The 440,325-nt window shown below is 69.2% G+C and carries 460 protein-coding genes, 4 tRNA genes and 3 rRNA genes (2 of these 467 running past the window's edge); 214 read left to right on the top strand and 253 right to left on the bottom strand.

Going from position 1 to position 440,325, the window contains the following annotated elements:
- The 6 genes in view from BLR91_RS18475 to fliO are tightly spaced (at most 59 nt apart) and all read right to left on the bottom strand, a layout consistent with a single transcriptional unit that may run on beyond the window.
- Positions 1-883 carry the 5' portion of a flagellar biosynthesis protein FlhA gene (locus tag BLR91_RS18475; RefSeq protein WP_391508768.1) on the bottom strand. The gene continues 1,112 nt to the left of window position 1, outside the view, so 883 of the gene's 1,995 nt are visible here — the first part of the coding sequence; it begins with the start codon at positions 881-883; the stop codon falls past the left edge of the window.
- 59 nt (positions 884-942) lie between these two features.
- On the bottom strand, positions 943-2,037 hold the full coding sequence (locus BLR91_RS18470) for an EscU/YscU/HrcU family type III secretion system export apparatus switch protein (RefSeq protein ID WP_018188943.1): 1,095 nt from the start codon (positions 2,035-2,037) through the stop codon (positions 943-945).
- Positions 2,034-2,795 carry a flagellar biosynthetic protein FliR gene (locus tag BLR91_RS18465; RefSeq protein WP_018188944.1) on the bottom strand — a complete coding sequence of 254 codons (762 nt, stop codon included), beginning with the start codon at positions 2,793-2,795 and terminating at the stop codon, positions 2,034-2,036. Before BLR91_RS18465 ends, BLR91_RS18470 begins: the two co-directional genes overlap by 4 nt.
- Complete coding sequence (gene fliQ / locus BLR91_RS18460) at positions 2,795-3,070, bottom strand: flagellar biosynthesis protein FliQ (protein WP_018188945.1); 276 nt, start codon at positions 3,068-3,070, stop codon at positions 2,795-2,797. Before fliQ ends, BLR91_RS18465 begins: the two co-directional genes overlap by 1 nt.
- On the bottom strand, positions 3,067-3,879 hold the full coding sequence (gene fliP / locus BLR91_RS18455; RefSeq protein ID WP_089881705.1) for a flagellar type III secretion system pore protein FliP: 813 nt from the start codon (positions 3,877-3,879) through the stop codon (positions 3,067-3,069). Before fliP ends, fliQ begins: the two co-directional genes overlap by 4 nt.
- A gap of 38 nt (positions 3,880-3,917) precedes the next feature.
- Positions 3,918-4,424, bottom strand: coding sequence for a flagellar biosynthetic protein FliO (gene fliO / locus BLR91_RS18450; protein ID WP_089879240.1), 507 nt, complete (start codon positions 4,422-4,424; stop codon positions 3,918-3,920).
- Positions 4,425-4,548: 124 nt separating this feature from the next.
- On the opposite strand from fliO, the gene BLR91_RS18445 reads away from it, so the two are divergent.
- A complete protein-coding gene (locus BLR91_RS18445) occupies positions 4,549-5,289 on the top strand; it encodes a formylglycine-generating enzyme family protein (protein ID WP_089879243.1) in 741 nt (246 codons plus the stop codon).
- 19 nt (positions 5,290-5,308) lie between these two features.
- On the opposite strand, the gene fliN is transcribed toward BLR91_RS18445, so the two are convergent.
- The gene (gene fliN / locus BLR91_RS18440) at positions 5,309-6,025 is read right to left on the bottom strand and encodes a flagellar motor switch protein FliN (protein WP_089879244.1); all 717 of its coding nucleotides are present in this window, start codon (positions 6,023-6,025) and stop codon (positions 5,309-5,311) included.
- A gap of 5 nt (positions 6,026-6,030) precedes the next feature.
- Positions 6,031-6,915 (bottom strand): flagellar motor switch protein FliM, encoded by an 885-nt coding sequence (locus tag BLR91_RS18435; RefSeq protein ID WP_018188950.1) that lies wholly within the window; start codon positions 6,913-6,915, stop codon positions 6,031-6,033.
- Between the two features lie 71 nt (positions 6,916-6,986).
- On the opposite strand from BLR91_RS18435, the gene BLR91_RS18430 reads away from it, so the two are divergent.
- The 5 genes from BLR91_RS18430 to BLR91_RS18410 all read left to right on the top strand — a co-directional run bounded on the left by BLR91_RS18430 (position 6,987) and on the right by BLR91_RS18410 (position 10,311).
- Complete coding sequence (locus BLR91_RS18430; RefSeq protein ID WP_172823236.1) at positions 6,987-7,451, top strand: hypothetical protein; 465 nt, start codon at positions 6,987-6,989, stop codon at positions 7,449-7,451.
- A gap of 116 nt (positions 7,452-7,567) precedes the next feature.
- Positions 7,568-7,894: a flagellar FlbD family protein gene (locus BLR91_RS18425; protein ID WP_018188951.1), complete on the top strand. Its 327-nt coding sequence runs from the start codon at positions 7,568-7,570 to the stop codon at positions 7,892-7,894.
- On the top strand, positions 7,894-8,712 hold the full coding sequence (locus BLR91_RS18420) for a motility protein A (protein ID WP_089879251.1): 819 nt from the start codon (positions 7,894-7,896) through the stop codon (positions 8,710-8,712). Before BLR91_RS18425 ends, BLR91_RS18420 begins: the two co-directional genes overlap by 1 nt.
- 1 nt (position 8,713) lies before the next feature.
- A complete protein-coding gene (locus BLR91_RS18415) occupies positions 8,714-9,541 on the top strand; it encodes an OmpA/MotB family protein (protein ID WP_020076240.1) in 828 nt (275 codons plus the stop codon).
- A 92-nt stretch (positions 9,542-9,633) separates the two neighbouring features.
- On the top strand, positions 9,634-10,311 hold the full coding sequence (locus BLR91_RS18410) for an SDR family NAD(P)-dependent oxidoreductase (protein WP_020076239.1): 678 nt from the start codon (positions 9,634-9,636) through the stop codon (positions 10,309-10,311).
- On the opposite strand, the gene arfA is transcribed toward BLR91_RS18410, so the two are convergent.
- The 22 genes from arfA to BLR91_RS18300 form a co-directional block, all read right to left on the bottom strand.
- Entirely contained in the window at positions 10,308-11,813 is a 1,506-nt protein-coding gene (gene arfA, locus BLR91_RS18405) for an arabinosylfuranosidase ArfA (RefSeq protein ID WP_020076238.1), read from the bottom strand. The genes BLR91_RS18410 and arfA overlap by 4 nt on opposite strands.
- A 148-nt stretch (positions 11,814-11,961) precedes the next feature.
- Complete coding sequence (locus BLR91_RS18400; RefSeq protein WP_089879255.1) at positions 11,962-12,975, bottom strand: LacI family DNA-binding transcriptional regulator; 1,014 nt, start codon at positions 12,973-12,975, stop codon at positions 11,962-11,964.
- A gap of 99 nt (positions 12,976-13,074) precedes the next feature.
- Positions 13,075-13,824: an ABC transporter permease gene (locus tag BLR91_RS18395; protein WP_020076236.1), complete on the bottom strand. Its 750-nt coding sequence runs from the start codon at positions 13,822-13,824 to the stop codon at positions 13,075-13,077.
- Between the two features lie 62 nt (positions 13,825-13,886).
- Positions 13,887-14,549: a cation transporter gene (locus tag BLR91_RS18390; protein WP_089879259.1), complete on the bottom strand. Its 663-nt coding sequence runs from the start codon at positions 14,547-14,549 to the stop codon at positions 13,887-13,889.
- Positions 14,546-14,890 carry an ArsR/SmtB family transcription factor gene (locus tag BLR91_RS18385; protein ID WP_089879263.1) on the bottom strand — a complete coding sequence of 115 codons (345 nt, stop codon included), beginning with the start codon at positions 14,888-14,890 and terminating at the stop codon, positions 14,546-14,548. The genes BLR91_RS18390 and BLR91_RS18385 overlap by 4 nt, the downstream gene beginning before the upstream one ends.
- 121 nt (positions 14,891-15,011) lie before the next feature.
- Entirely contained in the window at positions 15,012-16,184 is a 1,173-nt protein-coding gene (locus BLR91_RS18380) for a flagellar hook protein FlgE (protein WP_089879265.1), read from the bottom strand.
- Between the two features lie 31 nt (positions 16,185-16,215).
- Positions 16,216-16,677: a flagellar hook assembly protein FlgD gene (locus BLR91_RS18375; RefSeq protein ID WP_020076233.1), complete on the bottom strand. Its 462-nt coding sequence runs from the start codon at positions 16,675-16,677 to the stop codon at positions 16,216-16,218.
- Between the two features lie 12 nt (positions 16,678-16,689).
- Positions 16,690-18,189, bottom strand: a complete 1,500-nt coding sequence (locus BLR91_RS18370) for a flagellar hook-length control protein FliK (protein WP_089879268.1) — start codon at positions 18,187-18,189, stop codon at positions 16,690-16,692.
- A complete protein-coding gene (locus BLR91_RS18365) occupies positions 18,186-18,878 on the bottom strand; it encodes a C40 family peptidase (RefSeq protein ID WP_089879271.1) in 693 nt (230 codons plus the stop codon). Before BLR91_RS18365 ends, BLR91_RS18370 begins: the two co-directional genes overlap by 4 nt.
- Positions 18,875-19,309, bottom strand: coding sequence for a hypothetical protein (locus tag BLR91_RS18360; protein ID WP_018188961.1), 435 nt, complete (start codon positions 19,307-19,309; stop codon positions 18,875-18,877). Before BLR91_RS18360 ends, BLR91_RS18365 begins: the two co-directional genes overlap by 4 nt.
- The gene (locus BLR91_RS18355) at positions 19,309-20,637 is read right to left on the bottom strand and encodes a FliI/YscN family ATPase (protein ID WP_089879274.1); all 1,329 of its coding nucleotides are present in this window, start codon (positions 20,635-20,637) and stop codon (positions 19,309-19,311) included. The genes BLR91_RS18360 and BLR91_RS18355 overlap by 1 nt, the downstream gene beginning before the upstream one ends.
- A complete protein-coding gene (locus BLR91_RS18350) occupies positions 20,634-21,242 on the bottom strand; it encodes a FliH/SctL family protein (RefSeq protein ID WP_089879278.1) in 609 nt (202 codons plus the stop codon). Before BLR91_RS18350 ends, BLR91_RS18355 begins: the two co-directional genes overlap by 4 nt.
- Positions 21,232-22,242: a flagellar motor switch protein FliG gene (fliG, locus tag BLR91_RS18345; protein ID WP_018188964.1), complete on the bottom strand. Its 1,011-nt coding sequence runs from the start codon at positions 22,240-22,242 to the stop codon at positions 21,232-21,234. Before fliG ends, BLR91_RS18350 begins: the two co-directional genes overlap by 11 nt.
- Positions 22,239-23,840: a flagellar basal-body MS-ring/collar protein FliF gene (gene fliF / locus BLR91_RS18340; RefSeq protein WP_020076226.1), complete on the bottom strand. Its 1,602-nt coding sequence runs from the start codon at positions 23,838-23,840 to the stop codon at positions 22,239-22,241. The genes fliG and fliF overlap by 4 nt, the downstream gene beginning before the upstream one ends.
- A complete protein-coding gene (gene fliE, locus BLR91_RS18335; RefSeq protein ID WP_018188966.1) occupies positions 23,840-24,145 on the bottom strand; it encodes a flagellar hook-basal body complex protein FliE in 306 nt (101 codons plus the stop codon). Before fliE ends, fliF begins: the two co-directional genes overlap by 1 nt.
- The gene (locus tag BLR91_RS18330) at positions 24,145-24,537 is read right to left on the bottom strand and encodes a flagellar basal body rod protein FlgC (protein WP_020076224.1); all 393 of its coding nucleotides are present in this window, start codon (positions 24,535-24,537) and stop codon (positions 24,145-24,147) included. The genes fliE and BLR91_RS18330 overlap by 1 nt, the downstream gene beginning before the upstream one ends.
- Positions 24,538-24,565: 28 nt before the next feature.
- Positions 24,566-24,907 (bottom strand): flagellar basal body rod protein FlgB, encoded by a 342-nt coding sequence (gene flgB, locus BLR91_RS18325; RefSeq protein ID WP_018188968.1) that lies wholly within the window; start codon positions 24,905-24,907, stop codon positions 24,566-24,568.
- Positions 24,908-25,266: 359 nt separating this feature from the next.
- The gene (locus BLR91_RS18320; protein ID WP_231918986.1) at positions 25,267-25,611 is read right to left on the bottom strand and encodes a hypothetical protein; all 345 of its coding nucleotides are present in this window, start codon (positions 25,609-25,611) and stop codon (positions 25,267-25,269) included.
- A 4-nt stretch (positions 25,612-25,615) separates the two neighbouring features.
- Positions 25,616-26,047 carry a flagellar export chaperone FliS gene (locus BLR91_RS18315; protein ID WP_018188970.1) on the bottom strand — a complete coding sequence of 144 codons (432 nt, stop codon included), beginning with the start codon at positions 26,045-26,047 and terminating at the stop codon, positions 25,616-25,618.
- Positions 26,044-27,432: a flagellar filament capping protein FliD gene (gene fliD / locus BLR91_RS18310; protein ID WP_089879285.1), complete on the bottom strand. Its 1,389-nt coding sequence runs from the start codon at positions 27,430-27,432 to the stop codon at positions 26,044-26,046. The genes BLR91_RS18315 and fliD overlap by 4 nt, the downstream gene beginning before the upstream one ends.
- Positions 27,433-27,528: 96 nt before the next feature.
- Complete coding sequence (locus BLR91_RS18305; RefSeq protein WP_026306982.1) at positions 27,529-28,365, bottom strand: flagellin N-terminal helical domain-containing protein; 837 nt, start codon at positions 28,363-28,365, stop codon at positions 27,529-27,531.
- A gap of 155 nt (positions 28,366-28,520) precedes the next feature.
- On the bottom strand, positions 28,521-29,333 hold the full coding sequence (locus tag BLR91_RS18300; protein ID WP_020076221.1) for a sigma-70 family RNA polymerase sigma factor: 813 nt from the start codon (positions 29,331-29,333) through the stop codon (positions 28,521-28,523).
- A gap of 387 nt (positions 29,334-29,720) precedes the next feature.
- Here BLR91_RS18300 and flgN point away from each other — a divergent pair, with 387 nt between their 5' ends.
- From flgN to BLR91_RS18280, 4 genes are read left to right on the top strand one after another with little or no spacing between them, the layout of a single operon-like run.
- A complete protein-coding gene (gene flgN / locus BLR91_RS18295) occupies positions 29,721-30,212 on the top strand; it encodes a flagellar export chaperone FlgN (RefSeq protein WP_018188974.1) in 492 nt (163 codons plus the stop codon).
- Positions 30,213-30,216: 4 nt separating this feature from the next.
- Positions 30,217-31,641, top strand: a complete 1,425-nt coding sequence (gene flgK / locus BLR91_RS18290) for a flagellar hook-associated protein FlgK (RefSeq protein ID WP_089879289.1) — start codon at positions 30,217-30,219, stop codon at positions 31,639-31,641.
- Between the two features lie 15 nt (positions 31,642-31,656).
- Positions 31,657-32,529, top strand: a complete 873-nt coding sequence (flgL, locus tag BLR91_RS18285; RefSeq protein ID WP_331710726.1) for a flagellar hook-associated protein FlgL — start codon at positions 31,657-31,659, stop codon at positions 32,527-32,529.
- Positions 32,526-32,909: a flagellar assembly protein FliW gene (locus BLR91_RS18280; protein WP_018188977.1), complete on the top strand. Its 384-nt coding sequence runs from the start codon at positions 32,526-32,528 to the stop codon at positions 32,907-32,909. The genes flgL and BLR91_RS18280 overlap by 4 nt, the downstream gene beginning before the upstream one ends.
- 18 nt (positions 32,910-32,927) lie before the next feature.
- Here BLR91_RS18280 and BLR91_RS18275 read toward each other — a convergent pair whose 3' ends face one another.
- On the bottom strand, positions 32,928-34,196 hold the full coding sequence (locus BLR91_RS18275; protein WP_089879296.1) for a serine hydrolase domain-containing protein: 1,269 nt from the start codon (positions 34,194-34,196) through the stop codon (positions 32,928-32,930).
- Positions 34,197-34,360: 164 nt separating this feature from the next.
- On the opposite strand from BLR91_RS18275, the gene BLR91_RS18270 reads away from it, so the two are divergent.
- Positions 34,361-34,774 carry a DUF4383 domain-containing protein gene (locus BLR91_RS18270; protein WP_018188979.1) on the top strand — a complete coding sequence of 138 codons (414 nt, stop codon included), beginning with the start codon at positions 34,361-34,363 and terminating at the stop codon, positions 34,772-34,774.
- A 29-nt stretch (positions 34,775-34,803) separates the two neighbouring features.
- The gene (locus tag BLR91_RS18265; RefSeq protein ID WP_020076217.1) at positions 34,804-35,346 is read left to right on the top strand and encodes a hypothetical protein; all 543 of its coding nucleotides are present in this window, start codon (positions 34,804-34,806) and stop codon (positions 35,344-35,346) included.
- Between the two features lie 54 nt (positions 35,347-35,400).
- On the opposite strand, the gene BLR91_RS18260 is transcribed toward BLR91_RS18265, so the two are convergent.
- The gene (locus BLR91_RS18260) at positions 35,401-35,754 is read right to left on the bottom strand and encodes an FHA domain-containing protein (RefSeq protein WP_018188981.1); all 354 of its coding nucleotides are present in this window, start codon (positions 35,752-35,754) and stop codon (positions 35,401-35,403) included.
- Between the two features lie 37 nt (positions 35,755-35,791).
- Positions 35,792-37,108 (bottom strand): ATP-dependent DNA helicase, encoded by a 1,317-nt coding sequence (locus tag BLR91_RS18255; protein ID WP_018188982.1) that lies wholly within the window; start codon positions 37,106-37,108, stop codon positions 35,792-35,794.
- 93 nt (positions 37,109-37,201) lie between these two features.
- Between BLR91_RS18255 and BLR91_RS18250 the strand changes: the two genes are divergently transcribed.
- Positions 37,202-38,248 (top strand): hypothetical protein, encoded by a 1,047-nt coding sequence (locus BLR91_RS18250; RefSeq protein ID WP_089879300.1) that lies wholly within the window; start codon positions 37,202-37,204, stop codon positions 38,246-38,248.
- Between the two features lie 43 nt (positions 38,249-38,291).
- On the opposite strand, the gene BLR91_RS18245 is transcribed toward BLR91_RS18250, so the two are convergent.
- The 14 genes from BLR91_RS18245 to BLR91_RS18180 all read right to left on the bottom strand — a co-directional run bounded on the left by BLR91_RS18245 (position 38,292) and on the right by BLR91_RS18180 (position 50,584).
- Positions 38,292-40,202: a cytochrome c oxidase assembly protein gene (locus BLR91_RS18245; RefSeq protein ID WP_442911258.1), complete on the bottom strand. Its 1,911-nt coding sequence runs from the start codon at positions 40,200-40,202 to the stop codon at positions 38,292-38,294.
- A gap of 185 nt (positions 40,203-40,387) precedes the next feature.
- Complete coding sequence (locus tag BLR91_RS18240; RefSeq protein ID WP_018188985.1) at positions 40,388-40,672, bottom strand: HU family DNA-binding protein; 285 nt, start codon at positions 40,670-40,672, stop codon at positions 40,388-40,390.
- Between the two features lie 246 nt (positions 40,673-40,918).
- Positions 40,919-41,224, bottom strand: coding sequence for a 30S ribosomal protein S14 (rpsN, locus tag BLR91_RS18235; protein WP_018188986.1), 306 nt, complete (start codon positions 41,222-41,224; stop codon positions 40,919-40,921).
- A 2-nt stretch (positions 41,225-41,226) separates the two neighbouring features.
- Complete coding sequence (gene rpmG, locus BLR91_RS18230) at positions 41,227-41,394, bottom strand: 50S ribosomal protein L33 (RefSeq protein ID WP_018188987.1); 168 nt, start codon at positions 41,392-41,394, stop codon at positions 41,227-41,229.
- 2 nt (positions 41,395-41,396) lie between these two features.
- On the bottom strand, positions 41,397-41,633 hold the full coding sequence (rpmB, locus tag BLR91_RS18225; RefSeq protein WP_018188988.1) for a 50S ribosomal protein L28: 237 nt from the start codon (positions 41,631-41,633) through the stop codon (positions 41,397-41,399).
- 138 nt (positions 41,634-41,771) lie between these two features.
- Positions 41,772-42,188, bottom strand: coding sequence for a Fur family transcriptional regulator (locus BLR91_RS18220; RefSeq protein ID WP_020076214.1), 417 nt, complete (start codon positions 42,186-42,188; stop codon positions 41,772-41,774).
- Between the two features lie 6 nt (positions 42,189-42,194).
- Positions 42,195-43,085, bottom strand: a complete 891-nt coding sequence (locus tag BLR91_RS18215) for a metal ABC transporter permease (RefSeq protein WP_089879308.1) — start codon at positions 43,083-43,085, stop codon at positions 42,195-42,197.
- Positions 43,082-43,942 carry a metal ABC transporter ATP-binding protein gene (locus BLR91_RS18210; RefSeq protein ID WP_089879311.1) on the bottom strand — a complete coding sequence of 287 codons (861 nt, stop codon included), beginning with the start codon at positions 43,940-43,942 and terminating at the stop codon, positions 43,082-43,084. Before BLR91_RS18210 ends, BLR91_RS18215 begins: the two co-directional genes overlap by 4 nt.
- Complete coding sequence (locus BLR91_RS18205) at positions 43,939-44,844, bottom strand: metal ABC transporter solute-binding protein, Zn/Mn family (protein ID WP_089879314.1); 906 nt, start codon at positions 44,842-44,844, stop codon at positions 43,939-43,941. The genes BLR91_RS18210 and BLR91_RS18205 overlap by 4 nt, the downstream gene beginning before the upstream one ends.
- Before the next feature lie 98 nt (positions 44,845-44,942).
- A complete protein-coding gene (locus BLR91_RS18200) occupies positions 44,943-46,424 on the bottom strand; it encodes a dihydrolipoamide acetyltransferase family protein (protein WP_089879318.1) in 1,482 nt (493 codons plus the stop codon).
- A 59-nt stretch (positions 46,425-46,483) separates the two neighbouring features.
- On the bottom strand, positions 46,484-47,443 hold the full coding sequence (locus BLR91_RS18195) for an alpha-ketoacid dehydrogenase subunit beta (RefSeq protein ID WP_172823288.1): 960 nt from the start codon (positions 47,441-47,443) through the stop codon (positions 46,484-46,486).
- 362 nt (positions 47,444-47,805) lie between these two features.
- Positions 47,806-48,945: a pyruvate dehydrogenase (acetyl-transferring) E1 component subunit alpha gene (gene pdhA, locus BLR91_RS18190; RefSeq protein ID WP_089879326.1), complete on the bottom strand. Its 1,140-nt coding sequence runs from the start codon at positions 48,943-48,945 to the stop codon at positions 47,806-47,808.
- A 4-nt stretch (positions 48,946-48,949) separates the two neighbouring features.
- Positions 48,950-50,059 (bottom strand): pyridoxal phosphate-dependent aminotransferase, encoded by a 1,110-nt coding sequence (locus tag BLR91_RS18185; RefSeq protein WP_269457364.1) that lies wholly within the window; start codon positions 50,057-50,059, stop codon positions 48,950-48,952.
- Between the two features lie 42 nt (positions 50,060-50,101).
- Positions 50,102-50,584 (bottom strand): hypothetical protein, encoded by a 483-nt coding sequence (locus tag BLR91_RS18180; protein WP_231918985.1) that lies wholly within the window; start codon positions 50,582-50,584, stop codon positions 50,102-50,104.
- A gap of 57 nt (positions 50,585-50,641) precedes the next feature.
- On the opposite strand from BLR91_RS18180, the gene BLR91_RS18175 reads away from it, so the two are divergent.
- Together BLR91_RS18175 and purB are read left to right on the top strand one after the other, a co-directional pair.
- Positions 50,642-51,028 (top strand): phage holin family protein, encoded by a 387-nt coding sequence (locus BLR91_RS18175; RefSeq protein WP_018188998.1) that lies wholly within the window; start codon positions 50,642-50,644, stop codon positions 51,026-51,028.
- Between the two features lie 69 nt (positions 51,029-51,097).
- A complete protein-coding gene (gene purB, locus BLR91_RS18170; RefSeq protein ID WP_089879338.1) occupies positions 51,098-52,477 on the top strand; it encodes an adenylosuccinate lyase in 1,380 nt (459 codons plus the stop codon).
- A 37-nt stretch (positions 52,478-52,514) separates the two neighbouring features.
- Here the strand turns inward: purB and BLR91_RS18165 are convergent, their stop codons facing one another.
- Both BLR91_RS18165 and BLR91_RS18160 read right to left on the bottom strand, forming a co-directional pair.
- Entirely contained in the window at positions 52,515-52,844 is a 330-nt protein-coding gene (locus tag BLR91_RS18165) for a hypothetical protein (RefSeq protein ID WP_089879342.1), read from the bottom strand.
- The gene (locus BLR91_RS18160; protein ID WP_089879345.1) at positions 52,841-53,443 is read right to left on the bottom strand and encodes a DUF308 domain-containing protein; all 603 of its coding nucleotides are present in this window, start codon (positions 53,441-53,443) and stop codon (positions 52,841-52,843) included. The genes BLR91_RS18165 and BLR91_RS18160 overlap by 4 nt, the downstream gene beginning before the upstream one ends.
- Before the next feature lie 96 nt (positions 53,444-53,539).
- Between BLR91_RS18160 and BLR91_RS18155 the strand changes: the two genes are divergently transcribed.
- Positions 53,540-54,250: a Pr6Pr family membrane protein gene (locus BLR91_RS18155; RefSeq protein ID WP_089879349.1), complete on the top strand. Its 711-nt coding sequence runs from the start codon at positions 53,540-53,542 to the stop codon at positions 54,248-54,250.
- On the opposite strand, the gene BLR91_RS18150 is transcribed toward BLR91_RS18155, so the two are convergent.
- Positions 54,243-54,752, bottom strand: coding sequence for a hypothetical protein (locus BLR91_RS18150; RefSeq protein WP_089879352.1), 510 nt, complete (start codon positions 54,750-54,752; stop codon positions 54,243-54,245). The two genes, BLR91_RS18155 and BLR91_RS18150, sit on opposite strands and share 8 nt — an antisense overlap.
- 85 nt (positions 54,753-54,837) lie before the next feature.
- Here BLR91_RS18150 and BLR91_RS18145 point away from each other — a divergent pair, with 85 nt between their 5' ends.
- Positions 54,838-55,437 carry a gamma carbonic anhydrase family protein gene (locus tag BLR91_RS18145; protein ID WP_172823234.1) on the top strand — a complete coding sequence of 200 codons (600 nt, stop codon included), beginning with the start codon at positions 54,838-54,840 and terminating at the stop codon, positions 55,435-55,437.
- Between the two features lie 42 nt (positions 55,438-55,479).
- Here the strand turns inward: BLR91_RS18145 and BLR91_RS18140 are convergent, their stop codons facing one another.
- From BLR91_RS18140 to BLR91_RS18125, 4 genes are all read right to left on the bottom strand, one after another.
- On the bottom strand, positions 55,480-56,538 hold the full coding sequence (locus BLR91_RS18140) for a hypothetical protein (protein WP_089879361.1): 1,059 nt from the start codon (positions 56,536-56,538) through the stop codon (positions 55,480-55,482).
- Between the two features lie 83 nt (positions 56,539-56,621).
- Positions 56,622-57,035: a VOC family protein gene (locus BLR91_RS18135; protein ID WP_018189005.1), complete on the bottom strand. Its 414-nt coding sequence runs from the start codon at positions 57,033-57,035 to the stop codon at positions 56,622-56,624.
- 101 nt (positions 57,036-57,136) lie between these two features.
- Positions 57,137-57,538, bottom strand: coding sequence for a helix-turn-helix domain-containing protein (locus BLR91_RS18130; RefSeq protein ID WP_089879364.1), 402 nt, complete (start codon positions 57,536-57,538; stop codon positions 57,137-57,139).
- A gap of 85 nt (positions 57,539-57,623) precedes the next feature.
- The gene (locus tag BLR91_RS18125) at positions 57,624-58,175 is read right to left on the bottom strand and encodes a TetR/AcrR family transcriptional regulator (protein WP_089879367.1); all 552 of its coding nucleotides are present in this window, start codon (positions 58,173-58,175) and stop codon (positions 57,624-57,626) included.
- Positions 58,176-58,254: 79 nt separating this feature from the next.
- Here BLR91_RS18125 and BLR91_RS18120 point away from each other — a divergent pair, with 79 nt between their 5' ends.
- Entirely contained in the window at positions 58,255-59,229 is a 975-nt protein-coding gene (locus BLR91_RS18120) for an NADP-dependent oxidoreductase (protein ID WP_089879369.1), read from the top strand.
- Positions 59,230-59,297: 68 nt separating this feature from the next.
- Here BLR91_RS18120 and BLR91_RS18115 read toward each other — a convergent pair whose 3' ends face one another.
- The 10 genes from BLR91_RS18115 to BLR91_RS18070 all read right to left on the bottom strand — a co-directional run bounded on the left by BLR91_RS18115 (position 59,298) and on the right by BLR91_RS18070 (position 68,122).
- A complete protein-coding gene (locus BLR91_RS18115; RefSeq protein WP_157694612.1) occupies positions 59,298-59,789 on the bottom strand; it encodes a hypothetical protein in 492 nt (163 codons plus the stop codon).
- Positions 59,790-59,864: 75 nt separating this feature from the next.
- Positions 59,865-61,238: a replicative DNA helicase gene (gene dnaB / locus BLR91_RS18110; RefSeq protein ID WP_018189010.1), complete on the bottom strand. Its 1,374-nt coding sequence runs from the start codon at positions 61,236-61,238 to the stop codon at positions 59,865-59,867.
- Positions 61,239-61,699: 461 nt separating this feature from the next.
- Positions 61,700-62,152 carry a 50S ribosomal protein L9 gene (gene rplI / locus BLR91_RS18105; protein WP_018189011.1) on the bottom strand — a complete coding sequence of 151 codons (453 nt, stop codon included), beginning with the start codon at positions 62,150-62,152 and terminating at the stop codon, positions 61,700-61,702.
- A gap of 11 nt (positions 62,153-62,163) precedes the next feature.
- Positions 62,164-62,427: a 30S ribosomal protein S18 gene (gene rpsR / locus BLR91_RS18100; protein ID WP_018189012.1), complete on the bottom strand. Its 264-nt coding sequence runs from the start codon at positions 62,425-62,427 to the stop codon at positions 62,164-62,166.
- Between the two features lie 81 nt (positions 62,428-62,508).
- Positions 62,509-63,021 (bottom strand): single-stranded DNA-binding protein, encoded by a 513-nt coding sequence (locus tag BLR91_RS18095; RefSeq protein ID WP_018189013.1) that lies wholly within the window; start codon positions 63,019-63,021, stop codon positions 62,509-62,511.
- Positions 63,022-63,025: 4 nt separating this feature from the next.
- Positions 63,026-63,397 (bottom strand): 30S ribosomal protein S6, encoded by a 372-nt coding sequence (gene rpsF, locus BLR91_RS18090; RefSeq protein WP_018189014.1) that lies wholly within the window; start codon positions 63,395-63,397, stop codon positions 63,026-63,028.
- A 242-nt stretch (positions 63,398-63,639) separates the two neighbouring features.
- On the bottom strand, positions 63,640-64,977 hold the full coding sequence (locus BLR91_RS18085; protein ID WP_089879375.1) for an ABC transporter substrate-binding protein: 1,338 nt from the start codon (positions 64,975-64,977) through the stop codon (positions 63,640-63,642).
- Positions 64,978-64,990: 13 nt separating this feature from the next.
- Positions 64,991-65,824 (bottom strand): carbohydrate ABC transporter permease, encoded by an 834-nt coding sequence (locus BLR91_RS18080; RefSeq protein WP_089879378.1) that lies wholly within the window; start codon positions 65,822-65,824, stop codon positions 64,991-64,993.
- Complete coding sequence (locus tag BLR91_RS18075; RefSeq protein WP_089881708.1) at positions 65,811-66,713, bottom strand: carbohydrate ABC transporter permease; 903 nt, start codon at positions 66,711-66,713, stop codon at positions 65,811-65,813. Before BLR91_RS18075 ends, BLR91_RS18080 begins: the two co-directional genes overlap by 14 nt.
- The gene (locus BLR91_RS18070) at positions 66,698-68,122 is read right to left on the bottom strand and encodes a CCA tRNA nucleotidyltransferase (protein ID WP_089879382.1); all 1,425 of its coding nucleotides are present in this window, start codon (positions 68,120-68,122) and stop codon (positions 66,698-66,700) included. Before BLR91_RS18070 ends, BLR91_RS18075 begins: the two co-directional genes overlap by 16 nt.
- A 95-nt stretch (positions 68,123-68,217) precedes the next feature.
- On the opposite strand from BLR91_RS18070, the gene BLR91_RS18065 reads away from it, so the two are divergent.
- The 6 genes from BLR91_RS18065 to BLR91_RS18040 all read left to right on the top strand — a co-directional run bounded on the left by BLR91_RS18065 (position 68,218) and on the right by BLR91_RS18040 (position 75,947).
- Complete coding sequence (locus tag BLR91_RS18065; protein ID WP_231918984.1) at positions 68,218-70,494, top strand: DUF6049 family protein; 2,277 nt, start codon at positions 68,218-68,220, stop codon at positions 70,492-70,494.
- Positions 70,487-72,094 carry a murein biosynthesis integral membrane protein MurJ gene (gene murJ, locus BLR91_RS18060; protein WP_018189020.1) on the top strand — a complete coding sequence of 536 codons (1,608 nt, stop codon included), beginning with the start codon at positions 70,487-70,489 and terminating at the stop codon, positions 72,092-72,094. The genes BLR91_RS18065 and murJ overlap by 8 nt, the downstream gene beginning before the upstream one ends.
- Before the next feature lie 84 nt (positions 72,095-72,178).
- On the top strand, positions 72,179-73,165 hold the full coding sequence (gene trxB / locus BLR91_RS18055) for a thioredoxin-disulfide reductase (RefSeq protein ID WP_018189021.1): 987 nt from the start codon (positions 72,179-72,181) through the stop codon (positions 73,163-73,165).
- A gap of 14 nt (positions 73,166-73,179) precedes the next feature.
- Positions 73,180-73,506: a thioredoxin gene (gene trxA / locus BLR91_RS18050; protein WP_020076187.1), complete on the top strand. Its 327-nt coding sequence runs from the start codon at positions 73,180-73,182 to the stop codon at positions 73,504-73,506.
- Between the two features lie 135 nt (positions 73,507-73,641).
- Positions 73,642-74,967: an aminotransferase-like domain-containing protein gene (locus BLR91_RS18045; RefSeq protein ID WP_089879388.1), complete on the top strand. Its 1,326-nt coding sequence runs from the start codon at positions 73,642-73,644 to the stop codon at positions 74,965-74,967.
- Between the two features lie 14 nt (positions 74,968-74,981).
- Positions 74,982-75,947: a D-alanine--D-alanine ligase family protein gene (locus BLR91_RS18040; protein WP_089879391.1), complete on the top strand. Its 966-nt coding sequence runs from the start codon at positions 74,982-74,984 to the stop codon at positions 75,945-75,947.
- On the opposite strand, the gene BLR91_RS18035 is transcribed toward BLR91_RS18040, so the two are convergent.
- The 8 genes from BLR91_RS18035 to rpmH form a co-directional block, all read right to left on the bottom strand.
- Entirely contained in the window at positions 75,938-76,909 is a 972-nt protein-coding gene (locus BLR91_RS18035) for a ParB/RepB/Spo0J family partition protein (RefSeq protein ID WP_089879395.1), read from the bottom strand. The genes BLR91_RS18040 and BLR91_RS18035 overlap by 10 nt on opposite strands.
- On the bottom strand, positions 76,909-77,895 hold the full coding sequence (locus tag BLR91_RS18030) for a ParA family protein (protein ID WP_089879398.1): 987 nt from the start codon (positions 77,893-77,895) through the stop codon (positions 76,909-76,911). The genes BLR91_RS18035 and BLR91_RS18030 overlap by 1 nt, the downstream gene beginning before the upstream one ends.
- A 2,600-nt stretch (positions 77,896-80,495) precedes the next feature.
- The gene (rsmG, locus tag BLR91_RS18025; RefSeq protein WP_089879402.1) at positions 80,496-81,122 is read right to left on the bottom strand and encodes a 16S rRNA (guanine(527)-N(7))-methyltransferase RsmG; all 627 of its coding nucleotides are present in this window, start codon (positions 81,120-81,122) and stop codon (positions 80,496-80,498) included.
- 14 nt (positions 81,123-81,136) lie between these two features.
- Positions 81,137-81,694, bottom strand: coding sequence for a Jag family protein (locus tag BLR91_RS18020; RefSeq protein ID WP_089879405.1), 558 nt, complete (start codon positions 81,692-81,694; stop codon positions 81,137-81,139).
- Positions 81,695-81,710: 16 nt separating this feature from the next.
- A complete protein-coding gene (gene yidC / locus BLR91_RS18015; protein ID WP_089879410.1) occupies positions 81,711-82,673 on the bottom strand; it encodes a membrane protein insertase YidC in 963 nt (320 codons plus the stop codon).
- A gap of 9 nt (positions 82,674-82,682) precedes the next feature.
- Positions 82,683-83,012 (bottom strand): membrane protein insertion efficiency factor YidD, encoded by a 330-nt coding sequence (yidD, locus tag BLR91_RS18010; RefSeq protein ID WP_089879413.1) that lies wholly within the window; start codon positions 83,010-83,012, stop codon positions 82,683-82,685.
- Complete coding sequence (gene rnpA / locus BLR91_RS18005) at positions 83,009-83,395, bottom strand: ribonuclease P protein component (protein WP_089879416.1); 387 nt, start codon at positions 83,393-83,395, stop codon at positions 83,009-83,011. The genes yidD and rnpA overlap by 4 nt, the downstream gene beginning before the upstream one ends.
- A gap of 9 nt (positions 83,396-83,404) precedes the next feature.
- Positions 83,405-83,542 carry a 50S ribosomal protein L34 gene (rpmH, locus tag BLR91_RS18000; protein ID WP_018189031.1) on the bottom strand — a complete coding sequence of 46 codons (138 nt, stop codon included), beginning with the start codon at positions 83,540-83,542 and terminating at the stop codon, positions 83,405-83,407.
- Between the two features lie 447 nt (positions 83,543-83,989).
- On the opposite strand from rpmH, the gene dnaA reads away from it, so the two are divergent.
- From dnaA to BLR91_RS17950, 10 genes are all read left to right on the top strand, one after another.
- A complete protein-coding gene (gene dnaA, locus BLR91_RS17995) occupies positions 83,990-85,420 on the top strand; it encodes a chromosomal replication initiator protein DnaA (RefSeq protein ID WP_020076180.1) in 1,431 nt (476 codons plus the stop codon).
- A gap of 413 nt (positions 85,421-85,833) precedes the next feature.
- Positions 85,834-86,979: a DNA polymerase III subunit beta gene (gene dnaN, locus BLR91_RS17990; RefSeq protein WP_020076179.1), complete on the top strand. Its 1,146-nt coding sequence runs from the start codon at positions 85,834-85,836 to the stop codon at positions 86,977-86,979.
- A gap of 38 nt (positions 86,980-87,017) precedes the next feature.
- Positions 87,018-87,905 (top strand): phosphogluconate dehydrogenase (NAD(+)-dependent, decarboxylating), encoded by an 888-nt coding sequence (gene gnd / locus BLR91_RS17985; protein ID WP_018189034.1) that lies wholly within the window; start codon positions 87,018-87,020, stop codon positions 87,903-87,905.
- Positions 87,906-87,926: 21 nt separating this feature from the next.
- Positions 87,927-89,093, top strand: coding sequence for a DNA replication/repair protein RecF (recF, locus tag BLR91_RS17980; RefSeq protein ID WP_089879419.1), 1,167 nt, complete (start codon positions 87,927-87,929; stop codon positions 89,091-89,093).
- Positions 89,086-89,595 carry a DUF721 domain-containing protein gene (locus BLR91_RS17975; protein ID WP_089879423.1) on the top strand — a complete coding sequence of 170 codons (510 nt, stop codon included), beginning with the start codon at positions 89,086-89,088 and terminating at the stop codon, positions 89,593-89,595. The genes recF and BLR91_RS17975 overlap by 8 nt, the downstream gene beginning before the upstream one ends.
- Before the next feature lie 123 nt (positions 89,596-89,718).
- A complete protein-coding gene (gene gyrB / locus BLR91_RS17970; RefSeq protein ID WP_018189037.1) occupies positions 89,719-91,719 on the top strand; it encodes a DNA topoisomerase (ATP-hydrolyzing) subunit B in 2,001 nt (666 codons plus the stop codon).
- Between the two features lie 47 nt (positions 91,720-91,766).
- A complete protein-coding gene (gene gyrA, locus BLR91_RS17965) occupies positions 91,767-94,319 on the top strand; it encodes a DNA gyrase subunit A (protein ID WP_089879428.1) in 2,553 nt (850 codons plus the stop codon).
- Positions 94,309-94,722, top strand: a complete 414-nt coding sequence (locus BLR91_RS17960; protein WP_018189039.1) for a DUF3566 domain-containing protein — start codon at positions 94,309-94,311, stop codon at positions 94,720-94,722. The genes gyrA and BLR91_RS17960 overlap by 11 nt, the downstream gene beginning before the upstream one ends.
- A 50-nt stretch (positions 94,723-94,772) precedes the next feature.
- A tRNA-Ile gene (locus BLR91_RS17955) sits at positions 94,773-94,849 on the top strand.
- Positions 94,850-94,860: 11 nt separating this feature from the next.
- A tRNA-Ala gene (locus BLR91_RS17950) sits at positions 94,861-94,933 on the top strand.
- A gap of 21 nt (positions 94,934-94,954) precedes the next feature.
- Here the strand turns inward: BLR91_RS17950 and BLR91_RS17945 are convergent.
- Positions 94,955-95,419: an Lrp/AsnC family transcriptional regulator gene (locus BLR91_RS17945; RefSeq protein ID WP_089879431.1), complete on the bottom strand. Its 465-nt coding sequence runs from the start codon at positions 95,417-95,419 to the stop codon at positions 94,955-94,957.
- A 101-nt stretch (positions 95,420-95,520) separates the two neighbouring features.
- On the opposite strand from BLR91_RS17945, the gene BLR91_RS17940 reads away from it, so the two are divergent.
- Positions 95,521-95,943 (top strand): rhodanese-like domain-containing protein, encoded by a 423-nt coding sequence (locus BLR91_RS17940; protein WP_089879435.1) that lies wholly within the window; start codon positions 95,521-95,523, stop codon positions 95,941-95,943.
- A gap of 6 nt (positions 95,944-95,949) precedes the next feature.
- Here the strand turns inward: BLR91_RS17940 and BLR91_RS17935 are convergent, their stop codons facing one another.
- Positions 95,950-96,813: an Fpg/Nei family DNA glycosylase gene (locus BLR91_RS17935; protein ID WP_089879438.1), complete on the bottom strand. Its 864-nt coding sequence runs from the start codon at positions 96,811-96,813 to the stop codon at positions 95,950-95,952.
- A 48-nt stretch (positions 96,814-96,861) separates the two neighbouring features.
- On the opposite strand from BLR91_RS17935, the gene BLR91_RS17930 reads away from it, so the two are divergent.
- Positions 96,862-97,287 carry an NUDIX hydrolase gene (locus BLR91_RS17930; RefSeq protein WP_172823233.1) on the top strand — a complete coding sequence of 142 codons (426 nt, stop codon included), beginning with the start codon at positions 96,862-96,864 and terminating at the stop codon, positions 97,285-97,287.
- On the opposite strand, the gene BLR91_RS17925 is transcribed toward BLR91_RS17930, so the two are convergent.
- On the bottom strand, positions 97,284-97,487 hold the full coding sequence (locus BLR91_RS17925) for a PspC domain-containing protein (protein ID WP_029042900.1): 204 nt from the start codon (positions 97,485-97,487) through the stop codon (positions 97,284-97,286). The two genes, BLR91_RS17930 and BLR91_RS17925, sit on opposite strands and share 4 nt — an antisense overlap.
- Positions 97,488-97,565: 78 nt before the next feature.
- Entirely contained in the window at positions 97,566-98,144 is a 579-nt protein-coding gene (locus BLR91_RS17920) for a hypothetical protein (RefSeq protein ID WP_018189045.1), read from the bottom strand.
- Between the two features lie 121 nt (positions 98,145-98,265).
- On the opposite strand from BLR91_RS17920, the gene BLR91_RS17915 reads away from it, so the two are divergent.
- Positions 98,266-98,805 (top strand): peptidylprolyl isomerase, encoded by a 540-nt coding sequence (locus tag BLR91_RS17915; RefSeq protein ID WP_018189046.1) that lies wholly within the window; start codon positions 98,266-98,268, stop codon positions 98,803-98,805.
- 23 nt (positions 98,806-98,828) lie between these two features.
- A complete protein-coding gene (locus tag BLR91_RS17910) occupies positions 98,829-99,686 on the top strand; it encodes a rhomboid family intramembrane serine protease (RefSeq protein ID WP_231918983.1) in 858 nt (285 codons plus the stop codon).
- A 212-nt stretch (positions 99,687-99,898) separates the two neighbouring features.
- On the opposite strand, the gene BLR91_RS17905 is transcribed toward BLR91_RS17910, so the two are convergent.
- Positions 99,899-100,159, bottom strand: coding sequence for a cell division protein CrgA (locus tag BLR91_RS17905; protein ID WP_018189048.1), 261 nt, complete (start codon positions 100,157-100,159; stop codon positions 99,899-99,901).
- A gap of 109 nt (positions 100,160-100,268) precedes the next feature.
- Here BLR91_RS17905 and BLR91_RS17900 point away from each other — a divergent pair, with 109 nt between their 5' ends.
- Genes BLR91_RS17900 through BLR91_RS17895 form a run of 3 tightly spaced genes read left to right on the top strand, consistent with a single transcriptional unit; the run spans position 100,269 to position 101,825 of the window.
- A complete protein-coding gene (locus tag BLR91_RS17900; RefSeq protein ID WP_231371155.1) occupies positions 100,269-101,030 on the top strand; it encodes a class E sortase in 762 nt (253 codons plus the stop codon).
- Position 101,031: 1 nt separating this feature from the next.
- Positions 101,032-101,190 carry a hypothetical protein gene (locus tag BLR91_RS20220; protein WP_018189050.1) on the top strand — a complete coding sequence of 53 codons (159 nt, stop codon included), beginning with the start codon at positions 101,032-101,034 and terminating at the stop codon, positions 101,188-101,190.
- The gene (locus tag BLR91_RS17895) at positions 101,187-101,825 is read left to right on the top strand and encodes an anthranilate synthase component II (RefSeq protein ID WP_089879448.1); all 639 of its coding nucleotides are present in this window, start codon (positions 101,187-101,189) and stop codon (positions 101,823-101,825) included. Before BLR91_RS20220 ends, BLR91_RS17895 begins: the two co-directional genes overlap by 4 nt.
- A 48-nt stretch (positions 101,826-101,873) precedes the next feature.
- Here the strand turns inward: BLR91_RS17895 and pknB are convergent, their stop codons facing one another.
- The 7 genes from pknB to BLR91_RS17860 all read right to left on the bottom strand — a co-directional run bounded on the left by pknB (position 101,874) and on the right by BLR91_RS17860 (position 110,804).
- Positions 101,874-103,568, bottom strand: a complete 1,695-nt coding sequence (gene pknB / locus BLR91_RS17890) for a Stk1 family PASTA domain-containing Ser/Thr kinase (protein ID WP_172823232.1) — start codon at positions 103,566-103,568, stop codon at positions 101,874-101,876.
- Positions 103,569-103,646: 78 nt separating this feature from the next.
- Positions 103,647-105,383 carry a serine/threonine-protein kinase gene (locus BLR91_RS17885; RefSeq protein WP_089879456.1) on the bottom strand — a complete coding sequence of 579 codons (1,737 nt, stop codon included), beginning with the start codon at positions 105,381-105,383 and terminating at the stop codon, positions 103,647-103,649.
- The gene (locus tag BLR91_RS17880; RefSeq protein WP_089879460.1) at positions 105,380-106,834 is read right to left on the bottom strand and encodes a peptidoglycan D,D-transpeptidase FtsI family protein; all 1,455 of its coding nucleotides are present in this window, start codon (positions 106,832-106,834) and stop codon (positions 105,380-105,382) included. Before BLR91_RS17880 ends, BLR91_RS17885 begins: the two co-directional genes overlap by 4 nt.
- Position 106,835: 1 nt before the next feature.
- Positions 106,836-108,242 carry an FtsW/RodA/SpoVE family cell cycle protein gene (locus BLR91_RS17875; protein WP_020076167.1) on the bottom strand — a complete coding sequence of 469 codons (1,407 nt, stop codon included), beginning with the start codon at positions 108,240-108,242 and terminating at the stop codon, positions 106,836-106,838.
- The gene (locus BLR91_RS17870; RefSeq protein WP_089879464.1) at positions 108,226-109,476 is read right to left on the bottom strand and encodes a Stp1/IreP family PP2C-type Ser/Thr phosphatase; all 1,251 of its coding nucleotides are present in this window, start codon (positions 109,474-109,476) and stop codon (positions 108,226-108,228) included. The genes BLR91_RS17875 and BLR91_RS17870 overlap by 17 nt, the downstream gene beginning before the upstream one ends.
- Positions 109,477-109,479: 3 nt before the next feature.
- The gene (locus BLR91_RS17865; protein ID WP_018189057.1) at positions 109,480-110,070 is read right to left on the bottom strand and encodes an FHA domain-containing protein FhaB/FipA; all 591 of its coding nucleotides are present in this window, start codon (positions 110,068-110,070) and stop codon (positions 109,480-109,482) included.
- Positions 110,067-110,804 carry an FhaA domain-containing protein gene (locus tag BLR91_RS17860; RefSeq protein WP_089879467.1) on the bottom strand — a complete coding sequence of 246 codons (738 nt, stop codon included), beginning with the start codon at positions 110,802-110,804 and terminating at the stop codon, positions 110,067-110,069. Before BLR91_RS17860 ends, BLR91_RS17865 begins: the two co-directional genes overlap by 4 nt.
- 142 nt (positions 110,805-110,946) lie before the next feature.
- Between BLR91_RS17860 and BLR91_RS17855 the strand changes: the two genes are divergently transcribed.
- A tRNA-Leu gene (locus tag BLR91_RS17855) sits at positions 110,947-111,030 on the top strand.
- Between the two features lie 73 nt (positions 111,031-111,103).
- On the opposite strand, the gene BLR91_RS17850 is transcribed toward BLR91_RS17855, so the two are convergent.
- Positions 111,104-112,372 (bottom strand): TetR family transcriptional regulator, encoded by a 1,269-nt coding sequence (locus BLR91_RS17850; protein ID WP_089879471.1) that lies wholly within the window; start codon positions 112,370-112,372, stop codon positions 111,104-111,106.
- A gap of 121 nt (positions 112,373-112,493) precedes the next feature.
- On the opposite strand from BLR91_RS17850, the gene BLR91_RS17845 reads away from it, so the two are divergent.
- A complete protein-coding gene (locus BLR91_RS17845; RefSeq protein WP_020076163.1) occupies positions 112,494-113,798 on the top strand; it encodes an MFS transporter in 1,305 nt (434 codons plus the stop codon).
- The gene (locus tag BLR91_RS17840; protein ID WP_089879474.1) at positions 113,795-115,570 is read left to right on the top strand and encodes a glycoside hydrolase family 3 protein; all 1,776 of its coding nucleotides are present in this window, start codon (positions 113,795-113,797) and stop codon (positions 115,568-115,570) included. Before BLR91_RS17845 ends, BLR91_RS17840 begins: the two co-directional genes overlap by 4 nt.
- A gap of 72 nt (positions 115,571-115,642) precedes the next feature.
- On the opposite strand, the gene BLR91_RS17835 is transcribed toward BLR91_RS17840, so the two are convergent.
- A complete protein-coding gene (locus BLR91_RS17835; RefSeq protein ID WP_089879477.1) occupies positions 115,643-116,206 on the bottom strand; it encodes a hypothetical protein in 564 nt (187 codons plus the stop codon).
- Positions 116,207-116,333: 127 nt separating this feature from the next.
- Between BLR91_RS17835 and BLR91_RS17830 the strand changes: the two genes are divergently transcribed.
- Positions 116,334-116,942 carry an RNA polymerase sigma factor gene (locus tag BLR91_RS17830; protein ID WP_089879480.1) on the top strand — a complete coding sequence of 203 codons (609 nt, stop codon included), beginning with the start codon at positions 116,334-116,336 and terminating at the stop codon, positions 116,940-116,942.
- Positions 116,939-117,445 carry a hypothetical protein gene (locus BLR91_RS17825; RefSeq protein WP_089879483.1) on the top strand — a complete coding sequence of 169 codons (507 nt, stop codon included), beginning with the start codon at positions 116,939-116,941 and terminating at the stop codon, positions 117,443-117,445. Before BLR91_RS17830 ends, BLR91_RS17825 begins: the two co-directional genes overlap by 4 nt.
- A gap of 280 nt (positions 117,446-117,725) precedes the next feature.
- Here the strand turns inward: BLR91_RS17825 and BLR91_RS17820 are convergent, their stop codons facing one another.
- The gene (locus BLR91_RS17820) at positions 117,726-119,150 is read right to left on the bottom strand and encodes a PucR family transcriptional regulator (protein WP_089879487.1); all 1,425 of its coding nucleotides are present in this window, start codon (positions 119,148-119,150) and stop codon (positions 117,726-117,728) included.
- 113 nt (positions 119,151-119,263) lie between these two features.
- On the opposite strand from BLR91_RS17820, the gene BLR91_RS17815 reads away from it, so the two are divergent.
- Together BLR91_RS17815 and BLR91_RS17810 are read left to right on the top strand one after the other, a co-directional pair.
- Positions 119,264-120,361, top strand: a complete 1,098-nt coding sequence (locus BLR91_RS17815; protein WP_018189067.1) for an alcohol dehydrogenase catalytic domain-containing protein — start codon at positions 119,264-119,266, stop codon at positions 120,359-120,361.
- 32 nt (positions 120,362-120,393) lie between these two features.
- Positions 120,394-121,827, top strand: a complete 1,434-nt coding sequence (locus BLR91_RS17810; protein WP_018189068.1) for an APC family permease — start codon at positions 120,394-120,396, stop codon at positions 121,825-121,827.
- A 22-nt stretch (positions 121,828-121,849) separates the two neighbouring features.
- Here the strand turns inward: BLR91_RS17810 and BLR91_RS17805 are convergent, their stop codons facing one another.
- The 7 genes from BLR91_RS17805 to BLR91_RS17775 all read right to left on the bottom strand — a co-directional run bounded on the left by BLR91_RS17805 (position 121,850) and on the right by BLR91_RS17775 (position 128,631).
- A complete protein-coding gene (locus BLR91_RS17805; RefSeq protein ID WP_089879490.1) occupies positions 121,850-123,070 on the bottom strand; it encodes a sensor histidine kinase in 1,221 nt (406 codons plus the stop codon).
- Positions 123,067-123,735, bottom strand: a complete 669-nt coding sequence (locus BLR91_RS17800) for a response regulator transcription factor (protein WP_231371152.1) — start codon at positions 123,733-123,735, stop codon at positions 123,067-123,069. Before BLR91_RS17800 ends, BLR91_RS17805 begins: the two co-directional genes overlap by 4 nt.
- 50 nt (positions 123,736-123,785) lie before the next feature.
- Positions 123,786-124,538: an FAD:protein FMN transferase gene (locus BLR91_RS17795; RefSeq protein WP_089879493.1), complete on the bottom strand. Its 753-nt coding sequence runs from the start codon at positions 124,536-124,538 to the stop codon at positions 123,786-123,788.
- Positions 124,535-125,065, bottom strand: coding sequence for an FMN-binding protein (locus BLR91_RS17790; protein WP_089879496.1), 531 nt, complete (start codon positions 125,063-125,065; stop codon positions 124,535-124,537). Before BLR91_RS17790 ends, BLR91_RS17795 begins: the two co-directional genes overlap by 4 nt.
- Positions 125,065-126,447 carry a ferredoxin reductase family protein gene (locus BLR91_RS17785; RefSeq protein WP_089879498.1) on the bottom strand — a complete coding sequence of 461 codons (1,383 nt, stop codon included), beginning with the start codon at positions 126,445-126,447 and terminating at the stop codon, positions 125,065-125,067. The genes BLR91_RS17790 and BLR91_RS17785 overlap by 1 nt, the downstream gene beginning before the upstream one ends.
- A gap of 93 nt (positions 126,448-126,540) precedes the next feature.
- Positions 126,541-127,230, bottom strand: coding sequence for an aspartate/glutamate racemase family protein (locus tag BLR91_RS17780; protein WP_089879500.1), 690 nt, complete (start codon positions 127,228-127,230; stop codon positions 126,541-126,543).
- 12 nt (positions 127,231-127,242) lie between these two features.
- Positions 127,243-128,631 (bottom strand): APC family permease, encoded by a 1,389-nt coding sequence (locus BLR91_RS17775; protein ID WP_089879503.1) that lies wholly within the window; start codon positions 128,629-128,631, stop codon positions 127,243-127,245.
- A 114-nt stretch (positions 128,632-128,745) separates the two neighbouring features.
- Between BLR91_RS17775 and BLR91_RS17770 the strand changes: the two genes are divergently transcribed.
- The 4 genes from BLR91_RS17770 (at position 128,746) to BLR91_RS17755 (ending at position 132,245) form a co-directional block, all read left to right on the top strand.
- Positions 128,746-129,438 (top strand): hypothetical protein, encoded by a 693-nt coding sequence (locus BLR91_RS17770; RefSeq protein WP_089879506.1) that lies wholly within the window; start codon positions 128,746-128,748, stop codon positions 129,436-129,438.
- Positions 129,435-130,007: a GNAT family N-acetyltransferase gene (locus BLR91_RS17765; protein ID WP_089879509.1), complete on the top strand. Its 573-nt coding sequence runs from the start codon at positions 129,435-129,437 to the stop codon at positions 130,005-130,007. The genes BLR91_RS17770 and BLR91_RS17765 overlap by 4 nt, the downstream gene beginning before the upstream one ends.
- Positions 130,008-130,112: 105 nt before the next feature.
- Positions 130,113-130,874, top strand: coding sequence for an EAL domain-containing protein (locus BLR91_RS17760; RefSeq protein WP_018189078.1), 762 nt, complete (start codon positions 130,113-130,115; stop codon positions 130,872-130,874).
- A 51-nt stretch (positions 130,875-130,925) separates the two neighbouring features.
- Entirely contained in the window at positions 130,926-132,245 is a 1,320-nt protein-coding gene (locus tag BLR91_RS17755) for a GGDEF domain-containing protein (protein ID WP_089879512.1), read from the top strand.
- Between the two features lie 26 nt (positions 132,246-132,271).
- Here the strand turns inward: BLR91_RS17755 and BLR91_RS17750 are convergent, their stop codons facing one another.
- The 4 genes from BLR91_RS17750 to BLR91_RS17735 all read right to left on the bottom strand — a co-directional run bounded on the left by BLR91_RS17750 (position 132,272) and on the right by BLR91_RS17735 (position 135,278).
- Positions 132,272-133,333 carry a YihY/virulence factor BrkB family protein gene (locus BLR91_RS17750; RefSeq protein WP_089879514.1) on the bottom strand — a complete coding sequence of 354 codons (1,062 nt, stop codon included), beginning with the start codon at positions 133,331-133,333 and terminating at the stop codon, positions 132,272-132,274.
- A gap of 108 nt (positions 133,334-133,441) precedes the next feature.
- The gene (locus BLR91_RS17745) at positions 133,442-134,020 is read right to left on the bottom strand and encodes a DUF3618 domain-containing protein (protein WP_089879517.1); all 579 of its coding nucleotides are present in this window, start codon (positions 134,018-134,020) and stop codon (positions 133,442-133,444) included.
- Positions 134,017-134,433, bottom strand: a complete 417-nt coding sequence (locus tag BLR91_RS17740; protein ID WP_089879521.1) for a phage holin family protein — start codon at positions 134,431-134,433, stop codon at positions 134,017-134,019. The genes BLR91_RS17745 and BLR91_RS17740 overlap by 4 nt, the downstream gene beginning before the upstream one ends.
- The gene (locus tag BLR91_RS17735; protein ID WP_089879524.1) at positions 134,430-135,278 is read right to left on the bottom strand and encodes a hypothetical protein; all 849 of its coding nucleotides are present in this window, start codon (positions 135,276-135,278) and stop codon (positions 134,430-134,432) included. Before BLR91_RS17735 ends, BLR91_RS17740 begins: the two co-directional genes overlap by 4 nt.
- Positions 135,279-135,437: 159 nt before the next feature.
- Here BLR91_RS17735 and BLR91_RS17730 point away from each other — a divergent pair, with 159 nt between their 5' ends.
- Positions 135,438-136,370 (top strand): hypothetical protein, encoded by a 933-nt coding sequence (locus BLR91_RS17730; RefSeq protein WP_089879527.1) that lies wholly within the window; start codon positions 135,438-135,440, stop codon positions 136,368-136,370.
- A gap of 30 nt (positions 136,371-136,400) precedes the next feature.
- Here the strand turns inward: BLR91_RS17730 and BLR91_RS17725 are convergent, their stop codons facing one another.
- The 4 genes from BLR91_RS17725 to BLR91_RS17710 form a co-directional block, all read right to left on the bottom strand.
- The gene (locus BLR91_RS17725) at positions 136,401-138,335 is read right to left on the bottom strand and encodes a PKD domain-containing protein (RefSeq protein ID WP_089879530.1); all 1,935 of its coding nucleotides are present in this window, start codon (positions 138,333-138,335) and stop codon (positions 136,401-136,403) included.
- A 110-nt stretch (positions 138,336-138,445) separates the two neighbouring features.
- Positions 138,446-139,003, bottom strand: a complete 558-nt coding sequence (locus BLR91_RS17720; RefSeq protein ID WP_089879534.1) for a dihydrofolate reductase family protein — start codon at positions 139,001-139,003, stop codon at positions 138,446-138,448.
- A 55-nt stretch (positions 139,004-139,058) separates the two neighbouring features.
- Entirely contained in the window at positions 139,059-139,316 is a 258-nt protein-coding gene (locus tag BLR91_RS17715; protein WP_018189086.1) for a hypothetical protein, read from the bottom strand.
- Between the two features lie 132 nt (positions 139,317-139,448).
- Positions 139,449-139,847 (bottom strand): MerR family transcriptional regulator, encoded by a 399-nt coding sequence (locus BLR91_RS17710; RefSeq protein WP_018189087.1) that lies wholly within the window; start codon positions 139,845-139,847, stop codon positions 139,449-139,451.
- A 92-nt stretch (positions 139,848-139,939) separates the two neighbouring features.
- Between BLR91_RS17710 and BLR91_RS17705 the strand changes: the two genes are divergently transcribed.
- Positions 139,940-140,167: a hypothetical protein gene (locus tag BLR91_RS17705; protein ID WP_018189088.1), complete on the top strand. Its 228-nt coding sequence runs from the start codon at positions 139,940-139,942 to the stop codon at positions 140,165-140,167.
- A 7-nt stretch (positions 140,168-140,174) separates the two neighbouring features.
- Here BLR91_RS17705 and BLR91_RS17700 read toward each other — a convergent pair whose 3' ends face one another.
- The 3 genes from BLR91_RS17700 to BLR91_RS17690 all read right to left on the bottom strand — a co-directional run bounded on the left by BLR91_RS17700 (position 140,175) and on the right by BLR91_RS17690 (position 141,782).
- Positions 140,175-140,612 (bottom strand): MarR family winged helix-turn-helix transcriptional regulator, encoded by a 438-nt coding sequence (locus BLR91_RS17700; RefSeq protein ID WP_020076139.1) that lies wholly within the window; start codon positions 140,610-140,612, stop codon positions 140,175-140,177.
- A 28-nt stretch (positions 140,613-140,640) separates the two neighbouring features.
- Complete coding sequence (locus BLR91_RS17695; RefSeq protein ID WP_018189090.1) at positions 140,641-140,883, bottom strand: DUF6458 family protein; 243 nt, start codon at positions 140,881-140,883, stop codon at positions 140,641-140,643.
- 83 nt (positions 140,884-140,966) lie between these two features.
- Positions 140,967-141,782, bottom strand: a complete 816-nt coding sequence (locus BLR91_RS17690) for a shikimate 5-dehydrogenase (protein WP_089879538.1) — start codon at positions 141,780-141,782, stop codon at positions 140,967-140,969.
- A gap of 111 nt (positions 141,783-141,893) precedes the next feature.
- Here BLR91_RS17690 and BLR91_RS17685 point away from each other — a divergent pair, with 111 nt between their 5' ends.
- From BLR91_RS17685 to BLR91_RS17665, 5 genes are all read left to right on the top strand, one after another.
- Positions 141,894-143,084 (top strand): ROK family transcriptional regulator, encoded by a 1,191-nt coding sequence (locus tag BLR91_RS17685; protein WP_020076137.1) that lies wholly within the window; start codon positions 141,894-141,896, stop codon positions 143,082-143,084.
- 118 nt (positions 143,085-143,202) lie between these two features.
- Positions 143,203-144,750, top strand: coding sequence for a multiple monosaccharide ABC transporter ATP-binding protein (gene mmsA, locus BLR91_RS17680; protein WP_020076136.1), 1,548 nt, complete (start codon positions 143,203-143,205; stop codon positions 144,748-144,750).
- A gap of 2 nt (positions 144,751-144,752) precedes the next feature.
- A complete protein-coding gene (mmsB, locus tag BLR91_RS17675; protein WP_020076135.1) occupies positions 144,753-146,096 on the top strand; it encodes a multiple monosaccharide ABC transporter permease in 1,344 nt (447 codons plus the stop codon).
- A gap of 55 nt (positions 146,097-146,151) precedes the next feature.
- Positions 146,152-147,243 (top strand): substrate-binding domain-containing protein, encoded by a 1,092-nt coding sequence (locus BLR91_RS17670; protein ID WP_020076134.1) that lies wholly within the window; start codon positions 146,152-146,154, stop codon positions 147,241-147,243.
- 231 nt (positions 147,244-147,474) lie between these two features.
- On the top strand, positions 147,475-148,146 hold the full coding sequence (locus tag BLR91_RS17665) for a GntR family transcriptional regulator (protein ID WP_231918981.1): 672 nt from the start codon (positions 147,475-147,477) through the stop codon (positions 148,144-148,146).
- A 548-nt stretch (positions 148,147-148,694) separates the two neighbouring features.
- On the opposite strand, the gene BLR91_RS17660 is transcribed toward BLR91_RS17665, so the two are convergent.
- The 3 genes from BLR91_RS17660 to BLR91_RS17650 are packed head-to-tail and all read right to left on the bottom strand — an operon-like array spanning position 148,695 to position 150,314.
- Entirely contained in the window at positions 148,695-149,000 is a 306-nt protein-coding gene (locus BLR91_RS17660; RefSeq protein WP_020076131.1) for an AzlD domain-containing protein, read from the bottom strand.
- Positions 148,997-149,737, bottom strand: coding sequence for an AzlC family ABC transporter permease (locus BLR91_RS17655; protein WP_089879544.1), 741 nt, complete (start codon positions 149,735-149,737; stop codon positions 148,997-148,999). Before BLR91_RS17655 ends, BLR91_RS17660 begins: the two co-directional genes overlap by 4 nt.
- Positions 149,738-149,768: 31 nt before the next feature.
- Complete coding sequence (locus tag BLR91_RS17650; protein ID WP_018189101.1) at positions 149,769-150,314, bottom strand: TetR/AcrR family transcriptional regulator; 546 nt, start codon at positions 150,312-150,314, stop codon at positions 149,769-149,771.
- Positions 150,315-150,403: 89 nt separating this feature from the next.
- Between BLR91_RS17650 and BLR91_RS17645 the strand changes: the two genes are divergently transcribed.
- Entirely contained in the window at positions 150,404-151,660 is a 1,257-nt protein-coding gene (locus BLR91_RS17645; protein ID WP_089879547.1) for an MFS transporter, read from the top strand.
- Here the strand turns inward: BLR91_RS17645 and BLR91_RS17640 are convergent.
- Together BLR91_RS17640 and BLR91_RS17635 are read right to left on the bottom strand one after the other, a co-directional pair.
- Entirely contained in the window at positions 151,644-152,663 is a 1,020-nt protein-coding gene (locus BLR91_RS17640) for an NADPH:quinone reductase (RefSeq protein WP_089879550.1), read from the bottom strand. The two genes, BLR91_RS17645 and BLR91_RS17640, sit on opposite strands and share 17 nt — an antisense overlap.
- Before the next feature lie 53 nt (positions 152,664-152,716).
- Positions 152,717-153,904 (bottom strand): MarP family serine protease, encoded by a 1,188-nt coding sequence (locus tag BLR91_RS17635; protein WP_018189104.1) that lies wholly within the window; start codon positions 153,902-153,904, stop codon positions 152,717-152,719.
- Between the two features lie 135 nt (positions 153,905-154,039).
- Here BLR91_RS17635 and BLR91_RS20215 point away from each other — a divergent pair, with 135 nt between their 5' ends.
- Complete coding sequence (locus BLR91_RS20215; RefSeq protein WP_172823231.1) at positions 154,040-154,195, top strand: hypothetical protein; 156 nt, start codon at positions 154,040-154,042, stop codon at positions 154,193-154,195.
- Between the two features lie 4 nt (positions 154,196-154,199).
- Here the strand turns inward: BLR91_RS20215 and BLR91_RS20210 are convergent, their stop codons facing one another.
- Together BLR91_RS20210 and BLR91_RS17630 are read right to left on the bottom strand one after the other, a co-directional pair.
- Positions 154,200-154,343 carry a hypothetical protein gene (locus BLR91_RS20210; protein WP_018189106.1) on the bottom strand — a complete coding sequence of 48 codons (144 nt, stop codon included), beginning with the start codon at positions 154,341-154,343 and terminating at the stop codon, positions 154,200-154,202.
- A 47-nt stretch (positions 154,344-154,390) separates the two neighbouring features.
- Positions 154,391-155,104, bottom strand: coding sequence for a copper resistance CopC family protein (locus BLR91_RS17630; RefSeq protein ID WP_089879553.1), 714 nt, complete (start codon positions 155,102-155,104; stop codon positions 154,391-154,393).
- Positions 155,105-155,218: 114 nt separating this feature from the next.
- On the opposite strand from BLR91_RS17630, the gene BLR91_RS17625 reads away from it, so the two are divergent.
- The 3 genes from BLR91_RS17625 (at position 155,219) to BLR91_RS17615 (ending at position 158,907) form a co-directional block, all read left to right on the top strand.
- Complete coding sequence (locus tag BLR91_RS17625) at positions 155,219-155,893, top strand: response regulator transcription factor (protein WP_231918980.1); 675 nt, start codon at positions 155,219-155,221, stop codon at positions 155,891-155,893.
- Positions 155,894-155,896: 3 nt separating this feature from the next.
- Entirely contained in the window at positions 155,897-157,573 is a 1,677-nt protein-coding gene (locus BLR91_RS17620) for a hypothetical protein (RefSeq protein WP_089879556.1), read from the top strand.
- Positions 157,574-157,902: 329 nt separating this feature from the next.
- A complete protein-coding gene (locus BLR91_RS17615) occupies positions 157,903-158,907 on the top strand; it encodes a hypothetical protein (RefSeq protein WP_231374289.1) in 1,005 nt (334 codons plus the stop codon).
- Between the two features lie 33 nt (positions 158,908-158,940).
- Here BLR91_RS17615 and BLR91_RS17610 read toward each other — a convergent pair whose 3' ends face one another.
- The 4 genes from BLR91_RS17610 to BLR91_RS17595 are packed head-to-tail and all read right to left on the bottom strand — an operon-like array spanning position 158,941 to position 161,380.
- Entirely contained in the window at positions 158,941-159,597 is a 657-nt protein-coding gene (locus BLR91_RS17610) for an NUDIX domain-containing protein (RefSeq protein WP_089879558.1), read from the bottom strand.
- A gap of 49 nt (positions 159,598-159,646) precedes the next feature.
- The gene (locus BLR91_RS17605) at positions 159,647-160,687 is read right to left on the bottom strand and encodes a YihY/virulence factor BrkB family protein (protein ID WP_089879561.1); all 1,041 of its coding nucleotides are present in this window, start codon (positions 160,685-160,687) and stop codon (positions 159,647-159,649) included.
- Entirely contained in the window at positions 160,677-160,955 is a 279-nt protein-coding gene (locus BLR91_RS17600; RefSeq protein ID WP_089879564.1) for a hypothetical protein, read from the bottom strand. Before BLR91_RS17600 ends, BLR91_RS17605 begins: the two co-directional genes overlap by 11 nt.
- Positions 160,952-161,380: a phage holin family protein gene (locus tag BLR91_RS17595; RefSeq protein ID WP_018189114.1), complete on the bottom strand. Its 429-nt coding sequence runs from the start codon at positions 161,378-161,380 to the stop codon at positions 160,952-160,954. The genes BLR91_RS17600 and BLR91_RS17595 overlap by 4 nt, the downstream gene beginning before the upstream one ends.
- Positions 161,381-161,465: 85 nt before the next feature.
- Here BLR91_RS17595 and BLR91_RS17590 point away from each other — a divergent pair, with 85 nt between their 5' ends.
- Genes BLR91_RS17590 through crcB form a run of 3 tightly spaced genes read left to right on the top strand, consistent with a single transcriptional unit; the run spans position 161,466 to position 162,807 of the window.
- A complete protein-coding gene (locus tag BLR91_RS17590; RefSeq protein ID WP_089879569.1) occupies positions 161,466-161,993 on the top strand; it encodes a universal stress protein in 528 nt (175 codons plus the stop codon).
- Entirely contained in the window at positions 161,990-162,433 is a 444-nt protein-coding gene (locus BLR91_RS17585; protein ID WP_089879572.1) for a fluoride efflux transporter FluC, read from the top strand. Before BLR91_RS17590 ends, BLR91_RS17585 begins: the two co-directional genes overlap by 4 nt.
- Positions 162,430-162,807: a fluoride efflux transporter CrcB gene (crcB, locus tag BLR91_RS17580; RefSeq protein WP_089879575.1), complete on the top strand. Its 378-nt coding sequence runs from the start codon at positions 162,430-162,432 to the stop codon at positions 162,805-162,807. The genes BLR91_RS17585 and crcB overlap by 4 nt, the downstream gene beginning before the upstream one ends.
- 24 nt (positions 162,808-162,831) lie before the next feature.
- Here crcB and BLR91_RS17575 read toward each other — a convergent pair whose 3' ends face one another.
- Positions 162,832-163,194: a nuclear transport factor 2 family protein gene (locus BLR91_RS17575; protein WP_089879578.1), complete on the bottom strand. Its 363-nt coding sequence runs from the start codon at positions 163,192-163,194 to the stop codon at positions 162,832-162,834.
- 47 nt (positions 163,195-163,241) lie between these two features.
- Here BLR91_RS17575 and BLR91_RS17570 point away from each other — a divergent pair, with 47 nt between their 5' ends.
- Positions 163,242-163,745 carry a hypothetical protein gene (locus BLR91_RS17570; RefSeq protein WP_018189119.1) on the top strand — a complete coding sequence of 168 codons (504 nt, stop codon included), beginning with the start codon at positions 163,242-163,244 and terminating at the stop codon, positions 163,743-163,745.
- Positions 163,746-163,751: 6 nt separating this feature from the next.
- Here BLR91_RS17570 and BLR91_RS17565 read toward each other — a convergent pair whose 3' ends face one another.
- Entirely contained in the window at positions 163,752-164,204 is a 453-nt protein-coding gene (locus tag BLR91_RS17565) for a MarR family winged helix-turn-helix transcriptional regulator (protein ID WP_018189120.1), read from the bottom strand.
- A gap of 123 nt (positions 164,205-164,327) precedes the next feature.
- Between BLR91_RS17565 and BLR91_RS17560 the strand changes: the two genes are divergently transcribed.
- The 3 genes from BLR91_RS17560 to BLR91_RS17550 all read left to right on the top strand — a co-directional run bounded on the left by BLR91_RS17560 (position 164,328) and on the right by BLR91_RS17550 (position 168,119).
- Positions 164,328-165,530, top strand: coding sequence for an MFS transporter (locus BLR91_RS17560; RefSeq protein ID WP_089879581.1), 1,203 nt, complete (start codon positions 164,328-164,330; stop codon positions 165,528-165,530).
- A gap of 51 nt (positions 165,531-165,581) precedes the next feature.
- Entirely contained in the window at positions 165,582-166,541 is a 960-nt protein-coding gene (locus BLR91_RS17555) for a hypothetical protein (protein WP_089879584.1), read from the top strand.
- Between the two features lie 90 nt (positions 166,542-166,631).
- Positions 166,632-168,119 (top strand): chaplin family protein, encoded by a 1,488-nt coding sequence (locus BLR91_RS17550; RefSeq protein WP_231918978.1) that lies wholly within the window; start codon positions 166,632-166,634, stop codon positions 168,117-168,119.
- Positions 168,120-168,224: 105 nt separating this feature from the next.
- Here the strand turns inward: BLR91_RS17550 and BLR91_RS17545 are convergent, their stop codons facing one another.
- From BLR91_RS17545 to BLR91_RS17500, 10 genes are all read right to left on the bottom strand, one after another.
- Complete coding sequence (locus BLR91_RS17545; RefSeq protein WP_018189124.1) at positions 168,225-168,509, bottom strand: ParB family protein; 285 nt, start codon at positions 168,507-168,509, stop codon at positions 168,225-168,227.
- Between the two features lie 188 nt (positions 168,510-168,697).
- Complete coding sequence (locus BLR91_RS17540) at positions 168,698-169,738, bottom strand: NAD(P)/FAD-dependent oxidoreductase (protein ID WP_089879591.1); 1,041 nt, start codon at positions 169,736-169,738, stop codon at positions 168,698-168,700.
- Positions 169,735-170,262, bottom strand: coding sequence for an isoprenylcysteine carboxyl methyltransferase family protein (locus BLR91_RS17535; protein WP_089879594.1), 528 nt, complete (start codon positions 170,260-170,262; stop codon positions 169,735-169,737). Before BLR91_RS17535 ends, BLR91_RS17540 begins: the two co-directional genes overlap by 4 nt.
- Entirely contained in the window at positions 170,259-171,449 is a 1,191-nt protein-coding gene (locus tag BLR91_RS17530) for a type III polyketide synthase (protein WP_089879597.1), read from the bottom strand. The genes BLR91_RS17535 and BLR91_RS17530 overlap by 4 nt, the downstream gene beginning before the upstream one ends.
- A gap of 96 nt (positions 171,450-171,545) precedes the next feature.
- Positions 171,546-172,718, bottom strand: a complete 1,173-nt coding sequence (locus tag BLR91_RS17525; RefSeq protein WP_089879601.1) for a mannitol-1-phosphate 5-dehydrogenase — start codon at positions 172,716-172,718, stop codon at positions 171,546-171,548.
- Positions 172,715-173,152 (bottom strand): PTS sugar transporter subunit IIA, encoded by a 438-nt coding sequence (locus BLR91_RS17520; RefSeq protein WP_018189129.1) that lies wholly within the window; start codon positions 173,150-173,152, stop codon positions 172,715-172,717. Before BLR91_RS17520 ends, BLR91_RS17525 begins: the two co-directional genes overlap by 4 nt.
- Positions 173,149-174,666: a PTS mannitol transporter subunit IICB gene (locus BLR91_RS17515; protein ID WP_089879602.1), complete on the bottom strand. Its 1,518-nt coding sequence runs from the start codon at positions 174,664-174,666 to the stop codon at positions 173,149-173,151. The genes BLR91_RS17520 and BLR91_RS17515 overlap by 4 nt, the downstream gene beginning before the upstream one ends.
- The gene (gene ptsP, locus BLR91_RS17510) at positions 174,663-176,372 is read right to left on the bottom strand and encodes a phosphoenolpyruvate--protein phosphotransferase (protein WP_089879605.1); all 1,710 of its coding nucleotides are present in this window, start codon (positions 176,370-176,372) and stop codon (positions 174,663-174,665) included. Before ptsP ends, BLR91_RS17515 begins: the two co-directional genes overlap by 4 nt.
- A gap of 14 nt (positions 176,373-176,386) precedes the next feature.
- Positions 176,387-176,653: an HPr family phosphocarrier protein gene (locus BLR91_RS17505; RefSeq protein WP_018189132.1), complete on the bottom strand. Its 267-nt coding sequence runs from the start codon at positions 176,651-176,653 to the stop codon at positions 176,387-176,389.
- A 63-nt stretch (positions 176,654-176,716) separates the two neighbouring features.
- Positions 176,717-177,025 carry a PTS sugar transporter subunit IIB gene (locus BLR91_RS17500; RefSeq protein ID WP_020076110.1) on the bottom strand — a complete coding sequence of 103 codons (309 nt, stop codon included), beginning with the start codon at positions 177,023-177,025 and terminating at the stop codon, positions 176,717-176,719.
- Positions 177,026-177,190: 165 nt separating this feature from the next.
- Here BLR91_RS17500 and BLR91_RS17495 point away from each other — a divergent pair, with 165 nt between their 5' ends.
- On the top strand, positions 177,191-179,095 hold the full coding sequence (locus BLR91_RS17495) for a BglG family transcription antiterminator (RefSeq protein WP_018189134.1): 1,905 nt from the start codon (positions 177,191-177,193) through the stop codon (positions 179,093-179,095).
- A gap of 132 nt (positions 179,096-179,227) precedes the next feature.
- Here BLR91_RS17495 and BLR91_RS17490 read toward each other — a convergent pair whose 3' ends face one another.
- From BLR91_RS17490 to nucS, 4 genes are all read right to left on the bottom strand, one after another.
- Positions 179,228-179,665: a hypothetical protein gene (locus BLR91_RS17490; protein ID WP_020076108.1), complete on the bottom strand. Its 438-nt coding sequence runs from the start codon at positions 179,663-179,665 to the stop codon at positions 179,228-179,230.
- Positions 179,666-179,768: 103 nt separating this feature from the next.
- A complete protein-coding gene (locus BLR91_RS17485; protein ID WP_089879608.1) occupies positions 179,769-180,446 on the bottom strand; it encodes an HAD hydrolase-like protein in 678 nt (225 codons plus the stop codon).
- Between the two features lie 37 nt (positions 180,447-180,483).
- On the bottom strand, positions 180,484-180,903 hold the full coding sequence (locus tag BLR91_RS17480; protein WP_089879611.1) for an SseB family protein: 420 nt from the start codon (positions 180,901-180,903) through the stop codon (positions 180,484-180,486).
- A complete protein-coding gene (gene nucS, locus BLR91_RS17475) occupies positions 180,903-181,598 on the bottom strand; it encodes an endonuclease NucS (RefSeq protein WP_018189138.1) in 696 nt (231 codons plus the stop codon). The genes BLR91_RS17480 and nucS overlap by 1 nt, the downstream gene beginning before the upstream one ends.
- 45 nt (positions 181,599-181,643) lie before the next feature.
- On the opposite strand from nucS, the gene BLR91_RS17470 reads away from it, so the two are divergent.
- The gene (locus BLR91_RS17470; RefSeq protein WP_089879613.1) at positions 181,644-182,690 is read left to right on the top strand and encodes a lactonase family protein; all 1,047 of its coding nucleotides are present in this window, start codon (positions 181,644-181,646) and stop codon (positions 182,688-182,690) included.
- Positions 182,691-182,731: 41 nt separating this feature from the next.
- Here BLR91_RS17470 and BLR91_RS17465 read toward each other — a convergent pair whose 3' ends face one another.
- Positions 182,732-183,994 carry an MFS transporter gene (locus BLR91_RS17465; RefSeq protein ID WP_089879616.1) on the bottom strand — a complete coding sequence of 421 codons (1,263 nt, stop codon included), beginning with the start codon at positions 183,992-183,994 and terminating at the stop codon, positions 182,732-182,734.
- Between the two features lie 69 nt (positions 183,995-184,063).
- Between BLR91_RS17465 and BLR91_RS17460 the strand changes: the two genes are divergently transcribed.
- Together BLR91_RS17460 and BLR91_RS17455 are read left to right on the top strand one after the other, a co-directional pair.
- On the top strand, positions 184,064-185,155 hold the full coding sequence (locus BLR91_RS17460) for a LacI family DNA-binding transcriptional regulator (RefSeq protein ID WP_018189141.1): 1,092 nt from the start codon (positions 184,064-184,066) through the stop codon (positions 185,153-185,155).
- Positions 185,156-185,159: 4 nt separating this feature from the next.
- Positions 185,160-186,368, top strand: a complete 1,209-nt coding sequence (locus BLR91_RS17455) for an amidohydrolase (protein WP_089879619.1) — start codon at positions 185,160-185,162, stop codon at positions 186,366-186,368.
- Positions 186,369-186,404: 36 nt separating this feature from the next.
- On the opposite strand, the gene BLR91_RS17450 is transcribed toward BLR91_RS17455, so the two are convergent.
- Positions 186,405-187,745, bottom strand: a complete 1,341-nt coding sequence (locus tag BLR91_RS17450; protein WP_089879621.1) for an MATE family efflux transporter — start codon at positions 187,743-187,745, stop codon at positions 186,405-186,407.
- A gap of 69 nt (positions 187,746-187,814) precedes the next feature.
- On the opposite strand from BLR91_RS17450, the gene BLR91_RS17445 reads away from it, so the two are divergent.
- From BLR91_RS17445 to BLR91_RS17420, 6 genes are all read left to right on the top strand, one after another.
- Positions 187,815-188,450, top strand: a complete 636-nt coding sequence (locus tag BLR91_RS17445; protein ID WP_089879624.1) for a hypothetical protein — start codon at positions 187,815-187,817, stop codon at positions 188,448-188,450.
- Positions 188,451-188,556: 106 nt separating this feature from the next.
- On the top strand, positions 188,557-189,588 hold the full coding sequence (locus BLR91_RS17440; RefSeq protein WP_089879626.1) for a hypothetical protein: 1,032 nt from the start codon (positions 188,557-188,559) through the stop codon (positions 189,586-189,588).
- 69 nt (positions 189,589-189,657) lie between these two features.
- Positions 189,658-190,593 carry an ABC transporter ATP-binding protein gene (locus tag BLR91_RS17435; protein ID WP_172823230.1) on the top strand — a complete coding sequence of 312 codons (936 nt, stop codon included), beginning with the start codon at positions 189,658-189,660 and terminating at the stop codon, positions 190,591-190,593.
- Positions 190,590-192,284, top strand: a complete 1,695-nt coding sequence (locus tag BLR91_RS17430; RefSeq protein ID WP_089879631.1) for an ABC transporter permease — start codon at positions 190,590-190,592, stop codon at positions 192,282-192,284. Before BLR91_RS17435 ends, BLR91_RS17430 begins: the two co-directional genes overlap by 4 nt.
- Positions 192,285-192,298: 14 nt before the next feature.
- The gene (locus BLR91_RS17425) at positions 192,299-192,772 is read left to right on the top strand and encodes a GbsR/MarR family transcriptional regulator (RefSeq protein ID WP_018189148.1); all 474 of its coding nucleotides are present in this window, start codon (positions 192,299-192,301) and stop codon (positions 192,770-192,772) included.
- Positions 192,773-192,809: 37 nt separating this feature from the next.
- Positions 192,810-193,229, top strand: a complete 420-nt coding sequence (locus tag BLR91_RS17420; protein WP_231374292.1) for a hypothetical protein — start codon at positions 192,810-192,812, stop codon at positions 193,227-193,229.
- A 13-nt stretch (positions 193,230-193,242) separates the two neighbouring features.
- Here BLR91_RS17420 and BLR91_RS17415 read toward each other — a convergent pair whose 3' ends face one another.
- The 3 genes from BLR91_RS17415 to BLR91_RS17405 all read right to left on the bottom strand — a co-directional run bounded on the left by BLR91_RS17415 (position 193,243) and on the right by BLR91_RS17405 (position 196,705).
- Complete coding sequence (locus BLR91_RS17415; RefSeq protein WP_020076096.1) at positions 193,243-194,151, bottom strand: serine hydrolase; 909 nt, start codon at positions 194,149-194,151, stop codon at positions 193,243-193,245.
- A gap of 159 nt (positions 194,152-194,310) precedes the next feature.
- Entirely contained in the window at positions 194,311-196,287 is a 1,977-nt protein-coding gene (locus BLR91_RS17410) for a M13 family metallopeptidase (protein WP_089879634.1), read from the bottom strand.
- Between the two features lie 16 nt (positions 196,288-196,303).
- A complete protein-coding gene (locus BLR91_RS17405) occupies positions 196,304-196,705 on the bottom strand; it encodes a hypothetical protein (RefSeq protein ID WP_089879636.1) in 402 nt (133 codons plus the stop codon).
- A 121-nt stretch (positions 196,706-196,826) separates the two neighbouring features.
- Here BLR91_RS17405 and BLR91_RS17400 point away from each other — a divergent pair, with 121 nt between their 5' ends.
- A complete protein-coding gene (locus tag BLR91_RS17400) occupies positions 196,827-197,987 on the top strand; it encodes a PrsW family glutamic-type intramembrane protease (RefSeq protein WP_089879639.1) in 1,161 nt (386 codons plus the stop codon).
- Here the strand turns inward: BLR91_RS17400 and BLR91_RS17395 are convergent.
- From BLR91_RS17395 to BLR91_RS17375, 5 genes are all read right to left on the bottom strand, one after another.
- Positions 197,951-199,009 carry an NAD-dependent epimerase/dehydratase family protein gene (locus BLR91_RS17395; protein ID WP_089879642.1) on the bottom strand — a complete coding sequence of 353 codons (1,059 nt, stop codon included), beginning with the start codon at positions 199,007-199,009 and terminating at the stop codon, positions 197,951-197,953. The genes BLR91_RS17400 and BLR91_RS17395 overlap by 37 nt on opposite strands.
- A 46-nt stretch (positions 199,010-199,055) precedes the next feature.
- Positions 199,056-201,635, bottom strand: coding sequence for a DUF2156 domain-containing protein (locus BLR91_RS17390; RefSeq protein WP_089879645.1), 2,580 nt, complete (start codon positions 201,633-201,635; stop codon positions 199,056-199,058).
- A gap of 64 nt (positions 201,636-201,699) precedes the next feature.
- A complete protein-coding gene (locus BLR91_RS17385) occupies positions 201,700-203,088 on the bottom strand; it encodes a glycine--tRNA ligase (protein WP_018189158.1) in 1,389 nt (462 codons plus the stop codon).
- Between the two features lie 63 nt (positions 203,089-203,151).
- Positions 203,152-203,781: a GNAT family N-acetyltransferase gene (locus BLR91_RS17380; RefSeq protein WP_018189159.1), complete on the bottom strand. Its 630-nt coding sequence runs from the start codon at positions 203,779-203,781 to the stop codon at positions 203,152-203,154.
- A gap of 41 nt (positions 203,782-203,822) precedes the next feature.
- Positions 203,823-205,127, bottom strand: coding sequence for a glutamyl-tRNA reductase (locus tag BLR91_RS17375; protein WP_089879648.1), 1,305 nt, complete (start codon positions 205,125-205,127; stop codon positions 203,823-203,825).
- 98 nt (positions 205,128-205,225) lie between these two features.
- On the opposite strand from BLR91_RS17375, the gene hemE reads away from it, so the two are divergent.
- From hemE to hemL, 15 genes are all read left to right on the top strand, one after another.
- Positions 205,226-206,374: a uroporphyrinogen decarboxylase gene (hemE, locus tag BLR91_RS17370; RefSeq protein ID WP_089879652.1), complete on the top strand. Its 1,149-nt coding sequence runs from the start codon at positions 205,226-205,228 to the stop codon at positions 206,372-206,374.
- The gene (gene hemG, locus BLR91_RS17365) at positions 206,371-208,020 is read left to right on the top strand and encodes a protoporphyrinogen oxidase (RefSeq protein WP_442911252.1); all 1,650 of its coding nucleotides are present in this window, start codon (positions 206,371-206,373) and stop codon (positions 208,018-208,020) included. Before hemE ends, hemG begins: the two co-directional genes overlap by 4 nt.
- Before the next feature lie 8 nt (positions 208,021-208,028).
- Positions 208,029-208,349 carry a hypothetical protein gene (locus BLR91_RS17360; RefSeq protein ID WP_089879656.1) on the top strand — a complete coding sequence of 107 codons (321 nt, stop codon included), beginning with the start codon at positions 208,029-208,031 and terminating at the stop codon, positions 208,347-208,349.
- 37 nt (positions 208,350-208,386) lie between these two features.
- Positions 208,387-208,872 carry a phage holin family protein gene (locus tag BLR91_RS17355; RefSeq protein ID WP_018189164.1) on the top strand — a complete coding sequence of 162 codons (486 nt, stop codon included), beginning with the start codon at positions 208,387-208,389 and terminating at the stop codon, positions 208,870-208,872.
- Positions 208,862-209,077, top strand: a complete 216-nt coding sequence (locus BLR91_RS17350; RefSeq protein ID WP_018189165.1) for a DUF3618 domain-containing protein — start codon at positions 208,862-208,864, stop codon at positions 209,075-209,077. Before BLR91_RS17355 ends, BLR91_RS17350 begins: the two co-directional genes overlap by 11 nt.
- A gap of 49 nt (positions 209,078-209,126) precedes the next feature.
- The gene (hemQ, locus tag BLR91_RS17345; RefSeq protein ID WP_018189166.1) at positions 209,127-209,858 is read left to right on the top strand and encodes a hydrogen peroxide-dependent heme synthase; all 732 of its coding nucleotides are present in this window, start codon (positions 209,127-209,129) and stop codon (positions 209,856-209,858) included.
- A complete protein-coding gene (locus tag BLR91_RS17340) occupies positions 209,855-211,036 on the top strand; it encodes a ferrochelatase (protein ID WP_089879659.1) in 1,182 nt (393 codons plus the stop codon). The genes hemQ and BLR91_RS17340 overlap by 4 nt, the downstream gene beginning before the upstream one ends.
- Positions 211,033-212,034 (top strand): hydroxymethylbilane synthase, encoded by a 1,002-nt coding sequence (hemC, locus tag BLR91_RS17335; protein ID WP_018189168.1) that lies wholly within the window; start codon positions 211,033-211,035, stop codon positions 212,032-212,034. Before BLR91_RS17340 ends, hemC begins: the two co-directional genes overlap by 4 nt.
- Positions 212,031-212,825 carry a uroporphyrinogen-III synthase gene (locus BLR91_RS17330; protein ID WP_089879662.1) on the top strand — a complete coding sequence of 265 codons (795 nt, stop codon included), beginning with the start codon at positions 212,031-212,033 and terminating at the stop codon, positions 212,823-212,825. Before hemC ends, BLR91_RS17330 begins: the two co-directional genes overlap by 4 nt.
- A gap of 735 nt (positions 212,826-213,560) precedes the next feature.
- Complete coding sequence (locus tag BLR91_RS20060) at positions 213,561-213,866, top strand: hypothetical protein (RefSeq protein ID WP_089921689.1); 306 nt, start codon at positions 213,561-213,563, stop codon at positions 213,864-213,866.
- The gene (locus BLR91_RS17325; protein WP_157694613.1) at positions 213,863-215,095 is read left to right on the top strand and encodes a hypothetical protein; all 1,233 of its coding nucleotides are present in this window, start codon (positions 213,863-213,865) and stop codon (positions 215,093-215,095) included. The genes BLR91_RS20060 and BLR91_RS17325 overlap by 4 nt, the downstream gene beginning before the upstream one ends.
- A 14-nt stretch (positions 215,096-215,109) precedes the next feature.
- Positions 215,110-215,457 carry a hypothetical protein gene (locus tag BLR91_RS17320; protein WP_089879668.1) on the top strand — a complete coding sequence of 116 codons (348 nt, stop codon included), beginning with the start codon at positions 215,110-215,112 and terminating at the stop codon, positions 215,455-215,457.
- Positions 215,451-215,789 (top strand): hypothetical protein, encoded by a 339-nt coding sequence (locus BLR91_RS17315; RefSeq protein ID WP_020076079.1) that lies wholly within the window; start codon positions 215,451-215,453, stop codon positions 215,787-215,789. Before BLR91_RS17320 ends, BLR91_RS17315 begins: the two co-directional genes overlap by 7 nt.
- A gap of 100 nt (positions 215,790-215,889) precedes the next feature.
- A complete protein-coding gene (gene hemB / locus BLR91_RS17310) occupies positions 215,890-216,816 on the top strand; it encodes a porphobilinogen synthase (protein ID WP_231919008.1) in 927 nt (308 codons plus the stop codon).
- The gene (hemL, locus tag BLR91_RS17305) at positions 216,804-218,126 is read left to right on the top strand and encodes a glutamate-1-semialdehyde 2,1-aminomutase (RefSeq protein WP_442911253.1); all 1,323 of its coding nucleotides are present in this window, start codon (positions 216,804-216,806) and stop codon (positions 218,124-218,126) included. The genes hemB and hemL overlap by 13 nt, the downstream gene beginning before the upstream one ends.
- Before the next feature lie 117 nt (positions 218,127-218,243).
- On the opposite strand, the gene BLR91_RS17300 is transcribed toward hemL, so the two are convergent.
- From BLR91_RS17300 to BLR91_RS17280, 5 genes are all read right to left on the bottom strand, one after another.
- The gene (locus BLR91_RS17300; protein ID WP_018189172.1) at positions 218,244-218,480 is read right to left on the bottom strand and encodes a hypothetical protein; all 237 of its coding nucleotides are present in this window, start codon (positions 218,478-218,480) and stop codon (positions 218,244-218,246) included.
- A 44-nt stretch (positions 218,481-218,524) separates the two neighbouring features.
- A complete protein-coding gene (locus BLR91_RS17295; protein ID WP_018189173.1) occupies positions 218,525-219,778 on the bottom strand; it encodes a sugar ABC transporter permease in 1,254 nt (417 codons plus the stop codon).
- Entirely contained in the window at positions 219,775-220,605 is an 831-nt protein-coding gene (locus BLR91_RS17290) for an ATP-binding cassette domain-containing protein (protein WP_018189174.1), read from the bottom strand. The genes BLR91_RS17295 and BLR91_RS17290 overlap by 4 nt, the downstream gene beginning before the upstream one ends.
- A gap of 129 nt (positions 220,606-220,734) precedes the next feature.
- Positions 220,735-221,853, bottom strand: coding sequence for an ABC transporter substrate-binding protein (locus BLR91_RS17285; RefSeq protein ID WP_018189175.1), 1,119 nt, complete (start codon positions 221,851-221,853; stop codon positions 220,735-220,737).
- 138 nt (positions 221,854-221,991) lie between these two features.
- On the bottom strand, positions 221,992-223,173 hold the full coding sequence (locus BLR91_RS17280) for an ROK family transcriptional regulator (RefSeq protein WP_020076075.1): 1,182 nt from the start codon (positions 223,171-223,173) through the stop codon (positions 221,992-221,994).
- A 107-nt stretch (positions 223,174-223,280) separates the two neighbouring features.
- Between BLR91_RS17280 and BLR91_RS17275 the strand changes: the two genes are divergently transcribed.
- Entirely contained in the window at positions 223,281-223,667 is a 387-nt protein-coding gene (locus BLR91_RS17275) for a hypothetical protein (RefSeq protein ID WP_089879675.1), read from the top strand.
- A gap of 11 nt (positions 223,668-223,678) precedes the next feature.
- On the opposite strand, the gene BLR91_RS17270 is transcribed toward BLR91_RS17275, so the two are convergent.
- A complete protein-coding gene (locus BLR91_RS17270) occupies positions 223,679-224,068 on the bottom strand; it encodes a DUF1304 domain-containing protein (RefSeq protein WP_018189178.1) in 390 nt (129 codons plus the stop codon).
- A 23-nt stretch (positions 224,069-224,091) separates the two neighbouring features.
- Here BLR91_RS17270 and BLR91_RS17265 point away from each other — a divergent pair, with 23 nt between their 5' ends.
- The gene (locus tag BLR91_RS17265) at positions 224,092-225,375 is read left to right on the top strand and encodes an FAD-dependent oxidoreductase (protein ID WP_089879679.1); all 1,284 of its coding nucleotides are present in this window, start codon (positions 224,092-224,094) and stop codon (positions 225,373-225,375) included.
- A gap of 46 nt (positions 225,376-225,421) precedes the next feature.
- Here BLR91_RS17265 and BLR91_RS17260 read toward each other — a convergent pair whose 3' ends face one another.
- Genes BLR91_RS17260 through BLR91_RS17250 form a run of 3 tightly spaced genes read right to left on the bottom strand, consistent with a single transcriptional unit; the run spans position 225,422 to position 227,705 of the window.
- Positions 225,422-225,820, bottom strand: a complete 399-nt coding sequence (locus BLR91_RS17260; RefSeq protein ID WP_018189180.1) for a DUF1304 domain-containing protein — start codon at positions 225,818-225,820, stop codon at positions 225,422-225,424.
- 28 nt (positions 225,821-225,848) lie between these two features.
- Positions 225,849-226,871: an MDR family oxidoreductase gene (locus BLR91_RS17255; protein ID WP_089879683.1), complete on the bottom strand. Its 1,023-nt coding sequence runs from the start codon at positions 226,869-226,871 to the stop codon at positions 225,849-225,851.
- A gap of 57 nt (positions 226,872-226,928) precedes the next feature.
- A complete protein-coding gene (locus tag BLR91_RS17250; protein ID WP_089879686.1) occupies positions 226,929-227,705 on the bottom strand; it encodes an isocitrate lyase/PEP mutase family protein in 777 nt (258 codons plus the stop codon).
- A gap of 45 nt (positions 227,706-227,750) precedes the next feature.
- On the opposite strand from BLR91_RS17250, the gene BLR91_RS17245 reads away from it, so the two are divergent.
- Positions 227,751-229,244 (top strand): LssY C-terminal domain-containing protein, encoded by a 1,494-nt coding sequence (locus tag BLR91_RS17245; protein WP_089879688.1) that lies wholly within the window; start codon positions 227,751-227,753, stop codon positions 229,242-229,244.
- Here BLR91_RS17245 and BLR91_RS17240 read toward each other — a convergent pair.
- Together BLR91_RS17240 and trhO are read right to left on the bottom strand one after the other, a co-directional pair.
- Positions 229,237-230,823, bottom strand: coding sequence for a Na+/H+ antiporter (locus BLR91_RS17240; RefSeq protein ID WP_231946231.1), 1,587 nt, complete (start codon positions 230,821-230,823; stop codon positions 229,237-229,239). The two genes, BLR91_RS17245 and BLR91_RS17240, sit on opposite strands and share 8 nt — an antisense overlap.
- Before the next feature lie 100 nt (positions 230,824-230,923).
- The gene (gene trhO, locus BLR91_RS17235) at positions 230,924-231,811 is read right to left on the bottom strand and encodes an oxygen-dependent tRNA uridine(34) hydroxylase TrhO (protein ID WP_089879691.1); all 888 of its coding nucleotides are present in this window, start codon (positions 231,809-231,811) and stop codon (positions 230,924-230,926) included.
- A gap of 153 nt (positions 231,812-231,964) precedes the next feature.
- On the opposite strand from trhO, the gene BLR91_RS17230 reads away from it, so the two are divergent.
- Positions 231,965-232,741, top strand: coding sequence for a polyprenol monophosphomannose synthase (locus tag BLR91_RS17230; RefSeq protein ID WP_197674320.1), 777 nt, complete (start codon positions 231,965-231,967; stop codon positions 232,739-232,741).
- A gap of 9 nt (positions 232,742-232,750) precedes the next feature.
- The gene (locus BLR91_RS17225; RefSeq protein WP_089879697.1) at positions 232,751-233,281 is read left to right on the top strand and encodes a YbhB/YbcL family Raf kinase inhibitor-like protein; all 531 of its coding nucleotides are present in this window, start codon (positions 232,751-232,753) and stop codon (positions 233,279-233,281) included.
- A gap of 59 nt (positions 233,282-233,340) precedes the next feature.
- Here the strand turns inward: BLR91_RS17225 and BLR91_RS17220 are convergent, their stop codons facing one another.
- The gene (locus BLR91_RS17220) at positions 233,341-233,979 is read right to left on the bottom strand and encodes a LysE family translocator (RefSeq protein ID WP_018189188.1); all 639 of its coding nucleotides are present in this window, start codon (positions 233,977-233,979) and stop codon (positions 233,341-233,343) included.
- A 31-nt stretch (positions 233,980-234,010) separates the two neighbouring features.
- On the opposite strand from BLR91_RS17220, the gene BLR91_RS17215 reads away from it, so the two are divergent.
- The 3 genes from BLR91_RS17215 to BLR91_RS17205 are packed head-to-tail and all read left to right on the top strand — an operon-like array spanning position 234,011 to position 237,667.
- Positions 234,011-235,582, top strand: a complete 1,572-nt coding sequence (locus BLR91_RS17215; RefSeq protein WP_089879700.1) for an MmgE/PrpD family protein — start codon at positions 234,011-234,013, stop codon at positions 235,580-235,582.
- A complete protein-coding gene (prpB, locus tag BLR91_RS17210; RefSeq protein ID WP_089879703.1) occupies positions 235,583-236,482 on the top strand; it encodes a methylisocitrate lyase in 900 nt (299 codons plus the stop codon). It abuts the gene before it with no gap.
- A gap of 57 nt (positions 236,483-236,539) precedes the next feature.
- Complete coding sequence (locus BLR91_RS17205) at positions 236,540-237,667, top strand: bifunctional 2-methylcitrate synthase/citrate synthase (RefSeq protein WP_089879706.1); 1,128 nt, start codon at positions 236,540-236,542, stop codon at positions 237,665-237,667.
- A gap of 47 nt (positions 237,668-237,714) precedes the next feature.
- Here the strand turns inward: BLR91_RS17205 and BLR91_RS17200 are convergent, their stop codons facing one another.
- Positions 237,715-238,899: an acetyl-CoA C-acetyltransferase gene (locus BLR91_RS17200; protein ID WP_089879709.1), complete on the bottom strand. Its 1,185-nt coding sequence runs from the start codon at positions 238,897-238,899 to the stop codon at positions 237,715-237,717.
- Between the two features lie 73 nt (positions 238,900-238,972).
- Between BLR91_RS17200 and aspS the strand changes: the two genes are divergently transcribed.
- A complete protein-coding gene (gene aspS / locus BLR91_RS17195) occupies positions 238,973-240,301 on the top strand; it encodes an aspartate--tRNA(Asn) ligase (protein WP_197674301.1) in 1,329 nt (442 codons plus the stop codon).
- On the opposite strand, the gene BLR91_RS17190 is transcribed toward aspS, so the two are convergent.
- A complete protein-coding gene (locus tag BLR91_RS17190) occupies positions 240,231-240,989 on the bottom strand; it encodes a JAB domain-containing protein (RefSeq protein ID WP_051087265.1) in 759 nt (252 codons plus the stop codon). The genes aspS and BLR91_RS17190 overlap by 71 nt on opposite strands.
- Before the next feature lie 152 nt (positions 240,990-241,141).
- Here BLR91_RS17190 and BLR91_RS17185 point away from each other — a divergent pair, with 152 nt between their 5' ends.
- The 10 genes from BLR91_RS17185 (at position 241,142) to BLR91_RS17140 (ending at position 254,834) form a co-directional block, all read left to right on the top strand.
- The gene (locus BLR91_RS17185; protein ID WP_089879715.1) at positions 241,142-241,867 is read left to right on the top strand and encodes a histidine phosphatase family protein; all 726 of its coding nucleotides are present in this window, start codon (positions 241,142-241,144) and stop codon (positions 241,865-241,867) included.
- Positions 241,864-242,481 carry a TlpA disulfide reductase family protein gene (locus tag BLR91_RS17180; RefSeq protein WP_020076058.1) on the top strand — a complete coding sequence of 206 codons (618 nt, stop codon included), beginning with the start codon at positions 241,864-241,866 and terminating at the stop codon, positions 242,479-242,481. Before BLR91_RS17185 ends, BLR91_RS17180 begins: the two co-directional genes overlap by 4 nt.
- Before the next feature lies 1 nt (position 242,482).
- Positions 242,483-243,223, top strand: a complete 741-nt coding sequence (locus BLR91_RS17175) for a cytochrome c biogenesis CcdA family protein (protein ID WP_020076057.1) — start codon at positions 242,483-242,485, stop codon at positions 243,221-243,223.
- The gene (resB, locus tag BLR91_RS17170) at positions 243,207-244,835 is read left to right on the top strand and encodes a cytochrome c biogenesis protein ResB (RefSeq protein ID WP_089879718.1); all 1,629 of its coding nucleotides are present in this window, start codon (positions 243,207-243,209) and stop codon (positions 244,833-244,835) included. The genes BLR91_RS17175 and resB overlap by 17 nt, the downstream gene beginning before the upstream one ends.
- Before the next feature lie 9 nt (positions 244,836-244,844).
- A complete protein-coding gene (ccsB, locus tag BLR91_RS17165) occupies positions 244,845-245,918 on the top strand; it encodes a c-type cytochrome biogenesis protein CcsB (protein ID WP_172823229.1) in 1,074 nt (357 codons plus the stop codon).
- A 695-nt stretch (positions 245,919-246,613) separates the two neighbouring features.
- Positions 246,614-248,137 (top strand): 16S ribosomal RNA (locus BLR91_RS17160).
- Positions 248,138-248,551: 414 nt separating this feature from the next.
- Positions 248,552-251,665, top strand: a 23S ribosomal RNA gene (locus tag BLR91_RS17155).
- A 134-nt stretch (positions 251,666-251,799) separates the two neighbouring features.
- Positions 251,800-251,916: ribosomal RNA gene (rrf, locus tag BLR91_RS17150) — 5S ribosomal RNA — on the top strand.
- Together the 16S, 23S and 5S rRNA genes form the textbook arrangement of a ribosomal RNA operon.
- 109 nt (positions 251,917-252,025) lie before the next feature.
- Positions 252,026-253,840 (top strand): hypothetical protein, encoded by a 1,815-nt coding sequence (locus BLR91_RS17145; RefSeq protein WP_089879721.1) that lies wholly within the window; start codon positions 252,026-252,028, stop codon positions 253,838-253,840.
- Complete coding sequence (locus BLR91_RS17140) at positions 253,815-254,834, top strand: HAD-IIA family hydrolase (protein WP_089879724.1); 1,020 nt, start codon at positions 253,815-253,817, stop codon at positions 254,832-254,834. Before BLR91_RS17145 ends, BLR91_RS17140 begins: the two co-directional genes overlap by 26 nt.
- A gap of 7 nt (positions 254,835-254,841) precedes the next feature.
- Here BLR91_RS17140 and BLR91_RS17135 read toward each other — a convergent pair whose 3' ends face one another.
- Positions 254,842-255,834 carry an o-succinylbenzoate synthase gene (locus BLR91_RS17135; RefSeq protein ID WP_089879727.1) on the bottom strand — a complete coding sequence of 331 codons (993 nt, stop codon included), beginning with the start codon at positions 255,832-255,834 and terminating at the stop codon, positions 254,842-254,844.
- Between the two features lie 56 nt (positions 255,835-255,890).
- Between BLR91_RS17135 and BLR91_RS17130 the strand changes: the two genes are divergently transcribed.
- The 3 genes from BLR91_RS17130 to BLR91_RS17120 are packed head-to-tail and all read left to right on the top strand — an operon-like array spanning position 255,891 to position 259,021.
- Positions 255,891-256,802 (top strand): 1,4-dihydroxy-2-naphthoyl-CoA synthase, encoded by a 912-nt coding sequence (locus BLR91_RS17130; RefSeq protein WP_020076052.1) that lies wholly within the window; start codon positions 255,891-255,893, stop codon positions 256,800-256,802.
- A gap of 9 nt (positions 256,803-256,811) precedes the next feature.
- Positions 256,812-258,011, top strand: a complete 1,200-nt coding sequence (locus BLR91_RS17125; RefSeq protein WP_231918977.1) for an AMP-binding protein — start codon at positions 256,812-256,814, stop codon at positions 258,009-258,011.
- A gap of 26 nt (positions 258,012-258,037) precedes the next feature.
- Positions 258,038-259,021, top strand: a complete 984-nt coding sequence (locus BLR91_RS17120) for a 1,4-dihydroxy-2-naphthoate polyprenyltransferase (protein WP_020076050.1) — start codon at positions 258,038-258,040, stop codon at positions 259,019-259,021.
- Between the two features lie 10 nt (positions 259,022-259,031).
- Here BLR91_RS17120 and BLR91_RS17115 read toward each other — a convergent pair whose 3' ends face one another.
- Positions 259,032-259,370 (bottom strand): DUF4229 domain-containing protein, encoded by a 339-nt coding sequence (locus BLR91_RS17115; protein WP_231918976.1) that lies wholly within the window; start codon positions 259,368-259,370, stop codon positions 259,032-259,034.
- A 42-nt stretch (positions 259,371-259,412) separates the two neighbouring features.
- On the opposite strand from BLR91_RS17115, the gene BLR91_RS17110 reads away from it, so the two are divergent.
- The 4 genes from BLR91_RS17110 (at position 259,413) to BLR91_RS17095 (ending at position 262,627) form a co-directional block, all read left to right on the top strand.
- Complete coding sequence (locus BLR91_RS17110; protein ID WP_020076048.1) at positions 259,413-259,769, top strand: PLD nuclease N-terminal domain-containing protein; 357 nt, start codon at positions 259,413-259,415, stop codon at positions 259,767-259,769.
- Positions 259,762-261,582, top strand: coding sequence for a 2-succinyl-5-enolpyruvyl-6-hydroxy-3-cyclohexene-1-carboxylic-acid synthase (menD, locus tag BLR91_RS17105; protein ID WP_089879732.1), 1,821 nt, complete (start codon positions 259,762-259,764; stop codon positions 261,580-261,582). The genes BLR91_RS17110 and menD overlap by 8 nt, the downstream gene beginning before the upstream one ends.
- Before the next feature lie 48 nt (positions 261,583-261,630).
- On the top strand, positions 261,631-261,957 hold the full coding sequence (locus BLR91_RS17100) for a nuclear transport factor 2 family protein (protein WP_018189209.1): 327 nt from the start codon (positions 261,631-261,633) through the stop codon (positions 261,955-261,957).
- A 109-nt stretch (positions 261,958-262,066) separates the two neighbouring features.
- A complete protein-coding gene (locus tag BLR91_RS17095; protein ID WP_018189210.1) occupies positions 262,067-262,627 on the top strand; it encodes an acyl-CoA thioesterase in 561 nt (186 codons plus the stop codon).
- Between the two features lie 22 nt (positions 262,628-262,649).
- Here BLR91_RS17095 and BLR91_RS17090 read toward each other — a convergent pair whose 3' ends face one another.
- Positions 262,650-264,020, bottom strand: a complete 1,371-nt coding sequence (locus BLR91_RS17090; RefSeq protein ID WP_089879735.1) for an FAD-binding oxidoreductase — start codon at positions 264,018-264,020, stop codon at positions 262,650-262,652.
- 86 nt (positions 264,021-264,106) lie between these two features.
- Between BLR91_RS17090 and BLR91_RS17085 the strand changes: the two genes are divergently transcribed.
- A complete protein-coding gene (locus tag BLR91_RS17085) occupies positions 264,107-265,090 on the top strand; it encodes a DNA-3-methyladenine glycosylase family protein (protein WP_172823228.1) in 984 nt (327 codons plus the stop codon).
- Between the two features lie 11 nt (positions 265,091-265,101).
- Here BLR91_RS17085 and BLR91_RS17080 read toward each other — a convergent pair whose 3' ends face one another.
- Together BLR91_RS17080 and BLR91_RS17075 are read right to left on the bottom strand one after the other, a co-directional pair.
- Positions 265,102-265,653: an SRPBCC domain-containing protein gene (locus BLR91_RS17080; RefSeq protein WP_089879738.1), complete on the bottom strand. Its 552-nt coding sequence runs from the start codon at positions 265,651-265,653 to the stop codon at positions 265,102-265,104.
- A gap of 85 nt (positions 265,654-265,738) precedes the next feature.
- Entirely contained in the window at positions 265,739-267,328 is a 1,590-nt protein-coding gene (locus BLR91_RS17075) for a phytoene desaturase family protein (RefSeq protein WP_089879741.1), read from the bottom strand.
- A gap of 94 nt (positions 267,329-267,422) precedes the next feature.
- Here BLR91_RS17075 and BLR91_RS17070 point away from each other — a divergent pair, with 94 nt between their 5' ends.
- Both BLR91_RS17070 and BLR91_RS17065 read left to right on the top strand, forming a co-directional pair.
- Positions 267,423-271,109, top strand: a complete 3,687-nt coding sequence (locus BLR91_RS17070; protein ID WP_089879744.1) for a proline dehydrogenase family protein — start codon at positions 267,423-267,425, stop codon at positions 271,107-271,109.
- A gap of 60 nt (positions 271,110-271,169) precedes the next feature.
- Entirely contained in the window at positions 271,170-272,003 is an 834-nt protein-coding gene (locus BLR91_RS17065; RefSeq protein ID WP_172823227.1) for an aldo/keto reductase, read from the top strand.
- 33 nt (positions 272,004-272,036) lie between these two features.
- Here BLR91_RS17065 and BLR91_RS17060 read toward each other — a convergent pair whose 3' ends face one another.
- The 4 genes from BLR91_RS17060 to BLR91_RS17045 form a co-directional block, all read right to left on the bottom strand.
- Positions 272,037-273,461 carry a sensor histidine kinase gene (locus tag BLR91_RS17060; RefSeq protein ID WP_018189217.1) on the bottom strand — a complete coding sequence of 475 codons (1,425 nt, stop codon included), beginning with the start codon at positions 273,459-273,461 and terminating at the stop codon, positions 272,037-272,039.
- The gene (locus tag BLR91_RS17055; RefSeq protein ID WP_018189218.1) at positions 273,458-274,204 is read right to left on the bottom strand and encodes a response regulator transcription factor; all 747 of its coding nucleotides are present in this window, start codon (positions 274,202-274,204) and stop codon (positions 273,458-273,460) included. The genes BLR91_RS17060 and BLR91_RS17055 overlap by 4 nt, the downstream gene beginning before the upstream one ends.
- An 88-nt stretch (positions 274,205-274,292) precedes the next feature.
- Positions 274,293-274,718 carry an SRPBCC family protein gene (locus BLR91_RS17050; RefSeq protein ID WP_089879748.1) on the bottom strand — a complete coding sequence of 142 codons (426 nt, stop codon included), beginning with the start codon at positions 274,716-274,718 and terminating at the stop codon, positions 274,293-274,295.
- Between the two features lie 50 nt (positions 274,719-274,768).
- Entirely contained in the window at positions 274,769-275,206 is a 438-nt protein-coding gene (locus BLR91_RS17045; protein WP_018189220.1) for an Lrp/AsnC family transcriptional regulator, read from the bottom strand.
- A 139-nt stretch (positions 275,207-275,345) separates the two neighbouring features.
- Here BLR91_RS17045 and BLR91_RS17040 point away from each other — a divergent pair, with 139 nt between their 5' ends.
- The 5 genes from BLR91_RS17040 to BLR91_RS17020 all read left to right on the top strand — a co-directional run bounded on the left by BLR91_RS17040 (position 275,346) and on the right by BLR91_RS17020 (position 279,717).
- Positions 275,346-276,830, top strand: a complete 1,485-nt coding sequence (locus tag BLR91_RS17040) for a peptide MFS transporter (RefSeq protein ID WP_089879751.1) — start codon at positions 275,346-275,348, stop codon at positions 276,828-276,830.
- 31 nt (positions 276,831-276,861) lie between these two features.
- Positions 276,862-277,521: an MOSC domain-containing protein gene (locus BLR91_RS17035; protein ID WP_089879754.1), complete on the top strand. Its 660-nt coding sequence runs from the start codon at positions 276,862-276,864 to the stop codon at positions 277,519-277,521.
- Between the two features lie 46 nt (positions 277,522-277,567).
- Positions 277,568-278,023, top strand: a complete 456-nt coding sequence (locus BLR91_RS17030; RefSeq protein WP_018189223.1) for a VOC family protein — start codon at positions 277,568-277,570, stop codon at positions 278,021-278,023.
- A 13-nt stretch (positions 278,024-278,036) separates the two neighbouring features.
- Entirely contained in the window at positions 278,037-278,747 is a 711-nt protein-coding gene (locus BLR91_RS17025; RefSeq protein WP_089879756.1) for a winged helix-turn-helix transcriptional regulator, read from the top strand.
- A gap of 64 nt (positions 278,748-278,811) precedes the next feature.
- Positions 278,812-279,717, top strand: coding sequence for a LysR family transcriptional regulator (locus BLR91_RS17020; protein ID WP_089879759.1), 906 nt, complete (start codon positions 278,812-278,814; stop codon positions 279,715-279,717).
- A 96-nt stretch (positions 279,718-279,813) separates the two neighbouring features.
- Here the strand turns inward: BLR91_RS17020 and BLR91_RS17015 are convergent, their stop codons facing one another.
- The 8 genes from BLR91_RS17015 to BLR91_RS16980 form a co-directional block, all read right to left on the bottom strand.
- Positions 279,814-280,677: an aldo/keto reductase gene (locus tag BLR91_RS17015; protein WP_089879762.1), complete on the bottom strand. Its 864-nt coding sequence runs from the start codon at positions 280,675-280,677 to the stop codon at positions 279,814-279,816.
- A 31-nt stretch (positions 280,678-280,708) separates the two neighbouring features.
- Entirely contained in the window at positions 280,709-281,680 is a 972-nt protein-coding gene (locus BLR91_RS17010; RefSeq protein ID WP_089879765.1) for an aldo/keto reductase, read from the bottom strand.
- Between the two features lie 97 nt (positions 281,681-281,777).
- A complete protein-coding gene (locus tag BLR91_RS17005) occupies positions 281,778-282,575 on the bottom strand; it encodes an alpha/beta hydrolase (RefSeq protein ID WP_089879768.1) in 798 nt (265 codons plus the stop codon).
- Between the two features lie 50 nt (positions 282,576-282,625).
- Positions 282,626-282,883 (bottom strand): glutaredoxin family protein, encoded by a 258-nt coding sequence (locus BLR91_RS17000; RefSeq protein ID WP_089879770.1) that lies wholly within the window; start codon positions 282,881-282,883, stop codon positions 282,626-282,628.
- 9 nt (positions 282,884-282,892) lie between these two features.
- Positions 282,893-283,585: a nucleoside/nucleotide kinase family protein gene (locus BLR91_RS16995; protein ID WP_089879774.1), complete on the bottom strand. Its 693-nt coding sequence runs from the start codon at positions 283,583-283,585 to the stop codon at positions 282,893-282,895.
- Between the two features lie 10 nt (positions 283,586-283,595).
- Entirely contained in the window at positions 283,596-284,558 is a 963-nt protein-coding gene (gene pip / locus BLR91_RS16990) for a prolyl aminopeptidase (RefSeq protein WP_089879777.1), read from the bottom strand.
- Between the two features lie 5 nt (positions 284,559-284,563).
- On the bottom strand, positions 284,564-285,862 hold the full coding sequence (locus BLR91_RS16985; RefSeq protein ID WP_089879780.1) for an MFS transporter: 1,299 nt from the start codon (positions 285,860-285,862) through the stop codon (positions 284,564-284,566).
- 5 nt (positions 285,863-285,867) lie between these two features.
- On the bottom strand, positions 285,868-286,299 hold the full coding sequence (locus tag BLR91_RS16980; RefSeq protein ID WP_018189232.1) for a MarR family winged helix-turn-helix transcriptional regulator: 432 nt from the start codon (positions 286,297-286,299) through the stop codon (positions 285,868-285,870).
- Positions 286,300-286,371: 72 nt separating this feature from the next.
- On the opposite strand from BLR91_RS16980, the gene BLR91_RS16975 reads away from it, so the two are divergent.
- From BLR91_RS16975 to BLR91_RS16960, 4 genes are all read left to right on the top strand, one after another.
- The gene (locus BLR91_RS16975) at positions 286,372-287,247 is read left to right on the top strand and encodes an alpha/beta fold hydrolase (RefSeq protein WP_089879783.1); all 876 of its coding nucleotides are present in this window, start codon (positions 286,372-286,374) and stop codon (positions 287,245-287,247) included.
- A 156-nt stretch (positions 287,248-287,403) separates the two neighbouring features.
- Complete coding sequence (locus tag BLR91_RS16970; RefSeq protein WP_018189234.1) at positions 287,404-287,631, top strand: hypothetical protein; 228 nt, start codon at positions 287,404-287,406, stop codon at positions 287,629-287,631.
- Between the two features lie 53 nt (positions 287,632-287,684).
- Positions 287,685-288,734: a lipoate--protein ligase family protein gene (locus BLR91_RS16965; protein ID WP_089879786.1), complete on the top strand. Its 1,050-nt coding sequence runs from the start codon at positions 287,685-287,687 to the stop codon at positions 288,732-288,734.
- A 58-nt stretch (positions 288,735-288,792) separates the two neighbouring features.
- On the top strand, positions 288,793-289,164 hold the full coding sequence (locus tag BLR91_RS16960; protein WP_231918973.1) for a hypothetical protein: 372 nt from the start codon (positions 288,793-288,795) through the stop codon (positions 289,162-289,164).
- On the opposite strand, the gene BLR91_RS16955 is transcribed toward BLR91_RS16960, so the two are convergent.
- Positions 289,124-289,408: a GNAT family N-acetyltransferase gene (locus BLR91_RS16955; protein ID WP_018189237.1), complete on the bottom strand. Its 285-nt coding sequence runs from the start codon at positions 289,406-289,408 to the stop codon at positions 289,124-289,126. The two genes, BLR91_RS16960 and BLR91_RS16955, sit on opposite strands and share 41 nt — an antisense overlap.
- Before the next feature lie 90 nt (positions 289,409-289,498).
- Here BLR91_RS16955 and BLR91_RS16950 point away from each other — a divergent pair, with 90 nt between their 5' ends.
- Positions 289,499-290,554: a UDP-N-acetylglucosamine 2-epimerase gene (locus tag BLR91_RS16950; protein WP_089879788.1), complete on the top strand. Its 1,056-nt coding sequence runs from the start codon at positions 289,499-289,501 to the stop codon at positions 290,552-290,554.
- Positions 290,555-290,657: 103 nt separating this feature from the next.
- Positions 290,658-291,218: an RNA polymerase sigma factor gene (locus BLR91_RS16945; protein ID WP_089879792.1), complete on the top strand. Its 561-nt coding sequence runs from the start codon at positions 290,658-290,660 to the stop codon at positions 291,216-291,218.
- 73 nt (positions 291,219-291,291) lie between these two features.
- On the opposite strand, the gene BLR91_RS16940 is transcribed toward BLR91_RS16945, so the two are convergent.
- The 4 genes from BLR91_RS16940 to BLR91_RS16925 all read right to left on the bottom strand — a co-directional run bounded on the left by BLR91_RS16940 (position 291,292) and on the right by BLR91_RS16925 (position 294,513).
- Positions 291,292-293,571: an ATP-binding protein gene (locus tag BLR91_RS16940; protein ID WP_231918972.1), complete on the bottom strand. Its 2,280-nt coding sequence runs from the start codon at positions 293,569-293,571 to the stop codon at positions 291,292-291,294.
- A gap of 124 nt (positions 293,572-293,695) precedes the next feature.
- Positions 293,696-293,920 carry a hypothetical protein gene (locus BLR91_RS16935; RefSeq protein ID WP_089879796.1) on the bottom strand — a complete coding sequence of 75 codons (225 nt, stop codon included), beginning with the start codon at positions 293,918-293,920 and terminating at the stop codon, positions 293,696-293,698.
- A gap of 103 nt (positions 293,921-294,023) precedes the next feature.
- Positions 294,024-294,206 carry a hypothetical protein gene (locus tag BLR91_RS16930; protein ID WP_018189242.1) on the bottom strand — a complete coding sequence of 61 codons (183 nt, stop codon included), beginning with the start codon at positions 294,204-294,206 and terminating at the stop codon, positions 294,024-294,026.
- A gap of 88 nt (positions 294,207-294,294) precedes the next feature.
- On the bottom strand, positions 294,295-294,513 hold the full coding sequence (locus BLR91_RS16925) for a hypothetical protein (RefSeq protein ID WP_018189243.1): 219 nt from the start codon (positions 294,511-294,513) through the stop codon (positions 294,295-294,297).
- A 114-nt stretch (positions 294,514-294,627) separates the two neighbouring features.
- On the opposite strand from BLR91_RS16925, the gene BLR91_RS16920 reads away from it, so the two are divergent.
- The gene (locus tag BLR91_RS16920; RefSeq protein ID WP_089879798.1) at positions 294,628-295,746 is read left to right on the top strand and encodes a S1C family serine protease; all 1,119 of its coding nucleotides are present in this window, start codon (positions 294,628-294,630) and stop codon (positions 295,744-295,746) included.
- Positions 295,747-295,768: 22 nt separating this feature from the next.
- On the opposite strand, the gene BLR91_RS16915 is transcribed toward BLR91_RS16920, so the two are convergent.
- The 4 genes from BLR91_RS16915 to BLR91_RS16900 form a co-directional block, all read right to left on the bottom strand.
- A complete protein-coding gene (locus BLR91_RS16915; RefSeq protein WP_231918971.1) occupies positions 295,769-296,077 on the bottom strand; it encodes a hypothetical protein in 309 nt (102 codons plus the stop codon).
- A gap of 171 nt (positions 296,078-296,248) precedes the next feature.
- The gene (locus BLR91_RS16910) at positions 296,249-298,177 is read right to left on the bottom strand and encodes a sigma-70 family RNA polymerase sigma factor (protein WP_089879802.1); all 1,929 of its coding nucleotides are present in this window, start codon (positions 298,175-298,177) and stop codon (positions 296,249-296,251) included.
- A gap of 195 nt (positions 298,178-298,372) precedes the next feature.
- Positions 298,373-299,038 carry a phosphatase PAP2 family protein gene (locus BLR91_RS16905; protein WP_020076020.1) on the bottom strand — a complete coding sequence of 222 codons (666 nt, stop codon included), beginning with the start codon at positions 299,036-299,038 and terminating at the stop codon, positions 298,373-298,375.
- 66 nt (positions 299,039-299,104) lie between these two features.
- On the bottom strand, positions 299,105-299,758 hold the full coding sequence (locus BLR91_RS16900) for a TetR/AcrR family transcriptional regulator (protein WP_089879804.1): 654 nt from the start codon (positions 299,756-299,758) through the stop codon (positions 299,105-299,107).
- A gap of 135 nt (positions 299,759-299,893) precedes the next feature.
- On the opposite strand from BLR91_RS16900, the gene BLR91_RS16895 reads away from it, so the two are divergent.
- Genes BLR91_RS16895 through BLR91_RS16885 form a run of 3 tightly spaced genes read left to right on the top strand, consistent with a single transcriptional unit; the run spans position 299,894 to position 302,929 of the window.
- Complete coding sequence (locus tag BLR91_RS16895) at positions 299,894-301,573, top strand: MDR family MFS transporter (protein ID WP_089879807.1); 1,680 nt, start codon at positions 299,894-299,896, stop codon at positions 301,571-301,573.
- A 23-nt stretch (positions 301,574-301,596) separates the two neighbouring features.
- Positions 301,597-302,091 (top strand): MarR family winged helix-turn-helix transcriptional regulator, encoded by a 495-nt coding sequence (locus BLR91_RS16890; protein WP_231918970.1) that lies wholly within the window; start codon positions 301,597-301,599, stop codon positions 302,089-302,091.
- Between the two features lie 46 nt (positions 302,092-302,137).
- Positions 302,138-302,929 carry a hypothetical protein gene (locus BLR91_RS16885; protein WP_231918969.1) on the top strand — a complete coding sequence of 264 codons (792 nt, stop codon included), beginning with the start codon at positions 302,138-302,140 and terminating at the stop codon, positions 302,927-302,929.
- Between the two features lie 90 nt (positions 302,930-303,019).
- Here the strand turns inward: BLR91_RS16885 and BLR91_RS16880 are convergent, their stop codons facing one another.
- Positions 303,020-304,030: a PHP domain-containing protein gene (locus tag BLR91_RS16880; RefSeq protein ID WP_089881727.1), complete on the bottom strand. Its 1,011-nt coding sequence runs from the start codon at positions 304,028-304,030 to the stop codon at positions 303,020-303,022.
- A 48-nt stretch (positions 304,031-304,078) separates the two neighbouring features.
- Between BLR91_RS16880 and BLR91_RS16875 the strand changes: the two genes are divergently transcribed.
- From BLR91_RS16875 to acs, 3 genes are all read left to right on the top strand, one after another.
- Positions 304,079-304,648: a dihydrofolate reductase family protein gene (locus BLR91_RS16875; RefSeq protein ID WP_089879816.1), complete on the top strand. Its 570-nt coding sequence runs from the start codon at positions 304,079-304,081 to the stop codon at positions 304,646-304,648.
- Between the two features lie 35 nt (positions 304,649-304,683).
- Positions 304,684-307,026, top strand: a complete 2,343-nt coding sequence (locus BLR91_RS16870) for an ATP-binding cassette domain-containing protein (protein WP_089879820.1) — start codon at positions 304,684-304,686, stop codon at positions 307,024-307,026.
- Between the two features lie 152 nt (positions 307,027-307,178).
- Positions 307,179-309,158 (top strand): acetate--CoA ligase, encoded by a 1,980-nt coding sequence (gene acs / locus BLR91_RS16865; protein WP_089879823.1) that lies wholly within the window; start codon positions 307,179-307,181, stop codon positions 309,156-309,158.
- Positions 309,159-309,280: 122 nt separating this feature from the next.
- Here the strand turns inward: acs and BLR91_RS16860 are convergent, their stop codons facing one another.
- The 5 genes from BLR91_RS16860 to treY all read right to left on the bottom strand — a co-directional run bounded on the left by BLR91_RS16860 (position 309,281) and on the right by treY (position 318,210).
- Positions 309,281-311,056 (bottom strand): glycoside hydrolase family 15 protein, encoded by a 1,776-nt coding sequence (locus tag BLR91_RS16860; RefSeq protein WP_089879825.1) that lies wholly within the window; start codon positions 311,054-311,056, stop codon positions 309,281-309,283.
- Positions 311,053-311,910, bottom strand: coding sequence for a serine/threonine-protein kinase (locus BLR91_RS16855; protein WP_089879829.1), 858 nt, complete (start codon positions 311,908-311,910; stop codon positions 311,053-311,055). The genes BLR91_RS16860 and BLR91_RS16855 overlap by 4 nt, the downstream gene beginning before the upstream one ends.
- Complete coding sequence (gene glgX / locus BLR91_RS16850) at positions 311,910-313,946, bottom strand: glycogen debranching protein GlgX (RefSeq protein ID WP_018189258.1); 2,037 nt, start codon at positions 313,944-313,946, stop codon at positions 311,910-311,912. The genes BLR91_RS16855 and glgX overlap by 1 nt, the downstream gene beginning before the upstream one ends.
- A 302-nt stretch (positions 313,947-314,248) precedes the next feature.
- The gene (gene treZ, locus BLR91_RS16845; RefSeq protein ID WP_089879832.1) at positions 314,249-315,949 is read right to left on the bottom strand and encodes a malto-oligosyltrehalose trehalohydrolase; all 1,701 of its coding nucleotides are present in this window, start codon (positions 315,947-315,949) and stop codon (positions 314,249-314,251) included.
- Positions 315,946-318,210: a malto-oligosyltrehalose synthase gene (treY, locus tag BLR91_RS16840; protein WP_089879835.1), complete on the bottom strand. Its 2,265-nt coding sequence runs from the start codon at positions 318,208-318,210 to the stop codon at positions 315,946-315,948. Before treY ends, treZ begins: the two co-directional genes overlap by 4 nt.
- Positions 318,211-318,340: 130 nt before the next feature.
- Between treY and BLR91_RS16835 the strand changes: the two genes are divergently transcribed.
- The 5 genes from BLR91_RS16835 (at position 318,341) to BLR91_RS16815 (ending at position 320,456) form a co-directional block, all read left to right on the top strand.
- On the top strand, positions 318,341-318,655 hold the full coding sequence (locus BLR91_RS16835) for a DUF7882 family protein (RefSeq protein ID WP_018189263.1): 315 nt from the start codon (positions 318,341-318,343) through the stop codon (positions 318,653-318,655).
- 35 nt (positions 318,656-318,690) lie between these two features.
- On the top strand, positions 318,691-319,245 hold the full coding sequence (locus BLR91_RS16830; protein WP_089879837.1) for a MarR family winged helix-turn-helix transcriptional regulator: 555 nt from the start codon (positions 318,691-318,693) through the stop codon (positions 319,243-319,245).
- 111 nt (positions 319,246-319,356) lie between these two features.
- Positions 319,357-319,755, top strand: coding sequence for a MarR family winged helix-turn-helix transcriptional regulator (locus BLR91_RS16825; RefSeq protein WP_231918968.1), 399 nt, complete (start codon positions 319,357-319,359; stop codon positions 319,753-319,755).
- A gap of 90 nt (positions 319,756-319,845) precedes the next feature.
- Positions 319,846-320,019, top strand: a complete 174-nt coding sequence (locus tag BLR91_RS16820; RefSeq protein ID WP_018189266.1) for a CsbD family protein — start codon at positions 319,846-319,848, stop codon at positions 320,017-320,019.
- A gap of 119 nt (positions 320,020-320,138) precedes the next feature.
- Positions 320,139-320,456 (top strand): hypothetical protein, encoded by a 318-nt coding sequence (locus tag BLR91_RS16815; protein ID WP_089879845.1) that lies wholly within the window; start codon positions 320,139-320,141, stop codon positions 320,454-320,456.
- Here BLR91_RS16815 and BLR91_RS16810 read toward each other — a convergent pair.
- Entirely contained in the window at positions 320,429-321,379 is a 951-nt protein-coding gene (locus BLR91_RS16810; RefSeq protein WP_089879847.1) for a helix-turn-helix domain-containing protein, read from the bottom strand. The two genes, BLR91_RS16815 and BLR91_RS16810, sit on opposite strands and share 28 nt — an antisense overlap.
- Before the next feature lie 85 nt (positions 321,380-321,464).
- Between BLR91_RS16810 and BLR91_RS16805 the strand changes: the two genes are divergently transcribed.
- A complete protein-coding gene (locus BLR91_RS16805) occupies positions 321,465-321,680 on the top strand; it encodes a hypothetical protein (RefSeq protein ID WP_231918967.1) in 216 nt (71 codons plus the stop codon).
- Between the two features lie 51 nt (positions 321,681-321,731).
- Here BLR91_RS16805 and BLR91_RS16800 read toward each other — a convergent pair whose 3' ends face one another.
- Entirely contained in the window at positions 321,732-322,853 is a 1,122-nt protein-coding gene (locus tag BLR91_RS16800) for a LacI family DNA-binding transcriptional regulator (RefSeq protein ID WP_089879853.1), read from the bottom strand.
- A gap of 190 nt (positions 322,854-323,043) precedes the next feature.
- Here BLR91_RS16800 and BLR91_RS16795 point away from each other — a divergent pair, with 190 nt between their 5' ends.
- From BLR91_RS16795 to BLR91_RS16765, 7 genes are all read left to right on the top strand, one after another.
- Complete coding sequence (locus BLR91_RS16795; protein ID WP_018189271.1) at positions 323,044-323,910, top strand: ABC transporter substrate-binding protein; 867 nt, start codon at positions 323,044-323,046, stop codon at positions 323,908-323,910.
- A gap of 18 nt (positions 323,911-323,928) precedes the next feature.
- On the top strand, positions 323,929-324,717 hold the full coding sequence (locus BLR91_RS16790; protein ID WP_020075997.1) for an amino acid ABC transporter permease: 789 nt from the start codon (positions 323,929-323,931) through the stop codon (positions 324,715-324,717).
- The gene (locus BLR91_RS16785; RefSeq protein ID WP_018189273.1) at positions 324,714-325,484 is read left to right on the top strand and encodes an amino acid ABC transporter ATP-binding protein; all 771 of its coding nucleotides are present in this window, start codon (positions 324,714-324,716) and stop codon (positions 325,482-325,484) included. The genes BLR91_RS16790 and BLR91_RS16785 overlap by 4 nt, the downstream gene beginning before the upstream one ends.
- Positions 325,481-326,485 carry a Gfo/Idh/MocA family protein gene (locus tag BLR91_RS16780; RefSeq protein ID WP_089879855.1) on the top strand — a complete coding sequence of 335 codons (1,005 nt, stop codon included), beginning with the start codon at positions 325,481-325,483 and terminating at the stop codon, positions 326,483-326,485. Before BLR91_RS16785 ends, BLR91_RS16780 begins: the two co-directional genes overlap by 4 nt.
- Positions 326,486-326,490: 5 nt before the next feature.
- Positions 326,491-327,621: an NAD(P)/FAD-dependent oxidoreductase gene (locus BLR91_RS16775; protein ID WP_029042881.1), complete on the top strand. Its 1,131-nt coding sequence runs from the start codon at positions 326,491-326,493 to the stop codon at positions 327,619-327,621.
- Positions 327,622-327,764: 143 nt separating this feature from the next.
- Complete coding sequence (locus BLR91_RS16770; protein WP_231918966.1) at positions 327,765-328,394, top strand: HAD-IA family hydrolase; 630 nt, start codon at positions 327,765-327,767, stop codon at positions 328,392-328,394.
- Positions 328,395-328,441: 47 nt separating this feature from the next.
- On the top strand, positions 328,442-329,320 hold the full coding sequence (locus BLR91_RS16765) for an alpha/beta fold hydrolase (protein ID WP_089879858.1): 879 nt from the start codon (positions 328,442-328,444) through the stop codon (positions 329,318-329,320).
- Between the two features lie 10 nt (positions 329,321-329,330).
- Here the strand turns inward: BLR91_RS16765 and BLR91_RS16760 are convergent, their stop codons facing one another.
- Positions 329,331-329,777: a hypothetical protein gene (locus tag BLR91_RS16760; RefSeq protein ID WP_231918965.1), complete on the bottom strand. Its 447-nt coding sequence runs from the start codon at positions 329,775-329,777 to the stop codon at positions 329,331-329,333.
- A 2-nt stretch (positions 329,778-329,779) separates the two neighbouring features.
- A complete protein-coding gene (locus BLR91_RS16755; RefSeq protein WP_089879864.1) occupies positions 329,780-330,805 on the bottom strand; it encodes a glycoside hydrolase family 6 protein in 1,026 nt (341 codons plus the stop codon).
- Positions 330,806-331,030: 225 nt separating this feature from the next.
- Here BLR91_RS16755 and BLR91_RS16750 point away from each other — a divergent pair, with 225 nt between their 5' ends.
- Positions 331,031-331,504 carry a hypothetical protein gene (locus BLR91_RS16750; RefSeq protein WP_089879867.1) on the top strand — a complete coding sequence of 158 codons (474 nt, stop codon included), beginning with the start codon at positions 331,031-331,033 and terminating at the stop codon, positions 331,502-331,504.
- Between the two features lie 22 nt (positions 331,505-331,526).
- On the opposite strand, the gene BLR91_RS16745 is transcribed toward BLR91_RS16750, so the two are convergent.
- The gene (locus BLR91_RS16745; RefSeq protein WP_020075990.1) at positions 331,527-332,087 is read right to left on the bottom strand and encodes an ATP-dependent Clp protease proteolytic subunit; all 561 of its coding nucleotides are present in this window, start codon (positions 332,085-332,087) and stop codon (positions 331,527-331,529) included.
- A 160-nt stretch (positions 332,088-332,247) separates the two neighbouring features.
- Between BLR91_RS16745 and BLR91_RS16740 the strand changes: the two genes are divergently transcribed.
- Positions 332,248-332,925: an IclR family transcriptional regulator gene (locus tag BLR91_RS16740; protein ID WP_269457367.1), complete on the top strand. Its 678-nt coding sequence runs from the start codon at positions 332,248-332,250 to the stop codon at positions 332,923-332,925.
- A gap of 104 nt (positions 332,926-333,029) precedes the next feature.
- On the opposite strand, the gene BLR91_RS16735 is transcribed toward BLR91_RS16740, so the two are convergent.
- The gene (locus tag BLR91_RS16735) at positions 333,030-333,935 is read right to left on the bottom strand and encodes an MBL fold metallo-hydrolase (protein ID WP_089879870.1); all 906 of its coding nucleotides are present in this window, start codon (positions 333,933-333,935) and stop codon (positions 333,030-333,032) included.
- 36 nt (positions 333,936-333,971) lie between these two features.
- Positions 333,972-335,864, bottom strand: a complete 1,893-nt coding sequence (locus BLR91_RS16730) for an FAD-binding monooxygenase (RefSeq protein ID WP_089879873.1) — start codon at positions 335,862-335,864, stop codon at positions 333,972-333,974.
- Between the two features lie 149 nt (positions 335,865-336,013).
- Here BLR91_RS16730 and BLR91_RS16725 point away from each other — a divergent pair, with 149 nt between their 5' ends.
- Both BLR91_RS16725 and BLR91_RS16720 read left to right on the top strand, forming a co-directional pair.
- Complete coding sequence (locus BLR91_RS16725) at positions 336,014-337,372, top strand: O-acetylhomoserine aminocarboxypropyltransferase/cysteine synthase family protein (protein ID WP_089879876.1); 1,359 nt, start codon at positions 336,014-336,016, stop codon at positions 337,370-337,372.
- Between the two features lie 6 nt (positions 337,373-337,378).
- The gene (locus tag BLR91_RS16720; RefSeq protein ID WP_089879879.1) at positions 337,379-338,698 is read left to right on the top strand and encodes an NtaA/DmoA family FMN-dependent monooxygenase; all 1,320 of its coding nucleotides are present in this window, start codon (positions 337,379-337,381) and stop codon (positions 338,696-338,698) included.
- A gap of 9 nt (positions 338,699-338,707) precedes the next feature.
- On the opposite strand, the gene BLR91_RS16715 is transcribed toward BLR91_RS16720, so the two are convergent.
- Positions 338,708-339,262 (bottom strand): CGNR zinc finger domain-containing protein, encoded by a 555-nt coding sequence (locus tag BLR91_RS16715; RefSeq protein WP_172823225.1) that lies wholly within the window; start codon positions 339,260-339,262, stop codon positions 338,708-338,710.
- Between the two features lie 69 nt (positions 339,263-339,331).
- Between BLR91_RS16715 and BLR91_RS16710 the strand changes: the two genes are divergently transcribed.
- The 3 genes from BLR91_RS16710 to BLR91_RS16700 are packed head-to-tail and all read left to right on the top strand — an operon-like array spanning position 339,332 to position 341,207.
- Positions 339,332-340,330 carry an EamA family transporter gene (locus tag BLR91_RS16710; protein WP_089879882.1) on the top strand — a complete coding sequence of 333 codons (999 nt, stop codon included), beginning with the start codon at positions 339,332-339,334 and terminating at the stop codon, positions 340,328-340,330.
- A gap of 39 nt (positions 340,331-340,369) precedes the next feature.
- Positions 340,370-340,645, top strand: coding sequence for a hypothetical protein (locus BLR91_RS16705; protein WP_089879885.1), 276 nt, complete (start codon positions 340,370-340,372; stop codon positions 340,643-340,645).
- Between the two features lie 31 nt (positions 340,646-340,676).
- Positions 340,677-341,207 (top strand): hypothetical protein, encoded by a 531-nt coding sequence (locus BLR91_RS16700; RefSeq protein WP_089879888.1) that lies wholly within the window; start codon positions 340,677-340,679, stop codon positions 341,205-341,207.
- 15 nt (positions 341,208-341,222) lie between these two features.
- Here the strand turns inward: BLR91_RS16700 and BLR91_RS16695 are convergent, their stop codons facing one another.
- Positions 341,223-342,770 carry a hypothetical protein gene (locus BLR91_RS16695; protein ID WP_231918964.1) on the bottom strand — a complete coding sequence of 516 codons (1,548 nt, stop codon included), beginning with the start codon at positions 342,768-342,770 and terminating at the stop codon, positions 341,223-341,225.
- A 170-nt stretch (positions 342,771-342,940) separates the two neighbouring features.
- Between BLR91_RS16695 and BLR91_RS16690 the strand changes: the two genes are divergently transcribed.
- Complete coding sequence (locus tag BLR91_RS16690; RefSeq protein ID WP_089879895.1) at positions 342,941-343,195, top strand: DUF3072 domain-containing protein; 255 nt, start codon at positions 342,941-342,943, stop codon at positions 343,193-343,195.
- Between the two features lie 21 nt (positions 343,196-343,216).
- Here BLR91_RS16690 and BLR91_RS16685 read toward each other — a convergent pair whose 3' ends face one another.
- Complete coding sequence (locus BLR91_RS16685) at positions 343,217-344,587, bottom strand: GH1 family beta-glucosidase (RefSeq protein WP_089879899.1); 1,371 nt, start codon at positions 344,585-344,587, stop codon at positions 343,217-343,219.
- 114 nt (positions 344,588-344,701) lie between these two features.
- Entirely contained in the window at positions 344,702-345,154 is a 453-nt protein-coding gene (locus BLR91_RS16680; RefSeq protein WP_089879901.1) for an SRPBCC family protein, read from the bottom strand.
- A gap of 73 nt (positions 345,155-345,227) precedes the next feature.
- Here BLR91_RS16680 and BLR91_RS16675 point away from each other — a divergent pair, with 73 nt between their 5' ends.
- Positions 345,228-345,827 (top strand): TetR/AcrR family transcriptional regulator, encoded by a 600-nt coding sequence (locus BLR91_RS16675; RefSeq protein ID WP_089879905.1) that lies wholly within the window; start codon positions 345,228-345,230, stop codon positions 345,825-345,827.
- Positions 345,828-345,901: 74 nt separating this feature from the next.
- The gene (locus tag BLR91_RS16670; RefSeq protein WP_231918962.1) at positions 345,902-346,531 is read left to right on the top strand and encodes a putative glycolipid-binding domain-containing protein; all 630 of its coding nucleotides are present in this window, start codon (positions 345,902-345,904) and stop codon (positions 346,529-346,531) included.
- A gap of 78 nt (positions 346,532-346,609) precedes the next feature.
- Here BLR91_RS16670 and BLR91_RS16665 read toward each other — a convergent pair whose 3' ends face one another.
- Together BLR91_RS16665 and BLR91_RS16660 are read right to left on the bottom strand one after the other, a co-directional pair.
- Complete coding sequence (locus tag BLR91_RS16665) at positions 346,610-349,201, bottom strand: right-handed parallel beta-helix repeat-containing protein (protein ID WP_089879910.1); 2,592 nt, start codon at positions 349,199-349,201, stop codon at positions 346,610-346,612.
- Between the two features lie 164 nt (positions 349,202-349,365).
- On the bottom strand, positions 349,366-350,352 hold the full coding sequence (locus BLR91_RS16660; protein WP_089879912.1) for an aldo/keto reductase: 987 nt from the start codon (positions 350,350-350,352) through the stop codon (positions 349,366-349,368).
- Between the two features lie 133 nt (positions 350,353-350,485).
- Here BLR91_RS16660 and BLR91_RS16655 point away from each other — a divergent pair, with 133 nt between their 5' ends.
- From BLR91_RS16655 to BLR91_RS16615, 9 genes are all read left to right on the top strand, one after another.
- Positions 350,486-351,502: a zinc-dependent alcohol dehydrogenase gene (locus BLR91_RS16655; protein WP_089879916.1), complete on the top strand. Its 1,017-nt coding sequence runs from the start codon at positions 350,486-350,488 to the stop codon at positions 351,500-351,502.
- Positions 351,499-352,260 (top strand): SDR family oxidoreductase, encoded by a 762-nt coding sequence (locus tag BLR91_RS16650; protein WP_089879919.1) that lies wholly within the window; start codon positions 351,499-351,501, stop codon positions 352,258-352,260. The genes BLR91_RS16655 and BLR91_RS16650 overlap by 4 nt, the downstream gene beginning before the upstream one ends.
- Entirely contained in the window at positions 352,257-352,862 is a 606-nt protein-coding gene (gene eda / locus BLR91_RS16645) for a bifunctional 4-hydroxy-2-oxoglutarate aldolase/2-dehydro-3-deoxy-phosphogluconate aldolase (RefSeq protein WP_089881738.1), read from the top strand. Before BLR91_RS16650 ends, eda begins: the two co-directional genes overlap by 4 nt.
- A gap of 111 nt (positions 352,863-352,973) precedes the next feature.
- Positions 352,974-354,347 carry an ABC transporter substrate-binding protein gene (locus BLR91_RS16640; protein WP_018189309.1) on the top strand — a complete coding sequence of 458 codons (1,374 nt, stop codon included), beginning with the start codon at positions 352,974-352,976 and terminating at the stop codon, positions 354,345-354,347.
- 1 nt (position 354,348) lies between these two features.
- Complete coding sequence (locus BLR91_RS16635; protein ID WP_018189310.1) at positions 354,349-355,290, top strand: carbohydrate ABC transporter permease; 942 nt, start codon at positions 354,349-354,351, stop codon at positions 355,288-355,290.
- A gap of 2 nt (positions 355,291-355,292) precedes the next feature.
- Positions 355,293-356,195: a carbohydrate ABC transporter permease gene (locus BLR91_RS16630; RefSeq protein ID WP_029042879.1), complete on the top strand. Its 903-nt coding sequence runs from the start codon at positions 355,293-355,295 to the stop codon at positions 356,193-356,195.
- A gap of 28 nt (positions 356,196-356,223) precedes the next feature.
- Positions 356,224-357,402 (top strand): mandelate racemase/muconate lactonizing enzyme family protein, encoded by a 1,179-nt coding sequence (locus BLR91_RS16625; RefSeq protein WP_089879922.1) that lies wholly within the window; start codon positions 356,224-356,226, stop codon positions 357,400-357,402.
- On the top strand, positions 357,399-357,737 hold the full coding sequence (locus BLR91_RS16620; RefSeq protein WP_020075974.1) for an L-rhamnose mutarotase: 339 nt from the start codon (positions 357,399-357,401) through the stop codon (positions 357,735-357,737). Before BLR91_RS16625 ends, BLR91_RS16620 begins: the two co-directional genes overlap by 4 nt.
- Positions 357,734-358,567 (top strand): amidohydrolase family protein, encoded by an 834-nt coding sequence (locus tag BLR91_RS16615; RefSeq protein WP_231918961.1) that lies wholly within the window; start codon positions 357,734-357,736, stop codon positions 358,565-358,567. Before BLR91_RS16620 ends, BLR91_RS16615 begins: the two co-directional genes overlap by 4 nt.
- 18 nt (positions 358,568-358,585) lie before the next feature.
- Here the strand turns inward: BLR91_RS16615 and BLR91_RS16610 are convergent, their stop codons facing one another.
- From BLR91_RS16610 to BLR91_RS16590, 5 genes are all read right to left on the bottom strand, one after another.
- On the bottom strand, positions 358,586-359,581 hold the full coding sequence (locus BLR91_RS16610) for a LacI family DNA-binding transcriptional regulator (RefSeq protein WP_020075972.1): 996 nt from the start codon (positions 359,579-359,581) through the stop codon (positions 358,586-358,588).
- 139 nt (positions 359,582-359,720) lie between these two features.
- Positions 359,721-360,701, bottom strand: a complete 981-nt coding sequence (locus BLR91_RS16605) for an NAD-dependent epimerase/dehydratase family protein (protein ID WP_089879928.1) — start codon at positions 360,699-360,701, stop codon at positions 359,721-359,723.
- 48 nt (positions 360,702-360,749) lie between these two features.
- Positions 360,750-361,487, bottom strand: coding sequence for an SDR family NAD(P)-dependent oxidoreductase (locus BLR91_RS16600; protein WP_089879931.1), 738 nt, complete (start codon positions 361,485-361,487; stop codon positions 360,750-360,752).
- Positions 361,488-361,533: 46 nt separating this feature from the next.
- Positions 361,534-362,256 carry an SDR family oxidoreductase gene (locus BLR91_RS16595; RefSeq protein WP_089879934.1) on the bottom strand — a complete coding sequence of 241 codons (723 nt, stop codon included), beginning with the start codon at positions 362,254-362,256 and terminating at the stop codon, positions 361,534-361,536.
- Positions 362,253-363,287, bottom strand: coding sequence for a LacI family DNA-binding transcriptional regulator (locus tag BLR91_RS16590; protein WP_089879939.1), 1,035 nt, complete (start codon positions 363,285-363,287; stop codon positions 362,253-362,255). Before BLR91_RS16590 ends, BLR91_RS16595 begins: the two co-directional genes overlap by 4 nt.
- Positions 363,288-363,386: 99 nt before the next feature.
- Between BLR91_RS16590 and BLR91_RS16585 the strand changes: the two genes are divergently transcribed.
- The 10 genes from BLR91_RS16585 (at position 363,387) to BLR91_RS16540 (ending at position 374,465) form a co-directional block, all read left to right on the top strand.
- Positions 363,387-364,214: a sugar phosphate isomerase/epimerase family protein gene (locus BLR91_RS16585; RefSeq protein WP_089879941.1), complete on the top strand. Its 828-nt coding sequence runs from the start codon at positions 363,387-363,389 to the stop codon at positions 364,212-364,214.
- A complete protein-coding gene (locus tag BLR91_RS16580) occupies positions 364,211-365,221 on the top strand; it encodes a Gfo/Idh/MocA family protein (RefSeq protein ID WP_089879944.1) in 1,011 nt (336 codons plus the stop codon). The genes BLR91_RS16585 and BLR91_RS16580 overlap by 4 nt, the downstream gene beginning before the upstream one ends.
- Positions 365,222-365,291: 70 nt before the next feature.
- Positions 365,292-366,563 carry an extracellular solute-binding protein gene (locus BLR91_RS16575; protein WP_089879947.1) on the top strand — a complete coding sequence of 424 codons (1,272 nt, stop codon included), beginning with the start codon at positions 365,292-365,294 and terminating at the stop codon, positions 366,561-366,563.
- Entirely contained in the window at positions 366,560-367,519 is a 960-nt protein-coding gene (locus BLR91_RS16570; RefSeq protein ID WP_089879950.1) for a carbohydrate ABC transporter permease, read from the top strand. The genes BLR91_RS16575 and BLR91_RS16570 overlap by 4 nt, the downstream gene beginning before the upstream one ends.
- The gene (locus tag BLR91_RS16565; RefSeq protein WP_089879955.1) at positions 367,512-368,381 is read left to right on the top strand and encodes a carbohydrate ABC transporter permease; all 870 of its coding nucleotides are present in this window, start codon (positions 367,512-367,514) and stop codon (positions 368,379-368,381) included. The genes BLR91_RS16570 and BLR91_RS16565 overlap by 8 nt, the downstream gene beginning before the upstream one ends.
- 20 nt (positions 368,382-368,401) lie before the next feature.
- The gene (locus BLR91_RS16560; protein WP_089879958.1) at positions 368,402-369,952 is read left to right on the top strand and encodes an alpha-L-fucosidase; all 1,551 of its coding nucleotides are present in this window, start codon (positions 368,402-368,404) and stop codon (positions 369,950-369,952) included.
- Between the two features lie 52 nt (positions 369,953-370,004).
- Positions 370,005-371,063 (top strand): aldo/keto reductase, encoded by a 1,059-nt coding sequence (locus BLR91_RS16555; protein WP_089879961.1) that lies wholly within the window; start codon positions 370,005-370,007, stop codon positions 371,061-371,063.
- Complete coding sequence (locus BLR91_RS16550; protein WP_018189327.1) at positions 371,060-371,473, top strand: RbsD/FucU family protein; 414 nt, start codon at positions 371,060-371,062, stop codon at positions 371,471-371,473. Before BLR91_RS16555 ends, BLR91_RS16550 begins: the two co-directional genes overlap by 4 nt.
- A gap of 41 nt (positions 371,474-371,514) precedes the next feature.
- Positions 371,515-373,143, top strand: a complete 1,629-nt coding sequence (locus tag BLR91_RS16545) for a GH39 family glycosyl hydrolase (protein WP_089879964.1) — start codon at positions 371,515-371,517, stop codon at positions 373,141-373,143.
- Positions 373,144-373,151: 8 nt separating this feature from the next.
- Positions 373,152-374,465 carry an L-fuconate dehydratase gene (locus BLR91_RS16540; RefSeq protein ID WP_089879965.1) on the top strand — a complete coding sequence of 438 codons (1,314 nt, stop codon included), beginning with the start codon at positions 373,152-373,154 and terminating at the stop codon, positions 374,463-374,465.
- 25 nt (positions 374,466-374,490) lie between these two features.
- Here the strand turns inward: BLR91_RS16540 and BLR91_RS16535 are convergent, their stop codons facing one another.
- A complete protein-coding gene (locus BLR91_RS16535) occupies positions 374,491-375,261 on the bottom strand; it encodes a FadR/GntR family transcriptional regulator (protein WP_089879969.1) in 771 nt (256 codons plus the stop codon).
- 124 nt (positions 375,262-375,385) lie between these two features.
- Between BLR91_RS16535 and BLR91_RS16530 the strand changes: the two genes are divergently transcribed.
- Positions 375,386-376,150 (top strand): COG4705 family protein, encoded by a 765-nt coding sequence (locus BLR91_RS16530; RefSeq protein WP_089879973.1) that lies wholly within the window; start codon positions 375,386-375,388, stop codon positions 376,148-376,150.
- Positions 376,151-376,155: 5 nt separating this feature from the next.
- On the opposite strand, the gene BLR91_RS16525 is transcribed toward BLR91_RS16530, so the two are convergent.
- The 4 genes from BLR91_RS16525 to BLR91_RS16510 form a co-directional block, all read right to left on the bottom strand.
- A complete protein-coding gene (locus BLR91_RS16525; RefSeq protein WP_089879977.1) occupies positions 376,156-377,919 on the bottom strand; it encodes a glycoside hydrolase family 35 protein in 1,764 nt (587 codons plus the stop codon).
- Positions 377,920-377,992: 73 nt separating this feature from the next.
- Positions 377,993-379,339, bottom strand: a complete 1,347-nt coding sequence (locus BLR91_RS16520) for an ABC transporter substrate-binding protein (RefSeq protein WP_089879980.1) — start codon at positions 379,337-379,339, stop codon at positions 377,993-377,995.
- A 50-nt stretch (positions 379,340-379,389) separates the two neighbouring features.
- Entirely contained in the window at positions 379,390-380,325 is a 936-nt protein-coding gene (locus tag BLR91_RS16515) for a carbohydrate ABC transporter permease (protein WP_018189335.1), read from the bottom strand.
- On the bottom strand, positions 380,325-381,248 hold the full coding sequence (locus tag BLR91_RS16510; RefSeq protein WP_018189336.1) for a carbohydrate ABC transporter permease: 924 nt from the start codon (positions 381,246-381,248) through the stop codon (positions 380,325-380,327). Before BLR91_RS16510 ends, BLR91_RS16515 begins: the two co-directional genes overlap by 1 nt.
- A 129-nt stretch (positions 381,249-381,377) precedes the next feature.
- Here BLR91_RS16510 and BLR91_RS16505 point away from each other — a divergent pair, with 129 nt between their 5' ends.
- Positions 381,378-382,430 (top strand): LacI family DNA-binding transcriptional regulator, encoded by a 1,053-nt coding sequence (locus tag BLR91_RS16505; protein WP_020075958.1) that lies wholly within the window; start codon positions 381,378-381,380, stop codon positions 382,428-382,430.
- 15 nt (positions 382,431-382,445) lie between these two features.
- Here the strand turns inward: BLR91_RS16505 and BLR91_RS20205 are convergent, their stop codons facing one another.
- Positions 382,446-382,583: a hypothetical protein gene (locus tag BLR91_RS20205; protein WP_018189338.1), complete on the bottom strand. Its 138-nt coding sequence runs from the start codon at positions 382,581-382,583 to the stop codon at positions 382,446-382,448.
- A 153-nt stretch (positions 382,584-382,736) separates the two neighbouring features.
- On the opposite strand from BLR91_RS20205, the gene BLR91_RS16500 reads away from it, so the two are divergent.
- On the top strand, positions 382,737-385,091 hold the full coding sequence (locus BLR91_RS16500) for a M1 family aminopeptidase (RefSeq protein ID WP_089879984.1): 2,355 nt from the start codon (positions 382,737-382,739) through the stop codon (positions 385,089-385,091).
- Between the two features lie 108 nt (positions 385,092-385,199).
- Here the strand turns inward: BLR91_RS16500 and BLR91_RS16495 are convergent.
- The 3 genes from BLR91_RS16495 to BLR91_RS16485 form a co-directional block, all read right to left on the bottom strand.
- Positions 385,200-385,272, bottom strand: a tRNA-Arg gene (locus BLR91_RS16495).
- A gap of 28 nt (positions 385,273-385,300) precedes the next feature.
- Positions 385,301-385,687 carry an MmcQ/YjbR family DNA-binding protein gene (locus BLR91_RS16490; protein WP_089879986.1) on the bottom strand — a complete coding sequence of 129 codons (387 nt, stop codon included), beginning with the start codon at positions 385,685-385,687 and terminating at the stop codon, positions 385,301-385,303.
- A gap of 16 nt (positions 385,688-385,703) precedes the next feature.
- Complete coding sequence (locus tag BLR91_RS16485; protein ID WP_089879990.1) at positions 385,704-386,483, bottom strand: dienelactone hydrolase family protein; 780 nt, start codon at positions 386,481-386,483, stop codon at positions 385,704-385,706.
- Between the two features lie 171 nt (positions 386,484-386,654).
- Between BLR91_RS16485 and BLR91_RS16480 the strand changes: the two genes are divergently transcribed.
- Together BLR91_RS16480 and BLR91_RS16475 are read left to right on the top strand one after the other, a co-directional pair.
- Positions 386,655-386,948, top strand: a complete 294-nt coding sequence (locus tag BLR91_RS16480) for a GNAT family N-acetyltransferase (RefSeq protein ID WP_020075954.1) — start codon at positions 386,655-386,657, stop codon at positions 386,946-386,948.
- Positions 386,949-387,000: 52 nt separating this feature from the next.
- Complete coding sequence (locus tag BLR91_RS16475; RefSeq protein ID WP_231918960.1) at positions 387,001-387,957, top strand: quinone oxidoreductase family protein; 957 nt, start codon at positions 387,001-387,003, stop codon at positions 387,955-387,957.
- Positions 387,958-387,963: 6 nt separating this feature from the next.
- On the opposite strand, the gene BLR91_RS16470 is transcribed toward BLR91_RS16475, so the two are convergent.
- On the bottom strand, positions 387,964-388,329 hold the full coding sequence (locus tag BLR91_RS16470) for a hypothetical protein (protein ID WP_018189344.1): 366 nt from the start codon (positions 388,327-388,329) through the stop codon (positions 387,964-387,966).
- 64 nt (positions 388,330-388,393) lie between these two features.
- The gene (locus BLR91_RS16465; RefSeq protein ID WP_018189345.1) at positions 388,394-388,618 is read right to left on the bottom strand and encodes a hypothetical protein; all 225 of its coding nucleotides are present in this window, start codon (positions 388,616-388,618) and stop codon (positions 388,394-388,396) included.
- Positions 388,619-388,779: 161 nt separating this feature from the next.
- Here BLR91_RS16465 and BLR91_RS16460 point away from each other — a divergent pair, with 161 nt between their 5' ends.
- Positions 388,780-389,790 (top strand): SDR family NAD(P)-dependent oxidoreductase, encoded by a 1,011-nt coding sequence (locus BLR91_RS16460; protein ID WP_089879992.1) that lies wholly within the window; start codon positions 388,780-388,782, stop codon positions 389,788-389,790.
- 20 nt (positions 389,791-389,810) lie between these two features.
- Here the strand turns inward: BLR91_RS16460 and BLR91_RS16455 are convergent, their stop codons facing one another.
- The gene (locus tag BLR91_RS16455; RefSeq protein WP_089881743.1) at positions 389,811-390,785 is read right to left on the bottom strand and encodes an SDR family NAD(P)-dependent oxidoreductase; all 975 of its coding nucleotides are present in this window, start codon (positions 390,783-390,785) and stop codon (positions 389,811-389,813) included.
- A 136-nt stretch (positions 390,786-390,921) separates the two neighbouring features.
- Between BLR91_RS16455 and BLR91_RS16450 the strand changes: the two genes are divergently transcribed.
- The gene (locus tag BLR91_RS16450) at positions 390,922-391,437 is read left to right on the top strand and encodes a DUF2231 domain-containing protein (protein WP_089879996.1); all 516 of its coding nucleotides are present in this window, start codon (positions 390,922-390,924) and stop codon (positions 391,435-391,437) included.
- 41 nt (positions 391,438-391,478) lie between these two features.
- Positions 391,479-393,110, top strand: a complete 1,632-nt coding sequence (locus BLR91_RS16445) for a RecQ family ATP-dependent DNA helicase (protein ID WP_331710725.1) — start codon at positions 391,479-391,481, stop codon at positions 393,108-393,110.
- Positions 393,111-393,165: 55 nt separating this feature from the next.
- On the opposite strand, the gene ykgO is transcribed toward BLR91_RS16445, so the two are convergent.
- The gene (gene ykgO / locus BLR91_RS16440) at positions 393,166-393,288 is read right to left on the bottom strand and encodes a type B 50S ribosomal protein L36 (RefSeq protein ID WP_018189355.1); all 123 of its coding nucleotides are present in this window, start codon (positions 393,286-393,288) and stop codon (positions 393,166-393,168) included.
- A gap of 69 nt (positions 393,289-393,357) precedes the next feature.
- Positions 393,358-394,209: a trypsin-like serine protease gene (locus tag BLR91_RS16435; RefSeq protein ID WP_089880002.1), complete on the bottom strand. Its 852-nt coding sequence runs from the start codon at positions 394,207-394,209 to the stop codon at positions 393,358-393,360.
- A 319-nt stretch (positions 394,210-394,528) separates the two neighbouring features.
- Between BLR91_RS16435 and BLR91_RS16430 the strand changes: the two genes are divergently transcribed.
- The 3 genes from BLR91_RS16430 (at position 394,529) to BLR91_RS16420 (ending at position 398,944) form a co-directional block, all read left to right on the top strand.
- The gene (locus BLR91_RS16430; RefSeq protein WP_089880006.1) at positions 394,529-395,086 is read left to right on the top strand and encodes a dihydrofolate reductase family protein; all 558 of its coding nucleotides are present in this window, start codon (positions 394,529-394,531) and stop codon (positions 395,084-395,086) included.
- Between the two features lie 143 nt (positions 395,087-395,229).
- Positions 395,230-396,963 carry an ABC transporter ATP-binding protein gene (locus tag BLR91_RS16425; protein ID WP_089880009.1) on the top strand — a complete coding sequence of 578 codons (1,734 nt, stop codon included), beginning with the start codon at positions 395,230-395,232 and terminating at the stop codon, positions 396,961-396,963.
- A gap of 1 nt (position 396,964) precedes the next feature.
- A complete protein-coding gene (locus tag BLR91_RS16420) occupies positions 396,965-398,944 on the top strand; it encodes an ABC transporter ATP-binding protein (protein ID WP_089880011.1) in 1,980 nt (659 codons plus the stop codon).
- A 143-nt stretch (positions 398,945-399,087) separates the two neighbouring features.
- On the opposite strand, the gene BLR91_RS16415 is transcribed toward BLR91_RS16420, so the two are convergent.
- Together BLR91_RS16415 and BLR91_RS16410 are read right to left on the bottom strand one after the other, a co-directional pair.
- Entirely contained in the window at positions 399,088-399,654 is a 567-nt protein-coding gene (locus BLR91_RS16415; protein ID WP_089880013.1) for a hypothetical protein, read from the bottom strand.
- A gap of 24 nt (positions 399,655-399,678) precedes the next feature.
- Positions 399,679-400,827 (bottom strand): zinc-dependent alcohol dehydrogenase, encoded by a 1,149-nt coding sequence (locus BLR91_RS16410; RefSeq protein ID WP_089880017.1) that lies wholly within the window; start codon positions 400,825-400,827, stop codon positions 399,679-399,681.
- A gap of 147 nt (positions 400,828-400,974) precedes the next feature.
- On the opposite strand from BLR91_RS16410, the gene BLR91_RS16405 reads away from it, so the two are divergent.
- On the top strand, positions 400,975-401,373 hold the full coding sequence (locus BLR91_RS16405; protein WP_089880022.1) for a hypothetical protein: 399 nt from the start codon (positions 400,975-400,977) through the stop codon (positions 401,371-401,373).
- A 55-nt stretch (positions 401,374-401,428) separates the two neighbouring features.
- On the opposite strand, the gene BLR91_RS16400 is transcribed toward BLR91_RS16405, so the two are convergent.
- Entirely contained in the window at positions 401,429-401,710 is a 282-nt protein-coding gene (locus BLR91_RS16400) for a hypothetical protein (protein ID WP_018189363.1), read from the bottom strand.
- Between the two features lie 104 nt (positions 401,711-401,814).
- Entirely contained in the window at positions 401,815-402,357 is a 543-nt protein-coding gene (locus BLR91_RS16395) for a type 1 glutamine amidotransferase domain-containing protein (RefSeq protein ID WP_018189364.1), read from the bottom strand.
- Between the two features lie 58 nt (positions 402,358-402,415).
- Here BLR91_RS16395 and BLR91_RS16390 point away from each other — a divergent pair, with 58 nt between their 5' ends.
- Complete coding sequence (locus BLR91_RS16390; protein WP_089880026.1) at positions 402,416-403,240, top strand: aldo/keto reductase; 825 nt, start codon at positions 402,416-402,418, stop codon at positions 403,238-403,240.
- A gap of 12 nt (positions 403,241-403,252) precedes the next feature.
- Here BLR91_RS16390 and BLR91_RS16385 read toward each other — a convergent pair whose 3' ends face one another.
- The 13 genes from BLR91_RS16385 to BLR91_RS16325 form a co-directional block, all read right to left on the bottom strand.
- A complete protein-coding gene (locus BLR91_RS16385) occupies positions 403,253-403,876 on the bottom strand; it encodes a GyrI-like domain-containing protein (protein WP_089880029.1) in 624 nt (207 codons plus the stop codon).
- Positions 403,873-406,011 (bottom strand): S9 family peptidase, encoded by a 2,139-nt coding sequence (locus BLR91_RS16380; protein ID WP_089880033.1) that lies wholly within the window; start codon positions 406,009-406,011, stop codon positions 403,873-403,875. Before BLR91_RS16380 ends, BLR91_RS16385 begins: the two co-directional genes overlap by 4 nt.
- A 62-nt stretch (positions 406,012-406,073) precedes the next feature.
- Positions 406,074-407,051, bottom strand: a complete 978-nt coding sequence (locus BLR91_RS16375; RefSeq protein WP_172823283.1) for a zinc-binding dehydrogenase — start codon at positions 407,049-407,051, stop codon at positions 406,074-406,076.
- A gap of 21 nt (positions 407,052-407,072) precedes the next feature.
- The gene (locus BLR91_RS16370; RefSeq protein WP_089880041.1) at positions 407,073-407,495 is read right to left on the bottom strand and encodes an organic hydroperoxide resistance protein; all 423 of its coding nucleotides are present in this window, start codon (positions 407,493-407,495) and stop codon (positions 407,073-407,075) included.
- Entirely contained in the window at positions 407,495-407,968 is a 474-nt protein-coding gene (locus tag BLR91_RS16365) for a MarR family winged helix-turn-helix transcriptional regulator (RefSeq protein WP_172823224.1), read from the bottom strand. The genes BLR91_RS16370 and BLR91_RS16365 overlap by 1 nt, the downstream gene beginning before the upstream one ends.
- Positions 407,969-408,076: 108 nt before the next feature.
- Positions 408,077-409,579 carry an FUSC family protein gene (locus BLR91_RS16360; protein ID WP_089880044.1) on the bottom strand — a complete coding sequence of 501 codons (1,503 nt, stop codon included), beginning with the start codon at positions 409,577-409,579 and terminating at the stop codon, positions 408,077-408,079.
- Between the two features lie 88 nt (positions 409,580-409,667).
- The gene (locus tag BLR91_RS16355) at positions 409,668-410,570 is read right to left on the bottom strand and encodes an ROK family protein (protein ID WP_089880048.1); all 903 of its coding nucleotides are present in this window, start codon (positions 410,568-410,570) and stop codon (positions 409,668-409,670) included.
- The gene (locus tag BLR91_RS16350; RefSeq protein WP_089880051.1) at positions 410,567-411,322 is read right to left on the bottom strand and encodes a copper homeostasis protein CutC; all 756 of its coding nucleotides are present in this window, start codon (positions 411,320-411,322) and stop codon (positions 410,567-410,569) included. The genes BLR91_RS16355 and BLR91_RS16350 overlap by 4 nt, the downstream gene beginning before the upstream one ends.
- Positions 411,319-412,335, bottom strand: a complete 1,017-nt coding sequence (locus BLR91_RS16345; RefSeq protein ID WP_089880054.1) for an asparaginase — start codon at positions 412,333-412,335, stop codon at positions 411,319-411,321. The genes BLR91_RS16350 and BLR91_RS16345 overlap by 4 nt, the downstream gene beginning before the upstream one ends.
- Positions 412,328-413,281: an amino acid ABC transporter permease gene (locus BLR91_RS16340; protein WP_089880056.1), complete on the bottom strand. Its 954-nt coding sequence runs from the start codon at positions 413,279-413,281 to the stop codon at positions 412,328-412,330. Before BLR91_RS16340 ends, BLR91_RS16345 begins: the two co-directional genes overlap by 8 nt.
- Positions 413,278-413,922: an amino acid ABC transporter permease gene (locus BLR91_RS16335; RefSeq protein ID WP_018189376.1), complete on the bottom strand. Its 645-nt coding sequence runs from the start codon at positions 413,920-413,922 to the stop codon at positions 413,278-413,280. The genes BLR91_RS16340 and BLR91_RS16335 overlap by 4 nt, the downstream gene beginning before the upstream one ends.
- A 112-nt stretch (positions 413,923-414,034) precedes the next feature.
- Positions 414,035-414,973 (bottom strand): glutamate ABC transporter substrate-binding protein, encoded by a 939-nt coding sequence (locus BLR91_RS16330; RefSeq protein ID WP_018189377.1) that lies wholly within the window; start codon positions 414,971-414,973, stop codon positions 414,035-414,037.
- Between the two features lie 73 nt (positions 414,974-415,046).
- The gene (locus tag BLR91_RS16325) at positions 415,047-415,799 is read right to left on the bottom strand and encodes an amino acid ABC transporter ATP-binding protein (RefSeq protein WP_018189378.1); all 753 of its coding nucleotides are present in this window, start codon (positions 415,797-415,799) and stop codon (positions 415,047-415,049) included.
- A gap of 165 nt (positions 415,800-415,964) precedes the next feature.
- Here BLR91_RS16325 and BLR91_RS16320 point away from each other — a divergent pair, with 165 nt between their 5' ends.
- From BLR91_RS16320 to BLR91_RS16305, 4 genes are read left to right on the top strand one after another with little or no spacing between them, the layout of a single operon-like run.
- The gene (locus tag BLR91_RS16320) at positions 415,965-417,152 is read left to right on the top strand and encodes an ROK family transcriptional regulator (protein ID WP_089880058.1); all 1,188 of its coding nucleotides are present in this window, start codon (positions 415,965-415,967) and stop codon (positions 417,150-417,152) included.
- Positions 417,149-418,057 (top strand): Gfo/Idh/MocA family protein, encoded by a 909-nt coding sequence (locus tag BLR91_RS16315; RefSeq protein WP_089880061.1) that lies wholly within the window; start codon positions 417,149-417,151, stop codon positions 418,055-418,057. The genes BLR91_RS16320 and BLR91_RS16315 overlap by 4 nt, the downstream gene beginning before the upstream one ends.
- Before the next feature lie 9 nt (positions 418,058-418,066).
- Complete coding sequence (locus BLR91_RS16310) at positions 418,067-419,791, top strand: glycoside hydrolase family 13 protein (protein WP_089880066.1); 1,725 nt, start codon at positions 418,067-418,069, stop codon at positions 419,789-419,791.
- A gap of 46 nt (positions 419,792-419,837) precedes the next feature.
- A complete protein-coding gene (locus BLR91_RS16305; protein ID WP_089880069.1) occupies positions 419,838-420,308 on the top strand; it encodes an SRPBCC family protein in 471 nt (156 codons plus the stop codon).
- 36 nt (positions 420,309-420,344) lie between these two features.
- Here the strand turns inward: BLR91_RS16305 and BLR91_RS16300 are convergent, their stop codons facing one another.
- From BLR91_RS16300 to BLR91_RS16270, 7 genes are all read right to left on the bottom strand, one after another.
- Positions 420,345-420,929: a TetR/AcrR family transcriptional regulator gene (locus BLR91_RS16300; RefSeq protein ID WP_020075922.1), complete on the bottom strand. Its 585-nt coding sequence runs from the start codon at positions 420,927-420,929 to the stop codon at positions 420,345-420,347.
- 100 nt (positions 420,930-421,029) lie between these two features.
- Positions 421,030-423,306, bottom strand: coding sequence for a transglycosylase domain-containing protein (locus BLR91_RS16295; protein ID WP_089880072.1), 2,277 nt, complete (start codon positions 423,304-423,306; stop codon positions 421,030-421,032).
- A gap of 130 nt (positions 423,307-423,436) precedes the next feature.
- Positions 423,437-423,904 (bottom strand): MarR family winged helix-turn-helix transcriptional regulator, encoded by a 468-nt coding sequence (locus BLR91_RS16290; protein WP_018189385.1) that lies wholly within the window; start codon positions 423,902-423,904, stop codon positions 423,437-423,439.
- 372 nt (positions 423,905-424,276) lie between these two features.
- A complete protein-coding gene (locus tag BLR91_RS16285) occupies positions 424,277-424,717 on the bottom strand; it encodes a DoxX family protein (RefSeq protein WP_089880075.1) in 441 nt (146 codons plus the stop codon).
- 154 nt (positions 424,718-424,871) lie between these two features.
- Positions 424,872-425,189 (bottom strand): hypothetical protein, encoded by a 318-nt coding sequence (locus BLR91_RS16280; RefSeq protein ID WP_089880080.1) that lies wholly within the window; start codon positions 425,187-425,189, stop codon positions 424,872-424,874.
- Positions 425,190-425,270: 81 nt separating this feature from the next.
- Positions 425,271-425,504: a histidine ammonia-lyase gene (locus BLR91_RS16275; RefSeq protein WP_231918959.1), complete on the bottom strand. Its 234-nt coding sequence runs from the start codon at positions 425,502-425,504 to the stop codon at positions 425,271-425,273.
- Between the two features lie 80 nt (positions 425,505-425,584).
- Positions 425,585-425,782 carry a hypothetical protein gene (locus tag BLR91_RS16270; RefSeq protein ID WP_089880087.1) on the bottom strand — a complete coding sequence of 66 codons (198 nt, stop codon included), beginning with the start codon at positions 425,780-425,782 and terminating at the stop codon, positions 425,585-425,587.
- A gap of 135 nt (positions 425,783-425,917) precedes the next feature.
- Between BLR91_RS16270 and BLR91_RS16265 the strand changes: the two genes are divergently transcribed.
- The 3 genes from BLR91_RS16265 (at position 425,918) to BLR91_RS16255 (ending at position 428,581) form a co-directional block, all read left to right on the top strand.
- Positions 425,918-426,592, top strand: a complete 675-nt coding sequence (locus BLR91_RS16265) for a PadR family transcriptional regulator (RefSeq protein ID WP_089880091.1) — start codon at positions 425,918-425,920, stop codon at positions 426,590-426,592.
- Between the two features lie 154 nt (positions 426,593-426,746).
- Entirely contained in the window at positions 426,747-427,760 is a 1,014-nt protein-coding gene (locus BLR91_RS16260) for an ABC transporter ATP-binding protein (RefSeq protein ID WP_089880094.1), read from the top strand.
- Positions 427,757-428,581 (top strand): ABC transporter permease, encoded by an 825-nt coding sequence (locus BLR91_RS16255; protein WP_089880096.1) that lies wholly within the window; start codon positions 427,757-427,759, stop codon positions 428,579-428,581. The genes BLR91_RS16260 and BLR91_RS16255 overlap by 4 nt, the downstream gene beginning before the upstream one ends.
- 126 nt (positions 428,582-428,707) lie before the next feature.
- Here BLR91_RS16255 and BLR91_RS16250 read toward each other — a convergent pair whose 3' ends face one another.
- On the bottom strand, positions 428,708-429,439 hold the full coding sequence (locus BLR91_RS16250) for a winged helix-turn-helix domain-containing protein (RefSeq protein WP_018189405.1): 732 nt from the start codon (positions 429,437-429,439) through the stop codon (positions 428,708-428,710).
- Between the two features lie 380 nt (positions 429,440-429,819).
- Positions 429,820-430,452 carry a uracil phosphoribosyltransferase gene (gene upp / locus BLR91_RS16245; protein WP_089880099.1) on the bottom strand — a complete coding sequence of 211 codons (633 nt, stop codon included), beginning with the start codon at positions 430,450-430,452 and terminating at the stop codon, positions 429,820-429,822.
- 58 nt (positions 430,453-430,510) lie between these two features.
- Here upp and tadA point away from each other — a divergent pair, with 58 nt between their 5' ends.
- The gene (tadA, locus tag BLR91_RS16240) at positions 430,511-430,978 is read left to right on the top strand and encodes a tRNA adenosine(34) deaminase TadA (protein WP_089880103.1); all 468 of its coding nucleotides are present in this window, start codon (positions 430,511-430,513) and stop codon (positions 430,976-430,978) included.
- A 41-nt stretch (positions 430,979-431,019) separates the two neighbouring features.
- On the opposite strand, the gene BLR91_RS16235 is transcribed toward tadA, so the two are convergent.
- Both BLR91_RS16235 and BLR91_RS16230 read right to left on the bottom strand, forming a co-directional pair.
- The gene (locus tag BLR91_RS16235) at positions 431,020-431,721 is read right to left on the bottom strand and encodes a glutamine amidotransferase (protein ID WP_089880108.1); all 702 of its coding nucleotides are present in this window, start codon (positions 431,719-431,721) and stop codon (positions 431,020-431,022) included.
- Positions 431,718-432,680: a cation diffusion facilitator family transporter gene (locus tag BLR91_RS16230; RefSeq protein WP_089880110.1), complete on the bottom strand. Its 963-nt coding sequence runs from the start codon at positions 432,678-432,680 to the stop codon at positions 431,718-431,720. Before BLR91_RS16230 ends, BLR91_RS16235 begins: the two co-directional genes overlap by 4 nt.
- Positions 432,681-432,703: 23 nt before the next feature.
- Between BLR91_RS16230 and proC the strand changes: the two genes are divergently transcribed.
- Positions 432,704-433,549, top strand: a complete 846-nt coding sequence (gene proC / locus BLR91_RS16225; RefSeq protein ID WP_089880113.1) for a pyrroline-5-carboxylate reductase — start codon at positions 432,704-432,706, stop codon at positions 433,547-433,549.
- Positions 433,550-433,624: 75 nt separating this feature from the next.
- Here proC and BLR91_RS16220 read toward each other — a convergent pair whose 3' ends face one another.
- From BLR91_RS16220 to BLR91_RS16210, 3 genes are all read right to left on the bottom strand, one after another.
- A complete protein-coding gene (locus BLR91_RS16220) occupies positions 433,625-434,521 on the bottom strand; it encodes a hypothetical protein (RefSeq protein WP_197674300.1) in 897 nt (298 codons plus the stop codon).
- 134 nt (positions 434,522-434,655) lie between these two features.
- Positions 434,656-435,327: a potassium channel family protein gene (locus tag BLR91_RS16215; protein ID WP_018189412.1), complete on the bottom strand. Its 672-nt coding sequence runs from the start codon at positions 435,325-435,327 to the stop codon at positions 434,656-434,658.
- Positions 435,320-436,759, bottom strand: a complete 1,440-nt coding sequence (locus tag BLR91_RS16210) for a TrkH family potassium uptake protein (RefSeq protein WP_089880116.1) — start codon at positions 436,757-436,759, stop codon at positions 435,320-435,322. Before BLR91_RS16210 ends, BLR91_RS16215 begins: the two co-directional genes overlap by 8 nt.
- Positions 436,760-436,840: 81 nt before the next feature.
- On the opposite strand from BLR91_RS16210, the gene BLR91_RS16205 reads away from it, so the two are divergent.
- The 5 genes from BLR91_RS16205 (at position 436,841) to BLR91_RS16185 (ending at position 438,319) form a co-directional block, all read left to right on the top strand.
- A complete protein-coding gene (locus tag BLR91_RS16205) occupies positions 436,841-437,266 on the top strand; it encodes an ArsR/SmtB family transcription factor (protein WP_020075899.1) in 426 nt (141 codons plus the stop codon).
- A 41-nt stretch (positions 437,267-437,307) separates the two neighbouring features.
- The gene (locus BLR91_RS16200; RefSeq protein WP_020075898.1) at positions 437,308-437,520 is read left to right on the top strand and encodes a helix-turn-helix domain-containing protein; all 213 of its coding nucleotides are present in this window, start codon (positions 437,308-437,310) and stop codon (positions 437,518-437,520) included.
- Between the two features lie 70 nt (positions 437,521-437,590).
- On the top strand, positions 437,591-437,689 hold the full coding sequence (locus BLR91_RS16195) for a 30S ribosomal protein bS22 (protein ID WP_003792170.1): 99 nt from the start codon (positions 437,591-437,593) through the stop codon (positions 437,687-437,689).
- Between the two features lie 70 nt (positions 437,690-437,759).
- Entirely contained in the window at positions 437,760-438,023 is a 264-nt protein-coding gene (locus tag BLR91_RS16190; RefSeq protein WP_089880121.1) for a glutaredoxin family protein, read from the top strand.
- Positions 438,020-438,319 (top strand): Dabb family protein, encoded by a 300-nt coding sequence (locus BLR91_RS16185; RefSeq protein ID WP_089880124.1) that lies wholly within the window; start codon positions 438,020-438,022, stop codon positions 438,317-438,319. Before BLR91_RS16190 ends, BLR91_RS16185 begins: the two co-directional genes overlap by 4 nt.
- A gap of 23 nt (positions 438,320-438,342) precedes the next feature.
- On the opposite strand, the gene BLR91_RS16180 is transcribed toward BLR91_RS16185, so the two are convergent.
- Both BLR91_RS16180 and BLR91_RS16175 read right to left on the bottom strand, forming a co-directional pair.
- Positions 438,343-439,044, bottom strand: a complete 702-nt coding sequence (locus tag BLR91_RS16180; RefSeq protein WP_018189418.1) for a GntR family transcriptional regulator — start codon at positions 439,042-439,044, stop codon at positions 438,343-438,345.
- A complete protein-coding gene (locus BLR91_RS16175) occupies positions 439,044-439,712 on the bottom strand; it encodes a GntR family transcriptional regulator (RefSeq protein WP_089880129.1) in 669 nt (222 codons plus the stop codon). Before BLR91_RS16175 ends, BLR91_RS16180 begins: the two co-directional genes overlap by 1 nt.
- Before the next feature lie 217 nt (positions 439,713-439,929).
- Here BLR91_RS16175 and BLR91_RS16170 point away from each other — a divergent pair, with 217 nt between their 5' ends.
- Positions 439,930-440,325: the 5' portion of an isochorismate synthase gene (locus BLR91_RS16170; RefSeq protein WP_089880133.1), read on the top strand. Its footprint extends 825 nt past the window's final position; 396 of the gene's 1,221 nt are visible here — the first part of the coding sequence; it begins with the start codon at positions 439,930-439,932; its stop codon lies off the right edge, out of view.

The raw sequence follows: 440,325 nt of genomic DNA, 5'->3' as shown, positions 1-440,325 counted from the left end.
CCTGTGCGGTCTTGATCCGCTGCGACGCGAGGATGAGGAACGCGCCGACGAGCACGAACGGGATGGGCGGCATCCCGGGGATGAGCGCCATGACGATCGCGGCGCATCCCGCGATCATCAGGGCGTTGCGCGACTGGCTGAGCTGGTTGCTCGCCGTCGTGCCCATCTCGGACTCGGCGTTCGACCGGGTCACGATCATGCCCGTCGACACGGCCATGAGCAACGCGGGGATCTGCGAGACGAGACCGTCGCCGATGGTGAGCAGCGTGTAGGAGTTGACAGCGTCGCCGAGCTCCATGCCCCGCTGGATCATGCCGATCGCGATGCCGCCGACGACGTTGATGACGATGATGAGGATGCCCGCGATCGCATCCCCCTTGACGAACTTCGATGCGCCGTCCATCGCGCCGTAGAAGTCCGCCTCGGCCGAGACCTCCGCGCGCCGCGCCCGCGCCTGCTCCTCGGTGATGAGCCCGGCGTTGAGGTCGGCGTCGATCGCCATCTGCTTGCCCGGCATGGCGTCGAGCGTGAAGCGGGCGCCCACCTCGGCCACGCGCTCTGCGCCCTTGGTGACGACGATGAACTGGATGACCACCAGGATGAGGAAGACCACGGCGCCGATGATGATCGACCCGCCGACCGCCACATGCCCGAACGCCTGGATGACCTGCCCGGCGAACCCGTCGCCCAGCACCAGGCGCGTCGAGGCGACGTTGAGTCCGAGCCGGAACAGGGTCGCCACCAGCAGCAGCGACGGGAAGACGGAGAAGTCGAGCGGCTTCTTGACGAACATCGTCGTGAGCAGGATCACCAGCGCCAGCATGATGTTGACGATGATGAGCATGTCGAGGATCCACGACGGAACCGGGACGACGAGCAGCATGATGATGCCGACGACCCCGATCGGCACGGCGACCTTGGCGGCGAGACCCTTGTTCGGCTTCACGACATCCCTCCCTGGAGCTGCGGTCGCATGGTGTGCATGCCGGCGGCGGAGCCGCGCTGCTTGAGCGACATGACGAAGGCGAGCACCCGCGCGACCGCGTTGTAGAGCTCGACCGGGATCTCGTCCCCGATCTCGCACCCGGCGTGCAGCGCCCGGGCGAGCGGGATGTCCTTGACGATCGGCACGCGCTCCTCCTCCGCCTTCTCGCGGATGCGCAGGGCGATGGCGCCCGCACCCTTCGCGACGACTCGCGGGGCCGACTTGCCCGGTTCGTACTTCACCGCCACGGCGATGTGCGTCGGGTTGACGAGCACCACATCCGACCCGCCGATCGCCGCGATCATGCGGTTGCGGCTCATCGCCAGCTGCCGGGAGCGCCGGTGCGAACGCACCAACGGGTCGCCCTCGGTGTTCTTGTTCTCGTCGCGCACCTCCTGCTTGCTCATGCGCGTGTGCTTGCGGTTGCGGCGCATGACCACGAGCACGTCGAGTCCGGCGAGCACGAGGCCCGCGCCGATCGCCGCCTGCAGCAGCCCGGCCGTGCCGCCGGATGCGGCCGAGAGCAGGGAGGCGAGCGGCATCGAACCGGAGGTGAGCAGCACCGGCATCAGCCCCTGGACGACCAGGAACAGCCCGATCGCGACAACGGCCGACTTCAGCAAGGTCTTGGCGCCCTCCCAGAGGGCGCGCATCCCGAACACCCGGCCGATGCCCTGCACCAGGTTGAACTGCTCGTACTTGCCCTCGAGCTTCTTGAAGTGGATGCCGCCCTGCACGGCCGCGGCGCCCACCACGGCGAGGGCACCGACCGCCAGCAGCGGTCCGATCGTCGCCATGATGCTGCCGAGACCGTCGCCGAGGGCGGCGACCGCCTTCGCCGGGTCCGGGCTCTCGATCACGGACCGGACCGAGAACAGCTGCTCGATCGCCGCGGTGCTGCCCGCCTGCAGCGTGAACGGCAGCATGACGGCGGCGGCTCCGACGCCGACCCAGGCGGTCAGGTCGGTCGACTTCGAGAGGCGGCCCTTGGAGCGCGCCTCCTTCATCCGCTTCTCGGTCGCCTGCTCGGTGCGTTCCTGCGCGTCGCTCATCGGCCCACCCCCAGCATGGTCTTGACGGCGGTGTCGGTGAGCCCGGAGACGACGCCCGGAAGCGCGACGAAGACGATGGCCGCGAGCACGACGGTGAGCATGATCTTCAGCGGGAAGCCGAGCGAGAAGGCGTTCAGCGCGGGGGCGACCCGGGTGAGGAGGCCGAGGCCCACGTCGGCGAGGAACAGCACCACGATCAGCGGCCCGGCGATCTGCAGTGCCGCGAGGAACATCTGGGTCAGCCCGTCGACCATCTGCTTCGCCGGGTCGGCCATGCTGAGGCCCGCGGCGAGCGGGACGGCGTCGAACGTGCGGATGAGGCCGCCGATGATCAGCTGGTAGCCGCCCGACGCGAACAGCAGCGCGAGGGCCGTGAGCTGGAACATCCGTGTGAACTGCGCGCCGTTGATCATCGACTGCGGATCGAACGCCTGCGCCAGCTGGAAGCCGCCGAACAGGTCGATCAGGCTGCCCGCCGACTGGATCGCCGCGAACACCACGAAGACCAGGAACCCGAGCGTCGCCCCCACGGCGAGCTCGCGCACCATGTCGAGCAAGAACGCTCCGGTGTCGGCCGACCGGTAGCCGGCGCCCACGCGCGGGGCGACGGCGACGGCGAGCCCGATGGCGAGCATCCCCTTCACCTGCGCCGGGAAGCCGTTGTACGAGAACGGCGGCGCGATCACCAGGAAGGCGACCATGCGGAGGGAGGCCAGCGCGATCGCCTCGATCGCGGCCAGGTCGATGGGGATGGACATCAGCCACCGCCCAGCAGCTGCGGGATCTTGTCGAAGAGCACGTGGGTGAAGGAGACGAGCTCGGCGATCATCCACTGGCCGCAGATGATCAACGCGATGGCCACGGCCGCCGCCTTCGGCACGAACGAGAGGGTGACCTCCTGGATCTGCGTGATCGACTGCACCAGCGAGATCGCGAAGCCGACGACCAGCGCGGTGACCACGATCGGCGCGGCCAGCTTCGCGGTCACCATGAGGCCCTGCATGGCGATGTCGAGGACGGCGTTCGGGTTCATCCGCCACCACCCCCGTAGCTCGTGATCAGGCTCGTGATGATGAGCCCCCATCCGTCGACCAGCACGAACAGCAGGATCTTGAACGGCAACGAGATCATCACGGGCGGGAGCATCATCATGCCCATCGACATGAGCGCCGCCGAGACCACCATGTCGATCACCAGGAACGGCACGAAGATGACGAAGCCGATGATGAACGCGGCACGCAGCTCGGAGATCATGAACGCGGGGATGAGCGTCAGCAGGGGCACCGCGCTCACGCTCTCCGGGTTGGGGCGGCCCGCGGCGCGGGTCATCAGCGCGATGTCCTCCTCGCGGGTGTGCGCCGCCATGAAGCCGCGCAGCGGCGCCTCAGCCGCGTGTGCGGCCGCCGTGAAGTCGATGTGCCCGGCGAGATACGGCTGCACGGCCGTGTTGTTGATGTCGACGAGCACCGGGCTCATGATGAACAGGCTGAGGAACAGTGACAGCCCCGCGAGCACCTGGTTCGGCGGGATGGACGGGAGCGCGAGCGCGTTCCGGGTGATCGCGAGCACGACGAAGATCTTCGTGAACGACGACATCATCAGCAGCAGGGCAGGCGCCACCGACAGCACGGTGATGCCGAGCAGGGTCAGGATGGCGGCGCTCGGCGTGCCGTTCGGGCCGTTGATGTCGAGGGTGATGCCGCCGGAACCGCCCGTGGGACCGGCCGGTCCGGACGGGGTCGGGACGGGCGTTGGCACGGCGTGCGCGGCGGTGGCGCTGAGCAGGACGATGGCCGCGACGATCAGTGCGATCAGGACGCCGGCTACCGCGAGGCGGGGCATGCGGGCGCGCACTGTGCGCGCCGTGACCTCCGGCGCCGTCACTTCTTGGGGCGCACCGCCGAACTCGCCTGACGCCACGTTGCCGGGGACAGGATCGAGCCTTTGAGTGCCTCGTCGAAGAGCGAGGCGCGTCCCTGCGCCGTGAGGAAGTCGGCATCCTGCCTGGTGGTCGTCGTGGTGCTGGTGCTGCTGGTGGTGCCTGTGGTGCCTGTGCTCGCCGCCGCGTCCGTGGTGCCGGTCCTGGCCTCCACCTCGCGCACGGGCTTGAGCGGGGTGACATCCGCATCCTGCGGGCGGTCACCGGAATGGAGGACGCTGACCTGGCGCTCGGTGACGCCCAGCACGAACCGGCTGCCGTCGACATCCACGACGACGACCGACGCCTTCTGGCCGATGCCCTGACGCCCGACGACGGTCACCGCGTTGCCGCGGCGGCCGCGCGCCGACGTGCGGCCCTTCGTCACCCGTCGCTGCACGAACCACAGCAGCGCGACGATGACGCCGAGCACCACCGCGACGCGCAACGCAACGAACAGGGTCTCCACGCTGCGCACTATCGGCCGCCTGGTCCGTGCCGTTAGGGGTTCGCCGAGGTGCAGGTCGTGGTCGCTATCCGCGCCGATTACCCGCCACGACGTGCACTTCGGCGCTGCGTGGGAGGGTGGAGGCGTGGACTTCGAGATGGCGAGCGTTGGGGGCGGGAGCGTGCAGCTGCACGACGCCCGGCGCAAGCGGCGCTGGACGGTGGAACTGGAACCGTTCGAGCTGGGCGTGTTCGCCGTGACCGAGCAGCAGGTCGCCGAGCTGATCGGCGAGCCGGCCCCGCATCCCCGCCGTCCGGCGACCCGCATCAGCTGGCTGCGCGCTGTGCGGATCTGCAACGCGGCCTCGGAGTGGGAGGGGTTCGACCCCGCCTATACCTTCGACGGCGAGGACGTGACCTGGCACGTGGATGCGGACGGCTACCGCCTGCCGACCGAGGCCGAGTGGGAGTTCGCGTGCCGAGCCGGCTCGACGGGCCCGCACTACGGACCGCTGCCCGAGATCGCCTGGACGAGCGCCGACGGCCTGACCGCTCCGGCAGACGTCGGGCTGCGGCTGCCCAATCTCAACGGCCTGTTCGACACCCTCGGCAACGTGTGGGAGTGGTGCTGGGACCTCCTTGACCCGGGCCGGTACCGCGACTACCGGGTGTTCCGCGGTGGCGGGTTCGCCGACGACGCGTGGAACGTGCGGGCGCCCGTCCGGCGCGGCGGACCGCCGCGCACGCAGCACGAGGACGTCGGCTTCCGCCTGGCCCGGGGCGGGTTCGACGCCGAGGGCGCCGCGCAGGGCTGGTCGGCGGCCGCGGATGCCGAGCGCGCCGGGCTCGGCGGAGCGCTGCCGCCAGGGTGGACGCCGCTGCCGTGAGGGTGGACGGCCGCCTCGGTCAGTCCAGGTCTTCCGCCGTGTCGAGGATCTTCGTGATGCGGACCGCGTAGTCCTGGTCGACGACCACGATCTCGCCGTGCGCGATCAGACGGCCGTTGAGCAGCACGTCGGCGGGCGACCCGGCGGAACGGTCGAGCTCGATGACCGCGCCCGGCTCCATCGCGAGCACGTCGCGTACAGCCATGCGTGTGCGGCCGATCTCGACGGTCAGCGCCATCTCGACGTTGCTGATGCGCGCCAGCTTGCCGCCCAGCGCGCTGTTGCCCGTACGCTCGGCGACCGACGCGCGGCCGCGGACCGCGAACCAGCCGGCGACCCCGGACAGACCGGACAGGGCGAAGACCGAGGTGGCCGGGTCGGCGAACAGTTCCGAGGCGTCGTCCGGGCGGGCGTCATCCAGGACGCCCGCGCCGAGCGTGTCGCTGGCGGCCTCGAGAGCCGGCTGCAGCACATCCTGGAGCGCCACCACCGGCGCGCCGTCCGCACCCTCGTCGACCAGCTGCGGTGCCTCGAGCAGCACGACGGCGAGATCGGCGGAGACGGCGCCGACGAAGGTCGCGACAACGGCACGTGCCGCGTCCTGCACATCCGACCCCTGCGACAGCAGCGGGGTCAGCGGCGCGCCGGTCGGCAGCGCGCGGGCGAGCGCCTCGGCGGCGGCCTGCGCCTGCCCGAGCGAGAGGCCGGAGGCGTGTGCGGTGCTGGTCATGCTCATCGGAATCAGTCCTCTGTGTTGACGATCACGCAGGCGAGACGCGAGCCGCTGGAGCCGAGAGCGGCCGAAGCGACGGTCTGCCCGCCGACCGTGAGATCGAAAGGTCGGTGCTGTGGATGCGGGAGCGGGAGCAGGTCACCGACCGCCAGCCCCAGCACAACGCTGGGACGCACGGCCGCCGGCGCCAGCCGCAGGGCCACATCCACGGGGACGCGCGCCAGCTGGGCGTCGACCAGCTCGCGCGCGTTCTCGGTGCTGTGGGTCGGGTTCGTCTCGCCCAGTTGCGGGAGCAGGGCGACGGCGGGCAGGGCGACGGTCGCACGGGCGACGTTCTCGCCGACACGCAGCTCGAAGCCCGCCACGATCATCAGCTCGGAAGTCGCGGCGGCCTGCGCGAACTGCGAGTTGTACTGGATGGCGTCCACCGTGATCGGAGCGAGCAGGATGGAGCCGAGCGAATAGCGCAGATCCTCCAGTGCGTCATCCATCAGCCGGCGCACCAGCGCGTGCTCGATCTGGGTGAAGGTGCGCTCGTGATCGACCGGGGTGCCCTGACCGCCGAGCATCGCGTTCACCCACGAGAGGGCGGCCGTGGTCGGGAACTGGATGACCGCCTTCGGGGCGATGTGCTCCAGCTCGCACAGCACCATGGCCGTGGTCGCCGGAAGCGACGCCGCGTACTCGTCGTACGTCTGCAACTGGACGAAGTCGCACTCCACCTGGCTGAGCACGCGCACCTTCGCGGTCAGCTGCGTGCCCCACTGCCGGGCGAACGTCTCGAACGCCAGCTCCAGAACGCGCGAATGCTCGCGCGCGAGCGTCGTCGGCCGCCGGAAGTCGTAGACCGGCGCCTCGGGGGCGTCCGGCGACGGGGCCTGCAGAGTCGTCACGGGAGGGACTATCGGCAGGCGGGCGTGGCTCGTTAGGGACGACCCGCACCACCTCTGGTATCTTCCATATCATGCGTATCCGAGCCCGACGGTCTGCAGCGGACCAGCTGCAGCAGCGGTTCGAAGCAGTCCCGCTGGTCACCACATCGGCGACGCCCGTCGACGACGCGGGAAAGGTGCGCTCTATGCGCACGACACACTCCCTCATGGCTGTGTTGATCATGTTTCCGCTGCTCTTCGCCGCCGCGCCGGTCACCTTGTTCGCGACATGGTGGGGCACCCGCGCGACGACAACCTGCACAGTCTCGCGGGTCGCCGCCACTGAGCAGGTCGGCCGCGGTGGCCGATACATGACCTACGTCGTCCGCTCCGACGACTGCCCTCAGTTTCGAATCGTCACTGGAGGAACGCTCGACAGGACCGCGGTACGGCTCCTGGGCGATTCGCTCGAATCCGGAGTCCGATACAGATTCGACCTGCGTGGCTGGGACGGGTTCTTCGGTTCGCGGGCGATCGTCGCGGCCTCTCGCCTGTAGCGAGGGACGGCGGTATACGTGCCCCATCCACCCCGCGTCCCCCTAACGACCGACCGACGCGGGCCGATAGTGCACTCGTGACGGCTCACCCGGAGCCGAGACCAGGATTCGCGCCCATGATCGTCGTCACCCGATTGAACGACAGCCAGTTTGCGGTCAACCCCGACCTCATCGAGCGCATCCACGCCAGTCCGGACACCACTCTCGTCATGGTCGACGGGGCGAAGTTCATCGTCACCGAGTCCATGTCCGAAGTGATCGAGAAGATCGCCGCGTACCGGGCGCGCGTGATCGCGCTCGCCCACGATCTGCCCGCCGCCGGCCCGCGACCCGTTCCCGCGCCGCCGCTCGGGCTCGTGACGCTCACCGGCCTGGAAGACGACGAGACGGGGAGGGCTCACCCCGAAGCCCGCGCCGTCCCCCTGCGAGCAAGGAAGAAGTAATGGACCCGGCAACGATCATCGGCATCGTCCTCGCGTTCGGCGCCGTCGTCGCGATGGTGACGATGGAGGGCGCGCACCTGAGCGCGCTGCTGCTGCCCGCCCCCATGGTGCTGGTCTTCGGGGCCACCATCGCGGTCGGGATCGCCAGCGGAACGATCAAGGACTTCCTGACCGCGGTCAAGGCGCTCCCCCGCGCGCTCCGCGGGAAGGTGGAGCCGCCGCAGCAGGTGATCGACCAGGTCGTCGGCCTGGCGGAGAAGGCCCGCGCCAACGGCCTGCTCGCCATGGAGCAGGAAGCGGACAGCGTCGACGACCCGTTCCTCAAGCGCGCGCTGCAGAACATCGCGGACGGCACCGACGGCGACGAGTTGCGCGTGCTGCTGGAGGACGAGATCGCGACACGGTCGAAGAAGGACCGGGTCGCCGCGAAGTTCTTCAGCGCAATGGGCGGGTATGCGCCAACGATCGGCATCATCGGAACCGTCGTCTCCCTGACCCACGTGCTCGAGAACCTGGCCGAGCCGGGCGAGCTCGGTCCGATGATCGCCAGCGCGTTCGTCGCGACCCTCTGGGGCCTGCTGTCGGCCAACTTCCTCTGGCTCCCGCTGGGCGCACGCCTGCGCCGGCTGTCCGAACTGGATGTGGAGCGCATGACCCTGCTCATGGAGGGCGTGCTCGCGGTGCAATCCGGCTCGCAGCCGCGCCTCCTCGGCGAGCGCCTGCGCGCGATGGTCCCCGACGGCGACGCCGAGAAGGGCACCGCGAAGGCCGCCAAGCCGGCACGCGGTTCGAAGGATCCCGTCGAGGAAGCGGCCTGACATGTCGGCCCGCCGTCGGAAGAGACACGAGGAGCCGGAGGAGCACGAGAACGAGGAGCGCTGGATGGCCTCCTACATGGACATGGTCACCGTGCTCATGTGCATGTTCATCGTGCTCTTCGCCATGTCGACGGTGGATGCGAAGAAATTCGAGCAGCTGAAGGACTCGCTGGCGACCGGCTTCGGGCAGGTGAAGACCCAGAAGGTCGACACCGCATCCGGGGTCGTGGTGCCGCCCAAGCACGTCGACGAGTCCGGCAAGTCGACCGACTTCGCCCTTGCCCAGCAGGAGGCGCAGAACCTGCAGCACCTGAAGGACCTCATCCAGGCCGCCCTCACGCGTGACGGCCTGCAGGATGCGGTGGAACTGAAGATCGACGAGCGCGGCCTCACGATCGGCCTGGTCGGCAACTCGACGTTCTTCGACTCGAACCGCGCGGAGCTCAGCCCGCGCGCTGTGTCCGTTCTGAACGACATTGGACCGGTGCTCGCTCCTGAAGCGTACGAGGTCTCGGTGGAGGGCCACGCCGACCTGCGGCAACCCGGAGCACCGTATCCGACCAACTGGGAGCTCTCCGCGGGCCGAGCGACCAGCGTGCTCCGGCACCTGGTCGAGGTGAACGGCTTCCCGCAGGAGCGCATCGCCGCGGTCAGTTTCGGCTCGGCGCGTCCGGTCGCCGGGCACACCGGCACGACCGACTCGGACCTGGCGCAGAACCGCCGGGTGGATGTGGTGGTGCTGTCGTCGCAGCCGGACGCCATCCGCAAGCTCATCCCCCAGGCGCTGCAGTCGCCCGCGCCCACCACGGCCCCCGCCGCCTCCCGCTGACGCCCTCCACCCACCGTCGAGTACGCACAAACTGCACAGAAACCACGGCTCAGCCGTGCAATTTTTGTGGACTCGACGGGGTTGGGACGGGTATGGATCTTCAGCTTGAGAATCGCGTCGTCCTCGTCGTCGGCGGCACCGGCTTCATCGGCTCTGCGGTAGCCGACCGCCTCCGCGCTGAGGGCGCGACCGTGGTCGTCGCTTCCCGCAACGCCTCCGAGGGAGTCACGCTGGACGCCTCGGACGAGGAGTCCGTGCGCCGCGGCATCGACACCGTGCTGGAGCGCCACGGACGCATCGACGGCCTGGTCGTGACGGCCGCGCCGCCGGCGCAGACCCTCGACCCCGCCCGCAGTTCCGACCCCGAGCAGATCCTGAGCGCGATCGACGGCAAGGCGCTGTCGTTCCTCCGGGTCGCTCGCGCGGTGATCCCCGCGATGCGGGAGGCCGGCTTCGGCCGGATCGTCGCGATCAGCGGCCAGAACGCCTACATCAGCGGAAACATCACCGCCGTGGTGCGCAATGCATCCACCATCCTCATCGCGAAGAACCTCGCCGACGAGCTGGCCGGCACGGGCGTCGCCGTCAACGTGATCAACCCGGGCCTCGTCACCGAGACCCCCGACGCCCAGGTCGCACCGGGGCGGGGCGGGGAATCGTCTCCGGACCAGATCGCCGACCTGGTCGCCTTCCTCACCTCGCCCCTATCGGCGGTCGATGGCGAGTCCATCGCCATCGGCCACCGGATGCTGGGGACGACCCTGCTCTAGCCGAGCGAGACGCCCGTCCACGAGACGGGAGGCAGCTCGAGCGTGAGCACGCCGTCGTCGAGGGATGCGGTGGGCGTCGGGCGCAGGCCCACGCGGTTCTGATCGTGCAGAGTGTTCTTGGCGTACACGTCCTCATCCCACAGGGACACGGCCTCGCGCACCGAGGAGACGCCGAGGTCGCGCACGTCCACCCGGACGGTCTGCGTCTCGGTGAGGCTCCGGTTCACGACGAAGAGCGCGGCCGAGCCGTCGGCCTCGTCGAAGGTGGCCACCGCATCCACCAGGTCCGCCTCGCCGTAGACGGCGGTCTCGTACGAGCCGGTCTCGATGCGCGGGCGCAGCACCTCGCCGCGGGCCAGCCGGCTGGTCACCGAGAACGGGAAGAACGTGGTCTGGCGCCAGGCGTCGCCGCCCGGCTCGGTCATGATCGGCGCGATCACGTTCACCAGCTGGGCGAGGGAGGCGCTGGTCACCCGGTCGTGGTTCTTCAGCAGAGTGATCAGCAGGTTGCCGAGCACGACGGCGTCGGCCGCCGAGTAGACGTCCTCCAGCTGCCGCGGGGCGTACCGCCACTCGTCGTTGACCTCCTCCGACTCCTTGTGCTCGTCGAGGTACCAGATGTTCCACTCGTCGAACGAGATCTGGATCTTCTTCTTGCTCTTGAGCCGGTAGCCGACGTGATCGGCCGTCGAGACGACCGTGTCGATGAAGTACTGCATGTCCACCGAGGAGGCGAGGAAGGAGCCGAGGTCGCCGCCGCGCTCCTGGTAGTACGCGTGCGCCGACACGTAGTCGACGTGCTCGTAGGAGTGCTCGAGAACGACGCGCTCCCACTCGCCGAAGGTCGGCATCCCCGAGCCGGAGGAGCCGCAGACCACGAGCTCGAGGTCCTTGTCGGCCATCTTCATCGCGGCTGCGGTGCGGGCGGCGAGCTTGCCGTAGTCGTCGGCGGTCATGTAACCGGTCTGCCAGGGCCCATCCATCTCGTTGCCCAGGCACCACATCCGGATGTCGTGCGGCTCCGGCGTGCCGTTCGCGATGCGCTGATCGCTGAGCGCCGTCCCCGACGGGTGATTGGCGTACTCGAGCAGGTCGAGCGCGGCCTGGATCCCGCGGGTGCCGAGGTTCACCGCGAGCATCAGCTCCGAGTCGGTGAGCTTCAGCCAGCGCGAGAACTCGTCGAGTCCGACCTGGTTGGACTCCAGCGAGTGCCAGGCGAGGTCGCGCCGCACCGGGCGCTTGTCGCGCGGGCCGACCGAGTCCTCCCAGCGGAAGCCGGAGACGAAGTTGCCGCCCGGGTAGCGGATCGTCGTCGAGCCGAGCTCGCGGACGAGCTCCACGACGTCGAGACGGAAGCCGTCCTCGTTGGCGGTCGGGTGCCCCGGCTCGTAGATGCCGTCGTAGACGCAGCGCCCCAGGTGCTCGACGAACGAGCCGAAGATGCGGCGGTTGACGGTGGCGACGCGCGCGGTGCGGTCGAGGGCGATGCGGGTCTCAGACAAAAGGGTCTCCTGTTTTCGAGTCTCTGCCGCTGTGCAGACCTTCGTCGTCGGGAGCCCTTCGCGCGCCGACACCGCTGTCTACAACGTTAGAGAATAACGATGTAGAACCATGATGCAGAACGGAATGTGACCGTGTCAAACGGCGTGGTCAGGACGCCGTGGACTCGCGTTCGACCAGGCGGAACGGCATCGGCAGTCGCTCCGGGACGAACGGCTCGTCCGGGTGCTCGATCCTCCGCACCAGCAGGTCGACGGCCGTGCGGGCGATCCGCTCCCGGTCCGGGTCGATCGTCGACAGGCTCGGGATGGAGTACTCCGTCTCCTCGATGTCGTCGAAGCCGATGACGGCCACGTCCTCCGGGACCCGTCGTCCGGCCTCCTGCAGCGCGCGGAGCGCCCCGAGCGCGATGGCGTCGTTGAACGCGACGACACCGTCGAACCGCATCCCGGTGGCGAGCAGTTCGCGCATCGCGTCGGCCCCGTTGCGCCGGTGCCAGGGATCGACCGGCACCACGAGCGTCTCATCGAACGGGAGGCCCGCGGCGTCGAGCGCCTGACGGTACCCCTCGAGGCGCAGGGCGGCCGAGCCGACGACGGCGGCGGGATGCGCGCCGAACGCGACGATCCGCCGGCGGCCGGAGGACAGCAGATGCTCCGTCGCCGCCCGGACTCCCTCGGTGTTGGCGATGATCACGTGGTCGCGCGGCACATCCACGTTGCGGTCTCCCAGCAGCACCACTGGCGTGCCCAGCTCCGCGAGCAGGTCGACGTCGCTCTGGTCGAGGGCGAGAACGCTGTGCAGCACGCCGTCGACCGTCTGGGCGTGTGGATGCCGCAGAGCCCCGATCTCCTGCCCGCGGTCGAGTCCGTACTGCTCGATCAGCACGGCCAGCCCCCGCTCGGACGCCGCCATCATCACCGCGTCCGCCAGTTCGGCGAAGTACGCGTTGCGCAGGTTCGGGATCATCAGCGAGATCACGTTGGTCCGCCCGGACCGGAGCCCACGCGCCAGGAAGTTGGGGCGGTAGCCGAGCACGTCGATCGCATCCAGGACCTTGCGACGTGTCTGCTCACGGACGTGCGGGTGGTCGTTGATCACGTTGGAGACGGTCTTCACCGACACTCCGGCGAGCACGCTCACATCCTGCATCGTCGCGGCCATGCACGCTCCCCTCTCGGCGTCCTGGTGTGACTTTATAACGTTGGAACGGCGATCGTCGCAGGAGCGGTCCGAACGCGCGCCGAGTGCCGCGGTGTCGGGTCAGCGAAGAGCGGCGGGGCGGACGCGCACCGGCGCGAGCCACGCCGAGACGATCACCGCCGTGAGAGCTCCCGCCGCCATGATCGCCGCGAGCACGACGACCTGGAACCGGCCGGCCTCGAGCGGCGACACCCCACCGAAGATCGCTCCGACGAAGGCGCCGGGAAGCGTGACGAGTCCGGTCGTCTTCGTCTGGTCGACGGACGGGATCAGGGCCGAATAGACGGCGTTGCGTGCAAGCTCCAGCGTCGACTGCCGGGGCGTCGCGCCCAGCGCGAGCCATCCCTCCACCTCGTCCCAGTGGTCGCCGACCGCCTCGGTGAATCGACGTCCGGCCAGCGTGGCGATGCTCATCGAGTTGCCGATCACGATGCCGCCGATCGCGAGCGCGTAGCGCGCACTGAACTCGATGGCGCCCGTGAGGAACACCACCGAGAACGACACGACGACGCCGACCGCCATGGCCGTCGCCATCATGACGGCGTGCTCCGACGACCATCCGATCCGTCGCGTCGCCGTCGCGGCCGCAACCGAGAACATGACGAGCAGGGCGAGCGCCACCCACAGCGGGTCGGTGATGACGCCGGCGAGCACCACGCTGATGACGGCGAGCTGCGCGGCGCCGCGGAGGATCGCGAGGGCCGGCGCCCAGCGGTGCGGCACGCCGTAAGCGGCGAGCACCCCGACCGCGACGAGCGCAAGCACGGCGACGCCCAGCAGCGTGGGCGCCAGCTCGTGGACGATGGGCACCCGACGAGCCTACGGCGCGGCGCCGCGGCAGCGGAAAACAGGCGACGCAGGCGCGTCAGCGGCTAGAGGTGGTGTTCGTCCTCGTGGTCGTCGTCGAGCAGCATTCCGACGGACGTCGCGCAGGCATCGCCTTTCCAGGCTTCGACGCCCTCACGAACGGCGAAGACCGCAATGACGAGACTGGCGAGCGGGTCGGCCCACCACCAGCCGAACAGGCTGTTCAGCAGGAGTCCGAGGAGGACGGCGACCGACAGGTAGGTGCAGATCAGCGTCTGCTTGGAGTCGGCGACGGCGGTCGCGGATCCCAGCTCGCGACCGGCGCGACGTTCCGCGAACGACAGGAACGGCATGACGACCACGCTCAGCGCGGTGAGGACGATTCCGACCGGCGAATGATGGACCTCGACGTGAGCGACCAGGGTCACGATCGCACTGACCGTGACGTAGGCGGCGAGGGCGAAGAACGCGACCGCTATCACCCGCAGGGTGGGCTTCTCCCAGCGTTCCGGGTCTCGGCGGGTGAACTGCCAGGCGACCGCCGCGGCGGAGAGGACTTCGATCGTCGAGTCCAGTCCGAATCCGATCAGGGCGGAGGACGAGGCGGCGCTGCCCGCGGCGATCGCGACGACGGCCTCGAGCAGGTTGTAGCCGATCGTCGCGCCGACGATCCAGCGGATCCGGCGCTGCAGGAGGGTGGCGCGGTCAACGGAGACGGTTGCGGTCATGCGCAGTGACACTCCTCGCCGGCGCAGCATCCGGGCTCGACGAACAGCGTCACCCGAAGCAGTTCCTGCAGGGCGGGCGCGATGTGCCCGTCAGCCAGCCGATACCAGGTGCGCCGCCCTTCCGGGATGGCCTCGACCAACCCGCACCCGCGCAGACACGCGAGTTGATTCGACATGACCTGCCGAGAGACGCCGAGCGCCTCGGCGAGGTCGGAGGGAAACGCCGGGGCCTCACGCAACGCGAGAAGGATGCCGACTCGCGTCGGGTCCGAGAGCGCATGGCCGAAACGGGCCAGTGCAGCCGTGTGTGTGACGGTGGCGGCAGGAGCGACGATCGTCATGACACCGATAGTAAAGCAAACGCTGTATTAATCGCAGTGGGGCAGCGAGGGTCAGGACCGGATGCACGAAACGGAGGGGATGCGGCCGATCGTGCGCCGGATCCCCTCCGTTTCGACGCGGTCAGCGCTTGAGGTTGGTGAGCTCCTGCAGCACCTCGTCGGAGGTCGTGATGATGCGGGCGTTCGCCTGGAAGCCGCGCTGCGCGACGATCAGGTTGGTGAACTCCTGCGAGAGGTCGACGTTCGACATCTCGAGCGAGCCGCCCTGCAGCTGGCCCAGGCCGTCCTCGCCCGGGCCGCCGAGCTGGGCCGCGCCCGAGTTGACGGTGGCGCGGTAGGTGGACCCGCCGCCCTTCTCGAGGCCGCCCGGGTTCACGAACGTGGCGAGCGCGATGCGGCCGACGGCCTGCTTGTCGCCGTTCGAGAAGAGGCCGGTGATGGTGCCGTCCTTGTCGAGGGTGAACGACTCGAGGGTTCCCGCCGCACGGCCGTTCTGGTCCTTGAAGGCGACCGTGGTGATGCCGGAGTACCCGGTGACCGCGCTGAGGTTGACCGCGACGCCGCCGACGGTGAGCGCGCCGCCGCCGGTGAGGACGCCGTTGGTGAAGGTGAGCGTGCTGTTTCCTGTCGCTCCCGCGGCGTCGGCGCCCGCCACATCCCAGCCGGTGCCGGTCTTGGTGAAGGTGAGGGTGAGCTTGCGGGCGGTGCCGTTGGCGTCGTACACGGAGATGTCGCGCACCAGCTGGTCGCCGACCGCGGCGTCGGAGGGCAGGTTCCCGGTGACGTTCGAGGTCGTCGTGGCCGCGGCGGGGGTGACCGCCTTCAGCGGGATGGTGATGTCACTCAGCGCGCCGCCCTGCTGGATGACGCCGTTGACGGCATTCCACCCCTGCAGGATGGCACCGCCCGGACCGACCAGACGGCCCAGCGCGTCGGGATCGAGCGACCCGGCGCGCGTGTAGACCGTCTCGCCGCCGACCTTCATGACGAAGAAGCCGTCGCCGTTGATCATGATGTCGGTGGAGCGACCCGTCGCCTGGGCGGCGCCCTGCGTGAAGTTCGTGGAGATGCCCGCGACGAGAACGCCGAGGCCGATCTGGGCCGGGTTCGTTCCACCGGTCTGGCCCTGCGGCGCACCGGCGCCCTGCACCAGTTGCGACAGGGTGTCCTGGAACTGCACGGCGGACGACTTGAATGCGGTCGTGTTGACGTTGGCGATGTTGTTGCCCGTCACATCCAGCATGGTCTGGTGCGAGCGGAGGCCGGAGATTCCGGAGTAGAGCGAGCGGAGCATGGCGTTTCCTTTCTGAGGAAGGTGCGTGAGGTCAGGCGGTCGGCGTCGTGGAGCCCGAGCCGGCTGGGGCTGGGGTGACCACGCCGAGGATGGCGTCGAGGGCGAGCTTCTGATCGCCGACGGTGACGATCGGGACGGCGCCGGCGTAGGAGACGGACGAGGCGAGCCCGGTCTGGGTGTCGCCGTTCTTGTCGAGGTAGCTCACGGTGTGACCGATGAGCGCGGCCGCGGCCTGCCGCATCTGGAGGGCGAAGCCCTCCTGCGCGGTCGTGTCCATGTTGGTGAGCTTCTCCATCATGGCCAGCTGCGTCGTCTGGGCGATCATCTGGTTGGTGTCCATCGGCGAGCTGGGGTCCTGGTTGCGGAGCTGGGTGACCAGCAGCTGCATGAAGGCCTCGCTGTCGAGCGACTGCTTCGGCGTCCGCGTCGGCGGGGTGGAGTAGATGCCGCCCGTGGAGGCGGTGTCTGCTCCGGTGATGGGGTCGACGGCCACGGTGGCTCCCTTCTAGACGATCAGGTCGATGGTGTGAGCGGACCCGTCCGCGGGCGCGGACAGGGTGGATCGGGGGGATGCGACGCCCTCGGAGGAGGCCCGTGGTGCGGCCAGGCGTCCCTCGGGTACGCCGTGACGACCGCCGCCTGGAGCGTCGTGCTGTGGCGCCGGCTGGTTCTGGGACGACAGGTCGAGCGTCCCGGTGAGGCCCGCGCCGCCGAGGTCACGGCGCAGGTCCGGGAGGATGGCGCGAAGCGCATCCCGCCCGGCATCCGTCGGCGCGAACAACTCGACGCGGACGCCCTCGCCGCCGACGTGCGCACGGACCGTCACCGGCCCGAGTGCGTCCGGGGTGACGTGCACGGTCATGACGTGCTCGCCGGCGCCGGCCGCCGCGAGCGTGAACACCGGGCGAGCGAGCTGCGCGCCCAGCGTGGCCTGCGGTGCGGGGGCAGCGGGAGCGGGGGCGGCGACCGGTTGCGCGATCGGAGCGCGGTCGAGACCGGGCAGCGGCTGCGGGGCGGCCGTCGGTGCGGCGATCGGGTCGGCCTTCGGCGACTCGGGACGAGTGGATGCGGTGGGCGCCGCGGCTGCGGACGGCGCAGCCTCGGCCGACGCTCCGACGGCCGCGGTCTGCGGGGAAAGGGGAGGCGTCGTCGGAACGGCTGCGGCCTGGGCACCTGCCGCCGGTGCCGCGGGCGCGGTCGCCGCTCCGCCGGTCCCCGTTGTCGGAGCCGGGGCAGCACCAGCCTCGCCCGAATCCACGCGCGAGGCGGCAGCGGGGCCGCTCGTGCCGCGGCCCGGCCGCGAACGAGCACCCGCCTCTCCGCTCTCCCCCGCGTTCGCGACCGCGACGGCCGCCACGAGCGGTGACTCGGTGCCCCAATTCGGGTCGAGTGGTGACGTGATGTCGCTAGTCGAGGCCGGGGCGGCGGGGACCGGGGGCGTCGGCGCGGCGGATTGAGGCGCGGCGGCCGGCGCGTCGACGGTCTGGGCCACAGCGGAAGGCGCCCCGACGGATGGGCCACCGACGGTCGGGGTGGCGGCGATCGGGGATGCGGCGGCCGGTGTGAATGCGGCGGCCGCGGTCACGACGGGGGACGTTGCGGCATCCGTCGTCGCGGCCGGGAGACCCGGAACCGTGGTGGCGGCCTGCGTCAGTGCGGTCGGCGACGATGACGGAGTCTCCGTGCCGGTCGTTGCGGCACCCGCTGACGGGCCGTCCGTCTCGGCGACAGCGTCCTTCTGGCCGTCCTCGCCCGCGGTCTGCGCCGGTCGAGCAGTGTCTCGCGCGGCGGCGGCCCCCGCCGCATCCGGCTTGTCCACACTCCGGTCGTGCTCGCGCGCCGGCTTCGGCCGCGATCCGCCGTGCGCATCCCGCGGGGTGGCATCCACCGCGCCCTGCAGGAAGGCGTCGAACGCATCGCCCGAACCCTTGGTCGCGCCGGATCCGGACCGGGCGCCCGTGGCCGGCGCAGCGGGCGGCGCGGACGTGACCGTGGCCGGGCTCACAGGGATCCTCCCTGCACGAGTGACGCGAACAGCGAGCGCATCATGTCCGCCTGAGCGGACGACGCGGACGACGCCGACGACGCAGAGCCACCGAGCCCCGCCAGCGCCGCGGCCGGAGCCGCACTCGCCGGCGCCGCCTGCGGAACCACCCGCCGGATCGTGACGATGTCGGAGTCGCTCATCCAGTTGTCCACCAGGCTGACGTTGCGCCCTTCGCTCGGAGCGTGGATGACCTTGCCGTCTCCCGCGTAGATGACGATGTGCTCGCCGCCGTTGGTGACGATGAGGTCGCCCGGCTGCGCCTGAGCGAGCGACGGCACCTCGGTGCCGACGGTCGACTGTCCGGAGACGAGGCGCGGCACGTCGATGCCGAGGTCCTTGAACACGCGCTGCACCAGCCCGGAGCAGTCGAGCCCGGAGGCGCTGGTGCCGCCGAAGACGTAGGGGACGCCGAGGTACTTCTTGGCGTCGGCGACGACATCGGCGCCCGTCGGCGACCCGGTGCCGCTCGTCGCACCGAGCGCGCCGGACAGCGCAGCAGCGAAGTCCGTGGCCGACGTTGCCGACGCCCCCGACGTTCCGGAAGCGGACGATGCCGACCCGGCAGCCGCCGTCTTCGCCGGGTTCTCCAGCTGCACCAGCGTCGCCTGGATCTGCGCGATGCGCCCGATGGCGTCCGTGACGGTCATGCGTCTCCCCCTTCTCGCGCGCGCTGCCACGCGCCGGTGGCCATCTCGTCGATGGCCGACTGCTCGGCGCTCAGTTCGCCGGCGACGACCTCGGCGCGGTGGCGGTTCTCCAGCTTCTCCAGCCCGACCGCGCGCTTCTTGGCCTCGGTGAACGCCTCCTGAGCTGCGGCCGCCTCGGCTTCGCGTTCCGCGGCGAGCGCCGACAGGTCGGCGAGCATGCTGCGGCTGGATGCGCGCGCGGCCGCCATGGCGAAGAGCGTCCCCGCATCGGTCGCCTCCGCGGGCACGGCGTGCAGCGCGGCGATGGCGCGCGCCTGCCGCTCCCCCGCATCCCGCCGGAGGGCGTTGGCCGCGGCGAGGTCGCTCGCGGCGTGCTCCTTCTCGATCTGCCGAAGCCGCAGCAGACCGGCCAGTGCGAATGCTCGTGCCATCACACGCCTCCCAGCATCCCGATGAGTGCCTGCAACCGGGCCCACGACTCCGCCGACGGGGCCGGTTCGCCGATTCCCTGGCGCAGGAACGCGTCGATGGCGTCGGCGTTGGCGACCGCCGCATCCACCTTCGGATTGGTCCCCGGCTTGTAGGCGCCGACGTCGAGCAGGTCCTGCGCCGCGACCCTGGCGGCCAGCACGCTGCGCAGGGCGATCGCCGCCGCGCGCTGCTCGGCGGTCGTCACGCGTGAGGCGAGCCGGGAGACCGAGCCCAGCACATCCACCGACGGGAAGTGCCCGACCACCGAGAGCCTGCGGTCGAGCACGACGTGACCGTCGAGGATGGAGCGCGCCGCGTCGGCGACCGGCTCGTTGTGGTCGTCGCCGTCCACGAGCACGGTGTACAGGCCCGTGATCGAGCCGGTCTCGCCGGTTCCCGCCCGTTCGAGCAGTTGCGCGAGCAGCGAGAACGTCGACGGCGGGTAGCCCCGCGTCGCGGGCGGCTCTCCGGCCGAGAGGCCGATCTCGCGCTGCGCCATGGCGACACGGGTCAGGGAGTCCATCATCAGCACGACGTCGGCGCCCTCGTCGCGGAACGCCTCGGCGATGCGGGTCGCCGCGAACGCCGCGCGCAGGCGCATGACGGCCGGTTCGTCGGAGGTCGCCACGACCACGACCGAGCGTGCGAGGCCTTCGGGGCCGAGGTCGTCTTCGAGGAACTCGCGCACCTCGCGCCCGCGCTCCCCCACCAGCGCGATGACCGACACCTGGGCGTCGGTCCCCCGCGCGATCATCGAGAGCAGCGACGACTTGCCGACGCCGGAGCCGGCGAACAGGCCCAGGCGCTGGCCGCGGCCGGTGGTCACCATCGTGTCGAGCACGCGGACGCCCAGACCGATGGGCTGCAGGATGCGCGCGCGGCGCATCGCGTCGGGTGCGCGGTTGCCCAGCGCGACGAAGCCGTCCGCCTCGATCGGCCCGCGGCCATCGACGGGGCGGCCGAGCGCGTCGATGACGCGGCCGAGCATCCCCCGCCCGGTCGGGACGAGCAGCGGGGCGCGCACGGCGCGTGCGGGGGCACCGGCGGCCACACCGGTCAACGGGCCGTACGGCATCACGCGGACGCGGTCGGCGGTCGTCGCCACGACCTCGGCGTGCACCCCGGGTTCGTCCCCGATGACCACGACGTCGCCGATGGCGGCGGGAACGCCCTCGAGTTCGGCGCCGAGACCCACCACGGCGCTGACCCGGCCGACGGTCTCGACCTGTGCGGCCGCCACGGCCGCATCCCAGCGACCGCCGATGACCGGGCTCAGCACCGCGCTCACGACAGGGCCTCCTTCGCCCGGTCGAGCGCGGCGTGGATGCGCGCATCCAGCCAGCCGTGCGGGAGCTCGCCGATGGCGTCGCCCGGCGCGAGCGTCGGGTCGGCGATCAGTTGCAGGTCCTCCCCCGCCCCGGCCGCGCGGAGGGCGGCGACGTCATCTGGATGGAGGCGGACCACCGGCACGACACCGCCCGGCGCTGCGGACAGCACACGTCCGACGGCAGCGCGGGCGGCGGTGACCCGGTCCTTCAGCGCGACACCGACGACGGCCGTCGCCAGCTCGAACGCCGCATCCACCAGCGCGGACTCGGCGTCAGCGAGCACCGGAACGGTCGCCTCCCGCAGCTCGACGGCCGCCGTGCGCAGCGCCCGCGCGAGCACCGCGACCTGTTCGGCGGCCTCCGCCGACTCGGCGGCACGTGCGGCGTCCGCCCGGTCGACCCACTCCGCCTGCTCGCGTGCGGCCGCCCGGCGCCCCTCGGCGAAGCCGGCCGCGTAGCCGCGGGAACGGGCGGACGTCATGGCGGCGCGCTCGTGCTCCGTCTCGGCCAGCACCGGGACGGTCAGCGGAGCGAAGTCGCGCGCGACGGCGGCGTCATTCGACATATGCGTCCTCGTCCCCGCGCTGCACGGTGATCGCGCCGGTCGCCTCCAGGTCGCGGATCGCCCGGACGATCTCGGCGCGGGCGTCCTCCACCTGCGAGACGCGCACCGGGCCGAGGATGCGCACCTCGTCCTCGAGGATCTCGCGGTTGCGCTCCGACAGGTTGGTGGTGATGACCTCGCTGACCGCCTCCGACGCGCCCTTCATCGCGACCGCCAGAACGGCGGCGTCGACGCCGCGCAGCACCTGCTGAACGTCGCGCGACTCGAGCCGGACGATGTCGTCGAAGGTGAGCATCCGCGACCGGACCTCTTCGGCGAGCTGCGGGTCGCGCTGCTCCAGAGCCTCCAGCAGGGCCTTCTCGGTGGCCGCATCGGAGCGGTTGATGATGTCGACGAGCGGCTGCACTCCCCCGACGGCGTCGGACGCCGCACGCGACGACACGACCGCGCTGGCCCGCTGCTTGAGCGTCTCGGCGACGACCCGCACGGCGTCGGGACTGGGCGATCCCATCGTGGCGATGGCGTGGGCGACCTCGGTGCGCGCCGTGTCATCCAGCCCGGCGAGCACGCGGGACGCGTGATCGGCCCGCAGGTGCGCGAGCACGAGCGCGCTGGTCTGCGGCAGCTCCCCGGCGAGCAGCATCTGCACCTGCGCCGGCTCCACCGCGTCGAGGAACTCGAACTGCTTCCCGGCCAGATTGGATGCGACCCTGTTGAGCACGCCGGTCGCCCGTTCGGCGCCGAACGACGCCTCCAGCAGTCCGACCGCGATGTCCCGCCCACCGCGCGTGGTCACCGCACCGCGGGTCGCCAGGTCGTGGAACTCGTTGAGCGCCTTCTCGGCGACCCCCGGATCCACTCGGCGCAGCCGCAGGATCTCGGCGGTGATCTCGTCGGCCTCCTCGTCGGAGAACTGCTTCATCACCTGGGCCGCGCGCTGCTGATCCATGTTCATCAGCACGACCGCGACCTTCTGCGCGCCGGTCAGAGCGGTGCTCATACGCCCGCCCTGTCATCCATGAGGCTGCGGAGGAACTCCGCCGTGCGCTGCGGGTCGCGCTCGGCGAGTGCCTCGATCTCGGCGCGACGGCGGTCGGCCTCCACCTCGGCCGGGTCGGGCGTCGGGTCGGGAAGCGGGTCGAGCTGCATCGGCACCGTCGGCGCGGCCTGCTCCAGCGCGATCGGGAAGGCCGCGGCGTCGAGGGCCAGCGTGTCGGCGTCTTCGGCGAGCGCCGCCGTCTCGGCCGCTCGGCGCCGGCCGCGGCGGAACAGGAGGAACGCGATGATGGCCGCGGCGACGATCGCCGCTGCGATGACGGAGGTCCGGATGATGCTGCTGAGCTGGTCGGCCGCAGCGGCATCCTTGGCCTCCTGCAGCGCCTTGGCCGCCTCGGTCGCACCGGTCTTGCTGAACGGCACCATCTCGACGCTGACCGCGTCGCCGCGCTTCACGTCGATGCCGGCGGCCGCGTTGACCAGGTTGCGGATCTCGTTGGCGCTGACATCCCCCACGGCGTCCGAGTTCAGGGCGACGGAGACGGTCTGCCGGTTGATGGCACCGGCCGGGATGGTCCGCTGCTCGGTGACCTTGTCGACCGCGTTGTCCTTCGTGCTCGACTCAGAGTTGAAGGTGCCGTTGCCGTTGGTGCCGTTCGGGACCGCGATGTTGTCGGGCCCGAGCACCCCGGCGTTGCTGCCGCCGGAGCCCGTATAGGTCTCCTTCTGGGTCGTCTCGCTGAGTGACGGCGCATCCGTCGGGGCCGTGTATGACTCCTCCGTGCGCTGGGCGCTCTCGGTGCTCACATCGGCGGCGACGGCGACGGTCGCGTTTCCCGGGCCCACGACCTTGTCGAGCATCTCCTGAACTGCGGACTTCACGCGGGTCTCATAGTCGCTGGCCTGCTTGTCCGCTCCCCCGGTCGCGCCCCCGCCGACCGTGCTGAGCACCGTGCCGTCGGCATCCACCACGGCGACGTCCGTCGGCTTCATGCCCGGAACGGCCGCGCTGGTCAGGTGCACGATGGCCTGCACCTGGTCGGCGCTGAGGGTCACCCCGCTCTGCGTCTCCACGAACACCGAGGCGGTCGGGTCCTTCTTCTCGGACGCGAAGACCGTCTCCTCCGGGATGGCGAGGCGCACCGACGCCGCCTTGACGCCCTTCATGGCGGCGATGGTGTTGCCGAGCTCCCCCTCCATCGCGCGCTTGTAGGTGACGTTCTGCTGGAACTCGGACGAGGTCACGCCCATCTTGTCGAGCAGCGAGTACCCGCCGGTGGTGGAGGCCGGGAGGCCCGCCGAAGCGGCCTTGAGCCGTTCGTCGTAGACCTTCTCCTGCGGGACCAGGATGGTCGAGCCGCCGTCCGTGAGCTGGTACGGCACCCCGTCCGTGCGCAGCTGGTCGACGATCGCGGAGGCGTCCGACGCCGCGACGCCGGAGAACAGCGGCGTGTACGACGGCTGCGACGCCCACAGGGCGAGACCCGTCGCGCCGAGCGCGACGACCGCGACACCGATGAGGGCGATCACCCGCTGGGCCACGGAGAATCCGCGGATCGAGTCGCCGATCCGCCGGAAGAAGCTGGTCACCTGCTGAGGCATCAGGCCTGCATCCGCATGATCTCGTTGAAGGCGTCGACCGCCTTGTTCCGGACGCCGGCGACGAGCTCCAGGGTGACCTGGGCGCGCGTGGATGCGAGCGTCGCGTTATGGATGTCGTCGAGGTTGCCGGTGACGGCCTGGATCGCCAGGCGGTCGCTCGTGCCCTGCAGGCCCTGCAGGTCGTCGATCGCCCCGGTGAGGGCGTTGCCGAAGGCGGCTCCCCCGGTGCCGCCGGTCTGCTGGGTCGCTGAGACCCCGGCGGTGGCGTCGATGCCGGAGAGCGCTCCGATCGCGGGAATGGGCATCAGTTCCTCCCGATCTGGAGCGCCGCCTGGTAGGTCTCCTTGGCGCGGTCGACGACGGCCGCGTTGGCCTGGTAGCCGCGCTGCGCCATGATCAGCGAGCCCATCTGCTCGGACAGGTCGATGTCGGGGTACCGCACGTACCCCTTCTCGTCGGCGACAGGATTGTCCGGCTCGTAGACCATGCGTCCCTCGGCGCTTCCGAGGGCGGCGCCGGCGACGTAGACGCCGGAGACGCCTTCGCCCTCCTGCGCGACCACGTAGCGTGCCTGGAACGCAGCGCCGTTGGTCGGCTTCGCGGTGTTGATGTTGGCCAGGTTGTCGGAGATAGCGTCCAGCCAGTGGCGGTGCAGGTTCAGCCCCGTCCCGGCGATTCCGATGGCGTCGAAGGTCATGTCGTGCTCCTCTCGTCGATGTCCTGGCTCAGCTGGTCTTCAGGGCGGCGCGGATGGCCGAGAACTGCCCGCCTGCGGCTTGCGAGGCGAACTGGAAGCGCAGCACCGTGTCGACGTTCGAGAGCGTCTCGGTGTCGAGGTTGACGTTGTTGCCGTCGAGCCGCGTCGGCTCCAGAGACCGGGCGGTCGTCGCGGCTGCGTGCCCGTCGTGGTCGGCGACGGAGGCGGCGAGGGCGTCTTCGAACGACACCCGCTCGGCGGTATAGCCGGGAGTGTTGACGTTGGCGATGTTGTTCGCGATGGCGCGTTGGCGCGCGGCGAGGCCGTCGAGGGCGCTCGCGAGGGCGGCGCTGGTCACGGATTCGAGCACAGCTGCACTCCTGGGTCGTGGGGCGGCCCATCCGTGGCCAAGTCGATGAGCGATCCGTGCTCGAAAGGAGCTATCGGCAGCTCTCCCCCGCCCGTTAGGGACGACATCCCGGGCGTGTTCGCCGAGCGATTTCCCACATCGTCATCCACAGCGTGTACCCCGATGTGAATTACACCGGTGTGGTTTCGAAGGGGTGTTCGATCCTCACAGAATGAGAGGGAAATCGCTGGTCAAGTGCGGTTTTTAGAACCTGGGAATCTGAGAGTGCACACATCTCGCGCGTGTCCTCCACACGATTCGCGCTCTCATCCACTGATTCTGCACAGAGTTATCCACAGGTGGAGAACTGCTATGGGGAGTCAGCCGATCAGGTCGAAGTAGACCGGGTGCGCGCCGACCTCGGACCGGGGTACAGAACGCACCGCCGCGAGGTGCCGCGCGGTCGTCTGACGCACGTCCTCGAGATAGCGGATGGTGTGCAACTGCGCCTCCAGGAGACGCGTCGCGCGCTCCTGCAGCTCCGGTGGGATCGGGCCAAGCGCGATCGGCGGACGCCAGGGGACCGGGTCCACCTGTGCAAGCGCACCGTGCAGCTCGTCTTCCATGCGATCGAGCGCTTCGGCCCAGGCGGCGGCCTCAGAAGCGAGCTCCGGAGCGGCCTCCGGAGCGACCTCGGGAGCGACCTCGGGCAGGTCGCGCGACACGTCGTCAGGCGACGCCGAGGTCACGGTCCGCTTCCGTCGTGGTGGCGGCCGCCGGCAGCAGCGCCGCGGCCTCGTGCCAGGTCCGGCGCAGGGGCTCGGCGAGCTCGATGGCCTCGCGCACCTTCGCCGGGTCGCGCTCGATCATCCCGCCGACGATGAGATCCGCCAGGTAGCCGTACAGCTGCAGCAGACCCTCGGCGCCGTCCCACAGCTCCACCCGCAGCGTCCCCGCGAGCTCGGCCACGATCTGGTCGGCGTGCCGCAGGTTCTCCCAGGCGGTCGGCCACTGCTCGGCCGTGAGCGCGGCCTCGCCGCGGGTGAGGTCGAGCAGGAGCCGGTCGTACAGCATCGTGAGGAGTCGTGCCGGGCTGGCGGAGAGGACGCTGTCGCGGTTGTAGGCCGAGAGCTTCGCGGCCGCGGAGGTGAGGACGTTCATGATGCGCTCGCAGACGGGAGGGAGGACAGCTGGCCGGTGAGCCACGACGACTGGGACTGCAGCTGCTGGAGCTGCACTTCGAGGTTGGCGTACGTCTTCTCGAGGGTCGCGCGGCGGTCGGCGAGACGGCCGTCCCAATCGGTGATCTGGTCGTTGAGGCTCTTGACCGTGGACTGCTCGCCCTTGATCTTGAGCGAGATCGAGCCGGTGTACGTGTCGCTGGCGTCGGTGGCAGCATCCGCGACGCGCTGGGCGATCGTGGCGACGGCGGTCTTCACCGCGTCGGGGTCGGCGGCCATGGCCGTGGCGAAGACGTCCTGGTCGAAGGTGACCGCGCCGTCCCGCGTGATGCTGATGCCGTAAGTGGAGGGTGAGACGCCGCCGATGGGGGCGATCACCGCATCCACCAGCTTCTGGTTCACGTCGCGCACGGACGACTCGCCCGTGAAGACGCCTCCCGTGACGACCGTGCCGCCCGCGGCGTCGGTCGAGGTCGAGACGGCCTGCTTCTGGCCGATGAACGTGAGGATGTCGTTGACCGCGGTGGCCAGCGAGCCGGCCGCCGCGGAGATGCTCTTGTCGTCGCGCGCGACCGTCAGGGTCACGGGTGAGGTGGACGCGGCGGTCACCGAGACGGTCACGCCGGGGAGCACGTCGGCGAAGCTGTTGGTCGCGCTGGTCACCGTCTGCGCGGCGCCGGTGCCGGCCCAGAGGGTGAGCTGGGCGTCCTGCGCCTGCCGCACCTGCGACGAGCCCGCGTCCGACAGGATGTTCGTGGCGGTGCCGGCCGCGACATCCGCCGCCGTCCCGCGATAGGCCGTGAAGGCGGCCGCGGCCCCGGTCTTCGTGGAGCTGAGCTGCAGTCGGTACAGCTGCTGCCCGGTCGCCGGGTCGAGACCCGCGGCGACCCGTGTCGCGCTGACACCCGCGCCGGCCTGGTTGATGGCGGCGGCGACATCGGCGAGCGACGAGCTGGCGGCGGTGATCTGCTTGGTGGTGCCGTCGGCGGCGACGAAGGTGAGGGTCGGCGGCTGGTCCGGCCATTCGGTCAGCGGCCCGGTCACGGTGACCTGCGACTGCGCGAGGCGGTCGACCGTGAAGTCGATGGTGCCGTCCACGGCGCCCGTGCCGGCGGTGGCGGTGACCGTTGTGGAGCTGGTGCTCGCCGTGTGCAGGTCGGTGCCGGCGGGCTTCGCCAGCTTCGCGGCGGAGTCGGCGAGCGCGGCGACCTTCGAGTTGAGCGCCTGCATCGCCGAGATGAAGTTGGTGGAGTCGGTGACCTTGTTCTTGAGCAGCGTCTGCGGAATCGCCTCCGCCTGCATCAGGCTGTTGATCAGATCCGTCGTCTGCAGGCCGCTGATGAGCCCGTCGATCGCCATGCCCATGCGGTGGTCTCCCTCCTACGACGGTGGTTCGGGGTGGTGCGGTGGTGCGGCGGCCGGGGCACGCTTTGGGGACTACGCCCCGGCCGCCGGGCCCGATCAGCGGAGCAGCTGCAGGACGCCCTGGTTGGACTGGTTCGCCTGAGCGAGCATCGCGGTGCCGGCCTGCGACAGGATGTTGGAGCGGGTGTACTTCACCATCTCCTCCGCCATGTCGGTGTCGGTGATGCGGCTGGACGCGGCCGAGAGGTTCTCCTTCGAGACGTTCAGGCTGCGGACAGCGGACTCGAAGCGGTTCTGCGAGGCGCCGAGCTCCGAGCGAGCGGTCGAGATCGCGGTGATCGCGGTGTCGATCGCCGTGATGGTCGTGTTCGCGGCAGCGTTGGTGCTGACGTCGAACCCGGTCGCGCCGGTGGCGCCCCCGAGGGTACCGACGGAGGTGGCGACATCGGCCAGGCCGACCGCGATGGTGTCGTTCGCCGTCGAGCCCGCGCCCACCTGGAAGTTCAGCGAGCCGCCCTTGAGCAGGTCGATCCCGTTGAAGTTCGTGCCCTGCGTGATGCGGTCGAGCTCCTTGCCGAGCTCGTCCGCCTCGGTCTTGATGGCCGCACGCGAGGTGGTGTTGTTCGAGTCGTTACCGCCCTGCACCGCGAGGTCGCGCATGCGCTGCAGGATGGAGTGGACCTCGGTGAGCGAACCTTCAGCGGTCTGCACGACGCTGATGCCGTCCTGAGCGTTGCGGGCGGCGACGGTCAGACCGCCGACCTGCGACTTCAGGCCCTCCGAGATGGCGAGACCCGCCGCGTCGTCCGCCGCACGGTTGATGCGGAGGCCGCTGGACAGCTTCTCGAGCGACTTCGAGAGGTCGCTCTGCGTGTTGTTCAGGTTGCGGTAGGCGTTGTTCGCCGCGATGTTGGTGTTGATCTGCATACCCATGATGTTTCCTCCATGACTGGGTGGTGGTTCGCGGCCCTTCCGTGGTCCGCATCAGCCTCTATCGGCTGTCTTGTCCGTCCCGTTAGCAGCAATCCGCTCCTGACTTTTTCGCGTCTTTCGGCCGATTCAGGCGGAAAAAGTCAGGAGCTGATGGCTCAGGACGCCCGGGCAGAGCTCGGGGAAGTGGGGGAGAGGCGCGAGACGCCCGCGACCGCGTGCTGCGCGAGACGCGCCAGATAGGCGCTGCGCCGGGCCTGCGAGGTCTTCGCCTCGATGACGACGGGGTCGCCCTCGTCGGCGTAGTGAGTGGCCATGCCTTCGCGCATGAGGCGGATGGCCTCCGAGCGCTGCTGCGACACGGCCGAGTGGGTGATCCCCAGCTCCTCCGCGATCTCGGTCACCGTGCGGTCGTCGAAGTAGATGGCCTCGACGATGGATCGCATCCGGTCGGGGAGGGCGGCGACCGCAGCACGCACGTAGGCGGTCTGCTCGTCGGCCAGCAGGGAGTCCTCGGGGCCGACGGTCTCCGAGACGAGCAGCGGCTCGATGGTCTCGTCGAGCGCGGTCACCGTGCGGGAGGCGTCGGCGAGGCCGGCAGCGGCCGTCTCGCGGTCGACGCCGAGCGCACCGGCGATCTCGTCGACGCTGGGCTTCCTCCCGAGGGCCGAGGTCAGGCTCTCCTGCACCGCGAGGGTCTCCTTGATGCGCTTGCGCGCGGAACGTGTGGCCCAGTCGGATGCGCGCAGCTCATCGGCGAGTGCGCCGAGGATGCGGGTGCGGGCGTACGCGCCGAACGGGACGCCCGTGGTGGCGTCGTACGCGTCGGCCGCCTGCACGAGGGCGACGGCGCCGGCCGAGGCCAGGTCGTCGCGCGACAGGTGGGTGGCGCGGGAGCACAGGTCGGAGACCAGATAGCCGACGAGCGGCAGGTTCTCCACGACGAGCGTGTTGCGTTCGTTCCGGTTCACGCTGGGCGACCCCTCTTCATCGGACGGGTACCGCGCGTCGACCTCTTTCGGGGAGGGTGTCGCGGGTACTCGGGCGGTGCGGTGGACGCTCGGGCTGGGTCGGGTGCCGAGCGAGGTGCTAGGAGTCTTCCGCTGTTCACGGTAACAATTCGAGACTGTTCAGATTGCATGCTTTCTGTCCCCATTACGGGGCAGTGAGTACCCCCAGTACGGGGAATACTGACAGCACCCCGAAAAGCGGTAGGTCGTGCCTCTCGCCGGGGTGATCGCGCGCCTAACATCGGGCGCAAGCGTGCCGATGGTCTGGGGTGGCGGAACACATCCACCGCCTTCGGAACCCGAGGAGACCAGGTGCGCACATCGACTCACGAGGAAGTTGGTAGCGACATGGCCGCGAGCGAACTCTCTGCGCAGCTCTGGAAGGAACGCGAGCTCCTCGAGCTCCTGCTGTTCAAACTGGAGGAGGAGCAGCTGCTGCTCATCGCGGGCAAGTCGCGGTGGATCTCGCACGCCACCCGTGAGGTCGAGCAGGTCATCGAGCGGATGCGCGCCGTCGGCCTCGCGCGAACGGTCGAGGTCGCCGCGCTGGCGGAGGAGTGGGGCCTCGGTCAGGATGCGACCCTCCGTGAGCTCGCCACCGCCGCCCCCGACGGCATCTGGTCCGACATCTTCGGGTCGCACCTCGCGGCCATGACCGAGCTGACCGCGCAGATCGCCGAGGTGCGCGACACCAACGAGCGCCTGCTCCGGGAGGCCGCCCGCTCCACGCAGGAGACGCTGAGCTCGCTCTCGGGCGCCGGCGACGACCCGGGCGTGTACGGAGCAGGCGGCACGGGCCAGGCGGGCGACACCGCGCGCTTCTTCGACACGGAGGCCTGACCGGATGAGCACCTTCAGCGGCCTGAACACCGCGTACACCGGGCTGGTCGCCGCCAAGGCGGGCCTCGACGTGGTCGGCCAGAACCTCGTGAACGCGAACACGCAGGGCTACACCCGGCAGCGCGTGACGACCTCGGGCGTGCCCGCGCTGTCGTCCGCCGGGCTCTTCAGCGGCGGCGTCCGCCCGGGTCAGGGCGTCACGATCGACGGCATCCAGCGCCTCGACGACGCCGCACTGGATGCGCGGGTGCGCACGACCACCGCGCTCTCCGGGTACACGAACACCCGTGCCGACGCCCTGGCGACCCTCGAGCAGTCGCTCAACGAGCCGGGGACCAACGGCCTGTCGGCCCAGCTGCAGAAGTTCTGGTCGGCCTGGGGCGACGTCGCCAATCAGGCGGGGGAGCAGGCGCCGGCCGGCGTTCTGCTCGGGCAGGCGGGGAGCCTCGTCACCCAGCTGCAGACCGGGTACCGGTCGGTCGACGACCAGTGGACCACGCTCCGCGCGTCGATGGACGGCATGGCCTCCGACCTGAACACCGCGGCGACCGCCGTCGCCGACCTCAACGGGCGCATCCGCTCCGCACTGGCGTCGGGTCAGTCGGCGAACGAGCTGCTCGACCGGCGCGACCTGCTCACCGCATCCATCGCCAAGCTCGCCGGGGGAGTGGTCCGGCCGAACGACGACGGCACCGTGGATGTGCTGGTCGGCGGAAACGCGCTGGTCTCCGGCACCAGCACCAACCTCGTGAAGGCGGCAGGCGCCTCCCGCATGGCGGACGCCGCGGCCGACCCGGCGCGCCTCGAGTGGGCGTACCGGCCGGGTGCGGCGATCGCGCTCGAGGGCGGATCGATCGCCGGAGCCGTCTCCACGCTCGCCCCCGCCGACGCCTCGGGCACCGGGGGAGTGCTCGCGGAAGCGGCCGTCAGCTACAACGCGTTCGCCGTGACGCTCGCCCAGCGCGTCAACGCCGTCCACTCCACCGGGGCGACGCCCACGGGCGCCACCGGCCTCGACTTCTTCGCCATCGACCCCACGAAGCCGGCCGCTCTCGGCCTCTCGGTCGTGCCGACCGGCGTCGGCCAGATCGCCACGGGCACCCCGGGAGCGGGTGGCACCGACGGCAGCATCGCCGACGCGATCAGCCAGCTCGGCACCGGAGCGAACGCCGTCGACAAGCAGTGGTCGTCCTTCGTCGTTCGCGTCGGCGTCGCCAGCCGCACCGAGAAGCAGCAGTCGGACCTCGCCGACCTCGCGAGCAGTGCCGCGACGAACGCCCAGCTCGCCGGCTCCTCCGTCGACCTCGACGAGGAGAACATGAACATGCTGTCCTTCCAGCACGCCTACCAGGGCGCCGCGCGCGTGATGACCGCCGTGGACGAGGCCCTCGATGTGCTCATCAACCACACCGGACTCGTCGGGAGATAAACCGTGATCAGCCGCGTGACCAACGCCACCCAGACCCTCAACGCCCAGCGCAACCTGCAGCTCAGTCTGCAGCGCCAGGCGCAACTGTACGACCAGGCCACCAGCCGACGGCTGCTGAACAAGCCGTCGGACGACCCCACCGCCACGGCGAGCGCCATGGGAGTGCGGTCGGACGCCGCGGCCACCGCCCAGTATCAGCGCAACGTCGGCAACGGCGACGCCTGGCTGACCACCGCCGACTCGGCCCTGACGTCGGTCGAGACGCTCATGCGCCGCGTCCGCGACCTCACGCTGCAGGGCGCGAACGACGGCGCCATGTCGCCCGAGGCGAAGGAGTCGATCGCGACGGAGCTCGACGGACTCAAGAAGAGCCTCCTATCGCTCGCCAACACGACCTACCTCGGCCGCACGGTGTTCGCGGGCAACGCGGACGCCGGCGTCGCCTTCCAGCCCGACTACTCGTTCACCGGGACGGCGGGAAGTACAGTGGAGCGCAGGATCGGCCCCGACACCACGGTGCGGGTGGATGCGGACGGCGCCGCGGTCTTCGGAACCGGCGCGTCGTCGGTGTTCGCGCTGATCGACAACACCGTGAACGACCTCCGCACGGGTGTGAACGTCACCCCGCGCCTCGCGGAGATCGACGACAGGATGAAGGCGATCGTGGGAGAGCACGCGGAGGTCGGCGGTCGGCAGACCCGCATCGACAAGGCGAAGGACACGCTCGCCGTCGGAGCCAACGCGCTGGAGGGTCAGCGCTCCTCCCTGGAGGACGTCGACCTGAGCAAGGTGATCCTCGACCTGAAGACGCAGGATGTGAACTACCAGACCGCGATCGCCGTCACGGCCCGCGTGCTCCAGCCGACGCTGATGGACTTCCTCCGGTGAGCGCCGTCCGCTTCCTCACCCCGCCGCCCGGACTCGAGCCGCTCGATGCGTTCGACCTCGACCCGGTCGCCGGCGCCGACGGGCTGTACACGCTCGCCTCGATCGAGCGGCCCGAGATCCGGCTGTTCACGATCGACGCCGAGCGCCACCTGCCCGGCTACTCCCCGGAGCTGCCGGACGACCGTGCCGCCGAACTCGGCATCGCCGAGGCCGCAGACGCACTGCTCCTCGTCGTGGTCACGCCGTCGCCCGAGGGCAGCACGGTCAACCTGCTGGCCCCGGTGATCGTCAACCGGGCGACCGGGTCGGCCCTCCAGCTGGTACTCGACGACGACGCCTTCCCGGTGCGCGCCGAGCTGGCGGCTCTCGCAGGAGCGTAACCGGCCCGCGTTCGCCGCCTATCCAGCCTTCTTGGCCGGGCAGGGCGCCGACTTGGTCATCCCGTCGACCGCCTGCTGCTCGGACCAGGGCAGCGAAGCGACGACCTTCGCACCTTTCTCCTTCGCCGGCGTCTTGGAGACGATGGAGGCGAGACGCTGGGCCAGGAGCTGGGCGAAGCCCGGCCCCGGTGTGGAGTTGTTGAGCGCGACGACGATCGTCAGCCCGGACGCCGGGTCCGTATACATCGCGGACAGATACCCGGGAACCGCGCCGCTGCTGCCCCGCAGCGGGCCGAGCATCTGCATCCCGAGCCCGTAGCTCTCCCACGACTGGCCGATCACGATCCCGTCGGCCTGCGCTTTGCGCGACTTCTCGGTCAGGAGGCTCCCCGATGCGAGCGCCTGGCCGAACGCTTTCAGGTCGGTGACGTTGGAGACGACTCCGGCCGACGTCCAGCCCTGGGACGGCGACATGCTGCTCACATCGCGCATCGGCTCGCAGACGATGGCGCCCGCCCCATCCAGCCCCACCGAATACCCGGTGGGATGCGGGCCGGGCACCGAGAACTGCGAGCTCTCGGGCAGGGAGCTCGCCGTCATCCCGAGCTTGTCGAAGATGTACTGCTTGTAGAGGTCGTGCCAGCTGCGACTTGTCGCGTTCTGGAGGGCCATCCCCAGGAGCACGGCGTTCGTGGACGAGCGACCCCACTTCTCGCCGGGGTTGCCGTAGCGCTGCATCGCGATCCCGTCGCTGGCCAGCTCCAGCGGGGGCCACTGCCGCGTCGGGTTCATGATGAACTCCGGGTTGAGCTGCGCCAGGTAGTCGCCGATGCCGGAGGTGTTCTGGCAGAGCTCGCGCAGGGTGACGCCCTCGACCCCGACCAGTCCGGGAAGCCACTTGGTGAGCGGGTCGTCGAGCCCCACCTCTCCGTCGTCGACGAGCTGCAGCAGCACCGTGCAGGTCATCGGCGTGGTGTTCTGCCCGATGCGGAAGCGCATGTCCTCGCTGACCGGCTTGGAGCCTCCACGCGTGGTCGTCCCCTGCGCGGTGGTCCAGGTCCCGGACCAGGGCGCCCACACCCCGGCGAAACCGGCGGAGGCGTCGGCGAGCGTCATCGCGTCGGTGACCGCTGACGAGAGCCGCTTCTCGACGTCCGCGGAGAACCCGCCCTTCTGCTGCTCGGGGAGCTTCGCGCCCGCCGTCGAGGTGCAGGCCGAGAGGACCAGCGCCACGAGTCCGGCTGTCGCGGCGAGCGCGATCCGCCCGAACTTCGTGTGACGTCGCATCGATGAAACTCCCGGGGTGTCGGCCCTGCGTGTCCAGCGATTGTAACGTGCGGCAGAAACGGAACGGACGCGCAAGGGGCTGTGGCCGCAATCCGATCGGGCCGATGCTGCGAATGGACAAGTGAGGCGCGCGTCCGTGCGCCGTCCTACGGAAGGAACGAACAATGCGCACATCTCCGAACCGCCTTGTTGCCACCATCTTCGGAGCGGTCTATCTGCTCGTCGGGCTGCTCGGCTTCGCTGTCACCGGAGGCGTCGGATTCGTCGCCACCAAGGGCGGTCTGCTGCTGGGCATCTTCGAAGTGAACCCGCTGCACAACATCGCCCACCTCCTCATCGGCGCCGCTCTGCTGATCGCCGGCCTGACCCGCGTGGCGGCCGCCAAGGCCGTCAACATCACGGTCGGGGCGGTCTACCTGCTGCTCGGTATCGTGGGCTTCTTCCTGGTGGGCACCGACGCGAACATCCTCGCGCTGAACACCCCCGACCACTTCCTCCACCTGGTGAGCGCGATCGTCCTCCTCGGAACCGGCCTCGGCGCCGACCGCGGAACGCGCGCCACGACGGCCGCCGCCTGACCGGCGGGGCCACGGCTCCCATGAGCAGGATGACAGGAACGCTGCGGGTCGCCCCCGCCGCCTCGGCCACCACGGCCGTCGCGGTGGGCTCGGCGACCCGCGCCTTCCTCGCCGTGGCCGCTCTGGGGGCGGGGCTGCTTCACGCGGCGCTCGCCCCCAGCGCACCCCCTGCTCTGCTGGCCGCCTTCCTCCTGCTCGCGGTGGCGGAGCTGGGATGGGCGGCCGCGACCCTCGCGCGCGATCGTCCTCCGGCGTTCCGCCTCGTCCCCGCGCTGGCCCTCCTCCCGGTCGGGCTCTGGGCAGCGCTCGCCATCGTCGGAGCAACGGCGTCCGGCGGCACGGTCATCGCGCTCCCGCTCATTCCGATGGGCGCGGCCTCCCTGCTGGATGTCGCCGTCGCAGCCACCGCAGCGGTCGTCATCCGCGCCGGCAAGGCCCGACCCGACCAGGGCGGACTGCGCTTCTTCCTCGCGCTCGTGCTGAGCGCCTGCGCGGTCTGCGCCGTCACCATCCCGGCGCTCGGGCTCACCGACGCGGGCATCGCCGCCGTCACGGTGCATCACCACCACTGACGACGCGCCGGGCACGCTCCCGCGCGGCCGGGTCAGCGACGCGTCAGCGACGCGTCAGCGGCGGGTCAGTGCGAACGACTCCGCGCCGAACCGCACGATCGACCCCGGGTCGACCTCGTGCCGCGTCTTCGGATCGCAGGCGAACGTGCCTTCACCCGGGTAGGTGATCGTGGTGCCGTTGGCGGAGCCCAGGTCCATCACCCAGAACACGCCGTCGTACTGACCGAACGCCAGATGCGCGCGCGACACCGACTTCACGTCGTCCTGGATCGTGATCAGCTGCACATGACCGGGGTCGTCCATCTCCGTCCCCGGCGTGTGGACGGCCGGGTTGCGCCCGATCACGCCGTTGCCGCTCGTCTCGATGTGCTGTCCGTCGCTGAAGTCCAGCACGAAGGTCACCGCCACGTTCGACCCCTCTCCTGATGCATCGTCAGCGCTCGTCTCATCCGGCCTGCTGGGCGCCCGCGACGGGGATCGTCACCGGTCGGGCGTCGCGCATGAAGCGCTCCACATCCGGGTCGACGGTGATGTCGCTCGGCCGCAGCGGCCTCGTGAGGTACAGCCCGTCGAGCGTCGTGATCCTGCTCAGGGCGACGTACGTCTGCCCCGAGGTGAACGCGCGCGTCCCGAGATCGACGATCGCCGCGTCGTAGGTCTTGCCCTGCGACTTGTGGATGGTGACGGCCCACGCCAGCCGCAGCGGGAACTGCGTGAACTCCGCCACGACGTCCTTCGTCAGCTTCTTCGTCTCGGGCGACCAGGTGTACTTGAACTTCTCCCAGATCGCCGGCTCGACCTCGTGCACCTCGCCGTCGACATCCACGTAGACGTTGGAGTCGATGCGCGTGACCGTGCCGATGGTGCCGTTCACCCAGCGCGGCCCGTCGCCCTGGCCCACGTCGTTGCGCAGGAACATCACCTGGGCGCCCACCTTGAGCTCGAGCGACTCGTCGGCCGGGAAATTGCGTCCGCCGAAGTCACCGCTGACCTCCGCCTTCGCGGTGAGAGCGCGGCCCGGGAGGCGCTCCAGCGCCTGCGCGTTGATGCGGTTGACCGTGTCGTTGCGGGTGGCGAGGGTGATGGTGCCGTCGTCGGGGGCCGGGCGCGCGCCGACCTCGTTCAACCGGTCGGCGATCTCCTTGGTGACCTGTCCGTGGCGCACGGCGTTGAGCATGAACCGGAAGTCGGATTCGTGCTGGCGGTGCACCTGCAGCAGCTCGACGATGCGCAGATCGGTCTCCTGCCAGACGCGCGCGTCGAAGAACCACATCGAGCGGTAGGTGTCGGCGAAGTAGGCGCGCTCCTCGCGGTCGCCGGGAACCGGGGCGAGCTGGTACGGATCGCCGAACAGCACGACCTGGACGCCGCCGAACGGCTCGCCCGCCCGCTGACGTGCCTGGCGCAGGCTGCGATCCACCGCATCCATCAGGTCGGCGTTCACCATCGAGACCTCGTCGATGACGAGCGTGTCGATGCTGTTCAGCAGCTTGCGCAGCTCGGCGCTCTGGTCGATGGCGTGGTCGGCGATGACGCCGATCGGCAGCCGGAACAGCGAGTGGATGGTCTGGCCGCCGACATTGAGCGCGGCGACACCCGTCGGTGCCGCGATGACGAGCGACTTCTCGGTGTTCCACGAGAGGTGGTTGAGAAGCGTCGACTTGCCTGTGCCGGCACGGCCGGTCACGAAGACATGCTCGCGGGTGTGCTCGATGAGCTCGAACACCGCCTGCTGCTCCGGCGAGAGGGAAAGCCGGCCCATCCCCGCCCCTTCCGTGTCGCCCGACCTGCCGGACTACTCTAACCCGGCGCAGCTCCCCGGAGCCGCTCATCCACAGGACCCTAGGATGGCCTCATGGCTGTGGGGGATGCGCACGCGCACCGACGCGCCGTCCTGATCTGGTCGGGTGTCGGCGTCCTCCTGGTCGCCGCTGTGCTTGCGGGCTTCGGCGCAGTGCAGCGCGCGTATTACAGCCCGACCGGTTTCGTCACGGCGTTCGCGGAGTCGATCGCCTCCCATGACGTGTCCACAGCTCTCGCCATGCCGGGAGCCAACCCGACCTCCTCGGCCCTGGACGCCGCGCGGCTCCCGGTGGGCGCCTCCCGCGAGCTCCTGCGCTCCGACATCCTGCCGGCCGTGCGCGATATCGCCGTCACCTCCGACACGACCGGAGCGGACGGCGTCCACACCGTCGTCGTGCGGGCCGTCGCGAACGGCGACCCCGTGTCGGCGACGTTCCGCGTCCGTCAGACGGGAGCTGTGCTCGGGATTCTGCCCACCTGGTCGTTCGCGACCTCGCCCGTCGGCGTCGCGCGCATCACCGTCGCGCACGCCTCCACCTTCACCGTCGGCCGCCACACCGTGAACCCGCGCGCCGCATCGCCCGATCAGCCCGCCGACGCCTTCACCGTCTCCGCCGACTACCTCGTGCTGCCGCTCGCGCCCCTCGAACTGAGCCACAGCTCGCGCTACGTCCGCGCCACGCCCGTCGCCGCATCCGCCTCGCCCGGCCGGATCACCGAGACCACGGTGGATGCGCAGCCCACCCCCGCGTTCACCTCCGCGGTGCAGAAGCAGGTCGACGGCTTCCTCGACCGCTGCGCCGAGCAGCACGTGCTGCAACCCGCCGGGTGCCCCTTCGGCGTCGAGATCGACGACCGGGTGCAGGGCGACCCCTCCTGGTCGATCGACACCTACCCCGACGTCCGGCTGCAGGCAGGGGACACGGGATGGGCCACCGGCCGGATGGTCGGCGTCGCGCACCTCGACGTGACCGTCCAGTCGCTGTTCGACGGAACGGTGACCCCGCGCAGCGATCCGGAGCCGTTCGCGATGAGTCTCAGCAGTGTCACCATCCGCTCGGACGGCTCGCTCGACATCGTCGTCGCGCAGGAGCCCTGAGCGCGAGCGCCGACCCCAGCCCGGGCCGTCTTCGAGCAACGGGTCAGCGGGAGACGCGGTCGCGGTCGGCCATGCGCGCCAGCCGCTCGTTGTACGCCCTCAGTTCGGCCTCGCCCGTGCGATCCGCGTTGCGGTCGCGCCGCTTCGTCTCGCGCTCGTCACTGCGGCTCCACTGGATCGCCACGACGATGGCGAGGATCACCGTGGGGATCTCGCCGATGCTCCACGCGATGCCGCCGCCGGCCTGCTGGTCGACGAGCGGGGAGTCCCCCCAGGTTCGGCCCATGGCCCCGAACCAATCGGCCAGCAGCAGTCCGTGCATCTGCATGATCGAGAGCCCGAAGAACGCGTGGAACGCCATCGTGAGCAGCAGCAGGAGCAGTCGGAACGGGTACGGGAGGCGGTACTTGACCGGGTCGATCCCGATCAGCGACTGCACGAAGAGGTAGCCAGTGATCAGGAAGTGGACGATCATCCACTCGTGCCCGATGTGGTCGGTCGTCGCCCAGCGGAAGACAGGCGTGTAGTAGAAGACCCAGAGCGACCCGGCGAACAGGATCGCCGCGACGATCGGGTTGGAGATCACACCCGCGAAACGCGAGTGCACGGCGAGGAGCAGCCACTCCCGGCCGCCGCGCGAGCCGTCGCGACGCTTCCGGATCGCCCGCGCCGCCAGGGTGATCGGCGCACCGGGGACGAGCAGCAGGGGCACCCCCATCGTCAGCACCATGTGCGCCGACATGTGGGCCGAGAACAGGTACTTCTCGTAGACGTTGACGCCGCCGTTGGTGATGTAGAACAGCAGGACGATGCCCAGCGTCCACAGCACCGTGCGGTAGATCGGCCACGCGTCGCCGCGTTTGCGCAACCGCCAGACCCCGGCGAAGTAGAGGAACAGGCCGAAGGCGCAGGCCAGCACCCACAGCAGGTCGAAGTTCCACGAGGTGAACAGCCGGTCCCAGGTGAGAGCGGGAGGCAGCTTCTCTCCGGTGAGGATCTCGGCGGGCGTCGGGGTGGCCGCACGCGTCTCCGGGACGGGCGTGACCGTGCGGGCGAGCGCTGCGGCGACGCCGGACGCGATGCCCATGAACGCCAGCTCGGCCACGACGATCCACCAGAAGCTCCGCGGCTCGCCGGACTGCTTGAGCCGACCGATCAGGTACCGCCGCTGCGTGAGGCCGAACAGGCCGAGCACGACGAGCGCGGCGACCTTGACCAGCACGAGGATGCCGTACGGCGTCGCCAGCTCCGCCAGGGTCCCGACGCGGAGCTCGGCGTTGACATATCCGGACGCGGCGACGACCACGAAGCAGATCAGCGCGACGGTCGAGTACCGCTCCAGGACGGTGACGAGTCGTCCGTTGCCCAGCCGCTGCTTCACCACGATGAGCGTCACCAGGCCGCCCAGCCAGATCGCCGCGAACAGCACGTGGAGCCCGAACGACGTCACCGCGGCGTCGTGACCGGCTGCCTCCGCGCTGTGGCCCTGCTGCGCCATCGGCACGACGGTCGCCATGGCCAGCAGGGTGACGAAGACGATCGCCGTCTGGTTGCGAACCGCGAAGCACAGCACCGTGACGGCCGCGGCGATGAGGGTGATCCCGAGCCACGCCTGGCCCAGCGAAACGCTGGTGATGAACGAGCTGAGCCCATTGCTGAAGGTCGCGTCGAACGACCAGGGCACGTTCGACACGCTGACGAAGGTGAACAGTCCCGTCGCGGCGGACGCGACCGTCATCACCGCGGCGCTGCCGGCGGCGAAATCGAGGGCGTTGCCGTACTCGTCGCGATCCGGGCTGAACGCGAAGCAGGCCAGGACCAGGGCGCCCACCGTGCCCGCCAGGCTGAGGTTGACCACCAGGGTCGCCGCGGGCAGTCCCCAGCGCACGAGCGCACCCGGGTCCGCGAGCAGCGGCGCGTTCGCTCCTCCGCCGAACGCGAGGGCGGCGATCATCGCCGCCACGGCTGCGACGAGCAGCGCGGCAGGGCCGATCACACGGAGGATTCGAGGCACCTGTCCAGCCTACGTCCCCCGCCCTGGACGGCCGCCCACAGCCTGTTCGCCCGTATGCCCGCCGGAGATACGACGAGGGCGGCGCCGCACGATGCGGCGCCGCCCTCAGGCAAAGCTGGGAAGGACTACTTGACGGCAGCCTTGAGCTTCGAGCCCGCGGTCAGCTTGACGCGGTGGCCGGCCGGGATGGAGATCTCCTCGCCGGTCTGCGGGTTGCGGCCGGTGCGGGCAGCGGTCTCGCTGCGCTCGGCGGCGAGCCAGCCGGGGATGGTGACCTTGCCACCCTTGGCGACGGTCTCGCTGATGGTGCTGAAGAACGCGTCGACGACGCTCGAGACGGTGGCCTGGCTCTGACCCGACGCCGCAGCGACGGCAGCAACGAGCTCGGTCTTGTTCAGGTTGTCAGCCATTGAGTGTCCTCCTCGGACCTTGTGCTGGATCTACAGCTATCTTGTGGAACGGTTGAGGCCACTGAGGGCCGTAACGTTTGGTCGGTTGACCGCCTTGAATGTATCAGAAACCCGCGGAAACACGCGGAACTTCGTCCTCTTTCGCCGACATCGGACCGGATGCGCAGCTTCGGGCATCCATTCGGGTACGGCAAAGGGGCGCCCGGCCGAAGCCGGACGCCCCTCGAGGTGCGTCGTCGCGCTGGCTTACCAGCTCGACTTGGTGATGCCGGGCAGCTCGCCGCGGTGCGCCATGTCACGGAAACGGACACGCGAGATGCCGAACTTGCTGAGGTTTCCGCGCGGACGGCCGTCGACCGCGTCGCGGTTGCGCACGCGGATCGGGGAGGCGTCGCGGGGCAGCTTCTGCAGGCCCAGGCGAGCGGCCTCACGGGACTCGTCGGAGCCGTTCGGGTCGACGAGAGCCTTCTTCAGCTCGGCACGCTTCGCGGCGTAGCGCTCGACGATGACCTTGCGCTGCTCGTTCTTGGCGATCTTTGACTTCTTGGCCATGTTTAGCGCTCCTCTCGGAAGTCGACGTGCTTGCGCACTACGGGGTCGTACTTCTTGAGCACGAGTCGGTCGGGGTCGTTGCGGCGGTTCTTGCGGGTCACGTAGGTGTACCCGGTGCCCGCCGTCGAACGGAGCTTGATGATCGGACGGACGTCCTGCTGCTTCGCCATGCTTAGATCTTCTCCCCACGGGCCAGGAGGTCCTTGACCACGGACTCGATGCCACGGGCATCGATGACCTTGATGCCCTTGGCGCTCAGCGTCAGGGTGACGTTACGGCGAAGCGACGGCACGTAGTACGTCTTCTTCTGGATGTTCGGGTCGAACCGGCGCTTCGTGCGACGGTGCGAGTGCGAGATGTTGTGACCGAAGCCGGGAACGGCTCCAGTCACCTGGCACACTGCTGCCATTGCTTTCTTCTCCAATACCGTGGTACCGGTCGGCACCACCCAAGGTCACTTGTCGGCATACGACTTCCCCGTCGTCTTCGTGATGGGGGTTTCGCATACGATCTGAGCGGGAGGAGCCCACTCAGCCAAACATCCATGCTACGGCATGGACGCGGTGCCGGCCAAATCGCTCTTGGCCGTGCACGCGGCGCACAGCCCGAAGACATCGACGACGTGCTGTGCCTGCGTGAATCCGTGGGCCGCGGCGGCCTGCCGCGCCCACTGCTCGACCGCGTCCGCCTCGATCTCCACCGTCAGCCCGCAGTTGCGGCAGATCAGGTGGTGATGGTGGCCGGTGGTGCAGGCGCGGTACAGGCTCTCGCCCTCGGGCGACTGGAGCGAGTCGGCGTCGCCTTCGGCCGCAAGGTCGGCGAGCGCGCGGTACACGGTGGCCAGGCCGATGGGCGAGCCCGCCTCGTGCAGGCTCAGGTGCAGCCCCTGCGCGCTGATGAAGCCCTCCGTCGAGGTCAGAGCCTCGCGGACGGCCTCCCGCTGCCAGGTGTTCCGCTTCACCATCCCAGGCTAGCCCGCCTGGCTCACGAGTCGCCGAGAAGTCGTCGCCGCACCGCGGCGGCGCACACGCCGACCGCCAACGATGCGGCAGACGACGTAGATCAGGAACGAGATGGTCGTCACGTACGGGCTGATGGGGAGCGCGCTGCCCAGGGCGAGCAGGATGCCGCCCACCACCGAGACCAGAGCGAACAGCACGCTGAGCACCGGCACGCCGAGGGGCGACGACGAGATGCGCATCGCGGCCGCGGCGGGTGTGACCAGCAGCGAGAGCACGAGCAGCGCGCCGACGATCTGGACGGACACCGCGACCGCAAGGCCGAGCAGCACCATGAAGGCCAGGGCGACGAAACGGGTCGGGACGCCGCGTGAGGCGGCGACGTCCGCATCCAGGCTGTCGAAGGTCAGCGGGCGCCACATCAGCAGCAGCGCGACCAGCACGATCGCGCCGATGATCAGCAGCCAGCCGAGCTGCGGATCGTCGACCGACACGATCTGCCCGGTGAGCAGCCCGAACTTGTACGCGCTGCGACCGGGATAGAGCGCGAGCGCCAGGATGCCGAGGCCGAGCCCGAAGGGCATCAGCACGGCGATGATCGAGTTGCGGTCGCGGGCTTTCGCCCCGAGGAGACCGATCAGGACGGCCGCGACCAGCGATCCGGCGAGCGACCCAGCCACGACGTTGACGCCGAACAGCAGGGCGATCGCCGCTCCGGCGAACGACAGCTCGCTGATGCCGTGCACCGCGAACGCCATGTCCCGCTGCATCACGAACACGCCGATCAGACCGCCGACGATACCGAGGATCGCTCCAGCGAAGATCGAGTTCTTCACGAGCAGCAGCAGCTCGCCGTAGTCGCTGAAGTCGAACAGCTGCTGCCAGATGTCGAGGTGCATCATGCCGCCGGCTCCGGGTGCTCGGTGCGGGTGTGGATGTGGTGGTCGTGCGTCTCGGCGTCCGGGATGCCGACGACCACGATCCTGCCGCGGCTGCGGATGACATCCACCGGCGTCCCGTACAGGTCGGTCAGCACGTCGCTGCGGAGCACCTCGTCCGGTGTGCCCGTGCGGAAGCGGCCGCCGGCCAGGTACAGGACGCGGTCCACCATCCCGAGCACCGGGTTCACGTCGTGGGTCACGAAGACGACGGCGCTCCCGTGGTCGCGGCGCCGGCGGTCGATGAGCTCGCTCACGCCGCGCTGGTGCTGGAGGTCGAGCGACAGCAGCGGCTCGTCGCAGAGCAGCAGGGCCGGGTCGCCGGCGAGCGCCTGCGCCACACGCAGTCGCTGCTGCTCGCCGCCGGACAGCGAGCCGACCGCCGTGTCGGCGTAGCGGCGCGCGCCGACGGAGTCGATCAGCCGGTCGACCTGCTCGCGGTCGGAGCGGCGGGGGAGCGGCAGCCCCCAGCGGTGACCGTTGACGCCGAGGGCGACGAGGTCGCGGGCGCGCATGGGCGTGCCCGCCGGGATGAGCTTCTGCTGCGGGATGTAGCCGATCCGTCGGTCGCCCCGGCGTACCGGGTGCCCCTCGAAGGCGATCTCTCCGCTGTCGAGGTGCTGCTGCCCGAGGATGGTCCGCAACAGGCTGGTCTTGCCGGAGCCGTTCGGCCCGAGCACCGCGACGAACTCGCCCGCGTGCACGTCGAGGTCGAGACCGCTCCAGAGGGTGCGGTCGCCGAAGCCGAGCGACGCATCGCGCAGCCGGAGCACCACGTCCCGCGAGTCGGGGACGGGCACGCGTTCGAGCGGTTCGGTCACTTCGCCAGCGCACCCTTCACGGCGTCGAGGTTGCCGCTCATCCACCCGATGTAGTGCATGCCCTCTGGCAGGGTCTCGGTGACCGGGACGACCGGGATGCCGGCCGCCTTGGCCGCAGCGAGGACCTTCTCGGTCTCGGCGCCGGTGGTCTGCTCGTTGTAGGCGAGGAGCTTCACCTGGTGACCGCTGAACAGCTGCAGGGTGTCCTTCAGCACGATGGGGGAGACGTCGTTCTCCTCCTCGATGGCCTCGCTGAACTTCTCGGGGGTCTTGTTGACCAGCCCGATGGCATCGAGCAGGTACAGCGGCACAGGTTCGGTGATGGCCACGCCTTCGCCCGCGTAGGTCGACTTCAGCTGCGCCTCGGTGGCCTCGAGTGCCGACAGCTTCTCGCCGAATGCCGAGGCGTTCCTCTCGAAGGTCGCCTTCTGCGACGGGTCCGCGGCGGACAGGGCGGCGGTGAGCGCATCGGCGAACTTCTGCACCGTGGGGAAGTCGTACCAGACGTGTTCGTTGAGTTCGCCGTCGACGGGCTTCTTGCCCGAGAGATCGACGACGTTGAGCACCTTGACGCCGCTGTTCGTCGCGCCCTTCACGAGGTTCTGCATGTAGTCGTCGTAGCCGCCGCCGTTCTCGATGACGACGTCGGCCTTCGACACCGCGAGCTGGTTCTGGGCGCTCGCCTCGAAGGAGTGCGGATCCTGCGCGGGGTCGGTCATCAGCGAGGTGACGTGCACGGCGTCGCCGCCGATGGTGGTCGCGATGTCGCCGTATACATCGGTGCTGGCGACGACGCGGACGGTGCTGTCGTCGGAGCCGGCCGACGACGAGGAGGAGCAGCCGGCCAGGGTCAGGGCGATGGCGGCCGCGGTGAGGGCGGAGACGAGAGAACGCGTCTTCATGGGTGAGCCTGTCTAAGTCGCGAACGACGTGAAGAAGTGGATGCCCGCGGTCGCGGGCACCGGCTCACATTACGGCTTATTGAAAATGATTGTCAAATTCAGTCGAGGAGCAGCGCAGGCTCTTCGATGATCGACGCGACGTCCGCCAGGAAGCGCGATGCCACATCCCCGTCGACGACACGGTGGTCGAACGACGCGCCCAGTGTGGTGACGAAGCGCGGGCGGACCTCGCCGTCGACCACCCAGGGCTTCTGCTTGATCGTTCCGAGGGCGACGATGCCGACCTCGCCCGGGTTCAGGATGGGCGTGCCGGTGTCCATCCCGAACACGCCGATGTTCGTGATGGTGATCGTGCCGCCGTTCATGTCTGCCGGCGGCGTCTTGCCGTCGCGGGCGGTGAGGGTCAGCTGCTCGAGGGCTCGAGCCAGCTCCAGCAGCGTCATGCCCTGCGCCTCCTTGATGTTCGGCACGATGAGGCCGCGGGGGGTCGCCGCGGCGATCCCGAGGTTCACGTAGTGGCGGACGATGATCTCCTCGTCCGTCCACGCCGAGTTGACGGTGGGGTTGCGGCGGACGGCCCAGATGATGGCCTTCGCCATGATCAGCAGCGGAGACACCTTGATGCCGGCGAAGTCGGTCGAGTTCTTGAGCCGCTTGACGAACTCCATGGTGCGGGTGGCATCCACGTCGACGAAGAGGCTGACGTGCGGGGCGCTGAACGCGCTCGACGTCATCGCGTTGGCGATCGCCTTGCGGACGCCCTTGACCGGGATGCGCTCCTCGCGGTCGTCCGGCCACTCCGGCGTCTGGATGTTGCGGAAGACCGTGACCTGCGACGCCTCGCGCAGCACGTCGTCGCGGGTGACGTCGCCGACAGGGCCGGTCGGAGTGACGACGGTGATGTCGACGCCCAGGTCCTTGGCGAGCTTGCGGACGGGGGGCTTGGCGATCACCGAGCCGCCGGCGTGCGGCGTCGGAGCGGTGTGTGCCGCAGGTGCTGGGCGGGGTGCAGGCGCGGCGGGTGCCGAGGCCGGGGAGGTCGCGGCCGGGGCGGTCTGCGCAGCCGTAGCCGACGGGGCGGGAGCCGACGGGGCGGGAGCCGCCGGAGCGGTGGGCGCCGCCGCCTGCTGTGCGACGGATCCGGAGAAGGCCACCGGCAGGGACGCCGTGCCGGGGTGCGTGACGCGGCGGCGACGGCTCGATCCATGCCCGGCGGAGCCGTAGCCGACCAGCACGGCACCGGCCTTCGGCTCCTCTTCGTGCGAGACGCTCGCGGCGGTGTCGGCCGCGAGCTCCTCGGCGGGCTCCGGCTCACGGACGGGCGCCTCGGCAGACTCCCCGCCGGCCGTCACCGTGAAGATCGGGGTGCCGACCTCGACGGTCTGGCCTTCGGAGACGAGGAGTTCGCCGACCGTTCCCTCGAACGGCGACGGCAGCTCGACGAGCGACTTCGCGGTCTCGATCTCGACGATCACCTGATTGACCGCGACCTGCTCGCCCGGGGTCACCTTCCACGAGACGATCTCCGCCTCGGTCAGGCCCTCGCCCACATCGGGCAGGAGGAACTGGGACTCGCTCATGTGCGACTTCTCTCTGTCGGTCTCGCGGCGGGCAGCGCCGCCGATGTATGCGCCAGGCGTCAGTAGGCGAGCGCCCGGTCGACGGCCTCGAGGATGCGGTCGGCGTCGGGGAGGTACAGCTCCTCGAGCTTCGCCGGCGGGAACGGGACGTCGAAGCCGGCGACGCGCATAACGGGCGCCTCCAGCGAATAGAAGGCCTTCTCGGCGACGGTCGCCGCGACCTCGGAGCCCACCGAGACGTTGCTCGGCGCCTCCTGCGCGATGATCAGCCGCCCGGTCTTCTGCACGGATGCGATCACCGGGCCGTAGTCGACGGGGGAGAGCGAGCGGAGGTCGACGACCTCGAGGCTGCGGCCCTCCTCGGCGGCGAGCTCGGCGGCGCGCAGGGCGACGCTCACCATGCCTGCCCACGCGACGACGGTCGCGTCCGTTCCGGTTCGGACGACCCGGCTGGCGTGCAGCGGCGTCGGGTTCTCGACCAGGTCGACCTCGCCCTTCGGCCAGTAGCGGCTCATCGGTTCGAAGAAGACGACGGGGTCGTCGGAGCGGATCGCCTCCTGGATCATCCAGTAGGCGTCGTGCGGTGTGGACGGGGCGACCACGCGCAGACCTGCGGTGTGCGCGAAGTACGCCTCCGGAGCCTCCTGGTGGTGCTCGACGGCCCCGATGTGTCCGCCGTGGGGGATGCGGATGACGACGGGGAAGGGGATGCGGCCGCTGTGGCGGTTGGTCATCTTCGCGAGCTGCGTCGTGATCTGGTCGAAGCCGGGGAAGACGAAGCCGTTGAACTGGATCTCGACGACCGGACGGTATCCGCGCATCGCGAGTCCGATCGCGGTTCCGATGATGCCGGCCTCTGCGAGCGGTGTGTCCATCACCCGCTGCGGTCCGAACTCCTTCTGCAGCCCCTCGGTGACGCGGAAGACGCCGCCCAGCGGGCCGATGTCCTCGCCCATCAGGATGACGCGCGGGTCGTCGGCGAGCGCGCGTCGCAGACCGGCGTTCAGCGCCTTGACCATCGGGAGTGACTGGATGCGCGGCTCGGGCGCCGCATCCACCGTCGGCTCGGCGTGCTCCGCCTCGGCAGCCGTCTCTCCGACCTCGGCCGATGCCTGGAGCTCCGCCTGCGCGGTCTCCTGCTCGTCGACCCGATCGCTCTCCTCGTCGTCGATCACGAATTCACGCGTCCACTCCTGCTCGGCGACGTGCTCCTCGAGCACGCGGGAGTCGGGGTCGCTCTCGACGATCTCGACGACGTCGATCGCCTGCGTGTCGAGCGACGCGGTGTCGACGGGCGCGCCGTCGTCGCGTGACTCTGCGCTGTCGCCGGGATTCTCGATCAGCTCGGCCTCCACGTATTCGGCCTCGCTCCTCACGTCACTCATGCGTCACCTCCGAACGACGCCTCGTACTCCTCGAGCCAGCGTCGTTGCTCGTCCGTCACGGGATGCGGCTCACTGTAGACGTGCTGGAACATCGACGCGACAGGCGGCGGCGCCAGCTCGAGCGTGCGACGGCGGATGTCGGCGGCGAGATCGGCCGCCTCCTCGTCTGCGCTGTCGAAGAAGCCCTGTCCGACGCCCTGCTCTTCGAGGAAGACGCGGAACCGGCGGATCGGGTCGCGCTCGGCCCAGGAGGCCAGCTCCTCGTCGGTGCGGTACTTGCTCGGGTCGTCGCTGGAGGTGTGGGCGCCCATCCGGTAGGTCAGGGCCTCGATCATGCTCGGGCCTTCGCCGCTCCGGGCGTCGTCGAGGTGCTTGGCGGTCACGGCGTAGGCCGCGAGCACGTCGTTTCCGTCGATCTGGACGCCCGGGATGCCGAACCCGCTCGACCGCAGGTAGAGCGGGGTGCGCGACTGCGTGCTCACCGGCACGGAGATCGCCCAGTGGTTGTTCTGCAGGAAGAACACCTGGGGGGTCTGGTAGCTGGCCGCGAAGACGTACGCCTCGTTGACGTCCCCCTGGCTGGTCGCGCCGTCGCCGAAGTACACGATGGACGCCTCGTCCTTCGACGGGTCGCCCGTGCCGACCTTTCCATCGAGTTTCATGCCCATGGCGTAGCCGGTGGCGTGCAGGGTCTGCGAGCCGATGACCAGCGTGTAGAGGTGGAAGTTGCCGACGGCCGGGTCGGTCGGGTCCCATCCGCCGTGTGTCGTGCCGCGGAGGAGGCCGATGATCCCGATCGGGTCGATACCCCGGACCATTCCAACGGCGTGTTCGCGGTAGGACGGGAAGAGGTGGTCCTGCGGCTTGGCGGCATGCGCCGAGCCGACCTGGGCACCCTCCTGCCCTTCGCTCGGGACCCAGAGCCCGAGTTGTCCCTGCCGCTGCAGGTTCGCCGCCTCATGGTCCAAGGCGCGAACGCGCACCATGTCGCGGTAGAAGCGGCGGTAGTCGTTCTCGTCGAGCCGCTCCAGGTAGGGGAGGTATTCGGCCGACGTCTCGCTCGGCTGGAACCGGCCTTCCGCGGTCAGCAGCTGGACGGTGTTCGCCGGGCGCGGGATTTCGTTCGTCGCAACCACCTGTCTAACCTAACCGCTTGCCCGGGTGCCCATTTGGTAGGTTCCGCACAAGATCATCCGCGACCTGCAGGAGTTTCTCCACAGATTCCTCCTCGCCGACGCTGATGCGGATGCCCTCCGGCGGGAAAGCCCGTACGGTCAGCCCGGCGTCGAAGAAGGCGTCGTTGGCCTCCACGGTCTGCTCACCGGTTGCGAGCCACACGAAGTTGCCCTGAGCCTCCGGAACCGCCCAGCCCTGTTCGAGCAGGGCGTCGCGGAGCCGGTCGCGGCGCATCGCCACTCGGGCGACGCGCTCCATCAGCTCGTCCTCCGCCTCGATGGACGCAAGGGCCGCGACCCGGGAGGCGTCGGTGACCGAGAGCGGGATGGCCGCCGAGCGGGCAGCATCCAGCACCGCCTGCGGGCCGACAGCATAGCCGATACGCAGCGCCGCCAGCCCATAGGCCTTCGAGAACGTGCGCAGCACGACGAGGTTGGGATACCGGGAGAGCAGCGGGATGCCGTCGACAGCCGCATCGTCGGTGACGAACTCGTAGTACGCCTCGTCGAGCAGCACGAGCAGGTCGGACGGCACCCGTGCCATGAACGCGTCGAAGTCGGCGGCGGTCACGATGGTGCCGGTGGGGTTGTTGGGAGTGCACACGATGACCACCCGCGTGCGGTCGGTGATGGCGGCGGCCATCGCCTCCAGGTCGTGGCTGCCGTCTGGGCGGTTCGGCACCTGCACACTGGTCGCTCCCGCGACGGTCACCAGACCGGGGTAGGCCTCGAACGATCGCCAGGAGTACACGACCTCGTCACCGACCCCGGCTGCAGCCGAGATCAGCTGCGAGAGCAGCGCGACCGAGCCGCTGCCCAGGTGGACCTCGCCGACGCTCACGCCGTGCCGCTCCGCCAGGCGCTCGCGCAGGTCGGCGCCGCCCGCGTTCGGGTAACGGTTGAGCTCGCGCAGGGTGGCCGCCACGGCCGCGACGACCGAGGGCAGAGGCGGGAAAGGATTCTCGTTGCTCGACAGCTTGAAGCCGTCAGCCGGCGCGGGTCGCCCCTGCCTGTAGGCGGGCACCGCGACGATCTCGGGCCGTAGTCTCACGCCGAGCGTGTCATCCGAACTCACAGACCCAACTTAGCCGCGCCCGCATACCGCGGGAGGAATTCCCTAGATCTGTGGATGACGCTGCTGGGCTGTGAGCCGAATCGACGAGTTGAGGAACGCGAGGCCGAGGATCAGCGAGCTGACATTGTGCACAGTCATCGTGACACTGAACGGCGACGTGAACTGGGACGCGAACGCGACAAACCAGAGGAGGGCAAGCCACCACCCTGCGCGGGGGCGAGCGGTCAGCCGCCACCACGCGCGCTTCGGAAGCATCGGCTCGCCGTATCCGCGGAACGACCGAGCCATGGCGATCAACGCGGCGTCCCACAGGATCTCGAAGACGATCACCTGTGCCGGCACCGGGAGCACCAGGGTGAGGATCCAACCCAGGATCCTGGCTCCAAGGACGTAGGCGACGAGCACCGCGAACTTCTGCCACGGGTTCATCACGCGGAGCGGCGACCACTGCAGTGATGGGTACACCTTCTTCGCCGGGACGGCCCGCAACGGCTCCGGTTCGATCAGCCCATCCGCTCTCGCCACGCGCCGACTCTAGCGCCACCCCTGTACCCCAGCCGCGCGCACTGGAAGGATGAAGCCATGCGATTCCTGCTCAGACTGATCGTCAACGCCCTCGCCCTCTGGCTCACGACGCTGATCGTCAGCGGTGTGACCGTGCACCCGTACGCTCCGGACACCACCGCCACGGTTCTGACCTACCTGCTCATCGCGCTGATCTTCGGCCTGGTGAACGCGATCGTCGGCACGGTCATCCGGGTGGTCGCGTTCCCTCTGTACATCCTCACGCTCGGGCTGATCTCGCTGCTCGTGAACGCGTTCCTGCTGTTCATCGTGTCGTGGATCAGCGATGCCATGGGCTTCGGGCTCCACATCGACGGCTTCTGGTGGGGCGTCCTCGGCGCGCTCGTGCTGGGCATCATCGCGTGGCTGCTCGGGCTGCTCATCCGGCCCGTCAGCCGCGACTGACGTCCGCGGGCGCCGCGCACGTGCGGGAGAATGGTCGGGTACCCGCCGCCTGATCCCGCGAGGAGCACCATGTCCGCCCTGCCTCCCCAGCCGCTCAGCCCCCTCGACGGCCGCTACCGGTCCGCCGTGATCGGCCTCGGCGACCACCTGTCGGAGGCCGGTCTGAACCGTGCCCGCGTCCAGGTCGAGGTCGAGTGGCTGATCTACCTGACCGAGCACCGGATGTTCGGCTCCTCCCCGCTGACCGGTGAGCAGAAGGCGATGCTCCGGGCGCTCGCCGACGAGTTCGGGCAGGCAGAGATCGACCGGCTCGCCGAGCTGGAGGCGACCACCAGGCACGACGTGAAGGCCGTCGAGTACCTGGTCCGTGAGCGGCTGCACGCGCTCGGACTCAACCACATCGCCGAGCTCACGCACTTCGCTGCGACCAGCGAGGACATCAACAACCTCTCGTACGCCCTGACGGTGAGCGCCGCGGTGAGCGAGTCCTGGCTGCCGAAGTTCCGGGCGGTCATCGCGGAACTCCGCGCGCAGGCGAAGCAGTACCGCGACGACGCGATGCTCGCCCGCACGCACGGGCAGCCGGCCACCCCGACGACCATGGGCAAAGAGCTCGCGGTCTTCGTGCACCGCCTCGAGCGGGTGCGGGAGCAGATCGAGGGCGGCGTGCACCTGGGCAAGTTCAGCGGCGCGACGGGCACCTTCGCGGCGCATCTCGTCGCCGACCCGGACGCCGACTGGCCGCGCATCTCGCGCGAGTTCGTCGAGAGCCTCGGCCTCGACTGGAACCCGCTGACCACGCAGATCGAGTCGCACGACTGGCAGGCGGAGCTCTACTCGCGCATCTCGCACGCCAACCGCATCCTGCATAACCTGTGCACAGACATCTGGACGTACATCTCGCTCGGATACTTCCGTCAGGTCCCCGAGCCGGGCGCCACCGGTTCGTCGACCATGCCGCACAAGGTGAACCCGATCCGCTTCGAGAACGCCGAGGCCAACCTCGAGCTCTCGAGCGCGGTGCTCGACTCGCTCGCCTCGACGCTCGTCACCAGCCGCCTGCAGCGCGACCTGACCGACTCGACCACGCAGCGGAACATCGGCGTCGGGCTCGGTCACTCGCTGCTCGCCCTCGACAACATCGAGCGCGGACTCGGCCAGATCGCCATCGACCGCCAGGCTCTCGCCGATGATCTCGACGCCAACTGGGAGGTGCTCGCCGAGGCCATCCAGACGGTGATCCGCGCCGAGGTCACCGCCGGCCGTTCGACCATCACCGACCCGTACGCGCTGCTGAAGGAGTTGACGCGCGGCAAGCGGGTCGATCACGCCGCGCTGACCGAGTTCGTCAACGGGCTGGAGATCGGCCAGGCCGCGAAGAACCGGCTGCTGGCACTCACGCCCGCCGGTTACATCGGCCTCGCGTCGGAGCTGGTCGACTACCTGTAGGGCACGGCGACCCCGCCAGCGCGGGCCAGGGGAGCGGTCAGTGGCCGCGGGGCCGGTCTTCGCCCTCCGCGCGGGCCTGCGCCTTGGCGCGCGCCTCCGCATCCTGCTCGTGGATGTCCTCCACCTCGGCCTCGGTCGGCTTGAACGCGAGCGCGAACAGGGCGAGCAGGACGACGCTGATGATGAAGGTGACGCCGAAACCGACCCCGGCGAGCACGAACTCCCGCGTGGCGACCAGCACGATCAGGCCGACGAAGACGGCGAGCCCGGCCGAGATGCCCAGCAGCTCGACGGGAAGGAAGCGGTCGCGGCGCGTCGGCTGCAGGCTCTGGTTCGCTCGGGGGTCCTTCTTGCTGCGCCGGCTCACGATCCGCTCTCCGCTCCGCGCGACGGCGTCCGCTCGTGCGCCGCGCTCCGCAACGTCGCCGCCCCGATCCCCTGGAAGACGCCGACGATGACGGCCCAGGCGCCGAACAGGCCGATCGCGAGCACCGCGTCGGCGGGCACGAACAGCAGCACGAGGGCCAGCACGGCGGTCAGGGCGCCGGTGATGAGCCAGTCGCGGGCGGCGGCGTCACGGCCGCGTTCGCGGACACCGTTGTAGAGCTCGAGGATGCCGGTGAGCGCCGCCCACACCGTCACCAGGTAGAGGAAGAGGCCGAGGCCGGAGTGCGACAGCACCAGGGCGAGGACGCCGGCGATCACGCCGATCGCTCCCTGCACCGCGAAGAGCACGCGGGTGATGCGGCGGCCGGCGAGCAGTGCGCTCAGCACGCCGGTGGCGAGCCCGTCGACGATCGCGAAGACCCCGAACACGATGAGGCCGAACATCGCCGTGTGCGCATCCCGGGTGAACGTGATGACCGCTGCGGCGGCCAACGCGACGGCGGCACGGACGGCGGGAACGACCCAGTACCGGCTGTGCGCGTGGATGTCGGAATGCTGGGCAGGGACGGCGGTAGCCACGTAGGCCCTCTTTCATACGGGATTCGCCAACCATTCTAGTCGGCGGGTTCCTGCGCGTTCGCCCACCGACGGCCGCTCGCTCGCTACGATCGCGGCATGCGGATCGGTTTCGCGGTTCTCCGCGCGGTGTTCTTCCTCCTCACCTTGGCGGCGGTCATCGCCCAGTTCACGACCAGTGTTCGATCCATCGGCGACCGGGGCGGCAACATCGCCGGTCTGGTTGCGAACTTCTTCAGCTTCTTCACGATCGACTCGAACGTTCTGGGAGTCGTCGTGCTCGGGATCGGCGCGGTTCTGCTGATCGTGCGGAAGGGGGACGACCCGGGATGGTTCACCGGGCTGCGTGCCGCATCCGTCACCTATCTGGTGACGACCGGGGTGGTCTACAACCTGCTGCTGCGCAACATCTCGCTCGCGCAGGGGACGACGGTCGGCTGGTCGAACGAAGTGCTGCACGTGATCGCGCCCGCTTACCTGCTGATCGACTGGCTCTTCGCGCCCGGGCGCACCCCACTGCGCCTGCGTGCCGTGTGGGGGATCGCCGTCTTCCCGATCCTCTGGGCGGTGTACACGCTGATCCGCGCGCCGTTCGCCGCGGACCCGGTGACGGGGAAGTCGCCGTGGTATCCGTACCCGTTCCTGAACCCGCAGACGAGCCCGAACGGCTACCTGTCCGTCGCGTTCTACGTGGTGCTGATCGCCGTCGTGATCCTCGCCGCCGGCTACGGAGTCGTGTGGATCTCCCGACGGTGGCGGGGCGGTCGGCCTCTGCCCGACGCCGCAGCGGCGGCCGCCGGGGTCAGCTGAGCGAGGCCTGCGGTTCCGACTCTTCCGCGCGCGCCCAGAACACGACAGCGGCGAGCGCCCCCACCGTAAGCAGGAATGCCCCTGTCGGCGTCACCGTGTCCGGCATCCCGTGCTGGACGAGGACGGCCGAGACGATGCCGGCGAGGGCTCCGCATCCCGCCACCACAGCGAACGCGACCGAGATGGCGCGCGCGGCGCCGTCCAGGACGAGCCCGCGGATGACCAGGGCGACGGCGCCGATGAGCCACAGTGCGGCGACCGGGAACGCGAGCAGCAGCCCCAGCGGGTCGCGGAGCAGCACGCCCGGCGTCGCGTAGATGAGGGATGCGGCCAGCACGAGCACGAGTCCCAGGCCGGCGAACCCGGCGAGCCGTGCCCGCTCGGTCCGCAGCCGCAGGAGCGGCGCCAGGAGTGAGGGCCAGCTGAACGTGAGGGCGAAAGCGACGAACGCGAGCGCCACGCTGCCTGCGCCCTGCAGCACCGGGAGGAGGATGCCGATCATGCGTCTATTGAACGCCTCCGGACCCGATCGCGCGTCCTCCCGGAGGATGATCCCGTCAACGACCGCGATCGGCCATCATGGGCGCATGCTCATCAGTCACCGAGACCGTGAACCGTCGATCCACGCGACCGCCTATGTCGCGCCGTCCGCGGTCCTCGTCGGCGACGTCCGGGTCGGGGCGGGCGCTCGCATCCTTCACGGGGCCGTGCTCAGCGCGGAGGACGGTGAGGTGACCATCGGCGAGGACACCGTCGTCATGGAGCATGCGCTCATCCGCGGACGGTCGGGGCACCCGACGCGGGTCGGCGCCGCCGTCATGGTCGGGCCGCATGCCCACGTGAACGGGAGCATCGTCGAGGATGAGGCCTTCATCGCGACCGGCGCCTCACTCTTCCCCGGCAGCCGCATCGGCACGGGCGCGGAGGTGCGCATCAACGGGGTCGTCCAGGTGAACACCGTGCTCGAGCCGGGCGCCGTCGTCCCGATCGGATGGATCGCGGTCGGTTCACCCGCATCCATCCTGCCGCCGGAACGGCATGACGACATCTGGGCCATCCAGCGGGAACTCGATTTCGCGGGAACCGTCTACGGCGCCGGCCCCGACACGTCGATGCGGGAGATCATGCGGCGGCAGTCGGAGTTCTACGGCGCTCACGCCGACGACACGGTGATCGACGGGGGCTGACGAGCAGGCTTCGCGCCGCCATGCGTCCGAGCGTCGACTGTTCTAGTCGGTCCAGAGGACGGAGGTGAACATCGCGCCCGCGTCCGTGAAGGAGGTGATCGAACCTTCTACGTTCGCCTCGATCGGACCCGTCGAAGTGATCTCACCCGTCTCACCGGTTGCCGGAATCGAATAGTCCGCGTGGAACATGACTTCGCCCGGCGTCGACGTCGTCACCGGCCAGCACCCGCCGGCGCTCACGTCCGCCGTCGTGGGTGTGCGGCAACCGAAATCCCAGGCGCCGAGTGCGAGCGTCGGCCGGGACTGCACCTGCCAGGTCTGGTTCGCCCACACCTCGCCAGGATCGGCACCGGAGGTCAGCCAGAAGGAGCATCCCGTCGGGTGGAACGACGGATCGGCCACGCATTTGTCGAACCAGGCGTTGGCGGCGGCCGTTGCGGCTTCCTCGCCCTTCGCGGTCAGCGTCGCGGGAAGCTGGAACCGGTCCGAGTGGCCGAAACCGGCGACGGCAACCGCAGCACTCGGAATGGTGAACCACGGCGACTGCGACGTGACGGCCACCGGATACTTCCCCGGGAACGCGTGGATGCGCAGCACCGCGCCCTTCCACCCCAGGGGAACTCCGGAAATGGTCGCGTCGATGCGGCCGGGCGCGCCGAGGGTGACCTCCACCGTCGTCAGTGCCACCGGCCGGAGTTTCCACGTGCCTACGCCCAGCAGGCTGGCCGGATCACGCCGTTTGGCCAGTTCGAACTTCGCCGTCGTCGAACCGCTCTTCTGTTCGATGCGCGCTTCGACCGTCGACACCGCTCCGACCGTGCGCGTGTCGAGGATGCGGAAACCGGTCATCCGATCCGTGGCGTGGCGGTAGGCCTTGTCGGTGAGCAGGACCTCTGTCGGCTTCGCTGCACGACCTTCCATCCGCAGCGCGGTCGCGATGTCTCCGCGCTCCACGTGCGACAGGTATGACGCCACGACTGCGGACGGCTGCGACGCTGCTCGGGCACTGAAGAACAGGACCACCACGGTGGCGCCCAGTCCGAGGCAGAGGGCGGTGACGAACGCCCCGATCACGATCCACAGCCGAGTGCGCGTCGTCATACCGATTCCCCCTGATCGAAGTCATGCGAGCCACAGCATATCGACGGTCAGGGGCACCCTCGTCACGCGCTTGCGGCGACGGCTCAGCCGTTCCCCTGCTGCAGGATGCGGATCGGGTTGCCGAACGGATCGCGGACGCCCATGTCGGTGCCGTAGAAGTGCTCGGTCGGCTCCTGGGTGAAGTCGGTGACGCCGCGCTCGCGCAGAGTGTCGTACAGGGCTCGCACGTCATCCGCAATGAACACGAGGCCCCCGCCGAGTGCGCCCTTGGTGATCAGCTCGCGGATCTGATCTCCCGTCGCCTCGTCGTGCACCGGCGGGCCGGGCTCCTCGAGGGAGATCTCGGTCTCGCCTCCGGGTACGCGGACCGTGAGCCAGCGGTAGGTGCCCTGCTGGACGTCGTTCCCTTTCTCCAGCCCGAGTTTGCCGACGTAGAAGTCCAGTGCCTCGTCCTTGTTCAGAACGAAGATGGACGCGACATTCAGTGCGGTGATCATCGTCTTCCCGGCTCCTTCGCCTTATGAGTCCCCATTGTCAGTCCCGATCCTAGAAAGCGGCGAGGGTCGACGACTTATCCGAACGTGCTCTCTTGCTCGAGTCAACGCGGCCCGGGGACGGGTCGCATGACGGTGAGCTGGACACAGTGCGGCGTCACCGCGGGCCCGTGCCGCTTCCGGTAGGCGCCGGGGGTCACCCCGACGATCGCCCGGAAGGTTCTGCTGAACGTCCCCGGACTGCTGAACCCGACGTCGAGGCAGATCTCGCTCACGGGACGTCCGGTCTCACGCAGCAGGAACATCGCCCGCTCGACCCTCCGTCGTTGCAGGTACTGGTGAGGCGACTCGCCGAACACGGCACGGAAGGAGCGGCTGAAATGCGCAGGCGAGATGTGGGCGACGGCCGCGACGGCGCGCACATCGAGCGGCTCGGCGTACGACCGGTCCATGGCGTCGCGGGCCCGCAGCAGGCGCCGGTTGCGCTCCTCGACTTCGCGGCTCACGTCCCCAGGTTAGGAGGTCGGACGCGTCAGGTGGCAGAGGTGGCGCCAGGCCGTCCGCGTCCAGCTACAACCTCATGGTTCGGTGTCAGAGCCGCCGGACCTCGTCGACGGCGTCCCGGACCAGCGTCGGGAGGTCGAGCGACGGGTCTGCGTACCACTGTGCGCCCGCGCGCTGGAATGCTGCGGCACCGACCTGGGCAGCGAGGCGAGCTGTCGGCTCAGTGATCCCCCGCGACATCAGGGCGTCAACGACCGCGTCGGCGAGGGCAGCAGTCTTGGCGTGCGCTCGCTCTTGAAGGGCAGGAGTGGCGTCGATGAGTTCCGCGCGCCGGATCGCGATCGGTCGCCCGGCGACGAACAGGGGCGCGGCGGCGAGATAGGCGCCGACCACGAGATCGAGGGGCGACGTCTCAGGCGCCGCGCCCGCGATGGCGCCGACCATCGTGTCCCGCAACTCGGAGTCACCGCCGAAGAGTACCTCCCGCTTGTCGGCGAAGTGTCGGAAGAACGTGCGCTCGGTTACGCCGGCGCGGGCGGCGATCTGCGCGGTGGTGGTCGAGTCGTAGCCCTGCTCGCCGTAGAGCTCGAGCGCAGCCTCCCGCAGGCGACGGCGTGCATCCTCGCCGCTTCTCGGCATGCGATCTCCTTCGTAGTGACAGTCACTGACTTAACCTGGTAGCGTCAGCGACTGTCACAACGATACCGAGGAGGAGCGCATGACCGCCATCCCATCCCGCACCGTCCGTTTCCGCGAATACGGCGAACCGTCCGATGTGCTCCATGAGGAGCGGACCGAGATCCCAGACCCCGGCGCCGGCCAGGTCCGTGTCCGAGTCGCCGCAGTCGGCCTCAATCCCGCCGACTGGGAGGTGTGCCGCGGCTTCCAGGCCGGCGCACTGCCGCGCGGGATCGGCTTCGACGTCGCCGGAACCGTCGACGCCGTCGGAACTGGGGTGGATGGCGTAGCCGTCGGCGATCGGGTTTTCGGCACGGCGGACGTCACCGGACAGGCCAGCGGCGGCCTTGCCGATGTGGCGATCCTGCGCGAGTGGTTCCCGCTGCCCGACGGTCTCGACGAAGCGCACGCCGCCACCCTCCCGATGGTCGTCAAGACCGCGGTGTGGACGCTCGACGCCATGGGGGTGGAGCGCGGCTCCACGCTTCTCGTCCACGGCGCCGGCGGCATGGTCGGCTTCGCGGCGGTGCAGGTGGCCCTGCGGCGCGGCGTTCGCGTCATCGCGACAGCTGGACCGAGCCTCGCGGATCGACTGGAGGAGTTCGGCGCCCTTGTCACTCCTTATGGAGAGGGAATGCCCGATCGGGTGCGCGCCCTAGCCGGTGGCGACGTGGACCTGGTGCTCGACACCCCGCGCCCCAGCCCGGGAACACTGGCCGAACTCATCGCGCTCGCAGGCGGTGTGCCGTCCCGTGTCGTCACCATCAGCAACCACGACGAAGCGCGACAGCTCGGCGCCCGGGTCAACCTCGACCTGCTCCTCGCCTCCGGCGCGTTTCCGGACGCCGGCGTCGTCGCGGAGTACGCCGAACTCGCAGCCAGAGGCGAGTTCCGGCTCCCCATCGCGGGCACGTTCCCTTTCAGCGACTGGCGCGAGGCCATGGAGGCGAGCGTTTCGGGCGCACCCCACGGCAAGCTCGTCGTGCTGCCGCCCCAGGAGGCGCCCACGTCCTGATCACGACGGCCGCTTTCGATCCCAGACATCACACCCAGATCGCACACCAACGTGTAATGCAGGCTTTGTCAGTTGTTGGGGCTGCCGTCGTTCCGAGCGCCGAGCCACATCGGCACGCGGCGCCGGATACCTAGAAGGAAGAGACCGATGGTGGACAACGCAGCGATGACGACTCCGAGCGCCGGAACCCAGGAGGCGAGTGCCTTGCCACCGATGGCGAGCCCGACGCCGGCGAGGAACCCCAGTGCGACGAGGCCTCCGAACCGGGCGAGGCTCTGGCCACCCAGGTAGGCTCCGCCGACGAGCGCTACTGCGGTAACGAGCGCGGCGACGCCGAGTCCGAGCGCGGGCATCGTGTCGTCGTGGATGAGGAGGCCGATGAGCGCGACGACAGCGCCGACCGCGTAGCCGCTGAGCATCGTGTAGGTCAGCACGCGGGTCCACCGGTTGATCGTGCGTGCGCTCAGCCGATAACCGCGCGGCGGACGTTTCGTGGGCGCTTTGGATGACCGCCCGGTGGAGGCCGGGTTGCCGCGCTTACGCGATTTGCGTTGAGCCATCGACGTCACTCTAGCGGCGAAGCCGAACGGGAAACGATGGTGGTTTCACTCGGTGCGCTGGTCCACAACGTCGGATCAGATCGGGGCCATGTCCGTGAATCGGGAGTACATGCCCTGGAAGGCCACGGTGACCGTTCGGGTGGGGCCGTTTCGGTGCTTGGCGACGATGAGGTCGGCCTCGCCGGCGCGGGGGTTGTCCTTCTCGTAGGCGGACTCGCGGTGAAGCAGGATGACGACGTCGGCGTCCTGCTCGATGGAGCCCGACTCGCGGAGGTCGCTCAGCGCGGGGAGCTTGTCCGCTCGCTGCTCGGGACCACGGTTCAGCTGTGACAGGGCGATGACCGGAACCTGCAGCTCTTTGGCGAGGAGCTTGAGCGCACGCGAGAACTCACTGACCTCCTGCTGGCGGCTCTCGACGCGCTTGCCGCTGGTCATGAGCTGCAGGTAGTCGATGATGACCATCTTGAGGCCGACGCGCTGCTTGAGCCGGCGGCACTTGGCGCGGATCTCGACGAGGGTCATGTTGGGGCTGTCGTCGATGTACAGCGGGGCGTCGTTGATGCGGCCGCGGGTGGATGCGATGGTCGTCCAGTCGCGGTTGTCGACGGTTCCCTTGCGCATGTTCTGCAGCGGGACGGTCGCCTCGGCGGAGAGGAGGCGCATCGCGATCTCGCTGCGCCCCATCTCGAGGGAGAAGAAGATGGTGGGCATGTCGTGCTTGATCGCCGCCGCGCGTGCGAAGTCGAGCGCGAGCGTCGACTTACCGAGTGCGGGTCGGGCGGCCACGATGACCATCTGGCCGGGATGGAGCCCGTTGGTCAGCTCGTCCAGCTCGGCGAAGCCGGTGGGGACGCCGGTCATCGATCCGTCCTTGTGCTTCGCCGCCTCGATCTCGTCGATCGCGACGGTGACAGCCTCGGTGAGCGGGACGTAGTCCTCGGTCTCCTGCGTTCCCGTCACCGAGTAGATCTCGGCTTGCGCGTTATTGACGAGGTCGAGAACCTCGCCCTCGGCCTTGTAACCCATCTGCGTGATGCGCGTGCCGGCCTCGACGAGCCGCCGGAGTAGCGCCTTCTCGCCGACGATGTTGGCGTAGTAGCCCGCGTTCGCCGCGGTCGGGACGAGGCTCGTCAGCGTGTGGAGGTACTCGGCGCCACCGGCGCGGGAGAGCTCGCCGATCTTGGTCAGCTCGTCGGTGACGGTGATGACGTCGGTCGGCTCGCCGTGCGAGTACAGCGACAGGATCGCGTCGTAGATGATCTCGTGCTTGGGGATGTAGAAGTCGGTGCCGCGGATGACCTCGACGACGTCGGCGACGGCGTCCTTGCTGAGCAGCATTCCACCGAGGGCGCTCTGCTCGGCGAGGAGGTCGTGCGGCGGAGTGCGCTCCGGCGAGCGGGCGTCGCCCGGGTCACGACCGTCGGCGAGACCGATATGGGCGATCGACACGTTCACTCCTCTACTGGTCCGTTGCCTCGGGGCACGACGAAGCCGTCGTGGGGTCGTTCGACGCTTTCGCGTGGACGAGTTCCCTCGGGTCGATTGTCGGGACGACCTCCGACATCGCCGCTCCTCGCGGCTGCCGTCCGTCGACGTCGATCAACCCTACGAACCCCTGTCCGCGGTGACAACTCAGCCTGTGGATAAAACTGGGGAGAATGTGGGCGAAACGCCGTAGAGCGTGTGTAGAAGGTGTGTGGAACCCTGTGGAGAAAAAAGAACTTTCGGAGCGGATATATCCGCTGAACAGCAGTTTTACTATCCCCAGGCTGTGTGTAAAAACTTCCTTGAACCCTGTGTTCAAGCTTGCTTCGGAACGATCACGCCCTGTGCACAGAACGGGGGAAAACAGCCTTAACGAAAGGTAGCGGCGGGCCTTCGCCCGCCGCTACACTTCTGCTTCGTCGCGCCTACTTGGCAGCGACCACCTGGAGGCTGATGACGGCCGAGAGGTCGTCGTGCAGACGCACGGTCGCCTCGTGGTCGCCGACGACCTTGATGGGGTTCGGAAGCTCGATCTTGCGCTTGTCCAGCTCGCCGATGCCGGCCGCCTTGACGGCGTCCGCGACATCGCCGGTCTTGACCGAACCGAAGAGACGGCCCTCGCGGCCCGCCTTGACGGTCAGCTTGACCTTGGTCGCCTCGAGCTTGGCCTTGAGGTCCTGAGCCTGCTCGACGGTGTGCAGCTCGCGAGCGGCGCGGGCCGCCTTGATCTGCTCGACCTGCTTCTCGCCACCACGCGACCACGCGATTGCGAAGCCCTGCGGGACGAGGTAGTTACGGGCGTAGCCGTTCTTGACGTCGACGACGTCACCGGCCGAGCCGAGGCCGGTGACCTCGTGCGTGAGAATAACCTTCGACATGTCGTTGCTCCTTAGCGGCCAGAGCCGGCGTAGGGGAGGAGCGCCATCTCGCGCGCGTTCTTGACCGCGCGGGCGATGAGTCGCTGCTCCTGGACGGAGACACCGGTGATGCGACGGGCGCGGATCTTTCCACGCTCCGAGATGAACTTACGCAGGGTGGCGACGTCCTTGTAATCGATGACGCCCACGCGAACGGACTTCGCGGGAGCGGCGTTCTTGCCGTCCTTGCCCTTGCGGATCGGCTTGCGGCGGTCGCCGCTCGACTTTCCAGCCATGGTTTCCTTTGCTTTCCGCCCGGCCCGGCCTCCGGCCGGCGGGCTGATGATGTGTGCCCCTCTGCGGAGGAGCGAGTCTCGTTAGAAGGGGGTCTCGTCGTTGTAGGAGCCCGGAGTGTTCCAGACATCCGCACCGGCGGAGGGATCCGCCGGAGCCGATGCGGCCCACGGCTCCTCGACAGCAGGCGAACCTCCGCCGAAGCCACCCGGGCCACGTCCGCCTCCGGACGACTGCGTGCGGGTGATCTGAGCGGTGGCGTAGCGCAGCGACGGGCCGATCTCATCGATCTCGAGCTCGATGCTGGTGCGCTTCTCGCCTTCCTTCGTCTCGTAGGAGCGCTGCTTGAGGCGGCCCTGCGCGATGACGCGCGACCCCTTGGTCAGCGAACCGGCGACGTGCTCTGCGAACTCGCGCCAGACGCTGGCGCGGAGGAACAGAGCCTCACCGTCCTTCCACTCGTTCGCCTGACGGTCGAACGTGCGGGGGGTGGACGCGATGGTGAAGTTGGCGACAGCCAGCCCGTTCTGCGTGTAGCGCAGCTCGGGATCGGCGGTGAGGTTCCCCACCACGGTGATGACGGTCTCGCCGGCCATGGGACTAGGCGCCGGCCTTCTCGGAGGTGGCAGCCTTGCGGGCGGCCTTCTCGTCGGCACGCTTCTGAGCGGCGGCGACCTGAGCGATCGCCTCCTCGGCGCGGAGGACCTTGGTGCGCATGACGGCCTCGCTGAGCTTCAGCTGGCGGTCGAGCTCCTTGGTCGTGTCGCCCTCAGCGGTGAGCTGGACGACGGCGTAGATGCCCTCGGACTTCTTGTTGATCTCGTAAGCCAGGCGACGACGTCCCCAGATGTCGACGTTGTCGATCGTTCCACCGTCGTTCCGGACGACGTTGAGGAACTTGTCAAGGCTCGGAGCCACGGTGCGCTCATCGATCTCGGGATCGAGGATGACCATCAACTCGTACTGATGCATGACTAACCCACCTCCTCTGGTCTCAGCGGCTGCAGACGTTCTGCAGCAGGAGGGTGTCATAGACGCGCCCAGGGCAGGACTCTGCCCGGGCAACTTCCCTAGAGTAACGGATGCGGGTGCGGGGCGCCAGCCGGCGGTGATCTCGGTCATGCCTCCACCCTCGCCGGGCCGGCTCGTCCGCGAGCCCGAAAACCCGCATCTGTGGAAAACCGAGCGATCGGGAGATCTGTGGACGGAATCCCTCAGTCTGCGCCGATCGCCGCGTTCGCCGCCGTCTGCGCCTTCTTCAGGGCGTCCGCCACCGGGATGCGCCCCAGGAACATCTCCTCGAACACGGGCCCGAACGCATCCTGCGCCTTCGCCCACCCAGCGCCCTGCGGTGCTTGCACGCTGCCGTTCTTCAGCACCTCGTAAAGCGGTGAGACGTCGACGTCCTTCCTCTTCCAATAGTCGAGGAACCCCTGCTGGGCCGCGACCACCGCGGGCGAGGCGGAACCGTCCTCGCCGATCGCCGCCGAACCCTCGGCGCTTCCGAGCCACAGCAGCACTTTGGCAACCGCCTCGGGGTGCTTCGAATGCGCATTGCCGGCGGCGATCACGCCGTTGGTCACGCTGATCGCGCCGGCAGGGCCGGCCGGAAGCGGAGCCACGCCCCAGCGGAACGACGCGCCCTGTTCGACGTTCGCCAGGTTGTACGAGCCGGTCTGGAACAGCGCGAGGCGGCCCTGCGTGAACTGGTCGCGGCTGAAGTCGCCGTTGGTGTTCGTGTCCGCCGCCGATGGTGCGACGTGGTACTTGTCGATCAGGTCGACGACGTACTGGAACGCCTGCCTGCCCTGCGGGGTGTCGAAGACGAAGCGGTCCCCCTTCTGCAGCGCGGCGCCGTTCGACCCGAGGTAGTTGATGTAAATCGCGTTCAAGTCGTTGGCCGCGTTGTAGCCGTACTGCACGATGTGCTGCGGGTCGAAGCCGGGGTCGGCCGCCGTGTGGCCCGCCGCATCCAGCGTCAGCTTCTGCAGCACGGGGAGGAGGGTGTCCGACGCGCGATCGGGCGACCAGTGGAGGCTGCCCAGCGACGCCGGGTCGACGCCCGCCTTCTTCAGCAGGTCGGCGTTGTAGAAGACTCCGATGCCCGGGTCCGCGAGCTGGGGAACGCCCCACAGCGATCCGTCGAGCGTGTACTGCTTCACGACGTTGGGCTGCCAGCGCTTCGAGGCTCCGGATCCCAGGGTCTTGCCGACGTCGACCAGGTCGCCGCCCGTCGCATAGTCCTCGAAGTTGCCGGCGTTCACCCAGAAGACGTCGTCGGCGTCGCCGGCGGCGACATCGGTGCGCAGCTTCGTGAAGTAGTCCGCCCACGGCACGAGCACCGTCTTCACGTCGATGTCGGGGTTCTTCTTCTCGAACTCGGCGAACGAGGTTCGATAGGCCTTCTGCACCTGCTCGTCCCACAGCCGCACCGTGACCGTCTGCTTCGCCGGCTGCGCAGATCCCGCGACAGCTGTCGTGATGCCGACCGCGGCGACCAGCACGACGAGACCCGCCACCGATGCCGCGATGACAGTCGAGCGCTTGGCCATGTCAGATCCTCCTCTACCGGAAGCCGGTGATCGTGATGGACCGCACGAAGCGCTTCTGGAAGATCAGGAAGAGCACGACGAGCGGCACGATCGCCAGCGTCGTCGCTGCCATGACAACTGTCCAGTTGCCGTTGTACTGGGATTGGAGGCTAGCAGTGGCGACGGTGGCCACCCGCCACGTGTTACCGCTTGTGATGACGAGCGGCCACAGGAAGTTGTTCCACTGGCTCACCGCCGTGATCAGCACGAGCGTCGCGATGATCGGCCGGGAGAGCGGGACGACGATCTCCACGAGGATGTCCAGGGTGGATGCGCCGTCGAGCCGGGCGGCGTCGATGAGCTCCTGCGGGATCCCGCGGAAGTACTCGCGGAGTAGGAAAACCGCGTACGGGCTCCCGAAGGAGAAGGGGAGCACGAGGCCCCAGAACGTATCGCGCAGTCCCAGCTGCGCCATCATCAGGTACAGCGGGATGACGAGAACGATCGCCGGCACCATGAGCGTCGCGAGGTATACCCAGAACAGCGCATCCCGTCCGGGGAAGTCGACGCGGGCGAACGCGTAGGCGGCCATGATCGAGAAGACCAGCTGGAACACCAGGATGAACACGGTGACGAGCGCCGTGACGAGGAGCGCCCGGCTGAAACCGGCCGGGCCGGTGAACAGCGAGACGAGGTTGTCGAGCGTCCACGGATCGGGCGGCGTCAACGCGGGCGTGCGAGCGAACTGGGCCGGCGTCTTGAAGGCCGTCATCGCGCTGAGCAGGAAGGGCGCGAGCGTCACCGCCGCGCCGACCAGCAGCAGGAGGTAGACGCCGACCGTCCGGAGGACCCGCCTACCCGAGGTCATAGGTCGTCCTCCTGCGGAAGTACAGCTGCTGCCCGACGGTGATCGCCACCAGCAGCACGAGCAGCACCACGGCCATGACGGATGCCCGCCCGAGGTCGAACGACTGGAAGGCCTCCGTGTAGATGCGGTTCGCGACCACATCCGTCCGGTGCTCCGGCCCGCCGCCGGTGAGCGCATAGATCTGGTCGAAGAGCTGGAAGGTGGCGATCACGCTCGTGACCAGCACGAAGAACATCGTCGGCCGGAGCAGGGGCAGCTTGATCCGCCAGAACAGGGCGACCGGACCGGCGCCGTCGATGCGTGCGGCCTCCACGATGTGGTTCGGGATGTTCAACAGCCCGGCGAGGAAGAAGAGAGTGACGTAGCCGACGTTCGTCCAGATGACCACAGCCGCCGCGGCGGGCAGCGCGAGCACGGGGTCCGTCAGCCACTCGACACGCACACCGAGCAGCGCGTTGAGCGCACCGCCCGTCGGGGCGAAGATCCACTTCCACACGACCCCCAGCGCCAGGGGCGCGCAGATCCAGGGGAGGGCGTAGATCGTGCGCAGCACGGCCGAGCCGGGGAGTCCACGCGTCAGCAGCGATGCGCCGAACAGCCCGAGCGCGGTCTGGACCGGGATGACGATCACCACGAACACCGCCGTCACCAATAAGGCATTGCCGAAGACGGGATCGGTCAGAACCGAGGCGTAGTTGGCCAGCCCGGCGAACCGCAGCGGGTGGATGAGATCCCAGCTCTGGAAGCTGAGCCACACCACCACGAGCACCGGCAGCACGAGGAAGCACGCGACGCCGAACAGACTCGGCGCGAGCAGTGCGTAGCCGATGACGGCATCCCGTCGGCGCAGCGCGCGGGAGCGGGAACGCTGGGTCAGCGGTTCTCCCACCACGTGAGGAGACGCCGCGTGGCCTCCTCCTCGCCCAGGGGTCCCTCGTCGAGTCGCAGTTCGAGGAGGAACCTCATCGCCTGACCCACCTCCCTGCCCGGGCGGATGCCGAGGATGCTCATCACCTGCTCTCCGTTCAGATCCGGGCGCACCGCATCCATCTCCTCCTGCTCCCGGAGTTCGCGGATGCGCGTTTCGAGGTCATCGTAGGCGAAGCCCAGACGGTCGGCCTTCCGCCGGTTACGGGTCGTGACGTCGGCCCGCGTGAGCATGTGCAGGCGTTCGAGCTCGGGTCCGGCGTCGCGGACGTAGCGCCGCACGGCCGAGTCGGTCCAGTGCGCGTCGGCGTAGCCGAAGAACCGCAGGTGCAACTCGATCAGCCGGGCGACGGAGTCGATGGTCGACTTGTCGAACCGCAGGGCGGTGAGCCGCTTCTTGGCGAGCTTCGCGCCGACGACGTCGTGGTGATAGAAGCTGACCGCCCCGCCGGGCTCGAAGCGGCGGGTCGCCGGCTTGCCGATGTCGTGGAGGATCGCGGCCAGACGCAGCACCAGATCGGGTGCCTCGCCGGGATGCCGCTCCTTCTCGTATCCGATCGCCTGGTCGAGCACGGTGAGGCTGTGCTGGTAGACGTCCTTGTGGTGGTGGTGCTCGTCGGCCTCCAGCCGGAGCGCGGGGATCTCGGGGATCACCTCATCGGCCAAGCCGGTCTCCACGAGCAGTTCGAGCCCCCGCCGCGGCTCGTCCGCCATCAGCAGCTTGCTCAGCTCGTCGCGGACGCGCTCGGCGCTGACGATCTCGATCCGCTCGGCCATGGACGACATGGCCTCCCGCGTGGCCTCGTCGACCGTGAATCCCAGCTGTGCAGTGAAGCGCGCGGCCCGCATCATCCGCAGCGGGTCGTCGCCGAAGGAGATCTGGGGGCTGCTCGGTGTGGTGATCACCCCGGCGATGAGGTCCTCGACACCGCCCGAGGGGTCCACCAGGCGCACTTCCGGCAGCCGGAGGGCGAGCGCGTTGACCGTGAAGTCCCGGCGCAGCAGGTCGCCTTCGAGGGTGTCGCCGAACTCCACCTCCGGCTTGCGAGTGGTGCCGTCGTAGCTGTCGCTGCGGTAGGTGGTGATCTCGACGGTGTCATCGCCGAGCCGAGCGCCGATCGTGCCGTACTTGCGGCCGACATCCCAGATCGCATCGGCGATGGGCCCGACGACCCGAACGATGTCGTCGGGGCGGGCGTCCGTGGTGAAGTCGAGATCGTGCACCGGCCGGCCGATCAGGGCGTCGCGCACGGGGCCGCCGACGAGCGCGAGCTCGTGCCCGGCGGACTGGAAGGCGTCGGCGAGACGGGCGACCGACGGCGTGCGTGCGAGGTCGCCGAGGCGTTCGAGGGATTCGGCGACGCTCTGCATGGTGCCCCAGTTTAACGGCCCTCCTCGCCGGCCTCTCAGCAGGCGGCCTCTACAATCGACCACATGGAGGCCGAGTCGGGATCGCGCGTCGACGCATGACGGCAACCTCCCCCACCCTCCGGAGGGGTGCGTCGCTCCGCGCCCGTCTGCGTGTGACGGCGGCAGCCGTCGCCGTCGGGGCGCTCGCCGTTCTCGCGGGCGTCGCGTATCCCTCAGGTGCGGCGGAAGCGGTCACGCCGGCTCCGAAGGCCGCGGCCGGGACGGAGCTGACCGCATCCATCACCGCTGATGACGCGGGAGTTTTGACGCCGGGCAAAGACCTCGGGGTCTCGGTCACCGTCTCGAACCCGACCGACACCGCTTTCCAGTCGGGCACCGTCTCGCTCTGGGTCGATCCGGCGGCGCAGAACGACCGGAAGGCGCTGGCCTCGTGGCTCGCATCCACCGACTCCGTGTCCGGCGCCGTCGACCTCGGCAAGGCGCAGCTGAACACGCTCGAACCGGGCTCGAGCACGGTGGTGCGCGTAACCGCGCCCGCGGCCTCGCTCCCGTTCGCCGGTCGCACGTCGTCGGCCGTCTTCGGAATCGGCGCCTCGGTGCATGCCGGATCCTCGGACGCGACCGCGCGCGGCTCCGCCGTCTGGTACCCGGGCGGCACCGCAAAGCAGGCCAGCGTCAACGTCGCTCTGCCGATCGTCACGCCGTCCGGCACGAACGGGATCATCGCGGCAGACGACCTCGCGACCTACACGGCGCCCAACGGCATCCTCACCCGCGAACTCGACGGCCTCGCCGGGCACACCACCGTCACGGTCGGCATCGACCCGATGATCATCGCCTCGATCCGAGCCCTCGGCAACGCGGCCCCGGCGAGCGCGCTCGACTGGCTGGAGCGGCTGGCCGACCTGCCCAACGAAACCTTCTCACTGGGTTACGGGGATGCGGACCTCGCCGGCCAACTCCAGGCGGGCCTCCCGACGCCGCTGCAACCGACCTCGCTCTCGTACGCGATCGACCCGAAGAACTTCACGCCGGCGCCCACACCCGTGGGGGAGCCGGCCACGGCAACGCCGACCCCCGCACCGAAGACTTCGACGTCGACGCCCAGCCCCACGCCGACCACCAGCCCCGGGCCTGTGCTGCCGACGATGGATGAGCTGCTCGCCTGGGACTACACCCTCACCGGCATCGGCTGGCCGGGCGACAAGACGGTCCGTCGAGCCGACCTCGCACCGCTCGCGGCCGCCGGCCTGAAGACCACCATCGTCTCCGGCAGCAACACCAACGCGAACGACCTGAGCACGACCCCGAACGCGACCCTGAGCTCAGGAGACAGCCGCATCCTGGCCTCCGACCAGCCGCTGAGCGACGCGCTGCGGCAGGCGATCTCCGCGCCCAGCGACGTCGCGTGGAACTCGGCCATGTCGAAGGTGAACGCTCAGCTGGAGCTCGTCGCGCAGGAGTCCGGTGACGCGCGCCGGCTCCTCGTGGCACTCGACCGCTCCTGGCCGTCGAGCGGAACGCAGTTCGAGCGAACGCTCAACGCGCTGTTCTCCTCGCCGTGGTCGGCTCCCGCCTCCTTCCCGGCGATCGCCGGCGCACCCCAGACCGCCGGTTTCGATCTCGTCGACACCCCGGAGAGCGCCGATCGCATCACCGGCATCCGCGCGCTCATCCAGGACGAGGTCGCGCTGGGCCAGTTCGCCACGGTGCTCGACGACCCCACGACGCTGACCGGCCGTACCCGTTCGGATCTGCTCGCACTGCTCGCGGTCTCGTGGCTGAACCCGCGGACGGACTGGAATACCGCCGTCGCGAAGGAGCGGGCAACGACGGACAAGACGCTTCATTCCATCCGCATCCTGCCGACGGAGAACGTCAACCTCGTGAGCGCCCAGGGGTCCATTCCCTTCACGGTGAGCAACGGCCTCACCGACGAAGCCGTGACGATCGTGCTGACCGCCGCTCCCTCGAACGGCCGGCTCGAGGTCGACCAGTCGACCACCAAGCGCATCGTCAAGGACTCACGCGCGACCGTCCTCATCCCCGTCAAGGCGAAGGTCGGGAACGGCCAGGTCGTGCTGTCGCTGCATCTGTACAGCCCGACCGGCGTGCCCATCGGCGATCCGACCTCGGTGACGGTGGATGTGCACGCCGACTGGGAGGGCATCGGCGCGCTGATCTTCGGCATCCTGCTGGTGCTGCTGTTCGGATTCGGGATCGTGCGGAACATCCTGCGGCGGCGGTCGAAGCGGGCTGAGGATGCCGCCGAGGCGGCCGAGGCCGAAGACGCCGAAGCCGATGCTGTAACCCCGTCAGAGGGTTCCGACTCTGCGGCAGCATCCCCTCCGGAGGAGCGGCCCGGTGGCTAGCGTCGGCCGCGCGAGCGCGCTCCTCGCCTCCGGCACCCTGGTGTCGCGTCTTCTCGGGTTCGCGAAGGCGTGGCTCCTGGTGCAGGCGATCGGCGCGATCAGCTTCGCCGCGAACGCCTACGGCACCGCGACGATCGTCCCCAACAGCGTCTACGCGATCATCGCGCAGGGAATCCTCAACGCCGTCCTCGTCCCGCAGATCGTCCGCGCCTCCGTCAACGCGGACGGCGGCCGCGCGTACATCAACAAGCTCGTCACGCTCGGGATGGTCGTCTTCGCCGCGGTCGCGGTGGTCGCCACATTCCTCGCACCGGTCCTGGTCTCCCTCTTCGGCATCCCCGCCGCCCAGAGGGACCTCGCCACCGCGTTCGCCTACTGGTCGCTGCCGCAGATCTTCTTCCTCGGCCTCTACACGCTGCTCGGCGAGGTGCTCAACGCCCGCAAGTCCTTCGGGCCGTTCACCTGGGCGCCGGTCGTCAACAACGTGATCGCCATCGTCCTGCTCGCGGCCTTCATCCTCGCCTTCGGCACCGCCGCCTCCGGCAAGCACGACAGCGGCTGGTCGTTCTGGATGATCGCCCTGCTGGCCGGCGGTGCCACCCTGGGCGTGGCGGTGCAGGCGCTCATCCTGTTCGTCTTCTGGCGGCGGGTCGGGCTGCGCTTCCGTTTCGACTTCGGCTGGCGCGGGGTGAACCTCGGGACGGCAGGCAAGGCCGCGGGCTGGACGTTCGCCATGCTCATCGCCACCCAGATCGCCGGGCTGGTCGAGACGAACGTCTCCAACTCGGCGGGGGAGGCCAACGCCGGTCCCTTCGTCATGCAGAACGCGTGGCTGATCTTCATGCTCCCGCACGGCATCATCGCCGTCTCCATCGTGACCGCCTTCTACACGCGCATGGCCGAGCACGCGCACCGGGGCGCCACAGCCGACTTCCGTCAGGACTTCTCGTCGGCGGCGCGGTCGATCATGTTCCTCATCGTCTTCTCGTCAGCGGCCCTCATCGTCACGGCCTACCCGATCGCTCGCGTGTTCACCGGCGACTACCAGGCGATGGGGCTCGTCCTCATCGCGTACCTGGTCGGTCTCGTGCCCTTCTCCCTCGTCTTCATGGCGCAGCGGGCCTTCTACTCGCTGGGGGACACGCGCACGCCGTTCTTCTTCACCCTGGCCCAGGTCGCCGTCATCCTCGCCGGCGTGCTGCTCTGCTTCCTGGTGCCCGCCCCGAACCGGGCTGCCGCCGTCGCCCTGGTCGTCTCGATCGCCAGCTTCGTGCAGGCGATCCTGGCCTTCGCCCTGCTGCGCCGGCGGACCGGGGGAGTGGATGGGGCGCGCATCCTGAGCTCGCTCTGGCGCTTCCTCGTCGCCGCCCTCGCCGCCATGGCCGCCGGCGCGGGCTTCCTCATCATCCTCGGCGGTGTCGAGAAGGGGGCGTTCCCGGTGAGTGGCCCGATCGCGGCCGTCGTCGCCACGGCGATCGTCGGCGTGGTCATGCTCGTCGTCTACGTCGGCTTCCTGGGGATGCTGCGATCGCCCGACCTGGAGGCCGGTCTTGCGCCCCTTCTGGGCCGCGCCGGAAGGCGTTCACGCACGCCCAGGTGACACGGAATAGCATCCGCCTAGGATGTGTTCTACAGGTCGACGCCTCCAGACGAAGGTGTCGCGATCAGGTCAAGGAGTTCCGCCGTGCGGCAGATCATCATCATCGGTTCCGGCCCTGCCGGTTACACCGCGGCCATTTACGCGGCCCGCGCCAATCTGAAGCCGCTGCTGATCGCCTCCTCGGTCGAGGCCGGCGGTGAGCTGATGAACACTACGGAGGTCGAGAACTTCCCGGGGTTCCCGGAGGCCGTCATGGGCCCGGACCTCATGTTCAAGATGCAGGCGCAGGCCGAGAAGTTCGGCACCGAGATCGTCCTCGACGACGTCGTCTCCGTCGACCTGACCGGTGAGGTCAAGCGCGTCACGCTCGGATCGGGCGCCGTGCACGAGGCTCTCGCCGTGATCTTCGCGACGGGGTCCGCGTACCGCAAGCTGGGCCTGGAGGACGAAGAGCGCCTCTCCGGCCACGGCGTCTCCTGGTGCGCCACTTGTGACGGGTTCTTCTTCCGCCAGCGCACGATCGCTGTCGTCGGCGGCGGAGACTCGGCGATGGAGGAGGCCACCTTCCTCACCCGATTCGCCGACAAGGTGTACGTCATCCACCGTCGCGACTCGCTGCGCGCCTCCAAGATCATGCAGGACCGCGCGTTCGCCAACGACAAGATCGAGTTCATCTGGAACTCCGAGGTCGTGGCGATCGGCGGCGACGAGCAGGTGCAGAACATCACCCTCCGCAACCTGGTCACGGGCGAGGAGAGCGAGCTGCAGCTGCACGGTCTGTTCATCGCGATCGGCAACGACCCGCGCGTCCACCTGGTCCACGGTCAGCTCGACCTGACCCCCGAGGGTACGATCGCGGTCGACGGCCGGAGCTCGAAGACCAACCTGCCCGGCGTGTTCGCCGCGGGTGACGTCATCGACCCGACCTACCGCCAGGCGGTCACCGCCGCAGCGTCCGGTACGGTCGCCGCGCTCGACGCGGAGCACTACCTGACGACGCTTCCCCAGAACTTGCTCGACAGCGCAGCGGATGGCGCGTCGGGTGACCTCGAACTCACGACCACCGCATAAGGAGATACAAGAAAATGTCAGCAGCACGTTCGGTTACGGACTCCAGCTTCGAGCAGGACGTCCTCAACAGCGAGAAGACCATCCTGGTGGACTTCTGGGCTGAGTGGTGCGGTCCGTGTCGCGCCGTCGGCCCGATCCTCGACCAGATCGCCTCCGAGCACGCCGACAAGATCGAGATCGTCAAGCTCAACGTCGACGAGAACCCGCAGACCGCTGCAAAGTACCAGATCACCTCCATCCCCGCGATGAAGGTCTACCAGGGTGGCGAGGTCGTCAAGACCGTCATCGGCGCCAAGCCGAAGCCCGCCCTCGAGGCCGACCTGGCCGCCTACCTGGCGTAGCGCGACCCGTCCTCTTCAGACCCGTCCGGCGCTCACCCGCCGGGCGGGTCTTTTTCGTACCCGGCGACGCACGATTTTCTCCGCAGTGCGTCGCCCCCATAGCATGGCTCAACGGCAGAGAAACGGAACTCACACGTGATCGAACAGGGCACTCCGCAGCAGCGGGGCAACAATCTGGACCCGTGGTATCACCACTACGCGCAGCGTACGAGCGGCCTCGCCGCCAGTGAGGTCCGAGCCCTGTTCGCCGTCGCCAGCCGCCCCGAGGTGGTCTCGCTGGCCGGCGGCATGCCGTTCGTCTCCGCCCTCCCGCAAGACCTGGTGGTCGGCGCGATGGATCGCGTCATGCGCGAGCAGGGAGCGGTCGCCCTCCAGTACGGCTCCGGTCAGGGCGTCCCGGCCCTGCGCGAGCAGATCCTCGACGTCATGGCGCTCGAGGGCATCAGCGGCAGCGCCGACGACGTCGTCGTCACCACCGGTTCGCAGCATGCCCTGGAGCTGTTCAGCAAGCTCTTCATCGATCCGGGCGACGTCGTGCTCGCCGAGGGGCCCAGCTATGTGACCGCGATGGTCATCTTCAAGTCGTACCAGGCCGAGGTGGACCACGTCCCGATGGATGCGCACGGCCTCATCCCCGAGGCGCTGCGCGAGCACATCGCGCGGCTGAAGACGGCCGGACGACGCGTGAAGTTCCTGTACACCGTTCCGACCTTCCACAACCCCGCCGGCGTCACCCTGACCTGGGAGCGGCGACTGGAGATCCTCGCGATCGCGCGAGAGAACGACATCCTCGTGCTGGAGGACAACCCATACGGGTTGCTCTACTTCGAGGAGAAGCCGCCCGCGGCGATGCGCTCGGTCGAGAAGGACGGCGTCGTCTACCTGGGGACGTTCTCCAAGACGCTGGCTCCCGGGTTCCGGGTGGGCTGGGCCCTGGCGCCGCACGCCATCCGCGAGAAGCTCATCCTCGCCAATGAAGCGGCTGTGCTGAGCCCGAGCTCGTTCAGTCAGCTGGTGATCTCGGAGTACCTGCAGGACGCGGACTGGAAGGCGCAGATCGACACCTTCCGCGGCGTCTACCGGGAGCGCAAGGAGGCGATGATCTCCGCTCTCAACGAGCACCTGCCCGAGCTGAGCTGGACCGATCCCAACGGTGGGTTCTACGTCTGGCTCACCCTGCCGCCGCACCTCGACTCGAAGGCCATGCTCCCTCGCGCCGTGACCGAGCTCGTGGCCTATACCCCGGGCACGGCCTTCTATGCCGATGGATCTGGTGCTCACAACATCCGGCTGTCGTTCTGCTACCCGACTCCGGAGAACATCAGGGTCGGTGTGCGGCGGCTCGCGAACGTGATCGGCGGGGAGCAGGACCTGCTCGACACCTTCGCCGGCACCGGCCCGCTCGAAGCCTCTCAGCGCCGCAGCCGCACGAGCGCCAACCCTCCGACCGATCTGCGCTAGAGAAAGACCTGATCATGGCAGAAAAATCAGCACTGAATGTCGTCGTCCTCGCCGGGGGGATCTCGCATGAGCGCGACGTCTCCCTGCGCACGGGGCGCCGCGTGGCGGACGGGCTGAACGCGCTGGGCCACACGGTGACCTTCCGCGACCCCGATGCCTCGCTGCTCGCCTTCCTGGAGGAGTCCGCGCCCGACGTCGTCTGGCCGGCGCTGCACGGCGCCAGTGGAGAGGATGGGGCACTGCGCGGCCTGCTGGAGATCACCGGCGTGCCCTTCGTGGGGTCGCGGGCCGACGCCTCCCGTCTTGCCTGGTCGAAGCCGACAGCGAAGACGATCGTCGCCCGTGCAGGAGTCGCGACACCGGAGTCGGTCACCCTTCCGCAGGAGACCTTCCGTGAACTCGGGGCGGGCAGTGTGCTCACGACCGTGCTTTCGGGACTGGACCTCCCGGTCGTCGTGAAACCCGCCCAGGGCGGGTCCGCGCAGGGCGTCACCATCGTGACGTCGGCCGAGGAGTTGCCGCGCGCCATGGTCGACGCGTACACGTATTCGGACGTCGCGCTGATCGAGCGCAAGGTCGAGGGCGTGGAGGTCTCGGTCGCGGTGGTGGATACCGGCGATGGTCCGGAGGCTCTGCCCGCGGTGGAGATCGAACCCGTCGACGGTGTGTACACCTTCGACGCGCGGTACAACGCGGGGGAGACCCGGTTCTACGTGCCCGCACGGCTGGACGAGAAGGTCCTGGAGGCGGTGGCCGAAGCGGCGCGTACCGCGCACAACGCGCTGGGCCTGCGGCATCTCTCGCGAATCGACCTGATCGTCGATGGCGCCGGCACGCCCTGGTTCCTCGAGGCGAACGTGTTGCCGGGACTGACGGAGACGTCCATCATGCCCCAGGCCATCAGCGCCTCCGGGCGCGAGCCGGCCGAGGTGTACGCGGCGCTGGCTGCCGCGGCGATCGCCGACGCCTCTCAGCTGTAGCTGGGTTGCCCGATCTCGTCGAGGATCCGGTTGAGGTCTTGGATGGTGGCGAAGTCGACGACGATCTGACCCTTGCGTGCGCCCAGGGAGATCTTCACCCGAGTGTTCAGCCGATCTCCCAGCTGACCAGCAATTTCATCCAAGTGGCCGCGGTGGCGGCCCGCCGTCGCCTTGGTGCGCGGAGGCTTCGGGGTCTTGCTGGCGGCGGCCTCGGCCGCCCGCACGGAGAGGTCTTCGTTGACGATCTTGTCGGCGAGGCGGATCATCGCCTCCTGGTCGTCACCGAGTGACAGGATTGCGCGGGCGTGCCCTGCGCTGAGCACGCCGGCGGCGACGCGCGCCTGCACCGACGCGGGCAGCTTGAGAAGCCGGATGGTGTTGGTGATCTGCGGACGAGAGCGTCCGATCCGGGTCGCCAGCTCTTCCTGGGTGATGCCGAAGTCGGCCAGGAGCTGTTGGTAGGCGGATGCCTCCTCGAGGGGGTTCAGCTGGCTGCGGTGGAGGTTCTCCAGCAGCGCGTCGCGCAGCATGTCCTCGTCGGCGGTGTCCTTGACCACCGCGGGGATGGAGTCCAGCCCGAGCTCCTTGGTCGCCCGCAGGCGACGCTCGCCCATGATCAGTTCGTAGCGGCCCGGCTCGTCGGGGAGCGGACGCACAACGACGGGCTGGAGAACCCCGACCTCGCGGATGCTCGCGATCAGCTCGTCGAGGGCGTCACGGTCGAACTCGGTGCGCGGCTGCACGCGGTTCGGGACGATGTCGGCGGGGGAGATGCTGGCGAGGCGAGCGCCGGGAACCGCGACCAGGTCGTCCTCGCGCTCCGCGACCGCGACCGATGAGCGGGCGGCGGCGCCTCCCGCGCTGTTATCAGGGAAGAAGACGTCGACGGGACGGGCGGACTGATCGCTGGTGGGGATGAGTGCGCCGATTCCTCGGCCCAATCCGGTGCGCTTCGCTGCCATTAGCGGGGTACTCCTCTTCGTGCGATCTCGGCGGCCGCCTCCATGTAGGAGAGGGAACCGCTGGAGTTGGTGTCGTAGCTGATGACGCTCTGGCCGTAGCTGGGTGCTTCGGAGATGCGGACGGAGCGGGGGATGATCGTGTCGAGCACCTCGTTGGGGAAGTGCTCACGAACATCCGCAGCGACCTGGTGAGCGAGGTTCGTGCGGGAGTCGTACATCGTCAGCAGGATCGTGGACACCTGCAGCCGGGGATTCAGATGGCGCTCGATCAGCTGGATGTTCTTCAGCAGCTGACTCAGGCCCTCCAGCGCGTAGTACTCGCACTGGATGGGGATAAGCACTTCGCTGGCAGCAACGAACGCGTTGATCGTGAGGAGCCCGAGTGACGGCGGGCAGTCGATGAGCACGTAGTCGATGTCGTACTCGTCGAGGAAGCGGTTGAGGGCGCGTGACAGCCGCTGCTCCCGCGCCACCATCGAGACGAGTTCGATTTCGGCGCCGGCGAGGTCGATGGTCGCAGGGACAACGAAGAGCCCATCGAACTCTGGGCTCTTCTGGATCACCTCTTCGAGTTCTCGGTCGTTGACCACAACGTCATAGACGCTGGGTGTTCCTTCACGGTGCTCGACACTGAGAGCCGTCGATGCATTGCCCTGCGGGTCGAGGTCGATCACCAGCACCCGTGCGCCCGATTTGGCGAGCGCCGCGCTCAGGTTGACCACTGTGGTGGTCTTGCCGACGCCACCCTTCTGATTCGAGATGGTGAAGATGCGCGTCTGAGAGGGAAGCGGCAACGTTGTGGATGCGATCACCTGCCGACGGCGGGCCAGGTCCTGAATCTCCTCCGCCAGGGGAGTACCCACGTCAAAGCTGTCGTCGGTCGTGTCGGCATCCGTCACGCTGTCGATCTCACCTACTCCGCCGTGCTCGTCCTGATCGTGCTCGTCCTGATGGGGTTGTTTCACGTGAAACTCGCGTCGCTCCATAATGCGTGGCACCGGCTTCCGGCTGGTCGTCGGCGCACCAGCAGCGCACCCGTGAACCACTCTAACTCGGATGTCCGACGCTTTCCGCGCGGCGCGCAACCTGTGGAGAAGTGTCGTTCCGATCGCGCGCATGGGTAGTGCGGCGTGGTCCGTTTCACGTGAAACGTTGGCCTGTGTCGGCGCTGTCTGCAGCGCGGGGGACGGCCTGTGTCGCTCGGAGTCTCGTCTGATGATGTCCGCCGGGGCGAGACTTGGTGCTGCGCGCGTTTCACGTGAGACCATGATGACGCGGCGACCACCCCACCCAACACCTCGAGGCCTGAATTCACCTACGGAGCCAGCATGGTCGACTGGCCTGAGTGTCTCGAGTCCTGCGGTACTAACGAGTACCCCGCCGGGCCGCTGGGGAATGGGCAGGATCGCGGCGGTCTGGCTGGCGGAGTGCTTGGGCCCCGACCGCCCGGTATCGATCGGGAACCTATTCGTAACTTCACGGGATCCGCGTCACCAATCGCAGATCGCGTCCATACCCGAACGGCCGCTCTTGAGTCGGCGGGGAGCATGTGTGTCTGTCTTGGAGTCCTCCCGCGTCCTGCGCTGGCCCGCTGCTGCGCGCACGCGGCCGGAATCGAAACCGGAGGGCTTGTCCGGGCCAATTCTCGACGAGGAACGGTGGCGAACTGAGGGCTTGCTTTCACGGCGAGCTGAGCGCCGCGCGTCGAATGGTCTGCCAAGCTCCCTCAGCCCTTGCACGTCCGGTCAGACTCCGCCGATCGCATGGCGATGTGTCGGGAATCCGCATCGTTTCACGTGAAACGACATCACGCCTGCCCAGCTTGCCGTGGCTACAGGGCGCGGAGTCCCGCCCCAATCCTCTCGAGCACCCACGGGGCCGTGCCGGTTGCGGACTTCCGCCCCCCCCCCGCAAGGCCGCCGCGAAAGCCCGCGGCGAAAGCGCCACGCAACCCCGACACAAGCCTGCTGCAAAAATCCCTCGACACCCCGCCACGAAACCCCGCCGCAGATGCCTCGCGAAAGCCCCGCCACGCACCCCCTACGCAACCTCGGCACGAAACCCCGCCGCGAAAGCCCCGCGAAACCCCGCCACCCAGGCCTCACGCAACCCCGTCACCCACGCCTTACGCAAACCCGCCACGAAAGCCCGCCACGAAAGCCCGCCACGGAAGCCCGCCACCCACGCCTCAGGAAACCCCGCCACCCACGCCCTACACAACCCCGCGACGAAGGCCGACCGCGGAAGCCCAGCACCCAGCCCTGGTATCAAGGTCCGGCACTGAATCCGGCACAAAGGTCGCTACAGACCGCGCTTCCACTGGAGGTCGCCACTGTCGGCCCGTAAACGGCTGGCGAGAGTCCCGAATACGTCCTCTTCCCGCGATCACAGCCGGCCGTTTCACGTGAAACCTGCGCCGCATCCTGCATGGCGTGCGGCCGACGGTGCACAATGACTCCAAGTGCCGGGCCCAGCGCCGCTAAGACGCAGCCCGTCCTTTACCGTCTGTCCGTCCGTTTCCGTACGTCGAGACATCGGTCACCATGAGCTCGGGAGCTAGTAAACTCCCGCCAATCGCTCACTGGACTCCGGTGGCGCTGAAATCGCGCTCACCTGTCATCTCGCCTTCCGTCACCCCCGAGTAGCACCCGCAGCGGCGCCTCCGGGGCACTGGCGAGTTAGCTCAGGTCGTGGGTAGGCCCAAGAGCTGCAAACCAGGGGAGTCTTTCCATTCGAAGGACTCAGGTCTTCGACGCCCGGTCGGGGGAGGACGAAGCTGAGACGCACCCCCTTACGGCGGTGATCCGCACTTTCCGCCCGCGGAGTCGACACCAGATACAGCCAGAGTCCTGACTCCTCGGCTCCTCGTCCCTGGTCGAAACATGCGGCGGTTCCGCCTTTGGGCGCGCTGGCCGGACCGGACTCGCAGCGCTATAACCGACCGAGCGACTGCCGTCCAACACAGCGAACGTGAAAGTGACCGGCGGACCATCACGCCCCGTCGGCGTTTCACGTGAAACACCGACGCGTCCGAATATGGGCTCGCTGAGGCGGCGAGTGTCCAAGGATCCACGGGCGCCGAACAGCGCAGCGCGCCCTCCACCCGGTCGCCGCACATGCGTTCGGGCCGGTTGCCCCGGCCTCTCGCCTGAACATGCGCCGACGACCATGAGGAACGAGTAGAGCCTGGACTGGGGCACGTACGTTGCGGCAGCCCGCACACGAAGGCACTCGAGGTGCACACGCCGTCCAATCTGGTCGTCTTTCGGGTCCCGTCAGCGGTCGGCGCGGCTCCCCGAGACGAGAGCACGGCCCAGGCCGTCGACGTTGGCATCACTCGAGCGCTGTCACGCTCAAGAGAGAACAGGCCGGCCGCCGGTCAGTCAGCTCCGAGGGGGAGAGTCGACGATGTCGAGAACACGCTCTGTCCGTGTCGTGACCGCGAAACATGCCCAGCAGACTCGAAATCGCGACCGGAGCCATCGTCGAACATCGCCTCAGAATGGCTCTGACACAACTGAAGCACGTGCTCCGGTTGTCAGAGAGGGATCCTAAGCCCGATCGCAGCGCCGCCGGGCGGCCGAGATCAGCGCACGCGAGCGCGAATGACGCGTGTGACTTCTGTCAAGACACCCTCACCGAGGGTCAGAACCTCGATATCGGTCACCTTGTACTTCCGAATCTCCTTGGTCGCGGCTTCGACCTCGGCCGGGGCCGCCGCGCCCTTCATGAGGACAAGCTCACCGCCATCCCGGAGGAGGGGCGCGGTCAACGGAAGGAGCTTGCGGAAGGCGCTGACGGCACGAGCCGTCACCTGGTCGAGCGGATCATCGATCCTCGCGTCCTCGGCGCGCGCCCGGAGGACCGCCACATTGTTGAGACCCAGCTCCGCGACCTGCTCATTCAGCCAGGCGACTCGACGCTCCATCGGCTCGATCAAGACGAAAGACACGTCAGGCCGGGCAATGGCGAGCACCAGCCCCGGCAGTCCGGCCCCGCTTCCGACATCCCCAACTCGCCCCGGCCGAAGCAGGGGAGCGACGATCGCGCAGTTCAGGATGTGACGCGACCACAGGCGGGGGAGTTCCAAGGGTCCGATGAGACCGCGTTCCTCACCCTGTTGCGCGAGGTTGTGCGTGAACTCGCGGGCGAGGTCGATGCGGTCGCCGAAGAGGACGGCCGCCGCCTCGGGTTCGTGCTCGACGTCGGTCACAGTTTCACGTGAAACTAGCTGGCCGTGATGACCGTGTAGCGGTCGCGGCCTTCGCCACGCGAGGTCGACACATAGCCGCGCTCCGATACCACGTCGTGCACGAGCTTGCGCTCGTAAGACGACATGGGAGGAAGGGCAGCCTCCGCTGCCCCCTCATCGAGCCGCTCGATCGCACGGTCGACGAGACGCGCCAGCTCAGCCTGGCGTGCATCGCGAGAGCCGGCGATGTCCAGGATCAAGCGGGAGTACCCGCCGGTCTGGTTCTGCACGGCCAGGCGCGTCAGCTCCTGAAGCGCGGCAACGGTGTCGGCATTGGCCAGGAGCGAGAGGTTGGACGACTCGTCGTCGGTGTTGACCGAGATGTACGCACGACCGTTGCGCGTGTCGATGTCGATGTCGCCGTCGATGTCGGCGATGTCGAGCAGCTCCTCGATGTAGTCGGCCGCGATGTCACCCTCCCGGTCAAGGTCGGCAGCGGTCGGCTCGTCCGTCTCGACAGAGACGGAAGCGTCGTCCGCCACCACCTCGGTGAGGTCGGCGGGATCGGGGGAGGAGGTCTGCACGTCGGTCATCGGTTGAAGATCCTAACTACTTTCCGGCCTGCTTCTTCGCGCGAGCCTTGCTCACCGGCTGAACGCGCTGGACCTGCTTCTTGGGCTGCTCATCGACGGTCAGCACAGTCGCGCCATCCGGCTGGACCAGCTTGCCCTTCTTCGCGAGGCGCGCCTCCCGAGCCTTGGCCGCGTCCGATCCGGGGGTCGGCATGTTGCGGATGACGAGGAACTGCTGACCCATGGTCCACAGGTTCGAGGTCAGCCAGTAGAACATGACACCGAGCGGGAAGGCGAAACCGGAGAAGAGGAAGACGAAGGGGAGCAGGTAAAGCAGGATGCGCTGCTGCTTGAACTGCGGGCTCGCCTTGGTCTCCGGCGACATGTTCTTGGAGACGATCTGCAGCTGCGTGAGGAACTGCGACCCCGTCATCAGAATAACCATAACGGCCGCGATGATCATGACGGCGACCTGCGGGGGGTGCGCGTTCATCGCACCCTGGAAGCTCTGGTGCAGCGGTGCGACTCCGAAGAGCGTCGCATTTCCGAACTGCTGCGCAAGCTCCTCGTTCAGCGGGCCGACACCGGCATGACCGCTCTGGGCGCCGTTGAGCACCTGGAAGAGCGAGAAGAAGACAGGCATCTGGAGCAGCAGAGGCAGGCACGAACTCAGCGGGTTGGTGCCGGTCTTCTTGTAGAGGTCCATCGTCTCGCGCGACATGGCCTCACGAGAGAACTGATCCTTCTTGCCCTTGTACTTGTCCTGGATCTTCTTCAGCTGCGGCGCGATCTCCAGCATTCGTCGCTGGTTCTTGATCTGGCGCACGAAGATCGGGATCAGCGCGGCGCGCACGACGACCGTCAGTCCGACGATGGCCAGCACCCAGGTGATACCCGCAGCCGGGTCCAGCCCCATCTGGGTGAACAGCCAGTGGAAGGCGACGAGGATCAGCTCCACGACCCATTTGATGGGCCAGAGGATGGTACCGATGATGTCCATGTGTTGTTGCTAGGCCCTTCGCTGACTGATGACGCTGCCGTGGGTGGCGGCGACGACGAATCCGAACGGGGTCACCCGATACCGCGGCTTCTTCGCCGGGGGGACGTCGTCGACCCCGCCGGCCGCCCACGGGTGGCACCGGGCGATACGCCGGATGCCGAGGAACGAGCCCACGACCACGCCGTGCTGCTGGATGGCCTGCAGTGCATAGGCCGAACACGACGGGTAGTACCGGCAGACGTCACCGTAGAGCGGCGAGATCACGGCCCGATACGCACGCAGCACCAGCACCGCGGCATTGCGCGGCGCGAGGAGCACTGCTGCGAGCGCGGTGTTCATGAACGGACGCTGCCCTTACTGAGATGACTGCGGCTGGTGAAACGGGACGATGCCCGTGAGAGCTCTTCGTGCAGGCTAGCCCACGGTGCTTGAACGGAGGCTGGCAATGCGCGCACGACCACGTCGAGCCCGGCAGTATCGCCCGGACCCGGAGAGTAGAGCGGAAGCAGATCGTAGGCGGCGGCCTTGAGCCGGCGCCGGACCCGGTTCCGCATGACCGCGTTACCGACCGTCTTGCTCACGATAAAGCCGAATCGCACCACACTGGAGTCCGGATTCGGGCGGATGTACGTGACGGTGGACGCTCCAGTGAAGCGAGCACCGCGTCGTACGGTCGCCCGGTAGTCCGCCCCCCGCGTGATGCGATTGGCTTTCGCGAGCACCGGAAGCGGTTACGCCGAGAGCTTCTCGCGGCCCTTGCGGCGGCGAGCGGAGAGGATGGCGCGACCCGCGCGGGTGCGCATGCGCAGACGGAAACCGTGGGTCTTCGCACGCTTGCGGTTGTTCGGCTGGAAAGTTCTCTTGCTCATATCTATCTCCGTGGTGGTCTCTTCACAGGCCTGTGCTGAGAGAAAGAGCCAGCACGGGGAGGCCAGGAAAGTTACAGGGCAGCCGGAACGGCCGCAAGTCAACTGATTAAAACTACGGCCTGGGGTGGGACGAGGTCAAACCGATCGAGTCAAATCCACTGATTATGCACGGTATTAGCAGGGAAGCGATGGCCGACGCGCCGACGTATGCCGCCGATCGGATTTGATCGCTCTTCTGTGGACAAGTTACCGTGAGGTCGAAAGTTATCCCCAGGCCATGCCAATTCTGGCCGGAGATCGCTACGGTATTGCTCACACAGCGGTGGATAACTCTGTGAATACCCACCGGCGGCATCCGAAGCCGCCAACCCGACGAGAGTCACCGGGGGTCGACTCGTCCCCTCGTCGGGCTGACGGCATCCGCAACACAGACGAAGACGGGGAACGATGGCAGGCGGCGAAGAGTCCATAGCTGCGGCATGGCAGGACGTGCTCGGAAAGCTCGAGACGGACGACCGGATCACCCCGCAGCTGTACGGGTTCCTCAGCCTGGTCGAGCCCAAGGGCATCATGGCCGGCACCTTCTATCTGGAGGTGCCCAACGAGTTCACACGCGGAATGATCGAGCAGCGCAGCCGGGTCCCGCTCCTCCACGCGATCGGCTCGCTCGACGACGAGCTCCAGGTCAACACCTTCGCGATCGTGGTCAACCCCGAGATCCAGCAGGACACGATGGCCGGCCCTGCGCCGGAGACCGAATCGGCGCCCTCTTATGTCGAGCAGGCCGCTCCGGTCATCTCGACGCCCACCGAGATCACGGCACCGCCGCGTGGCGGCGACACCCGGCTCAACGCCAAGTACAGCTTCGACAACTTCGTCATCGGCCAGTCCAACCGTTTCGCGCACGCGGCCGCCGTTGCCGTGGCCGAGGCGCCGGCCAAGGCCTACAACCCGCTCTTCATCTACGGCGACTCGGGCCTCGGCAAGACACACCTCCTCCACGCCATCGGCCACTACGCGATGAGTCTCTACCCGGGGATCCGCGTCCGATACGTCTCGTCGGAGGAGTTCACGAACGACTTCATCAACTCGATCGCGAACAACCGCGGCTCGTCGTTCCAGGCGCGCTACCGCAACATCGACATCCTGCTGATCGACGACATCCAGTTCCTCCAGAGGGCGGTCGAGACGCAGGAGGCGTTCTTCCACACCTTCAACACGCTCCACGACCACAACAAGCAGGTGGTCATCACCTCCGACCTCCCGCCCAAGCACCTCACCGGCTTCGAGGACCGCATGCGGTCGCGCTTCGAGTGGGGCCTGATCACCGATGTCCAGGTACCGGACCTCGAGACCCGCATCGCGATCCTCCGCAAGAAGGCGCAGAGCGAGAAGATCCAGGTTCCCGACGACATCCTGGAGTTCATGGCCTCGAAGGTCTCGAGCAACATCCGTGAGCTCGAGGGGACGCTCATCCGCGTCACCGCCTTCGCGAGCCTCAACCGCACCCCGGTGGACATGCCACTCGTTCAGACTGTCCTGAAGGACCTGATCACGCTCGACGACGACAACGTCATCGCGCCGACGGACATCATCACCAACACCGCCGAGTACTTCAAGCTCAGCGTCGACGACCTCTACGGCTCCAGCCGGTCGCAGGCGGTCGCCACCGCCCGGCAGATCGCCATGTACCTGTGCCGCGAGCTGACGAATCTCTCTCTGCCCAAGATCGGCCAGCTGTTCGGCGGCCGCGACCACACCACGGTCATGTACGCGAACAAGAAGATCAGCGAGCTCATGAAGGAGCGGCGCTCGATCTACAACCAGGTCACCGAGCTCACGAGCCGGATCAAGCAGAATCACCGCTACGGCAAGTAGCGACGCGCCCCTCTAGCGCAGAACTTATCCACATATCCATCCCCAGAGTGGGGACAAAGCGTTATTAACACTTGTGGATAACTTGTGGAGAGCTTCCGGAGAACCACACGTTTAATGGGGACTGCGCTCGCGATGCTGTGAAAAGGCGTCGCTCGGCCCCACCCCTGCGGATCGTTGTGAACAGCCGGAATCCTCAGGTCATCAACAAGTCACCGACGTGTAGTTCCCTGTGATCGCGCGGCCTCAACAGAGTTATCCACATTTTCCACAGCGGTTAACACGATTACTCCTTAACTCTTTTCAATGAGGGCAGACGACAACCTCAAGGGGTCGAGGGAGCACCGCATCCGCGTCACAGGGCAGGCGCTAGGATTTGTGACGTCCGTGACCGTCAAGCCGACAGAGGTGACTTCGTGAAGTTCCAAGCCAATCGGGATGTGTTCAGCGAGGCTGTCTCCTTCGCGGTGAAGCTCCTGCCGCAGCGGACGACCCTGCCCATCCTGAGCGGTGTCCTCATCGAGACGACGGACAACGGACTCCAGCTGTCGTCATTCGACTACGAGGTATCTGCGCAGACGGAGATCGCCGCAGAGGTCGAAGAGCCCGGACGTGTCCTGGTCTCCGGTCGCCTCCTCGCCGAGATCGCCTCGAAGCTTCCGAACGCACCGGTGCAGTTCTCGACCGAGGAGTCGAAGATCGTCGTCCGTGCCGGATCGGCGAACTTCACCCTGCTGTCCATGCCTGTCGAGGAATACCCGAGCATCCCGCAGGTCGGCGGCGATGCCGGGCTGGTGCCCGCGGAGGAATTCGCCGAAGCCGTCGCACAGGTGGGCGTCGCCGCCTCGCGCGACGATGTGACACCCGTGATCACCGGCGTGCAGCTCGAGGTCGGCGACAACACGCTGGGGCTCGTCGCCACCGACCGGTACCGTGTCGCCGTTCGCGAGATCGACTGGGACAACGGCACCACGTCCGGTGAGCCCGTGACCGCGCTCGTTCCGGCCCGGACGCTCACCGAGATCGGCAAGACCTTCGGGCATAGCGGCAACGTCTCGATCTCCATCACCAACCGCGACGACCGTGAGTTGATCGCGTTCACCGCGGACAGGAAGACCGTCACGTCGCTCCTGATCAAGGGCAACTTCCCCCCGGTGCGCCGGCTCTTCCCTGAGCAGGTCGACAACTACGCGGTGATGAACACCGCCGAGCTCATCGAGGCGACACGCCGAGTCGCTCTCGTCCTCGAGCGCGAGGCCGCGCTCCGCTACACCTTCACCGCCGACGGGCTGACGCTGGAAGCGATCGGATCCGAGCAGGCGCAGGCATCCGAGAGCATCGACGCTCTTCTCACTGGCCAGGAGACGGTGGTTTCATTGAAGCCGCAGTTCCTGCTCGATGGTCTCGGTGCGGTGCACTCGGAATTCGTGCGCATCTCGTTCACCAAGACCGAGAACCCCAACAAGCCGGGCCCTGTGCTCATCACGAGCCAGACGTCCAAGGATCAGGCAGGCGCGGACTCTTACAAGTATCTGCTCCAGCCCAACCTGCTCCTGCGCTAGAACCCGGCGCCGCTGAAGCAAGGAAGAGAAGGACAATCATGCACATCGGCCTCATCGGTCTCGGACGCATGGGCAACAACATGCGTGCCCGGCTCGAGAAGAACGGCATCGACGTCACCGGCTACGACACGAACCCCGAGGTCTCTGACGTCGCGACCGTGGCCGACCTCGTGGCGGCGCTCCCCGCGCCGCGCACGATCTGGGTCATGGTGCCCGCAGGCCAGATCACCGACTCGGTGATCCGTGAGCTCGAACCGCTGCTCGAGAAGGGCGACCTCGTCATCGACGGCGGCAACTCCAAGTTCACCGAGGACTTCAAGCACTCCGAGCTCCTCGCGCCGCGCGGTGTCGACTTCATGGACGTCGGTGTCTCCGGCGGCATCTGGGGACTCGAGAACGGCTACGGCCTCATGGTCGGCGGTTCGGCCGCGCAGGTCGAGCGTGTCATGCCCGTCTTCGACGCGCTGCGCCCGGAGGGTCCGCGCGACGAGGGATTCGTCCACGTCGGCGAGGTCGGCGCCGGTCACTACGCGAAGATGGTGCACAACGGCATCGAGTACGCGCTGATGCAGGCGTACGCCGAGGGCTACGAGCTCCTCGACACGCGCAAGGACATCATCAAGGACGTCACCGGCACCTTCAAGGCGTGGCAGCGCGGGACCGTCGTGCGGTCCTGGCTGCTCGACCTGCTCGTCCGCGCTCTGGAGCAGGACCCGGAGTTCGAGCACATCGAAGGCTACGTGCAGGATTCCGGTGAGGGCCGCTGGACCGTCGAGGAGGCGCTCAACAACGCCGTCCCCGTTCCGACGATCAGTGCCTCGATCTTCGCGCGGTTCGTTTCGCGCCAGGAGGACTCGCCGGCCATGAAGGCCGTCGCCGCCCTGCGGAACCAGTTCGGCGGCCACGCCGTCAAGGCCGTCGACTGAGACGCGTGAACTGAAAACTCTGTGCGTGTCACTCATCTCTCCCTGACCGACTTCCGCAATTACCGCACTGCGGAGGTGCCGTTCGCGGCCGGCGCGAACCTCTTCGTCGGCCGCAACGGCCAGGGAAAGACGAACCTCGTCGAATCGCTCGGCTATCTGAGCACCCTCGGGTCGCATCGGGTGTCGAGCGATCAGGCGATGATCCGGAAAGATGCCGACGCGGCGATCGTCCGGGCACGGATCCAGCACGACGGCCGGGAGATCCTCGTCGAGGTGCAGCTGAACCGCAGCTCACCGAATCGGGCCCAGGTGAATCGGGCCGCCATCAAGCCGCGTGAGCTGCCGCGGTACTTCTCCAGCGTTCTGTTCGCACCCGAGGACCTCGCCCTGGTCCGTGGGGAGCCGGGGATCCGCCGGCGGTTCCTGGATCAGCTTCTCATCCAGCGGAATCCGCGCTTCTCGGCGGTCATCGCCGATTATGAGCGCGTTCTGAAGCAGCGGAACACCCTGCTGAAGTCGGCGCGCGCGTCCCGTGTCCGGGAGGACCAGCTGGGCACCCTCGAGATCTGGGACGACCGGCTCGTCCAGCTCGGTTCCGAGTTGATGGATGCTCGGCTCGACCTTGTCGCGCGACTGAGCGATCCCCTCGTCGCGGCGTACCGCTCGGTCGCAGGCGACGACCACCATCCACGGCTCCTCCCGCAGCTCACCATCTACGGTGCGCACGTCGATGAGGAGGAAGGCGCGACGGAAGAGGATGTAACGGGCTCAGCCGGTGTCGCGACCCCCGAAGCCTTCCGCCGGGCGCTCGCGGCCGTGCGCCGCAAAGAGCTCGACCGCGGTCTCACCCTGGTCGGACCGCACCGCGACGACGTGCTGTTCGAGCTGAACTCTCTCCCGGCGAAGGGGTACGCCAGCCACGGCGAATCGTGGTCGTTCGCCCTGGCTCTCAAGCTGGCATCTGCGGAACTCCTCCGCCAGGAGTCGACGACCGGCGACCCGGTGCTCATCCTCGACGATGTCTTCGCCGAACTCGACCAGGCTCGGCGACGGATGCTCGCAACCGCCGTGGCCGGTTACGAGCAGGTGCTCATCACCGCGGCCGTCTACGACGACGTACCGGACGAACTCACCGCGCATACCGTCCGCATCGAGGCGGGCAGCATCGTGGAGACGCCCGATGCCTGATCGCACAACCCGGAACACACCGAGCGAGAGCGAGGCATCGGCCGTCTATCTGCGGCTGAAGGCGCTCTTCACCGGCACGACCTCGCGAAGCCGGCGCGGCCCACGTCGCGAAGAGAGCACGACCGGCAGCCAGCCCTTCGGGTCGGGGCGCGACCCGCGCGGTGTCGGTGACGTCGTCGACGCGCTCGCGGCGCAGCTCGGCTGGACCTCCGCCCTCGCGAAGTCCGACCTGCTGGAGGGATGGCGCGAACTGGCCGGCGAAGAGACCGCGAAGCACGCCGAACCGGACCAGATCACCGACGGCGTCCTCGTCGTCCGATGCGAGTCGACGGCGTGGGCGACGCAGCTGCGGATGATGCGCGCGGAGTTGCTCGCGCGCATCGCAGAGCGATTCCCCGAGGCGGGCATCGAGTCGATCCGTTTTCAGGGGCCGGACGCCCCCTCCTGGAAAAGAGGCCCCAGGTCGATTCCAGGGCGTGGCCCGCGCGATACTTACGGCTGAGAGCGCAAAAGAGGTCGCCACAGTGCGGAAAAAGCCTCAGGCGGCCGTTTTCGGGGATTTCGGCCCCCGTCTCTTGGTAGAATGAAACGTCACTGTTGAGTGCGGTCAGGAGCCTAATTTCATATGACGATGGAACCGAACGCGGCCGGGACGGAACACGAATACGGCGCGAATGAGATCCAGGTCCTCGAGGGTCTCGAAGCCGTCCGCAAACGACCCGGGATGTACATCGGTTCCACCGGTCCCCGCGGTCTTCACCACCTGGTCTACGAGATCGTGGACAACTCGGTCGACGAGGCCCTCGCTGGTCACGCGGACAACATCGAGGTGACGATCCTCCCGGATGGCGCCGTGCGGGTCGACGACAACGGTCGTGGCATCCCGGTCGATGAGCACCCGGTCGAGAAGAAGTCCACGGTGGAGGTGGTCCTCACCATCCTGCACGCCGGCGGAAAGTTCGGCGGCGGCGGGTATGCGGTGTCGGGCGGACTCCACGGCGTCGGCAGCTCTGTTGTGAACGCGCTGTCCAGCCGCCTCGACGTCGAGGTGCACCGACAGGGTCACGTGTGGCGGCAGAGCTACCGCAACGGTGTCCCGCAGGCTCCGCTCGAGAAGGGCGAGGCTTCGGACCGTACCGGGACGATCATCACGTTCTGGCCGAGTGCCGAGACATTCGAGACGATCGTGTTCGACTACGAGACGCTGCGCACGCGGTTCCAGCAGATGGCCTTCCTGAACAAGGGACTGCGCATCGCGATCACCGACGAGCGCGCGCCCGAGATCGAGCACGTCGAGGGCGAGGTCGACGAGGAGCACACTCCGCGTCACGAGGTCTTCCTCTACGAGCGCGGCCTGATGGACTACGTCCAGTATCTGAACTCCGCGAAGAAGGTGGAGGTCGTCCACGACGAGATCATCTCGTTCGAGTCGGAGGACACCGACCGCAAGATCGCTCTCGAGGTCGCCATGCAGTGGACGACCAGCTACAACGAGAGCGTGTTCACCTACGCGAACACGATCAACACACACGAGGGCGGCACGCACGAAGAGGGCTTCCGCGCTGCACTGACCACGCTGGTCAACCGGTATGCGCGCGAGAAGGGCATCCTCAAGGACAAGGATGACAACCTCTCGGGCGACGACGTGCGCGAGGGTCTGACAGCTGTCATCTCGGTGAAGCTCTCCGAGCCGCAGTTCGAGGGCCAGACCAAGACGAAGCTCGGCAACACCGAGGCCAAGGCCTTCGTACAGAAGGTCGTCGGTGATCAGCTCGGCGACTGGTTCGACCGCAACCCGAACCAGGCGAGGGACATCATCCGCAAGGCGCTCCAGGCCGCGACCGCGCGCCTCGCCGCCCGCAAGGCGCGCGAGACCGCACGCCGCAAGGGCCTGCTGGAGAGCGGCGGGATGCCGGGCAAGCTGAAGGACTGCCAGTCGAAGGACCCGACGATCTCGGAGATCTTCATCGTCGAGGGTGACTCGGCCGGCGGCTCGGCGGTGCAGGGCCGCAACCCGGAGACGCAGGCGATCCTGCCCCTGCGCGGCAAGATCCTCAACGTCGAGAAGGCGCGGCTCGACCGCGCCCTCGGCAACAACGAGGTGCAGGCGATGATCACGGCGTTCGGCGCCGGCATCGGTGAGGACTTCGACCCGGAGAAGGCGCGGTACCACAAGATCGTGCTCATGGCCGACGCCGACGTGGACGGCCAGCACATCACCACGCTGCTCCTCACGCTGCTGTTCCGCTATATGCGACCGATGATCGAGCTCGGCTACGTCTACCTGGCGCAGCCGCCGCTCTACCGGCTCAAGTGGTCCAACGCCGAGCACGAGTACGTGTACTCCGACCGCGAGCGCGACGCGTTCCTGGCCGAGGGGCTCGCGGCTGGCAAGCGCATCCCGAAGGACAACGGCGTACAGCGCTACAAGGGTCTCGGTGAGATGGACTACCAGGAGCTGTGGGAGACCACGATGAACCCGGAGACGCGGACGCTGCTCCAGGTCACGCTCGACGACGCGGCCGCCGCGGACGAGATCTTCGCCACGCTGATGGGCGAGGACGTGGAGTCGCGCCGCTCGTTCATCCAGAAGAACGCCAAGGACGTGCGGTTCCTCGACATCTGATGCTCCGGCATGGGTGAACGACGAGGGATCGCGAGGGAGAGAAGACTGTGACGGACGAAGAGAACGTGTCGGGCGAGAGCGGGGCCGGCTTCGGCATCCACGGCAGGATCGACCAGGTCGACCTGCAGTCGGAGATGCAGCGGTCGTACCTCGACTACGCCATGTCGGTCATCATCGGCCGTGCACTGCCCGAGGTGCGCGACGGGCTGAAGCCGGTGCACCGCCGCGTGATCTACGCGATGTTCGACGGCGGCTACCGCCCGGACAAGGCGTTCTCCAAGTGCGCGCGCGTCGTCGGCGACGTGATGGGACAGTTCCACCCGCACGGCGACTCGGCGATCTACGACGCGCTGGTCCGTCTCGTCCAGCCGTGGAGCCTGCGCTACCCGCTGGCCCTCGGCCAGGGCAACTTCGGCTCGCCGGGCAACGACGGCGCCGCGGCCCCGCGGTACACCGAGACGAAGATGGCCCCGCTCGCGCTCGAGATGGTGCGGGACATCGACGAGGAGACCGTCGACTTCCAGGACAACTACGACGGACGCACCCAGGAGCCGGCGGTCCTGCCGAGCCGGTTCCCGAACCTGCTCGTCAACGGCTCCGTCGGCATCGCGGTCGGCATGGCCACCAACATCCCGCCGCACAACCTGCGCGAGGTGGCCGACGGTGCTCTGTGGCATCTGCAGCATCCTGAGGCTTCCCGTGAGGAGCTGCTCGAGGAGCTCATCAAGCGGATCAAGGGACCGGACTTCCCGACCGGCGCTCAGATCCTCGGCGTCAAGGGCATCCACGACGCCTACCGCACCGGTCGCGGCTCGATCACGATGCGCGCCGTCGTCACGATCGAGGAGATCCAGGGTCGGGTCTGCCTCGTCGTCACCGAGCTGCCGTACCAGGTGAACCCGGACAACCTCGCGATCAAGATCGCGGACCTCGTCAAGGAGGGTCGTATCGGCGGCATCGCCGACATCCGCGACGAGACCTCCGGCCGCACCGGCCAGCGCCTCGTGATCGTGCTGAAGCGCGACGCCGTCGCCAAGGTCGTGCTGAACAACCTGTACAAGCACACGCAGCTGCAGGAGAACTTCGGCGCGAACATGCTCGCGATCGTCGACAACGTGCCGCGCACCCTGGCGCTCGACGGATTCATCACCGCGTGGGTGGACCACCAGATCGAGGTCATCGTCCGGCGCACGCGCTTCCGTCTGCGGAAGGCGGAGGAGCGTGCCCACATCCTGCGCGGCTACCTCAAGGCGCTGGATGCGCTCGACGAGGTCATCGCGCTCATCCGCCGCTCGCCGACGGTCGACGACGCGCGTGAGGGGCTGAAGACCCTTCTCGACGTCGATGACGTGCAGGCGGATGCGATCCTCGCCATGCAGCTCCGCCGCCTGGCCGCCCTCGAACGGCAGAAGATCGTGGACGAGGCCGACGCGATCGAGAAGCAGATCGCCGAGTTCCACGCCATCCTCGACGACCCGATGCGCCAGCGCTCGATCGTGAGCGAGGAGCTCACCGAGATCGTCGACCGCTTCGGCGACGACCGCCGCACAGAGATCATGTTCGGCTACGACGGCGACATGAGCGTCGAGGACCTCATCCCCGAAGAGGAGATGGTGGTCACCGTCACCCGCGGCGGGTACATCAAGCGGACGCGCAGCGACAACTACCGCAGCCAGCACCGCGGCGGGAAGGGCGTGAAGGGCGCGCAGCTGCGCGGCGAGGACGTCGTCGACCACTTCTTCGTGACGACGACGCACCACTGGCTCCTCTTCTTCACGAACAAGGGACGCGTCTACCGCGCCAAGGCCTACGAGGTGCAGGAGGCCGGCCGCGACGCCAAGGGTCAGCACGTCGCCAACCTGCTCGCCATGCAGCCGGATGAGGAGATCGCCGAGATCCTCGACATCCGCGACTACCAGGCGGCGAAGTACCTCGTGCTCGCCACGCGCGACGGCCTGATCAAGAAGACGGCGCTCGAGGAGTACGACACCAACCGTACGGGCGGGATCATCGCGATCAAGCTGCGTGAGGACGACGAGCTCGTCTCCGCGCTGCTGGTCGAAGAGGACTCCGACCTGCTCCTGGTCTCCCGCAAGGGCATGTCCATCCGCTTCACGGCGTCCGACGAGGCCCTCCGTCCGATGGGTCGGTCGACCTCCGGTGTCATCGGAATGCATTTCCGCGGCGACGACCGGCTGCTCGACGCCTCGGTGGTCTCCGACGAGGGCTACGTCTTCGTCGTCACCGAGGGCGGGTATGCGAAGCGCACCGCTGCGGACCAGTACCGACTGCAGAACCGCGGTGGTCTGGGCATCAAGGTGGCCAAACTCAACGACGACCGGGGAGACCTGGTGGGCGCGCTGATCGTCGGCGAAGACGACGAGGTCCTTGTGGTTCTTGCCAGCGGCAAGGTGGTACGCTCTGCCGTGGCCGAGGTACCAGCCAAGGGCCGCGACACCATGGGTGTCGTCTTTGCACGTTTCGCCGAGTCCGACAAGATCATCGCTCTGGCGAAGAACACCGAACGTGATCTCGAATCCTCCCTTCCCGCGGAGGATACCGAGGCCGTCGGGAAGGATGAAACCGTAGATGAGCAGTAGCGTCGCCGAGAAGTTGGCCAAGAAGTCGTCCCGCCGACCCGCATCCGCCAAGCAGGTGCGGCTCAAGCTGGTGTACATCGACTTCTGGTCGACCGTGAAGCTGTCGTTCCTCGCCGGGATCTGCCTCGCGATCATCGCCATCGTCGGCACGTTCCTTATCTGGACCGTGCTCGACCGCACCGGCATCTTCGACCAGGTGAACAGCCTGTTCAAGGACATCTCGGGTGCCGGCGGCAGCGACCTCCGCTCGATCCTGGGGCTCGGTCAGGTGATGGGCTTCTCGCTCATCGTCGCCATCCTCGACATCGTGGTGGTGACCGCTCTGGGCGCCGTGTTCGCGCTGCTCTACAACCTTTCAGTGAAGATCACCGGCGGTCTGCTGGTCGGTTTCACCAACAACTGACCGATTTCGCAATGGTCGGGCAGATCGGGTAGTCTCATATCTGCCCATTCGGGGATATAGCTCAGGCGGTTAGAGCGCTTCGCTGATAACGAAGAGGTCCGAGGTTCAAGTCCTCGTATCCCCACCATCACCTCATACGGGGCCTTAGCTCAGTTGGTAGAGCGCCTGCTTTGCAAGCAGGATGTCAGGAGTTCGAATCTCCTAGGCTCCACCCTTACGGGTTTGTCGCGGTTCACGACTGCGGCGGGACGATCGTCCGCGTCGGGAACGGGCTCGAGTACGAAACGCTCGTTGTCACGCTTCCCAGCGTTCCGACGCGACCGCTGATCTGCTCCAGGTGTCGCATGGAGGTTGCGACCACTTTGAGGATGAAGCAGTCGTCTCCGGTGACGTGGTGCGCCTCGACGACTTCGGGGATCTCGGCGAGCAGGTCGTGGAGCGGCTTGTACTGACTGCTGGGGTAGCGCAGTCGCAGGTAGGCGAGGATCCCGTAGCCCAGCCGCTCGGGGTCGATCACGGCCCGATAGCCCGTGATCACCCCGGCCTCCTCGAGCCGCCGCACGCGTTCGGCCACTGCGCTGTTCGACATGTGGACGGTCCGGGCCAGCTCGGCGATCGACTGCCGGCCGTCGCGTTGCAGCTCCGCCAGGATGCTCCGGTCGGTGCTGTCGACGGCGAACGTGGAAGTGACGGTCATGGCGTGATTCTGCCATGAGATCGACGGTCGAAGCGGCTGAAGGCCGTGGATCGGTCCTTCAGCCGGCCGGCGGGTTTTCCTAGTCTCGTGGCATGACGACTATGACCGAAGACGCCATCCAGCACTTCTCCGCGAAGCTCCGTTTCGAGACCGATCCGTCCGACGTGCACGCCGCGCTCGAGCGTGGCGAGCGCTTCGTCCTCATCGACAGCAGGGCCGCGGCCGCATGGAGTCACGGACGCGTGGCGGGAGCCGTTCACCTCCCGACCGCGGAGATCGAAGAACGGGCGCCGGGGTCGATTCCCCTGAACATGCCCGTCGTCGTCTACTGCTGGGGTCCGGGATGCAACGGTTCCACCCGCGCAGCCCTCGCATTCAGCCGGCTGGGTTACGAGGTGCGGGAGATGATCGGCGGCTACGAGTACTGGGCGCGAGAGGGACTCCCGACCGTGGATGACTCCGGGCCGATCGAGCGGTCGGTCGACCCGCTCACCGCGCCTCCCGGGTTCGAGTGCGCCTGCTGAACCGGACTACTTCAGGAGCCGGGAGAGCACACGATCGGCCAGCGGCTTGCCGCCGGTCTGGCACGTGGGGCAGTACTGGAAGGTCGAGTCGTGGAAGATGACCTGCCGGATGGTGTCGCCGCACACAGGGCACGGCTGACCGGTGCGCCCGTGGACGCGGAGGTTCGACTTCTTCTCGCTCTTCAACTCTGAGGCGGCGAGTCCGTCCGCTCGGGCGAGAGCCTCCCGCAGCGTCGACTGCATGGCCTCGTACAGGCGGGCGACGTCGTCGGCCGCCATGTTGGCCGGCTTGTACGGCGACATCTTGGCGACGTGGAGGATCTCGTCGGAGTAGGCGTTCCCGATCCCCGCGATGAGCGATTGATTGCGGAGCACGCCCTTGATCTGCGCGCGCCCCTGCCCGGCGAGGATGCCTGCGAACGCCTCCTCGGTGAACGACGGGTCGAGCGGGTCGGGTCCGAGGCGCTGGATGCCGGGCACCTCGGCCGGATCGCGCACGACGTAGATGGCGAGGCTCTTCTTCGTTCCGGCCTCGGTGATGTCGAGTCCGGAGCCGTCGTCGAGGACGAGCCGGGCAGCGAGAGGGCCCTTGCCCAGGCGCCCGTTGGGCGGTGGCGGAGGGGAGTCGCGCCAACGGATCCAGCCGGCGCGCGCAAGGTGCACGACGATGTGGAGCTCTCCCGCGGCGATGTCGAGGAACTTGCCGTGGCGGCTCACTCCCGTGATCGTCAAGCCGTGCAAAGCGTCGGCCGGAGGGTCGAAGGTCTTCAGTGCGGAGAAGGCGACGATGCTCAACCGGTCGATGACACGCTGCTTCAGCCGGCCATCGAGGTCGGCGGCGAGGGCGGTGACTTCCGGCAGTTCGGGCATCACCCCTAGTCTGCCCTCGACCACCGACAATGGCAGTACGTTGGTTCGATGGATATCAGAGTGGCTGCATATGGCGTCATCGTCGACGGCGACCGCATCCTGCTCGCGCACTGGAACGAGGGCGGCCGCTCGGGCTGGACCCTGCCGGGCGGCGGCATCGACCCGGGAGAGGACCCGGTGGATGCGGTGGTCCGCGAGATCGCGGAGGAGACCGGCTATGCCGCCGAAGCCGGCGACCTGCTGGGGATCGACTCGAAGGTGATTCCGGCCGAGCACCGGTTCGTACCGGATGCGGGGCCGCTGCACGCGCTGCGGATCGTGTACCGCGCGCGGGTCGTCGGCGGGTCGCTCACCAACGAACTCGACGGCACCACCGATGAGGCGGCGTGGTTCCCGCTCGACCGCATCCCGAGTCGCCGCGTCGAGCTCGTCGACACGGCACTCGAGATGGCGGGACTGACCGGCCGTCGCTAGACCGTCGCGGCGCCGCGTCCCTGCTCGCCGGGGATGACGATCCACATCACCAGGTAAGCGATGAACTGCGGGCCGGGAAGCAGGCAGGACAGCAGGAAGAGGACGCGGACGGTCCACGGCCGGAGGCCGAACCGGTTCGCCAAGCCGGCGCACACGCCGGCGATCACACGACCATCACGGGGACGCATCAAAGTGCTCATGCATCCCAGACTCGCAGCGGCGCGCACGCCGCACCATCGGGGTAACCCCCGAACAGACCCTGAGCGGGTGGTCGGACCCTACTGCTGCGCCGTGTCGGTGGCCGCGGGCGTCGTCGGGGTCGTGGGCTCCTCGTCGGCTACCCACAGCTCGTCGTCGGCGCGGAAGGTCTGCCACACGGCGTAGAGGAGGCCGACGGCGGCCACGATGCCGAGACCGATCGCGATCACACCACCGGCGCCGGGGCCGGACTTCTTCGCGGGAGCCTTCGGCTTCTTCGAGAGCTCCTTGCCCGCCTTCTTGAAGTCGCCGGAGAAGGCGGCCGCACGAGCAGCGCGCGCGTGGTCGACGACCGAGAGCGCAGTGCCGACGGCCGTGCCCACAGCGGGGATGACGTCCGTCACGACGCGCTGGCGTGCCTGGCCCGCGTAGTGGCTCGCCGTGTCTTTCGCGGTCTGAGCCGCGGGGCGCACGTACTGGTCGTAGCCGTCACGGACGCGCGGCGCGATCTCCTCACGCGTGTAGTAGGCCGCCTGCTTGCGCGCCTCGGCAGCGAGGGCGTTGGCGGTGGCCAGTACCTCCTGCTGCTGAGTCCACAGGTCCTCGGCTCCGCTGCGCAGTCGCTTGAGCTCCTTCTTGCGCTTCCGTGTCAGGCTCATCTGTTCCTCCGTTGGTCGGGGTGGCGACTGACTCCATCTTGCCACCGAAAGGGCTGGGGATGGCCCGAGAGGTCTCGAGCCCGCCCAAGTCAGCTATACGCGCTGTGCAAGAATTGATGCCATGTCTAAGCACACCGCTGTCGCCACGCTCCACACTAACTACGGAGACATCAAGGTCAACCTCTTCGGCAACCACGCGCCGAAGACGGTGCGGAACTTCGTCGGGCTGGCGACGGGCGAGATCGAGTGGACGCACCCCGCCACGGGCGAGAAGTCGAAGACTCCTCTCTACGACGGCGTGGTCTTCCACCGCATCATCCCGGGCTTCATGATCCAGGGCGGCGACCCGCTCGGACAGGGCGTCGGCGGACCGGGCTACCAGTTCGACGACGAGATCAGCCCCGATCTCGACTTCACGCAGCCGTACATCCTGGCCATGGCGAACGCCGGCATCCAGGGCGGCCGCGGCACCAACGGCTCGCAGTTCTTCATCACCGTCGCGCCGACCACCTGGCTGCAGGGCAAGCACACCATCTTCGGCGAGGTCGCTGACGACGCGTCGCGCAAGATCGTCGACAAGCTGGCCGAGGTCCCGACGGACGCTCGCGACCGGCCGCTGGACGACGTCGTCATCGAGTCCATCGACATCGAGCAGGTCTGAGGAAGGACGGGCGAGCAGGACACATGACTCAGCCCGTCGACGCACGCGCGAACTACTGCTACCGGCATCCTGACCGGCAGAGCTATGTGCTCTGCCAGCGGTGCGGGCGGACGATCTGCCCTGAGTGCCAGACCCCGGCTGCGGTCGGGGTCGTCTGCCCGGAGTGCATGGCGCAGCAGCGTGCCACCCACCCCCGCACGAAGCCGGCGTGGGTGACGCGGCTCACCGGCTCCGGCGCACCGGTCGTGACGTACGCGATCATCGCGCTCTGCGTGCTCGTCTTCATCGTCCAGACCCTGGGATCGCTGCTCAACCTCCCGGTCAACTCGGCCCTGGTGTACGCGGGGGCTTACTCGTACCCGAGCGGGACGTTCGGTGTGGCCTTCGAGCCGTGGCGGATGTTCACCAGCGTGTTCGCGCACGCCAACATCATCCACATCGCCCTGAACATGTACACGTTGTTCATCTTCGGGATGGCGCTCGAACCCCTGCTCGGTCGTGCGCGTTATCTCGCGCTCTTCCTGATCAGCGGGTTCGCGGGATCTCTCGGCGTTCTGCTGCTCGCGTCGCCGGTCCAGCCCGTTCTCGGAGCGTCCGGCGCCATCTTTGGTCTGTTCGGCGCCTTCTTCATCATCCAGCGCCGTCTGGGCGGGAGCGCGACGCAGATGCTCGTGCTGCTGGCGATCAACCTCGGCATCGGATTCCTCCCCGGGTTCAACATCGCCTGGCAGGCGCACGTCGGCGGACTGATCGGCGGCGTCCTGGTCGGCCTCATCTACGTGGAGACCCGGCAGCCGCAGCGCCGACGCTTGCAGCTGCCGCTCCTCGTGCTGCTGTGCCTCATCTTCGTCGCCGTAAGCCTCATCCACTTCTTCGTGTAGTTCCCCACACGGCGTGGATAAGTTATCCACAGGCTTATTAACACTGTGAGGAATTACACGCCTGTAACTCTCCACAGGCTTATTAACACTGGGGAAATCACCGCGGAACGCGCGGCAACTGTTCACAGGGTGCCTGTGGACAACTGTGGAAAACACGAAGCCCGGGGCGGCTGACGCCGTCCCGGGCCCGAAAAGACACGGAGAGTCGCGGGCTACCGCCAGCGTGTGGTCATCAGGAAGCCGATGAACGCGATGCCGAAGCCGACGAGGATGTTCCACGCGCCGAGCGCGGGGATGGGGTACTGGTTCTGGCTGACGTAGAAGACGATGATCCAGATCAGGCCCAGCAGCATGAAGCCGAACATGACCGGCTTGAACCAGACGGGGTTCGGAGCCTCTTCGCCGGATGCCGCGGCGCTGCGCTCGGCGCGGACGGGGCGCTCGGTTCTGGTCTTGGACTTGCTGCGTGCCATAGCACCACAGTGTAGCGGGGAAGCTCCGGAGGACGCTGATCCCCCCGTCCGGGGGAGGGCCTGTGGACAACCGTGACGATTCTCAGCGAGCATCCCTAGAATCAGCGACGTGACTTCGAGGGAAACCCGCGCCGGACGGCCGCATCGCCGCCCGACGGTGCTCGGCGTCCTCGGCGAGCTGCTGATCACGGCGGGAGTCCTGGTCCTGCTGTTCCTCGGCTGGCAGATCTGGTGGAACAACCTCGTGCTGGCCGGCCAGCAGACGAACGCGGCGGCGCAGCAGAGCCAGAAGTGGATCGACGACGCAGTGAAGGCGCCGAAGCCCACGCCCGACACCTCCACCGCTCAGGTCGATCCGCCCGTGATGGCGAAGCCCGCTCCGTATCAGCCGTTCGCGGTCATCTATGTGCCGCGCCTCGGCCCGGACTGGAAGCGCACCATCCGTCAGACCGTCGATGTCGAACGCGTGCTCAACAGCTACACAGCGGGGGTCGGCCACTACATCGACACGCAGCTGCCCGGTCAGGTCGGCAACTTCGCCGTCGCCGGCCACGACTCGGGATGGGGCAACACCTTCATCGATCTCTCCAAGCTGCGGATCGGCGACCGGATCTACGTGCAGACCGCCGACGGCTGGTACACCTACACCTTCCGCAACTTCGAGTACGTGCAGCCCTCGGCCGTGCAGGTCCTGCTGCCCGTGCCCCGTCAGCCGCAGGCCACCCCGACCGAGCGGCTCATGACCATCACGACCTGCAATCCGCCGTTCCACGCGGGGGAGCGGCTCATCGCCTACAACGTCTTCCAGTCGTTCGCGCCGCCGCAGGACGTTCCGAGCGAGATCGCCGCCGCGGTCGGGCAGGGAGGCTGACATGTACGGAGCTCTGTGGCGCGTGCTGCCCGGTCCGGTCTGGCTGCGCATCATCCTGCTGCTCGTTCTCGTGGCCGTGGTGCTGTTCGCCTTGGTGACCTGGGTATTCCCCTGGGTGGATTCGCTCCTCGGGCCGCAGGAAGGTACCGTGGGCCCGTGACTCGCGTACTCGTCATCGACAACTACGACAGCTTCGTCTACACGCTGAACGGCTACCTGCGCGAACTCGGCGCGGAGACCGACGTCGTGCGCAACGACGACGTCGCCGTCGCCGACCTTCCGGCGAAGCTGGCCGAGTACGACGCCGTGCTCGTCTCACCGGGCCCGGGCAAGCCGGCCGACGCGGGAGTCTCCATCCCGGTCGTCGAGCAGGCGCTCCGCACCGGTCAGCCGCTGCTCGGGGTGTGCCTGGGTCACCAGGCCATCGCGGAGGCGTTCGGCGGCGTGGTCACCAACGCCGAAGAGCTCATGCACGGCAAGACCTCGCAGGTCACCCACGACGACAGTGCCCTGTTCGACGGTGTCGCTCAGCCGTTCACAGCCACGCGGTACCACTCGCTGGCCGTGGTCGACGGGACGCTCCCCGAGGATCTTCACGTGACCGCGCGCACGGCCGGCGGCGTGATCATGGCCCTGCAGCACGCGGATGCGCCGATCTACGGCGTCCAGTTCCACCCCGAGTCGGTGCTCACCGAGGGCGGCTACCGGATGCTCGGCAACTGGCTCGAGGTCGCCGGTCTGGCGGGCGCCGCAGAGGCATCCCGCTCGCTGAACCCGCTCGTCAAGCTGGGCTAACCTCGGCGCGGACCTAGACGCGAGCCGAACCCCGCCGGCCGCTCGGACTCAGCCCGAGCAGTACGTGAGGTCGACCGTCGTGCCCTGCGGCACATCGCCTGGACTGACCGACTGGGTGTGAACCATCGTCGCGCCCTTGTCCTGTGGGCAGCTGGGGTCTGGCTTCGGATTGCCGGTCAGGCCGAGCTGCGACAGGATCCCGGTGGCCGCTTGGATGGTCTGACCGGTCAGATCGGTCAAAGTCACCTTGCCGCTCGACACATGGAGGCCGATCGGATCGCCCTCGTGCGCCGAGGTGTTGGCGGCCGGATCCGTCTTGATCACCACGTTCGCGGGCACGCTCGACGAGTTCTCGGACGTTGTCGGGCCGACGGTGAGTCCGGCCTGCTGCAGCGCTTGCGTTGCGGCATCGACGGTCATGTTGTGGACATCCGGGACCGTGACGGTCTTCTTGCCGGTCGAGACATAGAGCGTGATGGTGTCGCCCGACGCCACGACGATGCCGGCGCCCGGATCCGTCCGGATCACTTGGCCCTCGGCGTAGGTGGGGCTGGCCTCGGTGACCTGCGCCCACTTCAGCTTCATCTCGTCGAGCTGCGCTGTGGCCTTGTCGAGCGTCTGGCCCGACAGGTTCGGCACCTTGTGCGAAGAGTCCGGCATGGTCGTGCTCGGTGCGAGACGCAGCACCCAGGCGAGCACGGCCACGATGACGACCGCCATGATCGCGATGCCGGCCCAGATCCAGATCACGGGTGGGCGACGCTGGGTGCGCGTCATGGTCTGGTCTTCGGCCAGCTGACGGAAGGCGGCCTCCGGACCGGAGACGGCGCTCGGCGGAGCGCCGAACAGGGTCTCGGCCAGCTCGTCCTCGTGCTTGCGCTTCGGGATGCGGCCCGCGGCGGCCTCTTCGAGGTCGGCTCGGAACTCCGCCACCGTCTGGTAGCGCTCGAAGCGGTCCTTCGTCATCGCCCGGGCGACGACGACATCCATCGCCGGAGAGACCTTCGGGTTGATCGTGCTCGGGGGGACGGCGGTCTCGCTGACGTGCTGGTACGCGATCGCCACCGGGGTGTCGCCGCGGAAAGGCGGACGCCCCGTGAGCATCTCGAACAGCACGACACCGGTCGAGTAGAGGTCGGTGCGGGCGTCGACGGACTCGCCCTTGGCCTGCTCCGGAGAGAAGTAACTGGCCGTGCCCAGAACCGCGGTGGTCTGCGCCACGGTCGCCGAGGAGTCGCTGATGGCCCGGGCGATGCCGAAGTCCATCACCTTCACCTGGCCGGCCTTCGTGATCATCACGTTGCCCGGCTTGATGTCGCGGTGCACGACGCCGGCGCGATGCGAGTACTCGAGGGCGGTGAGGATGCCCTCGGTGATGCGCACAGCCTCCGAGCGCTCCAGCGGGCCCTTCTTGATCAGGTCTTTGAGGAGGACGCCGTCGACGTACTCCATGACGATGAAGGGCAGCTGCGCCTCGTGGCCGTTCGGCTCGCGCACCGTCTCCTCGCCGGCGTCGAAGACACGGACGATCGTCGGGTGCGTCATGCGGGCGGCGGCCTGCGCCTCCTGCCGGAACCGGGTGCGGAACGCCGGGTCGGTCGCGAGGGACGGCTTGAGCAGTTTGATGGCCACGGTGCGGCCCAGGCGGGTGTCGGTGCCGCGATGGACGTCCGACATACCGCCCCGGCCGATGAGTTCGCCCACCTGATATCGGCCTGCGAGCAGGCGGCTATCTGGGCTCAATGCGAACTCCTTCTCGGTGACGACTCCGGCTAGTGTAGCGGGGCGATTCTGGATGTCTCCTCGGGCGTATTCGGCTGCTCAGCCGTTGGCGCCGCCGGTCCCGCCGCCCGTGTTGCCGCCACCCCCGCCGGCACCTGGCGTCGGAGTGGATCCGACGACCTCGTACGACGTTGCGGGGGACTGGCTCGACTCCACCGACTCGCCGCAGAAGATCGTGTACGTCAGCTGGTACGTGGCCGCGGTGCTCGGCGACCACACCATCTTGGTGTCGTTGACCGGCGTCTGCGGCTGCCCGTTGATGTACAGGCGGCGGCCGACCAGGTTCTGCCCTGCTGGGCAGGTGGCCGAACCGAAGTTCACCGTGATCTGCGAGTTCGGGGTGCCCTGACCGGACGGCGGCGTGGCCGAGACGGTGTCGGTCGGCGTCGGGATCGGCGCGACAGGACCGTAGACCTTCACCGAGACGGTCGAGCCCTTCGGCACGGGACCGGTCGGGTTGACCGAGTAGACCTTGTTGGACTGGTCGTTGGTGGTCGCCGCGTTGCCCTGCGAGACGTCCGCGACCATTCCGAGACCCTGCAGCTTGTCGCGGGCCTGGTCGGCGGTGAGGCCGAGGAAGTCGCTCTCGGTGATCTGGACCGTGTTGCTGGTGGGCGTCGGGGTGGGTTTCGGCGTCGTCGGCTGCGTCTGCGTCGGAGTGTTCGACGGCGTGGGCGTCGGGGGCGCCTTGGGTGCGACGACCAGGGTGATGATCGTGCCGATCAGGACGAGCGCGAGCAGGGCGATGAGGGCGATCAGCGGCCATGTCCAGCGGCTGCGCTTGCGCTCCTCGACGGGGGCGGCGGCCTCCTCGTCGACGACGGGCGCGACGGCGGTCGCGGGGAGCACGGTGGTCGCGGCCGTCGGCGCCGCTGGCGGCTGCATCAGGACGGTCGCGGCATCGGTCATGGCCGCGCCGCCGAGGATCGCGGGCACGGACTGAGCGGCGGCGCGCACGTCGCCGCGGCGGAGTGCCTGGGCGGCACGTGCCAGGTGGGCGGCGGAGGCGGGGCGATCGGCCGGGTTCTTGGCGATGCACGCGAAGACCAGGTTACGGACCGGCTCCGCGACGGTGGCGGGGAGCTCCGGCGGCGCCTCGTTGATCTGCGCCATGGCGATGGCGACCTGCGACTCGCCCGTGAACGGCCGACGGCCGGCCAGGCACTCGTACGCGACGATGCCGAGCGAGTAGATGTCGGTGGTCGGCGAGGCGGGGTGACCGGACGCCTGCTCGGGCGAGAGGTACTGCACGGTGCCCATGACCTGACCGGTGGCGGTGAGCGGCACCTGGTCGGCGATGCGAGCGATGCCGAAGTCGGTGATCTTGACGCGGCCGTCGGGCGTGATGAGGAGGTTGCCCGGCTTGATGTCGCGGTGGACGAGACCGGCGGCGTGAGCGGCGTGCAGGGCGGCGGCCGTCTGAGCGACGATGTCGAGCGTCCGGTCGGTGCTGAGGACGTGCTCCCGCTCCAGGATGCTCGAGAGCGCCTCGCCGGGGACGAGCTCCATGACGAGGAAGGCGCTGCCCTCCTCCTCGCCGTAGTCGTACACGTTGGCGATGCCTTCGTGGTTGACGAGGGCGGCGTGACGCGCCTCCGCGCGGAAGCGCTCGAGGAAGCCCGGGTCGCCGAGGTACTCGTCCTTCAGGATCTTGATGGCGACGGTACGGCCGATGACGAGGTCGGTGGCCTGCCACACCTCGCCCATACCGCCGATCGCGATCCGCGACTGCAGCTCGTAACGTCCCCCGAAGGTGAGCCCTGCTGTGGGTCTCATTTATTCAGCACCGCCTCTAGTACTTTCCTCGCGATCGGAGCGGCGATGGAGTTACCCGTGCCGCTCTGACCCTGTCCACCGCCATTTTCGACAACTACAGCCACAGCGAACTCCGGGTCGTTCGCCGGCGCGAAACCGGTGAACCACAGCGAGTAGGGGTCGTCATCCCCGTTCTGCGCCGTGCCCGTCTTACCGCCGACCTGAACCCCACCTATTCTTGCATTGCTCGCCACGCCGTGATCGACGCCGTCGACCATCATCTGCTTGATGGTGTCGGCGTTCTGCTGGCTCAGCGGCTGCGAGAACTCCTTGGGCTGGAAGCTCTCCAACGTCTGCAGATCGGGCGACCGGATGGAGTCCACCAGGTTCGGGGTCATCAGCGTGCCGCCGTTGGCGATCGCCGCCGAGACCATCGCCATCTGCAGCGGCGTCGCGCGGTCGTCTTTCTGTCCGAAGGAGCCCAGGGCGCGCTCCGCCGCGTCGGGATAGAGCGGGTACACGCTCTTCTCGACCGGGATGGGGATGCTGAACGACTGGTTGAACCCGAACTTGTCGGCCTGGTCCTTGATGACCTCGGGCTTCAGCTGCATCCCGAGCTCGGCGAACGGGATGTTGCACGACAGGATCTGCGCCGTCGCGATCGAGACGGTCGCGCCCGGCCCGCAGGTCGTGAGCGAGTCGTTCTTGACGACGGTCGGGGAGTCGGGCAGCGGGAGGGAGGCCGGGTTGGGGAGCTGGCTGTCTTTCGTGTACTGCCCGGTGCCGAAGGCCGAAGCGCTCATCACCGGCTTGAACGTCGAACCGGGCGGGTTCAGGTCTCCGCCGATCGTCCGGTTGATGAGGGGGTCGCCCGGGGCGGCGAGGAGCTGGTCGTAGGTCGACTCCACCGCCTTGCCGTCGTGCGACGCCAGGGTGTTCGGGTCGTACGTGGGCTTGGAGACCATCGCCAGGATCTTCCCGGTCTTGGGCTGCAGCAGCACCACGGCGCCCTGGTAGTCGCCCAGCGCATCCCACGCCGCCTGCTGCGCCACCGGGTCGATCGTCGTCTCGACCGTCGCGCCCTGCGGGTTCTTGCCCGTCAGGATGGCGTTGACGCGCTCGAAGAACTGGGAGTTCGACGAACCGCTCAGCTTGGAGTTGAGGGCGCCCTCGAGGCCGGTCGGCTCGCCGTTGATCGGGAAGAACCCGGTCACGGCCGAGTAGAGGGGACCGTTGCTGTAGACGCGCTGCCACTTGTAGACGTCGTTGGACGGCACGGACTGCGCGATCGGCTGCCCGGCGACCAGGATCGCGCCGCGCTGCGCCGAGTAGCTGTCGTTCAGGGCACGCGTGTTGCGCGCATCGGCGCCCAGCGCATCCGCCTGGAACACCTGGAGGATGGAGGTGGACACCAGCAGTGCCAGGAACATCGCCAGCACGATCGTGCTGACGCGCTTGATCTCGCGGTTCATCTCAGCTCACCACCAGCCGGGGTTGGTTGCGGACGGTGTCGGACAGTCGCAGCAGCAGCGCCACGATGATCCAGTTGGCGACCAGCGACGACCCTCCTGCGGCGAGGAACGGCGTCGTCAGGCCGGTGAGCGGGATGACGCGTGTCACACCGCCGATCACGATGAAGCACTGCAGCGCCACGGTGAACGACAGGCCGACGGCGAGGAGCTTGCCGAAGTCATCCGCGCCGGCGAACCCGATGCGCAGGCCGCGCGCCACGAAGACCAGGTACAGCGCGAAGATGGCGAAGATGCCGGCGAGGCCGAGCTCCTCGCCCAGGCTCGCGATGATGTAGTCGCTCTGCGAGACGGGGGTAATCCACGGCTGGCCCTGGCCGAGCCCGGTTCCGATCAGCCCGCCGTGCGCGAGCCCGAACAGCCCCTGGACCAGCTGGAAGCTGCCGCCCTGCGCGTCGTAGACGCCCTGCGAGAAGGGGCTGAGCCAGTTCGCGAAGCGGTCGTGCACGTACGGGAGCACCTGGCTGGCGACGACGGCGCCGCCGACGATGAGCAGGAGGCCGAGGATCACCCAGCTGATGCGCGCCGTGGCGACGTAGAGCATGACGAGGAACAGGCCGAAGATGAGCAGGCCGGTTCCGAGGTCGCGCTGGAAGACGATGACGGCCATCGACATCAGCCAGACGATGAGGATCGGTCCGAGGTCTCGAGCGCGCGGGAACCGCATCCCGAGGAACTTCTTGCCCACCATGGAGAGCGAGTCGCGCGCCTGGACCAGGTAGCCGGCGAAGAAGATCGCGAGGCAGATCTTCGCGATCTCGCCGGGCTGGAAGCTGAACGGGCCGATTCCGATCCACACGCGGGCGCCGTAGATCTCGCGGCCGATGCCCGGGAGCATGGGCAGCAGCAGGAGCACGAGCGCGGCGAACCCGAAGAGGTAGGTGTAGCGCTGCAGGATGCGGTGGTTGCGGATGAGGACCACGACGAGGATCGCGCAGATGATCGCGATGGCGCTCCACACGATCTGCTTGACGCCCGCGCTGTCCCATCCGGCGTCCTTGTAATGGATGTCGATGCGGTAGATCTCGGCGATGCCGATGCCGGTCAGCAGCGTCGCGATCGGCAGCAGGAACGGGTCGGCCTGCGGGGCGACGAACCGGAGCGCGATGTGCATGCCCAGCACCAGAGCCGAGAGGCCGGCCCCGAGGTAGACCAGCGTGAGATCGACGTGGCCGAGCGCGCCCAGCTGCACCAGCACGACCGCCGCCGCATTGATCGCGCACGCGATGACCAGGAGGAACAGCTCACGGTTGCGGAGCTTCGCGGGCAGGCGCAGCCGTTTGACCGGCCCGGTCGCGTTCCGGGGCGGCGTCGCCTGCTCGCGCGCGGCCGTTCTACTGTCCGCCGGCATCGCTCAACTGCTCCACGATCGTCTTGGCCGCCGGAAGGTCGTCGGCGTTGATGGTCTGCTCCACCTGCTGTTTGTCGTACTCGGGGAGGTCGTCCACCTTCACGTCGGACTCCTCGTACAGGTGCGAGAGGCTGATGGGCCCGATGCCCTGCTGGACCCCCTGATAGATCGCGACGTGGCGGTCCGGTGACATGCCCACGAAGTAGCGGGACTGCGTCCACTGGTAGCCGAAGAAGATGGCGAGCACGATGGCGACGACCAGCAGGATGAGGCCGATCATCCAGGTGAGCCGGCGGCGACGGACGCGACGGGCGTCCTCCTCGATCAGCTCGTCGAGGTAGTCCTCGGACTGCGGCTCGAAGTGGGTGGGGCCGGTGGCCGGGCGGATGGGATGCAGGCGCAGTCCGGGAAGGCGCGCCGCACGGGTGGTCGGCTTCGGCTCGGCGCCGAACTGGAGCGGCGACGCGGCCGACCCGACCGTGACCGGCTCCTTGAGCACCTCGCCGCGGGACGTGTCGGCGATGTCGACGATGACCACGGTGACGTTGTCGGGCGCGCCGGCGTCGAGGCTGTGCTTCAGCAGCCGGTCGGCGACCTGCTTCGGGCCGTCCTTCGACGCGAGCGCCGCCAGCATGTCGTCGTGCTTCACCACGCCGCTCAAGCCATCGGAGCAGATCAGCCAGCGGTCGCCCGGGCGCGTGTCGAGCGTCCAGGTGTCGATCTCGGGGGACGCATCCACATCGCCCAGAACGCGCATCAGCACGGAGCGGCGGGGATGGACCATCGCCTCCTCCTCGGTGATGCGTCCGCTGTCGACCAGACGCTGCACGAAGGTGTGGTCGGTGGTGACCTGCTTCAGCTCGCCGTCGCGGTAGAGGTAGATGCGGGAGTCGCCGATGTGGGCGAACGCGATCTGGTCGCCGACGCGCACCATCGCACTGACGGTGGTGCCCATCCCGGTGAGCTCGGGATGCTCGAACACGGTCTCGGCGAGGAGCGAGTTGGCGGCGATCAATGCGGACTGCAGGGCGAACTCGGCTTCGGAGGCGGAGGCGTACTCGCGGTCGGCCTCGCGGATGCGGGTGACGGCGATCGCCGAGGCGACGTCACCGCCGGCGTGACCGCCCATGCCGTCGGCGACGACGAACAGGTCCCGGCCGGCGTAGCCCGAGTCCTGGTTGTTCGAGCGGATCTTCCCGACGTGGGAGAGGGCCGCCGCCTTGTTCGCCGCCACCGTCTACCGCCGCAGCTCGAACGTGGTCGTGCCGATCTTGATCGGCGTGTCGAGCGGGACCTGGGTCGGGACGGTCACCCGGCGGCCGTCGAGGAACGTGCCGTTGGTTGAGTCGAGATCCTGGATCATCCACTCGTCGTTCCAGAGGAGCAGGCGGGCGTGGTGGGTGGAGGTGTAGTCGTCGCGGATGACGAGGTTCGACTCGCCGGAGCGGCCGATGGTGATGGGATCGCGGCCGAGGGCGAGCTCGGTGCCGGCGCGCGGTCCGGAGGTGATGACGAGGCGGTGCGCGCTCTGGACACTGGCGTTCGTGTGGCCGCCCGCGCGGTTGGCGCCCGACGGCAGGGACGAGACCGGTGCGGACTTCATCACCGGCTCGGTCGGGCCGGCGGGTGCGGCGGCAGCGGGGGCGCTCGCCGCGGCTCCGGCCGGGAAGGGCGAGGCGGGTGCGGGCTGCGCCGATTCGGGCAGCTTGCGGACACGCTGGCCGAACATGTCGCTGCGGAGTGCGTAGACGATGCCGAAGACGAAGAGCCAGAGGACCAGCAGGAAGCCGAACCGCAGCACCAGCAGGGTCAGCTCGCTCGGGTTCACGATGGGCTCCAGAAGTTGCCGACGTCGTGTCGCCGGATGGCGTCCTCCGCACGGCCACGCGGGGCGGGCGCCGCCTGGGGGAGGACGCGGAACACGATGCGGGTGCGCCCGAGGGTCACGACGGATTCGGGCTCCAGGATCGCCTTGCGCAGGGGCTCTCCGTCGAGCTTGGTTCCGTTGGTCGAGCCGAGGTCCTCCACCTGGGCGCGGCGGCCATCCCACGTGATCATGACGTGGCGACGAGAGATGCCGGTGTCGTCGACCGTGATGTCGGCGTCCGCCCCGCGCCCGACGACGGTGCGGGAGTGGGTGAGCGGGTAGTGCTTGCCGTTGATGTCGAGGACCGGGGTCCAGGCGACGTCGCCCTTCACGTTCTCGGACTCGACCTGGAGCATCCCGACCGACAGGTCCGGGTCTTCCGCGAGGTCGATGGAGATGCCGCCGGCGAACGCGTAGTGCTGGCTCGCCGCGTGCTTCTGGACGAAGTCGATCAGCTCGTCGGTGAGGGCGGCGCCCATCGATCGCATGCGCGCGTAGTCGGCGGACGACATCCGCAGCACGAAGCTGTTGGGGGCGAGGACGCGGTCGCGCGCGACCACGGCGGCCTTCGTGTCGAGTTCCTTGCGGAGCGCGCTGGTGAGCTCGACCGGCTGCAGCCCGGAGCGGAAGGTCTTCGCGAACGCGCCGTTGACGGCGCGCTCGAGCCCCCGCTCGAAGTTGTCCAGAATGCCCACAGTCTCCCGCTTCCGGCTCGATGACTACATGCATGTTAGTCGGAACCCTGGAAAAGGGACTGGCTATACGGTGAAGATCAGCCCTGCGGAGGACGCCCGGATTCGTGAACGATCCCGGCGTCGTGTTAGAGTTCCTGGGTTCGCGCGAGTGGCGGAATTGGCAGACGCGCTGGCTTCAGGTGCCAGTGCCCGCAAGGGCGTGGGGGTTCAAGTCCCCCCTCGCGCACGGACGTGAAAGGGCCGGATCGAGACATCGATCCGGCCCTTTCCGCATGTCCGGCAGGCATGCGCGAAACCGGTCAGCTTCGCGTTTCGGGCAGGATATCCGCGAAGTGCGCGTGCAGCTGCGCGGCCACGTCGACGGTGTCGTGGTCGTAGAGCCACTGGTACTGCAGGCCGTCCCAGAGGGCGAGGAGCCACAGCGCTTCGTGGTCGGGATCGCGGTGAGGCGGGAGGACGCCGTCGTCCGCGGCGGCCCGGAGAAGGGTCGCGAAGCCGTCGAGCGCGACCGCGAAGCGGTGCTCGAAGTAGGCGTGCGCGTCGTGGGTTCGCGGTGTCGCCTCGGAGGAGATGACGGCGTAGAGCTCGATCAGTCCGGGCTGCTCCGCCTCGTTGGTGGCGGCTCCGTCGGCGAAGCTGCGGAGGACATCGGCGGCGGATGCCCCCGCGTCCGGCGTACCGCGGTCGTCGATGCGGCGGTCGCGCTCCCGCATGACCTCGTGCAGCAGGGCGTCCTTTGAGGAGAAGTGGTGGTACAGCGCCGACTTCGAGACGCCGACACGTGTGGCGATGTCGAGGAGGCTGGTGTCGCCGTAACCCTCCCGCGCGAACAAGGCCATGGCGCCGTCGACGATCTTCGTGCGGCGCTCCCGTCCGGTGCGGTAGCCCGTCTCTGCGGCGGACGGCTCCTCGGCGATCGGAGGGAGCGGGGGCGCGGGCGGAAGCGGATGCGTCGCCGGGTGCGTTCCAGGCTCCCGCCAGCCGAGTGGACGCGCGATCAGCTCCTGATGGCGGTCCAGGGTGGCGGCGACATCCACGCGGTCCGGAAGGTACTGCTGCAGCATCCGCAGGCCGTCCCAGGCTGCGGTCAGGCGCAGCGCCTCGTCCTCGACCGACCGGTCGGTGGCGACGAGGCCGCTGTCGACGCCCGCGGCGAGTGCCTCTGCGCGCCGGGCTCGCAGCTCGGCGGCGCGGTCGCGCATCCATTCGTGCAGGGGATGCGAGGGTGCTGAGGCCTCGCCGGTGAGTGCGGCGAAGAGGGCCGCGTGACCCGGGACGGCGTCCTGCCGGTGCGCCGTGGCCGCGAACGGCAGCGCGTCGGGCGGGGTCGCCGCTGCTGCTGCGGAGGCATCGAGCCGGCGGGCAACCTGGCCCAGCAGCTCCTCTTTACCGGCGAAGTGCTTGAGGAGCGCGGGATGCGTGATGCCGGCCTCCGCCGCGATGTCGCGCAGCGACACGAACCGGTAGCCGTTGCGGCAGAACAGATCGGTGGCGGCGTCGAGGATCGCCTGCCGTGTCGCGGCGGCGCGCGCGAACCGTGTCCCATCGATGACCGACGTCACGTGCACCTCCCCGACCTCATCATCGTAGTCAGGTTACCGTAGCGTCGGATTTCAGTTACCACGCGGTCGCTTTTGTGTGTATGCTGGCCGCCATCGTCAAAGCCGACGGTACGAAAGGACTCGAGAAATGACAGAGCTGTCTCCCGCCGCGACAGCGGCGGCAACCGGGACCACCGGTATCAAGACGCCCGGCACCACGCCGGCGCGAACTCCCCGCGGCTACACGCCGGCGCTCTCGGCCGTGAACTTCGGCGTCCTCCTGGCGCTCCTCACTCCGGTGCTCGTGTCGATGGCCTTCAAGGTGCAGCACCTGAGCGCATCCACGGAGGAGGCCACGGCGCAGCTCGGACTCGTCCTCGGCGTCGGAGCCCTGTTCGCCCTGGTGGCGAACCCGCTCGCAGGCCGGCTGTCGGACCGCACCACCTCCCGGTACGGGATGCGTCGCCCGTGGATCCTCGGCGGCAGCATCGTCGGCGTCGGTGCGTTCCTGCTGATCGGTGCGGCCACATCCATCTGGGTCGTTCTCATCGGATGGTGCCTGGTGCAGGCGTCGCTCAACGCCGTGCTCGCAGCCGCGAACGCGACGCTTCCCGACCAGGTGCCCGCGGCCAGCCGCGGCAAGGTCTCGGGCCTCGTCGGCGTGACCACTCCTCTTGCGATTCTCGCGGGCAGCTTCCTCATCAACTTCATCGGCGACGACCTTCTGCGCTTCCTCATCCCCGGCCTCATCGCACTTGTGCTCGCGGTGATCTTCGTCGCCGTCCTCAAGGACCGCCGCCTCACGGAGAAGCCGCGCCAGAAGTTCACCGTCGGGCAGTTCTTCGGCTCATTCGTCTTCAATCCGGTCAAGCACCGCGACTTCGGCTGGACGTGGCTGACCAAGTTCTTCGTGATGTTCGGCTACGCGGGCATCGCGACCTTCCTCCCCTTCTACCTGACCGAGAAGTTCCACCTCGACGAGCAGGGCGCCATCTCGACGATCCTGCTGGCGAACCTGGCCTCCACCGTCGGCATGGTGATCTCCAGCCCCATCGGCGGTTACCTCTCCGACCGGCTCGGCAAGCGCCGCCCGTTCGTCGCGGCGGCGGGAGTCATCATGGTTGTCGGACTGGTCGTTCTCGCGTTCGCGCCGACGGTCGCGATCGTCATCCTCGCGCAGGCCGTGATCGGTCTCGGAGCCGGGTCGTTCTTCTCCGTCGACCTCGCCCTCGCCACGCAGGTGCTGCCCAGCCCCGACGACACGGCCAAGGACCTCGGCGTGCTCAACATCGCCAACGCCCTTCCGCAGTCGATCGCGCCCGCCATCGCACCGGGGATCATCGCCCTCGGCTCGGCCACCGCGATCGGCGGTTACTCGGTGTGGTACCTCTTCGGCGCCCTCATCGCACTGCTCGGCGCCGTGCTCGTCTACCGGATCAAAGGAGTGAAATGACCGACACCGCCACGGACACCGCCACCCGCCCTTGGCTGGACGCGCAGCGTCCCGTCGCCGAGCGCGTGGAGCTGCTGCTCGCCGAGATGACCCTCGAGGAGAAGGCCGGGCTCTTCTTCCACACCATGATCGGGATGGGGCCGCTCGACGAGCCGAACCCGACGTTCTCGCTCCCCTCCGCGGTGGAGTACGTGGAGCGCCGGCACATGTCGCACTTCAACCTGCTCGGCGTCGCGCCGACCGGGCGGGAGATCGCGGAATGGCACAACGCTCTGCAGCGGCTGGCCGCATCCACTCGGCTCGGGATCCCCGTGACGCTGTCGACGGACCCGCGGCACTCCTTCACCGACAACCCCGGGACCGCGATGCTGTCCGGGCCGTTCTCGCAGTGGCCGGAGCCGCTCGGGCTGGCGGCGATCCGCGACGAGGACACGGTGGAGCGTTTCGCGGACATCGCGCGCCAGGAGTACCTGGCGGTCGGGCTCCGCGTGGCACTCCATCCGCAGGTCGACCTGGCCACGGAACCGCGCTGGTCGCGCCAGGCGGCGACCTTCGGCGAGGATGCCGAGCTCACCTCCCGGCTGGGCGCCGCATACGTCCGCGGTTTCCAGGGCCGATCGTTCGGCGCAGGATCCGTGTCGACGATGACGAAGCACTTCCCGGGCGGCGGTCCGCAGAAGGACGGGGAGGACCCGCATTTCGCCCACGGACGCGAGCAGGTTTATCCCGGCGACGCCTTCGAGCTGCACCTCCGGCCGTTCGAGGCGCTCATCGAGGCGGGCACGCGCCAGATGATGCCCTATTACGGGATGCCGGTCGGGACCGCGTACGAGGAGGTCGGGTTCGGCTTCAACCGGTCGGTCATCACCGGTCTGCTCCGCAAGCGCTTGGGATTCGACGGGCTCGTGTGCACGGACTGGGGACTGATCACCGATGCCGAGATCTTCGGGCAGCCGTTCCCCGCGCGGGCCTGGGGTGTGGAGCACCTGACGCCGCGCGAGCGCATGAAGAAGATCATCGACGCCGGCGCCGACCAGTTCGGGGGAGAGGCGTGCCCGGAGCTGCTGATCGACCTCGTCGAGTCCGGCGATGTCCCCGAGTCGCGGATCGACGAGTCGGCGCGGCGCATCCTGCGCGAGAAGTTCGAGCTCGGACTCTTCGAGTCGAGCCTGGTCGACGCGGAGGCCGCCGACGCGATCGTCGGGAAGGACGACTTCCGCGCCGAGGGAGAGAAGGCGCAGCGCGCATCCATCACCCTGCTGGTCAACGGTCACGATGGCGAGCCGGTGCTGCCGCTGCGCGGGCGCCCGCGGCTCTACGTCGAGGGCATCGACGCTGAGCGCGCTGCAGCCTATGGCGATGTCGTCGCGACGCCCGCCGACGCCGACGTGATCGTGGTGCGGCTGCAGGCGCCGTACGAGGAGCGTCCGACGGTGTTCGAGAGCCTGTTCCACTCGGGGTCGCTGCAGTTCCCCGCAGAGGTCGTGGACCACGTGCGGGAGCTCGCCGAGCACGCGCCGACGATCGTCGACGTGTACGCCGACCGGCCGGCGATCCTCGAGCCCCTGGTGGATGCGGCCAGCGCTCTGACCGTCAACTGGGGCGCAAGCGCCGAAGCGCTGCTCGATGTGCTCACCGGCCGGTTCTCGCCGCAGGGGTCGCTGCCCTTCGACCTGCCGCGCTCGATGCGCGCCGTGGAGGAGTCGCGACCTGATGTGCCGTTCGACACCGCCGATCCGCTGTTCCGGTTCGGCGACGGGCTGCGTTACTGACGCGACCGCGTCGCACGCCCTGCCCGAGCGGGACCCCCGATCTTCCCGGGGGTCCCGCTTTCATGTGTGGGGCTACCGGAGGGTCACCGAGTTGGCCTGGTCGTTCATGCTGCCGAGCGACGACGCGTTGACGGCGTAGCCGTAGGACGCACCCGTGTACGCCGTGCCCTGCCACAGCTTGGTGCTGCATCCGGAGAAGCTCCTGAACGAGCTGACCCGGCCCGACCAGCCGACGTTGCCGAGCGGGCCGAAGTACCAGGTGGTGCTTCCGTTGCAGGCGCTCGAGTTGGTGATCTGGAAGAACGATCCGCCGTACCCGGCGTCGTCGAAGAGCTGGCTCTGCACGAAGGTGGCGCGCACGCCCTCGGGGAGGACGCGGGCGGCGGATGGGTCGGCGGTGGCGGCGACCGGCCAGCTCGGCGGCGTGACCACCAGCAGGTGGGTCTGCTCCAGCACGGCCCGGTTGAGATCCTCGCCGGCATCCACACACACCAGCGTGCGCATGCCCAGGTCGTATGAGCAGGACTGCGCGGGCGGCTCGGCAGCGGGCGCGGCCGTCACGAACGTCGCCGCGATGGCCGCCGCCGCTGCCAGGACCGACGCCGCATGGCGCGCGAAAACAGACGATCTCTTCATCGACTTCCCCCGAAGCGGATACTGCCCGGCCCCCTGCCGAGCACGCCCATTCTGCCCCACCGAGGTCACGGCCGACCGATTTCGAGATTCGTTGAGAGGATTCGGCGGGGGGACACATTTCCTGGATATGAGCGATTTGGCCGAGCCGCACCGTGCGGCGGATGCGGGGGAGGAGTCCGTTCCGACGGACCTCGACCTGCTGCGGCGACTCGCCGACGGCAGTAAGGCTGCGCTCGCCGCCCTCTACGACCGGTACAGCCGCGTCGTCTACGCCTACACCGCCGCGCGCCTCGAACCCCGCGAGGATGTGGAGGAGATCAGCCAGGACGTGTTCGTCACCCTCTGGCGAAAACGGGCGACCATCACCATCGCCGGCGAGTCGGTCCTTCCCTGGCTGCTCGTCACCAGCCGCAACCTGATCGCCAACCGCCGCCGCTCCCTCCAGGTGGTGGAGAAGCGCCGAAGCGACAGCCCCGTCGACGGATCACTCGCTGACGCCCGGCCGGGGCCGGAGGAGCTCGCCGAACGCGGCCAGCTGCTCGCCTACGTCGAATCCGTGGTCGCCGCGCTCACCGAGCCCGACCGCACCGTGTTCGAGCTGTGCATCCGAGGCGATCACAGCTATGAGGAGGCTGCCCGCCAGGTGGGCCTGAGCGAGGGCGCCGTCCGCAACCGCCTCTCCCGGCTCCGCGGGCGCCTCCGGAACGAACTCCGCACCCTCAGGGGGATGCCATGACCGATCACGACCTCCTGCCCACCGACGAGCGCTTCGAACAGATCAAGGCGAACCTGTTCGAGACCATCGCCGTCGACGACCGCCGCCGGACCCGGAAGCACCGCATCATCGCCATCGGAGTGGCCGGCGCCATCGTCGCCGGGACCACGGCCGGCGCGATCGCTGTCGCCCTCGCCTCCCAGGGCCAGATCAACAACGTCACCGACTGCTATGCGGCCGCCAACCTGAACTCCCGTCACGGCACCTCGGTGATGGTGACCGCCGACCTGGACGAGAAGACGCCCAACCCCCTCGATGCGCGCATCCGCCTCGCCGAGGACATGTGCGCGGCCACCTGGCGGACCGGCGTGTTCTCACCGGAAGGGTCGTCCAGCACGGCGGACTATCCGGTGCCCCACCTGGAGACCTGCCAGCTGCCCGACGGGCGACTGGCCGTGTTCCCCTCCGACCAGGCCCTCAGCGAGCTGTGCTCGCGACTGGGCCTCACGATCCCGCGCGAGTGACGAGAAGGGGTACTCCACCACGCGCGGGAGAAGGGACGGTGCCCGCCGCATCAGACGCCTGGGGGAAGGCGGCGGCGGGCACCTCCCGGCCTCACATCCGAGAACGACGAACCGACGACAGACAGAGAAGCAAGACAGAGAAGAAGGAGACGCCATGAAGACCATCGACCCGGCCGCGCTGGAGTTGCCACCCACGGAGCCCATCGACATGACGGCGCTCATCCAGCAGGCACTCGCGGGCGAGGGCTGAGCGGGGCCGTTCGGCGCATGCCCGCTCTGTTCACGCGTGCAGGGCGCGCAGGGCGAGCCACGCCGCCGTGCGGTCGTCCGCATCGGCCAGGGAGAGCCCCAGGAGGCTCTCGACGCGGTGGATGCGCGCGGTGAGCGTCTGACGGTGGACGCCGAGCCGCTCAGCCGCGGCGCCCCAGGCGCCGTTCTCGGCGAGGAACACGCGGAGCGTCTCCGTCAGCTCGCCGTGCCGGCCCGCCGCATCCCGCAGCGGGTCGAGCAGGCGTGCGATGCGCTGGGCGTCATCGTCATCGAGCCGGTCGAGGACGAGCGAGATGGTCGGGATGGACCGGTAGCGCACAACCCGCCGGCCCTCGGCCCGTGCCGACTCCACCGCGTGCCGTGCCTCGGCCGCGCTCCCCGCCAGCGTGTCGGTCGGCGCCGGCGCGCCCACACCGAGGAACATCGCGGACGAGTACGCCTCCACGCGAGTCGCCACCGCATCCACGTGGTCGTCGCGGAGGAACCCGGTCACCAGGCCGTGACTCTCGGTATGGATGTGGGCGGCGCCCAGTTCGTCGAGCCAGTGCGACACGAGGCGCTCCACTTCGACGGATGCCGACCGCGCGGTCAGGGCGAATGCGGTGAGCGAGCTCTCGTGCACACCCCACTTCCGCAGGAGGGAGGCGGCGGGAGGGCCACCGGCCAGCAGCGCGTCGATCATGACCGCGCGTCCGAGACGTTCGGTGCGGGTCGGGTCGTCCGTCCGCAACACAAGGTCGAGCAGGGCGGCCGCCTGCGAGCCGAGTTCGCGAGCGCGGCTCGACGACTCGGTCCGCGGGCTGACGACCAGCCGGGCCGAGAGGTCTTCGCCGGAGCCGACCGTATGCACCTGCAGCGAACGGTGGCGCACGCGCACGGGACGGGAGAGTGCGACCGCCATCGCATCCTGCACGTGCAAGCCGCCGGCGCCTGCGCTCGTGATGACCTGGCCGTGCCGATCGAGGAGCACGGCCCAGCCGTCGATGCGGTGCGCCAGCTCGGCGACGACGCCGGAGACACCGCCGCGGCGGGCAGCCAGGGTCAGCACTTTCATCGCACTGGTGACCGCACGATCCTCGGCGGCCTGATCGACGGCCAGGAGCGCGGTGAGGCTGGGGGCGAGCAGCGCGTCGGAGGCCGAGGTACCGACGATCGCGGTCGTGCCCGTCCGGTCGAGCGCTCTCAGGAGAGCCGGGTCGGCGCCGTGGCTGACGATGACGGCGTGCCGGAGTGCCTCCGTGCGTTCGTCCTCCGCGGTCAGGGCGGCCACAGCGGCTCGGGCGGGCGCCACGACGAGCGTCGCGAACGCGGGATGGCCGACTACCGAGAAGTCGTCGAGGCCGACCACCGCATCCACGCGCGTCCCGGCATCGAGGCGGCCTTCGACCAGCCGACCCTGAACGGAACGCGCGACGGAAGCGATGTCGCGGCTCATGGCCTCAGTGTACGGAATGTCGAATCAGCGAGGAACATCCACACTTTCTGTGGATGACACCGGCCATGAGCGCTTCCTAGCATCGAGCGAGACCCGCGCACGAAGGAGTACCCATGCAGGCCGTCATCTTCACGGAACCGTCCGAGCCCATCCAGTTCACCGAGGTGGACCTCGCGGCACCCGGCCCGGGGGAGGTGCGCGTGCGTATCGCCGCGGCGGGCGTCTGCCACTCGGACCTGCACGTGAAGCGGGGAGAGTGGGATGCTCCGGCACCGCTCGTCATGGGACACGAGGGCTCCGGTGTGGTCACCGAGCTCGGGGAGGGCGTCACCTCGCTGGCCGTCGGCGATCATGTCGTCCTCAGCTGGGTGCCGCCGTGCGGCGACTGCCGGTACTGCCGCTCAGGGCACGAGGCGCGCTGCCAGAAGGTCGCCACCATCGTCGCGCCGAAGGGCGTGCTCTTCGACGGCACCTCCCGACTGTCGCGCGACGGTGAGACCATCCATCACTACCTGGGTGTCTCGTCGTTCGCCGAAGAGGTCGTCGTGCCCGCATCCGGCGCCGTGAAGGTGCGCGACGACGCACCCCTCGACGTGATCGCGGTCGTCGGCTGCGCAGTCGCGACCGGCGTCGGCGCCGTGCTCAACACCGCTGCGGTCGAGCCGGGCTCCACCGTCGCCGTGATCGGCTGCGGCGGCGTCGGCCTCAACGTGGTGCAGGGCGCGCGGCTGGCCGGGGCCGAGCGGATCGTCGCGATCGACGTGCTCCCGGACAAGACCCAGATGGCCCTGCAGTTCGGAGCGACCGACCGGATCGACGCCTCCCGAGCGGACGCGGTCGAGCAGCTCTTCGAACTCATCCCGGACGGCGTCGACTACGCGTTCGACGCGATCGGCCGCACCTCCACGACCGAGCAGGCGATCCGGATGCTCGGACTCGGCGGTGCCGCCGTCATCGTCGGCCTGCCGCCGACAGGCGCGAAGGCGTCGTTCGAACCGCTCGTGCTGGCGGAGGCCGACCAGCGCATCCTCGGTTCCAACTACGGCTCCGTGCGCCCGTCCATCGACATCCCCGCGCTGGTCGACCGCTACATGGACGGACAGCTGCTGCTCGACCCGCTGATCTCGGGCCGGCGACCCCTCGCGGAGGCGGCGGAGGCCTTCGACGATCTCGAGGCCGGCTCCGTGCTCCGCACCCTCCTCATCCCCTAGCCCCCGAACCCGAAACGACTCACTGGAGAGCCATGTCAACCACCGAAACCCGGGCGAGCAGCCCGACCGACGCCGGACTCCGGCGCGGAGTCATGAGCGGACCCGAGCTGGCGGCTCAGGCGATCGCGAACATCGCGCCGAGCGCCGTCATCGCGTTCACGGCGATGTCGATCTTCGTCGGCGCCGGCAACGGGACGATCTACTCGTTCGTGCTCGCCACCATCGTCATCCTCTGCGTCGGCTACTGCGTGGTCGTCTTCGCCCGCAAGCACGCGTCGGCGGGCTCGCTTTACACGTACGTGGCGAAGGGCCTCGGCCCCACCGGCGCGTACCTCGCGGGCGTCACCCTCGTCATCGGCTGCTGGGGCATCGCCGCCGGCTCGCTCGGCGGCGCGGTGTCGTACTTCAACCAGTTCCTTGTGCTCCTCGGCGTGCCCGCGGGCGGCGTCGGCTGGTACATCGGCCTCGCCATCGTGCTGGGCGGCCTTGCGACGCTGTTCACCATCCGCGGCATCCGGCTCTCGGCCCGGGTCTCGCTGGTGCTCGAACTCGTCTCGGTGACGATCATCACCATCCTGCTCATCGCCGCGCTCGTCTGGGCCGGACCCGCCGCGTGGGATCCGGCGCAGGTGTTCGCCGAGGGAGCCCCGTTCCAGGGCATCGCCGCCGGAATGGTGCTCGGCATCCTCGGGTTCGTCGGATTCTCGTCGGCCGACGCGCTCGGCCGCGAGGCCAAGAACCCGTACACCGCCATCCCCCGCGCCATCATGTGGAGCGCCGTCGTGGTCGGCGTCCTCTACGTCTTCGCCGCGTACACCCAGATCGCAGTGCTCCACGGCGACCTCGCGACGAGCGCCAGCCCGCTGGAGGACATCGCGAAGCTGATCGGGATGCCGACCTGGTTCGGCCCGATCCTCACGTTCGGCGTCGGCGCCTCGTTCTTCGCCGTCGTCGTCGCGCCGCTCAACGTCGTCGGTCGCGTCATCTACGTGATGGGCAAAGAGGGCGTCGTCCCGGAGCGGTTCGGCCGCACGCACGAACGCCACCTGACCCCGCACCGCGTGCTGCTGGTCGCCGGTCCCGCGGCCATCGTCCTCGACGTCATCCTGCTGGCTGTCGGCGCGAACCCGATGGACATCGTCGTCTGGGTCGACACGTACGGCACCTACGGCTACATGGTCGCGTACGCGCTCGTGGCGATCGCGTGCATCGCCTACACGCGCCGCGCGGGCATCCCGAACACGCTGGTCTGGGTGTGCGCCGTCGTCGCGGTCGCCGCGATGGCGTATGTGTTCTTCGCGAACGTCTGGCCGGTTCCGGCGTTCCCGCTCAACGTCATCCCGTACCTGTTCCTGCTGACTCTGGTCGCCGCGGTGGCCTGGTTCGTCCACCTGCGGAGGCGCCGGCCGCAGGTCATCCAGAACATCGGCAACACCGAGACGGACGCCCTGGAGGGTGTCGGCTAGGGGCCCCGAAAGGCCGCAGGAATCACAGACGACGCGGGAGGCGCACGGTGACGACAGCGCCCCCTTTGTCCCGGTTGGCGGCCTCTACCGACCCGCTATGGCGGTTCACCACCTCGGCGACGAGGGCCAGGCCGAGGCCGTAGTGGCGGCCGCGGTCGTCGTCGGGCTGAGCGTCTCGGGCGGTTGCGAAACGCTCGAACGCGCGGTCCTCGACGCCGGCCGAGAACCCGGGGCCGTCGTCCTCCACGGTGAGGATGACGCGGTCGCGGGAGGTGGAAACGCTCACCCGGACATCGGCGGCGGCGTGATCCAGGGCGTTGTCCATCAAGGCGACGATCATCCGCCGAAGGGACACGGGTGCGCCGGTGACGACGGCGTCCGGATCGCTCTGCACGGCGATCGTGAGACCCCGCTCGTCGGCCGTTGCCTTCGCCGAACGGACGACCGTCGCGGCCAGGTCGCCGAGGTCGACTCCCTCGCTCTCCGCCGTCTGCCGCGGATCGGCGGCGGTCAGGAGGTCCTGCACGATCTCGGTGAGGGCCCGGCTGTCGTCGACGATCTCGTCCAGGCCTGACCGCAGTTCTTCGTCCGGCGCCCCCGTCGACTGCGCTGAGACATGGCGCCGCAGCAGCTGGGCGCGCGTGCTGAGCAGGGTGAGCGGGGTGCGGAGCTCGTGCCCGGCGTCCGCGACGAAACGTCGCTGCAGGGCGAGCGCGTCCGCGAGGGGCCGGATGGATCGCCGGGCCAGGATGAGGCCGATGCCTCCCGCGGCGATGGTCGCGATCACCCCGGAGACGACCAGCGCGATCACCAGCCGGCTCAGCTCCTCCTGCTGCTCGCCGAGTCCGTAGGCGACCTGGACGACCTTGCCGTTCCGCACGTCCGTCACGGTGAGGTAGCGCTGCCCGTCGGTCTCCACCGACCCGGAAACCTGGTTGCCGGTGCGCGCCACCTGCTCGATCGCGTCCTCGTCCGGGAGCCCGTCCGGCATGTCGGGGGAGCTCTGCCGGCCCTGAGGTGTCACCACCGTGACCAGCAGATCGCGGGGCGCGTCGTGTACCGAGTCGACCATGGAGGCATCGGAGAGTGCCCGTTTCGCGGCCTCGGCCTGGCCAGCAGCCACGACGCTGTAGACCACGATGCCGAGCGCGACGAAGAGGCCGACGATGGTCAGCGCGAACTGGGCCGCGAGCCGTCGGGAGGCGGAGCGGAGTTCGGTGTCGCGCAGCGTGGGGTCGCTCACGGGAGCGACCCCATCCGGTAGCCGACGCCGCGCACGGTCTCGACCAGGGAGCGCCCGAATTTGCGGCGCAGATGGTGCACGTAGGTGTCGACCACGCCCGGGTCGTCGGCGGCCGCGAACACCTCGTCGAGCAGCAGCGTGCGGGGAAAGACCTGGCCCGGTCGTCGGGCGAGCAGCTCCAGGAGGTCGGACTCGCGCTCCGAGAGCACCGTCCGCGAGCCGTCGTCGAGGGTGACCGTGCGGCTGCCGGTGTCGAGCCGGCCGCCGGGGAAGCGGACCATCGGCACCACGGCCGCGGCTCGGCGGGTCAGCGCGCGGACACGGGCGACGAGCTCGTCGATGTCGAACGGCTTCGCCAGGTAGTCCTCGGCGCCCGCGTTCAGGCCGTCGACGCGGTCGGGGGCCGTTCCGAGGGCGGAGAGCACGAGGATGGGCGTGGTCACGCCGTCGTCGCGGAGGCGGCGCAGCACATCCAGCCCCTCGACGGCGGGGAGCCCGCGGTCGAGCACGATCACGTCGAATCCCGCGGTGAGGCCGAGATGCAGGGCCCGCTGACCGTCGCGCGCGACCTCGACCTCGAAGCCCTCGGACCCGAGGAGCGCGTCGAGCATGCTCGCGAGGCGGCTGTCGTCCTCGGCGACCAGCACACGCGGCTTTCCGCTCACATCCGCAGTATAGGAGCCGGATGCGCCGTCCACCGGCGGGGCACCGGCCGTCACGAGGTGGCCGCCGGGCGCGCGAACGCGAGGTCGCCGGCGGCGAGGATACGGCCGGACGCATCCACCGCGAGGACACCGCGGGCGCCGGAGCGCAGCGCGTGATCGACGCCGTCGGGTCCGATCGCGAAGACGGTGGTGGCGAGGACATCGGCGGTCGTCAGGTCGTCGGCGACGACGGTGGCGCTGAGCAGCCCGGCCGCGAGGGACCCGTCGCGACCGTCCACGATGTGCGCTCCGCGCTCGTAGGCGCCCGAGGTCGCGACAGCCGCATCGGTGACCTGGAGGACGGCCAGCATCGCCGTCGGCTCGTACGGTGAGCGGACGCCGACGCTCCACGGGCGTCCGTCGCCCGGGCTGCCCGACACGACCACGTCACCGCCGGCGTTGAGGCAGAAGGCGCGGAGGCCGGCCGCGTGCAGCTCTCGTGCCGCGCGTGCTGCCGCCCACCCCTTCACGACCCCGTCGAGGTCCCATGAACCGTCGGGCCGGCGGATGCGGAAGGCGCCTCCCGAGTCGCGCGCGGCAGTCTCGCCGATCGCGACGACCTCGCGGAAATCGTCGCTGAAAGGGGCAGGGGATTCGCGGGAGGCGTTCGCGCGGCTCACCTCGCTGTCCGGCCGGTACGTGCTGAAGCGGCGGTCCGCCTCCCGCAATACCCGGAACGCGCGCTCGGCCGCGGGTCGCGCATCCACGTCGTCCCGCACATCGATGGACATCGGGATGCCCATGACCGTCTCGAGGAACTTCATCGCTGGTCGATCGCCGACTGCACCGATTGGATGTAGCCCTCGGACGTGTAGGTCGCACCCGACACGGTGTCGATGTTCGCCGACTGCGATGCGAGGACTTCCTGCTGCAGGATCGGCAGGGCCTGGTCGTTGATCTCGATGTCGCGCCCGTCGCGGTCGGGCGACTGAAGGGTCTTCACGGCCGTGATCGTGGTGCCGGAGAACGTGACCTCGACCTGGACCGCGCCGTAGCGGGTTTGGACGGCCGACCCGGTGATGGTGGTCGTGGCCGCCGATGACGAGGATGACGAGGACGAGTCCGATGGCGTCCGGGTGGACGGAGCGGCCGAGCCGCCGCTCGTCGCATCGGACGATTCCGACTCCGATCCGGAACTCGTGGTCCCGGTGCCGGATGCGGTCGAATGGACGGAGGTGGACGCCGCGGTGACCTGGTCTCCGACGCCGTACAGCTTCAGGCCGACGGTCGCGCCCATGACGACGAGGATGACAGTGAAGAGGACGGTCCCCCGCCAGGATCTGCTGTTCATTACATGCTCAGTTCTTCTCGGTGGATGAAACGCTTGGGCATCCGGAGGGCACGAAGCGAGGACTCGACGCGCTCGCCCATCCCCTCCGGCCCGCAGATGAAGGCCTCCCAGTCGTGAAGGTCGGGGATCAGGCGGCGGAGCGGCTCGACATCCAGCGGGTCGTAGCCGAGCTCGGAACGCCGTCCGACGAGGGGGATGACGGTGACGCCGGGGAGGGCCTGCAGTTCGCCGAGGAGGGCGAGGTGCCGCGGCGAGCGGGCCCGGTAGAGGACGACAGGGCGGGCGCCGCGCCGCACCAGTTCTTCGGCCAGGGCGCGGATGGGGCCGATGCCGGCGCCGCCCGCGACCAGCAGGATGCGCGCCCGGCTCGCCCGGTCGGCGGTGAAGCGGCCGAACGGTCCCTCCGCGAAGACCAGCGAGCCGGGCTTCAGAGCGGGGAGGCGGGTCGAGTGGTCCCCGATGGCCCCGACGGTGATGCGCAGGTAGCCGTTGGCCGGGACCGCCGACACCGAATACGGATGCGCCGTGCCCAGGTGGCCCCAGGCGAGGAAGCGGAACAGGAGGAAGTTGCCTGCGCGGACGCCCAGCTGGTCGACCCGCGGCCCGGTCAGCCAGACGCTGTTCACGCCTTCGCTCTCGGGCACGACCGCGGCGACGCGCATCCGTCCCTTCCAGGCGTCGAGCGCCGGCAGGAGGAACCGCCACGTCAGCACGGCGGCTGCGGTGCCGAGGTAGAGCGCGATCCAGAGGGCCCGGTTGACGGGGTCGGAGACGAAGTGGGCGCCGCCGCTCAGCTGGTGGAAGAAGGTGAGGAAGATCGAGACGTACGTCGTGACGTGCAGCCAGTACCAGACCTCGTAGGACAGCTTCGCGCGGATCAGCCGGGCACTGCTGAGGCCGACGACCAGGAAGGCGATCGTGCCGACGAGCGCCGTCAGCATGTCCGGGTAGTTCTGCAGAATGCTGACGAACTCCGTCCACGGAGGATTCTTGTCCACCAGCTCGCCGCCGAAGACCAGGAAGAGCACGTGCGCGACGATCAGGAACAGCACGGATGCGCCGAGCGAGCGGTGCCAGGAGACCAGCCGGTCGAGACCGACGGCCCTCTCGAACCAGGACACGCGGGCGATCAGCAACACCTGCGCGCAGACCAGGAACCCGCCGACCATGCCGGCCAGCTCGCCGATCGAGGTGAGAGCGTCGGCAGGGGTGGCGGCGAAGCCGGCGGGCACGCTCAGCCACCACATCCCGAGAACAGCGACGACTCCGAGCGCGAGGACGGCGCGAACGGTTCTGGCGCCCCGGCGCGGGTCGCCGACAGCTCTGCGGCTGCGGCGCGGCGCAGGCGGTGCCGACACGGGAACGCTCAACGTCTGATCCATGTATTCCACGATGCAGACGCATTCTTTGTGGATTCTTACGTGGGCTGGGAGCGCCCTATGCGCACTGTATGAGTTGTGGAATCCCGCTGAGCGTCAGCCGAGCGCGAAGTCGACGGCCGCAGCGGCGTGCAATGCCGTGGTCGGGAACGTCGGCACGGCCGAGTCCTCCCGCCGCACCAGCAGCTCGATCTCGGTACAGCCCAGGATGACGCCCTCCGCGCCGCTCGCGATCAGGCCGGCGATCGCCTCCCGGTAGACGGCTCGGGAGGCCTCGGTGACCACACCGAGGACGAGCTCGTCGTAGATGATCCCGTCCAGGATCGCCTGGGTCTCCTCGGGCGGCACGATCACCTCCAGGCCGGTCGACTCCAAGCGCTCGCGGTAGAACGGCTCGCGCATCGTGAAGCGCGTGCCGAGGAGCGCGACCCGGTGGACGCCGGCATCGATGACGGCTGCAGCCGTGACGTCGGCCAGATGCAGCAGCGGGATGCCCACGGCCGCCTGCACCCGGTCGGCGACCTTGTGCATGGTGTTCGTGCAGATCACGACGCAAGAAGCGCCCACGCGCTCGAGCCGAATCGCCTCCTCGGCCAGGATGTCACCGGCGCGCTCCCAGTCGCCCGACGACTGCAGCCTCTCGATGTCGGCGAAGTCGACGGAGATCATCACTAGGTCGGCCGAGTGCAGTCCGCCGAGCCGTTCGCGCACCCCCTCGTTGATCGCCTGGTAGTAGAGAGCGGAGCTCTCCCAGCTCATGCCTCCGAGCAGCCCGATCCTCTTCATGGCGTACCTCTTCTATACGGCCTTATTGAACCCGGTCACCGGCTGGCTCTCGTCGAACGCGGCGACCGGGCGGCGGAAACCGCGCGTCAGGAACAGGAGGTAGGCGAAGCCGATCACCGCCCAGACGATGCCGCCGACCAGCGCGTCGGCGTGGAGGTTCACCCACAGGATGGCCGTGAGCACCGTGCCGATCGCCGGGAGCACGATGAACCGCACGATGTCCTTCGCCGTGCGACGGCGTCCCTTGCGGATCGCGAACCAGGCGATCACCGAGATGTTGACGAAGGTGAACGCGATCAGGGCGCCGAAGTTGATGAAAGCGGAGATCAGCTCGAGCGAGAACGCCATCGCCAGCAGCGAGATCACGCCGACCAGCACGATGTTGAAGATGGGCGTCTGCGTCTTCGGGCTGATGTACCCGAAGAAGCGGCGGGGGAGGACGCTGTTCCGTCCCATGACCAGCAGCATCCGGCTGACGGACGCGTGTGACGCGAGTCCGGACGCCAGGGTGGCGCAGAAGCCGGCGGAGACGAAGATGGCCTGGAACACCGGGCCGCCGACGATCCGGCCGATCTGCGGCAGCGGGTCGTCCGTGAACTCGCCGAACGGCGCATTGGTCGGGAAGCGGAGCTGGGTGAAGTAGGCGGCGATCAGGAAGATCGCGCCGCCGATGATGACGGTGAAGAGGATGGCGCGCGGCATGATCTTCGGCGTCTTGGCCTCCTCCGCGTACATCGTCACCGCGTCGAAGCCGATGAACGAGAAGCAGACGACCGTCGCTCCGGTGAGGACCGCGCCGAGTGTGACCCCATCGTGCACGAACGGCTTGACCGAGGCGACCGTGCCGTCACCGGCGCCGCCGGCGAGCTGGACGACGACCATCACGACGAAAACGGTCATCACAGCGATCGCGAAGACGAGCAGGATCATGTTGACGTTCGAGGTGCCGCGCATAGTCACGGCGATGAGAGTGGTGACACCCGCGCAGTACACGACCACCCAGATCCATCCGGGGACGGCGGGGAACAGCTGCTCCAGGTACAGCCGGATGATGAGGCAGTTCACCATCGGAAGCAGCACGTAGTCGACGAGCGAAGTCCAGCCGACCATGAATCCCAGGTTCGGGTGGATGGACTCGCGCACGTACGTGTAGGCGGAGCCGGCGCTCGGGATGGCGCCCGCCATCTTGCCGTAGCTGATCGCCGTGAACATCATCACGACGAGCGCGACGAGGTAGGCGGCCGGGACGACGCCGTTCGTCTGTCCGGAGACGATGCCGAACGTGTCGAAGACGACCGTCGGCGTCATGTAGCCGAGACCGAGACCGACGATGGCCCACAGCCCGAGGCTGCGCCGCAGCGACGCGCCCTTCGCGGTCGTCGTCGGCAGGGTGGTCGTCACGGGCGTCTCCTTCGGTACCGGTTCTGACTGCCCCTCGACGTTAGCCGATTCCGTCGCCCGGCTCGGAACTGGCGCCGGGGGATGCGATGCTGGCAGGGACGAAGGGAACGAGCAGTGGACGACAACGCGTTCTTCGAGCGGGCGATCCTCGCATCGGCCGCCGGCCCTGGCGACGACGACGCCATCCGGCAGCTGGGCGAGCTGTTCAGCGCGGACGAGCTGGCGGCCTGGAAGGCCTCCCGCACGGCGGCGACGCGCGTCACCGTCCCCGTGGGCCACGACGACGAGGGCGACCGCTACTGGGCCGACTGGGGCGATTTCGGCATCCGGGGGACATCGCCGACGTCGTACGAGGAGGCCATCGCGGACCTCGCCGGCCACGTCCGTTCCTGGGCCGAAGCGCCGGATGACGGTGAGCACGCGCTCGGTCGCACGGATGCCGTGCGGGCGCTCGCCGCGGAGGTGGCGGCACTCGATGACGACGCGCTGCGCACCTACCTGCTCGTCCGGGCCTCCTTCGACCGAGGCCACCTGACGTTCGGCATCGCCGACTTCGTCGAGGAGGACGGCACCACGACGCAGCGTGCCATCCCGCTCGACGAGGGGCGGCCGCCGGCCGAGATCGACCTTCCGGTGGACGGACGGATGAAGACGTATCAGAGCAGCGTCCGCGGCGACCGCGCCGCGTTCTCGCCCGTCGGTTCGGGCCCGAGCATCGTGGACACGCTGCGCCAGGAGGATCCCACCGGCGACTTCGACGCCGAATTCCCCCGGCCGGACCTGCGGCCGAGGGAGCCCGAACTGTGAAGTCGGAGGTGGCGCTCGCCGAGCTCACCGCCGTGCGAACGCTCGACGGCCCGCGCATCCGGCTGGTGCCCCTCGGACCGGAGCACCTCGACGACGTCTTGTCCGGGCTCGACGATGCCGAGAACCTCCGCCTGACGGGGACGCGCGCCGAGTTCACCGAGGAGGTCATCGCCGCGCACCTTGCACGGATCGGCGCCGCGCCGGACCGCGCGGACTGGGCGATCCTCGACAGGGCCACCGATCGCTTCCTGGGCGAGATCGTGCTCAACGAGCTCGACGAGGACAACGCATCCATGAACACGCGCATCGCGTTGGCACCCGGGCAACCCGGCCGCGGGTACGGCACGGAGGCGATGACCGTCGTGCTCGATCACGCCTTCGCGGAGATCGGACTGCACCGCGTCCAACTCGACGTGTACGCGTTCAACCCGCGGGCGCTGCGGTCGTACGAGAAGGCCGGATTCGTGGTGGAGGGCCGCCAGCGCGACACCCTGTTCTGGGACGGCGAGTGGACCGATTCCATCCTCATGAGCGTGCTCCACACCGACCCGCGACCGACGTTCCGCTGAGCGCGTCCGGCGTCCGGTCCGGGGCCAGCCCGTTGACAGCGGCTGCGCACGCGGGCACTATCGCGTCCAGGCCAGCGGAGCCGGCGGCCGGCGAGGGAGGTGTGCGTGGTGACGTGCGAGGTGGAGGCGCGAGAGCTGTCCCACGCCATCGCCGCGCACGAACTCGAGGTGCACGTCCAGCCGCAGATCGACCTGGCGACGGGTGAGATCGTCGCCGTCGAAGGCCTCAGCCGCTGGACGCATCCCACCCGCGGTCCCATCCCTCCCGCGGAGTTCGTGGCGCTCGCCGAGGCCAGCGGAACCATCCACGAGCTGGGCCTGTTCGCGCTGCGCGAGTGCTGCCGCATCGGCCGCGACTGGCGCGAGCGCGGCTACCAGCTCGCCATCGCCGTCAACGTCTCGCCCCTGCAGCTCGAGACCGACCGCTTCTTCGATGAGCTGGAACGTCAGCTCGCCGAGTCGGGTCTTCCTCCCGCCGACCTCATCGTCGAGGTGACGGAAGCCGAGCGCATCGAGGACTACGCGGTCGTCGCCGGGCGCCTCGACATCGTGCAGCAGTGGGGGGTCACCGTGTCGATCGACGATTTCGGCGCGGGACACTCGTCGATCGAACGGGCGGTCGGCGTCCACGCCCGCGAGCTCAAGCTCGATCGCAGCCTCGTCGCGCGGGGGGACTGGGACGCCGTCGGCGACGCGGTGGCGATGGCCCAGGACAGCGGGATGCGGGTCGTCGCCGAGGGCATCGAGACCCGCGAACAGCTGGAGCAGATCCGCACCTCCGGATGCGACCGCGCCCAGGGCTACTACATCGCACGTCCGTGTCCTCCCGATGACCTCGGTGACCGTCTGGGTACATTCGTGCGCTAAATTCATTGTGTACTCGCCGCGAAGCGGCCCAGCCATCCGAAGGAGAGTGCGGTGCGGCCCATTGCTGCGGACGACCTGCCCTGCGCTCTCGTCGAGGTGGATGGAGACGGCCGCATCCAGGACGCCAACGAGCTGTTCGTCGCCTGGACCGGTCTATCCATGACCGAGCTGCAGGGCCGGTCGTTCAGCTCGCTGCGCATCCGGATCCCCGGGGTCGACGGCCGCGACGACGGCCTCGTCCGGTTGGCGCACGTGGACGGGTCGTCGAGGGCGGTCATCGTCGGCCGGCGCTCCTCGGAGGCCGGTGAGCTGCTGACCCTGGTGGATGCGACCGAGCGCGCCGAGCACGAGCAGGAGATGGTGCGCTCGCACACCCTCCAGGAACGTACGCGCAACCGACTCGAGCTCATCATCGACTCGTCGATCGCCTTCTCGGCCGCGGCGGACGAGCAGTCGCTGGTCGACATCCTCGCGTCGACCGTCGCCAAGGCGTACCAGGCGGAGCAGTCCGCTGTGTTCCTGATCGACGAGCTCGGGATGTTCACGCAGGCCTCCGGCAGCAACCCGCTGCGCTCCCTGGAGCAGACCGGATCGCTGGTGACGCAGGCCTCGCAGCTCCGCCGGGTGGTCGCGCTCAGCGGCGCGGCGGCCGCGGACGAGATCGCCCCGGTGCTCGGGCAGGCCATGCGCGACGCGGGCGTGCATGCCGTCCTGGTGGCGCCCATCCAGCACGACGACGTGCTCTTCGGGCTGTTCGCCGCCTTCTTCCTCCACCCGCGGCAGTTCGACTCCGAGGCCGCACCGCTGGCCGACGCGCTGGCCGGACAGGCGGCGCAGGCGATCACCACCCTGCGGCTGCAGCGGCAACTCGAGCACGCCGCCATGCACGACGAGACGACCGGGCTGCCCAACCGCCGACGCCTGGAGACGCAGCTGATCGAATACCAGCAGTCGGCCTCCACACTCGTCGCCACACTGTTCATCGACCTGGACGGGTTCAAGCGCGTGAACGACGCCCTCGGCCACCACACGGGCGACCTGCTGCTCCGGGAGGTCGGGCTGCGGCTGCAGGCGGCCGTCCGTCAGGAGGACCTGGTGGCCCGCTACGGCGGCGACGAGTTCGTGGTCGTCTGCGAGGTGCCGGAGGTGGCGGCCGCCGAAGACGTGGCCGACCGCATCCGCCGTTCCATCGAGCAGCCGTTCCAGGACATCCCGGAAGGCTTCCCGATCAGCGCCAGCATCGGCATGTCGCTCGCGCGCACCCAGGACCCCGGATGGAACCCGGACCGGCTGATCCGCGAGGCCGACCACGCGATGTACTCGGCGAAGAACGCCGGGGGCAACCGCGTCGTGGGTGCCACTGTCGCCTGAGCAGATCCGCCGCGTGACCGACTTCGTCAGCGGTCGTCAGATGCGTCGGCGTCCTCGCGCACCCGACGGGCCTCGTCGATGAGTGCCTCCTCCTTGTCCGCCGACTTCTCGCTGAGCCGGGTGTCGCGCGGCGGCAACTGGATGGTCTCCTCGGCCTCCATGCCCGCCTGCAACTCGCGCCCGCGCTCGGTCTCGGCGTCGAACTCCGCGCCGAACAGCAGCGCGAGGTTCGCGATCCAGACCCACAGCAGGAAGACGATCACCCCGGCGAGCGGGCCGTAGGTCTTCTCGTAGTTGGCGAACGTCGCGACGTAGAACGCGAACAGGAACGTGGCGACGGCGAGCACGACGATCGCGATGATCGCGCCCATGCTGATCCAGCGGAACTTGGGCTGACGGGCGTTCGGAGCCGCGTAGTACAGGATCGCGATGATCAGGACGACGATGATCAAGAGCAGCGGCCACTTCGCGATCTCCCAGGCGATCCGCGGGGCGGAGCCGAGACCGAGGGCGTCTCCGACGGCGCGCGTGACCGGTCCGGAGACCACGAGGATGAGCGCGACGATGGTCACGAGCACGACGGTGATCACCGTCACGAGCAGTTGCTGCGGCTTGAGCTTCCAGAACGGACGGCCCTCGTCGATCTCGTAGATGCGGTTCATCGCGCGGGAGAACGCGCCGACGTATCCGGAGGCGGACCAGATCGCGAGCACGATGCCGGCGACCAGGGCGAAACCGGAGCCGGGCGAGTTCACGGCGTTCTCGATCGGACCGCGCAGCAGCTGGGCGGTCGAGCCCGGCGCGACGCCCGTGATGATGCCGAGCATCGCATCCGTCGCCGACTTGCCCTGCCCGAGCACGCCGAGTAGCGAGACCAGGGCGATCAGCCCGGGGAAGAGCGAGAGGATGCCATAGTAGGTCAACGATGCGGCGATGTCGGTGCACTTGTCGGTGCTGAACTCGCGGAAGGTGCGCTTGAGCACCAGCTTCCACGATGATCCTTCGAGGTGGGGAGGGCTGTCCGGCTTGCGGGAGTCTTCGGGGGAGGGGGCATCGGCCAGGCGTTTGCTGGCCCCGACGTCGCTCATCGTGCTGGTCCTCTCGGTTGCGCGTCGCTGACGGGGAAGGGTGACGGGAGAAAAGAGAAGCGCGGCGGAGGCCCGGGGGAGGCCTGCCGCCGCGCTTCGTCGTGGGTGCTAGTGGTCGGACTGCAAGCGCTGTCCGGACTGCTTGGCGTCGTCGGCGACGTCGGACGCGCGATCGGTGGCCTCCTCCTTGACGGTGGACACCCCCTCCTGCGCGGTCTCCTTGACCGACTGAACGGCCTGCTGCGCCGGCTCCTTGAGGTCGTCGGCGACCTGCTTGCCGACCTCCGCGGCCTCATGGAGCAGAGGCTGCGCGGCATCCTTGGCGGCGGATGCCAGCTCCTGCTCCTTGGTGCTCGGCGGGATGAGGGAGGCGATCAGGGCGCCGATGCCGAAGGCGATGAGGCCGACGGCGAGCGGATTGCCCTGCGCCTTGTCGACGACGGTCCGGCCCGCGTCGGCCACCGAACTGCCGGCGTCGGAGACGGCGCCGCCCACGCCGCTGCGGACGTCGTCGGCGGATCCCATGATCCGCTCGCTGATGGAATGGAAGGCGCCCTTCACCTTGCGCGTCTGGCGCTGGGCGATCTTGCTTGGCGTGACCTTGTCGGCCAGGGCATCGACATCACCGCTCAGGTTGCGGCGCGTCGCCTCGATGTCGGCGCGGATCGCGTCGGGGTCGTCGCTCATCGGTTCTCCTCATTTCGCTTCAGTGTCTCGGGGAATTCATTGACCGTCTCCACGGTCTGGGGGGCACCCTTGACGGTCTCGAGCTGCTTGCGACCGCGCAGGTACAGGATCAGTGCGACGACGCCCCAGATGACCGCGACGATCACCGCGGACCAGGCGTTGCCCACCAGGTAGCCGAGCGCCCACCACAGGGCGATCGACAGGAAGAAGACGGCCATGAGGCCTGCGTAGCCCGCGCCGCCCAGCAGCCCTGCGCCCTTGCCGGCACGCGTGACGGTCTGCTTGATCTCGGCCTTCGCGAGTTCCATCTCCTGGCGGATCAGTGTGGAGAGGTCACGACTGACCTCTCCGAGCAACTCGCCGAGCGAACTGTTCGCGGCTTGCTGCTCCGAGGGGGTGGGTTGATCGGTCATGCCCGGCCTCCGGTGTACCCGGCGCCCGGCAGCTCGGGAAGGTCGTTGCCGGAGTCTTCGTAGAGATCGCCGGTGGCACTTCCGTAGCCGCCGGCGGTGGATCCGGTGCCCGCGCCGCCGACGCCGGTGGTGCCGACGGCGGTGATATCAGGGCTCGGCGCCAGGCCGGTCGTCCCGGTGGTGCCCGTGGTGCCGGTCGTCGTGCCGGTTCTGCTGCCGGAGTCGTCACCGCCGCTGGCGAGGGCTCGGGTCAGCCGGCCGGCGAGGGCGCCGGCGATGGCAGCCGCGGCGATGAAGGTACCCGGGTTGCGCCGCGCGTACGACTTCACCTCGTTCAGCAGGGAGCCGGGGTCGCGCTCGTTCAGCCAGCCGGCGATCGCGTGGGTGCGCTGCGCCGCCTGCCGTACCAGGTCGGTCGCCAGGCCGTCCGACTCGGAGGGGGACGCCATCTGGTCGAGTTCGTCGCCCACAGAGCGGAGCCCGCTGGCGACCCGCTCCTGCTGCTGCGCCGCCTGCGTCCGGAGTTCCTCCTGCGTCTGGCGGTAGAGATCCTTCGCCTGCGACTTCGCCTCGCCCGCGACGTTCTTTGCCTGCTCCTTCGCGGTGGCCGCGACGTCCTTGCCGGCCTCTGCTGCCGAGCCGGCGACGCGCCCCGCTTCTTCGCGGACGCCGCTCTGCTCACCGGTCGAGGCACCGTCGCTGAGGCCCCCGCCATTCCGTGCGCCGCCGCCCAGCGAGCCGCCGGTCGGCTGCACCGTCTCGGGAAGGCCCGCCTCCGGCTCGAGCGCGTCGCGTCTGCTGTCGAAGATCGGTGTGTCCGCGGACTGGTCGTCTGACATGGTCATGACTGCCGTTTCCTTTCGGTGGATGTGTCCGGTTGGGATGTTGAGGACCACTCAAGACACCGGATTGAGGCGGGTACAGCGATTGACCGTCCCCCCGGCGGGGGGTATTCGTGCGCGGAGGACTGCCCCTCGTCGCGGGTGGCGACTACGGTGACCGGAATGGACGTACAGGACTGGCTGCTCGACTCCGACCCGGCGATCCGTTGGCAGGTGCTTCACGATCTGGTGGGAGCCCCGCCGGAAGAGGTCGCCGCCGAACGTGCCCGCGTGGCAACGGACGGCTGGGGGGCGACGTTCCTCGCCGAGCAGGCGGAGGACGGGCTCTGGGATGGCGGCACGTACCGTCCCGGGTGGATTCCGCCCGAGCGCGACGGTTTCGACGCGTGGAGCGGCACCCACTTCAGCCTCCAGCAGCTCGTGGACTTCGGACTCGACCCGTCGAGCGAGGAGGCGCGTCGGGCCGTAGCCCGCGTCCGCGAAAATGTTCGCTGGGAGCACGCCGGCGAGCCCTACTTCGAGGGCGAGACCGAGCCGTGCATCAACGGCGTCGCCCTGACGATCGCCGCCTACTTCGGCGAGGATGGCGACCGGATCGCCGAGACGCTCGTCGGCTCCCGGCTGGACGACGGCGGCTGGAACTGCTGGGCCGAGTACGGCGCCCGGGTGTCGTCCTTCCACTCCACGATCTGCGCCGTCGAGGGACTGCGCGCGTGGATGCGCGCCGGCGGCGACGACGCGCGCGCGACCGAGGTCGTCGAGGCCGGCGAGGAGTACCTCCTCGAGCGCGGCCTCTACCGGAGGCGCACGGACGGCTCCACCCCGGACCCGCGGATCACGATGCTGTCGTATCCCGTGCGCTGGTACCACGACATCCTGCGCGGGCTGGAGCACTTCCGGCAGCAGGACCGTCGCGACCCGCGCCTGGCGGATGCCGTCGAACTGGTCCGCGGCAAGGCCGACGCCGACGGCAGGTGGGTGCTCGAGAACATCCACGAGGGGCCGGTGATCGTCGAGTTCGACATGGAGGGATTCCAGAGCAAGTGGGTAACACTTCGGGCGCTCCGTGTCCTGCGGTGGTGGGACGCCGCCTGACGCCGGACTACCGGCGCCAGCCGGCCCTGCTCACGGCTTCACGGCGGTCAGGTCGTCGACGGTCAGGGTGACCGGCGCGTTCACGACCCCGCCCGAGAGGTACCCGGTCACCGCCAGCCCGCCCGCACCCTGCAGTGCGGCCGTGCTGTCCGTCGCCGACCGCTGCCAGGTAGACGGCTCGGGAGTGCCGTCGGCCCATGCCTTCGTCTCGACGAGCGTCGGCGATGTCCCGGTGGTCCGCATCCGCACGTTCAGGCGCATGCCCGCGGTGTAGGTGACGTTCGGAACGGTGGCCGACGTCTGCACGACGACCTCGTTCCCGCCGTTCTGGTCGACGCGGACGATCTGGATGGTCACCTTGCCCGCCGACGAGATGATCACCTTGGACCCGTAGGAGCCGGTCGTCGCGATCCGCCGTCCCTGGACGGTCACATACACGTTGCCCGAGGAGGGCAGCTTGTCGATCGTCATTCCGAGTCGCAGGTCGATGCCGGTCGCGCTGACTCCGGGAAGCCGGGCGGTGCCGCCCGAGCCCGCGGGGAGTTGGATGCGTCCCGTCCCGCCCGCGACCGAATACAGGCTGGAGCTGCCCGAGACCGACCAGTTCCCGCCGGTCGGGGCGGTTCCCCAGCCGTTGGTCACGGCGCGCTCGAACGGATCGGCGGCGAGCGTGTCGGCGGGTGGGGGTGGCGCGGTCACGGTCAGCGTGCGGGTGGTCGACGCTGTCGCCCCGCCGTCGTCCAGCACGGTCAGCCGCGCGGTGTAGGTGCCGGCGACGGCGTAGGTGTGCGTGATCGTGCCGCCGGTGCCCGACGAGCCGTCGCCGAAGTCCCAGGCGAACGAGGTGATCGCGCCGTCCGGATCGGTCGAGCCCGTTCCATCCAGCGAGCAGGTCAGGTCGGCGCAGGAGGAGGCGAACACGGCGCTCGGAGGCTGGTTGCCGGCGGCGGGCGGCCCGATCGAGAAGCCGTCCGTGAACGACGGCCCCGCGGCCCGGACGAACGACGCCGTCAGCTGGCTCGCCGTCGCGCTGACATCGAGCGAGCCGTAGAGCGGTGTGGCGGCGCTGCCGTACGAAGCCGCGAAGTAGTTGGCTTCGCTGTCGGCCGGGTGGACCTCGTAGTTGCCGTTGCCGCCGGTACCGACCGTCGCGAAGACGGTTCCCGCGCCCTTCACGAGTGTCCCGTCCGAATCCGCCACGCAAGCCGCGGTGTAGGTGCCCGGCGAGATCGTCGGACAGGCCGCTCCCGTCGCCAGCTGCTTCGTGCGCTGGTAGAGGTGCTCGTGTCCGGTGAGCACCAGATCCACGCGCTTCGACACCAGCAGGTTGAGGATGTCGGCTCCGGCCTCGCAGGGGTAGTCGCCCAGCGAGAGGCAGGGTTTGTGCATTCCGACGACGACCCACGGCGTTCCGGCCGCGCGTGCTCCGTCGATGGCGGCCTGCGTCCACGAGTAGTGGGAGGTGCCCGATGCATACGTCCACGTGCCGTCCGAGAAGGGGAGGCCGGGGGAGATCATGATGAAGCGCACAAGGGGAGCGCCCTGCGGGACATCGACGTAGTACTCGCGACCGTAGGTCCCGACCGCTCCGGGGAGCTGGTTCGGGAGGCAGGCGGAGAAGTCGTTGATGTTGCCGTTCTGCCCGCTGCTCTCGTGGTTGCCCGAGACGAGTTCGAACGGGAAGCCCGCGCCGGTCCGGCTGGTGACGAGGTCGCACCAGGCCTGCTCCTGGCCCGTTGTGCCGTACGAGAGGTCGCCGAGGGCGAGGTGCAGGTCGGGGCTGAGGTTCTTGATGCCCGTGAGCACGGCCTGCGCCGCGGTGCCCGGGCCGTAGTCGCCGGATGCGGTGAAGTGGACGGTGCCCGCTCCGGCCGCCACGCCCTGGACACTCTGCGGCACGCTGACGCTGAGGATGACGGCAGCGGCGGCAAGCCCCGCCACGGTGAGGAATCGATGCTTGGCCATCGTCGACGCTCCCCGGCCCGTTCCGTCGCGGGCCTGTCGCGGCACACGCTAGCGCTCCGCGGGGCTCGCGGGGAGTAGAAGGCGAGGTTTGCTCAGGAATTGTCGACGAGTCAGGACTTCTCGACCGCGTAGTGCAGCCCGAGCGTGCCTCCTGCGAAGGCGCATTCCTCCAACAGTCGCAGTCGCAGGAACTGCCCCTGGGGGAGGGCCGGGGTGCCGCCGCCGACGGCGACCGGGACGAGGAAGAGCCGGACCTCGTCCACCAGCCCGGCCGCGAAAGCCGCAGCGGCGAGCGTCGGACCGCCGATGGAGACGTCGTGGTCGGCGCCCGCGACCAGGCGGCGCACCTCCTCGGGATCGAACCGCGACAGCAGCCGGGTCTTCGGCGTCGTCACCTCGCTCAGGATGGATGAGAACACGACCTTTTCGGCGTGCTGCCAGACGGCCGCGTAATCGGCGACCACCGGCTCTTCGCTATCGCCCAGGTCCTGCCAGACCCGCATGGTCTCGTACATCCGCCGGCCGTACAGGTAGGTGCCGATGTCACGTTCCCGGTCGTTGACGAACGCATGGACCTCCTCGTCGGGCTGCGCCCAGTCGAACGATCCGGAGCTGTCGACGGTGTAGCCGTCGATCGAGGCGATGGCCGAGAAGAGGAGACGTCCCATGCAGGGACTCTAGGGGCGGCCGATCGCCGGGGCCAGAGCCCGGCTCACCCGACCGTCAGCCGATCTGCGGCAGAAGGGTCTTCAGTGCGCGCAGCTCGTCGTCGAAGATCCACGGCACCGCGACATCCAGCACCAGGCCGATCCCGATCATCAGCAGGGTCGCCCCCGCAGCGATCAGCACGAGAGTGACGAGCAGCTGCAGGTAGGGGTTCCCGGTGACGGCGGCGAGCAGCCCCCGCGCTCGCCGCCGCACCGGCACCGATGCCGTACCGAGTGTCGGTGCGGTTCGCAGTCCGTGTCCCAGTGTCGTCATCGGTCTCCCCCTTCGTGTCGACGCTCGAGACGGGAGCTCGAGCGGACATATCCGAGTCAACCGGGTACGCGCCCGAAGGGCATCGACCCCAGGTAGGGAGGAGGTCATCCCTGGGGATGATCCCGGTGTCGGTCAGGAGGGGTCGATGGTGCACCCGCAGCCGTCGGCCGGCTCGGGGATGCGGTGCTCGGCGCCGGCCAGACGGCGGGCGAGGAGGTTCCTGCGGCGCTCCAGAGCGGCGATCGCCGCATCCAGCTCGGCCAGTCCGTCGCGGTAGGCGTCGCGTGAGGCGGGGCATTCGTCGCTGTGCGCGTGGCCCGAGCCGAGGCAGTCGATGAAGGGACGCGCCTTGCCCGGCGGGATGCCCGTGTCGGCCAGTTCGCGGATCTCGAGCACAGCGCGCAGATGCTCGTCGCCGTACTCGCGGTAGCCGTTGCCGAGCCGGTCCGGCGAGACGAGCCCGAGCCGCTCGTAGTACCGCACGGCCTTGACCGTCACACCCGCCCGCTCGGCCAGTTCGCTGATGCGCATGTCGTCCTCCGCTGTCAGCGTAGACCTTGCCCCGCGGGTCAGGGTCCAGATGGCGTACACTATTCGTTAGTGCACTAATGAATCGAGGGATCATGGCCGGACGCTTCGCCAGCTGGTATTCGCGGTGGAACGAGAAGCTCATCCGCATCGCCGGTCCGGCGCAGCTCGGCGCGGGCCACCCGGAGGCGCCCGACCGGCGTTCCGCCGCGGCTCCCTGCCCGATGTGCGGCCGGCCGATGACCGAGCACGAGGTGCTGCGGCCCGGCGGCCAGCGCGACGCGACGCGGCTGGTGTGCCCCGCGCCCGTTCAGGCGGCCTGAACCCGCGTCATCCGGTGCGGACGGCCGCACCGATGATCGTCTGCAGGCTCTCGCGCAGATTCTCGAGCTCTGAGACCGGAAGGCCGAGCCGCTCCACGATGCGCGGCGGGATCTTCTCCGCCTCCGCTCGGAGCGCCCGCCCGGACTCCGTCAGGCGCACCTCGAGCGCGCGCTCGTCGGCGGCGCTGCGCCGCCGTTCGACGTAACCGGTCGCCTCGAGCCGCTTCAGCAGAGGGGAGAGGGTGGCCGGCTCCAGGGCAAGGGTGTCGCTGAGGTCCTTGACCGACCGCGGCTCGCGCTCCCACAACGCCAGCATCACGAGGTACTGCGGATGCGTCAGCGACAGCGGTTCGAGCACCGGGCGGTAGAGCGCGATGACACTCCGCGCGGCCACGGCGAGGCCGAAGCACACCTGGTTCTCGAGTGCGAGGAGGTCGTCGGACATCCGGCCATTGTATGGCTGGGTCCTGGCCTCAATACTCATCGGTGCGCCGCTCGACCCGCTGGCCGGTGACGGGGTCGATGCCGTCCTGCCGGATCGACGTGCGCGGTCTGCGCCGCAGCGCGAACGCCAGCGAGATGATGAAGACGACCAGGCCGGCGCCCATGAGGATGTACCCGGTGATCTTCAGGTCGATCCAGCTCACCTGCACCTGCAGGGCGAAGGCCAGGATGAGGCCGACGACGAAGATGAAGATGCCGCTTCCGATGCCCATGCGCACGCTCCTTCACGTCCGGGGCTCAAGCTACTCCCCGACGCGCCGGAGCGCATCACACTGGTCCGTCGATGCGACCGGAGCTACTCGGCGCGCGAGAACTCGGACGCCCGGGCCACCTGCTCCGGCGTGAGCCGCACACCGGTGTATCGCTCGAACTGACGCGCGGCCTGCAGGGCGATGACCTCCGCCCCGGTGATCACCGCCGTCTCCGTCGCCCGCGCGGCGCGGATCAACGGCGTCTCGGAGGGGAAGGCGACGACGTCGAACACGGTCGTCGCGCGCTCGATGAACGCCTCGTCGAACGCCATCACGTCCTCCGCGTCGCCGCGCATCCCGAGCGGCGTCACGTTGACGATGACGTCGAAGCCGGGCTCCGGGTCCTCCGCCACCCACTCGTAGCCGTACCGCTCGGCGAGAGCGGGGCCGGCCTCGGCATTGCGCGCGAGGACGGTCAGCTCGTCGAATCCCGCGCCGCGGAACGCCGCGACGACGGCCTTCGCCATGCCACCCGACCCGCGCACTAGAACGCGCTGCGCCGCGTCGACGTCGTGCTCGGCGAGCAGCTGCGCGACGGCCTCGTAGTCGGTGTTGGAGGCGGTCAGCAGGCCGTCCTCGTTCACGACGGTGTTCACGGACTCGATCGCCACGGCCGACGCCTCGAGGTTGTCGACGAGCGGGATGATCGCCTCCTTGAACGGCATGGAGACCGAGCATCCGCGGATCCCGAGCGCGCGGATGCCGCGCACGGCGCCCTCCAGGTCGTCCGTCGTGAACGCCTTGTAGACGAAGTTCAGGCCGAGCTCGTCGTACAGGAAGTTGTGGAAGCGCGTCCCGATATTGCTGGGGCGACCGGCGAGCGAGATGCAGACCTGCATGTCCTTGTTCAGGATGGGCATGACTCCATCATCGCAGTAGGTGTCAGCATTCTCAGGTCCGTCACCCGATCTGGGGCGAACTCTTGCGTTCACAGCTTGACTCCAACAGCCCGATCGTTCACGCTTGTCGCTATGACCGCCACCCAGGGGCTGATCCCTCGTGGCGCACGCAATCCCGGGTCGCAGGGCGCACTGAGGCACTTGAACCAGGAACGACTCGTCGAGTTCCTCCTGGCCAACGGACCGTCCACCCAGGCTGAGCTGGCGCGCGGGACCGGCCTGTCCACCGCCACCGTGTCGAACATCGTTCGCGACATGGCGGCCAAGGGCGTGGTCACGACCTCCCCGGTGACCTCCAGCGGGCGGCGGGCCCTGCTCGTGCAGCTCACCGACACCGGCGACATCGCCGTCGGCGTCGACTTCGGCCGCCGCCACGTGCGCATCGTGCTCACCACCCTCGGCTATGACGTCATCGCCGAGGAGCAGGTGGCGCTCGAACCCGGCTATGACGTGCTCGGCGCGGTGCGGGAGGCTGCACGGCTGCTCGACCGGATGCTCGCCGAAGGCGGCCACGACCGCGAGTCCGTTCTCGCCGTCGGCGTCGGCATCCCCGGACCCATCGACCGCCGTACCGGAACGGTTCTGCAGGGCGCCATCCTCCCCGAATGGGTCGGAATCACCCGGCGGGAGCTGGAGGATGTGTTCGGCTTCCCGGTCGTCGTCGACAACGACGCCAACCTCGGTGCGCTCGCCGAAGTCACCTGGGGAGCGAACCGCGGAGAGCGCAACTTGATCTTCGTCAAGATCGGCACAGGGATCGGTGCGGGCCTCATCCTCAACGGCCAGCCGTACTACGGGTTCCTCGGCATCACGGGCGAACTCGGTCACACGCCGGTCGCGGAGCACGGCGTGATCTGCCGCTGCGGCAACCGCGGCTGCCTGGAGACGATCGCGTCGACCAGCGTGATGCTCGAATCGCTCGGGCGGGGCGACGGCGCGCGCACGGCCTCGGACATCCTGCGCCGCGGGCTTGCCAAAGACCCGGCCGTCCTCCGCGTCGTCAGCGACGCGGGCACGGCGATCGGCCAGGCGATCGGCAACATCGCGAACGTCATCAACCCGGAACTGGTGCTCATCGGCGGACCGCTGGTCGGTCTGGGCGACGCGCTGCTCGACCCGATCAGGCACGGGATCCGGCAGAACGCCATCCCGATCATCGCCGGTACCACGACGGTCCGGATCTCGTCGCTGGGCGACCGCGCCGAGTCGCTCGGAGCAGCCGCGATCGTCATCAAAGGCGCCCTGGCCGGGCAAGAGGGCTGACGTCCCCCGCTACCTCTTTCGGCCGTTATCGCATCGTTGTCTTCACTATTTGACGACAAGTGCGAAGATAGCGTTTACTACTTAGGCACATCCATTCCCGAGCCCGCAAGGAGCGACGATGCCGTCGAACGCAGTCATCCTCGAGATGCGCGCGATCACCAAGGAGTTCCCCGGGGTCAAAGCGCTGGAGGATGTCTCCCTCACCGTCCACGCCGACGAGATCCACGCGATCTGCGGCGAGAACGGCGCGGGGAAGTCCACCCTCATGAAGGTCCTCTCCGGCGTGTACCCCTATGGGACGTACAGCGGAGACATCGTCTACCAGGGCGACGTGATGCGGTTCAAGGACATCAAGTCCAGCGAACAGCAGGGCATCGTGATCATCCACCAGGAGCTCGCGCTCATCCCCGAGCTCTCGATCACCGAGAACATCTTCCTCGGCAACGAGCCGGGCCGCGGCGGCGTCATCAACTGGGGCGAGGCGAAGACCCGCGCCGTCGAGCTGCTCGCCCGTGTCGGTCTGACGGACGACCCGGACACCCAGATCAAGAACATCGGCGTCGGCAAGCAGCAGCTGGTCGAGATCGCCAAGGCGCTCAACAAGAACGTCAAGCTCCTCATCCTCGACGAGCCGACCGCGGCGCTCAACGAGGCCGAGTCGCAGCACCTCCTCGACCTGATCCTCGGACTGAAGGGTCGCGGCGTCAGCTCGATCATGATCAGCCACAAGCTCAACGAGATCGAGCAGATCGCAGACCAGATCACCATCATCCGCGACGGCCGCACGATCGAGACGCTCGACGTCAAGGCGGACGGCGTCGATGAGGACCGCATCATCCGCGGCATGGTCGGCCGCACGCTCGGGAGCCGCTTCCCGGAGCGCACGCCGAACATCGGCGAGAAGTTCTTCGAGGTGAAGGACTGGGTCGTGCAGCACCCGCAGGTGCCGGACCGACTGGTCGTCAAGAACTCCAGCTTCTACGTCCGTCGCGGCGAGATCGTCGGCTTCGCCGGCCTCATGGGCGCCGGCCGCACCGAGCTCGCGATGAGCGTCTTCGGCCACTCCTACGGCAACTGGGTCTCGGGTGAGATCTACAAGGACGGCAAGGAGATCCAGGTCCGCAACGTCTCCGAGGCCATCGACAACGGAATGGCGTACGTGAGCGAGGACCGCAAGGTGCTCGGTCTGAACCTCCTCGACGACATCAAGCAGTCGGTCGTCGCCGCCAAGCTCAAGAAGATCGCCAAGCGCGGCGTCGTCGACGACCTGGAGGAGTACGCGGTCGCGGACGAGTACCGCAAGCTGCTCCGCATCCGGACGCCCGACGTCGACCGCGGCGTGTCGACGCTCTCCGGCGGCAACCAGCAGAAAGTCGTGCTGGCCAAGTGGATGTTCACCGACCCCGACATCCTGATCCTCGACGAGCCCACCCGCGGCATCGATGTCGGCGCCAAGTTCGAGATCTACGGGATCATCCAGCAGCTCGCCGCACAGGGCAAGGGCGTCATCGTCATCTCGTCCGAACTGCCCGAACTGCTCGGCATCTCGGACCGCATCTACACGATCTTCGAGGGCCAGATCACCGACGAGCTGCCCATCGCCGAGGCGACGCCCGAAACCCTCCTGAAAAGCATGACATCCGCCAAGAAGAGGATTGCCCGATAGCCATGACCACACAGATTCCCGAGAAGAAGAAGTCCGGCGGTCTCCGCGACCTCGGCAAGATGTTCGGAGGCGGCCAGTCCACCGGACGCCAGTTCGGCATCCTCGGCGCCCTCGTCGTCATCATCCTGCTGTTCGAGGTGCTCACGGGCGGCACCACGCTCGAGCCGGTCAACCTCATCAACCTGGTCAATCAGAACGTGTACGTCCTGATCCTGGCCATCGGCATGGTGATGGTCATCATCGCCGGCCACATCGACCTGTCGGTCGGCTCGGTCGCCGCCCTCGTCGGCATCATCGTCGCCGAGGCGATGACCAACTGGAACGTGCCGTGGCCGCTCGCGATCATCCTCGGACTGCTCGTGGGTGTCGTCATCGGAGCCTGGCAGGGATGGTGGGTCGCCTACGTCGGCGTCCCCGCGTTCATCGTCACCCTGGCCGGCATGCTCATCTTCCGCGGTCTGAACCAGCTGATCGGCAGCGCGAACACGATTCCCGTCCCGGACGGCTTCACCTTCATCGGCGGCGGCTTCCTTCCGGAGTGGGGCCCGAACACGGGCTTCAACAACTCCACCCTGCTGCTCGGCATCATCATCGCGGTCGTCATCGCGCTGGCGGAGGTCCGCACCCGTCGCAAGCAGACGAAGATGGGCTCCGAGAAGGCTCCCCTGTGGGTCAGCGTGTTCAAGGTGGTCATCCTCGACGCCGTCGTGATCTACGCTGCGGTGCTGTTCGGAAGCGGCCGGGTCGGAACCTCGTTCCCCGTCGCCGGCGTGATCCTCGGCGTGCTCATCATCCTGTACTCGTTCATCACGCGCAGCACCATCTTCGGTCGCCACATCTACGCGGTCGGCGGCAACTGGCACGCCGCGGAGCTGTCGGGCGTCAAGATCAAGCGCATCAACTTCTTCGTCATGATGAACATGTCGGTGCTCGCGGCGCTGGCCGGCATGATCGCCGTCGCCCGCTCCGTCTCCTCCGGGCCGCAGGACGGCCTCGGCTGGGAGCTCGACGCGATCGCGGCCGTGTTCATCGGTGGTGCTGCGGTCTCCGGCGGTATCGGAACCGTGGCCGGCTCCATCATCGGTGGTCTGGTCATCGCCGTCCTCAACAACGGCCTGCAGCTCCTCGGCGTCACCAGCGACAAGGTGCAGATCATCAAGGGTCTGGTCCTGCTCGTCGCGGTCGGTGTGGACGTCTACTCGAAGCGCCGGGGCGGTCCGTCGTTGATCGGCAGGATGTTCGGTGGCGGCAAGACGCAGGAGGCGAACGCCGCTGCCGCCGAGCAGCCCGCCGTCGTGCCGTCCGGCGACTCCGCCGAGGACAGCTCGCGCTCGCTGACGTCCTGATCACCTAGTTTTTCATCCCCCCTGCACCATCAACACACAGAGAAAGAGAAACGCAATGCGCAAAATCGCACTCGCGACAGTGGCCGTCGCAGCTGCCGCCGCGCTCGCCCTGACCGGCTGCTCGTCGAGCCGCTCCGGTTCGGACAGCAGCTCCGCGTCCGGCTTCGCCAAGGACTCCACCATCGGTGTCGCCCTCCCGACTAAGACGTCGGAGAACTGGGTTCTCGCCGGTGGCCTGTTCGAGGACGGGCTCAAGGAGGCCGGCTTCAAGGGCGACGTCCAGTACGCCGGTGGCTCCGGTGTCTCCGACCAGCAGTCGCAGATCCAGTCGATGATCACCAACGGTGCGAAGGTCGTCATCATCGGCGCCGTCGACGGTGGCCAGCTCGCCGCGCAGGCCAAGGCCGCGCACGACGCCGGCGCGACCGTCATCGCGTACGACCGCCTGATCCTGAACACCAACGACGTGGACTACTACGTCGCGTACGACAACGAGAAGGTCGGCGAGCTGCAGGGTCAGGCCCTGCTCGACGGCATGAAGGCGAAGTTCCCGGACAAGAAGAACTTCAACATCGAGCTCTTCTCGGGCTCGCCGGACGACGCCAACTCGGCTGTCTTCTTCAACGGCGCCATGAAGGTCCTCCAGCCGAAGATCGACGACGGCACCCTGAAGGTCGTCTCGGGTCAGACCGAGATCAAGCAGACCTCCACCCAGGGCTGGCTGCCGGCGAACGCGCAGACCCGCATGGACAACCTGCTCGCCAAGAACTACGCCTCCACTGAGCTCGACGGCGTCCTGTCGCCGAACGACACCCTGGCCCGCGCCATCATCACCTCGGTGAAGGGTGCAGGCAAGCCGGTCCCGATCGTCACCGGTCAGGACTCGGAGGCCGAGTCGGTCAAGTCCATCATGGCGGGCGAGCAGTACTCGACCATCAACAAGGACACCCGCAACCTGGTCAAGCAGGCCATCACCATGGTGAAGGACCTGCAGCAGGGCAAGAAGCCCGAGATCAACGACGACAAGTCGTACGACAACGGCAAGAAGGTCGTCCCGGCGTTCCTGCTGAAGCCGGTCATCGTCACCAAGGAGAACGCGGCCGAGGCGTACGCCAACGACCCGACCCTGGAGCCGCTGACCAAGTAACGGTTCTCACACCCCGCGTGTGAAAACGAAAGGGGCCGGAGTGCGATGCACTCCGGCCCCTTTCCCGATCCGTCCCCCGACGGGATCGGTCCCCCTGGCCGAGCTTGATCACAGGCTAGGACGCGGCTCTCGCCGTCGGCATCGGTGGCAGCACGGATATGCTCCTCCGTGCCCACCCGAAGCGGCTGGTATGTTAGGACAGGTATGAACCGTTTCTGACGTTGAGGAGCCGTGGTGGAGCAGGATGCGCGTGCGCGATACGACGGCCGTCGGCTGCTCCGCAACGATGTCTACGAGCTCGTGCTGGAGCGCATCCTCTCGGGGGAGCTGCGGCCGGGCCAGCGTCTGCGCGACGCGGACCTGACCTCGTGGCTGGGCGTCTCGCGGACACCGGTCCGTGAGGCGGTGAGCCGCCTGACCGCCGTCGGGCTCATGTCCACGTCGCCCAACCGCTACACCGAGGTCGCCGTGCTCGACGAAGCGGAGGTCGCGGATGCGGTAGCGGTGCTCCGGCTGCTCTGGCCGGCGGTGCTGGCGAGCTTCCCGGACGCTTCCTCTCTGGAGCGCGAGGTCGAGCTGACCCTGCTCGCCCGACGGGTCGAGCGCGGCGACGTCGATCCGGCCCACGGGCTCCATCGCGCTCTGTCGGTCGTGGTCGACACCCTCCCCAACCGTGTCCTCGCCGAGGCCGTGCGGGCGGCGGACCTCCGTGTGGTCCGGTATCTGCTGCTCGAGCCGGCCGCGCGTGCGGTGCTTCAGCCCGCCAGGGTCGTGGCGCTCATCCGCGCCCTCGGTGCCGAGACGCCTCCGGAGGCCGGCGCGGGTCGGGCTGACGAGCTCGGGGTGGATCTCCTCACGGAGCTGGAGGGCGTGCTGTCCGCCCGCCGCAGCGCGGCCCGATAGAACCGGACGAGTTCTGCGGCTGACGGGCGCTGCGCGGCCATGGTCGCGACATCCGTCCGGCGGGCGGCCATGTGGTGCCGCCACGATTCAGCGGCGCAGCGGTGATCCCAGGCCGCAGCGGCCGCGGCTTCGAGCGTGCGGCACCAGCCGATCAGCTCGCGCCCCTCCGAGGTCGGCGCCCAGGTGACGACGCGGAACCACACCTCCGGGCGGTTGGGGTCTCCGAACGTGAACCGGCGGATCACGCCGTACGGCGTGCCGAGCGTCCCCTGGCGGAGCAGCCACTCGCTGGGCTGCGCATTCGCCACCGGATGCCAGGATGCGCTCACGGCGTCACGGTATGCGACGCCGCCGACACCGCCACGCCCGGCTTCGCCGCGCTCTTGTACACCGCGTCGGGAACGCGCGGCGCGATGGACGTCATGTACATCGGCAGGATCTGCTCCGCCGCCCTAGCATCCCTGCATGACCCCCAGTGCCGCAGTCGACCAGGAACGCACCGACGACGACGTCGTCATCCTCGGCTACGACTGAGCGTCCAAGGCAGGTCAGGTAAAGAGCCGGATGAGCGCCGCGACCACCGCGGCCGCTGGGACGACGACGATGAACGGCACCCGGAGCGCGTAGAGTCCGGCCGCGATCGCGACGGCGGGCAGCCGCGCATCGAGCTGCAGCGACTGGCCGGCCCCGAGGGTCTGCACGCAGATCAGCGCGGCGAGCAGCGCGGCCGTGAGGAGGTCGCTCACCCGCGCGACCGTCGGGTGGTCGAGCGCCTTCGGCGGCACCATCCAGCCGACGGCCTTGAGCCCGAGCACGCAGATCGAGGCGAGCAGGATGACGTGCCAGGTGGTCACGGCTCCACCTCCCGTTCCATGGGCACCGCTTCCGGATGGGGTGGGTCGTTCCGCCGGCCGAACAGGTTGAGGACGCCGACGACGATGGCGACGACCGCCGCCGCCAGCACGGGCAGGCCGGGGGTGAGGAACGGAGTGAGCAGGGTCGCGACGAATCCGCCGGCGACGGCGACGGCCTGCGTCTGGCGTGCCTTCAGCCGGGGCCAGAGCAGGCCGAGGAACGCGGCGGCCGCAGCCGCATCCAGCCCGTAGGCCTTCACGTCGCCGATCAGGTCGCCCAGGAGCGCGCCGGCGAGCGTCATCAAGTTCCAGCCGATGTACACGACGAGGCCGGTGATCCAGAAGCCGATGCGCTGCGCGCGCGGCTCGCTCTGGGCGGTCGCGACGGCGGTGGACTCGTCGATGGTCAGCTGGGTGGCGGCGGCTCGCTTCCAGAATCCCGGGCCGATGATGCGCGACACCCGCAGGGCGTAGAAGGAGTTGCGCACGCCCAGCAGCGCGGCGCTGATGATCGCGGTGCCGCCGGCCGCGGCTCCGCCGGATGCGAGCACGCCGATGAGGGCGAACTGCGAGCCGCCGCTGAACATGACCAGGCTGAGCACGCAGGTCTGCCAGACGTCGAGCCCGGAAGCCGTTGCCAGGGCGCCGAAGGAGATGCCGTAGACGGCCGTCGCGATCCCGACGGCCCAGCCGGAGCGGGCCGCGGCGCGTTCCTCGCTGGTCCGTTCCTGGCGCATCGCCTCCCGACATTACCGGGTGGCGGTCGGGTCAGCGGAACAGTCGCTCGACCAGGTGTTCGGCGGTGGAGTCCTCGAGCGTCCAGGGCACGAAGATGACGCGGTAGATGATCGGCGCGACCACGACGTCGAGGATGTCGTCGTCGGTGACGGGGGAGTCCGGATAGCGCTGCAGGATGAGGCCCGCCTCGGTGCGCCGGTTGCGGAGGCAGTTCGACTGTCGCTCGCCGGCCGCCGAGGCGCCGCCGCGAAGGAGCGCCGCGTTGACCGGGTTGCGGTAGTGCTCCACCAGCTCGGAGGCCCAGGCTGTGAGGTCGCGCTGCAGGTCGCCGTTGTCGGGCAGGGGTCGCTCGGGGTTGAGCTGGTAGGTCGCGATGTCGTTGATGAGGGTCGGGAGGTCGCCCCAGCGGCGGTAGATGCTGGTCGGGTTGACGCCGGCGCGCTCGGCGATCATCGGAACGGTGACGCGGTCCTGGCCCTTTTCCTCGACGAGCTCTTCGACGGCGGTGCGCACGTTGTGGATGACCGCGGCGCTGCGTCCGCCCGTCCGCTTCGACGGAGTGGTCGTAGTTTCCATGGGAATAGCTTAAAGCAAATTTCGTTGCTTTATCCCACATCCCCTCGTATAGTCACTAAAGCAATCAAGTTTGCTTTAAGGAGCTGGACATGACCACAGCCGAAGAGACCCTCCCCACGGGCGGGATGCTCGCCGTCCGGCCCGCGCGGTCGACGGGCGGTTCCGGCCCCCGCCGGCTCCGTCCCGCGGCGGCGTTCGCGGGCACCGCGCTGGCCTTCGTCGCCGTCGCCCTGGCGGTCGGCGCTCCGAGCCCGCTGTTCGTGCTGTACGAGCAGGAGTGGGGCTTCCAGCCATGGCTGCTCACCGTCGCGTTCGCGATCTACGCCGTGACGCTCCTCATCACGCTCCTCATCGCCGGGTCGCTCTCCGACCACATCGGCCGGCGGCCGGTCCTGATCGGTGCGCTCGCACTGCAGGTGGTGGCGATGCTGATCTTCCTGTTCGCTCCCGACATCGGGTGGATCATCGGCGCTCGCTCCGTGCAGGGCGTCGCCACGGGTGCGGCGATGAGCACCTTCACCGCCGCCCTGGTCGAGCTCGCTCCCGAGCGCCAGAAGAAGCTGGGTGCGACCATCGGCAGTACGGCGCCCGTCGGCGGCATCGCCATCGGAGCCTTCCTGACCGGACTCGCGGTGCAGTTCGTGCCGCAGCCCACGATCGTCGTGTTCGTCGCGCTGGCACTGCTGTTCGCCGCCGGTATCGTCGTGATCGCCGTGTCGCCGGAGACGGTCGAGCGTCGGCCCGGCGCGGTGCGATCGCTGATCCCTCGCCTGTTCGTGCCGCGTCCCGCCCGCGCGGAGTTCGTTCGCGCCATCCCGCTCTTCCTGGCGACGTGGATGCTGGCGGGCCTCTTCATCGGACTCTCGCCGTCGATCCTGCACGGCGTCTTCCACCTCGACAGCGGACTCCTCAACGGTGCCATCGTCGCCGTGCCGCCGGCGGTCGGAGCCGTCGCCGCCCTGCTGCTGACCCGCGCTCCCGCCCGGATCACGGCCGTCTGGGCGATGGCGGCCATCCTCGTCGGTGTGGCGCTCGCCGCCATCGGGATCGGCGCGGGCATCCTCGCGCTGCTCTTCGTGGGGGCGACCATCGCGGGCGGCGGCTTCGGCGCCGGCTTCGCGGCGGTCCTCCGCATCCTGGCCCCGCTCGCGCCGAACGATCAGCGGGCGGAGCTCTTCGCCGGGGTGTTCCTCGTCAGCTACCTCGCCTACGGCGTTCCCGCGCTGGTCGCCGGCGAGCTGATCACCGCGATCGGGCTGCTGCCGACGGTACTCGGCTACGCCGCCGCGATCGCCGTCGCCGCGGTGGTCGCGCTCGTCGTCCAGGCCATCAAGCCACGTCGATGAGTACCTTGCCCACGATGCCGTCCTCGACGGCGTCGTGGGCCGCGGCCGTCTGATCGAGCGGGAAGCGTGTGATCGGGAGGCCGTGCTCCTCGCCGACACGCAGTGCGCCGTCGGCGGCAGCGGCGGCGACGGCCCGCACCGCGGCCTCCTTGTTCTCCGGAGCCACCGTGTAGGTGAGCACGAACTGCCAGCGGAGGTTCTTCGACATGCTCGGGCGGACGGGGATGGTCACCTCCTCCGCTCCGGGGGCGTCTGCGTAGCTCGCGATCGTGGCGTTGCGGCCGGTGACCTTCACGTCGAGCGCCGCGTTGGCGATCACGTTCACCTCCACCACGATGTCCACGCCGCGGGGCGCCAGCGCACCGATGGCTTCCGCGGTGTCCGGGTCGGTGTAGTTGACGACGTGGTGCGCGCCGGCGGCTCGCGCGAGCTCCGCCTTCTCATGGCTGCTGACGGTCGCGATGACCGTGGCGCCCGCCCACACGGCGAGCTGGATGGCGGCGTGGCCGACGGCGCCCGCCCCTCCGGCGACGAGCACGGTGCGGCCCTCCAGCGAACCGGGGGAGAGCTCCGCCGGGGCGTGCTCGTACGAGGTCAGCGCGCGGTGGGCGGTGAGCGCCGGGATGCCGAACGACGCGCCCTCGTCGAAGCTGACGTCATCGGGCAGGGCGACCACCAGCTTCTCGGGAAGCACGACCAGCTCCTGTGCCGTTCCGTCGGGACGCTGGTAGGCGGCATCCCACACCCACACACGGTCGCCCGCGCGGAAGGCCGTGACGCCCTCGCCGACCTCGTCGACGACGCCGGCGCCGTCCTGGTTCGGCACCTGCGGCCGGGGAAGCTCCGCCGGGCCGCTGCCCCGCCGCGCCTTCCAGTCGGTGGGATTCACACCGGACACGTGGATGCGGACGCGCACCTCATCCGGTCCGGGGTGCGGCTCCTCGCGCTCGCCGAGGGTCAGGACGTCGGAATCGCCGGTGGAGGAGTAGCTCACAGCCTTCATGTCACAAGCCAACCACGGCGAACGGCGGGACGGGAGAGCGGCCCAGGCGCGTGTCAGCCCGCCGAGCAGGCTCCGGAGCTGATCGGTGCGGAGCCGACGGACGAGAGCACCGGCCGCAGTTCGGCAAGGGTCAGCGCGTAGCCGGTGTCGGGGTTCGTGGCACTCCGGGCGAACACGACCCCGGCGACCCGGCCATCGGAGTCGAGCAGTGGTCCGCCCGAGTTGCCGGGACGGACGACGCCGCGCAGCGAGTAGATGTCGCGGTCGACCGAGCCGCTCTGGTAGATGTCGGTGCCGCGCGCGACCACCCGATCGCGGACGCGCTGCGGTGCGATGGTGAACGGCCCGTTGCCCGGGTACCCGGCGGCGAACGCGGCGGCGCCGGCGGTCAGGTCCGGTCCGATGTCGAGCGCCGGCGCGGTCAGGTCGGTGACGTCGAGCACCGCCAGGTCGCGTGACGGGTCGAAGGCGACGAGGGTCGCACGCTCGACGTCGGGGCTCCCGGACATCCGCACGACGATGGAGGAGGAACCGGCGACCACGTGCGCGTTGGTCACGACACGACCGCGCTGCACGACCCATCCACTGCCCTCGGAGTCGACACCGCAGGCGGGCTTGGAGGCGAGCACCGTCACCACCGACTGCTCCGAGGCCGAGACGGCGGCGGGAACGGAGCCGTCCGGTGCCGGGACCGCCTTGATGGTCTCGCCGCCCTCGAACACCTTCGGGAGCCCGGCACCGGCGAGGGCGTCGTCCACCGCGCCGAGCACGGTCGACGACGGCAGCGGGGCCATGCTGTTGAGGGTCGAGACGACCCGGGAGGAGTTCGCCGCCTGGACGACGGTCGCGAGGTTGGTCGCCAGAGCGAACCCGGCGAGCAGCCAGACCACGACGGCCCAGGTGGCCAGGCCCAGCACGGCGCCGACGAGGGAGTCGAGCCAGCGGATGGGGCCGTGGCGCAGGAGCTTGCCGATGATGCTCGCCAGGGCGCCCGCGATGGCGTACACGACGCCCGCGCACACGATGATGACGACGGCCGCGACGACGGACCGCTGCGTGACCCCGCCGAAACCGGAGTCGGCGAACCAGCCGACGACGATGGGGGCGATGGTCAGCCCCAGCCAGAGACCGAGCCCGAGACCCACGAGGGTGCCGGCCGAACGGATGGCGCCCTTGCTCCAACCGGCCGCGATCGCGAGGATGCCGAGCACCACGAGCACGACGTCGACAACGATCTCCACGGGGCATACCCTGCCCCAGAAGACTGGACGCCCGCTCAACCGCGGCTCTGCGGCGGCTGGCGATCCCCTGTCGGCGCGGGTGGCGCAGGTCTACCGTTCGAAGCTCCACCGCATCCCGAGACGAAGGAGCACCCCATGCCCGGATCCCGATCCGACGAGCCGATCGCGAAGGGCGACGACGAGCGCGAGGACCTCGACGCCGGCGAGCGTCAGTACACGAGCGCCGATCTGACGGCGCACGACTCGGAGCACGGACAGCTTGAGGAGTCGGGCGAGGGCGAGGCGCCCTAGCCGCTCAGAGGCGGCCGTCCTCCTCGTCGCCGTCATCGACGGAGTCGGGCGCGGGCTGGGGAGCCGGGACGATGTCCGGATCCATCTGCTCCTCGGGCACGACGTCCGGGAAGTCCTCGGTCTGCTGGTCGGTCGTCTGTCTGGCCATGCGCGAACGCTACGCCAGCAACTCAGGAGCCGAAAGCCCCATCCGCCTCAGAGATCGTCCTGAGAGCTCTCTAAGTGCGTGTCGTCGTCCGCATCCGTGGCGGAAGGGCGGCGGCGCCGAGAGGTGAGGAGGACGATCACGACACCGATGACAGCCAGCACGACGATGGCGACGGCGATGCCGATCACCAGGCCCAGGTCGGTGCCGGAGGCCTGCGTCGTCGGCTGCGGAGTGGATGCGGCCGCCGTCGCGGTGGGCCCGGAGCCCGCCTGCGGGGTCGGCGCCGTCGGGCCCGTCGTCGCCGGAGCTGTCGACCCTCCCGCGCCGCAGCCGGGTGTCTCTGAGCCCGCGGCCGCCGCGGCGCCGGACGGCGGCTGGTAGGTGAACGGGTAGGACGACGAGACCGTGTGGCCGTCGGCTGACACGATCTGGTACGTGACCGTGTACTGACCGGCCCCGCCGAGGGCGACCGGCGCGCTGAGCGTGGTGTCGGCGACAGTGGCGCATCCCGTTTCGAAATGACGGGTCCCCGCGTCGGGGCCGGTCACCGTGAGCAGGTTCGTCGATCCGGTGCCCGAGAGGTCGAGCACGCGGTCGTTGAAGGTCACGGTCACCGTGTCGAGTGCCGTCGTCACCGTGGAGCCGGCGGCCGGGTCGCTGCCGACCACGTAGTCGTGGGCCGATGCGGCGGACACGGGAGCGAGCGCGAGAACGGCGGCCGCGGCGAAGCCGGCGGCCGCGGCGAGCAGCCTGGTCGTCATGCCGAGAACCCTACGCTGCGGTCCTGCGGGGGTGGCGTACGCGGGGCGAACGGGACCACAACGGGGGCCGCCGGACCAGCGGGAACGCCCGGCGTGTCGGGTTAGTCTGGCCGGGTGGTGGAGACTGGTCGGGCGGGGGAGAGCACCTGGCTCCGGCGCGCGCTCGTGGTGGAGGATCACGCCCTCATGCGCTCCCTGGTCTCCGATGCCTTCCGCGCGCGGGGTTTCGAGGTCGCGTCCGCCCAGTCCGCTCCGGAGGCCCTCGCCCTGGCGGACGCCTTCGATCCGGACCTTCTGGTGACGGACATCGACCTCCGCCGGCGACCGAACGGTGTGGAGTTGGCCACCATCCTGCGGTCCCGTGCCCCGCACGTCGCCATCCTCTTCCTGAGCAACCTGTCCCGTGAGGCCGCCTCCGCGCAGGCGCAGAGCACTGTCGCCGGCGCCTCGTTCGTCAACAAGGCCGCCGTCGAATCGGTCGACGAGCTGGTGGATGCGGCGGAGGCCGTGCTCGCCGATCGGCCGGTGTCTCGTGACCTCGCCGCCTCGGACGCCCAGGCGCGGCTGCTCCGGCTGACCGCCGCGCAGCTGGAGACCACCCGGCTGCTCGCCGCCGGCCTGTCGAACGCCGAGATCGCGCGGCGGCGGGGCGTGTCGGTGCGCGCCGTGGAGAAGAGTGTCGAGCGGGTGTTCTCCGCGCTCGGGCTCGGCGGTGAGCGCACGACACCGCGCGTCGCCGCCGCGACGCTCTACACGACGACGTTCGGCGATCCCGCCTCGGGGCTCTGAGCCGTGCTCCTCACGAACTTCCGCCGCTCCTTCGCACGCGTCTACGGACCGTCGGCGATCACCGTCTGGTCGTGGCTCATCACGCTTCCCTTCGCGGTGACCGTCATGTCGGGGCTGCAGTACGTCGGCGGCGGGCCGCTCGAGGTGTTCGCCGTCTCGGGTCTCGCCCATGCCATCCTCGGCGGCGTGCTGCTCGCCGGGGCCGCACTGCTTCGCGTGGTGCGCGGGCGCGCGCGTCCTCTCGTGGTCTTCGCATTCTTCGCCGTCGCTGGCGGACTCCGGCCCATCCTCTTCCTGGAGGCGGGCGGCCTCCTCTCCATCCCGGTCGCGCCCGGCGACCTGGCCGGCCGGATCGGCATCAACGTCGTCGCCCTCGTCGTCGCCTTCTCGCTGATCGCCGTCGGCGTCGATCTCGTCCGCGAGCACCGCGGGGTCTTCCGGCGGCTGCGGACGGCGCAACGCGCGTCGCAGCTCGATGTCGAGAACGCCTCGGAGCGCCTCGGGCAGTTGCGCGCCGACACCGTGGACGGCGTCGTGGCGGCGCTGGAGGAGGCCGCGGCATCGGCCGCCTCCCGGCCGATGGAGCCGAGTGCGGCCGCCCGGCTGCTGCGGACGCTCGCCGAGGACGTCGTGCGGCCCGCCAGCCATCGCGTCTACGCCACTCCCGCACCGGACGCGGTGCCGGAAGGCGCAGTGGCGGGAGCGCGGGAATGGTCCGTGAGCGTCCTGGGCGGGATGCGTGCCGCCCCGCCGATCGCGACCGCCACACTCTTCTCCGCCCTGGTGGTGCCGTTCGGTGTGCTCCTGTTCGGAGCGATCAGCCTCCTGCCGCTCGTCGTCGGTCTCGTGGTGCTCCTGGTGGCCAACACCGTGGTCGCGCGGCTCCGCCTCCCGCACCGGCCCGTCGTGCGGTTGCTCCTTCTTCTCGGCATCTACGCCCTGGTGGGCGTGCTGCTCGCGCTCAGTGGCGAGACGACCCTCCTGGTCGTGGGGGTGCGGCCGGAGTCCGTCTGGTTCGAGGCTGCGACCTACCCGCTCATCGCCGTGGCGGTGGCCTTCGTGGGCTCTCTGGCCGTCCGCACGCGTCTCGATCAGGCGGAGCTGGAGACGGCGCTGCAGTCCAACGTCGCCACCGCCGCCCGGATCCGCAGCGAGTACGAGCGAGAGCGCGCCTCCCTCGCCCGACTGCTGCACGCGGGCGTGCAGTCCGAGCTGATCGCCGGCGCGCTCTCGCTGACCGTCTCCGCCGGCCCGAACGACGCCGGCGCACGGACGGCCGAGATCGTCGGCCGTGCGCGCGATGCCCTCCGCGGCGCTAACGACGAGCCGGACGCGGCCGAGCAGGTGCGGACGCTGCTCGACAGCTGGTCCTCCGCCATCGGCCTGACGGTCGGCATCGGCGACGGCGTCTGGGAGCGTCTGGGGGATGCGTCGCGCACCGCCGCGGTGGTCGACGCGATCTCGGAAGGGCTCGCGAACGCGGTCCGGCACGGCGACGGCTCGCCGGTCGCGCTGGAGCTGCGGGCGGCCGCGTCCGGCGGCGTCGAGGTCGTGGTCCTCTCCGGCGGAGCGCTCGCCGCCTCCGAGGCCGGGATCGGTCTCAAGCAGCTGTCGGAGCGCGGAACGGTCGCCCTCCGCGAACGGTCCGGGCGTGTCGAACTGGCGGTCGCCATCCCCTGACCGGATGCTGAACGGCCGGTCGTGCCAGCCGTATCCCGTCACCCCGCGATCCGTTGCGACGCCTACGTTTTCAGAGGACGGACGACGGCGCCGACCCCGGTCCCGGGTGGGGGCCCCTGCGTGACCCGAACGCGCGGGATGGGCCCCCGACCGGGATCCATTCGTCTGCATTGATGGAACATCCAGGCGGAATCGGGTAGAAAGGATCGGTACGCTTTCGCGCCCATCCCCCCGGCGCGATCCTCCGACCGTCTCGCCAAGGAAGTACCAGCAGCTTGCCCCAGTCCACTCCCTCAGTGCGGCCTCGCCGCAGTTTCAGGGCACCCGTCGTGGTGGATGTGGACCAGCAGCATGAACTCTCGGACGACCCGGTCAGCGCGTTCACCACGGCCGAGGAACTGACCGCGACGCAGACCTTCCCGAGCCGCCGCGCCGCCCTCGAGGCCGAGCGCAGCCGGCCGGCGAAGCGCGAGCGCGTCGTCGTGCGCCCGACCCGCGACCGACGCGATGCTAAAGCCGCCGCCCGTGCGGAGCGCGCCAACCGTCCGCCGCGCCGCACACGGACACCGCGGTCGGCCCGCCCAGCTCGCACCGAGGGCCGGCGCTGGGGCGTCCACGCCGTCGTCATGCTCGCGCTGGCCGCCTTCTTCGGCACTGCAGCACTCCCGGCCTATGCGACGACGGGCGAGGGCTCCACGGTCGGTGCCGCACGGACCGCCCTCGCGGTGCAGACGTTGACCGGCGGCGGTGTGACCCAGGTGGTCGCCCGCGACGGCCTCGACATCCAGGAGAGCCCGCAGGCGCTCGACTCCACCACCAACACGACGGTGTCTCCGACGGTCCAGGCCCTCGCCGTCCAGCTCATGGGCGCGGTCGCGGCCGGTCGCCTGGTCGGCTCGACGCCGAACCACATCCCCGAGATCGCCGACCTCGCCGAGGGCCGCGCGGTCCCCGGCTGCGGGATCGACTACCGCGTTCTGCAGGCCATCTCGATCGCGCTCGACAACTTCAACCAGGTCGGCGTCAGCGACATCAACCGTCGCTGCACCGGCCAGATCGAGGGAGCGGGAACCGAGTCCGCCCACTACGCCGACGGCGGCGGTCACGCCCTCGACTTCTATCTGCTCAACGGCTCGCCCCTCACCGGCGGCGACGCGAAGTCGGTGCAGCTCATCAAGATCCTCGACCCGATCGTGCCGGACGGCACGGGTCTCGGTCAGATCGGCTGCCGCTCCTCCATGGACCTCACCAACTTCAAGCCGTTCGACGACACGTGCAACCACCTGCACATCGATTTCCTCAAGTCGGACGGTCCCGCGCTCCGCTACGGCTGATCGCCCACTCGGCCCGATCGGGCGTCCGCAGACTCAGCCGAAGAGGTTGAGCGCCGCCCACTGCAGCAGGATGACCGTCTTGCCGTCGGCGATCCGGCCGTCCGCGATCAGTTGGAGTGCTTCGTCGTAGGGGACGACGACCGGTTCGATCTCCTCGCCCTCCTCCTCGACGCCTCCTCCGCCGACCACCTCGGCGGGGACGTAGGGCGCCGCGTAGAAGTGCACGCGCTCGGTGACCGAACCGGGGCTCATGTAGAGGTCGAACAGGTGCGTCAGTTCGCCGATGCTCACCCCGAGCTCCTCCGCCGCCTCCCGCCGGATCGCCTCCTCCGGGGAATCGCCGTCGAGGAGCCCGGCCGCCGATTCGATCAGCATCCCGTCCGGATGCCCGTTGACGTAGACGGGGAAGCGGAACTGGCGCGTCAGCAGGAGCGTTCGGCCGGCCGGGTCGTACAGCAGCACGGTGGCCCCGTTGCCGCGGTCGTACGTCTCGCGCGTCTGCGTCGTCCACCGTCCGTCGCGTCCGCGGTAGTCGAAGGTGGTGCGCCGGAGCACGTGCCAGCCGTCGGAGGTGACCTCGACCTCCCGCACCCGGACGTCCGGGTTGCCGTCGAGGTCGAGCCCTGTCCGGTGGAGTCCCGACCGTCCGCGTGCGTCGGGGAGGTCGTGGCCGGGTCGCTGGTCGCTCATGCTTCGAGACTAACTTCGCGGGAGACGAGCCCCGGCGCCGGCTCCGGTGTCAGCGGTAGCGGCGGCGAAGCTCTCGCGCGGCGAGGATGTCGCCCGCGTGCGCCTCACGAGCTTTGAGCAGTGCCTTGTCCGACTTGAGCGGCAGCCGCAGCACGTCGTCCGCCTCGATGCCCGCGACGAGCTCCCGCGCGCGCTCGACCTCCGAGTCGAGTTCGGCGCCGAACAGCAGAGCGTTGTTGGCGATCCAGATCCACAGCAGGAACACGATGATGCCGGCCAGCGCGCCATAGGTGCGGTCGTAGTTGCCGAAGTTGCCGACGTAGAAGGCGAACAGGGCCGACGCGATGCCGAGCACGATGATCGCTGCGAGCGAGCCCGGCGTCAGCCAGCGGAACCGCGGATGCTTCACGTTCGGCGTCGACGCGTACAGCACGGCGAGCAGCAGCACCAGGACGATGATGACGACCGGCCAGCGGAGGATCGACCATGCCACCTGGAACGCCTCGTCGAGCCCGATCAGGCCGCCGAGGAACGACAGTACGGGGCCGGACACCACGAGCATCAGGGCGAGCAGCGAGATCAGCACCAGCGTGAGCAGCGTGACGCCGAGCTGGACCGGGCGGAGCACCAGGGCCGTGCGCCCCTCGGGCACGCCGTACACGCGGTTGAGCGCCCGGCCGAAGCCGCCGACGTATCCCGACGCCGACCACACGGCGCCGACGATTCCGATGACCAGCGCCCAGCCGGTGGCGGGAGAGGACGCAAGGCCCTCGATCGGCCCCTTCAGGACGTCGGTCATCCCGGGCGCCAGCTCGTTGACCATCCCGAACAGGGCGTCGATGCCGGTCTGGCTCTGGCCGACGATGCCTAGGATGCTGACGAGCGCCAGCAGCGCAGGGAACAGCGACAGAACGGCGAAGTAGGTCAGTCCGGCGGCGAGGTCGGTGCACTGGTCGGTGCTGAAGCTGCGCATCGTCCGCTTGAGGATGAACCCCCACGGCAGCCGGTACCAGGGCAGACTGTGGCGATCCTCGATCCGCCGGACCGCCTTGGCGCGGTCGCTCCCGACGCCGCCCTGGTCAGCGGACACGCCCGCGTCTCCGCAGCAGGAGCGCAGCGATTCCCGCCGCCGCCCCGGTCAGTGCGAGGAAGAGCCCGACGAAGAACGTGGGATGCGACCGGATCTGCACCCGGATGTTGAAGGTGGCGAAGAGGTCGTCGAGCGTGGTCGCGAGCTCCTCCCTGGTCACCTCCAGGTCGAGCTTCAGCGAATTGATGCCGGCGCCCTTGGGGAGCGGCGGGCGTCCGGCAGGGCGCTGGCCCTGGCGGCTCACCGATGGTGTGGTGTCCGAGGTCACGGCTGCTCTCCCTTCAGGGCCTTCGCGTCGGCGCTCAGCTCGCTACCCAGGTCGTCGGGCACCGGCGGGACGCCCTTCTTGAGACTGCTCCAGCCGATGAGGCCGAGGACGACGGCGATCAGGATGAGGATGCCCGCGACGATGAGCGCCGCCAGCCAGGCGGGGAGGATGAGCGCGAAGCCGAGGACGGCGGCGGTCACCAGCACACCGAACGCGAAGAACAGGAACAGCAGGGCTCCGACGAGAAGCCCTGCGCCGATCCCCGCCGCCTTCGCCTTGGCGGTCATCTCCGCCTTGAAGAGGGCGATCTCCGACGCGACGAGGCGGCGCAGCTGAGCGACGAGGTCCTTCGTCAGCTCAGGGAGCGGACGGAGTCCGCGGGTGGTGCGGCGGCGCTCGCGCGGCAGCGGAGGCGTATGGGCCATCGGTTCGGGCTCCCTTCGGACGCTGTATGGCCGAACGTACCCCACCCGTCGGTACGAGTGAACCCGGATGGTGCACACTAGGGGCATGAACGGCAATGCGCTCTCCGGCCGGGGTGGCATCCTGGTGGCCGTCGTCCCCGGTCAGCCGATCGCGGTGCTGGAGGAGGCCGCCCGTCTCGCAGACGACCTGGACGTCCCGCTCGTCTGCGCCAACGTCGACCCGGACCGGTACCTCGTCTCGAGCTACGTCGACGGAACGGTGGTCGCCTTGCCGTACGACCCGGACCTCCCCGAGACGGAGGAGACGCGGTTCGACCCGGACCTGGAGGCGCACATCCGGCGGTTCCTCGACGGTCGCGGCATCCCCTATTTCCTGCAGCAGCTGGCCGGTGACCTCGCGTGGTCGCTGTCGCGGCTGGCGGACGACATGGAGGCGCGCTACATCGTCGTCGGGACGCGCGAGGCCGGTCTGCGCGGCAGCCTTCGCGAGTTCTTCAACGGCTCCGTCGGCGTGCACCTGGCGCACCGGCAGCACCGCCCGGTCGTGGTGGTTCCGCTGAATCCGGTGCCGGGTGCCCAGAAGCTCCCGTGGGAAGAGCCGCCGGTCTCGTGACGACCCGCGCGCCCGCGCCCGTGCACCTGCACTGGCGCTCGATCCTGCTCGTGTTCGTGGGGGGTGCGCTCGGTGCGGCCGTGCGGTACCTGCTCACGCTGTCGGTGCCGCCCGTCGCGGGCGTGCCGCTCATCACGTTCCTCATCAATGTGACGGGCGCCTTCGTGCTCGGGTGGCTCCTGCAGTCGCTCGCGTTGCGCGGACCGGACGAGGGCCGGCGGCGCGATCTCCGCCTGTTCGTCGGCACCGGCATCCTCGGCGGGTACACCACGTACAGCTCGCTCGCGGTGGACACGGACGGCCTGATCGCCGCACAGAGTGTCGGCCTCAGCATCCTGTACGCCATCGCCACGGTGGCGGTCGGCGCCATCGCGTCCGTCGCGGGGATCGCCCTGGCGTCCGGCATCGCGCGACGCCGGGCCGACCGGAGCGGCCGATGACCGCGCTGCTGGTGGTCGCCGTCGCGGTGGCCGGCGGGCTGGGCGCGGTCGCCCGGCTGGTGCTCGACGGCGTCCTTAAGGCACGGGTGCGGGTCTCGTTCCCGCTCGGCACGACGGTGATCAACGTGACCGGATCGTTCCTGCTCGGCCTGGTCACCGGGCTCGCGCTCGTCCACGGCCTGCCCCCGGAGTGGCGTGCCGTGCTGGGGACGGGCTTCCTGGGCGGCTACACCACGTTCAGCACCGCGAGCTACGAGACGGTCCGCCTGGCGCAGCAGCGACGCTATCGGGCGGCGCTGTTCAACGGCGTCGGGATGCTGGTGCTGGCGCTCGCCGCAGCCGGCCTCGGCCTGTGGCTCGGTCAGCTCGCGTGACGACCGACGGACCGGCGTGCCGGGTCAGTCCTGGTCGGGCTCCTGCTCCATCCACCACTCGGTGAACTCCTCGGCGCGGCCGTCCTCTGCGAGCCGGATGATCCACAGGTTGCTGTAGATCGGGCCGTCGCGGTAGTCGGTCACGCCCTCGACGAAGTACACCGGGCCGTCCTGCCCGAGGAGCCGCCACTCGAAGGTGGCCGCGCCCGGGTCGTCCTGGGCGTCGAGCCAACCCTCCACGATCTCGATGTGACCGTCCCACGGTTCGGCGAACGGCTCGGTGCGGTAGCTGGCGTCTTCGGTGAAGAGTGCGCGGATGTCGTCGGGCTCGTTGCTCTCCCATGCGCGTCGGTAGCGGTCGATCCAGGTGGTGAGCGCGTCGGCCATGTCCCCGTTATACGCCCTGGCCGCTGGGCACCGCTACGCTGGCGCCCATGGAGGAGCCCTTCGCGTCGTGGTCGGAATTCAATGTCGCGGTCGCCGGGGCAGGCGCCGCCCTCGGCGGTCTGCTGATCGTCGCCCTGTCGGTCAACATCAGGACCATCGCCGAGTCGCGGGGACTCGCGGCCCGCGCGGGAGCATCCATCGCCGGCCTGATCCTGGGCGTCGCGCTGTCGTGCGCCGCGCTCATCCCGGGTCAGGGGACGATCGGGTACGGCGTCCAGGTGCTCATCGGCACCGCGCTGTGCGCCGTCGTGGTGGTGCGTTCCGCTGTGGCGGTGCAGCGGGATGCGGCCCAGACCGGATTCCGCGGCTACACCGCGGAGCGGGTCGCGCTGTTCGCCCTTCCGCCCGCGGTCTACGCGGTGGGCGGGCTCGTGCTCGTGTTCGCGCCGACGCTGCCGCTCGGGCTGGTCCTGGTGGCCGTCGGCACCATCCTGGCGATCGTCACGACCGTGCTGTTCTCGTGGGTCGCCCTGGTCGAGGTGCTGCGCTGACCCGGTTCAGGCCGGCTGCACGCTGAGCTGGGGGAGGGCGTCCACCAGCGGGGCGAGCTCCGGCACCTCGCGAGCGCCGTCGAGTGCGCGCGAGAGCGCGGCGTCGTGGACGGGGCGGGCGGTGTCGAGCAGGCCGTGCCCGTCCGCCGTCAGCTCGGTGTAGATCCCGCGGCGGTCGTCGTCGCACAGGATGCGGGTGAGCAGGCCGCGGTCTTCGAGACGGTTGACGAGACGGGTGGTCGCGCTCGGGCTGAGGGCGCTCGCGCGGGCGAGCTGCTGCATGCGCATGTGCCAGCCGTCCTGGCGGGCCAGCGCGTCGAGCACCGTGTACTCGACGACCGACAGCTGCACCGCCTTGCTCAGCTCGCGCTCCAGCTCCGCCTCGATGTACCCGTGCAGCGCGGCGAGCGTGCGCCAGCCGTGCGCGCGCACCTCTACGGCGTCGTCGGCGATGCCCATGGGCGCCCCTTCCCGGTCGTCTCGGCAGACGGGTTGCGCGAAGTAGTTGCACGTGCAAGTATTTATAGCGCGTCTGCAACTAACAGAGTAGCGCACCACCCCCGCATCCCGAAGGAGACATCCATGCCCGCTGGCCTGATCGCCCTCGCACTCGGAGGGTTCGGCATCGGACTCACCGAGTTCGTGATCGCCGGGCTCCTGCCCGAGGTCGCCGCCGACTTCCACGTCGACGAGGCGACCGCCGGCTGGCTGATCTCGGGGTACGCGCTCGCGGTGGTCGTCGGCGCGCTCGGCCTCACCGCCGCCGCCACGCGTATCCCGCGCAAGGCGGCACTGCTCGGGCTGATGGTGCTCTTCATCGTGGGCAACCTGCTCTCGGCGATCGCCCCGGACTACGGCGTCATGCTCGCCGGGCGCATCCTCGCCGCACTCTGCCACGGCGCGTTCTTCGGCATCGGCTCCGTGGTCGCCGCCGGTCTCGTCGCTCCGGAGAAGCAGGCGCGTGCCATCGCCGTCATGTTCACCGGGCTCACCGCCGCGAACGTGCTCGGCGTGCCGTTCGGCACCCTTCTCGGCCAGGCCTTCGGCTGGCGGTCGACGTTCTGGGCCATCACGGTGATCGGCGTGGCCGCGATTATCGGCGTCGCCCTGCTCGTGCCGCGCGACGCCGGCGACCGGCCGACCGCCGGGCTCCGCGGCGAGCTATCGGCGTTCCGGTCCGGGCAGGTGTGGCTCTCGCTGGCCGCGACCGTGCTCGGTTTCGGTGGGATGTTCGGCGCCTTCACCTACATCGCCTACACGCTCACCGGCGTCTCCGGATTCCCCTCGTCCGCGGTTCCGTGGCTCCTCATCCTCTTCGGGCTGGGGCTGTTCGCGGGCAACTGGGTGGGCGGCCGCCTGGCCGACCGCTCCATCGACGGGACGCTGCTCTGGCTGCTCGGTGCTCTCGCCGTCGTGCTGGTGGGCTTCGCCCTGGTCGCCGGGATCCCGGTCGGTGCGGTGATCGCCCTCGTGCTCATGGGAGCGTTCGGCTTCGCGACCGTCCCGGCCCTCCAGCTGCGGGTCCTCTCCTACGCCTCCCACGCACCGACCCTCGCCTCGGGCGGGAACATCGCCGCCTTCAACCTCGGCAACGCTCTGGGCGCCTGGCTGGGCGGCCTCACCATCGCGGCGGGTCTCGGCTACACGTCGCCCCTGTGGGTGGGCGCCGCGATGACGGTGGGAGCCCTCGTCGTCATCGCGATCGCGGCGGCCGCATCCCGTCGCCGCTCGTCGCGCGACGAACGCGCCGAGATCGCGACTTCGGACGCATCGCTTCCGTTCTAGTAGACGGCGGAGTACAGTCCCCCTTGTCTCGAACGGTCAGGGGGTGATCGTATGCCGGATGCTGCTCAGCAGCTGCACCCGCGCCAGGTCAGCCCTGCGCGCGTGCTGATCGGCTCTCTGATCGCCGGCGCCGGCCTGACCGTCCTCGGCTTCCTGATGGGAGGCTCGCCGGCCTCTGCGGCCGAACCGGCCCCGCCGTCCTCGCCCGTCTCGGCGGTCGTATCGAACGCGACCGGAGCCGTGGGACACGTCCTCGGATCGGTCACCTCGGCCGTCGCGCCGGTCGTCCCCGAGCCCGTGCAGCAGGTCGTCTCCGCGGTGGTGACCCCGGTCACCGACACGGTCGACCAGGTCGCCGAGCAGTCGCCGGTCTCGAGCACGGTCGACCCGGTGGTGGATGTGGTGGACCAGGTCGTCGCGCAGGTGCCGATCGTCAGCGACATCCTCCCGCCGGCCCCGGTCTCATCGGTCACGCAGCCGGTCACCGGTGGCGTCGACCAGGCGGTGTCGGATGTCGTGGGCGCGGTCGACACGGCCGTGACGCCGCTGACTCCTCCCGCCGCCGCGCTTCCCGTGCCTGACCCGGGCACCACGGTGTCCGACGGTACGGACCTCCTCGGATCCCTTCTCTCGCCTGGTGCAGCGGCCGGCCCGGCCACTGCAGCGGTGCCGGCCGGTGCCGCTCTCGGGCTGCTCGCCGCGACCGGTGCCACGTCCTTCGTCGCGGGCGCGGGGCTCGTCGCCCCGTCTGGAGCCGGAGCCGGTGGTGCGCCCTCAGACGCGCCCGGAGGTCTTCCTGGCGGTGGCCTGCCGGGCGGTGGTCTGCCCGGTGGCGGGACCGCCGGTACGACCGGTGGTTCCGGCGGCCCGGGCGGAGCTGCGCCCGGTGCGGCCGCGACGGCCGACGGTTTCCTCCTGCCCGGCTCCGCGTGGAGCGGGCGCATCGGCGCTGCCGCGGATGACCGCATCCCCGCGGCTCCCGTCGCCGATCACGACATCAGCCCCGACTGAGTGGGTCGCCGCTGCCCTCTGAGGCAGCACGCGACCATCCGCCCGGCATCCTCATGCCCGGGCGCAGACACTCATTCGAAAGGCTTGATCATGAACAAGTACGTATCCAGAGGGATGTGGTTCACCCTCTGCGTCGGCGGCCTGTGGCTCGCCGGAACGGCCGCGGCCAACGCGGCCGAGGCTCCCAGCAGCGACGGCGTCGCGAGCGGCGACCAGGCGGTCGTCGGCGTCACGGTTCCGGTGTCCCTCTCGGGCAACGGCATCTCGGTCCTCGGCGACTCGACGAGCAGCGGCTCCACCGCCGCGGCTCCGGCGGCACCGGCGGCTCCCTCGGTGTCCATCTCGCCCGACTCGATCGGCGGCGTCCTCAGCGGCGACCAGGCGGTGGCCTCGGTCAGCGTCCCGGTGACGGTGGCGGGGAACTCGGTGAGCGTCCTCGGTGACTCCACCAGTTCCGGATCCGATTCGGCTGCCGCTCCGGCGCCCGCCGACTCGGGAGCGAGCGCCACCTCCGATGGTTCGGACGGCGTGGCGTCGGGCATCCAGGCACCTGTGGCGGTGGATGTTCCGGTGACCGCCGGTGGCAACGCCATCTCGGTCCTCGGCGACTCGACGTCGACCGATTCGTCGGCCACGGCCCCCGCCGTGGGTTCCGGCTCGTCGGCGACGGCGTCGAGCTCCGGCTCGGACGGCGGACTGCTCTCCGACATCCAGGCTCCGATCGACGCCGCAGTGCCGGTGACGGTCGGCGGCAATGCGATCTCCGTCCTCGGCGACTCGCAGTCCTCGGGCTCGGAGACGACCGCTCCGGCTGCCGGTAGCGGGAGCACCACGTCGGGTTCTGGTTCGGATGGTGGCATCCTGTCGGGTGTTCAGGCTCCGATCGATGCTGCTGTGCCGGTGACGGCCGGCGGGAACGCGGTCTCGGTGGTCGGTGACTCGACGACGTCGGGTTCGGACACGGCGGCTCCGGCTGCCGGTAGCGGCAGCACCACGTCGGGTTCTGGTTCGGATGGCGGGCTGCTGTCCGGCATCCAGGCTCCGATCGATGCTGCTGTGCCGGTGACGGCGGGCGGTAACGCGGTCTCGGTGGTCGGTGACTCCACCTCGGCCGGATCCTCCACCAGCGCCCCGGCGACCGGCGGTGGGACGACCGGTGGGACCACCGGCGACGGCACCCTCGGCGGAATCGACCTGCCGATCGGTGTGGACGTTCCCGTGACCGTCGGCGGCAACGCGATCAGCGTCGTCGGCGACAGCACCACCACCGGCTCCACCACGACGCCGACCACCCCGACCGACCCGACTGACCCGACCACCCCGACCACGCCCACGACTCCGACCACCCCGACGACTCCGACCACCCCGACCACGGGTGGCACCGGTGCCGGCATTGTGACGGCGTCCGCGGGCGGGATCATGTCGCTGGCCGCGGGCAGCGGGTCGGGGGCTGCGGCCCTCGCCTCCACCGGTTCCAACGAGCTGGGTGTCGGCGCCCTGGGCGCCCTCCTCGCTCTCCTCGGAGTGATGCTGGCGTTCGTGTCCGCCAACCGGACGCGCCGCCACCACACCCGGTGATCGACGCCCGCTGATCGCGGGTCGGACGCTTCCCGGCACGTCGACGCTCCCCAGCCGTCGACGTGCCGGGAGTTCGTCGTGTCTGGTACGCGTTCGGAGCGCGGGTCAGAACCCGATCGGTCGCCCGGGCGTCAGCGGTTCGTCGTTGCCCACGAAGACCTTGCCCTCGTTGTAGGCCTTCTCACGACGCTGCACTTCGGCCAGCAGGGCCTTGTTCAGCATCTCCGACCAACTGCCGTCGCGTTCGTCGAACGAAGTCTGGCGGTAGGCGGCGCGTGCACGATTCCGCATGGCGTCGGTCAGGTAGAAGGTCACCGTCGTGCGCTTCTTGACCGCCTTCTGCGCGGGGGCGGTCGCGTCGTCCACGGGGCCGGGTGCGGATGCGTTCATGTCTCACCTTTCGGCATATCCGATTTCGATGCTCGATTCCAGATACTAATCGGTCTACCCGTGCGGAGACCACATTCCACAGGTGCTAAGCATGCTTTAAATGCCCGAGTATGCAGGCATAACGCCCGACGACCGCCGCCTCCCGAGCGCGGAAGCGTGAGGAGGCGCGCCGGGCCCGGAAGAGGGCGTCAGTGCGAGAGGCGCTCCACGATCGAGCCGAACAGCTCGGGGCGACGAGCGGCGGTCGGCACGATCCGCGGCCGGAAGCGCGAGCGCGCCGCCACGACCAGAGCGGAGGTGAGCATGCGGAAATCCCGTGTCGTCGCCCGCCAGGCCCGCTCGTACTGCTCTGTGTTCCCCATGGTGACCGCGGCGACGGCCGCTCGCGCCTGAGCGAAGCCCACGCGCATCCCCTCGCCGGTCAGGGCGTCCACATAGCCGGAGGCGTCGCCCGCCAGCAGCACCCGCCCCGAGGCCCGCGAGCGCGCCCGCTGCAGCAGGGGTCCTGCCCCGCGAGGGTCGGTCACCACCTCGGCGCCGTGCAGGCGTTCGGCGAGCTCGGGGATGCCCGCGATCACCTCATCCACATCGAGGGGCCGCGAGCCGAGCACGGCGACGCCGACCAGGCGCTCGTCGACGGGGGTCACGTACGCCTCGGCCCCAGCAGACCAGTGCACCTCCACCAGCGACGTCCACGGTTCGACGGCGAAGTGCTTCCGCAGGCCGAACCGCCTCCGCGTGCCGGGCTGCGCACGCCCGTCCAGCCGAAGCATGCGACGCACCGGCGAGTGCAGGCCGTCGGCCGCGATCACCCAGGGTGCACGCAGTGTCTCGCCGTCGCTCAGGGTCAGGTCGACCCCGCCGGCGTCCTGGCTGAGTCCGGTGACCCTGGCGTGGATGCGCTGAGCGCCCAGCTCGGACGCCCGCTCCGCCAGAGCCTGGTGCAGCACGGTGCGTCGCACGCCCCGCCCCGGGCGCTCCGCGAAGCGGTGCTCGACGCGGGATCCCGCGTCGATGTACGCGACGCCGTCGAGCCGCCTCCCGGCGGGATCGACCCCGATCCGGTGCAGTGCGGCCAGCGCTCCCGGCATCAGGCCCTCTCCGCACGCCTTGTCGATCGGCCCCACCCGCGGCTCCACGAGGACGACCTCCAGGCCGTCCACGCGTGCCTCGATGGCGCAGGCGAGGCCGATGGGGCCGCCCCCGACCACGACGACCCGCGGGTTCATGTGCGTGCCGGTGCGGCGAGCACGGTGGCGAGCGCCCGGTTCTCGCAGCGGATGCGCACCACGAGCAGCCAGGCGTTCAGCACCGTGAACACGAGAGCCGTGATCCAGGCGGTGTGGACCAGCGGAAGGGCGAAGCCCTCGACGACCACCGCGACGTAGTTCGGGTGCTTCAGCCAGCGGTAGGGTCCGCCGGTCACGAGCGGCAGGTCGCGCACGACGATCACGCGCGTGTTCCAGCGCGGACCGAGCGTGGCGATGCACCACCAGCGCAGCGCCTGGCTGGCGAGCACCAGCACGAGCATCGGCCAGCCGAGCCACGGAAGGAAGGGCCGGTCGGCGAACCAGACCTCCGCCAGACACGCCAGCAGCAGCCCGGTGTGGAGCGCGACCATCGGCGGGAAGTGCCCCTTGCCGAACTCCACGCCGCCGCGGGCGAACGACCACTTCGCATTGCGGGTCGAGACGATCAGCTCGGCGATGCGTTCTGCGCCCGTCGCGAGGACGAGAACGGTGTACCAGATCACGGGACCGGGTCGATCATGGCGGCCGCGGGAAGCGCGGCGGGGGCGGTGGATGCGGCGGGCGCGCCAGCCTCGACCGCGGCGGGCAGCGCGGCCGGCACGGAGACCAGCCCCGACCGCTCTGCGCCATCCGCCCAGCGCAGCAGGACGAGCTCGCTCGTCACCCCCGGGCCGAGCGCGAACAGCAGCCCGATGGTGCCGGCTGCGTGCGCATCCAGCTGTTCCGCCAGCACGTGCAGCACCGCCGCCGAGGACAGGTTGCCGACGTTCGCGAGCGAGCGCCAGCTGGCGTCGAGGGCGCCGTCGGGCAGGTCGAGGGCCTGCGAGAACGCTTCCAGCACCTTCGGCCCACCGGGATGCGCGGCCCAGGCGCCGACGTCCGACACCTCCAGATCGTGGGCGGCGAGGATGCCGCGGGCGTCTCCGGCGAAGTTGCGCTCGATGACCTCGGGCACGCCCGCGCTCAGGACGATCCGGAAGCCGGTGCCGCCGATGTCCCAGCCGATCACGTCAGCGGTGTCCGGGTAGATGTGGCTGCGCGAGTCGACGACGTCGGGTCCGGCCAGCCCCAGCTTCTCAGCGCGCCGGTCGCCGACCATGACGACGGCGGCGGCGCCGTCGCCGAACAGGCCGCTCGCGACGATGTTCGCCATGGAGTCGTCGCTCGCCTGCACGGTGAGCGAGCACAGCTCCACGGACAACAGGATGGCCACCTCGTCCGGGTGGCCAGCGAGGTAGTCGTTGACGCGGGCGATCCCGGCGGCGCCGGCGACGCATCCCAGCCCGAAGCTCGGGAGACGCTTGACGTCGGTGCGCAGGCCCAGCCGCGACACCAGCTGCGCGTCGATGGAGGGGGCGGCGATGCCGGTCACCGAGGTGAAGAGCAGGAAGTCGACGTCGGTGGGCGCGAGACCGGCGGAGTCGAGGGCCGCGGTCACGGCGCGCTCGGCCAGCGTCGTCCCCTCGGCGATGAAGAAGTCGTTCGACTCCTGGAACGAGGCCAGCGAACTGTAACGCTCGAGGGGCATCACGAGGCTGCGGGTCTGCACACCGGAGGAGGCGTGGATGCGGCGCATCACCTGCTGCCTGGCGGGGTCCGACGTGATCATCGCGAGCAGCGCGGCGGTGATCTCCCCTTGGCTGTAGCTCCGGGCGGGGAGCACCGGGGCCACCGACACGATTCGGCTCACATGCGAAACGTACCACCAGCCCCGCGCGCTGTGATCTGCGGTCGGCGGATGCTCAGGGGCGGCCGGACGGCGGGGGGAGCCGCCCGGCCGCAGCTGTCAGAGCGCCGCGTCCAAGCGCTCCTGCTGAGCCAGGGCGACGGTCTCGACGAGCGGCTCGTGGAGCGGTTCGCCGGGCTCTACGCCCATGACCTCTTCGACGATCGCGGCCGGCTCGGCCTCGTCGAGCAGCTTGAGCAGCTCGACGCTCTGTGTGTCCTCGAGCACATCGAACCGCAGGGCGGAGCCGACTGCCTGGATCAGGGCCGTCGGGATGCCGCCGACGTGCTCCGCGTAGTCGGAAGCCGGACCGATGAAGCGGTCGTTCCTGCCGAGCTTGCGGATGGGCTCGCGCCCGACGCGAGTGACCTCGTCGACCAGGTACGGGTTCGCGAACCGGCCCAGGATCTTTGCGCGGTACGCGGCGAGCTCCTCCTCCGGCAGCCCGTGCTTGGCGCTGAGCGCCGCCGAGGTCTCGCGCAGAGCGGCCTCTGCCGCCTCCCGTACGGCGGGGATCGCGATGGCCTCGCTGATCGTGGTGGCCCCGTGAAGGAAGCCTGTGTATGCCACGGTCGCGTGCCCGGTGTTGACCGTGAACAGCTTCCGCTCGATGTACGGGCCGAGTGAGTCGACGAAGTGGGCGCCCGGGATCTCGGGCGCGTGCCCGGCGAACGGCGAACGGTCGACGACCCACTCGTAGAACGTCTCGACGGTCACGTCGATCCCGGCGTCCGCCGCCTGCGCGGGGACGATGCGGTCGACGGCCGTGTTCGCGAACACCGCACGCGCGGCCAGCTGCTCGCGGGTGTCGTCGTCCGGGAGCCCGTCCATGAGCTCCGCCGCCAGCAGGTCCGAGGCGCCGATCGCGTTCTCGCAGGCCATTACGGCCAGGCGGGGCGCGTCGTCCGCCCGAGCGGCCAGACCGCGGGCGATCACCGGGGCGACGAAGCGGAGGATGCGCGGACCCACCGCCGTCGTCACCACGTCGGCCGAGGCGATCTCGGCGACCAGCGCATCCTCCTCGGTCGCGCTGTTGATCGCGCGGAACCCGGTGACGGTCTTCGTCTCCGAGTCCTCACCGACCAGGTGGACGCGGTACGAGTCCGCCGCGGCGAGGGCGTCGATGAGCTCGGCATTGACGTCCGCGAACACGACCTCGTACCCGGCTTCGTGGAGCAGGAGCCCCACGAAGCCGCGTCCGATGTTGCCGGCTCCGAAGTGGACGGCCTTCACTCGTTCACATCTCCCAACAGCGTGTACAGCGCCTCGGCGTCGGGGGCGTCGAGCAGCTTCTGGACATCGTCCTCCTCCGAGAACAGGATGGCGATCTTCGACAGGATCTCGAGGTGCTCATTGTTCTGGCCGGCGATGCCGACCACGAACCGCACCTCCTCGCCGCCCCAGTCGAGCGGCGAGGAGTAGCGGATGAAGGAGAGCGCGGACCGCTTGATCTCGTCCTTGGACTCGTTGGTGCCGTGCGGGATGGCGAGGCCGTTCCCCATGAAGGTGGAGACGGTGTTCTCGCGCTCCTGCATCGAGTCGACGTAACCCGGCTCGACGGCGCCCGCCTGCACGAGCAGCTCACCCGCCTCCCGGATCGCGTCCTCCCGCGTGGTCGCGGTGCCCGCGGCCACGACGTTCGCCCGGTCGAGAATCGTGTCGGTCATTTGTTGGCGTCCTCCGTGGTTCGCTGGTTCTTGACGAGGTCGACGACCTCGTCGTACTTGGGGCTGTTCATGAAGTTGTCGACCGAGACGTGGATCGAGTCGGGCGACTGGCCCTTGGCGCGGTCCGTCAGCTGCTGCTGCGTGATGACCAGGTCGGCCGTTCCGTCGAGGTTGCTGATCGCCTGGTTCGTGACCGTGACCCCCTCCACTCCGGCCTTCTTCATCTTGTTGCGGAGCACCGATGCGCCCATCGCGCTCGAACCCATGCCAGCGTCGCACGCGAAGACGATGTTGCGCACCAGTCGATCCGTGGCGTCGCCCTGGGCGTCGCCGGTGTCGTGCTCGGCCTCGTCGACGAGGCCGCCGAGCACCGAGGAGGACTTGCCCTTGTTCGCCTCGGTCTGGGCGACGGCGGCCGACAGGTCGCCGGCGTTGCCGGCCAGCAGGTCGCGCTTGCGGCTGGATCGCAGGACGACTGCGGTGAAGGTGAACGAGACCGCGGCAGCGGCGATGATCGCCAAGGCGATTCCGAGCATGTTCGAGACGGGTGCCTGCGCGAAGATCGCGAACACCGATCCTGGTGCAGCGGGTGCTCGAAGGCCCGTCTGGAAGGCCACGTTCACCGCGACGCCGGTCATGCCGCCGAGGATGGCGCCGATGATCAGGATGGGCTTCATGAGCACGTACGGGAAGTAGATCTCGTGGATGCCGCCGAAGAACTGGATGATGAAGGCGCCCGGGGCGGCCGCGCGGGCCGCACCGAGACCGAAGATCGCCCAGGCGAGCAGGATTCCGGCACCGGGGCCGGGGTTCGTCTCGATGAGGAACAGGATCGACTTGCCCGCCTGCTGCGACTCCAGTGTGCCGATCGGCGTGAACACACCGTGGTTGATCGCGTTGTTGAGGAACAGCACCTTGCCCGGCTCGACCAGGATGCTGACCAGGGGGAGCAGGTGGACCGACACCAGCCAATCCACACCGGCTTCGAGCGCCTTGCTCAGACCCTGCACCAGCGGGGCGATGCCGAAGAAGGCGCCGATCGCAAGGAGGAAGCCGAGGATACCGGCGGAGAAGTTGTTGACGAGCATCTCGAAGCCCGCCTTGATCTTCCCCTCCCAGATGCGGTCGACCTGCTTCATCAGGTAGCCGCCGAGCGGACCCATGATCATCGCTCCGATGAACATCGGGATGTCGGTGCCGACGATCACGCCCATGGCCGCGATGGTGCCCACCACACCGCCGCGCACGCCGTAGACGAGGCGGCCGCCGGTGTTGGCGAGGAGGAGCGGGAGCAGGTAGGTGATCATCGGGCCGACGAGGCTCGCGATGTCCTTGTTGGGGAACGGACCCTTGTCGATGAAGAGCGCGGTGACGATGCCCCACGCGATGAATGCGGCGATGTTGGGCATCACCATGTTGGAGAGGAAGGTGCCGAACCGCTGCACGTGGACGCGCGCGCTGTTGGGCTTCTTCGGGGCCGACGCCGTCGCCGACGTCTGTGTCGCCGATGTCATTGTGGTGCCTCGTTTCTGTTGTCGGGGGCTGGTGAGGTGAAACGGTCGGCGGCCTCACGGACCGCCGCCCGCGCTTCGGCCGCGCCATCGGCGGCCAGGGCGGTCTCAGCCAGCGAACGGGCCTGGCCGAGGGTGTAGCGCTTGAGGGAGAGCCGCACGTCGGCGATCGCCGCGGGCGACATCGAGAGCGTCGTCGCGCCGAGGCCGACGAGCACGACGGCGAGCAGGGGGTCCGCCGCCGCCTCACCGCAGATGCCGACGGGCTTGCCCGAAGCCGCACCTGCCGCGCCGACCTCGCCGATGAGGCGGAGGACAGCCGGATGCCACGGGTCCTGGAACCCGGCGACCGAACCGAGCAGGCGGTCGGCCGCGAGCGTGTACTGCGTGAGGTCGTTGGTGCCGATCGAGGCGAAGTCCGCGATCTGGAGCACACGGTCGGCGAGCAGCGCCGCCGAGGGGACCTCGACCATGACGCCGACGGTCTTCAGGCCGTACTCGCGGCCGAGCTCCGTGAAGTAGCGGGTCTCCTCGACGGTCGAGACCATCGGTGCCATGACCCAGAGGTCCGCGTCGGTCTGCGCGTCGGCTTCGGCGAGCGCGGTGAGCTGCTCGCGGAGGATGTCCTCGTTGGCGCGCAGCGAGCGGAGCCCGCGCAGCCCGAGTGCCGGATTGTCCTCGTGCGCGTCGTTGAGGAACTCGAGCGGCTTGTCCGCGCCGGCGTCGAGCACCCGGACGACCACCTTGCGCCCGCCGCCGAACGCGCTGAGCAGCTTCACGTACTGCTCGCGCTGCTGGGCGACATCGGGCGCCAGGCGCTGGTCGAGGAAGAGGAACTCCGTGCGGAACAGTCCGACGCCCTCGGCGCCTGCGGCCAGCGCGTCCTCGGCCCCCGCGGCCGAGCCGAGGTTCGCGAGCAGCGGGACGGCGGTGCCGTCCGCGAGCGCGCCCGGCTCGACGCCGCCGGCGAGGGCGGCGGCGCGCTCCTCGATGCGACGGAGCGCGTCAGCCCGCTGGGGCTCGGTCGGTGAGACGGTGACCGTGCCGGCCGCCGCATCCACTACGACCTCGTCGCCGTCGGCGAGGCTTCCGGCGCCGGCCGCACCGACGACTGCGACGATGGACTTCTCCCGCGCCAGGATGGCGGTGTGCGAGGTGGGGCCGCCCTCGGTGGTCACGAGCCCGAGCACCTTGGTCAGATCGAGCAGCGCCGTGTCGGCGGGGGCGAGATCGTGCGCGACCAGGACGAACGGCGTCTCCGACTGCGGCACGCCGGGCGCCGGCTTGCCCTCCAGGGCCGCCACGACGCGCTGCGAGACGTCGTCGAGGTCGCCGGCGCGCTCGCCCATGTAGCCGCCCAGCTCCTTGAGCATGTCGCGGAAGACGGCGAAGCCCTCGAAGACGGCGCGCTCTGCGGTCTTCCCTCCGTCGATGCGGGAGGCGACGTCGTCGGCGAGGGTCGAGTCCTCCGCCATCATCGACTGCGCCTCCAGCACATCGGCCGCCGTGCCCTGGACGGTGGATGCGCGCTCGCGCAGGTCCGCCGCGACCGTGGCGACGGCCTGCTGCACGCGGGCCTTCTCCTCGTCGGGGGTGCGAGTACTCGGCTGGTCCGATGGCTCGGGCAGCGGGGCCGACATCCGCAGGACGGGGCCGACGGCGACGCCCTGCCCGATGCCGGCGCCGGTGAGGATGTTCGTGTCGCTCATGATGCGTCCGCCGCTCAGGCGTCGTGGTCAGTGGCCAGGATCACCGCGAGGTCGTCGAGGACCGCCTCGCCGTTGTCCGCGTCGGTGGTGAGCACGATCTTGTCGCCGTGGTCGATGCCCAGCGAGATCACGCCGAGGATGCTGCCGGCGTCGACGGTCTTGCCGCCCTCCTTGGTCAGCTTCACCTTTGCGCCCGAGCTGTTGACCGCCTCCACGAAGAGCTTCGCCGGGCGGGCGTGCAGCCCGTGCGTCGATCCGACCGTGATGATCCGTTCAGCCATGGTTGTGGTCTCCTTCGTTCCGTGATGGCCTGGTGGCCGCCGCCATTCCGTATGCGGCTCTGCTCATAGTGCCGCCGCCTTGGCGTTGAGAGCCAGGTCCAGGGCGCGCTCGCCGTCGAGGGCGGCCGGGGAGACGGGAGGAAGCACGGCGACGGCGGTGCCGGTGGCGGCAGCCCGCTCACGGATCGCCGGGACGGCCGACTCGAGGTGTGCGCCGACGAGAACGACATCCACTCCGGCGAGGGATTCCAGCTGGCTCGCACTCCCCGGCTGGACTTCGATGATCGCCCCGCGCTCACGGGCGGCACTGCGAAGCTTGACGGCCACGAAGGTGCTGGACGCACCGGCGCCGCAGACGACCACGATCTTCATCGATCCTTGCCTTTCGTGCTGGGTGGAGCTCATGGAACGTCAGCAATGCTCCCTCGCTGTGCGCCCGCGCTCCAGCAGCGTTTCTTCCGGGGGTGCGGAAAGTTGGCCGGAAGCGCACGGCGGCACCCTACGGGGTGGTTGACTCGTCGGGAAAGGTGGTCGCTGGTGGCGCTCTCGGCGAAGCAGACGAGGATGCTCGACATCCTCGCGCGTCGTGCTGCCTGGGTGACGGCTGCCGAGCTCGCGCACGACATCGGGGTGACGACCCGGAGCATCCGCAGCTACGCTGCAGCGCTCGGCGATGTCGTCGAGTCCGGATCGAACGGCTACCGGGTGAAGCCCGAGGCCTATGCCGCGTACCTGGCGGGCGACGGCACCTCGGAGACCGGAACGGCGGGCTCCCCGCAGGAACGGCTCGTCTTCCTCGCCCGGCGCCTGCTCGACGAGCCGGACGGAATCGACGTCTACGAGACGGCCGAGAGCCTGTTCGTCAGCGACTCCACGATCGAGTCGGACCTGACCAGGATGCGCGGCCTCCTCTCGGGCACGGAGCTCGCCCTCGAACGCCACGGCGCCGTGGTGCAGCTCCTCGGGCCCGAGATCGCGCGACGGAAGCTGCTCAGCCGGTTGTTCCGCGACGAGATGCGGCAGAGCGTCGTCGACGTGGCGCGCATCCAGGAGGCGTTCGGATCGAGCGGTCTGGTCGACTTCAAGTCCGACCTGGTCGCGATGCTCGACGCGCGCGGCTTCTTCGTCAACGAGTACGGCATCAACGACGTCCTCCTGCACATGGCGGTCGCTCTCGACCGCGTCGCGAAGGATCGGGTGCTCCCCGCTGTCGAGGAGCCGGAGGCGAGCGAGACCATCCGCTCGCTCGCGCACGACCTGGGGCAACTGATCGAACGGCATTTCGGCACGGCCCTCGACACGACCGAGCTGCGCTACCTGGCCATCCTCATGCGCACGCGCGTCATCGCACCCGGCGCCGGGCGCGACACGGTGGAGGAGTTCGTCAGCCCGGCCGACCTGGCGGTGGTCCGCGGCATCGTGGACCGCGCATCCACCGAGTACCTCGTCGACCTCCACGACGAGAACTTCATCGTCCGCCTGACCCTGCACGTGCAGAACCTGGTGGCCCGGGCGCACGAGAACACCTACTCGCGCAACCCGCTCACCCGGTCGATCAAGAGCTCGTACCCCATGATCTACGAGCTGGCCGTCTACATCGCCAGCCGGCTGCAGTCGGCCGAGGGCATCGAGGTCAACGACGACGAGATCGCCTACATCGCGATGCACGTCGGCGCCTACCTCGAGCAGCAGTCACGGCGGCGGGATGCGGTCACCTGCGCGGTGGTGTGCCCCAATTACTACGACATGCACATCCTGCTGCGCGACCGGCTGGAGAGCACCCTCGGCGACGAGCTCGACATCACCAGCGTCATCACGTCGACAGACGCCGACTGGGACGCCATCGATGCCGACCTGGTGCTGACCACCATCGACCCGCGCGGGCGGCGCGAGAACACGGTCATCGTGCAGCCGTTCCTCACCGAGACCGACGTGGAGCACATCCGTCAGGCCGCGTCCCGCATCCGCCGTCAGCGCCACCGCGCGCGGATCAAGAGCGAGTTGCTGGAGTACTTCGACGAGAGCCTGTTTCTGCGGAACTTCTATGCACGCGACCCGATCACGATGATCCGCGCCCTCGGTGACCGGATGATCGCGGCCGGCGCGATCGACCAGGAGTACGTCGACCAGACCGTCGAGCGCGAGCAGATGTCGTCCACGGCGTTCACCGACTCCCTCGCCGTGCCGCACGCCATGACGATGAGCGCACACCGCACCGCGATCGCGATCGTCGTCAACGACACGGCGATCGACTGGGGCGACGCCCGGGTCAACGTGATCGCGTTCATCGCCTTCTCGGCGGCGGGTCGCGCGTCCTTCCAGACGGTCTTCGACCAGTTCGTGGAGGTGTTCTCCGACCGCGAGACCGTGCTCGGCCTCATCCGCCGTGCCGACACCTTCACCGCCTTCATCGACGAGCTCGTCCGCATCATCGACGCCTGACCGCCGCCCGCCGCGCCCCGCCCCTACGCACCACCGCCCACCGTCGAGTCCGCAAAAACTGACCGGAAATCGCGTGATTCCGTGCAGTTTTCGCGTAGTCGACGGTGGGCGGCGGGGTGCGAGAAGGAGGTGTTACTGGTTGGCGGTGACGTTGTACGTCACGGAGACGCCGGGAGTCTTCACCGAGACCGTGTAGGTGTCGTTGGTGTAGACGGCGGACGTGTCGGTGGCGCCGGGCTGCTGCGTGAAGCCCTTGCCCTCGAGCGCGGACTTCGCGTCGGCGAAGCCGTTCTTGCCCGACGGCTGGACGGTGACTGACCAGCCGTTCTCCTTGTCGCCACGGGCGACGACGACGGTGCCGTCGACGACGGGTACTTCGTCCTTCGGGAAGTCGGAGGGCAGTTCCTCGGACTTCGCGTCCTCGGACGAACCGGCCGCCGACGAGGACGACGACGCGGGCGTGTGCGAGGAGACGTAGTTGGTGTTGCCGCCGCTGGAGCAGGCCGCCAGCGAGCCGATGGTGAGGGCCGCCACGATGGCAGCCGGAACGAACGGATTACGTGTGCGCATATGGATTCCTAGTGCTGTATGAAGTGCGGTTTCGCAACACATCAGCCTACCCGTGAGCGCACCGGGCCGCCTAGTCCGTGTCGGTGAACAGTGGCGGAAGCGGTCAGCCGAGCAGCAGAGCGCTCAGCTGGTCGGCGGAGTGCACGACGGCGATCGCCCCGGCGGCCTCGGCCGGCGAACCGTAGCCCCACTCGACGAGGATGGTGGGCAGACCGTGCGCGCCCGCACCCTCGACGTCGTACTGGCGGTCGCCCACCATGACGGTGTGCTCGAGGTCGACGCCGCGCTCGCCGAGGCGGCGCAGAGCCTCGGCCACCACATCCGCCTTGGCGCTGCGGCTCTCGTCGTCGGTCGCGCCGGTGATGACGTCGAAGTACTCGGCCAGGCCGAAGTGCTCGAGGATGCGGGTCGCCTGCGCCTCGGGCTTGCTGGTCGCGATGGCGAGGGGGATCCCGGCCGCGTGCAGACGCTGCAGCAGGCCGCGCACCCCGGGGAAGACGGCGGAGTCGAACGCGCCGTGGGCGGCGTAGTCCTCGCGGTAGACGGCGAGTGCGTGGCGTGCGGCCGGCTCGGTCATGCCGCCCAGGCTCTGCAGCGAGTCGAGCAGCGGCGGACCGACGTACTCGAGGAGCTGGGCGGGGGACGGCACCGGCTGACCGATCGTCGCGAACATGCGGGCGAGCGACGACGTGATGCCGGGTGCGGAGTCGGTGAGGGTGCCGTCGAGATCGAACAGGACGCAGGTCCAGGTCCGGGTGACGGTGGAAGTCGGGTTGGTCATAGCGGTCCTATGGTATGTGACGTATCTGAAGCGCAGGTCAGCGCTCGCCGAGGGCGGATTCGATGTGAGAACGTGCGACGACCATGGTGTGCGCGGCTCCTGGGTCGAACTGCACGGCGACGAACTCGGCGGTGCGGATGAATCCCAGCGCCTCGAGCGCCGGCACGATGACCGCCTGCACGCGCGCTCCCTCGCCCTCCGCCGACTGGGCGACGGCCGCCCGGAGCGCGTTCATCGACGTGAAGAGGGGGAGCACCGCCTCGCCGGTGGTGGAGCTGATGGTGCGCAGCCGGGTGTCCTGCGGAGTGGAGCCGGTCACATCCACCACCAGGGCGCCCTTCACCGCGGTGGCGAGCAGCGCATCCAGGTTCTCCAGAGTCGGCTCGGCGGCGAGGGCGGTCAGGGCCTTGCGGACCGGGACGTTCTCGTAGCTCTGGGGGAAACGCGGCTGCGCCATCAGAACAGCCTGCTGTCGCTGTCGTCGAGGCCGCGCATAGCGTCGTAGTCGAGCACCAGGCAGCGGATGCCGCGGTCCTCAGCCAGCGTGCGCGCTTGCGGCTTGATCTCCTGGGCGGCGAACACGCCGGTGACCGGGGCGAGGTGCGGGTCGCGGTTCATCAACTCCAGGTAGCGCGTCAGCTGCTCGACGCCGTCGATGTCGCCCCGTCGCTTCAACTCGACGGCGACCGCAGCTCCCGCGGAGTCGCGGGCGAGGATGTCGACGGGGCCGATCGCGGTCATGTACTCCCGGCGGACCAGCACGTGGCCGTCGCCGAGAAGGTGGATCTGCTCGGCGAGGAGCTTCTGCAGGTGTGCCTCCACGCCGTCCTTCTGCAGACCCGGGTCGATGCCGAGGTCGTGCGCGGTGTCGCTGATGATCTCGTGGATGGACACGACGAGCATGTCGGCGGTCTTCGCCTGGGTGACGCGCCAGACCTCGCGGATCCCGGCCGCGCGCTGCAGCTCGTCTGGCTCGTCGACGGTCAGCGTGCACGGCGGGCTCATCCAGTTGAGCGGCTTGTACGACCCGCCGTCGGAGTGGACGAGGAGGCTGCCGTCGGCCTTGAGCATCAGCAGCCGTGTCGCCAGCGGCAGGTGCGCGCTGAGCCGCCCCGCATAGTCGACGGAGCAGTTGGCAATGACGAGGCGCACCGCAACATCCTAAGTGCAGCCGGGGACGGTGGTTGGATGGTCGGCATGGCCCACGAGCTCCTCATCGGCACCTACACCGAACGCCTCCCGCACGTCGACGGTCACGCCGAGGGGGTGCTCAGCGCCCGCTTCGACGGGTCGGACGTGACCGATGTGTCGGTCGCGGCGCGGGTGGCGAACCCGTCCTGGGTGACGGCCGCGCCCGGTGGTGAGCACGTGTACGCGGTGAGCGAGACGGAGCCCGACGGTGGCCTCTTCGCCTTCGCCCGCGCGGCCGACGGCTCGCTGACGGAGCTGGGCTCGGCGTCGAGCGGCGGGCCGTCTCCGGCGCACGCGGTGGTGCACCCGAGCGGGCGATTCCTCATCGCGGGGACGTACGGCGGCGGCACCGTGTCGGTGTTCGCGCTCGCCGCTGACGGATCGCTCGGAGAGCGCACCGCGTTCGTGCGGCACGAGGGCCGCGGACCCGACCCGGAGCGGCAGGATGCGCCGCACGTGCACCAGCTGAGCGTCGACCCGGTGAGCGGCGATGTCGTCGTCGTGGATCTCGGCATCGGCGAGGTGCGCTGGTACGCGTTCTCGGATGCCGGCGCGCTGACCCTCCGGCCGGAGGCGACCGTCGTGCTCGGTTCGGCGGGCCCGCGGCACCTGGCGTTCCATCCCGACGGCCGTCACGTGGTGCTGGTGAACGAGCTCGATTCCAGCGCCGACGTGCTGCGGCGGGAGGGCGACCGCTTCGTGCGGGTGCAGAGCACGACGACCCGGGCCGACGGGGCCGACGGCGACAACCTGACCGCCGCCGTGTGCATCAGCGACTCGGGCCGCACGGTGCTGGTGAGCAACCGCGGGGATGACGCGGTCGCGATCTTCGCGTTCGACGCCGAGGCGTCGCGGCTGAGTCTGGTGGACTCCGTCGCGGTCGGTGGCCGCACGCCGCGTGACCTCGTGATCGCGCCCGGGGGCGACCGGGTGCTGACGGCCTGCCAGGACAGCGACGAGATCGCGGTGCTGGCGTTCGACGATGCCCAGCGCAGCCTCCGTCTGCTCGGGACCTCGCCCGTCCCGACCCCGGTCTGCCTCCGCTTCGTCTAGCGCGGCGTCAGGTCGAGCGCGGCGTCAGCTTTCGCGCTGCATCAGGCGGGGTCGGGGGAGGCGGCGCGGCGCTCCGCGGGCGCGTCGACCGGACGCACGGCCGGTGCCGCCAGGAACGCGGCGACCAGCAGCGCGAGCACGAGGAACAGCGCGTTCAGGAGGCCGAAGTGCTGGCCGAGGAAGCCGATCAGCGGCGGACCGGCCAGGAAGGCGCAGTAGCCGATGATCGCGACCGCGGAGACGCGTGCGGCGGGGTTCGCGGCGCCGTCTGCGGCCGCCGACATCCCGAGCGGGAAGCCGAGCGAGACGCCGAAGCCCCAGAGAACGGTTCCGATGACGACCAGCCACATCGGGCCGCCCACGATGAACAGTACGAGGCCGACAGCGCCCATGCCGGCGGTGATCCGGATGGCATTGACGCGGCCGATGCGGTCGACGATCGGGCCGCCGACGACCCGGCCGACGGTCATCGCGACCACGAAGAAGCCGAACACGAGCGCGCCGACGGAGTTGGCCTGACCATGACCGTCGACGACGGCCAGCGAGATCCAGTCGTTCGCCGAGCCCTCGCCGAACGCCATGCCGAGCATGACGACGCCGATGAGGATGAGCCGCCAGTCGGCCCAGACGGCGAGCGACGTGCGCATGCGCTCGCCGAACGGGATGCGCTCCTTCTCGGCCGCCTCGTCGCCGAGTTCGGCCTCGCGCGGGATGTAGCGGACGGCCACGATCGCGATCGCGACGATGACCACGGCCGTGCCGAGCAGGTGCCAGACGACCGCGACCCCGAGCGCTGCGGCCGCCGCACCGATGCCGGCGCCGATCACCGTGCCGAGGCTGAAGCACGCGTGCATGAGCGGCAGAAGCGTCTTCCCGATCTCACGCTCGACGGCGGTGGCCTCGACGTTCATCATCACGTCGACCATGCCGTTGCCGAAGCCGAGCAGGATGAGCCCGACGGCGACCGAGGGGATGGAGTGGAAGGTCGTCGCTCCGAAGCCGATGAACAGGATGCCGATGGCGACGATCACGAGGCCGGCGACCATCCCGCGATGCGGGCCGAAGCGGACCAGGATGGGGGAGGAGACGGTGAGGCCGAGGATGGCGCCCACCGACATCCCGAGGATGAGGAGCCCGACGGCCGAGGGGTCCTTGCCCAGTCCCAGGTCGTCGCGGATGCCCGGGATGCGGGCCACCCAGGTCGCGAGGGCGAGCCCGGAGAGGATGAAGATGACGAAGACCGCGTTGCGCCAGGCGGTGAGCTCCCGACGGGAGCGCGTGGTGGTCGAGATCGGCTGTGACATCGGGCGAATTCCTGTGGGTTCGTCTGCTCGAATCGTTTCGATCGAAACGATTCGACTAAGCTATCACACGTGAACGAACCCAGCACAGCCCCTGCGGCCGTCCGGCCCACCCTGGCCGCGGTCGCCCGCCTGGCCGGTGTGTCGAACTCCACCGCATCGCTCGCGTTCTCCGGAACAGGCCCGGTCTCCGACGCCACCCGCGAGCGCGTGCTCGCCGCCGCGAAGCGCCTCAACTACGCCGGGCCCGACCCGCGGGCGCGCTCGCTGCGCCGCGGTCGCTCGGGCATCGTCGGTGTCGTGATGGAGGAGCGCGTGCGCGACGCCTTCCGCGACCCCATCAAGATCGCCCTGCTCGACGGCATCACGGAGGAGATCGGCGCGATCGACGCGGGCCTCCTCATCCTCACCGACGCCGGTGAGGCCGCGCAGCGGATCGAGGACGCCCCGATGGATGCGGTCGTGCTTGTCGGCTGCAGCCCGCGTCTCGACGAGTCGGTGGCGACTCTCCGCCAGCGCGGCATCCCGCTCGTCGCGATCGAGGGAGACCCGGCCGACGGCGTCCCGACGATCGGTCAGGACAACCGGGAGGCCACCCGCGTCGCCGCCCAGCACCTCTACGACCTCGGCCACCGCGACGTCTCGGTGGTGACGCTGTCGCTCACCCGCGATCGCGCGCGCGGACCGCTGACACCGGACCGCCTGGCGGCGGCCAGCTCCACCACCGCGCTCGACCGGCTCGCCGGCGCCCGGGACGTCTTCCCGGACGCCCCCGGCTGGGTCACGCGCGGGTCGTTCGTGGAGGAAGGACGCGCCGCCGGCCGTGCCCTCCTCGCCGACGCGCGGCACCGGCCGACCGCCGTCATCGCCCAGAGCGACCTGTTGGCCGCGGGCGTCATCCGTGCGGCGGAGGAGCTGGGTCTGGAAGTGCCGTGGGATGTCAGCGTCGTCGGTTTCGACGGTGTGCGCGTCGACGGCCTCTGGCCGTACGACCTCACGACGCTCGTTCAGCCCGCCGTCGAGAAGGGACGTGCCGCGGGACGGGCGGTCGTCGAGATGCTGGAGGGCGGGGAGCCGATTCCCTCCACATTCACGAGCGTTTTCCACCAGGGCAACACAACGGCGGCTCCACGGGTCTCCTCGGGGGCGCCGGTCGTAGGCTGACGGCATGGATCTCGAAGCCCTCTACCGCGACCTTCACGCCCACCCCGAACTCGCCTTCACCGAGCACCGCACGGCCGGCATCGTCGCCGAGCGGCTGACCGAACTGGGGCTCGAGGTGCACACCGGCATCGCCACGACAGGCGTCGTGGGCGTCCTGCGCAACGGCGACGGCCCGACCGTGCTGCTCCGAGCCGACATGGATGCGCTCCCTGTTCGCGAGCAGACCGGGCTCCCGTGGGCTTCGACCGAGACGGTGACCGACGAGGCGGGCAACGCCGTGCCGCTGATGCACGCGTGCGGCCACGACATCCACATCACCTGCCTGCTCGGTGCCGTCGAGGCGCTGAACGACTCGCGCGGCGAGTGGTCCGGAACCCTCGTCGCCCTCTTCCAACCGGCCGAGGAGCACGGCGGGGGAGCCCAGGTGATGGTCGACGACGGTCTGTATGAGAAGGTGCCGGTTCCGGATGTCGTGCTGGGGCAGCACGTGCTGCCGTACCCGGCCGGGATGGTCGGCGCGCACCCCGGTGCGGCCATGGCGGCGGTCGACACGATGGAGGTCACGCTCCACGGGCGCGGCGGTCACGGATCCCGGCCCGAGACGACGATCGATCCCGTCGTGATGGCGGCGGCGACGGTCATGCGCCTGCAGACGGTCGTGTCGCGCGAGATCTCGCCGCAGGACACCGCCGTCGTGACGGTCGGCAGCCTCCATGCCGGCACCAAGAACAACATCATCGCGGCCGAAGCCACGCTCGGGATCAGTGTGCGCAGCTTCAACGAAGAGGTCCGGCAGCGCGTGCTGGACGGCGTCCACCGCGTCATCGCGGCGGAGTCGCAGGCGTCCGGCGCCCCGAAGGCTCCGGATATGGAGTGGGGGGAGCGCTACCCCGTCACTGTGAACGACCCAGAGTCGACCGAGCGGGTCAACGCGGCCTTCGCGGCCGAGTTCGGGGTCGATCGGGTGCTGCACCCCGGCGCGCTCTCCGGCAGTGAGGACGTCGGCAATCTCGCGACGGCGGCCGGTGCCCCGCTGGTCTACTGGATGCTCGGAGGGGCCGATCCGGAGACGGTGCTCACCGCGATGGCGGCGGGTACGGTCGACACCGACATCCCGACCAACCACTCGCCGTTCTTCGCGCCGCTTCCGCAGCCGACGATCGACACCGGGGTCCGGGCGCTCGTGGTCGCTGCGCGGGAGTGGCTGGCGTAGGGGCTCACGGGCTGAGGGGCCGGCTTCGCGAGAGGCCTAGATCGTCGCGCCCGCACGCATCCACGTGCGGCCGCGAGCGCGCAGACCGAGCGTGAGCGCGCGGGCGCCGAGGTAGCCGAAGGCGAACGCCGCCGTCAGGGCGGCGAGGCCGGTCGCATCGTGCCCGCCCCAGACGGCGGCGGCGACCGCGAGCGGGACGAACGCAGCCACGTTCGCGAGGCCGGTGAGGGCGAGATACCGGGCGTCTCCGGCGCCGATGAGCACCCCGTCGAGCACGAACACGTACCCGCCCAGCGGGGCGCCTGCGCCCACGATCGCCATCGACAGCGGCAGCAGCGCGGCGACCGACGGATCGCTCGTGAAGACGCCCGCCGCGACAGGGCTCAGCGCGATCGTCACCAGGCCGAGAACCGCGCCCGCGCCGATTCCCCACTGCACGCACCGGCGCAGCACCGCACGGACGTTCTCGAGGTCGCCGGCCCCCAGCCCCTTCCCGATGAGTGCCTGCGCGGCGATGGCGAGGGCGTCGAGGGCGAAGGCGAGAGTCGCGAACACGGTCATCGTGACCTGGAAGGCGGCGAGTTCGTCCGGTCCGAGACGGGTTGCGGCGAAGACCGCCAGAAGCATGGCCGCACGCAGGCTCGCCGTGCGGAGGAACAGCCAGCCGCCGGCACGCGCCGTCCGGCCGATGCCGGTGTGATGGGGGAGGAGGGAGGCTCCGACCCGGCGGGCGTGACGGGCGACGATGATCGCGTACACCAGCACCATCGCCCACTGCGCCGCGACGGTACCGAGCGCCGACCCGCGGATGCCCAGTCCGGCGACGTAGATGAACAGATAGTTGAGCACGATGTTCGCGGCAAAGCCCGCGACCGCGACGGCGAGCGGCGTGCGGGTGTCCTGGAGTCCGCGCAGCAGCCCGGTCGCGGCGTAGACCAGCAGCATGGCCGGGAGCCCGAGCATGGACAGGCTCAGGTACTGGGTCGCCTGCTCGCTGACCTCGGACGACGCTCCGAACAGACTCACCAGGAACGGCGAGGCCGCCCACCCCGCGCCGGCGAGCACCACTCCGAGCACGAGCGCGAGCCAGCAGCCGTCCACGCCCGCCGCGACCGCACCGCGCTCGTCGCCCGCTCCCAGCCGCCGCGCGACAGCGGGAGTCGTGCTGTAGGCGAGGAACACCATCAGCCCAACGATCGTCTGCAGCACCGCACTCGCGATGCCGAGACCCGCGAGGGGCGCGACCCCGAGGTGCCCGACCATCGCCGAGTCGGCCAGCAGGAAGATCGGCTCCGCCACCAGAGCCCCGAGAGCGGGAACGGCGAGGCGGAGGATCTCGCGGTCGACCGGGCGGCGGAGAAGGGTGCTCACGACCATCCACGCTAGCCCGGGCCGCCGACGTCGTGTCGTCGGACCGATGTCGGTGGCCCTTCCTACAGTGGAGCCATGAGCCACCTGATGCCGGAACCCCTCGCGACCTGGACCTGGCGGCTCGAGCGCGTGCGCAACGGTCGCACGGTGCTCACCCGGGCCCAGGCGGCGACCGCGCGCACCGACCTCGTGAACGACCGCGCCGCGCATCCGGCCGACTACGCCGACTACGAGGAGGAGTACGCGACGGCTCTCGACGAGCTCGAGGTGCTGTCGCGGCAGGCCAACCGGCACGACGACCTCCTCACGGTCATGGCGGCGGACCGGCGCGCGGCCGAGCGAGAGGCCGCCGCGAACGGGACGGCGTCGGCCGGTGGGTCGACGAGCACGTCGGCAGCTCGCTCCCTCACGTCCCTCGCCACCGAGCACGACCGGGTGGCGAAGGGGCTGCCGGAGGCGCTCGACCAGTGGGTGCACCGGCTGATCCGGTACCGCGCGGGCGTGAAGATCATCACACCGATCGAGGCGGCGCGGGCTGAGATCCGTCTGCGCAACGAGGCAGACCTGCAGCCCGCCGCATACCGCACGGGCGTCGCTGCGGCGTACTACAACCGGGTGATCCGTGAACTCGGCGAGATCGCCACGGCGGAGCGTCCGGGCCGACGGGATGCTCCCGGGCTGACGCGCGGGCTCGGCGCGGCGCTCGTCTGATCTGTTCCCGCATGGGGTCGCGCCGGCCGTGTCCTCAATGGCGGGGTGCGGCTCGGCGATCCGCCACTACGATCGAGCCATACGCGTGAGCTGAACGGGGGGCGCGGTGAGTCCGAACGAGGCGGCAGAACTGCTGGGGGTGTCGCCGGGAGCGACAAGCGACGAGGTGGAGCGCACCTATCAGGCGCGGCTCGCTGAGGCCGGTGGCGACCCGCAGCGCCGTGATGCCCTGACCGCGGCACGGGATGCGCTGGCCGCGGCATCCGCCTGGCAGCCGCCCTACCCGCAGAACGCGCCGACGCAGCCGTATCCGCCGCAGAACGCGCCCGCTCAACCGACGCAGCCGTATCCGCCGCAGAATGCGCCGACCCAGCCGCAGCCTCCCTTCGCCCCGCAGCAGCCGTACGGCGCGGCGCCCCAGACGCCGAGCGGAGGGTCCTACCCCGGCGCAGCGCAGGGCGGCTACCCGCCGCCCGGCTATCCGCAGCAGGGGTACGCCCAGGCCGGCCAACCCCAGGCCGGCCAGCCGCAACCCGGCCAGCCCCAGCCCGGCCAACCCCAGCCCGGGCAACCCGCGCCGGGCTACGGCCCCGGTGCCTTCGGTGCGTACCAGGGCTACCCGCCCCCGCCACCCCGCAAGCGCATGTCGACCGGCGCCATCGTGGGTATCACGGTCGGCGGTATCGTCGGCGGGCTCGCCATCCTGCTGGTCGCGGTGCTCGTCATCGTCTCGATCGGCGCCAGCACCAGCCGGATCGCGCAGGCCGAGAGCAGCTCCAGCGCCTCGCCGTACGAGAGCGACCCGGGCGACGGCTCGTCCGACGACCCGTCCGAGGAGCCCTCGGACCCGGGCTCCGGCGACCCCGGTTCCGGCGATTCCGAGGTCGACGACTACGACGTCGACGGCGTTCACGTCCACTACGTCGACGGCTGGACCTTCGAGCTCACGCCCGGCCAGACCTGCGCCGGCGCGACCGTCACCGCCACGTTCGCCGACACCCCGGAGGGCGAGACGCTCGACTCGTGGACCACCACGGTCGACCTGGAGGCCGGTGTCCCGTACGACCTGACCATCCCCGACAGCGCCTCCGAGTACGACTACGCGGGCATCGAGTCGGTCCAGTGCGGCCAGGCGTGACACGGCGGCGCTGGCACGCCAGAAAACACAACTTTCACAAATTACTGAAAAAGGCGTAGCATCCCGCCCATGGATGCAGTGATCGACGTCGCCGGTCTCGAGAAGAGATTCGGCCGCGTACGTGCTCTCGATGGCCTCGACCTGACGGTGACGCCGGGCGAGGTTCACGGCTTCCTCGGCCCGAACGGAGCGGGGAAGTCGACCACGATCCGAGTCCTGCTGGGTCTCGCCCGGGCCGACGGCGGCCGCGCCACCGTCTTCGGGGGCGACCCGTGGAAGGACGCGGTCGCTCTGCACCGCCGCCTCGCGTACGTGCCAGGCGACGTCAGCCTCTGGCCCAACCTCTCCGGTGGAGAGGCGATCGACCTCCTCGCGCGCCTGCGCGGCGGCACCGCCGACCACGCGCAGTACGCCGCGCGCAAGAAGCGCCTCATCGACGTGTTCCAGCTCGATCCGACGAAGAAGGGCCGCGCCTACTCGAAGGGCAACCGGCAGAAGGTGGCCCTGGTCGCGGCGTTCGCGACGCCGGCCGACCTGTACATCCTCGACGAGCCGACCAGCGGACTCGACCCGTTGATGGAGGCGGTGTTCGATGCCGAGATCCAGCGCGTCGCGGCGGAGGGTGCGACGGTACTGCTGTCGAGCCACATCCTGTCGGAGGTGGAGCAGCTCTGCGACAGGGTCAGCATCATCCGTGCCGGCCGGACGGTCGAGACCGGGACCCTCGACGAACTGCGCCACCTGACCCGCACCGAGTTCTCGTTCAGCGCGGAGGGCGTCGCACAGGATGCGCTGGCGGCCCTCCCCGCCACGCACGACCTGAACGTGCTCAACGGCCGGGTGCGGTTCACGGCGGACAGCGACGCCGTGCCGTCGCTGCTCGGTGCGCTCTCGCGGTTGGAGGTGCGCGGCCTCACCGTCGCGCCGCCGTCGCTGGAGGAGCTGTTCCTCCGTCACTACGGCGACGACGTCACCGCCGATGAACGCGTCGGGGCGTCACGATGACCACGACCGTCGCGCCGGACCGTCCGGCGAGCACCGGCGAGACCGTCCCTCGCGCGAGCACGGGCTCGGTCCTCGGTGCACTCATGCGCCAGCGTCTGCGCCGCGACCGCTGGCAGATCCTGATCTGGCTCCTGTGCATCGCCCTTCTCGCGATGTTCTCGGCATCCGCCATCGATCAGACCTACGGGGACGCGAACGCGCGCGCGCAGTTGATCCGCCTCGCGATCGCCGACCCGACCATCATCGTGCTCCGGGGGCTGCCGCAGGGCACGTCGCTGGCGGCGGTCGCCTTCTTCGAGATCTACACGTTCCTGGCCCTGCTCGCCGGACTGATGAACACCTTCCTGGCCGTCCGCCATTCACGAGCAGAGGAGGAGTCCGGCCGTGCCGAGCTGGTCGGTTCGACGCCCGCGGGGCGCCTGTTGCCGACCACGGCGACGGTTCTGCATGCTGTCGCGGTGAATGCGGCCCTCGCCGTCGTGACCGCGCTCGGGTTCATCGCCGCCGGACTCCCGGCGTACGGGTCGTTCGTCGCCGGCGCTGCAACCGCCGGGGCCGGGTTCGCCTTCTTCGCGGTCGGCCTGCTGCTCGCCCAGCTAATGAGCACCTCCCGCGGCGCCAACGGCTTCGCGGCCGCGGTAGTCGTCCTCGCCTACCTCGTGCGCGGGATCGGGGATGCGATGGGCACGCCTTTCGGCGACGGGACGCACCTGCGTTCCGCGTGGCCCACCTGGCTCAGCCCGATCGGATGGGGCGAGCAGTTCGCGCCGTACACCGGTGACGACTGGCGGCCGCTGCTGCTGCAACTCGGCCTCGCCGTCCTGCTGATCGCTGCCGTGTTCGGGCTGCAGGCCGTCCGTGACTCGGGCGCCGGACTGATCCCGGAGCGGGCCGGTCGAGCGACCGCGCGCCCGGCGCTCGGCGGCGTCTTCGGTCTGGCCTGGCGACTGCAGTGGCCGACCGTGCTCGGCTGGACGATCGGCGGAGCCCTCGGCGGCCTTCTCGCGGGCGCGCTGGGCACCGTCATCAACAGCTCGATCGCCGACAATCCGGCGCTCTCGGGCATCCGCGACGCGATCGGCCGCATCGGCGGTGGCGGTTCGGGTCCGCTGACCCAGCTGTTCATCTCCGCGATCTTCTCCATCGTGGGTGTGCTCGCGGCGGCGTGTGCGGTGCAGACGGTCATCCGGCTCCGGCAGGAGGAGGCCTCCGGCACGGCCGAACTGGTGATGTCGGCCCCGGTGACCCGGACGCGGTGGCTGTTCTCGTACGTCGCCGTCGGCGTCATCGCCGTGCTGGCGGTGCTGCTCGCGGGGGCCATCGCCTCCGGACTGTCGGCGGTCGCCGCGGGAGAGGGCGCATCCACGTTCGGCGACTCGTTCGCCGCCGCCGCGGCGCAGGTGCCCGTAGCCCTCGTCTACCTCGGGGTGCTCACGCTGGTGTTCGTGCTCGTCCCGAGCTGGACGGCGCCGGTCGGCTGGGCCGCGCTCGGACTCGGGGCGTTCGTCGGCATCTTCGGCGGGTTGGTCAAGCTGCCGGAGGGCGTGCGGCACCTTTCGCCGTTCGCGGATGCGCCGGTCGTTGTCGGCGACGTCGACTGGACCGGTGGATACTGGATGCTCGGCATCACGGTCGTCGCGCTCGTCGGCGCCGCGGCCCTGATCCGCCGCCGGGATTTCGCGATCGGATAGACGGGACGGTGCCCATGGCCCAGGACGAGGCGGCGCTCGCCGAGGTGATGGAGCACTCCGCTGCCGTACTGACGGCCGCCGGGTTCCCGAAGATGCCGGCGCGCGTGCTGATGGCCCTGACCGTGACGGAGACGCCCGGGCTGACGGCCGCCGAGCTCGCCGAGCGTCTCGAGGTGAGCCCGGCGGCCATCTCGGGAGCCGTCCGCTATCTGCAGACGCTGGGCATCATCCGGCGTCTCTCGCAGACGGGGAGCCGGCGCGACCGGTACGAGATCCCGAGCGACTGGTACGCCCTCATGGTGCGCAACAGCCCCATCTACGGTGTGCTCGCCGACCAGGCGGAAGCGGGCCTCGCGGCGGTCGGAGACCCGGATTCGCCGGCGACCGAGCGACTGCGCGACATGGCCGGGTTCTACCGTTTCATCCAGGGTCGGCTTCCCGGGATGATCGCCGAGTGGGAGCAGGTGCGCAGCGCCCGCCAGCAGTGACCGCACTCGGTCGGAGCCGCGCCGTTATGCTGTTCGCGTGCCACCGGTAGCCGACCTCGGGATGGCGACGGTGGGCCTGTGCGCCGCGGCCGTCGCGGCCTTCATCGTCGTGGTCGTACGCCGCCGCCGCTCGGCTGCCGAAGCGGCCGACACCGTGGCCCGGGCGACCGCCCGCATCGACGCCCTGACCGGCACGACGTTCGACACCGTCCGCTACCGCGGCGAGGTCCCGCAGCTGGTCTTCGAGGGCGACCTGACGCAGGTGATGACGGTGGATCGGCTTCCGACGGTCGTCCGTGGTTCGTCCATCCTTCGAGCGGGCCAGCCGGGTCACCGCCAGGCTCTGGCGGACCTGCGCGGGGAGACGGTCTTCGTCGCGCGCTTCTCGGCCGAGGGCGAACTGGTGCTCGAGTTCGGCACCGGGTCGCTCGTCATCGAACCCTCGACATCGGCGTGAGCCGGTCGGCGACTCAGAACACGTACTCCAGCAGGTCGAGGCCGACCGCGCGCATGCCCTCGATGACCGCAAGGCGCTCGGGCAGGCTCGTGTCGTCGAAGTAGGTCGAGACGGCGTAGGTGACCCCGGCGCGTGGACCGCGGAGCACGCCGACCTCGCTGCGCACGCCCTCATCCGTCCCCGTCTTGTTGACAAGCAGGATGCCGTGCTCCGGGTGGCGGTGGGAGTGCGGGTCGAGGCCGAACGCACTGGAGACGAGCGAGAAGTCGCTGTTCAGCGACAACCAGGAGATGACGCGCTGGCTGGTGGCCGGGTTGACGATCTCGCCGCGGGCCAGCGCCGAGAACAGCCAGGTCAGCTCGTTCGCGCTGCCGACGGAGAGCTGCGGGGCGTCGTCCGGGCCGCGGTGGTCGCGCACCAGGTCGAGGAGGGCCGTGCGCGTCAATCCGAGCGACTCGGTGCGGGCGCTGACCGCCTCGAGACCCACCCGACGGAGGAGCACGTTCGTGGCGAGGTTGTCGCTCGTCGCACCGACGAGGGCGGCCAGGTCGGCGACCGGGAGGGACGGGACGTGCAGGTGCTGCCAGATGCCGGACTCACCGGCGATGTCGCGGGTGTCGCGGTCGAGGTGCGCCAGCGGACTGAGCTGACCGGACTGCAGGCGTGCCGCCACCTCGACCAGCAGCAGCACCTTGCCGATGCTCGCGGTCGGCATGACGACGTGATCGTCGACCGAGAACAGCACGGCGCCGGTGGACAGATCCGTCGCCCGGGCGGAGACCTGCACCCCCGAGACGGCGAGCCGGCCGAGGGCGTCGAACCCCCGGCTGAAGGTCTCGGTCGATCCCGGCGCGCGGTGACGGCCGCGGCGGGTGGCTGCCTGCCGGGCCCTCCGCGAGGACTCTTGCGCCTGGATCGTCACTGTGTCGCTGGGTCTTTCTTCCGAGTGCGGTGTACCGGAACTGCGGCGACCGTGCACCGGCCCCGCGGTCGGGGCCGCAGGGGTGCCCGCGGCGACGACAGGGACGATGTTACCCCGTGATCGGGGGTCATGGAGCGGCACGTCTCGACGGTCGCCGGCTCACCAGATGGTGACGCGCTCGGCCGGCGGAAGCCAGAGCCGGTCGCCGTCGCCGACCTGGAAGGTGTCATAGAAGGCGTCGATGTTGCGGACGATCTGGTTGCAGCGGAACTCGTTCGGCGCGTGCGGGTCGATCGCCAGGAGGCGGATGACCTCCTCGTCGCGGCCCTTCTGCTGCCAGGCCTGCGCCCACGACAGGAAGAACCGCTCGGCGCCCGTGAGCCCGTCGATGACGGGAGGCTCTTCGCCGTTCAGCGAGAGCAGGTAGGCCTTCCAGGCGATGCCGAGGCCGCCGAGGTCGCCGATGTTCTCGCCGATGGTGAGGGCACCGTTGACGTGGTGCTCGGGGACCTGGGCCGGGGCGAGTGCGTTGTACTGCTCGATCAGGCTGGCCGTGCGCTCCTCGAAGGCCGCACGGTCCGCCTCGGTCCACCAGTCCTCGAGGCGGCCGTCGCCGTCGAACTTGGAGCCCTGGTCGTCGAAGCCGTGGCCGATCTCGTGCCCGATGACCGCTCCGATGGCGCCGTAGTTGGCTGCGGCATCCCTGTCGGCATCGAAGAACGGGAACTGCAGGATGGCCGCGGGGAACACGATCTCGTTGAAGCCGGGGTTGTAGTACGCGTTGATCGTCTGCGGGGTCATGAACCACTCGTCGCGGTCGATCGGCGAGCCGATCTTGCCCAGCTCGCGCTCGAACTCGAAGAGCGCGGCGGCGCGTACGTTGCCGACGAGGTTCGTCGGGTCGATCTCGAGACGCGCGTAGTCGCGCCACTTCACCGGGTAGCCGATCTTGGGCGTGAACTTCTCGAGCTTGTCGAGGGCGCGCTCCTTGGTCTCCTCGCCCATCCAGTCGAGGGTGCGGATGCTCTGGCGGTACGCCTCGATCAGGTTGGCGACCAGCTCGTCCATCTGCTGCTTGGCTGCGGGCGGGAAGTGGTGCTCGACGTAGATGCGGCCGACCGCTTCGCCCATCGCGCCCTCGACCAGCGAGACGCCGCGCTTCCAGCGCACGCGCATCTGCGGGGTTCCGGTCAGCGTGCGGCCGTAGAAGTCGAAGTTCGCCTCGACGAAGTCGCCCGACAGGTAGGGGGCGGCGCCGTGGATGACCTGCCAGGTCAGCCAGTCGCGCCACGACTCGAGGCGGTCGTCGGTGAGGAGCTCCGCCAGCCCGGCGGTGAACGACGGCTGGCGGAGGACCACCTCGGCCAGCGCTCCCTGCGGGGCGTCCAGCGCCTCCGCCCAGACGTCGAGGTCGGCGGCTTGTCCGTCGGCGGCTCCGCCGGTGAACACGGCCTTGGCGTCGGCCCAGTCGTAGAGGTTGTAGGTCTTCTCCGAGTCGCGGGAGGCGACGTTGTCCCAGTGCTTGCCGGCGATCGCGGTCTCGAGGTCGAACACGCGCTGGGCCCGCTCGGGGGCGTCGTCGTAGCCGGCGAGCTCGAACATCTTCTGGATGTGCGCGACGAAGGCCTCGCGGACGGGCGCGAAGCGCTCTTCGCGGAAGTACGACTCGTCCGGCAGCGAGATGCCCGCCTGCTCGAGGAAGACGAGGTAGCGCCCCGGGTCGCCCGGGTCGTTGTCGACGAACAGCTGGTAGAACCCGCCGAGGCCGCGACGCTCCAGCTTCGCGATGGTCTGAAGCAGGCTCGGGATGCTGTCGACGCCCTCCGCGAAGGTCAGCTCGTCGCGGATCGCCTCCACGCCGAGAGCGTCGATGCGCTCCTCGTCCATGAAGCTCGTGTAGAGGTCGCCGAACTTTCGCTCCTCGGTGCCCTCCGGCGCGTTCTGCGCCTTTTCGACGATCTCGTGGACGGCGGTCTCCGACTCCTCGGCGAGGATCATGAACGAGCCCCAGCGCGCCTTGTCGGCCGGGATCTCGGTGGCCTCGAGCCACTTCCCGTTCACATGCCGGAAGAGGTCGTCCTGCGGACGGACGGCCGGGTCGAGTTCGTCGGTGCGGATGCCGGAGTCGAGCGTCATGCGCCCAGCCTACGGGTCAGGCGGTGGCGCGGGCCACCGAGCTCAGCCGGAGGTACGAGAGCGCGAAGAGCGAGGCCAGCGCGAGCTCGGCGAGGATCGACACGGTTCCGGACAGGCTGCCGAATCCGGCGAACGACAGCACGATGTTGACGATGGCGAGCAGCCCGTAGCCGGCAGCGAGCACACCGCTCAGCAGCGGCCGGTTGGTCATGCGCCACCAGGGTCGCGCGGCGGCCACCGGCTCACCCTGGCCGCGGAACACCCGCGTGACGAGGTACCACCCGAGCGTCTGCAGCACGGTGAGGACGATGGATGCGGGCTCCGAGTGGAGGGCGTCGAACAGCAGCACGAGCACCAGGGTCACCGCGAGGAGGACGACGATCACGATCGTCTTCTCGCGCGGGGTGGTGAAGCGCATGGTGTTTCCTCCTGGTGTTCAGCATCCAGGATGTCAGGGCGGCCCGGCGCGTCGCCGCAGGCTCGCCGTGTCGCCCGGACGGGGAGGCGTGTCGCGGGCGCGGAATTCGTATGCTTGCCCGGTGACCATCGCACCGTCCGACAGCTCCGCCGGCCAGAGTTCCGCCGGCCAGAGCTCCGCCGGCCAGACCGCGCCCGCGTGGACCCCGCCTCCCGGCTGGTACGGCGACCCGTACGACGCGCGCTCGCTGCGCTGGTGGAGCGGGGCGGAGTGGACCGCTTACACGTATCCCGTTCAGACGCAGCCCGTCCAACCCGCGAAGAAGCCCAAGCCGCCGCACAAGTGGATCGGCCGGTTCGGCGGGTGGATCTTCGCCGGCTCCAGCGTCTTCATCTGGCTCTGGCTGTTCGGCTTCAGCTTCTTGTTCAACGCCATCGCACCGCACGCGGACGATGACGGACCGGCGGTGCTCTCCCCGTTCCTCCTGGTGACGGGAGCGGCGACGGTGGCAGCGGCCATCCTCTACACGATGGCCTACCGGCTGAAGCCCGCCGACGGGCTGTCCGCGTCGCGCCTCGTCATCATCGCGGGCGTCGGTGGCCTGGCCGCGACGCTCGTCGCGGCCCCGATCAACACCCTGATCAATGTGTTGAGCGGCGGGACGTCGTCGCACCCGAGTGGGCTGCCTCTGGTGCTCGCGGGCGTGGTGGAAGAGCTGGTCAAGGTGACCGCGGCGATCCTTCTGGCCCTCCGGCTGCCGGTCAAGAACGCCCGGATCGGGCTGTTCGTCGGCGGTGCCGTCGGGCTGGGGTTCAGCGTCATCGAGAACCTCAGCTACCTGCAGGAGGCGTTCGCCCGCGGGCAGGACTCGCCGCTCGGCTTCGGCGTGTTCGTCGGGACGGCGATCGGGAGGGAACTCACCGGCCCGTTCCTGCACCCGGTGTTCACCGCCCTCCTCGCCGCGGCCGTGTTCGGTGCGACGCGCAACGGCCGCTTCCGGGTGACGTTCGGTGTCGTGCTGGCGTACCTCGGTGTCGCGGCGGCCCATGGGATGTTCAACGGAGCCGCATGGCTGTCACAGAACGTGCCGTGGCCGGCGGCGGCGCGCGGGGGCGCCATCCTGCTGTTCGACCTCGTGTTCGTCGTGGCCAGCGGGGTCACCTGGCTGCTGATCGCGCGGAGGATCCGGCGCAGGTCGGAGCAGGAGGCAGCGCAGCAGGAGGCGTCGGACCAGCAGGAGGCGGATCAGCGCGCGGCGACGAACGCGTCCTCGGCGGCGTAGTCGAACCACCGGTCGGTCCGCGCCCGCTCGACGAGGTTCGGGAACACCGCCTCCCACGTCTCCTGCCGACGCTCCGCGGCGAGCACTTCGCGCACCGTCCAGTCGATCGTGGACTCCACCGCTTCGGCGTAGGTCACCGACTGCCGGTAGCCGAGCTCGACGGTCGCCGCCGTCATGCTCAGCAGCAGAGGATGCGCGACCGTCCACGGCGTGCTGCCGACGCCATCGATGGGCGGCCCGGGGAACGCGACGATCTCCACGTCGTGATCGAGTGCCCGGAAGATGATCCGCGCGATCTCCGCGACGCTGAGTTCGTCCCGGTCCACCGCGTTGAGCACGCGCCTGCCGGGCTGCGCGGCGCACAGGGCGACGAGTTCTGCGATGTTCACCGTCGATGAGGTGCTGAACCGGTTGGACCCGTCGTCGGAGAGCACGATCCGCTTCCGGCCGTCGAGGGCGCGCTTGATGAAGTACCACTCGCGGAGCGCAGGGCTGAACGGCCCCTGGATGGCGCCAGGGCGCAGGATGCTGACCGGCAGATCGTCGACGGCGAGCAGCCGACGCTCCATCGCGGCCTTGAGCGGCGAGTACGTCCGCTTGTCGTTGTCGACGGTCGGGTCGCTCTCCCGCAGCGGGACGGGATAGCGCGGGAAGTCGTCCGGCCCGGTCACCACATCCAGGTACCCGCCGTCGGCGCCGACGTACACCGAGCCCGTCGAGATCACGACGAGCGACCCGACGTCTCCGGCCAGCTGCGCGAGCTGGTCGGCGTGACGCGGCTCGTAGGCGACAGTGTCGAGCACGAGGTCGTGGCCGCGCGCGCGGTCGAGCAGCGCGTCGGTGTCTTCGCGGTCCAGCCGGATGCTCGTCACATCCAGGTCGGCGAGGTCGGTGTCGCCGCGGTGCGGTCCGCGGTGTGCGAGCAGCACCGACCAGCCGTCGAGCGCGAGGCGCCGGGCGGCCGCAGAGCCGATCTGTCCGGTGCCGCCGATGATCATGGCGGTGCGCGTCGTGGCGGTCATGCGGTCACCGTACCCCGGGGAGGCACTCCGAGGTGGGCCGGAGACGTTACCGGATGAGGGTGCGCGCGAGGGCGACGTACTCACGCGCGTTGGCGTCCGGCAGGTACGCCTTGCCGATCGCGTTGCCGATCGCCGGGAGCGCGACCGCATCCGGGTACGCCATGTAGATGGTCTCGTAGGTGGGGTTGAACTTGCTCTTGAACGAGAACAGGGAGGCGAACCCGTAGGCGGGCTCGAGCGTCCGGGCGAGGAACGCGAGCAGCCGGTCCATCGCCGTCGGATCGTCCGCGTCCTCGTCGTCGAGCGGTTTCGTGGCGAGCGGTGCGCCCGACAGGCTCAGCACCTCGATGCCCTCGTCGCGCATGTGCTGGGCGGCCGAGGCGATGACGAACTCCATGATCCCCGACATCGAGCCGTCCGCACGCCGCATGAAGTCGATCGTGTAGCCGACCACCCGGCCGTCGCGCCAGCTCGGCAGCCAGCTGGTGACGGCCTGGAGCCCGCCGTCGGGGTCGAAGGCCAGGTACAGCCGGACGTCCGGATCCTTGAGCTCGTCGATGCCGCCGAGGGTGAAGCCCATCTCGGGCAACTCCTTCTCGGAGACCCACTGCTCGCTGACGGCCGTGATCTGCGTCTGGATCAGCGGGGAGAGATCGTCCCAGGTCGTCCAGAGCGTCGAGATGCGCGCCTTGACACCGCGGTTGTGGGCCTGCCGCACCTTCTGCCATGGCTTGCCCACGAGGTCGAAGGTCTGCGGGTGCATCAGCGTCTCCTCGCCGACGGACATCGTCGGCCAGCCGAGAGCGTCGAAGACCGGGAGGTACTCGCCGTGGATGCTGTAGAAGACCGGCGTCCAGCTGTTCGCGTCGCAGAACTGCACGAATTCGACGATGGTCCGCTCCGCACGCTCCGGCCGGCACACCGGGTCGGAGAGGGTGATCGCGATCCCGTTGATGACCCGGTAGGCGATCGCGGACTCGCCGTCGGAGCTGAACCAGTAGACGTTGCCCGGCCAGGTGCCCATGAAGCCGAGCGTTCCGCCACCGCCCTGGCGCAGCAGCGACCGGAAGTGCTCCTCGTCGGCCACGGTGCGGCCGGTGAACGTCGCGCGGTACAGCTGCAGGGTGGCGAAGATGAACACGATCCAGAACACCGGCCCGACCCAGTGGTAGAGCACGACCACGATCGGGGAGGTCGGCACGATCGGGGTGCCGAGCAGCGACAGGAAGCCGGCCGGGACGAAGCGGCGCAGCGCCGAGGAGAACACGTCGGCGACGGTGGCGTCCGGCACGAACTCGGTGAGGGAGGCGAGCCCGGCGATCAGGTACGCCAGCGCAAGGAGCGCGAAGGTGCAGAACACGATGATCGCGAAGCGGACGGCGGCCTCGCGCGGCGACCGGATCTGGAACTGCCGGCGGGTGGCGATCAGCAGCGCGATCGACGCGATCGGAACCAGTAGGGCAGCCAGCAGCCACAGCAGCACCTCGAGGGCGGGAGCGAGAGCGTCGATGCTCTGCACATCCAGGTCGACGTCGCCGCCGAGCGCGGTGAACGGCAGCAGCAGCATCGCCGCGTTGACCGCGATGCCGAGGATCAGGGCGAACCGGCGGCCGCGGCGCAGGCCGATGGCCGTGAGGAGCAGCAGGGCCAACGGCAGGATCGAGAGCAGCAGCGGACCCGGGCCCTGCACCGACACCATGAGCAGCTGACTGCGGCAGTTGCTCGTGTACGAGACGTCGCAGCGCGCCATGACCGCGGCGACATCCACCTCGGGGCGCTCGAACAGGGCGGCGACGAACGAGAGCGGGCCGAACCCACCGGGAGGGAGCAGGGCGAGCAGCGGACCGAACGCAGTGATGGCGATGATGGCGGCGACCAGCGTGCGCGTCTCGGCGTGCGAGCTGCGGTGCAGCCGACGGAGGCCGCCTCGACGGAGCAGGACTCCCAAGCCGAGACCGAGCAGGGCCGCGATGAGCCGGTAGACGTTGTTCTGGTCGCCGTTGTAGAGCACGAAGACGAGCACGACCGCGAAGGTGAGCAGCCGGATGCGCCTGCGCCACAGCGCGCTGGCGAACGCGCTCGCCGTGATCAGCGTGCCGACGATGCCGACCGTCGGGTCGAGGGTGAAGTCGAACTCGGTGGCGGTCGCCCACAACTCGCCGACGTTCGCCGCGCCCCACTGCAGCAGGACGCCGAGGGTGATGCCGAGCACTCCGGTGACCAGGAACGCGAGGACGGTGCGGGCCGTGCCGATCAGCCGCTCCGCCGCGGCCATCACCGTGAGGGCGAGCACGACCGCGATGATCGTCTGCGCGAGGTCCTCCGGCACGAAGAGCGCCGTGAACGGGGTCCACCAGAAGCCGGCCCGGATGGTCGTGGTGACGCCGGCCGCCCAGACGAGCGCGTCACCGCCGACGGTCGCGGCGCTCCACAGCGTCCCTGTGACGATGGAGGTCGCGAGCACCACCACCGCCAGCGCGATGCTGGCCGGAGCGATGCGCCCGTAGCGGGTCAGCATCCGCCCGAAGCCGTCGCCGCGCTGCTCGGAAGCCGTCTCGGCCGAGCCCTCGGGCGCGGGGGAGCTCGGGGGCGTCGACGTCGTCCGGTCGGTGTCTGCGTCGCTCATTCGGGCCTCCGTCACACTGGGCTCGGTCCGAGGACAGGCTAGAGGATGTCGGAGCCCGCGCGGGTCAGATCTCGCGGAGTCGTTCGGCCAGGTAGCGGTCGAGTCCCTCGAGCGGGATGCGCTCCTGCTGCATCGTGTCGCGGTCGCGGACCGTCACGGCGTCGTCCTCGAGCGAGTCGAAGTCGACCGTGACGGCAAGCGGCGTTCCGATCTCATCCTGCCGACGGTACCGGCGTCCGATCGCGCCCGAGTCGTCGAAGTCGACGTTGCGGCGCTTGCGCAGCCGGTCGGCGAGACCGCGGGCGAGCGGGGACAGGGCCTCGTTGCGCGAGAGCGGCAGCACGGCGACCTTGACCGGCGCAAGGCGCGGGTCGAGGCGCAGCACCGTGCGCTTGTCGGTGCCGCCCTTGGCGTTCGGCACCTGCTCCTCGTCGTACGCGTCGACCAGGAACGCCATGAGCGCGCGCGTCAGGCCGAACGACGGCTCGATCACGAACGGCACGTAGCGCTCGTTCTTGTTCTGGTCGAAGTAGCTCAGGTCTTTGCCGGAGTGCTCGATGTGCGTCTTCAGGTCGAAGTCGGTGCGGTTGGCGACGCCCATGAGCTCGCCCCACTCGCTGCCGACGAACTCGAACCGGTACTCGATGTCGATGGTCCGCTTCGAGTAGTGCGCCAGCGATTCCTTGGGGTGCTCGAACCGGCGGATGTTGTCCGGCTTGATGCCCAGATCGGTGAACCACTCCCAGGCGAGGTCGATCCAGGTCTCGAACCACTCCTCGTCGGTGCCCGGCTCGACGAAGTACTCGATCTCCATCTGCTCGAACTCGCGGGTGCGGAAGATGAAGTTACCCGGCGTGATCTCGTTGCGGAACGCCTTGCCGATCTGGCCGATGCCGAACGGCGGCTTCTTGCGCGAGGTCTGCAGCACCGAGGCGAAGTCGGTGAAGATGCCCTGCGCCGTCTCCGGGCGCATGTAGTGCAGGCCGGACTCGTCGTCGACGACGCCGAGGTAGGTCTTCATGAGGCCCGAGAACTGCCGGATCGGCGTCCACTGGCCGACCTTGTCCGGGTGGTCCGGGTCCGGGATGTCGTCGAGGCCGTTCGCCGGCGGGTGGCCGTGCTCGGCCTCGTACGCCTCGAACAGGTGGTCGGCGCGGTAGCGCTTGTGGGTGATGAGGGACTCGGTCAGCGGGTCGCTGAACACCTGGACGTGACCGGACGCCTCCCACACGGCGGTCGGCAGGATGATGGCCGAGTCGAGGCCCACCATGTCGCCGCGGCCGCGCACGAAGGAGTTCCACCACTCGCGCTTGATGTTCTCCTTCAGCTCGACGCCGAGGGGACCGTAGTCCCACGCCGACCGGGTTCCGCCGTAGATCTCTCCGGAGGGGAAGACGAATCCACGGTGCTGAGCCAGCGTGATGACGGAATCCAGTCTCGACGGTGCGGCCATGGTGCTCCCTGTGCGGTGCGGGTGTGTGGGGGACCCGTCCATCCTACTGAGGAAGCCGCACCGTCACCGCGCCGAGCGGAACTCCTGCTCGAGGATGGCGTAGACGGCGGTGTCCGACCACTCGCCCTTGAAGATCTCGGTCTCGCGCAGGAGAGCCTCCTGGCGCATCCCGAGACGCTCGCACAGGCGGGCCGATGCGTCGTTGCGGGCGTCGAGCTGGGCGAAGACCCGGTGGGCGCCGAGGGTGTCGAAGCAGAGTTCGAGCACCCGCTGGGCCGCCTCGGTCGCGTAGCCGGCTCCGTGGACGGCCGGGTGGAAGACCCAGCCCATCTCGAACTTGCCCCAGGTCGCGTTCTTCAGGAAGAGGCTGATGTCGCCGATCACGCGGCCGCGGCCGCCCTCGGCGTCGGCCAGCTCCACGGCGAACACGATGCCGTCGCCGTTCTCGGCCAGCCGGTTCATGGCGATCCGCTTGCGCAGGTGCTCCGCCGACTCGTCGTGGTCGTGCACCTCCCAGTAGAGGTAGCGGACGACGTCCTTCAGTTTCTGGTAGGCGTGCACGTCCTCCAGGTCGCCCGTGTTCAGCGGGCGCAGCAGCAGGCGCTCGGTGCGCAACTGCTCGGCGGCGTAGGGCAGGCCGCTCGCGCCGTGCGGCGGGATGACGGCGGTCGTGGTGGCTTCTTCGTCGCTCACGGTCGCTCCTCGTGCTGTGTGGTGCGGGATGGTGCTGTGGTTCAGGATGCCGCGGACTCGTCGTCCACAGCGGTGAGGCGGGGGCGGGCGCGCTCGGCGTCCACATCCACGCCGAAGACGGCGGCGGCGCCGTCGATGAAGGACTGCGCGTCGCCCTGCCGGGCGAGCTCGCGCGCGCGGACCGACGGGGTGTGGAGCAGGACGCCGGCCAGGTGACGCAGGGCCGCCTCGGTCTGCTCGCTGCCGTCGCCGCGGTTCCTGGCGCGCTCGATCTCGGCGTCGAGGACGTCGAACACGTGCTTGCGCAGCGCGACGAGTGCCGGGGTGACCTCCTGCTCGGCGGTCCGTGCGCGGTACTCGGCGGCGGCCGCGTCCACGATGCTGCGCGCGTCGTCCGCGGCCTGAAGCTCGGTCAGCGGCGCGTGGATGCTGATGGTCTCGAGGTCGAGCAGCTCGACGCCGAGCAGCTCGGCGACCGTCGGGTCGACGTTGCGGGGGAGGCCGAGGTCGATCACCAGGCGGCGCTCGACCGCGCCGGGCAGGGCGACGGCGTCGGCGAGGATGGGCCGGGTCAGGACGTAGTCGGTGACCGCCGAGCAGGTGACGACGAGGTCGCTCTCCGCCAGCGCGTCGACGAGGCCGTCGGCGGCGACGGGCGCGATGTCGTGCGAGAGGGCGAACTTGGCCGCGCGACCCGACGGCGAGTACACCCGCACGTCGGTCACGCCGCGATCGCGGAGGGCGGCGAGGCTCGCGCCCGCGTACTTGCCGGTGCCGACGAGGAGCACGCGCGTCTGCGCCCAGTCGCTGATCCGGCTCTCGGCGAGGTCGAGGGCGAGGCGGACGAGGGAGCGGCCGGCGGTCATGATGCCGGTGCGGTTCTTCACGCCGCGGGACGTGCGCGATGCCACCTGGAACAGGCGCTCCAGCTCGCTCGTCACCGATCCGTCGCGGCGGGCCGACTCCAGTGCGCGTCGCACCTGGCCGGCGATCTCGCCCTCGCCGACCACGACCGACTCGAGGCCGCTGGTGACGGCGAACAGGTGCTCGGCGACCGCGTGGTCGCTGTAGACCGCGCTCGCGCCGCGGAGCAGGTCGGGGTCGATTCCGGCGGCGCTGCTCACCGCATCCAGCACGGCCTCGGTGGAGACGGCGCGGGCGGCCGGGAGCGGCTCGTCGATGTCGAGGTAGGCCTCGAAGCGGTTGCAGGTCGCGAGGACCACCGAGCCCGAGACGATGTCGCTGTGCTCCGAGAGTGCGGCGGTGATGGCCGGAGCGTGACGCTCGAGCCGTTCCAGGAGGTCGAAGTCCGCCGTCCGGTGACTCGACGAGAAGCACAGAAGCACGGAGGAAAGCCTACGCTCGCGTCGGAGCAACCTCGAATCGGGGCCCAGGTTCCCTTCAGCCGGGCGTTCTCGCGGGAGAGCCCTGGCACAATCGTGTAGTGACCACCCTCGCCTCCGACCATCCCCTCGCCGCCGGCCTCACCGCCTCCAGCCCCCTCGTCCGGGCGTACCAGGGCGAACGCCAGGAGGTGACCCCGGTCTGGTTCATGCGTCAGGCGGGGCGCTCTCTGCCCGAGTACCGCGAACTGCGGGTCGGGACGCGCATGCTCGACGCCTGCCTCGACCCGGCGATGGCGAGCGAGATCACACTGCAGCCGGTGCGGCGCCATGGTGTCGACGCGGGCATCTTCTTCAGCGACATCGTCGTCCCGCTGAAGCTCGCGGGAGTGGATGTGGAGATCGTGCCGGGCAAGGGGCCGGTGTTCGCTCAGGCCATCCGAACGGCGGCGGATGTCGAGCGCCTGACGGCGATCGATCCGGCGTCGCTCGACGAGAGCGTCTTCGCGCCGATCCAGGGGGCCGTGCGCCTCACGGTTGCCGAGCTCGGCAGCACCCCGCTGATCGGCTTCGCCGGCGCTCCGTTCACGCTGGCCGCCTACCTCGTCGAGGGCGGTCCGTCGAAGGACCACATCCGCGCGCGGACCCTCATGCACGCGGACCCGGAGGCGTGGGCCCGCCTGATGGAGTGGACGGCCGACGTCTCCGGCGCGTTCCTCCGCGCCCAGGTGCTCGCCGGCGCGAGCGCCGCCCAGCTCTTCGACTCGTGGGCTGGGTCGCTCTCGCTCCACGACTACGTGACCCACGTCGCCCCCGCCTCGGCCCGGGCGCTGTCGCACGTCCGCGACCTGGCGTACGAGCTTCCCCGCACCGCGGCAGCCGGCGACGCCGAGCCCGCGCTCGACGACGTCGTGAGGAACGTGCCGCTCGTGCACTTCGGCGTCGGCACCGGCGAGCTGCTCAAGGCGATGCACGAGGTCGGGGCGGATGCCGTGGGCGTCGACTATCGCATCCCGCTCGACGAGGCCAGCCGCCGTCTCGGGCACGTCGTCCCGGTGCAGGGCAACGTCGACCCGGCGATGCTGGACGCGCCGTGGCCGGTGCTCGAAGCACACGTCCGCGACGTGCTCGACCGCGGCCGCGAGGCGCCCGCGCACATCCTGAACCTCGGTCACGGCGTCCCGCCGGAGACCGACCCCACTGTTCTGACGCGCGTCGTCGAGCTGGTGCACGGGTGGCGACCGGAGTGAGCGGCGAGGGCGACGACATCGGCGAGGAGATCCGCCACGCGGTCGAAGCGCCGCCCACGCGCATCGTCGTCGTCGGCGGTGGGATGGCCGGGCTGGTCGTCGCGCGCGAGTGCGCCCGTCCGGGGTTCGAGGTCACCCTCCTCGAGGCCTCCGACCGCGTCGGCGGGAGTGTCGCGCCGCTTCCCCTCGGCGGGATGACGCTGGATGCGGGTGCCGAGAGCTTCGCGACCCGAGGCGGCCACGTCTCCGAGCTGCTCAGCGACCTGGGTCTCGACGACGAGGTGGTGCAGCCCAACCCCTCCGGTGCCTGGGTGCGCCACGGGAGCCGCTCGGTTCCCCTCCCCAAGGCCGGGCTGCTCGGCATCCCGAGCTCGCCGCTGGCGAAGGATGTCGTAGCGGCGATCGGCTGGCCGGGCGCTCTGCGCGCCTACCTCGACCGTCTGATGCCGGTGCTCAAGATCGGCAAGGAGCGTCGCCTCGGCACGCTCGTCCGCAAGCGCATGGGAAGCAGAGTGCTCGACCTCCTCGTGGCCCCGGTCGCGACCGGCGTGTACTCGGCCGCACCCGACGAGCTGGATGTCGAAGTGGTCGCCCCGGGGCTCAACTCCGCGCTCACCCGGCTGGGCTCGCTGTCCGGCGCGGTCGGCGAACTGCGATCGGCGTCGAAGGCGGGGAGCGCGGTCGGCGGGATCCGCTGCGGGATGTGGCGGCTGCCGGAGGCGCTCGCCGCAGACGTCGAGGCGCGCGGCGGGACGGTTCGCACGGGCGCCGCAGTCGCGGCCATCGACCGGTGGAGCGCGCCGGATGCCGAGGAGACGGCGCGCGCTGTCATCGAGTCGGTGCTGGCCGAGTCGCTCGCGGGCGACGAGGCGACGGCGACCGTCCCGGACGCGGAGGCGTCCCGCCCGGCCCGCTGGGTCGTGCGCACGACCGACGGCCACGAACTCCCGGCCGATGTCGTGGTGCTCGCCGCTCCGGCCGACGCCTCGCTGCGGCTCCTTCCCGCACTCGAGACGTCGCCGGGCGACACGGGCGCTCTCGCCGACCTCGCGGGCCTGGACTGGCCCGCCGCCTCCAGCGTCGAGCTGGTGACCCTCGTGATCGACGACGACCGCCTCTCGACCACCCCGGTCGGGACGGGCGTGCTCGTCGCCGACGTGCCCGGCACGGATGTTCGTGCCAAGGCGATGACCCACTCCAGCGCGAAGTGGGCCTGGGTCGCGGAGGCCGCCGGACCCGGCCGCCATGTGGTCCGGCTCTCCTACGGACGCGCCGGTCGCGCGGCGGAGACTCGGGATGTGGACGACGCCGGACTGCGCGCTCTGGCGGTCGCCGACGCGTCCCGGTTGCTCAATATTCCGATCGCGGAATCCTCTGTGACCGCATTCGCCCGAACCCCCTGGACGAACGCCCTCCCGTATGCGACAGTGGGGCAGCGGGAACGCATCCAGCGGGTCCGCACCGAGGTCGACGGCGTCGAGGGTCTCGAGGTCACCGGGTCCTGGCTGACCGGTACGGGCCTCGCCTCCGTCATCCCGGATGCGCGCCGGACTGCCGAGCGCGCGCGAGGTCTACGCTGGAGGGCCCTGACGGCCGCTCTCCAGGCGGACGCCTCAGGAACCACCGAACAGGGACTCGACACTTAGGAGACGGAATGCGCGGCAAACTCCTCTTCGTCGCCGGAGCGGCGGTGGGCTACGTGCTCGGCGCCCGCGCCGGACGCGAACGGTACGACCAGATCAAGGCCGCGGCGACGCAGGCGTGGCAGTCGCCGGGCGTGCAGAAGCAGGTGCACGCGGTGGAGGACTTCGTGTCCGCGAAGGTCGGCGAGTTCCCCGAGACCGCGTACATCACCGTGAAGAAGCTCGTCGTGCAGGCGAACCGCCGCCGCCGCGAGGCCCGGGCGCCGTATCCGTCGCCCGCCGCCGAAGCCGCCATCCGCGCGGGAGACGGCAGCAGCGACACGTCGTCCTGACGGGGGTACTGTACGGAAGCGACGAGGGGAGACGCCGATGACCGACCGTGAGCGGGGAGCCGCAGGCGCTGCCGGCGCGTCCGGACCGCAGCAGGTGCGGACACCGGGGGAGCGCGCACGTGCGGAACGGGCGAAGGCCCGACCTCTCGTCCAGCTGATCTCCGACCTTCCCCGGCTGATCGTCGAGCTGCTGAAGGCCGAGCTGAACCACCTCAAGGCCGAGTTCGCCGAGAAGGCGAAGTATGCCGGCGTCGGCATAGGGCTCCTCGCCGGGGCCGCCTTCTTCCTGTTCTTCGCGTTCGGGACACTGGTCGCCGCCGCCATCCTCGGCATCGCGGTCGCGCTGCCCGCCTGGGCGGCCGCGCTCATCGTCTTCGGCGCTCTGGTCGTGATCGCCGTGATCCTGGCGCTGGTCGGCATCCGCTCGTTCAAGAAGATGGACGGCGTCGCCCCCTCGCAGACCATCGACAGCATCAAGGAAGACGCGGACGCGCTGAAGGGACTGGGGAAGTATGACAACTGACCGCAGCGACGTCGACCGGGCGCGGGCCGAGCTCGCCGCCACGGTGGAGGCGATCGAGTACAAGCTGAACGTGCCCAAGCGCGCGGCCGAGACGATCGAGCGGCTCCGTCGGGACAACCCGCTGGGCCTCGCCGGTATCGCGGCCGGGGCGGTCGCCGCGACCGCTCTCGCCGTCTGGGGCGTCGTCCGTCTCATCCGACGGTGAGCGCCTCCCCGTTTTTGGCCTTCTCAGGTTTGAGAGGGAGACTGTGGGTATGAGTACCCCGGCTGCCGTTCCGGCAGAGTCGACCACCCCCGACACCCCCACCGACACCCCGACCGGATTCACGCTCTGGGCTGTGCTGCGCCGCGATCCCGCCCGACCGGACGACCTCGACGGCACGGACGTGCCGACCGCCGTCTCCGAGCTCGAAGGCGTGATCGCCGACATGGAGCTCCAGAACGTCACGACGCGCGGACTCTACGATGTCTCCGGCCTCCGGGCCGACGCCGACGTCATGATCTGGCTGCACGGCCCCGAGGCGGAGGCGCTGCAGTGGGGACTCCGCCAGCTGCGTCGCACCCGGCTGCTGAAGGCGCTCCTCCCGACCTGGAACGCCATGGGCGTCCACCGCGACGCCGAGTTCAACAAGGCCCACGTTCCCGGGTTCCTCCGGGGCAAGGGCCCGAAGGAGTGGCTCTGCGTCTACCCGTTCGTGCGCAGCTACGAGTGGTACCTGCTGCCGGACGAGGAGCGATCCAAGATGCTCGCCGAACACGGTCGGAAGGGCGCCGCGTTCCGGTCAGTCCTCGCGAACACGGTCGCCTCGTTCGCCCTCGGCGACTACGAGTGGATCCTGCCGCTCGAGGCCGACGAGCTCACCGACCTCGTCGACATGATGCGCGAGCTCCGCTACACGGAGGCGCGTCGCCACGTGCGCGAAGAGGTCCCGTTCTTCACCGGTCGCCGCATCCAGCCGGCCGAGGTCGTGGAGGTCCTGCAGTGACGGATGCGCAGACCACCCAGCGCGTGCTGGGTGCGACCCCGGCTGCCGCCGCGGGTCCGGAGCACGTCACCGAGCCGACCGCGTACGACGCCATCCTGCTCGCCGGTTTCGGCGGTCCGGAGGGGCAGGACGACGTCATCCCCTTCCTCCGCAACGTCACCCGCGGTCGCGGCATCCCGGAGGAGCGGCTCGAAGAGGTCGCCCACCACTACCGACACTTCGGCGGCGTCAGCCCCATCAACGACCAGAACCGCGAGCTCAAGGCGGCCCTGGAGGCGGAGCTCGCCGAGCGCGGCATCGACCTGCCGGTGCTGTGGGGCAACCGCAACTGGGATCCGTACCTCGCCGACGCCCTCCGCGAGGCCGACGAGCGCGGCTTCACCAAGCTGATCGCGATCGCGACGAGCGCGTACTCCTCGTATTCGAGCTGCCGCCAGTACCGCGAGGACTTCGCGGGCGCGCTGGAGGCCACGGGACTCGAGGGGCGCATCCAGATCGACAAGGTGCGCCAGTTCTTCGACCACCCGGGCTTCGTCGAGCCGTTCATCGAGGGCGTGAAGAACGCCATCGACGAGCTGCAGCAGAAGCTTCCGGGCATCGACCCGGCCACCGAGGTGCGCATCCTCTTCTCGACGCACTCCATCCCGTCGACCGACGCGGCGAAGTCCGGGCCGGCCGAGCGCGGCTTCGGCGAGGGCGGCGCCTACGCGGCCCAGCACCTCGCGGTCGCCGAGGTCGTCTCGCACGCTGCGACCGGCGGCACCGTCGGCTGGGATCTGGTCTACCAGTCCCGCTCGGGACCGCCGTCGATGCCGTGGCTGGAGCCGGACATCAACGACCGCATCGCCGAGCTCCCCGCCCTGGGGATCAAGGGTGTCGTCATCGTTCCGCTCGGTTTCGTCAGCGACCACATGGAGGTCCTCTGGGACCTCGACAACGAGGCGATGGAGACCAGCGACGAGAACGGCCTGGTCGCCGTCCGCGTCCCGACCCCCGGCACCCATGCGGCGTACGTGAAGGGCCTGGTCGACCTGGTCTTGGAGCGCCGCGACGCCGTCCCCGTCGACCAGCGCCCGGCGATGACATCGCTCGGCCCCTGGTATGACGTGTGCCGCCCCGGCTGCTGCGAGAACGTCCGGCTCGGGTTCAAGCCCGCCGCTGCGGGGCTCGCGCCGTGAGCGGGACCGTGACGAGGGTCGACGGCGCCGCCGAGCGCCGCGAGGGCGTGCTGCGCATCGGCACCCGCGGCAGCGCGCTGGCGGTCGCACAGACGACGGCCGTCGCCGAGTCCATCGCGCGCGCGACCGGGCTGGATGTCGAACTCGTCACGGTGACCACCCACGGCGACACATCGCGAGAGTCTCTGGCTCAGCTCGGCGGCACGGGCGTGTTCGCGACCGCCCTGCGCGACGCCCTGCGCGCCGGCGAAGTCGACCTCGTCGTGCACTCGCTCAAGGACCTCCCGACTGCGCCCGCTCCCGGGCTCGTCATCGGCGCCGTCCCCAAGCGCGCCGATGCCCGCGACACCCTCGCCGCGCGTGACGGTCTGACGCTCGAGACCCTCCCCGAGGGTGCCCGCGTCGGAACCGGATCGCCTCGCCGCGTCGCCCAGCTGAAGTCGCAGCGTCCCGACCTCGACGTCGTCGACCTGCGCGGCAACGTCGACACGCGTCTCCGCATGGTGACCGACGGCGAGCTGGATGCGGTGGTGCTCGCCGCGGCGGGCCTCAGCCGTCTCGGCCGCCTCGACGCCGTGACCGACTACTTCCCGCTGTCGCTCGTCCCGACCGCTCCGGGCCAGGGCGCGCTCGCGCTCGAGGTCCGTGCCGGAGATGAGAAGGGCCGCGGGCCGATCGCCCGGGCGCTCTCAGCGGTCGACCATGTCACCACCCACGCGTCGGTGACCGCCGAGCGCCACGTGCTCGCCGGTCTCGAGGCGGGATGCGCCGCTCCCATCGGTGCCACCGCCCTCGTCGACGACGGCCTGCTCTTCCTCACGGCGACCGTGTACCGACCCGACGGCACGGAGAAGCTCACCGCATCCCACGCCGCCACCCCCGACTCCCTCAGCGCCGCTCACCTCGACGAGGCCGCACAGGATGTCGGCGCCCGCGTGGTCGCCGAGCTGCTGGAGGCCGGCGCCGCGTCGCTTGCTCCACTCGGGAGCGATCGATGACGAACACCGCTCCGATTCCGAAGCCGCTCGCCGGCTGGCGCGTGCTCGTGCCGCGCGGCGGTCCGTGGGGCGACTCCGTCGCTGCCGACCTGCGGGCGAAGGGCGCATCACCGGTCGTCGCCGCGATGATCAACTTCGCGCCGACCGCAGACGCGTCGGCGCTCGAGGCCGCCCTCGCCCGGCTGGCGAACGGCGAGTTCGACTGGATGACGGTCACGAGCGCAACGACAGTGGATGTGCTCAGCGCCCAGCGCGCCGTCGTCCCGCCCACGACACGGGTCGCCGCGGTGGGCGAGACGACCGCCGCCGCACTCGCCGCCGCCGGCTATCACGTCGACCTGGTGCCCTCCGAGGACAACTCAGCCCGCGGCCTGCTCGCGGAATGGGAGGCGGCCACCCAGGGCGCCTTCCCCTTGCGCGTCCTCACCCTCCGCTCGGAGATCGCGAAGCCCCTCCTGACCGAGGGGCTGCGTCGCATCGGGCACGATGTCGAGTCGGTCGTCGCCTACCGGACCGTCGGCGTGCCGGTGCCCGAGAAGGTCATCACCGACGTGCGCGACGGGCTCGTGCAGGCGATCCTGGTCACCAGCGGCTCGGTCGCCGAGCAGGTGCAGAAGCAGCTCGGCCCCGTCCCGGAGTCGACGCTGATCGCGGCCATCGGTCCGCAGACGGCGCGCGACGCCCGTTCGTTCGGCCTCCGGGTCGATGTCATCGCGGCCGAGCGCACCGCCGCATCCCTCATCGACGCGGTCGTGCAGGTCGCGCAGGCGCGCGCCGCGGAGGACGACTGACGCCTCGAAGCGTCATGGTCGGGCAGGTCGCCACGTCTATCTGACTGACGGGTCTTCGAGCCGTCCGGTCGAACTCCCGGGTTCTCCGAATGGGAATGCGGAGGTGGCGCGTGCGTGTGGTTCGGGTTGGTGGGGGCGTCCTGCTGGGTGTCGCCCTGGTGGCGGGGCTCATGGGCTGCGGACCGCTGCGTGATCGTCTGAGGACTCCGGACCCTCCGGTCAAGGAATTGCAACGGGAGTCCGCGCTCTACTACCGGGATGAGTACCAACCGAATGTCGAGAAGGTTCGATTCACGCGGGATGGTGATCGGCCAGGTTTCGGCGCGTCGTGGTGCACCAACGCGATCGCAACGGTCGCGGGCTCTGATTACCACGTGATCATCGGGCCGGAAACGGGTCCGGCGTTCGTAGGTGGAGATGGCGCGCCGCCCGAGGCGCCTGCTCCCCCTCCGGACCTCTCCTTGACGATTGTCTACAGTGATGGGACGTCGGAGGTGATCGAGTGACGACCGCCCTCGACCCGATCGCTCTTTTCTGATTTGGTGCGTCACGTTCGATAGAGCCTTGCGTCTTCTCAAGTGACGGACCATTTCGTCCGGTCGTGGACTCGAGTGCCTCGGCCGATGTTCAGGGAGCGGGGTTCGCATGCGAGTGGCTCGGGCAGTGAGTTCTGTGATGCTGTGGGTCGCTCTGCTGGCGAGCTTGACAGCCTGTTCGTTGATAGGAAGTCGTGTTATGAGTTCAGATCCGCCGGCGAAAGAGCAGCAGCGGGAGGCCGCGCTCTATTACCGGGATGAGTACCAACCCAATGTTGAGAAGGTCCGGTTCACACAGGAGGGCGATCGGCCGGGTTTCGGGGCATCGTGGCGCGCGAACGCGATTGCAACAGTCGCTGGAATTGAGTACCACGTGATCATCGGGCCAGAGACGGGTCCAGCGTTCGTGGGTGATGAGGGCATGCCGCCCGCTGCGCCGCCTCAGTCCGCGCATTTGCCCTTGACGGTTGTTTACAGTGATGGAACGTCGGAGGTGATCGAGTGACGACCGCCGAAGAATACATGGACCTTGCGAGCGAGGCCTATGATGTGGACCGCCTCCGGCGAGACCCACCGCTGTCTAAGCACAAGCAGTTCACTACCGGTAGTGGTGATCACCAACGGGTGTATGAGGTGATCGACACCGCGACCAACGCGGCCAACGGCTTCCAGGCGATGGCCGTCGCACCGGTGGTGAACGGCAAGCCCGACATGTCCCACATCGTCGTATCGTATGCGGGAACCAACCCGGATCACCGAGCCGACCTCTTGGAGGACATCGAGACGGTTGTCGGGGGCACGCAGGGTCCGATGAGTCAGGTGCGCGATGCGCAGCTCTTCGCCCAACGGGTAAGGGAGAACCATCCTGACTCATCCATCGAGGCCACGGGGCATTCGCTAGGGGGGTTCCTCGCTCTCCTGATCGCGGCGGAGAACGACTGGGATGCGACAACGTTCAATGGGCCCGATCCGTGGGACTGGTTGACACCCGAGGAGAAGAAGCGCGTGCAGGCCGACGCTCGGGCCGGGAGCAAGCGCCTGCACAACTATGTGAACGTGTGGGACGTGGTGGGCAACATCTACGGGAATCGGACCGGTGCTGCTGACTTCGTGGCCGACAAGCGGGGCCGTCCGACTCCCGACTATCACAACATTTCGAAGCGTGAGGCGTTTGCGGTCAACCCCGACGGCACCATCACAGGCGCCGGTGCCAAGGGTCATCGCCTCGAGGACATCTTCGCGAACGCGGTCGACACGCTCCTCCCGGGAGCGGCCGCTGCTCTCTCCCCTGCACTGATGGCTCTAGCAGGCATCGCGCGGAACCCTGCGGCGATGAAATCCTTAGCCAAGAACGCGTCCGGTGCGATGGTGATGGTCAACACGGTCTCCGCTCTCGGCCTCGCGGCGAGCATCGGTGGTGCCGCGACCGCGCTGACGGAGATCAAGCTCGCCAACAGCCGGATCGTTCCGCGCATGGAGGAGGGGCTGCTGGCTGCCAAGAACGCCGCGACGGGCCTCCCGTGCATCACGGCTTATGACATCGAGAACTGCATCGATACCAATCGGCTGCACGTCCACCAGAACGTCGACCAGGAAGCCGTGCGGGAGGTGGATCGCCTGGTCGACCGCCACATCGAACGGGTGGACCAGCTCAGTCAGGGAATCTCGCGATCCGTGCGCAACACGCTTGAGCAGGATGCGCGGTGGGCTCTCAACTTCGGACTCGCCGGCTAGGAGGACGGCTGATCATGGATTCGGCAGATTTCGTGCAGGAACTCTTCGATGGCCTCAACCGCGAGATCCAGACGGGTGTCACTGAGGTCCTGGACTGGATCGAGGACCAGGCTCACAGTCTGGCGGTGAACTTGCTCAACAGTGTGATCCCGCCCCTCGTTCACGCCAGCAATGCCGCTGTGAAGATCAGCGAGTCCGCGATCGTGATGTCAGCGAGCGCGGGCGTCGGATTCACCCTCGGGACGGCGGACGTCAACAACAGCGTCCTAGCCGGTGCGGTTGCCGACACCGTCACACGGGGAATCGGCGAGCTGACGAGAGAAAGCGACTACGCGCAAGGGGTGAACAGCATCGCATGGTGACTCATCGATCGCTCCACGAGTTGGAAGACGAGCAAGAGCAGCAGCGCAGAATCGCGCGAAAGCGGATCGAGCAGGCTGAGGAATACATCGGCCACTACCGATCCCGTGTCGATCAGGTACGGGAGAGCTTCTACTACTTCGGCGTACATACAGGTGTCGCGGACGACTCCGGCTTTCGCGAGGCGCTCCAGCATGCGTCGGACATCGCGCACGAGAACGTGGTCTCCGCAGGCCGCAAGGTCGGCGAATTGGAGGAAGAGTACGACGCGATGGTTCGTGAGCAGTCCGAAGTCCGCGAACGCTTCATCGCCGTTCGCGACGGGTTGGACTGAGGAGCGTTCGGAAGACCCACAGTGACGCGGGCGTAGGCTGATGTGAGTGAGTGAACTGCATCCCGTCATCCGGCCCCGACGGCTGCGGCAGTCCCCGGCGATGCGCCGGCTGACCGCCGAGACCCGCCTCCACCCCGCCGAGCTGATCCTCCCGCTCTTCGTCCGAGAGGGCGCCACCGAGGCCGTTCCGATCGCCTCGATGCCCGGTGTCTCCCAGCACGGCCTCGATTCGCTGAAGCGCGTCGCGAACGAGGCTGCTGAGGCCGGCGTCGGCGGTCTGATGCTGTTCGGCGTCCCGGAGGAGCGCGACGCCATCGGCTCCGGAGCGACCGATCCCGACGGCATCCTCAACGTCGCGACGCGGGTGCTCGCCGACGAGGTGGGCGACGCGCTCGTGGTCCAGACCGACCTGTGCCTCGACGAGTTCACCGACCACGGCCACTGCGGGGTTCTGGATGCGCGCGGTCACGTCGACAACGACGCCACCCTCCTCCGCTACCGCGACATGGCGGTCGCGCAGGCGGAGGCCGGCTCGCAGCTCCTCGGCCTCAGCGGGATGATGGACGGCCAGGTCGCCGCCGTCCGCGAGGCCCTCGATGAGACCGGGCACACGGATGTCGTCATCCTGGCCTACGCGGCCAAGTACGCCTCCGGCTTCTACGGACCCTTCCGCGAGGCCGTCGACTCGCAGCTCTCCGGCGACCGCCGCGCCTACCAGCAGGACCCGGCGAACCGCCGCGAGGGCCTGCGCGAGGCGCGTCTCGACCTGGAGGAGGGCGCCGACATCCTCATGGTGAAGCCGGCGCTCAGCTACCTCGACGTTCTCAGCGATGTCGCCGCGATCAGCGATGTCCCGGTCTGGGCGTACCAGGTGTCGGGGGAGTACGCGATGGTGGAGGCCGCGGCGGCCAACGGCTGGATCGACCGCGACCGGATCATCGAGGAGACGCTGATCGGCGCACGCCGCGCCGGCGCCGACGCGATCATGACCTACTGGGCGACGGAGGTGGCCGGGTGGCTGCGATGAACGACGAGAACGAACAGCAGTTCGAGCGGGCGCAGCGCGTCATCCCGGGCGGTGTGAACTCGCCGGTGCGCGCGTTCCGCTCGGTCGGCGGAACCCCGCGCTTCCTGGTGTCGGCTTCCGGCCCGTACGTCACCGACGCGGACGGCCGCGAGTACGTCGACCTGGTCGCGTCGTGGGGTCCGGCGATCCTCGGCCACGCGCATCCCGCCGTCGTGGATGCGGTGCAGCAGGCGGCAGCGCGCGGCCTGTCCTTCGGGGCGTCGACTCCCGCCGAGACCGAGCTCGCCGAGGCCGTGATCGCCCGTGTCCCGTTCATCGAGAAGCTGCGGCTCGTCTCCACCGGTACCGAGGCGACGATGAGCGCCATCCGCCTCGCGCGCGGATTCACCGGCCGGCCGCTGCTGATCAAGTTCGCCGGACACTATCACGGCCACTCGGACAGCCTTCTGGCCGAGGCCGGCTCGGGTCTCGCGACCCTCGCGCTCCCCGGCTCTGCCGGCGTGACCGAGGCGACGGCAGCCCAGACGATCGTGCTCCCGTACAACGATCTGGATGCGGTGCGCGCGGTCTTCGAGGCGCAAGGCCCCGACATCGCCGCCGTCATCACCGAGGCCGCCGCCGCCAACATGGGCGTCGTCCCGCCGGATGCCGGCTTCAACGCCGCACTGACCGACCTCGCGCACGAGTTCGGCGCCTTGCTCATCCTCGACGAGGTGCTGACCGGTTTCCGCGTCAGCGACGCCGGCTTCTGGGGACTCGACCGCGGCTACACGCCCGACCTGGTGACCTTCGGGAAGGTCATCGGCGGCGGGATGCCGCTGGCGGCCCTCGGCGGACGCGCCGAGCTCATGGACTTCCTCGCGCCGGCCGGTCCGGTGTACCAGGCGGGAACGCTCTCCGGGAACCCGGTCGCGGTCGCCGCCGGTCTCGCCACGCTGGCGAACGCTGACGAGGCCGTCTACGACCGCCTCGACACGGTCGCGGAGACAGTGTCGTCGGAGGTCTCGGATGCGCTCTCGGCCGCCGGAGTCGCCCACCGGGTGCAGCACGCGGGCAACCTGTTCAGCGTCGTCTTCGGCGACTTCGACCGGGCTCCGCGGACGTACGCCGAGGTGCAGCGGCAGGAGGCATACCGCTACCGTGCGTTCTTCCACGCGATGCTCGACCAGGGCGTCTCGCTGCCGCCGAGCGTCTTCGAGGCGTGGTTCGTCACCGCCGCGCACGACGCGGCAGCTGCCGACCGCATCCTGAACGCCCTCCCCGCCGCCGCCCGCGCAGCGGCCGCCGCCACCCCCACCCCCACCACCTGACCCGCCCCTGCACCTCTGCGATCCCCTTCGCCGAGGTGCACCTTGTTGCGCATCCCCACGGCGTGTCGACCGCAACAACGTGCACCTCGACGCCAGAGGAATACCCGGGAAGAGGGGTCAGGCGTCGGGGGCGGCGGGTTCGCGCGAGAGGGATTCCACGTATGTGTACGTGGCGGATGCGGGCCAACCGTCCGCATCCAGCAGCGCGTAGACGTCGAAGTTGAGCGTCCCGCCTCCGCCGGCCGCGCGTCGAAGCGTGCGCGGAGGGGCGTCCGACGCGGAGCGGACGGTCACCGTCTGCGGTTCCGCGCCCGAACGCAGAAGGCGGGCGCGGAAGGTGGTGGTCCGGGTCATCCCACCACTCTCCCACGCCCGCCCGGAGGACGGGACCGGAGTCCCTAGGCTTGGCCGTGCGACGCCCTCGAGCGCCGCGACAGCGAGTCGATGATCACGGCGAGCAGCAGCACGGCGCCCGTGATCATGAAGCGGTACGACGAGTCCAGGTTGAGGAGCGTCAGACCGTTCGAGATCGACTGGATGACCAGGATGCCGAGCAGCGCCGACCACGCCGAACCGCGTCCACCGAACAGGCTCGTTCCGCCGATCACCGCCGCCGCGATCGCGTTCAGGTTGGTATCGGTTCCACCAGAGCCCGCTCCCACCGACGCCAGGCGGGCGGCGGCGAGCAGGCCGCCGACGGCCGCGAAGGTCGAACACAGGATGAACACGCTGATGAAGACGCGGTTGACGCGGATACCGGCTCGACGGGCCGCCTCCACCGAGCCGCCGACCGCGAAGACCGAGCGGCCCCAGCGGGTGCGGGTGAGGAGGAAGTTCATCACGATCACGAGCACGACGAAGAACAGGAACATCGCTCCCGTGCCGCGGTCGGTGGACAGGTACCAGACGCTGATGCACAGTCCGACGAGCAGCAGCGCGGCCTTGATGGCGACCACCGCCATCGATCCCTCAGAGAGCCCGGCGTTGCGGCGGCGGACGTTGCGCCGGAAGTCGGAGAAGAACATCCCGCCCGCCGCGATCACCGCCAGCGCGTACGCCGCCCACGGCGGGAGGAACCACTGCTGCGCGAACTTCACGATCCACGAGTCGTAGGGGATGTTGATCGAGCTGTTCGCGCCGAGGATCCACAGCTGGAGGCCGAGGAAGCCGAGCAGACCGGCCAGCGTGATCACGAAGCTCGGGACGCCGAAGCGGGTGAACAGGAAGCCGTAGAGCAGCCCGATCGCCGAACCGGCGAGGATGGCGACGATCACCGTGAGCCACAGCGGCCAGTGCAGCTGGGTGAAGCCGACCCCGAGGATGGCCGCGGCGACACCGCTCACCGACCCGACCGACAGGTCGATCTGGCCGAGCAGCAGCACCAGCACGATGCCGATCGAGATCGTGCCGATCGCGGCGCACTGCAGCGTCAGGTTGACCAGGTTGTTCGCGCTGAGGAAGTTTGGGTTGAGGATCTGGAACACGACCCAGATCACGACGAGTCCGATGACGACCGGCAGCGATCCGAGGTCGCCGCCGCGCACCCGGCGTCCGAAGGCGCGGACCGCTCCGCCGAGCCCCTCGTCGCGGATGATCCGCTCGTCCTGGAGGTCCGCCGCCAGCTCGGCCGGCGTCTCTGGTGCCTTTGTCATGCTTCCGGGCTCCGTTCGGTGGATTCTTCGGCCTCCATGAGCCGCTCGGCGCGACGCACCACGACGTTGTCGGTCGCGCCGGTGATGGCGGAGATGATCTCCTCGTAGCTGACCTCCGGCACGCGGAAGTCGCCGTTGTTGCGGCCGAGACGCAGCACCGCGACGCGGTCGGCGACGGCCTGCACGTCGGCCATGTTGTGGCTGATCAGGATGACGCCGAGTCCGCGCTCGCGCAGCCGCTCGATGAGGTTGAGCACTTCGGCGGTCTGCGCGACGCCCAGGGCGGCGGTCGGCTCGTCGAGGATGACGACGCGGGGGTCGCCGATCAGCGACCGGGCGATCGCGACGGTCTGCCGCTGTCCGCCGGAGAGCGACGCGACGGCGATGCGGACCGAGGGGATGCGGGCCGACAGCTGCCGGAGCAGGCTCCACGACCGCTTCTCCATCTCCTCCTCGTCGAGCGTTCCCTTGCTGATCTCGCGGCCCAGGAAGAGGTTGGAGACCACGTCGAGGTTGTCGCACAGGGCGAGGTCCTGGAAGACGGTGGCGATGCCGAGCTGCCGGGAGGCGGCGGGCGAGGGGATGTTCACCTCCTGGCCGTCGAACTCGATCGTCCCCGCATCCTGCGGGTGGACGCCGGCGAGGATCTTGACGAGCGTCGACTTGCCGGCGCCGTTGTCGCCGACCAGGGCGACGACCTCCCCAGGGTAGACGTCGAGGTGGATGTCGGTGAGCGCTTGGACGGCGCCGAACCCTTTCGAGACCCCCCGCAGGGAGAGGACGGGACGGCGGGAGGACCGCTCCTCGTCCACGATCGCGGATTCCATGGTCACGGCGTTCTCCTTCGAGCTGTGCGCTGCATGCTTCCTGTTCTCAGGGTAGAGCGGAACCCGGCCCGGGGCGCCTCCCCGTTGTTGCGGGGGAGGCGCTGTCCGGGCCGGGCATCCGTTGATCGGTTACTTGATGCCGTACTTGTCGCACGCGGCCTTGTAGTCGGCGGTGCAGATCTTGGCTGCCGAGTCGGAGCCGTAGAACTCGTCCTTGACGACCGTGCTCTCGATGTTGTCCGTCGTCACCGACACCGGGGTCAGCAGGAAGGACTGGATCGCTGCGCCGCCCGCGGTGTCGACCGTGGTGTCGCCCTTGGGCTTGTCACCCTTGGTGAGACCGACCGCGAGCTCCGCGGCCTTCTCCGCCTCCGGCTTGATGGCCTTGTACACAGTCATGTACTGGTCGCCGGCGAGGATGCGCTGGATGCCCGCGAGTTCCGCGTCCTGTCCGGTGACGGGCGGGAACGGGCTCAGGTTGGCCGCCTTCATGGCCGCGATGGCGCCACCGCCGGTGCCGTCATTCGCCGCGTAGACGCCCTTGATCTGGTCCTTGAACTGCGAGACCTGGCCGGACACCCAGTCCTGGGCCTTCGCGGGGTCCCATCCTGGTGTGTCGTACTCGGCGAGCACCTTGTAGCCGCTGGAGTCGATGACGCTGTGCGCGCCCTTCTTGAAGAGGGTCGCGTTGTTGTCGGTCGGGGATCCGTTGACCATGAGGATGCCGCTGCCCGAGGGCACGCCGTCCTTCTTGAGCTTGTCGACGAGGGCCTGACCCTGCAGCTGGCCGACCTTCTCGTTGTCGAACGAGATGTAGTAGTCGCTGTCGGGGCTGTTGATCAGGCGGTCGTAGGAGATGACCGGAACGTTCTTGGCTTTGGCCTCACCCACGATGGATGCGGCGGCCTCGCCGTCGAACGGGTCGAGCACGAGCACCTTGACGCCCTGGGTGAGCATCGACTCCGCCTGCTGCTGCTGCTTGCTGGCGTCTCCGTCGGCGTTCGCGTAGAGGACCTTGCAGCCGGAGCAGAGCTCCTTGACCTTCGCCTCGAAGAAGGGCTTGTCGGCCGCCTCGTAACGGGCGGTGACCGAGTCCGGGAGGAGGAGGCCGATCTGGGCGTTGGCGGCGTCGCCGGTGCTGCCTCCGCCGGACCCGTTTCCGGATCCGTTCGAACACGCTGTGAGGGTGACGGCTGTGAGCAGGATCGCGGCCGACGCGATGACCGCTCTCTTGGTGGCGATCTTCATTGAAAAACCTCCGATTCGGCACCGCCTTCGTTGGCGGCTGCGTTGAGTGTGCCAGTCGGGGAGTTTGGCGTCAAGAGTTGAAGACAATGGTTTCGATAACGGTTCCCACCGTCTTCGGGGGACATCCGGTCCGGAGGGTCAGAACGAGACGCCGTCCGGCGAGATCGAGACGCAGTCGACGGCGTAGGCCACGGCCCCGAGCGCGGCGGCGCGCATCCCGAGCTGGGCCTGGACGATGTCCGGCATGAGGTCCGGGTTGACGATGATCGAGCGCTCGACGGCATGCCGCATCGGGCCGAGCAGCAGCTCGCCCGCGCGGGACAGCTCGCCGCCCACGATCACGCGCTCCGGATCGATCAGGTTGCAGAGGTTCGCCGTCGCCACGCCGATGTGGCGGCCCGCGTCGCCGATCGCGCGGATGCAGCGCGCGTCCCCGGCCATCGCCTGCAGGACGACGTCGCCGAGCTTGAGGCTGCCGAGGTGGTCGCGCAGCTCGTCCAGGATGGCGGGTCCACCGGCCAGAGCCTCCAGGCAGCCGCGGTTGCCGCAGCGGCAGAGCGGTCCGTTCTCGCGGATCGTCGTGTGGCCGAATTCGCCGGCGACGCCGTGGTTTCCGCGGAACAGCTGGCCGTTGAGCAGCAGGCCGGCGCCGATCCCGTCGCCGACGTCGATCGTGATGGTGTTGCGCTTGCCGCGTCCTGCGCCGAAACGCGATTCACCGAGAGCCGCGAGGTTGGCGGCGTTGTCCACGAACACCGGGCGCTTGATCCGGCGTTCCATCGACTCGGCGATCACGACGCCGTCCCAGCCGCGCATGATGCCGCTGCGGGCGATCGTCCCGGTCGCCCGGTCGATCGGAGCGGGGACCGCGATCCCGACGGCGAGCAGGTCGTCGCGGGACGCGTCCACCGATTCGAGCATGTCGTTCAGGAGCAGCGAGACCTTGTCGAGCTCGTTGTCGGCGCGGTGGTCACGGGCGAGCGGCATGTGGTTCTCGGCGACGACGGTGTGGGCGACGTCCGCCAGCGCGACGCGCAGGTGCCTGGTCGAGAAGTGCACGCCGACGACGAGGCCGAGCGCGTGCGCCAGCGTGACGTGCTGGGCGCGGCGGCCCGAACGGATGCTCTGCGTCGTATGCAGGACGCCGGAGGTCGAGAGCTCCTTGACGATGTTCGAGACGGTCGCCGGGGAGAGCCCTGTCGCCCCCGCCAGCTCGACCTGCGTGAGGCCTCCGTGCTTCTTGATGGCGTCGACGATGCGGGCTCGGTTGGCTTCACGAAGTGAAGTCTGCGAACCCGGAGTTCGTCGCTGCGTTGCCACGACGAGAAGGATACATGGCCGGGGAAGGGGGTCGATCAAAAGTGAAAGTAATGGCTTTGTGAGATTCCTATGACCATCTGGGCGGCCCGGCTTGGCAGGATAGAGCTATGGCCGACCTGCACGTTCACCCCGACCGCTTGGAGATCCACCTCACGCGGGCCGAGAAGGTGCTGGCCATGAAGCGGGAGGATCTGGTGGTGCCGCGGGACAGCATCCGCTCGGTCGCCATCACGGAGGACCCGTGGATCTGGATCCGCGGCATCCGCGCGCCGGGCGCCGCCGTCCCGCTGACGCTGTCGATCGGGACGTGGAAGTTTCACGGCGGCAAAGACTTCCTTCTCATCAAGGGCAAGCAGCGTGCAGCCGTCGTGATCGACCTCGACGGCGAGGAGTACTCGCGCATCATCGTGTCGACCCCGCACGCGGCCCGACTGGTGGAGGCGCTGCGCGTCGATGGCAGCGAGCTGGCCGCCGACGGCGGCATCATCGACTGACCCTCAGGCGTTCAGGCGTTCTCGGCGACCACGAACAGGATCAGCCCGACCAGCGGGATCCCGCCCTGCAGCAGCGCGGCCACCCAGAACCTCCGGCCGATGGTGAGCAGCACCAGCGACGCGAGCACCATGCAGACGCCGCAGAAGAAGATGAGGCCGAAGCCGACGTCGTGGAGCGTCGTCCAGTAGAGCACGAGCCCGACGAGCGCTCCTCCGGCGAGGAACAGGTTGTAGAAGCCCTGGCTGTAGGCGACCGGTCGCACGACGTCCGCGTCGTGCTGGGAGCCGACACCGAACCGGCTCCACACGCCGGGCGCCGACCAGAGCACGCTCTGCATCGCGAAGAACACGAGGTGCACGAGCGCCGCCGCGGCGATGAGGACGCTCCCGATGATCGCCATGCCGGGAGGATACGCTGCCGACCATGGAGACGTTGAACACGACGTGCGTCATCGCCGGGGGCGGGCCGGCCGGGATGATGCTGGGCTTGATCCTGGCGCGCAACGGAGTCGACGTGGTGGTGCTCGAGAAGCACGCCGACTTCTTCCGCGACTTCCGCGGGGACACCATCCACCCGTCGACCATCGGGGTGCTCGGCGAACTGGGGCTGCGCGAGCGCTTCCTCGGCCTCCCGCACACCAGCGTCCGAGCCCTGGACGTGGTGGTGAACGGCAACCGCCTCCACCCGATCGACTTCAGTCGGCTCGCTCCGCCGGACGACTTCCTCGTGCTCGCGCCGCAGTGGGACTTCCTGAACTTCCTCGCCGAGGACGCCCGCCGCCATCCGAACTTCCGGTTGCTGATGCAGACGGAGGCGACGGAGCTGATCTGGGAGGAGGATGCGGTCCGCGGCGTGGTCGCGCACGGCCCGGACGGCGACCTCGAGATCCGCGCCCGGTTGACCGTCTCGGCGGACGGCCGCGCCTCCGAGCTGCGGGTGCAGGCGGGCCTTCGCCCCCGGCGCTTCGGGGTGCCGATCGACGTGCTGTGGTTCCGCATCCCGAAGCCGGACGACCTCCCCGCGCACACGCTGGCGTACGTCGGAGGAGGCGGCATGGTCGTCACGATCGAGCGTCACGACTACGTCCAGGTCGGGCTGATCATTCCGAAGGGCGGATACGGAGAGTTGCACGCCGGCGGGCTCGACGCTTTCCGTCGAGCGGTGATCGACGCGGCGCCGCACCTGCGGGAGACGCTCGAGACGATCACCGACTGGGATGAGGTGAAGCTGCTGAGCGTGCAGATCGACCGGCTTCCGCGCTGGTACAGGCGGGGGTTCCTGGCGATCGGGGATGCCGCCCACGCGATGTCGCCGGCGTTCGGCGTCGGCGTCAACTATGCGGTTCAGGATGCGGTCGCAACGGCCAACGCGCTGACGGCGACGCTGCGTGAACTGGGGCCGGTGGCGGCGAGCGCTTCCGCGGCAGCGAGCGGCCCCTCGGCCGAGGTCGACTCCGCCGAGGTCGATCTGCGGCTGCTCGACGGCATCCAGCGGCGGCGGATGCCCGCGGTCGCGGGGATGCAGCGCATCCAGCTCGCCGCTCATCGGACGATCTCGCGGCCCGAGGGCGTGCGGCTGCTCCCGGAGTCGATGCCCGCGGTGCTGCGCGCGGCGCTCGCCGTGGCGACGCCCGGCATGCAGGCGGTCAGCTCCCGCCTGATCGGGCGCGGGCTCCGGCCGGAGTCGGTCTCGCCGGAGCTGCGCTGACGGGTCAGCGCTGAACGGTCAGCTCTGAACGGTCAACTCTGAACGATCAGCTCTGGCCGGTGGCGAGCCCGATGAGGAGGAGGGCCAGGCCGATCAGCGGCAGGGATCCCTGGATGAGCGCGGGGCGCAGGTAGCCGCGGCCCGTCGTGACGAGCACCACGGCCGCCGCGACCATGCACGCCGTCGTGAAGATGATGAGCGCGAGCCCGGCCGCGTGCTGGCCGACGCCGTAGAGGATCAGGCCGACGACCGCGCCGATCGCGAGGAAGAGGTTGTAGAACCCCTGGTTGTACGCCATCGGCCGGACGGTGTCGGCCGCCTCCTGGCTGGCCACGCCGAACCGGCGCCAGACCGTCGGACGGGTCCAGGCGACGCTCTCCATGAAGAAGATCGCGATATGGAGGGCGGCGGCGAGGGTGACCACGACGGTGGCGACGACGATCATGGCGCCAGCATACCGAGCGTTCTGCGGGTCAGCCGCGCACGTCGACCACAGTCCGGCCGCGCAGGCGCCCGGCCAGGATGTCCTCGGCTGCCGGAATCGCCTCCGCGAGCGGGACGAAACGCGTCATCGCGGCGAGCGCCTCCTCATCGAGGTCGGTGGCGAGCCGACGCCACGCGGTCTCGCGCAGCGCTGCAGGCGCATCCACCGAGTTGATCCCGACCAGTGAGACCGCGCGCAGGATGAACGGGAGCACCGTCGCCGGAAGGTCGGGGCCCTGCGCCAGGCCGCACGCGGTGACCGTGCCGCCGTAACGGGTCTGCGCGAGCACCGTCGCAAGGGTCTGGCTGCCGACGGAGTCGACCGCGCCGGCCCAGCGCTGCGACTGCAGGGGCTTGCCCGGTGCGTCGAGTTCCGACCGGTCGATGATCGTCGTGGCGCCGAGGTCGGTCAGGTAGTCGCTCGCCTCTTCCACTCGGCCGGTGGATGCGGTGACCGGGTAACCCAGTTTCGCCAGGAGGGCGATGGCGACCGAGCCGACGCCTCCCGCCGCACCCGTGACGAGGACGCTGTCGCCGCGGTCGGTCACGTCCTGAGGATCCACGCCGTTCCGCTCGAGTGCGAGCACGGCCAGCATCGCCGTGAAGCCCGCCGTGCCGATGGCGGCCGCCTGCTCGGAGGTGATGGAGTCGGGGATGCGGACCAGGGCGTCGCCGTTCACGCGCGCTCTTTCCGCCATCCCGCCGTGGTGGTTCTCGCCGAGTCCGGCGCCGTTGAGGACGACCCGGTCGCCCGGACGCCACCGCGGGTCGTCGGAGAGCCGGACCGTGCCGACCACGTCGATCCCCGGAATGAGCGGCGAGACGCGGGCGACACCGGGCCGCCCGCCGATGGCCAGGCCGTCCTTGTAGTTGAGGTCGGTGAACTCGACGTCGATCGTCACATCCCCCGGCATGAGGAAGTCGTCGGTGACGCGCCGGACCTCGGCGGTGTGTGCGGTGATCCGTCCGCCGTCGACCTGCTGCTCGATCACGATCGCCCGGAAATCGCTCATGCCCTCACCCTACGCCGGGCGGTTCTGGGGCCTCGGGCGGCCCTGCGGCCGCCTGCCTCAGTTGAGCTGCTCCGTGCCGCGGGGCAGCGCCCCGCCCGCGTACAGCTCGAGCGCCGTGTTCTTGAGTGCGGTGAGGGCGACCCGTTGTGTCCACGGCCCGTAGGAGACGCGGGCGACGCCCAGCTCCTCCAGCCGTGTCGGGGCGACCGATCCCGGGACGGCGATGACGCTGAGCTTGCGCGCGCCGAGGCCGCCGACCAGCTGTTCGACAGTCCGCTCGTCAAGTTTGCCGGGGACGAACACGCACGTGGCGCCCTCGTCCAGGAAGGCGCGGCCCCGTCGGATCGCCTCCTCCACCTTCTCGTGGTCGGTCGGGAAGGTGTCACGGAGGAACACGTCGGTCCGGGCGTTCAGCGCGAACGGCACGCCTTCGGAGTCCGCCGCCCGGATCGCGGCCCGCACGGAGGCGACGGCGTCGTCGAAGGGACGGAGCTGGTCTTCGAGGTTGGCGCCGACCGCTCCGACGCCGATCGCGCGCCGGATGGTCTCGCCGGAGTCGCCGTAGCCGCCTTCGAGGTCGGCGCTCACGGGCAGGTCGGTGGCCGCGACGATGCGCCCGACCATGTCGAGCATCAGGTCGAGCGGGATCTTCTCGCCGTCCTCGTAGCCGAGGGTTGCCGCGATGGAGTGGCTCGCGGTCGCGAGGGCGCGGGTGTCGGGGAGGTCGGCGATCACGCGGGCGCTGATCGCATCCCAGACATTGACGACCTGCAGCAGCTCGGGTGCATCGTGCAGTCGGCGGAGTTCGGCGCCACGCGCCTGGATGTCTGTCATGCGCTCACCCTACGTCGCGGCGGGTCCTCGCTCTAGGATGGCGGCATGGCCCGCACGGGGGAGCCGATGGAGGTGCCGAAGAGCCGATCGGCGCCGGGCCGGCGTGCCTCGGCGAGCACGGTGATCGACTACGCGTTCTTCGTGTTCGGCGGTGTCGCCGCGGTCTGGCTGGCGGTGCTGCTGCTCACGGACAGCTTCGAGTGGGGCTGGTTCCTCATCCTCTTCTTCGTGGTGTTCTGGGTGGTGCTCGCCTATCTGGTGCTCCCGCGGCTGCACCGCATCCTGACCGAGATCTACGTCCCCGACTATTTCATCGGCCGCGCGCGCACGAGCGACGGGTTGCTCGGCGACCCGATCAACCTGGCGCTGCTCGGGTCGGAGGCGCAGCTGGACGACGCGATGCGCGAGGCCGGCTGGACGCGCGCGGACGATGTCACCCTGCGTTCGAGCCGCCGGATCATCACGTCGACGCTGTTGCGGCGCAGCTATGACGAGGCGCCGGTGAGCCCGCTCTTCTTGTTCGGCCGTCAGCAGGATGTGGCGTACCAGCAGGAGGTGAAGGGCAATCCGGCGAAGCGGCACCACGTGCGGTTCTGGCGGTGTCCGGAGGGGTGGCTGCTCCCGGGTGGCTACGGGGTGGACTGGCTGGCGGCCGGGACGTTCGACCGCTCGGTGGGCTTCTCGCTGTTCACCTTGCAGATCACGCACAAGATCGACGCGAACACCGACATCGAGCGCGACCACATCGTGTCGACACTCCTGGCCGCGGACGTGGGGGCCGAGGTCTCCGTGATCCGTGACTTCTCGACCGGGTACCACTCGCGGAACGGCGGTGGTGACACGATCGAGACGGACGGCGACCTCCCGATCGTGGATCTCCGCGCGGTCCCGGTGGATGCGCAGGCCGCGACGGTCGCGGCCGACGCGGATGCCCGCCGCGAGGCTCTGGCGGAGCGCCGTCCCGTGCCGACGGCGCTCGGCGCGCTGTTGATGGCGTTGCGTGTGCTGGCGGGCGTCGGCTACATCGCGCTGAACCTGCTCGACTGGCAGCGCTTCGTGATGTCGGAACTGGCCGGCGAGGTGGTGACGGCGAGCGAGCGCGACGCGGTGAGCCTGGTGCTCGGCATCGCGATGGGGGCGTTCGGCGCGGGACTGGTGCTGTACTTCCTGCTCGCCCTGCTGGTGTTCTTCGGGAGCAACTGGGCCCGTATCGCCGCGATGTCGTACAGCTCGCTGATCATCATCGTTTCGGCGATCGACTACTTCAACGGCGGCCCGCAGATCTCGCTGCGCAACAACTTGCTGGGGTTGGCCCTGGACATCCTGGTGGTGCTCGCCCTGTCCTCGAAGCGCTCCCGCCTGTGGGCTCGGCGCCCGCGCGCCCGCCGGGGTCGCAGACATCCCGCCGCTGCGCCGCTCGCGACCGCAGGGTCGACGCCCGCAGGCTCTGCGCCAGCCGGCTCCGCGCCTGCCGGCTCTCCGCCTGCCGGCTCTCCGCCTGCCGGCTCAGCGCCCGCGGACTCGACCACGCTCACATGAGCGGCTTCTTCCCGTCGGCTCCGCCCGCCTTGAGCGCGGACTCCTCCGCATCGAGGAAGGCGAGCACGGACCGCACCGCCGGCTCCTGGTAGCGCCCTTCCGCCCGCGCCTCCAGCACCGCCTGACGTTCGGCGGTGATCATGGTCCGGCGCAGGCGCCGGTACTCGAGCGGCAGGTCGGTGCGATCGTCCGGCGACGGGTTCTCCAGGGCGTCGGACAGGAACAGCGCATTGATCCGCAACCGCTGGATGACCCGTTCGTCCTCGTCGCCGGTGACCTGCGATTCCAGGTGCTCGAGCCCTGCTGACTGCGCCTCGGCGAGCAGCCGTTGCATCTCGCTGGCCTCCTGCGCGAAGTCAGGCGGCGGCAGCTTGAGCCTGCGGATCACCCAGGGCAGCGCGAGACCTTCGAGCAGCGTGCCGACCACGACGACGAACGCGAGGAACTGCAGGAACTCCCGATGCGGCGTGTCCTCCGGAAGGAGGAACACCGCGGCCAACGTCACCACACCACGGATACCCGCGAAGGAGACGGCGATGCCCGTGGGCCACGACCAGCCGCGCTCCCGTAGCCGCTGCGGACCGTAGCGGTAGAGCGCGGTCGTGCCGATCATCCACAGGAAGCGCGCGAGGAAGATGGCCAGCAGCACGACGATGCTGATGACGATCGTCTGCGGGACCGTGATGCCCGACGTGAAGGCTGCCGTGAGGATCGACCGCAGCTCGAGCCCGATGAAGAGGAAGACGGCGTTCTCGAGCAGGAAGCTGACCGTCCGCCAGTTGATCGTCTCCGCGATCCGAGCCTCCGCCGTTTGGATGGTGGGGGAGCGGTAACCGAGGTACAGCCCGGCGACGACCACCGCGAGAATGCCGGAACCGTGGAACAGCTGGGCCGGAATGAACGCGAGGTATGGCGTCACCAGCGCGAGCGACGTGTCGAGCACCGGCGACCTCAACTGCTTGCGGATCGCCGCGAGGACGAGCCCCACGAGGAGTCCGACACCGATGCCGACCACGACGGCGAGCACGAAGTCGACGCCGACGGCGACCGGGTTCACCACGCTGACGATCGCCGCGATGCTGGCGTTGAGCGCGACGAGGGCCGTGGCGTCGTTGAGCAGGCTCTCGCCCTCCAGCACGGTGACGAGTCGCCGCGGGAGCTTCACCCGGCCGGCGACCGCCTGTACGGCCACCGTGTCGGTCGGCGCGACCACCGCACCGAAGGCGAACGCGGCCGCGAGAGTGATGGCCGGGACCACCAGGTAGGTCGCGAATCCCACCACCACGACCGTGAACGCCACCAGCCCGACGGACAGCAGCAGGATGCCGTCGCGCCTGGCACGCACATCCACGATCGAGGTCTGGATCGCCGCCGCGAAGAGCAGGGGCGGGAGAAGGCCGTGCAGGACGACCTCCGGTTCCAGTGTCACCTCCGGAACGCCCGGTACGAAGGATGCGGCCGCTCCGACGAAGACGAGCACGACGGGGGCCGACCAGCCGACCCGTCGGGACAGGCCGGTGACCGTGACCGTGACGACGACGAACGACACGATCCAGACGATGGTGGAGACCGGATCCATGCTGTTCATGATGGCGGCAACACGGAGAGGCCGCCAAGGTTTCCCGCGAGTCGGTGGAGAACGCGTTCGCCCTCGGCGATGTGGACGGTTTCGCCGTCGCTCAGGCGGCGTGGGCCTCGCAGGTCGCGATCCCGCAGTCGTCGCAGACCACGAGCTGCTCGCGACAGGCCGGGTCGGAGCAGTTCCGCATCCGGCTGGTCGCCTCGCCGCACGTGACGCACCGCCCGAGGATGGCGGCGTGGTCGCTGAAGGTGAGCGAGCCGCGCCCGTCGAAGACGTAGAGGGCACCCTCCCAGAGTCCCTCGTCGCCGTACGTCTCGCCGTAGCGGGCGATCCCGCCCTCGAGCTGGTAGACCTGCTGGAATCCGCGGGAGCGCATGAGCGACGACAGCACTTCGCAGCGGATGCCGCCGGTGCAGTAGGTGACGACGGCCTTGTCCTTGAGGTGGTCGTAGGCCCCGCTGTCGAGCGCTGCGACGAACTCTCGCGTGTTGGCCACATCGGGTACGACCGCGTCACGGAAGCGGCCGATCCCGGCTTCGAAGCGGTTCCGGCCGTCGAAGAAGACGAGGTCGTCGCGTTCCGCGGCGAGCGCGTGCAGTTGTTCGGGGGCTAGGCGCTCGCCGCCGCCGAGCACGCCGTTCTCATCGACCGCCAGCTCGTCGGGCGCCCCGAAGGAGACGATCTCGTCACGCACCTTCACCGAGAGGCGCGGAAAGTCGATGCTCGCGCCGTCCGCATCAAGGCCGGATCCCTCGCTCCATTTGGCGTCGAGGCGTCGGAACGGCTCGTACTCCTTGGTGACTCGGAGGTAGCGCTTGAGAGCGTCGAGCTCGCCGCCCAGTGTCCCGTTGATCCCGTGCGGCGAGAGCAGGATGCGCCCCCGCAGTCCCAGACGTTCGCACAGTTCCCGCTGCCAGAGCCGGACGGCTTCCGGGTCGGCGAGCGGCGCGAAGACGTAGAAGAGCAGGATCTTGGGTACGGCCACCGCCTCATCGTAGGCGAGCGGTTCCGGAGTGGACCCGATCGTAGGATCGTGGAGGCTGTGAACGCCCGCAGTCTCGTTCGCCTGCCGTTCAGACTGGTAGGACAGGGTCGAATGCGTTCCTCCGGGGCGTGCCCCTGACAGAAAGGCGGGTTGTTGCGAACCCTGGTCATCATCCCGACCTATGACGAGCGAGAGAACGTCGGCTCGATCGTCGGACGGGTGCGCGCGTCCGTGCCGGACGCCGACGTGCTCATCGTCGACGACAACTCGCCGGACGGCACGGGTGAGCTGGCGGACGCGCTCGCCGCGACCGACGCCAGCGTGCACGTCCTGCACCGCACCGGGAAGGACGGCCTGGGGGCCGCCTACCGAGCGGGGATGCAGTGGGCGCTCGACGCCGGCTACGAAGTCGTGGTGGAGATGGATGCCGATGGCTCGCACCAGCCGGAGCAGCTGCCGCGTCTTCTGGACGCGGTTCGCTCGCCTGAGCTGCCGACAGGCGCCGATGTCGTCCTGGGCTCACGCTGGGTCGACGGCGGTGGCGTGGTGAACTGGCCGGCTCGTCGTCGCCTGATCTCCCGCGGGGGCAGCACATACTCGCGGCTGGCTCTCGGGCTGCCGATACGGGATGTAACGGGCGGCTACCGCGCGTTCACCGCGGACGCGCTGCGGCGGCTGCATTTCGACCGCACCGAGAGTCAGGGCTACTGCTTCCAGATCGACATGACGCGTCGCGCCTACGACGCGCGCCTGCGGATCGTCGAGGTGCCCATTACCTTCGTGGAGCGGGAACGCGGCGCGTCGAAGATGGGTGGCGGCATCGTGGTGGAGGCGATGCTGCGAGTGACTCTGTGGGGTCTGACCGGTCTGCCTCGACGGTTCCGCAGGCGTCCGTCGCCGGCGGAGACGGAATCGGCCGCGCGGGCGTAGCGTGGCTGCATGGCCAACGATCCTCTGGAGCGCTTCGGCGCTGTCCCCCTTTTCATCGTGTCCAGTGAGGATGTCGCCGACGGACGTCCCCTGTCTCGCGCCCAGTGGGGTGCGGGCAGTGGCGGCGGCGACGTCTCGCCCCAGCTCTCGTGGAGCGGCTTCCCTGCGGAGACCAAGAGTTTCGCGGTGACCATCCACGACCCGGATGCCCCCACGGGTTCGGGTTTCTGGCACTGGGCCGTCTACAACATCCCTGCCTCCGTCACCGAGCTTCCGGCGGGCGCCGGCGCAGAGGGCGGAGCGAACCTGCCTGCAGGCGCGTCGATGCTCTCGAACGAGATGCGGTCGAAGAGCTTCACGGGTGCCGGACCTCCTCCCGGGACGGGAACCCACCGCTACGACATCGTGGTCCACGCCTTGGACGTCGAGCACCTGGACCTCGACCCCGAGTCGACGCCGGCCGTTCTCGGCTTCAACGTGCACTTCCACACGCTCGCCCGGGCGGTGATCGCGCCCGTCGCCACCGCCGGGGACATCTGATCGGAGTTCGTGAGCGTGCCGGCGTCAGCGATTCGAGCTGGCGCCGGCACGCTGCGTTTTCAGTGCTTGACGCCGGTGAAGGCGAGCACACCGCCGAGGCCGATCATGAGGACGCCTCCCGTTGCTCCGAGCCGTTCCACGCGCTTGGGCGAGCGCCCGAACCACTGACGGGCGGTGCCGGCGGCGAGCGCCCACACGCTGTCGAACATCAGCGCGAGCACGAGGAAGATCACCCCGAGTTCGAACAGTTGCAGGGGGATCCCGCCCGCGCGATAGTCGACGAACTGCGGGAGCACCGCGACGAAGAAGACGAGCGACTTCGGATTCGTCAGCCCGACGACGAATCCTTCGCCGAGGATGCGCATCCAGGATCGCCGGGGCGGAGCGGCCTCGTGGGTGACCGCGGTGTGCCGCCGGTGACGGATCGCCTGGATGCCCAGGTAGACGAGGTAGGCGGCACCCGCGAACTTGATGATCGTGAACAGGACCAGGGATTGCGCGACGACCGCGCCGATCCCCAGGGCCACGGCGATCACGAGCGGGAGCATTCCCAGGGCGTTCCCCACGACGCTGAGCAGACCGCCCAGCCGTCCCAGCGCCAGAGAGCGCCCGATCACGAACAGCACGCTCGGCCCGGGGATGACGATGAGCGCGATCGACGCGAGGGCGAACGCGAGCAGCGATGGGCCGGGAACCATGAGCCGAGCGTAGGGGAGGTAGGTTCGTTACGTGAAGCTCCACAACGTTCGTGTGCACAGCAGCGAGGAGAACCTCGCCCGTCAGGACCAGCTCGCATGGAAGATCGCGCAGGTCGCGACCGACCCGGTGGAGGTGGATGCGGACGTCACCGAGATGGTGATCAACCGGGTGATCGACAACGCAGCCGTCGCCGCAGCGTCCTTGACCCGACGGCCGGTGGTCTCGGCGCGGTCGCAGGCTCTCGCGCACCCGATCCCGTCCCGCCAGTTGGAGGAACTCACCGAGTCGGTGGAGCACCCGCAGGACGGCTCGACCGTCTTCGGTGAGCAGCAGACCGTCCGCGTCTCGCCGGAGTGGGCGGCCTGGGCCAACGGAGTCGCGGTGCGGGAGCTGGACTATCACGACACGTTCCTCGCCGCCGAGTACTCGCATCCCGGTGACAACATCCCTCCGATCACCGCGGTCGCACAGCACGCCGGGCGGGCTTATGGGCTGACTGGCCGGGACCTCGTCCGCGGCATCGCGACGGGCTACGAGATCCAGATCGACCTCGCTCGGGCGATCAGCTTGCACCGGCACAAGATCGATCACGTCGCCCACCTCGGACCGTCCGCCGCGGCGGGCATCGGCACTCTGCTCCGCCTCCCGGCCGAGACGATCTACCAGGCGATCGGACAGGCGCTGCACACGACCACGGCGACACGTCAGTCGCGCAAGGGCGAGATCTCCAGTTGGAAGGCCCACGCGCCCGCCTTCGCCGGCAAGATGGCGGTCGAGGCGATCGACAGGGCACTGCGTGGCGAGACCAGCCCGACCCCGATCTACGAGGGCGAGGACGGCGTGATCGCCTGGCTGCTCGACGGTCCGGACGCGTCGTACGACGTGCCTCTGCCGGACGCAGGAGAGGCGAAGCGGGCGATCCTCGACTCGTACACCAAAGAGCATTCGGCTGAGTACCAGGCCCAGGCCTGGATCGACCTCGCGAGGAAGCTGCACCGCGAGCATCCGGAGGTGGCCGACCCGTCTCGTGTGGAGAGCATCGTCATCCATACGTCCCACCACACGCATTACGTGATCGGCTCGGGCGCGAACGACCCGCAGAAGTACGATCCGACCGCATCGCGCGAGACGCTCGACCACAGCATCCCGTACATCTTCACGGTTGCCCTTCAAGACGGCGGCTGGCACCACGTGGAGTCGTACCTGCCGTCGCGTGCGGCTCGCCCGGACACCGTCGAGCTGTGGGGGAAGGTGACGACATCGGAGGATCCGGAGTGGACCCGCCGCTACCACTCCACCGACCCTTCGGAGAAGGCTTTCGGTGGTCGCGTGGTGATCCGTCTGGCTGACGGCCGGGTCATCGAGGACGAGATCGCCGTGGCCGATGCTCACCCGCTGGGTGCTCGGCCCTTCGCCCGGGCGGACTACGTCGCGAAGTTCCGCATGCTCGCGGCCGACGTTCTGGAGCAGGACGAGATCGAGCGATTCCTGGCGCTGGCCCAACGTCTGCCCGAACTGAGCGCCTCCGAACTGGCCGGCCTCACCATCACCGCGCGTCCCGGACTTCTGGCCGCGACCCCCGCGCCGAAGGGACTCTTCTAAATGCTGTATTCGTCGGTTCCCGCGCACGAGAAGCGTGCAGCGTTCCGAGCCCGGCTGGCGTCGGGTGAGCTGATCCGCATGCCCGGGGCGTTCAATCCGTTGAGCGCGCGCCTGATCGAGCGCAAGGGCTTCGAGGGCGTCTATATCTCGGGCGCCGTCCTCTCCGCAGACCTCGGCCTGCCGGACATCGGCCTGACCACGCAGACGGAGGTCGCCAGCCGATCCGCGCAGATCACGCGCATGACGGACCTGCCTGCGCTCGTCGATGCGGACACCGGTTTCGGCGAGCCGATGAACGTCGCCCGCACGGTTCAGGCGTTGGAGGATGCCGGCGTCGCCGGCCTGCACATCGAGGATCAGGTCAATCCCAAGCGGTGCGGTCACCTCGACGGCAAGCAGGTGGTGGATGAGGACACCGCTCTGAAGCGCATCCGGGCCTCCGTGGATGCTCGGCGCGATGGCAACCTCCTCATCATGGCGCGGACGGACATTCGTGCTGTCGAGGGTCTCGCCGCGGCGATCGACCGCGCGAAGGCCTTGGTCGATGCCGGCGCCGACGCCTTGTTCCCCGAGGCGATGGCTGATCTGTCCGAGTTCGAGGCCGTCCGTGCCGCCGTGGACGTGCCGGTGCTGGCGAACATGACCGAGTTCGGAAAGAGCGACCTGTTCACCGTCGACCAGTTGCGTGACGTCGGCGTGAACATCGTCATCTGGCCGGTATCCCTTCTGCGCCTGGCGATGGGCGCCGCCGAGCGTGGCCTCGACCAACTGGTCGGCGAGGGGACGTTGAAGCCGATGCTGGACGACATGCAGCATCGCGCCGATCTGTACGACCTGATTGACTACGAGGGCTACAACGCCTTCGACACGTCGGTGTACAACTTCGACGTGCGGAAGTAGCGCCCTCTCTCGATGCCGCTCACCTGCGGCCATCCCGTCAGCAGCGAAGGAGCTCACATGACCGACCCCGAGATCCACAAGGGCCTCGCCGGTGTCGTCGTGGACACGACGACCATCTCTTCGGTGAACCCGCAGACGAACTCGCTGCTGTATCGCGGCTACCCGGTCCAGGAGCTGGCCGAGCACTGCTCGTTCGAAGAGGTCGCCTACCTTCTGTGGCATGGCGAACTGCCGACTGCGGATGAGCTGGTCGCCTTCGAGTCCCTGGAGCGGTCGCTGCGCCGACTGGATGACCGCACGCGCCGCGCGCTGGATGACATCCCGGTGTCGGCTCACCCGATGGACGCCCTGCGAACCGCGGTCAGCCAGCTGGGCGGCCTCGACGCCACGCTGCAGCAGCCCGACAGCATCCTCGACCCGGAACTCAACGAGGGCCGCGCCATCTACCTGTTCGCGCAGCTGCCCGCCATCGTTGCCTACATCCAGCGCCGCCGCCGCGGTCTCGATGTGGTGGAGCCTCGCGACGACCTCGACTACTCGCGCAATTTCCTCTGGATGACGTTCGGCGAGGTGCCGGACGACGTGGTCGTGGACGCGTTCCGCGTCTCGCTCGTCCTGTATGCGGAGCACTCGTTCAACGCGTCGACCTTCACGGCTCGGGTGATCGCTTCGACGCTGTCGGATGTCTACTCGGCAGTGACCGGTGCCGTCGGAGCGTTGAAGGGCCCCCTCCACGGCGGCGCGAACGAGGCCGTCATGCACGCCTTCGACGAGATCCAGAGCGCCGACCGCGCAGAGGAGTGGCTCGACGCGGCTCTCGCCGAGAAGCGCAAGATCATGGGCTTCGGCCATCGCGTGTACAAGAACGGCGACTCCCGCGTCCCGACGATGCGTGCGTCGCTGGTGGTCCTCGCGGAGCACTACGACCGTCGCGACCTCCTCGACCTGTACGACGCTCTGGAGAGCGCGATGGGCGAGCGCAAGAACATCAAGCCGAACCTGGACTACCCGTCCGGTCCCGCCTACAACCTGATGGGCTTCGACACCGAGACGTTCACTCCGCTGTTCGCGGCGGCACGGGTCACCGGCTGGACGACGCACATCTTCGAGCAGTACGCCGCCAACTCGTTGATCCGGCCGCTGTCGCAGTACACCGGCCCGGCGGAGCGTCACCTGGAGCGCTGACCCTCCGGCCGGCACTCCGGGTGCAAACAGTCTCCGGCAGCGTCCGATCAGCGATAGAGCAGCAGCGCGTCTCCCTGCCCACCACCGCCGCACAGAGCGACCGCAGCTCGCCCGGAACCACGCCGAGCCAACTCGTGCGCCGCGTGACCGGCGAGCCGGGCGCCGGACGCACCGATCGGGTGTCCGAGCGCGATCGCGCCGCCGTGCAGGTTCACTTTCTCCGGATCGAGCCCCAGGTCGGCCATCGACTGCAGCGCCACGGCCGCAAACGCTTCGTTGATCTCGACCAGGTCGAGCTCCGACACGTCCCAGTTCGCCCGCTTGAGGGCGGCGTCGATCGCGCGGGACGGCTGCGAGTGCAGCGAGTTGTCCGGGCCGGCGACCTGCCCGCTCGCCCCGACCAGCGCCAGCCACGGAAGGCCGAGGCGCTCGGCGTTCTCGCGGCTGGTCAGCACCAGCGCCGCGGCACCGTCGCTGAGAGGGGAGGAGTTGCCGGCGGTAAGGGTCCCGCCCTCCGCGAAGCTCGGTCGCAGCCGCGAGAGCGTCTCGGTCGTCGAATCCGGCCGGACGCCCTCGTCCGTTCGCACGACGAGCGGCTCGCCCTTGCGCTGCGGGATGGTGACGGGCGCGATCTCGTCGTCGAACACTCCGGCGTCGGCTGCCGCTCCCGCCCGTTGATGCGATCGCGCTGCGAAGTCGTCCTGCGCCTCCCTCGTCAGCCCGAGCTTCTCCGTGTAGCTCTCTGTCGAGGCGCCCATCGAGATACCGTCGAAGGCATCCGTGAGCCCGTCGTGCGCGGCCGAGTCGAGCGCCTGAATGGACCCGTAGTTCCAGCCCAGCCGTGAGCCGGGCAGGATGTGAGGCGCGTTCGTCATCGACTCCTGCCCTCCGGCCACGACCACCGTCGCCTCCCCGGTGCGGATCAGTCGTGCGGCGTCGATCACGGCGGCGAGGCCCGACAGGCACACCTTGTTGATCGTCGTAGCCGGCACGTCCCAGCCGATCCCCGCACCGATTGCCGTCTGGCGCGCGGGGTTCTGTCCGGCGCCGGCCTGCAGCACCTGGCCGAAGAGCACCGTGTCGACTGCCTCGGCTCCGATCCCCGACCGCTCGAGGGCTTGCTTCACGGCGATCGTTCCCAACTGCACCGCGGTCAGCGAGGCGAGCGCGCCCTTGATCTTCCCCAACGGGGTGCGGGCGGCGGACAGGATGACGACGTCGTCGGTACTCATGGGCTACTCCTTCGTGCCTTGTCCTCCCATTGTCACACCGCGCACGACGGGCGCACCGGTAGGCTTGGGGCTCGTGACTGCACGCGTTTTGATCAAGGACCTGGCCGCTCTTCCCGACGGCCCCGTGAGCGTCGCCGGATGGGTCGAGACCGTCCGCGACCAGAAGAAGGTGCAGTTCGTCGTTCTGCGCGACGAGTCGGGAGCCGTCCAGCTGGTCAACCCGCGGACCGTCGGCGACGACGGCGCGGTGATCGCGGACGAGCCTGCCACCACCATCTCCGGCCTCTCGCAGGGCAGCTTCGTTCGAGCCACCGGGGAGCTGAAGCACGACGAGCGCGTCAAGCTCGGCGGTATCGAGATCAAGCTGACCTCCCTCGAGGTGGAGACGGCCGCCATCCCTGAGACGCCGATCGCCGCCGATAGCGGCATCGACAAGCGCATGGACTGGCGTTTCCTCGATCTGCGCGACCCGCGCCACAACCTCATCTTCCGCGTGCAGACCACGTTCGAGCACGCACTCCGCCAGTACTGGGTGGAGAACGGATTCGTCGAGATCCACACCCCCAAGCTGATGGCCTCGGCTTCCGAGTCGCGCGCCGAGCTGTTCGAGCTGCCGTACTTCGAGACCACGGCTTATCTGGCTCAGAGCCCTCAGATCTTCAAGCAGATGGCACAGGCGGCCGGATTCGGACGCGTCTTCGAGATCGGGCCGGCGTTCCGCGCCGACCCCAGCTTCACCAGCCGGCACGCCACCGAGTTCACGAGCGTCGACACGGAGATCAGCTGGATCGACAGCCACGAAGACGTCATGAAGGTGCACGAAGACCTCCTGGTCGCCGGTTTCACCGCCGTCAAGGAGAAGCATGGTGAGGAGATCGAGCGTCTCTTCGGCGTCGAGGTCACCGTCCCGTCGACGCCGTTCCCGCGCATCCCGCTCGCTGAGGCGAAGCGCATCGTCGCCGAGCGCGGCTACGAGGTGCAGCGCGAGGACGACGACATGGACCCGGAGGGCGAGCGCCAGATCTCCTCGTACGTCAAGGAGACCTACGGACACGAGTTCGTCTTCCTGACGGACTACGCCGCGAGCATCCGCCCGTACTATCACATGCGTCATCCGGAGGACCCGTCGATCACGCGCAGCTACGACCTGATCTTCAACGGCGTCGAGATCTCGACCGGAGCTCAGCGCGAGCACCGCGTCGACATCCTCGAGAAGCAGGCCGTCGAGAAGGGCCTCTCGGTCGAGGAGCTCGAGGACGTCCTGGCGTTCTTCCGGTACGGCATCCCGCCGCACGGCGGTTTCGGGATGGGCCTGGCACGCGTGCTGATGCTCATGCTGCACCTCTCGAACCTGCGCGAGACGACCTACCTCTTCCGTGGGCCGACCCGCCTGACGCCGTAGCGCCGGAGCCGGCGGTGGGCAGAGCCGTCCAGCTGTCGCCCGCCACCAGGACGTGGCCCAGGAAACGAAGGCCGAGCGTCGCGGCGGATTGGTCGAGTCGCCGGGTGAGCATGAGGTCTGCGACGGAGGCGTCGAGCACGCCGGACGGATGGTTGTGCGCGACCGCGAATGATCGACCGCCGCGCGTGAGGACCGCCTGAAGCACGTCCGCAGGTTGGACACTGGTCTCATCCACACCGCCGTCCTGTAGGAGCACCAGCTCGAGCGGACGCGACGCACGATCGGCGACGACCACCACGAAGCGCTCCGAGTCGCGGTGGAGGAGTTCGGGGCGGACGACGTCGGCGACCGCCTTGTGGTCGGTGAGCCTGGTCCAGGCAGATGACGCTCCGGCCCGGCGCCAGATCTCGATGATCGCGACAAGCCGGCCGGCCGTAGCCGGGCCGACACCCGGCAAGCGTTCGAGCCGGGCGAAGTCCATCGTCGCCAGTCCCGGGAATCCGCCGGTCCTGCGGAGCACGGATCGAGCAAGCGCCAGAACGCTGCGTCCTGTCTGTCCGGACCCCAGCACCAGGGCGAGCACCTCGTCGTCGGTGAGGGACCCGACGCCCAGTCGCCGCATCCGCTCACGGGGGCGGTCGTGGTTCGGGATGTTCGCAAGAGCCACTTCCTCTTCTTCGTCGGCCATGAGTCGACGCTACGAAGACGGCCCGCGAACCGGACGCGACGCCGGGAATCTGTGGAGAAGTGCGAGTCCTCTCAGCCTGTGGACGGTTCCTGTCACGCGAGCCCCGCGGGCGCTCAGTGAATTCAAGGGAACCCCCTCCGTAGACTGGAGCGGTGGTAGCGAGCCAGGTTCACCTCGTCCGTCATGGCGAGGTGTTCAATCCCGACGGCATCCTGTACGGCAGGCTGCCGGGATTCGGCCTCTCCAAACTCGGCCACCGCATGGCCCAGGCCGCGGCCGACGACCTGCGCGAGCGGTCCCGTCCGATCAGCGCACTCCGCGTCTCGCCGCTCCAGCGCACCCGGGAGTCCGCGGCTCCCGTGGCTGCAGCCTTCGGCCTCGATCCGATCATCGACGAGCGGATCATCGAGCCGACCAACCGCTTCGAGGGAACGCGCATGAAGCGCGCGGTCCGCAACCCCAAGTACTGGCCCTATCTCGTCAACCCGCTTCGCCCGAGCTGGGGCGAGGCCTACACGAGCATCGAGCGTCGGATGCTCGCCGCCATTCACGACGCCTTCGATTCGGTCGAGTCGGGCGACGTCGTCCTGGTCAGCCACCAGCTGCCGATCTGGGTCGCTCACCTCTCCGTCGCCGGCGAGCGCTACCCGCACGATCCGCGCAAGCGCCGCTGCGCCTTGTCGAGCATCACGACGTTCGAACGGGTGACCGCCGAGTCGCCGAGCACGACCGCGACATCCGCAGCCGGCGCCGAAACCACGACCGAGAACCCCATCCACCCGGGCCGGACCCCCGAAGCGCAGCGTCTCGTCGAGGTCGGCTACGTCGAACCCGCCGCAAGCCTCCAGGCCGCCGCCACCGATGTGGGGGCGGTGTGAGCACCGTGTCCCGTCTCCGCTCGCGCGTCCTGCTGCCCGCCGCCGCCCTCGCTGCGGCGACCGCGCTCGCGCTCTCCGGCTGCACAGCTAACGACAGCCTCGCGAACCAGTACCGCTCCGGCAACGGCCAGAACTACATCGCGGGGGATGGCACGGTCAGCGAGTTCGCTGCCGGCAACCGCGGTGACGCGGTCTCCTTCACGGGCAAACTGCAGGACGGCAGCACGGTGTCCTCGGCCGACTACGCGGGCAAGGTCCTCGTCGTGAACTTCTGGTACGCCGGCTGCCCGCCGTGCCGGGTCGAGGCCCCCGATCTCGAATCGCTGAGCAACAAGTACAAGGCGCAGGGCGTCGGCTTCCTCGGCGTCAACCTGTACGACTCGGCGCAGACCGCGGAGAGCTTCGAGAAGGAGAAGGGCGTCACGTACCCGTCCGTGCTCGACCGCGACACCGGCTCCGTCCTCCTCGCGTTCAGCAAGACCGTCCCGCCGAAGGCCACGCCGACGACGCTGGTCGTCGACAAGAAGGGTCGCGTCGCCGCGCGCATCCTCGGAGCGATCCCCGACAAGAGCATCCTCGACTCGCTCATCTCCGACGCCGTGGCCGAGAACTGACGTGGGCGACGTCGGTCAGATCGTCTTCAGCGGTCAGCTTCTGCTGGCGCTGCCGATCGCCCTCCTCGCGGGGCTGGTCTCGTTCGCGTCCCCGTGCGTCCTCCCGTTGGTCCCGGGATATCTGGCCTATGTCGGCGGGATGAGCGATCCAGGAGCGAAGCGCGACCGGTCCCGCGTGCTGACCGGTGTTGCGCTGTTCGTCCTGGGGTTCGCCATCGTGTTCGTCGCCTACGGAGCGGCGTTCGGTGCGCTCGGTTACTGGCTGGTGCGCTGGCAGGATGTGGTCGTCCGCGTGCTTGGAGCCCTCGTCATCGTCATGGGGCTGGTGTTCATCGGCCAGTTCTCCTTCCTGCAGCGGACCATCAAGCCGTCGTGGCGTCCGGCGACCGGGCTGATCGGCGCCCCGCTTCTCGGAATCGTTTTCGGACTGGGATGGACGCCGTGCATCGGACCGACGCTCGCCGCCATCAGCGCATTGAGCGTCGGAAGCGGTTCGCCGTGGCGAGGCGCTCTGCTCGGGCTGTTCTACTGCATCGGCCTCGGCATCCCGTTCCTCCTCGTGGCCCTCGGCTTCGACTGGGTGGCGGGATCCGTCGCGTTCATCAAGCGGCACATCCGTGTCATCAACATCATCGGCGGCGTCCTGCTCGTGGCCATCGGGGTCCTGATGGTCACCGGTCTCTGGAGCGAGCTCATGTCCCAGTTCTTGGCGGTGATCCAAGGTTTTGAGCCGGCCCTCTGATCACATCGACGCGCCTCCCCAGCGGGAGGACTCGGAGGTCGTCCAGCCGAAGCTGGGACCGATCGGGTGGATCCGTTGGTTCTGGCGGCAGCTCACCAGCATGCGCACGGCGTTGTTCCTGCTGCTCCTGCTGGCGATCGCGGCCGTGCCCGGGTCCCTCGTCCCGCAGCGGAGCTCCGACCCCAACGGCGTCACCAAGTACTTCAGCGAGAACCCGTCTCTCGCTCCCGTGCTCGACAAGCTGCAGTTCTTCGACGTCTACACGTCCGTGTGGTTCTCGGCGATCTACCTGCTGCTGTTCGCCTCCCTGATCGGCTGCATCATCCCGCGCACGCGCCACCACTTCGAGGCGATGCGCGCGAAGCCGCCGCGGACGCCGGTGCGCCTGACACGTATGTCCGGCTTCCAGGCGCGCATCCTGCCTGCGGCGCTCCGTCCGGATGCGCCGGATCCGGTCCTCACCGCACGCGATGTGCTGAAGGCGAATCGCTACCGGGTCGCCCTGTATCAGGACGCGCGGTCGACGTCGGTCTCGGCGGAGCGCGGCTATCTGCGCGAGACCGGCAACCTGGTCTTCCACATCGCCCTGCTCGGTGTTCTGCTGGCGATCGGCGTGGGCGGCGGCTTCGGCTACACCGGCCAGAAGATCGTGGTCGAGGGACAGAGCTTCGTGAACAGCCTGCCGTCGTACAACTCGTTCAACCCGGGCCGGTTCTTCAACGACGCGTCGCTGGTCCCGTTCTCGATCGCCGTCGACAAGCTGGATGTGGCGTACGAGACCAAGAACCGGGATGCGATCGGCACGCCGCTCGACTACACCGCGCATGTGAAGACGACCGGACCCGGGGATGCGTCCTCCGACACCACGATCAAGGTGAACGAGCCGCTCGCGATCGGCGGGACGAACGTATACCTCCTGGGCAACGGATACGCACCGACGATCACGGTGAAGGACCCGGCGGGCAAGGTGGTGTTCAACGACTCGGTCCCGTTCATCCCGCAGGCGGACCCCAACCTGACGTCGCTCGGTTTCGTGAAGGTGCCGGACGGCTTGAAGCAGCAGGTGGGGATGATCGGGTTCTTCTACCCGACCGTCACGGAGAGTTCGACCGGCGGAGGCGCGTTGGCGTCGAAGTTCCCCGGTCTGAACGATCCCGTCTTGAGCCTGAACGTCTACGCGGGCGATCTCGGCGTCGACGACGGCGTCCCGCAGTCCGTCTACAGCCTCAACACCGACACTCTCGAGCAGCTCGCCGGCCCGCCGACCAAGACGAAGGCCCTACAGCTGAAGCCGGGACAGACGGTGGAGCTGCCGAACGGGCTCGGCACGATCTCCCTCGACGGCGTCAAGCGGTTCGCGACCCTGGAGGTGCACCACGATCCGGCCCAGATCTGGGTGCTGGTGTTCGCGATCCTCATCCTCGCCGGGCTGCTCACGTCGCTGTTCGTACCCCGGCGTCGGCTCTGGGTGAAGGCGGTGGAGAACCCGGACGGTTCCCTGACGCTCGAGTACGCCGGGCTCGCCCGCGGCGAGGACCCCAACCTCCTGGCAGCCGTGACCGCGGTCGCCGATCAGCACTCCCGAGCCCTGGCCGGCTCCCCGAAGACTTAGGCTTGCATTGTGATCGAGACACTCGCTCAGCTGTCGACCGTGTTCTTGTACGCGGCGATGGGACTCTACGCGGCGGCGTTCATTGCCTTCGCGCTCGATCTCGCGCGCCGTGGGGCACGAGCGACAGCGGTCGAGGCCGCCGTTGTTCCGAGCGCGGTGGCGCGCCGAGCTGAGGTGGCCGCCCCGGTGGGGGCCCCCACGACGACCGTGATCGGTGGCGGCGGCGGAGCGAGCGATGCGCCGCCGGAGCCGTCCTCCGCTCTCGGCCGTCTGTCGTCGCGGATCAGCAGCCGGGTCGAGGACGACCTGGTGAACGGGTCGGCGAACTCGGTCTCGATGAGGTGGGCGTTCGCGCTCACGATCATCGGCTTCGCGTTCCACCTGGTCGCGGTCGTGCTGAGAGGCATCGCCGCCGCTCGCGTGCCGTGGGCCAACATGTGGGAGTTCTCGATGACGGGGACACTCGTCATCATCGGAGTGTTCCTGGTGGCCAACCTCAAGTGGCAGATCAAGTACGTCGGAACGTTCGTGCTCGGGTTGGTGCTGGTGCTGCAGGGGATCGCATTGCTGCGGTACTACGTACCCGTCGTCCCGTTGCAGCCGGCGCTCCAGTCGTACTGGCTCGTCATCCACATCATCGTGGCCGTCTTGGGTACGGCGTTCTTCGCGCTCGGGTTCGCGCTGTCGGGGTTGCAGCTGCTGCAGTACCGCCGGGAACGGCAAGTCGCCGAGTCGCGCCCGCAGCAGTTCCGCTTCCTGGCCACTCTTCCGAGCTCGGTCGCTCTCGAGAACCTGGCGTACCGGATCAACATCGTCGGCTTCATCGCCTGGACCTTCACGCTCATCGCCGGTGCCATCTGGGCCGAGAAGGCGTGGGGTCGGTACTGGGGTTGGGACACCAAGGAAGTGTGGACGTTCATCATCTGGGTGATTTACGCCGGCTACATCCACGCGCGCGCAACTCGTGGATGGCGCGGCTCGCGGTCCGCATGGCTCGCGATCATCGGCTTCGCGGCCGTGCTCTTCAACTTCGGGATCGTGAACGTGTTCTTCCACGGACTGCACGCGTACTCGGGGCTGTGAGCCCGAAGATCCCGCCGCACGGACAGAACCCCCTCGGAGCTTCGGCTTCGAGGGGGTTCTCCCGTTTCGGGCCTTGATAGAGACGCGGCCGGGCAGATCCGCGGAATTCCGGGGATGTCAAGCGCGACACGCCCGGGCTGCGGGCGGAATTTGCACCTCTACGGAGGCCTGCGTAAAGTACTTACTTGTCACCCCAAAGGTGCGGGAGAGCGGAAGAGCTCCCCGGCCTCAAGCGGGACCAAATCCTTAGCCTAGCGGCAAACCTGAACTTGAATTAGTTCGGTTGCTGCGCTTAGGATTAACACCCACTCACTGAGCAGGTCTAACGGTTCGGATCGTGTGATCGGTTGTGCCCACCACATATCGGGCCAACGAGGAACACGAAACGCCGACTTGACAAACTGACTGAGAGTGGTAAGGTAGAGAAGTTGCCTCGCAGAGAAAGCCGACAGGCTGGAAGGCGAGAGCGTCCGATCCTTGAGAACTCAACAGCGTGCACAATGTCAAATGCCAAACAACCTCGGCATTGACTGTCTAGACCTAGTCTAGTGGTCGATGCGAGATTCCTTTGGATTAGAAACAGAATGTCAGTAGATATTCGAAACTAGTCAAGACAAACTCGCAGTGCGCGGACATATTTCCTGTCCAAGCCTGCACTATGTTTCCCGGTCGCTTGCGATCGTGGAGCTAAACATTTTACGGAGAGTTTGATCCTGGCTCAGGACGAACGCTGGCGGCGTGCTTAACACATGCAAGTCGAACGATGAACCCGGAGCTTGCTCTGGGGAATTAGTGGCGAACGGGTGAGTAACACGTGAGTAACCTGCCCTTGACTCTGGGATAACCTCCGGAAACGGAAGCTAATACCGGATATGACGTACGGAGGCATCTCCTGTACGTGGAAAGAATTTCGGTCAAGGATGGACTCGCGGCCTATCAGGTAGTTGGTGAGGTAACGGCCCACCAAGCCTACGACGGGTAGCCGGCCTGAGAGGGTGACCGGCCACACTGGGACTGAGACACGGCCCAGACTCCTACGGGAGGCAGCAGTGGGGAATATTGCACAATGGGCGCAAGCCTGATGCAGCAACGCCGCGTGAGGGATGACGGCCTTCGGGTTGTAAACCTCTTTTAGTAGGGAAGAAGCGAAAGTGACGGTACCTGCAGAAAAAGCACCGGCTAACTACGTGCCAGCAGCCGCGGTAATACGTAGGGTGCGAGCGTTGTCCGGAATTATTGGGCGTAAAGAGCTCGTAGGCGGTCTGTCGCGTCTGCTGTGAAAACCCGAGGCTCAACCTCGGGCCTGCAGTGGGTACGGGCAGACTAGAGTGCGGTAGGGGAGAATGGAATTCCTGGTGTAGCGGTGGAATGCGCAGATATCAGGAGGAACACCGATGGCGAAGGCAGTTCTCTGGGCCGTAACTGACGCTGAGGAGCGAAAGCGTGGGGAGCGAACAGGATTAGATACCCTGGTAGTCCACGCCGTAAACGTTGGGCGCTAGATGTGGGGACCATTCCACGGTTTCCGTGTCGCAGCTAACGCATTAAGCGCCCCGCCTGGGGAGTACGGCCGCAAGGCTAAAACTCAAAGGAATTGACGGGGGCCCGCACAAGCGGCGGAGCATGCGGATTAATTCGATGCAACGCGAAGAACCTTACCAAGGCTTGACATATACGAGAACGGGCCAGAAATGGTCAACTCTTTGGACACTCGTAAACAGGTGGTGCATGGTTGTCGTCAGCTCGTGTCGTGAGATGTTGGGTTAAGTCCCGCAACGAGCGCAACCCTCGTTCTATGTTGCCAGCACGTAATGGTGGGAACTCATAGGAGACTGCCGGGGTCAACTCGGAGGAAGGTGGGGATGACGTCAAATCATCATGCCCCTTATGTCTTGGGCTTCACGCATGCTACAATGGCCGGTACAAAGGGCTGCAATACCGTAAGGTGGAGCGAATCCCAAAAAGCCGGTCTCAGTTCGGATTGAGGTCTGCAACTCGACCTCATGAAGTCGGAGTCGCTAGTAATCGCAGATCAGCAACGCTGCGGTGAATACGTTCCCGGGCCTTGTACACACCGCCCGTCAAGTCATGAAAGTCGGTAACACCCGAAGCCGGTGGCCCAACCCTTGTGGAGGGAGCCGTCGAAGGTGGGATCGGTGATTAGGACTAAGTCGTAACAAGGTAGCCGTACCGGAAGGTGCGGCTGGATCACCTCCTTTCTAAGGAGCAACTGGCACCCTCGGGTGTCCAGGCGCCGGATCTGAGCGAACGTCTCAGCCGGTTAGCTCATGGGTGGAACATTGACATTGGTGCGGAGCCGATCGGCTCGAACTCAGTACATCCTTCGGGATAGGAACGGTTCGGACTGCGAAGCTTCGCACATGCACGCTGTTGGGTCCTGAGGGACCGGACCTCATCGGAAAAGATGAGAACCGAATCCTCTGGACCTTTTCTTGTCGGTCATAACTCGGCCGGCGGAGAAGGTACCGCCCGTACTTTGAGAACTACACAGTGGACGCGAGCATCTTAGATTCGAACCTTCGGGTTCGGATCACAAAGATGATCTGATTTATTAGATCATTGGTCAATCTGCTCATCTTCGGATGAGTCGATCGATTCTAAAACTCATGTGATTTCAAGTTTCTAAGAGCAAACGGTGGATGCCTTGGCATCTGGAGCCGAAGAAGGACGTAGCAATCTGCGATAAGCCTCGGGGAGTTGATAAGCGAACTTTGATCCGAGGATTTCCGAATGGGGAAACCCCGCTGGGCCCTTTGGGTGACCCAGTGACTCCCGCCTGAATATATAGGGCGGGTAGAGGGAACGTGGGGAAGTGAAACATCTCAGTACCCACAGGAAGAGAAAGCAAAAGCGATTCCGTTAGTAGTGGCGAGCGAACCCGGAAGAGGCTAAACCGATCATGTGTGATAGCCGGCAGGCGTTGCATGGTCGGGGTTGCGGGACTTTTCAGCAGCTTCTGCCGAACTGCAAGCGTTACAAAGGATCATAGGCGAATGGTATTGAAAGGCCAGTCATAGAGGGTGCCAACCCCGTAGCCGAAATGGTCCAATGGCGCGAAGAGTATCCCAAGTAGCACGGGGCCCGAGAAATCCCGTGTGAATCTGTCAGGACCACCTGATAAGCCTAAATACTCCCAGATGACCGATAGCGGACAAGTACCGTGAGGGAAAGGTGAAAAGTACCCCGGGAGGGGAGTGAAATAGTACCTGAAACCGTTTGCTTACAAACCGTTGGAGCCTCCTTGTAGGGGTGACAGCGTGCCTTTTGAAGAATGAGCCTGCGAGTTAGCGATATGTGGCGAGGTTAACCCGTGAGGGGTAGCCGTAGCGAAAGCGAGTCTGAATAGGGCGATTCAGTCGCATGTCCTAGACCCGAAGCGAAGTGATCTATCCATGGCCAGGTTGAAGCGACGGTAAGACGTCGTGGAGGACCGAACCCACTTAGGTTGAAAACTGAGGGGATGAGCTGTGGATAGGGGTGAAAGGCCAATCAAACTTCGTGATAGCTGGTTCTCTCCGAAATGCATTTAGGTGCAGCGTTGCGTGTTTCTTGCCGGAGGTAGAGCTACTGGATGGCCGATGGGCCCCAAAAGGTTACTGACGTCAGCCAAACTCCGAATGCCGGTAAGTGAGAGCGCAGCAGTGAGACGGTGGGGGATAAGCTTCATCGTCGAGAGGGAAACAACCCAGACCACCAACTAAGGTCCCTAAGCGCGTGCTAAGTGGGAAAGGATGTGGAGTTGCACAGACAACCAGGAGGTTGGCTTAGAAGCAGCCACCCTTGAAAGAGTGCGTAATAGCTCACTGGTCAAGTGATTCCGCGCCGACAATGTAACGGGGCTCAAGCACGCCACCGAAGTTGTGGCATTGACATTATTGGTAGGCCTTCGTGGTCCAGCCGTGTTGATGGGTAGGAGAGCGTCGTGTGGCGAGTGAAGCGGCGGTGTAAACCAGCCGTGGACGCCACACGAGTGAGAATGCAGGCATGAGTAGCGAAAGACGGGTGAGAAACCCGTCCTCCGAAAGACCAAGGGTTCCAGGGCCAGGCTAATCCGCCCTGGGTAAGTCGGGACCTAAGGCGAGGCCGACAGGCGTAGTCGATGGACAACGGGTTGATATTCCCGTACCGGCGAAGAACCGCCCAAGCTAATCCAGTGGTGCTAAGAGTCCTAATCCTGGACACGGATCCCTTCGGGGTGAAGGTCCGGGCCTAACGCTCGACCCCATGCTGGTGCGGCTAGCGTATTAACAGGTGTGACGCAGGAAGGTAGCCCAGCCGGGCGATGGTTGTCCCGGTGTAAGTGTGTAAGCCGAGGGATAGGCAAATCCGTCTCTCATATAGGCCCAGGCACGATGCGTAGTCTTCATTGACGAAATGGGTGATCCTATGCTGCCAAGAAAAGCATCGACGCGAGGTTCCAGCCGCCCGTACCCCAAACCGACTCAGGTGGTCAGGTAGAGAATACCAAGGAGATCGAGAGAATCGTGGTTAAGGAACTCGGCAAAATGCCCCCGTAACTTCGGGAGAAGGGGGGCCTGAGGCGTGAAGGGATTTACTCCTGGAGCGTTTGAAGGCCGCAGAGACCAGTGGGAAGCGACTGTTTACTAAAAACACAGGTCCGTGCCAAGTCGCAAGACGATGTATACGGACTGACGCCTGCCCGGTGCTGGAAGGTTAAGAGGAAGGGTTAGCTTCGGCGAAGCTCAGAATTTAAGCCCCAGTAAACGGCGGTGGTAACTATAACCATCCTAAGGTAGCGAAATTCCTTGTCGGGTAAGTTCCGACCTGCACGAATGGCGTAACGACTTCCCAGCTGTCTCAACCGCGAACTCGGCGAAATTGCACTACGAGTAAAGATGCTCGTTACGCGCAGCAGGACGGAAAGACCCCGTGACCTTTACTACAGCTTGGTATTGGTGTTCGGTGTGGCTTGTGTAGGATAGGTGGGAGACTTTGAAGCCGGCACGCCAGTGTCGGTGGAGTCAATGTTGAAATACCACTCTGGTCACTCTGGATATCTAACTTAGAACCGTAATCCGGTTCAGGGACAGTGCCTGGTGGGTAGTTTAACTGGGGCGGTTGCCTCCCAAAAAGTAACGGAGGCGCCCAAAGGTTCCCTCAACCTGGTTGGCAATCAGGTGTCGAGTGTAAGTGCACAAGGGAGCTTGACTGTGAGACTGACAAGTCGAGCAGGGACGAAAGTCGGGACTAGTGATCCGGCAGTGGCTTGTGGAAGCGCTGTCGCTCAACGGATAAAAGGTACCTCGGGGATAACAGGCTGATCTTGCCCAAGAGTCCATATCGACGGCATGGTTTGGCACCTCGATGTCGGCTCGTCGCATCCTGGGGCTGGAGTAGGTCCCAAGGGTTGGGCTGTTCGCCCATTAAAGCGGTACGCGAGCTGGGTTTAGAACGTCGTGAGACAGTTCGGTCCCTATCCGCTGCGCGCGTAGGAAATTTGAGAGGATCTGACCCTAGTACGAGAGGACCGGGTTGGACGAACCTCTGGTGTGCCAGTTGTTCTGCCAAGAGCACCGCTGGTTAGCTACGTTCGGGATGGATAACCGCTGAAAGCATCTAAGCGGGAAGCCGGCCTCAAGATGAGATTTCCATGCCTTCGGGCGAGAGGCTCCCAGCTAGACTACTGGGTTGATAGGCCGGATGTGGAAGTGGGGACTAAAGACCCATGGAGCTGACCGGTACTAATAAGCCGATAACTTGATAATCACCACTCTCATAAACGTTGTAAGGCAGCTATGAGGGGCCAAGATTGTTCGCGTCCACTATGTGGTTCTCGATGTACGGTCGAGAACTGGTTCAAGCTAAAGCTTGATCGTTCACTTTGATACATCAATAGTGTTTCGGCGGCCATAGCGAGAGGGAAACGCCCGGTTACATTCCGAACCCGGAAGCTAAGACTCTCTGCGCCGATGGTACTGCAGGGGGGACCCTGTGGGAGAGTAGGACACCGCCGGACTTCTTTGTGAGATGGCCACCCAGTGATGGGTGGCCATTTCGCGTTAACGGGGTCAGTAGCAGTACGAAGCATAGGCTGGGCTCGACCCGCCGACTCGACAGGAGAAGCCGTGAGCGACACACCGGCAGACGAGAACGCCCGGAACGAGCGACCGCGGCGCCAGCAGCCCGACCGATCGAGTCGCGACGGCGCCGGGTACCGACCGGATCGTGGCGGCTCGGGCCAGAGCCGGCGCCCGCGCGAGGACGGCGGGTACCGCTCCTCCCGTGACGGAGATCAGGGCGGTCGCGCACCGCGGAGAGGCGACGGATACCGTCCGTCGCGCAGCGGCGACGGCGACCGTACCCGCGGCGACCGCGCAGACACTGGCCGTCCGCGGACCGGCGGAGACGGGTACCGTCCCAACCGGAACGATGGAGACCACGGCGGTCGACCCCGTGCCGGTGGCGGCGCATCCCGCGACCGTTCGGTATCGGGTGGCGGCACCTGGCGTAACAACCGCGACGGCGGCTCCGGTTCGGACGAGCGTCGTTCGGGCGGCTATCGCTCCGACCGCGGCGGCGCACCTCAGTACCGCGGAGACCGCCCGGAACGCGGTGGATCCGACCGGGACCGCGGACGTTCGCGCGACGACCGTCAGCCCCGTGCGAACGACGGGCGTCCCGCCCGCGAGTGGAAGCCGCGATCGAACGAGGGCCCTGCCCGCGAGTGGAAGCCGCGATCCAACGACGGGCGTCCTGCCCGCGAGTGGAAGCCGCGTGGTGACAACGATGGACGCTCGCGCGAGTGGAGGCCGCGCGGTGACGATCGGCAGTCGCGCGAGTGGAAGCCGCGCGGCGACGGCGGCGACCGGTACCGCGCCGGCGGAGACCGCGGCCGGAGCAACGAGCGGCCGACCCGGTCGGGCGATGGGCCGCGTTCCGGTGGGTTCCGCAACGACCGTCAGGGGCGGCCTCCTCAGAAGGATGGGCTCTGGACCCGCGACGGACGTCCGGCGCGAGGCGATCGGGACGCCCGAGACGAGAGCTGGCGTACGGACGAGGAGGCGCAGCTCGCACGAGAGCTGCAGTCCGTCCGTCCACGCCACGATGACCCGCTCATCCCCGAGGACATTCAGGCCCGGGATCTGCCCGGCGAGGCTCGCGTCGAACTGAAGACGCTCAGCAAGGACAACGCCGACTGGGTCGCCAAGCACCTGGTGATGGCGAGCCGCCTGATCGAGACGGACCCGGAGCTCGCACACCAGCACGCCCTCTCGGCGGCACGTCGAGCCGGGCGGGTCGCCGTGGTCCGCGAGACCCTCGCGATCACCGCGTATGCGATCGGCGATTTCGCCCTCGCGCTGCGTGAGCTGCGCACGTACCGTCGCATCTCCGGATCCAATGACCAGCTGCCGCTGATGGTGGACAGCGAGCGCGGGGTCGGTCGACCTGACCGCGCCCTCGAACTCGGACGCTCCGTCGACCGCGCCACCCTGCCGGCCGACGTGCAGGTGTCGCTCGCGATCGCCATGTCCGGAGCTCGCCTCGACCTCGAACAGCCGGAAGCGGCGTTGGCCGAGTTGGAGATACCGCAACTCGACCCCACCCGGGCGTTCTCGTACAGCGCCGACCTTTTCCACGCCTACGCGGAAGTGCTCGAAGAACTCGGGCGCGACGCCGATGCGGCGCGGTGGCGAGAACTGGCACAGCGCGCTGAAGAGGCCTTCGAGCAGGCAAACGCGACCGACGAACTCGAGACCATCGACGTCATCGAGGAGGAGGTGCTTCTCGACCCCGAGGAATTCTCCGACGAGGCTCCCCTCAGCGAGGACGAGCTCGAGGTGGAAGCGCTCCTCAGCGAGGAAGGCGATGTCGAGCAAGACGATCACACCGACGACGAGGAGGGTGAGCCGACCGATGGCCCTGTTTCGACGGAGCAGTGAGGGCCGGGCGCCGCTCGACGGCGTGGACCTCGTCCTCGCCGATCTGGACGGTGTCGTCTACAAAGGGCCCGACGCCATCCCCCATGCCGTCGAAAGCCTCAACGCCGTTGCTGAAACCACACGAGTCGGTTACATCACGAACAACGCGTCGCGCACAGATGCGTCCGTCGCCGAGCACCTGAATCAGCTCGGCCTGCACGTCGAGCCGAGCGATGTCGTCACGTCCCCGCAGGCGGCCGTGCGACTCCTGGCGCAGCACGTGCCCGCCGGCTCCAGCATCCTGGTGGTCGGTGGAGACGGGCTGGTCGACGAGGTCGTGAAGGGCGGCTTCACGGTGACCCGCTCGGCCGACGAGTCGCCGGCGGCGGTCATCCAGGGCTTCTCGCCCGACGTGGGCTGGGCCGACCTCGCCGAGGCCGCCTTCGCCCTGCAGGGGCGCACCGACGACGAGCGTCCCTGGATCGCGACCAACACCGACTGGACGATCCCGGTCGCCCGAGGCATCGCGCCGGGCAACGGGACCCTGGTGTCAGCCGTCCACACAGCGGTGGGCCGCTTGCCCCTTGTCGCAGGGAAGCCGGAGCGGGCGATCTTCGACGAGGCGGTCGCGCGCTTCCAGGCGCAGAGCCCGCTCTTCATCGGCGATCGGCTCGACACGGACATCCTCGGTGCCAACCGGGCGGGCATCGCCTCCGTCCTCGTCCTCACCGGGATCGACGGCGGAAAGCAGCTGCTCGCTGCTGACGCGGACTCGCGGCCGACGTTCATCGTGCGCGACCTGCGCGGACTCACCGAGCCCTATCCCGAGGTGAAGACGGCGCGGAACGGCGCGGTCAGCGTACGTGACGCAACCGTCACGATCGACGGGAACGACGTCCGCATCGTTTCCGAGGGAAACGACGAGCTCGATCTCCTTCGTGCGGCGTGTGCGGCGATCTGGAACTCGGGCCGAGCCATCTACGGGCTCGAGGTGCCCGAGCGCCTCTACAGCTGACGCCGGATCAGAGTGCGATTCCGCGCTCGAGGAGGCGGTGACACCGTGCGACGCGGTCGAGCCACCATCCGGTGCGCTCGGGGTCGGCCTGCAGCTGGTCCAGTCGCGCGGATGACACGCTCGGACGAATGACCGGGATGCTCCCGTCCACCGGAAGAAGCGGTTCGTCGGCGACGTCCTGCTCGAAGAGGGCGACCGTTCCGAGCCCGCAGTCGAACTCCAGCTCGGGGAGCGCCGCCGCCAGGTGCGCTCCCATGGCGATTCCCACCGAGGTGTCGAGGGCACTGGAGACCACCGCCGGAAGCCCCGCCTCGGCGACGATGCGCTGCGCCGCATCCACCCCGCCCAAGGGTTGCGCCTTCACGATGACGATGTCGGCTGCTCCCGCCCGGGCGACCGCGAGTGGATCGGCGGCCTTCCGCACGCTCTCATCCGCCGCGATCGGAATGCCCATGTAGTGGATGCGACCTCGCAGTTCGGCGAGCTCGTCGACGGTCGCGCACGGCTGCTCCACGTATTCGAGATCGAAGGGCGCGAGGGCATGGATGGCGTGCTCGGCCTCATCGAGGTTCCAGAGCGTGTTGGCGTCGACGCGCACGCGGCCCTCGGGGCCGAGCAACTCGCGGACCACCCGCACCCGCGCGACATCGTCGGCCAGGGTCTGGCCGCGTTCGGCGACCTTGACCTTCGCGGTCCGGGCGCCGGGGAACCGAGCGAGCACAGTCGGCACCTCGTCGGCGGCGACGGCCGGGACCGTGGCGTTCACCGGGATGCGGTCCCGGAGAGGCGTGGGCGTCGCCCTCCAGCCGAAGTCGATCGCCGCCCGCAGCCAGGAGGTCGCTTCCTCGTCGTCGTATTCGACGAACGGCGAGAACTCCGTCCACCCGAATGGGCCCTCGATGAGCACCGCCTCGCGCACCGTGATCCCGCGGAAGCGGGTGGTCATCGGGAGCGAGACCACGCGTGAAGTTGCCAACAGGTCGGCGAGGTCCGGCACCATTCCACAAGTTTTGCACGAGCCGGTCGGCTCGGGACGGCGAACCGTAGGCTGGATCCATGCAAGCGGACGTCTCAGAACTCTTCGACCCGGAGGTATGGCGCGAGGTCACCGGCTTCGATGGCCTCACCGACATCACCTACCATCACGACGTCAGCGGGAGGATCGCACGGGTGGCGTTCGACCGCCCGGAGGTGCGGAACGCCTTCCGCCCGCGCACGGTCGACGAGCTCTACGCGGTGCTGGAAGACGCCCGCACCAATCCCCGGATCGGTGTGGTGCTCCTGACCGGCAATGGACCGAGCCCGAAAGACGGCGGCTGGGCGTTCTGCTCGGGCGGCGACCAGCGGATCCGGGGGCGCGACGGCTACAAATACGCGGAGGGGGAGACGGCGTCCTCCATCGATGCCGCGCGCGGCGGCCGATTGCACATCCTCGAGGTGCAGCGCCTCATCCGCTTCATGCCGAAGGTCGTGATCGCGGTGGTCCCCGGGTGGGCCGCCGGCGGTGGGCACTCGCTGCACGTCGTGTGCGATCTCACGATCGCGAGCGCGGAGCACGGCCGGTTCAAGCAGACGGATGCCGATGTCGGGTCCTTCGACGCGGGATACGGCTCCGCCTACTTCGCACGGCAGGTCGGCCAGAAGTTCGGCCGGGAGGTGTTCTTCCTGGCGCGCGAATACTCGGCGCAACGGGCGTATGAGCGCGGCGCCGTCAACGCGGTCGTTCCGCACGAGGAGCTGGAGTCCGTGGCTGTCGAATGGGCGAACGAGATCCTGACGAAGTCGCCCACCGCCATCCGGATGCTCAAGTACGCCTTCAATGCGGTCGACGACGGGCTGGTGGGGCAGCAGCTGTTCGCGGGGGAGGCGACGCGGCTCGCCTACGGGACGGACGAGGCGGTCGAAGGCCGCGACGCGTTCCTGGAGAAGCGGGAGCCGGACTGGTCGCCGTTCCCCTGGCAGTACTGAGGCAGTGAGATGACCCGAAAGCTCCGCGTCATCGATGCGTCGCGTCCGGAGGAGGTGTTTGTCGCCTTGCGGGAGGCGCTGACCGCCGGGGGTGCGGCGGTCGTTCCTCGCAGTGCTCCCTCCGGCACTCGATCAGTGCCGGAGCCTGGGGCAGCACCGGAGCCGTGGCCGAGTGCGGGAGAGCGCGTCGCGCAGAACGTGGCGCTCGTGATCGAGACGTCCGGATCGACGGGAGTGCCGAAGCGGGTCGCCCTCTCCGCGGATGCCCTGCTGGCGAGCGCGGCTGCGTCCGCGAGTACTCTCGGTGGACAAGGCCAGTGGCTGCTGGCGCTCCCCACGCACTACGTGGCCGGCGCGCAGGTGCTTGTGAGATCGCTCGCCGCCGAGACCGAGCCCATCCTCTACGGCGGAGGGCACTTCGAGGCGGAACGGTTCGCATCCCTCGCCCAGGAACTCGACCATGACCTGCGCTTCACGTCGCTCGTCCCGGTCCAATTGGCGCGGCTCGTGGAAGCGGCGGAAGCGGGTTCCCGCACCGTGGCGGACGCATTGCGGCGGTTCGACGGCATCCTGGTCGGCGGACAGGCGCTCTCGACGCAGTTGCGCGAGCGCGCGGAGGCGATCGGAGCGCGCATCGTGAGCACCTACGGTTCGAGCGAGACAGCGGGCGGGTGCGTGTATGACGGGGTCCCGATCGGGACGGCGGTCGTTCGCACTGTGGACGGACAGCTGGAGATCTCCGGGCCGATGCTCGCGGAGGGGTACCTGGGCGATCCCGATCGGACCGCGGCCGCATTCCACGAGGCGGACGATGCTCGCTGGTACCGGACCGGCGACCTCGGCTCCGTGGATGACGCCGGACGCGTGACGGTGCTGGGTCGAGCGGACAACGTGATCATCTCCGGCGGCGAGAAGGTGCTGCTCGACGCGGTCGAGCGGGCGGTGCGCGAACACCCGGGGCTTCACGAGGCCGTCGTGGTTGCGGCGGAGGATGCACGCTGGGGACAGGTGCCCGTGGTAGTTGTCGAGGTGAGTGGCGAGGCGACATCCTCGGCGACGCTCGAGATGCTGCGCCGTGCTGTCAGAGAGCGTCTGGGGCGTGCGGCCGCGCCGGCCCGGATCGTCGAAGTGGACCGTCTTCCCCGGCTGGACAGCGGCAAGCCGGATCGGGTCGCGCTCGCGCGGCTGGCCGCTGCGCTGGAGGCATAGCCCGTGTCGTTACAATTCGCTCTGTGATGAGTCAGAACAAGCCCCGCATGGAGCGCATGGCGCCGCAGACCTCCCGCGGGCCGCGCGGCGGCCGGAGTCGACGTCCCGGAGCAGCCTCCGCTCCCGCGAAGCCCGCGACGACCGCTGACTGGATCGCCGGCGCGCGCCTCCGCACTCTTCCGCTCGCCATCGCACCGGTCCTGATCGGTGTCGGCGCCGCGAAGGTCGCCGAGGGGCCGGGCGTCTGGCACCCGGTCCGGGCGTTGCTCTGCCTCGCCGTGGCCGTCCTGCTGCAGATCGGCGTCAATTACGCCAACGACTACTCGGACGGCGTCCGGGGAACGGACGAGTTCCGGGTCGGACCGGGGCGCCTCACCGGGTCCGGCAAGGCGACACCGCGCGCTGTGTTGACCGTCGCCCTCACCTTCTTCGGGCTGGCGGCCGTCGCCGGTCTCATCCTGGTGATCCTGACGCAGTACTGGTGGGTCCTGATCGTCGGCGCTGCCGCCATCGCAGCGGCGTGGTTCTACACCGGCGGCAAGCGGCCCTACGGGTACTACGGCCTGGGCGAGGTCTTCGTCTTCGTCTTCTTCGGGCTCGTCGCCACGGCCGGAACGACCTACATGCTCGCCGGCCTCGTCAACCAGGAGGCCTGGTACGGCGGAGTGATCGCCGGTCTCATCGCGTGTGCGGTCCTCATGGTGAACAACATTCGCGACATCGAACCAGACAAGCTGGCGGGCAAGCGGACGCTCGCGGTCCTGCTCGGCCGGGTCGCATCCCGCATCGTGTTCTGCGTGCTGCTGTTGGTGCCCTTCGGCATCCTCGCGGTGCTGGCCGTGTTCTACCCGTTCGCCTGGTACGGGATGTTCGCCCTCCTGGCGGCGCTGCCCGCCTGTGTGATCACACTCTTCAGCCGTACGCCGCGCGAGCTCATCACCGCGCTGCAGTTAACGAGTCTCACGGGTCTGCTGGTGGGGATCGCCCTCGGCGCTGCGTACGCGTTCTGACGCGGGGGCGTCAGTCCCGCTTGCGCTCCCGCGGCTCGGCGGTGGCGTTGTCGACCGTGGCCTCGTCGGCCTCAGCGTTGTCGACCGCCGCGTTGTCGACCGCCGCGTCCTCGACGTCGTCGTCCTCCGACCGCACCGGCTTCTCGCGGTGACGGACCGCATACAGATCGGACGACACCGCGTTGCGCGGACGGCTCAGGAAGATGTACGAGAGGCACAGTCCGATCAGCGCGGCCGCGATGACAGCGAGCCACCAGACGAGGCCCACCAGAAGCAGGATCACGAGCGGCACCGCGAACACCAGAAGGCGCAGCACGGTGTAGGTGATCCAAGAGGGAATCCGCTTCACCCTCCCAGCTTAGAGAGCGTCTCTGAGAGTTACGATTGACCCATGGTTCGCCTCTGGATAGCCCTCGGCGTCGCAGCCGTGGTGTTCTACATCTATTCGGTGGCAGACTGCGCCCTGTTCGACCGTTCTCGTGTGCGTGGCCTTCCGAAGCCCGTGTGGCTGCTCGTCATCATCCTGTTCCCGGTCATCGGCGGGATCCTCTGGTTCCTGATAGGCCGGGGCCGTCGGAAGGCGGACCTCGCGCGTCGCGTGAGCGCACCGGACGACGACCCCGAATTCCTGGGCAAGCTCCGGATGGACCACGACCAGGAGGAGCGCATCCGGCAGCTCGAGAAGGAGCTCGCCGAGCTGGACGACAACGGTCCCGACAACGATCAGACCGGCCGCCGGGATGGGTGACCGCCCGCACGCGGGCGACGTCACCTCGGTCGGCACGAGTCCGGTCGATCCGGGCATGAGCGCCGCCAGCGGCAGCGCGATCACGGGGAATCCGGCGACGGACTTCTCGCTGGCGCTTCTGAGCGCCCTCGTACGAAACGGAGTCCGTGACCTGGTCGTGAGCCCGGGTTCCCGGTCGCAGGCGCTCGCGCTCGCCGCGGCCGAGCTCGAGCGATCCGGCTCCGCGCGGCTGCACGTGCGCATCGACGAGCGCTCCGGCGGCTTCCTCGCCCTGGGGCTGGCCCGCGAGACCGGCGCCCCCGCCGTGGTCGTCACCACGAGCGGCACCGCCACCGCGAACCTGCACCCGGCCGTCCTCGAAGCCCACGAGGCCGGCATCCCGCTGATCATCGTCACAGGTGATCGACCGGAGGAGCTTCGCGGCATCCGCTCGAACCAGACCACGCAGCAGGACGGTCTCTACGCATCCGCCGTCCACTGGTCGGACGATGTGGACGCGCCGACGGGTGAGCCAGGAGAGGCCGATCGCGCGTCCACCCTCGGTGCAGCGGCGGTCCGCGCGGCAGTCGGCGCCGACACCGCGGATCCCGGGCCGGTCCACCTGAACGTCGCGTTCCGCGAACCGCTCTCCGTGGCAGTCCCGCCGCTGCCCGAACCGATCGCTGGCACGCTGCCCGTGACCGCCGGGCCGGACGCGCTCGGACGCGAGGTCGTCTCGGTCGGGGGCGGACCGAAGACCGTCGTCGTCGCGGGCGCCGACGCCGGGCCGATGGCCGAGGAATTCGCCCGCGACGGCGGGTTCCCACTCCTGGCCGAGGTCTCCAGCGGCGCCCACTTCGGACCGAACCTCGTCGTGTCGTACCGGGAGCTGCTGAGCGACGACACGTTCGGCGGTGCCGTCGAGCGGGCGATCGTGTTCGGGCATCCCACGCTCAGCAGGGAAGTGCCGGCGTTGCTCACCCGTGACGACGTGGAGGTCGTCGTCGTCGCTCCCACCGGGGCGCAGGCGTACAACCCCGGGCACCGGGCGCGCATCGTCGGCGGGGTCCGGGCCGCCGAGACGATCGACGTCCGCTCGCCAGAGGTCAGGGGATGGGTCGGCCGGTGGGTGTTCGCCAGCCGGCGCATCGCCGAGCTCGCGGAACGCGAAGCGGACCCCGCCGCGGTCGCACCGGATGTGGAGAAGGCCCGCTCGTTCAATCCGGCCGACGCCCTCGCCTTCGCCTCCGCCGAACTCGCGGCCATCCGCGCTCCGATCACGCGCGCACTGCTCGCGGAGGCGGTCTGGCGCTACACCTGGCCGCACGACCGGCTGGTGCTCGGCGCATCCCGCCTCATCCGGGACGTGGACCGCATCGTGCCGGGCAAGAAGATCGCCGTGCACGCCAACCGCGGGCTCGCCGGCATCGACGGAACCATCGCCACGGCGACGGGGATCGCGCTCGCGAGCCAGACAGCGGCACGCGCGGCCGGCACCCCGAGCGGAGTCACCCGTGTTCTGCTGGGTGACCTGGCGCTGCTGCACGACGTCGGTTCATTGCTCTTTGGCGCGGGGGAGACGCGCCCGCACCTGCAGGTCATCGTGGGCAACGACGGCGGCGGCACGATCTTCGACGGGCTGGAGGTCGCCGCCACCGCCAGCTCCGACGCCTTCGACCGCGTCCTCTACACGCCCCAGGCGGTCGACATCTCGGCGCTCGCGAAAGCCTATGGCTGGCACCACGCCGTCGCCCGCACCAAGGGCGAGCTCGACCAGGCGCTCTCCGCACCGCTGGCCGGCACGAGCATCGTGGAGGTTCCGCTGCCGCGCTGAACGTGCTGAGATTCTCCTCGGACCCACCGACGAAGACAGGAGACAGCCATGGCGCAGGACGGACTGCCCGAACCCATCCAGCGGTTCATCGACACGACCAACGAGGGCGATTCCGCCGCGTTCGTCGACACTTTCACCGACGACGCCTATCTGAACGACTGGGGTCGGGAGTTCCATGGCCACGCCGGGGTGCGGAGCTGGGACAGCACCGACAACATCGGCGTGAAGTCGCACTTCGAGCTCGTCGACGCCCACGAAGGCTCGCCCGGCACCTGGATCGTCACCCTGACGGTGACGGGCGACGGATTCAACGGGACGGGCCCGATGGAGTTCCAGCTGCGCGACGGTCGCATCGCCAGCCTTCGCATCAGCTGATCTCATCCCGTCGATGTGATGCGGAGCGCACAAGCCGCATCCACCCCGGCCGACCGGTGCTTGGAGACATCGCACAACGAATGCGCCGTTGCGGTGGCGGATCACTAACATGATCGCCGTGCACATGATCTTTCGGACGATGCTTCACGCGATCATCTCCCGATTCGGAGCGCGGCTCGGCCACTGGGATGTGGCGCGCACGAAGTTCCGCGTCCTGCCGACGGACCTCGACATCCTGAAGCACATGAACAACGGCGTGTACCTGTCCATCGCCGACATCGGCCGCTTCGACCTGTTGATGCGCAACGGCGTCTGGGCCATCTTCAAGAAGCGCGGCTGGTACCCGGTCGTCGCGTCGGAGACCATCTCCTTCCGCAAGTCGCTGGAGCTGTGGCAGCCGTTCGTCGTCGAGTCGCGCATCCTCGGCTTCGACGAGAAGGCCGTCTACGTCGAGCAGAGGTTCACCGTCGACGGCGAGATCTACACGCAGGCGTTCATCCGCGGGCGCTTCCTCAAGCGCGGCGGCGGCATCGTCACGATCGACGAACTGCTGGAGGCCGTCGGCCCGTCGCCGACCGATGTCACCGTCCCCGAGTGGCTGCGTGCCTGGGGAGCGGATGCGGCCCTCCCGTCGACGCGCGTCGAGGCGCCGAGCATCTGGAGCGAGTGACGCCCGCGGACCGGGCCGCCGGTCAGGCCGGCCCGAACGCGAAGACGCGGTCCGGATCCCACTGACGACGGACGACCTCGAGCCGTTCCGAGATCACCGGCGGCCACACCCTCTCGAACGCAGCACGGTCTGAAAGGTCACCGGCGAAGTTGACGTTGGTGATCGCGGAGACCGTGTCCTGCAACGCCTCGGCGATCGCCTGGGCACGGGCGGGTGCGGCGTCGGCGAAACTCGACGGATCGCCCGCGATCAGGCTGAGCGTGTAGCCGCTGTCCCGGCCGCCGACCGAGCTGCCGTCCTCCGTGTCGCGTGCGGTCGCTCCGCCCAGCTGGCGGATCTCGGTCGCGACGAAGGGCGATCCGGACCCGGGCCCAGCGAGTTCGAGGATCACGTCGGCCGAGTCCTGGTCGAAGGAGTCGAGCATGAGTCCACGGATCCAGGTCGGACCGCCCTCCTCGGGATCGCTGTGGATGCTCGCCACAGCGGTGGTCGGCATCTCGGCCACGAAGTCGAGGGAGACCGGGGCCGCCGCCCGGATGGGAGCGAAGAGCCGCTCGCCCTCGGCCGGATCACCCGGGTAGGCGAAACGGACGCTGAGGAGCGTGCGGCCGCGCAGGAAGGGAGGCGGTCCGTCCACGTCCGGCACGTTGAGGAGCACCACCGAGGTGGTCGCCTCGTCCGGCAGCTCCACGGACCAGTCGACCCAGGCGCGCAACGCCGGCTCGATGGCCCCGCCTTCGAAGAACACGCTGCCGCCGTAGAGCGAGCGCAGCTCCACCAGCTCGAGGGTCATCTCGGTGACGATGGCCAGCCCGCCCTTGCCACCACGGAGCGCCCAGAAGAGGTCTGGATTCGTCTCGCGGTCGGCGGTGACCAGCTCGCCGTCCGCGGTGACGACACGGAACCCGCGCACCCAGTCGCTGGTGAAGCCGTAGCGGCGGGCGAGCGGTCCGACCCCGCCGCCCAGGGTGTAGCCGACCGCACCGACGCTGGTCGACGAGCCGGTGACCGGAGCCAGTCCGTGCTCGGCCGCGGCGACGATGACCGGTGCCCAGCGCAGGCCTGCGCCGATGCGGGCCAGCCGGGACGCGGGGTCGATGGAGAGCCCGTCCAGACCGCGCGTCGAGACGATCATGCCCCCGACGATCGGTGTCTCCGCGCCGTGGCCGGTCGCCTGGACGCGCACCGGGACTCCGGCTTCGCGGGCGAAGCGCACAGCCTCCGCGACGTCGTCCTCGGATTCGACAGCGACCACGATGTACGGATCGTGGCGGATCGCCGGGTTGAAGCAGGCGACCTCCGCCGCGAGGCCCTCGTCACCTCGGACGTAGACGATGCCGGTGATGGCGTCGCGCAGGCGCGCGACAGCGTTCGTGTCGAGTTCGATTCCCATGGGGGAAATGTAGGGGAGGCCACCGACATGAGGGAACCCCATCTTCGTGACGAGTCGGTGTCAGGTGCGTGACGTAGCATTCGAGCATGTCCGCCGTCCTGCCCTCCGCCCCCGCGTCAGCGGCGGGTGCGACGGCGCGCGCCGCGGCATCGGCGCCGGACGCCGAGACGGTGTACCGGCCGACCGGGACGCTCGATCTCTCGGGGACGCTCGCGCCGCTCGGTCGTGGTCCGTACGACCCCACCACGACGTGGGACCTGCGGGGGATGTGGCGCACCTGGCGTACGCCGATGGGCGCGGCGACTCTGCGCATCCATCGGGCGTCCGGCGGCGGCGTCTCGGCCTCCGCGTGGGGGCCGGGAGCGGAATGGGCGATCGATGCCGTTCCGAGCCTGCTCGGCCGGGACGACGACTGGTCGGGGCTCGACGTCGCGCGTCATCCCCTGCTCCGCGACAGCCTGCACCGCAATCCGGGTCTGCGGCTGGCGCGGACCGGCCGGATGCTGGAGGCGCTCATCCCCGCCATCATCGAGCAGCGCGTGACCAGCATCGAGGCCTACCGTTCGTGGTCACGGCTCCTCCGCTGGTACGGCGAGCCTGCGCCCGGCCCCGCTCCGGAGGGGATGCGCGTAACGCCGACACTCGAGCAGTGGCGCGGCATCCCGTCGTGGGAGTGGCACCGCGCAGGTGTCGATCCTCGCCGGGCGCGAGCAGTGCAGGCGGTGCTCGCAGTGGCGCCGTCCCTCGAACGTGCGACCGACAGGGCGTCGACCCTTGTCGAGGCGGAGACGGTGCTGCAGACCATCCCCGGCGTCGGCCTGTGGACGGCGGCGGAGACGCTTCAGCGCTCTCACGGCCACCCCGATCTGGTCAGCGTCGGCGACTACCACCTCGCGCACCAGGTCGGTGAAGCGCTCATCGGCCGACGGGTCGACGACGACGGGATGCTCGAACTGCTCGAGCCCTGGGCCGGTCATCGGCAGCGCGTCGTGCGCCTGATCTTCGCGAGCGGCTTCCGCTTCCAGCGGCGCGGCCCGCGCGTGACGCTGCAGGAGCACCGCTGGCACTGAGCCAGCTGAGGTCAGCCGTTCGTTCCCGCCCGCGCGGCGGTGTGCTCCGACCGCAGGTCGCGGTCGAGTTCGCGGCACAGCGTCCGGTAGTGATCGGTCATGGCGGGGCTGTAGCTGCTCCACTCGGGAAGCGGCTTGTGATCGTGCGCGGCCACCAGACGGTCGAGGTAGTAGTCCCAGCGGGGTCCGGAGTCCGCCTCCTCCACGAGCGACCGCAACCGTCGGCCGAGAGTGACCGTGGTGTGGCCGCTCGCCTCGCGAAGATGCACGAACATCCGGTGGGATGCGCCCGCTCCTCCGACGTCCGCGTGGAGCCGGTGCGGCGCCGAGCACTCCATCACGGACACGTCCTGCCACTCGGCGTCGTCGCCGTCGGCGGTCAGACGGAACTTGACCGCCCCGGTCGACCCGGTGCCTTTGTATTCGCCCAGCCATTCCGCGAGCCGTGGCGAGCGGCTGAAGAAGGTCCACACCTCCTCGATGGGCGCTTTGAACATCCGGTCGAGGACGAGGTAGACCCCGTCGTCCTTGCGGACCAGTCTTCCTGTCGGCTGCGGCATCATGATGACCTCCGTCGGCTCAGCCTCTGGTGATCCACACACTAGTCACGCTCGCCCGGAATCGGCAGAGGGCGGCTTGCGAGTGCTCTCAGCCTTCGAGCACGGCCATCGCCGCGTTGTGTCCGCCGAGTCCGCTGACCGCGCCACCGCGCCGCGCGCCGGACCCGCACATCAGGATGCGCGGATGCCGTGTCGAGACGCCCCAGCGCTCGGCCGGGGTGTCGAGGGCGTCGTCGTCCTCGGCGAACGGCCAGGAGAGGGGCCCGTGGAAGATGTTGCCGCCCGGCATGTTGAGCGCCTGCTCGAGGTCTCGTGTGGTCTTCGTCTCGACGCACAGGTTGCCGTCCGCGTCGGTCAGCAGGAGGTCTTCGATCGGCTCGGCCAGGACCGAGTTGAGGGAGGCGAGCACCGCATCCTGAAGCCGCTGACGGGTGGCGTCGTTGTTCTCGTCCGTGAGCCAACGGTCGGGCGTGTGCAGCCCGAACACCGTGATGGTCTGGGCGCCGGTCTCGGCGAGCTCCGGGTCGAGGATGCTCGGGTCGGCCAGGGTGTGGCAGTAGATCTCGCAGGGGAGGAGGTCGGGCATCACTCCGCGGGTCATGCCCGAGTAGGCCTCCTCGAGCTGTGTGTAGGTCTCGTTGATGTGGAAGGTCCCGCCGAACGCCGCCTTCGGGTCGATCGCCTCGTCGCGCAGTCGCGGGAGGCGCTTCAGGAGCAGGTTGACCTTCACCTGGGCGCCCTCGGCCTTCGGAGCGGCCGGCTCTGCGGTCTCGCCCAGCAGCCGGTCGAGGACGCCGGGGGCGACGTTGGCGAGCACGTGGCGCCCGACCACCCGTCGTTCGTGGCCGTTGCGCCGGTACTCGACGGTCCCGTCCGGGTCGATCCTCGTCACCTCTGCGCCGGTCACGATGCGGGCGCCGGCCTCACGCGCGACACGGGCCAGCTCGCCGGTGACGGCGCCCATCCCGCCGACCGGGACATCCCACTCGCCCGTCCCCTGGCCGATGACGTGATAGAGGAAGCACCGGTTCTGCGCGAGTCCCGGATCACCGAGGCTGGCGAAGGTGCCGATGAGGGCGTCCGTCGCGACGACCCCGCGGACCAGATCGCTCTGGAGGCGCGACTCGATGAACTCGCCGATCGGACGCTCGATCATGGCCTGCCACAGCTCGTCGTCGCCGACCAGCGCCCGCGCCTCCGTTCGCGTCAGGAGGGGCTCTGTCACGGTCGGCCAGAGTGCGCGGGCCAGCTCGCCGGTGCTCTCGTAGACGCCGTCGAAGGTGTCCGCGTCGTCGGCCGCGCCGATCCGGGCGAAGGATGCCGCGGTCGCCGTCGCGTCCGTGTTGTCGATCAGCAGTCCCGCGCCGTCGGGGTCGCCGGGAACCGGCGTGTACGACGAGTAGCGGCGGCGGGCCAGGCGGATGTGGAGGCCGAGGTCGTCGATGATGCGCTGCGGCAGCAGGCTGACCAGATAGGAGTAGCGCGAGAGGCGCGCTTCGACGCCCGCGAACGCCTGCGCGCTGACCGCGGCGCCGCCCACCTCGTCCAGTCGCTCGAGCAGGATGACGGACTTGCCGGCGCGCGCGAGGTACGCCGCGGCAGTGAGGCCGTTGTGCCCGCCTCCGACGATCACGATGTCGTGCGTCGCGGCGGTGGACGAGAGGGAGCGGTCGGTCATGGAATCGACTCTAGCCGCGGTGGATAACCGTCAGTTCTCTACATCTTCAGGTCGCTTCCGGGGCCGCCCAGCGCCGGGTAATAGTGTCGTCATCATGGTCGACACAACGGATGGCGCCGAGGCGCGCCCGGCGACGATCGCTCACGAGGCGGTCGAGCTGGTGCAGCGCTGGCTCGCCGAGAGCGCGCGTGGGGACGACGGCTCCGCGCCCCGCCAGGATCCCGCCGCCGAGAGACTCGCGGGGGTGCTCAGCGACCCGCACGGTCTCGACTTCGCCGTGGGCTTCGTCGACGGCGTGGCTCGACCGCAAGACCTGTTCGTCGCCGGGTACAACCTGCAGCGGGTGGCCAAGCGAATCCCCGCTTTCCTGCCGTGGTACATGCGGTTCGCGATCTGGCTGGGCGGCGTGTTCGGTCCGGTCCTTCCCTGGGTGGTGATCCCGATCGCCCGCCGCGTGCTGCGGCGGATGGTGGGGCACCTCGTGGTCGATGCGACACCAGAGAAGCTGGGGCCGGCGATCGCGCGGCTCCGGTCGCCCGACGACCCCGACGGTCATGGAGCACGGCTCAACCTGAACCTGCTCGGGGAGGCGGTGCTCGGCGAGAAGGAGGCGCTTCGGCGGCTTGAGGGGACCCGGACCCTCCTCGCCCGGGACGACGTGGACTACGTCTCCATCAAGGTGTCCTCGATCGCGTCGCAGCTGTCGATGTGGGCGTTCGACGAGACGGTCGAGCGCGTGGTGGAACGGCTCAGCCCTCTGTACGAGTTCGCCGCGGCGTCGCCGACCCCGAAGTTCATCAACCTCGATATGGAGGAGTACCGCGACCTCGATCTGACGATGGCGGTCTTCACCAGCATCCTCAGCAAGCCGCAGCTGCTCGGGCTCGAGGCGGGCATCGTGCTGCAGGCGTACCTGCCGGACGCTCTGGACGCGCTGCAGACGCTGACCGAGTGGTCGACCCAGCGGCGCGCGCAGGGTGGAGCGCCGATCAAGATCCGGGTCGTCAAGGGAGCGAACCTCGCGATGGAGCGCGTGGACGCAACGATCCACGGTTGGCCGCTCGCCACGTACGGCACGAAGCAGTCGACCGACGCGAACTACAAGCGGGTGCTCGACTGGGCTCTGACTCCGGAACACACGGATGCCGTCAAGATCGGCATCGCGGGGCACAACCTCTTCGACATCGCGTACGCCTGGCTGCTCGCACAGAAGCGGGGAGTCACCGCCCGGATCGACTTCGAGATGCTGCTCGGAATGGCGACCGCCCAGGCGGAGGCGGTCAAACGCACGGTGGGTGAGCTCCTGCTGTACACCCCGGTCGTCGACCCCCGAGAGTTCGACGTGGCGATCTCGTACCTGATCCGCCGTCTGGAAGAGAACGCCAGTACCGAGAACTTCATGTCGGCCGTGTTCCAGCTCGGCTCCGACCCGGAGCTGTTCGAGCGTGAGAAGCAGCGCTTCCTCGCGTCCGTCGCCGAGTTCGAGAGTGACTCCGGGCCGCGCGGTACTGCGCCGGTCCCGAACCGGCAGCAGGATCGCGCGCGAGAGTGGGAAGAAGCGTCGGCGCCGTCCTTCACGCGTCCTCCGGCCCCGCCCGCCCCTGCCGTGCCCGCGACGCCCGAAGAGCAGGGGCTCACGAGCGTGGTGCTGGGACTGACCCGAGGGTCGGGCGGCATCGAGCTGACTCCGCCGGACGAGGCTGCGGCGCCCGGCACTGCCGCCGCGGTGGTCCCGTCGGCTGAGGCCGACGACTTCCGGAATGCGCCGGACACCGACCCGTCCCGCGCGACGAACCGCGCGTGGGGCAAGCGTATCCTCGCCCGCTCCGCCACCTCGTCTCTCGGCGCGGAGACCATCGCCGGTGCGGCCGTCCGGGACGCGGGACGTCTCGACGTCATCCTCGGAATGGTCGCCGAGGCCGGTCGGGAGTGGGGTGCGCGTTCCGGCCACGACCGCGCAGCGATCCTCGACCGCGCCGGGCATGCTCTCGAGGCCAACCGAGATCGCCTGATCGAGGTGATGGCGGCCGAGACCGGCAAGACCATCGCGGAAGCGGACCCGGAGGTCAGCGAAGCGGCCGACTTCGCCCACTACTACGCCACCCGCGCCCGGGAGCTGGACGCGGTACAGGGCGCGCAGTTCGTCCCGAGTGCCCTGACCGTTGTGGCTCCGCCGTGGAACTTCCCCGTCGCCATCCCCGCCGGGTCGGTGCTGGCCGCGCTCGCCGCTGGGAGCGGTGTGATCATCAAGCCGGCTCCCCAGGCCCGGCGGTCCGCTGCAGTGATGGTGGAGGCGCTCTGGGAGTCCGGCATCCCTCGGCACCTGCTCGCCTTGGTCGACGTCGCCGAGAACGAGCTCGGCCAGCAGCTGATCGCCGACCGCCGGGTCGACCGGGTCATCCTCACCGGTTCGTACGAGACGGCGAAGCTGTTCCGGTCCTGGCGTCCGGATCTGCCGCTCCTCGCCGAGACCAGCGGCAAGAACGCCATCATCGTGACTCCGAGCGCCGACTACGACCTCGCTGTCTCCGACATCGTCAAGAGCGCCTTCGGCCATGCCGGTCAGAAGTGCTCCGCCGCGAGCCTCGTCATCCTGGTCGGCTCGGTCGCCAAGTCCGAACGCTTCCGCAACCAGCTCGTGGATGCGGTGGTCAGCCTGCGGGTCGGCTACCCGCAGGATGCGGTCAGCCAGATGGGTCCGCTCATCGAGCCGGCGTCGGGCAAGCTGCTCCACGCGCTCACGACTCTGGGCGCCGAGGAGGAGTGGCTCGTCGAACCGCGCCGCCTCGACGACACCGGGCGGCTCTGGACCCCCGGGGTGCGTACCGGCGTCCAGCCCGGCTCGTACTTCCACCTGACGGAGTTCTTCGGGCCGGTACTGGGCATTATGACGGCGCGTGACCTGGACGAGGCGATCCGCTATCAGAACGCCGTCGAGTACGGGCTCACCGCCGGGCTGCACTCTCTCGACCGGGACGAGCTCGTTCACTGGCTCGACACTGTCGAGGCAGGCAACCTGTACGTGAACCGCGGAATCACCGGTGCCATCGTGCGCCGACAGCCGTTCGGTGGATGGAAGCGGTCCTCCGTCGGAGCCGGAACCAAGGCCGGAGGACCCAACTATCTGCTCGGGCTCGGGAGCTGGATCCCCGAGGCCGGGCACTCGAGCTCGAGCCTGCACCTCCGGGGTTTGGAGACCCGGGTCTCCGACCTCATCGAGTCCGGGCAGTCGTCGATGGACTATCCGTCGTTCGACCTCGTCCGGCGGTCCGCCCTGAGTGACGCCATCGCCGTCGCGACCGAATACCACCGGGTGAAGGACGTCTCGGGGCTCGGCGTCGAACGCAACCTCTTCCGGTACCGGCCGGTGCCCGTGGCCATCCGGCTCTCCGAGGGCAGCTCGCTGCCCGAACTGCTCCGCGTGATGGCGGCCGGGACGGTGGCACGCTCGCCGTTCTCGGTCAGCACTCCGGTGAAGCTGCCGCGGGGGATGCACGCGCTTCTGCGCGAGCGGGAGATCGAGGTCGTGGTCGAGTCCGACGCGCACTGGCTGTCCCGAATCCGGGCGCACCGCGTCCCGGCCCATCGCATCCGGCTCATCGGTGGGGATCCGGTCGCGCTCGCGACGGCTCTGGGCGGCAGCCCCGACGTCGCGGTCTACAGCGGACCGGTCACGCCGTCCGGGAGGGTCGAGGTGCTCACGTTCCTCCACGAGCAGGCCATCTCGATCACGAACCACCGCTTCGGCAACCCGACGCACCTGTCGGACGACATCCTCTGAGCCTATTCCGACCCATCCCGACCGCACCCCGAGTGGAAGGTAACGCGTACTGTGACCGACATGACCCCTTCGATCCCCTCCCTGCCTCTCGCCGGTGGCGGCAGCATCCCACAACTCGGTCTGGGCACGTGGCCGCTGGACGACGCCGAGGTCGAAAAGGCGATCGTCACCGCCGCCGAGATCGGCTACCGGCACGTCGACACGGCGGTCAAGTACGCCAACGAGGTCGGCGTCGGGCGGGGGCTCGCACGGAGCGGCCTCGCTCGCGAGGACTGGTTCGTCACGACCAAGCTGGACGGCACCTATCAGGGCGATGACCGCGCCGTGGCCGGCCTCGACGACAGCCTGGCACGTCTCGGGCTCGACTACGTCGACCTGCTGCTCATTCACTGGCCGCTGCCGCAACGTGACCAGTACGTCTCCACGTGGCAGACCTTCATCCGCCTGCGCGACGCCGGCAAGGCGCGCGCCATCGGCGTCTCGAACTTCAAGCCGGCACACATCGACCGCCTGATCGCCGAGACGGGCGTTACGCCGGCGGTCAACCAGATCCAGCTCAGCCCCGCCATCCCGCGCCGCGAACAGCGCGCCTACGACAGTGAGCACGGCATCGTCACCGAATCGTGGAGCCCGATCGGCGGAACGGGCGACCTTCTCGCCGAGCCGGTGCTCGTCCGGCTCGCCGAGAAGCACGGCCGGACCCCCGGCCAGATCGTGCTCCGCTGGCATGTGCAGAACGGGCTCGTCGCCATCCCGAAGTCGCGCAACCCAGAGCGCATGGCCGAGAACCTGTCGGTGTTCGACTTCGAGCTCGATGCGGACGACCTGAGCGCGCTCGACACCCTCGACGAAGGCCCCGACGCGGGCGTGGACTCGGACCGGTCCGGCCACTGACGGTCCGCCCGCTGACGGTTGAGCCCCTGACGATCAGTCGCGGCGCAGGGGCAGGATCACCGTCACCGTGAGCCCGTTGGGCTCGGCGTTCGCGAGCCGGACGCGTCCGCCGGCTGCATCCGCCAACGCGCCAACGATCGCGAGCCCCAGCCCGCCACCCGACTGACCCGTACGGGACCCGTCGGCGCGTGTGAAGCGGTCCAGGGCGACGGGGATGAACTCCTCCGGCATTCCCGGGCCGGAATCCCGGACCGTCAGCACCACCGACTCGCTGCCATCCGTGCCGTCCGCGAGCGACAGCGCGGCAACGACGGTCGCCTCAGGGCGGTCTTCGCCACAGGATCGGATGGCGATGATCGCGTTCGCCAGCAGGTTGTCGAGGATGCGCCCGAAATCGGTGGGGGACAGGGCGACCCGTGCTTCCGGATCGGGTCGCTGTCGGGGGTCGTACTCGAAGTCGACCGAGATGCCGGCGGCCTCGTCGTCGCTGCTCACCAGCAGGCGCGCCCGGTCGATCGCGTCCGTCAGCTCATCCACCAAGGTCCGCCAGTCGATCCGACCGCTCGACGGGCCGGCCTCGATCCGCGACAGCTCCAGCAGGTTGTTCGCGAGGGCCGCCAGGCGAATCGCCGTCGCGTGCGATGCCCGGATGTCGGTCAGCAGGGCGTTCGGATCCCCCGCATCCAGCTCGGCCAGCTCCAGCTGCCCGCGTAGCACGGCCAGCGGCGTGCGCAGCTCATGGCTGGCGTCGGACACCATCTGACGCTCTCGTTCCGCCGACGCACGGAGGCGCAGGATCAGATCGTTGAGCGTCGTCGCGAGCTCCGACAACTCGTCCTGGGCCGGCCCGACCGTCAACAGGGCCGCCTCCTGCGGGGTCGAGCCGGCGATGCGATCCGCCTGCTCCCGCATCCGGCTCACCGGCCGCAGCGCCGCTCGCGCGAGCAGCCACGACGCCGCGCCGAACGCGAGGATCAGCACACCGGCGCCCGCGAGCAGGGCTGCCGTCAGCCGGTCGAGGATGAGCGCGGTCGTCTCGTCGTTCCGCGCGGCGACGACGTGCATCACGCCGTCCGACGTGGTGACGCTGCGCGAGAGGACGAGATAGTGGTCGTCGCCCACCTGCACCTCGCGCGGCTCACGGCCCTGATCGATGAGACGCCCGATGCGGTCCTCGAGCCCCTGCGGCATGGTCGACGCGAGGATGGTGCCGTCCTCGGCGACGATCGCGAGCTCCTGGCCGCCGCCCGGCAGGTCGAACGGACCCGTCGGCTTCGACGGCAGCGACTCCACTGGCGCTGCGACGTCATTGCTCAGGAGAGTGACGGTCGCGTTGTGGAGGATGGACGACACCCCGACACGGATGATGAAGACGGCGACCAGACCGAACAGCGCCGCGACGATCAGACTGCCGATCGTGATGCGCGCCGTGATCGAGAGGCGCCGCAGCCGATTCACGAGGTGGATGCGGTGTCGTGGCTACTCGGGACGTGGTCGCCGCCCGGCGTCGTGCGCTTGGTGTCGACCGCATTGCGGGCATCGAGACGGTAGCCGCGGCCCCGCTCGGTGACGATGTTCAGTCCGGCGCCCGCCGCATCCAGCTTCTTCCGGAGGTACGAGACGTACTGGTCGATGACGTTGGTGCCGATGTTCTCGGTGGTGCCCCACACCGACTCGAGGATGTCGGAACGCGACAGCGTCTTGTCCGGGTTGGTGGCGAAGAGGCGCAAGAGGGTGAACTCCCGGCGGCTCAACGGCATCTCGTGCCCGGCGACCAGTGCCTGGTGCTCGTGCGAGTCGATCGTCAAGCGCCCGACGCTCACCTGAGGCCGCATCCCCGTGGGCTCGCGGCGCAGCAGGGCTCGGACCCGGGCCGCGAGCTCGGCGAACGCGAACGGCTTCGTCAGGTAGTCGTCGGCTCCCGAGTCGAGTCCGTGGACGCGGTCCTCGATCGCGTCGCGCGCCGTCAGCAGCAGGATGGGCATCGGGTTCGACGCCTCACGGATGTGACGGCACAGCTCGAAGCCGCTCATGCCGGGCAGCATCACGTCGATCGCCGCAGCGGAGAACGTGTCGCTGCGCAGGGCGATGAGCGCGTCGACGCCATTGGTGACCAGGGTGACGTCGTAGCCCTCGGCCGCCAGACCGCGCTGGACGAGGCCTCCCATGTCGGGATCGTCTTCGACAACGAGCAGTTTCATGCGCCCATCGTGCCACTGTTCCCCGTGCCGGTGCTCGGATCGTGCCCTCGCGCCGGGTCGGCGCGCTGAACGTTCTCGCAGGAGACGGTCAGCCGCGCACGACGACCGACTTCATGCTGTCGAGCACCATGCGCCAGTTGCCGCTCGATCGCTCGGCTTCTGCGTCGTCGGCGCAGCCGTCCTGCGTGATCGTCACGACAGTGCCGTCGCCGTCGTCGGCGAGAAGGTACGAGACGGTCTGATAGCTCTCGGGGATGTCCGGCTTTCCGCTCAGCGGACTGTAATAGCTGGTGACGAGGCGCTCGCCGGGGACGATCTCCAGGATGGTGCCCTTGTCCTCGTAGGGCTTGCCTTCCCACTCGCCCCGATAGACGATCGGACTGCCCGTCTTCCAATCGGTCGAGACGCGGCTGCCGAAGAGGTAGCGGGCGATCGTGTCCGGGTCGGTCAGGGCCGTCCAGAGGCGGTCACGGGACGCGTCGATGCGGATGTCTGCGCGTGCTGTCGTACTCATGCCGCCAGTCTCATCCCTTCGGGCGGCCGGGTCTTGAAGTTTCGCGACGCTCAGGCGTTGCCGCGGTTGATCAGGCGCGACAGCACGATGGCGCTGCGCGTGTGATCGACGTTCGGGGCGAGCCGTACCTTCTCGAGCGCGGCCTCCAGGCTCGGGATGTCGCGCGAGCGGATGTGGACGATGGCGTCGGCGCTTCCGGTCACCGTGCCCGCGTCGACGACTTCGGGCACGGCGGAGAGGATGCGCAGCAACTCCTCCGGCGACACGGTGCCCCGGCAGAACAGTTCGACGTAGGCCTCCGTGCTCATCCCGTCGATCGCGGGATCGACCTGGATGGTGAACCCGCGGATCACGCCATCGGCCACCAGGCGGTCCACGCGGCGCTTCACGGCTGAGGCCGAGAGCCCGACGACGGAACCGATGTCGCCGTATCCCGCCCGGGCGTTCTGACGGAGCAGGTCGAGGATGCTGCGATCGAGATTGTCCACGGGCCGAGCATATGGTGAATCGTTGCGTGAAAGCCAGGGAAGTGACCGTTTTGTGCGTCCGTTTGCACAATGGTGGCGCCGCGGAAGTTATCCACCGGTCCTCGAACGGGCGTTCACCCGGGCGATCGGCGGTGGGAGCATGGTCGCCATGAGCAGAACGGACACCGCACCAGCGCGACGCGACGACGACAGCAGCCACGGCTTCTTCGGTCAGCCGCGCGCGCTCGCCAACATCTTCGGCGTCGAGATGTGGGAGCGGTTCTCCTTCTACGGCATGCAGGGCATCCTGCTCATCTACCTGTACTACTCAGCCGAACGCGGCGGCCTCGGCATCGACGAGGCGACGGCCACCGGTGTGGTCGGCGCCTATGGCGGCGCCGTCTACCTCTCCACGATCCTCGGCGCCTGGCTCGCCGACCGGCTGTTCGGGTCGGAACGGGTGCTGTTCTGGAGCGCCGTCGTCATCATGGCCGGCCACATCTCGCTCGCCGTCATTCCCGGTGTTGCCGGCGTGCTCGTGGGCCTTCTGTTCGTCGCCCTGGGAAGCGGTGGCCTGAAGGCGAACGCCACCCGGATCGTCGGGACGCTGTACTCGGAGAAGGACCCGCGGCGCGATGCCGGATTCTCGCTCTTCTATCTCGGCATCAACCTGGGCGCCTTCTTCGGGCCCCTCCTCACCGGACTGCTGCAGTCGACGCTCGGCTTCCACTGGGGCTTCGCGCTCGCCGCGGTCGGCATGGCGATCGGGCTCATCCAGTACTCGCTCGGCCGGAAGCGGCTCCCCGACCAGGCGCGGCAGGTGCCGCATCCTCTCGAGCGCTCGCGGTACCCGCTGATGATCGGCATCGGGGTTGCGGGTCTCGTCGTGATCGTCGTTCTGGTACTCACCGGGCTCATCAACGCATCCAATCTCGCGCTGTGGGTGATCGCCGTGACCATCGTGGCTGCGATCGCCTACTTCGCGGTCATCCTGACGTCGAAGCTCCTGAACGCCGACGAGCGCAGCCGGCTCTTCGCTTTCATCCCGCTGTTCATCACCAATGCGGCGTTCTGGACGCTCTACCAGCAGCAGTTCACGGTGGTCACCATCTACTCCGACAAGCGCCTGGACCGGAATCTCTTCGGCTGGGAGTTCCCGGTCTCGTGGGTGCAGTCCATCAACCCGATCTTCATCATCGTGCTCTCGGGCGTCTTCGCGGCGATCTGGACGAAGTGGGGGGAGAAGCAGCCGTCGACGCCGATCAAGTTCGCCGCGGGGACGGTCCTCATGGGCCTCGCCTTCTTCCTGTTCCTGTTCTGGGCGGGTGGAGGAGAGCACAGCACGCCGCTGCTGGCCATGATCGGCATCCTCTTCGTCTTCACGGTCGCGGAGCTGCTGATCTCGCCTCCCGGGTTGTCCGTGACGACCAAGCTGGCACCACGCTCGTTCCAGGCGCAGATGGTTGCGCTGTACTTCCTGTCCGTGGCCCTCGGGACGGCGATGGCGGGCCAGCTCGGCAAGCTCTTCACGACGGTGCCGGAAGGGATCTACTTCAGCATCATCGGCGGCATCGCGATCGCGATCGGGGTGCTCCTTGCCCTGCTCAGTCCGTGGGTGCTTCGGCTGATGCGCGGGGTGCGATGAGTCGGCGCGCGGCTGCTGGAATACTGGGTCGATGGCAGAGATTCTCGCGGTGTGCCGCGTCGAACAGCTCCTTCACGACAGCGGGACGATCGGTGTCACGGCCATCGACAAGCGGCCGGTGGACAAGCGGCTGCGGGTGAGACCGCTCGGGCTGCACGGCGACGTCCAGGCCGACCGGAAGCACCACGGTGGAGCGGCGAAGGCGCTGTACGCCTACGCCGACGAGGACGCAGAGGAGTGGGCCTCGGAGCTCGGCCGCGACATCCCGCCCGGCCTGTTCGGCGAGAACCTCCGCACGGCGGGCTTCGACGTGAACGCAGCCGAGATCGGGGAGCGCTGGCGGATCGGCGACGAACTCGTGGTCGAAGTCACCTGCCCGCGGGAGCCGTGCGCTGTGTTCCAGCGGCGCATGCGGGAGCCGCAGTGGGTCAAGCGCTTCACGGAGAGAGGCCGCCCCGGGACGTACCTCTCCGTCGTGAAGTCGGGCAGCGTCGGGGCGGGCGACCGCGTCGAGGTGCTCTCCCGCCCCGGCCACGGGGTGACGATCGCCTCGTGGTTCACGGCAGCCGACGGCGCCCAGGCAGACGCTCTAGAGGCAGCGGAGGCGGACGGATCGATCACCCTGGTGCACGAGATACGGGAGGGCATCGACAGGCTGCGCTCGAGACGTTTACTTGTTCTTGACAAGTGAACTTGCAAAGAGCAAGCTAGTGCCACACCGACGACCGGAGGACACCATGACCACGAACATCTTCGTCAACTTCCCGACGAACGACCTCGAGCGCGCTAAGACCTTCTACGAGGCTCTCGGGTACACGATCAACCCCATGTTCACCGACGACAACGCGGCCTGCGTCGTCCTCAGCGACACCATCTACTTCATGGTGCAGACGCGCGAGTTCCTCGCCACCTTCACCGACAAGCAGATCATCGACCCGGCCACCCAGACCGGTGCGACCATCGCCCTCAGCCAGGACTCCCGCGAGGACGTCGACGCGATCGTCGCGCGCGGGCTCGAGGCCGGCGGCACGGAGCCGCGGCCGGCACAGGACTACGGGTTCATGTACTCGCGCGACCTGGAGGACCCGGACGGCAACAACCTGTCCTACCTCTACATGGCACCCGAGGCCGTCGAGAAGGGCCCGGAGGCGTACATGGCCGAGCACGGCGCCGAAGCTCCGGCGCAGGCCTGACACGGCATCCCGGATGGCGGCACGGGCACCCCGCGGCTTCGGCCAGGCCGGAGGAGTGGCGCGCGCGGTGGAGCGGGTCGGCGAACGGTGGGCGCTGCTCGTCGTCCGCGACCTGCTCGCCGGCGCGCGCCGCTACAGCGACCTCAAGGCCGGCCTGCCGCGGATCCCGACCAACATCCTCAGCGATCGGCTCAAAGAACTGCAGCAGGCGGGCATCATCCGCCGCGTCCCGACCGTTCGCGGCGGGTACGAACTGACACCGCTCGGCCGCCAGCTCGAGCCGGTCATCCTCGCGCTCGAACGCTGGGGCTGGGCCGCACCCGGTGAACCGGCGGAGGGTGAGGTGCTGACCGCCGATGCGCTGGCCGTGACGTTGCGGGCGGCGTTCCGCGGCGAGGTCGCGGCCGGGTTCCCGCCGACCGAGTACGTCATCCACACGGGGGAGACGTCCGTGAGCGCCGTCGTAGACGCAGGCACCCTCGACGTGATGGACGTCGGCCCCGACGCGCTCCCGCAGCCGCAGCGCCGGGTCGCGATCCCGCCGCCGGCGGACGTGCTCGAGTTCCGCGTCGAGCGCGAGCGCCTGGGCGAACTCCTCAGCGGGGACCCTCCACCGCTCGATGTCGAGACCGGCGACCGCGGCCTCGTGGACCGTTTCCGCCGGACCTTCCGCTTCGACGCCGCGCCCGGCGAAGACGTGACCGCGGAGGCCTCGGTCGCCTGACGCATCCCGGACCGGTATCGACGTCGCGTATCAGCGGCCCAGGATTCAGCAGTACGATCGCATAATGGAATTGCGGCAGCTCGAGCACTTCGTCACCGTGGCCGAAGAACGGCACTTCACCCGCGCGGCGGAGCTGCTGCGCATATCGCAGTCGGGGTTGTCCGCGTCCATCCGCTCGCTCGAGCAGGAGTTGGGCACCTCACTGTTCATCCGCAGCACCCGGCGAGTGGAGCTGACCGCTGCCGGTCAGGCGCTCCTGGCCGACTCGGTGCGCACCCTCGCGAGTGCCGCCGCGGCGCGCGATGCGGTCGCCGCCGTCCGGGGGCTCCTGCGCGGACGCCTGACCATCGGCGCGGAGCCGTGTCTCGGCTCGGTCGACCTTCCCGCCGAGCTCGCGGCGTTCCGGACCGCGAATCCCGGCGTCGAGGTGCGCCTGCGCTACTCGGGATCCGAGGAACTGGTGGATGACGTGGCCGGAGGCCGCGCCGACGTCGCGCTGGTCGTCGACACCGGCCACACCCCGGCCGGCGTGCACCTGCGGCCGCTGAGCACGCAGCAGATGCTGGTGCTCTGCCACCCGGACCACCCTTTCGCCGCGGAGCAGAGCATCCCGCTCGACGCGCTGCGCGGGGAACCTCTGGTCGGCTTCCAGGAGGGCTGGGGCGCGCAGGCGCTGAGCCGGCGGGCGTTCGCCGCCTCCGGGTTCGACTATCGGGCGGCGATGGAGGTCAACGACGTGCATCCGCTGCTCGACCTCGTGGGGTACAACCTCGGCGTCGCGGTGGTTCCGGAGAGCTTCGCCCGCAAGCGTCCTGACGCCCTGCGGGCTGTCCGCCTGCAGGACGCTCCCGTCTGGACCGTCGCCGTGGCGGTCGCCGAGCAGCCGAGCCCCGCGGCCTCCGCGTTCCTCACGCAGCTCGACCCGGTCGCCCTGACCCCGGCTCCCGCCACCGCGGCCGCCGGCTCCTGAGTTTTTCCGCCAGAAACGGCGTTCGGGGGCGAAAAACTCAGGAGCCGATGGTGTGGGAGCCGATGGTGTGGGAGCCGAGGGCGTGGATGCCGCGGGTCAGGCGGCGTTGAGGCTGGAGAGCTCCTCGGGTGTCAGCTCGACGTCGACGGCCGTGACGGAGTCGCGGATCGTCTCCGGACGCGACGAGCCCGGGATGGGGATGACGTGCGGGCTCTGCGCCAGGTGCCACGCGAGCGCGACCACCTGCGGGCTGATGCCGCGGGCGTCCGCCACGTCCTTGAACGGCTCGAACCGGCTGCCGAGGTCGCCGGCCGAGGTGATTCCGCCGAGCGGGCTCCACGGCAGGAAGGCGATGCCGAGCTCGTCGGCGAGGCGGAGCTCCGGCTCGCTCGACCGGAACGCAGGCGAGAACTGGTTCTGCACCGACACCAGACGGCCGCCCAGGATCTCCTGCGCCTGCCGGATCTGGTCGGGGTTCGCGTTCGAGATACCCGCCATCCGGATCACGCCGTCGTCCAGCAGGTCGCGGATCGCGCCCACCGAGTCCGCGTACGGGACCTCGGGGTCGGGTCGGTGGAACTGGTAGAGCCCGATGGCGTCGCCGCCGAGTCGGCGGAGGGACTCCTTCGCGGCCTGCTTGATGTAGTCCGGGTGCCCGTTCTGCGTCCAGGATCCGTCGCCCGGGCGCAGGTGACCGCCCTTGGTGGCGACCAGCACGGCCGACGCGTCGCCGCCGGTCCAGGTGCGCAGCGCCTCGGCGATGAGCTCCTCGTTGTGGCCGACCTCGTCCGCGTGCAGGTGGTACGCGTCGGCCGTGTCGATGAAGGTGATGCCCTCGTCGAGCGCCGCGTGGATGGTCTTGATCGAACGCTCGCGGTCGGGGCGTCCTTCGATCGACATGGGCATGCCGCCCAGGCCGATGGCCGAGACCTGGACGTCGCCGATGGTACGTGTCTTCACTCGTTCTCCTTCGTGTCGGTGTGGCCCGGGGTCACCAGGCGTAGTCCTCGGGGGCCGTCTTGTGGCCCGGGAAGATCTCGTCGAGCCGCGCGAGCGCCGCGTCGTCGAGGTGGATGTCGAGGGCGCGCAGGCCGCCGTCGAGCTGTTCGTGCGTGCGCGGGCCGATGATCGGGCCGGTCACGCCGGGGCGCGTCAGCAGCCAGGCCAGGGCGAGGTCGCCCGGCTCGTGGCCGAGTTCGGCGGCGAAGTCCTCATAGGCCTCGATCGCGTCGCGGTGCTTCTCGAGCGTCTCGGCGGCGCGGCCTTCGAGCCGGCGCTTGCCCTCGTTCTGCTTGCGGATCACACCCCCCAGGAGGCCGCCGTGAAGCGGCGACCACGCGATGACGCCGACGCCGTTCGCCTGCGCGGCGGGCAGCACCTCCAGCTCGACCTGCCGGGTGAGGAGGTTGTAGATCGACTGCTCGCTGACGAGCCCGAGCAGATTGCGCTTGCGCGCCTCGGCCTGTGCCGTGGCGATGTGCCAGCCGGCGAAGTTGCTCGATCCGGCGTACAGGATCTTGCCCTGCGCGATCGCGGTCTCGATGCCCTGCCAGATCTCGTCCCACGGGGTGTCCCGGTCGACGTGGTGGAACTGGTAGATGTCGATGTAGTCGGTCTGCAGGCGCTTCAGGCTGGCATCGAGGGCGCGGCGGATGTTCAGCGCCGACAGCCGGTTCTCGTTCGGCCAGTCGCCCATGTCGCCGTACAGCTTGGTCGCGATGACGGTGCGCTCGCGGCGGCCGCCGCCCTGCGCGAACCAGTTGCCGACGATCGTCTCGGTGGCTCCGCGTCCCTTGTGCTGGCCGTAGACGTTGGCAGTGTCGAAGTAGTTGATGCCGGCGTCATGGGCGGCATCCATGATCTGGTGGGAATCCTCTTCGGTGGTCTGCGGACCGAAGTTCATCGTGCCGAGGACGAGGCGCGAGACCTTCAGGCCGGACCGGCCCAGGTGTGTGTACTCCATATCCGCCACTCAACGCCCCGCCGAGTCAGATGTCCAACAGGAGGTGTGGATGGGATTGCGCGGTCGTGGTGATGAATCGCGTCAGGCCCAGCGGGCATCACGCGTCTGCGTCGATCATGCGCTGCCCGGCCTCGCGGATCACCGCATCGATGGTCTCGGTGTCCGGCCCGCCCATGAAGCCGTGCGATGCCCCGGGCACCACGCGGAGCAGCGCCGGGACGCCTGCCGCCTCGCATCGCGCCTCCAGGTGCTGCGCATCCGGGAGCAGCGAGTCCTCCGAGCCGACGGCGACGAACACCGGCTGTAGACCTGCCGCATCGGCGGCGAGGTCTGGGGCGTCTTCGATGCGGTCGACCCCCGTCCAGTGCAGGAACGCCCACTCGGAGAGTTCGCGACCGGGGCCACCCGGCGCGGCGTCGTCGTAGCGCGCGAGGCTGAGGTCGACGTTCGGGTTGGTGAGGACCAGGCCGTCCGCATCGGTGGAGCGTGCGGCCGCGAGCGCGACCGCACCCCCGGCAGAGTCGCCCCACAGCACGACATGGCCCTTTCCCTCGCGACCAAGCGTGTCCGCAGCGGCGACCGCATCGTCGGCGGAGTCGGCGAGACGAGTCTCTGGCGCCAGCCGGTAGTCGACCGAGAGCACCGGGACACCCAGGATGCCCGCGATCCGACGGCAGTATCCGTCCTGCAGCTCCAGGTCGCCGAGGATGCCGTAGCCGCCGTGCAGGAACACCACCGCGGCATCCAGGCGCGTCGCTGTCGTCGGCGTATACCGGCGCGCGGTCACGTCGCCGACGCGTTCGTCGGCGACGACGCCGTCGAAGGGCACGCGTGGGCGCGCCAGGGCACGCGCGCGGGCCCCGGCACGCAGCAGCGCGACATCGGGATCGACCATGGGTTCAGCATCCCACCGGCGGCAGGATGCGCCCGCATCGCATAGCCGGGTCAGGCGCGAAGGGCGGCCTCGAGCTCGGGGTCGGTCGGCTCCACCAGGTGGCGGCCGTCCGGGAAGACGATGACCGGGATGTTGGTGCGTCCGCTGATCTGCTGCGCGCGGTCGGCCTCGTCGGGGCGCGCGACGAGGTCGATGTACTCGTAGTCGGCGCCGAGTCGGTCGAGGAGGGACTTGGAGCGGATGCAGTCGCGGCACCAGTCGGCGCCGAAGACGGTCACACGGTCGAAGGACGCGGTCGGAGAGGTCATTGCTCCAGGTTAAGCGCCGTCGCCTGAGAGTCCGGTGGTGCCGTCGACCAGCAGTGTGGCGCGGGTCTTGGACGCCTCGATGAGCACGGCGTTCGCGCCGTCGACGTCACGCGCCCACGCCGTCGCCGCCTCGACCGACCGGCCGTGGCGGGTGTGCCGGTCGACCAGCCGGCGCATCCGTTCGTCCTCCGGCGTCTCCACGAACCACGACTCGGCGAGGAGTGCGGGGATGCGCGACCACGGGTCGGCGTCGATGAGGAGGTAGTTGCCCTCGACCACGACGATCCGCGTGGCCGGAGGCACGGCGATGGAGCCGGCGACCGGTTCGTCGACCGTTCGCTCGAACGCCGGGGCGTAGACCGGGTTGCCGGTCTCGGTCAGCACGCGCTGCAGCAGCGCCGCGAATCCCCACCCGTCGAAGGTGTCGATCGCGCCCTTGCGGTCGTGGCGACCCAACGCGTCGAGGGTGGCGTTGGCGAGATGGAAGCCGTCCATCGGGAGGTGGACCGCCGTGCCGGCCCCGGCCAGCTCGTTCACCCGGTCGGCGACATGCCGGGCGAGCGTTGTCTTGCCCGACCCGGGGCTGCCCGCGACACCGATGATCGCCCGGCCGCCCGTCGGTGCGAGCGCGAGTGCGCGTCGGGCGAGGGCCGAGACGTCGGAGACGGGCGAAGCGGGGGATTCGGTGGTCACGCGTCCCATTCTGCTGGGGTCAGCGCGCGAATACACTGATCGCCTCCGCCATCAGCTCCGACGACTGCGGTCCGCCATGCCCCTCTCCTTCGACGACGATCAGCCGGCTCGCGGGCCACCGCTTGTGCAGCAGCCAGGGGGTGATGACCGGACCGCTGACGTCGTGACGGCCGTGGATGAGCACCGCCGGGATGTGCGCCAGCTCGTCGACGCGATTCAGGATGGCGCGCTCGCCGGGCAGGAACGCGTCGTTGGCCCAGTAGTGCGTCACCAGTGTTGCGAAGACGAGCCGCTGCGTCGGATCGGTGTGCATGGGGCCGGGAACGAAGTTCGGGTCGAGGGAGACGTGGGTCGACTCCCACGCGTCCCAGGCGTCGGCCGCGGCGATCCGCTCCTCCAGTGCGCCGGTCGCGAGCACGCGTGCGTACGCGTCGATCACGCGCTCGCCGGGGCGGCGGTGCGATGACCGCTCGAGCGCCTCCCACGCCTCCGGAAAGATACGACCCATCGTCTCCGTGATCCAGTCGACCTCGGCGCGACCGGTGGTCGTCACCGCGCCGAGCACGATGCCGGTCACCCGCTCGGGATGCGCCAGAGCGTAGGCGAGCGAGAGTGTCGACCCCCACGATCCGCCGGTCACGATCCAGCGGTCGATCCCGAGTTCGGCGCGGACCAGCTCGATGTCGGCGATGAGTCCATCGGTGGTGTTCGCGGGCAGTCGGTCGAGCGCATCCACGACGGATGGGGTGCTGCGGCCGCATCCCCGCTGGTCGATGCCGACGAGGCGGAACCTCTCGGGGTCGTAGCGCTTGCGGTAGCTGCCGGGCCCGAGGCCGCTGCCGGGCCCGCCGTGCAGCCAGAGGACGGGGATACCGTCCGGGTTGCCGCTGGTCTCCCAGTAGAGGCTGTCTCCGTCGGGGTTCTCCACCCATCCGTGCGCGTACGGCTCGACCACAGGGAACATGCCCGCACGGTATCGCATCCCGATCAGGAGGTGCGGGTGGCCGTCGCCTCGGTCTCCTCGAGCTCCTCGCGGACCACTTCCCGCGGCGCGAGCACGACCCGCGGGCGGAGACCGGCGAACCGGACGCGCAGCCCGCGGTACTTCACGAGGTAGATCACGCCGACCAGCGCGGCCGCGAAGCCGCTGGCGGCGCCGACGCCCATCGCCCAGCGCGGGCCGAAGGTGTCGGCCACCCAGCCGACGATCGGCGCGCCGACCGGGGTGCCTCCCATGAAGATGGCCATGTAGATGGCCATGACGCGACCGCGGAGCACCGGATCCGTCGTCATCTGCACCGTGCCGTTGGCCGTCGTCATGAGCGTCTGAGATGAGACGCCGATCACGATGAGGGCTGCGGCGAACAGCCAGTACGTCGGCATCACGGCGGCCAGAGCGCAGCCGAGGCCGAACAACGCTGCGCCGGCGAACAGCAGGGAGACCCGGGGTCGGTCCCGCCGCGCGGAGAGCAGGGCGCCGACCACCGACCCGACGGCCATGATCGACGACAGGATGCCGTACTCCCCGGCGCCCTGGTGGAAGACGCTCACCGACATGGTCGAGATGAAGATCGGGAAGTTCAGACCGAACGTGCCGATCAGGAACACCATGATCAGGATGACGAGGATGTCCGGGCGGCGCCGCACGTACCGGAACCCGTCGACCAGGCTGCCCCGCGAGCGCTTCGCGCGCTCCGTGCGGTAGAGCTGCTCGCGCCGGAGCATTGCGAGCGAGAACAGCACCGCTCCGAAGGTTGCGGCGTTGATCAGGAAGACCCAGCCGGCGCCGACCGCTGCGGTGAGGAGGCCCGCGACCGCGGGGCCGAGGAGGCGCGCGGCGTTGAACGAGGCGGAGTTCAGCGCCACAGCGTTCGACAGGTTCGGGCCGGCGACCAGGTCGGACACGAACGTCTGGCGGGCAGGCGCGTCGAAGGCGGCGACGACTCCGAGCAGGAGCGCGAAGAGGTAGACGTGCCACAGCTGGACGACACCGGTCACGGTGAGGATTCCGAGGCCGAGTCCGAGCAGCCCCATCGCGCCCTGCGTCGCCATCAGGAGCTTGCGGCGGTCGAGGTGGTCGGCCGCCCATCCCGTCACCGGCAGCAGAAGCAGCTGCGGGCCGAACTGCAGCGCCATCACGAAGCCGACGGCCGCTGCGTTGTTGTGGGTGAGCTCGGTGAGGACGATCCAGTCCTGGGCCGTCCGCTGCATCCAGGTGCCGACGTTCGACACGATCGCGCCGGCTGCCCAGATGCGGTAGTTGACGCCGGCGAGCGAGCGGAACATGGAACTCACGAGTCGGCGAGCTCCCGCATGATCTCGGCGGCCTCGGCGAGGGTGGTGCGCTGCTCGGCGGTGAGTGTACGGAGCCGCTGATGCAGCCAGGCGTCCCGGCGCTTGCGCGTCTCGGCGACGAGCTCGACGCCGCGTTCGGTCGGGACGACGACGACCCTGCGTCCGTCGGCCTCGTCGGCGGTGCGGGCGACGTAGCCGGCCTGCTCCAGCCGGTTGACGGTGCGGTTCATCGAGGGCGGCTTGACGCGCTCGAAATCGCTCAGTGCACCGATCGTCGCCGAGCCCTCGCGCACCAGGTAGCCGAGAGCGGCCGTCTGGGAGTCGGAGAGCTCGTGGTCCTCCTTCTCGGAACGCAGACGTCTGGAGAGCCGCGCCACCGCGATGCGGAGTGCGCCGCTCAGATCGTGGGTCGACAGTCGTGCGCTCATACATAGTTAGCCTAACAAATTAGGCTGGCTAACTAAACCCCCTTCGCTGCCGGCGTACGCCAGACTGGGGCCGTGCACAGTGAGCAGGGCCGGAGTTTCGACGACGAGGACGGCGTCCGCGTCTATTTCGATGTGTACGCGCCGACGCCAGAGGGCACGCCGCCCGCGGCCGCGATCCAGCTGGCCCACGGGGTCGGAGAGCACGCCGGCCGGTACCGCGAGCTGGCCACCCATCTGGCCGCCGCAGGCTATGCCGTCTACGCCGACGACCATCTCGGCCACGGGCGCACCGGAATGGAGCAGTGGGAGGGCGACGCCACGCGCCTCGGAAAGCTGGGGCCGGGCGGGCTGCGCGCGGCGATCCGCGACGTCCACGCCTTCAGCGATCTCATCCGGGCCGAGAACCCCGATCTGCCGCTGGTCTACGTCGGCCACAGCTGGGGATCGCTGATCGGGCAGATCTTGCTCAACCGTCACAGCGACGAGTACGACGGGATGGTGCTGTCCGGCACCGCGTACCGCGCGCTCGGGTCGATGAACGGCGGCGACCTCAACAAGCGGCACGCCCACCTCGGCACGACAGGCGCCGAGTGGCTCAGTCGCGATCCCGCGGTGGCACAGGCGTTCGTCGACGACCCGCTCACGACGCTGACGCCGTTGCAGAAGCTCTTCGGGATGGTGGATGCCGCCCGCCTGCTCGGCCGCCCCGCCCGCAACCTGGCTCACGACCTCCCCGTCCTCATCCAGGTGGGCTCGGACGATCCACTCGGCGGGCCGGTCAGCGCCCGACGGCTGGAGCAGGCCTATCGCACCCGCTCGCACCTGTCCGACGTCACCACGATCGTCTACGAGGGCGCCCGGCACGAGATCTTCAACGAGACAAATCGCGCCGAGGTGTTCGCCGACCTCACCGCCTGGCTCACACAGCGCTTCCCCGCCCGCGACTAGCCCCAGGCTCCGCCCCCCGTCGAGTCCGCAAAAACTGCACGCCGATCGCCCGATCAGTGTGCAGTTTTTGCGGACTCGACGGCGGGAGTGGAGGGGTACGGAAGTGTCTAGCGCGACGGAGGGGAGTGCGCGGACACTGAGGGATGGGAGGGCGTCATGGGAGAACACATCCTGAGCGGACTGTCTCGGTTCACGCCGATCGACAACCCCGCGAACTTCAGCGGGCACGACACCGACCTCGCGTGGATCCTCGTGATCCTCGGTGTGCTGCTCGTCATCCTGCTCATCGGCCTGGGCGTGACGTTCCTGCGCAGCCCGGAGCGGGAGCTCGACGAGTGGGGCAACCCGAGGAACCCGCCGGGAGGCACACCGCCACCGGCGTGACCGGCGGATGGGCCGCCCGCCCGACCGCCTCCGGGCGGACGTAGGGTAAGGGTATGCATGGTGAGTACAAGGTCCCCGGGGGCAAGCTCGTCGTCGTCGACCTGGAGGTGGTGGACGGCAAGATCGCGGATTTCCAGCTCGCCGGCGACTTCTTCCTCGAGCCGGACTCCGCTCTGGAGGCCATCGACGCGGCCGTGAACGGCCTGCCCGCGGAGTCGGACGCGAAGACGATCGCGGCGGCCGTCAAGGACGCCCTGCCCGAGGGCGCAAGCCTGCTCGGGTTCTCGCCGGAGGCCGTCGCGGTGACGGTCCGGCGCGCTCTGGCGAAGGCGACCAGCTGGCGCGACTACGACTGGGAGATCGTGCACGCGAAGGCCGTCTCCCCGCAGATGCACCTCGCCCTGGATGAGGTGCTCGCCAACGAGGTGGGCGAGGGTCGTCGGGGGCCGACCCTGCGCATCTGGGAGTGGGACGAGCCCGCGGTCGTGATCGGCAGCTTCCAGTCGGTGAAGAACGAGGTCGACCCGGAGAACGCGAAGAAGTACGGCATCCAGGTCGTGCGCCGCATCTCGGGCGGCGGCGCCATGTTCATGGAGGCGGGATCGGTCGTCACGTACTCGATCTACGCCCCGGCCGACCTGGTGCAGGGCATGAGCTTCGCCGACAGCTACGCCTTCCTGGACGAGTGGGCGATCATCGCCCTCAAGTCGCTCGGGATCGACGCCGTCTACCAGCCGCTGAACGACATCACGAGCCCGTCCGGCAAGATCGGCGGTGCCGCGCAGAAGCGGCTGGGCTCGGGCGCGGTGCTGCACCACGTCACCATGAGCTACGACATGGACGGCCAGAAGATGACCGAGGTGCTCCGCATCGGCCGCGAGAAGATCAGCGACAAGGGCATCACCAGCGCGGCGAAGCGCGTCGACCCGCTCCGCAGCCAGACCGGCCTCAGCCGCGCCGAGATCATCGAGCAGATGAAGCTGACTTTCAAGAGCCTCTACGGGGCGACGGACGGCGACCTCACCGACGCCGAGTACGCCGCCGCCGAGAAGCTGGTCGCCGAGAAGTTCGAGACCGAGGAGTGGCTCTACCGCGTCCCGTGAGGCCGCAGAGCCAGCTGATCCTCAGGCAGCGCACAGGTCCTCCGGTACCCTGGAGGGCGTGAATTGGTGGGTCGTGGGGATCATTGCGGCGTTCGTCGCCTTGATCGTCGTCGCCGTGAAGCTGGGCTGGATCGACCTCTCGAACAAGGCGCAGCGCGGCTCGGGCACCATGAGCGGCGCCATCGGCGGATCGTTCGACGAGATCTTCGCGCCCGCCCGACACGAGGCGCAGCAGGAGATGGACCGTCAGTCCCTGCTACCCGCTCCCGCACCGCTCCCCGGCGACAAGGGCGACGGCGCCTGGGAGGGCGGCAAGATCACGCTCGACCTGGGCCCTGCCGGTCACGGCCAGCGCGCCGAGGGCCGTGCCCCCAGCGAGGACGGCCGCGCTACCGCTTCTGCAGCTCCGCGTAGTCGGGGTGCTCGCTGAGCCAGCTCCGCACGTAGGGGCACGAGGCGATGACGCGCAGGTCGGTGTTGTCACGCACGTCGTCGAGCGCCGTCTGCACGAGCGTCGACGCCATCCCCTTCTCGCGCTTCTCCTCGTCGACCTCGGTGTGCGTGAAGACGATCGCGTCGTGCCGCAGTTCGTACTCGGCGACGCCGATCACCTCGCCGTCCTGAAGCAGGGCGTAACGGGACTGCTCCGGCTGTTTCTCGACGCTCAGGCTCATGAATCTCACGCTACCCCGTCAGGTCGTGCCTCTTTTCCGCGTCTCTATGGGTGAGGGCGGATCCGTCGCCCTCGTCGAGAGGAGGCCGCCGTGCCGATCGTCCTTCCCGTCGCTCTATCCCTCTACGGCAGCCGGGACTCCGAGATCCGGATGCGTCCGGTCGTCGACGCGCTCAGCCGGGCCGGGTTCCTGGTGCCCGTCGCCGATCCGTCCTCTCCTGGGGTGAATGCTTCAGCGGATCCCGCGGACCTCATCGAGCAGCACCGGCCAGGCGTCGTGCTCGTCCACGGCGGCTCGGCAGCGGCCCTGGTAGCCGCGACGGCTGCGTCCGAGCGCGGCATCCCGGTTGCGCACCTGGATGCCGGACGCTGCGACGGCGATGTCACCGACACCCTCCCGAGCGAGCCCGTTCGACGGATGCTCGGGCGGATCGCCGCCCTCCAGCTGGCGCCGACGGAGCACGCGCGGCGCGTCCTGCTGGCGTCCGCTGTCCCAGAGGGACGGATCGTCGTCACCGGAGATCCCCTCGTCGACGCGGTGCTGTCGGCCGACACCGCCACCGTGGCATCGGAAGACCGGCGCGTCGTGCTCGTCGTCGCCCACCGGCCGGAGAACCGTGGGGCTCCGATGCAGCGGATCGGTTCCGCGGTCCGCGTGCTGGCGGCGCGATTCCCCGGTCACGTCTTCGTGCTGTGCTCGGGGCCGGAGCTCGCGGTGCATGCGGGATTGACCACCGCAGCAGGCCGGGCGCCGAACATCCTGTCGACACCGCTGCCGCCGTTCGCCGGTCTCGTCCGGCTTCTCGCCGACGCGACGCTCGTGCTCACCGACTGCGGTGAGCTGGAGGAGGTGGCGCCGAGCCTCGACGTGCCGGTTCTCGTCCTCGCGGCGACGACCGACCGACCGGAGGGCGTCCTCGCGGGGACGTCGCGCACTGTCGGGACGCGCGTGGAGACGATCGTCGCCGAGGCGTCCGCGCTTCTTGCCGACCCGCTCCGTCATGTCGCCATGGCGCGCCGGCCCACCCCCTTCGGAGACGGACGCGCAGCGGACCGGATCGTCGCGGCCCTGTCGGCTCTGCTCGGCCGCGGCGAGCGGTGGCCGGACTTCGCGCTGCGCGTCGAGATGGGACTGGCATCTCGGTAGTTCCTCGGTAGTTCTGCGGTGCCGCGCGCGTGAGTCCGCAACGGACCCTGGAGTCACTCCACCGGCCCGCCGCCGGTCCACCGAGAACGACCGAGGAGACAGGATGCCCGCGACCGCTGTCCGTCCGACCGACCTGGAGCTGCTGCACCGGGTCCGTCGCGGCGAGCACGCGGTCTTCGCCGACCTGTGGGCCCGGTACGAGGGGTGGGCCCACCACGTCGCCCGCCGCACGACTTCGCGCTACGACGCGGAGGACATCGTGCAGGAGGCCTTCACCAAGGTGCTCACCGCCCTGCGCAACGGCAACGGCCCGACGGAGGGTTTCGCCCACTATCTGCGTACGGCGATCCGCAACGTCGCGGCCACCTGGGGTGCGCGCGACGCCCGGATGACCGTCGTGCCCCTCGGCGACGAGGTTGGCCATCCGGTCTACGAGTTCGAGGTGGTCGACCTGGGCGAGCTGGAGCACCCGTTCCGCAGCCTCCCCGAGCGCTGGCAGCGCATCCTGCTGTTGACCTGCGTACACGGCCTGCCGCTGTCCGCCGCCGCAGAGATCCTCGGGATGACGCCCGGCGCCGCCGCCGCGCTCGCCGCCCGAGCCCGCACCGGTCTGCGTGCGGCCGTCACCGGTGTCGCCGGCGAGGATCTCAGCCTCGCCGCCTGAATGTCCGCCCCGGAGGGCGCGCGCTGCCGCCGTGTCCTCCGGGTGAGCGGTCGCCCGGAGCTCATCGACGCGCTCATCCCTGGGGGGTCTGCTCCCGATGCCACAGCGCCAGCTCGGTGCGGGAGCGCAACCCCAGCTTCACCAGGGCGTTCTGCACGTGCGTCTCGACCGTGCGGATCGACACGAAGAGTTGCCGGGCGATCTCCTTGTTGGAGGCGCCGTCCGCCACCAGGGCCGCCACCTGCGCCTCGCGCGGTGTCAGCTCCGATGTCCGCGCCGAGGCCGGGATGCCGGTGCGCGTCCGGGCCTCGACCATCCCGTGCAGGGCGAAGTCGATGCTCTCGTCCTCGCTCAGTGCCGCTCCGTATGCGAACGCGCGGTCGAATGCTTCGGAGCCGAGGCGGTGACGGAGCGTCCGCTCGGTGGCCGCCCGATCGTAGAAGTACGGCGGATAGTTGGCGCGGATCGCTCCGGCGTCACGCCATCGGGCCGCCGCCGCACCCAGCAGGGTCGCGCCTCGCGCAGGATCCGCGTGCTCGCGCGCGACGTCGGCGAGCAGTTCGAGCGCCTGGGCGACCCCCAGACCGTTGCCGAGTCCGCGTTTCACCACCAGCGCCTCCCGTGCGTCCGCCTCGGTCGTCTCGTACTCACGGGCGGCGGCGCACGCCGAGGCCCGAGTCGTGAGCGCGAAGGACCGCTCGAAGCGGTCGCCGACCAGGAGGGCGCGTTCGGTGATGTCGTCGTCGACGCGGGAGCCCTGCGCGCGCTCGCCGAGGGCGTGCAGCCGTGCGGCGAGACGTTGCGGCGTGTTCGTCCGGCCGAACCGATAGGCGTCCTCGCCGAGTTCGTCCATCAGGATGCGGAGCAGCTCCAGCGCACGCCTGTCGTCCGTGTCGACGACCTCCGCAGCGCTCCGAACACTGACTGCGCAGTCCTGAGCCGCCTCGGCGTCGTCGCCGTTCGCGACCTCCTCGAGAGCAGCGCGGGCAATGCCCAGCTCGCTGCGCGCAAGACCCGGCTTCCCCGTCTGGCCGAAGACGGCCGCACGGAGGGCGTGCCCCTGCGCCGCCCAGAACGGCGACGGCCGACCCGAGGCGAACGCGATGCCGAGCCAGGTCGCGACCTCGTCACCGCTGCCGTGCAGCATCCATGCCTGCCGCCAGGCCGTCACCGCGACTTCGACGGCGCGATCGGCGTCGCCGAGCGCCGCTGCCGTCGACACCGCCCGGCGGATATTGGCGATGTCGCCGCGCAGCCGCTGCAGGATCTCGCGTTGGCGGCCACTGAACCAGTTGTCCTCCGCGTCGTGCAACCGCAGCAGCATGCACGACACGAAATGCCCCTGGGCGTCCTGTGGATGCGTCGCCCGCTCGGCCCCGAACTCCCGCAGTGCGGGCAGCAGCTCGTAGCGCACATCCCCCTCGACGCGTCGGCGATGGATCACCGAACGCCGGATGAGCTGCTTGAGCGCGGCGCTCGCATCTCTCGGGGTCGCGGCGCTGAGGGCGGCCATGGCCTCTCCGAGATCGAGATCCCAGCCCGGGGCCAGGACCGCGAGATCCGACCAGACGCGCCGCTCCGTCTCGGTGCAGCGATCCCAGCTGTCCTCGACGGCGGCGCGGAGGGACCGGGACTCCGCCGCGGCCGGCTCCAGGGTGTCCAGCTGGTGGGAGATGCGGCTCGCGAGCGTCCGCACATCCATGAACTGAAGCTGCGCGGCGGCCAGCTCGATCGCCAGGGGGACGCCGTAGGTCGCCTCGCAGATCGCGACCACCTCCGGCAACGTGCTCCCGTCGACGGAGAACAGGGCGTCGCCCGATGCGGCGCGATCCGCGAACAGTCGGACGGCGTCGCTGCTGACGGTCAAGTCGTGGTGGGCGAAGGGACCGATCGCCACGAGCGCCTGCGCGGTGGAGGAGGGCGGCTCGCGGGAGGTGACGATGGCTCGCACGCCCGGGCACGTCAGGAGGAGGGCGTCGATCACCGCCGAGGTCTCGGCCACGGCCTCGTCCGCGTCGTCGATCAGGAGCAGCGCGTCCTCGTCGCCGATTGCGGCGATCACGGCGCCGAGGGCGTCGTCGCCCGGATCGACCTTCAGCTCCTGCGCGACCGCCAGTGCGACATCCTGCCCGCGACCGCGCACATCCACGTACCAGACGCCCGACACCGAGCGCCGCAGCGACTCCGCGGCCGCGATCGCGACGCGGCTCTTCCCCACGCCGGCGGTTCCTGTGACGGTCACCAGACGGTTGGAGGTCTGCAGCAGGCGGCGGATTAGCGAGACCTCCTCGCGACGCCCGACCATCGGGTCCAGGCGCACGGGGAGCCCGTGCGTGGAGTTCGATGTCTGCATACCGACCCCCGTCAGCCGGGGCGGGGCGCCGGCCCTGACCGTCGTCTGATCCATGAGCCGACGCCCCTGTTGGGTGTTACGTCTCGCATGGTGTCAGGAGCGGGTACGGCTCGAAAGACAGCTGTCACAGGTGTGGCTGATACGGCGCCCACGTCTCCAAGTCGTATTCGAGCTCGACTCCGGAGTAGAGCCGGAGCAGCCAGCGCTGCGAGTCGCCCCCGGCGAACTGGCCGGTGACGGTCTCCGTCACCCACCCGCCGTCGGAGTCATGGGTCCAGCGGATGAGGCCGACATGCTCACGGAGGCGCGGAGGGTGCGGTGGGTGGATGTAGTCGAATTCGTCAGCCATCTTCTGTGCCTCCTCCCGCCCGGCGGGAGTCGGACCCGTCGATGGCGGCGTGGCCATGATGCACCTTCGAGCGTCCGTTGGGGACTAGGTGTTTTCCATAAAGTCACGCGTGCGAACGGTCGTCCACCGAATCGTCGTCGCGCCGCCATTCCAGCTCGACGCCGGAGACCAGCCGGACGCGTATCGTGCGGCCGACGACCTCCATCCTGGCGACGTCGGGGTGGCCCTGCACGCGCATCCACCCGGGTGATCCCGGCTCCGGAAAGGCGTTCGCGTCCTCGTTCACCGCACCCCACCCCTCCCCGTCGCACATCGACCGACGTCGAGAAGTAGCTTGACGCGAACCCACGCGATTCCGCTAGTCCATCGAGTGGTCAGGAGGCAGACGACTCGCGGCCGACGTGCCGGTAGATCGCCTCGCGCGGCCAATCGTCCGCGGTCACCAGCTCGTAGACCTCCATCGCCTGGTCCGCCGGGATGCGCACGCGGACAGGGGGATGCGTTTCGAGCACCGGGAGGTCGATCGACCGGTCCAGCCCGGGCTGGTCGGGGTGCACGAGGAATGCGGTGAACACATCGTCGCCGAAATCCATGCGTTCACATTAGTCCTCGCGTCCCTCGTGGCGTAGCTCTCGACCCAACTGTCTATCCAGCTCTCGACCGGTCGAGACACCATGACCCCGAACAGAAGCGAGGGGGCGCGAGAGATGACGTCGACCGACCAGAAGAGGACGGACCGACCCGGGCGGTTCCCGGTGTGGGCGACCGTGCTGCTCGCCGTGCTGGGCGCGGTCATCCTGCTGGGATCGGGCGTGCTCGGCGGTCTCACCCTCCGCTCGGGTGCATCCACACTCGGGATGGCGCCGGCCCGGACCGCTTCGCTGTCGTCCGCGTCGGTGTGCGACGCCGAACGCATCGCGAGCGACGTGCTCCCCTCGATCGTGACGATCGGGGTGGTCGCCGGCGACGGCTCCGGCGGCACCGGCAGCGGGGAGATCATCTCCGCCGACGGCTACATCCTCACCAACAACCATGTCATCGCCCCCGCAGCGGAGGGCGCGAAGATCACCGTCCTCTACAACGACGGGACGACGCACCCGGCGAAGCTCGTGGGGCGGTCGCCGCGCGCCGACATCGCCGTGGTGAAGGTGGAGGCCAGCGGACTTCCCGTCATCAAGCAGGGGGACTCCACAACGCTCAAGGTCGGCCAGCCGGTGGTCGCGCTCGGCGCTCCGCTGGGCCTCTCCAGCACGGTCACGACCGGAGTGGTCAGCGCCCTCGGTCGCACGGTCCCGGTGCAGAGCGACAGCGACCGCAACGCCGTGCTGGCGGATGCGATCCAGGCCGACGCCTCGATCAATCCCGGCAACTCGGGGGGCGCGCTCGTCGACTGCGACGGCCGGCTCATCGGAGTGAACTCGGCCATCGCGACCGTTCCCGGCGCCTCCGGGGAAGCGGGCGGCGGGAGCGTCGGCATCGGCTTCGCGGTCCCGCAGGCGGTGGCGATGCCGATTGCGCAGCAGATCATCTCGACCGGCAAGGTGACCTATCCGATCTTCGGGATCTCGGTCACGCCCATCCAGCCCGGCCAGGGCGACAACGACCAGCCGGGACTGTACGTGCAGTCGGTGACGCCCGGTGGACCGTCGCAGCAGGCAGGCCTGCGGGCCGGAGATGTGATCACCCGCGTCGACGGCAGGCCCGTCGGCAGCGTCGACGACCTCACGGCGATCCAGCTCACGAGCAAACCCGGCGACGGTGTCGACGTGGTCTACGTGCGGGACGGCCGACGCCAGACCACCACCGTGACTCTCGGTAGCGGCTGAGCGGGCGAGTGGGCTGAGCGGCTCAGGCGGGGCGTTCGACACCGATCGCGATCTTGAACCGGTCGATGATCCGGTAGCTGTCGCCCGGCCCGTTCTCCTCGACGCGTACCGTGTCATAGACCCGGAAGTCGAGGATGCGGAGTTCGCCCAGGCGCTCGGCCCGCTCGTTGAGGAGGGCCGAACGGAGCGGCGAGGTGGGGTCGCGGGGGATCAGCGGCGTGACGATCTCGCCGCGCCATCCATCGGTCGTTACGCTGACGAGCCCGGCGGCACGCTCCCGCGGATTCCAGTGCATCAGCCCCATCTCGTCGTCGCGTCCTCTCGTCGGCACGTTGCGGTGTGTTGTGACGGAGCGGCCCGGCCGGTTCGATACCCGACGAGCGGGCCGAGCCACTCCGAAAGGGAGGCCCATAGGGGGCGCTCCGGTGGAGACGCGCGAAGCCCGATGACGCGCTCTCCGCTTATGTAGACGTTGTTGCCGAGCGATCGTGACGCGACGAACTCAGCTGCACAGCTTCCATTGGGCGCGCACCTGCTCGGCAGACAGCGGGACGCCGTAGACGGCCGCGAAGGCGAGGCTCCCCGTGATCTGCCGTGCGGACGGCGTCTCTGGCCCCCAGTTGTCGAGGTTGTCGGCTCCGATGCGCCAATGGCCGGGAAACGCGTGCGCCTGCGTGACGGAGCCGTCGTGAGCGACCCGCTCGCCGTCGACGTACAGCGCCATGCCGTCGTCCGACAACGTCGCGGTGGCCTGGTGCCAGCGGCCATCGGTGTAGCTGGATGTGGAGGTCACGGTTCGGACGGCCTCCGGGAAGACACCGAACACCAGACGGCCGTCGTCCGTCAGGAACAGGTGGCGGTCGTAGTACGCCGAGACACCGTCGCTCGATCCGCTGAACCCCAGCAGCCGGCCGCCGCCCTCGGTCGCCTGGAACCAGATCTGGATGGTGAACCGGTCGACGGGCTGCCGAAGCGTCTCGTCCGTCAAGTTCCACTCGCCCGCGCCGGGGTGTCCCGCATAGCGTGCGGTGCTCCCGTGGACGAGGTCCGTCGCGATGCGGGCTCCGGACTCGTCGTCCAGTCGGTACGCAAGCAGCGTGTCGGCCGCCGGGATCGCCTGGATGGCGGCGACGCAGCCCTGCGGAGCGGGCGCGGGGGCTGCGTCCGGCGGGAGCACCGGCGCCTCGGCGCCGGGCCCGCTCGGAGCCACGGGGACGATGGGCTCGGTGATCGGAGAGTCGACCACCGGCGGAGTGCTGCCGTCGCCATCAGGAGCCGGAACGGGCACGACGCCCGTCGCGGGTGCCTCCGGCTTGAGTTGAGCCTTCTGCTCCGGCGTGGGACGTGACGTCTCGGCCACGCGGTCGGGCCCGTCGCCGCCCGCGCTCTGCGAGCCGGACGTGGAGCCGCTCCCGGTCTCGGCCGCGGCGAGCTCCGACCCGGGTGCGGCGACGACCACCCCGCAGGTCAGGGCTGCCGCCGCCACCACACTGGCCGCGACGGCGGCCATCCCGGCCTTCGAACTACCCGTCGCCGCGCTCGACAGCTGCCGCAGCCGGCCGGCGCGGACGGTGGCCGCCGGATCGGTGGCCACCTGACCGGCCGGCGTCGTCTCGGTGAGCGTCGCCGCGACGGCGGTTCCCGATCCGCCGATCGTCGAGAGGTACGCGGTCGCGCCGGCGAGCCCCAGGAACAGGGGCAGGATTCCGAGAGCGATCCGCGAGCCGACGCGGTCGGCCTCGGAGGCGGCGTCCGCGCAGCGCTCGCAGGCGTCGAGGTGCTGCGTCACCTTGCGGCGGTCGGCCTTGGCGAGGCGCCCTCGAACGAACGGGCCGAGCTTCTTCAGCGTCCACGCGTGGATCGGGTCCTCGGTCGGTGCGCTCGCCAGGTGGGCGTTGATCCAGGACTGCCGGAGCCCTTCACGTGCGCGGAGTGCGAGTGCGGAGACCGCGTTGGCGTTGAGGCCCATGAGCGGCGCCACCTCACGAGGCGCCATGTCTTCGATCTCGGTGTACCAGAGCACTTCCTGCCACTTGTCGGGCAGGGCGTAGAACGCCTTCGCCATCGTCTGCCGGTCCATCCGCTCGAGGGCGGTGACCTCGCTGAAGGTCCAGTCTTCGATGACGTCGGCGTCTTCGATGTTCGGCGTCGTCTTGCGGCGCGACCAGTCGATGGCCACGTTGCGGACCGTTGTGGCGAGGTAGGAGCGGAATCCCGAGGTAGGGCCCTTGCCGCGGCCGAGCGAGGTCAGGATGCGCGCGAACGCCTCCGACGCGAGATCGTCGGGGTCGAACCGGCCGGTGATGGAGGCCGCCATGGCGCGGCCGGCCTGCCAATGCCGCTTCCAGAGCACGCCGTAGGCGAGCGTGTCTCCGTCTCGTGCGAGGACGATCAGGTCGGCGTCGGAGAGGTCGTCGAGTTCACCGGTCATAAGGGTCGGGTCCTTGAATAGCGGTACGGGCGTTCACTGACTTGGACGCAGTGAATTGCGGATCATGACGCGATCGAAGAAAGAAAGTTCTTCGTCGTCGATCGAGGATGGTGTGGCACCACCATCCCGCCCGTCCCCGCGGTCACGGGACCGTCGGACTGCGGAGAGACTGCGTAGGTCGGACGACCCGCCCGGTCAGCGCGTGCGGCGGCGGCCGCGCGTCGCCAGGTTCCAGAGACCGGCGAAGAGCACGGCGCCGGCGACACCGTTCAGCACGCCGCCCACGACATCCGTGCCGTAGTGGACGCCGACATAGAGTCGCGACCAGGCGACGGCCAGCACGAACACGGCGCCCACGACGACCACGATGGCTCGGGGGAGCCCCGCACGGCACACCATGGCCAGGGCTGTCACGAGCGCCGCGGCGAAGACCACGTGCCCGCTGGGGTAGCTGAGCGTCGCCGGCGAGATGTGCAGGACGTGGGTCAGGTCGGCGGTGGACGGCCGCGGCTGGGCGACGACCGTCTTGACGACCAGCGTGGTCAGCCAGCCGGCGCCTGTGACGACGCACGCGCCCAGCGCTCGGCGCCATCCGACCGCGAACAGCAGGATGACGAACACGACGACGAGGATCGCCGCCACCACGACGGGATGGTCGAGGCGGTCGAGCAGCAGGGCGGCGTCGTCGAGCAGGGGGGAGTTGACCCGGTTCACGGCCGCGTCGAGACCGTCGAAGCGCAGTGCGGGCAACGCCTTCGCAGCGAAGCCGAGGCCGATCGTGACCGCGAAGAGGACGACGGTCCAGACGATCCAGTGGGCCGGGGCGCGCAGGGCCCACGAGGTCTGTCGCCGCGAGTGCATCCCCTCAGCGTAGGGAGCGGCCGCGCGCGAAGACTGGACGTCCGCCGCCCGACGGTGTGAAGACGCTCAGCGGACGAACGGTGCGACCGACCGCGTGATCGCCACGGCGCGGTCGGCGACCTCGGCGGCGGAGCCGTCCCCGCCCGCCTCGGCCCATTCGCGGACGGCGATGCGGATGGCGGCGATGCACGCGACGACGAGCAGCTCGGCGCGAGCGGCGGCGTCCTCTCCGTCCGGGGCTGGGCGGGGCGTATCGTCGTCGTCCCGGCTGACGTCCGTCAGGAACGCGGCGACGGCGGAGACGAGTCCCGACCGCAGGTCGTCGAACCGTCCGAGACGGCGCCGGAGGAGGCCGGAGTGACGCGCGGCGATGAGCATGCGCGCCTCGCGGAGTTCCGCATCCTGCTCGTCCGGGAGCGATGCGGTGAACAGGGTGTCGACGAGGGCGGCGACGACGCTTCCCCGGTACGCGTCGGTCAGGCGGCGGCCGATCCACACCGGGTCGCCCCACGCGCGCCGCACGTCGAAGAGCGCGTCCTCCTTCGTGTCGAAGTAATTGAAGAAGGTGCGGTGGGAGACCGGAACGCGCGCACAGATCTCGTCGACCGTCACCTCGTCGAGGTCGCGCTCGAGCGCGAGTTCCAGGGTGGCGCGTTCGAGGTCGGCTCTGACCTGGGCCTTCTTGCGCTCGCGGAGGCCGTCGGTTGTTGAAGTTTGCATAGAAGGAAATTTTGCAGTCATGTACGTTGTTAGTTGACTTTGGTCACCTAATTATATATGGTTGATCGTCGTCAACCAATCGTGCGAAGGATCCACATGTCAACAACGCTCTCCAGGGATGGGTCACCGGTCGTGATGTCGCACCGGCAGGTGCTCGAATCCCTCTCCGGACTCCTGCTCGGGATGTTCGTCTCGATCCTCGCGGGCACGGTCGTGTCGACCTCGATGCCGCGGATCATCTCCGAACTGCACGGCGACCAGACCGCCTACACCTGGGTCGTCACCAGCACGCTGCTCGCCACCACGGTGTCGACGCCCATCTGGGGCAAGCTCGCCGACCTGCTCAACCGCAAGCTGCTCATCCAGCTCGCCCTCGTGATCTTCGTCGCGGGCTCCGCGATGGCCGGCTTCTCGCAGGACACCAACATGCTCATCGGCTTCCGCGTGGTCCAGGGCCTCGGCGCCGGCGGCCTGACGGCTCTGAGCCAGATCATCATGGCCGACATCATCAGCCCGCGGGAGCGCGGCCGGTACATGGGCCTGTTCGGCGGTGTCATGGCCGTCGGAACGGTCGGCGGCCCGCTGATCGGCGGCCTGCTGACCGACTCGATCGGCTGGCGCTGGAACTTCTTCGTCGGCGTGCCCGTCGCGGTGGTCGCGATCATCCTGCTCCAGTTCACGCTTCGCCTGCCGAAGCGTCCGGCGCGGAAGGTGCGCATCGACTACCTCGGCGCGATCTTCCTCGCGGCCGGCGTCTCGCTCCTGCTCATCTGGGTATCGCTCGCGGGCAAGAACTTCGACTGGTGGAGCGCCGAGACCATGTGGATGGTCGGAGGCTCGATCGCGCTCATCGTCGCGACGATCGTGACAGAGCTCGTCGTGAAGGAGCCGATCATCCCGCTCGGGATGTTCAAGAACCGTACGTTCACGCTCGCCGTCATCGCGTCGATCTCGGTCGGTGTCGCCATGTTCGGCACGTCCGTCTTCCTCGGTCAGTACATGCAGCTCGCCCGCGGCGCGACGCCGACGGAGTCCGGTCTGCTGACGCTGCCGATGATCCTCGGACTGCTGCTCTCCTCGATGATCGTGGGCAACCTGATCAGCCGGTTCGGCAAGTGGAAGGGCTTCATGATCGCCGGGTCCGTGCTGCTCACCGCCGGCCTGTACCTGATGAGCACCATCGAGTACGACACGAACTACGGGCTCGTCTCCCTCTACATGCTCGTGCTCGGCGCCGGCGTCGGCATGGTCATGCAGAACCTGGTGCTCATCGTCCAGAACACGGTCCGCCCGGACCAGCTCGGCGCCGCCAGCTCGAACGTCGCGTTCTTCCGCAGCCTCGGCGGCACCATCGGCGTCTCGGTGATGGGATCCATCCTGGGCACCGCGGTGAAGGACATGATGGCCGACCGCCACCAGGAGCTGCTGACCGCCGTCGGCAAGCTCGGCGCGAAGGGCGTCGCCGCCGCCAAGTCGCTGCAGAGCGGGACGCTCCCCGAGGTCAACACCCTCCCGGTGCCGATCCGGACCATCGTCGAGTCGGTCTACGGCCAGGCCGTCGCCGACATCTTCCTGGTCGCCGTCCCGCTCGCGATCATCTCCGTCATCGCCATCCTCTTCCTCCCGAACATCAAGCTCGGCAGCAAGACCGCCATCGAGCGGATGCGCGAGGAGAACGGCGAGACGCCGCTCGAGGCCGCGGAGGAGAACGCGGTGGAGGTCGCGGAAGCCCTGATCGGCGCCCCGGCCACCGGTTCGGTCGCCGCGGTCCGGCGAGCCGGCGACGGCGACAGCCCGGCTGGGAACGGTCGCTAGACGGTCACGTTATGATCGCGGCCATGGACAACACGGATCGGGTGGCGGCGGGCTCCGCCGCCACCCTTCCCGCCGCCCCGGAACCGGCGAGCGACGCGGCCATCTCCGAGGTGGAGGAGCAGTTCACCCGGCTGTTCAACCAGGTCGGCACGGCCATGCGCGACCGTGCGGTCCGCATCCACCCGGACCTGCAGCCGGGAAGCTACAAACTGCTGACGACGATCGTGCGCAGCGGCCCCATCCACGCCGGAGCCCTCGCCGCCACGCTCTACACCGACAAGAGCGTGATCAGCCGGCAGGTGAAGCTGCTGGAGGACATGGGCTTCATCGAGCGCAAGACCGACCCGACCGACCGACGGGCCAGCTTCATCGCGGCGACGCCCGAGGCCATCGAGAAGGTCAACGAGGTGCGCGCCGCCGACCAGGCGACGCTGTACCGGGGTCTCCGGCGTTGGGGCGAGAAGGATGTGCGTCGCCTGGCGGAGCTGCTCGGCCGCCTCAACGAGGTCACCGGCTAGAACTCCCGGTGGCGATTCAGCGGGACGCTGGTACCCTTCGTCGGGTATGCATTCCGCATCCGCCCCCCGTCGTTCCCGCGGCCGCCGCTCGGCAGGCCGTCGCGCCGCTGTGCCGACGCAGCGCGTGCGGATCCGGCTGCCGAGGTCGCGGAGACGCCCCCTGCTGCCGCTTCAGCACCGCATCGGCGTGAGCCTCGCGGTCATCGGCCTGGTGTGCGGATTCTCGATCGTTCCGACGGATGACGCGCTCGCATCCACCCTCCTCGTCGCGCCGTCGACGACGCTCGCGCCGGGTGACGGCGCGTCCGGCTCGACTGCGGCCGCCGCGGCTGCACCGGCGCCCGCCCAGGAGCTGCTGGTGGATGCGACGATCGCCGCCCCCGTCGTCAACCGCGAGAACCTGAGCGCGACCGACGGGCTGCAGACGCTCGCCCGCGTCGGCACCAACGAGGCCTGGGCGAAGCTGGTGCTGATGTTCGGCGGCTGGCCGCAGACCGACGCGAACGTGACGGTGATGCTGCGCTGGATGCGCCAGGAGAACGGTCCGCCGGACTGGTGGAACCGTAACAATCCTCTCAACAACGGCTACGGGTCGGGCGGTGGAGCGGGCCTCGGCAGCTACCCGGACCTGATCACCGCCGCCGAGTACTGCGCGAAGAACCTGCAGCGCGGCTACCCGGACATCGTGGCCGGGTTCGAAGCCGGCACCTCCGCCGATGCGACCGCCGCCGCGATCTGGGCCTCGCCCTGGGCGACCAGCCACTACGGCAACGGCACGCACTGGAGCACGCGCCCAGTCGAGATCGTGCAGGCTCCCGCCTCCGCCTGGGGGCTCTGACCCCCTCGTCGAGGTGCACGTAGTGGTGGCTATTCCGCCGGGATAGCCGCCACTACGTGCACTTCGACGCGGGATGGGCGGGGTGCGGCGTCAGGACTTGGCGAGCCAGGTGCGCAGGCGGTCCAGCGGCCAGGTCGTGATGATTCTGTCGGCGGGAACGCCGTTCGCGGCGGCGCGCGCTGCGCCGTACGCGAGAAAGTCGAGCTGGCCGGGTGCGTGCGCGTCCGTGTCGATCGAGAAGAAGCATCCCGCGTCGAGGGCGCGCTGGATGAGGTCGTCCGGCGGGTCCTGACGTTCCGGCCGCGAGTTGATCTCGACGGCGACCTGGTTCTCGACGCACGCTGCGAACACCGCATCCGCATCGAACTCCGACGGCGGCCGGGTGCCGCGCGAGCCCTGCACCAGGCGGCCGGTGCAGTGGCCGAGGACGTTCGTGTGCGGGTCGCGGATGCCGCCCAGCATGCGCTTCGTCATCGTCCGCTTGTCGGAGCGGAGCTTGGAGTGGACACTGCCGACCACCACATCCAATCGGTCCAGCAGGTCGGGCGTCTGATCGAGTGTGCCGTCCTCGAGGATGTCGACCTCGATCCCGCGGAGCAGGGTCACGGAGCCGGTGTCGAGTCTTGCGATGACGTCCAGCTGCTCCTCCAGGCGCTCGGCGCTGAGGCCGCTCGCCACCGTGAGCGTGGGGGAGTGGTCGGTGATCGCCTGGTACTCGCGGCCGAGCGTCGCGGCGGCCGCGGCCATGACCTCGATCGGGACCGTGCCGTCCGACCACTCGGTGTGGCTGTGCAGATCGCCTCGGAGCTGGGCGAGCAGGTCCGCGCCTGCCGTCTCGAGGGGCTGTGCGTTGCGCTCGCGCAGGTCGGCCAGGTAGTCCGGTACGCTGCCCTCCACCGCCTGCGCGATGACCTGGAAGGTACGGTCGCCGATGCCCTTGGTGCGCTTGAGCCTGCCGTCGGCGACCCGCGCGGCGAGCTCCTCCTGGTCGAAGGGCGCGATCGTGGCTGCCGCGCGGCGGAAGGCCTGCACTTTGAAGCTCGGGGCGAGCTCCCGCTCCAGCCAGAAGGCGATCTCGTTCAGCGCGTCGACGGCATCCATGCGCACCATGCTCCCACCGTGTCGGTGGTGGCCGGTACCGTCGGGCGCATGGGGAGAATCGTCTTCGACACGGCCGCGACCATCAACGGGTGGATCGCCGATGAGCACGACTCGCTGTCCTGGCTGTTCGCGGTGCCCGGCGGAGAGGAGCCGGACGAGAGCCTGATCCCCCGTGGAGCGACCGTGATGGTCGAGGGGCGCACGACGTACGAGTGGGTGCTGCGCGAGAGCGGCATCCTCGAGGCGCCGGAGAAGTGGCAGGAATTCCACGGCACGCGCCCGACCTTCGTGTTCACCCACCGCGAGCTTCCTGTGCCCGAGGGAGCGGACATCCGCTTCGTCTCCGGCTCGGTGGCGGATGCGCTGCCCGCGATCCGCGAGGCGGCGGGCGACGGCGACATCTGGGTCGTCGGGGGAGGGGACCTGGCGGGGCAGTTCTTCGACGCAGGCGCGCTGGATGAGCTGGCGGTGTCGATCGCGCCGGTCGCGCTGACCGGCGGCGCGCCGCTCTTCCCGCGGCGGGTGGAGTCCGACCGCCTGCACCTCGAATCCGCGGAGGCGGTCGGTCAGTTCGCCCGGCTGCGTTACCGCATCCTGGCCGCAGAATCGACCGCCTGATATACCGTGGGTCGCGTTCGACGGAGGGATTCGACATGACCGCAGCGGCCGACAGCCACGATCTGATCCGCGTCCAGGGGGCGCGCGAGAACAACCTGAAAGACGTCAGCGTCGAGCTGCCCAAGCGGCGGCTGACGGTGTTCACAGGCGTCTCGGGGTCGGGCAAGAGCTCGCTGGTGTTCGGCACGATCGCCGCCGAGTCGCAGCGCATGATCAACGAGACCTACAGCGCGTTCGTCCAGGGATTCATGCCGTCGCTGGCCCGACCGGACGTCGACGTGCTCGAAGGGCTGACGACCGCCATCATCGTCGACCAGGAGCGCATGGGCGCGAACGCGCGGTCGACGGTCGGCACGGTGACCGACGCGAACGCGATGCTGCGCATCCTGTTCAGCCGGCTCGGTCGGCCGCACATCGGCTCGCCGCAGGCCTTCTCGTTCAACATCCCCTCGGTCACCGGACGCGGCGCGATCACCGTCGGCGGCAAGACGGAGTCGCGCGAGTTCACGCAGCTCGGCGGCATGTGCCCGCGCTGCGAGGGCATGGGCAGCGTGAGCGACATCGACCTCACCCAGCTCTTCGACGACAGCAAGTCGCTCGCGGAGGGCGCCATCACCATCCCGGGCTACACGGCCGACGGCTGGGCGGTGCGGATCATCGGAAGCTCGGGCTTCGTGCCCGCGGACAAGCCGATCCGCGAGTTCACCGAGCAAGAACGCCAGGACTTCCTCTACAAAGAGCCGGTCAAGGTGAAGATCGAGGGCATCAACATGACCTACGAGGGACTCGTCCCCAAGGTCCAGAAGTCGATGCTGTCGAAGGATGTCGACGCGATGCAGCCGCACATCCGCGCGTTCGTGGAGCGCGCCGTCACCTTCGCGACGTGTCCCGAATGCGGCGGCACCCGGCTGAGCGAGGGCGCGCGGTCGTCGAAGATCGCCGGCATCAGCATCGCCGACGCCTGTGCCATGCAGATCACCGACCTGTCGGACTGGGTGCGCGGGCTCGATGAGCCGTCCGTCCGTCCACTGATCAAGAACCTGCAGCACCTGCTCGACTCGTTCGTCGACATCGGCCTCGGCTACCTGTCGCTCGACCGCCCCTCCGGCACGCTGTCGGGCGGCGAGGCGCAGCGCACGAAGATGATCCGCCACCTGGGGTCGTCGCTCACCGATGTCACGTATGTCTTCGACGAGCCGACCGTCGGGCTGCATCCGCACGACATCCAGCGGATGAACGAGCTGCTGTTGCAGCTGCGCGACAAGGGGAACACGGTGCTCGTGGTCGAGCACAAGCCGGAGGCGATCGCGATCGCGGACCACGTCGTGGACCTCGGTCCGCGAGCCGGCTCGGCCGGAGGCGAGGTCGTCTTCGAGGGCACGGTGGAGGAGCTCCGCTCGAGCGACACCCTCACCGGGCGGCACCTCGACGACCGCGCGCACCTCAAGAAGGCGGTGCGGACGCCGAAGGGAGCACTCGAGGTGCGCGGCGCCTCCGAGCACAACCTGCAGGGCGTGGATGTCGACATCCCGCTCGGCGTGCTGGTGGTCGTCACGGGGGTGGCCGGGTCGGGGAAGAGCTCCCTCATCCACGGGTCCGTGGCGCCGCGCGACGGCGTCGTGTCGGTCGATCAGGGCGCGATCCGCGGCTCGCGCCGCAGCAACCCGGCGACCTACACCGGGATGCTGGAGCCGATCCGCAAGGCGTTCGCGAAGGCCAACGGGGTGAAGCCCGCTCTGTTCAGCGCCAACTCCGAGGGCGCGTGCCCGAACTGCAATGGCGCCGGCGTCATCTACACCGACCTCGGCGTGATGGCCGGCGTCTCGACGGTGTGCGAGGTGTGCGAGGGCAAGCGCTTCGACGAGTCGGTGCTCGAGTACCACCTGGGTGGCCGCGACATCAGTGAGGTGCTGGCGATGCCGGTCACCGAGGCCGAGGAGTTCTTCGCGGGAGGGGAGGCGAAGCTGCCCGCTGCGCACGCCATCCTGCAGCGGCTGTCGGATGTGGGGCTCGGCTATCTGACGATCGGTCAGCCGCTCACCACGCTCTCGGGCGGCGAACGGCAGCGGCTCAAGCTGGCGACGCACATGGCCGAGAAGGGCGGGGTGTACGTGCTCGACGAGCCGACGACCGGTCTGCACCTGGCAGACGTGGAGCAGCTGCTCGGACTGCTCGATCGGCTCGTCGACGCGGGAAAGTCGGTGATCGTGATCGAGCACCACCAGGCCGTGATGGCGCACGCCGACTGGATCATCGACCTCGGTCCCGGAGCCGGCCACGACGGCGGCCGGCTCGTCTTCGAGGGCACCCCCGCCGACCTCGTCGTCGCCCGCTCCACTCTCACCGGCGAGCACCTCGCCCGCTACGTCGGCGCCTGACCCCTCACCCCCCACCGTCGAGTCCGCACAAATTGCACACGAATCGCCGTCGCGGCGTGCAAAGTTTGCGGACTCGACGTTGGGGATGCGCCGGGTTACGGAAGGTTGCGAGGGCGGAGGGGCGCAGGCGGTGGGGCGGATAGCGTCGGAGGGTGAGCACCCCGATCGAGAACCTGGGCCGCGAGACGCGGCTGTACCGGCCATCCGAGGAGTTCGCGGCGCAGGCGAACGTCGACGCCTCCGTGTTCGCGGAGGCCGCCGCCGACCCGGTGGCCTTCTGGGAGCGCCAGGCCGCCCGCCTCGATTGGGCGGAACCATGGCACACGGCACACACGTGGCAACCGGCCGCGCCCGGTGACGACGGCGAGCTGACGGTGCCGCGGGCCGAGTGGTTCGCGGGCGGCCGCCTCAACGCGGCCGTCAACTGCGTCGACCGACACGTCGCCGCCGGCCGGGGCGACCGCGTCGCCCTGCACTTCGAGGGCGAGCCGGGCGACCGCGAGACGATCACATACGCGGACCTTCAGCGGCGGGTGGCGCAGGCGGCGAACGCCCTCACGGCGTTGGGCGTCGGGAAGGGGGACCGCGTCGTCGTGTACCTCCCCGTCATCCCCGAGACGGTCGTCATCACCCTGGCGATCGCGCGCGTGGGCGCCATCCACTCGCTCGTGTTCGGTGGCTTCTCGGCAGAGGCGCTGCGCTTCCGCGTGGAGGACACGGGAGCCAAACTGCTGGTGACCTCCGACGGGCAGTTCCGCCGGGGATCCGCCGTGGCTGTCAAGGCGAATGCGGATGCGGCGGTCGCCGGCGACAACGCGATCGAGCATGTGCTGGTCGTCCGGCGGACGGGCGACCTGACGCCGGACGTGCCCTGGACGCCCGGACGCGACGTGTGGTGGCACGAGGTCGTCGAGACGGCGCCCGACGTGCACGAGGCTGAATCCTTCGACGCCGAGACGCCGCTGTTCATCATCTATACGTCGGGGACGACGGGGCGGCCGAAGGGCGTCGTCCACACCACCGGCGGCTACCTGACGCAGGCGTCGTGGAGCCACTGGGCGCTCTTCGACGCCAAGGACGACGACGTGTACTGGTGCACGGCGGACCTCGCCTGGGTCACCGCGCACACCTACGTGCTGTACGGCCCGCTGTCGAACGGCGCGACCTCTGTCATCTACGAGGGGACGCCGAACACCCCGCACACCGGCCGACACTTCGAGATCATCGAGAGCTACGGGGTGACGACGTACTACACGGCGCCGACGCTGATCCGCACCTTCATGACCTGGTTCCCGGAGGGGCCGGGGGAGCGTTGGGACCTCTCCAGCATCCGGCTTCTCGGGACGGTCGGCGAGGCGATCAACCCGGAGGCGTGGGTCTGGTTCCGCGAGAACCTCGGTGCGGGACGCGCGCCGGTGGTCGACACGTGGTGGCAGTCCGAGTCCGGCGCCGCGATCGTCGCCCCGCTGCCCGGGGTGACCGCGCTGAAGCCCGGCTCGGCGACGGTCGCTGTGCCCGGCGTCACGGTGCGGGTCGTCGACGAGCGAGGCGAGGATGTGCCCCGCGGCTCGGGCGGCTCGATCGTCATCGACGGCACGTGGCCGGCCATGTCGCGCACGGTATGGGGCGACCCGGAACGCTACAGAGACTCGTACTGGCGGCCGTACGCCGACCGCGGGTACTTCCTGGCCGGAGACGGCGCCGCGGTCGACGACGATGGATACATCTGGCTGCTCGGCCGTCTCGACGACGTGATCAACGTCTCCGGTCACCGGTTGTCGACCATCGAGATCGAGTCGGCGCTCGTTGCGCATCCCCGGGTCGCCGAGGCGGCCGTCGTCGGCGTGGGCGACGACACGACCGGACAGGCGGTCGCCGCGTTCGTGGTCCCGTCGGGAGAGACGCCGGGGGAGGCGGACCTCCGCGACCAGGTCACGCGCGAGATCGGCGCGATCGCGAAGCCGCGTCACGTGGTCATCGTCGGTGACCTTCCGAAGACGCGGTCGGGCAAAATCATGCGCCGCCTGCTGGTCGACCTGTTCGACGGCCGGCCGCTCGGCGATACGACCTCGCTGCAGGACGAGACGGTTCCGCACGCGATCGCGGAGATGCTGGCCGCACGGGCGCGCTGACCGGCCGGCGTGCGCGAAAGGGAGGTGCCGCGGGCCGACACGCCGGCGGAATGGCCCGGACGGAGGCGGATGCGGGGCGGAGCCCGCACGATGTCGTCCGTTTCCGACGGCGGCGGGCGCGGTCAGGGACGCAGGTCGGCGATGGTCAGGGCCGCGTCGATCAGTCCCAGGTGGGAGAGCGCCTGCGGGAAGTTGCCCCAGAAGGCGCCGTCCGCATCCATCATCTCGGCGTAGAGGCCGACGTCGTTCGAGCGGCCGACCAGGTCATCCATCAGCGTCGTCGCCTCGTCGATCTCGCCGACGCAGGCCAGGGCGGCGGCGAGCCAGAAGGAGCACGCGGTGAACGGGCGCTCGCCCTCGGCTGCCGCGCCGGTGAAGCGGTAGAGCAGCGGACCGTCGCCCAGCTCGCGCCGGAGCGCGACGATGGTGGAGCGCATCCGTTCGCCCCGGTCGAAGCCGCTGAGAGCATGGAGCAGCACCGACGCATCGAGCTCGTCGTCGTCGGCGGCCATCGTGTACGCGCCGAGGCGCTCGGACCAGCACCGCTCATCCACCCAGGCGTGGATGGCGTCGGCCTCCCGACGCCAGCGCGACGGATTGCCTTCGATCTGACCCAGCTCGACGAGCTGCAGGGCGGCCTGCAGCGCCTGCCAGCATCCCATCTTCGACGAGGTGTGGTGGCGGAGTTCGCTGAGCTCCCACATCCCGGAGTCGGGCAGGCGCCAGATGTCGCAGACGCGGTCGGCCACGTCTGCGACCAGTCGGCGGGTCGGGACGTCGAGCACGTTGCCGGCGGCGGCGTAGGCGAGCGCGACGCTGAGGAGATCGCCGTACACGCCGAGTTGCAGCTGGCCGGCCGCCCGGTTGCCGGTGACGACCGGTCCGATGCCGCGCCAGCCGGGCACGTCGTGCGTCTGCGGCTCGGCTGTCGACTCCTCCCGCAGCCCGTACAGCACCCGCAGTTCGGAGACGTCGCCCTTCACGGCGCGGAGCAGCCACGAGATCGCGGCGTGCGTCTCCTCCCGCAGACCGAAGCGCGCCAGGGCGCGGAGCGTGTACGCGGTGTCGCGGACCCACGCGAAGCGGTAGTCCCAGTTCTTGCCGCCGCGGTCGGTCTCGGGGAGGGAGGTGGTCGCGGCGGCCGCGATGGCGCCGGTCGGCGCGTACAGCAACAGCTTCAGAGCGAGCGCGCTGCGCTGTACGGCGTCATCCCACGGACCCTGATACGAGAAGGTCCGGGACCATAGCTCCCAGTTGCCGATCGTCCGGTCGATCCCGATGTCGACGTTGCTCGGATCGGGCAGGTGCAGCGGCTCGTCGTCGGTCGCGACGATGGTGAGCGTCCGGCGGGAGCCCTCGACGACCCGGATGCGACCGCGGAACCGGGGCGCATCCGCATCCTCCTCGGCGTCGTTGAGGCCGGTGACCCCGATGTTGACCTTCCCGACGCGGAGGATGCGCTTGCCGTCCACTCGCTCCGCCCACGGGCTGCTCCCGCCGAGCATCGTGCCGGGCTCGACCGCCCAGTCCATGACGACCGTTCCGCTGACCCCCTCGATGCGGCGTGCCAGCTCCAGCCACGGCAGGCGTCCGGCGACGCCGGTGACCAGTGCGTCGGTGACCCGCACCGCGCCGTTCTCCGCGATGAAGGTCGTCTCGAGAACGTTGGTGCCGGGAAGGTACCGCCGACGGGTCCGGAACGCGGTGACGGGACGCAGCAGGATGCGGCCTCCGCGCTCCGGGTCGAGCAGCGCCGCGAAGGCGGGGGCGGAGTCGAGGTTGGGGACGGGCAGCCAGTCGACCGTGCCGGAGCGGTCGATCAGGGCGACGGTGCGGCCGTCGCCGAGGGCGGCGTGATCCTCGATCGCGGCCGCAGCCTCCATCCGGTCCGCCGTCACGCCCGCTGCTGGAGACCGGCCGCCGAGATGACCGCCTCGCGGAACAGCGGTGTCAGCTGCTCGGCGGTGGGACGCGCGGCCGGATCCATGGAGGTCATGGCGTGGAGGATGCGTGACCAGACGTCCGGCAGGCCGTCCGGGATGGGCGGCTCGTGCTCCAGCCGGGCCATCGCCGACTCGACGGCGGCGCCGGGGTACGCGACCGAGCGTGTGAAGCACTCCAGCAGGACGAGCCCCAGCGAGTAGATGTCGCTCGCCGAGGTGGCCGGCTGACGCATCGCCTGCTCGGGGCTGAGGTAGGCCGCCGTGCCGGTCGTCTTGCCCTCATCCGGCTGCGAGGGTGTTCCGACGATGCCGCTGGCGATCCCGAAGTCGGTGAGCCGCGCCCGTGCCCGGAAGGTCGTCGTGCCGTACGACACGAGCATGATGTTCGACGGCTTGATGTCGCGGTGCACCACCCCGTTGGCGTGCACGTACTCAAGCGCCTCGGAGATGTCGTAGGCGACCTCCGCGATCTCCTCCAGCGTCAGCTCCCGCTGGGTCAGCATGCTGGCGAGGTCGGTGCCGGAGACCAGCTCCATGATGAGGAACGGCCGCGGGTCCTTCGGAGAGGAGTAGTCGATCCCGGCGTCGATCAGCGAGACGATGCCGTGGTGGCTCAACCGCGCGAGCGCCGCCTGCTCGGTGCGGTACTGCGCCATCTCCTCCTCGCCGCCCGACCGGTACAGCTTGATGGCGACCTCGCGCCCCAGCAGCTCGTCGGTCGCGCGGAAGATGCTGGCCTCGCCGCCGCGGCCGATGACGTGCTGCGGCCGGTAGCGACCGAGCAGCGCGGGGATGGTGGACTCGGGCATCAGCTGCTCCGCGACCTCAGCAGGGCGAAGGAGGACTCGCCGAGGATGACGCTCTCGCCGTCGGCCAGGGCAAGCTCGGGGTCGCTCGAGAGCTCCAGCTCCCAGTGCGAACCCGGGGCGTCGGGGAGCACGAACTCCACACCGTTGCCGGCCGCGTTCAGCATGAGCAGGAACGAGTCGGCCCCTTCGTGCCGCAGCTCGAATGCGATCGAGCGCGCCTCGGGATCCGCCCAGTCCTCGTCGGCGAACGGCTCGCCGTCCGCCCGGACGATGCAGACGACATCCGGGCCGCCGACGTCGGGTGCGTGCCGGTACCACTCCGGCCGGAGGGCGGGCTCGGTGCGGCGCAGGCGGATGAGCTTGGAGGTGAACTCGTGCAGCTCCCAGTCGGCGTTCTGCCAGTCGAACCAGGAGATCTCGTTGTCCTGACAGTAGGCGTTGTTGTTGCCCCGCTGCGTGCGCCCGATCTCGTCGCCGCCGAGGATCATCGGGACGCCGGCCGACAGCAGGACCGTGGCGAGGAAGTTCTTGCGCTGCCGCGTGCGGAAAGCGTTGATGCCGGGGTCGTCCGTCGGACCCTCAACGCCGTAGTTACTGGAGCGGTTGTCGGATTCGCCGTCGCGGTTGTCCTCGCCGTTCGCCTCGTTGTGCTTCTCGTTGTAGCTGGTGAGGTCGGCGAGCGTGAACCCGTCGTGCGCGGTGACGAAGTTGACGCTCGACAGGGGAGCGCGGCGCGAGTCCTCGTAGATGTCCGGGCTGCCGAGCACCCGCTGCGACAGGGTGGACAGCACCCCGGGGGTGCCGCGCCAGTAGTCGCGGACGTCGTCGCGGAACTTGCCGTTCCACTCCGACCAGCCAGCAGGGAACCCGCCCAGCTGGTAGCCGGCGACGTCCCACGGCTCGGCGATCAGCTTCACCTGCGCGAGCGTCGGGTCCTGCTGGATAAGCGTCAGGAAGGCGCTGTGGAGGCTGGCGTCGCCACCCTGGCGCGTCAGCGTCGTGGCCAGGTCGAAGCGGAACCCGTCGATGTGCATGTCCTCGACCCAGTACCGCAGCGAGTCCATGATGACCTGCAGGGCGGCCGGGTGGCTCACGTTGAAGCTGTTGCCGGTGCCGGTCGTGTCGAAGTAGTGGGCGGCATCCCCCTCGACGAGCCGGTAGTACGACGGGTTGTCGATGCCCTTGAAGCTGTACGTCGGCCCGAGGTCGTTGCCCTCCGCGGTGTGGTTGTAGACCACGTCGAGGATGACCTCGATGCCGGCGGCGTGCAGGGCCTTCACCATGCCCTTGAACTCGTCGACCTGGTGCCCGGTGTCACCGGTCGCCGAGTACTCGTTGTGCGGGGCGAAGAAGCCGATGGAGTTGTAGCCCCAATAGTTGCGGAGGCCCTTCTCCTGCAGGTGCGCATCCTGAACGAACTGGTGGATGGGCAGAAGCTCCACTGCGGTGACGCCGAGGTTCTTGAGGTACTCGACGGCGGCGGGATGCGCCAGCCCGGCGTAGGTGCCGCGGAACTCCTCGGGCACCCACTCCATCAGCTTCGTGAAGCCCTTCACGTGCAGCTCGTAGATGATGGTCTCGCTGAGCGGGGTGTGCGGGCGCTCATGGTCGCCCCAGTCGAACTCCTGCGGGTCGATGGCGATGCCGAGGGCGACGTGGCGGGCGCCGTTGGTGTCGCTGCGGCGCTTCGGGCGGCCGAGCTGGTGGCCGAAGACGGCCTGCGTGTTGTCCCACGACCCGGTCACGGCACGGGCCTGCGGCGCGAGCAGGACCTTGGCCGGCGAGAACCGGAGCCCGTTGGCCGGATCCCAGGGTCCATCCACGCGTAGCCCGTATCGCGTTCCTGCGGTGAGGTCGGGGACGAACCCGTGGAAGACGTGGCCCGTGCGCTCGGTGAGCACGGTCTGCTTCTCACGGCCGCGGTGGTCGAAGATCGAGACGATGACCTTGTCGGCGCGCTCGCTGTAGACGGCGACATTCGCGCCGCCGTCGCGCAGGGTCACCCCGAGCGGGTACGGCGTGGAGGCGGCCGTCACAGGGACGACCCCTGCGAGCGGCGTGCGCTGGGGGCGGTCCGGCGATAGGGCCGGGGGCAGGGTCGGGACACGGTGCCTCCGTTCGGTAGAACGCCACGATACCTGCGCGGTGACACACCCATCCAGGCATTGACACGGGGGTTGCGGACCGTTAGGCGCGCGGCTTACGCGTCGCGCAGGCGCTCGAGCAGGCCGGAGTTGCGGCTGACGATGCGATCGATCATCTGCTGCGTGGTGGGGTCATGCGCCGCGGCTGTCATCCCTCCACCCTATCGAGAGAAGTATTGCATATATAAGCGGACCTACCGCCGCGTCACGCGCACGGCCTCACCGAACGCCGCGACGGCATTCGCCGGCGCTTCGCCGAGGCCCGTGCCCGACAGGCTCACCTCGACGAGCAGCTCGCCGCGGCGGAACCGGAAGACGCCGTCCGTGTACGCCACCTCGGTCGCGGGCGCGTCGGCGGGGATCGTCCGGCGCAGGGCGGTGAGGGTGCGGTACCAGTCGAGCATCCGCGCGTTCTGCGGTCGCTCCGGCTCCGACCAGTCGAGCTTGGAGCGCAGGAAGGTCTCCGGGTCCTGCGGGTCGGGCACGACGGCGGGGTCCCAGCCCATCTTGGCGAACTCCGCGATGCGGCCCTCGGCGGTCGCCTTCCCCAATTCGGGCTCGGGATGCGAGGTGAAGAACTGCCACGGGGTCGTCGCGGCCCACTCCTCGCCCATGAAGAGCATCGGCGTGAACGGGCCGAGCAGGGTGAGGGCTGCGGCCGCCGCGAGACGTCCGGGGTCGAGCGTCGCGGTGAGGCGGTCGCCCGCGGCGCGGTTGCCGATCTGGTCGTGGTCCTGGCTGAACACGACCAGGCGGGTGAAGGGGATGTCCGGGTCGATCGGGCGGCCGTGGTGGCGCTCGCGGAAGCTCGACCAGGTGCCGTCGTGGAAGAAGCCGCGCTGGAACACCTTCACCAGCGCCTCCGGGCGGGCGAAATCGCTGTAGTAGCCCGTGTCCTCGCCGCTCAGGGTGGCGTGGATCGCGTGGTGCACGTCGTCGTCCCACTGCGCGTGGAGGCCGTAGCCGTGGTGCGAGCGGGTGCGGATCAGCTTCGGGTCGTTCAGGTCGCTCTCGGCGATCAGGGTGCGCGGCCGGCCGGTCTCCCCGGCGAGCTCGTCGGCGAGGAGCGCGAGCTCCTCGAGCAGGTGGGTGGCTCGGTGGTCCTGCAGGGCGTGCACCGCATCCAGCCGCAGACCGTCGACGTGCATCTCGCGCAACCAGTACTCGGCGTTGTCGAGGATGTAGCGGCGCACCTCGTCGGACTGCGGGCCGTCGAGGTTGATGTTCACCCCCCAGGTGCTGGCGCCCTGGCCGAGGTACGGGCCGAACTTCGGCAGGTAGTTGCCGCTCGGGCCGAGGTGGTTGTAGACGACGTCCTGGATGACGGCGAGACCCCGGCGGTGGCACTCCTCCACGAAGCGCTGGTACGCCGCCGGTCCGCCGTACTGCTCCTGGACGGCGTACCAGAGCACGCCGTCGTAGCCCCAGTTGTGCGTCCCGTTGAAGGCGTTCACCGGGAGCAGCTCGATCGCGTCGACGCCGAGGCCGATCAGGTGGTCGAGCCGCGCGGCGGCGGCGTCGAGGGTGCCCTCGGGCGTGAAGGTGCCGATGTGCAGCTCGTAGATCACGGCGCCGGTCAGGTCGCGGCCCTCCCACGCGCCGTCGTCCCAGGCGTGGGCACGCGGGTCGAACTCCCGGCTCAGCTCGTGCACGCCGTTCGGCTGGCAGCGCGACCTCGGATCGGGGAAAGGGCCGTCGCCGTCGACGAGGAAGCCGTAGTCGAGGGGTTCGGTCGGGAGCTCCGGCGCCTCCGCCAGCTCCCACCATCCGCCGGTCGGGCTCGCGTCGGACGCGGGCACACGCGCGAGCGGGAAGGTGCCCAGGCCGCCGAGCACCACATCCACCGATCGCGCCTCCGGGGCCCACACGGGGAACCGGCGGTCGGCGGCGGTCATCGGGCCACCGCCAGCAGGGCGACCGGGTAGGTCTCGAACACGGAGGCGAGCGGGACGCGGCCCGAGTAGTCGCGTCCGGTGAGTTCGTCGCGCATGGGCTCCTCTCCCAGGTCGATGGTGGTGTCCGCCCATCCGCCGGTCGCGGAGAGCCCGACGGGCAGGCGGGTGGCGAGCGCGATCGCACCGCCGCGGTCGAACCCGACGAGGTGGCCGGCACGCGAGCCCTCGGCGTAGACGGGACGGTAACCGCTGAACAGCTCCGGCCGGTCGCGGCGCAGGCGGAGCGCCTTGGCGGTGATCAGCTCTTTCGCCGCGCCCGACGAGTCGATCTCGGGCTGCCATCCCTCGTCGATGTGGGCGAGGAGGGCGGCTGCCGCGTCGAACTCGACGGGACGGCGGTTGTCGGGATCGACGAGCGAGCGCTCCCAGCGCTCCGACCCCTGGTACACGTCCGGGATGCCGGGCGCCATCAGCTGCAGGAGCTTGGCGCCGAGGCCGTTGCTCGCGCCGGGCGCCTCGATCACCGCCGCCAGGGCCTCGACCTCGGCCCGCACCCGCTCGTCGTCGAAGGCGGCGTCGACAGCGGCGAACATCCGTTCCTCGAACGCCTCGTCGGGATCGGTCCAGCCGGTGGATGCGCCCGCCTCGCGCGCTGCTTTCAGGGCGTAGTCGTGCAGGCGCTCCCGCGACGCGGGCCACGCGCCGACGATCGACTGCCACAGCAGGCTCTCGAGCGAGCCGTCGCCGAAACCGACGCGCTCGCGCACCGTGCGCAGGAACCGCTCCCAGCGGCCCGGCAGCTCGGCCAGCACGTGAATGCGCGCCCGGGTGTCCTCTCCGCGCTTGGTGTCGTGGGTCGACAGCACCGTCATCGACTCGGGGAGCCGGCGCTCACGATCGCTCTGCCGACGGTGGAACTCCTCCGGCGAGAGCGCGAACTCGGACGGGTCCGCGCCGACCTCCGTCAGCGAGACGAGCCGCGTGAAGCGGTAGAAGGCGTTGTCCTCCACGCCCTTCGCCATGATGGCGCCGGTGGTCTGCTCGAACCGGTCGCCCAGGCGGTCGACGATACGAGCGATCACGGGTGCGAGGTCCGGACGCGTCGCCGCGGCGGCCTGACGTGCCTCCTCCAGGTATTCGTCGCCGTACGGCAGATAGCTGCGGTACACGGGGAACCACGCCGCCAGCTCCGCGACGGCGTCCGCGATCTCCTCGTCCGTCCCCTCGCCGAGCTCGCGGACGACCCGGAGCACCTCGGAGCGCAGGATTCCGTCGGCGACGGCGCGCTTGCGGCGGTGGACGAGCTCCACCCAGTCCTGGCTCTCCTCGCGCTCGTCGATCTCACCCGCCAGTGCCGTCAGCGGTCCCTCACCCGACGGGTCGACGAAGACGCGGTCGATGATCGCGAGGGCGTCATACCCGGTGGTGCCCTGCACGGGCCAGTCCGGCATCCGCTCGTCGCCCTCGATGATCTTCTCGACCCAGATCGGGGCGTCGCCGGCGAGGTCGCGCAGGCGCTCCAGGTACTGGCCGGGGTCGCGGAGGCCGTCCGGGTGATCGACGCGGAGGCCGTCGACGAGCCCCTCGCCGAGCCAGCGGCCGATTTCGCGGTGCGTGTCGTCGAACACCCGCTGGTCCTCGACGCGGAGGCCGGCGAGGGTGCTGACGGCGAAGAACCGGCGGTAGTTGAGCTCGGCGTCGGCCCGGCGCCAGGACATCAGCTCGTAGTGCTGGCGGGCGTGGACCTCGCGAGGTGTTCCATCGCCGGTGCCGGCCGCGATCGGGAAGCGGTGGTCGTAGTAGCGCAGCTCGCCGTCCTCGATGCGGAGGGCGTCCTGTTCGTCCGGGCCGTCGCCGAGGATGGGGAGACGCAGACGTCCGTGGCCGAACTCCCAGTCGATGTCGAAGTACGAGGCATACGGCGACTCCTGGCCGTTCTCGAGCACATCCCACCACCAGGCGTTGACCGCGGGGGTGGCGACGCCCATGTGGTTGGGGACGATGTCGACGAGCACCTTGAGGCCCCGGCCGTGCGCGGCGTCGGCGAACTCGCGCAGCGCCGCAGGGCCCCCGCGCGACGCATCCACTCGACTGTGGTCGACCACGTCGTAGCCGTGCATCGAACCCGGCTCCGCCTCCAGGAGGGGCGACAGGTAGACCCAGTCGGCGCCGAGGCGCTGGATGTGGTCGAGCACCTGCGTGGCGTCGCGGAGGGTGAAGGCGGGCGAGATCTGGAGGCGGTAGGTGCTCACAGCGTTCATTCTCCGGGAGGGCGGGGCCGCCGAGTAGGGCTTGAAATGGATCGCCCGGCATTTTGCTAGACGAGCAAGCAATATGATTAGACTAACTACATATCCGCTGGATCAGCGAAGGAACCGAGGAGGGCGTGGGTTGGGAGTACTGAGCTACGGGGGAGCCGACTACGAGTTCTCGGATCGGCTGCTGGCCCACGTGCAGGTCGTCATCACGACGAAGCTGCGGCGCCGCGAGTCCTTCGCCCTCAGCTGGATCCGCGAGGGCGACGGTGGCCGCGAGGCCATCTGGGTCGACAACGGTCTTCCCATCCGCTTCCGCTACGACGAGGGAGTGATCGCGCCGCTCAACCGCGAGTGGCTCGAGTCGCTGATGGATGGCACGCACCGGCCCAACGGGCTCCTCGTCACGCCAGAACCCTCGCCGTCGTCAGGTCCGAAAGGGAAAAGCTAGGCCGTCTAGTTTGTAGGTGCTCTATCGTTAAGGGCATGACGTCCGAGACCCGGGGATCGGCGCACTACTGGTACGAGGAGCGCGCGGGCCAGCGCACTCCCGGCATCGAGGTGCTCGAGGCGATGCGCGCCTACGGCGTCGCCGAGTCGGCCATGCGCCGACGGTCCGAGGGCGTGCTGCGCATGAGCGAGAACGACGTCTCCGCGATGCGCTACCTGCTCCGCGCGCAGGAGGCCGGCCGTACGGTCGGTCCGAAAGAGCTGGCCGAGTACCTCGGCATCCAGAGCTCGTCGGTGACCGCCCTGCTCGATCGGCTGGAGCGCGCCGGCCACATCCAGCGCCAGTCGAGTCCCTTCGATCGGCGCGCTCTGATCGTCGTCCCGACCGTTCCGAAGGACGAACTGCAGCGGGCGATCCTCGGCGACATGCGCCAGGAGCTGGTCGACGTGGCGGCCTCCCTCGACCCGGAAGACGCTGCGGTGGTCATCGACTTCCTGCAGAGGATGCGCGAGGCGGTCGACCACATCGACGCGGCGGAAGCGGCGGGTCAACCGAACCGGTCCGGCGACCGCACGCGCAGCAGCACGTAAAATCGGACCATCGAAGCACAGACCGGCGGGCGGTACTGGTACGACCGTGCGGACCCGCATACCGTTGACGTCCTGAATGCGCTGCGCGACTACCGCGCCGCCGAGCAGGCGATGCGTCGTCGTACCCGCGAGTCCATGCGGATGGGCGAGAACGATCTGCGCGCTCTGCGGTTCCTGCTCAAGCGGCAGAACGAGGGGGTCCCGGCGACCCCCGCCGAGCTCGGTGCTCTCCTCAAGCTGAAGTCGTCGTCGGTCACCGTCATGCTCGACCGCCTGACCGTGGCCGGCTGGGTCACCCGGCAGCCGCATCCTGTCGACCGGCGCAGCCTGGTGATCGTCGCAACGCCCGGAGCCGACGAAGAGGTGCGGCACACCCTGGACGCGATGCACCGCCGGATGCTCGAGGCCGCCTCGGAGCTGGACGAGCGCCAGGCGGAGATCGTGAAGAGCTTCCTCGACCGGATGTCCTCCGCACTCGAAGGCCTGGACCGCAGCGACAGCACCTCCTGAGCGTCACGTGAGAGGTCGCTCCGCGGGGGTAGACCCGCCTCCGCAACGGTGGGAGCGTCGATGACGAAACGGACCACGAAAGGGGACGTCATGGGACTGGACGACAAGATCGAGAACGCCGGAGAGAAGCTGGGCGGAAACGCCAAGGAGGCCACGGGTAAGGCCACCGGCGACGAGCGTCTCGAGGCCGAAGGCAAGGGCGACCAGATCAAGGCCGACGTCAAGCAGGCCGGCGAGAAGATCAAGGACGCCTTCAAGCACTGACCCTCAGACGACCACGAGGCCCCCGACCCGGATTCCGGTCGGGGGTTTCGTCGTGTTAACCGGCATGTCGAACGGATGTTGCCTATCGTTCACCCGGTCCGCGGAGTAGTTTCCGGTGCATGGGAGACCGGACGGATCGCGCCAGGGCGGCGCGGAGGGCGGGGATCGGCGCACTGCTGGCGCTCCTCACCCTGGTCGCGACGGTCGCGCTCGCCGTCGCCATCCCGACGCAGGGGGAGAACCCGCGTGCCTGGGGTGTGATCGTGTGCGGGCTGGTCACCGTCGGCCTGTGCAGCGACTTCGCCCTCCGCAACCGGCGGCTGCTGCGGCACTACCGTGGCGACGATCTTGTGCCGCCGCACCATTCGGTTTCGCGGGATGCGGACCCGCGGCGCCACGTGCCGGCACGTCAGGCGCGCGCGAAGGCCGCCCGGTAGCGCGTCGGGGGCACGCCGACCTCGGCGTCGAAGTGGTGGCGCAGGAGGGTGGCACTGCCGAAACCGCACTGGCGCGCCACCTCGTCGATGGGCAGGTCGGTGGTCTCCAGCAGCAGCCGGGCGTGCAGGATGCGCTGGGTGGTGAGCCACTGCATCGGGGGCACGCCGGTCTCCGCGACGAAGCGCCGCGAGAAGCTGCGGGTCGACATGTGCGTCCGCTCGGCGAGACTGCCGACGGTGTGGGTCTCGTCGAGGCGTTCGGTGAGGTAGTCGATGAGCTCGCTGAACGTGTCGTCCTCGCAGTCGCTGACCGGCTTGTCGATGTACTGACGCTGGCCGCCGTCGCGCTGCGGCGGCACGACCATGTTGCGCGCGATCGTGTTCGCGACGGCGCTGCCGAGCTCGCGGCGGACGAGGTGGAGGCTGGCGTCGATGCCGGCCGAGGTTCCCGCGCTGGTGATGATGCGGCCGTCGTCGACGAACAGTACGTCCGGGTCGACGCGGGCCTCCGGGAAGCGGCGCTGCAGCTGGTCGGAGTAGCGCCAGTGCGTGGTGCAGTCGTGTCCGTCGAGCAGGCCGGCGGCGCCGAGGGCGAAGGCACCGGAGCAGACGCTGAGCAGGATCGCGCCACGGTCGTATGCCCGGCGGAGCGCATCCAGGAACTCTTCGGGATACTCGTCGCGGATGGTGGCGGCGGGGACGGCGATGAGGTCGGCGTCGTCCATCGCCTCGAGGCCGTAGGGGGCGGTGACGCTCACGCCGACCGGGCTGACGACGGGAGTGCCGGGGGTGATGGAGCAGACGCGGAAGTCGAACGGCTCGAGCCCGGCATAGCTGCGGTCGAGGCCGAAGACCTCGCAGACGACCCCGAACTCGAACATGGCGAACTCGTCGATGAGGGGAACCGCGACGGATCGGATCATGCCGTCAGTGTAATGGCCGTATCTTTGCGAAGATAGACCTGAAGCCATCTCGTGTCCGAATCTTTACGTCCGTAACGTGAAGGTCATGGCGAACACGACATGGACACAGGGGATGGAACACAGCTGGGTCGCGCGTCCGGCCCGGACGAACGGCGGAGAACCGCCGCGCCGGCGCCGGTTCGTGCTCAGCGATTGGCTGCCCGCGGCGATCCTCGCGCGCGGCGGACACGTGAACCGCGAGAGCGAGCGGGCGCTCGGCGACCTGCGGGCGATCCAGGCGGCGCGCGAGACGGGTCGCTGACGTCGGCCCAGCCGCATGCAGGGGGCGCAACACGCCGTTATGGCGCCGCCATTACGGCGTGTCGCGACCCACGGAATCGGTGAGGGCGGCGACGGGCCGGGCAGCGGCGCGGGGCGCCGGTCCGACCGACGAGCGATGCAGCAGATCGGCGTCGAAGACGACCGCGGCGTCGTCCACCCGCTCGCCGTGGATGCGCTCCAGCGCACGGCGGGCCGCCGCGGCACCCAGCTCGTAGATCGGCTGCTCCACGACCGTCAGCGGCGGGGTGGTGATGCTGGTCCACTCGGGGTTGTCGAACGAGATCAGGGACACGTCGTCCGGGATGCGCAGCCCGAGCGTCCGGATGGTCTGGAAGACCGTCATGGCGATGAGACTGTCGGACGCGATGATCGCGGTCACGGGGTCGTCGTCGTCGAGCAACTCGCGCGCCACCACATCCACTCCGCGTCGGCGGGCGTCGAGGCGGATGTTGCGCTCGGGTGAGGGGATGCCGGCCGCGGTGAGCGTCTCGAGCACGCCGGCGACGCGGTCGGCGACGCTGGACATGGTGATGCGATCGCCGGGCGTGTAGTGCGACGCCGGGTGGTCGTGTGTCGAGATGAAGGCGATGCGGCGATGCCCCTCGGCGAGGAGCTCGGCGGTGGCTCGTGCGGCGGCTGACCGGTTGTCGACCGTGACCGAGTCGTAGGGCTCGCCGTCGGCCCGGCGGTCGAGCAGGACGAGTGGGCGGCCGGCGGCGCCGACGGCGGCCAGGTGGGCCACCCGCGCCGAAGAGGCCGGCGCCACGATGAGGGCGTCGACCTGCTTGTCCAGCAGGACGTCGACGGCCGCCTCCTCCGCATCCACATCCTCGTCGGAGTTGGTGAGGATGACGTCGTAACCGGCTTTGCTGGCGACGTCGGAGATTCCGCGCATGGCGTGCGCGAAGAACGGGTTCTCGATGTCGCCGACGACCACGCCGATCGTGTTCGAGCGGCCGGTGTTCATGGAGCGGGCCAGTGCGTTCGGGCGGTAGTTGAGCTCCTCCGCCGCGGCCAGCACGCGCGAGCGGACCGCATCGCTGACCTGCCCGTAATCGCCCAGGGCGCGGGCGGCCGTCGCCTTGGACACCTTGGCCGCGCGGGCGATGTCGGCGACCGTGACGGCGCGCCGGGATGCGGGGCGTGGGGACATCGGTGCCGCCTTCCTCCTGCGAACTCCGAGTGTTGACGAACGCGGGAAACGTGATGTAGCGTCCCAGAAAACCAACTGAGACCGGTCTCAGCGTAATCGCCAGAGACCGGTCTCAGCAACCCGCACCGATCGACGAGGATCACACGTCCCGTTTCTCGCCGACCATCCCCCAGACGATTGGACCCCCGCAGTGAAACGACGCACCATCCTCCGGCCGGCCGGGCTGTTGGCCGCCGCGGCAACCGCCGCCCTGGTCCTGGCTGCCTGCAGCGCCGGCGGCGCCTCCGGCTCCGCGACGAAGGACAACCCCTACGGCCTCATCGAGGCGGGCACGGTTCGGGTCGCCAGCCTCGGTGACGCCAAGCCGTACACCTTCACCGATGCCAAGGGCGACTTCACCGGCTTCGATGTCGAACTGTTCACCGACGTCGCCAAGCGCGCCGGCCTCGGCAAGGCCGTGTTCACGGGCCAGGACTTCTCCGGCCTGCTCGCCGCCGTCGCGAACCACCAGTTCGATGTCGGCGTCGCCGCCATCGGCATCACGGACGAGCGCAAGAAGACGGTCGACTTCTCCGACGGCTACCTGGCGGGCTACCTCACCGTGCTCACCACGAAGGCCAGCGGCATCGACTCCGCGAAGGACCTCGCCGGAAAGCGCCTCGGCGTCGTCCAGGGCACCCTGCAGGAGGCGTACGCCGTCAAGAACTTCCCCAAGGCGAGCCTCGTGCGCTTCCCCGACAACAACGCGGCCGTCTCCGCGGTCAACAGCGGATCGGTGGATGCGCACTTCCTCGACTACGAGGCGGCCAAGAGCTACGTCGCCCAGTACCCGACGTTGAAGGACGCGGAGGACATCCCCTCGTTCGACGCCCCCGCCGGCTTCGCCATCGCGAAGGGCAACCCCGCCCTGAAGAACGCGCTGAACAAGGCGCTCCACGAGGCGATGGAGGACGGCACCTGGAAGAAGCTCTACCAGAAGTGGTTCCCCGGGTCGCCGATGCCGACCCAGTACCTGCCGAAGGCGGAGCAGACCTCGACGCCCACCCCGTCGAAGTAGGAGCTCAGGGAGATCCCCATGGACTGGCTGACCACCATCACGCACACCTTCTTCGACATCCCGTCGATGCTGCAGGTCTTCCCGCAGCTCCTCGGTGTCGGACTCGTCAACACGCTGATCATCTCGATCGCGGCGACCGTCATCGGCGTCGTGCTCGGCATGGTGGTCGCCGTCATGGGGATCTCCACCTCGCGATGGCTCCGCATCCCCGCCCGCATCTACACGGATGTGTTCCGCGGGCTCCCGGCGATCCTCACCATCCTGCTCATCGGCCAGGGCTTCGCGCGGTTCTCGCAGTCGATCTTCGGGCCGTCCCCGTACCCGCTGGGCATCCTGGCGCTGTCGCTGATCGCCGCCGCGTACATCGGCGAGATCTTCCGCGCCGGCATCCAGAGCGTCGACCGCGGGCAGCTCGAGGCCTGCCGGGCGCTCGGCCTCAGCTACGCCAAGGCGATGGCCCTGGTGGTCGTGCCGCAGGGCATCCGCCGGGTGCTCCCCGCGCTCGTGAACCAGTTCATCGCCATCGTGAAGGACTCCAGCCTCGTGTACTTCCTCGGGCTGCTGGTGGGCGAGCGGGAGCTGTTCCGCGTCGGCCAGGACGCCGCGGTGCTGACCGGCAACCTGTCTCCGCTCGTGCTCGCCGGACTGTTCTACCTGGTGATCACCGTGCCGCTGACGCACCTCGTCAACTACTTCGACAACCGGTTCCGCACCGGACGACGCAAGCCGGCCCCGCCGAAGAGCGGACTGGACGAGCTGGACGAGGTCCAGCCGCCGGCGCCGATCACCCTCGGGAGCAACACATGACATACACCTCTCCGCTTCCCGCGCAGCAGACGCCGGACTTCCGCGGCTCCGCGCTCGACCTCGTCGACCTGACGATGGCGTACGGCGACATCGACGTGCTCCGCGGCGTGAGCATCTCCGTCGCACCCGGCACGACCACCTGCGTCATCGGCCCGTCGGGCTCGGGCAAGTCGACGATGCTCCGTGGCATCAACCGGCTGCACGAGCCGAAGAGCGGGGATGTCCGCCTCGACGGAGCGAGCATCCTCGGGACGAAGCCGGATGTGCTCCGCCGCCGCATCGGCCTGGTGTTCCAGCACTTCAACCTGTTCCCCGACCACACCGCGCTGCAGAACGTCATGCTGGCGCTGCGGTCGGTGAAGCGCATGCCGAAGGCCGAGGCGCAGCGGATCGCCGAGGAGCGCCTCGTCGAGGTCGGGCTCGGCGAGCGGATGGACCACCGCCCCCGCGACCTCTCCGGCGGCCAGCAGCAGCGCGTCGCCATCGCCCGAGCGCTCGCCATGGAGCCCGAGGTCATGCTGTTCGACGAGGTCACCAGCGCACTCGACCCGGAGCTCGTGAAGGGCGTGCTGAACCTGATGGCCGACCTGGGTCGCCGGGGCATGACCATGGTCGTCGTCACCCACGAGATGAACTTCGCCCGCAAGGTCGCCGACCAGGTCGTGTTCATGGACGAGGGTCGAGTCGTGGAGGCGGGACGACCGGACGACCTGTTCGACCGGCCGCAGAGCCCGCGCCTGCAGCGTTTCCTCTCGGAGGTGCTGTGATCCGCGTCGGCCTGATCGGCTACGGCGTCGCCGGGCGGGTCTTCCATGCGCCGTTCCTCGCGGCGGACCCCGCGTTCGAGCTCGCCGCGGTCGTCACCTCGCAGACGGACCGGCTGGCCGCCGACCACCCGCGCGCGACGGCGGTGCCGGACGTGGATGCGCTGCTCGCGCATCCCGGGCTCGACCTGGTGGTCGTCGCCTCGCCGACCCCGCTGCACGTCGCCCACGCGACGGCCGCCATCGATGCGGGTCTGGCGACGGTCGTCGACAAGCCGTTCGCGCCGGACACGGCGGCCGGCCGCGCCCTGATCGAGTGTGCTGAAGCGGCGGGCGTGCCGTTCACCGTCTTCCAGAACCGCCGGTGGGACGGCGACTTCCTCACCCTGCGGCGACTCGTCGACGACGGAGCGCTCGGCGAGGTCCGCCGCTTCGAGTCCCGGTTCGAGTGGTGGAAGCCCGCGGCCGACGAGTCGTGGAAGTCGACCACGTCCGTGCAGGAGGGCGGCGGCATCCTCTTCGATCTCGGCGCGCACCTCATCGACCAGGCCCTGCTGCTGTTCGGCCCCGCCCGGGTGGCGCACGCCGAGCTGCGCAACCGGCGAGACGCGGGGGCCGACGACGACGTCTTCGTCGTCCTCGAGCACGACGCCGGCACCACCAGCCACCTCTGGATGAGCGCCGTAGCTCCCATCGCCGGGCCGCGGTTCCGCGTGCTCGGCTCGCGCTCCGGCTTCGTCTCCTGGGGCCTCGACCCGCAGGAGTCGCAGCTCGCCGGCGGCACCCTCCCCGGCGATCCGCGGCTCGGACACGCGAACACCCCCGGCCGCCTCGGAACGGACGCGCATCCCGACGAGATCCCTCTCGTGCCCGGCGACTACGCCGCCTTCTACCGCGAGCTCGCCGCCGCGCTTCAGGGCGGGACGCCGCTCCCGGTGGACCCGCGGGAGAGCCTGGCGGCCCTCGAACTGATCGACACCATCCACACGCTGAACCGAAAGTGAGCACCATGACCGCACCATCCACCCGCACCCGCGTCGTCGTCATCGGCGGCGGCGTCCTCGGCGTCTCGACCGCGACCCAGCTGGTCCGCTCCGGCGCCCAGGTGACGCTGCTGACCGAGGCGGAGCTCGCCAGCGGCGCAAGCGGACGCTCGCTGTCCTGGCTGAACACGGCCGGCCTGCGCTCGCCGGAGTACCATGCGCTGCGCCAGCTCGGGATCGACCGCTACCGCACCCTCGCGGCCCGCGCCGACGTCGCGGAGTTCCTTCGCTTCGACGGGGGACTGACCTGGGCGCCGGAGGGCGAGTCGTTCGCGCACATCCTGGAGCACGAGCGTGCCATCGGCTACGACGCCCAGTGGCTCAGCGCCGACGACATCGCCGAGTGGGCCCCCGGGGTCGACCCGGCAGCCATCGCCACCGAGGGCGCCATCTTCAACCCGGGCGAGGGCTGGGTCGACCTGCCGTCGCTCATCGCGTACCTCGCGGCCGAGTTCACGTCGCGCGGCGGAACACTGATCACCAACGCCGGACACGTCGAGGTCGTGGTGGAGGACGGCCGCGCCGTCGGTGCGGTCACCCCCGACGGCCGTCGCTTCGACGCCGACGCCGTGCTGCTCGCGACCGGCCCCGGCGTCCCCGCCCAGGTGGCCGAGCACGGCGTGACGATCGAGGACGGCAGCCCCGAGGCGCTCCTCGTCTGGACCAAGCCGGTGCAGACCGGGCTCACGGCCGTGCTGAATACGCCCAACGTCGCCGTCCGTCCGACCCCGACCGGTGCCCTCGCCCTCGACTCGGCCTGGTCGGAAGAGGCGCTGATCGTCGGAGACGATGGCTCCGTGACCGTGCCGGACGGCATCGTCGACCGCCTGCTGGAGGAGGCGTCGCGCGTGCTCGCCGGCCACCCGACGCTGGAGCTCGACGGCTTCGGCATCGGCGGCAAGCCCATCCCCGGCGACGGCGAGCCCGTGCTCGGTGAGCTGGAGCAGATCGACGGCTACTTCGTGGCCTTCACCCACAGCGGCGCGACGCTCGGGCTGATCGCGGGCGAACTCCTCGCCCGCGAGATCCTGACCGGCGAGAAGTCGCCGCTCCTCGACACGTTCCGCCCCGCGCGCTTCTCAGCCGCCCTGGTGTGAACGTCGCGGAGGGGGTCCGCCGCTCCGGCGGCACCGTGGGATGGACCCCCTCCGCCCCTGTCGTCGCGCTTCTCACCGCCCTTCTCGTCGCCCTTCTCGTCTGGCCGGGGGGCGCATCCCCTGCCTTCTCCTAAGCTCGGAGCGTGGATGAGATCTTGGCGGCCGGCTTCCTGTTCGACATGGATGGGACGCTCGTCGACTCGACGGCGGTGGTCGAATCCGTCTGGACGGCCTTCGCCGACCGGCACGGGCTGGATGCGTCGGCACTGCTCGCGTACGCTCACGGCCGGCAGGCGGTCGACACCGTCGCGCACTTCCTCCCCGCACTGACCGACGACGACCGGGCCGGCCTGGTCGGCGGGCTCGTCGCAGAGGAGGTCACCCGCACCGACGGCATCGTCGAGATCCCGGGTGCGGTCGCTCTGCTCGGTCGTCTCGTGGCCGACGGAGCGCCGGTCGCCGTGGTGACCAGTGCGCCGCGCGAGCTGGCCGTCGGCCGGCTCCGCGCCGCCGGAGTCCCTGTGCCCGACGTGCTCGTCGCCGCGGAGGACGTCACCCGCGGAAAGCCGGATCCCGAGGGCTACCTCCGCGCCGCCGAGCAGCTCGGCGTACCGATCGGCGACTGCGTCGTGTTCGAGGACGCGGAGGCCGGTATCGCTGCGGCGGTGGCCTCTGGCGCCCGCGTCGTCGTGGTGGGGTCGCACGAATCCGCGGCCACCGCGGGTCTCGACCGGCTCAACGACTACGCCGGATTCCGGGCCGCGCTGCGCTGACAGGTACTGCATTGCGCGAGGCCGCCTGAGGCGAGCAGGATCGCGCCATGAGCACCAAGAGCGTGCCGCGGCGCCTCCCGCGCCGACCGGCGTCGAGCCTTTCCGAGCGATGGACCGTCGTCGACGGGGTCGACGTGTTCTACCGCGAATCGCCGAACCCTCCGGACGCCCCGGCGATGATGCACGTGCACGGCTTCGGCCTGTCCGGCCGGTACCTGCTGCCCACCGCCGAGCGGCTCGCGAACGAGTTCCACACCCTCGTCCCCGACCTGCCCGGCTTCGGCCGGAGCGGCAAGGTGCCGCAGGGTCTCGACATCCCGGACCTCGCGCGCGACGCAGCGCGGTTCCTCGACGACCGGGGCATCGAGACGGTCACCCTCGTCGGCAACTCCATGGGCTGCCCGGTCATCCTCGAGTTCGCGCACCACTATCCCGAGCGCATCGAGCGCGCCATCCTGGTCTCGCCGGCGGGAGGCGTCTACAACAGGCCGCTGCGTCGGGCCATCGGCCAGCTGACCCGGGACGGAGGGCGTGAGCCGCCCCGGATGATGCGGGTGGCGACGCCGGACTACCTCCGCTTCGGGGTTCCGAGCACGTTCAAGATGTTCAGCGCCCTCACGTCGTACCCGTCGCTGGAGCGGCTGCTGGAGCTGCGCATCCCGACCCTCGTCGTGATCGGCGACCGCGACCCGCTGCTGCCAGGCCCCGACCGGGTGCGGGAGATCGCGTCGGCGACGGACAACCACGTGCTGGTGGTGCGGATCGAGGGGGCGGCGCACGCGATCAACTTCAGCCATCCCGGCGAGCTGGCCCACATCATCCGGCTGTTCATGGCCGACCGGCCGATCGTCGACGACCCCGACTCGCCCGGGCACGCGAGCCTGTACGAGATCCACCGCGGGCGTCACCTGCCGTCGACGGAGTAGCGGCGGCGGCTCAGGAGCGCTGGAAGGATGCGGCGCCCGCGCAGAGCCGCGCCCGCACCCAGTCGCCGGTGTCGCTCAGCGGCAGTTCGCCCGAGCGGACGGACCGCACGAAGTCGAGCGCGAGATCGGTGAGGCGGCCGTCGGCGGTGTCGGGCGCATCCCGTCCGACGTGGATGGACAGCCAGCGGGCCGGACGCGACCCCACGCGGGCGGCGACCGAGACGATCCCGGCGAAGTGGCGCGCCTGGCCCTCCGTCCCGTCGTCCACGTGCCGGCGGAAGCCGCGGCCGCGGATGCGGTTGGAGCCGCCACGCCCGGCGTCGAGGAACCAGAACGGACCGCGCCGGACCCCCGCGACCTCGTGGCCGAGGTCGCGCAGGAACCGCCCCGGCGACAGGGGTGGAGTCCGCGCGGCGAGGCGGTCGCAGGCAGCGGCGAGCTGCTCGCAGGCGCTCACGGTCACTTGTCGCGGCCGTTCACGAGCGCCTCCGCTCCGGCCTGCCACCAGACGCCCGCGGCCGGACCGCCGTTGCAACTGCCGTCGCTGACGCCGGGATGCTTCACCCAGAGCAGCGCATCCAGCTTGCCGTCGCTGCCTTCGGTCACCTTCGGGTCCTGCCCGAGAGCGGCGCCCGGCGGATTGCACCAGGTGCCCGTCCAGCCGTTGCCGTTGCGGGAGACGTCGATCACGTAGTGCTTCCAGCCGACCTTCGACGAGAGGCGGCCCGCGTAGTCGCGTTCGCGCTGCGTCGTGTCGAAGTTCGAGACATTGGTGAAGAAGCCGTGCGCCTCCTCGATGTTCGCGCGCTTCAGCCACGCAGCCTGGTCGTCCGGCGACAGCCAGCGGGCGTTCCCGCCGTCGAGATATGTGGCGACGCCCGCCCCCTCGAGGATGCTCACCGACGAACGCAGCAGCGGAAGACGGACCTCCGCCGACCCCGCGCACTTCTCGGACGACAGCATGGCCAGCGAGTCGGGCTCCAGCAGCACGACCGCGCCACTGCCCTGCAGGGTGGATGCCATGGTGCGGATCCACGGCAGGTACTGGTCGGCGGAGAGCCCGCCCTTCGAGTATCCGCCGCAGTCGCGGTTAGGGATGCCGTAGGCGACGAAGACCGGGGTGGCCTTCTGCGCACGTGCGTCGGCGACGTCATTGCTGAGCTCGGTCACCAGCCGGTCGCCCTGGAACCACTCGCCCAGCCAGACCGCCGTCGGCACCGTGGCGATCTGATCGGCGACGGCCGCACCGGCGGTGTCCCCGAGGGCGAGCAGGCGCTTCTGCGCGGCGGCGGCCTCGGTATTCGGATCGAGATAGAGCCGCGGCGACGCGAACGCCGGCGCCTGCCGGTCGGTGGTCGGGGGAGGGCTGGAGGGTGCGCTCGCCGCAGGGGCAGGCGTGGCGGCCTTGAGGCCCACGCCGACGGCCGCGGCGACCGCTATGAGGGCGAGCGCCCCCACGACTGCTGCGACGACCGGTTTCCGCATCCGCTCCCCTTCCGCGCACTCCCGGAAGTCCACACCCTAACAGCGCCGGGTGGACCGCATCCGTGTCGCCCGGATTGGGGTACAGAACCGTGTCCTCCAAACGACCCACAGACCGGTCTTTCTGGCTATGCTCGCGGATGTCACACCCGAGTTACTGTCTTGAGCCCCGCGGGAGCCGACCCGAAACCGGTCCGCGGGAGAACCCGAACGCGCAAAGGACGTATCGTGCACACCACCCTGCCCTACAACCATGCCCACGACCGGGCCCAACTGCTCGCCCGTCGCCACGAGCGCGACCTGCATTGGGCGAAGGAACGCCGTCGTCAGCACGAGCGCGAGAACGCGGAGGCCCGGGCGCTGCTCGCGACGCATCCGCTGCGGCTCGCCCGCGTCACGCTGTGGACCGCCGGCGCGGCGCTCGTCGTGATCGGTGCCGCCTGGGCGGTCGCCCTCGCCGTGACCGCCCCCGGGTGGCAGGCGGCGGTCGACGGCGCGGGCGCCGCGCTGGCTCTGGCGGTGCTGCTCGCCTCCGCGATCTCGCTCGGGCGTCTGCGCGCGCGCCGGGCGGCCGCACACGCGCTGCTGCGGAGCAGGGACGCGCGCCTCTCGCACACGCAGTACCACATCCACGAGAGCGTGCACTCGTTCATCGACGCCCGGGTGGATGTGGTCAACACCCGGCAGCCGGTCGGCGCCTGACGGATCCGCGGCTTGAGGTCGGCTACGGCTTGAGCGCCGTCGTCGAGCCGACCACCTCATCCACGAAGCCGTAGTCGCGGGCCTCGTCGGCGGTGAACCAGCGGTCGCGGTCGCCGTCCTCGATGATCTGCGCCACCGGGCGTCCGGTCTGCTCGCTGGTGAGCTCGGCCATCCGCCGCTTGAAGTGCAGGATCTGCTTCGCCTGCGTCTGGATGTCGGCCGAGGTCCCGCCGAAGCCGCCGTGCGGCTGGTGCATGACCACGGAGGAGTTCGGCAGGGCGTAGCGCTTGCCGCGCTTCCCCGACGACAGCAGGAACTGGCCCATGGAGGCGGCGAAGCCCAGCGCGAGCGTGGCCACGTCGGCTTTCACGAAGTTCATGGTGTCGAAGATCGCGAACCCGGCGGTGACCGAACCGCCCGGGGAGTTGATGTAGAGGAAGATGTCGCGGTCGGGCGCGATCGAATCCAGCAGGAGCAGCTGGGCGCAGATGTCGTTGGCGACCTCGTCGGTCACCTCGCTGCCGAGGAAGACGATGCGCTCGTCGAGCAGCCGTTGCACGGGAGAGGTCTTGTCGGTGTCCATGAGCCCAGTGTGGGAGCCGTGGACCGCGGTGTCTGCGGCTTCTGCCCGTCGCGAATCTGCGCAGGGCAGACCGCGGCGGAGGCGTGTTTCTATAATCGAACACGTGCCCACCGATGATGCCGCGCAACCCTCTGGCCAGACGAGTACGCAGACGCCGCCGCTGCAGACCCTGTCGCGCGGCATCCGGATGCTCGAACTGCTCGCCGACGCGGGGGAGCCGCTCAGCATCCCGGTGATCGCGTCGAGGCTAGGGCTGCATCGCTCGATCACGTACCGCATCCTCCGCACGCTCGAGGACCACGGGCTCGTCGTGCGCGACGCGGCCGGTGCGGTGGAGCTCGGGCCGCGGATGGCGACACTCGCACGGTCGGTGTCGCGCGATCTGCAGTCGGCGGCCCTTCCGCAGCTGACGGCCGTCGCGAACGAGCTCACGATGACGGCCTTCCTCGCCGTGCTCGACCGCCACGACGTGGTCACGCTGGTGACCGTGGAGCCGTCGCACGCGCACGCCACGGTCGCCCAACGACCGGGCACGCGGCACCCGCTCGCCTCGGGTGCGCCGGGGATCGCCATCCAGTCCGCCCTGACCGAGGCGCAGTGGCGGGCGCTGCCGGGGGAGCATCCCCGCGACGACGCCGCACTCGCGCAGCGCCGGGGGTACGCGACCAGCCACGACGAGGTGATCGCGGGTCTCGCGTCGATCGCCGTGCCGGTCGTGGCGCCCGGGCAGCCGGTGGCGGCTCTCGCCGTCGTCTACGTCGCGAACGACGTGGACGCCGCCGCGATCGGAGCGCGCCTGCGCACCGCCGCCGCCGCCATCGAGTCCGACCTCCGCTGACCCCCTCCCACCCACCGTCGAGTCCGCATACTTTGCACGCTCGCACGGCGTTTCGTGTGCAATTTGTGCGGACTCGACGGTGGGTGGGAACGGGCAAGGAGGGGTCAGGGGGCGACGAAGTCGCGGTGCTGGGCGGTTTGGGCGAGGGCGGAGAGCAGGGTGAAGCCGGAGAGGGAGTCCCAGCCGCCGGTCCAGGTCAGGTCGCGCGCGATCTCCCACACGGTGCCGCCGGGATGCGCGGCGACCTCGCGTGACCGGCGGAGGTGGTGCTCGCGCAGGGCGGCTGTGCGCTCCGCCAGGCCGGTGAAGGGATGCTCGTGCCCGGGCAGGGCGAGCGCGTCCAGCTCCCCGATGCGGCTGAGCCCGGCGAGGTAGTCGGCGATGGGGTTGGTGGCCGTCGGGCCGCCGAGGCCGAGACCCGAGTTGACGGTCGGCAGCACGTGATCCCCGGTGAAGACGAGCCCGGCATCCTCCTCATGGAGGCACAGATGGCCGGGAGTGTGCCCGGGCGTCCATAGTGCCCGGAGGCGACGGCCCGTAATGTCGAGAAGGTCCCCGTCCGCGAGCACGGCGTCCGGCGCGGGCAGCCCGGCCGCGATCGGTGAGGCGACGGCCGCAAGCAGCTCCGGGCGGCGGTCGGCGGGAACGCCCCACGCGTCCAGGTCCGGCTCGGGGATCCCTCGGGTGATCGCCGCGGCGGCCTCGGCCTCGCGCGCGTGCATCAGCAGGGTGGCGCCGCTCGCTGCGCGCACGGCCGCGGCGCCTCCCGCGTGGTCGGCATGGAGGTGCGTGATGACGATCGACGCGATGTCGCGCGGCGCGCGGCCCAGCGCATCCACCGCGCCCAGGAGCGCGCCGGCCGCCTCGACCGTGGGGGAGCCGGGGTCGATGACATGGAGGCGTCCACGATCGTCCTCGACGAGGTAGGCCAGGCTGTACGGCAGCCCGCCGCCCGGCATGGGGATGCGTACGGCGTGCACGCCCTCGGCGATCGTCTCGAAGCGGTCCACGCCCGCCAGGCTAGACGACCGTCGGACTCTCGAGCGTCAGCCGGCCAGCTCCCGGCTGAGCAGGACCGGTCGGAAGAACGCCGCCAGCTCGTCCGTGGCCGCAAGGGGCAGGACCGCCGACACATACTGGTCGGGCCGCACGACGACGATCGCACCGGCGCGGTCGATCCCGCGGACCGCGAAGATGTCGTCGTCCGCGTCGGCGGCGTACACCTTCTCGTAGTCGATCAGGCCGAATGGCCCCACGCGCGGGAGGAAGAGCTCGGGGACCGCGCCCAGGTCGACCGCCGTGTGGTCCTGCTGATAGATCACCTTGACGTCGAACCAGGCGTCCGGGTCGGCGCCGGCCGGCGTCGCGGCGAGCGGCGAGTCGGGCGACGACGACAGCCAGCCGGCGAGGTCTGCCACCGCCGAGGGCTCCCCGGCCCGGGCGTCGTCGGCGAAGACGTAGATGCGCCACCGGCCGTCGGCGCGCGCATGGTGGCCCAGGTGTACGGGGTTGCCGTCGCACACCCGTTCCACGGGAGCGGACTTGAAGCGCTTGCCGACCGGAAAACCGGTCGCGAGCTCCTGGTGGCTCTGCTCCCCGACGATGAGCGACGGCGCGTACTGCGTCATGAATCCGGCCGGGAACTCGGCGGTGCGCACGTAGAAGTCCTCCAGCTCCGACGGGCTCTCGAACTCCTCCGGCTTCTTCGCCATCAGGGTCGACCACTGCTTGTCGAAGTCGATGAGGTCCTTCGCGACGACCTGCCGCTCGGCGGAGTAGGTGGCGAGCAGGCTCTCCGGGCTGCGGCCGTCGAGCACATGCCCGAGCTTCCAGCCGATGTTGAAGCCGTCCTGCATCGAGACGTTCATGCCCTGGCCGGCCTTCGCGCTGTGCGTATGGCAGGCGTCGCCGGTGATGAAGACGCGCGGGGTGCGCATCCCGAGCTCCTCCGGCAGCACGTCGTCGAAGCGGTCGGTGAGCCGGTGACCGACCTCGTACACGCTGTGCCAGGCGACGTTGCGCACATCCAGCGTGTACGGGTGCAGGATGCGGTTGGCCTGCTCGACGATCTGCTCGATGGAGGTGGCCCGGATCGCGCCCTTGTCTTCGGTCGAGACCTCGCCGAGGTCGACGTACATCCGGAACAGGTAGCCGCCTTCGCGGGGGATGAGCAGGATGTTGCCCGCCTCCGACTGGATCGAGCACTTGGTGCGGATGTCCGGGAAGTCGGTGACGGCCAGCGCATCCATCACACCCCAGGCGTGATTCGCCTGGTCGCCGGCCAGGTGGCAGCCGATCGCCTCGCGGACCTTGCTGCGCGCGCCGTCCGCCCCGACGACGTACTTCGCGTGCACCACGTGCTCGGCGCCCTCGTCGGGTCCGGCCGTCCGGCGCAGGGTGACGGCGACGGGATGCTCGCCCTCGCCGACCTCGAGCCGCACGAACTCGTAGCCGTAGTCGGGTGTCATCCGGGCCGGCGAGTTCGCCATCACCTCGGCGAAGTAGTCGAGCACGCGGGCCTGGTTGACGATCAGGTGGGGGAACTCGCTGACTCCGGTGGGGTCGTCGACCGGCCGCGCGGTGCGGATGATGCGGGACGGGTCGGCGGGGTCCGGCTTCCAGAACGCCATCTCGGTGATGCGGTAGGCCTCGGCGATGATCCGCTCGGCGAAGCCGAACGCCTGGAACGTCTCGACGCTGCGGGCCTGGATGCCGTCGGCCTGCCCGATGGCGAGCCGGCCCGGGCGGCGCTCCACGATCCGTGTCGTGACGTTCGGGAACTGGGAGAGCTGGGCTGCGGCGATCATCCCGGCGGGGCCGGTGCCCACGATGAGCACATCCATCTCGTCCGGCAGCTCGGCGGGGCGGTCGATCCCGGTGCCGGCCGGCTCGTGGATGCGCGGGTCGCCGGAGACGTAGCCGTGGTGGTGGAACTGCACGGGAACCTCACTTCGTCGTAAGTCGTTCATTATGCGAACGCACCGTTCGCATATCGCGCGACCAGAGTACCTCATCCCGAAATGCCTGCACCGCGTAGCTTTGTGCAACAGAAGGCGCCGCAGCGGATGTGGTGCCGCACCATAGGGGGATGTCGGAGTTCAGCACAGCCCAGGTGCACGCGGGAGAGGCCCGCGATGCCGCCCATGGCGCCCGGGTCACGCCCATCTACCTCACCGCGGGTTTCGAGTTCGACAGCTTCGCGCAGGCGGAAGGCCGTTTCGGCGGCGACGAGCCCGGATACACCTACAGCCGCTCCGGCAACCCGACGACCGCCGCCCTCGAGCGCCGCGTCGCCGCCCTGGAGCACGGCCGCGAGGCGATCGCGGTCGGCAGCGGCCAGGCCGCGCTGACGGTCGCCGTGCTCGGGCTCGTGCAGGCCGGCGACCACATCCTGTCGGCCCAGAGCGTCTACTCGGGCACCCGCGGGCTGTTCGAGAACGGCCTGCGCAGGCTCGGCGTCGAGATCGAGTTCGTCGACGACCCGACCGACCTCGCGGAATGGCGGCGGCGCATCCGGCCCACCACGCGGGTGCTCTTCGGGGAGTCGATCGCGAACCCCGGCACCGAGATCCTCGACATCGCCGGCGTCGCGGCCGTCGCGCACGAGAACGGCATCCCCTTCATCGTCGACAACACGCTCGCCACCCCGTACCTGCTGCGGCCGGGCGACCACGGCGCGGACATCGTCGTGCACTCCGCCAGCAAGTACCTCGGCGGCCACGGCTCCACGCTCGGCGGCCTGGTCGTCGACCAGGGCAGCTACGACTGGGCGACCTCGCCGTTCGCGCACCTGACCGGGCCCGACGACTGGCTGGACGGCGCGAGCTACGTAGCCACGCACGGCGCGGCCGCCTACACGGCGTTCACCCGATCCGTCGTCGCGTCACTGTTCGGGCCGGTGCTGTCCCCGCTGAACGCGTTCCTCATCCAGCAGGGCATCGAGACGCTCTCGCTCCGCGTGCAGCGGCAGTCGGACACCGCGCTCGCCGTCGCCCGCTGGCTCGAAGCGCAGCCCGAGGTCACCGGGGTCGAGTACGCGGGCCTGCCGTCGCACCCGTCGCATCCCCTCGCCCAGCGGTACCTGCCGCGCGGTCAGGGTGCGGTCCTCGGGTTCACGCTCGCGGGCGGTGCCGCAGCGGCCGAACGGTTCTACGACGCCGTCGAGCTGTTCAGTCGCATGACGCACATCGGAGACGTGCGGTCGCTCATCCTCCACCCCGCCTCGACCACGCACGCGCACCTGCCGCGGCACGTGCGCGACGGGATCGGGATCGGCCCAGGGCTGCTGCGCCTGTCGATCGGCCTGGAGGACGCGGACGACCTGATCGCGGATCTGGCGCGAGGCATCGCGGCGGTCGCTGCGGCGGACGTGGTGGTCGCCGGTGCGGCCGTCGCGGGGGACGCAGAGCTGACATCGGCGCCGCTGAGCGCCGTGGCGGGGAGGTAGGCGAGCATGGCACGACTGCAGCACTTCGGCTGGTTCTTCAGCCGCGGCTTCGGGCCCCAGGGCTGGGGCCGGCCGTATTGGGAGTGGGACTACCGCTGGACGCGACCCGACCTGTACCAGCAGTCGGCGCGCGAACTCGAGCAGGCCGGACTCGATCTGGTCATCATCGAGGACGCCCTGTCGATCGGCTTCCCGGAGACCGTCGACCTGCGGGTGCGCGAGGCGTACGGCGGCCCGAAGCACGACCCGCTCATCCTCTCGCCCTATCTGCTGGATGCGACGCAGCACCTGGGTGTCGCGCCCACGATCAACGCCGGCGCCTACCCTCCGTACGTCGCCGCCCGCCAGTTCGCGAGCCTGCACCACCTGAGCGGTCACCGGCTCGGGGTCAACGTGGTCACCGACGTCGGCAGCGCACGGCACCTCGGGCTCCCGGCGCTCTCGCACGACGCGGCCTATGACCGCGCGGAGGAGTGGCTCACCGTGATCCGGCGGCTGTGGCACAGCTGGGATGACGACGCGCTCATCGAGGACGCCGCGACGCGCCACTTCGCCGACGGCTCGAAGATCCGGCCGTTCCAGCACGAGGGCGAGTACTTCCGGGTGGCCGGGCCGCTCAACGCCGTGCCGTTCACCGAGGGCGACCCGGCGATCGTCTCGCCGGGCGGCTCGCCGCGCGGCATCGCGTTCGCTGGGACGCACTCCGACGTTCAGCTCGCCCTCGCCCCGCTGGACGCGCAGAGCATCCGCGACTACCGGGCCAAGGTGCGTGAGGCGGCGGTGGCGGCCGGGCGCGACCCCGACTCCATCAAGGTGCTGTTCGTCTTCAAGCCGGAGGTCGTGCCGAGCGACGAGGAGGCGCGGAGGGTCGTCGAGGCGTCGAAGCATCCCACTGACGCGGAGCTGTACCGGGAGCTCGCCGGCCAGTCGAGCGACCTGGAGACCGATCTGACGCAGCTGTCGCTCGACGAGCCGTTCGACGTCTCGGTGTTCGGCGACCACGTGTCGCAGGGCAGCATCAAGGGGCTGTTCGGCAAGCAGGGCATCCGCGACGGTGTCACGCTGCGCGACCTGGTCGCACCGAAGGTCGTCAAGGGTCGCATCGCCGACCGCGACGGATTCGTCGGAACGGCCGAGCAGATCGCCGACTTCATCGAGGAGCTGGGGGAGGAGGCGTCGAACGACGGCTTCATCTTCTCCGGCGACCTGCACCCGGTGACGCTGCATCGCAACCTGGACGAGCTCGTCCCGGTGCTGCGGCGGCGCGGGATCCTGCGGCGCGAGTTCGGTGACGGCGGCATCCGGGGCAACCTGTCCGACTTCTGAGCCGGTCGGCTACGCGTCCTGCTCTTTGCGGGCGCGGAAGGCGACCATGTTCATCCGGTTGCCGCAGCGCACGCTGCAGAAGCGCTTGGAACCATTGCGGGAGAGGTCGAGCAGGAGGCCGGTGCAGTCGTCGGCCGCGCAGACGCGCAGGCGGCCGGTCTCGTCCGAGCGGATCACATCCACCAGGGCCAGCGCGATCTCGACACGGATGCGCTCGGCGAGCGGCGCATCCTGGGCCGTGGCGTGCAGGTGCCAGTCGAACCCGTCGTGGCGCATCAGGTACGGCAGGGCGTGCGCCTCTGCCAGCATGGCGTTGACCTCGACGGCCGCCTCGTCGCGGTTGAGCGTCCAGGTGCGGCGGATGCGGTCGCGCGTCTCGTGGACGGCCCGCAGTTCGGCCTCGTCGCCGTCGACCCGACCCGAGTAGCGGTTCTCGGTGAGCAGCGCGACCAGCTGCTCCGGAGTCGCGAGCTCGTCCTCGCCGCTGCGCGAGGCGTCGGGCACCGTGTTGCCGAGCAGGACGGCGAACTCCAGAGCATCCTCTGTGTCAGGGGCAAAATGCAAGTTGACTCCTTACTCATGACGAGCGTACCGTCAGGACCATCATCGCTGACGACCCTGACAGGTGACCCCATGACGCATCGGCATCCGACTTCGCTCGGCCTGCTCATCGCCGTGCTCTCTGCGGCCACGTTCGGGATGTCGGGCGCCTTCATCAAACCGCTGCTCGAGAGCGGGTGGTCGCCCGTCGCCGCCGTGACCGCGCGCGCTCTGATCGGCGGGGTCGTGCTGCTGCCGTTCGCGCTGATCGCGGTGCGCGGCCGTTGGGCTGCCGTCTGGCGGGGCCGCTGGCGACTGCTCGGGATGGCGCTCGTCGGCGTCGCCGGCACCCAGGTGCTGTACTTCGCGGCCATCCAGCGCATCCCCGTGAGCACGGGCATCCTCGTCGAATACCTCGCGCCCGTCCTGCTTGTCGTCGCCGTATGGGTGCGTACCCGTCGCGCTCCGCGGGTCGTCGTCCTGGCCGGCTCTGTGCTGGCGATCGGCGGACTCGTGCTGGTCGTCTCGCCCGGCGGGTCCGGCGCGCTCGACCCGCTCGGGCTCGTGCTGGCGGTGCTCGCCATGGGTGGATGCGCCGCCTTCTACGTCATCGCCGCGAGACCGAGCGACGGACTCCCGCCGGTCGCCCTGGCCTCCGGCGGCCTCCTGATCGGGGCGATCGCCCTCGGCGCCGTCGGCGCGACGGGCGTGCTGCCGGTCACGGTGAGCTTCGCCGATGTGCCGCTGTTCGGTCAGTCGGTGGCGTGGTGGGTGCCGCTCGCCGTTGTCGGGGTGTTCGCCACGGCCGTCGCCTATGCTGCGAGCATCACCGCGACGGAGATGCTCGGTTCGCGACTGGCGTCGTTCACCGGTCTGCTGGAGGTCGTCGCGGCGACCCTGTACGCGTGGCTGCTGCTGGGGGAGCAGCTCGGGTTGCTCCAGCTGCTGGGCGGCCTGCTCATCCTCGGTGGCATCGCGCTGGTGCGCGCGGATCGCTCCGACCCGGCCGACCGTGTAGCACCCGACAATGCGGGTACGCCGGAAGAACCGGCGCCGCTCGGTTCCGCGATCCCGGGGAGCAAACCGCGCTGACCCCTTGCCGCGGGTCTTTTACGCGCCGATGGTGGGGACATGGATGCGACGAGCCGCGATGAGGACCGGCGTGGGCACGACGAGGACAAGTCGACGATCGACGTGCGCCTGACCGGCGTGCGCGACCCGCGGGACCCGGACGGCCTGCTGACGGTCGAGCAGGACGCCGACCGTCCCGACCCGTCGCGGTTCGGGGTCCCCGAGACGGACACGCTCGAGCGGGAGCAGGCGTACGTTGCCCGGCTGCGCGCGGGCGGGTCGTCGGACGACCTGCCGCAGGTCCCGCCGAAGCGCGGCGTGACCGGCCGGGGCTGAGCCGCCGCCCGGCAGCGGCGAGAATGGGGTGATGGCCCTCCCCGCGACCGAGCGCATCGTCCCCGTCCCGGTCACCCGCATCGAACTCGAGGCCGCCGTCGCCTTCGGAACCCTCCGCCGCGCGTTCGAAGCGGAGGTGCCCCCGCTCGACGTCGCGCAGCTGCGCGACCTCCTCGCGGACGATGCGGACTGGCGCCGGCTCACCCGCGAGACGGCCGGACCCGGCATCCATCGGTTCGTGCGGTTCTGGACCGACCACCCGACGGCGGTGATGCGCGTGGGCGGCGCCGACATCCCGAGCGCCGTGTACCTCATCGGCGACTACGCCACGGCTGCGCGGATGTTCCGGCACGATCCCGGCACACTGCTGTACACCCCGATCCGGGTCGAACTGCATTCGGCGCGTGGCGGCGGCACGGTGCTGAGCGTCGACCAGCCGAGCAGCCGGCTGGCGAGCTTCGGAAACAACAAGATCACCCAGGCAGGCTTCGAACTCGATCGGATGCTCGGCGACCTGCTCGAGGAGCTCGGCCTGCCCCGGCCCAGCGTGCTGCGCCGCTGAGCCGGGGCGGGATCGTCAGCTCCCGGGGATGCTGGCGATCGGCAGCGTCATGACGGTGAGATCCTTCTGGATCTCGGGATCGTTCAGGTGCTGCGTGAACAGCCTCTTCAGCTGGTCCTGGTCGACCGTGGGAAGAGGCGTGCCACGCAGGTCCTCCACGATCCCCCGATACCGGTCCGCCATCCGGGTAAGGGTCGCGTAGCAGTTCTCATTCAGCCAATCGACGGACTGGCCGGCGTAGAACGCGCCGTCCCGACCGCTGACAAAGCAGTACGGCTGCTCGCGCGGGAGGAACGGGAACCGGTTGGATTCAACGGCTGCGGCATCGGCGGCGAACATGTCCCAGCCGCCGGTCGATCCCTCGGCGTTCGCCCAGGGCCAGGTCGCGTCGTCCCCCTCGGGGAACAGGGTCGCCCAGTTGCTGTCGCTGCCCAGGCGCCCGTCCTGCGAGGAGGTTCCGTAGACCACGGACCCGATCGTGGCGGAGGACAGAGGGAACACCTGATCCGTGATCTTCGTGACCATCTCGGGATCGGCGATCGCCTTCGTGATCGCGGCGGCGAACCCGTCCGTGCTCTGCGCGATGAACGCCTCGCGGTCCGCGGTGAGCTTGGCCTGCAGTGCCGCGTGGGCGTGCCACTTCTGCGTCGCCGCCTTGGCCACGACTTCCGCTCCGGAGCGGGGATCGGCCACCTCGGCCGCGAGCGCCGCCCGGTCGACCGCGGCATCCACGAGTCCCAGGTTGAACACCTCGGTCGCCTGCCAGGCGGCGAACATGTCTCCTGCGGCCGCGGACATGGATGTGGTGAGCTCGTCGATGTGGTCCGGCAGCCACTCCTGGAACCGCTTGTCGCGGATGCCCTTCATGTAGTCGAGCTGAATCGGCGAGGTGTCCCGGAACGCGGCGATGAACGCGCCGATCAGGGCGCCGATCAGCACGATCACGATGGCGACGACCGGGCTTGCGAAGGACACCACGAAGCCGGCCGAGTTGGCCAGAAGAGCAACCACGTTCTGGGCGATGTCGATGTCGTCGCCGCTTGTGATGGCGTTTGCCAGCCCGAGGGCCTCGGCGAGCACGGGAACCTGTCCGGCGAAGATCTCGGCCTTCTGGAGCTTCGAGAGGTCGGAGTCGAAGGCGCCCGTGACGTCGAAGATCCAGCGCAGCGCCTCGACGCCGTCGAGAGCCTCGAGACCCTTGAGGTCGCGGAACTTGGCGGTGTGGGCGAACTCGTTCAGTTCGGCCCGTGTGGCGGGAAGGGCGGTGAACACGTTGCCGTCCTTCGCGCCGGCCCCGGCGAGGTCGGAGAAGTCCCCGCCTTTCTCGACCAGTGAGGCGAACTTCTTCCGCCCGAGGTCCAGGAGCTCGGGGGCGCTCAGCGCGGCCAGGGCCTTCCCGCCGGTGTCGACCGTCCCGGTGTCCAGGATCCTGCTCAGTTCGGCTGTGACGCGACTCGTCTCCGGACCGGCCCAGGCCGGTTCGGCGCCCGTCGTGCCGGGGATCAGCGCGATGGCCACCGCGGCCACAGCCAGCTGGGCGGTCAGCCTGCGAATTCTTCTCATGTCGTCTCCCATCAGCCGGGCGTTCTGCTCGGCGGTGCTACTGATGAAGACGAAGCGGTATACCCCTTCTGACGCGTGGCCCGGCGGGTCGGGCCTATGAGCCTCTCAATGCATGTCGCTCTGCGGCCGGCCCCCTGACGATGTCGGTGCGGCGGCGTACTGTCTGCCGCATGAGCGACACCAGCGGCACCACCAACGGCTCCGGCGACGATGTGCTCGGCGCCCGCGGCGACGACAGCAACCCTGCGAGCAAGGACCCGTCGGAGTGGGTCACCGGCGACGAGCCGATGACCGCATCCCAGCGCAGCTACCTCGACACCCTCGCCCGCGAGGCCGGTGAGGAGCTCCCCGCCGACCTCACGAAGGCGCAGGCATCGGAGCACATCGACCGGCTGCAGCAGAAGACCGGACGCGGTCAGTCCTGACCCCGGTCGCGTCCCTGCTCGTCAGCTGCGCAGGAAGTCGGCCACCCAGCGAGCGCTTCGCTTCGGCGTGCGCTTCTGCGTGGAGTAATCGACGTGGACGATGCCGAAGCGGCGGGAGAAGCCCCAGGCCCACTCCCAGTTGTCGATCAGCGACCAGATGAAGTAGCCGCGGAGCGGAAGGTCCTCGGCCACCGCATCCCGCGCCGCCTCAAGGTGCGCCTGGAGGTAGTCGACGCGCTCCGGGTCCTCGACGGCCCCTTCGGCGTTGACCCGGTCGGGGTATGCGGCGCCATTCTCCGTGATGTACAGCGGGAGGTCCGGGGCGAGGCGGTGGGCCATGCGCAGTACCTCGACCATTCCGTCGGGGTGGATCTCCCAGCCCAGCTGCGTGACGGGCGCGCCCGTCCTCACGAAGCGGACGTGCTCACTCCCCGGGTAGGCGCTGACGGGACTGCCGGTCGCGGGCGTCGAGCCGGAGGCAACGGTGTGGCGGCTGTAGTAGTTGACGCCGAGGAAGTCGATCGGCGCCGAGATGCGGCGGAGGTCGTCGTCGGTGGCGTTCTCGGCGAACCACGCCGTCTCGCCGAGGTCGTCCAGCACGTCGGCCGGGTAGGCGCCGCGCAGCACGGGTTCGAGGAAGAGGCGATTGCTGAGCCCGTCGATCCGGCGCGCGGCGTCCGCATCCCCGTCGGTGTCGCCGGCCGGCTGCACCGAGTAGAGGTTGAGCGTCGTGCCGACTCGGGACGTGGAGTCGCTCGCGCGCAGCGCTTCGAGTGCGTGTCCGTGCCCGAGGAGGAGGTGGTGCGCAGCGTGCGCCGCCCGCGAGCCGACCGTGTGTCCCGGCGCGTGATACCCGCTCGCGTACCCGAGGAAGGCCGAGCACCACGGTTCGTTGAGCGTGACCCAGTGCGAGACGAGGTCGCCGAGCTGGTCGGCGACGTGCGCGGCGTAGTCGGCGAAGCGGAGTGCGGTGTCGCGCTGCAGCCAGCCCCCGCGGTCCTCGAGCGCCTGGGGAAGATCCCAGTGGTACAACGTCGCCCACGGCGTCACGCCACGCTGCAGCAGCGACTCCGCGAGGCGGCGGTAGAAGTCGACGCCCGCTCGGTTCGGCGCTCCGGTGCCGTCGGGCTGGATGCGCGGCCAGGCGATCGAGAAGCGGTACGCGTCGAGACCGAGGTCGCCCATCAGCGTGACGTCCTCCGCCGAGCGATGGTAGTGGTCGTCTGCCACATCCCCCGTACTGCCGTCGGCGATGGCGCCGGGTCGCCGGGCGAAGGTGTCCCAGATGCTCTCGCCCCGACCGTCCTCCCGGGTCGCCCCCTCGATCTGGTAAGAGGCCGTTGCGGTTCCGACGACGAAATCGTCGGGAAGGTCGCTCCTGCGCATGGTCATTGCTCCTTCGCGGGGGCGAGCCGGTCGCCGTCGCCGTTCTCGTACCGGGGGATGAGGGTGTCGGCTCCGCGCTGCTTCACCTCAGGAGGGTATCCGGTCAGGGTGAGGATGCGATCATCTCGCGAGCGAGGCGTGGTACGACGCAAGCACCCGAGGAACTCCGTCGTCCATCATCGTGCGCCGGACCTTACCGAGGAGCTTGGACATGGCGAAGCCGCCGACGCCGGTGAATCCCGTGTGTGTCCAGGTGAATCGCGTGCCGCCGGGGATGTCTTCGAGGAGGTAGTTCACGTCAGTGACGTCATCGGTCTCCTCGTCGCCCCTCCACGTGTAGTGCAGGGAATGGGGTGCATCGACGGCGATGACTTCGCAGTAGACGACGCCGCCCCAGCCCATCGTCGGTTTGCCGATGAACCTGAAATTCGTTCCGGGGACGGCGGCGAACCCCTCCGGGCGTCCGCCTTGACCGGTCGTCGTCCATTGAGCGACGTATTCGGGTTCGGTCATCACCGCCCAGACCTCATCGATCGGGTACGGGTAGTCGCGCACGACGGTGTATTGACTCATCACTCTCCTTGTGCTCGGAAGACTACCTACCGACCGGTAGGTAGTCAAGCCTACCGCTTGGTAGGCTGGGCCAATGGTCAATCTCCCGAGGGGTGACACAGTCCCACGATCCGGGTCCGACACTCGCGCCGCGATTCAACGTGTCGCCCTCGAGCTGTTCACCACGCAGGGCTATGAAGCGACATCGATGCGGGAGATCGCGGACGCTCTCGGCATCAAGAAGGCTTCGCTCTACTACCACTTCGCGGGCAAGGAACAGATCGTCCGGTCTTTGCTCACGCAGCGCGGCAATGAAGCGGCAGACCTTCTCGAGTGGATCTCCGAGCAGCCGAACTCCCCGGACCTTCCCCGTGCGGCGGTCCTGCGGTGGATCGAGTCGTTCTCGTCGGAGAAGCTCGCGGGCATCCGCTTTCTGGCGGCCAATCCGCTGCTGATGCGATCCATGGAGAGAGGGGGCGGCGACAGGATCGGTTCCGCCCTGATCGCTCTGAGCGATCGGCTCGCCGAATCGCTGGCGCGCCGGACTCCGACAGAGGTGCTCCAGCTGCGGATGGCTCTGCTCAGCATCAACGCCGCACTGTTCGCCGCCGCAGATTCCGCCTTCAGCGACGAGGAGATCCTCGAGGCGGCTCGGCGCAGCGCGGAGGCGCTGATGGAGTCGCTGCAGGAGTAAGCGCACACCTCTCCACACCGACCCCGCGCTGGGATATGGTTCGGCCACGGCGGTCTTGGGCGGAGGCGAGCGGCATGCGTGGAGCTGTACGGCACGTGGAGTGGGTGGGCGACGAGGACCCGCAACGACTGGAGGCCGCGGTGCTGACCCTCGCGCCGGACAGGCTCGACGCCCTCGGCACCTCGCGGACCACCGACTACGTCACCAGCTGGGCGCTGGAGACGGGGCCGGACTGGGTGACCTCGCGGCTCTCGGTGTCGGTCGCCGGCCGCGGGTTCACGCGCTGGCTCGTGCTGACGCGCAGCACCCACGGCACCTGGGCGACCGAGACGTACGCCCACGGCGACGTGCGCTACCACGGCGAACCGATGCCCGACCCGGGTGCGGCGCACCCGGAAGCCCTGGAGGACGCACTCGACTGCGACCTCGCGCTCTGCCCGGTCACCAACACGATGCCGATCCTGCGCCTGCGCGCCCGAGAGGGGCTGGCGGAGACCGAGCTCACGATGGCGTGGGTCGACCTGCCGTCGCTCGCGGTCATCCCGAGCCGGCAGGCGTACAGCGCCGCGAAACCGTACGACCCGGCTTCCGGTCACAGCGTGGTGCGGTACCGCAGTGTGGGCGAAACGTTCATGGCCGATCTCACCGTGGATGAGGACGGCATCGTGATCGACTACCCGCGGCTGGCCCGGCGCATCCTCTGAGCACCCTCGACTGCACACGGAATCGGCGCCGCCAGCAGTCGTGACCGCTGGCGGCGCCGAGACCTCGGGCCTGCCGCGCTACGGTGTCGCCGTGATCGACAGTCCGTCGAACTGGTTGATCGCCGACTGCGTCACGTCGTGCGACGTCGAGAAGATCCCGGCGTCCTGCGTCGCCGCCGCAGAGGCGAGGGTGACCGGCGAACCGATCGGCACGTAGTTGACGCCGTCGTACGAGTACGACGCCGTGTAGGACGTGCCGGTGCGGGCGAGCTGCACCCAGATCGGCCGGAAGACGTCGACCGACGCCTTCGCCTCCGTGTCCAGGTAGCCGTCGCCGTTGGCATCCCACTCGAACACCACGCCGTTGCGTGCCGTCACCGCGACGACCGCGTAGCCGGCCGACGAACCGGCCTTCGTGATGTCGTTGCGGACCATCACGCCCGACTTCGCCGAGGCGTTCGCGTCGTTCACCGATACGACCCGTGCCGACACCGCGGAATTCGCGGTGAACGACCCGGCCTTGTAGATCGCCCCGAACTGGTCGGAGTGCTGACCGCCCGCGCCCCAGACGTCCGCTCCGGCCGCGGCGATCCCGTAGGCGTCACCGGCCTGTCCGAAGTAGGAGCTGACCGCGGAGGAGCCGGCCGTCGACAGGCCCGTGACGGGCGCATCCACCGGGCAGCCGGTGAACCCGAACTGGTTGGCGTTGAGCGACGTCCGGTACTGCGGCGCCACACCGGCCGCGCAGATCACGTCACGGGCGCCGGCGGGCCAGTTGGCACCGGAGACCTTGACGTTGTTGACGAGCGTGTTGTTGTGGGCCGCCGCGTTCGGGGCCGAGATCCCGCCGGAGTTGTACCAGTTGTTCTGGATGGTGTTGTCGCTGGTGTTGTTCCTCAGGCTGTAGGCGTTCGTGAAGACGAAGGAACCGCCCTGGACCACGTTGTTCTCGTACGTCATGTACCGCGACCCCTCATCGAGGTAGAGACCGACGCCCGAGATGTTGAACAGGTAGTTCTTGTCGACGACCGATCCGGGGCTGGCGGACAGGTTGTAGACCGAGCCGCCGTCGGCGAAACGCGCCTTCGTGTTGTGCACGAGGTTGCCCTCGACCCGGTTGTCCTTCAGGGTCGTCGGCGTCGTGTACAGCGTGTTCCACTTGTAGTAACCGCGGTCGACGTAGTCGTTCGATCCGCCCGCGTCGTTGATGCCCCAGCCGTAGCCGGTGTCGATCCCGTCGTACGGAACGTTGGAGACCTCGTTGTGCAGGATCTGCGCCCGTGTCACGTAGGTGCTCAGGATCCCGCTGTTGTCCTTGTAGTCCACCGACACCCGGTCGATCGTGTTGTCCTGGATGCGGATGTCCTGGTTGACCATGCGGGGATCGCTCGGGTGGTGCGCGTCGGGGAGGACGCCTCCGACCGCGATGCCGTGTCCGCTGTCTTCCATGAACCGGTTGCCGACCACGTCGATGCTGCTTGCGCCGTATCCGACCCCGTTCGCCATCGCGTTGGTGTCGTTGCCGATGCCGAGGGCCGACGACCCGAGGTTCGTGAACGTGTTGCCGGTGAACGAGACGCGGCTCGCCGCCGACACCTGCACCGCCGCGGGCTCCTGGTACCAGCTCGTGCGGGCGCGCTCGAACATCTCGCAGCCGCGGGAGCAGCTGGTGAACGCGTCGGCGGGCCGGTAGTCGTAGGAGCCCTTGATGAAGAGGCCGTTCTGCTGGTCGGCGTAGCCGTCGGTCGACGGGCCGAGCCACGACGTGCCCGAGAACTGGATGCCCTCGAACGAGAGTCCGCTCACCGGCTTGTCGTAGGTGCCGCCGATGCTGATCAGCGACTGCAGCCGCGGCAGCTCGATGTCGAGCTTGTTCGGGTCGACCCCGTCGGCCGGCTTGTAGTACAGCTTTCCGCCGTGCGGGTCGATGTACCACTGGTTGGTCTGCGTCAGGAAGGCGAGCGAGTTGTCGAGGTACCAGCTCGGCCCGGCCAGGAAGGAGTTCTGGACGGTGTCCCAGCCCCAGGTGTTGTTGTCCCAGGCAGGCTGCGCCATCGTGATCTGCGTCGGGCTGATGCTCTGGACCGGCGAATATCGGTTGGTGAAGTCGCCGAGCGACTCGAACTCGATGCGGCCCTGGTCGGGGAGCTCGGCGAGGTACGAGAGCGCCGGGTTCTTGATCGTCAGCCCGGTGGCGGTGGGTGTCACGTCGGCGTTGGCCAGGCGGATGGATGCGCGCGGAGAGATCACGCCGTCGACGTAGAGCTGGCGGGTGTCGAGCCCCGCCGGGGTGTCGGCGACCCAGATCCCGGCGCCGGCGTCCGACTTCGTCCAGCCGGAGACGTCGGACGCCCCGCTGATGACCGGGTGCGCACCGGGTGCGGCAGCCCAGTGGACCGTGTTCGTGCCTCCGCCGTCGTCGGCGTCGAAGGTGAGTGGCTTATCGATGCGGTACGTGCCGTCGGCCAGCTGCACGGTGACGTCACCGTGTTTGACCGATGGGCGCAGCACGTGCTGGGCGCGCTCGAGGGAGCACGGCTGCGACTGGGAGCAGTGCCCGGCGTTCTTGCCGTCGGGCGCAGCGTAGAAGATGGTCGCCGGCGCGGCCTGCGCCTTGAGCGGGATCAGCGCGGAGGCGATGACGGCTGCGGCTCCGAGGACCGCAAGCACTGCGGGTCGCCCTCGTCTCCTGGCCATCGATCGTCGCGAGTCTGACGTCAATGTCATGTTCGATCGCTTCCTGTCATGGAGGGCGTCGGTGCCCCCAGAACAGGGTTAGCATACGTATGATGTTTACTGCAAGAGACGTATGATGTTTGCGTGATCCGTCGCGATCACGACGGGTCGGGGGCCAGGCCCGCCGCATCCAGCTCCTCCCAGAGGGCCTCCGGGATGTCCGCCCGGTATCGATCGACGGTGCTGCGCACATGGTCTTCCGTGCGCATCCCCGTCACGACGGACACGACGGCGCGATGCCGCAGCGGGTACTGGATGGCGGCTGCGGGAAGGCTGACGCCGTGGTCGCGGCAGATCTCCGCGATCCTCCGTGCGCGCTCGATCACTTCGGCCGGCGCCGATCCGTAGTCGAAGTGCGCGGCCGGGTCGATCGTCTCGGAACTCAGCAGCCCCGAGTTGTAGACGGCCGCCGCGACGACGCCGACGCCGCGTTCCGCCGCGACCGGCAGGAGGTCGTCGAGCGCCGACGGGTCGAGCAGGGTGAAGCGGCCGGCCACCATGACGACATCGACGTCGGTGCGGCGGACGAACTCCGCGAGCATCGCGGACTGGTTCATGCCGGCGCCGATGGCCCCCACCACGCCCTGCTCGCGCAGCTCCACCAGTGCGTCGACGCCGGTGGTGGATGCGGCCTCCCAGTGGTCGTCCGGGTCGTGCAGGTAGGCGATGTCGAGCCGATCGATGCCGAGTCGGGCGAGCGACTGCTCCACCGAGCGGAGGATGCCGTCGCGGCTGAAGTCCCAGACCCTGCGCGTGCTCGCCGGAACGACGAAGCCGTCGTCGTCGAGGCGGTCGGCGCTCTCCGGGCTGTCGACGAGCAGCCGGCCGACCTTGGAGGAGAGCGCGAAGCGGTCGCGCGGCGTCTCGCGGAGGGCGCGACCGAGGCGGTGCTCGGAGAGGCCCAGCCCGTAGTGCGGCGCGGTGTCGAAGTACCGGAGGCCCTCCTCCCAGGCGGCGTTCACCGCCCGCTGGGCCTCCTCGTCGGTGGTCTCGCGAAAGAGGTTGCCGAGCTGGGCGGCGCCGAAGCCGAGTTCCGTCAGGTCGGTCCCGGTGCGGAGGGTGCGGGTGGGCAGTGTCGGTGTCATCGCAGGGCCTTCTTCGTCGGAGGAGCAGAATCGCTTCCTTTCAGCATACGTATTATGTTTGGATCATTCGAGACGAGGACGTCACGCCAGGTCCGTTCGGGACGGGCGAGGGACGAGGAAGGAGCGGCCGGCGATGTTGGCGGCGAACTACGCAGGCGAGCGCACGATCACGATCGAGGAGCGGGAGGCGGCGGAGCTGCGACCCGGCGAGGTGCGGATCGCCGTTGCGTACGCGGGGATCTGCGGCACCGATCTGCACATCTACCACGGCGACATGGATGCGCGGGTCACGCTGCCGGCGACGATCGGCCACGAGATGTCCGGCACGATCTCCGCGGTCGGCCCGGACGTCGAGGGATGGGCGGTCGGCGACGCCGTCACGGTCATGCCGCTGGCGTGGGACGGCACGTGTCCCGCCTGCCATGCGGGCAACGAGCACATCTGCCAGAACCTCGACTTCATCGGCATCGACAGTCCCGGCGCCCTGCAGCAGAGCTGGAACGTCCCGGCCTCCACGCTCGTCCGCCTGCCGGACGGGGTGTCGCTGAGGGATGCGGCGCTGGTCGAGCCGGTCGCGGTCGCCGTTCACGACGTGCGCCGCTCGGAACTGGCGCCCGGCGACCGGGCCGTCGTGATCGGCGCAGGTCCCATCGGCGTGCTCATCGCCACCGTCGCGACCGCCTTCGGCGCCGAGGTCGTGATCGCCGAGATCGATCCCGGCCGCCGCGCTGCGGCAGAGGAGATGGGCCTGCGGACCCTCGACCCGAGTGCGGTGGACCAGGTCGCGTGGGTCGAGGAGTGGACCGGGGGAGCCGGCGCGGACGTGGTGTTCGAGGTCTCCGGCTCAGCGGCGGCCGTTCTCGGCGCGACGTCGCTGGCGAAGGTCCGCGGCACGCTCGTCGTCGTCGCCATCCACTCCCAGCCGCGGCCGATCGATCTGCACCGGGTGTTCTGGCGCGAGCTCCGCATCCTCGGAGCGCGCGTGTACCAGCGGCAGGACTTCGAGCGGGCGGTCGAGCTCCTCGCGGGAGGCGACATCCCCGCAGACCGGCTGATCACACGGGTGGTTCCGCTCGCCGAGACGGCGTCGGCGTTCGAGGCCCTCGAGGCCGGCGGGGCGATGAAGATCCTCGTCGAGGTCGGCCGATGAGCGGCTTCGACCTCTCCGGCCGGCTGGCGGTCGTCACCGGGGCGAAGCGCGGCATCGGATTCGCGATCGCGGAGGCGCTCGCCGCGGCCGGCGCCGACATCGTCGGCGTCTCCGCGACGCTCGACCCCGAGAGCTCCGCGATCGGCGACCGGGTGCGGTCGCTCGGACGGAGCTTCGAGGGGCACCGCGTCGACTTCGCCGACCGCGCCCAGGTGAGCGCTTTCGCCGCGGAGCTCGCCGCCCGCGACCGTCACGCCGACATCCTCGTGAACAACGCAGGGACCATCCGGCGGGCCCCGGCGGCCGAGCATCCGCTGGAGTGGTTCGACGAGGTGCTGGAGGTCGACCTGACGAGCGGGTTCGTGCTCAGCCAGGCGCTGGGCGGCAGGATGCTGGAAGCGGGCGGCGGCCGGGTCGTCTTCACCGCATCCCTGCTGTCCTTTCAGGGTGGGATCACCGTGCCCGGGTACGCCGCGGCGAAGTCCGGCGTGGCCGGGCTCGTCCGCGCCCTCTCGAACGAGTGGGCCGGCAGGGGCGTGACCGTGAACGGCATCGCTCCCGGGTACATCGCGACGGACAACACCCAGGCGCTGCAGGACGACCCCGATCGCTCGCGGTCGATCCTCGAGCGCATCCCGGCCGGTCGATGGGGGACGCCGGAGGACATCGGGGGAGCGGCCGTGTTCCTCGCCTCCGACGCCGCCCGCTACGTCTCCGGCGCGATCCTGCCCGTCGACGGCGGGTGGCTCGGGCGATGACGGGGTTCGAATCGATCCTCCCGGTCGTCGTGATCGACGACGCGCGAGACGCCGAAGCGCTGGGCCGCGCGCTCCTCGCCGGCGGCATCCACCAGGCCGAGATCACGCTACGGACTCCGGCTGCTCTGAGTGCGCTGCGCGCTCTGGCTGGGATGCCGGGGTTGCGCGTCGGCGTGGGCACCGTCCTGGAGCCCGAGCAGGCGGAGGCCGCGATCGACGCCGGCGCGACATTCGTGGTGAGCCCGGGCCTCTCCGAGTCCGTCCTCGCGGTGTGCGAGCGGCGCGGAGTGCAGGCCGTTCCCGGCGCGGTGACGGCGACCGAGGTGATGCATGCGCGGTCGCTGGGGCTGCGGACGCTGAAGTTCTTCCCTGCCGAATCCTCGGGCGGACCTGCCGCTCTATCGGCGCTGTCGTCCGTGTTCCCGGACCTGGCGTTCGTCCCGACCGGCGGGATCGACGCGTCGCGAGCCGCGGACTATCTCGCGCTGCCGTCCGTGATCGCGGTCGGGGGCAGTTGGATGGTGCCGCGTGCCGCCATCGCGGCCGGCGATTTCACAGGCGTCGAGGCGCTATGCCGGACGGCGGTCGAGGCGGCACGATGACCGGCCGCGTCGTGTCGCGTCAGCCACTTGGCAAACATCATACGTATGCCCTATAGTCGGGGTCACGCCTCCTCGGAGTCGTCAACGAAGTCGACAAGACAAGGACATCTCATGGTCGGAATCCACACTGTGGTGCGTTCACGCCGTAGGCCGGCGCTGACCGTCGCCGCACTTGGCGCCGCGACGGCGCTCCTGGCCCTCACCGGTTGCAGTACCGGCGGGAGCTCGGCGAACGGGTCGTACGGCTTTCCCGAAGCCAAGCAGGACACCTCCTCGACGATCACCGTCTGGGTGGACGCGGACCGTCAGGCCGCGGCGAAGGCATTCGAGAAGGCGAACCCGGACACCAAGATCAAGGTCGTCACCTACGACGGGTCGGCCAACGGCTCCAACTCGTTCCGGACGAAGATGCAGCTCTTCGACCGTGCCGGCAGCGGCTGGCCGGACGTGGTCTTCTCCAGCCAGAACAACGACGCCGCCTGGGCGAGCCAGAAGAGCAACGGCAAGCAGGCCTTCGCCGCCGTGCTCGACAAGGGCCTCGTCCCCAAGGACACCCTCGACAACTTCACCGAGGGCGCCCTCAACCCCTGCACCGTCAACGGTCAGGTGTACTGCCTCCGCAACGACCTCGCCCAAGCCGTGCTCTGGTACGACAAGACCCTGATGGACAAGTTCGGCTACGCCGTCCCCACCACCTGGGAGGAGTACCAGGCGCTCGGCGAGAAGGTCGCGGCCGAGCACCCCGGTTACATCATCGGCACCGCCGGTGACGCCTGGACACCCGAGGTGTTCATGTGGGGCAGCAAGTGCCAGGCCAACGACATCACCGGCCCGAAGTCGGTGACCGTCAAGACCGACAGCACCGAGTGCAAGCGCGCCGCCACCCTGCTCGACACGCTCCGCGAGAACAAGACGGTCCCGGCCGTCAGCGTCTTCACCCCGGAGTTCGTCAAGAGCTACGCGGGCAAGGTGCTGATGATGCCCGGCCCCGCCTGGTACGCCGGCGCTATCTTCAACAACCCGCAGTCGCTCAACGTGCCGGCCGGCGAGCTCGGCGTGGCGGCCCCGCTGCCCTGGAAGGGCGAGGACAAGGCCGTGACCGGCAACGTCGGCGGCGGCACCTGGTTCATCTCCAGCCACTCCAAGAACCTGAAGGCCGCCGAGAAGTTCGCGCAGTTCGTCACGACCTCCGACGACTACCAGGTGGATGTCGCCCCCGGCTACCCGGCGTACGCGCCGGCGGCCAAGAAGTGGATCGAGAAGCAGGAGGCCAGCAAGTACTACGCCACCTCGCTCGAGCCCGTCGCAACCGCCGCCTCCCAGGTGTGGGACGGCTGGGGCTACGGCGTCTTCAGCCAGGAGGCGGTCTGGGCCAAGACGATGACCCCGGCCATCACGGGCGGGAAGTCGATCGAGAGCCTGCTGCCCACCTGGCAGGAGGCCATCGCGAACCAGGCCAAGGTCGACGGATACAAGGTGAACTGACATGACCCTCGCTCCACCGAGCGACCAGCTGGCCGCCGGCGCCCCAGAGCGCCGGCGGTCAGCCCGGCGGTCCAGCCGGGCACCAGGACGCACGCCCATCGGCTACGTCTTCGTCTCGCTCTACGCCCTGCTCGCCATCGCCTTCGGCATCCTGCCCGCCCTGTACGCGGTGCTGCTCGCCTTCACCCGGGCGGACGGCGGATTCGCCGGCATCGACAACTTCATCACGGTCGTCACCGACTTCCGGTTCTGGCCGGCCGTGCTGCACGTGACGATCTACCTCGTCATCTGGCTGATCGGGCTCGTGATCTTCGTCGTGCTGCTGGCGCTCGTCGTCCACGCCCTGCGCGTGCGGTGGGCGAGCACGGGCCTGCGGTTCATCTACTACCTGCCGGGCGCGCTCGCCGGCGCCTCCAGCGTCCTGCTCTGGCTGTTCGTGCTCGACCCGACGGCAAGCCCGGTCAGCGGACTGCTCCGGCTGATGGGGATGAACAGCTTCGTGCAGGTCATCCAGCCGGGCAACCTGCCGGCCATCTTCGCGATCATCGCGTTCTGGACGGGCGCGGGCGGCTGGATCGTGATCATGTACGGCGCGCTCAACAACATCAGCACCGACGTGATCGAGGCGGCGCGCATCGACGGGGCCAATGCAGTGCAGATCGCCCTCCGCATCCAATTGCCGATGCTCCGCAAGTGGATCGCGTACATGGGGGTGATGTCGCTGGCGGCCGGCACGCAGCTGTTCGTCGAGCCCCAGCTGCTCAGCCAGGCGAGCAACGCTGTCGTCCCCAACGACTACTCGCTCAACCAGCTCGCCTACCAGTACGCGTTCCAGCAGAACGACTTCAACGGCGCCGCCGCGATCTCGCTCCTGCTGCTGATCGTCGCGCTCCTGCTGTCCTGGGTGTTCGTCACCCGCGGCGGCCTGTTCGAGAAGGAATGACCATGACCGCACTCACCGCAGAGCGCCGCCGCGCCAGTCTGCGCGGCTGGAGCGGACGCTCCATCGCGGGCGTCATCCTCGTCGTCTTCGTGCTGTTCTTCGCCATCCCGATCGTCTGGCTGCTGTTCGCGGTGACCAAGTCGTCCAAGGCGCTGATCGTCGCCAACCCGTTCTCGGTCGGGTCGTGGTCGGACTTCGTCGCCAACTGGAACCAGCTGTTCGGCTTCCAGGACGGCGCGGTGACGCTGTGGATCGGCAACTCGGCGCTGTACTCGATCGGCGCGCTGATCATCACGCTGATCGTGAGCATCCCGGCCGGCTACGCGCTGGCGCTGACCGAGTTCCGGCTCCGCAAGGCGCTGCTCGTGCTCACCCTGGTGGTCATGCTCATCCCGAGCACGGCGCTGGTGCTGCCGATCTTCCTGGAGCTCAACAGCGTCGGCCTGATCGGGAGCCCGCTGTCGGTGATCCTGCCGATGTCGTTCTTCCCGTTCGGCGTCTACCTGACGTACATCTACTTCTCGACGAGCATCCCGCGCGACCTGCTCGCGGCCGCACGGATCGACGGGTGCACCGAGTTCCAGGTGTTCACCCGGGTCGCGCTGCCGCTGGCCGCTCCGATCGTCGCACTGGTGGCGTTCTTCAGCTTCGTGCAGAACTGGAACAACTTCTTCCTGCCGTTCGTGATGCTGCCCTCGAGCGACGGCTACCCGATCCAGGTCGGGCTGACCTCGCTGCTCTCGGCGACGCCGGCCTTCAATCCCAGTTCGGCGGGCTCCGACTCGGTCCAGCTGCCGACCCTGGCGCTGGCGACCATCGTGTCGATCCTGCCCGTCCTCATCGTCTTCCTGTTCTCGCAGCGGTTCCTCGTCTCGGGGATGACCGCGGGAGGGACCAAGGAATGAGCATGTCCGCACCGAAGGAGAACCACCGATGAAGATCACGGGCTATCGCAGTCTGAGCACCGTCCACGACTGGGGCCGGGTCACCGGCGACGTCAACGGCGTGCAGACCGGCAACACGACGCCCGTCCCCGTCCTGATCATCGAGACCGACAGCGGCATCGAAGGGGTCGGGGTCGGCGCGCACGCCGACATCGCGCGGGTGTTCCCGGCGGTCGAGGGGGAGGACCCGCGCTCGGTCGTCGCCCTCTACGACCGGATGCTCGACTGGGTGTTCAAGGCCGGTCACTCCGGAACCACGTTCGGCACGATCGGCGCCATCGACATGGCGCTCTGGGATCTCAAGGCGAAGGCGGCGGAGGAGCCGCTCTGGCGCATGCTCGGTGCGCGCGAGCGGTTCGTGCCCGGGTACGCATCCGGCCTCGAGTACGGCCTGACCGACGACGAGCTGTCCGACCTCTACGGGCGGTTCGCCGACCGCGGGTTCAAGGCGGGCAAGCTCAAGGGCGGGCGCGACCTCGACCGCGACCTCCCGCGTCTGGAGCTGCTGCGCGACATCCTCAGCCGCAACTCGCGGCATCCCGCGCTCATGTTCGACGTCAACGAGTCGTGGAACCACGCGCAGGCCGCACGGTACATCGGCGCCATCGAGGAACGCCTCGACCTCACCTGGATCGAGGAGCCCCTGCGCCGATGGGATGCGGCGGGCATGGCCTCGCTGCGCGGCAAGATCCGCGCGGCCGTGGCGAGCGGCGAGAACCTGACCGGACTGGAGCAGTACCGGCCGCTGCTCGACAGCGGAGCGGTGGACATCGTGCAGGTCGGCAATGTCTGGGGCATCACGCACCTGCTCCGTGTCGCGACCCTCGCCCACGGGCACGACCTGCCGGTGAGCCCGGTCACATACAACACCAATCCGGCCGCCCATGCAGCCGCCGCCATCCCCAACCTGCTGACGCACGAGGTGCAGGACCTCTCCTTCCCGATCGGACTGGATGTCGACCAGGAGTTCGACGACGGCGGCATCGTCCTCGGCGACCGGCCGGGAATCGGCATCATCGTGGACGAGGCCAAGCTGACCGGCGAGGGCGGGACTCCCGCACCTCCCGCCACCGGTCCGCACATCCGCCCCGAACGCGCGGCGCTGCGACTCGTCGCCGAGCCCGACGTCATCGACGACCCGACCGTGCCGCTGAGGCCGGTCTCGTGAGCGGCGAACCGCAGCGGTTCGCGTTCGTCGTCGGCGTCCGGCCCGAGAAGCGCGAGGAGTACCTCGAACTCCATCGCGCCGTGTGGCCGGGCGTCGAGGCGAAGATGACCGAGTGCAACATCCGCAACTACAGCATCTACGTCTTCGGCGACATCCTGTTCGCCCACTACGAGTACGTCGGCGACGATCACGCGGCCGACCTGCAGCGGATCGCGGACGACCCGCTGTCGCAGGAGTGGTGGACGTACACGGACCCGTGCCAGGTGCGTATCGCCGAGGAACGCGACCCCGGCTCCCTCTGGCAGCCGATCGACGAAGTGTGGCGCCAACGGTGACCGCCCGGATCGACGCTCACGTGCACCTGTGGGACCGCTCCACCGATCCGCAGGACTGGATCGATCCCGTCTCGATGGCGGCGATCGACCGCGACTTCGCCACCGATGATCTGCGCGGGATGCTCGCGGCGACGGGGATGGACCGCGCGGTGCTGGTGCAGGCGAGCAACAGCCTCGAGGAGAGCGTCCGGCTGTCACGCAGTGACCCGCGGGTGGTGGCGGGACTGGTCGCCTGGGTCGACCTCGCCGGCGATGTCCGCGCGCAGCTCGACGAGGTGCGCGCCGGATCCGTTCCGGTCGTCGGCGTCCGGCATCTCGCCCACATCGATCCCGACCCCGAGTGGATGCTGCGGGCCGACACCGCCGACGGTCTCGCCGCCCTCGGCCGCGAGGGGCTGGTCTTCGATCTCGTGATCCGCGACTGGCAGCTGGAGCAGGCGGCTCGCGTGGCTGCGCGCAACGACGGCGTCTCCTTCGTGCTCGACCACCTCGGGGGTCCGCTCGCCGACGACGCGGACGCGTCGCGATGGGAGGCGGGGCTGCGTGCGCTCGCGGCCCTCCCGAACGTCTCGGCCAAGGTCTCCGGGCTCACGTCGGGGCTGGTGCCGGGGACCTGGACGGCCGGCGACCTCCGCGGGGTCGTCTCGACGGCGCTGGAGGCGTTCGGTCCCGACCGCCTGCTCTACGGCTCGGACTGGCCGCTCGCCGAGCTCGGCGGCGGCGCTCCCGCGTGGCGCGAGGCCTTCGACACGCTCATCTCGGAGCTCTCCCCGGCGGAGCGGGACGCCCTGCTGGGCGGCAACGCGGAGCGGGTCTACTCCCTCGCCTGAACTGTCCGCCCGAACGCGTCAGTCGTCCAGGCGCGTCACGGAGGCGCCCGGAATGAGGTGCGCGTCGAGGTATTCGATCGTCGGGGCGGGGCGCTCGTCCGGCGACTCGATGTGGTCGGCGATCAGGCGCGCCGCGTGCTTGGCGATCTTGCGGGTCGGCTGCACGATGACCGTCAGCTTCGGCACGAGCGCCTGGGCGAGCTCCCGACTGTCGAACCCGACGACCGAGATGTCCCGTCCGATGCGCAGCCCGGAATCGTTCACGGCCGTGACGGCGCCCAGGGTGAGCTCGTAGTTCGTGGCGAAGAGCGCGGTGGGCCGCGGCCACAGGGCCAGGAGCTCCTGGGCGGCGCGGTAGCCCGCTTCGATCGTCAGCGGCACCAGACGCTCCAGCGACGGGTCCACCTGAACCCCCTCGGAAGCCAGTGCCCGCTCGAACCCCTCGGTGCGCAGGCGCATCGAGGAGATCACCGGTTCGCCGCCGACGAGCCCGATACGGCGATGGCCGTGGTCGAGGAGGTGCCGGCCGCCGAGCGCTCCGGCCGCCGCATTGTCGATGAAGACACCGTCCGCGGCGACGTCGTCGATGTACCAGTCGACCATCACGACCGGAACGCGCGCGGCCGCGGCACGCAGTGCGGGTACATCGTGCGGCGGGGTGACCGCGACGATTCCATCCACCATCCGGTCCATCAGAAGGTTGACGGGATCTTCGCTCGGGTCGGGGCTGGCGGCCACGATGACGCTGATCCCACGCGGGCGGAGAGCTTCCTCGACCCCGGCGATGATCGTCAGGTGGAAGTCGTTGTCGAGCGCGGGCAGCAGCACCCCGACCGTCCGGGACCGCCGGGAGCGCAGCGTCCGGGCGAACTGGTTGGGCCGGAAGTCGAGCTCGCGTGCCGCCGCCTCGATGGCTTCTCGATTGGCCTCGAGAACGTTTCGCCCGTTGTAGTACTTGGAGATCGTTGCGAGCGAGAGTCCCGTTGCCCGCTGGATGTCCTTGTATGTCGTCACATCCCCGTCTTTCCTGGTGTTGCCGCCTACACGCTCCACGGTCGCCGATATCTGGGCGTAGCGTCCGCTCAGCATAATCCAGCGTTAGCGCGGCGTGAATCGTTTCGGCCGAGAGAGACGATGTCCACCCCGCGGCGTCTCAGCCAAATCGGACGGGCGGGATGCCGTCGCCCAGACGGCCGGCCTGTCGGAGCCACTCCACCGACTCCGCCACGGCAGCGAGCGAGGAGTACGCCGGTGCATAGCCCAGCAGTCGCCTCCCCTTCTCGATGCTCATCGCGTGGCTGCGGGCGACATGCTGGAAGGCGGAGTCGCGGTGCTCCTCGGAAAGGGAGGCGCTGAACTCGTCGAACGGTACGAAGCGCAGCCTCGCGTCCACCCCGAACCACCGAGCCGCCTCCTGCGCGAAGCCGCGCAGCGTCAGAGCGCGCTCGGAGACGGCGTGGAACGCCTCCCCGTTCGCCTCGTCCGGTTGTTCGAGGCAGAGTCGGATCAGCTGTGCGACGTCGTCGGCGTGCACGTGGTGCACGGTCTCGAGCCCGAATCCCGGCAGCAGGAGCTCACGCCCGTTCGCCAGGGTCCGCCACACCTCGAGGTCGGTGGTGCCCTGCGGGGTGATGATGGGCCAGCCGGGACCGGAGATGTGACCGGGGTGCACGATCGCCACGGGAAGGCCGTCCTGGCGTCGGGACTCGGCCAGCAGCAGACGTTCGATCGCCTCCTTCTGGGTGCCGTACTCACCCCAGGGCTGTTTGACGGCGTCCTCGGGAGCCGGAACCTCGGTGAGGGTTCCGTGCGTCCAGATCGTGCCGACGTGCACCAGCTGACGCGCCCGTCCGCGGAGGGAATCGGCGAGCTGCCGGGCGGACTCCGGCGTGAAGCAGATCATGTCCACCACCACGTCCGGTTCGAGCTCGGCGACGCGCGAGCCGAAGATGCCGGCGGCATCCTCCGCCTCGCGGTCGGCGATCACGCGTTCGACCCTCTCCCAGGCCGGGTCCTCGCGATACGGCGCCGAGTTTCCGCGCGTGATCGCGACCACATCGTGCCCGTCCTGGATGAGGCGCGGCACGAGATAGCCGCCGATGTGGCCTGTTGCTCCGATGACGACGATGCGCATGTGTGCTCTCTTTCCGGTAGCGCCGGGGAGGCGCGGAGACCGCTTCGTTCAGTGGAAGGCGGCAGCGCCGTTGACCGCGACCACTGTTCCCGACGCGAAGCCGCCTGCCTCCGACGCGAGGTACATCGTCGCCGCGGCGACATCGGCGGGTGTGCCGGCTCGGCGAAGCGGCGTGGCGGCTATGGTCGCACGCTGGTCGGCTTCCGGGGTGAAGCGCTCATGGAACGGCGTCTCGAGGATGAGGCCAGGGGCTACAGCGGAGACGGCGATCCCCCGTGGCCCCAGTTCCTTCGCCAGAGCCCGGGTGAGGCCCTCGACGCCGGCCTTGGCCGCAGCGTAGGCCGAGGCGCCCTGGCCGCCTCCGTTGTGCGCCGCCAGCGACGAGATGTTCACGATGCGGCCGCCCTCGGCCATCGCGGGCAGAGCCGCGCGGATGACGTAGAAGACGCTGGAGAGATTGAGTTCGATCACGTGGTGCCAGTGCTCGTCGTCCGCGTCCTCCAGGGGACGACGTGCGACGAGGCCGCCGGCGTTGTTGACGAGCACGTCGATCCTGCCCTCGAGCGCCTCGCCGATCCGCGCCACGGCCGCCTTCACCTGAGCGCTGTCGGTGACGTCCATCCGTTCGGCGACGACCCGCCCGGCCACGTGCTCGGGCACGGGCGAGGCGTTCGTCGTGATCGCCACGCGGTCGCCCGCGTCCAGGAACGCCTGGGCGATGCCCAGGCCGATTCCGGTCGCGCCTCCGGTGATCAGGACCTTTCGTGCGGTGGAGGGTGCGGTCATGGAGATCTCCGTCTCGGTCGGTCGGTACAGGGGAGGTCGACGCCGTTCAGCGCGCGGAGGGGCGCACGACGATGTCGCTGACGGTCGCCCGGGCAGGCAACCGGATGACGGCGAGGCACAGGTCGGCGACGTCCTCCGGGCTGAGCGCCCCCGCCAGTTCGTCGGGCGTCGGCGCCGTGGGGCGGTGGCGGACGAAGTCGGTGTCGATGAGCCCGGGTGAGATCGTCGTGACCCGGACGCCGTCGCTACCGGCCTCGAGCGCGGTGGCGCGCGCGAGCGCGGCGAGACCGGCCTTGCTGGCCTGGTAGGCGGCTCCCGACATGTCGGGGACGAGAGCGGCGACGGAGGAGATGTGGATGAGCAGGCCGCCGCCGTCCGCGCGGAACCCGGGAAGCACCGCCTGCGTGAGGAGGAAGGCGGAGTCGAGGTTGCTCTCCAGCACCGACCGCCAGCCGGCGATGTCGAGCTGGTCCAGGCGGCGGCCCTTGAGGTTGACGCCGACGGCGTTGACGACGACGTCGATGCCGCCCGCGTCGTGCCGCAGAGATGACACGGCGTCGTCGAGCTGGGGCGCCGAGGTCGTGTCGGCGACCGCGACGTGCGGGGTCCCGCCGACAGCGGCAACGTCCGCTCGCACCTCCTCGAGACGGCTCCGGTCGCGCCCGAGCAGCAGGACGGTCGCGCCGTCCGCCGCCGCAGCACGGGCGACGGCGCGGCCGACACCGCCGGCTGCTCCCGCGACGAGCACTCGGGCTCCGGATGCGGTCATGCGATTCTCCGTTCGCTGGAGGCCCGCACCACGAGGGTCGGCGGGAAGACGAGTGACGGACCTGTCTCGCGGTCGCCGCCTCCGCCGGCTGTCAGCCGGACGACGGCCTCGGCCATCTCGCGCAGCGGCTGCTGGATCGTCGTCAGGGCGGGCGATACGAGCCTGCCGATCGGGATGTCGTCGAAGCCCACCACGGCGAATTCGGCGATATCGCGGCCGGCATCCCGGATGGCGGCGGAGGCACTGAGGGCGAACATGTCGTTGACGGCGACCAGGGCCGTCGGCGGCTGGTCGAGCGCCAGCAGGGCGTGTACCGCGTCCCGTGCGAGCGGGCTGCTGTCCGCGTCCCCGAAGTCGGGGGAGCGGGGGACGAGGGCGTCGTCGAAGGGGATGCCGCTCTCGTCGAGCGCCCGGCGGTAGCCGGCGAAGCGCCGCTGGCGGCTGATCGTGCGCATCGCACCGGAGACGAAGGCGATGCGGGTGTGACCTCGCTCGAGGAGGTGCTGCGTCGCCATCCACGCGCCGGCTTCGTTGTCGATGCTGACGTTCAGAAGCTCGGGCGGGTCCGTCTCCTGATGTTCGCGGTCGAACGCGATGATCTGCACGCCCGCGTCCATGGCGGGGCGCAGGTGTTCGAGCGACGGGAGCGAGGTGGAGAGCACGATGTGCTCGATGCCGTCGGCCCAGAGCTGCTCGACGTAGGCGCGCTCGCGCTCGGGATCGCGCTCGCTGTTGCAGAGGTAGATCTGCCGTCCGTGCGCGTGGAACGCCGCTTCGAGATGGGCGGCCCACGATCCCCAGAACGGGTTGGCCACGGAGGGGACGATGAGACCCAGGGTGGGGTTGGGGGCGCCGCGGAGTTGCTGCGCCACGCGGCTAGGCCGATAGGAGAGCGCCTCCATCGCCTCGAGCACGCGTCGGCGCGTCTCCGGCTGCATGAGGTGCTCGCGCGCATTGAGCAGGTTCGAGACCGTGGAGGGTGAGACTCCGGCGGCCTGGGCGACATCCCTGATCGTTGCGATCGCTCTCACCTGACTTCCTGTTGACGTGATTTGGAATCACTGTATCGTTGCACAAACCACTGTATCGTTGCACAAAATTCCCCCGACGTCCCGACAAAGGAGTCCGCCATGCCGCATGATGATCCGAAGACGACGTGGAGTGTCTTCACCAAACCGTGGCGCGAGCCGCAGGTCGGCGCTCTCGGTGAACTGGTCGCGGGCATGGGATTCGACGCCGTCGAGCTTCCGGTGCGCCCCGGCTACCAGGTCGCCCCGGACGAGGTGTCGACGGCTCTGCCCGCCGCGGCGCGCGAGCTTGCGCGTTCGGGCGTGAGGGTCGCGAGCATCGCCTCCGGAACGGATGAGGCGACCTTCGCGGCCTGCGCGGATGCGGGCGTGCCGTTCATCCGGATCATGGTGCCGATCGGGGTGAACGGCTACGCCGCGACCGGTACGGAGATCCGCCGGGTGCTCGCCGGCCTCTCCGAGCGCGCCGAACGCTACGGGGTCCGCGTTGCCGTCCAGCCGCACTACGACGACTACATCGCCGACTCCTCGGAGCTCTTCGCTCTGCTCCAGGATGTCGACCCCCGCCACGTCGCGGCGATCTGGGACTCGGCTCACGACGCCCTCGCGCGCAAGCGGCCCGAGCACGGGTTGGAACTGCTCTGGCCCTGGCTCGGCGTCGTCAACCTCAAGAGCGCCTACTACGAGCGGGTCGACGAACCGGCGCCCGCGTTCGGGGATCCGGTCTGGGAGCCGGTGTTCACCGACGCCCGCAGTGGCATGGCGGAGTGGGGTCGCGCGCTCGCCTACCTCGCGGAGCGCGGGTTCGCCGGGCCGATCTGCCTCACCGCCGAGTACACCGACGAGAGCGACCTCGTGGCGAAGGTGACGCGCGATCTCGAATACGCGCAGAGTCTGCGGGCCGCGGCCGGCGCCGGAGTGGCCCGATGACCGCCGGCGGGACCCGGCCGGTGCGCGTTGCCGTCATCGGCGCCGGCCAGATGGCGAACCTCGTCCACTACCCGTCGTTGTCGTCGCTGCCCGACGTGGAGATCGTGGGTATCTGCGACCTCTCACCGGAGCGCCTCCGGGCGACCGGCGAGCGCTGGGGCATCACCGCTCTGTTCGACGACTGGTCGGCGATGCTCGACGAGACGCGCCCGGATGCCGTCTATGTCATCGGTCCCCCCGAACTCATGTTCGGCATCTGGTGCGACTGCCTGACTCGCGGGCTCGACCTCTTCGTCGAGAAGCCGCTGGGCCTGACCGTCCACCAGGCGAGAACGCTCGCCCGTCTCGCCGACGAGAACAACTGCATCACCCAGGTCGGCTTCCAGCGGCGTTCGTCCCCGCTCCTGGAGCGCATGGTCGGGCGGGTTCGCGAGCGGGGCGAGGTCGTCCATGCCGTGTGCCGGTTCTACAAGAACGATCCGACCCCGATGGTGTCGGCACGCGACAGGATGATGGACGACGGCGTCCATGTGATCGACACCCTCCGGCACCTCTGCGGCGGCGAGGTCGTCGCCGTCTCGGATGTGACGCGCAGGGTCATCGTCGACGAGATCAACGTCGTCGCGGCGACGCTCGAGTTCGACACGGGCGCCGTCGGGGTCATGATCACGAACTGGACGAGCGGCCGCAGGACGTTCGGCGTGGAGGTCCACGGGCCGGGGATCATGGCGGAAGGCGACCTCGAGGTCGGGGCCACCATCTGGGACGCGGACGGGCGGGAGGAGCTCGATGCCGGCGAGGTGGCGGGCTCGCCGGACCTCCATGTCCGCGGAGGCTTCCTCGCCAAGAGCGCCGAATTCATCGAGGCGGTGCGTTCGCGCCGTCTTCCCTCGTCGCACTTCGCCGATGCGCTGAAGACGATGACCGTCGCCGAGACCATCCTGGCGCACGATCTGCTGAAAGAAACCGAGCGAACGAAACGTTTAGTGACCGGTGTTATCTATTGACTTCGCATTCCTGGTGCTCTTACCATCACTGAAGTCGTAACGTTTCGCTCTCATACTCAAGGAGGAGTTCATGAAGTCACGGTTGAAAAGCCCGAGGCGACGGGGACGCGTCGGCGTCGCCGTCGCGGTCGCGAGCGTTCTGGCCCTCGCTCTCGCCGCCTGTTCCGGAGGCGGCGGTGGAACGTCGGGCCTCGACGGCAAGACGCTCAAGATGTACACGTGGATCGGCGGCAAGGCCGACAAGCAGCAGTGGAGCGACTACATCGCCGGAGGCAAGCACGCCGACCCGGACATGGCAGTGAGCTTCTCCGGCCCGCCGATCGGTGACTACTACACCAAGCTGCCCACCGTGATGAAGGGCAGCAGTGCGCCGTGCCTGGTCACGTTCCAGAACGGCCGCGTGAACCAGTACGTGCAGGGGCTGGAGCCGCTCGACGACCTGGTGAAGAAGAACAAGGTCGACCTGTCGGCGTACAGCTCGGCGATGCTCGACCAGCTCAGCGTCGATGGCAAGCTCTACTCCATCCCGTTCAATGCCGGTCCCAACGTCATCTTCTACAACAAGAAGATGTTCGCGGACGCCGGGGTGGCCGAGCCCGGCCTCGACTGGACGGTCGATGACTTCATCGCCGCAGCGAAGGCCACCACGAAGAATGGCGTGTACGGCTTCGCGATCGGACAGGGCTCGACGCCCATCAGCACTCTCATGGCGGCCGACGGCCACCCCTACGCCGACAAGAACGGTCCGAAGCTGGACGACCCGAACTTCCGCGACGCGCTGCAGCTGCTCGTCGACCTGGCCAACAAGTACAAGGTCGCGAAGCCGCTGGAGGCGGCCGCGGGCGGCACCTTCCCGGACATCGATGCGTTCAGCACGGGTCAGGCGGCCATGGAACTCGAGGGTCTGTGGGATCTGCAGCACGAGCAGCAGACCCTCGGCAAGGACAACGTCGGCATTGCTGTGGTCCCGAGCAAGAGCGGCACCTCCAAGGGCTTCATCAGCGGTTCGGGCTTCGGCATCACGAAGACCTGCGGCGACAAGCAGAAGGCCTTCAAGGCCATCGAGGCGATGACGAGCAAGAGCGGACTGGAGTTCGTGACGAAGTCGCAGGCCTCCGTGCCGGCGCGGCTCGATGCGCTGGACGCGTGGTCCACCAACGTCGGGTCGCCTGCGTTCACCGCGGTCATCAAGCAGATGACCGGTGACGCGACTCCGTCACCGGTGCCCTCCAGCCAGGCGCAGCTCGACACGCTGCTGACCCAGTACGAGGTGGATGCGTTCTCCGGCAAGAGCACAGTCGAGCAGGTCCTCCAGCAGGTGAAGGCGGGCCTTCCGCAATGACGTTCGTGCGTCTGGACCGTGCGGAGGAAGAGGTCTCCGAGGGGTCCGTCGCCCAACCGGAGCGCCCGAGGGGCCGGCTTCGCCGCCGGCCCCTCGGGGGGCCCCGCTGGGTGGGGTGGGCCTTCGTCCTCCCCGGGCTCATCGGGCTGGCCGTGTTCATCGTCATCCCGCAGGTCGCCTCGCTGATCCTGGGGTTCTCCGACTCGAGCCTGCTCGGGGGCGTCCAGTTCACGGGCACGGAGAACTACATCCGGCTGTTCCGCGACCCGCAATTCCTCAACAGCGTCATGGTGACGGCGATCTTCGTGCTCGTGTACGTCCCGGCGAACATCGCGATCTCCCTGGCGATGGCGATGTGGCTCAAGACCCGCATCGCGGGCCGCAACTGGCTCCGGGTGATCTTCCTGATCCCAGCCCTGTCCCCGATGGTGGCAAACGCCGCGGTCTTCCGGTTGCTGTTCCAGAAGGACGGCGCCGTCAACCAGGGCCTCGCGGTCTTCGGCCTCGGTCCGATCCCCTGGCTCAGTGACGGCAACTGGGCGTTGGCCACCGTGATCGGGGTGTCCCTCTGGCAGTCGTTCGGCTACAACATGATCGTGCTCGGCGCTGGGATCGACTCGATCAGCCCCGATGTGATCGCGGCGTCGCGGATCGACGGCGCCGGTCGCTTCCGCCGCCTGGTCTCGATCACCCTGCCGCTGGTCAGCCCCGCCCTGTTCTTCACCACGGTGCTGACCGTCATCGGCGCCTGGCAGACCTTCGCCCAGGCTTACGTGATCACCGGCGGCGGGCCGGGCAACAGCACGATGACGATCATGCTGTACCTCTATCAGACCGCTTTCACGAACAACCAGCTGGGCTATGCGTCCGCCATCGCGACCGTGCTGTTCGTGATCATCGCGATCTTCACGCTGTTCCAACTCTGGGGACAGAGGAAGTGGGTCCACTATGACTGAGCACCAGCTGCCGGCCTCCGCTCCACGCTGGCGTCGCCGCGGGCGGACCATCGGGTTCGCCGCCAACACCACGGCCGCGTGGCTGTTCGCGCTCGTGTTCTCGTTTCCGCTGATCTGGACCGTCTTCACGGCGCTGAAGCCGGCGAATGAGGTGTTCGCTGCGCAGATCACCTTCATCGGCTCGAAAGTCCTCTGGTCCAATTTCGTGGATGCGTGGACGGAGGTGGACTTCGGTCGCCTGCTTCTTAACAGCCTGGTCGTGGCCGCCATCTCCACGTTCCTCACCCTGATCGTGGCGACCCTGACGGCGTTCGCGTTCGCCCGGCTGCGTTTCCCCGGTCGCAGCGCGGTCTTCCTGCTGTTCGTCATCACGTTGACCCTGCCGAGCGAGGTCGCCGTGGTGCCGTTGTTCCTCGGCTTCGACCAGGCGGGGCTCGCCGACACGTGGGTCGCGCTGATCCTCCCCGGCCTGTTCGGGGCGTTCGGAGCCTTCCTGCTCCGGCAGTTCATGCTCCAGATCCCCGGGGAGCTGGAGGAGGCCGCCCGCCTTGACGGGGCCCCCACCTGGCGCATCCTGATCAGCGTCATCGTCCCGCTCGTGCGCCCGGCCCTGTCCGTCCTGGCGATCTTCGCCTTCCTCGGGAGCTGGAACAGCTTCCTATGGCCGTTGATCATCCTCAACAGCTCGGAGAAGTGGACCATCCCCATCGGCATCGCCGGTTTCACGACGCAGACCGGCACGCAGTGGCAACTGCTGATGGCCGCGTGCGTGATGACGATCGCCCCGGTGGTGGTCGTGGTCGCTCTCGCCCAGAGACAGCTGGTGGCCGCGATCGGCGCGGGCGCCTTCGGCGGCCGTTGAGCCCCGACGAACGGAGACATGTGAACCTCGAACCGCTCGACCCCTCGACGCTGCCGGCGCCCGTCGACGTCTCGGACAACCGTGCGGCGCTCGCGATGGTCGACGCCGTCATCGACGCCGGGCCGTACGACGCCACCTGGGAGTCGCTGTCCCGGTATCGCGCTCCGCAGTGGTACCGCGACGCCAAGTTCGGCATCTTCCTGCATTGGGGAGCCTTCTCGGTGCCGGCGTTCGGGAACGAGTGGTACCCGCGCACCATGTACCGGCGCGGCACGCCCGCGTTCGACCACCACCTGGCGACGTACGGGCCGCATGACCGTTTCGGCTACAAGGACTTCCTTCCACATTTCCGCATGGAGCACTACGACCCGCAGGAGTGGGTCGCACTGTTCAAGCGCGCGGGCGCGCAGTTCGTCGTGCCGGTCGCCGAGCATCACGACGGCTACGCGATGTACGACACGGCGCGTTCGCGCTGGAACGTGACGCAGGTCGGCCCGCAGCGCGACGTGATGGGAGACCTGCTGGCGGCGGTCGACCAGGCCTGGTTGATCACCGGCGCGTCCACCCACCGGGCGGAGCACTGGTTCTTCATGAACGGGGGAGCGGAGTTCGACTCCGATGTCCGCGATCCCGCGTACGCCGACCTGTACGGGCCGGCCCTCCGCAAGGAGATAAATCCCACCGAGCGGTTCCTGGAGGACTGGCTGCTGCGGACCGTCGAGATCATCGACTCCTACCGGCCGCAGATCCTCTACTTCGACACCGGAATCGAGGAGCCGTCGTTCGAGCCCTACATCCGCAGACTCGCCGCGTACTACTACAACCGTGCGGCGGAGTGGGGGCGCGACGTCGTCATCAACTACAAGTGGGAGTCGTTCGCGCCGGGCTCGGCGGTGCTCGACATCGAGCGCGGCACGATGGGCGGCATCCGCCCCGACGTCTGGCAGAACGACACATCGGTGTCGCGGACATCGTGGAGCTGGGTGGAAGGGCACGACTACAAGGACGCCTCCGAGCTCATCCAGGAGCTCGTCGACGTGGTCGCGAAGAACGGGAACCTGCTGCTCAACATCGGCCCCCGTCCTGACGGGACGATCCCCGACGAGGAGGCCGCGCTGCTGGAGGCCGTGGGCGACTGGCTGGCCGTCCACGGCGAAGCGATCTACGGCTCCAGCCCGTGGGTCGTCTTCGGCGAGGGGCCGACGGCTCCCGCCGCCGGCTCGTTCACCGACGCAGCCGCTCCCGTGTACTCGGCGGAGGACCTCCGTTTCACCAGGATGACGGAGGTCGGCCACGACTACGTCTACGCGATCGGGATGGTGCGGCCGGAGGACGGCCGGATGCGCATCCGGAGCTTCGGGTCGGGCAGCCGCTTCCTCGACCGCCCGATCGCCGACGTGCGCGTCCTGGGCTCGTCGGAGCGGCCGGAGTGGACGCGCACCGGCGAGGCACTGGAAGTGGTGCTCCCGCCCGCGGAGACCACGGGACCCGGTGGCGCGGTGGTGCGTATCGAGCTGGAGCCGCCTGTCGCCGAGACACGCATCGACTTCTTCCACGGCCTGGGCATCTAGTGCGGGCGCCGCGACACATCCGCCCGCTCACATCGAAAAACGGAGAACACACATGACCACGATCGACACCGTGCCCACCCGCCGCCTCGCGAGCGGGGCCGTGATGCCCGCGATCGGCGTCGGGACGTTCGGATCCGACCATTACGGGCCGGACGAGGTGGCCGCTGCCGTGGGCGGCGCGATCCGAGCCGGGTACCGCCTGATCGACTGCGCGTCCGTGTACGGCAACGAGGCACAGGTCGGCGTGGTCCTGCAGGACGCGATCGCCGGCGGCGTGCCCCGTGACGAGCTGTTCGTGATGTCGAAGGTGTGGAACGACGCCCACGACCCCGAGGCCGCGGTCGCCTCGGTCCGCCGGTCGTTGAGCGACCTGCGCCTGGACGTTCTCGACGCGGTGTTCGTGCACTGGCCGTTCCCGAACCACCACGCACCGTTCGCCGACGCGGCCGACCGCGACCCGGACGCGCGCCCGTACATCCACGAGGAGTACATGGCGCTCTGGCACGCGCTGGAGGGCCTCGTCGACGAGGGGGTCGTACGGCACCTCGGGACTTCGAACGTCACCATCCCGAAGCTGACGGCGATCCTCTCCGATGCGCGGATCGCACCGGCGTTGAACGAGATGGAACTGCACCCGTGCTTCCAGCAGCCCGAGCTCTTCCGGTTCTGCCTCGATCACGGCATCCAGCCGGTGGGCTACTCGCCCCTGGGCTCGCCGTCGCGACCCGAACGCGACCGCGTCCTCTCGGATGTGTCTGACATGGAGCATCCCGTCGTGGTCTCGATCGCCCGTGCGCACGGGGTGCATCCGGCGGCGATCTGCCTGAAGTGGGCGGTGCAGCGCGGCCAGATCCCGATCCCGTTCTCGGTGAAGGAGTCGCAGTTGATCGCCAACCTGCGGTCGGTCGTCGAGGACCCGCTGACCCCTGCCGAGCTCGAGGAGCTGCGATCGGCGGAACAGAACAACCGCCTCATCAAGGGTCAGGTGTTCCTGTGGCCCGGGGCCGGGAGCTGGCTCGACCTGTGGGACGTCGACGGAACGATCCCGAGCTGGGATGGTTACGCCGCGGATCGCGCGGCCGGCCGCGCAGCAGCGGAGGTGTCCGCATGATCACCGGTCCGCTCGTCCATCCTCCGCTCCTGGAGGCGCTTGCCTCGTCGGGCCACGGCTCCGGGGTGCTCATCGCCGACGGGAACTACCCGTACCTGACCGCCACCGGATCGGGTGTGCGCCTCATCCATCTCAATCTGCGCCCAGGCCTGCTCGACGTCACATCGGTGCTCGATGCCGTGCTCACCGTCGTCAACATCGAAGCGGCAACCGTCATGCAGACCCCGCCCGGGGTCGCGGCACCGGCGCAGGACGACTATGAACGCCGGCTGGGCGCGGACGTGCCCATGGAGAGAGTCGACCGCTTCGCGTTCTACGACCGGGTGCGCTCTCCGGACGTGGGCGTCGTCATCGCCACCGGGGACGAACGCCTGTACGGCAACCTGCTGCTCACGATCGGTCTGCGCTGACGCGGATCCGGTTCGCCCACCACCATCTGGAGATCATTCCCATGGCACCCGCCTCGCTTCCCGTCATCACCGTCGACGACCGCGTCGCCGAGTCGACCGTCCTTCCCCACGTCTGGAGCCTCTGCGCGGGGGCGGGCCGGGCCAATGAAGCGCTTCGGGCCGACTGGCAGCAGCAGTTCCGTGAGGCCGTGGATCGCCTCGGGTTCCGTTACCTCCGCTTCCACGGCGTCTTCCACGACGACATGTTCGTGTACCGCGGCTCCTATGGCGGAGGCTTCGGGCCGGATGTGCCTCTCGAGACCCCGGTGCACACCTTCTCCTACGTGGACAAGGTGTTCGACTTCCTCATCGATCTGGGGGTGCGGCCGTTCGTCGAGCTCGGCTTCATGCCGCGCGAGCTCGCCACCCAGACCGAGACGGTGTTCTGGTGGGGTGCGCACTGCAGCCCGCCGAAGGACATGGATCGCTGGGTAGAACTGGTGGTGCGTTCGGTGGAGCACTGGATCGAGCGCTACGGTCTCGCCGAAGTGCGGCAGTGGCGGTTCGAGGTCTGGAACGAACCCAACCTCGTTCCCCATTTCTGGACCGGAACGAAGACCGAGTACTTCGAGCTGTACGCCCGGACGGTGCAGGCCATCAAGGCTATCGATCCCGAACTCCAGGTCGGCGGCCCGTCGACCAGCGTCTTCGTGCCGGACGAGCGGTACGCGGGAGAGACCGAGGACCGCTCGGCTGAGCACGCCACCGCCGCGGCATCCGACCCGGACGCACTGGACTGGCGACCGGTGTGGATCGAGGACTTCCTCGCCTGGTGCGCTGAGCGGGAGCTCCCGGTCGACTTCATCTCGACGCACCTGTACCCCACCGACTTCGCCTTCGGAGCCAACGGAGAGGCCGTCAGTCTCACCCGCTACGCGGATGCGACCTCGGACGACTTGACGTTGCTCCGGCGGCTGATCGGCCAGAGCGCCTACCCGGACGCGGAGGTGCACATCACCGAGTGGTCGAGCTCACCGTCGAGCCGCGACCACATCCACGACACGGTGTTCGCCGCCACCTACATCACGCGGGCCTATCTCCGCTGCGCAGACCTGGCCGACTCCATCTCCTACTGGACCTTCACCGACATCTTCGAGGAGGGCGGCGCCGGGATCGGTCCGTTCCATGGCGGCTTCGGCCTGGCGAACGAGCAGGGCATCCACAAGCCGACCTTCCACGCCTTCGAGATGCTGAACCGGCTGGGCGATCGGCTGATCGCCTCCACCGAACGCGGCGTCGTCTCGCAGCACAGCGCGACGGGAAAGCTGGCCGCGGTCTTCTGCAACTATCCCGACGACATGAACGGCCGCTCGGTCGGCTCGCGCACCTCCTACGAGGCGACGCGCGACCTGATCGGAATAGGCGCCGACGAGCGCGTGCGGCACACCATCGGCGGGCTGGAGCCGGGCGCCGTCTTCGCGGTCGAGATCCTCGCCCCCGGGCACGGCGACGCGGCCGAAGCGTGGAGTGCCATGGGCAGGCCCCTCAACCTCTCCCGTGCCCAGGCCGCCTACCTGCGCGAGCAGGGCGACGCCCTTCAGCGGCAGACCCTGATCGCCTCGGAGAACGGGACCCTCGAGATCGACCTCGCTCTGGCCCCGTGGGCCGTGGCGTCGGTCTTCGCACTGTAGGCGCCACCATGACCACGATCACCGGCGCCCGCGTCTTCGACGTGCGCTTTCCCACGTCGCTCAGTCTCGACGGCTCGGACGCGATGAACAAGGACGGCGACTACTCGGCCGCCTACGTCGTGCTCGACACGGATGACGCCGAGCTCAGCGGGTTCGGGTTCACGTTCACGATCGGCCGCGGAAACAACCTGTGCGTCGAGGCCGCGCGCCAGCGGGCGCTTCCGCTGATCGGCCGCTCGGTGGAGGAGATCGTCGGCGATCTCGGCGCAACGTACCGTCTGCTCGCGTCCGACACCCAGTTGCGCTGGCTCGGCCCGGAGAAGGGCGTCGTGCACCTGGCGATGGCCGCAGTCATGAACGCCGTCTGGGATCTCGCCGCCCGTCGTGCAGGCAAGCCGCTCTGGCGTCTCCTGGCGGAGATGACACCGGAGGAGCTCGTCGGCGCCGCCGACCTCCGGTACCTGTCCGACGCGCTCACTCGCGACGAGGCGATCGACATCCTTGCCGAGATGGCGCCGACCCGCGCTCAGCGCATCTCCGAGCTCGAAGCACGCGGAGGCTATCCCTGTTACACGACCAGTGCCGGCTGGCTCGGCTACAGCGACGACAAACTCCGTCGTCTGCTCAGGGAGGCGGTCGATGCGGGCTACCGGCACGTGAAGCTCAAGGTCGGCGCGAACCTGGATGACGACATCCGTCGTCTTCGGATCACCCGCGAGGCCATCGGCTGGGACGCCACGCTCATGATCGACGCCAATCAGGTGTGGGATGTGCCGGAGGCCATCGAATGGGTGCGGCGGCTCGCCGAGTTCACGCCACTGTGGATCGAGGAACCGACGAGCCCGGACGATGTCCTCGGGCACGCCGCTGTGCGCAAGGCCGTCGCGCCCATCGGCGTCGCCACGGGCGAACACGGCATGAACCGGGTCTTGTTCAAGCAGATGTTCCAGGCTGAAGCCATCGATTTCTGCCAGCTCGACGCCGCTCGGCTCGCGAGCGTCAACGAGATCCTGGCCGTGTACCTGATGGCGAAGAAGTTCGGCGTGCCGGTCTGCCCGCACGCCGGAGGTGTCGGACTGTGCGAACTGGTCCAACACCTCTCCATCTTCGACTACGTCGCGGTCTCGGGGACTCTGGAGAACCGGGTGACCGAGTTCGTGGATCACCTCCACGAGCACTTCACCGACCCGTGCATCGTCGTCGACGGCAACTACACGCTCCCGTCGAAGCCCGGGTACAGCGCCGAGATGTTCGATGAATCCGTCGCGCGGTATTCGTACCCGGACGGCGGCTACTGGCGCCAGGCCGCGCTCACGCCCTGACCACCGACGACCCGCCGCCTGTCCGTCAGCTCGACTGGCCCGCGCGGGCGCCGGGCGCGTGGTCCGGAAGCCGGCGGCGCTCCCACGAGATGTGGATGTGGTCGTGCATGGCCCGCTCGGCGGCGGCGGCATCCCCGTTGGCGATGGCCTCCACGATGGCCGCGTGCTCGTCGAGAGTCAGCGCCACGGCGTCCGGCGGGTTGATGCCCTGGTATCGGCTGGACTCGACGGCGCGCTTGTAGAGGTGCTTGGCGATGTTCTCCGCGAGGCGATTGCCGGAGATCTCCATGAGCGCGTAGTGGAACACCACGTCGGCCTGCCGGAAGGAGTCCGTCTCCGACTCGCTCTCGCGCATCGCGGTGAGCGCGTTCTCGAGGCGCCGCAGCCCGTCGGCCGTGTGCGAGCGGGCGACCGCGCCCGCCATCGCCGACTCGAGGCTCGCGCGCACGACGGTCAGTTCGTCGAGCACGCCGAGGCTCTCGTCGTTGTCGATGAGCGCAGAGAGCACCACCGGGTCGAGCATGTTCCAGTAGCCGGGCGCCTGGACCTGCGTGCCGCGACCCTGGGACACGATCACCAGGCCCTTCTCCTCCAGCCGCTTGACGGACTCGCGGAGGACCGTTCGGCTGACCCCGAAGTGCTCGCTGAGCGGACCCTCCGGCGGCAGGAGGTCGCCCTCCTTCAGTTGGCCGGTGACGATGATCTCGACGAGCTCGGCCACCACGGCGACGCCCAGCCGCGCGGCGGGCAGCCGCTGCGGGATGAGCCGGGCTGCAGCGTCGGGGTCGGTCGCCATAGGTATGACCTTAGCGCGTCGTGCTCACCGTGCGGCCTGCGCGTGAGCGGAGTCTCTGAGCCCTTTCAGGCGTTCGCCCCCTCCACCCAGGCGCGAAGCCGCCTCCGTTCGGGATGCTGAGTGGATGCGCAACACCGTTCCCGCCGTCACCGCCCTGTTCTGGGTGACCAAGCTGCTGACGACGGCCATGGGGGAGACGGCGTCCGACTTCCTGGTGAAGACCATCGACCCTGTCGTCGCCGTCGGTGGGGCCTTCGTAGTGTTCGCCGTGGCGCTCGGGCTGCAGTTCGCCGTGCGGCGGTACATCCCGTGGGTCTACTGGAGCGCCGTGCTGATGGTCGCCGTCTTCGGCACGATGGTGGCCGATGTGCTGCATGTCGAGCTCGGCGTCCCGTACCTCGTCTCGACGGTGGTGTTCGCCGTCGCTCTCGCGATGGTCTTCGTCCTCTGGTTCGCCACCCAGCGAACGCTGTCGGTGCACCGCATCGACACTCCGGCGCGCCAGGTGTTCTACTGGTGCGCGGTCCTGGCGACTTTCGCCCTCGGAACAGCGGTCGGCGACCTGACCGCGACCACGCTCGGGCTGGGCTACTTCGCCTCCGCTCTGCTGTTCGGCATCCTGTTCGCCCTTCCCGGCGCGGCTTATCGCTGGTGGGGCTTCGGCGCGACGGCGGCGTTCTGGACCGCGTACGTGCTGACCCGGCCGTTCGGGGCGTCGCTCTCCGACGGCCTCGCCGTGTCGCACGCTCGCGGTGGACTGGCGCTGGGGACCGGACCGGTCAGCCTGATCCTGCTCGCCGCGATCACGGTCTGCGTCACCGTGCTCAGCGTCCGAGGGCGCCCGGTTACCGGAACGGTCGCGGAGGCGCCCTCGGCCGCTGGTCTCTGACCGGATCAGACCTCCGTGTGGCCCAGACGCGGTTCCGGCACGAAGGCGGCGACGGCCTCGGCGGCGGACTCCAGCTCCAGCACGATCAGCTCGTTCGCGCCGGCACGCAGAACGCCGCGCGGGACGAACAGCGTCTCCTGCGGCCCGCGAGTCCAGTAGCGGCCCAGGTGGAAGCCGTTGATCCAGGCGACGCCCTTGCCCCATCCCGTCGTGTCGAGGAACAGGGGGTACGGCTCGTCCAGGCCGAAGACGGCGCGGGCGAAGACCGGACCGGCCAGGCGCTCGGGCGTGTCGGCGCCGGCGGCGTCGAGGGCGTCGCGCACGGGCGCGAGCGACGACAGCTCGAGCGGGAGCACGCTCCAGCGCCGCAGCTCCTCGCCGTTCAACTGCACCGGACCGATGAGTCCCTTCGGCTCGCCGATGCGGGGGCCGTAGTCGACGCGGCCCTGGTCCTCGACGAGCACGGTGAGGGTTCCGCGGCTGGGGGAGAGCGCGATGGCGGAGTCGTGGTGGTCGCGGGCGAGCACGCCGAGGCGGCTCGCGCCGACGGAGACGTACGCGCGGTCGCGGACCTCGCCGAACTCCAGTACCGCGGGCTCGGTCGTGTCGATCTCGGTGCGGTACAGGCCGAGACCGCTGTAGTGGCCCAGCTCGTCGAATGTCGGCAGCGAGTCCGTGTGCGACCACTCGCCCAGCCGGTCGGCGACCGACCACAGTGGAACCGAGGAGCCGAACGGGACGGTGAACGCGGGCGCAGCCGCGGCCACGACGGGCTCGAGCTCCGGCACCGGTGCGTACTGTGCGATCACATCGCGGAACGCCCAGAATTTCTCGGTCGGCTCGCCCGCCTCGTCGAGCGGGGCGTCGTAGTCGTAGCTGGTGACGATCGGCTGGTAGACGCCCTTGTCGTTGGCGCCGTTGGTGAAGCCGAAATTGGTTCCGCCGTGGAACATGTACAGGTTGACGGACGCGCCCAGCGCGAGCAGCGCATCCAGATCGGCCGCCGACTCCTCCACCGAGGTGGTGTGGTGGTGACCGCCCCAGCTGTCGAACCAGCCGTCCCAGAACTCCGAGCACATCAGCGGACCGGTCGGCTGGTGCCGGCGCAACGTCGCCAGCCGCTCGCGCGAACGGGAGCCGAAGGAGGCGGTCTTCAGCAGCTCCGGCAGCGAACCGTTCTCGAGCATGTCGTCCTGCGGCTGGTCGACCGTCGTCAGCGGCACCGTGATCCCGGCGCCTCGGATGACCTCGACCAGCTGACGCAGGTAATCCTTGTCGTCGCCGTACGCGCCGTACTCGTTCTCGACCTGCACGAGCAGCACAGGGCCGCCCTCGGTCACCTGCAGCGGCCGGACGATGTCGAGCACGTTCCGCAGGTAGGCGGAGAGCGCGGCGACGAACCGCGGCTCCGACCGGCGGATGCCGACCTCCGGATCCGTGAACAGCCACGCGGGCAGACCGCCGTTGTCCCATTCGGCGCAAATGTACGGTCCGGGGCGGACGATCGCGTACATCCCCTCGTCGGCCACCGCCTTCAGGAACCGGGCGAGATCGAGAGCGCCGTCGGCACGCCATTCGCCGGGGCGCGGTTCGTGCGCGTTCCACGGCACGTAGGTCTCGATCGTGTTGAGCCCCATCAGGCGCGCCTTGTGGATGCGGTCGGCCCAGTCGTCCGGGTGCACCCGGAAGTAGTGCAGCGCTCCGGAGAGGATGCGGAACGGCTCGCCGTCGAGGACGAAGTCGTCGCCCGCGATCTCGAAGGTGGTCATGGTTCTCCTGAAGGGGTGGGAAGGCCGTGGCCGGCCGCGGCGTGCGCGGCCGGCCACGGAGGTACTGCTGTTGCTACTTGCCGGTGACGGTGAAGCCCTGCTGGTTGCCGTACTCCACCAGCGCCTTCTGCCAGGCCTGCAGGCCGGGGTTCAGGCTGGAGTTCGACGTGTAGGACTGTCCGACCGTGTCGCCGTAGATGCTGTTCGCGTAGACCTGGAACGGCAGATACTGCCAGCCGGTCGACACGTTCTTGGAGCCGTCCACCAGCACCTCGTTGATCTTCTGGCCGCCGAAGTACTCGGGGGCGGAAGCGAGGAACTCGGAGGAGTTCAGGTCCTTCGTGGTCGACGGGAAGCCGCCGGACTCGAGGAACACCTTGATGCTGTCCTCGTCGTTGTTCAGCCACTTGAGGAAGCCGGCCGCGAGCGCCGGGTTCTTGCTCTGCTTGAGCACGACCTGCCCGCCGCCGCCGTTCTCGGCGTTGGCCGGCTTGCCGTCGTAGGTCGGGATCGGGGCGACGCGCCACTGACCAGCGCCGTCCTTCACCGACGACTCGAGCACGCCGGGCATCCACGCGCCGGTGATCAGCGTGGCGATGGAGCCGTTGCCGAGCGCCTTGAACCAGTCGTCGCTCCAGCCGGGGACGCTGGAGAGCAGCTTGCCCTCGACCAGCTTGTCCCAGGTGCCCGTCCACTTCTTGGTGCCCTCGTCCTGGAGGTTGATCGACAGCTTGGTGCCGTCGACGTCGAACGGGCGGCCGCCCGCCTGCCAGATCATCGAGGTGGTGAAGCCGGAGTCGCCGGAGTCGCTCGTGATGTAGGCGTTCGGGTCGGCGGCGTGCAGCTTCTGCGCGGCCGCGACGTACTCGTCCCAGGTCTTCGGCACGGCGATGCCGTTCTTGTCGAAGACGGTCTTGTTGTAGAACATCGCCATGGGGCCGGAGTCCTGCGGGAGGCCGACCAGCTTTCCGCCGACGTTCACCGAGCCCCAGGGGCCGGGGGTGTAGTCGTCCTGAAGCTTGTCGAAGCCGTACTGCTTGAGGTCGACGAGGGAGTCGGAGAGAGCGAACTGCGGGATGGCGTAGTACTCGACCTGCGCGACGTCGGGGGCGCCCGATCCGGCCTTGATCGCGTTCTGCAGCTTGGTGTACTCGGTCGTGTTCGTGCCGGCATTGACCAGCTTGACCTTGACCTTCGGGTACTCCTTCTCGAACGCGGCGACCTGGGCCTCCGCCGACGGGGTCCACGACCAGTACGTGATGGTCCCGCCCTGCTTGAGCGCCGCGTCGATGTCGGAGGCGCTTCCGCCGCCGGACGAGGTACCGCCGGAGCAGGCGGCCAGGGAGGCGGCGGCGACGGCGCCGACCACCGCAGCGGTGACGACCCGGGCGATGCGCCGGGACGCGAGAGTGCTCTTCATGAGCTTCCTTTCACTTCTTCGTGGAATGAGATTGCGGATGGGGGATGGGGTTACTGCTTGACGCTTCCGGCGGCCAGACCCGACTGCCAGTAGCGCTGGAGCACCAGGAACGCGGCCACGATCGGGACGATCGTGATGAGAGATCCGGTGATCACGAGGTTGAAGATCGGCTGGGCGCCGACCCCGGTCGCCTGCGCGCTCCACTGGCTGAGACCCACCGTGAGGGGGTACCAGGTGGGGTCGCTCAGCATGATGAGCGGCAGGAAGTAGTTGTTCCAGGTCGCGACGATCGCGAACAGTGCGACCGTGACGATGCCGGGCGCGAGGAGCCGCAGCGAGATGGTGAAGAACGTGCGGAACTCGCCTGCCCCGTCCATCCGCGCCGCCTCCAGCAGCTCGGTCGGGATGGCCTCGCTCGCGTAGGTCCAGATGAGGTAGAAGCCGAACGGGCTGATGAGCGAGGGCAGGATGACCGACCAGGGGGTGTTGGTGAGCCCGGCCTGGCTGAACAGCAGGAACGTCGGGACGGCCAGGGCGGTCCCCGGGACGGCGATCGCGCCGAGCACCACGGCGAACACGGCGCGCTTGCCCGGGAAGTTGTACTTCGCCATGCCGTAGCCGGCGACGGTGGCGAGCAGCGTGGCCCCGCCCGCGCCGACGACCACGTAGAGGAGGGTGTTGCCCAGCCACTGCACGAAGATGCCGCCGCGGTAGGTGAAGGTGTCGGCGATGTTCTGGAAGAGGTTGAAGTCCTTGCCGAACCAGAGCCCGAACGACGAGTAGAGGTCCGGCTGGGTCTTCGTCGCGTTGACGATCAGCCAGATGAGCGGCACGAACGAGTAGATGACGAAGAGCACCATCACGATCGTCAGCAGCGGCGACTTGCGGATGCGGCGGCCGGAGGAGGCGCCGGCCCGGACGCGAGCGGCGGCGCGCGACGGAGCCTTGCGCGGGCGGGTGCTGCGGGTGTCGGTCAGCGTGGCCATCAGCGGGCCTCCTTCCTCGTGCCGCGCAGCTGCACCACATACGCGATGACGGCGGTCAGGACGCCCATCACGATCGCGACGGTCGCGGCGTAATTGAACTGCTGGCCGGCGAACGAGAGGTTGTAGGCGTACATGTTCGGGGTGAAGTAGCTGCTGATCGCGTTGGGCGCCAGCTGCTTGAGAAGGTTCGGCTCGTTGAAGAGCTGGAAGCTGCCGATGATCGAGAAGATCGTCGCGATCACGAGCGCGCCGCGGATGGCGGGCAGCTTGATGCTGAACACCGTGCGGAACGCTCCGGCGCCGTCGATCTCGGCCGCCTCGTAGAGCTCGCCCGGGATGACGCGCAGCGCCGCGTAGAAGATGAGCATGTTGTAGCCCATGAACTCCCAGGTGACGATGTTGCCGATGGAGGCGAGCACCCACTGCCCGCTGAGCGGCACGAGCCCGGTCCCGAGCAGCTGGTTGATGCTCGCGGTCAGACCGAACTGGTCGCCGTAGATGAATCCCCAGATCAGCGCGGCCACCACACCGGGCACCGCGTAGGGGAGGAAGAGTGCGATCCGGAAGAACCCGGCGCCGTGCAGCCGCGCGCTGTCGAGGGCGAGGGCGGCGATCAGCGAGAGGACCAGCATGATCGGCACCTGCACGACGAGGAACAGCGAGACGCGGCCGAGCGACGCCCAGAACTTCTCGTCCTGGAACACGGCGACGTAGTTGCCGAGCCCGACGAACGCGTTGCCGCCGATGAGCTGCTGGCGGAAGAGGCTGAGGTAGATCGCGTAGACCACCGGTGCGATGATCATCGCCGCGAAGACGACCATGAAGGGGGCCACGAAGGCCCAGCCGCGCCAGTCGCGGCGCGACCGGCGGCCGCGGCGGGGGGTGCCGGGCGCGGTGGCCCGCGTGAGGGACGTCGTTGTCATGTCTTCCCTGGGTTCGAGATCGGTGTGCGGATGTTTACGTCAACATCGTGGCGGCTACTCTAACATGTTCACGTCAACATGATGCAAGGTCGTGTTGACACTCGTGTTGAACACCGAGAAGTGGAGACCATGGCAGAGTCGCTGGCCGAATCCCCGTCCGCCCGTGCAACCGGGCGCAAACGCGGTCCGTCGTTGGGCGATGTCGCGGCGCACGCGGGCGTCTCCACGCAGACCGTGTCGCGGGTGGCGAACGGCCTCACCAACGTCGAGGAGACCACGCGCCAGCGCGTCCTCGCCTCGATGCAGGCGCTCGGCTACCGTCCGAATCGCGCGGCGCGGGCGCTGCGGTCTGGCCGCTTCCGGAACATCGGCGTGGTCATGTTCACCCTGTCGTCCTACGGCAACATGCGGACCCTGGATGCCATCGCCGTGTCGGCGGCGACCGCCGGCTACTCGATCACGGTCGTCCCGGTCGAACGCCCGACGCAGCAGGATGTGAGCGTCGCGCTCAGCCGTCTGCTGGAGCAGGCGGTCGACGGCATCATCGTCGTGATCGAGGCGCACATCGTCGACCGTGCCGATGTCGAGCTGCCGTCCGGGCTGTCGGTCGTGGTCGTCGACTCGACCGAGCGCCCCGACTACCCGCAGGTCGACACGGACCAGGCGGAGGGTGCGCGGCAGGCCACCCAGCACCTGCTCGACCTCGGCCATCGCACGGTCTGGCACATCTCCGGTCCCGGCGACTCGTATTCGGCCGCACGCAGGGAGGAGTCGTGGCGCCGGACTCTGGAGGCGGCGGGAGCTCCTGTGCCGGAGGTCTTCCGCGGCGATTGGTCGACCTCGGCCGGCTACCGCCACGGGCAGGAGATCGCCGCGCGCCCCGAGATCACGGCCGTCTTCGCGGCGAACGACCAGATGGCCCTCGGCGTTCTGCGCGCCCTCCACGAGGCCGGCCGGCGGGTGCCGGAGGACGTCAGCGTCGTCGGATTCGACGACATGGCCGAGTCGGACTCGTTCTGGCCGCCGCTGACGACCATCCATCAGGAGTTCGAGGCCATCGGCCGCCGCGCCCTCGAACTGCTGATCGCGGAGATCGAGGCGCGCCCGGAGCCGGTGCGCTCCTCGGTGCTCCACACGCGACTGGTCGTGCGCGCGAGCACGGCCGCACCGCCGGCCTCCTGACCGGCGGGCCGCTCGCTACGAGGGCTCTTCGTCCGCTTCGAGCGACTCGTCCGCATCCACGAAGTCGTCGTCGGTCTCGGTGGCCTCAGTGGCCGCCGCGGCCTGCGCCTCCGCCAGTTCGCTGGCCTCGTCCTCGTGCCGGTGTCTCGCCATGGGTTCCCCTCTCGACACCTCATCTTCTCGTAGACCCGGCACGAGCGGAGTGCCTCGAGCCGTTCCTGAGAATCGACTCATGTTCGAAACAAACGTCCGGTATGGTCTCGCCCACCGAACGCTCACGGACGAAGCATCCCTGGAGGATCACCGTTGGAACCACGGAACACCGCACCTCGGAGGCGGCTGCGGCGCCTCCTCCCCGCCGTCCTCGCAGCCACCCTGATCGGCGCCAGCCAGATCGCACTCAGCACTCCGGCCGCCGCCGCTGACGGCACACCCGGTGCGACAGCGATCGGGGACTCGCTCTTCCGCGGTATCGGGAACGGCGGCTACGACGTCACGCACTACGACGTGGCGCTCGCGTTCAACGCCGACAAGAGCATCACCGCCACGACCCTGATCACCGCAACGGCGACGCAGGCGCTCTCCTCGTTCTCCCTCGACTTCGAGGGTCTCGCCGTCTCGTCGGTGCTCGTCAACGGAACCCCGGCGACGTTCAGCCGGACGAGCGATCCGAGCATCAGCTCGTACAAGCTGGTCGTCACGCCGGCGTCGACGGTCACCGGTGACTTCACCGTGGCGGTCGCCTACTCAGGCACCCCGGTCACGCACGTGGATCCCGACGGATCGAGCGAGGGATGGGTCTCCACCTCCGACGGGGCGACCGCTCTCGGCCAGCCGGTCGGCACCATGACCTGGCTTCCCAGCAACAACACCCCTTCCGACAAGGCCACCTACGACATCACCATCGACGCTCCGACGACGATCGACGGCGTCTCCGCTGCCGCCGTCAGCAACGGTGAGCTCGTCGCGAAGACGCCCAGCGGCGACGGGAGCCGAACCTCCTGGCACTGGCGGCAGACGCGGCCGATGGCCACCGAGCTGGCGATGGTCACCATCGGCAAGTACCTCGTCTACGAGTCGGATATCGCGCTCGCGGTGAGCGGCAGGACCATCCACGAATGGACCTTCGTCGACCCGGCCGTCACGACCACGAACCAGGCGACGATCCAGACGCGCCGTGCCGCACTCCCCGAGATCCTCAACTACCTCGAGTCGAAGTACGGCGCCTACCCGGGCGGGAGCACGGGCTTCGTCGTCGACATCACCTCCCTCGGCTACGCCCTGGAGACCCAGGATCGCCCCTATTTCGAACGCTCCGTCTCGTCGGGCACGTTCATCCACGAGCTGGCGCACCAATGGTTCGGCGACTCGGTGACGCCGGCCGACTGGAACAGCATCTGGCTCAACGAGGGGCCGGCCACCTTCATCCCCACCCAGTACAACCAGGACCACGGCAGCAGCACGACGACGGCCTCGTCGCTGTTCACCACCTGGAACACGACTGCGGCGAGCAGCGCCCGCTGGACCATCCCCTCCGCAGCCATGACCGACCCGGCCGACCTCTTCGACTGGCAGGTCTACACCCGGGGAGCGATGAGCCTGGAGGCGTTGCGCCAGTCCGTCGGCCAGACCGCTTTCGACGCCATCATGAAGACCTGGGTGCAGCGCTACGCCGGTCAGAGCAAGACGACCGAGGACTTCATCGCGCTCGCCGAAGAACTCTCCGGTCGCGATCTGAGTGCCTTCTTCCAGGACTGGGTGTACGACGCCGACAAGCCGGCGTGGCCTTCGACGTGGACGCTCGGCCTGACCTCCGACCCGGTGGACGGCGAGGTCGCCCCCGAACAGGAGATCACCTACACCCTGACCGCGAACAACACGGGCCAGGTCCCGTTGACCGGCGCGACCGCGACAGTCGACCTCGCCGACGTGCTCGACGATGCGGCCATCGACGCATCGTCGCTCCCGGTGGGTCTGGCGCTGAACGGCACGACCCTCACCTGGACCGTGCCGGACACCGCGACGAGCGGCACGGCGACCGTCGCCTTCACCGCGGTCGTCGCGAAGACCTCTTCGGGCGGCACGCTCACCGCGACGGCCTCGGTGGGAGCACTGGGCGCGACCTGTGCGGACTGCTCCTCGACCCTCACGACCCCGGTCATCTCCGGTCCGGACCCGATCACCGAGGTCGACCTGACCGATGCGACCCGCGGCCCGGTGCGCGTGCCGGCGACAGCCGTTCCGGGTGGCGTGGTCCGCGTGACGATCGTCGGCGGGGCGCACGAGGGCGAGACGGTCACTCCCGTGCTCTTCTCGACGCCGCGGCCGCTCGCGGCGGCCGTCGTCTCCGGCGGAGCCTTCTCGGTCACCATTCCGGCGGACGCCCCACTGGGAGCGCACAAGCTGGCGATCGTCGATGCCCAGGGCGACCTGATCGGCTGGGGCGCTCTGACCCTGGTCGCCGCCGCGGGTTCGTCGGATCCGCAGACCGAGTCGGCCGCCACGGGCTCCGGCGCACTCGCCAGCACCGGCTCGTCGGTGACACTGCCGCTCAGCGTCGGCTCCGGAGTGCTCTTGGCCGGAGTTGCAGCGCTGCTGCTGGCGGGGTGGCGTCGCCGCCGGGCGACACGAATGACGGCCGTGGCCCCGTCACAGGACTAGCCCCCCCGACGCGGAGGTCGGCCGCAAATGAAAAGCCCCGCTGAACGGCAATGCCTGTTCAGCGGGGCTTCTCTACTGTCTCAACCAGTGGGGTGTGTATAAACACAGTGCGCCACGAGGGATTCGAACCCCCAACCTTCTGATCCGTAGTCAGATGCTCTATCCGTTGAGCTAGTGGCGCATGACCCGCACGCGGACCGGATACGAGCTTACATGACGGCATCCAAGACCGCCAATTGACGGCGGAGAGCGACCTGGCGGTATGACGTCTCGATGAGCTCGGAGGTCTCCGACCAGTCCTGGGTGCCCCGATCGAGGTCGATGGCGAGCCAGCCGCTCGGGCCCCAGTACTTCGGAACGAACACGCGCGGGTCCTCACGCCAGGCCGGCGCTTCCGCGGGATCCGGTTTGAAGACGAGGGTGTCCGGGCGGTCCATCGACGCACCGAGCACGGCGAACGCCCGGCCCTTCTCGCCGGCCTTCCACGAGGGGCGGCCGTGGTTCAGCGTCTCGACTGCCTCGGGCAGGCCCAGGCAGAGGCTTCGGATGCGCTCCACGAGAGCATCGCCCTCCTCGAAGAGCAGTGGGTGCTCCATCAGCGTGTCCTCCTGATCACCGGAAGACCTCGTCCAGGAAGCACACCAGCGCCCGCCAGCTCCGCGCGTCGGCGAGGGGACGGTACCGGTCCGTGCCCGGGATGGTGAACGCATGCGGCGCACCCGAGTACGTGTTCACCTGCCAGTCGACGTGCGGAGCGCCGCGCAGCTCCTGCTCGAACGCGACCACCGCTTCATCGGGAACGACCGGGTCGTCGCCGCCGGTCAGCACCAGCAGGGAGGCGGCGATCTGCGCCGCGTCGGACGGGTCGTGCGCGATCAGGCCGCCGTGGAACGAGGCGACGCCGCGGGCCGGGGCTCCGGTGCGGGCGAACTCGAGGGCGGCGGTCCCCCCGAAGCAGTAGCCGATGACGGCGAGGCGTGCGGGATCGACGGCGGGATGCTGCTGCAACCAGCTGAATCCCGCAGCCACCCGGGCGCGGAGCAGCGGGAGGTCGTTGTAGTACTTGCCGGCCTCGGCGGGCGCCGCGTCTCCGGCCGGCCGCACGCCGGCCCCGTAGATGTCGGCAGCGAACGCGACGTACCCGGACCGCGCCAGCATCTGGGCGCGCATCCGCACGTTGTCGCCGACGCCGTGCCAGTCGTGCATCACCAGCACCGCCGGCCGTCGCTCGTCGGCCTGCGCATCCCGCGCCAGGTATCCCTCGAGCGGGACTCCCTCGTGTTCGTACGCCACCGTCTCGGCCTCGATGACCGAGCGCTCACCGATCGGGACCTGCTCGAGCAGGGCCTGGAAGGCGGGGGCGAGAGCGGGCGACGGGCTGTCGTTCGTCACAGGGCGGCTCCTGGGTCGTCACGTCGCGCGGACGGCAGGCGCCGTCGGCGGCCGGGTCTGCTGTGACGTGGTCGCGGGATGCGCGCGGGAGCCGTCGGGTGCGGGTCGGATTCCCACGCCTTCACACTACCGCGGGTTCCCTCCGAGCACGACGGACGTACGATGGGCCACATGGCCACCGAGTTCAGCGATCAGACGGATGCGAGCCGCTACGCGATGCACGTCGACGGCGAGCTCGTCGGCGTGCTCGACTACCGCATCCTCGGCGACTCCATCTCCCTGACGCGCGCCTTCACCGTGCCGCACCACCGGGGCAAGGGCTACGCCGCGCAGCTGGTCGAGTACGCGGTCGGCGAGATCGAGAAGGGCGGGACGCTGCGGATCGTGCCGATGTGCTGGTACGTGGCCGACTGGTTCGAGGCGCACCCGGAACGCGCTGCCCTGCTGCAGCGCCGGGCGGGCTGACCGCCCGATGACAGCTGAGGGGTCGGCCGTTCCTTCGCGTCTCGTCGCGCGGGTGTCACGGTTCGGCGACCCGACGGCCATGGTGCTGGCCCGTGAGGCGGTGCGTCCGCCGCGGGGCAACGAGGTCGTCGTGCGAGTGACGCACGCCTCCCTCGGTGCGACGGATGTGCTGGCCCGGCGCGGCGGGTACGTGCTGCAGCCGGCTCCCGGCTTCATCACGGGATACGACTTCGTCGGTGAGCTCGTCACGGAGTCGGCGGTGTCGGTCGCCCTGGGCCTGCGCGTCGGCGCCCGCGTGGTCGCCGCGCTTCCGCGGATGGGCGCTCACGCGACGTTCGTCACGGTCGCTCCGACACTGCTCGTCGCCCTCCCCGCAGACCTCGACCCGGAGAAGGCCGCGGTGCTCCCGCTCGACGGGGTGACCGCGGGGCACGCCCTCGATCTCGCAGGCGCGGGGGACAGCATCCTGGTGCAGGGCGCGTCCGGAGCCGTCGGGATGCTCGCCGCACAGCTGGCCCTGCGTGCCGGACGGACCGTGATCGGCACCGCCTCCGCCCGCAGCCGCGCCGCGATCGCCGACCTCGGCATCCCGCTGGTCGACTACGGCGCTTCCGACTGGCCCGCCCTGGTTCGCGAGGCGGCGGGCGGCGGGGTGGATGCGGCGATCGACCACACGGGCTCACCGCGCGTCCGCGAGGTGCTCGCCTCCGAGGGCGTGCTCGTCCGCACGGGCTTCGCCGGGCGCGCCGGGCAGGAGCGGGCCGACGCCGTCCGGGGGTTCGCCCGGGCCGCGCGCGACCGGTCGGAGCGTATCTGCAGCGCCCCGCTGTTCATCGCGACCCGCCGCACCGCCTACCGCCGCCTCCTCTCGTCGCTCCTCGCCGACGTCGCCGCCGGCGGGTTGCGCACGGCGGAGCCGGTGGAGTTCCCGCTCTCCGAGGTGTGGGAGGCGCACCGGGCGGCCGAGTCAGCGGCGCCGGGACGCAAGGTCGTCCTCACGATGGTCTGAGCCGGCTCAGAACGCGAACATCTGCCCCAGTACGACCACGGCGATGATGAAGAGCACGACGATCCCCGCGATGGTGACCACCGCGCGAGCCGACAGGCGCGCGATCCCGAAGCCGACCAGGAACGGCAGCGCCAGGCAGCCGAGCGCGAGCACCCACCAGAAGGCCGCATAACCGCCCGCCGACGCTGACTCCAGGCGCCCGCCGAACAGCTTCTGGGTCGTGGGATGCGTCGCGAACGCGATGCAGGCCGACAGCGGATACGCGATCAGCACGGCGGTGATGAGGCCTGCGAACGCCCCCCAGAGCCCCCGCTTCTCGCCCAGCTGGAGCGTCTCCTCGTGGTGCGGCCCTTGGCGGCTCTTGGTGCTCATGGCGCACAGCATAGCCAGCGGCCCGGCCGCCGGGAATGCAGCAGAACGTCGGCGCTCAGGGCCGTCAGAAGTCGTCGTCGGAGCCGATGACGACCGGCACGCACTCCGAGAAGCGGTACCGGATCAGTTCGGGCCACAGCGTCGAATCGCACAGGTCGAACACATCCATCACCGCCGCTCCGCCGATGTGTGACGGCAGGCGCAGCTCGAAGGGCGGTTCGCTGGTCCGTTCGAACTCGATCTCGAAGGCATCGTCGTCGCGCTCCAGCACGGCGAGAACTGTCTCCATGGTGGCCCTCCCTCGACGGATGGATCGTCTGTTCCCACCGTTACGCCCCGACGTCGTCGTGGCAAGCCCTGGCGTGCCGGCATCCTGCCGTCGATTGGCAGCATTCTTTCTGGCACTTGGTGTCATAATCGGCTCACAAACCCGACGAGGAAGGGACGACGATGACCGAATCGAAGCCGCTGACGGCGCACAGCACCATCGGCGAATGGCTGGATCACCCGAAGGGCGCTCCGCTCATTCGGGGGCTGCTCGCCCAGGCGGGAGTGGGCGAGGAGATGCTCGCACCGGTGCGGGGGCTTCCGCTCCAGCAGCTGGTCGCGCTCAGCCAGGGGCAGCTGCCGCAGTCCGTCGTCGACGACCTGGTGCTGCAGGCCAACGACGGTGTCATGCCCGAGGATGTGGAGACCGGCTGGGTGGAGAAGGTCACCCCGGGCCGCTTCGACGGCCGCACGGTGATCGTCACCGGTGCTGCGTCGGGGATCGGCCGGGCGACCGCGTCCCGCATCGCGCGCGAGGGCGGCCGAGTGATCGCCGTGGACATCTCCGCGGAGCGCCTGGACGAGCTCGCGTCGAGCCTTCCGGCCGGCGCGGTCACCACCGTGGTGGGCGACATCACCAAACAGGACGACATCGACGGCATCGTGGCCGCCGCCGGAGACCGCATCGACGCCCTGGCGAACGTCGCGGGCGTCAACGACGACTTCTCGCCGGCGCACGAGACCTCCGACGCCGTCTGGGACCGTACGATCGGCATCAATCTGACCGGCGGGTTCAAGCTCACGCGGGCGGTGCTCCCCGCCATGCTGCAGGCGGGTGCCGGCTCGATCGTCAACGTGGCGTCGGAGGCCGGCCTGCGCGGGAACGCGTCCGGCACCGCGTACACCGTCTCCAAGCACGGCGTCATCGGTCTCACCCGCAGCACGGCGTTCATGTACGGCCCGCAGGGCATCCGGATCAATGCCGTCGCCCCGGGCGGAGTGGCCACCGGCATCCCGATGCCCGCGCACCCGTCGGAGGCCGGGACCGCGCGACTCACCCCGTTCCAGCAGCAGATCCCGACCATCGCGACCGCCGAGCAGCTGGCCGCGTCGATCACCTTCCTGCTCAGCGACGACGGCGTCAACATCAACGGCGCGGTGCTTCCGAGCGACGGCGGCTGGTCGGTCCAGTAACTGCCGCAGGGGGGTGACGGTCAGCTGCGCTGGTCGCGCCTCGAACGGATGGCGTAGGCGGTGCCGGCCGTGAGTGCTGCGAGCAGCAGCACGCGGCCGGCCTGCTTGCGCCGGCCGCCCCAGCCACCCGTCACGCCGAGCGGAGCGCCGGACGGCCTGTCGAGGTTTCCGGATGTCGGAGCGGCCGGCGCCTTCCGGAACTGGCCGATCTCCGTCTGCCGGGCGATCGCCGCCTCCACCGCCTGAGGGTGCCGACGGTGCTGGCGGACCATCGCCCTGCCGGCGCCGCTGACCGTCCGCTCCGGTGTCCCCGGCCGCTTCCATGCGGCGACGATCTGCTTCACCGCATCCGTCGGCGGATAGACCGGAGGAAGGGCCTGCAGGGCGCGGCCGGTGCGGTTGCCCGCGTGCTGGAAGATCGGGGTGTCCAGGGTGGGCGGCAGCACGGTCACCACGTGCACCGGCGACTTCGCCAGCGACAGCTCGGAACGCAGGCTGCGCCCGAGGGCGATCACCGCGGCCTTCGACATCGAGTACGCCGCCGTGTACGGCTGCGGCACCTCTCCGAGGATGGATGCGACGTTGATGATCGTGCCGGATCGCTGGCGCAGCATGACGCGCAGCGCGCTCCTGCTGCCGTTCGCGTAGCCGTGGATGTCGACGTCCAGAATGCGCTCGAACTCGGCAGGCGGCTGCTCCCAGAACACTCCGTAGCTGCTGACCGCGGCCGCGTTGATCCACACGTCGAGCCGGCCGTGACGGGCGATGGCGGTGTCGACGGCGCGGTCGCTCGTCTCGCGGTCGGCCGTGTCGCCGGCCACAGTGACGACATCGCGGGCTCCCTTGGCCGTGCACTCGGCGGCGACGTCCTGAAGGGCGGTTGCGCCGCGGGCGACGAGCACCAGCCTCGCGTGGCGCTTGGCGAACTCCACGGCGGTTCCCCGGCCCAGGCCGCTGGATGCTCCGGTGATGACGACGACAGGGGATGCGCTCATGCCGCCGACGGTAGGCGCTGCGGCCGGATGCCGTGAGGCCTTGACAGCGCCATACTCGCGCGGTGGCCGCGCGTGAAGGGTCTGCCGCGCGCTGACCGCCGGTCCGACGATCGGGGGACAGAAGAAGGAGCACACCATGACCGCCACTGACAACGACACCGGCTTCCGCCGCGCCAAGCGGCCCCGTTCCGTCATCGCCGGCCCCTACGGCCACCCGTTCCACGCGACCGTCGTCACCATCCCGATCGGCGCCTGGACGGCCGCTGTCGTGTTCGATATCGCGGCCCTGCTCGGTGCCGCGCCGGGCGCGCTGGCGACGGGTGCTCTGTGGCTCGTGGTGATCGGTGTCATCGGCGGCGTCGTGGCCGCGATCCTCGGGCTGCTCGACTTCTCCCAGCTCCCGGCGGGCACCAAGGTGAAGCGCACCGCCGTCTGGCACCTGATCTTCAACTCCACGGCGCTCGTGCTGTTCATCATCAGTGCGATCGTCCGCGCGGGGGACCCCGACCATCCCAGCGTTGCGGGCTTCGTGCTCGCGCTGATCGGCATCCTCGTCGTCGGTGTCTCCGGCTTCCTGGGCGGTGAGCTCGCCTACCGTCACGGCGTCCGCGTCGCAGATGAGCGGGACCAGCAGCGCGCCTACGACGCATGAGCCCGGACCACCCCGTGAGCGGGAGCGGCTACGGTTCTGATGTGTCGCGCATCCAGGAAGTCGCCCGCGAGTCCTTCGGTTGGGAGCAGCTGCGCCCCGGCTTGGCCGAAGCAATGGAGGTCCTCCTCGGCGGGGGCGATGTGCTCGCCATCATGCCCACCGGGTACGGCAAGTCGTCGCTGTATCAGGTGACCGGGACCATCCTCGACGGCGTGACGATCGTCGTCTCGCCGCTGATCTCCCTGCAGGAGGATCAGGTGCGCGCGCTCGGCGAGGCGAGGGATGTGCCGCGCGCGGTCGCCATCAACTCGTCCGCCGGGCAGCGCGAACGCGAGCGCGACTGGGAGGCGCTCAAGTCGGGCGAGGCCGGATTCGCCTTCCTCGCCCCCGAGCAGCTGGCCAACCCGGAGGTGCGTGAGCGGCTGCGCGCCGTCGACGTCTCGCTGTTCGCGGTCGACGAGGCGCACTGCGTCTCCTCGTGGGGCCATGACTTCCGCCCTGACTACCTGCTGCTCGGCGACGTCATCGACGAACTGGGCCATCCACCGGTCGTCGCGATGACGGCGACCGGAGCGCCTCCTGTGCGTGCCGAGATCGGCGAGCGGCTGGGACTCCGCACGCCGCGGTTGTTCGCGACAGGGTTCGACCGCCCGAATCTCCGGCTGGAGGTGGTGCGCCACGAAGAGGATGCGGCGAAGCGTGCCGCCGTCGTGGAGCAGGTCCGTGGGCTGGTGGGCGCCGGGCTCGTCTACGTCGCCACCCGCAAGGACGCCGAGCTGTACGCCGATGAGATCGAGGAGGCCGGCGTCCCGGCGGCGGCCTATCACGCCGGACTGCGCCGAGCCGAGCGCGACGACGTCTACGAGCGCTTCATGGACGGTCGCGCGCGTGTCGTCACGGCCACCAGCGCCTTCGGGATGGGCATCGACAAGCACGATGTGCGCTCGGTCGTCCACGCGTCGGTGACCGACTCCCTCGACAGCTACTACCAGGAGGCGGGACGGGCGGGCCGCGACGGCGAGCCGGCTCGGGTCACCCTGCACTATCGACCGGAGGATTTCGCCCTCACCAAGTTCTTCTCCGGCGGCGGACCGGACGCCGACGAGCTCGCCCGCGTCTTCGGGGCGATCGCCCGCGAGCCGGGCATCACCCGGGCAGGCCTCGCGGAACGCGTGCAGATCAGTGTGCGCTCGCTCGGGCGGCTTCTCGGCCTGCTGCGGGATGCGGACGTGCTCTCCGGGACGGACGACGACCTCCGTGCGGCCGATGTCGTTCCGGGCGATGCGGCCGCGAAGGCGGTCGCCGAAGCAGAGTCGCGACAGCGCATCGAGCACTCCCGCGCGCAGCTGATGCAGGAGTATGCCGAAACGGGAATGTGCCGCCGGCAGTTCCTGCTGGGCTACTTCGGCGAGGAGCTGCCCGAGCCGTGCGGCAACTGCGACACCTGCTCCTCCGGAAGCGCGCAGCGCTGGGCGGCCGAGCACGACGCGACCCGGGAGGACCTGTTCCCGCTCGCCGCGCGCGTACGCCACGAGACGTGGGGCGCGGGCGTTGTCATGCACACGGAGGCGGACCGGCTCACGGTGTTCTTCGACGACGCGGGCTACAAGGTCCTCTCGCTCTCCGCCGTGACGGACGGCGGACTGCTCGAGGTCGTCGGCCCGGCCGCCTGACCTCCGACGACGAAGGGCGCAGGGTCCGTGACCCTGCGCCCTTCTTCCGCGCCGCTCAGCCCTGGCGGGCCTTCATGCGCGGGTTCTTCTTGTTGATGATGAACGTGCGGCCCCGGCGACGCACCACCTGAGCTCCGGGCATCGCCTTGAGCGACTTCACCGAGTTGCGTACCTTCATGACGGACCTCCCTTGTTGAAACCTATTCTCAATAACAATTGAGGATCGTCGTTTATTGCCCGGCTGCGGCTAGATCCCGAATGTGGCCAGCCAGGAATCGACCACCGGGATGTCCAGACGCTGGTAGCCGCCGAGGTAGCGGCAGTTGTCCGTGTAGCCGTAGCTCGTCACCGCGACCAGCTGGTCGCCGAGGAACACCGGGCCGCCCGAGTCGCCGAAGCAGGTCCCGCCGGTTCCGCGGGTGTCGTTCGGGTTGCCGTTGGTCTGCAGGATCTGCGGGGTCAGCTTCTGGCCGGGCATGTCCACGTAACGCCGGATGAGGGGATAGCTCATCGGCTGCGGCTTCTGCGGGCCGGACTCCGGCTTGCGCACCTCTGTTCCATAGCCGACTGCGGTGAACAGCGTCTTCGACAGGTTGCTCGTCTTGATCGCGTCGAGCGTGCCAACGGGCGCGATCTGCGGGTAGCCGGATCCGAACGAGGCCACGGGCTGGTCGAGCACGATGACGCCGACGTCGTTCCAGTTGGCGGTGTCGGTGAAGTCCGAGTAGTCCGGATGCGTGTACGCCGTTCCTGAGTAGTAGCCGGCCGCGGTGATCTCGGCGGCGGTGAACCCGGCGGTCGGGTCGGCGGCGACCGGGAACGGAGCGGGCGGCTGCTCGGCGATCACGGAGTCGAACGTGACGAGTGTCTTGCCCAGCGTCCCCGAGGTGCAGTGTGCGGCGGTCACGACCACCGTCGGCGACACCAGCGTCGCCGAGCACCGGAAGCGCCCGTCGGCGTCGTAGAACAGGATCAGGCCGACGTCGGGATGCTTGTTCCCGTCGGCGACTCCTCCCGTGCTGGCGACGGCGGGTGTGCCGACGGCCAGTCCGGCGAATGCGGCCAGCGCGATGGCGGCGGCCAGGATTCTCTTACGCATGGATCCCCCTTTGGATCGGTAGCGGTTCAGTCCTCCGAGTATGCACATCCCCCAGGCGGGGGCCAAGGCTCGATGCCTGCGCGATGTTCGTTCGAAACCACTTCGATGAGCAGCGTCACGATCACGAGATGGCCCACGTCTTCCTATGTGAAGGGTTCGGGCGAACGGGCCGGACCCCTTCAGGCGATGTGGCGGGGAGTACGGGAACTGTCCCGCCACATCGCCCCCACGCACCGTCGAACCGTTGATCGGGTGCGCCGCGGGCCGTTTCGCGAAAAGGCGTCACCCCCTATGCTGTTCCGGGGGAAAGGGGATTCTGATGGGCGCGATCGCAGTGCACGAGTTCGTGTCGCTGGACGGCGTGTTCGAAGATCCGAGCTGGACGTTCGAGTTCGGGTTCGATCCCGACATGGGCGAGGACATCGGCCGCATCACGCGGGCGTCGGACGCGATCCTGCTCGGCAGGCGCACGTTCGAGATGTTCGCTCCCGCGTGGTCCCCCCGCACCGCCGACGACGATCCGGGTGCGCCGTTCTTCAACGACAGCCCGAAGGGCGTCGTCAGCTCCACCCTGGACGACCAGACCGCTGAGCGCACGTGGCGCAATTCGCGGTCGCTCGGCGCGTACGACGCCGAGCGCATCCGGGCCTTCGCCGACGAGTTCAGCGGCGGGGTGTACATCAGCGGCTCCGGCTCGCTGGTGCGGTCCCTGCTGGCCGACGGACTCGTCGACTCGCTCCATCTGTTCGTCTATCCGCTGGTCCGTGGGACGGGCGCACGCCTGTTCCCCGAGGGAAGCGCGCCCGCTAAGCTGCGGCTGCGTCACCACGACGCCTACGACAACGGCGTCCTCCACCTCCACTACACGGCCGCCTGACACCGCCCGCGTGCGGCCGCCCCATCGCGGCCGCCGGACCGGTTCTCAATTGAGGCCGCTCATCGTCCGCAATCGACGTTAGCCTCGCTCATGGCGGGGCTGCTCCGCCATCACATCCATACACAGCACACCCGGGAATCACTGTGACTCTGCTTCGTCTCTCACTCCGCTTCGTGCGCCCCTACTGGCGCGCGGTGACCGCGGTCGTGGTCCTTCAGCTGATCGCGACCATGGCCGCCCTCTACCTTCCGACCCTCAACGCCCAGATCATCGACAAGGGCGTCGTCACCGGCGACACCGACTTCATCTGGCGCACCGGCGGCATGATGCTCGTCGTCTGCTTCATCCAGGTGATCGCCGCCGTGACGGCCACCTACTTCGGGGCGCGCGCGTCGATGTCCGCGGGCAAGGACATCCGGCGCTCCTTCTACCGCAAGGTGGATGCGCTGCCGTCGCTCGACCTCGCCCGCTGGGGGATGCCGACGCTCATCACGCGCAACACGAACGATGTCCAGCAGGTGCAGATGCTCCTGCTGATGACGTTCAACTTCATGGTGTCCACCCCGATCATGTGCATCGCTGGGATCATCTTCGCGGTGCAGGTCGACGCCGGGCTCTCCTGGCTGATCTGGGTCTCGGTCGCCGTGCTGTTCATCGTCGTCGGCGTCCTCGTCTCGCTCCTGCTGCCGATGTTCCGCATCATGCAGGAGCGCATCGACGGCGTGAACGGCGTCATCCGCGAGCAGATCGTCGGCATCCGCGTCATCCGCGCCTTCGTCCGCGAGCGCTTCGAGACGAAGCGGTACGACGACGCCAACGCGGCCCTCACGCGCATCTCGGTCAAGGTCGGAAACGTCTTCGTGCTGATGTTCCCGATCATCATGCTCATCCTCAACGCGGCGACCGTCGCCGTGCTCTGGTTCGGTGGTCACCGGGTCGACGCCGGCGACATCCAGATCGGCGCGCTGACCGCCTTCCTGCAGTACCTCCTGCAGATCCTGGTCGCGGTCATGATGGGCGTGTTCATGGCCATGATGATCCCGCGCGCCATGGTCTGCGCGGAGCGCATCGAAGAGGTGCTCGGTGCGACGCCCAGCACCGCTCAGGCTCAGGCCGACGCCGACGAGGTCCCGACGAACGGCCGGGTCGAGGTGCAGGATGTCACCTTCGGCTACCCGGGCGCCGAGAAGCCGGTGCTCAGCGACGTGACGTTCACGGCAGAGCCCGGCAAGGTGACCGCGATCGTGGGCTCCACCGGTTCCGGCAAGACCACGCTGGTCTCGGTGATCGCCAACCTGTTCACGCCGCAGAGCGGACACGTCCACATCGGCGGCGTCGCCGTCGACGCGCTCACCCGCAAGCAGATCGCCGGGGTGCTCGGGTTGGTGCCGCAGCGGCCGTACCTCTTCTCCGGGACGATCGCCTCGAACCTGCGCTTCGGGCGTCCGGATGCGACCGACGAGGAGCTCTGGGAGGCGCTGCGCGTAGCCCAGGCCGAGGACTTCGTCCGAGCGAAGGAGCACGGCCTGGACGAGCGCATCTCCCAGGGCGGCACGAACGTCTCCGGCGGTCAGCGCCAGCGACTGTGCATCGCCCGCGCGCTCGTCGCCCAGCCGAAGGTGTACCTCTTCGACGACTCGTTCTCGGCGCTCGACGTCGCGACCGATGCCCGCCTGCGGCGCGCGCTCGCCGAATCCATCGGGGACGCGGCGATGATCGTCGTCGCGCAGCGCGTCTCCACGATCCGCGAAGCCGACACGATCATCGTCATGGACGACGGACGGGTCGTCGGACGCGGCACCCACGACGAACTGCTGGAGACCAACGAGACGTACCGCCAGATCGTCGAGTCGCAGCTGAGCCTGGAGGTGGCCTGAGATGGCACGGACCACAGAACGCAAGAAGCGCGGCGGACGCCCCGAGGAGGGGCAGAACCCGACCGCGAAGGACATCGTCCTCGACGAGCTCGAGGAGGAATACGACTTCACGCCCACCGAAGCCGACGGCGACATGTTCGGCGGAGCACCGGCGAAGAAGGCGGAGAACTTCTGGCCGTCGTTCAAGCGGCTCATGGGACTCCTCAAGCCCGAGTGGCTCGGGATGGCCTGGGTCACCCTCCTCACGGTCGTGTCGGTCGTACTCGTCGTCATCGCGCCGAAGATCCTCGGTGACGCGACCAACGTCATCTTCAACGGCATCTACGTCACGAAGCAGGGCATCGACTTCACGGAGCTCGGGCGCCTCCTGCTCATCGTTCTCACGATGTACCTGGTCGCGTCGCTGCTGCAGTGGTGGCAGGGCTACCTGCTCAACGCCCTCGTCATGCGCGTGGTCTATGGGCTGCGCAAGGATGTGGAGTCGAAGCTCAACCGCCTCCCGCTGAGCTACTTCGACACCCGCCAGCGCGGAGACCTCATGTCCCGCGTGACCAACGACGTCGACAACATCCAGACGGCTCTGCAGCAGGCGTTCTCGCAGCTGATCCAGTCCGTGCTGATGGTCATCGGCATCGGGATCATGATGTTCATCGTGTCGTGGCAGCTCGCGCTGATCGCGCTGATCTCCATCCCGCTCTCCGGCGTGATCGCCGGGGTGATCGGCTCGCGCTCGCAGAAGCTCTTCACCGCGCAGTGGGCTTCGACCGGTTCGCTCAACGGCCACATCGAGGAGTCCTACTCCGGTCTCGACCTGGTGCGCGCCTTCGGCCGCGACGAGGTCATGCTCGGCGAGTTCGACGAGCGCAACTCGAAGCTGCACCGGGCGCAGGTCGGCGCGCAGTTCGTCTCGGGCAGCATCATGCCGGCGATGAACTTCGTCTCGTACCTCTCGTACGTGCTCATCGCGGTCGTCGGCGGCCTGATGGTCGCCGGGCGCACGCTGACCATCGGAGACGCCACCGCGTTCATCCAGTACTCCCGCGAGTTCTCGCAGCCGATCGGGCAGATTGCCGGCATGGCCAACATGCTGCAGTCGGGTGTCGCCTCGGCCGAGCGGACGTTCGAGTTCCTCGACTCGGAGGAGCAGATGCCCGAGACGCCGACGCAGCACCTCCCGGAGCGTGCGGACGGCCGGGTGGAGCTCGACAAGGTGGACTTCTCGTACGACCCCGAGACGCCGCTGATCCAAGACCTCTCGCTCAGCGTCCAGCCGGGCAGCACGGTCGCGATCGTCGGTCCGACGGGAGCGGGCAAGACCACGCTCGTCAACCTGATCATGCGGTTCTACGAGTTGAACGGCGGCACCATCCGCCTCGACGGCATCGACACAACGCACCTGTCGCGGGATGAACTCCGCGGCCAGGTCGGAATGGTGCTGCAGGACGCATGGCTGTTCTCGGGGACCATCCGCGAGAACATCCGGTATGGGCGCCTCGAGGCGACCGACGACGAGGTGATCGAGGCGGCGAAGGCCACCATGGTCGACCGCTTCGTCCGGCAGCTGCCCGACGGCTACGACACGGTGATCGACGCGGAGGGCGGCAACGTCTCGGCCGGTGAGCGCCAGCTCATCACCATCGCCCGGGCGTTCATCGCGAACCCGTCGCTGCTGATCCTCGACGAGGCCACCTCCTCGGTCGACACCCGTACAGAGCTGCTCGTCCAGCACGCGATGGCGGCGCTGCGCACCGACCGGACGTCGTTCGTCATCGCGCACCGCCTGTCCACCATCCGCGACGCGCACACCATCCTCGTGATGGAGCACGGCCGGATCGTCGAGCAGGGCGACCACGCAACGCTTCTCGAGCGGCGCGGGGCGTACTACGACCTGTACATGACGCAGTTCCGCGGCGACGACGCGGGGGCCGAGGTCGACCAGCAGGATGAGGCAGGCGTGCCCGAAGAGGTCGCCGCCCCGTAAGGGTGGCGCGCGGACCGCCTAGCGGGGTTGGGGCGGTCCGCACGCCGGACACCAGTGAACAACCACCGCGGCACCGGGTCACTCTCGTTGACACCGGTGCCGCGGCGTGCGGCTAGACCGAACAGTTCAGCGGTCTGGTGCACCTAGCGTCGGGCGATCTTCACCACCGTACGGACGGCGAACACTCCGGCGAGGACCCACGGCCCCACCACGATGATCGGGTCGAGCCACGTGTGCTTCACGTCCGCGCGGCGAACCCCGAACCGCGACGACACGGGATGGTGGCCTGCTTCGCCCAGGACGCCCGACTCCGTGATCGGGTCGTCGGGCCGGCGGGACGCGAGCGACTTCACATGTGCGCCCACCGACTCCACCCGGTCGCCCAGCACCAGCAGCAGCCAGTGCGCGGTCTGCCCCTCGCTGTAGCGGTCGTAGGCGAAGCGGCGGATCGCGCCCGAGACGCCGTGGAGCGGTTGAGCCGTTCCGAACACCGGCGTCATCCGGGTGTGCTCGATCGAGCGCTCTCGCCCCTGTACGGGCTGTTGCTGCTCCGGGATCTCCCAGTGCGCACCGGGCGGCTCCAGGTCGAGACGCTCCCGCGGGTGCGACGGCCGGTCGGCCGGGTCGCTGTCGACTCCCCAGCCGGGGATGCGCCTGCGGAGCTCCTCCGGGTCGTACTTCTTCGTGTGATCTGTGGCGACGTACGGCATCTGCTGTCCTCCCTCGATCCGTGGTTACGCGGCGCTCGGCACGACGAGCGGCTTGATGATCCCGTCGAGCTTCGACGAGAACAGGTGGTACCCCTCTGCGATGTGCTCCAGGGGGATGCGGTGGGTGACGATGTCCGACGGCGTGAGGTATCCGTTCCGGACATGCTCGAACAGGCGGGGCCACTGACGTTTCACCGGGCACTGGTTGGTGTGGATGGTGAGGCCCTTGTTCATGGCGTCGCCGAACTTCACCGCGCTGAACAGCGGGCCGTACGCCCCCATCACGGAGATCGTGCCGCCTTTGCGCACAGAGTCGATCGCCCAGTTCAGCGCGATCGGGGAACCGCCCTGCAGCTTCAGCTTCGAGGCGGTGATGTGCTGTAGCGCAGCGCCGTCGGCCTCCGCACCCACCGCGTCGATGACGACGTCCGCGCCGAGGCCGTCGGTCGCCCGCTTGAGCGTGAGCACCACATCCCCCAGCTCGACGAAGTTGTACGTCTCGGCGTGCGCGAACTCGCGCGCCTTGGCCAGCCGGTAGTCGAGGTGGTCGACCACGATGACCCGGCCGGCGCCCATCAGCCACGACGACTTCGCGGCGTACAGGCCCACCGGGCCGGCACCGAACACGACGACCGTGTCGCCCTCGACGATGTCACCGAGCTGGGCGCCGAAGTAGCCGGTGGGAAGGGCGTCCGTGAGCGTGACGGCGTCCTCGTCCGACATCCAGTCCGGGATGATCGTCGGCCCGACATCGGCGAGAGGGACCCGGACGTACTCGGCCTGGCCGCCGTCGTAGCCGCCGGTCGTGTGCGAGTAGCCGTAGATTCCCCCGACAGCGGTGGCGTTCGGGTTCACGTTGTGGCAGTTGGAGTAGAGCCCCCGCCGGCAGAAGTAGCAGGTGCCGCAGAAGATGTTGAACGGCACCATCACCCGGTCGCCGACCTTCAGCGTCTGGACGTCCGGCCCGACTTCGTCTACCACCCCGATGAACTCGTGGCCGAACGTGTGGCCGATCCGGGTGTCCGGCATCATGCCGTGGTAGAGGTGCAGGTCGGATCCGCAGATCGCGGCCAGCGTGACCCGGACGATGGCGTCTCCCGGGTGCTCGATTGTGGGTCGGTCCTTCTCCTCCACGCGGACCTTGTACGGGCCGCGGTACGTCATCGCCAACATGGCTCTCCTCTCGTCCCGACCCACTTCATGCCGGATGCACGAGTGAATCGAGGAGTTGACAGCCGGGAGGGGCGGTGTAGCCCTACACCTTTTTGCTAGGCAAGTGAACGAGTTGCCGAGCGGGTCGGAGCGCCGTACAACGGGGACATGACGAAAGACGAGCGCGCCTCCCTGCCTCCCGGACCCGACTTCTCTTACGGCGGGTACACGGTGAAGCTGGAGCCCGAGCACGGGCAGACCGGGCGCTGGCGCGTTGTTGACGACGAGAACTACTACGGTCTGGTGGCCGCGGCGGAGCCGCTCCGGGGTGAGCCCGAGGTCCATTTCGCGGCGCACTTCCCGGGCGAGGAGGACATCCCGCCGATGAAGATCGTGCCGCTCTGGACGCTGGCGGTCGAGTTCCTGCTAGATGCGGGCAAGGGCGAGGCGCTGTGGGGCCTCCCCGACGACCGGACGGCGCCGCATCCCATCGTCGCCGACGCCCTTCCGGAACCGTCCGCCGAGCCCGAGCCCGAGCCCGAAGCCGACGCGAGCAGGCAGGCCTGAGACGCACGAAGGCCCGGAGCCGAGCGGCTCCGGGCCTTCGTCGCGTCGCGTCGCGTTACGCGGTGACGCCGATCGCGAAGCTGACGGCTCCCTGGTCGTCGACCTGTGCATCGAGCACCTTGTCGTCGAGGACCTCGGCCGCCTGCGTCTCGAGGAAGATGCGGGCGCCGCCCGACTCGACCACCTGGTCCGAAGGGTCCGGCTCCGGGGTGACCGCCGCGGCGAACGCGGTGTTGTCGGGGTTGCTGCTGCTGATCCGCAGACCCGCGGAGTCGTCCGGGGACTGGTCGGTCAGCGTCTTGACGATGGTGCTGGCGTTCTCGGTGAGGGTGAGCATGTGCTCTCCTTCCTATCGATGGTCCAGGAGTCGACTACGTTCCCGCGCACTCCGGCCGACCGCAACCGGCTCGGAGGCCATTGCCAGGGAACGCTCACGCGGCTCTACTCGAAGGCCTTCACGAGCTCGCGGTCGAAGGCGTCCAGGTCGTCGGGCTTGCGCGACGAGACGAGGGTGAACGGGCCGTCGTCGACCACGACCTCCTCGTCGACCCAGGTCGCCCCTGCGTTGCGGTAGTCCGTCTGCAGGCTCGGCCAGCTGGTCAGTGTCCGGCCGCCCACGACGCCCGCCTCGATCAGCACCCAGCCTCCGTGGCAGATGACGGCAATGGGCTTGCCGGCCGCGGCGAAGTCCTTCACCAGCGACACGGCCTCGGGGAACGTGCGCACCTGGTCGCCGTTGGCGACACCGCCCGGCAGCACGAGGGCGTCGAACTGGTCGGCGCTCGCAGAGCCGAGGGTCACATCCACAGGGAAGGTGTCGGCCGGCGTCAGGTGGTTGAACGCCTGCACCTCGCCTTCGTCCTTCGACACGAGCTTGGGCGTGCCGCCCGCCTCGGTCACCGCCTGCCAGGGCTGCACGAGCTCGGCCTGCTCGATGCCCTCGGGACCCACCAGGAATGCGATCGTCTTGTTGGTCAATGCCATGTTGTTCGTCTCCTTCCGATGCCCCACCTGTACGCCGGGGGCACGGCAGAATGAACCCATGGCGAGCATCCCGCAGCTGACTCTCAACGACGGCAACACGATCCCCCAGCTGGGCTTCGGCGTGTACAAGATCCCGGAGGCCGAGACGGCGGAGGCGGTGGTGACGGCGCTGGAGGCGGGCTATCGCCACATCGACACGGCGGCGTTCTACGAGAACGAGCGCGGGGTCGGCGAGGGCGTGCGGCGCGGTGGGATAGACCGGTCGGACGTGTTCGTCACGAGCAAGGTGTGGTGGACCGAGAACGGTTACGACTCGACGCTGCGGTCGTTCGACGCCAGCCTCGAGCGGCTCGGCTTCGACACGATCGACCTGTTCCTCATTCACTGGCCCGCGCCGCGCAGCGACCGGTACGTGGAGACCTGGCGGGCCCTGGAGCGGGTGCGGGAGGAGGGTCGCGCGCGGTCGATCGGAGTGGCGAACTTCCACATCCATCACCTCGACCGGCTGGCGCGCGAGACCGGCACGGTGCCCGCGGTGAACCAGGTGGAGCTGCATCCCTGGCTCCCGCAGGCCGAGGTGCGCGCATATGACGCGTCCCACGGGATCGTGACGGAGGCGTGGTCCCCGCTGGCGCGCGGCCGAGTGCTCGGCGACCCCGTCCTCGACGCGCTCGCCGCGAAGCACGGAGTGACGCCGGCGCAGGTGGTGATCCGGTGGCAGCTGCAGCTCGGAAACGTGGTCATCCCCAAGTCGACATCGCCGGAGCGCATCCGGTCGAACATCGACGTCTTCGCGTTCGAACTGGATGCGGAGGATCTGGCCGCGATCGCAACGCTCGAGTCGGGGGAGCGAACGGGCAAGGACCCGGACGACCTGGGCTGAGCCCGCTGCGTCCTAGTCGACTCGGCTGACCGGCTGGCGCAGGATCGTCCGCAGCTTCTCCGGCGCCGTCCTGCGGGCATCGCTCAGGTAGATCTCATGGTGGCGGCCGGTCATGGTGAGCCCCGCATCCGGGATGTACACGTCGTGCAGCTCCGCCAGCACGGGCGCCTCGTCGTCGTAGGAGCCGACGTGGAGGGTCTGCACACTCAGCCCTTCGTCGAGCGTCTCGACGCGCAGCTCGTCCAGGCGCGGGGCGCCGCCCTTGCTTCGCACGGTCGCCGTCGCCTCCTCGACGTGCGCGTCGCTGATCCAGTCGGGGACGAGGTTGAGCACGGTCCAGCGCCACTGAGACTTGTCGCGGGCGCTCGTGAACGCCGCCATGTCGTCCGCCCACCACAGCGCCTCCAACGGCATGACCGTGTAGTCGCGGTCGAGACTGCGCTTGCTGAGGAACTTCAGCGCGTAGGCGAGCGGGAAGATCGTCTGAACCGCATCGCGATACTCGTCCGAGGTGTTCGGGTCACCCTGACCGTCCACCATCAGGTAGCGCAGCGGCGGAACGGTGACGACCTCAAAGCGCCCGCGCCGGGGAGCATAGAGCCCCAGCTCCTTCTTCAGGTCGGTCTTCACGGTCACTCGCCCGATGGATGCGCCCCGACGACGTCGAGAAGCCACGCCAGCGCGAACGCCCGCTCGCGCCAGGCGGCGTACCGCCCGGAGACCCCGCCGTGGCCGGCGGCCATCTCGATCTTGAGCAGCGGGTCCGCATCCACCTCGCGCAGCTTCGCCACCCACTTCGCGGGCTCGACGTAGAGCACCCGGGTGTCGTTGAGGCTCGTGATGGCGAGGATGCGCGGGTAGTGCGTCGCGTGCACGTTCTCGAGCGGCGAGTACGACTTCATGTAGTCGTAGACCTCCGGATCGTGCAGAGGGTCGCCCCACTCGTCCCACTCGATGACGGTGAGGGGCAGGGACGGGTCGAGGATGCTGGTGAGCGGATCGACGAACGGCACCTCGGCGAGGATCCCGGCGAAGTCGCGGGGCGCCAGGTTCGCCACGGCTCCCATGAGCAGGCCGCCGGCGCTTCCGCCCTGCGCCGCCATGCGCGACGGATCCGTCCATCCACGGTCGACGAGGTGGCGGGCGGCGGCCACGAAGTCGGTGAAGGTGTTCTTCTTGTGGAGCTTCTTGCCGTTCTCGTACCAGAGCCGGCCCAGTTCGCCGCCGCCGCGGACATGCGCGATGGCGAACACGACGCCGCGGTCGAGCAGGCTGAGGCGCGGGATACTGAACGACGGGTCCATGCTCGCCTCGTACGAGCCGTAGCCGTAGAGCACGAGCGGGGCCGGCTCGCCGGGCGTGACCAGGTCGCGGCGGTAGACGAGCGAGATCGGGACGCGTGCGCCGTCCGGTGCCGTCGCCCACTCCCGGCGCTGCTCGAACAGGGAGGCGTCGAACGCCCCGAGCACCGGCTGCTGCTTGCGCAGGGCGAGCTCGCGGGTGCGGACGTCGTAGTCGTACACGGTCGAGGGCGTCACGAAGCTGCCGTAGCCGAGGCGCAGGAACGGCTGCGTCCATTCCGGGTTGCCGCCGACCCCGACGGTGAAGAGCTCCTCGTCGAAGTGCAGCTCGTGCGGGGTGTCGTCCGCCGGCTGCTCACTGTTCGGATCGGGCACGCACGCCACTGCGACCCGCGTCATCCCCTCGCGGCGGTACTCGACGCTGACGAAGTCGCGGAACGCATCGACGCCCTCGATGCGCACGGCCGGATCGTGCGCGAGGAGCACCCGGCGGGGCCCCTGGGGGTCGTCGGCCGAGACGCTGACGAGCTCGAAGTTGATGGCGCCGTCGTTGTGGACGATGAGGAGGCGGTCGTGGCCGCCGACGATGGCGTGTTCGACGTCGTACTCGACGCCCTCCTTCCGCGGCCAGACCACGCGGAACTCGCCGGTGGGGTCGTCGGAGCGGAGCAGCCACGCCTCGCTGGTGATGTTCGAGCCGGCCTCGATGACCAGGAAGCGCCGGCTGCGGGTCAGGCCGACGCCGATCCAGTAGCGCTCGTCCGGTTCGTGGAACACCTGGGTGTCAGGGACGGCAGGAGCATCGCCCACCCGGTGCCGCCAGACGGTGTCGGGGCGCCAGGACTCATCCACCGTCGTGTAGAAGATGTAGGCGCCGGTCTGGTCGAACAGCGCGCCGCCCGCGGTCCCCTCGATCTCATCCGGGAAGGTCACGCCGTCGTCGACGAGCGAGCGGACGCGGAGCGTGTATCGCTCGTCGCCCTCGGTGTCGACGGCCCACAGCAGGCGCGTGCCGTCGACGCTCACGTCGAAGCTGCCGAGCGCGTAGAAGTCGTGTCCTTCGGCCTCGGCGTTGTCGTCGAGCAGGATCTGCTCGCCCGGCAGGCCGTTGCGCTGGGCCGCCTCATCGAGCGTCGGGGGAACCCAGTCGTCGGCGGAGGCGATGGGAGCCCGGCAGTGGATGCCGTACTGCTTGCCCTCGACCGTGCGGGTGTAATACCACCAGTCGCCCTCGCGAACCGGCACGCTCAGGTCGGTCTCGCGGGTGCGCGCCTTGATCTCGTCGAAGATCTGCTCGCGGAGCAGCGCGAGGTGCTCGGTGCGGGCGTTGGTGTACGCGTTCTCCTCGTGGAGGTGCGTAATGACCGCCTGGTCGTCCTTCTCGCGCAGCCACTCGTAATCGTCGACGTAGACGTCGCCGTGGTGGATGCGTTCGACGGGCTTCTTGGCGGTGACCGGCGGGGTGAGCATGTGCCCAGGCTATCGGGCGGTGCCCACCCCGCACGCGGTCGCGGCCGTCGTCGCGGCCATCGTCAGGGGCGGAGCAGCACCTTGCCGACGCGTCCCGCCTCGCCGCTCGCGGCGACGGCTCCGGCGATGTCGTCCAGCCCGTGGACGCCTGCGACCGGGAGGGTCAGCGTGCCGTCCTGGAGCCGGGCGAACAGCTCCTGGAAGAGCCGCCCGCGCTGGTCGGCCGGCATCTCGCGGCTGACGACGCTGCCCCAGAAGCCCTTGACCGTGGCCTGCTTGAAGATGATGTCGCCGGAGGCGAGCTCGAGCGTGGGCGACGCCATCGCGCCGAACACGACGAGGGTGCCGTTCTCGGCGAGCGTGGAGAGCACATCCCCTGCCGACGAGCCGCCGACGGAGTCGACGCCCGCGGTGATCGGTGCGCCCCCGGTGATCTCGGCGAGCCGGTCGCGCCAGCCCGCGTCGTCGGTCGCGACGACGCGCTCGATGCCCTGGGCGCGCAGCTCCTCCACACCGGCGGACCGGCGGACGAGACCGACGACGTTGAGCCCGCGTGCGGCGCCGAGCTGGGCGACCATCCGGCCGACGGCGCCGTTCGCGGCGTTCTGGATGAGCCAGTCGCCCTCGCTCAGTCCGAGCGAATCGAGCAGGCTGATCGCGCTGAACGGCATCGACACCAGCTGAGCGGCCGACTCGTCGGGGAGCCCGTCGGGCACGGGGATGAGGCCCGCGGCCCGGGTGACGAAGTACTCGGCCCACACGCCGAACGTGCCGCCTGTGACGACCCGCTGGCCGACCGTGAGCTGCTCGACGCCCTCGCCGACGGCATCCACGACGCCGAGTGCCTCGGTGCCGGCCTGCGCGGGAAGCTCGGGCTTGTAGCCGTAGGTGCCGCGCACCGTCCACAGGTCGTGGTTGTGGATGGGCGAGAGCAGCATCCGCACGCGGACCTCGCCGGCGCCCGGCTGGGGGAGGGGACGCTCTTCGACCGCGAGCACTTCGGCGGGGTCGCCGAACTCGTGGTGGACCAGGGCGCGCATCGTGGTGGCGTCTGTCATGGCTCAGTCCTCCGAAACCGTGATGGTGACGTCGATGTTGCCGCGGGTGGCGTTGGAGTAGGGGCACACGTGGTGCGCCGCGTCCGCGAGGGCCTGGGCCTGCTCGGCCTCGATCCCGGGCAGGACGACCTCGAGCAGCACGGCGAGCTGGTGGCCGCCGTCGCCGTTCGGGCCGATCTCCACACGGCCTCCGACCGACGAGCCGTCGAGCTTCACCTTCTGGCTGCGGGCGACCGCCTGCAGCGCCGAGTGGAAGCAGGCCGCGTATCCGGCGGCGAACAGCTGCTCGGGGTTGGTGCCGGCTCCCGATCCGCCCATCTCCTTGGGGACGGCGAGGTCGAGGGCGAACGAGCCGTCGCTGGTGGCGACACGGCCGTCGCGGCCGGCGCCGGTCGACAGGGCTTCTGCGGTGTAGAGGACGTTCATCAGTTCCTTTCGGAGGGTGTTCTGTTGTGCGCGGGGGCCTGCGGCTGCGCTGCAGCGTGCATGGTCTCCGTGAGCCGGTGGAGGGTGTCGATGAGGGCGCCCGCCGCCTGCTGGTCGGGCAGGCCGGTGCCTGCCGCGATCCGGGCGGGGATGTGGGCGAGCTCCGAGCGCAGCTCGCGGCCGCGTTCGCCGAGCGTCACCGTCACGACGCGCTCGTCGCCCGCGCGGCGTTCGCGCTGGACGAGACCGGACTGTTCCATCCGCCGCAGCAGGGGGGACAGCGTCCCCGAGTCGAGCTGCAGGTGTTCGCCCAGCGACCCGACGGTCTGCTCGCCCTCGACCCAGAGGGTGATGAGGACGAGGTACTGCGGGTAGGTGAGCCCCCAGGGCTCGAGGAGCGTACGGTACGCCTGCGTGGTGGCACGCGTGGCGGCGTAGAGCGAGAAGCACACCATCTCATCGGTCACCGGCATGAGCTTATAGTTGCACGCAATCAAGTTGTGCACAACTCAATTCGTGTCCAGGGGACGCAACACGCCGTTATGCGGAGCGGATAACGGCGTGTTGCGACCCACAGAGGGTCAGGGGGCGGGGGATGCGCGCAGCGCGGCGGCGAGGGCGACGAGGGCCGCGCGGACGCGGGCGAGCTCCGGAGGGGATGCGAGGCTCGCGCGGGCGCGCTTGACCGCCCTGAGCACGTGGTCGGCGTCCTCAGGTCCGCGTCGGGAGAGGTGCTCGTCCAGGGCGCCCGGCAGCTCGGCGGCGGCGTCGATGCAGTCGATCGGCAGCACGGCGGGGGAGGTGCCCGCCGGGCCGACGCCCCGGCCCGGGCGTCGGAGCAACCGACGCGCGCGATGCGCAGGGGCCAGTTGCTCGACGCGCGCCGCGGACGCCCGCACGGCGGCGACCGCGCGGGTCCGCTCCTCCTCGTCCTCTGACGGCACCGCGATCGCCGCCCCGACCGTCGTCAGCAGCTCCGACAGCCGGCGCCGCAGGACGTCGATGCTGCGGACGGGCAGCACGAACCAGCTGGCGGCGATGCCCAGTGCGGCGCCGAGGACGATCGCCAGCATCCGCTCGGCCAGCATCCCGGTCTCGCCGGTGAGCGACGCCGTCCCGGTCAGCTGCTGAAGAAGCGTCAGGACGAGCGTCACGGTGAGTGCCCAGAAGGCGTAGCTGTACGCGCGCAGCCAGGTGCCGACGAAGAGCGCGACGAAGATGATGACGACGCCGCCGAAACCGGAGGCGTGCGGGGCGGCAGCGGTCAACGCGACGGCAGCGATCGTTCCGGCGAGGGCCCCCACCACGCGGAGGGCGCTCTTGTGCACGACGTCCCCGCGCCCCCGGTTGCCCGAGCACACCAGGAAGGCGGTCAGCACAACCCACATCGCATGCTCGGGGAAGAGCAGCCAGCCGAGGAGGAAGGCGGCGGTGAGTGCGACGGCCAGCTGGATCGCCATCCGGGTGCTCGCGGGCAGACGCGCGCGGCCCGATCCGGCCGCAGCGCCGCGGGCCGCGAACGGAGGAGGGTCGGCGGGTGCGGCCTCCTGCCGCCGCCCCGGCAGCAGGCGCAGGATCTCGCGGGCGACGGCCACCCACACGGTTGCGATCACACCGGCGAGCAGGACGAGCAGCGTCGTGATCCATCCCGGCTGGCCGGAGACGGGCGACACCGGCGCGATCAGCATCGCGGTGAACGGCAGGGCGACCAGGGCCCCCAGCCGGGAGAGGCGGGGACCGAACCGCCGGAGCCAGATCGGCACGCTCATCCCGGTGACGAAGAGCGCCGCGCCCACGGGAGGAGCGACGACGAGCAGCCATCCGACGCCTCCCGCCACGAGTCCGATGAACGGCAGCACGACGGCTGAGCGTGCGAACTCAGTCCGGGATGCGAAGGTTCGCCGACCGAGGCTGAGCGCCACGACCGTCGCCAGCACCGCGGCACTCGTCACGCCCGCGGTCGCGCCGCCCGCCAGCAGGGACCCGAGCCACCACACGGTCGCGCACGCGGCGGCGGCAGCGGCGGTGGCGACGAGCGCGGTCGTCCCGTCCGCCAGGATGGCGCCGATCTGCCGCGTGCCCACCGGCACATCCTCTCACCGCGTCGGAGGAGCCGTGGGCGGCGCGGCGAAGGTCGGCAGGCGGAGCTGGGCGCGGCTCAGCGCGGAACGCTCAGCGAGCCGCGTCGAAAGCCAGCAGGGCAGCCCCAGCCCGACCGGCGTCGCCGCCGAGGGCGCTCTGAACGACCGACGGCCGTTCGCGCCATGCCAGCCCAGCCGACATCCGTTCTCCGAGCGGCTCGAACAGGGCATCGCCGGCGTGCGAGACACCGCCGCCGAGCACGATCAGTCCGGGATCGAGCAGCAGGGTCAGGATGTTGAGGCCCTGGGCGAGCACGTCGAGCGCCTCCGACCAGATGCGGTCGGCGAGCGGGTCGAGCCCGAGCCGCTCGACGATGCGCCGGGTGCTGAGGGCGTCTCCGCCCGCCGCCCGGTACCGCCGGGCCACGCCCGCGCCGGACATGTACACCTCGAGGCAGCCGCGCTGGCCACAGGTGCACGGTTCGCCGTTCGGGATGACGGGGATATGGCCGAACTCGCCGGCGGCGCCGGTCGCGCCGGTCACAGCGCCGCCGGACGAGACGAGAGCGGCCGCGACCCCGGTGCCGATCGGCACGAGGGCGAAGTCGCCGAAGCCACGCGCGGCCCCGCTGTTGCGCTCCGCCAACCCAGCCGCACGCACGTCGTGACCGACCGCCACCGGCAGGTGCAGCTCGGAGCGGAGGATGTCGAGGAGGGGCACGTCGCGCCAGCCGAGGTTGGACGCGTAGTGCACCAGACCGCGCTGTTCGTCGAGCATCCCCGGAGTGGCGACTCCCGCGCCGACGACGTCGTGACCGTCATCGGCCGCCGTGCGGCGCAGCTCGCCGAGCAGGCCGACGAGCGCGGTGAGGATGCCGTCCGTCGGGGTCGCGAGCGTCGTCTCCGTCACGGTCGCGCCGTCCTCGCGGACGACGGCGCCTTTCATCGCCGTGCCGCCGAGGTCGACGGCCAGGACGACCGGGAGGCCGCTCATGCGGACTGCTCGCTCGCCGTGTCGCGGACGGCGGCGACGACGGCGCGGACCACCTCGGCCGAGATGACGTCGCGTTCGCCCGAGTCGTACGCCGTCGGGGCGCCCGCGCCAGGAGTCGCGACCGCCCGCGGCGCCCGCAGATGGACCTCCGCGACGCCGGTCCGCCGCACGACCTCTGCGACGTTGGCCGGACGGACGCCGCCGCCCGCGAGGATCGTCACCCGGTCACCGGCGAGCTCCACCAGTCGCGTGAGCTCATCCGCACCCTCCAGCGCCGTCGCGGCACCGGCCGAGGTCAGCACACGTGTCACGCCGAGGTCGGCGAGCTGCTGCAGCGCCCCCGCACGATCGGCGATCTGGTCGAACGCCTTGTGGAAGGTCACGGGCGCATCGCCGCACGCGGCCACCAGGCGGCGGGTCGCATCCACGTTCACCCGGCCGTCGGCGCGCAGTGCCCCGACGACGAAGCCCAGGACGACGCCCGAGGGGTTGGGGAGCGCACGGATCGAGTGGATGTCGTCCACCATCGCCTGCAGCTCATCGTCGTCGTACACGAAGTCGCCCGGCCGCTGGCGGATGAGCACCTGGATGCCGATCCGCGTCGCCGCGCGCAGCGCTCCTGCGACCGTGCCGATGGACGGCGTGATGCCGCCCTCGCCCAGCGCCGCGCACAGCTCGATCCGGTCGGCGCCGGCCTCCTCGGCCACCCGGACGCCGGCGAGGTCGTCGAGGCAGATCTCGACGACCGTCACGCGAGGCGCTCCAGCGCGGCCGTCAGGTCCGCGCCGAGCTCGATCGCACCGACCGGGATGCCGCCGCCGAGCACGGGGAGGTCGGTGAGAGAGCGCGCATCCGCGATCGGGGTCCCGAGCGCCTCGAGCACTCGGAGTGCGATGAGGGTCGTCGCCCGGGGGCTGCCATCCACGATCTTCATGGCGACGGCCGTGCCGTCCGCTGCCGCGACTCCGATCACGCCCTCGGCGCCGCCCTTGGCGAGCGCTCCGGGGACCGTCTCCATGAGCGTCGTGTTCTGGTGGCCCGTGCCGCCGACGTAATAAGGGTGCTCGCGCATCGCGTCGGCAACGGCGCGCTCGGGCGTGCCCGGCTCCGCCTGCACCAGCCGGCCGAAGGCGCGCGCGATCCCGCGGACGCTCGTGCCGAAGAGCGGTGCGCCGCAGCCGTCGATCGCATCGTGCCCGACCGGCACGCCGGTCAGCTCCGCCATGGTGGCGCGGATGTGCTGCTGCAGCGGGTGCTCCGGGTCGAGGTAGCCGTCGGTCGGCCACCCGTTGGTCGCCGCGGCGAGGAGCATCGCGGCGTGCTTGCCGGAGCAGTTCATCCGCACGCGCGAGCGTCCCTCGCCGTCGCGCAGCATCCGCTCGAACGTCGCCTCGTCCTCGGGCCGGTCGACCGGGCAGCCGAGCGCAGCGTCGTCGACGCCCGCGCGGGTCAGCAGCTCGCGCACCAGCCGGACGTGCTCGTCCTCGCCCGTGTGGCTGCCCGCAGCGATGGCGAGCTCCGGACCGGCCAGTGGCGCTCCAGCGGTCAGGCAGCCGAGGGCCTGCAGCGGCTTCACGGTGCTGCGCGGCAGCACCACGGCATCCGGGTCGCCGAGCTCGATCAGCGGCTCGCCCGCGGGGTCGAGCGCCACGAGGCTCCCGAAGTGCCGGCTTTCGATGAGCCCGGAACGCCGCACGACGGCCAGCTCGGCGAGTCCGGTGGTGGAGTCGGCGGTGCGGACGGAGACGGTGGGGGCGTCAGACATGGTCGGCTTTCGTGGAATCGGTGCCGTCGTCGACGTGCTCGACGGCGACGACGGCGGGGAGCGTCGGGAGGACCGGCTGCGGTGAGGTGCGCCGGCGCGAGCCGCGCTGCAGCCGCGACGCGAAGGCCGAGAGGCTGCCGTTGACGACGAGGTAGATCACCGTCACCGCGACGTAGGTGGGGATGAGCAGGTGCAGGTACGAGGCGAGCACCTGCCCGCGGTACAGCAGTTCGGTGAATGCGACGATGTAGCCGAGCGAGGTGTCCTTGAGGAGGCTGACGAACTGGGTCACGAGCGACGGCGTGACGTTGCGCACCGCCTGGGGGAGCACCACGTACGTCATCGCCTGGACCGGACGCATCCCGAGGCTGAGGGCCGCCTCGCGCTGTCCGCGCGGCAGGCTGAGGATGCCGGCTCGGATGATCTCCGCGAACACCGCGGCGTTCGCGATGGTGAGCGGCACGACCAGCTTCCAGAGTGTCGGAAGGTTGATGCCGATCTGCGGGAGGCCGAACAGCATCAGGTAGATGACCAGAAGTACCGGGACGGTACGGGCGATCTCGATGTAGAGCCCGCAGACGAAGCGGACCCAGCGCACCTGGCTGACCCGGCCGAGCGCCAGCACGGTTCCGAGCGCAGCGCCGAGCACCGCGACGATCGCCGCCGCCTCCAGCGTCCCGAGCAGACCGACCAGCAGGTACTGCCAGATGGCCCACTCGGTGAACGGCGCCCAGCGCTCCGGTGCGAGCTGGCCGTGGGCGGCGAACTGCCAGAGCCCCAGGCCGACGATCGCAGCGAAGACGACGACGCTGACGATCGACCCGATGAGGATGTTGCGACGGCCGCGCGGACCGGGAACGTCGTAGATGAACGAGGCGCCGTACTGACGCTTCGGGCGCCGGGCGCGGGCGGGAACCGGCCGGTCCGGGATGAGCTGTGCGGTCATCGGGCGATCGCCACCTTCCGCTCGACCCAGCCGGCGGCGAGGCCGATGGCGAGGGCGATGGCCATGTAGATGAGTCCGGCGCTGGAGAAGATCAGGATGGGCTGCGCGGCGACGAGGTTGACCTTGTTGACCTCGGCCGTGAGCTCGACGACGCCGACGGCCGCGGCGAGGGCCGTGTTCATCGCGAGCGCGATCATGACGTTGCCGATGGGCTGCACGACGGCGCGCAGCGCCTGCGGGACGACGACGTAGCGCAGCGACTGCCACAGGGTGAGGCCGAGCGCACGGGAGGCCTCGACCTGGCCGACGGGGACGGTGTTGACACCCGATCGCACCGCCTCCGCGACGTACGCCGCCTCGTAGACGGTGAGCACGATGATCGCGGTCGGAGTCAGCGGGAGCAGGATGCCCGCATCCGGCAGTGCGAATACCGCGAGCAGCAGCAGGGCCAGCAGCGGGACGTTGATGAAGAACTGGACGTACAGGAACGCAGCCGCGCGCAGCACCGGGATGGGGCTGACGCGGGCGATCGTGACCAGCACGCCGAGCACGATGGAGCCGACGCCGGCCACCACGGCCATCAGCAGCGTGGTGCCGAGTGCCTGGGCCAGCGGCCCGAGGTTGTCGATCAGGGGGTTCATCGTTCTCTCGTCGAGTGGTCGGGGGAGTGGCGGTCGGGGAGTGGGGGGCCGGATGCGCGCGGGCCTGTGTGGGTGCCTCTCGCGCGCATCCGGCCGGTCTGGTGCGGTCGGATCAGGAGCCGGGGACCGACCCGATCTCCGGCGGCGTCGGGATGTCCGAGTCGGTCACGGTGCCGAGCGTGGTCTTCCACGCCTTGCCCCACTGGCCGTCCTTCTGGATGGTCTTCAGCCACTCGTTGACGAACTTCTTGAAGTCGTCGTCACCGTGCTTCAGGCCGATGCCGTACGGCTCCTTGGTGAAGGGCTGCCCGACGACCTTGATCTGCTTCTCGCTGGCGGCGTCGCTCGCGAGCAGCGTGTAGTCCTGCACGTAGGCGTCGCCGCGGCCCTGGATGAGCGCCTGGACGGCGGCCGGGTCGGTGCCGAACGCGGTGACCGTCGCCTTCGGGGCGATCTTCGGCACCTCGGTGACGGCCGGCGTGTTGGCGCCGACGATCACGTTCTTGCCGTCGAGGTCCTTGTAGCTCTTGATGTCCTTGTTGTCGCTCTTGACCGCGACCGCAAGACCGGACTCGAAGTAGGGGCCGGCGAAGTCGACCTGCTTGGCCCGCTCCTCGGTGATCGTGTAGGTGTTGAAGACGACGTCGACCGTGTCGTTCTGCAGCATCGCCTCACGGGTCTCGGAGGCCGGCGGAACGATCTCGACGTTCGGCTTGCCGATGATGTAGATCGCCAGCAGCTTGGCCAGCTCGGCGTCGAAGCCGTTGACCTTCTGCGGGTCGGTCGGGTCCTGCTGCGAGAGCAGCGGGGCGTCGAGGGCCTCGGCGACGATGAGCTTGCCGCGCTTCTTGATCTTCTCCATGGTCGAGCCGGAGAGGATGAGGTCGGCCTTCGCGACGGGGGCGCCGGCGAGGACGGAGTCCCCCGACGCGGTCGAGCTCGCGTCGCTGCCGGGCAGTGCCGTGTTGCCGGAGCAGGCGGTGACGGCGAGCGTCACGGCCGCGAGCAGGACGCCGGCGACGGCGCTCTTCCTGCGGATGCTGCGGGTCATGGGATGCATCCCTTTCTGATTGGACTTCGGTGTGATGTGGAACGGTGGTGCGCGGCCTCGTGCGGTGCGGGTGCTAGTGCGAGAGCACGGAGGCCAGGAACGACTTCGCCCGCTCGGTGGCGGGGGAGTCGAAGAACTGTGCTGGGGCGGCCTGCTCGACGATCTGCCCGCGGTCCATGAAGACGACGCGGTCGGCGGCGCGGCGGGCGAAGCCCATCTCGTGGGTGACGACGATCATCGTCATGCCCTCCTTCGCGAGGGAGGTCATGACGTCGAGCACCTCGCCGACCATCTCGGGGTCGAGGGCGCTGGTCGGCTCGTCGAAGAGCATGACCTTCGGCTGCATGGCGAGAGCGCGGGCGATGGCCGCGCGCTGCTGCTGGCCGCCGGAGAGCTGGGCCGGGTGGCTGTCCGCCTTGTCGGCGATGCCGACCCGGTCGAGCAGCTCCATCGCCTGGGCGCGTGCGGCATCCTTGCCGAGCTTGCGCACCTTGAGGGGAGCGAGGGTGACGTTGTCGAGGATCGTCCGGTGGGCGAACAGGTTGAACGACTGGAACACCATCCCGACCTCGGCGCGGAGCTTGGCGAGCGGCGCGCCCTCTTCCGGCAGCAGCTCGCCGTCGACGCGGATCTCGCCGGAGTCGATGGTCTCCAGGCGGTTGATGGACCGGCACAGCGTCGACTTGCCGGACCCGGACGGCCCGATGACGACGACGACCTCGCGCTCGGCGACGTCGAGGTCGATGTTCTGCAGCACGTGGAGGTCGCCGAAGTGCTTGTCGACCGCGCGCAGGCTCACCATCGGCCGGGCGTCGGTTGCTGTCATCGGGGGTCCTCGCATCGTCGTCGGGAAGGTTTCGATGAGCGTACTAAGTATCGACCGTTGATCGCAATATCGAAATTAGTTAATCCGAAATCGAACGAAGTCGGTACAGTATTCTCGACGCAAGACGGCGGGCAGCAGGCCCATCGCCGCAGAGGGGATGCCGCGATGACGAGCACGATGGAGGGGACGCCCGTCCTGACCGGACCGGGCACTCCGGGCGGCATCCTGGAGCTCGTCCGCTCCGGCCGGTCCCGGTCGCGGGCGGATCTCGCCCGCAGCACCGGCCTCTCGCCCTCGACGGTCTCGCAGCGCGTCGACGCCCTCATCGCCGCCGGCTACCTCCGCGAGGCGGGTTCGGGCGTCTCCCACGGCGGTCGCCGCCCGCGCGCCCTCGAAGTGGATGCGTCCACGGGCGTCGTCTGCGCCGCAGACCTCGGCTCTCACCACGCCACCTTCGGGCTCATCGATCTGAGCGGGCGCGTGCTCGCCTCCCGGACCGAGCCCATGGACATCTCCACCGGCCCTGCCGCCGTGCTCCGCTGGATCGCCGAGGTCGGCGCCGAGCTGACGGAGGCGCACGCGCAGCCGGGCCAGACGCTCCGCGGGTTCGGCATCGGACTCCCCGGCCCCGTCGACTCCACCACCGGCCGCATGGTGTCGCCCTCGCGTATGCCCGGCTGGAACGGTGTGGATGTGGCGGCCGAGCTCTCCGCGATCACCGGCCTCCCTGCCGCGGCGGACAACGACGCCAACCTGATGGCGCTCGGCGAGTACGACACCCTGGGCGGCGACGTCGGCGAGCTCGTGTTCGTGAAGGCGGGATCGAGCATCGGCTGCGGCATCGTCGCCTTCGGCGGCGTCTACCACGGGCACCACGGCATGGCGGGCGACATCAGCCACGTCACCGTCCCCGGCGCCCCAGCGGTGCTCTGCTCGTGCGGCCGGATCGGCTGCCTGGATGCGGTGGCCGGCGGCGCCGCGATCGTCCAGGCGCTGCGGTCCTCCGGCGTCGAGATCTCCGACACCCGCGAGGTGCTCGCACTCGCCAGGGACGCGCATCCACGCGCAACACAGGAGCTCCGGGAGGCGGGCCTCCGCACCGGCGGCGTCCTGGCGACCATCATGAACTTCTTCAACCCGCAGCGCCTGGTGCTCGGCGGCATCCTGGGGGAGGCCGAGGCGTTCGTCGCCGGGGTGCGCTCCGCCATCTACTCGGACTGCCTGCCGATGATCACCGACCAGCTCGACATCGCGGTGAGCGTCGCCAAGGAGCAGGCGGGCATCCGCGGGGCAGGGCGGCTCATCCTCGACTCGGTGTTCGACCCCGCGCGCGTCGACCTCGTCGTCCGATGACCCAGGCCGTCGCCATCGTCGGCGTCGGCCGGATGGGCCGGGCGCACGCGGCGGCATGGGCGACGAACGACGTCCCGGTGCTCTGGGCGGTGTCGCCGCGCCGCCGTCCGGATCTCCCGGAGGCGCCCGACGCCCGCTGGGCCACCCGGCTGGAGGAGGCGCTCGACGACCCCGCCGTCACCATCGTCTCCGTCTGCACTCCCACGCCATCGCACGCCGATCTGGCCATCCAGGCGCTCGAGGCGGGCCGTCACGTGCTGCTGGAGAAGCCCATCGCGCTCACCGTGGAGGACGCCGAGCGCGTGGAGGCCGCGGCTGGCAGGGCGCGCGGGACGCTGATGGTCGCGCACGTCGTCCGCTTCTTTTCCGGATACGCGGCGCTGGCGGAGCGCGTCGCGGCGGGCGCCGTCGGCAGTGCCCGCGTGGTGCGCGCGTCGCGGATCTCGGCGGCGCCGGTCGGCTACGACTGGCTGGAGGACGACTCCCAGTCCGGCGGCATGCTCGTCGACTTCGCCATCCACGACATCGACCAGGCGTCCGCCTACCTGGGTCGCGCGGTCGCCGTGACCAGCATCCCGTCGGCGGGTGCGGGCTTCGGCGTCCCCGTCGCCACGACGATCGAGTACGAGGGCGGCGGCGTCGCGCAGGTGCTCAGTGTGTCCGACCTCCCGGAGGGCCAGCCGTTCCGCACGACGTTCGAGGTCGTCGGCGACACGGGGGTGGATGTGGCGGAGCCGGAGGCGGACGACGCGTTCGCCGCGCAGGCGCGCTACTTCCTCGACTGCGTGACCGCGGGCGTGCCGACCACCCGAGCACCCGTCTCCTCGGCGGTCGAGGCACTGCGGGTTGCGCTCGCGGCGCGCGAGTCCGCGCGCACCGGGCGACGCATCCTGCTGCCCCGGTAGGGTGGGCGCGTGAGCGACAAGTGGTGGCAGTCGGCGGTCGTCTATCAGGTCTATCCGCGCAGCTTCGCGGACAGCGACGGAGACGGGATCGGTGACCTGCGCGGGGTGATCGAGCACCTCGACTACCTGAACGAACTCGGCGTCGACGTGGTCTGGCTCTCGCCGATCTACGCGTCCCCGCACGACGACAACGGCTACGACATCAGCGACTACCGCGCGATCGACCCGCTGTTCGGCACGTTCGACGACTTCGACGAACTGCTGGAGGGGATGCACGCCCGCGGCATGAAGCTGGTCATGGACCTCGTCGTCAATCACACGTCCGACGAGCATCCGTGGTTCATCGAGTCGGCGTCCTCCACGGACAACCCCAAGCGGGACTGGTACTGGTGGCGTCCCGCTCGCGCGGGCAAGCAGCCGGGCGAGCAGGGCGCGGAGCCGAACAACTGGGGCTCCTTCTTCTCCGGACCGGCCTGGCAGCTCGACCCGCAGACCGGCGAGTACTACCTGCACCTGTTCTCGCGCAAGCAGCCGGATCTCAACTGGGAGAACCCGGAGGTCCGCGACGCGGTCTACGAGATGATGAACTGGTGGCTCGACCGCGGCGTCGACGGCTTCCGGATGGACGTCATCAACTTCATCTCCAAGGTCACCTCGCTGCCCGACGGGGTCGTCCCGGAGGGCGCCCTCTACGGCGACGCGTACCCGTACTTCGCGCAGGGCCCGCGCATCCACGAGTTCCTGCACGAGATGCACGAGCGCGTGTTCGCCGGCCGCGAGGACCGGTATCTCACGGTCGGCGAGATGCCGGGCGTCGACATCGAGCAGGCCCGACGCTTCACGGATCCCCGCAACGGCGAGCTCGACATGGTGTTCCAGTTCGAGCACGTCGACCTCGACCACGGACCGGGCGGCAAGTGGGACCACCGGCCGCTCAGCGTGCTCGACCTCAAGCGCAACCTCTCCACATGGCAGGAAGGACTCGCCGACCTCGGCTGGAACAGCCTGTACTGGAACAACCACGACCAGCCGCGCGTCGTCAGCCGGTTCGGCGACGACGGCGAGCACCGCATCCCGTCCGCGAAAGCGCTCGGCACCGTCCTGCACCTGATGCGCGGCACGCCGTACGTCTACCAGGGAGAGGAGCTCGGGATGACGAACGTCCCGTTCTCCTCGATCGAGGACTTCCGCGACATCGAGTCGCTGAATCACTACGCGGAGGCCGTCGACATCCTGGGCGCTCCCGCGGAGGAGGTGCTGGCGGCGCTGCGTCGGACGAGCCGCGACAACGCCCGCACTCCGATGCAGTGGACGCCCGGTCCGCACGCCGGTTTCACCACCGGGACGCCGTGGATCACGGTCAACCCGAACGCGGCCGACATCAACGCCGAAGCCGAGGTGGCCGATCCCGACTCGGTGTTCGCCCACTACCGCGCGCTCATCGACCTGCGCCATCAGTCGGAGGTCGTCGCGATCGGGGACTACGCGCTCGTGCTGCCGGAGCATCCCCAGGTCTTCGCATACACCCGCAGCCTCGGCGACCGGTCGCTGCTGGTGCTCGCGAACCTCAGCAGCGAGCCGGCGACGTTCGATGCCGCGCAGCTTCCCGCCTGGGCGGTCGGTGGCGGCGATGCGCCTGCGGCCGAACTGGTGCTCTCCAACCTGGGATCCACGACCGAGGCGACGAGCGGATCGCTCCGCCCCTGGGAGGCCGTGGTCTACTCCCGGGGCTGAGCCTCGCGACAGGTCGTCCTTGCGCGGGCGGCGCGCCGGGTGTGGGATGGGCGACACGACCCGGGAGGCGACGATGGGCAACTATGTGGCGCGTGCGGAGATCGACGTGGCCGCACCACGGCGTGCGGTGTGGGATGTGCTGACCACGAACGGCGCGCGTCCGGAGATCCTGTTCGGCGCGGAAGTGGTGTCCGACTGGCGCCTTGGATCGGAGATCGTCTGGCGCGGCGAATGGCAGGGCAAGGCGTTCGAGGACCACGGTCGGGTGATCGAGCTGGAGGATCGCGAGGAGCCGTGGCGTATTGTGCTGACGCACTTCAGCCCGCTGAGCGGCCTGCCCGACGAGCCGGAGAACTATCACACCCTCCGGTTCGAGCTGGATGAGATCCCCGGCGGAACGCGCGTGACCCTCGACCAGGACAACAACCCGACGCGGGATGCCGCGGAGCACTCCCGGGCGAACTGGGCGCAGATGTTGGAGGGCGTGAAGACGGTGGCCGAGCGCGACGCGCAGTAGGCGTCCGCTCGCCGGTTAGGCGGTGCGGTCGCCCGATCAGGCGTCGAATGCCTCGCGGAGGAACGCGACGAGGAACACGTCGAACGCCTGCACGGTGCCGTTTCGGTCGCCGGTCATCAAGAAGCCGAAGTGGAGTCCGGCCGCCGAGTCGACGAGCCAGGTGGCGAGGATGCCCGCCCGCCGGGTCTCGATGCCCTGCTTCTTGAGCCACGCTTTGACCGTGTCACGCCACTGCATGAAGGATGTGGTCACGCGCTTGCCGATGTCGGGGTCGATCGGCTCCAGGGCTCCCGCCTCGAACTGCAACCGCAGCCCGGTGCGGTTGTTCTCGCGCAGGGAGTGGCGGAACGCCTCCTTGTACCAGTCGTGGAACTGGTCGCGGTCGAACGCCGTGACATCGACGCCGGCGAGCGACTCGGTCTGCTGACGGACGCCCTCCTCGAGGATGGCGTCGATCATCTCCTGCCGGGAGCCGAAGTGGTACACGAACGAGTAGGTGCTCACCCCGAGGGCGCTGGCCAGACTGCGGAAGGTCATGCGGGAGAGCGGCTCCGTCGCCACGTGCTCCATGATGCGGCCGAGCAGTTCCGGTTTGCGGTTCGGATCTGGTGTGCGTCCCACGCGATAACACTAGTCCGGATATCGGGCGGCCTGGCTAGACAGCAGGTGGACTCTGCTGCCGACCTTCGGCGTGCGAAGGCCGGGCCGACTCGCGGCTCGATCAGGGCTTACCGGGCTTGCCCGGACCGCCCTGCCCGCCGCCGTTGCCGGGGTTCCCTCCGGCTCCCGGAGCGGGTGCCGTCGGCGCTCCTGGAGCGGTCGGCGGCTTGGGCGCGACCGGAGCCGTCGTGAACTTGCCGCTCGGCGATGGGAAGGCCCCGCCTCCGTACGCCGCGTTCAGCGCCGTCTGGATCCGCTTGACGATCGAGAACTTGACGTTGCCGCCCCCGATGCCCTGGAAGCTCTGGCTGCGGAGCGCGACGCCGCCCTGGACGTTGCCGACCCAGGTGGCCTGAGCGACCTTGGTGGTGGAGGTGACGAGCCAGTTCTCGACGGAGTTGTCGGTCGTGCCGGTCTTGCCGAAGATCGGGATGCCGTCGCCGGGGTTGGCCGACGACGCCGTGCCGCCTCCGCGCAGCACACCCTGCAGCGCGTAGATCGCGGCAGCGGCGACCTGCGGGTCGATCGGCGTCGGCGAGCACGCCGTCTTGGGCACCGCGTGCTCAGCACCGTCGGCGTCGACGATCTTGTCGATCGCGATGGGGCTACAGGCGACGCCGTTGTTGGCGAGGCCCGCGTAGGCGGTGGCCATGGTGATCGGCGCGATGTAGTTCGTACCGAGCACGGCCGACGGGTTGGCCATGAACGGGTTGGCCGCCTCGTCCGCGCCGTGGACCAGCAGATCCTGGGCGCGCTGCTTGATGCCGCACAGGTCGAGCTGGGTCGCCATCTTCGCGAATACGGTGTTGATCGACTGCGCGGTCGCATTCATCACGGTCGTCGCCGTGACGCTCTCGCCCTCGTCGTTGGAGACGTTCCAGGGGGCCCCGCCGATGTCGTTGCACGGGTCGCTCGCGTGGAACTGCGTCTGCGGGAAGACGTGCTGGGTTCCGCTCACCGTCTGGTAGAGCGAGTGCCCCTCCTGGAGCCATTCGAGCAGGTCGAACACCTTGTACGCCGAACCGGTCTGGAAGCCCTCGGAGCCGCCGTAGTCGTAGTCGGTGTTGTAGTTGACGGCCGTTGTCGCCGGGGCCGGATTCGCCGTGTTGTCGTACGGCCGGTTCTGCACCATGGTCACGACACGCCCGGTCCCGACCTCGACGGAGACATTCGATGATCCCAGGTCGAGGCGCGGGTCGGCCGGCGGGATGTACGCGCTGACCGCCGCCTGCGCCTGGCTCTGCAGGTCGAGGTTGAGCGTCGTGTAGATCTTGAGGCCGCCGCGGGTGAGGAAGTTGGAGCGGTCGTCCTCGGTCTTGCCGAAGATCGGGTTCTGCTCGATAGTGCGCTCGACGTAGTCGCAGAAGAACGCGGCGTTGTACTGCTGGGCGGTCATGCAGCCGTTCTGCGTCGGGGTGATCTTCGGCTCGACCTTGGTGGCCCGAGCCGCGTCGTGCTCCTCTTTGGTGATCTTCCCGTTGGCGAACATCCGGTCGAGCACGTAGTTGCGGCGGTCGAGGGTCTCCTTGTAGCCGTTGGCGGCGCCGTTCTCCTTGTCGTCCGGTCGGTCGATGCGCAGGTTGTCGGGGTTGTTCAGGATGGCGATCAGCGTCGCCGCCTGCTGGATGTTCACATCCTTTGCCGCGACACCGAAGTAGTACTCGGCAGCGGACTGGACGCCGTACACACGGCCGCCGAAGAGCGCGATGTTCAGGTAGCTCTGAAGGATGTCGTTCTTCGAGTACTCCTTCTCGAGCCCGATCGCGTAGCGCATCTCCTTCAGCTTGCGCGACGGGTCCACCTTCGTCGCGTCGTCGTAGCAGGCCTCGTACACCGTCAGCTGCTTCTTCTGGACCGCATCGGTCGCGGTCGGGTCCGGCTGCTTGTTCTCGCAGCGCTGGACGAGGATGTTCTTCACGTACTGCTGCGTGATCGACGAGCCGCCCTGCACCGACTTGTGCAGCGCCGTCAGAACGGCCCCGCGCACGGTGCCCGTGACATCCACGCCGCCGTGCTCATAGAACCGCGGATCCTCCGTGGCGATCGCGGCGTCCTTGAGGTTCTGCGAGATGCCGTCCCAGCCGACCTCGACGCGGTTCTGCGAGTAGAAGCTGGCGATCGGGACCTGCTGGCCGTTGCTGAGGGCGTACATCGTCGAGGCCTGTGCGAGCGGCTCGACCTTGATGTATTCGGGCAGCCCGTCGAAGACGCTGATGGTCGAATCGGCCGCGCTGCCCGTGAGCGCGACGGCCGGTGTCACCGCCGCCGCAGCCAGCACACCGGCGAGTCCGCTCAGTGCCACGAAGCCGGCCAGGGCAGGCGCCCATCCCCATCTCATGCGTCTTCTCCCTCGTGGAACAACCATCCGTCCGTGGCGGCAATGATACGCGTCGCATCCGACGGGTCCGGGACCCGCACGCTCAGGTTGGTGGAGAGAACGAAGACCGCTGGGCCTGTGGAAACCTTCGTCAGGAGGCGTCGCGCAGCTTGTCGCACAGCACGGCGAGGGTCTCGAGTTCCTCGGGGGTCAGCCGACCGCCGACGCGTTCTGTGATGGTCTTCATGTGATCGACGGCGACACGGCGGAACATGTCGTATCCCGTGTCGGTCAGCCGGATCACTGTGCCGCGCGCATCGGACGGCTCCGGGCATTTCGCCACCAGTCCGCGTGCGACCAGCCGGTCGACGAGGCGGCTCACGCTCGGCTGGGTGAGCAGCACGTGCTTGTTCAGGTCGCGCAGGCGTAGTTCGCGGTTCGGCTGCCGCGACAGGTTGAACAGGACGTCGTACTCGTTGAACGAGATGTCGCGGGTGGGGAACTCGGCCGCCAACGTCCGCATCACGGCGACCTGGGCCCGGAACAGCGACTCCCACGCGGAGACGGCGCTGATGCGGGCGCGTTTCGTCGACTCCGCCGCCATCGCGCTCTCGGCCATGACCCGTCCTCCCTACGCGAGCTCAATGCATTCGCATCTTCTCATCATGCGCGCGAGGCCGACATCCGTGCCACCACGGGGGACCGACGAGGGCGGAAGGAGAGGACGGGGAGACAAAAGATTGAGGGCCGGCCGCAGAGGCTAGCGGCCGGCCCTCTCCCTTGCACCAAGAGTGTCCTGCAATCACATTCCGCGATGGCTGCCACAGCAAACAACCATTGCTCTTGAACTATATAACGAAGAGGTAACGGCATCTAGTTATCAAGTCGTTATTTTTTCTGCGAGTTCGCTATGCGTACGTGAGAACGGTCGTGGGAACGACATCGCCGATCCCGCCCGCCGCGGTTTTCCCTCGAACTCGGCCGACCGGGCTCAGGCCGCCAACGGCATCCGCCCATGCAGGACGGCTGCGTGCAGGGACAGGCGTCCGGGACCGGTCAAGGCCAGCGCGACGGCCGCACAGGCCAGCAGCAGCGGGAACTCGAATCCGCCGTCACTGGCGAAGAAGCCGGCGGAGAGGTGCGCGGTGAATACGGCGCCCAGCATTGCGGCCGCGGCGAAGAGCCCGGCGATGCGTGTGCCGACTCCCGCCACGATGAGCGCGCCTCCGAGCAGCTCGATGGTCGCGACCGCCGGCGCCACGAGTTCCGCGGCGGGGACACCCATCCCCGCGAAGGATTCCGTCACCCCGGGCAGGGTGTAGACGAACAGCTTCTGGATGCCGTGGGCGATGAGTATGCCTCCGACGGCGATGCGGAGCAGGAGCAGACCGAGGTCGCGAGTCGACGGTCGAGACGTTGCGCGTGGGCTCATGGAGTCCTCCAGGTCGTGGTGACTTCCGGTGCGGGATGCACCGTGCGGTCTACCCTCGCAATGCTTTCTGGAGCGCCGGTGGACATGCTCCGGGAATCGCCGGACAGCGGCGTGTCAGGTGAACCGATCCGATCGCGATCTCGTGTCGTGACCGTCAGTCGGTGCCTGGGAACGTGTCGCCGATCTCCACGGCATCGAACACATCGCGATCGACGACGATCTCTCTATAGTCGGTGGATGTTTGGATGCCGAGCACGTACGACTCCGGGGAGACGCTGATTTCGCCGGCCCCGGCGCCCCGAGAAGGCAGCCGCAGCTCACCGTGTTCATCGACATGCCGCTTCTCGCGGACCGTTCCGACGACGCCCTTGGGTGAAATGACGCGGCGCCTCGAGCGCTCCATGAGCCAGATCGATGACCCGCCGACTGCCGCCACGGCGAGCACCAGGACAAGCGGAATGAGGGCGACCACGAAAATCGATCATGGCACGCACGACGGCGCGATGAACCAGGCGGACGCGATGTGGACATCAGCCACACGCACCGCACCCGCTCAGGAGGGCGACGCGCCCGGGTAAGCCGGGTTCCCTGGGCCGTGGTGGTGGCCGGTCGCCGGGTCGATCCAGTTGCCCGAGCCGGTGAGCCGGTGCCAGCGTTTATGGAACGCGAGGTCGGTGCCCTCACCTTCGACGACGGCCGCACCGCACAGATCACAGATGCGGAGGATGACGATGTCGCCGTCCGCGGTCGTGACTGAGATCATCCCCTCCGGGAATGCAACGCTCACGGTGCTCCTCCTCCTGCCGCCATCGCGCCCCCCATCCATGTTCCGAAACTTCTGTCAGGGTACGTGATCGACCCCCCGTCTCACCTTCCAACTCGTTGAGCCCCGACACCCGACAGGCTCTCGAGATAACGGTTCACTTCGTCGAGGGCTATCCGCACGGCTCCGCGGTAGAACACGGTACGCAGGCCGCCGGCCGCGATGAGTTCGTGCACCTGCAGCTCTCCGATGCCGATCCGCGAAGCCGCCACCTCGGGGCGGAGAAAAGTCGGGTCGTCCACACGAAAACCGTAACCGCGTGCGTCGAGGCGGGCAGCCGCGAGTACGGGTAAACGAACCTCGTGGGCCGCGGGGGTGGACAGTGTTACTCTGAATCGAATACTCTACTCAGAGTAATAATCATCGGAGGAGGCGTCATGGCGAAGCGTGCGGTATCCAACCCGCTGGCGTTGGCCGTTCTGGCCTGCCTCTGGGAGCGGCCGATGTACCCGTACGAGATGACGACGACCATGAAGGAGCGCGGGAAGGAAGACAGCATCCGCCTGAACTTCGGGTCGCTCTACGCCGTCATCAAATCGCTCGAGAAGCACGGCTTCATCGAGGTGGCGCAGACCGAGCGCGAGGGCAACCGGCCGGAGCGCGTCGTCTACGCGATCACGCCGGCCGGGCGGCAGGAGGCCGAGGAATGGCTGCGGGAGCTCGTCGAGATCCCGGTCAAGGAGTACCCGGCCATCGAAACCGGCCTCTCGCTCCTTCCGATGCTGCCGCCGCAGGTCGCAGCCGACCTGCTCGAGCGCCGGCGCGACCGGATCGACGCCGACATCGCCGAACGCACCGTCCTCCTGGCGGAGACGAGCGGCCTCCCGGAGCTCTTCATGGTCGAGTTCCACTACCGGATGGCCGTGCTCCAGGCGGAGCGCGCGTTCGTGGCCGACCTGGCCGCACGCATCCGCGACCGCTCGATCGGCGGCTACGACTGGTGGGAGCAGCTGCATGAGCTGCTCGCCCAGGGGATCGGCATGGAGGAGCTGCGCGAGCGCATCGCCGCGGGTGCCTTCGGAAAGGAGGCGGCCGAGCTGTTCCTGTCGTAAGGCCTCGTGCCACAGAACGATGGCCGGAGAGCGGCAACTCTCCGGCCATCCACACCTTCAGTCGTTCCGTGAGGAACCTGCGTCAACAGTCACCGAGGGCTGTCTTCAAGGATATCCCTGTCGGTGGCTGCCTATCTGAAAGAGAGAAGCCACCATGGCAACCGCAAACGGGCCGGCGCTCGCCGCCGACCACCTCGTGAAGACCTATCCAGGAGGGCGGGGGAAGCCTCCGCTCCGCGCCCTCGACGACCTCGGCTTCGTGGCCGAGAAGGGCACCGTGTTCGGCCTGCTCGGCCCCAACGGCGCCGGCAAGTCGACGACCATGAAGATCCTGTCGACGCTCACCCGTCCGGACTCGGGAACGGCCTACGTCGCGGGCATCGATGTCGCGCGTCATCCGGCGCGCGTCCGCCGTGCCCTCGGGTTCGTCGCCCAGAAGCCGGTGTCCGATCCGATGGACACCGGAGTGGAGAACCTCGTGCTCGCCGGCCGGCTGCAGGGCATGTCCGGGCGCGAGGCGTCGGCTCGCGCCCGCGAACTCCTCGACCGCTTCGGCCTGACCGACCACGCCCGCCGACAGGTGAAGACCTACTCGGGCGGCATGGCACGGAAGCTGGATGTGGCGATCGGCCTCATGCACCGGCCGGAGGTGCTGTTCCTCGACGAGCCGACCACCGGCCTCGACCCGGAGGCGCGTGCCGAGCTCTGGCTGGAGCTCGAACGGATGACGACCGCCGAGAACCTGACCGTGCTGCTGACGACCCACTATCTCGACGAGGCGGACCGTCTGGCCGACCGGCTGGCGATCGTCGACCACGGCCGGGTGGTCGCCGGCGGGACGCCCGAGGAGCTCAAGAACGACCTCCGCGGCGACGCGGTGATCGTCGAGCTGGCCGGCGACGCCGATCCGTTCGCGGGGCTCACCGCCCTGCAGCGGGTGGATGCGCTCCGCGAGGTGGGCGGAGACGGCCGCACCCTGCGCGCCCGCGCCGACAACGGCGCTGCGACGCTCCCGCTGGCACTCGCCGCGCTGGAGGCCGCGGGCGTCGCCGTCGCCTCCGCCACCGTCGCCCGGCCCAGCCTGGACGACGTCTACCTGCGGCACACCGGCCGCACCTTCACGCGGGCGCAGGAGTCCGCCGAGTTCGTCCTGGAGAACGCATCATGACCGCGACCGCCCTTCCCGCATCCCGCCCGCAGCGGCGGAACGGCCCTACCTTCCTGACGCATACGCTGCTGCTGACGGGACGGCAGCTGCGCGCCGCTTGGCGGATGCCGGCCTTCCTGGTGATGAATCTGGTGCAGCCGGTGATCTGGCTCCTGCTGTTCGGCCAGCTGTTCAAGTCGGTGATCGACATCCCCGGCTTCGGCGTCGGACAGAGCTACCTGGAGTACCTCACGCCCGGCGTCGTGATGATGCTGGCGCTGTTCGGATCCGCGTGGTCGGGGACCGTGTACATCCAGGACATGGACCGCGGCGTGATGGATCGCTTCCTCACCTCGCCGACGAACCGCGGCGCGATGATCGTGTCGACGCTCGTCTACCAGTCGCTGCTCGCGGTGGTGCAGTCGTTGGTGGTGGTCGGCATCGCGTTCTGGGCGGGGGCGCGGTTCGAGGGAGGCGTCGTCGGCATCCTGCTTCTCCTCCTAGGAGTGGTGCTGTTGACCGCGGTGTTCTGCTCGCTGTCGAACGCGGTCGCGCTGCTGGCCCGTGAGCAGACGGCGCTGATCGGCATCTCGCAGCTGATCACGCTGCCGCTGATGTTCCTCAGCTCGGCGATCATGAACACGAAGCTCTCGCCGGAGTGGGTGCAGAACGTCTCCGCCTACAACCCGTTCGAGTGGGCGGTGATCGTCGGTCGCCAGGCGCTCAGCGCGCATCCCGACTGGGCGACACTGTGGGCGCACGCCGGTCTGCTGGCGACGCTCGCGGTCGTCATGGCCGCCTGGGCGACCAGCGCCTTCCGCGTCTACCAGCGCTCCGCCTAGCCCCTCGCCCTTCGCCCTGCGCCCCATCCGCCCACCGTCGAGTCCGCACAATTTGTACGTTTCTCCCCCGAGAAGCGGTAAGTCTTTGCGGACTCGGCGGGTGGGCGCCGGGGCGGGGCGGGGCGGTCAGAAGAGGTCGGGGGAGGGGGCGCTCGCGTAGCGGATCGAGACGTCGGCGTGACGGTCGAAACGGTAGCCGACTCCGCGGACGGTGCGCACGATGTCCTCGTAGCGGCCCAGCTTCGCGCGCAGGCGGCGCACGTGCACGTCGATGGTGCGCTCGTTCGGGATCTCGTCCTCATCGGCGCCGCTCCACAGCGACGAGATGAGCTCGGAGCGCTCGATGGTGCGGCCCTCGCGGAGCACGAGGTACTGCAGCAGCTCGAACTCCTTGTAGGTCAGCGCGACGGTCTGGTTGTCGAGCACGAGACGCTTCCGCGAGATGTCCACGACGACGCCGGATGCGGCGCGGTCCTCATCCTCGTCGACGGTGACAGCGTGGCGGTGCTTCGCGATGGCGGCCGGGTCCTGCAGGGCGAGGCGCACCACATCCACGTCGCGTCCGCCGGCGCCGGCCGGGGCGAGGGCGACGGCGGCGTAGGTCTCGGCGGTCGGGGCGATCTCGGCGGTGAGACGCTTCAGCGCCTCCACGATGCGACCGAGGTCGGTACCTGCGGCGGCGGCCTTCGCCTCGTCGATGCCGACGTAGAGCACGAAGCCGCGGGCCTCGGTTCCCTCGGGCACGGCGCGGATGCGGGGAGCCGGGTCGGCGGCGGGCGCCGGAGCCGGACGGACCGGGCTGACGGGGGAGACGGCGGAGGTGCGGGGGAAAGCGGTGTCGATGGTGGCCAGAGACATGGGAATCGAGTCCTTAGTGATGATGTTCCGGATCCCGATGCGATGAAGCTCCGCGGGTACGGCGGAGTGCAGGGATTCCGGGGAATGTCGTGTTGTGTGCCCCTAGACGGTGGGGCGGATGCGCGGGAGCGTGAGTGTGGCGCTCCCGGGGAGCGTGCGCCCGGTCACGACGAGATGACGTCGGAGGGCTGCTGCTCGGCGAAGGGTCGTCAGATCAGCGACACATTCGGCAACACATGACGGAGTCGCGGCCGGCCATCATCATGCCGGCATCCCCAAGGGCCTCGAAGGAGGTCAGGGTACGCGAGTTGTCAGTCATGCAGGTTAGTAAAACCGACGATGACTCGACGTGTCAAATCATTACGCAATGTTTCGTGCGGCTACACAGTGCCGTAAAGGCGGTCGCCGGCGTCTCCGAGGCCCGGAACGATGTAACCGTTCTCGTTCAGGCGCTCGTCGAGCGCGCCAAGGACGATGGTCACATTGCGGCCTTCCGTCGCCTTCTCGAGCGCTTCGAGACCCTCCGGGGCCGCCAGCAGGCAGATGGCCGTCACGTCCACGGCGTTACGTGCGAACAGGAACTCGATCGCGGCGCCGAGCGACCCGCCCGTGGCGAGCATCGGGTCCAGCACGAAACACTGCCGGTCGGACAGGTCCATCGGAAGTCGCTCGGCGTAGGTGGTCGGCTCGAGCGTCTCCTCGTTGCGGACCATGCCGAGGAAGCCGACCTCGGCGGTCGGCATGAGCCGCACCATCCCCTCGAGCATCCCGAGGCCCGCACGCAGGATCGGGACGACGAGCGGGCGCGGCTCGCTCAGGGCGACGCCGGTCGTGGTGGTGACCGGGGTCTCGATCTCGACGGGCTGCACACGGACACCGCGCGTCGCCTCGTACGCGAGCAGCGTCACGAGCTCCTCGGTGAGCTGGCGGAACACCGGCGACGGCGTCCGCTTGTCACGGAGCACCGTCAGCTTGTGGGTGATGAGTGGGTGGTCCGCAACGTGCACTCGCATAGGCTCAAGGCTAGCCGAACCCCGAACAGCCGAACCCCCGAACGCCGAGAGGACCGCCGTGAGCCTGCCCGTGCCCAGCGACTACGAGCAGTGGATGCGGCGCGCGCTCGACGACGCCCGGCTCGCCTTCGACACGGGCGACGTACCGGTGGCCGCCCTCGTGCTCGACCAGCACGGCGAGGTCATCGGACGGGGCCGCAATGAACGCGAGCTCCGGCACGACCCGACGGCGCACGCCGAGGTGCTGGCCCTGCGGGAGGCTGCGGCGACCCGCGACGACTGGCACCTCGAGGGATGCACGCTCGTGGTCACGCTGGAGCCGTGCGTGATGTGCGCGGGCGCCGTGCTGGCGGCACGCGTGCCCACCGTCGTGTTCGGCGCCTGGGACGAGAAGGCGGGCGCCGCGGGGTCGGTGTACGACGTCCTGCGCGATCGTCGGCTCAACCACCGCGTCGAGGTGTTCGCGGGCGTGCTCGCGGAGGACTGCGGCGAAGTGCTTCTGGACTTCTTCCGCGCCAAGCGCTGAACGCTGGACGCTGGACACTGAGTGCGCACAACGCGACACCGTCAGTCGGGCAGGCGCTCCAGCCACTCGGAGAACGCCGCGCGCGACGCCTCCTGCATCCGCGCCGAGTACACCTCGCGGTCGCGTCGGAGGGCATCCGGGTCGATGGCCAGCTCATCCAGCTCGTTGTATCCATCGGCGACCCACGCCTCGTGCATCTCATCCGTGACCTCGGGATGGAATTGCACGGCGAGGGCGAAGCCGCCGATCGCGAACGCCTCGTTCGAGTAGTCGCTGGAGGAGGCCAGCAGCGTCGCCTGCTCCGGCAGCTCGAACGTGTCGCCGTGCCACTCCACGACGGGGACGCCGTCGAAGTGGCGGATCGGCGAGTCCGTGCCGGCCGTCGTCGGCTCGACCCGGCGGTAACCGATCTGGGTGGTTTCACCCTTGTAGACCCGCTCGCCGAGCGCGCCGGCCATCAGCTGAGCGCCAAGGCACACACCGAGCACGGGACGCTCCGCGGCGATGCGCTCCCGCAGCAGCTCCTTCTCCTGCTCGAGGAACGGGAACTCCTCGGTCTGGTAGGCGCCCATCTCCCCGCCGAGGACGACGACGAGGTCGGCCTCCGCCGGGTCGATCGCCGAAACGTCCTCCGTGGTCACATCCACGATCCGCAGGTCGTAGCCGTGCTCGGTCAGGACCGGGCCGATGTTGCCGAGGTGGATGCTGGGGTCGTGCTGCAGGATGACGGCGGTGCGGGTCACTCGAGTCCTTTGATGACGATGGTGTCGGTTGCGGGAGCGGCCTCGTTGGGGTCGACCCATACGTCCGGCTCGATGTAGATGACGCGCGCCGCGGGGACGGCCTCCCGGATGCGGTGCTCGACGGCATCGATCGCCGCGGCGACGTCCGCGAGGCGGTGCTCGCCCGAGAACGCGAGCTTCGCGGCCACCATCAGCTCGTCCGGACCGAGGTACAGGGTCTTCATGTGGATGATGCGCTCGACCTCGGGGCCAGACGTCACCGCGCTCTCGATCGCGGCGAGATCGGCGTCCGACGCGCCCTCGCCGACGAGCAGGCTCTTCGTCTCGATTCCGAGCACGACGGCGACCGCGACCAGCAGCGCGCCGATGAAGAGGGTGCCGATGCCGTCCCAGACGCTGTTGCCGGTGATGATCGTCAGGCCGACGCCGATCAGGGCGAAGACGAGGCCGGTCAGCGCCGCCACATCCTCCAGCAGGACCACGGGGAGTTCGGGAGCCTTCGCGCGGCGCACGAACTGCGGCCACGACATCCCCTTCTTGTGCGGGCGGGACTCGTGGACCGCCGTGCGCAGCGAGAAGGACTCCAGACCGATGGCGATGAGCAGCACCAGGATCGGCAGCCAGGCGTTCTCGAGCGGGTGCGGGTGGGTGAGCTTCTCGATCCCCTCGTAGATGGAGAACACGCCGCCGACCGAGAACAGGATGATGGACACGACGAAGGCGTAGACGTAGCGCTCACGCCCATAGCCGAACGGATGCTCGCGGTCGGCCTTGCGGCGCGACTGCCGACCGCCGAGGAGCAGGAGCAGCTGGTTGCCCGAGTCGGCGACCGAGTGCACACCCTCCGCGAGCATCGACGACGAGCCCGAGAAAGCCCACGCGATGAACTTGGTCAGGGCGATCCCCAGGTTGGCCGCGAAAGCAGCGATGATCGCTCTGTTACCGCCGGATGCGCTCATGCCCTTCATCCTAGGATGGCCGCATGGACGACGCGCAGAACGTGACCCTTCCGACCATCGCGATGCTCGGTGCGGGCTCCATGGGCCGTGCGATCCTGAGCGGTCTGCTCGCGCCGGGCGTGCAGGTCGCCGGGATTCGGGTCACGAACCGGTCGGAGGCGCGGGCGGCGGAGCTCGCCGGGACGCCGGGCGTGACCGCCTACGCGACGGAGACGAAGGCGGACGCCAACCGGCTCGCGGTCGATGGAGCGCAGGTGGTGATCGTCGCGGTGAAGCCGGCGATGGTGCGCGACCTCCTGGCCGAGATCACCGACTCGTTGGCGCCGGGGACCGTCGTCGTCAGCGTGGCGGCCGGGGTCACCACCGAGACGATGGAGTCGCTCCTGCCGGACTCGGTCTCCGTCGTCCGCGCGATGCCGAACACGCCGGCCGTCGTCGGCAAGGCGGTGACCGGCATCAGCGCGGGTTCGCGCACCGATCCGGAAGACCTGCAGGTCGTGCGCGCCCTGTTCGAGACCGTCGGCGAGGTGGTCGAGGTGCCGGAGTCGCAGCTGGATGCGCTGAGCACGATCTCGGGATCCGGTCCGGCGTACGTGTTCCTCCTCATCGAGGCCCTGACCGAGGCGGCCGTGCAGAAGGGCTTCACGCCCGAGCAGGCGGCGACCCTCGTCAACGGGACGTTCCTCGGGGCGTCCGAGCTGCTGGTCTCCTCCGGCGAGGACCCGGCCGAGCTGCGCCGCCGCGTCACCAGCCCGAACGGCACCACCGAGCGGGCGATCGCCGTCCTCTCCGAGGCAGACCTCCCCGCTCTCTTCGCCCGCGCGACCGACGCCGCCCTCGCCCGCGCGCGCGAGCTCGCCGCCGGCTAACCCGCCCCCACCCCCGCCCTCAAGCCAACAGCTCCTGAGTTTTTCGCCCGAAACGCCGCGATTGGGGCGAAAAACTCAGGAGCTGTTGGCTTGGGCGCGCGCGAGAGCCCGGCGGACGAGCATGACCGCGCGAGGGACGGGCTCGCGTAAGTCGGCCGACGTGACGAAGACCGTGTCCCATCCTGCTCCGGCGAGCCGTTCGCGTCGGTTGATGTCTTCTTGATACGTCGCCTGGTCGGTGCGGTGATGATCGCCCAGATACTCGATCGCCACGCGCTCGGCCGGATAAGCAAGGTCGACCATCGCGATGCGGCGGTCCCGATCGAAGACGCGGTAGTTCAACTCGGGTTCGGGAAGCCCGGAGTCGACGAGCGACAGGCGGAGCCGGGTCTCTTGCGGAGACAGAGATCCGAACCGCACAAGCTCGATCGCCTGCCGGAGACGCTGGATGCCGGGGCGCCGAGCATGGTGACGGAGCGCCCGCTCGAGGTCGTCCTTCGTTCCGTGGTCGGTGTCGCCGGAGTATGGCTCGTCGCCGGTGACGATGAAGTCGCCGATCACGACGAGCTCAAGGATAGACAGCGTCGAGGACAACTGCGCCCACGAATTCTCTGGTGAGAAGCAGCGCAGGTCGTCCACCCGGACGATGCGGTGTCCCGCCGGTCGCAGCTCGTGAGCTACGACACCCTTCATCTGGGGTGGCTTCGCAGGCGCGAATGTCGCGACGTGCACGTCATCGGGTACGCGGGCACGCGACAAGGGGAGGCCGTGGATCATCGCGGCGGAGTAGTGGCTGAAGAGGTGTGCGTCTCTTTCGAGCAGCGCATAGGCCTGGCACTTCGCGAGATGGTCCGTCAGAACGCCTGATCGGGTTCGCACGCCGCGGAACGGTCGCGTGGACGCATCCCGATACAGCTGCGTGCGCGACATCCCCGATTCCAGCGCTGCGCGAATGGTGAAGCTCTCCTGCATCCGCACATCATCGCGGCCCGCGGCCGCCCCGACGCACTTATGCACAACCAAGCCAACAGCTCCTGAGTTTTTCGGCCAAATTGCGCGCGAAACGCAGAAAAACTCAGGAGCTGTTGGCTTGTGACTGGGGAGGGTCAGGCGTCGAGGGCGGCGAAGCGCTCGATGTCGGCGGAGGCGCCCGAGACGATGACGAGGTCGTGGTCGGAGACGACCGTGTCGGGCGTCGCGTACGTGAACGGCTTGCCGGGGCTCTTCACGCCGACGACCGTGATGTTGTACTTGGAGCGGACACCGGATGCGCCCAGGCGCAGGCCGCGGATCGGCTTCGGCGGGTACATCTTGACCAGCGCGAAGTCGTCGTCGAACTCGATGAAGTCGAGCATCCGGCCGGACACCAGGTGCGCCGCCCGCTCGCCCGCCTCCGCCTCCGGGTAGATCACGTGGTTGGCGCCGATGCGCTCCAGGATCTTGCCGTGCGACTTCGAGATCGCCTTCGCCCAGATCTGGGGCACCTTCAGGTCGACGAGGTTCGCCGTGATCAGCACGCTCGCCTCGATCGACGACCCGACGGCGACGACCCCGATGGAGAAGTCCTCCGCGCCGATCTGCCGCAGCGTCTCGATCGAACGCGCGTCGGCCTGCACGGTGTGGGTCACGCGGTCGGCCCACTTCTGCACGAGATTCGCATCCGTGTCGATCGCGAGCACCTCGCGCCCCAAGCGGTCGAGCTGCCCGGCAGTCGCGGCACCGAACCGGCCGAGTCCGATGACGAGGACGGGCGCGTTGTGTCTGATCCGGTCAACCAACGAGCGGCCTCTCCTCCGGGTTGTGGTACAGCTGGCGGCGTTGGCTCTGGGCCAGCGCCGCGGCGAGAGTCACTGTACCAACGCGTCCGCAGAACATCGTCGCGGCCATGACGTAGATGCCGGCGTCCGGCAGTTGTTCGGTCAGACCGGTGGACAGACCGCACGTCGCGAACGCCGAGATCACGTCGAAGAGGACATGGTCGAGCGGCGCTTTGGTGATCTGCAGGATGAGGATGCTCGACACCGCCACGATCGTCGCGCCCCAGAGCGCAACGGCGACGGACAGCCGCAGGACGTCGATGGGGATGCGGCGGCGGAACGCATCCATCGACTCCACCCCGCGCGCCTCGGCGAACGCGGCCAGGAAGAGGACGGCCAGCGTCGTGACCTTGATGCCACCGGCGGTGGATGCGGACCCTCCGCCGATGAACATGAGCATGTCGGTGACGAGCAGGCTCGACCCGTGCAGGTCGTCGATGGGGATGGTCGAGAACCCGCCCGACCGCGCCATGGTCGACAGGAAGAACGACTGGAACACCGTGTGTCCGGCGTCCAGGTCGCCGAACGTCTTCGGGTTGTCGTATTCGAGCACGATGTAGAGCACCGCCCCGGCGACGAGCAGGATGACCGACGTGAGCAGCGTCAGCTTCACGTGGATGGACCAGCGCCGCCGCTTCTGACGGAGATTGGATGCGATGGCCAGGATGACCGGGAACCCGATCGCGCCGAGGAACACGCCGATCATCAGTGCGCTCAGGAACCAGTAGTCGGTCGCGAACGCGTCGATGCCTTCGCGGTTGGGTGTGAACCCGGTGTTGGTGAACGCCATGGCCGAGTAGTAAATCGACTCCCATGCGGCCGTGCCGACGTCGATGCCCGCGATGAGCATCCGCGGGAACAGCAGCAGGGCCACGGCGCCCTCGATGACGACCATGCTGATCGCGACGGTGGTGAGCAGCTTGCCGACCTCGCCCAGCCGGACCGCCTGTCCTTCGGCGACCGGGCCGCCGTGCACGCGGAGCGGGTTGCTGTCGCTCGCCGCCATCAGCTTGGCGCGCAGCCCGAGCTTCCGCGAGATGACCAGCCCGAGGATGGATGCCATGGTCAGCACGCCGACGGCGCCGACCTGCACGCCGATGTAGACGAGCAGATGCCCGAACACGGACCAGTGGGTCGCCATGTCGACGGTCGCGAGCCCGGTCACGCAAATGACCGAGACCGCGGTGAACAGGGAGTCCGCCAGCGGCGTCCACCGCCCGTTCGACGAGGAGATCGGCAGCGAGAACAGCAGCGTGAAGACGAGGATCAGAAGGGCGAAGACGAGGATCGCGAACCGGGACGGGCTGCGGGCCGCGAACCCGTTGAGTGCGGCGCGGATGCGCCCGACGGCCGACGCGGGCCGTCCGGGGACCGCCCGGGTGGTGGCGCTCATGTCTCGTCCTTCCCGTCGTCTTCGGCTGTCGGGCGGGCTTCGGACATGGTACTGCGTCGGGGGAATGGCTAGCCTGGGGACATGGCCGACATCTTCGACGTGATCGCCGATCCGACGCGGCGCGACATTCTGCGCGTGCTGCTCGATCGCAATACGGACGCGGCGCATTCCGTGGGCGAGATATCCGTTTCCGAGATCGTCGCGACGCTCGAGCTGAGCCAGCCGACGGTGTCAAAGCACCTGAAAGTTCTGCGCGAGGCGGGTCTCGTGTCCGTGCGGGAGGAGGGTCAGCACCGCTACTACAGCCTGGATGCCGGCCCGCTGGTGGCGGTCGAGGACTGGATCATTCCGTTCACGGCATCCGATGAGGACATGGAGCTGAGCGTCCGGCTGGCGGAGGAGACGCGCGAGTTCGCGAGCACGGTCGGCAAGGTGCTCGCCGACACGCGTCACCGGGTGTCGTCGGCGACCGAGCGCGTGACGCCGAAGAAGTGGCGCAAGGACTGACCCTCCGCGAGTACGATGACCGGAAAGAGGAGGACGGACGCATGGCACACGATCTGAGGGACGTGCGCTTCCTGACGGTCGCCGAGGTGGCCGACATGATGCGCGTCTCCCGTATGACCGTGTACCGGCTCGTCCATTCGGGTGAACTGCCCGCCATCCGCTTCGGTCGATCGTTCCGTGTTCCGGAGTCCGCGGTCGACCAGCTGCTGCAAGCCGCGACGTTCCGAGAGGGCGGCGTCGCGGACTCTGCGTGACGTCAGGTAGACTGGCTGCTCGTGTCGCCGCGCGCCCCGCGGCATGCCCCCGATTCTTTGTGAGGTCCACGTGGGTTCCGTTATCAAGAAGCGTCGCAAGCGTATGGCGAAGAAGAAGCACCGCAAGCTTCTTCGCAAGACGCGCCACCAGCGTCGCAACAAGAAGTAGACCTCGAGTCTGCGGCTCCAAGCGTCGGTCCATCCGGTCCGGCGCTTTTTGCTGCGTCTAGAGTGGATTCGTGTCCAGCGTCTCCCTGACTCTCATCGGCAAGCCCGGATGCCACCTGTGCGATGACGCGCGGGAGGTCATCCACTCGGTCATCGACCAGCTGCCGGACGGCTCGCCCACAGTGACCGTGGAGGAGCGCGACATCCTGCAGGACGCCGAACTCCACGAGAAGTACGTGGAGGAGATCCCCGTCGTGCTCGTCGATGGACGGGTCCACACCTACTGGCGGGTCGACCCGACACGCTTGCGCACCGCACTCCTGGAGGCAGAATGACCATCCGCCACGTCGTCTCGTGGAAGCTCGCGACGAGCGACGAGACGGAGCGCGCCGAGCAGGCCGCCGAGATCAAGCGCGGCCTGGAGTCGCTTCCCGCCGTCATCCCGCAGCTGCGTTCGCTCCAGGTCGGGGTCAACGCAGTGCCGGGCGACAACTTCGACGTCGTGCTGATCAGCGACTTCGACGACGTGGATGGCATCCAGGCGTACCTCGACCACCCGGCGCACCTCGAGGTGGCGGGATACATCCGCTCCGTTGTGGGATCTCGAGCCGCGGTCGACTTCGAGGTCTGACGCCGCAGGGCGACGCCCGCGGGTCAGAAGACCGGCGTCTTGGTGATGTCGGCGTCCCGGCGGCGATAGTCCTCGAGGAACTGCGTGAGGGTGCCGGCGTAGAGATCCTTGACGAGGTCTCCGGCCTTCTGACCGTCGCGGTCCTTCGCGGCGGCGAGGATGCCGGCCAGCGCACCCGGGAGGTCGTCGATCCCGAACGGCGTCTCCCAGACCGAGATGTAGCGGAGCAGCTGCGGGCTGAGGCCGTCGCTGACCGAGGCCAATACATCGTTTCCGCCCGCGCGCGTGAGCTCGAGGAAGAAGTCGTTGAAGGCGCGGCCGAGAGCGGGGAGGTCGCGGGCCTTCGCGGCCTTCTTGACCTCCTTCTGCGCCTTGTCGAGACGGGTGACGACGGCGTTCTCGAGCTCGGGGACGTTCGCGCGGGCGGCGTGCTCGTGGAGGAGACCGGTCGTGTAGATGGCTTCGTCGATCGCCTTGAGATCAATCGGTGCGACACGGGTGTACCGGTTGGGAGCCATCTCGACGAGGCCGATGTCGGCGAGCTTCATCAGCGCTTCGCGGATCGGGGTGCGCGAGACGCCGAGCCACGCGGTGAGCTTCTCGTCGAGGAGTGTCTCACCCGGCTCGAGGGTGCCGTCGAGGATGCCCTCGTACAGGCGGTTGTAGACCACATCGCGCAGCAGCCGGCGCTCGACCGGTGCGGTGTCGCTCACGGGCAGCGGCATCAGCGGGCCTCCTTCGATGGCGTGCCGAACTCGTCGGCGATCGAGACGATCGACTTGTCGAACAGGTCGCCGGCGGCCCGTGCTGCTTTGTCCGCCTTGCCGGCGACGGCGGCGTCGATCAGTGCCTTGATCGAGGGGAGCGCCTTCTCGAGCGGCGCGGAGGAGGGCGCGGCCTTGAGCGCCCGCTGCACCTCGGGAAGGTGTCGCTTGAGCAGGCGCGCGACGGTCGCGTTGTCGAGGCGGCGGACGAAGACGCCGAGGAAGCCGTCGGCGGAGAGCCCGGTGCGGACGGCCTCGGACGCGTCGGCGGATGTGAAGGAGCGCAGCGTCTCGCGGTCGCCCTCGGTGAGGAGTGGCGTCGCGTCGCGCACGACACCGGCGACGAGCACACCGACGGTGGTGAGCAGCTCGCGGAGCCGGCGCGACTCGATCGGCGTGACGCGCGTGCGTCGCTGGGGCAGGATCTCGACCAGGCCCATGGCCGCCAGCTGGTTGAGCGCCTCACGGACGGGGGTGCGGGACACCCCGACCCAGCGTTCGATCTCGGCGTCGTAGAGCTGCTCGCCGGGGAGCAGGTCGCCGTCGACGATGGCGTCGAGCAGGCGCAGGAAGACTTCGTCTCGGATCAGCCGCCGGGGGCTGGCGGCTCCGGTCACGGGCACGGGCATAGTTGGATGTTACATCCAGGTGGATCGGTCTTCGGGCTGATGTACTGAGTGTCGAACGCGCGCATTGCCTGCTCTATTTGTCTGGGGGAGCGCCCGGACGCGCCGCGCGCCGCATCCATCGACTCCCCATCCGCTCCCCAACGGGCGTACAGCATCGCGGGCGTAGGCTGGCCTGGTGAGATCAGCCCCGACCGCTCGGCGGGATACGGGCGTTACGGTGCTCGTGGCCGAGACCGCACCGCTCGACGACGTCCGCCAGCTCATCCCGTTCCTCGACTCCCGCGCACCCCTGCTCTGGTTGCGCAAAGGCGAAGGGATGGCGGCGATCGGGGAGGTGCTCCGGCTCGACTTCACCGGCCCGGACCGCATCCAAGAGGCGTCTGCCGCCTGGCGGGCCACCGCGGCCGCCGCGGAGGTCGACGACGCCGTCCGCACGCCGGGAACGGGACTCGTGGCGTTCGGCACGTTCGCGTTCGACGACGAGAGCACGGCGACGAGCACGCTGATCGTGCCCGAGGTGATCATCGGCCGCCGCGGCAGCCGCAGCTGGATCACCCGCATCCGTCGCGCCGACGCCCAGGCGACGGCCCCGCTGCCGCGCCCGACCCCGTTC

The organism is Leifsonia sp. 466MF (assembly GCF_900100265.1).
Lineage (GTDB): Bacteria > Actinomycetota > Actinomycetes > Actinomycetales > Microbacteriaceae > Leifsonia.
The sequence above is the reverse complement of the archived record's forward strand: the minus strand, read 5'-3'. Positions and strand labels throughout refer to the sequence as shown.

What these genes read in the sequence shown, in the direction of transcription:
- BLR91_RS17840 (WP_089879474.1), top strand. Translation starts at nt 113,795, where the DNA reads ATGACCGACACCGCCACGGACACCGCCACCCGCCCTTGGCTGGACGCG.
- BLR91_RS16695 (WP_231918964.1), bottom strand. Translation starts at nt 342,770, where the DNA reads ATGAGAAGAATTCGCAGGCTGACCGCCCAGCTGGCTGTGGCCGCGGTG.
- BLR91_RS17880 (WP_089879460.1), bottom strand. Translation starts at nt 106,834, where the DNA reads ATGAACCGCGAGATCAAGCGCGTCAGCACGATCGTGCTGGCGATGTTC.
- BLR91_RS16905 (WP_020076020.1), bottom strand. Translation starts at nt 299,038, where the DNA reads ATGCACTCGCGGCGACAGACCTCGTGGGCCCTGCGCGCCCCGGCCCAC.
- BLR91_RS17450 (WP_089879621.1), bottom strand. Translation starts at nt 187,745, where the DNA reads ATGGTCGTGAGCACCCTTCTCCGCCGCCCGGTCGACCGCGAGATCCTC.
- BLR91_RS16785 (WP_018189273.1), top strand. Translation starts at nt 324,714, where the DNA reads ATGACATACACCTCTCCGCTTCCCGCGCAGCAGACGCCGGACTTCCGC.
- BLR91_RS16315 (WP_089880061.1), top strand. Translation starts at nt 417,149, where the DNA reads ATGACCCAGGCCGTCGCCATCGTCGGCGTCGGCCGGATGGGCCGGGCG.
- gyrB (WP_018189037.1), top strand. Translation starts at nt 89,719, where the DNA reads ATGACGATGGAACCGAACGCGGCCGGGACGGAACACGAATACGGCGCG.
- BLR91_RS16965 (WP_089879786.1), top strand. Translation starts at nt 287,685, where the DNA reads ATGCATGGTGAGTACAAGGTCCCCGGGGGCAAGCTCGTCGTCGTCGAC.
- BLR91_RS18250 (WP_089879300.1), top strand. Translation starts at nt 37,202, where the DNA reads ATGGCTGTGGGGGATGCGCACGCGCACCGACGCGCCGTCCTGATCTGG.
- BLR91_RS16255 (WP_089880096.1), top strand. Translation starts at nt 427,757, where the DNA reads ATGACCGCGACCGCCCTTCCCGCATCCCGCCCGCAGCGGCGGAACGGC.
- BLR91_RS17100 (WP_018189209.1), top strand. Translation starts at nt 261,631, where the DNA reads ATGGCGCAGGACGGACTGCCCGAACCCATCCAGCGGTTCATCGACACG.
- BLR91_RS16700 (WP_089879888.1), top strand. Translation starts at nt 340,677, where the DNA reads ATGGCCCTCCCCGCGACCGAGCGCATCGTCCCCGTCCCGGTCACCCGC.
- BLR91_RS17790 (WP_089879496.1), bottom strand. Translation starts at nt 125,065, where the DNA reads ATGAACAGCAGATCCTGGCGGGGGACCGTCCTCTTCACTGTCATCCTC.
- crcB (WP_089879575.1), top strand. Translation starts at nt 162,430, where the DNA reads ATGACCGCGCTGCTGGTGGTCGCCGTCGCGGTGGCCGGCGGGCTGGGC.
- BLR91_RS16460 (WP_089879992.1), top strand. Translation starts at nt 388,780, where the DNA reads ATGACCGAATCGAAGCCGCTGACGGCGCACAGCACCATCGGCGAATGG.
- BLR91_RS18080 (WP_089879378.1), bottom strand. Translation starts at nt 65,824, where the DNA reads ATGACCTCGGGTAGGCGGGTCCTCCGGACGGTCGGCGTCTACCTCCTG.
- mmsA (WP_020076136.1), top strand. Translation starts at nt 143,203, where the DNA reads ATGCCGTCGAACGCAGTCATCCTCGAGATGCGCGCGATCACCAAGGAG.
- BLR91_RS16985 (WP_089879780.1), bottom strand. Translation starts at nt 285,862, where the DNA reads ATGTTCCGCTCGCTCGCCGGCGTCAACTACCGCATCTGGGCAGCCGGC.
- BLR91_RS16705 (WP_089879885.1), top strand. Translation starts at nt 340,370, where the DNA reads ATGGATGCGACGAGCCGCGATGAGGACCGGCGTGGGCACGACGAGGAC.
- BLR91_RS18245 (WP_442911258.1), bottom strand. Translation starts at nt 40,202, where the DNA reads ATGATCGCCGCCCTCGCGTTCGGCGGAGGAGCGAACGCGCCGCTGCTC.
- BLR91_RS17200 (WP_089879709.1), bottom strand. Translation starts at nt 238,899, where the DNA reads ATGAGTACCGACGACGTCGTCATCCTGTCCGCCGCCCGCACCCCGTTG.
- BLR91_RS16810 (WP_089879847.1), bottom strand. Translation starts at nt 321,379, where the DNA reads ATGATCCGATCCGTCGCGGTTCCCCTCATCGACGAGTTCGCCATGTTC.
- BLR91_RS16655 (WP_089879916.1), top strand. Translation starts at nt 350,486, where the DNA reads ATGTTGGCGGCGAACTACGCAGGCGAGCGCACGATCACGATCGAGGAG.
- BLR91_RS17545 (WP_018189124.1), bottom strand. Translation starts at nt 168,509, where the DNA reads ATGAACGCATCCGCACCCGGCCCCGTGGACGACGCGACCGCCCCCGCG.
- BLR91_RS17120 (WP_020076050.1), top strand. Translation starts at nt 258,038, where the DNA reads ATGAGTCAGAACAAGCCCCGCATGGAGCGCATGGCGCCGCAGACCTCC.
- BLR91_RS16180 (WP_018189418.1), bottom strand. Translation starts at nt 439,044, where the DNA reads ATGCCGCTGCCCGTGAGCGACACCGCACCGGTCGAGCGCCGGCTGCTG.
- BLR91_RS17320 (WP_089879668.1), top strand. Translation starts at nt 215,110, where the DNA reads ATGGATTCGGCAGATTTCGTGCAGGAACTCTTCGATGGCCTCAACCGC.
- BLR91_RS17735 (WP_089879524.1), bottom strand. Translation starts at nt 135,278, where the DNA reads ATGACCATGTCAGACGACCAGTCCGCGGACACACCGATCTTCGACAGC.
- BLR91_RS18115 (WP_157694612.1), bottom strand. Translation starts at nt 59,789, where the DNA reads ATGGCTCAACGCAAATCGCGTAAGCGCGGCAACCCGGCCTCCACCGGG.
- BLR91_RS18200 (WP_089879318.1), bottom strand. Translation starts at nt 46,424, where the DNA reads ATGAGCGAGTCCCAGTTCCTCCTGCCCGATGTGGGCGAGGGCCTGACC.
- ykgO (WP_018189355.1), bottom strand. Translation starts at nt 393,288, where the DNA reads ATGAAGGTACGCAACTCGGTGAAGTCGCTCAAGGCGATGCCCGGAGCT.
- BLR91_RS17250 (WP_089879686.1), bottom strand. Translation starts at nt 227,705, where the DNA reads ATGACAGACATCCAGGCGCGTGGCGCCGAACTCCGCCGACTGCACGAT.
- BLR91_RS20060 (WP_089921689.1), top strand. Translation starts at nt 213,561, where the DNA reads ATGAGTTCAGATCCGCCGGCGAAAGAGCAGCAGCGGGAGGCCGCGCTC.
- BLR91_RS16855 (WP_089879829.1), bottom strand. Translation starts at nt 311,910, where the DNA reads ATGCCCGAGTCCACCATCCCCGCGCTGCTCGGTCGCTACCGGCCGCAG.
- BLR91_RS17035 (WP_089879754.1), top strand. Translation starts at nt 276,862, where the DNA reads ATGGCAGAGATTCTCGCGGTGTGCCGCGTCGAACAGCTCCTTCACGAC.
- BLR91_RS16340 (WP_089880056.1), bottom strand. Translation starts at nt 413,281, where the DNA reads ATGACCGCACAGCTCATCCCGGACCGGCCGGTTCCCGCCCGCGCCCGG.
- BLR91_RS17500 (WP_020076110.1), bottom strand. Translation starts at nt 177,025, where the DNA reads ATGAAGATCGTGGTCGTCTGCGGCGCCGGTGCGTCCAGCACCTTCGTG.
- BLR91_RS17390 (WP_089879645.1), bottom strand. Translation starts at nt 201,635, where the DNA reads ATGAGCGACGCAGACACCGACCGGACGACGTCGACGCCCCCGAGCTCC.
- BLR91_RS20220 (WP_018189050.1), top strand. Translation starts at nt 101,032, where the DNA reads ATGTACGGAGCTCTGTGGCGCGTGCTGCCCGGTCCGGTCTGGCTGCGC.
- BLR91_RS18095 (WP_018189013.1), bottom strand. Translation starts at nt 63,021, where the DNA reads ATGGCCGGCGAGACCGTCATCACCGTGGTGGGGAACCTCACCGCCGAT.
- fliN (WP_089879244.1), bottom strand. Translation starts at nt 6,025, where the DNA reads ATGAGCATGACCAGCACCGCACACGCCTCCGGCCTCTCGCTCGGGCAG.
- BLR91_RS17140 (WP_089879724.1), top strand. Translation starts at nt 253,815, where the DNA reads ATGGCCCTGTTTCGACGGAGCAGTGAGGGCCGGGCGCCGCTCGACGGC.
- BLR91_RS16890 (WP_231918970.1), top strand. Translation starts at nt 301,597, where the DNA reads ATGGACAACACGGATCGGGTGGCGGCGGGCTCCGCCGCCACCCTTCCC.
- BLR91_RS17590 (WP_089879569.1), top strand. Translation starts at nt 161,466, where the DNA reads ATGAACGGCAATGCGCTCTCCGGCCGGGGTGGCATCCTGGTGGCCGTC.
- BLR91_RS16395 (WP_018189364.1), bottom strand. Translation starts at nt 402,357, where the DNA reads ATGGCATTGACCAACAAGACGATCGCATTCCTGGTGGGTCCCGAGGGC.
- BLR91_RS16565 (WP_089879955.1), top strand. Translation starts at nt 367,512, where the DNA reads ATGACTGAGCACCAGCTGCCGGCCTCCGCTCCACGCTGGCGTCGCCGC.
- BLR91_RS18270 (WP_018188979.1), top strand. Translation starts at nt 34,361, where the DNA reads ATGCGCACATCTCCGAACCGCCTTGTTGCCACCATCTTCGGAGCGGTC.
- BLR91_RS17270 (WP_018189178.1), bottom strand. Translation starts at nt 224,068, where the DNA reads ATGGCGATCATCGGGAGCGTCCTCATCGCCGCGGCGGCGCTCGTGCAC.
- BLR91_RS16335 (WP_018189376.1), bottom strand. Translation starts at nt 413,922, where the DNA reads ATGAACCCCCTGATCGACAACCTCGGGCCGCTGGCCCAGGCACTCGGC.
- BLR91_RS17540 (WP_089879591.1), bottom strand. Translation starts at nt 169,738, where the DNA reads ATGAACCCGCGGGTCGTCGTGGTCGGGGGCGGCCCCATCGGCCTCGCC.
- BLR91_RS16875 (WP_089879816.1), top strand. Translation starts at nt 304,079, where the DNA reads ATGGGGAGAATCGTCTTCGACACGGCCGCGACCATCAACGGGTGGATC.
- BLR91_RS17710 (WP_018189087.1), bottom strand. Translation starts at nt 139,847, where the DNA reads ATGCGCATCAGCGAACTGGCCGAGCGGGCGGGTGTGACGGTCAAGGCC.
- BLR91_RS17730 (WP_089879527.1), top strand. Translation starts at nt 135,438, where the DNA reads ATGGACGTACAGGACTGGCTGCTCGACTCCGACCCGGCGATCCGTTGG.
- BLR91_RS16370 (WP_089880041.1), bottom strand. Translation starts at nt 407,495, where the DNA reads ATGAACGTCCTCTACACCGCAGAAGCCCTGTCGACCGGCGCCGGCCGC.
- BLR91_RS17025 (WP_089879756.1), top strand. Translation starts at nt 278,037, where the DNA reads ATGGCGGCACGGGCACCCCGCGGCTTCGGCCAGGCCGGAGGAGTGGCG.
- BLR91_RS17910 (WP_231918983.1), top strand. Translation starts at nt 98,829, where the DNA reads ATGACTCAGCCCGTCGACGCACGCGCGAACTACTGCTACCGGCATCCT.
- BLR91_RS16260 (WP_089880094.1), top strand. Translation starts at nt 426,747, where the DNA reads ATGGCAACCGCAAACGGGCCGGCGCTCGCCGCCGACCACCTCGTGAAG.
- BLR91_RS16585 (WP_089879941.1), top strand. Translation starts at nt 363,387, where the DNA reads ATGCCGCATGATGATCCGAAGACGACGTGGAGTGTCTTCACCAAACCG.
- BLR91_RS16325 (WP_018189378.1), bottom strand. Translation starts at nt 415,799, where the DNA reads ATGACAGCAACCGACGCCCGGCCGATGGTGAGCCTGCGCGCGGTCGAC.
- BLR91_RS17745 (WP_089879517.1), bottom strand. Translation starts at nt 134,020, where the DNA reads ATGAGCGACGACCCCGACGCGATCCGCGCCGACATCGAGGCGACGCGC.
- BLR91_RS18155 (WP_089879349.1), top strand. Translation starts at nt 53,540, where the DNA reads ATGCGGATCGGTTTCGCGGTTCTCCGCGCGGTGTTCTTCCTCCTCACC.
- BLR91_RS17065 (WP_172823227.1), top strand. Translation starts at nt 271,170, where the DNA reads ATGACCCCTTCGATCCCCTCCCTGCCTCTCGCCGGTGGCGGCAGCATC.
- BLR91_RS18065 (WP_231918984.1), top strand. Translation starts at nt 68,218, where the DNA reads ATGACGGCAACCTCCCCCACCCTCCGGAGGGGTGCGTCGCTCCGCGCC.
- BLR91_RS18035 (WP_089879395.1), bottom strand. Translation starts at nt 76,909, where the DNA reads ATGGCAGCGAAGCGCACCGGATTGGGCCGAGGAATCGGCGCACTCATC.
- BLR91_RS16510 (WP_018189336.1), bottom strand. Translation starts at nt 381,248, where the DNA reads ATGACAACGACGTCCCTCACGCGGGCCACCGCGCCCGGCACCCCCCGC.
- rplI (WP_018189011.1), bottom strand. Translation starts at nt 62,152, where the DNA reads ATGTCGAAGGTTATTCTCACGCACGAGGTCACCGGCCTCGGCTCGGCC.
- BLR91_RS16415 (WP_089880013.1), bottom strand. Translation starts at nt 399,654, where the DNA reads ATGCCGTACGTCGCCACAGATCACACGAAGAAGTACGACCCGGAGGAG.
- BLR91_RS16420 (WP_089880011.1), top strand. Translation starts at nt 396,965, where the DNA reads ATGGCACGGACCACAGAACGCAAGAAGCGCGGCGGACGCCCCGAGGAG.
- BLR91_RS17630 (WP_089879553.1), bottom strand. Translation starts at nt 155,104, where the DNA reads ATGACGACCAGGCTGCTCGCCGCGGCCGCCGGCTTCGCCGCGGCCGCC.
- rpsR (WP_018189012.1), bottom strand. Translation starts at nt 62,427, where the DNA reads ATGGCTGGAAAGTCGAGCGGCGACCGCCGCAAGCCGATCCGCAAGGGC.
- BLR91_RS16250 (WP_018189405.1), bottom strand. Translation starts at nt 429,439, where the DNA reads ATGTCTCTGGCCACCATCGACACCGCTTTCCCCCGCACCTCCGCCGTC.
- BLR91_RS17700 (WP_020076139.1), bottom strand. Translation starts at nt 140,612, where the DNA reads ATGTCCGACGACCTCCTCGCACTCGAGAACCAGGTGTGCTTCGGCCTC.
- BLR91_RS16830 (WP_089879837.1), top strand. Translation starts at nt 318,691, where the DNA reads ATGACGTCCGAGACCCGGGGATCGGCGCACTACTGGTACGAGGAGCGC.
- BLR91_RS16400 (WP_018189363.1), bottom strand. Translation starts at nt 401,710, where the DNA reads ATGCTCACCCTCACCGAGAACGCCAGCACCATCGTCAAGACGCTGACC.
- BLR91_RS17285 (WP_018189175.1), bottom strand. Translation starts at nt 221,853, where the DNA reads ATGAAGATCGCCACCAAGAGAGCGGTCATCGCGTCGGCCGCGATCCTG.
- BLR91_RS18410 (WP_020076239.1), top strand. Translation starts at nt 9,634, where the DNA reads ATGGATCTTCAGCTTGAGAATCGCGTCGTCCTCGTCGTCGGCGGCACC.
- BLR91_RS16745 (WP_020075990.1), bottom strand. Translation starts at nt 332,087, where the DNA reads ATGGACACCGACAAGACCTCTCCCGTGCAACGGCTGCTCGACGAGCGC.
- BLR91_RS16755 (WP_089879864.1), bottom strand. Translation starts at nt 330,805, where the DNA reads ATGCGGAAACCGGTCGTCGCAGCAGTCGTGGGGGCGCTCGCCCTCATA.
- BLR91_RS17435 (WP_172823230.1), top strand. Translation starts at nt 189,658, where the DNA reads ATGGATGCAGTGATCGACGTCGCCGGTCTCGAGAAGAGATTCGGCCGC.
- BLR91_RS16265 (WP_089880091.1), top strand. Translation starts at nt 425,918, where the DNA reads ATGGCGAAGCGTGCGGTATCCAACCCGCTGGCGTTGGCCGTTCTGGCC.
- BLR91_RS16805 (WP_231918967.1), top strand. Translation starts at nt 321,465, where the DNA reads ATGGCGAACACGACATGGACACAGGGGATGGAACACAGCTGGGTCGCG.
- BLR91_RS17595 (WP_018189114.1), bottom strand. Translation starts at nt 161,380, where the DNA reads ATGGCCCATACGCCTCCGCTGCCGCGCGAGCGCCGCCGCACCACCCGC.
- proC (WP_089880113.1), top strand. Translation starts at nt 432,704, where the DNA reads ATGGACGACGCGCAGAACGTGACCCTTCCGACCATCGCGATGCTCGGT.
- BLR91_RS16955 (WP_018189237.1), bottom strand. Translation starts at nt 289,408, where the DNA reads ATGAGCCTGAGCGTCGAGAAACAGCCGGAGCAGTCCCGTTACGCCCTG.
- BLR91_RS16220 (WP_197674300.1), bottom strand. Translation starts at nt 434,521, where the DNA reads ATGCAGGAGAGCTTCACCATTCGCGCAGCGCTGGAATCGGGGATGTCG.
- BLR91_RS16535 (WP_089879969.1), bottom strand. Translation starts at nt 375,261, where the DNA reads ATGGCGACCGACCCCGACGCTGCAGCCCGGCTCATCCCGCAGCGGCTG.
- BLR91_RS16595 (WP_089879934.1), bottom strand. Translation starts at nt 362,256, where the DNA reads ATGACCGCATCCGGAGCCCGAGTGCTCGTCGCGGGAGCAGCCGGCGGT.
- BLR91_RS16410 (WP_089880017.1), bottom strand. Translation starts at nt 400,827, where the DNA reads ATGTTGGCGATGACGTACCGCGGCCCGTACAAGGTCCGCGTGGAGGAG.
- BLR91_RS17705 (WP_018189088.1), top strand. Translation starts at nt 139,940, where the DNA reads ATGGCCGGACGCTTCGCCAGCTGGTATTCGCGGTGGAACGAGAAGCTC.
- BLR91_RS20210 (WP_018189106.1), bottom strand. Translation starts at nt 154,343, where the DNA reads ATGGCCAGACAGACGACCGACCAGCAGACCGAGGACTTCCCGGACGTC.
- BLR91_RS17820 (WP_089879487.1), bottom strand. Translation starts at nt 119,150, where the DNA reads ATGAGCCGCGACATCGCTTCCGTCGCGCGTTCCGTTCAGGGTCGGCTG.
- BLR91_RS16515 (WP_018189335.1), bottom strand. Translation starts at nt 380,325, where the DNA reads ATGGCCACGCTGACCGACACCCGCAGCACCCGCCCGCGCAAGGCTCCG.
- treY (WP_089879835.1), bottom strand. Translation starts at nt 318,210, where the DNA reads ATGAACGCTGTGAGCACCTACCGCCTCCAGATCTCGCCCGCCTTCACC.
- BLR91_RS17430 (WP_089879631.1), top strand. Translation starts at nt 190,590, where the DNA reads ATGACCACGACCGTCGCGCCGGACCGTCCGGCGAGCACCGGCGAGACC.
- BLR91_RS17555 (WP_089879584.1), top strand. Translation starts at nt 165,582, where the DNA reads ATGCCGGATGCTGCTCAGCAGCTGCACCCGCGCCAGGTCAGCCCTGCG.
- BLR91_RS18040 (WP_089879391.1), top strand. Translation starts at nt 74,982, where the DNA reads ATGGCAGAAAAATCAGCACTGAATGTCGTCGTCCTCGCCGGGGGGATC.
- BLR91_RS17220 (WP_018189188.1), bottom strand. Translation starts at nt 233,979, where the DNA reads ATGGTTCCCGGCCCATCGCTGCTCGCGTTCGCCCTCGCGTCGATCGCG.
- BLR91_RS18120 (WP_089879369.1), top strand. Translation starts at nt 58,255, where the DNA reads ATGACCGCCATCCCATCCCGCACCGTCCGTTTCCGCGAATACGGCGAA.
- BLR91_RS17330 (WP_089879662.1), top strand. Translation starts at nt 212,031, where the DNA reads ATGACGAACACCGCTCCGATTCCGAAGCCGCTCGCCGGCTGGCGCGTG.
- BLR91_RS18030 (WP_089879398.1), bottom strand. Translation starts at nt 77,895, where the DNA reads ATGGAGCGACGCGAGTTTCACGTGAAACAACCCCATCAGGACGAGCAC.
- BLR91_RS16345 (WP_089880054.1), bottom strand. Translation starts at nt 412,335, where the DNA reads ATGTCTGACGCCCCCACCGTCTCCGTCCGCACCGCCGACTCCACCACC.
- BLR91_RS16680 (WP_089879901.1), bottom strand. Translation starts at nt 345,154, where the DNA reads ATGAGTCAATACACCGTCGTGCGCGACTACCCGTACCCGATCGATGAG.
- BLR91_RS17695 (WP_018189090.1), bottom strand. Translation starts at nt 140,883, where the DNA reads ATGGGCATCGGAAGCGGCATCTTCATCTTCGTCGTCGGCCTCATCCTG.
- BLR91_RS16435 (WP_089880002.1), bottom strand. Translation starts at nt 394,209, where the DNA reads ATGCGTAAGAGAATCCTGGCCGCCGCCATCGCGCTGGCCGCATTCGCC.
- BLR91_RS16575 (WP_089879947.1), top strand. Translation starts at nt 365,292, where the DNA reads ATGAAGTCACGGTTGAAAAGCCCGAGGCGACGGGGACGCGTCGGCGTC.
- BLR91_RS16885 (WP_231918969.1), top strand. Translation starts at nt 302,138, where the DNA reads ATGCATTCCGCATCCGCCCCCCGTCGTTCCCGCGGCCGCCGCTCGGCA.
- BLR91_RS17300 (WP_018189172.1), bottom strand. Translation starts at nt 218,480, where the DNA reads ATGACCCGGACCACCACCTTCCGCGCCCGCCTTCTGCGTTCGGGCGCG.
- BLR91_RS20215 (WP_172823231.1), top strand. Translation starts at nt 154,040, where the DNA reads ATGCCCGGATCCCGATCCGACGAGCCGATCGCGAAGGGCGACGACGAG.
- BLR91_RS16880 (WP_089881727.1), bottom strand. Translation starts at nt 304,030, where the DNA reads ATGGATGCCGTCGACGCGCTGAACGAGATCGCCTTCTGGCTGGAGCGG.
- BLR91_RS16825 (WP_231918968.1), top strand. Translation starts at nt 319,357, where the DNA reads ATGCGTCGTCGTACCCGCGAGTCCATGCGGATGGGCGAGAACGATCTG.
- BLR91_RS17470 (WP_089879613.1), top strand. Translation starts at nt 181,644, where the DNA reads ATGGCCCACGAGCTCCTCATCGGCACCTACACCGAACGCCTCCCGCAC.
- BLR91_RS18145 (WP_172823234.1), top strand. Translation starts at nt 54,838, where the DNA reads ATGCTCATCAGTCACCGAGACCGTGAACCGTCGATCCACGCGACCGCC.
- BLR91_RS16540 (WP_089879965.1), top strand. Translation starts at nt 373,152, where the DNA reads ATGACCACGATCACCGGCGCCCGCGTCTTCGACGTGCGCTTTCCCACG.
- BLR91_RS17075 (WP_089879741.1), bottom strand. Translation starts at nt 267,328, where the DNA reads ATGACCGACCGCTCCCTCTCGTCCACCGCCGCGACGCACGACATCGTG.
- BLR91_RS17715 (WP_018189086.1), bottom strand. Translation starts at nt 139,316, where the DNA reads ATGACGACACTGGGACACGGACTGCGAACCGCACCGACACTCGGTACG.
- treZ (WP_089879832.1), bottom strand. Translation starts at nt 315,949, where the DNA reads ATGACCGCCGCCGACCGCCGGTTCCCCGTGTGGGCCCCGGAGGCGCGA.
- BLR91_RS17725 (WP_089879530.1), bottom strand. Translation starts at nt 138,335, where the DNA reads ATGGCCAAGCATCGATTCCTCACCGTGGCGGGGCTTGCCGCCGCTGCC.
- BLR91_RS17205 (WP_089879706.1), top strand. Translation starts at nt 236,540, where the DNA reads ATGACCGACCCCGAGATCCACAAGGGCCTCGCCGGTGTCGTCGTGGAC.
- BLR91_RS16290 (WP_018189385.1), bottom strand. Translation starts at nt 423,904, where the DNA reads ATGGCCGAGAGCGCGATGGCGGCGGAGTCGACGAAACGCGCCCGCATC.
- BLR91_RS16550 (WP_018189327.1), top strand. Translation starts at nt 371,060, where the DNA reads ATGATCACCGGTCCGCTCGTCCATCCTCCGCTCCTGGAGGCGCTTGCC.
- BLR91_RS16520 (WP_089879980.1), bottom strand. Translation starts at nt 379,339, where the DNA reads ATGAAGAGCACTCTCGCGTCCCGGCGCATCGCCCGGGTCGTCACCGCT.
- BLR91_RS17565 (WP_018189120.1), bottom strand. Translation starts at nt 164,204, where the DNA reads ATGGGCATCGCCGACGACGCCGTAGAGGTGCGCGCGCACGGCTGGCGC.
- BLR91_RS18380 (WP_089879265.1), bottom strand. Translation starts at nt 16,184, where the DNA reads ATGCTCCGCTCGCTCTACTCCGGAATCTCCGGCCTCCGCTCGCACCAG.
- BLR91_RS16995 (WP_089879774.1), bottom strand. Translation starts at nt 283,585, where the DNA reads ATGGGACGCGTGACCACCGAATCCCCCGCTTCGCCCGTCTCCGACGTC.
- BLR91_RS16455 (WP_089881743.1), bottom strand. Translation starts at nt 390,785, where the DNA reads ATGAGCGCATCCCCTGTCGTCGTCATCACCGGAGCATCCAGCGGCCTG.
- BLR91_RS17315 (WP_020076079.1), top strand. Translation starts at nt 215,451, where the DNA reads ATGGTGACTCATCGATCGCTCCACGAGTTGGAAGACGAGCAAGAGCAG.
- BLR91_RS17670 (WP_020076134.1), top strand. Translation starts at nt 146,152, where the DNA reads ATGCGCAAAATCGCACTCGCGACAGTGGCCGTCGCAGCTGCCGCCGCG.
- BLR91_RS17490 (WP_020076108.1), bottom strand. Translation starts at nt 179,665, where the DNA reads ATGCGCACACGTAATCCGTTCGTTCCGGCTGCCATCGTGGCGGCCCTC.
- BLR91_RS17020 (WP_089879759.1), top strand. Translation starts at nt 278,812, where the DNA reads ATGGAATTGCGGCAGCTCGAGCACTTCGTCACCGTGGCCGAAGAACGG.
- BLR91_RS17885 (WP_089879456.1), bottom strand. Translation starts at nt 105,383, where the DNA reads ATGAGACCCACAGCAGGGCTCACCTTCGGGGGACGTTACGAGCTGCAG.
- BLR91_RS16600 (WP_089879931.1), bottom strand. Translation starts at nt 361,487, where the DNA reads ATGACCGCACCCTCCACCGCACGAAAGGTCCTGATCACCGGAGGCGCG.
- fliD (WP_089879285.1), bottom strand. Translation starts at nt 27,432, where the DNA reads ATGGGCATGGCGATCGACGGGCTCATCAGCGGCCTGCAGACGACGGAT.
- BLR91_RS18070 (WP_089879382.1), bottom strand. Translation starts at nt 68,122, where the DNA reads ATGCAGAGCGTCGCCGAATCCCTCGAACGCCTCGGCGACCTCGCACGC.
- menD (WP_089879732.1), top strand. Translation starts at nt 259,762, where the DNA reads ATGGGTGACCGCCCGCACGCGGGCGACGTCACCTCGGTCGGCACGAGT.
- BLR91_RS17825 (WP_089879483.1), top strand. Translation starts at nt 116,939, where the DNA reads ATGACCGATCACGACCTCCTGCCCACCGACGAGCGCTTCGAACAGATC.
- BLR91_RS17650 (WP_018189101.1), bottom strand. Translation starts at nt 150,314, where the DNA reads ATGGAAACTACGACCACTCCGTCGAAGCGGACGGGCGGACGCAGCGCC.
- BLR91_RS17465 (WP_089879616.1), bottom strand. Translation starts at nt 183,994, where the DNA reads ATGTCACAGCCGATCTCGACCACCACGCGCTCCCGTCGGGAGCTCACC.
- BLR91_RS17640 (WP_089879550.1), bottom strand. Translation starts at nt 152,663, where the DNA reads ATGAAGGCTGTGAGCTACTCCTCCACCGGCGATTCCGACGTCCTGACC.
- BLR91_RS16940 (WP_231918972.1), bottom strand. Translation starts at nt 293,571, where the DNA reads ATGCAGACATCGAACTCCACGCACGGGCTCCCCGTGCGCCTGGACCCG.
- BLR91_RS16295 (WP_089880072.1), bottom strand. Translation starts at nt 423,306, where the DNA reads ATGAGATGGGGATGGGCGCCTGCCCTGGCCGGCTTCGTGGCACTGAGC.
- BLR91_RS17125 (WP_231918977.1), top strand. Translation starts at nt 256,812, where the DNA reads ATGACCCGAAAGCTCCGCGTCATCGATGCGTCGCGTCCGGAGGAGGTG.
- BLR91_RS16465 (WP_018189345.1), bottom strand. Translation starts at nt 388,618, where the DNA reads ATGGAGACAGTTCTCGCCGTGCTGGAGCGCGACGACGATGCCTTCGAG.
- BLR91_RS18255 (WP_018188982.1), bottom strand. Translation starts at nt 37,108, where the DNA reads ATGGGCCGGCTTTCCCTCTCGCCGGAGCAGCAGGCGGTGTTCGAGCTC.
- BLR91_RS17135 (WP_089879727.1), bottom strand. Translation starts at nt 255,834, where the DNA reads ATGGTGCCGGACCTCGCCGACCTGTTGGCAACTTCACGCGTGGTCTCG.
- BLR91_RS16870 (WP_089879820.1), top strand. Translation starts at nt 304,684, where the DNA reads ATGACCGCAGCGGCCGACAGCCACGATCTGATCCGCGTCCAGGGGGCG.
- BLR91_RS17260 (WP_018189180.1), bottom strand. Translation starts at nt 225,820, where the DNA reads ATGATCGTCGTCGCCACCGTCGTGGTCACCCTCGCCGCCGCCCTCCAT.
- pip (WP_089879777.1), bottom strand. Translation starts at nt 284,558, where the DNA reads ATGCGATACCGTGCGGGCATGTTCCCTGTGGTCGAGCCGTACGCGCAC.
- BLR91_RS18020 (WP_089879405.1), bottom strand. Translation starts at nt 81,694, where the DNA reads ATGACCGACGTGCAGACCTCCTCCCCCGATCCCGCCGACCTCACCGAG.
- BLR91_RS17925 (WP_029042900.1), bottom strand. Translation starts at nt 97,487, where the DNA reads ATGAGCACTTTGATGCGTCCCCGTGATGGTCGTGTGATCGCCGGCGTG.
- BLR91_RS17520 (WP_018189129.1), bottom strand. Translation starts at nt 173,152, where the DNA reads ATGACCGACACGATTCTCGACCGGGCGAACGTCGTGGCCGCGGGCACC.
- BLR91_RS17740 (WP_089879521.1), bottom strand. Translation starts at nt 134,433, where the DNA reads ATGACCGATCAACCCACCCCCTCGGAGCAGCAAGCCGCGAACAGTTCG.
- BLR91_RS17720 (WP_089879534.1), bottom strand. Translation starts at nt 139,003, where the DNA reads ATGGGACGTCTCCTCTTCTCGGCCATCGCCTCGATCGACGGCTACACC.
- BLR91_RS16580 (WP_089879944.1), top strand. Translation starts at nt 364,211, where the DNA reads ATGACCGCCGGCGGGACCCGGCCGGTGCGCGTTGCCGTCATCGGCGCC.
- dnaA (WP_020076180.1), top strand. Translation starts at nt 83,990, where the DNA reads ATGGCAGGCGGCGAAGAGTCCATAGCTGCGGCATGGCAGGACGTGCTC.
- BLR91_RS16765 (WP_089879858.1), top strand. Translation starts at nt 328,442, where the DNA reads ATGAGCACCAAGAGCGTGCCGCGGCGCCTCCCGCGCCGACCGGCGTCG.
- BLR91_RS17395 (WP_089879642.1), bottom strand. Translation starts at nt 199,009, where the DNA reads ATGACCGCCACGACGCGCACCGCCATGATCATCGGCGGCACCGGACAG.
- BLR91_RS16720 (WP_089879879.1), top strand. Translation starts at nt 337,379, where the DNA reads ATGGCACGACTGCAGCACTTCGGCTGGTTCTTCAGCCGCGGCTTCGGG.
- BLR91_RS16380 (WP_089880033.1), bottom strand. Translation starts at nt 406,011, where the DNA reads ATGCTCACCCCGCCGGTCACCGCCAAGAAGCCCGTCGAACGCATCCAC.
- BLR91_RS17945 (WP_089879431.1), bottom strand. Translation starts at nt 95,419, where the DNA reads ATGACCGTCACTTCCACGTTCGCCGTCGACAGCACCGACCGGAGCATC.
- BLR91_RS18385 (WP_089879263.1), bottom strand. Translation starts at nt 14,890, where the DNA reads ATGACGATCGTCGCTCCTGCCGCCACCGTCACACACACGGCTGCACTG.
- BLR91_RS17090 (WP_089879735.1), bottom strand. Translation starts at nt 264,020, where the DNA reads ATGGGAATCGAACTCGACACGAACGCTGTCGCGCGCCTGCGCGACGCC.
- BLR91_RS18315 (WP_018188970.1), bottom strand. Translation starts at nt 26,047, where the DNA reads ATGAACGTCCTCACCTCCGCGGCCGCGAAGCTCTCGGCCTACAACCGC.
- BLR91_RS16920 (WP_089879798.1), top strand. Translation starts at nt 294,628, where the DNA reads ATGACGTCGACCGACCAGAAGAGGACGGACCGACCCGGGCGGTTCCCG.
- BLR91_RS17575 (WP_089879578.1), bottom strand. Translation starts at nt 163,194, where the DNA reads ATGGCCGACGCGCTCACCACCTGGATCGACCGCTACCGACGCGCATGG.
- BLR91_RS18140 (WP_089879361.1), bottom strand. Translation starts at nt 56,538, where the DNA reads ATGACGACGCGCACTCGGCTGTGGATCGTGATCGGGGCGTTCGTCACC.
- BLR91_RS18240 (WP_018188985.1), bottom strand. Translation starts at nt 40,672, where the DNA reads ATGGCTGACAACCTGAACAAGACCGAGCTCGTTGCTGCCGTCGCTGCG.
- BLR91_RS16820 (WP_018189266.1), top strand. Translation starts at nt 319,846, where the DNA reads ATGGGACTGGACGACAAGATCGAGAACGCCGGAGAGAAGCTGGGCGGA.
- BLR91_RS16205 (WP_020075899.1), top strand. Translation starts at nt 436,841, where the DNA reads ATGGCCGACATCTTCGACGTGATCGCCGATCCGACGCGGCGCGACATT.
- BLR91_RS17410 (WP_089879634.1), bottom strand. Translation starts at nt 196,287, where the DNA reads ATGACGCTCGACTCCGGCATCCGCACCGACGAACTCGACCCGGCCGTC.
- BLR91_RS17830 (WP_089879480.1), top strand. Translation starts at nt 116,334, where the DNA reads ATGAGCGATTTGGCCGAGCCGCACCGTGCGGCGGATGCGGGGGAGGAG.
- BLR91_RS18085 (WP_089879375.1), bottom strand. Translation starts at nt 64,977, where the DNA reads ATGGCCAAGCGCTCGACTGTCATCGCGGCATCGGTGGCGGGTCTCGTC.
- BLR91_RS17795 (WP_089879493.1), bottom strand. Translation starts at nt 124,538, where the DNA reads ATGAAGTTCCTCGAGACGGTCATGGGCATCCCGATGTCCATCGATGTG.
- BLR91_RS17550 (WP_231918978.1), top strand. Translation starts at nt 166,632, where the DNA reads ATGAACAAGTACGTATCCAGAGGGATGTGGTTCACCCTCTGCGTCGGC.
- BLR91_RS18465 (WP_018188944.1), bottom strand. Translation starts at nt 2,795, where the DNA reads ATGTCCATCCCCATCGACCTGGCCGCGATCGAGGCGATCGCGCTGGCC.
- BLR91_RS16725 (WP_089879876.1), top strand. Translation starts at nt 336,014, where the DNA reads ATGTCGGAGTTCAGCACAGCCCAGGTGCACGCGGGAGAGGCCCGCGAT.
- fliE (WP_018188966.1), bottom strand. Translation starts at nt 24,145, where the DNA reads ATGCCCATTCCCGCGATCGGAGCGCTCTCCGGCATCGACGCCACCGCC.
- BLR91_RS16545 (WP_089879964.1), top strand. Translation starts at nt 371,515, where the DNA reads ATGGCACCCGCCTCGCTTCCCGTCATCACCGTCGACGACCGCGTCGCC.
- BLR91_RS18390 (WP_089879259.1), bottom strand. Translation starts at nt 14,549, where the DNA reads ATGACCGCAACCGTCTCCGTTGACCGCGCCACCCTCCTGCAGCGCCGG.
- BLR91_RS18175 (WP_018188998.1), top strand. Translation starts at nt 50,642, where the DNA reads ATGCGATTCCTGCTCAGACTGATCGTCAACGCCCTCGCCCTCTGGCTC.
- BLR91_RS17485 (WP_089879608.1), bottom strand. Translation starts at nt 180,446, where the DNA reads ATGACCAACCCGACTTCCACCGTCACCCGGACCTGGACCTGCGTCCTG.
- BLR91_RS17295 (WP_018189173.1), bottom strand. Translation starts at nt 219,778, where the DNA reads ATGACAAAGGCACCAGAGACGCCGGCCGAGCTGGCGGCGGACCTCCAG.
- BLR91_RS16185 (WP_089880124.1), top strand. Translation starts at nt 438,020, where the DNA reads ATGACCATCCGCCACGTCGTCTCGTGGAAGCTCGCGACGAGCGACGAG.
- BLR91_RS18195 (WP_172823288.1), bottom strand. Translation starts at nt 47,443, where the DNA reads ATGGTCAAGGCGCTGAACGCCGGTCTGCGACGCGCGCTCGCCGACGAC.
- BLR91_RS16900 (WP_089879804.1), bottom strand. Translation starts at nt 299,758, where the DNA reads ATGCAAACTTCAACAACCGACGGCCTCCGCGAGCGCAAGAAGGCCCAG.
- BLR91_RS17265 (WP_089879679.1), top strand. Translation starts at nt 224,092, where the DNA reads ATGGAGACGTTGAACACGACGTGCGTCATCGCCGGGGGCGGGCCGGCC.
- BLR91_RS17425 (WP_018189148.1), top strand. Translation starts at nt 192,299, where the DNA reads ATGGCCCAGGACGAGGCGGCGCTCGCCGAGGTGATGGAGCACTCCGCT.
- BLR91_RS18305 (WP_026306982.1), bottom strand. Translation starts at nt 28,365, where the DNA reads ATGGGTATGCAGATCAACACCAACATCGCGGCGAACAACGCCTACCGC.
- BLR91_RS16790 (WP_020075997.1), top strand. Translation starts at nt 323,929, where the DNA reads ATGGACTGGCTGACCACCATCACGCACACCTTCTTCGACATCCCGTCG.
- BLR91_RS17040 (WP_089879751.1), top strand. Translation starts at nt 275,346, where the DNA reads ATGGTCGCCATGAGCAGAACGGACACCGCACCAGCGCGACGCGACGAC.
- flgK (WP_089879289.1), top strand. Translation starts at nt 30,217, where the DNA reads ATGAGCACCTTCAGCGGCCTGAACACCGCGTACACCGGGCTGGTCGCC.
- BLR91_RS16945 (WP_089879792.1), top strand. Translation starts at nt 290,658, where the DNA reads ATGCCCGCGACCGCTGTCCGTCCGACCGACCTGGAGCTGCTGCACCGG.
- BLR91_RS17445 (WP_089879624.1), top strand. Translation starts at nt 187,815, where the DNA reads ATGAGCCACCTGATGCCGGAACCCCTCGCGACCTGGACCTGGCGGCTC.
- BLR91_RS16605 (WP_089879928.1), bottom strand. Translation starts at nt 360,701, where the DNA reads ATGCGCATCGTCGTCATCGGAGCAACAGGCCACATCGGCGGCTATCTC.
- BLR91_RS17225 (WP_089879697.1), top strand. Translation starts at nt 232,751, where the DNA reads ATGGCCAACGATCCTCTGGAGCGCTTCGGCGCTGTCCCCCTTTTCATC.
- BLR91_RS17480 (WP_089879611.1), bottom strand. Translation starts at nt 180,903, where the DNA reads ATGGCGCAGCCGCGTTTCCCCCAGAGCTACGAGAACGTCCCGGTCCGC.
- BLR91_RS16910 (WP_089879802.1), bottom strand. Translation starts at nt 298,177, where the DNA reads ATGACCGGTGAACTCGACGACCTCTCCGACGCCGACCTGATCGTCCTC.
- BLR91_RS18215 (WP_089879308.1), bottom strand. Translation starts at nt 43,085, where the DNA reads ATGATGCACCTCGACATCTGGCAGCAGCTGTTCGACTTCAGCGACTAC.
- BLR91_RS17130 (WP_020076052.1), top strand. Translation starts at nt 255,891, where the DNA reads ATGCAAGCGGACGTCTCAGAACTCTTCGACCCGGAGGTATGGCGCGAG.
- BLR91_RS16625 (WP_089879922.1), top strand. Translation starts at nt 356,224, where the DNA reads ATGAAGATCACGGGCTATCGCAGTCTGAGCACCGTCCACGACTGGGGC.
- BLR91_RS16775 (WP_029042881.1), top strand. Translation starts at nt 326,491, where the DNA reads ATGACCGCACCATCCACCCGCACCCGCGTCGTCGTCATCGGCGGCGGC.
- BLR91_RS16365 (WP_172823224.1), bottom strand. Translation starts at nt 407,968, where the DNA reads ATGCCGGTGACCGATGAGATGGTGTGCTTCTCGCTCTACGCCGCCACG.
- BLR91_RS16980 (WP_018189232.1), bottom strand. Translation starts at nt 286,299, where the DNA reads ATGAGCGCACGACTGTCGACCCACGATCTGAGCGGCGCACTCCGCATC.
- fliF (WP_020076226.1), bottom strand. Translation starts at nt 23,840, where the DNA reads ATGCCTCAGCAGGTGACCAGCTTCTTCCGGCGGATCGGCGACTCGATC.
- BLR91_RS17915 (WP_018189046.1), top strand. Translation starts at nt 98,266, where the DNA reads ATGTCTAAGCACACCGCTGTCGCCACGCTCCACACTAACTACGGAGAC.
- yidC (WP_089879410.1), bottom strand. Translation starts at nt 82,673, where the DNA reads ATGGACATCATCGGTACCATCCTCTGGCCCATCAAATGGGTCGTGGAG.
- BLR91_RS17095 (WP_018189210.1), top strand. Translation starts at nt 262,067, where the DNA reads ATGATCGCCGTGCACATGATCTTTCGGACGATGCTTCACGCGATCATC.
- BLR91_RS16555 (WP_089879961.1), top strand. Translation starts at nt 370,005, where the DNA reads ATGACCACGATCGACACCGTGCCCACCCGCCGCCTCGCGAGCGGGGCC.
- BLR91_RS17920 (WP_018189045.1), bottom strand. Translation starts at nt 98,144, where the DNA reads ATGAGCCTGACACGGAAGCGCAAGAAGGAGCTCAAGCGACTGCGCAGC.
- BLR91_RS17055 (WP_018189218.1), bottom strand. Translation starts at nt 274,204, where the DNA reads ATGAAACTGCTCGTTGTCGAAGACGATCCCGACATGGGAGGCCTCGTC.
- hemQ (WP_018189166.1), top strand. Translation starts at nt 209,127, where the DNA reads ATGAGTACCCCGGCTGCCGTTCCGGCAGAGTCGACCACCCCCGACACC.
- BLR91_RS17030 (WP_018189223.1), top strand. Translation starts at nt 277,568, where the DNA reads ATGACCACGAACATCTTCGTCAACTTCCCGACGAACGACCTCGAGCGC.
- BLR91_RS17385 (WP_018189158.1), bottom strand. Translation starts at nt 203,088, where the DNA reads ATGGCCGCACCGTCGAGACTGGATTCCGTCATCACGCTGGCTCAGCAC.
- BLR91_RS16635 (WP_018189310.1), top strand. Translation starts at nt 354,349, where the DNA reads ATGACCCTCGCTCCACCGAGCGACCAGCTGGCCGCCGGCGCCCCAGAG.
- BLR91_RS17455 (WP_089879619.1), top strand. Translation starts at nt 185,160, where the DNA reads ATGGATCTCGAAGCCCTCTACCGCGACCTTCACGCCCACCCCGAACTC.
- BLR91_RS17780 (WP_089879500.1), bottom strand. Translation starts at nt 127,230, where the DNA reads ATGAAGAGGATCGGGCTGCTCGGAGGCATGAGCTGGGAGAGCTCCGCT.
- BLR91_RS16670 (WP_231918962.1), top strand. Translation starts at nt 345,902, where the DNA reads ATGCGTGGAGCTGTACGGCACGTGGAGTGGGTGGGCGACGAGGACCCG.
- BLR91_RS16430 (WP_089880006.1), top strand. Translation starts at nt 394,529, where the DNA reads ATGGGCGCGATCGCAGTGCACGAGTTCGTGTCGCTGGACGGCGTGTTC.
- BLR91_RS17785 (WP_089879498.1), bottom strand. Translation starts at nt 126,447, where the DNA reads ATGGATCAGACGTTGAGCGTTCCCGTGTCGGCACCGCCTGCGCCGCGC.
- BLR91_RS16450 (WP_089879996.1), top strand. Translation starts at nt 390,922, where the DNA reads ATGACCGCCACTGACAACGACACCGGCTTCCGCCGCGCCAAGCGGCCC.
- BLR91_RS16470 (WP_018189344.1), bottom strand. Translation starts at nt 388,329, where the DNA reads ATGAGCACCAAGAGCCGCCAAGGGCCGCACCACGAGGAGACGCTCCAG.
- BLR91_RS17560 (WP_089879581.1), top strand. Translation starts at nt 164,328, where the DNA reads ATGCCCGCTGGCCTGATCGCCCTCGCACTCGGAGGGTTCGGCATCGGA.
- BLR91_RS16710 (WP_089879882.1), top strand. Translation starts at nt 339,332, where the DNA reads ATGACGCATCGGCATCCGACTTCGCTCGGCCTGCTCATCGCCGTGCTC.
- BLR91_RS16175 (WP_089880129.1), bottom strand. Translation starts at nt 439,712, where the DNA reads ATGCCCGTGCCCGTGACCGGAGCCGCCAGCCCCCGGCGGCTGATCCGA.
- ptsP (WP_089879605.1), bottom strand. Translation starts at nt 176,372, where the DNA reads ATGAGCGACACGAACATCCTCACCGGCGCCGGCATCGGGCAGGGCGTC.
- BLR91_RS17690 (WP_089879538.1), bottom strand. Translation starts at nt 141,782, where the DNA reads ATGCCCATCCTGAACAAGGACATGCAGGTCTGCATCTCGCTCGCCGGT.
- BLR91_RS16935 (WP_089879796.1), bottom strand. Translation starts at nt 293,920, where the DNA reads ATGGCTGACGAATTCGACTACATCCACCCACCGCACCCTCCGCGCCTC.
- rpmB (WP_018188988.1), bottom strand. Translation starts at nt 41,633, where the DNA reads ATGGCAGCAGTGTGCCAGGTGACTGGAGCCGTTCCCGGCTTCGGTCAC.
- BLR91_RS18470 (WP_018188943.1), bottom strand. Translation starts at nt 2,037, where the DNA reads ATGAGCGACGCGCAGGAACGCACCGAGCAGGCGACCGAGAAGCGGATG.
- BLR91_RS18205 (WP_089879314.1), bottom strand. Translation starts at nt 44,844, where the DNA reads ATGAAGACGCGTTCTCTCGTCTCCGCCCTCACCGCGGCCGCCATCGCC.
- BLR91_RS17350 (WP_018189165.1), top strand. Translation starts at nt 208,862, where the DNA reads ATGACAACTGACCGCAGCGACGTCGACCGGGCGCGGGCCGAGCTCGCC.
- BLR91_RS18365 (WP_089879271.1), bottom strand. Translation starts at nt 18,878, where the DNA reads ATGACCGTCACGGACGCCATCGGGCGCATCGCGCAGATCCAGGCGACG.
- BLR91_RS17750 (WP_089879514.1), bottom strand. Translation starts at nt 133,333, where the DNA reads ATGAGCGACGTCGGGGCCAGCAAACGCCTGGCCGATGCCCCCTCCCCC.
- rpsN (WP_018188986.1), bottom strand. Translation starts at nt 41,224, where the DNA reads ATGGCCAAGAAGTCAAAGATCGCCAAGAACGAGCAGCGCAAGGTCATC.
- BLR91_RS17275 (WP_089879675.1), top strand. Translation starts at nt 223,281, where the DNA reads ATGGCCGACCTGCACGTTCACCCCGACCGCTTGGAGATCCACCTCACG.
- BLR91_RS16530 (WP_089879973.1), top strand. Translation starts at nt 375,386, where the DNA reads ATGCGCAACACCGTTCCCGCCGTCACCGCCCTGTTCTGGGTGACCAAG.
- BLR91_RS17815 (WP_018189067.1), top strand. Translation starts at nt 119,264, where the DNA reads ATGCAGGCCGTCATCTTCACGGAACCGTCCGAGCCCATCCAGTTCACC.
- BLR91_RS17845 (WP_020076163.1), top strand. Translation starts at nt 112,494, where the DNA reads ATGACAGAGCTGTCTCCCGCCGCGACAGCGGCGGCAACCGGGACCACC.
- BLR91_RS16210 (WP_089880116.1), bottom strand. Translation starts at nt 436,759, where the DNA reads ATGAGCGCCACCACCCGGGCGGTCCCCGGACGGCCCGCGTCGGCCGTC.
- BLR91_RS18265 (WP_020076217.1), top strand. Translation starts at nt 34,804, where the DNA reads ATGACAGGAACGCTGCGGGTCGCCCCCGCCGCCTCGGCCACCACGGCC.
- BLR91_RS18420 (WP_089879251.1), top strand. Translation starts at nt 7,894, where the DNA reads ATGGACCCGGCAACGATCATCGGCATCGTCCTCGCGTTCGGCGCCGTC.
- gnd (WP_018189034.1), top strand. Translation starts at nt 87,018, where the DNA reads ATGCACATCGGCCTCATCGGTCTCGGACGCATGGGCAACAACATGCGT.
- BLR91_RS17070 (WP_089879744.1), top strand. Translation starts at nt 267,423, where the DNA reads ATGGTCGACACAACGGATGGCGCCGAGGCGCGCCCGGCGACGATCGCT.
- BLR91_RS17645 (WP_089879547.1), top strand. Translation starts at nt 150,404, where the DNA reads ATGACCACAGCCGAAGAGACCCTCCCCACGGGCGGGATGCTCGCCGTC.
- fliG (WP_018188964.1), bottom strand. Translation starts at nt 22,242, where the DNA reads ATGAGCACCGCTCTGACCGGCGCGCAGAAGGTCGCGGTCGTGCTGATG.
- BLR91_RS17515 (WP_089879602.1), bottom strand. Translation starts at nt 174,666, where the DNA reads ATGACATCGGCGACACAGACGTCGGCGACGGCGTCGGCCCCGAAGAAG.
- BLR91_RS16230 (WP_089880110.1), bottom strand. Translation starts at nt 432,680, where the DNA reads ATGAGCGCATCCGGCGGTAACAGAGCGATCATCGCTGCTTTCGCGGCC.
- BLR91_RS16925 (WP_018189243.1), bottom strand. Translation starts at nt 294,513, where the DNA reads ATGGATTTCGGCGACGATGTGTTCACCGCATTCCTCGTGCACCCCGAC.
- BLR91_RS18430 (WP_172823236.1), top strand. Translation starts at nt 6,987, where the DNA reads ATGCGTATCCGAGCCCGACGGTCTGCAGCGGACCAGCTGCAGCAGCGG.
- BLR91_RS16570 (WP_089879950.1), top strand. Translation starts at nt 366,560, where the DNA reads ATGACGTTCGTGCGTCTGGACCGTGCGGAGGAAGAGGTCTCCGAGGGG.
- BLR91_RS17655 (WP_089879544.1), bottom strand. Translation starts at nt 149,737, where the DNA reads ATGCGCCAGGAACGGACCAGCGAGGAACGCGCCGCGGCCCGCTCCGGC.
- BLR91_RS16525 (WP_089879977.1), bottom strand. Translation starts at nt 377,919, where the DNA reads ATGACCACCTTCGAGATCGCGGGCGACGACTTCGTCCTCGACGGCGAG.
- BLR91_RS16305 (WP_089880069.1), top strand. Translation starts at nt 419,838, where the DNA reads ATGGGCGACACGACCCGGGAGGCGACGATGGGCAACTATGTGGCGCGT.
- BLR91_RS16480 (WP_020075954.1), top strand. Translation starts at nt 386,655, where the DNA reads ATGGCCACCGAGTTCAGCGATCAGACGGATGCGAGCCGCTACGCGATG.
- BLR91_RS17085 (WP_172823228.1), top strand. Translation starts at nt 264,107, where the DNA reads ATGTCCGCCGTCCTGCCCTCCGCCCCCGCGTCAGCGGCGGGTGCGACG.
- rpmH (WP_018189031.1), bottom strand. Translation starts at nt 83,542, where the DNA reads ATGAGCAAGAGAACTTTCCAGCCGAACAACCGCAAGCGTGCGAAGACC.
- BLR91_RS17005 (WP_089879768.1), bottom strand. Translation starts at nt 282,575, where the DNA reads ATGGTCGATCCCGATGTCGCGCTGCTGCGTGCCGGGGCCCGCGCGCGT.
- BLR91_RS17255 (WP_089879683.1), bottom strand. Translation starts at nt 226,871, where the DNA reads ATGAGCGATTTCCGGGCGATCGTGATCGAGCAGCAGGTCGACGGCGGA.
- BLR91_RS17940 (WP_089879435.1), top strand. Translation starts at nt 95,521, where the DNA reads ATGACCGAAGACGCCATCCAGCACTTCTCCGCGAAGCTCCGTTTCGAG.
- fliP (WP_089881705.1), bottom strand. Translation starts at nt 3,879, where the DNA reads ATGCCCCGCCTCGCGGTAGCCGGCGTCCTGATCGCACTGATCGTCGCG.
- BLR91_RS17355 (WP_018189164.1), top strand. Translation starts at nt 208,387, where the DNA reads ATGACCGACCGTGAGCGGGGAGCCGCAGGCGCTGCCGGCGCGTCCGGA.
- BLR91_RS17610 (WP_089879558.1), bottom strand. Translation starts at nt 159,597, where the DNA reads ATGAGCGACCAGCGACCCGGCCACGACCTCCCCGACGCACGCGGACGG.
- BLR91_RS17930 (WP_172823233.1), top strand. Translation starts at nt 96,862, where the DNA reads ATGGATATCAGAGTGGCTGCATATGGCGTCATCGTCGACGGCGACCGC.
- BLR91_RS18330 (WP_020076224.1), bottom strand. Translation starts at nt 24,537, where the DNA reads ATGACCTTCGACGCCATCGGAATCGCCGGGACGGGGCTGAACCTGCAC.
- BLR91_RS18350 (WP_089879278.1), bottom strand. Translation starts at nt 21,242, where the DNA reads ATGTCGAATGACGCCGCCGTCGCGCGCGACTTCGCTCCGCTGACCGTC.
- trxA (WP_020076187.1), top strand. Translation starts at nt 73,180, where the DNA reads ATGTCAGCAGCACGTTCGGTTACGGACTCCAGCTTCGAGCAGGACGTC.
- mmsB (WP_020076135.1), top strand. Translation starts at nt 144,753, where the DNA reads ATGACCACACAGATTCCCGAGAAGAAGAAGTCCGGCGGTCTCCGCGAC.
- BLR91_RS16285 (WP_089880075.1), bottom strand. Translation starts at nt 424,717, where the DNA reads ATGAGCCCACGCGCAACGTCTCGACCGTCGACTCGCGACCTCGGTCTG.
- BLR91_RS16330 (WP_018189377.1), bottom strand. Translation starts at nt 414,973, where the DNA reads ATGACCCGCAGCATCCGCAGGAAGAGCGCCGTCGCCGGCGTCCTGCTC.
- BLR91_RS16640 (WP_018189309.1), top strand. Translation starts at nt 352,974, where the DNA reads ATGGTCGGAATCCACACTGTGGTGCGTTCACGCCGTAGGCCGGCGCTG.
- BLR91_RS17875 (WP_020076167.1), bottom strand. Translation starts at nt 108,242, where the DNA reads ATGCCGGCGGACAGTAGAACGGCCGCGCGCGAGCAGGCGACGCCGCCC.
- BLR91_RS16405 (WP_089880022.1), top strand. Translation starts at nt 400,975, where the DNA reads ATGACGAAAGACGAGCGCGCCTCCCTGCCTCCCGGACCCGACTTCTCT.
- prpB (WP_089879703.1), top strand. Translation starts at nt 235,583, where the DNA reads ATGCTGTATTCGTCGGTTCCCGCGCACGAGAAGCGTGCAGCGTTCCGA.
- BLR91_RS17685 (WP_020076137.1), top strand. Translation starts at nt 141,894, where the DNA reads ATGACCGCCACCCAGGGGCTGATCCCTCGTGGCGCACGCAATCCCGGG.
- BLR91_RS18400 (WP_089879255.1), bottom strand. Translation starts at nt 12,975, where the DNA reads ATGGCCGCGACGATGCAGGATGTGAGCGTGCTCGCCGGAGTGTCGGTG.
- BLR91_RS16200 (WP_020075898.1), top strand. Translation starts at nt 437,308, where the DNA reads ATGGCACACGATCTGAGGGACGTGCGCTTCCTGACGGTCGCCGAGGTG.
- BLR91_RS17360 (WP_089879656.1), top strand. Translation starts at nt 208,029, where the DNA reads ATGCGCGGCAAACTCCTCTTCGTCGCCGGAGCGGCGGTGGGCTACGTG.
- BLR91_RS16630 (WP_029042879.1), top strand. Translation starts at nt 355,293, where the DNA reads ATGACCGCACTCACCGCAGAGCGCCGCCGCGCCAGTCTGCGCGGCTGG.
- BLR91_RS16355 (WP_089880048.1), bottom strand. Translation starts at nt 410,570, where the DNA reads ATGAGCGGCCTCCCGGTCGTCCTGGCCGTCGACCTCGGCGGCACGGCG.
- BLR91_RS17810 (WP_018189068.1), top strand. Translation starts at nt 120,394, where the DNA reads ATGTCAACCACCGAAACCCGGGCGAGCAGCCCGACCGACGCCGGACTC.
- BLR91_RS17240 (WP_231946231.1), bottom strand. Translation starts at nt 230,823, where the DNA reads ATGGATCCGGTCTCCACCATCGTCTGGATCGTGTCGTTCGTCGTCGTC.
- BLR91_RS18425 (WP_018188951.1), top strand. Translation starts at nt 7,568, where the DNA reads ATGATCGTCGTCACCCGATTGAACGACAGCCAGTTTGCGGTCAACCCC.
- BLR91_RS17505 (WP_018189132.1), bottom strand. Translation starts at nt 176,653, where the DNA reads ATGGCTGAACGGATCATCACGGTCGGATCGACGCACGGGCTGCACGCC.
- BLR91_RS17000 (WP_089879770.1), bottom strand. Translation starts at nt 282,883, where the DNA reads ATGACCTCTCCGACCGCGTCCTTCGACCGTGTGACCGTCTTCGGCGCC.
- BLR91_RS16390 (WP_089880026.1), top strand. Translation starts at nt 402,416, where the DNA reads ATGGCGAGCATCCCGCAGCTGACTCTCAACGACGGCAACACGATCCCC.
- BLR91_RS17010 (WP_089879765.1), bottom strand. Translation starts at nt 281,680, where the DNA reads ATGGAGTACACACACCTGGGCCGGTCCGGCCTGAAGGTCTCGCGCCTC.
- BLR91_RS17905 (WP_018189048.1), bottom strand. Translation starts at nt 100,159, where the DNA reads ATGGCACGCAGCAAGTCCAAGACCAGAACCGAGCGCCCCGTCCGCGCC.
- BLR91_RS18220 (WP_020076214.1), bottom strand. Translation starts at nt 42,188, where the DNA reads ATGGTGAAGCGGAACACCTGGCAGCGGGAGGCCGTCCGCGAGGCTCTG.
- BLR91_RS18135 (WP_018189005.1), bottom strand. Translation starts at nt 57,035, where the DNA reads ATGATCACCGCACTGAATGTCGCGTCCATCTTCGTTCTGAACAAGGAC.
- BLR91_RS17190 (WP_051087265.1), bottom strand. Translation starts at nt 240,989, where the DNA reads ATGGCCGACGAAGAAGAGGAAGTGGCTCTTGCGAACATCCCGAACCAC.
- BLR91_RS17405 (WP_089879636.1), bottom strand. Translation starts at nt 196,705, where the DNA reads ATGCGCTTCACCACCCCGCGCGAGAAGACGATCGTGATCGTCGTCCTC.
- BLR91_RS17050 (WP_089879748.1), bottom strand. Translation starts at nt 274,718, where the DNA reads ATGAGTACGACAGCACGCGCAGACATCCGCATCGACGCGTCCCGTGAC.
- BLR91_RS16660 (WP_089879912.1), bottom strand. Translation starts at nt 350,352, where the DNA reads ATGACACCGACACTGCCCACCCGCACCCTCCGCACCGGGACCGACCTG.
- BLR91_RS16650 (WP_089879919.1), top strand. Translation starts at nt 351,499, where the DNA reads ATGAGCGGCTTCGACCTCTCCGGCCGGCTGGCGGTCGTCACCGGGGCG.
- BLR91_RS17245 (WP_089879688.1), top strand. Translation starts at nt 227,751, where the DNA reads ATGGCCCGCACGGGGGAGCCGATGGAGGTGCCGAAGAGCCGATCGGCG.
- hemB (WP_231919008.1), top strand. Translation starts at nt 215,890, where the DNA reads ATGCGCCGGCTGACCGCCGAGACCCGCCTCCACCCCGCCGAGCTGATC.
- BLR91_RS18125 (WP_089879367.1), bottom strand. Translation starts at nt 58,175, where the DNA reads ATGCCGAGAAGCGGCGAGGATGCACGCCGTCGCCTGCGGGAGGCTGCG.
- yidD (WP_089879413.1), bottom strand. Translation starts at nt 83,012, where the DNA reads ATGAACACCGCGCTCGCAGCAGTGCTCCTCGCGCCGCGCAATGCCGCG.
- BLR91_RS16685 (WP_089879899.1), bottom strand. Translation starts at nt 344,587, where the DNA reads ATGACCATGCGCAGGAGCGACCTTCCCGACGATTTCGTCGTCGGAACC.
- BLR91_RS20205 (WP_018189338.1), bottom strand. Translation starts at nt 382,583, where the DNA reads ATGGCGAGACACCGGCACGAGGACGAGGCCAGCGAACTGGCGGAGGCG.
- BLR91_RS17110 (WP_020076048.1), top strand. Translation starts at nt 259,413, where the DNA reads ATGGTTCGCCTCTGGATAGCCCTCGGCGTCGCAGCCGTGGTGTTCTAC.
- rpmG (WP_018188987.1), bottom strand. Translation starts at nt 41,394, where the DNA reads ATGGCGAAGCAGCAGGACGTCCGTCCGATCATCAAGCTCCGTTCGACG.
- BLR91_RS16505 (WP_020075958.1), top strand. Translation starts at nt 381,378, where the DNA reads ATGGCAGAGTCGCTGGCCGAATCCCCGTCCGCCCGTGCAACCGGGCGC.
- BLR91_RS16895 (WP_089879807.1), top strand. Translation starts at nt 299,894, where the DNA reads ATGTCGCACCGGCAGGTGCTCGAATCCCTCTCCGGACTCCTGCTCGGG.
- BLR91_RS16320 (WP_089880058.1), top strand. Translation starts at nt 415,965, where the DNA reads ATGACGAGCACGATGGAGGGGACGCCCGTCCTGACCGGACCGGGCACT.
- rpsF (WP_018189014.1), bottom strand. Translation starts at nt 63,397, where the DNA reads ATGCATCAGTACGAGTTGATGGTCATCCTCGATCCCGAGATCGATGAG.
- BLR91_RS16815 (WP_089879845.1), top strand. Translation starts at nt 320,139, where the DNA reads ATGGGAGACCGGACGGATCGCGCCAGGGCGGCGCGGAGGGCGGGGATC.
- BLR91_RS18415 (WP_020076240.1), top strand. Translation starts at nt 8,714, where the DNA reads ATGTCGGCCCGCCGTCGGAAGAGACACGAGGAGCCGGAGGAGCACGAG.
- flgN (WP_018188974.1), top strand. Translation starts at nt 29,721, where the DNA reads ATGGCCGCGAGCGAACTCTCTGCGCAGCTCTGGAAGGAACGCGAGCTC.
- BLR91_RS17835 (WP_089879477.1), bottom strand. Translation starts at nt 116,206, where the DNA reads ATGAAGAGATCGTCTGTTTTCGCGCGCCATGCGGCGTCGGTCCTGGCA.
- BLR91_RS18150 (WP_089879352.1), bottom strand. Translation starts at nt 54,752, where the DNA reads ATGATCGGCATCCTCCTCCCGGTGCTGCAGGGCGCAGGCAGCGTGGCG.
- upp (WP_089880099.1), bottom strand. Translation starts at nt 430,452, where the DNA reads ATGCGAGTGCACGTTGCGGACCACCCACTCATCACCCACAAGCTGACG.
- BLR91_RS16490 (WP_089879986.1), bottom strand. Translation starts at nt 385,687, where the DNA reads ATGGAGCACCCACTGCTCTTCGAGGAGGGCGATGCTCTCGTGGAGCGC.
- fliQ (WP_018188945.1), bottom strand. Translation starts at nt 3,070, where the DNA reads ATGAACCCGAACGCCGTCCTCGACATCGCCATGCAGGGCCTCATGGTG.
- BLR91_RS17935 (WP_089879438.1), bottom strand. Translation starts at nt 96,813, where the DNA reads ATGCCCGAACTGCCGGAAGTCACCGCCCTCGCCGCCGACCTCGATGGC.
- BLR91_RS17975 (WP_089879423.1), top strand. Translation starts at nt 89,086, where the DNA reads ATGCCTGATCGCACAACCCGGAACACACCGAGCGAGAGCGAGGCATCG.
- BLR91_RS16970 (WP_018189234.1), top strand. Translation starts at nt 287,404, where the DNA reads ATGGGAGAACACATCCTGAGCGGACTGTCTCGGTTCACGCCGATCGAC.
- BLR91_RS17290 (WP_018189174.1), bottom strand. Translation starts at nt 220,605, where the DNA reads ATGGAATCCGCGATCGTGGACGAGGAGCGGTCCTCCCGCCGTCCCGTC.
- BLR91_RS17080 (WP_089879738.1), bottom strand. Translation starts at nt 265,653, where the DNA reads ATGATGCCGCAGCCGACAGGAAGACTGGTCCGCAAGGACGACGGGGTC.
- BLR91_RS18275 (WP_089879296.1), bottom strand. Translation starts at nt 34,196, where the DNA reads ATGCGACGTCACACGAAGTTCGGGCGGATCGCGCTCGCCGCGACAGCC.
- purB (WP_089879338.1), top strand. Translation starts at nt 51,098, where the DNA reads ATGTCCGCCCTGCCTCCCCAGCCGCTCAGCCCCCTCGACGGCCGCTAC.
- BLR91_RS16675 (WP_089879905.1), top strand. Translation starts at nt 345,228, where the DNA reads ATGGTCAATCTCCCGAGGGGTGACACAGTCCCACGATCCGGGTCCGAC.
- BLR91_RS18360 (WP_018188961.1), bottom strand. Translation starts at nt 19,309, where the DNA reads ATGGCACGAGCATTCGCACTGGCCGGTCTGCTGCGGCTTCGGCAGATC.
- BLR91_RS16375 (WP_172823283.1), bottom strand. Translation starts at nt 407,051, where the DNA reads ATGCGCGCCCTGGTCCACCACGAGTTCGGCGACCCCGCCGAAGTGCTC.
- BLR91_RS17960 (WP_018189039.1), top strand. Translation starts at nt 94,309, where the DNA reads ATGAGCAGTAGCGTCGCCGAGAAGTTGGCCAAGAAGTCGTCCCGCCGA.
- eda (WP_089881738.1), top strand. Translation starts at nt 352,257, where the DNA reads ATGACGGGGTTCGAATCGATCCTCCCGGTCGTCGTGATCGACGACGCG.
- BLR91_RS17570 (WP_018189119.1), top strand. Translation starts at nt 163,242, where the DNA reads ATGGAGGAGCCCTTCGCGTCGTGGTCGGAATTCAATGTCGCGGTCGCC.
- BLR91_RS16690 (WP_089879895.1), top strand. Translation starts at nt 342,941, where the DNA reads ATGAGCGACACCAGCGGCACCACCAACGGCTCCGGCGACGATGTGCTC.
- BLR91_RS16800 (WP_089879853.1), bottom strand. Translation starts at nt 322,853, where the DNA reads ATGTCCCCACGCCCCGCATCCCGGCGCGCCGTCACGGTCGCCGACATC.